Origin of the sequence: Streptomyces sp. 840.1 (genome assembly GCF_003751445.1) — a bacterium.
Lineage (GTDB): Bacteria > Actinomycetota > Actinomycetes > Streptomycetales > Streptomycetaceae > Streptomyces.
In genome coordinates, this window is sequence record NZ_RJUU01000001.1 from 807,172 (window position 1) to 1,261,947 (window position 454,776).

Consider the following 454,776-nt stretch of genomic DNA (forward strand, 5'->3'; position numbering starts at 1 on the left):
TCGCCCCTGCGGCTTCCCGGGCAAGTCTTACCGGCCACAGGGCGGGCGCGCACCGCGCGCGAGAGCCCGCGTCCGCTCCGTGTTCGTGCCCTCGTGACCAGGTGTTCCGGCGGTTTTCACCGGTGCCGTGAACACGGTCTCCCGGGCGGGCGCGGACGACCGTGAGCACCGTCTCCCGGGCGGGCGCGGACGCGGGACCCGGCGGCCTCGGAGGTGGGGCTCCGAAGCCGCGGCTCCGAGGGGGAGCTCGGAGTGCTGCCTGTGCGCCGCGGCCTTCGGGGTTGGGGCCCCGAGGACCGGAGGGCGGAGCGGCTACCCGGGTCAGCGGGTGCACACAGCCTTGCCCGCCGGCGGGCCGGCGGGCAAGGGAATTGAGCCAGTTCTGAGCTTTCGGCCCCGCGCTGACCTGCTACTTCCTGGGATCGGCGGGGGCGCCGGCGGCCTGCGGCTTCTTGAAGCCGATGTCCTGGTAGTGGGGCACCCCGAAGCCGAAGGCACCGACGTTGAGCAGCTTCTTGTCGGTGGCGACGAGCTGCGGGCGCTGGTAGAGCGGAATCGATCCTGCGGCGGCCCAGATCCGGGCGTCGGCCTGCTTCATCAGCTTCGCGGCAGCGCTCTCGTCGAGCTCCCCCGCCGCCTGGTCGAAGAGCTGGTCGATGTGGTCGGAGCCGACGCGGGTGTAGTTCTGCTCGACGAGCAGCGAGCCGTCGGTGGCCGGCACCGGCTTGGCGAAGATCGGGCGGTCGTCCGTGGCCGGATAGGCGGTCGCGGGCCAGGAGTAGAGCGCCAGGTCGTAGTCACCGGAGGCGACGTGGTCCCGGAAGTAGCTGTCGTCGGAGACCTTGGTGATCTCGGTGCGGATCCCGATCGTGTCGAGCATCGCCGCGATCTTGTCCCCGACGCCGCGCAGCGACTCGGAGCCCGGTCCCGAGGGCAGGACGAACCGCAGGGACAGCGGCTTGCCGTTCTTCCCGAGCGGGCCGCGGGCGGAGTCGGGCGCCTGGGCGGGTGCCGCGGTGCCGACCGGTGCGTAGGCTCCGGCGGCGCCACCGGGCTGCCGGTCCTGGGCGGTGACCCTGGCCGGGACGTCCTCGGAGGTGCCGGTCTCTCCCAGGTGTCCGGCCTGGCGCAGCAGTGCGGCGCTCTGCGCGGCGGCGGCGGGGGCCGGGGCGATGAAGCGGGTGACCGCGCCCTCGGCCTCACCGGGCTTGCTGTCGTCGCCGACGATGTAGAGGCCGTCGTCCTTGGACGGCTCGCGGCCGGCGGCGTCGTCGGCCTTGCCGTCGTCCTTCTTCGCGTCGGCCGCCTTCTTCTCCGCCGCCTTCTTGTCCTCTGCGGCCTTCTTCTCCTCGGCCGTCTGTTTCTCGCCCTCGCTGCCCGCCTTGGTGCCGTCCGTCTTCTTGAGGGCGCCCTCCCGCGTCCAGCCCGCGTCGGCCAGCAGCGCCTGGGCCTCCTTGGTGTCCTGGCCGCCGAGTGCGCCGCTGCTGTCCTTGTATCCGGGCTGTCCGGCCAGGGCGAGGTGGCTGCCGAGCGGGGCCGCGGGCAGGCCGAGCGGTTTGAGGACGGTGTCGACGAGCTCCTGGCGGTCCAGGGCGCGGGCCACCGCCCGGCGTACCCGGTCGTCGGCGAGCGGTCCGGTCTCGCCGTTCAGGGCGAGCTGCGTGTAGGCGGGCTCCAGGGACTTTCGGACCACGTAGCCGCGCAGATCGTTCTGCTCGGCGGCGTACGCCTCGACCGCCCGGCTCCGCTCGTCCCTGGCCGCCTGCGCCTCGGCGGCCGCGTCCTCGTCGGAGCCGTGCGCCAGGGCCCAGGACCGCAGCGCCTCGGCCGGGGTGGTCCCGGCGCCGGGACCGTGGGCGGGCGGCCCGCTGTTGCCGGCGTCCCGGGCGGCCTGGGCGATGCGGTGGGCCGCCGCCGCGTCGATGTCCGCGACGTCGACCTTGCCCTCGGTCAGGGCCTCGGCCCGGTCCTGCGGCTTGACCGCTTTGAAGACCAGCGAGTCGAGCTTGGTGGGGCTGCCCCACCAGCGCGGGTTGCGGGCCAGTGTGACGGAACCCGATTCCTTGTCCACGTCGCGCAGCCGGAACGGACCCGCGGTCGCCTTGATCGTGGACCGCGCTCCGTCGTTGAAGGCGTCCGGGGAGCCCGTCACCTGCTTCGGGTACAGCGGTGAGAAGAGGGAGCGCCAGTCCGCGTACGGCTTGGCGAAGGTGACCTTGACCTCCAGGTCGTCGGCGCCGCGCTCGATCTTCTCGATGCGCTCGTAGCCGGCGTTGCGGGCGGTCCAGAACGCGGAGTCCTTGCCGCTCAGGGCCCGCCACTGCGCGACGAAGTCCGGCGCCCCGATCTCCCGGCCGTCGCTCCAGACCGCCTGCTGGTTGAGCCGGTAGAGCACCACCTGCCGGGGTTCGTGCTCGACCACCTTCGCGGATTCCAGGTAGTCCGGGTTGAGCTGCGGCCGGCCCTTGGCGTCCAGCGGGAAGAGGGTAGGCATAAGGGCGCCGGTGATCCGGGTGGTGGCGGTGTCGGCGTCCGTCTGGAAGGCGTTGAAGGTGGCGGGCATCGCGTCGATCGCCCAGTTGACCGTGCCGCCGTCCGCGACCTGGGTGCGGGCCGCGGGCGCGACGTCCTGCGGGACGACGGAGGTGATGGCCTCCTCCTTGCCGGAGCTGCAGCCGGCCAGCACGGGGATGGTGAGCACCCCGGTGGTGAGGAGGGCGAGCGAGCGGCGCTTTCGGGCTGCCCCGCGCGGGACGCCGACGTGGGACATGGCTGATACCTCCGGAGACGGCCCGGACCACCCGTAACCGAATGGACCGGATGATGCGTGTTTGGTGGCATTTGCAGTTGATCACACTGGTTCCGCTCATCCACTGAAAGCGCCCACGCGCGAGGGGCGCCGCAGACACGTCGGGGCCGCACCGAAGCTCACCCGTGCGGCGGAACCGGACACTGGCCGAAATCCGCCGTTCCAGCGACCCTCCGGGCACCGACGGGCAAGCCGGGGCGGCCCGCTCCCTTCCCAAAGAGGATGTGACGCGCGACACTCGCATGCGCATGAGCATGGCCACCCGCAACTGCGGAAGTGAGATCAAGTCATGTCACTACAGGACGAGTTGACGGCAGTTCAGCACTGTCTCGATGACCTGGTCCGCACCGTCGGGCGGCTGGAGCGGAGCCTCGCGCAGCTGCGCGCGGCGGACTCCGCGCCGGATCCGCTCGCCCCGGGCGGCCACACCGGCCCGGTCGACGGCGTCATCACGATCACCGAGGCGCCGTACGACACCACGCTGTGGACGGACTCGGACGACGAGGGTCTGGGCGTCCGCGGCAGGCACGCCCCCTAGGGCCTGTCTTCAAACTGCCGTCTGCCGTGCGACGCCATGCACGCACTCTCGCCGCACCGGCCCCAGACCCCGGTACGTCCAGTACAGGGGCCCGGGGCCGGCACGCCGAGAGCACGCACCTGACGCCGCCCGGCCGCCCTGCGGGCGACGACGGCAGTTTGAAGACAGGCCCTAGAGACGGTGTCCGGCGGATGCCTGCGGCGTCGCGGTGTCCGGCCCGCACGCTCGCGGCGGTGCCGAAAGGCCCGCGTGACTCCGCCCCGAGGACGCCCCGGCGCCTTGCGGTCAACGCGCCGGACACCGCTCCTTCTCCCGCACTCATCCGTCAGACGCCCCTAGGAGAGCTCCTTGGCCACCGGTACGGAAACAGGCACGGATTCAGGAAAGGGTCCCGGCAGGGGCCCGGGGGGCGCGCCGGGCACGAAGTCACCCGCGCCGGGCGGAGCGGCGACCCGGACGGCGGGAGTGCACCACGCCTCACGGGCCGCCATCGCCGCCCGCCACCTGCGGACCGACCGCTGGTGGCTGGCGCCCGCCGTCACCGCGGGCGGGCTCCTCGCCTTCATCGTCTACTCGACCTGGCGGGCGTTCTCGAACGCCGACTACTACGCCGCCCCCTATGTCTCGCCGTTCTACTCGCCCTGCCTGGCGGACAGCTGCGCCCCGATGCGGCACGGCCCGAACTGGGACCTGTTCGGCAGCTGGTGGGGCCTCTCCCCCGCCCTGCTGATCCTGATCTTCCCGCTCGGCTTCCGGCTGACCTGCTACTACTACCGCAAGGCCTACTACCGGGGCTTCTGGGCCTCGCCCCCGGCCTGCGCGGTCGCGGAGCCGCACACCGCGTACAGCGGCGAGACCCGGTTCCCGCTGATCATGCAGAACATCCACCGGTACTTCTTCTACGCCGCACTGCCCGTCGCCGGAATCCTGACGTACGACACCGTGCTCTCCTTCCGCGACGAGCACTACGCCTGGGGCCACATGGGTCTCGGCTCGCTGATCTTCGTTGTCAACATCGCCCTGATCTGGGCGTACACCCTGTCCTGCCACTCCTGCCGGCACATCATCGGCGGCCGGCTGCGGCACTTCTCCAAGCATCCGGTGCGCTACCGGCTGTGGGGCTGGGTGGGGCGCCTGAACGCCCACCACATGCTGCTCGCCTGGGCCTCGCTGATCAGCGTGGCGGCGTGCGACTTCTACGTGTACCTGGTCGCCTCCGGCGCCTTCGACGATCCGAGGTTTTTCTGAATGACTGAGCTCGAACGGCAGCAGTGGGACGTCGTCGTGGTCGGTGCCGGAGGTGCCGGGCTGCGGGCCGCGATCGAGGCGCGGGAGCGCGGGGCCCGTACCGCGGTGATCTGCAAATCGCTCTTCGGCAAGGCGCACACGGTCATGGCGGAGGGCGGGATCGCCGCCTCCATGGGCAATGTGAACTCCGGGGACAACTGGCAGGTGCACTTCCGCGACACCATGCGCGGCGGGAAGTTCCTCAACCAGTGGCGGATGGCCGAGCTCCACGCCAAGGAGGCGCCCGACCGGGTCTGGGAGCTGGAGACCTGGGGCGCGCTCTTCGACCGCACGCCCGAGGGGAAGATCTCCCAGCGCAACTTCGGCGGCCACGAGTACCCGCGCCTGGCGCACGTCGGGGACCGTACCGGCCTCGAACTGATCCGCACCCTCCAGCAGAAGATCGTCTCGCTCCAGCAGGAGGACAAGCGCGAGTTCGGTGACTACGAGGCCCGGCTGAAGGTCTTCCAGGAGTGCACGGTGACCCGCGTGCTGAAGGACGGGGAGCGCGTCTCCGGGACCTTCTGCTACGAGCGCGAGACAGGCAGGTTCTTCGTCCTGGAGGCGCCCTCGGTCGTCCTGGCCACCGGCGGCATCGGCAAGTCCTTCAAGGTCACGTCGAACTCCTGGGAGTACACCGGCGACGGCCACGCGCTGGCCCTGCTGGCGGGCGCGCCCCTGCTCAACATGGAGTTCGTCCAGTTCCACCCGACCGGGATGGTCTGGCCGCCCTCGGTCAAGGGCATCCTCGTCACCGAGTCGGTGCGCGGCGACGGCGGGGTCCTGCGGAACTCCGAGGGCAAACGCTTCATGTTCGAGTACGTCCCCGACGTGTTCAAGGAGAAGTACGCGCAGTCGGAGGAGGAGGGCGACCGCTGGTACGAGGACCCGGACAACAACCGCCGCCCGCCCGAACTGCTGCCGCGCGACGAGGTCGCCCGAGCCATCAACTCCGAGGTGAAGGCGGGCCGCGGATCGCCGCACGGCGGGGTGTTCCTGGACGTGTCGACCCGGATGTCCGCGGAGCGGATCCGGCGCCGGCTGCCCTCGATGTACCACCAGTTCAAGGAGCTGGCGGACGTCGACATCACGGCGGAGGCGATGGAGGTCGGCCCGACCTGCCACTACGTGATGGGCGGCATAGCCGTCGACTCCGACACCGCCGCCGCCCTGGACGTGCCCGGCCTGTACGCGGCCGGCGAGGTCGCGGGCGGCATGCACGGCTCCAACCGGCTGGGCGGGAACTCCCTCTCCGACCTGCTGGTCTTCGGCCGCCGGGCCGGACTGCACGCAGCCGGACACGCCGAGTCCACCGAGGCCCTGCCGGTGGTGGACCAGGCCCAGATCGACGCGGCGGCCGCGGAGGCCCTGCGTCCGTTCAGCGCGGAGGACCTCGCCGGGGGCGCTCCGGCGGAGAACCCGTACACCCTGCACCAGGAACTCCAGCAGACGATGAACGACCTCGTCGGCATCATCCGCCGGGCCCCCGAGATGGAGCAGGCCCTGGAGAAACTGGCCGGGCTGCGGGAACGGGCCCGGCGGGCCGGGGTCGAGGGGCACCGGCAGTTCAACCCCGGCTGGCACCTCTCCCTGGACCTGCGGAACATGCTGCTGGTCAGCGAGTGCATCGCACGGGCGGCCCTGGAGCGCACCGAGAGCCGGGGCGGCCACACCCGCGAGGACTGCCCGGTGATGGAACGCTCCTGGCGCCCGGTCAACCTGCTGTGCCGGCCGGCCGACGCCTCCGCCACGCCGCCGGCGGGCCGGATCGATCTCGTACGCAAGGTCACCGAACCCATCCGTCCGGACCTGCTCGCCCTCTTCGAGAAGGAGGAGCTGGTCAAGTACCTCGCCGAAGAGGAGCTGTACGAGTGAGCGGCTACGACGCACGGTTCAGGGTGTGGCGCGGGGACACCGACGGCGGTGATCTGGAGGACTTCACGGTCGAGGTCAACGACGGCGAGGTGGTGCTCGACATCATCCACCGCATCCAGGCCACCCAGGCCGGTGATCTGGCGGTGCGGTGGAACTGCAAGGCCGGCAAGTGCGGTTCGTGCAGCGCGGAGATCAACGGACGGCCGCGGCTGATGTGCATGACGCGCATGTCGGTGTTCACCCGCGAGGAGACGGTCACGGTCACCCCGCTGCGCGCCTTCCCGGTGGTGCGGGACCTGGTGACAGACGTGTCCTTCAACTACGCCAAGGCACGCGAAGTGCCCGCCTTCGTGCCCCCGGAGGGGGTGAAGGCGGGCGACTACCGCATGCAGCAGATCGATGTGGAGCGCTCGCAGGAGTTCCGCAAGTGCATCGAGTGCTTCCTGTGCCAGGACACCTGTCATGTGGTGCGCGACCACGAGGAGAACAAGGTGGCCTTCGCCGGTCCGCGCTTCCTGATGCGGGTCGCGGAGCTGGACATGCACCCGCTGGACGCCGCCGCCGAGTCCGGTCTCGACCGGAAGGCGACGGCCCAGGAGGAGCACGGCCTCGGCTACTGCAACATCACGAAGTGCTGTACGGAGGTGTGCCCCGAACACATCAAGATCACCGACAACGCGCTGATCCCGCTGAAGGAGCGGGCCGTGGACCGCAAGTACGACCCGCTGGTGTGGCTGGGCAACAAGATCCGCCGCCGGGAGGCGTGAGGCGCGCACGCGCCGCCGGCCCGGAAGCCTTCGGCCCGGCGGCGTTCGGCCCGGCGGCGTTCGGCCCGGCAGCTGCGAGCCCGGCTGCTCCGAGCCCGGCGGCCTTCAGCCCAGCAGCTTGATGATGGCGTCGGTGGTGTCGGTCTCGCCGAGGCGCGGGAAGATCCGCTCGACGCTGTTGTCGTGGGCCTCGGCGCTCATGTCGGTCACCGCGTCCGTGGCGACGGTGACGTGGTAGCCGTGCTCGTACGCCGAGCGGGCGGTGGACTCGACGCCGATGCTGGTCGCGATCCCGGCCACCACGACCTGGGTCACCCCGCGGCGGCGCAGCTGGAGGTCGAGGTCGGTGCCGTAGAAGGCGCCCCAGGTCAGCTTGGTGACGACGATGTCGTCCTCCTTCGGGCCGAGCTCGGGGGCGATGTCGGCCCAGTCGGCGGCGGGCTGTCCGGAGCGGGCGGGACCCTCCGTGCGGCCGGGGGCGCCGCCGGTGACGCGGACCAGGACGACCGGGAGGCCCTTGGCCCGGAACGCGTCGGCGAGGGACGCGGCGTGCGCGACGACATCGGCGCTGGGGTGGGCGGTGGGCAGGCCCGTGATGCCCTTCTGGAGGTCGACGACGACCAGCGCGGTCTTCGGGTCGAGGGTGGTGGCGCTCATGGTGGTGCTCCTTGCTGAGTGGTGCGGAACGGTATTCAGGTACGGCCGCGCAGGGCGCGGTCGGTGACGGTGAGGACGATGAGGAGGACGCCCAGCACGGCGGCGACGCCGGCCATCAGGTGCAGGCCCCGGTCGCCGGTGGACTGCCCGTAGGCGAGGGCGATGAGGCTGGACGCGGTGATGGCCCCGATGTACTGGGCGGTGCGCTGGAGGCCGGCGGCCGAGCCGATGGACTCGGCCGGGGCGTAGGCCTGGACGGCCGCCTGGTTGCTCGTACCGATCAGCCCCTGCGGGATGCCGAAGCAGGCCCCGGCGATCAGCAGGACGGCGAGCGGGGTGTCCCCGGAGAGGAACAGCAGCACGCCCGCCCCGACGGTGAGCAGTACACAGGCCAGGGTGAGCGGCCCCCGGATGCCCTTCGTACGGGCGCCGAGCAGTGAGCAGACCAGAGCGGCGACGGACATCGGCAGCATCAGCAGGCCGGTGTGCCCGGACGAATAGCCACGGGCCTCCTCCAGCCACTGGGTGTATCCGTACATCACGCAGTAGATCAGCAGATAGCTGACTCCGTGCCGCAGGTAGGTCCGCGAGAGGGCGGCGTTTCCCGCCAGCATCCGCAGGTCGATGAAGGGGTTGGGGCGCCGCAGCTGCCACCGCACCAGTGCGGCGCTGAGCACCGCGAAGGGCGCGAGGAGCCACCACATCGGGTGGGCGAGGTCGAGCAGGAAGAAGACGAGCACGGTCAGGGCGGTGGTGAAGAGGCCGATGCCGAGCGGGTCCAGGTCGAGCCGGGGCGTACTGCCGTCGGCGGCCCGCCTGCGCGGCGGGTCGGCCGGGATCCAGAGCAGGGCGGCGCCGAAGGCGACGATCGCGACGGGCACGTTGACGGCGAAGATGCCGCGCCAGCCGACGACCATGACCAGCAGTCCGCCGAGCGTGGGACCGACCGCCGCGCTGCCGAGCGCCGCGAACGAGAGCCGGGCCAGGACGGAGCGCGGCGTGGCGCGGCCGATCCGGGCGGACTCGTCGCGCAGCACCGCCATGGCGGCCGGGTAGGCGGCCGACGTACCGATGCCGAGCAGCAGCCGGGACACGATCAGCCAGCCGAAGCTCGGCGCCACCGCCCCCACCAGGCCGGACGCGATGACGACGACCAGCCCGGCGAGGAAGACGCGCCGGGGGCCGAGCACGTCGGCGAGTCTGCCGAGGACGGGCTGGGCGACGGCGCTCGCCAGATACAGGACCGAGATCAGCCAGGCGGTGTCGGCGGCGCCGATGTCGAAGTGGTGCCCGATCGCCACCAGGGCGGTCGAGATCATGGTGGTGTTGAGCGGGTTGAGCAGCGAGCCGATCAGGAGCGGGGCGGTGAGCCGGCCACTGAATCCGGGCGCGGCGTCCCGGTCCGGCGCGGGCTCCTGCGGCGGCTTGGGTGCCGGCGCCGGGGACGCCTGGGGTGGCGGCTTGGGTGCCGGCTCCGGGGGCGCCTGGGGTATCGCGGCGGGGACGGCGTCGCGGCCGGTCATGAACCGACCAGGCGGTCGAGGAGGACCGTCGCCTCGGCCAGGGTCCGGCGCTCGGCCCCGTCGAGTTCGGCGGCGATGGCCTCGGCCAGCCAGTTGCGCTTGGCGACCCGGACCTGCGCGAGCGTCGTGCGCCCGGCGCCGGTGATCGACATGACCGACTTGCGGCCGTCGTCCGGATCGGGCGCCCGCTCGACGAGTCCCTGCTCCTCCAGCGCGCCCAGGGTCAGCCGCATGGACTGCGGGCGTACGAACTCGGCGCGGGCCAGCGCGGCCGTGGTGGCCGGGCCCCCGTCCTCCAGCCGGGCCAGCACCGAGCGCTGGGTCGGCGTCAGCAGGCTCTCCGAGGACGAGGACCGCAGCCGCCGCAACAGCCTGCCGACAACGGCCGCGAGGTCGTTCCCGACCTGCTCGGCCGTGGGGTCGACAGGGGTGGCGGCCGGCGTCTGCGTCATGCTCCCACCGTAAAGATGCACAGGCCATCTTGCAAGGTAGCCTGTCGATTGCTGGATGGCCTTGCTCCCGTCCGGCCCGCGATCTAGGGTGAATGCGCTTTCAAAAGGCGTATGTCGATACGTGTGGGCACGGAAGAAGAAGCGGACGGTCGGTCGAGTGAGCGCCCCAACGGTGTACGACGTCGCCGAGCGGTCGGGCGTCTCCATTGCCACGGTTTCGCGGGTCTACCGCACCCCGGACTCGGTGCGCGCCCAGACCCGTGAGCGGGTCCTGGAGGCGGCGCGCGAGCTCGGCTACGTACCGAGCGGGAACGCCCGGGGCCTGGCCAGCCGCACCACCGGGGTGCTCGGGCTCTGCTTTCCCGACTACGCCGACCCGGACGCCGAGGCCGACGCCGAGGCGGACAGCGACGCCGACGACGCGGTGATGCTCTACTCCGACCAGATCATCCGGGGCATGGAGCGGGCCGCGCGGCGGCACGGGTACGCCCTGCTGATCGCCGCCTCGCTGGAGGGTGGTCCGGAGAGCCTGGTCGCGAAGGTCGCGGGACGGGTCGACGGCTTCGCGGTACTGGCGCAGACGGTGCCGACCGAGGACCTCGAGGTGATATCGCGCCGGCTGCCGGTCGTGATGCTCGCCGGCCCCCGCGAGATCGACCACCTCGACCACATCGTCGTCGCCAACGTCGACGGCGAGCGCGAACTGACCCGCCACCTGATCGAGGACCACGGACTGCGCCGGCTCGCCTTCATCGCGGGCGACACCGACTCACCCGACGCCGAGGCGCGGTTCCGCGGATTCCGGGAGGCGTGCCGGGACGCGGGAATCCCGGTGCCGGACGCGCCGAGCGTGCGGACGACGATGATGAAGCAGGCCGAGGGCGAGTGGGCCGCCGAACGGCTGCTGGACGCGGACGGGCCCCGGCCGGAGGCGATGCTCTTCGCCAACGACCAGATGGCGGTGGGCGCCCTGCGCGCACTGGCCAGACGCGGCGTGCGGGTGCCCGAGGACATGGCGGTGACCGGCTTCGACGGCATCCCGCTCAGCCGGATCGTCCAGCCGCCGCTGACGACGGTGCGCCAGCCGATCCGGCAGCTCGGTGAGCAGGCGGTCGAACTTCTGGTGCAGCGGCTGAACAACGCGAACCGCGAACCGGTCTCGCTCACCCTCCCGGTCGTCCCGATCCGCCGCAGGAGCTGCGGCTGCGGCTGACCGGCCCGGTGCGGGCGGGAACGCGGGCAGGTGCGCGCGGCGACGGCGGGCAGGTGCGCGCGGCGACGGCGGCCGGGTCCGCGCGGGGACGCGGCCGCGGCCGCGCGGCGCCGGCGGCCGGCCCACGCCCCGCGCCCGCCGCCCGTCAGCGCTTGAGCCGCTCCCCGAAGAACCGCGTACGGGCCGCCACGAGCCCGGCCGCCTCGTCCGCCAGCCCCGGGTGCTCGAAGTGCCCCGCGCTCAGCACCAGCAGCTCCCGCTCCCCCGCGAGCGCGTTGTACACCGCGAACTGGCCCGGCGGCGGCACGGACGGGTCGAACAGCGCCGCGGCCACCAGCGCCGGCCGTTCCAGGAACCCCGCAGCCGTCGCGGCGTCGTAGTACGCCAGCACCTCGGTGACCTCGGGATGCCCTCGGTGGTACTCCCGCACCGACTCCCCGCTCCCCGCGCACGGCAGCGTGAGCCGCAGCGGGTGGTTCCCGAAGGTCGGCACCGTCAGCTGCGCGGCCCCGAAGCGGTCGTCCCAGGGCAGGGCCAGGGCGCCGAGCCCCCCGCCGAAGCTCTCCCCCAGGTAGCCGAGCGGGCCGGCGCCCGCGAGCTCGGGGACCAGCTCGTGCAGCGCCGACGCCGCACACCACAGGTCCGCCACGCAGTCACCGATCACATACGTGTCGCGTGACTCGATGCCGTGCAGCACATGCGCGCCGGAGACGTCCGGGATGCCCGCCACGAGACCGCGCGCCCCCGTCCCCCGCACGCAGGGCAGGATCGCCGCCGCCCCGGGCAGTGGCAGCGGCACATCGGGCCCCGGCCCCTGCCGGCCGCCGTAACCGTGGCCGATGACGAACCCGTGGCGCACCGGCCCCTCCGCGGGCAGTACCAGCCAGCCCCCCAGCCGCACCCCGCCCACCGAGGTGAATGTCACTCCATGGATCCGGACACCGTCGCGCTCGCTCTCCAGCGGCCCGATCTCCGGCACCGTCGCGACCTCGCGAGCAGCCGCGTACCGCGCTCGCCAGAAATCGGCGAAGTCCGTCGGGGCCGCGGGCGCGGGGACGGCCAGCAGATCGTCGAGTGTGCGCCCGTACGACGGGTCAAAAGGGAATCCATGCACGAATGAAGACATGATCACGACAATATCGCCTCCCACTCCCCGCAGTTCGGGCCACCGATGTCCGCCCGCCCCAACCGTGCGGAATCGGTCACATCGTTGCCTTTTTCGCAAACAGCACACTTAACGTTCCAAGTTGAACATTCAGATGTCCAATACGTTGCACGAGTGTGACCCAGCACCCTCTTGCGGATTCCCGAATCCCTGCCGCAGAGTGATGTATGCGCTTACAGGCAGCGCATACATTCGGATTGCTCAAGGAGGAGCCCTCCATGCCCCGCATCGCCAGAACCGCCTCCACCGGTATAGGTATCGCCGTCGTACTCGCTCTCGGTCTGACCGCGTGCGGCAGCTCCGGTGGCGACGATGTCGCCGCGGACAAGAAGCAGACGCTCACTGTCTGGGCCATGGGGGCCGAGGGCGAGAAGCTCGCGGACGTGGCAAAGGTCTACGAGAAGGCCAATCCGAACGTCACCGTCAAGGTGACCCCGGTCGGCTGGGACGTCGCCCACCAGAAGCTGGTCTCCGCGGCCGCCGCCGGCAGCATGCCGGACGTGGCACAGATGGGCGGCAGCTACATGGGCGAGTTCTCCGAGCTCGGTGTGCTGGAGCCCGTCGACGCCAAGACCTTCCAGGAGAAGGACTTCTTCCCGGCCGGCTGGAAGCAGGGCGAGGTGGACGGCCAGGCGTACGGCGTGCCGTGGTACGTCGACACCCGCGTCCTCTACTACCGCACCGACCTGGCCAAGAAGGCGGGCATCACCAAGGCTCCGACCAACTGGAAGGAGATGCAGGACCTCGCCACCGCCTACCAGAAGAAGGCGGGCACCAAGTGGGGCCTGTCCATCCAGCCCAGCGCCCTGGACACGGTCCAGAACTTCTACCCCTTCCTGTACTCGGCCGGCGGCGAGATAGTCAACGCCAAGGGCGATGTCGTCATCAACAGCCCCGAGGCCGTCAAGGCGCTCAAGGAGTACGGCTCGTACTTCTCCAAGGGGCTCTCCAACAAGTCGCAGCCGCCCGGCTACGACGTGGTGAAGGACTTCGGCAACGGCCGTGTCCCGATGTTCTTCGGCGGCCCCTGGCACGTCACCCTGCTGAACGAGGGCCAGCCGCAGCTCAAGGGCAAGTGGGCGGTGGCCAACGTGCCCGCCGACAAGTCCTCCGTCTCCATGGCCGGCGGCTCCTCCCTGGTCATCTCCAAGGACAGCGAGCACAAGGCCGCCGCCACCCGGTTCATCAAGTACCTGACGGACACCAAGGGCCAGGCCGACTGGTACAAGCGCACCAAGGACCTGCCGGCCAACACCGCCGCCTGGACCTCCGGTGACCTCGCCGACGACCCCGATCTGCAGATCTTCAAGAAGCAGATGGACACCGCCAAGTCCTCCCCGTCGCTCTCCAACTGGACTGAGATCACCGACAAGGTCGACCAGGCCATCGCGAAGGTGACCCAGGGCAAGGCGTCCGCCGAGGACGCGCTGAAGACGGCGCAGTCCCAGATCGAAGGCCTCGTGAAGTAGGAGCCATGAGCACCACGACCGGAAAGGCCGCAGAGTCGGCCAAGGTGCAGGCCGGACCGGGGACCGCGAAGTCCCCGGCCGCCGGGCCCAAGGGTTCACCAAGGCGCAGGAAGCCCTCGCTGGGAATGCAGAACATGGCCGGCTGGCTGTTCTCCACTCCCTTCCTCGTTCTCTTCCTCGTCTTCATGGCCGTCCCGATCATCGCCACCCTGGTGATGAGCTTCACGGACTTCGGGCTGCGCAACGTGACGCACCCGCTGGACGCGAACTTCATCGGATTCGAGAACTACACCAAGCTGTTCAGTGACGAGAAGTTCCTCAAGTCGCTGTTCAACACGGCGTACTTCGTGGTCATCGGCGTCCCGCTGACGATCTTCCTCGGACTGATCGTCGCCGTACTGCTCAACAACGGCATCGACCGGGCCAGGACCTTCTTCCGCGTCGGCTTCTACGCCCCGGTCGTCACCACCATCGTCGCGGTCGCCGTCGTCTGGCGCTTCGTGCTCGATCCGAGCGACGGTCTCGTCGCGGGCCTCTTCTCCGAAGTGGGTCTCACCGCTCCGGACTTCCTCGGCTCCGAGAAGCTCGCCATGCCGTCGATGATCGCGATGGCGGTCTGGCGCAACGTCGGCACGGTCATGGTGCTCTTCATCGCAGGTCTGCAGGCCATTCCCACCGAGGTCCGGGAAGCGGCGCGGCTGGACGGTGCCGGCATCTGGCAGGAGTTCAGGGGCATCACCATCCCGCTTCTGCGGCCCACGATGCTCTACGCCACCGTGATCACCACGATCGGCTACCTCAACGTCTTCGAGGAACCCTTCGTGATGACGCAGGGCGGGCCGTCGGACTCGACGCTCACCGTCTCGCTGAACATGTACCGCGAGGGCTTCAACTTCTTCCACATGGGCTATGCGAGCGCCATGGCGTATGTCCTCTTCGTAGTGATCATGGGCATCACGGTGCTGCAGCTCCGACTGCTGAAGGACAACACGAAATGAGCGCCACCAATGCACCGGGCGCCGTCTCGACGGCGCCGTCGAAGAAGCCCGGGAAGAGCGAACGCGGGACCGGGCGGAAGGACAGCGGCAGGGAGCCGAGGTCATGGAAGCGGATCTTCGTCTACGTCCTGCTCTCGCTCGGTCTGCTGGTCATGTCGGCGCCGTTCCTGTGGATGGCTCTCTCCTCGTTCAAGACGACGAGCGAACTGACCGCGAGCCCGCCGGTCTGGATCCCGACCGAGTGGACCCTGGACAACTTCCGGGAGCTGCTCGACAAGCTCGATCTGCCGCTGTACTTCATGAACTCGGTGATCGTGGCTGTGCTGGTCACCGTCTCGAACCTGGTCTTCTGCTCGATGCTCGGGTACGCCCTGGCCAAGCTGAAGTTCGTCGGCCGCAACAAGATCTTCGGTGTGGTCCTCGGCGCCCTCATGGTGCCCGGCAACCTGATGCTGCTGCCGCTCTTCGTCCTGATGAGCAAGCTGCAGCTGATCGACTCGTACGCCGGGCTGGTCCTGCCGTTCGCAGCCGGGGCCTTCGGGGTCTTCCTGATGCGGCAGTTCATGCAGTCGATCCCGGACGAGCTGCTGGAAGCAGCCCGGATGGACGGTGCCGGCGAGTGGTACATCTTCTGGCGCATCGTGATGCCGCTGGTGAAGCCCGCGCTGGCGACGCTGTCGATCTTCACGTTCCTCGGCTCGTGGAACAACTTCGTCTGGCCGCTCATCGCGACGAACGACCCCGACAAGTACACCCTTCCGGTCGCCCTGGCCACCTTCGCCACCGACCCGAACAAGGCGGGTGGATCCAACGGCATGCTGATGGCCGGCTCCTTCCTGATCGTGCTGCCGGTCCTGGTCGTGTTCATCGCGCTCCAGCGGCACTTCACGCAGGGCATCGCCACCGCGGGCATGAAGTAGTCCGCCCCAAGGAGCGGGCCGGGCCCGTCCCCGGCCGCCCCTCCCATACGTAAGCGGCCCGCACCCGCACACCCGCCGGCCGCCCCCTTCCCCGCACCAGAAAGACAGTTTGCGATGACTCACACCCAGGTCCCGTTCCCCGAAAACTTCCTGTGGGGTGCCTCCACGGCCGCCCACCAGATCGAGGGCAACAACACCAACAGCGACTGGTGGGTCAAGGAGCACACCGCGGGCACCCACATCCAGGAGCCCAGCCTGGACGCCTGCGACAGCTACCACCGCTGGCACGAGGACATGGACGTGCTGGCCGGACTGGGCTTCACCGACTACCGGTTCTCCATCGAGTGGGCCCGCATCGAGCCCGCCGAGGGTCAGTTCTCCCGGGCCGAGATCGCCCACTACCGCCGGATGGTCGAGGGCGCCATCGAGCGCGGACTCCGCCCCATGATCACCCTGCACCACTTCACCGTGCCGCAGTGGTTCGAGGCACGGGGCGGCTTCACCGCCGAGGGCGCGACGGAGCTGTTCGCCCGCTACGTCGCGGCCTGCGCACCCGTGATCAGTGAGGGCGTCAGCCACGTCTGCACCATCAACGAGCCGAACATGATCGCCGTCATGGCGGGCCAGGCCAAGCGCGGCGACATCGGCTTCCCGCCCGCCGGACTGCCGACCCCCGACGACGAGACCACCCAGGCCGTCATCGCCGCGCACCACGCGGCCGTCAAGGAGGTCAAGGCGATCAACGCCGACATCCAGGTCGGCTGGACCATCGCCAACCAGGTCTACCAGGCCCTTCCGGGCGCGGAAGAGGTCACCGCGGCCTACCGCCACCCCCGTGAGGACATCTTCATCGAGGCCGCCCGCGGCGACGACTGGATCGGGGTGCAGTCCTACACCCGGACCAGGATCGGCACCGACGGGCCGATCCCCACCGCAGACGACGTGGAGCGCACCCTCACGCAGTGGGAGTACTACCCCTGCGCCGTCGGCCACGCGCTGCGCCACACCGCCGAGGTCGTCGGCAGCGACATGCCGCTGATCGTGACCGAGAACGGCATCGCGACCGACAAGGACAGCCGCCGGATCGACTACTACACCGGCGCCCTGAACGAGGTCGCGTCCGCCATCCAGGACGGCCTGCGCGTCGAGGGCTACCTCGCGTGGAGCGCCCTGGACAACTACGAGTGGGGCTCCTACGCACCGACCTTCGGCCTCATCGGCTGGAACCCGGAGACCTTCGAGCGGCTGCCGAAGCCGTCCGCCGCCTGGCTGGGCGAGATGGGCCGCACCCGCACCCTCCCGCGCATCGCCGACTGACGCCGGGCCTCTGACCGGGAGCCCCTGACGGCTCCCCACCGTGCGGGGTCCGGCGGCACCTGACGGACGCCGGATCCCGCACCGGTACACCCGGCGTGACCCCGCCCCACCGCTCGGGCCACGCCGACAGCCACACCCGAATACGGCGCCCCAGGCGCGGCACCACCCCCGGGCGGCTCTCGTCCGCCGCATCGAGCACGCCACGAAACGCCCCCATCCCCCTTCTGCCAACGGGAGCTGGACCTTCATGGACCGTCGCACGTTTCTCGCCACCACCGGGACCGGGGCTGCCGCTCTGTCCCTCGGAGCTGCGTCCGTATCCCCGGCGCATGCCGTTCCCGCCACCGCGTCCGTGCCTTCGGCGGACGCCGCTCATCTTGTCCGTGCCGTCGATAAGCCGCTGCTGCTGCGCTGGTTCCGCGATACGTATCGCTCGATCGAGGCCATGACGACCGGCCTGGGTCTCGCCGTCGACAAGATCGACGTGAGTGGTCTCGGCGGTCCCGTCCGGTCGCGTCAGACCTCGCCCACCAATATCGGCTGCGGACTGTGGTCGACGGTCGCCGCCGGCGGGCTCGGGGTGATCAGTGACGCCACGATGCGGAGCAGGCTGGAGCGCGCGGTCCGGTCCGTGGAGAAGCTGGAGCGCCATCACGGCTTCTGGCTCAACTGGTACGACGCGCACGACGGTTCGGTGCTGACCGAATGGCCCGGCACCGGCGAACCCGTCCGCCCGTTCCTCTCCTCGGTCGACAACGCCTGGCTGATCACCGGCCTGCGCATCGCCGCGGACGCCGCTCCCGCACTGGGCCCCCGCATCGGCCGCATCCTCGCGGACGCCGACTGGTCCTACTTCTACACGCCCTTCGATCCGGCCGACCCGGTCGCCGGGCCCGGCCAGCTGCGCGGCGGCTTCTGGACCGACACGGAGGAGCCCACCGGCCATCACTACGGCGCGCTCAACACCGAGCCCCGGATGGCAAGTTATCTGGGCATAGCCGACGGGTCCCTGCCCGCCGACCACTACTGGCACCTGCTGCGCACCATGCTCCCCGGGAACGAGCAGGAGCAGCAGCCGCAGGGCAGTTACGTGGCCATGGACGGTATCCGCGTCTGGGAGGGCCACTACACGCACGGCGGCCGCAAGCTCGTCCCCACCTGGGGTGGGTCGATGTTCGAGGCGCTGATGGTTCCGCTGTTCGTGCCCGAGCCGGAATGGTCGCCGAAGTCGTGGGGGCGCACCCACCAGCGGTATGTGCGGAGCCAGATCGAGCACGGTGTTTCAGAGGCCCGGTACGGGTACTGGGGCTTCTCCCCCGCCAACATTCCCGAGGGCGGGTACCAGGAGTACGGGGTCGACGCGCTCGGCATGCAACTCGACGGCTACGCGTCCAACACGGACCGCACGTACACCGAGGACGGCGCCCCGCTGCCGCCCGCCCCGGCGTTCACCAACGGTGTCGTCACCCCGCACGCCTCGTTCCTCGCCCTGTCCTACGCGCCGGCCGAGGCGGTGGCGAACCTGCGGGCCCTGGACCGTGATTTCGGTGCCTACCACGACGGCCTGGGGTTCCGGGACTCCGTCAACGTCTCCACCGGACGGGTCAGCGACTACCAGCTCGCCCTCGACCAGGGCATGATCGCCGCGGCACTGGCCCAGGCGATCCGGCCCGGACTGCTGCAGCAGCCGTTTTGGACCGGTGGGTTCCGCTCCCGGGTACGGCCGCTGCTCGCCAAGGAGCGCTTCAGTATCTGAGCCCGGCCGCTCAGTGCCAGCCCTCGCGGTACGCCGTCCAGTCGGCGTCCGTCGCGGCGAAGTCCACGTAGAGCGCGACCCCGAAGCGTTCCCGGTCGCGGTCCGTGCGCGCCAGTCCCAGCCTGGTGCCGCGGACCGCGGCCGCGACCGTCTCGGCCGATCCGTGGTGGCCGAGGTCGTTCTCGTGGAAGAACGGCAGCCCCATCAGCAGGTCGGTGGAGCGGGGGGTCGCTTCGAGGGCCAGCGAGGTCTGCTCGGCGACGTATCCGCCGAACAGTCCCTCCAGCGGCATCCAGGTGTCGTACGACATGACGGCGATCTGGTCGACCCTGCGGGCCACCTGCCCGAAGTACTTCTGCGACCACCACTTGCCCCGGCCGGTGAGCCCGCCCAGGACGGTCTGCGCGGCGGGCAGCGGGTCGATCTGGTGGGCGGCGACGGACAGCGGCACCCCGCGTGCCCGGGTGAGCGCGTGCAGGCCGTCGAGCAGGGAGAGGTAGTGGGCATCGCCGGAGTGCAGCGGTTCCAGGTCGAAGTGCACCCCGTCGAACCCGGCGTCCAGGATCTGCCGCGCGGAGGCGGTCACCGCGTCGCGCGAGGCGGCCCGCTCCAGCCGCAGCCCGTCCGGGCCCTCGGACGCGAGCCGGTCGCCGAGCCAGGCCTGGACCCGGACGCCGGGCAGGGTGCGGTGGACCGCCTTGATGAGCCATCGGGCGCGCGGATAGCGGGCGACGGGCAGCGTGCCGTCGTGTTCCAGCGGCCCGGCGTGGACGTACAGGTCCTTGATGCCCGTCCCCCTGATCCGGGCGGCGAACGCGGCGAGGTCGGCGTCCTTCTTCCGCCCGTCCACCCAGGCGTGGCCCAGCCAGATGGCGTCGCGGCCCCGGGTGCGGGTGCCCTCGCCGGGGTCGCCGGTGAAGTTGAGCCGCAGCGCCGTCCCGGCGGCGAGGACCGGCACCACGATCACCAGGACCAGGATCAGCGCGATGCGCCGCGGCCAGGTCCACCGGAAGCGGGCCGCCCGCCTCCGTAACGCCGCGACCGCTCGTCCCGTCCGCCCACGCATACGCGTGCCCCCTGTGTCGGTGCGTCCCCTGTGGTCCGCGTGTCCCGTTCGACCTGTGTGATCCGTGCGATCCAGTCGCGCGGACGGATGGTCCGCGTGATCCAGTCGTACTGAGAGCAGGACGCGCCTGCCCCGTGGGCCGTTCCCGGGGGCCTTCCGGGGAGGGCCGGCCGGGGGTGTTCCGTCGGGTCGCGGGGCACGGAGGGTGGACATAACCTCACAAACGTGACGCCGCCTGTGAGCCGAACCCGGACCCTCATACCGGGCCGGGCCCTGCTCGCCCTCCTGATGACGGTGTGCTGGCTGGCCCTTCCCGCCTCGGTCGCCGCCCGTGCGGACGACCCCGTCGCACTGTCCCGGGACGGGCAGATCACCGACAGGGTCGGCGCACTGGGAAACCGGAAGGACCAGGTCGTCTCGGCCCTCGACCAGCTGTACGACAAACGCCGCGTCCAGCTCTTCGTGGCCTACGTCCGTGACTTCTCCGGAAGGTCCCCGCAGAGCTGGGCCGACGAGACGGCCAACCGCAACGGGCTCGGCCGCGACGACGTCCTGCTCGCCGTCGCCACCCACGACCGGCAGTACGCCTACTCGGTCGACCAGGACTCCCGCTTCACCGACGCCCAGCTCCAGGACGTGGCGAGCACCGCCATCGAGCCGGCGCTCAGGGAGAACGACTGGGCGGGCGCCGCGATCGGGGCCGCCAACGGGTACTCCGCCGTCCTGGCCGGCGCGGCCGTACCGACACCGGCCATCACTCCGGGCGCCGACGACCCGGGGACAGGCGCTTCCGGCGGGACGAGCGTCGGGGACCTGATCCTGCCGATCGTCGTCGTCATCGCGGTCGCGGCGGCCGCCGCCTACGGCTACACCCGCAGGAAGCGGCGCACCGCCACCCGTACGACACCCGGTGCGACCGGCTGGGGACCGGGCGGCACCGACCGGAGCACGTCGCCGGAACCTCCCGTTCCGCTGCCGGAACTCGACGCCGGAGCCAAGGAGACGCTGGTCGGCACGGACGACGCGGTCCGCACGAGCGACGAAGAACTCGGATTCGCCACGGCCCAGTTCGGCGAGGAGGCCGCGGCCCCGTTCACCGAGGCCGTCGCCTACGCCAGGGGCGAGCTCACGGCCGCCTTCCGGCTGCGCCAGCAGCTCGACGACGCCATTCCCGAGGACGATGCCACCCGGCGGCGGATGCTGGACGAGATCATCAGCCGCTGCGAGGACGCCAACACCCGCCTGGACGCGGTCTCCGAGGACTTCGACCGGCTCCGCGCGCTCGAACGCGACGCCCCGCAGGCGCTCGCCGCGGCCGAGAGCGCGTTCCGTTCGCTGGCGGGCCGGGTCTCCGCGGCCGAGACGACCGTCACCTCCATGCGCGGCCGCTACGCGGAGTCCGCCTCGGCCCCCGTCGCCGGCGCTGTCGAGCAGGCCAAGGACCGGCTCGTCTTCACGACGTCGTCGCTCAACCGGGCCCGGCAGGCGGTGGACGGCGGCGACAACGCGGCCGCCGCCGTATACGTACGGGCCGCCGAGGGTGCGGTCGGCCAGGCGACCACCCTCGTCGACGCCGTCGACCGGCGCGCACGGGAGGTGGCGGAGGCCGCTGACAAGCTGCCGGCCGCGCTCACCGAGACGGAGACGGACCTGGCCGACGCGGGCGGACTACTGGAGGGCACCGCAGAGGGGGTGTCCACGGCTGACCTCCGGGGCCGGATCGCCCGTGCGACAGCCGTGATCCGCGATGTGCGGGCAGAGGTGGGCGCCGGCCGGTACGACCCGATCGACGCGCTGCGCCGGGTGGAGGAGGCGGACGCGGCACTGGACGAGGCGCTGGCCGGTGCGCGCGAGCAGGAGCAGGACAGCCGGCGGGCTCGCTCGCTCCTCGACCAGACGATGCTCACCGCGCGATCCGCGATCGCCGGCGCCGCCGACTACATCAGCACCAACCGGGGGGCGGTCGGCAGCCAGGCCCGGACCCGCCTGGCGGAGGCGCAGCGAAGGCTGGAGCGGGCCGGCGAGCTGGCCGGGGCGGATGACGCGCAGGGGGCGCTGGCCGAGGCGCACCGGGCGGACTCGCTGGCAGGGCAGGCACAGAGCATGGCGGAAGGGGACGTGCAGGCATACGGGAACCGAAATGGTCCGGGCGGTGCGCGAGGAGGGGGCGGCGGGAGCGGGGGCGTGGGCGGTGCCGTCCTCGGCGGGATCATCCTCGGCGGGCTCCTGGGCGGGGGCGGCCGGGGAGGCGGATCCGGCGGCGGCTTCGGCGGCGGGGGGCTCGGCGGCGGGGGCGGCGGGCCGGGCAGCTTCGGCGGCGGGGGCACGCGCGGCCGGCGCGGCGGAGGCGGCCGCTTCTGACCGCGCCCAGCACAGGCGGCGCACGGGCAGCGCCGCAGACCGGCAGCACTGTCGGCAGAGCAACGCCGGGCGCGACAGCACGGGACGTACAGCACTGGACACACAGGAGAGGTGCCATGACCAAGCAGACCATTCTCGGACGCGTCACCCAGCTGGCGAAGGCCAACATCAACGCGCTCCTCGACCAGGCCGAGGACCCGCAGAAGATGCTGGACCAGCTGATCCGCGACTACACGTCCAACATCTCGGAGGCCGAACAGGCCGTGGCCGCCACGATCGGCAACCTGCGGCTGATGGAGCAGGACCACCGGGAGGACATCGAGGCGGCCGAGGAGTGGGGCGAGAAGGCGCTCGCCGCCAGCCGCAAGGCGGATGAGCTGCGCGCGGGCGGATCGGCGGCCGATGCCGACAAGTTCGACAACCTGGCCAAGGTCGCGCTCGGCCGGCAGCTCCAGTCGGAGAAGGAGGCGAAGACGGCGGAGCCCACCATCGCCTCGCAGACGGAGGTGGTGGACAAGCTCAAGTCCGGACTGGACCAGATGAAGGCCAAGCTGTCGGAGCTGAAGTCCAAGCGGGACGAGCTGGTCGCTCGGGCCAAGTCCGCACAGGCACAGAACCAGATGATGGACTCCGTCAAGAACATCAACGTCCTCGACCCGACCAGCGAGATCAGCCGGTTCGAGGACAAGGTGCGCCGTGAGGAGGCCAAGGCGGTGGGCAAGCAGGAGCTTGCCGCCTCCTCGCTGGACGCCCAGTTCGAGCAGTTGGACACGCTCGGGGCGAGCGCGGAGGTCGAGGCTCGTCTCGCAGCCCTGAAGACCAGCTCATGAGTCCGGTCCGGGCCGTGATCAGAACATGCTCAGAAGCTCCTCCACCGTGCGCTCGGCGGCCGGCCGGCCATCGGGCAGCGGCAGTTCGAACCAGACCGTCTTGCCACGCGGGGTACGCCTGGAACCCCAGGCGGCGCTCAGCAGGCCGACCAGTTGCAGACCTCGGCCGCCCTCGTCCGTGTCGCGTGCCCGCCGTCGCCTCGGCTGGACGAGACCCGCGTCCCACACCTCGCACACGAGGGTCCGGTCGCGCAGCAGCCTGAGCCTGATCTCGCCCTCGCCGTAGCGCAGGGCGTTGGTGACGAGTTCGCTGACGAGCAGTTCGGTGGTGTCCACCAGGTCGTCGAGGTCCCAGGCGAGCAACTGGCCACGGGCGAGCTCGCGGGCGCGGCCGACCGAGCGGGGTTCGCGGGGCAGCCGCCAGTCTCCGACGGCTTCGGTCGGCAGTCCCTGTATCCGGGCCATCAGCAGGGCGATGTCGTCCTCGCCGTGGCGGGTGTCGAGGGTGCTCAGTACGCGGTCGCAGACGTCCTCGAGAAGGGGCGCGGGTTCGACGAGCGCACCGCGCAGGGCCTCCAGGCCCTCGTCCAGCGGGTGGTCGCGGGACTCGACGAGGCCATCGGTGTAGAGGGCGAGGAGGGCGCCCTCCTTGAGTTCGACCTCGACTTCCTCGAAGGGCTCGCCGCCGACGCCCAGCGGCATGCCCGGCGGGACGTCGAGCAGCAGCGCCGGTTCACCCGGCTCGACCACGACAGGGGGGAGGTGTCCGGCATTGGCGAAGGTGCACCGCCGGGTGACCGGGTCGTAGACAGCGTAGATACAGGTCGCCAGGTAGACCTCGGACAGGTCCGCCTCGCGGGATTTGTGGGCGGCCCGCGAGGGCCACTGGGGGCCGCCGAGCCCGTCGGAGGAGGTGCTGCCACCGGGGGTGCCGAGGCCCCGGGCGACCTCGTCGAGGGCGGAGAGCACCTCGGCGGGTTCCAGGTCCAGGAGGGCCAGGGTCCGTACGGCGGTGCGCAGCTCCCCCATGGCCACCGCGGCGCGCAGTCCGCGGCCCATCACGTCGCCGACGACGAGGGCGGTGCGGTGCCCGGGGAGTTCGATCACGTCGAACCAGTCCCCGCCCACCTCGGTCGCCGTGTTGCCGGGCAGATAGCGGCAGGCTATGTCGAGACCGGCGGCCTCGGGGTCCCCGGGTGGCAGCAGGCTGCGCTGGAGTATCAGGGCCCGCTCGTGCTCGCGGCGGTAGAGGCGGGCGTTGTCGATGCAGACGGCGGCACGGGCGGCGAGTTCGGTGGCCAGCGCCCGGTCCCGTTCCCCGAAGGGTTCGCTGCCCTTCGTGCGGGAGAACTGCACGAGACCGACCACGGTGTCGTGGGCGACCATCGGCACGGCGAAGGTGGACTGGACGAATCCGCGGTCGTCGCCCGGCACGTCCTCGACATGGCCGGTGCGCAGGGCTATGGCGCACGGCGAGTTGAACGGGTAGCGGTGCACCGCTCCGAGCGCGGGCGGTCCGGCTGCCGGCTGGACCCGGGAGGCATCGCCGCCCGACCCGTGACCCTGACCGTGGCTGTGCCCGTAGCCGGATTCGGGGACGGTGTCGGGCAGCATGTCGGGCATGGCGTCCGAAACGGCGCTGGCGAAGGCGACACGACGCAGTTCGGCGGAGCCGCCGACCGATTCCTGGCGCAGCGAGCTCCAGCTGCCCGGCGGCGCTTCCTCGCCGGTGAGGAGTGACTGGTAGAGGTCGACGGACGCGAGGTCGCAGAAGCCGGGTACGGCGACGTCGAGGAGTTCGCGTGCGGTGGTCTCCAGGTCGAGGGAGTTGCCGATGCGGGCGCTGGCCTCGTTGAGCAGAGCGAGGTTGCGCCTGGCGCTGGCGGCCTCGCGGGCGGCGATATGGCGCCGGGTGACATCGGTGGCGAGTCCGGCGATGCCGATGGGCCGGCCCGATCCGCTGTGCACCCGGTAGAGGTTCATCGACCAGTGACGGCGCTCCGGTTCGCCCGGGGCGGTGCCGACGAGCTGGAGGTCGGTGACGGATTCACCGGTCTTCAGCACGCGGCTGAGAGTGGCGGCCAGCCGGTCGGCCTCCGTGCCGGCGAGGTAGTCGTGAACGGTCCGGCCGCGGTGGTCGTCGGCCCGGCCACCGAAGACGGTGGCGAAGCGCTGGTTGGCCCGCACCACCGTGAAGTCGGTACCGAACAGCACGAAGCCGAAGGGAGATTGGCCGAAAATCGCCTGCGAGGCAGCGAGGTCCGTCTCGATGCCGCGCAACGCGCGGACGTCCACGACGATGCAGACCGCTGCCCGTTCACCCGTCGCCGTCTCGCTCGGCATCACATAGATCTCAGCGAGCCCCTGCAGTGCGCTCTCGCCCGGCATGCGGAAGGGGACGAGACCCGTCCACTCCTTACCGTCGAGCACCTCACCGATCCGGCGATGGCCGTCACGGCGCAGCTCACCGGGCATGAAGGCCTCGACCGGGTCCTTGCCCAGCGCCTCGTCCGCGGCAACGCCAAAGAGGCCGGCGGCCCGGCGGCTCCACTGCTCGATCAGACCGTCGGGGCCGATCGAGAAGGAGGCGACCCTGATGTAGTCATAGATCGAGCCAGGCGGACTGCTCTGCCACACAACGTCGCCCGCTGTCCCAGGTATTTCGCTCACGCGACCGTCCCCTCCAGCTCACACACCGGACCGGTCCTGCCCGCAGTATTCAGCACTACGGCCCTCACCGACACGGCGTTCACGATCACAGCACGGTCTCAGTCCCTTTCAGCCAGGTTCTGCACGACCTCCGGTGATCGCCGTTCTCCCACCCCACTCCTAACCAGGCAGGGCCAGCTCGAACCACACCGTCTTGCCACTCTTTCCGCACCTGATCCCCCATCGCCTGGCGGAACAGGCCACGAGCTGCAGTCCTCTGCCACCCTCGTCGTCAGGTCCCGCCGCACGTTCGGTGGGCGGATCCGGAAGCGGATCGGAGACTTCCACCACCAGACCGGAATGCGCCGAGAGGCCGTCACCGCCGTGATGGGGCCGCACCACTCGCACTTCGATGGGGCCCGAGGCATAGCGCATGGAGTTGGTGACCAGCTCGCTGACCAGGAGTACAGCCACATCACCGACGGCCGCGTCGAGCCCCCAGCCGCGCAGCGCCTCATGGACGGCGTGCCGGGCCGTGCGCACGGCACCGGGTACAGCCGGAAAGCTCCACTCGGCGCAGTCGCCTTCGGTATCGATCACGCCGATCACTTCCCAAGACCAGCAACGGAGAACGTCCTGTTTGCGGGGGCTAAACAGGACATACCCGATATTCGACGCGGAATACCGGTCGGCGCCGACACGTGGGGCGTACGGGTGTAAGGCCATGCGCACGAACGGGTGTACGTGCAAGGAAAGGGCGCACGGTCCCTGGGGTGCGCGCCGCCGGGCAAACACCCCGCTCAGCGGTGTGCGCCGCCGGCCAGCCGCCGAACGGCTTCCGCGACCGCGGGGCGGTCCTGTTCCAGCCAGTCGACCGAGTCGCTCTCACCGGGGCCGAGCCAGCGAAGCTCGTCGTGGTCCTGGAGCGGGGCGGGCACGCCGGACACCAGACGGGCCGTCCACACCCTGAGTACGTAGCCGGGCTTCAGCGGCCACTGGCCGGGGAGGCGCTCCAGCGGTTCCGTCTCGATGCCGAGCTCCTCGCGGAGTTCGCGCACGAGCGCCTGCTCGCCGCTCTCGCCCGCCTCCACCTTGCCGCCGGGCAGTTCCCACCGGCCGGCCAGCTCGGGCGGGGCGCTTCGGCGCGCGGCGAGCAGCCGCCCCCGGTCGAACACGGCTCCGGCCACCACCACACGATCACTCATGCCCCGGAGCGTAATACCCGGCCGGGCCACCCCCGAGGGCACGGCACGGACGCCGGAGACCCGGCGGCCCGGCGCACGGCACGCGCTACGGCCGCGCGGCCTGCCCCACCCGCTCCACCCAGTAGAGCTGCTTGTGGCCGCGGACATCGAGCTTGTCGGCGGTCCGCTGCGCCTCGTCCTGCGTGGCGTACCTGCCCACGCGGTAGCGGTTGCCGTTGTCGTCCTGCCGTATCACCAGCCAAGGGAGCACGGCACCGCTGTCGCTCATCGTGTCCCTCCTGAGCATTGCGCCCCTCCCATCAACGGCGTGCATGTTTCTAAGGATCCCCAGGAAACCGCAGTACGCATATGCCCGAGCGTACGCCTGACCTTCACGCAACGAATACGTAATTGCACAAAGAGATACCGATCCGGCCAGGTGTGGACCAAATCCCGGGGGCGCATCCAACTGGATGCGCCCCCGGGGCCGTTCGGACCGGCCCGACGTGTGCCGGACCGGAGCGCTTACGCCTCGCCCGCCCCCTGACGCAACACCGGCACCGGCGCCGATACGGGCATCGCCGCCGATACCGGCACCACCACCGGCATCGGCATGAGGACCGGGCCGTTGGCCGGTTCCTTGCGGCAGACGTCACCGCACTCCGCGTCCAACGAGCAGCAGAGCGAGCAGATCGGGCCGGACTGCACGGGGCAGTCCGCGATGTCCGGGAGCTCGTAGGCCGTTTCGCAGACCGAGCAGGTGTGGGTGGCGGTGATGTCCGCGACCTCGACGCCCGGACCGTTCACCGGATTGGGCCTGGCCAGGTAGTACTTGCCCTTGGTCGCCCAGGCGATCAGCGGGCAGAGGGTCAGCGAGAGGCCGGCCGCGATAAAGGTGGAGAAGGCCTCCGCGTACGTACCGAACAACCCGAAGAAGGCGAGGATCGAGACGGTCGAGGCAATCACCATCGCGCCGAATCCCGCCGGGTTGACCGCGTACAGGTAGGCCCGTTTGAACTCGATGTACGGAGGGCTCAGCCCGATCCGCTTGTTGATGACCAGGTCGGCGGCGACCGCGGCGATCCAGGCGATGCCGACGTTCGAGTAGAAGCCCAGCAACTTGTTGAGGGCGGCGAACATGTTCATCTCCATCAGCGTGAGCGCGATGACGAGATTGAGGAAGATGTACCAGACCCGGCCGGGGTGACGGTGGGTGATCCGGGAGAAGAAGTTCGACCAGGACAGCGAGCCGCTGTAGGCGTTGGTCACATTGATCTTGATCTGCGACACGATCACGAAGAGCGCGGCGGCAGGCAGGGCGAACGACCCGAGCCACGGCTTCAGGGCCTCGATCTGCGGTGCGATCGGCTCCAGCGCGTGCGTCTTGCCGACCGCTTCGAGTGCGACGAAGGCGAGCAGCGCGCCCCCGAGCTGCTTGGCCGCGCCGATGATCACCCAGCCGGGGCCGGCGGCGAGGACCGCGAAGTTCCAGCGGCGCCTGTTGGCCGCCGTCTTCGCCGGCATGAAGCGCAGGTAGTCGGCCTGCTCGCCGATCTGGGCGATGAGCGAGAGTGCCACGCCGGTACCGAGCCCGAAACCCACCCACGAGAAGCCCGGTCCCGCCCCCTCCGTGCCACCGAAGGAGCTGAACGCGCCCCAGGCGTCGGGCGCTTCGAAGGCGAGGACGACGAACGGCAGCACCATGCCGATGATCCAGACCGGCTGGGTCCAGGCCTGGACCTTGGCGAGGGCCCCCATGCCCCGGAAGACGATCGGGATGACGATCAGGGTGGTGATCAGATACCCCGCCTGGACGGGCAGGCCGACGGCCTGATGCATGGCCTGCGCCATGATCGAGCCTTCGAGGGCGAAGAAGATGAAGGTGAACGACGCGTAGATCAGCGAGGTCAGCGTCGACCCGAAGTAGCCGAATCCGGCGCCACGGGTGACCAGGTCCATGTCCAGGCCGTACTTCGCGCAGGCCCGTGCGATGGGGATGCCGGTGAGGAAGATGATCGTCGCCGCCGCCAGGATCGAGGCCAACCCGCTGGTGAATCCGTAGGTGAAGACGATCGAGGCACCGATGGCGAAGTCGGCCAGATAGGCGATCCCGCCGAGCGCGGTACCCGCGACCACGGCGGGCGACCAGCGCCGGAACGAGTGCGGAGCGTAGCGGAGGGAGAAGTCCTCGCGGCTCTCGTCGGCGGCGAGCTTGGCGTAACTGCGCCTGGGCGGCGGGGAACCGGCCGCGCTCCCCGGGGACTCGGTCCCGCCCCCCGGGGCACCGGCCGCGCTCCCCGGGGCTCCTGGGGCGGCATCCGCCTCAGGAGCCCCGGCCGTCTGGGGTATGGCTGTGTCCGTCATCGGTGACTTCCCGTTCGTCAGTCCGGTGTGCGGGTTCGAAACGGGAAGTTAGGAGCAGGACATGACAAGCCATCACAGTCGACGATTGCCCGGCTGTTACGGGACCCGGGCGGACGTTAACTTGTCGTCACGGGCTCCGGACGGGCTCCACCGGCTATCGGTCACCCAACAGCCAGGGCTCTCGCGGGGGCCGGTCATCTGACCGGCAGATGGTAGGCGATCCGATAGCGATCGGCGGGCACCACCACGTCGGCGGTCTCGACCGGCCGGCCCGACGCGTAGTACGTGCGCTCGATCACCATCACCACATGGCCCGGCACCCCGCCGAGCGCCAGGAGCTCCTCCGCCAGCCCCGGGCGCGCGCCGACCTGCTCGGCCACGTTGTCCACCACCACATCGATGGCGGCCATCCGCTCAACCACCCCGCAGCCGCCCAGCGGGCCCTCCTCCGGCAGCATCACCGGCGTGCGCCCGGTGACGGCGAGGGTCTCCCAGGAGGTCGAGAGCATCATCGCCTCGCCCGCCTCCCGGAACACGTAGCGCGTGCGCATCACCCGGTCGCCGGGCTCGATCCCGAGCCGTTCGGCGACCTCCGGACTCGCCCCCTCCTGTTCGCTCCGGGACTCCCAGGTCCCCCGCGCGCCCTCGGCCGTCTGCTCCTGCCGGAACGGGCTGGCACCGCTCTCCGACCGGAAGCCGGAACGGGCGATCCGGCGCGGGACCGGGCGCTCGCGCACATACGTGCCGGAGCCGGAGCGGCCCTCGACCAGCCCCTCGGCCATCAGCACCTTGCGTGCTTCCAGCGCGACGGTGTCCGAGACCCCGTACTCCTCGCGGATGCGCGCCTGCGACGGCAGGCGCGTATGCGGCGGCAGCGAACCGTTGACGATCTTCTCTCTCAGATCGCTCGCAACGCGCAGATAGGCGGGCCGCTCACCGAAAGTCACAGGCCACTCCCCAAGAGGTTGACAGACTGCAACAGCGTCGCAACCGTCGGTTCCGGACCGCAAGCACAGGCCAGAGATTCACTCGAAGTGATGATTCGTCACCGATGCGCGCATACCCGCACCCGGAGCCGCCGCGAGCACTGCGGCCGCTCGCCGCGGCCCGTCCGCCGCTTCCCGGGGTGCGACTCGCCGCCGGATCCGTCCGCCCCCTTGACCCCATTTGGTCCAGACCAATAACTTCCTCTCCACACAGCACGGCTCACGCACCTCTCAGCACACGCACAGGAACGGGCCTCATGCGTCGAAGAACCCTGTCCAAACTGGCCATTGCCGCCTGCGCCTTCTCGCTGGCAGCCGCCCTCACCCCCGCCGCCAACGCCTCCGCCGGACACGGCGGGGACCAGGGCAACGGCCGCGGGGGAAGCGCTCACCACGACGCCGCTCCCGCCTACAAGCGGGTCGGCTACTTCACCCAGTGGGGCGTCTACGGACGCGACTTCCAGGTCAAGGACCTGGAGACGAGCGGCACGGCGGCCAAGCTCACCCACGTCAACTACTCCTTCGGCAACGTCAGCGCCGACGGCAAGTGCTTCACCGGCAACGTGCCCGGCGAGGCCGACGCCTGGGCGGACTATGTCCGCCCGCTGGACGCCGCGGGCTCGGTGGACGGCGTGGCCGACACCGACACGCAGGCCCTCGCGGGCAACTTCAACCAGTTGCGCGAGCTCAAGGCCGCACACCCCGGCCTCAAGGTGATGATCTCGCTGGGCGGCTGGAGCTGGTCCACCCACTTCTCGGACGCGGCCCGCACCGCGGCCTCCCGCAAGGCCTTCGTCTCCTCCTGCATCGACCTGTACATCAAGGGCAACCTGCCCGTGGACGGGACACGTGGCGGAGAGGGCGCCGCGGCCGGTCTCTTCGACGGCGTCGACATCGACTGGGAGTGGCCGGGATCGGCCGGTGACACCGATACGGTGTACCGCCCGGAGGACAAGCGGAACTTCACCGCCCTGGTGCACGAGTTCCGCACCCAGCTCGACGCCTACGCGAAGAGCAGCGCCGCGTCCCACAAGGGGCAGCAGGGCAGGAGCCACGGCTCGAAGCCCAAGCACTACGACCTCTCCGCGTTCGTCCCCGCCTCCCCGCAGAAGATCGACGCGGGCTTCGACGTCCCGCGCATCATGCGGGACTTCGACTTCGTGAACCTCCAGGGTTACGACTTCCACGTCTCGGGCGAGACGACAACCGCCCAGCAGTCCGCGCTGTACGCGAAGGGCGACTTCAGCGGTGACCGGACAGTGCGCGACTGGCTGAAGCGTGGCGCCCCGGCCCGCAAGCTGGTGCTGGGAATGCCGTTCTACGGCCAGGGCTGGACCGGGGTGACCGGTGGCGGCGACGGTCTGGGGCAGCCGGCCGCGGCGCCCGCCCCCGCCACCTGGGCGGCAGGTTACGAGGACTACAAGGCCCTCAAGAAGCTGGCCGAATCCGGTGCGTACAAGGTCCATCGCAACGTCCGGGACGGCAGCGCCTGGCTGTTCGACGGCACTACCCTGTGGACGTACGACGATCCGCAGGTCCTGCGCACCAAGACCACCTACATCCGCGACCACCGGCTCGGCGGCGCGATGTTCTGGTCGCTGGACGGGGACACCGACGACGGCGAGCTGATGGCCGCAGTCGACCGAGGGCTCTCCCGGCGGTAACGGCTCCCGGGCCCGGGGCGACCGCGAGGGCGCAGCCGCCCCGGGCTCCTGCCGCCGCCTGGCATGCTGGCCGGCATGGCCACCGCATACCGCTGCCCGCAGGACGGGACCCTCGCCGCGACGACTTCGCTGACCTGGTGCTGTCCGGTCTGCCGAGGCCCCTGGGACCTCGACTTCGAGAGCGCGGGCCCCCTGCGTCCCGACGCCCTGCCCGGACGCGTCAACTCCCTGTGGCGTTACGAGGAGGTGCTGCCGCTCTCGTCCCCCACGACCACTCTCGGTGAGGGCCGCACCCCGCTCGTGCCGCTCACCGATACGGTCTCGGCCAAGCTCGACTTCCTCATGCCGACGCTCTCCTTCAAGGACCGCGGCGCGGTGATGCTCTCCGAACTGGCCCGGCGACTCTCCCCCGCGCGCGTCGTGGCGGACAGCAGCGGCAACGCGGGAACCGCCGTGGCGGCCTACTGCGCCCGCGCCGGGCTGCCGTGCACGGTGTACGTCCCCGAGGGCACGTCCCCGAAGAAGACCGAGCAGATCCGGGCGCATGGAGCCCGGCTGGAAATCGTCGCCGGGGACCGTGAGGCGACCGCTCTGGCCGCCCGGACCGCCGCCGACGCACCCGGCACCTTCTATGCCTCGCACGTGTTCAACCCGTACTTCCTGCACGGCACGAAGACCTACGTGTACGAGCTGTGGGAGGACCTCGGCGGCAGACTGCCCGACGCGATCGCCGTACCGGTCGGCAACGGCACCCTGCTCCTCGGCGCTGCCCTGGCCGTCGCGGAACTCCGCGAGCAGGGGCTGATCGACACCCGTCCGGCCCTGATCGCCGTACAGGCCGAGGCCGTCTCCCCACTGGCCGAGGCCTTCCGCGCGGGCGCGGACGACCTCCTCGACAGCAGGGCCCGAGCCCTCTCGACCACCCTCGCAGAAGGGATCGCCATCCCCCGGCCGCCGCGCGCCCGCGCGATCCTGGCGGCGGTGCGCGAATCGGGCGGCACCTTCCTGACCGTGACCGAGGATCAGATCCGTGCCGCCCAGCTGGATCTGGCCGCGCGCGGCTTCTACGTGGAGACGACAGGGGTCGCGTGCTGGGCCGCGGTCGGCGGCTGGACGGACCGCAGCGTCGTCGTACCGCTGTGCGGCGCGGGCCTCAAGACGGGGCTCGCGGCCTGACCCGAGGGCCGGGACGAGGGCGCGGGACGAGGCCTGGGACGAGGGCGCGGGACGAGGCCTGGGACGAGGGCGCGGGACGAGGCCTGGGACGAGGGCGCGGGGCCGGGAGCCCGAGGGCTTGCCGAAGCGGCCGGCGCCTCCCGCGCGCCCCGTTGTCCGCTGTCCGCTGTCCGCGTCAGCCGTTCACCCGCGCGCCGTGCGACGCCGCGCCGTGCCCGTTTCCCTACGTTCGTACCGTGAGCCTCTCGCGTATCTCCCTCCTCACGTCACTGGTCGCCTGCGCCCTGATCGCGCCGCTGCCGCCAGGCGCCCACGCCTCGGAGCGGTCCGCGCCCGCCCCGGCGCCCGACGTGGCCTGCGGCCGCGACACCGACCCCGCCTGGGCGCCGACGTCCACCACGTTCGGCGAGGCCAAGGGCTACGACCCCTACGTGGGCAACGGATACCTGGGCCACCGCGTGCCCGCCGCCGGCGCCGGATACGCGGAGCCGGGCGAGAAGACCGGCTGGCCGCTGTTCACCCCGCGCTACGACGGGGCTTTCGTCTCCGGGCTGTTCGGCCGCGATCAGGAGCTGGCCGCCGGCCGTGAGGTGGCCGCCGCGCTGCCCAGCTGGACCGGCCTCGACGTGCGCGTGGGCGAGGAGACGTACGGCTCCGCCACCCCGGCGGCCCGGATCTCCCGGTACCGCCAGACGGTGTTCATGCGCTGCGGGCTGGTGCGTACGTCGCTGCGCTGGACGGCCTCAGACGGCCGCGCGACCGACCTGACGTACGAGGTGCTGGCCGACCGCGCCTCCGTGCACACCGGCGCGGTCCGGCTGCGCATGACCCCGCACTGGAGCGGCACGGCGACGGTCACCGGCCGGCTCGACCCGCGTGGCGCACGCCGGATCGCACTCGAGGACGACGGAACGTTCCGCACGCGGGGCACCGGAACCGCCGGAGCGATCGTCCAGACGATGCGCCGGGGCCGTCTCGGCGCGGCTCGCTCCCGGGTGAGCGCCGGACGCACCTACACGTTCGAGAAGTACGTCGGGGTCGACACCGCGCTGACCTCACGCTCCCCGCGCACCACCGCCCGTGAGGCGTCCCGGCGTGCGGCTCGGCTCGGCTGGGCCGCGGTCCTCGCGGAGAACGCCGCCGCCTGGCGCCGGGACTGGTCGGCGGACGTGTCCGTGCCGGGCAGCCCCGACCTCCAGAAGTGGCTGCGTTCCGCGCAGTACGGGCTCCTCGCCGCCACCCGCGCCGGTTCCCGCGACAGCATCGCCCCGGCCGGGCTGACCAGCGACAACTACGCGGGCATGGTGTTCTGGGACGCCGAGACCTGGATGTACCCCGCGCTGCTCGCCACCCGTCCCGAGCTGGCCCGTTCGGTGGTCGAGTACCGCTACCGGACGCGCGACGAGGCCCGTACCAATGCCGGGAAGCTGGGGTTCAAGGGGCTGTTCTACCCCTGGACGAGCGCGAGCAGGGGCCGGCTCTGGTCCGAGTGCCAGAGCTGGAACCCACCGCACTGCGTCACACAGAACCATCTCCAGGGCGATGTCTCACTGGCCGTCTGGCAGTACTACCTGGCCACCGGCGACCGCGACTGGCTGGCCGGCCACGGCTGGCAACTGCTCCGGGGCATCGCCGACTTCTGGGCCTCGCGCGCCACCGCGAACGCCGACGGCAGCACCTCCGTGAAGGAGGTGGCGGGCCCGGACGAGTACAGCAACGGCGTCACGGACGGGGTGTTCACCAACGCCGTGGCCGCCACCGCCCTGCGCAACGCCACCCGCGCGGCCGAGCTCCTCGGCCACCCCGCTCCGGCCGAGTGGAACAAGGTCGCGGACGGACTGCGCATCCCCTACGACCCGGAGCGCAAGCTGTTCCTCCAGTACGCGGGCTACGACGGCTCGACGATCAAACAGGCCGACACCGTGCTGCTCATCTATCCGCTGGAGTGGCCGATGGAGCCGGGCGCGGCGGCCGCCACGCTCGACTACTACGCGGCCCGCACCGATCCGGACGGCCCGGCGATGACGGACTCGGTCCACGCGATCGACGCGGCGGCGACCGGGGAGCCGGGCTGTGCGACGTACACCTACCTTCAGCGTGCCGTGCGCCCGTTCACGCGCGGGCCGTACGCCCTCTTCAGCGAGGCGCGGGGCGCGAAGTCGGGTGCGCAGGACCCGCTGTCCGGCTTTCCCGCCGAGGACTTCCTCACCGGCAAGGGCGGCTTCCTCCAGGTGTTCACGCACGGGCTGACGGGGTTGCGGCTGCGCGAGGACGGGGTGCGGCTGGACCCGATGCTGCCGCCGCAGCTGCACGAGGGCGTGACGCTGACGGGCCTGCGGTTCCGGGGGCGTACGTACGACATCGCGATCGGCCCCCGGACTACGCGGGTCCGGCTGGCCTCGGGCGCCCCGTTCACCGTCGACACCCCGTCCGGGCCCCGCACGCTGTCCACCACGCTGACGCTCCCCACCCGCCGCCCCGACCTCACCCCGACCGCCGACGCGTCCCGTTGCCGCCCGGCGACGGCCACCTCCGAGACCCCGGGCCTCTACGCGGCGGCGGCGGTGGACGGCAGCACCGCGACGGCCTGGTCCCCGGACGGGGCGACGGGCACGCTGACCGTCGACCTCGGCCGGACGGGCGCGGTGACGGGGATCGCGGCCGAGTGGACGGACGTGCGCCCCGCCTCGCACCGCCTGGAGACCTCGGCGGACGGGCAGCACTGGGAGCCGTACCGGGCGGGGGCGCTCGCCCGCGAGGTGCGGGTCACGGTCCGGTCGGCGGATGCGGACGAGCCCACGGGAGTACGGGAGCTGAGGGTCACCCAGCCCTGAGGGCTGCCCGGACGGCCGGTCGCACAGCGGCGGGCAGCCGTGCACACGGGTGAATCCCGGCCCGCCGGGAATAGCGGGCGCGGGCCGGCGTTGGCCACAGCATGACTTCTGAGACACGCGAGGCATTCGGACGGATCGGCATCTGGAGCAGCGCCCTGCACGGGTCGCGGGTGGACGACGCGGGAAAGCGGGCGATCGCGGAAGCCGTCGCCGAACTCGATGAGCTCGGGTACGGGACGCTCTGGATCGGCGGCAGCCCTTCGGCCGACGACGCCGCGGCGGTCGTCGCCGCCACCCGCAGGGCCACCGTGGCGACCGGCATCCTGAGCATCTGGGACCACAAGGCGCAGGACGTGGCGGCCCGGATCGCGGCGATCGACGCGAGCGCGCGCGGGCGGTTCGTCCTCGGCCTGGGCGTCAGCCACGGCCCGATGGTGCCGCAGTACGCGAAGCCGTACAGCGCGATGGTCGCCTACCTCGACGCCCTGGACTCCGCCGTCCCGCCCGTGGACTCCGGACATCGCCTCCTGGCCGCGCTCGGCCCGAAGATGCTGAAGCTGGCGGCGGGCCGGGCGCTGGGCGCGCACCCCTACCTCGTCACCACCGAACACACGGCGGAGGCACGCGAGGCGCTCGGCCCGGACGCGTTGCTCGCCCCGGAGCTGTCCGTCGTGCTCGACACCGACCTCGACCGGGCCCGCACCACCGCCCGGAACATGCTGGGTATGTATCTCCAGCTCCCCAACTACACCGACAACCTGCTGCGCCTGGGGTTCGCGGAGAGCGACTTCGCGGACGGCGGCAGCGTCCGTCTGCTCGACGCCCTCTTCGCCCTGGGTGACGTCGAGCAGGTGAAGGCGCGGACGCAGCAGTACCTCGACGCGGGCGCCGACCACGTCGCCCTCCAGGTACTCACGGCCGGCGAGGGCGGCGGCGGTCTGCCGCGCGCTCAGTGGCGAAAGCTCGCCGAGGCCTTCGGCGACGAGCTGTAGCCCGTACCCGCACCGGCCCCGCAGAAGGGCCACCCCGCACCGATCTCCGGTCGGCCGCCCCCGGGCGCCGTCACGCCGGAGGGCCCTCCTGCGGGCCGAGTGCCGGTGCGAACGCGGTGGCGTAGCGGTCGAAGTGCCCCTTCCAGGCGTCGGCTGCGATGTGTTCGCCGGCGAGGTGGCCCAGGCAGATCTGCCAGCCGGCGGCGTTGCGGGCGGCGATGCCCGGGGGCGTTTCGTCGGTGAACACCAGGCGGGTGCGGCCGCCCGGCTCCGGCGTCAGGTGGAAGCGGAGGGTCTCCTCCCCCCAGGTGTAGGCGAGAACGCGGGGCTCATCCGCTTCCAGGACGACGCCGGTGAGGGTCATGCCGGTCCCGGGGAACGGGAAGCTGATCCTGGCACCGGGCTCCCAGGATTCGGTGACGACCTCGCACGGAAACCAGGCCTTGAGCTCCTCGCGGTCGGTGATCGCGCGCCAGACCGCTTCGGGGGGCCTGGCCAGTACGCGTTCGAAGCGCAGCACGGGCCGGCCGTCGCCGCCCGTGCTCAGCGTGGCGTCAGCGGAATTGTTCATGACGGTCCTTCCTCCTCCAGATGCCGGTCCAGGCGGTCCAGGCTCGCGCTCCACAGCCTGCGGTAGGAGGCGAGCCACGCATCGAGCTCGGCCAGCGGCTCCGGTCGTATCCGGTACAGCCGCCGCTGGGCGTCGACCCTGGCCTCGACCAGCCCGGCATCGCGCAGAGTGCGCAGGTGCTTGGAGACGGCCGGCTGCGTCAGCCCCAGCTCGTCGACCAGCTCGCCCACGGGCCGCTCGCCGTCCTTGAGGAGGTCGAGAATGCGTCGGCGGCTGGGCTCGGCGAGTACTGCGATGACGTCACTTGCCGGAGTACTCACCAGACCAATATACGACTCCAGTTATATGCCTGCAACCACATGTACGCAGTGAGGACGGGCCGGCGGTGTCGATCCCCGGCCGGTGCCGAAGGCGCTCGCCTACGATGACCACGACGACAGCGGCAGCGACGGGGCGGACCCCGGTCCACCGCAGGGAGGAACGGCAGCCGATGAGCCTTCGCCAGTACGAGTACGCCCTGGCCGTTGCCGAGGAGGGCTCGGTGACGGCGGCGGCGGAGCTGCTGCACGTCGCCCAGCCGTCGGTGTCCCAGCAGATCCGTGGCCTGGAGCGGGAACTCGGCGTGCAGCTGTTCGCGCGTACGCCGACCGGCCTCGTGCCCACCGTGGTCGGGCGCGCGTTCCTGCGGGAGGCCGAGGTCGCGGTGAGCGCGTCACGGCGGGCGAGGGCGACGGCGCGGGCCGGGGCCGACGAGCTGGCCGGCGAGCTGACGGTCGCCGCGCAGCTGGGCTTCGGCACGCGGCAGCTGCCCGGCGCGCTGGGCACGCTGCGGCGCCGCTTCCCCCGCCTGGAGATCACCGTCTTCGAGGAGCCGAGCTCCGCCGAGCTGGAGCAGCTGTGCCGTCGGGGCGTGCTGGACCTGGCCCTGATGGCGGAGTGCGAACGGAGCCCCGCCGACGCCCACCTGCTCGGGGCGGAGGAGTTCGTCGTGGTGCTGGGCGCCGGGCACCGGCAGCTCGCCGCGGACCGGGTCGAGCTGCGCGAGCTGGAGGGCGAGCCATGGGTCCGGTTCGACCGCGACAGCGCACTCGACGCCGTGCTGCAGAACGTACTGCGGGAGAACGGCCTGCCCCCGGTCACGGCCGCCCGTGTGTCGCAGACGGCGACGGCCGTGCGCTGGGCCGCCCAGGGACTGGGGCCGACGCTCGTCCCGGCCTCCACGGTGCCCCACGGCCACGAACACCTCGTCCGCCCGGTGTTCCCGGCCGTGTCCCAGCCCGTCATCGCCGTGGTCAGGCAAGGCGCGGGTCCGGCGGAGACGGCTCTGCTCGACCTCCTGCGTCAGGAGACCTGGTCCGATTCGGCCGCCTTTTCGCCGGCCCCCTGAAGGCCGGCGAAAAGGCGGCAGGTTCCGCCGAATTTCCCGAATCGGCCGGAAGCGGAACCAGGGAACGATAATCGCGGAACGGGAATACCGCCGGGCTCAGCCCCTGGGGAATTCGCCGCCGTCCACGATCAGATTGCTCGCCGTCAGCCACTGCGCCCGGTCGGAAAGCAGGAACAGCACCGCGTCGGCGATGTCCTCGGCCCGGCCGTCGCGCCCCAGCGGCGTGGTGTCGGTCGGGCCGGGCGCCCCTCCCATGCGCGCGGACACCTCCGCCCACTGTTCGCGGGTCGCTTCGCCGCCCGGCGTGGCGGTCCTGCCGGGCGACACGGCGTTCACCCGGATTCCGAACGGGGCCAGCTCCACCGCCAGGCCCTGGCTGTACTTCTCCAGCGCCGCCTTCGCCGCCACGTAGTGCAGGAACGGCCCGACCGGGGCGAGGACCGCCGCCGAGGAGACGTGCACGATCCGCCCCGAACCGCGTTCCCGCATCCCCGGCACCAGCAGCGCGTCCAGCCGTACCGACGCCAGGTAGTTCAGGTCGAGCGCGTCCTGCCACTCCTCGTCGGAGATGGCCAGAGCGCCTTCGTGGGGCCTCGCGCCGCCCGCGTTGTGAACCAGGATGTCCACGCCGCCGAGCACCTCCTGCGCCGTCGCGGCGAGCGCCTCCGCCCCGACCCGGGTCCGCACGTCGGCCGCCACGAACCGGGCGCCGTCCGGCACCGTGCCCGTCGCCGACCTGGCGGTCGTCAGGACCTCGGCGCCCGCGTCCAGGAGCTGGCGCACGACGGCCGCCCCGATTCCGCGGGAACCGCCCGTGACCAGAGCCCGCTTTCCCGCGAGTTCCGGAGTCCCCGGTCCATTCCCGGATTCCTTCACGGATCCGTTCCCTGATCCATTCTCGACTGTGGTCATGCCACCGGCCCTCTCGATCGTGGGTGAGTCCGCTCGACGGGACGGATCGCCGTGCGCAGGGCGCGAATTCCGGAGAATTCTCGGCGTGTATCCCGTGGAGCTGCTTCACGGTACGACCGGAACGGAATGCGGGACAAAGACGAAAAGGCAGCGGACGCTATAGGGAATTCCTATGCCGCGTCTCAGTTGCCCGCGCCGAGGCCCGACATGAAGGCGGACGGGTACCGGTCTCCGCGGGCCGCGCCGAGGGGAACCGCCTTCTCGATCCCGGCGAGGTCGTCGGCGGTGAGGCGCACGTCGAGCGCGGGCAGCGCCTCGGCCAGCCGCTCACGGGTGCGCGCGCCGACCAGGGGCACGATGTCCTCGCCCTGTGCGGCCACCCACGCGATGGCCAGCTGGGCGACGGTGCAGCCCTTCGCCCCGGCCACCCGGCGCAGCGCCTCGACGAGGGCGAGGTTGTGGTCCACGTTGGCCGCCGAGAACCGGGGGCTGTGCCCGCGCGCGTCGCCGGGCCCTGCGGCGTGGCCGGCCGACCAGTGCCCGGAGATCAGGCCCCGGCTCAGAACGCCGTACGCGGTCATCCCGATGCCCAGCTCCCGCAGCGTGGGCAGGATCTCGGCCTCCACCGCGCGGGAGATCAACGAGTACTCAATCTGCAGGTCGGCGACCGGGTGCACGGCGTGCGCCCGGCGGATCGTCGCCGCGTCGACCTCCGAGAGGCCCAGGTGGCGCACGTGGCCCGCGTCGATCATCTCCTTGATCGCGCCCACCGTCTCCTCGATCGGGACCTCCGGGTCCAGCCGGGCCGGCCGGTATACGTCGATGTGGTCGACGCCCAGCCGGGTCAGCGAGTAGGCCAGGAAGTTCTTGACCGCCTCGGGGCGGCAGTCCTGCCCGCCGAACGCCGGGCCGGGCCCGCGCAGCATGCCGAATTTGACGCTCAGCCGGTAGCTGTCCCGGTCACGGCCGCGCAGCGCCTCGGCGAGCAGCAGTTCGTTGTGGCCCATGGCGTAGAAGTCGCCCGTGTCGATCAGCGTGACACCGGCGTCCAGTGCGGCGTGCACCGTGGCGATGCTCTCCGCGCGGTCCGCCTCGCCGTACGCACCGGACATGCCCATGGCCCCCAGGCCCAGGGCGGAAACGGTCGGGCCGCTGTGGCCCAGGGTTCGCGTCTGCATCGCGCTCTCCTTCGTCGTCGGTCCTTGCCTCCACTGTGGGCGGGATCAGCCGTACGCGGGAGAGGAGCGTTCATCCAGGGAGCGGCGCTCCCTGGATGGCCCGGCGTCCGGGCGCGACCATGGAGGTATGCAACGTGAACAGCTCGCCGACTTCCTGCGCCGCCGTCGCGAGGCGATCCGCCCCTCGGAGGCGGGCATCACCGCCGGCCCACGCCGCCGCACCAGCGGCCTGCGCCGGGAGGAGGTGGCCATGCTCGCGGGCATGTCGACGGACTACGTCGTGCGCCTGGAACAGGGCCGCAGCAGTCAGCCCTCGGTCCAGCTGCTGGGCGCCCTGGCCCGAGCGCTGCGGCTGTCCGATGACGAGCGCGACCACCTGTTCCGCCTGGCCGGCCACCAGCCGCCGCCCGCCGACGGGGCCGACCGCCCGGCCCGCGCCGGCTTGATCCGCATGATCGATCTCCTCGGTGACACCCCCGCCATGGTCCTGTCCGACCTGGGCGAGATCCTCGCCCAGAACCGGACGTCCGCCCTGCTCACGGGCGACCATGCCGATTTCACCGGTGACCGCCGCTACACCGTCTACCGCTGGTTCACCGACCCGGCCGCCCGTAGCGGCGCCCCCGTGATGGAGCAGGAGCATCACGCGCGCCAGCTCGTGGCGGACCTGCGCGCCGCGGCCGGCCGCCGCTCCGGCGACCCGACGGTCACCGGTCTGGTCGATCGGCTGCGGGCCGCGAGTGCGGACTTCGGCCGGCTGTGGGCCGAGCACGAGGTGGCGGTCCGGCGCGCCGACCGCAAGATCATCCTGCATCCCCGGGTGGGGCCGATGCTCATGGACTGCGAGACCCTGCTCACTCCGGACCAGCGCCAGCAGCTGCTGGTCCTCACCCCGGCGGACCCTGAGACCCGCGAGCGGCTGGACCTGCTGCGGGTACTCGGCACCCAGTCGTTCCCCACCGGGGGCAGCGAGCACTCCGAGCGCACCGACCCGCCCTCCGGCTGACCTGCCGGACCGGTGACCGGCCGCCCGATCGGAGCCGTACGCGCGTGCGCATCCCGGCCCGCATCCGCAACCGTGTACGGCTCCGCGGCCGGTACACGGCCTTCAACACCCCTGCATTCCTTGATTACTTGCTCGCGCCCGACAGGCAGGGGAGGATGGCGGGCGGGCCTTACGGGGGTGGCGGACGTGCGCGAGGCGGCGGCGGTGCTGGGGTGGGAAGCACCCTTCGACGCGGAGGACCTCCCGCGCAAGTGGGTCACGCAGCTGCCTGAGCCGCAGGCTCCACTTCGCGATCGGATGCGCGCGCTGGACCCGTTCATGGAGGCCGTGCGGCGCGGTCCGGTGCACGAGCACCTGCTGGGGATCGCGATGCTCCGGGCCGGACACGTCTTCGGGGCGGCCGCGTGGCTGCTCGGGGCGCTCGGTTCGGATCCCCGCCGGCGCGGCGCGTGGGTGGACGCGGCCTGCGCCTACGCGGCCGTGGAGCGGCTGGACATGGCCATGTGGCTACTGGCGCACGTGGTATCCGGATTCGAGACGGTCGGCCCCAACGCGTCGCCCTACCCGCTGGATTCGAGGCGGTCCACCGAGGCCCACAACCGGATGATCGCGGTGCGCGACCTGCGCCGGCAACGCGTCGACGAGCTGCGCTTCCTCGAACTGCGTACGGCGGCGGACGAGGAGATCCGGGGACGGACCGGCCAGGAGCCGCTCGGCACGGACCGGCTGTTGCTGCACACTGCGGCACTGATCTCCCTCGGGGAGGCCCAGGACGCGCTCGGCCCCTTCGACCGGGCGGCAGCGCTGCTGGGGCAGGACGAACTGCCTTTGGTCGGCACGACGTTGGAGCAGCTGGCACGGATCCGCATCGCGGCCGGTCCCGCGCGCGAGCGGGACGAGGTGCTGGCGCGCCTGCGGCGGACCGCGCCCCACTCGATGGTGCTGGCACGCCTGCACCGGCCGACCCTCCTGGAGCGGAGGCTGCGCGAGCAGGAGGCCCAGTACGAGGCCCTGCTGCTGGGTACGGAGGTGGAGCGCGGACAGCAGAGCCTGCGCGAGCCGCTGGAGCAACTACGGCTGCGCGCCCGCGCCTCCGAGCACCCCGAACCGTATCGGGAGGCCTTGGCGCGACTCGGCGGGCACGGCGCGGAACGGGGAGCACCATGACGGATGAGGACCGGGAGTCGTGGCCTCTGCAGATCGCGATGCGCACCCTGTCGGCGCCCACGTACGACGAGGTGCTCGACCAGTTGGCGGAGATGCCGCCCGGCCGGCACGGCGAGGCCGGGGCGTTCCTGCGGGAGCATGCCGGGACGATCGGCTCCCAGGGCCGGGGCCCGCTCGCCGAACTGGCACTGTTCCTCGCCGAGCGCTGCGAGGACCTGGGCGCACAGACGCCCGCGTCCACCGGGCAGCCGCGCCGCTCCCGCCCCGGTTCCGGTTCCGGTTCCGGTTCCGGCGGGGGATTCCCGCGGCTGCTGCGCCGCGCCTGCGCGGCCGGGGACGTGCTGGGCGCCTACCGGGTGCTGGCCGGGCACCAGGCGCTGTTCCCGCCGGAACCGGTGCGGGCCGCGGTGCGGCTGCTGGCGGAGTGGCGCGCCGACCGGACCCGTAACGCCCACGCGATCGCCGCGCTGGGCCTGCTCGCCGAGGACGGCCCGAGCCAGGTCACGGCCCGCGCCGACTGGGCGAACCACCTGCTGCGCCAGGGACGGCACCGCAGAGCGCTCTACCACGCGGCCCGCGCGCTGTCGCTGCAGCACGCGGTGGGCGACGCGCACTCGCTGGTGAACACCCACCTGCAGCTGGCCTCGGTCTACCGCGCGATGGACGATCTGCCGCACCGGGCCGAGGTGCTGCTGCAGGCGGCCGCAGCCGTCGACAGGGAGAGCGTCTCCGCCGTGGAGGAGGCGGCGGTGCGCTTCCAGCTCGCGGACACCCTCACCTCGCTGCACCGCTACCGGGAGGCCGTGCTCCCGCTGGAGCGCGCGGAGGCGCTGGCGGCACGTCCGGAGAACGACTCGGACGCGGCGTACCTGCCCTCGCGCTGGGATCTCCTCAGCTGCCGGGCCCGGGTGGCGGAGGCGCTCGGCGCGCTGGGAGCGGCCGCCGATGCCTACCGCGCGCTGCTGGAGCTGCCCGAGATGTCGACGCGGGCCGCGCCGCGCGCCGCGACCCTGTACGCACTGGTCTCCTGCCTGCGACGCACCCACCGCCAGCGGGAGGCGTACGAACTCCTCAACTCCGAGCTGGAGCGCGCCGAACAGCAGGGCGCGGGATACCTCAACCTGGTGTCCCTGCGCTGCACCATGGCCGGGCTGCTGTTCTCCGGCACCGATCCGCGACTCCCCCGCGACCTGCACTCGCTGGAGGAGCAGCTGATGAAGGGCGTCTTCGACGCGGCGGGCTCCACCTACCCGTGCTTCGGCGAGCTGTTCGTCACGATGGGCGACCTGGACCTGTCCGAGGGCCACGACGCGGGCGCGGCCGAGTGCTACCGCTACGCCCTGTACGTCGCCGGGGACACCGAGGACGCCCAGCAGCCGGCACACCTTCCCGAACGGCTTCGCGAACGCACGCTGCTGTCGCGGCTGCTGCCCCTGGGCGGGCCCACCGATCCGGTCGGCTTCGCCCTCGGCAAGCTGCGCGAACGCATGCTGCGCCTCTTCCCCGAGGGGTCCAACGACTTGCCGGACACGCGTCTGCTGGCCCTGCAACGGCTGTGCGTCGTCGAGCGCGACCCGGAGCGGCGCGCGCGGATGGCGGACCGGCTCGCGGCGGGGCTGCGCCGGGCGGCGGAACGGAAGGTGCCCCGTACGTTGCAGGACCTGGCGGTGCCGGTGTGCGAGGCGGTCGCCGAGGCGCACGGGCCGCTGGAGGGGGCGCGGCTGCTGGAGGAGGTCCTCGCCTTCCACGACGCACAGGGCCGGCTCCCCGACCCTGCGCTGCCGCTGGGTCTGGCCCGGCTGCTGGAGCGGGTGCGGGGCGGACACCGGCGGGCCTTCGAGGTGCTGTGGCACCACCGCGGCCTGCGGCTGCGCGCCAGGGACTCGCATCCGCTGCTGCAGGACGCCGACCAGGCCGCCGGCCAGGTGCTCCCGCTGTACGAGGCGCTGCTTTCCCTGCTGTTCGAGCACGGCGAGAACCTGCCGCTGCCCGACGGCCGCCCGCCGGGCGTGCTGGCCTTCGACCTGCACGAGGAGGCGAAGGCCCGGGGACTGGCCGAGGACCTGGTACGGATGCCGCTGGCCAAGCCGTCGCACGTACCGCAGCGGCTGTGGGATGCGGAACAGCGGCTGCTCCACGCCCAGCGGCAGCTGGCGGGCGGGGACCGCCCGGACCGGGCCTGGTCGTGGCGCGAGTGCGTGCGGGCGCTCGCACCGCTGTACGAGGCGCTGGAGCCGTTCGCCCCGGAGTACGTACGGCTGCGCAGGGCGCAACCCGCCTGTTTCGAGGAGGCGTCGGGGCTGCTGGACCAGGCGGCACCGGCGGAGGGCATGGTGCTGGCCTCGTACTTCACCGGCGAGTCCGAGACCTTCTGCTTCGTGCTCGCCTCGGGCGAGTACGCGATGCGGTGGCACCGCATCCCGGTGGGGCGCGCGCAGCTGCACGCGGCCGCGGAGCGGATCCGCCTCACGGTCGACGGCGACCGCTCCGCGTTCCCCGCCGTCCCCCCGATCAAGCCGAGGCGGCCGGTCCCGCTGCCGCTGGAGGGGCTGGCGGAGCTGCTGCTGCCGTTCCAGGAGCTGCTGGCGGACCGCGGGCTCCTGTGCGTGGCGCCGCACGGGCCGCTGTCGGTGCTGCCGCTCGGTGCGCTGCGGCTGCCGGACGGCCGCTACTGCGTGGAGCAGGCGGCCCTGGTGTACACCCCGAGCATCTCGGGCCTGACCGCTCTGCGTGCCGCGAGGCCGGCCGGCTCGGGGAATGCGCTGTGCGTGCGGGTCGCGGCGGAGGAGGACCTGCAGAACGGCGGCAGCGGCTTCGAGGCCGAAGCGCTCCCGGCCGGCCACGGCTGGCGGCTGTCCTCACTCACCGGACCGGAGGCCACCCCGGAGGAGGTCCTGGCCGGCATCGAGCAGGCCGACCTCGCGTACATCGCCTGCCACGGCCACCAGGACCACAGCGACCCGGAGAACAGCGCCCTGCTGCTCTCCGACGGCACCGACCGCCCCAGCCGGCGCGCCGATCCCGCCTCGCAGCGGGCCAGGCGGACCTCCCTGCGGGCCCGCGACCTGGCCGAGTCACGCACCCCGTCCCGCGTGGTGCTGCGCGCCTGCTCGGTCGGCTGGCACGAGCCGGACCACCCCGGTGAGGACTTCACGGGCCTCCCCCGCGCCCTGCTGCGCGGCGGCACCCGCACGGTCCTCGCCCCCGTCTGGCAGGTCGACCGCACCAGCTCGGCGGCCCTGCTCGACGAGGTGACCGGTGCGGTGATGCGCGGACGCCCGATGTGGCGCGCCCTGTGGGACGCCCAGCGCCGCATGCTCGCCGATGCCGACCACGCCTACCTGTCCCACCCCTACCACTGGGCGGCGTTCGTCCCGCTCGGGGACTGGAGTTGAAATGACCGTGGACGTCCACGCCGAGCGGGCCGCGGCCCTCCCCGACCGGACCGCGCTGCTCGCGCTGGAGGAGGCGGCGTACGAGCTGGGCCGCACCTTCCCCACGGGTGTGGCGAACGCGGCGGAGGCCATGCAGGTCCTCCAGGAACTCTTCACGCAGGCCGGCGCCGGGACCGCGCCGTCCAGGGCGGACGACCCCCCGGCCGCCGCCCGTCGCGTGCTGGCCGCCCTGGCGCGCGAGGAGGGCGCGCGGAATCTGGTCGCGGAGATCCTGGCCGACCCGCCGCAGGACGACCAGATGGGCGGCGAGGACATCGTCTCGGACCTCACCGTCCTCACCGGCGTCCTCACCTTCCTCCGCCTTCACGTCAACTTCCGCTTCAAGCGCGACAACGGGCACAACACCGTCGAGTTCCGCCTGGAGAAGAAGCCCCTCACCGACGGCACCCTCACCGCCCTCGTCCGCGCCGTGCTCAGCTTGATGAACCGCGAGCAGTGACGGGAGAGACCCGGCCTCGTACCCGGCGTCGGCAGCCGTCCCCCGCCCTCAGCCGCCGAAGGACCAGGGCCCGAAGCGGCCCCAGGCCGTGAGGACGGCCAGGGCGAGATAGACGGAGTTCAGCAGCACCAGCCTGGGCTGGCCGAAGCGCCCGTGGGTGATCATCGCGCCGATCATGAGGACGACCCAGCAGCTGGCCGTCACCGGCACCATCACCGGTGCCATGTCGAGCGCGGCGGGCAGTATCAGGCCCGCCGCCGCGAGCAGTTCGAGGATGCCGAGGGCCTTGATGTAACCCGCGCCGACATCCCGTGTCCATTCCCCGCCGTGCTGTGCGGCCAGCCTGGCCCTGGGAACGAAGGTCTTGCTGATGCCGCCGGCGAGGGCGACCGCGGCCAGTAGTGCGGTGGCGATCCATAGGGCGAGGTTCATGGGTGGACTCCTGTGTCCTGTGTGATGGCCCTGCGGGAAGTGGGTGAAGTGAAGCGAGTGCCGGCCGACGAAGGTCGACACCGACGTCGGCATCGACGCCAACGTCGGCATCGGCATCGAAGCGCCGGTGATCGTCAGAGCTGCCTGGGCTCGGGGCGCGCGGGCTCGTGGTGCACGGGCTCGTGGTGCACGGGCTCGTGGTGCACGGGCTCGTGGTGCACGGGCTCGTGGTGCGGAGGCGGCGCTCCGGTGAGCGGCGTGGCGTCGACGTACCTGACCTCGTAGACGCGTTCGCTGAACTTCCAGCCGTCGGGGGTACGCCGGTAACGGTCGTGGTACAGCGCCCAGTTGGCGTGCGAGCTGCCGTCACGCATCCGCCCGAACTCATGGATGTACACGCGTCCCCGCGCGGTGTCGCCGTCGATCCGGAGGGCACCGGGGTGGACGTTCTGCACGAAGAACTCCCACAGCCCCTGGCCCCACTCGATCGCCTCGCGGATCTCCTCGCGGCCGACGAACTCCCTACCGATGTGCGGCCACCGCATGGCACCGTCGGACGTGAACAGCGAGGCGAAGCGGTCGAACTCGCGCACCATCACCGCATCGGTGACCTCGGCGCACAGCGCCTCGATCTCGACTCGATCGGCGACGGCCTGCAGACTGCTCATCGGGACTCCCTGCCTCATCGATGCGCCGGCCAGGCTCCGGTCGCCTGTCCTGTGGATGATGTGTCCAGCATCGACGCAGGTCAGAGGCGGAACAAGGACGAGCCCGTGGGGCGGTCCATAACACGGGGGTTATGCATGGAGCTTCGGGACATCGACATCTTCCTGACGCTGGCCGAGGAGCTGCACTTCGGCCGCACGGCGGAACGGCTCCACGTTTCCCAGGCCCGCGTCAGCCAGGCCATCGGCAAACAGGAACGGCGCCTGGGCGTGACCCTGTTCGACCGCACCAGCCGGCGTGTTGCTCTGACCCCGGTCGGCCGGCGGCTGCGCGAAGACCTCCAGCAGGCCGTCGATCTCCTCCACGCGGGACTCGCCCGCGCCCAGGCTGCGGGCCTCGGCGCGGGCCGGACCCTGCGCCTGGGCGTCTTCGGCCACGCCGGACACGAACTGCGGCCCCTCGTCGAGGCGTTCCGCGTACGCCACCCCGGCTGCGACATCCAGTTCGGCGAGATCAACGGCAACGACGCGTTCACCGCCCTGCGCGACGGGAAGCACGACGCGCACGTGCTGTGGCTGCCCGTCGCCGAACCGGACCTCACCGTCGGCCCCACCGTGCTCACCGGAGGCCGTGTGCTGGCCGTGTCCGCGGACCACCCGCTCGTCGCGCGCGGTGCCGCGTCCCTGGAGGACCTCGCCGACAACCAGGTCGTCGACCTGGGCCCCGAGCCCCCCGAGTACTGGGTCGCCGCCATGGTCCCCCACCGAACCCCGCTCGGCCGCCGCATCCCCCGGGGCCCGGCCGCACGGACCTTCCACGAGATCCTCTCCCTGGTCGCCGCCGGGCACTGCGTCCACGTCCTGGGCGAGATCGCCGCCCGCTACAACAATCCCCCCGGCATCGCCTTCCTCCCCCTCCACGACGCCCCCGCCCTCGAATGGGCGCTCACCTGGCGCACCGGCACCGACAACCCGGCCCTCCACGCCCTGGCCCGGACAGCGGCCGCCCTCGGCCCGACCGCGCTGTAGGAGGCGGAACGCCGACGCGGTGAAGCCTCCCCGCGGCCGGGCCGCCCGTCCGACACCCCCCCCCGGCCGGTGGCCCGGCACCGGCGTCCGATCGGCCGGACATCTGTGAGTTGCAAAGTTCTACCCCCCAACGACCCACTATGGGTAACCTTTTGCGCACCTGGGGGACACGCGGGGACATCTCGGAAGAGCCGTCTGCGCCTGCACGCTGTCCGGCGCCACGGCTACGCGGTCCATCCCGGCCTCCTCCGTCCCTGAAAGGGTGGCTGGTGATCGAGCTCACTGATCCTCGGTTAACGACGTACGACATAGTCCTGAGCGCCGATGACCCCGCGCGAGGAACAGGACAAGGACCCACGGGGGGCGAGGAGCCCGAGGCCCTCGCCGGCCGCCTCCGGCTCGGCGGACCGCACTCCGTCCGGCTGACCCCCGACGAACTCTCCGCAGACCCCGAGCTCGCCCGGTACGCCGAGGAACAGGCCGCCCTCTACGAGCACCACCTGGTGCGGCTCTCCCTCACCTTCGTCCCCCAGGCGGGCGGTGCCCGGCTGAAGTTCGCCAACGTGGCCCTCCACCTCACCTCCGACTGGGGCCCGAAGCCCGTCGCCCACTCCATGGACCCGATCCGGCTGACGGACCCCGTCCAGATCGAGCGGGTGCGGCGCCTCGGCCCACAGCTCGCTCTGCTCGGCGCGGACGCCTCCCTCGGCGAGCTGACGCGGACGGTCGGCTACACCACCAATCAGCCACTCGTTCAGGCACTCGACCTCGGCGGACCGACCCCGGCCTGGGACTTCAGGCCGACCATGGCGACCCAGCTGACCGGCACCTATCCGCTCAGCCTCGTCGTGCGCTGCGGAGCGGGCACCGACACGGAACTGAGATGCACGGTGACCGCCGGTGTCGAGAAGCCGCTGTTGCGACGGTTCAGCCGGGAACTGCCCGACCCGCTGCGGCTGAAGGCGTTCCTGTGACGCCCGCGGACACGGACAGAGCCCCACTGAACCAGCAGGAGGTGCGGGCGCTGGCGGAGGTCTACCACTCGGCGGGGCGCGCCCGGCTGATGCTGCGCTCCGCCGGATTCCCGGCTCCGGCGATCCCGGCCGGTGCGAACACCATGGGCGAGTTCTGGAGCCAGGTCTCCTCGGAGCTGGAGGGCGGCGTGATGGCTGACGGGCGGACCCGCATCCTGTCCAGAGCCCACGCCGAGCACCCCTTCCACCCCGTGTTCGCCGCCGGGGAGCAGGACGGGCCGGGGCCGGCGATGGCGGGCGCGGGCGCGGTGGCAACGCCGGACGAGCGCCTGCGCGTGATGCTCCTGGGCGCCGAGCCCGCCCGATACGGCGCCACCAGGGCCGGCGCCGAACTGCGGGCGGCCGCCAGAGAGACCGGCGGGCGCCTGGACATGCGGCTCTTCCCGGCCGCCGGCGCCGCCGATCTGGGGGAGATCCGTTCGATCCTCCCCCATGTGCTGCACCTCGCCTGCCACGGTACGCGCGAGGAGCTGATCCTCGAGGACGCCGGCGGCGAGGCACACCACCTGGCGGCGGACGATCTCGTCAACACTCTGAAGCTCGCGGCCGAGCACCGCGGTCACCGGCTGCGGGCGCTGGTCCTGCGTTCCTGCGAGGGCCAGGAGGTGGCGGAGCGCTTCAGGCCGTACGCGGAGGTCGTCATCGCCCACCGCGGAAGGCTGGACGCGGAGTGCTCCGTCCTCTTCGCCGCCGCCTTCTACCGCGAACTCGCGGACTCCCCCGGCCCGCCCAACGCACCGGCCATCGGGGCCGCGGCCCATTTCGCGGCCCAGGACACCGTCAACCAGGCCGCGATGTGCCGCAGCGTCCAGACCCAGCTCTTAGTCCTGCCCGGCACGGCGTGAACCGCCCGCACCAATGTTCCACGTCTCGCTAGGAGTCGCCATGCCACTCGATGTGCCGTCCGAGCCGCCCACGTCCGACAACGTATTCGACGAGGCGGTGACGGGCCCGGCCGGCTGGGACATCTCACAGAGCGACTGGGACGAACTCCGGTCGGGGCTGAGCGCCGCATATGTGGAACCCGGTGCGAGGCAGAGGTTTCTGCGCGACCTGCGCTTCCCGGCCAAAGAGCTCCCGCCGTCCGCGTCCAGCCAGGCCGACTTCTGGGAACACGTCCGGGAACGGGCCGAATCGGGGGCCGCGTCCCTGAGCTGGCAGGATCTCGCCCGGCTGGCCAACGAGGACCAGACGGCCAGCCACCAGGCGATCTTCACCAGGTTGGGTGGCGTGGGGGAACCCGTCACCGTGGGCGGCCTCGGGGAACCCGTCACCGGTGCGCCGCCGCTCGCCGGCCCCCCGCGCGAGGCCCCCGAGTCGGCGATCGGCTCCATGGGGCCCACCATCCGCGGCTACGGCGAGCTGCTCCCGGTCGGCGACCGCCCGGACCTGCGGAACGCACTGCTGGAGAGCTGGGAGGGAAGACTCGGATCCTGGGCCGAACTGTCCGACTTCCAGAAGAAGTTACTCGTCCTCTGCCGGGAGATCATCGACCAGCGGGGGGTGGGACTCATCTATGCCGTGACCAACAGCGGCAAGACCACCCTGGCCCGGTTCGGCATGACGATGGCTGTGAGTTCGGGCAGCACCTCGATGATGCTGCTACCGATCAAGGCCCTGGTGACCCAGGAGCACTCCGAGTGGCAGGTGCTCCAGGGCAGCGGCCCGGACATGACGGGCCTGCGGATCTATCCGGCCTCGCGGGACTACCCGGAGAACGACCGGCCGGTCGGCGCGGGCTCGTACGACGTCGCGCTGGCCATCTACGAGAAGCTCGGGGTGTACCTGGTACACCGGATGTCCCCGCTGCGCCGCAGCGCCCTCCTCGTCGTCGACGAACTCCAGATGCTGGCGGAGCGGAGCGAGCGGGCCGCCAAGCTGGAGGCCCTGCTCACCCTGGTGAAGATGCTCCCCCGGGACCAGCAGCCCGCTCTCCTGGGGCTGTCCGCCGCGCTCTCACCGGCGGCGGGCGAGACGCTGGAGCGCTGGCTGGGACACGACCGGCTGCTTCGGAAGCACTTCACGAACGTGCGACCGGTGCCGCTCGACACCTACGTGGTGGGTCCACGACGCTGGCTGGTGCAGGAGAAGGCCCACCTGCTGAGCATGCCCGGCGTCGACCAGACACCACCGCCCCGCTACGAGGAGGAACACGAGCTCGGCGGCATCCGCGACAAACACGCCAAGGCACTCTCCCTGCGCTTCGAGGGACTTCCCGGAAGCAGGCTCTCCACCGCGCCGCTCGCGGCCGCCCTGGTCGTCCAGACCCTGATCAAGGATCCGGACAAGCGGATCATCGTCTTCGTCCCCGGCCGCACCATCGCCCAGAACCTCGCGCTGGCCATTCAGGACCTGCTGCAGGACACCACCGGCCAGAAACCGGCCGGCAGACGCGGCTCTCCCTGGCAGGGCGGCCGCTACAACGGGCCCGAGTCGCGGGCCAGGGACGCCGCGGGCCGTCTGTACGAGAGGCTGAAGAACTCGGATCTGCCCCTGTACGACCTGGTCATGCGGGGTCTGCGGCACGGCGTCGCCTTTCACACGGCCGCCCTGGCGCCCACCCTGCGGCGCCAGGTGGAGGACGAGTTCAGGGAGCCCGACGGGCTGCTGCGGGTGATCGTCGCCACGGACACCCTGGCCGTGGGACTCAACCTGCCCGCCGACGTCGTCATCGCGACGAGCGTGTCCGGCTGGGGCGGTGAGGGAACCAACCGGGTACGGCGCCTCCTGCCGGCGGCCGACCTGGACAACAAGGGCGGGCGCGCGGGGCGGCGGCTCGAAAGGACGGTGACCGACCAGCTCGGGAAGTTCTACATCCTCGTCCCGTCCCCGAAGGACCTCCAGGAGATCGAAGGCCTGACCCCGCAACAGGTCAAGACGCTCTCGACCGAGGAGGGCGTGTACGGAACCTTCGTCAACAACTCTGAACGCTCGCTCAGGGTCCGTTCGCAATTCCGCGACACGCTCCAGATCAGCGGTCTGGTCCTCCAGGCGCTCTGCCAGGGCCGCAGCGGGCTCACCCGGCGGCAGTGGCTCCAGCGGGTGACGGAGATCCTCGGCGGACTCCTCATCTCCTACGAGCCCGACTCCCCGGACATCCCCGAAGCCGAGGACGTCCTGCGGGAACTCGACGCACGGAACCTGATCGTGTTCAGCGAGGGCGAGGGGTACCGGGGCGGTGAGGAGGTGCTGTCCCTGTCCCCGCTCGGACAGGCACTCGGCCAGTCGGGCCTGGAGCTGGACGACGCGGCGGAACTGCAGCACATGGCGCAGCTCGCGCTCGAGAACAAGGGCCACCTCGACCTGCTGTGGCACGCGTTCAAGGCCCGGTCCGTACAGCGGGTCACCGCCTGGGTCGCGTTGCCCGGCCCGCCCACGAGCCACCACATGCCTTCGCTCAAGGGAGCCGTGCTCACCCTCCTGTGCGCGCACTGCCTGCCGGGCGACTCCGCCGAAGCACCGACCCGGCGCCACTACTCCCTGCGCTACATCGCCACCAAGGGACCGGCCGTACCGGACCGGCTGCTCAGCGAGAACAACCAGCAGATCTCCGACGACCTGCGCCGGCTCCTGGCAGTCGACGAGGACGACCTGACGATAGAGGACGCCAACGCGCTCCTGCGGGCGGTCGTCGCGTGGGAGTGGCTGAACGGGACTCCGTACGACGAGATGGCCAAGCGGATAGGCGGCGTGGTCCAGTCGTCCGAGCAGCCCGACCGGGGCAAACGGCGGGCGCCCTCGGTCAAGCTGTACTACGCGGACGTCGAGCAGCTCTGCGAACAGGTCGCGGGATACCTGCGCGCCACGGCCGAACTCTGCGTGGGCGAGGACGGATACGACCACTCCTTCCGCATGCACGCACTGGCGCAGCGCGTCGAGTCGGGGCTGCCGACCTGGCTCGCGCGCGTATCGAGGATGCGCATCCCGTCGCTGCACCGCGAGCGCCTCGCCAAGCTGGCCGGTGACAAGGAGCTGAACCACCTGTCCGACCTCGTGAACGCCGACGTCATCAAGGCGGTGCTCGACGAGCAGGAACGCGAGACCATCCGGAAGACCATCGAGAGCCGGATGGAGGACGAGCGCAAACAGCTCGAACGAATCGAGGGCGAGGTGGCCGGGGAGACCATTCCGGGCACCGAGGGCGAGACGTTCGCCGAACTCTCGGGCGACCTCGACAACGCGGAAACGGCCAAGGAGTACCTGGACCGACTCTGCGAGACCATGCGGGACATGGGCCTGCACGTCACGGAGCCGGCGATGGAGGGCGCGTTCGCCGTGTCCGTCTGGACCGCCCCCGGCACCGGGGCCACCGTCGAGATCATGGTGCCCAAACAGTTCTCGCTCACGGCCGAGGGCGCCAAGGCCGTGGCCGGACGGCCTGCCCGGGTCATCGTGCGGGGTGCGGACGCCGGCGCGCGGAGGGTACTGGAGGAGCAGGGCACACAGGCCCGGTTCGTGACCATGGAGTACCTGCTCCAGACGCTGGCCCACCTCGTACAGGACCTCCAGCACGCCTTCTCGGCGGACCAGGCGGTCGAGGAGCTGCGGAAGATCAGGGTGTCGTCGATCGGAAGGGACTGGTGACACCTCGCGGAGGCGTGACATGAACCCCTGAGGCCCCGGAGACCCGGCGGAACCCGTACCAGGGGTCCGGACTCCGGCGAGTCGGACCCCTGGTGAGCTGCGTGTCTGCCGGATCAGTGCCGCGGCGACGGTGCAGCGGCCGTCACACGTTGAAGCGGAACTCCATCACAACCGGTCTGACCTGCGGTTATGCAGGCGCATCCCAGCACCATCCCAGCACGGGATTCACTGCAAAGTACAAGAAGGTCCGGAAGCACCAAGACTACGCATCAAGGCCGCCCCGGATACAGACCGCACAGCACTCCAGACGCTGTAATAGTTTCTGTACTAGACTTGCGGCCATGAAGTCACCCCGCCCCGGCGGCACGGAGAACCTCTCCGTGTCGATGCCCTCCGAACTCCTGGGTGCTCTGCGCACCCGTACCGGTAAGCGCGGCGTGTCCGCGTACGTGACGGCGGCGGTCCGGCATCAGCTCGCCATGGACGGCCTCGCCGAGATCGTGGCTGCCTACGAAGCCGAGTACGAGCCACTGAGCGACGCCGAAGTCCAGGCCGCGCAAAGCGAACTGTTCGGCGATGCACCGGCGCCCTACGCGTCGAACGACAGCGCCGCATGAAGGAGTCCGCGGCCAGGTCCCTGGTGCTCGACTCCCAGGCGCTGTCGCTGCTACTGCGCAACGACCGCCAGATGATCACCCGGATCGAGGCCGCTCGGCGCGTGGGCGTGCCCGTCCTCGTATCGGCCCTGACCGTGGTGGAGGCCGTCTACGGGAAGACAGATACCGCCCGGCTGCGCTGGGTGCTCTCCCGCCTTCAAGTCCAAGACGTCACCCAGGCGGACAGTCTCACTGCGGTGCAGCTCCTGAGCGACGCCGGCGGCCTGCACGGCCACAAGTACGCCATCGACGCCCTCGTAGCCGCGATGGCGCTCCGCTCCCCGGCACCCGTCCTCGTAATGGCCTCGGACCGCGACGACTGGTCGAAACTATGCGGCGACGGAGTACAGATCAAGGATGTCTGACCTTGGCGTTCACTCAGCCCGAATCGCGCTGTCTCGCCGACCCCGCGGCTGGGCTTAACGAACCCCGTGGGGTCATTGTGAAGGGCCCGGGAGGGTCAAAGCTGAGTGAGCGGTTCCATGGTCGGCTGCGCGAGAGATAGCGGATGAGCAGTGGCGGCGTACACGAGTTGCCCGACGGTGCAGTCCTCTGGCAATGGGGACCGTGGACCGTCTGCTCAGCGCGAGTAGTCCGCGAGGGTGAGTAGCAGGTGGGCCGACTCAGCGCGCACGTGATCGGAATGGGCACCTGCCGGATTGAGGTGGCGCCCGCGAACGTACACGTCGGAGGCGTCGATGTTGACGAAACGGTGGTCGAGCGTGGAGTGCGGATACCGCTCGTCGAGTGGCAACAGGGTTGTGGTGAACATGGGCGCGGGGGCCGGACCAATTCCGGAGTGCCCGATGCCGGGTTGCTGCTCGGCCCGCAGGTGCCAAAACCCCGTCGCCCGGTCGTGACGGGAGTAGGTGGCGACGATGGGCCCCCTCAGCGGAGCGCCGTCATGCGCCTCGCTCGGCAGGATGTTCGGAAAGAGCGAGAGGAACGCGTCCCGGCGTGCGGCCATCTGGAATAGCAGCATGCTGTCGGCGGTGAACGGGCGGGACGGCGAGTGGTCCGTCACGCTCCAGCCGAGTGTGTCGTCGAGGTCGGCGTCTGCCGACCATTGGACCGCCTCGCACAGGAAGCGGCAGCCGAAGGAGTGCCCGACGAGGTGGAGGTACTGACCGTCTCGGTTGGCGAGCACGGGCGCTGCTTCGGGGTCGGCGCGCTCGGCATCCAGATAGCCGAGGAGCCGGCCCAGGATGTGGGCGGCGTGGCCTCCTCCGTCGCGTGCACCCATAGCGTGTGCCCGGTCCCGGATCCTGCGGTAGCCGGTGGGGGTGACCGGGCTGGAGGATGGCCAGCGCACGACGACGCACCATGGGGTGAAGCCCTTGGCCGCTAGGGTTGGATACCGGGCCGGGGCTGTCTCCAGGACGCCGTGCATCAGAGCCAACAGTCGCTCGGCGGTGCGGTAGGCGGAGTTGGGTGAGGTCTGCCAACCGTGGACATAGACGAGTATGTCCGTCGCCCAGGCAGGTGGGGCAAGACGCTCCGCGAAGTAATGGCGCAACCAGGCCTCGGGTACAGGTTCACCCGTGTCAGCGTCGAGCAGCCAGCCCGTCGCATCCAGGTCGACGACCTCCACCGTGCCGACACGGCTCACGCCTCGCCTCCACTTGTCCGATCCAGACGAGCATCCATGCCGCTGTGCAGACCGTAGGCGAACCCCAGGGGATTTCGGTATCGGGCGGCGAAGTCCCGGGCCAGCTCATGAGTGATCTGGCCGGCGGTCGCTGCCCCGCGCAAGTAGCGGGTGACGAACTCGAGCGCGTACTCGGCGGCAAACGCTTGCGGCATCGCGATCTGCGGCCCGAGCACGCCCTGCGCGCCGTGCTCGATGAACATGCTCCCAAGGAACGCTCGGTCCGCACTCGCCGCGGAGACTCCGGTGTGGCAGGCGTTGAGTAGGACAAGCGGTCGGAAGCAACCGTGCCGGTAGTTTGCCCTTAGCTCACGTACAGTGTGGCCGTCGAAGGGGGTGCCGTCGGTGAGCTTGACGACCAGGGTCGGGGGTTCAGGAAGGTTGTCGACGAAGTCTCCGTGGCACCAGAAGTACATCAACTGCTCGTCCAGCTCAGGCTTCCCCAGATCGCGGACGAGTTCCTCGTAAGTCGTTCGCTCAGTGTACTCCGTGCCCACCGCCAGTGCCTTCGCGACTTCATGCGCACGGGTGGCTCTGCCCACGCGGACGTCGTGGTTCAGGCTGACCGTGGGTCGCTCGTGGGCTGCTCCGGGCGGCCCGATCCACGCGTAGGCATCACTGGTGTGCTCGATCTGATGCCGATGGCCGAGGAAGCGAGTGAAGAGAACCTCCAAGGTTGCAGGCACGGTGGAATCCTCGGTTGTGCACAACAATGGCCAGGGCAGATGTAGATCAGAGTCGAACCGTACCCGCAGCCCCTCCTGGGACAAGGCTGAACGCAGGGCGAAGCGGAACATCTTGGTCGGTTCATCGTCACCGCGCAGCAGAGTGCCAAACAGCAGTGATTCCCCGCTTCGAGCCAGATCGGCCACTTTCTGGCGCAGCTCCTCCTCAGGTTCGGTACTGAGGTCCGCGGATGTTGCGTACGGGCGCCGTCGCCCCTGTAGAGGCCGACTCTGGTCGTCGACGGGCTGGAAATCGACGAACTCCGATTTCCATCGGGCACGGAGCCGGGCCGCCGCCCCATGGACCTCATCGGGCCGGGCATGCAGGTCAACCTTATGCTCGGTGCCCTGGAGTGCCGGAACGGCCGAACCTGATATCCGCGCCCGGATCCGACCTCTGCCAAGGACGTCGAAGCTGACCAGGAGGTCGGGAGCCTGCGTCGTCAGGTGCGGCAGGAAGCGGAAGCCGTCACTGGGATCCTGAACAATGCGGGTGGGCACTTCACGGGGCATCGGTCAGGCCCTCCCCGTGCGTGGCCGCAGCTGTCTATTCCCCGGCCCGCTGGGCTTCGTCTCGGTGATGGACAGGTCGGACTCCACCTGCTGCAAGACGGTACCTGTGTCGTGATGTACCAGGGTGAACCGGATCCGGTGTGTGCCGGGCTCCAGTGCCGTGACGCGGAACTGCTCGGATTCGGCGTCTCCAGGGAGGTACGCCATCGTGGCTGGTGCAACCTCCGCGCCGCTCAAGGGCACGGCCACGATGTCCAGCGCGGGCCGCGCACCTGGGCGGGCCCATGGATGCTGGGACTCAGCGATCAGCTTCAGCGTCACGTGTACTGGAGTCCCCACACTGGGGTTGTCGTCCAAGAGCGTCAGATGCGCTCGGCAGCGTGGCGGTGCCGAAAGCGCCGGAGGTGACACTGCGACATCAACCACGCGGCCGGCGACTGCGTGGGGGGCGACCGCTGCTTCGTAGAAGGCATCAGCGAGGGCGACAATGATCGAGTTGATCGCCGGCCCGTCGGTGAAGAAGTAGTCGGCCATCGTGTTGTGGGCGTCCTGGTTTTCTGCGACTGCTTCCGTAACGGCGGCTTGGAAGTCCTGTGACTCCAGGAACTGCTTCTTAGAGTTCACCTTGGTTTGCTGGACCAGGTTCGGGTCGGCGAGCAGCAGTTGCAGGAGGCCCTGCACGAACTCCCTAATCTGGGAGGCGGCGAACGTTTCGGCGCCGAAGAGGTCGTTCATCTTGTCTATGACGACCTGAAGCGCAACGTACTTCGGATCCTTCTTCGCGCCCGTGCCGGCGGCGCTGATGCCCTTCAGTTGTCCGTCGCCCACGAGAGAGATGTCGACCGGGATCGCCTTGCTGTGCTTGACCCCGACCAGCACCACGTCGGAGAGGTCTACATCGGCCGCCCAAGCGGACTCTGCGATCACCTTCTCCAGCAGGCGCAGGAAGATCGAGAGCATCTCCATGTAGGGATCGCCGTAGTCGACGATCTGGGACATGAAGTCGTAGAGCCGTACGTAGGTGGAAACGTCCTTGCGGAACAGGTCGAGCTCCTGGAGCTTTACCTTGTCTTCCTCCTCGATCGCCCGCGCGTAGCGGCGCCGGAAGTCGTGCTGCGCCGGGCTGATCGCCGCCGAGAGAGCGTTGTTGCCCTTCCGTGTCACCCAAAGTTCGGCGACCTTGCGGACGTCGCCCTCGGTGTAGATCCCGGCCTGGGCGAGCTTGTTGGCCAGGTGGACGACGACATACGGGTCGGTCTCGGTCTCCAGAGTCGCGTTCTTGAAGTACGGCTCGAAGGCCGTCTTGATGTCCTCGGGCTTGTTGGCGAAGTCGATGACGAACGTCTTGCGCTTCTGCTCCCCACCAGCGGTGCGGTGGGTGCGATTGAGGCGCGAGAGCGTCTGCACTGCGGTGACTCCCGACAGCTTCTTGTCGAGGTACATCGCCGAGAGCAGGGGCTGGTCGAAGCCGGTCTGGAACTTGTTGGCAACCAGCATGATCTTGTACGTGTCGCCCTTGTACGCGGCCGCCAGATCAGCCCCGGCACCGGGGTTCATGTTGGCCTCGGTGAACTCGTCGTCCTTCGAGGGCTGCGGGCCCCAGTCGCTGTGCCAGGTCTCGTTCTCCGGCATTGTCACCCCGCCCGAGAAGGCGACCAGGGTGCGGTAGTTGTACGAGGCGTCCTCAGCACGACGCTTAGCGATGTAGGCGTCTATCGCCAGCTTGTATTTCACAGCGGACTTGCGCGAATCGGTCACCACCATCGCCTTCGCCTTGCCCTCGAGGAGGTAGGCGACGTTGGCGTGGAAGTGCTCGACGACGATCTGCACCTTCTGGCTGACGTTCGTCGGGTGGAGCTGAACCCACCTCATCAGCCCCTTGCGGGCGGCGGCCTCTTCGACCTCGCCTCCGTCACCAGCCTCCGCCTTGCCGGCGATCTGCAGCGCAGTTTCGTAGGACTGGTAGCCCTTGAGTACGTCGAGGATGTAGCCCTCCTCGATCGCCTGCTTCATCGAGTACAGGTGGAACTCGTGAGGCTTCCCGTCGGGCCCCTTGCGGCCGAACAGTTCAAGGGTCTTGTTCTTCGGCGTCGCAGTGAAAGCAAAGTAGGAGATGTTCTCCGATTCGGCCCGCTCGGTCATCTCCGAAGCCAGCACCGACTCCACATCGACTTCGCCGCCCTCCTCGATCTCCTTGACCTCCTCGGCTGTCAGCACCTGCTTCAGCTTCGAGGAGATCTGCCCCGCCTGGGACGAGTGCGCCTCATCAGCGATCACAGCGAACCGCTTGCCCTTCAGGCCGGCGTCGGTCCGGATCTCTTCCAACGCATGCGGGAAGGTCTGCACCGTCACCGCGATGATGAGCTCGCCGTTCTTCAACGCCTGCGCCAGCAGACCCGACTTCGACTTCGCGCCAGCCTTGCGAACGTCCTCGGGGCTGATCGTCGCGACAATCTTCTTGTTCCCGTCGATCTGCCGAATCGCATCCTGCAGCTGGGAGTCGAGCACGGTACGGTCCACGACCACGATGACGGAGTCGAAGACCTTCTTGTCGTCGGCATCATGTAGTCGGGCCAGACCATGGGCGGTCCAGGCAATGGTGTTCGTCTTTCCTGACCCGGCCGAATGCTCGATCAAGTACCGGTGCCCGACGCCCTCCTCCTTCACTGCGGCGACGATGCTTGTGACGGCCTCCCACTGGTGGAAGCGCGGGAAGAGCATGCTCGTACGCCGCACGGAGGTGCCGGTGGTGACGTCCCACTCCTCCTTGGTCTGCACGATCATCAGCCGCCCGATGACGTTCAGCCAAGCGTGCTTCTCCCAGACACGTTCCCATAGGTACGCCGTCGCCGACTCATCGTCCGCGCCAGGCGGGTTGCCAGCACCACTGTCGAAGCCGATGTTGAACGGAAGGAAGTAAGTCTTGTCCCCCTCCAGCTTCGTGGTCATGGCCGCTAGGCCGTTGGAGACCGCGAAGTGCACCAGCGCCCGGTGACCGAACGACAGCAGCGGCTCCGGGCGCCCGTTCGTCAGCGGGTTGCGATCGTGCTTGTACTGGTTGATCGCCTCTTCCAGCGACTGGGTGAAGTCGGTCTTCAGCTCCACCGTGGCCACCGGAAGCCCGTTGACGAAGAACACCAGATCGATGGTGCGCTGGTCGGCAGTCGAGAAGTGCACCTGCCGCACCACCCGCACCCGCATCGACTCGTAATGCGACACGGTGGTCGCGTTGAGAGAGGTTTCGGGGCGGAACTGCGCCATCTTCAACCGGCCGCCACCGATGTACTGAACCCCGTTGCGCAGGATGTTCAACGTCCCGCCGCCATGCTCAAGCGGCTTGTCCAACGCTGCGGTCAGCACGTCAAGGAACTTCGCCTGCGACCCCGCCGCCTTCAGTGCCTTCTCGTACGCCGGCTTCTGTGTCGCCTCCAGCCACGCGAACAGATCCGCTGGGAAGAGCGCCCGCTCGCGGTCGTACTCGCCACCGTCGTGATCGTTCACCGAGTACAGCCAGCCGCGTGCCTTGAGGTACTCGCAGATCTCCTTTTCGAAGACGGCCTCGTTGTGGTCGGCCATCACGCCGCCTCTCGTACGTCGATCTGACCTGTCACGGCTGCCGTGATCAGTGCCGATCGGCGCTCCCTGGCGAGTTCAATGAACTGCTCAGTCTCCGAAACGAGTTCGTCAATCTTGGTCGTTTGCTCGTCGAGGTGCGTAACGATCTGGCGTTGCTCCGCGAGACTCGGCAGCCAGATCGGTGTTGTGCGCAAGATCGGAAGCCGAACGTTTGCCACTGTCGAGCCGTTTGCCGAGAGCAGGAAGTGGTCCTGTACACGGTCCGAGTAGATCTGCCACAGCAGGAACTCTCCTACGCAAACTGCGTCGTTGATCCGAAGCAGGACCATCCGCTGGCCAAGGCAAATCTGCTCATTTGGCACCATGCATGCCTCACCGGCAGGCGCCTCACGGGTGAACAACACGTCGCCGACGGACGGTGCACCTCCAGCGTTCCGGGCCTCCCAAGTCTCCGCACTGACGGGCAGGCCGTTTCCCGGCCGAAACTTTCCATTCCTGACCGAGGCGGTTCGGACTGCCTCGTACGCGCCATCATCCGCAACCTCCGGCGTCGTGTGTGGGCAGTCGACGACATCCGTGCATGCGTTCTGTAGTCGGGTATTGGGCAGCCGGGTATCGAAGACTCTGCCAACAAGCGCGTGGCGGCGCTCGTGGAGCAACTCGATCAGCCGCTGCTGCTCATCGATGAGTGTGTCGATGCGGGCCGTCTCGTGGTCGAGGTAGTCGGTGATGACGCCTTGCTCCTCAGTAGATACGAGAGGCGCGGTCATCGACAGCAGGTCGGCGATGTTCAGTCGGGGAGTTCGAACGTTCCCAGCCTCTGTTCCGCCGATACCTCGAACCAAACTGGCCATGGTCGCCACGGTGGATCTGCTCGTGAGAAAGTGCTTCAGCCAACGCGTATCGATCCTCGGGCCGACACTCAACACGGCGTAGTCAGGGCTGACGATACCGTCCTCCGGGGCAATGCCAAGGGCCCCCTGGAACGCCCTCATGCGGTTGATGACAAGGTCACCAGCCCGGCAGATCTTGTAGTTGGACAGATCCTCTGCCGCGGCCCTTGTAGACGTGTCCGTCGCCTCCCGACGCCGAACACCCCAACTGATCGACACCGACAGAAGGGGCAAAGTTTCGGCTTTCATTCCCGCTCGGATGTCGGACTCCGAAAGCAGCCACTTGAGGCGGATAGAGTCGCTCATCCCTCCACCTCGCGAAGAAGATCCAAGATCTTAGCGACCTGCTTCTCCAGGTCGGCATCGATCTCCGCGAGCGGACGAGGCGGAACGTACTTGAAGAAATGCCGTGTAAAGGGGATCTCGTACCCCGTCTTGGTCTTAGTCCAGTCGACCCAGGCGTCGGGAACGTGCGGCTTCACTTCTGTGTCGAAGTACGCCTGGATGACTTCGCGCGCACCTGCCGCGCCGACGGTCGAGCCACCATAAGTGAAAGGCACGTTCTCGGTGTCACGCTTCTTCGAATCCGGCTTCGGGTCGCCCTTGCGGTTGACGACAGGGCTCCCGCCCTCGTCCAGCAGGGGGCGCTCGACGGTGACCGTCCAATACCCGAACTCGTCGTTGCGCAGCACCTTGGAGAAGTCGGGATCGGCGTCCTCAAAGTCGGCGTAGAGCCGCACGACCTCGGCGCGGTCGGCGTCGCTGATCTCGCGTCCCTTGGCTCCGAGGTTCTTGCGCATCTTGGTCCAGAACGACGTGCCGTCGATCAGTTGCACCTTGCCCTGGTGGTCGGGGTGCTTGGTGTTGTCCAGGATCCAGATGTAGGTGGCGATGCCGGTGTTGAAGAACATGTTGGTCGGCAGGGCGACGATCGCGTCGACAAGGTCGTTCTCTAGCAGCCACCGACGGATGTTGGAAGGGCCAGATTCGGCGGCGCCGTTGAAGAGCGGAGAGCCGTTCATGACGATGCCGACGCGGCCACCGCCGTCCTCGGGTGCGCGCATCTTGTGGGCCAGGTGGAGCAGGAAGAGCATCTGCCCGTCGGATGTCGCGGGGAGGCCCGGTGCGAAGCGGCCGTAGGGGCCAGCGGAGTCTCGCTCGTCCTTGACCGCCTTGGCATACTGCTTCCAGTCCACGCCATAGGGCGGGTTGGACATGCAGTAGTCGAACTGGCGGCCCTTGAAGGCATCGTCGGTGAGGGTGTTGCCGAATGCGATGTTGGTCGCGTATTGGCCCTTGGCGAGCAGGTCGGACTTGCAGATGGCGTACGACTGCGGGTTGTACTCCTGGCCGTACAGGCCCAGCTTCGCGTCAGGGTTCCCAGCGAGCAGGTGCTCCTCTGCCAGGGACAGCATGCCGCCGGTGCCGGCAGTGGGGTCGTACAGCGATCGGATGATGCCGTCCTCGGTGAGGTCGATGTCCTTCTCCGAGAAGAGCAGGTCGACCAGCAGCCGAATCGCGTCGCGGGGTGTGTAGTGGTCGCCGGAGGTCTCGTTCGCTGCCTCGTTGAACTTGCGGATGATGTATTCGAAGGCGTCGCCCATGTCGGAGTTCGACACCACAACAGGGTGGAGGTCGACCTTGCCGAAGGACTTGACAACCTCACGTAGGAGCCCGGCCTTCTCCAGAGCCAGGATCTCCTTCTTGAAGTCGAAGTACTCGAACACGTCCACGTCGCCGGAAAAACGGTCGATGTAGTCGACCAGGTTGTCCGCCAGCCCGTCCGCGTCGGCCAGCAGGTTCGCGAACGAGTAGTTGGAGGTGTTGTAGAAGGTCCGTCCAGTGGCCTTCTTGACCTCGACCTTGAGCCGGTTCGGGTTATCGAACTTCGCTGCCAGCTCTCGCACCGTCGCCTGATCGGGCTCAAGGATGCAGTCGAGCCGCCGCAGGATCGTGAACGGGAGGACCACCGTCCCGTATTGGTTGGGGCGATAGGGCCCCCGAAGCTGGTCAGCGATTGACCAGATGAAGCTACCGAGCGCGCTCACAAGTTCCTCACGAGAATCGTCTAGCAGTGCCGATCACTTTGCCAGAGCTAGCAGCCGCCGTCCCACGGTTCGGCCACTCACCAGGGCCGAACCCAGCACCGCCGCCACATCCACGTCCCAGCACGATCCCAGCACGGTACGGATGACCGGGGATGATGACAGGTGACGAGGGGTCAGCTATCCCAGCACCATCCCAGCACGGAAAAAAGCCAAGGGCCCGACTCCGAAGAGCCGAGCCCCCTCTGACCTGCATATTTGCCAGTTAAGCGATGTGGTGGTATGTCACCCGCTACACATTGAAGCGGAACTCCACCACGTCCCCGTCCTGCATGACGTATTCCTTGCCCTCCATGCGCGCCTTGCCCTTGGCGCGGGCCTCGGCGACGGAGCCCGTTTCGACCAGGTCGTCGAAGGAGATGATCTCCGCCTTGATGAAGCCCTTCTGGAAGTCGGTGTGGATCACACCGGCCGCCTCGGGGGCCGTGGCACCCTTCTTGATCGTCCAGGCGCGGGTCTCCTTGGGGCCTGCCGTGAGGTAGGTCTGGAGGCCCAGGGTGTCGAAGCCGACGCGGCCGAGGGTCGCGAGGCCGGGCTCTTCCTGGCCCATGGACTGGAGGAGCTCCAGGGCCTCGTCGTCGTCGAGCTCGATCAGTTCGGACTCGATCTTGGCGTTGAGGAAGATCGCCTCGGCGGGGGCCACGAGAGCGCGCTGCTCGTTCTTGAAGTCCTCGTCGACCAGCTCGTCCTCGTCCACGTTGAAGACGTAGAGGAAGGGCTTGGTCGTGAGCAGGTGCAGCTCGTGGAGGAGGCGGCCCTTCTCGGTGCCGGCGGTGATGCCCGCGTGGAAGAGGGTGTCGCCCGCTTCGAGGATCTTCTGGGCCTCCTCGACCGCGGCCAGGACGGCGACCTTCTCCTTCTGGAGGCGGGCCTCCTTCGTGAGGCGCGGGACGGCCTTCTCGACGGACTGGAGGTCGGCGAGGATCAGCTCGGTGTTGATCGTCTCGATGTCGTCCTTGGGCGAGACCTTGCCGTCCACGTGGACGACGTTCTCGTCCTTGAAGGCGCGGATGACCTGGCAGATCGCGTCCGACTCACGGATGTTCGCGAGGAACTTGTTGCCCAGGCCCTCCCCTTCGCTCGCGCCGCGCACGATGCCCGCGATGTCGACGAAGTCGACCGTCGCCGGGAGCAGCTTCTGGGAGTTGAAGATCTCCGCGAGCGTCTTCAGGCGCGGGTCGGGGACGCCGACGACGCCGACGTTCGGCTCGATCGTGGCGAACGGGTAGTTGGCCGCCAGCACGTCGTTCTTGGTCAGGGCGTTGAACAGGGTCGACTTGCCGACATTCGGCAGGCCGACGATTCCGATCGTGAGCGACACGTTGGCGACTTCCCTAGGGGGTGGGCGGGGGCAGTGAGGTCCGGCCCCGGTGGACCGATTCTCCAGTTTACGGGCGGGGGCGAGCGCCCGGCCACGGGTCCCGCCGGGGGCCGATCCGGTTCCCATTGGGCCGTGTGGCATCGAACTCATCGCCAAGGTCACCCAAAGCGCGTGTCCCGCACCTGATTCCTGCCGCTCGGCGACCTACGTTGTCCCGGTGGAGCAGCACAGGACACGTCCCCCGCAGCGCAGCCAGACTCAGCAGGCCCCGCTGTCCCCGCTCGGGACCAAGGGAGCCAACGGAACCAAGGGAGCGAAGGGGGCGGCCGGCGAGAGCGCCGCCGTCTACCGGGTGATGAGCACACCCGCGGGCCGGGCCCGCCCGGTGGCGCCTGCCGTGCTCGCCCTGCGGCGGCTGCCGAATCCGCGGCTGACGGGTATCGGCGCCGGGCTCTTCGCGGCGGCCACCATGTTCGTGCTGGCCTGTGCGGACTGGCTGCTGTTCGACGGCTCGGCCGCCGTGTTCGGTGTGCTGTTCCTGCCGGTCAGCGCCCTGACCGCGTTCTGGGTGCGCCCTGCGGACCTGGTGACCGCGCCGATCAGCGTGCCCATCGCGTTCGCCGTCGGGATCATCCCGATCTCGGGCGGCACGGGCGGCTTCGGCGGGCAGATGATGGCCGTCGTCACCGCCCTCGCCGTCCACGCCGGCTGGCTGTACGGCGGCACGCTCGTCGCCGGGCTCATCGCGACCGTGCGCAAGGTCCGGCTGATGCGGGCCCGGCAGCGACGGATGCTGCTGGCCGCGCAGACCGCGCGGGCGGGCGGGCAGCCGCAGTCCCCGCGATCCGGCGGGCAGGCACCCCGGGACGCCGGGCAAGCGCCCCGGGCCGCCGCACAGGGGCCCCGGCGCCGCCAGCGCTGAGCCCGCGGCCGGCGAACGGGCGGGACAGGTCGGGACAGGTGCGGAAACCGGCCCGAGCAGCAGGCGGGACGGGCAGCGGCAGCGGGCCGGGAGCGCCTCAGCTGCCCGCTGCCGCCATGGCCGCGCCCACGATGCCGGCGTTGTTCTGCAGTTCGGCCGGCACCATCTCGGACCGTACGTGCTCGATCAGCGGCAGGAACTTGTCGGCCTTGCGGCTGACACCGCCGCCGATGATGAACAGTTCGGGCGAGAACAGCATCTCCACGTGGACCAGGTACTTCTGCACCCGGTGCGCCCAGTGGTGCCAGCTCAGGTCCTCGTCCTCCTTGGCCTTGGTGGAGGCGTGCTTCTCCGCGTCGTGGCCGTTCAGCTCCAGATGGCCGAGCTCGGTGTTGGGCACGAGCCTGCCGTCGATGAACAGCGCGCTGCCGATGCCCGTACCGAGTGTCAGCACGATGACCGTGCCCTTGCGGCCGCGCCCCGCGCCGAAGGTCATCTCCGCGACACCGGCCGCGTCCGCGTCGTTCAGCACGGTGACCGGCAGGCCGAGCTTGTCGCTCAGCAGCGTGCGGGCGTCCAGGTCGATCCAGCCCTTGTCGACATTGGCGGCGGAGCGGGTGACACCGCTGGTCACCACGCCCGGGAAGGTGATGCCCACCGGGCCCGTCCAGTCGAAGTGCCCGACCACCTCGGCCACTGCCCCGGCCACGTCATCAGGCGTGGCCGGGTGCGGTGTGAGTACTTTGTGGCGCTCCCGCGCCAGGTCTCCGCGGTCCAGGTCCACGGGAGCACCCTTGATCCCGGATCCGCCGATGTCCACGCCGAAGATCTCCATGTGATCCACGTTACGGGCAGGCGGCCCCGCCCACTTCCCGGAGCGGAAACCCGGTACGGAAAGGCAATGCGCAAGGCGGTGCGGAAACCCGGTCCGGAGACCTGGGTCACCGGGTCATTCCGCCGACAGTGCCGCCGCCTCCGCGCGCAGGTCCCGGCGGAGCTCCTTGGGCAGCGAGAAGATGATGGACTCCTCGGCCGCCTTCACGATCTCCACGTCCTCGAAGCCCCGCTCGGACAGCCAGGCCAGCACACCGTCGACCAGCACCTCGGGCACGGATGCTCCGGAGGTGACGCCGACCGTGGAGACGCCGTCCAGCCAGGCCTCGTCGATCTCGTCGGCGGAATCGACCAGGTGCGAGTCGCCCGCGCCCGCGCCGAGTGCGACCTCGACCAGGCGGACCGAGTTGGAGGAGTTCTTGGAACCGACGACGATCACCAGGTCGGCGTCCGCGCCCATCTGCTTGACCGCGATCTGGCGGTTCTGCGTGGCGTAGCAGATGTCGTCGCTGGGCGGCGAGATCAGCAGCGGGAACTTCTCCTTCAGCGCGCCGACGGTCTCCATCGTCTCGTCGACCGAGAGCGTGGTCTGGGAGAGCCAGACGACCCGGGACGGGTCGCGCACCTCGACGTTCGCGACGTCCTCGGGGCCGTCGACCAGCGTGATGTGGTCGGGGGCCTCGCCGGAGGTGCCGATGACCTCCTCATGGCCCTCGTGGCCGATGAGGAGGATGTCGAAGTCGTCCTGCGCGAAGCGGACGGCCTCCTTGTGGACCTTGGTGACGAGCGGGCAGGTCGCGTCGATCGTGGCGAGCTTGCGTTCGGCCGCCTCGTCGTGCACGGTCGGCGCGACGCCGTGGGCGGAGAACATCACGATCGAGCCCTCGGGGACCTCGGCGGTCTCCTCGACGAAGATCGCGCCCTTCTTCTCCAGCGTCTGCACGACGTATTTGTTGTGGACGATCTCGTGGCGCACGTAGACCGGTGAGCCGTACTGCTCCAGAGCCTTCTCCACGGCGATCACGGCACGGTCCACGCCCGCGCAGTAGCCACGGGGAGCGGCGAGCAGGACGCGTCGGGGTGTCGTAGCAGTCATGCGCCCCATCGTAACGGCCTCCCCCGCGGCAGGGCGCGGAGCCGGAGAGCACCGGGAGCCCGCTCCCCGCAGCGGGGGAGGCCGTTAGGCCGTACCGAACAGGCGCGGGGCCGACGGGGTCGGGAGACTGATCATCACGCGAACAACGGAGGACTCATGGCCGGCAGCGACAGCCGCAGCGATTCCGGCAGCGGAACCGATTCCGGTAACGGCACGGGCTCCGGCCACGACGCGGTTTCCGGCGAGGTCTCCGGCAGCACCGCAGGCCGGGCGGGGCTGCGGCGGACGCTGGGCTTCCGGGATCTGGTGGTCTACGGGCTGCTGTTCATCGCCCCGATGGCCCCGGTCGGCGTCTTCGGCACGCTCGACGCGAAATCGCACGGCGCGGTGGCGCTGGTCTACATCGCGGCGACCGTGGTGATGGCGTTCACCGCTTTCAGCTACGCGCAGATGGTGCGGGTCGCTCCCCTGGCGGGTTCGGTGTTCGCGTACGCGCGCAAAGGGCTCGGGGAGGCGCCGGGGTTCATCGCCGGGTGGATGGCGATGCTGGACTACCTGCTGATCCCGGCGGTCGCCTACCTCTTCTCCGGCATCGCGATGAACTCGCTGGTGCCCGACGTGTCGCGGTGGGTGTGGACCGCGCTGGCCGTGGTCCTCACGACGCTGCTGAACCTCTGGGGCGTACGGGCGGCGGCCCGGGTCGGCTTCGCGGTGCTCGCCATGGAGATCGTGGTGCTGCTGGTGTTCCTGGTGTCCGCCGTGGTGGTCCTGGTGCAGGACGGGGCGCAGCGCGGCTGGCTGACGCCGCTCAACGGCGACGCGGGCTTCTCCGCGACGGCCGTGCTGGGGGCGGTGTCCGTGGCCGTGCTGTCGTACCTGGGCTTCGACGCCATCGCCACGTTCGCGGAGGAGGTGACGGGCGGCTCGGCCAAGGTGGCGCGGGCGCTGCTGTTCTGCCTGGTGCTGGCGGGGTTCCTGTTCGTGGCACAGGCGTATCTGGCGGCGCTGCTCGAACCGATGACGTCGGCCGAGCTGGCCGCCGACCCGGCCGCCCAGGGCTCCGCCTTCTACGACACGGTGGACTCCGCGGTCGGCTCCTGGCTGCACGATCTGGTGGCGGTCAGCAAGGCGATCGGGGCGGCGTTCGCGGCGCTGGCCGGGCAGGCGGCCGCGGGCCGGCTGCTGTTCGCGATGGCCCGGGAGCGCCGGCTGCCCGCGCTGCTGTCCAAGGTCGATCCGCGCTCGGGGGTGCCCCGGATCGCGATCCTGATCGCGGCGGTCGTGACGCTGGTGGCGGCGGTCTGGGCGGCCCGGCGCGACGACGGCCTGGACCATCTGGTGTCGGTCGTGGACGTGGGCGCGCTGACCGCGTTCGTGCTGCTGCACGCTTCGGTGGTCGGCTGGTTCGTGGTGCGCCGGATGGAGGGGCCGCCGAGCTGGTGGCGGCACGTCCTGATCCCGGTGGTGGGTGCCGGCGTGCTGATCGCGGTGATCGTGGAGGCGACGTCGAGCGCGCAGGTGGTGGGGGCGTGCTGGCTCGTGGTAGGGCTCGCGGTACTCCTGGTGCAGCGCGGACGCCGGTCGGCGTGAGGGACACGGCGTCGGCGTCAGGAGTGCGGCGGGTGGCGCGCTCGGCGCCCGCAGGTTCGATGCCCGCGGGTTCCTTCTCCCGGGCTCCTTCCGCGGGGCCGGCTGGTTGTCGGTGCAGACGGATACGCTCGCTCGCATGGCTCTCCAAACATCCGCGGAAGCTCCGCTGCCCGTCGGTGACGTGTCACGGCTCATCGGCGGCTGGATCGACCGGCTCGGCGCCGTCTGGGTCGAGGGACAGATCACCCAGCTGTCGCGGCGCCCGGGGGCCGGAGTGGTGTTCCTGACACTGCGCGACCCCTCGCACGACATCTCGGTGAGCGTGACGTGCTTCCGGCAGGTCTTCGACCGGATCGCCGACGTGGTCACGGAGGGCGCGCGGGTCGTCGTCCTCGCCAAGCCCGAGTGGTACGCCCCCCGCGGGCAGCTCTCACTGCGTGCCACGGAGATACGGCCGGTCGGCATCGGCGAGCTGCTGGTCCGGCTGGAGCAGCTGAAGAAGTCACTGGCCGGGGAGGGCCTCTTCGCCCTCGACCGCAAGAAGCCGCTGCCCTTCCTGCCGCAGCTGATCGGTCTCGTCTGCGGCCGGGCCTCGGCGGCCGAGCGCGATGTCCTGGAGAACACCCGGCGCCGGTGGCCCGCGGTCCGCTTCGAGGTCCGCAACACCGCCGTGCAGGGCGTGCACGCGGTGAACCAGGTGGTCCGGGCCGTGCAGGAGCTGGACGCTCTCCCCGAGGTCGACGTGATCGTCGTGGCGCGTGGCGGCGGCAGCGTGGAGGACCTGCTGCCGTTCTCGGACGAGCAGCTGATCCGTACGGTCGCGGCCTGCCGCACCCCGGTGGTCTCGGCCATCGGGCACGAGCCGGACTCCCCGCTGCTCGACCTGGTGGCCGACGTACGGGCCTCCACCCCGACGGACGCCGCGAAGCGGATCGTGCCCGATGTGAGCGAGGAGCTGGACCGGGTCCAGCAGCTGCGGGACCGGGCGCTGCGGTCGCTGCGGGGACTGCTCGACCGGGAGGAGCGGGGGCTCGCGCACGCGCTGGGGCGCCCATCGATGGAGCGCCCGCAGCGGATGGTGGACGAGCGGGCGGCGGAGATCGACGCGCTGATCGGGCGCGGCCGGCGGGTGCTGGGCCATCTGCTGGACCGTGCGGACTCGGAGCTCTCCCACACCCGCGCCCGGGTGGTCGCGCTGTCGCCCGCGGCGACGCTGGAGCGCGGCTACGCGGTGCTGCAGCGGGCGGACGGGCACGTGGTGCGCGATCCCTCGGACGCTGGGGCGGCCGGGGACGCGCTGCGGGCCCGGGTGTCGGGGGGCGAGTTCGTCGTGCGGGTCGACGGATGAGCAACACCTTCCGGTCCCTGCGGACAGGGCCCGGAAGGCCGGCCGGGGCCGGAATCGACGGACATGCCGACGCATAGGGTGGATCACATGACGGACGACGGGACGACGGCGGCTGCGGCCACGGGCACGCTCGGATACGAGCAGGCGCGCGACGAGCTGATCGAGGTGGTGCGCCGGCTGGAGGCGGGCGGGACGAGCCTGGAGGAGTCCCTGGCCCTGTGGGAGCGGGGCGAGGAGCTGGCGAAGGTGTGCCGGCACTGGCTGGAGGGCGCCCGCGCCCGGCTGGACGCCGCGCTGGCGGGGCCGGCCGGCTCCGGGACCGACGGCGCCGAGGGCCCGGCGGCCGACGCGGGCTGAGCCGGGCGGTGTACGGCCGGAGGGCGGCCCCTCGCCGTCACCGTCACCACTGCCGTTGTGGAGTGGATCACTCCCCTCCAGTTTTAGTTGAAAGTTAACCTACCTCTCCCGTACGGTGACCGGAGTAGTCCGACCCCCGTGTTCGTCCGGAAGGTAATACGCAAGATGTCCCTCGTTCTTGACCCCGCCGCCCAGGACCTCCTCTTCCGTGAGGCCCGCACCGCCAACACCTTCACCGACGAGCCGGTGACCGAGGAGCAGGTCCAGGCGATTTACGACCTGGTCAAGTACGGCCCGACCGCGTTCAACCAGTCGCCGCTGCGCGTCGTCCTGGTCCGCTCGGACGACGCCCGCGCGCGCCTCGTCCAGCACATGGCCGAGGGCAACCAGCCCAAGACCTCGACCGCCCCGCTGGTCGCGATCCTGGCCACCGACAACGAGTTCCACGAGGAGCTCCCGGCGCTGCTGCCGCACTTCCCGCAGGCCAAGGACGCGTTCTTCTCCGAGCGCCCGGTCCGCGAGTCCGCCGCCGCGCTGAACGGCGCGCTGCAGGCCGCCTACTTCATCATCGGCGTCCGCGCCGCCGGCCTGGCCGCCGGCCCGATGACCGGCTACGACGCCGCGGGCATCGAGAAGGAGTTCCTGGACGGCGACCACAACGTGCTGATGGTCGTCAACATCGGCAAGCCGGGCGACGACGCCTGGTTCCCGCGTCTGCCGCGCCTGGCCTACGACGAGGTCATCAAGACCGTCTGAGTCCGAGCGCGCCGCGACATACGGAAAGGCCCTGGAGCACCTGCTCCAGGGCCTTTCCGTATGTCGCGCGCCCCGGCGCGCCCGTGCGCGCCAGCGGCCCTTCCTGCTGCCGGAAGGCGCCGTCAGGACGTCTTGAGCGCCGCCGCCATCTCCGCCAGCCGCTCCGGCGAGGCGGAGCCGGTGACGACCGTGGTCGCCCCCTTGCCCTCGCGCACGAGGGCGTCGTACTTCGGGCCCTCCCAGTGCTGCCACGTCTCACCGGCGACCTGCTGGGTGCGGCCGGTGTTCTTCGCGTCCTGGCTGACAGCGGTGATGTACTTCTTCGCCGGCGACGTGGACTGCTCCACCGCGACGTACCCGCCGTCCGGATCGAGGAAGCCCAGGTGCCAGCTGTTGCCGGCCTCGCGCTCGTAGCTGACGGAGGTCGGCTTCCACTTCTGCGCCAGACCGCTGGGCGCCACCACCGGATACGGAGCCGCGCGCCGCGCCGTCAGGAGCTCGACCCGGTAGTCGACCGCCTTGACGGGATCGGCCTTGTCGTCGTGCGGGACGAAGATGTAGACGACCCCCGCCACGGCGGCGATCACCGCCAACGACAGGAACATGTCCCGCACTGTCTGCTTGCCTCGCTTGCTTGCCACGGGTCCATCGTCGCATCAGCCCCGACGGCACCGAACCGGGGGCGCCCCGCTCATAAGTGACCCGGTCTGCTCATTTTATCGACCTGACGATAGAGTCACATCACCCTCATCCGGTCGTCGTCGTACAGAAAGGTGCGCTCCGATGTCCGAGCATCATCTGCCGTCCCAGCTGGAGGTCTCCCCGGAGGCCCCCGACCGCAACCTCGCCCTGGAGCTCGTCCGGGTCACCGAGGCCGCCGCCATGGCCGCCGGGCGCTGGGTCGGCCGCGGGGACAAGATCGGCGCCGACGGCGCCGCCGTGAAGGCCATGCGGACCCTCGTCTCCACCGTGTCGATGAACGGCATCGTCGTCATCGGTGAGGGCGAGAAGGACGAAGCCCCCATGCTGTTCAACGGCGAGCGGGTCGGTGACGGCACCGGCCCCGAGGTCGACATCGCCGTCGACCCGATCGACGGCACGACCCTGAACGCCAAGGGCATGCCGAACGCGATCGCCGTGCTGGCCGCCGCAGACCGGGGCGCGATGTTCGACCCGTCCGCGGTCTTCTACATGGACAAGCTGGTCACCGGCCCCGAGGCCGCCGACTTCGTCGACATCAACGCCCCCGTCTCGGTGAACATCCGCCGGGTCGCGAAGGCGAAGAACTCCACCCCCGAGGACGTCACCGTCGTCATCCTGGACCGCCCGCGCCACGAGGGCATCGTCAAGGAGATCCGGGAGACCGGCGCGCGGATCAAGTTCATCTCCGACGGAGATGTCGCGGGTTCGATCATGGCCGCCCGCGACGACACCGGCGTCGACCTGCTGATGGGGATCGGCGGCACTCCTGAAGGCATCATCTCGGCCTGCGCCATAAAGTGCCTCGGCGGTGTCATCCAGGGCAAGCTCTGGCCGAAGGACGCGGCCGAGCGCCAGCGCGCGCTGGACGCCGGGCACGACCTGGACCGGGTGCTGTCCACGGACGACCTGGTCAGCGGCGACAACGTGTTCTTCGTGGCGACCGGCATCACGGACGGCGAACTGATGCGCGGTGTGCGCTACCGCGCGGAGACGGCCACCACCGAGTCGATCGTGATGCGCTCCAAGTCGGGCACCATCCGGAAGATCGACTCGACCCACCGGCTGTCGAAGCTGCGGGCCTACAGCGCGATCGACTTCGACCGCGCGAAGTGACGCAGACACGCCTGACGCGGACACGCGCCGCGTCGACACCTACGACGTAGGCGCGTTCACGATCACGTGAGAGGGGCGCCCCCCATGTGCGGTGGGGGCGCCCCTTCCACGTCCAAACGGATGCGGTGCGGCACTCAGCCGGCCGCGGCGATGCGGCCCGCCGCGCCGGATGCCTTGAGCTCGGCCTCGCGCCGCCGGCGGCGGGCGAGGGCCACGCGGCGTTCGGCAGCCGTGAGGCCGCCCCACACCCCGTACGGCTCGGGCTGCAGCAGGGCGTGTTCCCGGCATTCGACCATGACCGGACAGCGCGCGCAGACCCGCTTCGCGGACTCCTCGCGGGAGAGCCGGGCAGCGGTCGGCTCCTTCGACGGGGCGAAGAACAGCCCGGCTTCGTCCCGGCGGCACACCGCCTCCGAATGCCAGGGGCCTGCCTGGTCCTCCCGAGCGGGATTCCGCTGGGAAGGAACGGCGGCGACCTGCAGGGGCTGATGCGGCAGTTGCAGCACGGTCCACTCCTGACGACGGCTTCGCGGGCGAGAAGACGATGCAGCTCTCCCTACCCGCTGTGCGCGCGCCTATGCACTGAGTGGCACTCAGGTCCGGTCCGCGAAATTGCGGCCGATCGCGGTTTCGGCTGAAATCAGTTCCTCCCGGGACCGCTTCCGCGTCAGCGCCCGAGGTGTTTGCGCAGCCGGTCCTGGAGATCCGCGATGAACTTGCCGCGCTTGGGCTTTGCCTCGACGCTGCCGAACACCGAATAGCCGTTGACCACGACCACGGGCGCCTCCGGATCTCCGGATTCCAGCGTGACGACTTCGAAATTCCCGAAGATTCCCGTTCCGCTGCCGCGCAGCGAGATGTTCTCGGGAACCCGGATCTCGACACTTCCGAAGATGGAGGTCGCGTTGATCACGGTCAGACGCTGTCCGAAAAGCGCCTCGGTCAGATCGATCTCCACACTGCCGAACAGCGAGAACGCGTTCGTCCGGCCGCCGACCCGCCAGCGCCCCCTGCGGGTGGAACTGCTGAAGACCGCGATCAGGTTGTCGGCCGGGCCCGCGGTCTCCTCGGGGCCGTGGGCGTACTGCGCGGCGGCGGGCCTGGTGGCCGCGCCGCCCGGCGCGGGCAGATCCCGTACCAGCGGCTCCAGTTCGCCGACGGTCTTGGCACGGTAGACCGCGTCGACCCGCTCGCCGTGCTCGTCGGCGGTCAGCCGGCCCTCGGCCATGGCTTCCCGCAGGATGTCCGCGATCCGGTCCCGGTCGGCGTCGGAAGCGCGGATACCGTCGGGTTCCGCCGGCGCGGTGGGCTGCTGGGGGTGCTTTTCGAGGTCCACCGACCCAGCGTACCCAAACGCGATAGATCGCGACTAGGCCCTGTGGGCAAACCGCCGCCGTCGCCCGCAGCGCGGCAGGCGGTAGCGCGGCAGGCGGCGGGCGGCAGTTCGACGACCGGCCCCGGGCCGGGCGTTGACGGCGTGGCGCGGGGCCGATCCCGGTGAGCCCTACCTCACAGGCTCGCCGCTCCTGCGGGGTCCTACCCTGGTGGGTGCGCTGTCCAAGGGAGGCCAGCCGCTGTCACCGAGTGAGGAATGGCCGTAATGCCAGAGTTTGCGTACTCCGATCTGCTCCCCCTGGGAGAGGACACCACGCCGTACCGTCTGGTCACCTCCGAGGGTGTCTCCACCTTCGAGGCCGACGGCCGTACGTTCCTCAAGGTCGATCCGGCGGCGCTGCGCACCCTGGCCGCCGAGGCCATGCACGACATCTCGCACTACCTGCGGCCCGCGCACCTGGCGCAGCTGCGGCGGATCGTGGACGACCCCGAGGCCTCGTCCAACGACAAGTTCGTCGCGCTCGACCTGCTGAAGAACGCGAACATCGCCGCCGCGGGCGTGCTCCCGATGTGCCAGGACACCGGCACCGCGATCGTCATGGGCAAGCGCGGGCAGAACGTGCTCACCGAGGGCGGTGACGAGGAGGCGCTGTCGCACGGAATCTTCGACGCGTACACCAAGCTCAACCTGCGCTACTCGCAGATGGCCCCGCTGAACATGTGGGACGAGAAGAACACCGGCTCCAACCTCCCGGCCCAGATCGAGCTGTACGCGACCGACGGCGGTGCGTACAAGTTCCTCTTCATGGCGAAGGGCGGCGGCTCGGCCAACAAGTCGTTCCTCTTCCAGGAGACCAAGGCGGTCCTCAACGAGGCCTCCATGATGAAGTTCCTGGAGGAGAAGATCCGCTCGCTCGGTACGGCCGCGTGCCCGCCGTACCACCTGGCGATCGTGGTCGGCGGTACGTCGGCCGAGTTCGCGATGAAGACCGCGAAGTACGCCTCCGCGCACTACCTGGACGAGCTGCCCGCCGAGGGCTCCCCCACCGGTCACGGCTTCCGGGACAAGGAGCTGGAGGAGAAGGTCTTCGAGCTGACGCAGAAGATCGGCATCGGGGCGCAGTTCGGCGGCAAGTACTTCTGCCACGACGTACGGGTCGTGCGCCTCCCCCGCCACGGCGCCTCGCTGCCCGTCGCCATCGCCGTCTCCTGCTCGGCCGACCGCCAGGCCACCGCGAAGATCACCGCCGAGGGCGTCTTCCTGGAGCAGCTGGAGACGGACCCGGCCCGCTTCCTCCCCGACACCACCGACGAGCACCTCGACGAGGCCGGTGACGTGGTCAGGATCGACCTCAACCGGCCGATGGACGAGATCCTCGCCGAGCTGACCAAGTACCCGGTCAAGACCCGGCTCTCGCTGACCGGCCCGCTGGTCGTGGCGCGCGACATCGCGCACGCCAAGATCAAGGAGCGCCTCGACGCGGGCGAGGAGATGCCGCAGTACCTGAAGGACCACCCGGTCTACTACGCGGGACCGGCCAAGACGCCCGAGGGTTACGCCTCCGGTTCCTTCGGCCCGACGACCGCCGGCCGGATGGACAGCTACGTCGCGCAGTTCCAGGCGGCCGGCGGCTCCAAGGTGATGCTCGCCAAGGGCAACCGGTCCAAGCAGGTCACCGACGCGTGCGACGCGCACGGCGGCTTCTACCTCGGCTCCATCGGCGGCCCGGCGGCGCGGCTCGCGCAGGACTGCATCAAGAAGGTCGAGGTCGTCGAGTACGAGGAGCTCGGCATGGAGGCGGTCTGGCGGATCGAGGTCGAGGACTTCCCGGCGTTCGTCGTCGTCGACGACAAGGGCAACGACTTCTTCACCGAGCCCGCCCCGGCACCGACGTTCACCAGCATTCCGGTACGCGGCCCCGGCCTGGCCTGACGGACGCGCGGGTGAGGGGCCGCCCGGCCGGGCGGCCCCTCACCCGTCGAGCAGGCCCGAGGTCGCGACCAGGTAGCCGAGCTGGGCCCGGCCGGTACTGCCGAGCTGCTCGGAGACCTTGCGCATGTGCTCCGCCACGCTGCGGCGGCTCATCCCGATCCGGCGCGCTATCGCGGCGTCCGTCTCGCCGTTGACCACCGCCCGCAGGATGGCGCGCTGCAGGTCCGACGTGATGACGGGGGTGCGCAGTGGTGCCCGCTCCGGGCGGACCGGCACCGCGCGGGCCCAGGCCTCGTCGAAGGCGCGGGCCAGGAACCGCACCAGCGACGGGTGCTGGACGCGCAGGGCGTGGTGCGGTTCGTCGGAGAACGGGACGAACGCCAGATCGCGGTCGAACACGATCACCCGGTCGACCACCTCGGCGAGGGTCCTGACCTCCGCTCCCGCCTCGGTCACCTGCTCGATGTACGCGAGGGTCGTCCGGTCCGAGCGGACGGTGTGCTGGTAGATCGTCCGCTGCCGGACCCCCCGCCCCAGGTTGCCCAGGTCCCGGGTCAGCGCCTCCTGGAGCACGCGTGCCGGGCGGCCGCCGCCCGGGTGCGCGGTGCGGACCTGTTCCCGGCAGCCGCCCACCGCCGCTTCCAGCGCCCTGCTGATGACGGCCTCCCCGGACAGCCGGGCGAGCGCGGGCTGTTCGCTGCGGTGCACGTCCGCGTACAGGGCCTCGAAGACGGAGAGCGTGGCGCGGGTGGCACGCAGCGCCCGGCGCCGGTCGAGGAGGGCCTCCTGGAGCGGGGCGAGCGCGGTGTAGGACGCGGTCTCCGGCGGTACGGGGACCATGAATCCCGGTGAGCCCCGGTCGGCCACCATCAGGTGCAGGTCCCGCAGGCAACCGGCCACCTCGCCCTGCGGAAGGCATCCCGCCACCAGTGCGCGCCGGTAGGTCGCGAGCGCGCTCTCGCAGGGTCGTTCCGGACCGGCCCCGGCCCCGGTCCGTGCGCAGCTGTCGGCCGGCGATTCGCGGCAATCGCATACCGGTGGGCTGGATTGATCGTCCTTCACAAGTATGCAGATTACCTTTGTGCACAAGGGATGACGGCGGGCAGTTCGACGGTTCGGCGACTATGAACGGGTGACGCCCGGCCCCGACAACACCCTCAGCCGGCCGGACGCCGAATCGGCCGACTCGCGCTACGGAGTACGGCGATATCGATTCCTCGTGACCGGCTACGCCATCTCTTCGTACGGCACCTTCCTGAATATGGTGGCGCTCAATCTGTTCGTCTATGAGACGACCGGACGGGCTCTCGCCATGGGGCTGTTCATGGCGGTGCGACTCGCGTCCGGATTCGCCGCCGGGCTGACGGCCGGGGGGCTGCTCGCCCGATTCCCGGCGAAGAGCGTGATGCTCTGGACGAATATCGCGCAGGCGTCGGTGATGCTGCTGCTGGTTCTCGCGCCGGACGGGCTGCGGACCGCCGCGCTGATCGCGGTATCCGTGGTGGTGGGCTCCTGCGGGACGCTCTTCATGGTGTCCCTGCGCAGTTCCATTCCCGAGATGGTCGGCGAGGACCGCCGCTCGTGGGCCAACTCCCTCTCGATCACCGGTCGTTCGCTGGCCATGGTGGCCGGTTTCGCCTCTGCGGGCGTCGTCGTCTCGCTCGTCGGGTACACCGCCGCCTTCGTGGTGGACACGGCCACCTTCGCGGTCTGCGCGGTGACGGTGGCCCTGCTCCCCATCCCGGGCGGCGGCAAGCGGCGCGCCGGGGACGGGAGTACGGACCGGAGCGGGAAGGAGCCGGACGCGGCAGCCGGCGGGAATCCGGTGGACGCCGCGCCGGCCCGTCGGCGCGGGCCCGTCGCGCTCGCCGCGCTGGCCGCCGCGCCCGGTCTGGCGCTGATGGTGGCGCTGCGAGGGGTGGACGCGCTGGGCTCGTCCTCGCACAACGCGGCGCTTCCGGTCTACTCCAGCGAGCTCGACGACTCGCGCCCCGCCGTGTTCGTCAGCGCCTTCTGGTGCCTGTGGGCGCTCGGCAACATCGTGGTGCAGCAGCTGATCCAGCGTTACGCGCGCCGCACCGGCCAGTCGGTGGGGGCGCTGGGCTTCGGCTGGGGCACCTGTCTCATGTCGGCGGCGTTCATCCTGGCGTTCGCGGGGTTCCCGCCGGCGGCCACGGCCGCGATCGCGCTGGTCGCCGGGGCCGCCGACGGGCTCACGGAGGTCTCGTACACCTCTCATCTGCAGACCCTGCCGGCCGGGCTGCGCGCCCATGCCTTCGGGCTCTCCGCCACGGTGGAGAACCTCGGCTTCGGCGCCGGGATGATCCTGGTGGCGGCCGCGCTCGACCACTACACCCCGCTGACGGTCGTGGGCTGGTCCCACGGTGCCGCGCTCGTGGTCGCCGCGGTGTTCCTGATCCGGGTGACGGGCCTGCGCAGGTCCCCGCCGGCAGCGTCGCCGCCGTGACCGGGCCCCGGGCCGGGTCGCGTGCCGGTCACGGGGCGGTCCGCGTACGACTGAATTCAGCCAATTACGCGGGGGCCTGCGCCACGCCCCCGCGACGCCTCCCGCGCGCGGGCGACAGCGCGGGTACGGCTGTCGGCCGCCCGCCGCTCACCGTTCCGGTGCCGTCCGGGCCGTCCCGCCCGGCCCTGCGGCCGCGTCTGCCGGCCGAGGGCAACGGCGCCGCACCGCCGCATTCGCGCAGCGGGCCGCCGACCGGGCTTGCGGGGCCGGCGGCAGATGCGGTGAGTTGTCCGCGTCGCAGGAGAATCCGCCCCGCCCGGCCCCACCTCGCGTCGCCTCCCCGACCCGGGTACCCCGGCCCGGACGCCCAGGCCCGTGCCACCGACCCCGTACACCCCGCCCCGCACCACCGCACTCCTTCACCGTCCCACACCGGAAAGGCGGAGACCGCATGACGCCGGTCCACCACCGCAGCCACGTCGATGACCTGCTCTCCTTCATCAGGGCCAGCCCTTCCCCGTACCACGCCGTCGCGAGCGCCGCCCAGCGGCTGGAGAAGGCCGGCTTCCGTGAACTGCGGGGCACGGACGACTGGACGGGCACCACGGGCGGCAGCTTCGTCGTCCGGGGCGGCGCACTGATCGCCTGGTACGCCCCCGAGGGCACCCCCGCCCACACGCCCTTCCGGATCATCGGCACCCACACCGACTCACCGAACCTGCGGATCAAGCCCACCCCGGACACCGGCTCCGCGGGCTGGCGGCAGATCGCGGTGGAGATCTACGGCGGAGTGCCGCTCAACACCTGGCTCGACCGGGACCTGGGCATCTCGGGCCGGCTCGCGCTCCGGGGCCCCGGCGGCACGACCGACTCCCGGCTCGTCCAGATCGACGAACCGCTCCTGCGCGTACCGCAGCTGGCCATCCACCTGGACCGGACCGTCAATGAGGGCCTGTCCCTGGACCGGCAGCGCCACATCGCCCCGGTCTGGTCGCTCGGCGCCGCCGAGGAGGGGGCCCTGCTGCGCCGGGTCGCGGCGGCCGCGGAGGCCGATCCGGAGGAGGTGCTGGGGTGGGACCTGATGCTCCACGACATCCAGCCGCCCGGATACCTGGGCGCGGAGCGGGAGTTCGTGGTCTCCTCCCGGCTGGACAACCTGGTGTCGGTGCACGCCGGGGTCACGGCGCTGGCCGCGACGGCGACGGCCGCCCAGGAGCCGGCGTACATCCCGGTCCTGGCGGCCTTCGACCACGAGGAGGTCGGCAGCGGTTCCGACACGGGAGCGCAGAGCCCGCTGCTGGAGCGCGTCCTGAGCCGCTCGGTGACCGCGCGCGGCGGCAGCCCGGAGGACTGGTCGCGGGCGCTGGCCGGTGCCTTCTGTCTCTCGGCCGACATGGCGCACGCGGTGCACCCCAACTACGCGGAGCGGCACGACCCGGACCACCGCCCGCTGCCCAACAGCGGCCCCACGGTCAAGGTCAACGTCAACCAGCGCTACGCCACCGACTCGACCGGCATCGCGGTGTTCGCGTCGGCCTGCGAGCGGGCGGGCGCCCCGTGGCAGCCGTTCGTCTCGAACAACGCGATGCCGTGCGGTACGTCGATCGGCCCGCTCACCGCGGCCCGGCTGGGTGTCCCGACCGTGGACGTGGGAGTGCCCGGCCTTTCGATGCACTCGGCGCGTGAGCTGTGCGGGGCGGACGACCCGGGTCACCTGGCGGCGATCCTGGGCGCGTTCGTGACGTCCGGCTGACCCGGGGGCTGCGGGGAGGAGTGCGGTACCGCCCCTCCCCGCAGCCCGGAGAACGGGCCCGCTAGGGTCTTTCGTTTGGATCAGGCCGGATCAGGGAGCGGTGTCCGGTGCGTGCGGCTGCAAGGCGGAGGAGGGAGTAAATGCGGAGCATTGGCGACCGACGACAACGCCGCAGATGTGCGTGCCGGACACCGCGAGCCCGGCATGATCCAAACGAGAGGCCCTAGGCGAAGCGCTGGCTCGCGCCTCCGTCGCAGGGCTGGAGCCTCAGCGGGTCGTGGGCGCCCGCCAGGGTCGCGCACAGGCCCGTGGCGGCGGCCGGGCGCAGGGTGCCCGACTGCCGCTCGAAGCGCTGGTTGGCCGCGCCGGAGCAGTTGTAGAGGATGAGGGCGGCGCCCGCCCTGTAGTCGGCGCCCGGTACGTCCACGCAGCGGTCGTGGCTCAGTTCCGTACGGACGGTCTTGGTGCTGGCGTCGTACCACCAGTCCTGGTTGCGGCCGCCGTGGCACTCCCAGCCCGTCACGCCGGTGTTGTTGCGGGTGACCGAGGCGGGGGCGTCCAGGCAGGTGCCGGTGGCGCCGTTCTTCAGCGGCTTGAAGACGTCGTCCCAGGCGGCCGCCTGCAGCACGGGCTTTCCGGTGCTCGCCGGGTCGGCGCAGCTCGCCTCGCGCAGGCCCGAGTTGTAGATCTGGGTCAGGCAGGAGGCGAAGGCGCCGTGGCCGGCCGCGTTCGGGTGGAAGGACTGCCGCAGGGAGTTGGAGTCCGGCGGGAAGTGCGAGAGGTCGATGAAGAGGCCGCGGGCCCAGGTGGACTCGCTGCACACCTCGTGGCCGTGGAAGAGCCGGGAGTTGTCCAGGTAGACGGCGCCGGTGTCGGCGGCGGCCTTGCGCATGCCGCGCTCGAAGGCGGGGACGGCGGTGTTGCGGCCCCAGGCGGCGTCGGAGTCGTATCCGGCGCAGCCGCCGGGAAGCTTGCCGGGGAAGTTCGGGTTGTCGTAGAAGTCGGGGCCGATCGGGCTCGGGTAGCCCATGACGACGAGCTTGTAGTCGCTGTTGGCGTATCCGGCGTCCGACATGACGGTGCGCAGGTCGCCGACGGTCTTCTCGACCTTGGGGACGAGTCCATCGACGCGGGCCTGCCAGCCGCCCGCGTACTTGGGCTCGCAGGTGCCCTGGAGGAGGACCCAGCGCTCGACGCAGTCCGTCATGACCGGACCGAACTGGAGGTCGTCATTGGCACCCGCCACCAGCACGATCATCTTGATGCGGGTGTTGCGCGCCTTGATGGCGAGGTTGTCGCTCTGCACCAGCTCGTCGGCGTACTGCTTCGAACCGCCGATGACGATGTTCCCGGTGTACGCGCCGGAGCAGGAGACGTTGTACGTGACGTCGGCCGGGATGCCGGTGCGGTGGATGGCGGAGTCGGGCGAGCGGTGGCACCAGTTGTCGGGGCCGTTGGTGCCCGCCTCGTACGTGCCGACGCCCTCGCCCGAGATCTCGCTGTCGCCGAGCGAGATCAGCCCGGTCTTGCGGTCGGCGAGCGGGCGCTCGGCGGGGTCGCCGTACAGCTGGGTGGCCTCGGCGGCGCGGACGGCCTCCAGTCCGGGCGGCAGTGCGGTGGATGAGGTAGTGCTGGTACCGGACTGTGCCGCGGCCGCCGGTCCGGCGGCCGCGGTCATCCCGCCCAGTGCGGCCGCCGTGGCGGCGACGGCCGCGACGGTACAACGGAGTCTGAACCTTGTGCGCCTCATTGCGCCTCCCGAGATTGTTGTTACCCCCGGTATTTACTGGTCGGTAGCCGACTTGGGAATACATAGAACAAGACAAGTGCTCATCTTTTTCAGGACCGCCCGGGAAGTGGTGGGCGGAAGAAGGAGCGAGGCTGGGTGCGTGCAGCTGCAGGGCGGAGGATTGAGGCAACGCAATGGGGTCTCCCCTGCTCGAGCGAAGCCGAGAGCTCGGGGAAGTTGTTGATTGACGACAACGCTGCAGATGACGCCGCCCACCACTTCCCGGGCGGCCCTATGGAGGTTGAACGATGACGGACGAGGGAACGACCGCAGCCGGTACCGAGGACTACCGCGTCGAGCACGACTCGATGGGCGAGGTGAGGGTGCCCGCCGACGCGAAGTGGCGGGCCCAGACGCAGCGGGCGGTGGAGAACTTCCCGATCTCCGGGCAGCGCCTGGAGCGGGCCCACATCGAGGCCCTCGCCCGCATCAAGGGCGCGGCCGCCAAGGTGAACGCCGAGCTGGAGGTGCTCGACCCGGAGATCGCGCGGGCCATCCAGGACGCCGCGGCCGAGGTCGCCGGGGGCGGCTGGGACGCGCACTTCCCGATCGACGTCTTCCAGACCGGCTCCGGCACCTCGTCGAACATGAACACCAACGAGGTGCTGGCCACCCTCGCCACCGAGCGCCTGGGCCGCGAGGTCCACCCCAACGACCACGTCAACGCCTCGCAGTCCTCCAACGACGTCTTTCCGTCCTCCATCCACATCGCCGCCACGGGCGCGGTGACGGGCGGGCTGATCCCCGCTCTGGACCATCTCGCGGCAGCCCTGGAGCGCAAGTCCGTCGAGTTCGCGGCGGTCGTGAAGTCGGGCCGCACCCATCTGATGGACGCGACCCCGGTGACCCTGGGCCAGGAGTTCGGCGGGTACGCCGCGCAGATCCGCTACGGCATCGAGCGGCTGTACGCCTCGCTCCCCCGCCTCGCGGAACTGCCGCTGGGCGGCACGGCCGTCGGCACCGGCATCAACACCCCGCCCGGCTTCTCGGCCGCCGTGATCGCGGAGGTCGCCCGGGTCACCGGACTGCCGCTCACCGAGGCCCGCGACCACTTCGAGGCGCAGGGCGCGCGGGACGGCCTGGTGGAGGCCTCCGGCCAGCTCCGTACGATCGCGGTCTCCCTCACCAAGATCTCCAACGACCTGCGCTGGATGGCCTCGGGGCCGCGCACCGGACTGGCCGAGATCAGCCTCCCCGACCTGCAGCCGGGCTCGTCGATCATGCCGGGGAAGGTCAACCCGGTCATCCCCGAGGCCGTGCTGATGGTCGCCGCCCAGGTGACGGGGAACGACGCGACGGTCGCCGCCGCCGGGGCCGCGGGCAACTTCGAGCTGAACGTGATGCTCCCGGTCATCGCGAAGAACCTGCTGGAGTCCGTACGCCTGCTCACCAACGTCTCCCGGCTGCTCGCCGACCGCACGGTCGACGGGATCACCGCGAACGTGGAGCGGGCCAGGGAGTACGCGGAGTCCTCGCCGTCCGTGGTCACCCCGCTGAACAAGTACATCGGCTACGAGGAGGCGGCGAAGGTCGCCAAGAAGTCCCTGGCCGAGCGGAGGACCATCCGCGAGGTGGTGCTGGACTCCGGTTACGTCGAGCGCGGGGACCTCACCGTGGAGCAGCTGGACGAGGCGCTGGACGTGCTGCGGATGACCCGCCCGTGACGCGCGTCGCTGCGGTGGGGCGGCTCGCTCACTAAGATCCCTCCATGACAGGTACCGGAGGGACCGAGCGCTGGGCGCCGGGTGATCAGATCCTGTGGCGCTACCGCGGCAACGGACCGGTGCGGCACGGCCCCGGGCCCGGCGGCGCGCGGAACCCGGTGCACATCTGCCGCCCCGTCACCGTCGTCCAGGACACCGAAGATCTGCTGGCCGTCTGGGTGGCGCCCGGCACCGAGTGCGTCAAGCCGGTCCTCGCGGACGGCACCGAGGTGCACGCGGAGCCGCTCGCCACCCGGTACACCTCGCCGCGCACCACCGCCCGTTCGCCCTGGCTGGGCAACGGGGTGCTGAAGCTGGCCCGGCCCGGCGAGCCCTGGTCGGTCTGGCTGTTCTGGGAGCGCGGCTGGGAGTTCCGCAGCTGGTACGTGAACCTGGAGGAGCCGCGTACCCGCTGGGCCGGCGGCATCGACTCCGAGGACCACTTCCTGGACATCTCGGTCTACCCGGACCGCAGCTGGCTCTGGCGCGACGAGGACGAGTTCGCCCAGGCCCAGCGGGTCGGCCTGATGACCCCCGCGACCGCTCGGCGGGTCCGGGAGGCGGGGCGCGCGGCGGTCGGGGTGATCCGCGACTGGGGGGCGCCGTTCCGGGACGGCTGGGAGGACTGGCGGCCCGATCCGCAGTGGCGGGTGCCCACGCTTCCGGACGACTGGGACCGGCTTCCGGATGACTGGGACCGTACCCCCTCCGCCATGCCGTCGTGAGACCCTTGACGCACCCCAGGGGGACAGACCCTGGATCGTCCCGAGGAGGGCCGGTCCGCCCGACCCTGCGGGCGCCGCACACGAGCTGACCGTAAATCATCGAGTCATCGCACTGGTTGCACGCTTCATGACCGCATCAGTCGTATGAGTCGCACGAGTTGCCCGCATCGCATGAGCCACTACGAGGGGGTGGAGACGTGCTCACTGTTCGCCGCCCCACCGCCGAAAACGTTGTCACCGTCCCCGTTCACGGACGTCCGGTTTCGGCCCGGTGTTCCGGGGCATGCGGTGTCAGCCGTTGTTATTGCCGCTCATGCCGGGGCACAGTAGCGCCCCACAAGGTGATTGCCTCATACAACCGGCCCGGACGGACGGAACCCCAAGCGTGACGGAGCACCCCACCTCCCACGAAGGCCGGCAGCCTCTCGCCGCCCGGCCGCAGGAACGCGCCCGGCCGCGGCAGCGGGATGCCGCGTCGGCGGCCGCCGCTGCCGCCACGGCGATCCCGGGCCCGGCCAAGGGCCCCGGTCCCGGCACTGCCGGAACAGGCCCGGCGGCAGGACCGGACCCCCAGGCGGCTGCCCGTCGCGAGGGCGACCGGCTGCGCTTCGTGGGTGCCGCGACCCGCCGGATCGCCCGCGGGATAGATCTGGACGAGATCGTCCTCGGCCTGTGCCGGGCCAGCGTGCCGACGTTCTCCGACGCCATACTCGTCTACCTCCGCGACCCGCTGCCGGTCGGCGACGAGCGCCCCGTCAACCCGTTCGTGCTGCGGCTGCGCCGCTCCGACCGGCTGCGGCTGAGCGACGAACTCGCCGACGGACTGACGGAGAGCGAGCGGCTCCGGCCGGCCGCCATCGATCCGCAGACCGATCTGACGCCCGCCGCCGAACTGTGCGAGGTCCGCCCCGGCGGTGCGCTGGCCGAGGTGCTGCGCGGAGTGCGGCCGGTGTTCGGTGACTCCGCCGCGGCCCGCGCCGCCCTGCCCGAGCTGCTCGGCGCCGGCCGGACCGTACCGTCCGGGCACCGCGCGATCCTGGCCCCGCTGCGCGGCCGGCGCCGGGTGATCGGCGCGGCGGTCTTCCTGCGCGGCACCGAACGCCCGCCGTTCGAGGCCAACGACCTGCTGGTCGCGGCCCAGCTGGCCACGCACACCGCGCTCGGCATCGACAAGGCCGTGCTGTACGGGCGCGAGGCCTACATCGCGGACGAGCTCCAGCGCACCATGCTGCCCGACTCGCTGCCGCAGCCCACCGGGGTCCGGCTCGCCTCCCGCTACCTGCCGGCCGCCGAGACGGCCCGGGTCGGCGGCGACTGGTACGACGCGATCCCGCTGCCCGGCAGCCGGGTCGCCCTGGTCGTCGGCGACGTCATGGGCCACTCCATGACCTCAGCCGCGATCATGGGCCAGCTGCGCACCACGGCGCAGACCCTGGCCGGGCTCGACCTGCCCCCGCAGGAGGTCCTGCACCACCTCGACGAGCAGGCCCAGCGGCTCGGCAGCGACCGCATGGCGACCTGCCTGTACGCGGTGTACGACCCCGTCGCCCACCGCATCACCATCGCCAACGCCGGTCACCCGCCGCCCGTGCTGCTCCACCTCGGCGGCCGCGCCGAGGTGCTGCGGGTACCGCCCGGGGCGCCGATCGGTGTCGGCGGCGTGGACTTCGAGGCCGTCGAGCTGGACGCCCCCGCGGGCGCCACCCTGCTCCTCTACACCGACGGCCTGGTGGAGTCCCGGCTGCGGGACGTGTGGACCGGCATCGAGCAGCTGCGCGAGCGGCTCGCCACCACCGCCCGGCTGACTGGGCCCGACCACTCGCCGCCGCTGGAGGCCCTCTGCGACGACGTGCTGGACATGCTCGGCCCCGGCGACCGGGACGACGACATCGCCCTGCTGGCCGCCCGCTTCGACGGGATCGCGCCGAGCGACGTCGCGTACTGGTTCCTGGAGCCGGAGGACTCGGCCCCGGGCCGGGCCCGCAGGCTGGCCCGCCGCGCCCTGAGCCGCTGGGGTCTGGAGGACCTGTCGGACTCGGTGGAGCTGCTGGTCAGCGAGGTGGTGACCAACGCCGTGCGGTACGCGGAGCGGCCGGTGACGCTGCGGCTGCTGCGGACCGACATCCTGCGCTGCGAGGTCGGTGACGACTCCCCGCAGCTGCCGCGCCAGCGCCGCGCCCGGGACATGGACGAGGGCGGTCGCGGACTCTTCCTGGTGAACCGGCTGGCCCGGCGGTGGGGCGCGACGCGCCTGTCGACGGGCAAGGTCGTCTGGTTCGAGATGCCCACCCGGGGACAGTAGCCAAGAGCGGCAGGCGGGCCCGGCAGCCGGGCGCGGGTGACCGGGCAAACGTCCGGCGTCGAACATTTCCGGCCATCTCCTGGCCCGGACCGGCGCTACCGGAACAGCGGAAGGGGCGGTGTACGAGGAGTCTTCCTCGTACACCGCCCCTTCCGGCGTTCCGGTAGCCGGATCAGCGCGTCACTGTGTCAGGCCGTTGTCACCGTTCGGCCGGTCGCCCCCGGGATCCACCGGCAGTTCGGCCGAGTCGCTGGGGTCGGGGTCGGGCGGCGGCTCGGTGGTCGGGTCGCCCGACGGGTCGCCCGACGGGGAGGACGGCGGCGGCACGGACGGCGGGGGCACGCTCTCCTTCGACGGATCCGAGGACGGGGGCGCGCTGGTCGTCGGGTCGTCCGAGGGCGAGGCCTTCTTGGAGGGCGTGATGGACGGGCTCGGTGAGGTGGTCGGGCTCGGCGGGGTGACCGCGGCGCCCATGTCCGTGTCGAGGTCGAACTCGCCCGGGTCGCCCATCGCCTGGGCGGTGAAGCTCGCCCAGATGTCGGCGGGGAAGCCACCGCCGTTGACCCGGCCGCCGCCGCCGGCACCCTTCAGGGGCACCTGGGCGCCCTTGCCGATCTTCTTGGCGTCGTCGTCGGTGCGGGCGTAGGCGGCCTCGCCGAAGAGGCCCACCGAGGTGACCAGTCGGGGGGTGTAGCCGGTGAACCAGGCGGACTTGTTGTCGTCCGAGGTGCCGGTCTTGCCCGCGATCTGCTGGTCGGCGAGCCCCTCTGCGTTGCGTACCGCCTCGTGGGCCGTACCGTCGTCGACCACGCCGGTCAGCACGGAGGTCACGGAGTCCGCGGCCTGGCGCTTGATCACCTGGCCACCGATCGCCTCGGGCAGCTCGATCGGCTGCTCGCCCTGCTTCTGGGCCGACTTCACGATCTGCGGAGTGACCTTCTTGCCGTGGTTGTCGAGGGTCGCGTAGACCCCGGCCATCTCCATCGGGCTCGCGCCCATGGAACCGAGGGTCTGCGCCGGCACGGCCTGGAGTCCCTCGACGTCCATGCCGAGTTTGCCGGCGGTCTGCATCACGCGGTCCATGCCGACGTCCACGCCCATCTGCGCGAAGACGGAGTTGATGGACTTGTTCATCGCGGTCTGCACGGTGACCTGGCCGTAGTCCGCGTCGTCCTCGTTCTCCGGCGCGAACGCGACGTCGCTGCCCTTGACCGGGCGCTTGCTGGTGCCGTCGTAGCGGGTGTCGGCGGTGATCTGCTGGTGGTCCTGGGTCTGCGACTCCTGGTCGAGCGCCGCCGCGAGGATGACCGGCTTGAAGGTGGAGGCGGGCTGGTAGTCGCGCCGGGTGGCGTTGGAGATGTAGTGCTCGGTCAGTCCGCGGCCGCCGTACATGGCGAGCACCCGGCCGGTCTTCGGGTCGACGGAGACCGCACCGGCCTGGACGTCCTGGTCGAGCTTGCGCCCCTTGGTGTCCAGCTTGTCGGTCAGCTTGGCCTTGACCGACTTCTCCAGCTCCTGCTGCTTCTTCTTGTCGATGTTGACGGTGATCGTCCAGCCGCCGGCGTCGAACTGCGCGTCGGTGATGTGCTCCTGCTTCTGCACCGCCGCGCGCGCCGCGGCCACGATGTAGCCCTTCTGGCCGGAGAGCCCCTCGGACTGCTTGGGGGCCTGCGGGGCCTTGAACTTCAGCCCCTGGCGCTCGCCCGCGTCCAGCCAGTGCTCGTCGACCATGTTGTCGAGCACGTAGTTCCAGCGCTCCTTGACGAGCGCCTTGCCGTGGTCGGTGGCGACGGCCCAGTCGTACTGGCTGGGGGCCTGGAGCAGGGCGGCGAGGTAGGCGCCCTCGGTGACGTCCAGGTCCTTGGCGTCCTTGCCGTAGTACGCCTGCGCCGCGGCCTGGATCCCGTAGGCGCCCCGGCCGTAGTAGCTGGTGTTGATGTACCCGGCGAGGATCTCGCTCTTGGACCGTTTCTGGTCGACCTTCAGCGAGATGACCAGCTCTTTGAGCTTGCGGGTGACCGTCTGGTCGGCGTCGAGGTAGTAGTTCTTGACGTACTGCTGGGTGATGGTCGAGCCACCCTGCTTGCCCTTGCCGGAAACGGTGTTGATCAGGCCTCGGGCGGTACCTTTGAAGTCGACGCCCTGGTCGTGGTAGAAGGACTTGTTCTCGGCGGCCACGAAGGTCCGCTGGACGTCCTTGGGCACCTCGGCCAGGCTCACGATCTCCCGGTTGACCTCGCCCGTCCGGGCCAGCAGTTTGCCGTCGGAGTACTTGTAGACGTTGGCCTGGAGCTTGGCCTGTGCGTTGCCCTCCGGCACCTGCACGACCATGTAGAGCACGGCGAACGCGCCCATGACCAGCAGACAGAGCCCGAAGGCCGCGCCCAGTAGTTTTCGCCAGGTGAAGAGTCTGCGTATGCCGCCCCTCTTCACGGCCCGCCGCGACCCGCGCCGCTGGGCTCGTCGCGCATCCGCTCGACCCATTGCTGTGTTGCTCCCGTTTCTCTGCTCGACCGGATCAGCTCGGACCTGCCAGCTAACACCCCTGACAGGGACAGAAGCCCAGCGATCCGCCCTTTTCCGGACGTGACAATCAGCACCCGCTTTCAAGGGAACCGACTCACGAGAGGTGCGCAGGGTTGTCACATGAGTTAATGTGAAATCACATTGCTAGCGCCGAGCTAGCCCGCACAAACGGGGGATTCCATGACTGATCCGCACGTCCCGGCCACACCCGCCACGCCGACGCCGGACCTCACGCCGGACGCGCCGCAAATGCCGGAACCGCAGGTCCGGGAGACGACGGCACACAGCATCCCGGGCGGCATCGGCCTGCTGCTCACCGTGGTCGGGGTGATCGTCGGCGTCGGTCTCGCCATCGTCGGCGGCGTCATCGGGTCCAACGGGAACAACGGCGTCGGCATCCCGCTCTGCATCCTCGGAGTGCTGCTCGCCATCGCCTCGTTCTTCTGCATGGGCGGTGTGAAGATGGTCGCACCGGGCGAGGCCCGGGTCATCCAGCTCTTCGGCCGCTACGTGGGCACGATTCGCGCCGACGGCCTGCGCTGGATCAACCCGCTGACCTCCAGCCGCAAGATCTCCACCCGGGTCCGCAACCACGAGACCGCGGTCCTCAAGGTCAACGACGCCTACGGCAACCCGATCGAGCTGGCCGCGATCGTCGTCTGGAAGGTCGACGACACCGCGCAGGCGCTCTTCGAGGTCGACGACTTCCTGGAGTTCGTCGCCACCCAGACCGAGGCGGCCGTCCGGCACATCGCGATCGAGTACCCGTACGACGCCCACGACGAGGGCGGCCTCTCGCTGCGGGGCAACGCCGAGGAGATCACCGAGAAGCTGGCCGTGGAGCTGACCGCACGGGTCCAGGCCGCGGGCGTCCGGATCATCGAGTCGCGATTCAGCCACCTCGCGTACGCCCCCGAGATCGCCTCCGCGATGCTCCAGCGCCAGCAGGCGGGCGCCGTCGTCGCGGCCCGGCAGCAGATCGTGGAGGGTGCCGTCGGCATGGTCGAGATGGCGCTCACCCGGATCGCGGAGCAGGACATCGTCGAGCTCGACCCGGAGCGGAAGGCGGCCATGGTGAGCAACCTGATGGTGGTGCTGTGCGGTGACCGCGCGGTGCAGCCGGTCCTCAACACGGGCACGCTCTACCAGTGACCGAGGAAACACCGCGGCGCAGGCCGCAGCAGCCGCAGCAGCGCAAGCAGATGCTGCTGCGGCTCGACCCGGCGGTACACGACGCGCTCGCGCGCTGGGCGTCGGACGAGCTGCGCAGCGCGAACGCGCAGATCGAGTTCCTGCTGCGGCGGGCCCTCGCGGAGGCGGGACGGCTGCCGGGCGGGGCGGCGCCGATCCCGCGCCGGGGGCGGCCACCGAAGTCCCCCGGACCGCAGTGACGACAGACCCCCGGGGGCCCGGACATCCAGGCCCCCGAGGCCGTCGGCCCCCCTCTTCACCGGCCCGGATCCGTGTCCCGCACGGGCTCCGGCGGTGACGGAAGAGCCGGTATACATGGCAGGTATACACACCGTGTACAGTGCTGCACATGTCTATCGGCCACACCCTGCTCGGGCTCCTGGAGTCCGGCCCCCGCCACGGTTACGACCTGAAGCGGACGTTCGACGAGAAGTTCGGTCACGACCGCCCGCTGCACTACGGACAGGTCTACTCGACCATGTCCCGGCTCCTCAAGAACGGCCTCGTCGAGGTCGACGGAGTCGAGACCGGCGGCGGCCCCGAGCGCAAGCGCTACGCCATCACGGACGCCGGCATCACCGATGTCGCCACCTGGCTGGCGCAGCCCGAGAAGCCGGAGCCCTACCTCCAGTCGACCCTGTACACCAAGGTCGTGCTGGCCATGCTCACCGGCCGCAGCGCCGCCGACGTGCTGGACGCCCAGCGCTCCGAGCACCTGCGCCTGATGCGCATCCTCACCGACCGCAAGCGCCGCGGCGACCTCGCCGACCAGCTGATCTGCGACCACGCCCTGTTCCACCTCGAAGCGGACCTGCGCTGGCTGGAACTGACCGCCGCACGCCTCGACAAGCTCGCCGAGGTGGTGGCCCCGTGACCCCCGCCGGCTCCCTGCTCAGCGCGCACGACCTGCACAAGACCTACGGGTCGACCCCGGCGCTCGACGGCGCCTCCTTCTCCGTCCACCCCGGCGAGGTCGTCGCCGTGATGGGCCCCTCCGGCTCCGGCAAGTCCACCCTGCTGCACTGCCTCGCCGGAATCATCACGCCCGACTCCGGCACCATCACCTACGCCGGCCGGGAGCTGTCCGCGATGTCCGACGCGGAGCGCAGCGCCCTGCGCCGCAGCGAGTTCGGCTTCGTGTTCCAGTTCGGCCAGCTCGTCCCCGAACTGACCTGCGTGGAGAACGTGGCCCTGCCGCTGCGGCTGAGCGGCGTCCGCCGCAAGACCGCCGAGCGCACCGCCCTGGAATGGATGGAGCGCCTGGAGGTCGACGACCTCGGCGCCAAGCGTCCCGGTGAGGTGTCCGGCGGCCAGGGCCAGCGCGTCGCCGTGGCCCGTGCGCTGGCCGCGTCCCCGAAGGTGATCTTCGCGGACGAGCCGACCGGCGCCCTGGACTCCCTCAACGGCGAACGCGTCATGCAGTTGCTCACCGAGGCGGCCCGGTCCGCCGGTGTCGCCGTGGTCCTGGTGACCCATGAGGCCCGCGTCGCCGCCTACTCCGACCGCGACGTCACCGTGCGCGACGGCCGGGCCCGCGACATGGAGCACGCCGTATGACGCTGCTCGACCGGAAGGAGACCCCGGCCGCCCCTGCGGAGCGGTCCGGGTCCCCCCTCTCCCGCACCCCCGCCCTGCTGCGCGAGCTCGGGTTCGGCATCCGCTTCGCCGTCGCCGGCGGGCGCGAGGGCTGGACCCGCACCCTGCTCACCGCGGTCGGCGTCGGCCTCGGCGTGGCGCTCCTGCTCGTCGCCTCCTCCGTTCCGCACCTGCTCGACCAGCGTTCCGCCCGGGACCAGGCCCGCAGCGAGACCAAGATCTCGGAGTCCCCCGACGCCTCGGCGCCGAAGTCGGACAGCACGATCGTGGTGATCAACGCCGGGACCGAGTACCACACCCGGACCATCGACGGCTTCCTCATGCGCGCGGACGGCAGCAGCCCGGTCGTCCCGCCGGGCATCGGTGAACTCCCCGCCCCCGGCGAGATGGTGGTCTCCCCCGCCCTCGCGGACCTCCTCGCCGCGCCGCAGAACGCGCTGCTCAAGGAGCGGCTCCCCTACCGGGTGACCGGCACGATCGGCGACGCCGGTCTGGTCTCCCCCGGGGAGCTGCGGTTCTACGCCGGCAGCGACACCCTCACCACCGCCGCGGGCGGCCACCGGCTGGCCGGATACGGCGATCCGGGGCCGGGCAAACCGCTGCAGCCGCTGCTGGTCCTGCTCGTCGCGATGGTCTGCGTGGTGCTGCTGGTGCCGGTGGGGATCTTCATCGCCACCGCCGTGCGCTTCGGCGGCGACCGCCGCGACCGGCGGCTGGCCGCCTTGCGCCTGGTCGGCGCCGACATCCGGATGACACACCGGATCGCGGCGGGCGAGGCCCTCTTCGGCGCCGTGTGCGGCCTGGCCGTCGGGGCCGTGCTGTTCCTGGTGGGGCGCCGGTTCGTCGGGGCCGTCGAGGTGTGGGACGTCAGCGCGTTCCCCTCCGATCTGGCCCCCGGCCCCTGGCTGATCCTGCTGATCGCCCTCGCGGTGCCGCTCACCGCGGTCCTGGTCACCCTGACCGCCATGCGTTCCGTGGTCATCGAACCGCTCGGGGTCGTCCGCCACAGCCGGGGCCGCAAACGCCGCCTGTGGTGGCGGCTGCTGCTGCCGGTCGCCGGGCTCGCGGTGTTCGGGATCACCGGCAAGGTCGACCTGTACGACGGTGCCAACACCTACGCGGTCGCCGTCGGCGCCGTGCTGGTCCTGGTGGGGCTCGCCCTGCTCCTGCCGTGGCTGGTCGAGGCCGGCGTGAAGCGGCTGCGCGGCGGGCCGGTGCCCTGGCAACTGGCCACCCGCAGGCTCCAGCTGAGCAGCGGGGCCGCGTCCCGCGCGGTCAGCGGCGTGACCGTCGCGGTGGCGGGTGCGGTGGCCCTGCAGATGCTGTTCGCCGCGATGAACGACGACTTCAACAGGGTGACCGGGCAGGACCCGAGCCGCGCCCAGTTCTACGCCTCGTCCGAGCGGGTCACCGGCGATGCGGCCCTGCGCACCATCAAGGAGTTCCGCGCCACCAAGGGCGTGAAGAAGGTGATCGGCACGGTCGAGGCGTACGCCACCAAGCCGGGGACGTACAAGGAGGACGAGATGCAGCCCACCACCTCCTTCAGCATCGGCGACTGCGCGACCCTGCGCGAGCTGGCCCGGATCGGCTCCTGCCGGGACGGCGACACCTTCGTCGTCCACCCGGCCGACAAGGAGATGGCCGGCTGGGTGGACGAGACCGCCCGCAAGGGCAAGGTGCTCGAATTCGACTCCTACGGCCGGGGCAAGCCGCTGCACTGGACGCTGCCCGCCGACTCCCGGACCGTGAAGAGCCGCACCGACCCGTTCGGTGAGGACCACTGGGGCATCATGGCCACCCCCGGAGCGATCGACGCGGGCACCCTGCCGGGCGCGACCACCGTCTCGCAGATCCGGATCGACAAGAGCGTCCCCGAGGTCGCCGAGTACGTGCGCAACACGGCCGCCCGGATCGACCCGGGCATGCGCCTGGTCACCCTGAACTCGGTCGAACGCGACCGGCGTTACCAGAGCGTCCAGACCGGTCTCCAGGTGGGCGCGACCGCCGTCCTGATGCTGATCGCGGCGTCCATGCTGGTCTCCCAGCTGGAACAGCTGCGTGAACGCAAGCGGCTGCTGTCGGTGCTGGTGGCCTTCGGTACCCGCCGGGTCACCCTCGGCTGGTCGGTGCTGTGGCAGACGGCGATCCCGGTGGTCATCGGGCTGCTGATCGCGGTGGCCGGCGGCCTCGCGCTCGGCGCCACGCTGACCTGGCAGATCGACAAGCAGGTCTCCGACTGGTGGCTGTTCCTGCCGATGGCGGGAGCGGGCGCGGCGCTCATCCTCGTGGTGACCCTGCTCTCGATGCCGCTGCTGTGGCGCATGATGCGCCCCGACGGACTGCGCAGCGAGTAGCTCCCCGACGGCCGGCCGGACCCGCGATCAGGTCCGGCCGGCCGTCGCCACGCGTACCGGCAGCGCCGCCATCGCCCCGCGCAGCGCCGCCGCGAACTCCTCGAACTCCTCGTGCCTGGCCGCCCCGGCCCGCATGCCGAGCGCCACCCGCCGGGCGGGGGCCGGGTCCGCGAAGTACCCGGTGGTGAGGGCCTCGTTGCGGGCGGTCTCGACCGTCACCGCGGTGCGCGGCAGCAGCGTCACCCCGAGCCCGCCGGCCACGAGCTGTACCAGGGTGGAGAGCCCGGCGGCAGTCGTGGTGACGGGGGCGCCCTCGGTGCGGCCCGCCTCCCGGCAGATGTCGAGCGCCTGGTCGCGCAGGCAGTGCCCCTCGTCGAGCAGCAGCAGCGGCAGCTCCCTGAGCGCCTCGCGCGGGATGTCGGCCCGTCCGCCGAGCCAGTGGGTGCGCTCCATCACCAGGACGAAGTCCTCCTCGAAGAGCGGGAGCTCGCTCACCCCGGGCACCCCGAGCGGCACCGCGAGCAGCAGCAGGTCGAGCCGCCCCGCCGCGAGCCCCTCCAGCAGCGAGGACGTCTGCTCCTCGTGCACCTGGAGGTCGAGGTCGGGGTAGCGGTCGTGGACCAGCCGCAGCACGGTCGGCAGCAGGTACGGGGCGACGGTCGGGATCACGCCGAGCCTGAGCACCCCGGTGAAGGGCGCGCGCACGGCCTCGGCCTCCTCCATCAGCTCACCGACGGCCTCCAGCACGGCGCGGGCCCGCACCGCGAGCCGCTCCCCGGCGGGCGAGAGCAGTACCTTGCGCGTCGTACGCTCGATGAGCTGGACACCCAGTGCCTCCTCCAGCGCGGACACGGCTCCCGAGAGCGCCGGCTGACTCATCCCGATTGCTGCCGCGGCGTCCCGGAAGTGCAGATGTTCCGCCACCGCAGTGAAGGCGCGGAGCTGCGAGAGGCTGGGCTGTTTGGGCCGGTTGCCCTGGTTCATCTGCGCCACTGATAGGCACCTCCGATCATCACGACCGAGTGTAGCTATTTCCGTGATCAATGCACTCTGTGCCATGGTGAGGACCGTCCAACCCTCAGGAACACCCCCAAAAAGGGTCTTCCTATGCTGCAAGGAGAGCGCGTGCTCACTGTCGGTGACAAGTTCCCCGAGTTCGACCTGACCGCTTGTGTTTCGCTGGAGAGCGGCAAGGAGTTCGAGCAGATCAACCACAAGACCTACGAGGGTCAGTGGAAGATCGTCTTCGCGTGGCCGAAGGACTTCACGTTCGTCTGCCCCACCGAGATCGCCGCGTTCGGCAAGCTGAACGAGGAGTTCGCCGACCGCGACGCGCAGGTCCTCGGCTTCTCCGGTGACTCCGAGTTCGTGCACCACGCCTGGCGCAAGGACCACCCGGACCTGACCGACCTGCCCTTCCCGATGCTGGCCGACTCCAAGCACGAGCTGATGCGGGACCTCGGCATCGAGGGCGAGGACGGCTTCGCGCAGCGCGCCGTCTTCATCGTCGACCAGAACAACGAGATCCAGTTCACGATGGTGACCGCCGGTTCCGTGGGCCGTAACCCCAAGGAGGTCCTGCGGGTCCTCGACGCCCTGCAGACCGACGAGCTGTGCCCCTGCAACTGGACCAAGGGCGAGAACACCCTCGACCCGGTCGCGCTCCTCTCGGGCGAGTGAGCTGATACCGACATGGCACTCGACGAACTGAAGGCCGCCGTTCCGGACTTCGCCAAGGACCTGAAGCTGAACCTCGGTTCGGTCATCGGGAACAGCGACCTGCCGCAGCAGCAGCTCTGGGGCACCGTCCTCGCCTGCGCGATCGCCTCGCGCTCGCCGAAGGTGCTGCGCGAGCTGGAGCCGGAGGCGAAGGCCAACCTCTCCGCGGAGGCGTACACCGCCGCGAAGTCGGCCGCCGCCGTCATGGCGATGAACAACGTCTTCTACCGGACCCGGCACCTGCTGTCGGACCCGGAGTACGGGACGCTCCGTGCCGGCCTGCGGATGAACGTGATCGGCAATCCGGGCGTGGAGAAGGTCGACTTCGAGCTGTGGTCGCTCGCCGTCTCCGCGATCAACGGCTGCGGCCAGTGCCTGGACTCCCACGAGCAGGTGCTGCGCAAGGCCGGCGTCGACCGTGAGACCATTCAGGAAGCCGTCAAGATCGCCTCGGTGCTCCAGGCGGTCGGCGTGACGCTCGAGGCCGAAGCGGTCCTCGCGGAGTAACACCGGCGGTACCCACGTACGAGAAGGGCCCCGAGGACGACCGACCGTCCCCGGGGCCCTTCTTACGTGTCCGCCCGTGCGGACTCCCGCCCGCCCGCTCAGGGTTCCTTCGGCGCGTCCGCCACCGGCTGCTCCTCGTCGTCGCTGCCGTCGTCGACCGGCTCCGGCGGCGATCCGGGCGCCGGGGTCGGCGCCGTGTCCAGGGCCGTCGAGCCGTGCGGCGGCGGCGAGTGGCGCCGGGAATCCTCCTGGCCGTACGCCCGCAGATAGCCGACCACCGTATTCGTCACCGCCACCAGCGGCACCGCGACGACCGCACCGCCGATGCCCGCGATCATGCCGCCCGCGGCGACCGAGAGGACCACGGCCAGCGGGTGCACGCGCACCGCGCGGCCCAGGATGAACGGCTGCAGGATGTGGCCCTCGATCTGCTGCACCGCCAGGACCACCACCAGCACCATCAGCGCCGTGAACACGCCCTCGGTGACGAGCGCGACCACCACGGCCAGCGCCCCGGAGACCACCGCGCCGACGAGCGGGATGAAGGCGAAGAGGAAGATGAAGACAGCCAGCGGAACGGCCATCGGCACATTGAGGAAGTAGATCCCGAGGCCGATGAAGATCGCGTCGATCAGCGCGACGATGACCGTGCCCCGTACGTAGGCGGTCAGCGTGCGCCAGGCGCGCGGACCCGCTCCGGCGACACCCGGCCGCGCCTGCGCGGGGACGAGCTTGAGCACCCAGTGCCAGATGCGCTTGCCGTCGTACAGCAGGAAGAGCGTGGAGAACATCGCCAGCAGCATCCCGGTCAGGAGCTCCACCATCACGGTGACGCCCTGGAGTCCGGCCGAGGTGATCGCCTCGGTGTTGGTGCCGACGGTGTCGCTGAGGTTCTTCGCGACGTCGTTGATCTGCTTGTCGGTGACGTGGAACGGGCTGTCGAGCAGCCAGTTCTTGAGGTCCTGGATACCGTCCTGGATCTTGTCGGACAGGGTGTCGAGGTTGTCCATCACCTGCCACACCACGAACCAGCCGACCAGGCCCATGATGATGAAGCCCAGGACCGCCGTGACGGCGGTCGCCAGCCCGTGCGGCAGCCCGTACCGCCTCAGCCGGGCGACCGTCGGCTGGAGCATCGCGGTGACGAGCAGCGCGGCGACGAAGGCCAGCACCACCAGTTGCACCGCGCTGATGACCCGCATGAGCACCCACAGGGTGCCCGCGAGCACGAGCAGCCGCCAGCCGGCCTCGGCGGCGACCCGCATCCCCCAGGGGATGGCCGCGACCGGATCGGGGCGCGCGGCGACCGCGGGGGCGTAGTCGGGCGGCGGCGGCACATGGTCGGCGGCGCCCTTCTCGGCCCCGCTCCCCGGCGGTACGCCGGCCGTCGCGGACGAGCCCTCGCGCGCCGCCTTCTCGTCCTCGTCATCGGCCTCGACGCGACGTTCCTCCAGGCGCTCACCCATCTTGGTGAGTTCGGCCCCCAGCTGTCCCAGCCATCCCGGCAGTTTCGACATAACGTTCCCTCTACCCCCGTCCACTCTCCCCACCGCTCCCCCCGGGAACGGTCCCGCACGACCGTACATGCGCGAAGCCCCCCACCGTAGGACGGTGGGGGGCTTCGCGTGGTTGAGAACCGAACCTCAGGAAACCTCAGGGGTTCAGTGCCTCGGGGCGCTCTAGTACCAGTGGTTGGCCTGCCAGAACGACCAGGCCGCGCACGGGCTGCCGTAGCGGCCGCTGTTCATGTAGCTGAGGCCCCACTTGATCTGCGTGGCCGGGTTGGTCTGCCAGTCGGCACCGGCCGAGGACATCTTCGAGCCGGGCAGCGCCTGGACGAGACCGTAGGCACCGGAGGACGGGTTGCTCGCCCGGTAGTTCCAGCTCGACTCGACGTTCACGATGTTGCTGAAGCACTGGAACTGGTCGGCCGGCACGATCTGCCGGGCCATCGCCTGGACCTCGGCAACGGAGTACGAGCCCTGGACGGCGAAGGAGGAGGCGCTGCGGACCTCGGAACGGCTGGCGCGTTCGGCAGCGTCCTTCTTGTCCTGCTCGGCCTTGCGCTCCTTCACCAGCCGGTCCTCGGCCGCCTGCTTCTTCGTCTTGGCGTCCTTGGCGGCCTGGAGGCGGGCCGATTCCTCCGCGGACTTCTTCGCCGTCGCGTCGGCTGCGGACGCCTGGGCGTCGGCCTGCTGCGTCAGGGAAGCGGTCTGCACCTGGGCCTGCTGGCCCGCGGGGATGTCTGCGAGCAGCGTGGTGTCGGCTGCGGTGGCCTCGAAGTTGTTGTCGTCGACAGCAGGGGTACTGCCCGCTGCAACTCCCACGACGGCGCCTACGGTGGTTACCGCTGTGGCAGATGCCACGGCGAACCCCCGGACCGAGATCCGGCTCACACGGTGTCCTTCCAGCATCGCCCGCTTAGGTGACCTCGCGGGCGCAATCGTGCCCCTGACACTGGCCTCCCTACTGCTTGGGTCACGGGAGGCACGGGCCCGGTGGGCGACTCCCCGGAGGAAGCGCCGCGTGGTACTCGCGGGCGGCATACGGACGGCGATTGTTGAGTTGTCTGGTGCGTTGCACCTCTGGTGGTGCGGGTGTGCCGTATGCGGGGCCTGACGGAAGCAAGACTCTGCCGGAACGGGACACCACGAAGCAATTCTCTGTTGCGTGTGAAAGCTCACACCCCGTTTGGAGCACGTGAATTACGGAAATGGCACCGCAACACAGTGCCGCCCGGCTAAGCTCCTTCGCTCGCCGGGCGGCACCAACTGTCCTATCCCGTGTCAGATCTGGCCTTCCTCCAGCATTTCGGTCACCAGTGCGGCGATGGGCGAGCGCTCGGACCGGGTGAGCGTGGTGTGGGCGAAGAGCGGATGACCCTTCAGCTTCTCGACCACGGCGACCACTCCGTCGTACCGGCCGACCCGGAGGTTGTCCCGCTGGGCCACGTCATGCGTGAGCACCACCCGCGAATTCGCCCCGATCCGGGACAACACGGTCAGCAGGACGTTCCGTTCGAGGGACTGGGCCTCGTCGACGATCACGAAGGCGTCGTGGAGGGACCGGCCGCGGATGTGGGTGAGCGGCAGCACCTCCAGCATCCCGCGCCCCAGGACCTCCTCGATGACCTCGCGCCCGGCGACCGCCGAGAGCGTGTCGAAGACCGCCTGGGCCCAGGGGCCCATCTTCTCGGCCTCGGAACCGGGCAGGTAGCCGAGATCCTGCCCGCCGACCGCGTACAGCGGACGGAAGACCATCACCTTCTTGTGCTGCCCCCGCTCCAGCACGGCCTCCAGACCGGCGCAGAGCGCCAGTGCGGACTTGCCGGTGCCGGCCCGGCCGCCCAGCGAGACGATGCCGACGTCCTGGTCGAGCAGCAGATCCAGCGCGATGCGCTGCTCGGCGCTGCGGCCGTGGATACCGAAGGCCTCCCGGTCGCCCCGGACGAGCCGGACGTTGCCCTCCGGCGTCACCCGCCCGAGCGCCTTGCCGCGCTCGGACTGGAGGACCAGCCCGGTGTGCACCGGCAGATCGGCGGCCTCGGGGACGTACAGCGTCTCCTCGGAGAAGAGGAGGTCCACCTGCTCGGCGGAGAGGGACAGCTCGCCCATCCCCGTCCAGCCGGCGTCGGTGATGGCGAGCTCGGCGCGGTACTCCTCGGCGAGGAGACCGACCGACGACGCCTTGATACGGAGCGGCAGGTCCTTGGAGACGACCGTGACGTCGTACCCCTCGGCCTGCAGATTGCGCGCTACCGCGAGAATCCGTGAGTCGTTGTCCCCCAACCGGTAGCCGGCGGGAAGTACGCCGGGATCGGAATGGTTGAGTTCGACGCGCAGCGTCCCGCCCAGATCCCCGAGGGGGATCGGGGCATCCAGCCGGCCGTACCGGACCCGGAAGTCGTCCAGCAGGCGCAGGGCCTGCCGGGCGAAGTACCCGAGCTCCGGATGGTGCCGTTTGGCCTCCAGTTCCGTGACCACGACGATCGGGAGCACTACTTCGTGCTCGTCGAACCGGGACATGGCGTTCGGATCGGCCAGCAGGACGCTGGTGTCGAGAACATAGGTGCGCCTGTCGGGCATGCGGCGCTTTGTGCTGGTCACCACGGAAGGACGTACCCCCTCGGACGAGGTTGGGGTGCGACGGCGTCGCGGAGCATCCCAAAGGGAGAGGACGGACCGGGCTTCGGCCACCTTGCGCGGGCCGAGCGCCGGCCCTCGACGTCAGCCGCACTGTATGTACGGTCCTTCGTGTGCAAAGGGCCTCCCGGGCGAGCGGACTCCATGCCGCTCACTTGGTGACGACATCCGCCTGGTTCCTGACCGGACGTCGACCTGTCAGGGGTATGCCCTCGAACGCGCGAAGCCATGCAGCCCGAGCCGCTCAAGACCGTCCGTCCTCGTGGACGTCACCGGTGCGCAGGGGGCGCCGAGCTGGGCGGAAATGCGGTGTCAGCCCCCGTAGCGGCGGTGCCGGGCCGCGTAGTCGCGCAGGGCCCGCAGGAAGTCGACGCGGCGGAACGCCGGCCAGAAAACCTCGCAGAAGTAGTACTCCGAATGGGCGCTCTGCCAGAGCATGAAGCCCGACAGACGCTGTTCGCCACTGGTCCGGATCACCAGGTCCGGATCGGGCTGGCCCCGGGTGTAGAGGTGCTCGGAGATCAGGTCGGTGGAGACGATCTCGGCCAGGTCCTCGAAGGAGGTGCCCTTGGCGGAGTGGTCGAGCAGCAGCGAGCGCACCGCGTCCGCGATCTCCTGGCGGCCCCCGTAGCCGACGGCGACGTTGACCAGTATTCCGTCGACCCCGATCGTGGCCTGTTCGGCCTCCTTGAGGACCGTCTGGGTGTGCGCGGGCAGCAGGTCGAGCGTGCCGACGTGGTGGACCCGCCAGCGGCCGTCGGCGACGAGGTCGCGCACGGTGTTCTCGATGATGCCGAGGAGCGGGATCAGCTCGGACTCGGGCCGGTCGAAGTTGTCGGTGGAGAGCATCCAGAGGGTGACCACCTCGACGTCGGTCTCACTGCACCAGCCGAGGAGCTCCTTGATCTTGTCCGCGCCCGCCTGGTGGCCCTCCGCGGCCGTGCCGCCCGAGGCCTTCGCCCAGCGCCGGTTCCCGTCGAGGATGACCCCGATGTGCTTGGGCACCTGGGCGTGATCGAGGCGGGCCTCCACCCGGCGGGCGTAGAGCCCGTACACCAGGTCGCGCAAGTTCACTGAGTCCACCTCTCGGTTCCGTGCGGGCCCGCCCGCCGCCTCGCCCGGGGCTGTCCCCCTGGGGATCGTCGCACCGGTAGGGGGCCGATCGCCCCGCCGTGCCGTGGCAGTCCCGAAGCCGCCACATTACTGCGCAGGCGCCGCACCGGCCCAACCCGGCCTGTCACAAGTCCGTGATAAAGAGGGAAACGTGACTGATTCCTCTTCCTATTACCTGGCCGCCGGCACGCGCTACGACTCCATGGAGTACCGGCGCACCGGCCGCAGCGGTCTCAAGCTCCCGGCCGTCTCGCTCGGCCTCTGGCACAACTTCGGCGACGACCGCGCGCTCGACTCGCAGCGCGCCATCCTGCGCCGCGCCTTCGACCTCGGGGTGACCCACTTCGACCTGGCCAACAACTACGGCCCGCCGCCCGGCTCCGCCGAGCTGAACTTCGGGAAGCTCTTCCGGCAGGACTTCGCCCCGTACCGCGACGAGCTGGTGATCTCCACCAAGGCCGGGTACGACATGCACCCCGGCCCCTACGGCGAGTGGGGCTCGCGCAAGTACCTGCTGTCCTCGCTCGACGCCTCGCTGAAGCGGATGGGCCTCGACTACGTCGACATCTTCTACTCGCACCGCTTCGACCCGGACACCCCGCTGGAGGAGACGATGGGGGCCCTGGCCTCCGCCGTGCAGCAGGGCAAGGCGCTGTACGTAGGGGTGTCCTCGTACAACTCCGAGCAGACCGCCGAGGCGGCGCGGCTGCTCAAGGAGATGGGCGTACCGGCCCTGATCCACCAGCCGTCCTACTCGATGATCAACCGCTGGACCGAGGAGGACGGTCTGCTGGACACGCTGGAGGCGGCCGGCATGGGCTGCATCTCCTTCGTGCCGCTCGCCCAGGGGCTGCTGACCAACAAGTACCTGAAGGGCATCCCGGAGGGTTCGCGCGCCACCCAGGGCAAGTCCCTCAACCCGGACCTGCTCTCGGACGAGGTGGTGCGCCGGCTCAACGGCCTGAACGACATCGCGCGCGGGCGCGGTCAGTCGCTGGCCCAGCTGGCCCTCAACTGGGTGCTGCGCGACAGCCGTATGACGTCGGCTCTGATCGGCGCGTCGAGCGTGCGGCAGCTGGAGGAGAACGTCGCGGCGCTGGCCGGTCCGGCTCTGACCGCGGCGGAGCTGAAGGAGATCGACACCTTCGCGGTGGACACCGCCGGGACCAACATCTGGGCCGGACGGGCCTGACAGGCCGGGCGGTCCTGCGGTCCGGCAGGGGGCCGGCGGGGAGGCGGGCCCGCGTCGCGTCAGCGGGCACCGCGGCCCCGTTTGCGCCGGGGCACAAAAAAACGGGCCGGTCCGTGGGGGGGGGTTACGGACCGGCCCGAGGGGGGGTTTCCACCATAACCCTTCGTAAGTGCTGCTGCGTGCATCGCCGCCAAATAATTACTCTCCGAATGTGCGGGGCTCCGTTGTGAGCACGGAATACGGGCCTCCGGCCCCCTCGGACCTGCACGGACGGCCCGGGGCGCCGCCTTGACGCCCGAATCGCCCACGAGACATGCACAGGACGTGCACATTCCGGCTGCGGGCGGCCGCCCGCCCCTGTTCGCGGCCCCGGCCGCAGCCGGTCGTCAGGTCGTGGAGGCCGCGCCCCGGTGGCCCCGGGTGAACCTGATTCCCACGGTGTCCCCGCCGATGACCACGAAGCGGCCGCCCTCGCAGCGGATGACGGCCTCGTGGACCTCACCCCGGTCGTCCCGGCGCTCCTCGGTGCTCAGCACCGTCCAGCCGCCGTCGGGCGGCTGCGGCAGATTCGCCATCGTGGCGAACTCCCACTGGGCGGCCGGCACACACCAGTCGGGGAGGTGCGGCCAGGTGCCGGAGCCGACGTGCAGGGTGCCGTCCGAGGCGCAGGTCAGAAGCACCGACTGGCTGTCGGACAGCAGGAATTCGACGGCCTCGGGCTCCCCCATCCGGCCCTCGGGCCGATAGAACACGCCGAGGACGCCGACGATCCGGGCGCCTCTGAGCCATTCGGCGTTCCCCTGCCGAGGGCCGCTCGTGGCTTCCTCGTCGCTGCCGACCCTCATGGCGTGGCTCCTTCCCCGTGCGCTCAGCGACCAGAGTGCCATCCTTCGGGCGCGGGAAGGGGCTACGCGGGTGAGACCGGCCGTCCGGGTTTGCGGGCCTCGATCAGAAAGCGGGTGGTGTGGGCGACGAACGGGCCCTCGTTCTCGATCAGCCGGTGCAGTGAGGCGAGTTGCGGCCGGTACCGCTCGACGGTGAAGCCCGGCACCATCCAGATCACCTTGCGCAGGAAGTAGACGACGGCGCCGATGTCGAAGAACTCGGTGCGCAGCCGCTCGAACCGCAGGTCGACGACTTCGAGACCGGCCGCCCCGGCGGCGGCGCGGGCCTGCTCCGGATCGCGGCTGCCCCGCACCTGCGGCGGCTGCGGGCCGAGGAAGTACTCGACGAGTTCGAAGACACTTGCGGGGCCGACCTGTTGGGAGAAGTACGTGCCGCCGGGCGTCAGGACCCGGGCGATCTCGTCCCACCAGGTGGTCACCGGATGCCGGCTGACGACGAGGTCGAAGGCCGCGTCGCCGAAGGGCAGCGGCGGCTCGTCCTCGTCCGCGACGACGGCCGCGCCGAGCGGGTGCAGCAGGGCGGTGGCGCGGGCGATGTTCGGCGGCCAGGACTCGGTGGCGACGGTCAGCGGCGGCAGCTTCGGCGCGGCGGCGAGGACCTCACCGCCGCCGGTCTGGATGTCGAGCGCCGCGCCCGCCCGGCCCAGCCGCTCCCCCATGGCACGGGCGTAGCCCCAGGAGGGCCGCTGCTCGGTGGCGCGGCCGTCGAGCCAGGAGAAGTCCCAGCCCGCGACGGAGACGGTGTCCGCCTCGGTGACCAGTGCGTCGAACCGGGCGCTCCGGGCCGCCTCCTGTGCCGACTGTGCGGCCTGGGCCGCGCTGGTGTCTTCGGGTGTTCCGGGCATACGGAGATCGTCTCAGCCGGACCCCGCCGCACGCGACCGTAATAGCGGCGGCGGCGCGGGCGCGGCGTCGCCGGGGCGCGGCGGCCCTCAGGCGGCCAGGCCGCCGAGGAGGATGCCGAGCAGCGCCCCGGCGATCATGAACGGGCCGAACGGGATGCCCGTCGCGCGCCCGGCGCGGCGCATGATCATCAGCGCCAGGCCGTACACCGCGCCGAACAGGAACCCGGCGAAGCCGCCCGCGAACACGACGGCCCAGCCGTACCAGCCGAGTACCACGCCCAGTGAGAGCGCGAGTTTGACGTCTCCGAAGCCCATTCCGTTCGGGTTGACGAGGAAGAGCAGGAGGTAGAAGGCGCCGAGGCCGGCACCGCCGAGCAGCGCGGACAGCCAGGAGCCGCCGTGTTCCGGCAGCAGGGCGGCGATGCCCAGGAGAACGGCGGCCGCCCCGGCGGCAGGCAGCGTCAGCCGGTCCGGCAGCCGGTGGACGCGGTGGTCGACGGCCGCGAGGAGCACGGCGACGGGGACGAGCAGCAGCCACACGGCGAGCTCGGGGCGGAACCCGGTGGTCGCGGCGACCGCGGCGCAGCCGAGGGCGGAGATGACGGGCAGGAGGAGGGCGGGCGCGTACCGAGGTCCGCCCCGGCGCGGCGGCGTGGGGCGGGGGGCCTCCGGGCCGGGGGACGCGCCCGGGTGGGTGTCCGGGGGCGGGTGCGGGCCGGGGGACGGGTGGGTGTCTGGGTGCGGGTGCGGGTGCGGGCCGGGGCGCGGGTGGGTGTCTGGGTGCGGGTGCAGGCCGCGGGGCGTCTGTGTGGACACTGCCGGATCCGCTGTTGCACAGGCCGTGCAGCGCGTGGAGCCGAGCCAGCCGCGGGCCGGGCCGGTGAGCGCGTGGCCGGCCGGGCAGGCGTCGCGCCACGCGTCCTCGGGTTCGACGGAGAACCGGTAGGCGGCGCGCGGGACCAGCAGTCCGGCCGAGGCGCCCCAGAGGGCGGCGACCGCTATCAGCGTGGCGTACACCTCACCGAGCCTAAGGGCTCTCCGGGTGCCCGCAGGGCTCTGTTCCGGCCCGGCGGGCGCGAGTTGGGGCTACCGTCGTGGACATGGCCCAATGGCGCAACGGCAGTGGAACGCTCACGTTCATGGACTCGGAGAGGGCGCGGGAGACGGACATTCCGCTGCGGATCGCGGCCTCGTACCGGCATCGGAGCCGTGGGCTGCTCGGGCAGGACGGCATCGACGGGGCGCTGCTGATCACGCCGTGCGGGAGTGTGCACTCCTTCCGTATGCGGTTCACGATCGATGTGGCCTATCTGGACCGGAAGTTGAAGGTGGTGGCGGTCCGCACGATGAAGCCGGGACGGCTCGGGCTCCCCCGCCTCCGCGCCCGGCACGTGATCGAGGCGGAGGCCGGTGCGATGGCCGGGTGGGGCCTGCGGCCGGGTGTGCGGGTGGCGATCTCGCAGGGCGACGGCTCCCCCGGTGACGGCGCGTGAGCGTGCCGGGCAGGTGATGGCGCTGACGCCCGCCGCCTCATCGGCGGGGGCGCCGACCGCCCGGTTCAGCGAACCCGGTCGTAGACCACGGCCGTCTCCCCCAGCTCACCGGTCTCCTGGTGGCTGGGCTTCCACTTCGAAGCCGGCAGGCCGTCGTCGAACAGGCCCCGGGCGACCTCGGAGGTCACCTAGGGCCTCTCGTTTGGATCATGCCGGGCTCACGGTGTCCGGCACGCACATCTGCGGCGTTGTCGTCGGTCGCCAATGCTCCGCATTGACTCCCTCCTCCGCCTTGCAGCCGCACGCACCGGACACCGCTCCCTGATCCGGCCTGATCCAAACGAAAGACCCTAGGGCACGAACATCCCGAAATCGCTCGGCCCACAAGGGATACGAGTCGTGGCGTACGGAGTACCGCTCAGTGCCGGCCACCCGCCTCACGGCGGGCCGGAGCCGAGCAGCGTCCATGCCCCGTACGCCGCCGAGGCCGAGGCGAGTAGCGCCAGGACCGTCGCCGTACGGGCGGCGGAGCGCAGCCGCAGCAGCGCGACGGCGGGCGGCAGGAGGAGGGGGAACGCGGGCATCATCAGCCGGGGCCGGGAGCCGAAGTAGCCGGAGCCGATCAGCGAGATGACGACGACGGCGATGCCGTACACGAGTACGGGTAGCGGCTGGCGCTGCCGCACGCACAGGTACACCAGCCAGCCGAGACCGGCCAGCGCCACGCACAGCCCGAGCGCCCCCGGCAGCGGAAGGCCGAGGATGAACCCGGCGAGGGCCGCGCCGCCGTCGATGCTGTTGCCCCACTGGGCCTGGACGTCGAAGTAGGCGAACGGGCTGCCTTCGCGCACGGCCACGAACACCACGTACCCGAGCCAGCCCAGCGGCGCGAGGGCCACCCCGGCGAGCATCCGGCCGTTGCGGCGGACGATGCCGTCGGTGGCACCGGCCCGGTACTCGCGTACGAGCGTGACGGCTGCGGTGATCGCCAGGGCGGCGATGAGCGCGGCGGCGGACGGGCGGGTGAGACCGGCCAGTACGGACAGCGCGCCGGCCACGATCCACCGCCGGGTCAGCGCCGCGTACAGCGACCAGGCGGCGAGCGCGGTGAACAGGGTCTCGGTGTACGCCATGGACTGGACGAACGCCGTCGGGTACACCCCCCACAGCGCGGCCAGCACCACCCCCGTCCGGCGTCCGTGGACCCGTGCGCCGACGGCGAAGATCCCCCAGGCCGCGAGGAGACCCGCCACCCACGCGACCAGCAGTCCGGCGCCCGCGACGCCGAGCGGGGTCACCTCCGCGATGCCGCGCTCCAGCGCGGGCAGCAGCGGGAAGAAGGCCAGGTCGGAGTGGATACCGCCGTCGGGCAGGGTGACGGTGTAGACGTACCCGTGCTCCGCGACCCGCTGGTACCAGACGGAGTCCCAGCGCTCGGCGAGCAGGTGGAAGGCGTCCTTCCCCGCTAGGGACGCGGCCGCCCAGAAGACGACGAGCCCGACGATCCGCACGGCCGCGTAGGCGCCGAGCGCCGGGGCCGCCGAGGCGAGCGCGGCCGAGGCGCGGGCCCGGACCCGCCTGTGCTCCTGGGAGGGCTGCGGATGCGGCCGGGAGCGGGTGGCCTGCGGGGAGGGTTCTGCGGACATACGGCCGATTATCGCCGTTCCGGGGTTCCCACCCGTGGCCGCCCCGGTCCGGGCCCCCGCGTCCGGCAGGCCCGGCCCACCCGGCGGGCCCGGCTCACCCGGCGGGGCGGATCCGCGTGAGTCCCGCCGCCAGGGCGGGGCCGAGCTCCTGGGTGAGGCCATGCCCCGGGCTGCCGGGAAAGGGCAGGTACCCCAGGAAGGAGGTCACCACGACCTCGTCGATCCCCGCGATCCCGCGCGTGAACTGCTCCTCCAGGAATCCCAGGGTGCGACGCCACTCCGGGGCGCCGGCCGCTCCGTCCCCGTCCCCGTCCCCGTCCCCGTCCCCATCTCCGTCCGCGTCTCGGTCTCCGTCTGCTTCTGTGTACGCGTGCGCGTGCGCTTCCGCGCCCAGGTAGGACCGTACGGTCTGCCGGGTGACGTCCCAGAAGAAGACGTGCGGCAGCACGGTGTCCTCGTTGAAGACGTGCGCCTCGTACAGAGCCCGGAACCCGGGGACCCGCTCCACCAAATCGGTCACCAGCCGCACGTCCGCGGCCCCGCGCCCTCCCGGTGTCTCAGTCACCCGGGCTCCTTCCGTAGAAGGGCCTGACGGTTCCGGCCAGCTTCCGCTGCACCGAGCGCAGCATCCGGATGGTCGGCTCGTCCGCGAGTCCGGTGGTCGTCGGCCATTCCACGCCGGTGCCCGCGAGATCGCTGACGAAGACGATCTCCGTGGCCAGCAGTACCCGCGCCCAGTCGGCCGGGGCGAGCGGGCGGTCGGCGCCGAGCGCGTCGCGCAGCAGATGGGCCCGGTCGACGAGGTCCTGGGCATCCGCGAACCCCATGCCGACGGCGAGCCGGTCGCCGCACCGGGCCGGGCCGCCCCATTCGAGGAGTGCCCGGCGCAGCAGCCGGGTCTCGTCCTCCGTGAGCAGCTCGCTCGCCGCCGCTCCCCGCTCCCCCGGCATCGAGACGGCCGGGACGGCCCCTCCCGGATGCCGGTCTGCCTCGCGCCCGGTCACCTGCTGGGGACCTCACTGCCGTAGACGACCCAGGGCGCCTGCTCGAAGGAGCCCACCCCGAACAGCTGCGGTTGCATGGAGGCGACCTCGGAGCGCACGGCCAGGGTGTCCGGCCAGCAGTCGAAGTACACCGACCCCTTCACGATGAACCCCCGCCAGTCCGTCGCCGCCGACGCGCCCTCGCGGTCGAGCACGAAGCCGATGCAGAGCACCGAGGCCCTGCCTATCGCCTCCCGTATCGCGCGCACGGCCGCTTCCCGTTCCTCGGGTCCCAGCGCGCCGAGGGCGAACTGCAGCGCGACCGTGCCGTCGTCCGTCCGCCGGACCCGGGTCGGGATCTCGGCTCCGCTGCTCACCCAGAGCAGGAAGTCGACCTGGTCCAGCCGTTGCAGTCCGGCCAGCAGCACCAGCTGATCCCTGGTCACCCATGACTGGGTGCCCGGTGGTTCGGCTCCCGGGCTGACGAGCGTGATGCGCCGCGTGGCCGGGTGTGCGGGACTTACGCCGGCCGCCTCCAGGTCCCCGAGCAGCGATTCCGCGTCGGGGCGGCTCCAGCCCACGTGATACGAGTAGAAGAATCCGTCACTCATGACACCGCACCCCATTTTAAGTGTGGCCACCCGCCCACCCGGACAGGCCGGTTGGCGGTCGACCGCCCTACAGGTCAGGTAGAGCGTGAAGATCCCTGCGCACCGGAGCATGCCCGATCGGCCGCCTGGCGGCGGCAGTTGCGGACGGCTCGCGGTCGGTCGCTCACGAGCCTAGCCAGCCCGGCCGCCGGGTGCATGGGTCCGGGGCCCCACGGCTACTCGCGGATCAGCGCCGCGCCGGGGCCGGAGCGGACGGCCGCGTGGCTCGTCGGCGCCCTCGAAGTGGACGAACTCGCTCTCGGCCCGCGTGCCCGCGGGGCCGGTCTCGCGGCGGCGCTCCTGGACTCCGTCACCGCACCTGCGGTGGACGGTCGTTGCCGGCTGATCACCTCGGCGCGCGCCGGACCGGCGTTGCGCCTCTACCCCGGCTGGGCCGGCAGCCGGCGTTCGTTCCACCGGAGGACTCCGAACCCGTGGCCGTCCTCGGGCTTCGATATGTGGTGGACAGGCCGTCGGTGAGCCATCAGGGTGTACCGCGATGACACGCACCGATTCGCCTCCCGCCTGGGACGAGCGCACACAGCTGACCACTTTCCTCGACTACACCCGAGCGACCGCACTGGCCAAGTGCGAGGGTCTCGCGCAGGAGGATGCCCGTAAGGCACCGCTGCCGGGTTCGCCCCTGATGACGCTCGCGGGCGTGGTCAACCATCTCCGCTGGGTCGAGTACTACTGGTTCGAGGTCGTGTTCCTCGGCGGGGAGGACGAGGGCCCGTGGACCGACGAGGACCCCGACCGCGAGATGCGCATCGCCGTGGACATGCCGCTCGCCGACGTGCTGACGGACTACGAGAAGCAGTGCGTCCGCTACCGGGAGCTCGTCGCCGCCCACGACCTGGACACCCCGGCCAAGCGTCCGCACAGCGACGGCCGCCACCCCGATCTGCGCTGGATCCTGCTGCACCTCGTCGAGGAGACTGCCCGGCACAACGGCCACCTCGACATCATCCGGGAGATCGTCGACGGCAGCACAGGCTCCTGAGAGCCCTCCCGCAGGCGAGTGGCTCCGGGTTGTCCGGGCTGGGCGGGGTCGCAGTCGACGCCAGGTGACTCGCTCAGGGAGTCCGCGCGTCGTGCTCCTCACGGCTGGCGAGGACTTCGTCCATATGGGACTGCGCCCAGCTCCTCAGCCCGCGGGTCAGGTGGTGGAGCGAGAGGCCCAGGTCGGTCAGGGCGTAGGTGACCGTGACGGGGACCGTGGGGGTCGCGGTGCGTAGGAGCAGGCCGTCGCGTTCGAGCGACCGCAGGGTCTGGGTCAGCATCTTCTGGCTGACACCGGCCAGCAGCCGGGAGAGCTCGGAGTAGCGCATCGGCTTCGGAACGTTCGACGCGCCGGCCTGCGCCGGTGCGTCACCGCCCAGCGCGCACAGGATCAGGACGACCCATTTGTTCGAGATCCGGTCGAGGAGCAGGCGGCTGGGGCACACCGCGAGGAAGGCGTTGTAGTCCGCCTTGACCTGCGCTTCCTTGTCGGCCTTCGTCGTCACTGGTCTCGCCTCTCACTCTTTGGGTTCGTTACGCACTTCAGAGTGCCTACTTCCCAGGAGGAAGCAGGTCTCCAATCATGGTGCAAGGGGCGATGGAGATACCACCCCCGACGAGAAGCAGCGAAAGGCACCACGATGGACACGTCCTCCACCTCTCTTCCCGGCGGCACCTGGACGCTGGGTGACTCGGCCGTCACCAGGTTCGGGTACGGCGCGATGCAACTGGCCGGTCCGTGGGTCATGGGGCCGCCCGCCGACCACGACGGCGCCCTCGCCGTCCTGCGCGAGGCCGCCGGCCTGGGGATCACCCACCTCGACACCAGCGACGCCTACGGACCCCGCATCACGAACGAGCTGATCCGCGAAGCGCTGCACCCGTACCCGGAGTCGCTGTTCATCGCCACCAAGGTGGGCGCGACCCGGGACGCCTCGGGCGGGTGGCCCACGGCCCGGCGCCCCGAAGACCTGCGCAAGCAGGTCCACGAGAATCTCGAATCCCTCGGCGTCGAGGCCCTCGACCTGGTCAACATGCGCATGGGCGACGCCCAGGGCCCGCAGCCCGGCTCGATCACCGAACCGTTCGAGACGCTCGCCGGCCTCCAGCAAGAGGGGCTGATCCGCCACCTCGGCGTCAGCAACGTCACTGCGGAACAGGTCGCCGACGCACGCGCCGTAGCCCCGGTCGTGTGCGTGCAGAACATGTACAACCTCGCCCACCGCCACGACGACGGCCTCGTCGACCAGCTCGCCGCCGACGGCATCGCCTACGTGCCGTTCTTCCCGCTGGGAGGGTTCACGCCGCTGCAGTCCGAGGCCCTCTCACGGATCGCGGGCCGGCTGGGGGCGGCGCCGATGCCGGTCGCGCTGGCCTGGCTGCTGCAGCGCTCACCGAACATCCTGCTCATCCCGGGAACCTCCTCCACGGCTCACCTGCGCGAGAACATCGCGGGCGCCGGGCTCTCCCTCTCCGGCGAGGATGTGGCGGAGCTGGACACCATCGGCCGCTGAGCGTCTGCCGGCGCGGGGCCGGACTGCGGTTCGCGAGCGGGCCTAGGTAGCACTGGGCGTGGACGCACCGGGCGGGGAACCACCAGTCGGGGAGCCACCGGGCGCGGCGTCCGTCCCGAAGGCGTCCCCGGTCTCGTCACTCCGGCCACTCCCGTCGGGGCCCTCGTGACCGTCACTCCCGTCGTGACCCTCGTGACCGTCGCGGTTGTCGTCGCCGTCGGTCCGGGGCCCGGTGCCTCCGTGCCGTACCCGGCCCAGCTCCACGTTGAACTGGGCGCCGGTCAGCAGGGCCAGGTTGGTGAACCACACCCAGATCAGGAACACCACCAGTCCCGCCAGCGACCCGTACAACCGGCTGTAGGAGCCGATGTACGTCGCGTACAGCGCGAATCCGGCCGAGGCCGCCAGCCACAGGAGGGCCGCCAGCATTCCTCCCGGCAGTGCGCGGCGCGAGCCGCGCGCCGATGCGGGACCGGTCCGGAAGAGGACCGTGATCAGGCAGGCGACCAGGCAGAGCAGCACGGGCCACTTCAGCACCTCCCACACCGCGTCCCCCAGATGAGCCAGGCCGATCCGGTGCCCGAGCCAACGGGCCAGCGGGCCGGAGAGCACGAGGGCGAACGCGCTGGCCATCAGGAGCAGCAGCAGCCCGATCGCCGTCGCCACGATGATGTGGGCCTTGCGCAGGGCGGGCCGGGTGTCCCGGACCCCGTGCATCGCGTGCAGCGCCCGCCGGAACACCGCCAGATAGCTGGAGGCGGACCAGACCGCGCTGAGGGTCCCGGTCGCGACCAGCAGCCATACCGCCGTCCGCTGCTCCGTGGCCGCCACGAGGGGCTGGCGCAGCGCTGCGCCGGACTCCGCCGGCGCGAAGGCCGTGATGTCCGCGATCAGCGCGTCGGTGGCCCGGGGATTGGCCAGCCCGATGACGGACACCGTGACCAGGAGCGCCGGGAGCAGCGCGAGGATGGCGTAATACGTCAGGGCCGCCGCCCAGTCCGAAAGGTCGTCGTTCCACAGGGAGACGGGCGTGCGCCGCAGCGCGACGGACCAGCGCCGCGCGGGCCCGGGATGCCCGGCGGCCCGGGACGGCGCCCCGGTGGCGGTGTCGCTGATCTTGCTGAACACGGATGAGTCTCCGGAAACGTAGGAGGCGTACGGAGCTTAGGAGGGTGGGCAGGCACAGCCGGGGCGCCTCCCGCCGCGCGGACGCGGGGGGACGCGGGAGACGCCCTGTGCTGCCTATCCTCTTCTGCTCCGGTTTACCGCCGATACTCCGGTGGCCCCGCTCGCTCCCTCTCGCTCCCGCTCACTCCCGTTCGGCTCAGCGGTGGCCGAGGCCGCGCCTGTCGCTCTCCTCCGCGACCCAGCGCGCGAGGGCGGTCAGGGTCGTCTCGGCACTGTCCGCCATGTGCGCGAGCAGCGCGTCCAGCTCCGCGCGGGTGGTGCCCAGCACGGGGTCCAGCCGCAGCAGCTGCCAGGACTGTTCCGCGACGGTGCCGGTTCCGAGCGGGCGGAAGGTCCAGCGCCACCGGACGACCTCCTCGACGACGAAGGAGAACGTGTCGCCGGGCTCGGCCTCCAGCACCTGTGAGCGGCTGGTCCACTCGCGGTCGCCGCGCCGGTTGCGTCCGCCGAACCGGGCTCCGGGGTACGGGCCGCAGCCGGCGTCGTAGCGCACCTCGCTCGCGCTCGGGCTCCAGGTGCCGATCATCCGCACGTCGCTCACGAGGTCGTAGGCGCGCGAGGGCGTGGTGGCGATCCATGCCTTCCTGGTGAAGCGGTAGTCCTCCGGGCCGGGTTGTCCGAGTTCGGTGGGGTGTGCGGTGCGGTCGGGAACGGTGGTGCTCATGGCGCCTCCCTGGGCAGGGGCCCGGCGGTCGCCGGGCCCCGTCGCGGCGGTCCGTCAGTGGTGGTCGTGGATACGGGCGGTGAGCAGGTTGGGGTCCTGGCCGGTGAGGTACGCGGCCGAGGTCACGTACGCGGTGTCGCCGCGCACGGCAACGGCCGTGGGGTTCTGCAGCCCGTCCCGGGCGCTGAGGACGATGGTGTGGGTGCCGTCGGGCTCGATCAAAGCGACCTCGTCGGTCTGGTTGAGGGCGGCGAGGATCCGGTCGCCGCGTCCGGTGAAGGTGAAGTCGTCGATTCCGGGCAGCTGCTCGGCCACGACCCGGGCGGGCCCCGCCGTGCCGTTCCTTCGCACCGGGTACCGCAGGACGGTGCCGCGGTCCAGGTTGGACACCCAGACCGCGCCGTTGTGCACCTTCAGCCCGTTGGCGCCGAGGAAGTTGTCCGGGGCCAGCTCGGCACCGTCGGCCCAGACCGTCGCACGGCCGCCGGCCACCGGTACGCGCCAGATGACGCCCCGGACCGAGTCGGTGACGTAGAGACGGCCGGAGTCCAGCGCCAGCCCGTTGGGCAGGCCGTCGGCCGGCAGTGCGGCGATGCGTTCCGGGTGGCCGCCGGGGGTGAGCCGCCAGACGCCGGTGAGGTCGTCGGTGCCCGTGGCGTACAGGAAGTACAGCGTGCCGTGCGCGTCCCTGACCAGGCCCGTGACCAGTGAGAAGCCGAGCGCCGGGGTGTGCACGCCGTCATCGGCCGGTACGGGCAGGGTCGCCAGCACCCGCACCCTGCCGTCGCGGGTCACCTGGGTGATCCGGCCCGCCTTGGAGAGGGACAGATCGAGGTCGCCGTCGGGCTCCGCGACGATGTTCTCCGGCATCTGCCCGGCGTCCAGGTCGAAGTGCTCGGTGATCCGGGCGTGCGACAGGGGCGCGGTGGAGGCCGTCGCCGAGCCTGCCCAGCCGACGGTGAGGGTGACCGTCGCGATGGCGACGGCCAGTGCGTTGCGTGCGGACTTCGTGGACTTCGCTGACTTCGCTGACTTCGCTGACACGTTGATTCCTTGCGTGGTGGGGTGTGGACGAGCGGGATGGGGTGTTGACGAGCGGGATGGGGTGGACGAGCGGGATGCGTACGGGGCCCGGTCCTGTCGTCCGTCGGCCGGGCCGGCTCGTGGCCCCACTGTGTGTCCGGGCCGCGGTGGGCAACCAGCCCCGGCTCTGCCTATCCCTGGCAGGGGCAGGCTGCGCGGGGTCCTGACCCCGGATACTCGGAGCCATGGACGCTCACGGACAGCTCGGCGCCTTCCTCCAGGCGCGGCGGGCGCAGTTGCAGCCTCAGGACGTCGGCCTGCCGACCTACGGGGACCGCCGCCGGGTGCCGGGACTGCGGCGTGAGGAGCTGGCCCTGCTGGCGGGTGTCAGCGCCTCCTACTACACCCGCCTCGAACAGGGGGCCTCCTGCCACGCCTCCGTCGAGGTGCTGGACGCGATCGCCCGCGCCCTGCGTCTGGAGGAGACCGAACGGCTGCACCTGCGCGACCTGGCCACCGCCTGCCGGCACCGGGTCACGGCCCGGCGCCCCCCGGCCGAGCGACCGGCCCAGGCCGTGCGCGACCTGGTGCGGTCCCTGGGCGAGGTGCCCGTCGTGGTGACCGGGCGGCGCAGCGACGTACTGGCCTGGAACGCCGCGGGGCACGCGCTGCTGGCCGGGCATGTGGACCCGGCCGGTCCCGAACGCCCGGCGGACCGGCCGAACATGGCGCGCCTGGTCTTCCTGGACGCCCACATCCGTGAGCTGTACGTCGACTGGACGGCGAAGGCCCGAGCCGTGGTCGGCAATCTGCGACTGGTCGCCGGGCGGCACCCGCAGGACGCCCGGCTGACCGCGCTCATCGGCGAACTCACCACACAGAGTTCCGAGTTCGCGGGCATGTGGGCCGATCACCGGGTGCGGGCCTGCGACAGTGCCGAGTACGAGCTGCGGCATCCGCTCGTCGGCTCCCTGACGGTCACCCAGCAGACACTGACGGCGCCGTCCGAACCCGAGCAGTCCCTGGTCATGGTGACCACCGCCGCCGGATCGGCCTCCGAGGCCGCGCTGAAACTCCTCGTGCAGGCCACGACGGCCGGGGCGGGGACCGGGGGGCCGGCCTCGCGCCCGTCGGACTTCAGCGCCCCCGGTAGTGGTCAGCGACGGCGGTGAACGCGGCCTTCGGCTCCCACGGCAGCCCCGGCCCGCCCGCGTCGAGGCGGTCCTCGTACACCTTGACGATGCCGTAGCCGGCCAGGTCCAGATCGTCACGGGGGTCGCCGTCGGGGCGGTGCACGTGGTCGTACTGCGCGAAGGTAAACACGAAGGCGCTGTCGACGCCCCCGGCCCCGAAGACCTCCAGCAGTTCACGCAGGTACGCGGCCTGCCCGGCCTCGTCGCGGGCGTACTCACCCTTCAGCCGGACGGGGCGGGCGTCCTCCCCGTACTCGACGATCTCCAGCCCCTCCGCACCCCGGTCCCCCGCGCCCCGGTATCCGGCCGAACCGAACTCGGTGATCGCGACCGGCTTCCCCTGCGCCACGAGGTCCCGGACGCCGTCGGCGAACCGGCCGGCTGTCGCGGCGGACCGGTAGAGGTCCAGGGAGACGATGTCGAAGGGCGCCCAGTCGACGCGTTCGAGCGGCACGGCGGCGTAGGTGACCCTGCCGCCGAAGCGCTCGCGGACGAGCGCCGCGGCCCGGCCGAGGAACTCGTTGACCCGAGTGCTCAGCTCCCCGAGGTGCTCACGCAGGAAGTCGGGCCTGCGCAGCGCGGCGACCCGCTCGCCGAGGCTCTCACCGGGCAGGAACCCCTCGTTCATCAGGCTCAGTTCGGCACCGCAGACGAACACCACCTCCGCTCCCCGCAGCCGGAGCCGTTCCGCCCGCTCGGCGCAGTCGGCGAAGAGCGACAGCATCTCGCCGGCGGCCAGTTCGAGCGGATACGGGGAGAACCAGACCTCCAGGCCGAGGTCTGCGGCGTACGCCGCCGCGAGCTCCACCCGGTCCGGATCACCGCCCATGACCCGGACCGCGTTGCAGTGCAGTTCGTCCCGAATGACGCGCAGCTCGCGCTCGACCGTCACCGGGTCGAAGGACGCCCGGGACGTCACTCCGTTCCTGACGAAGCCGGTGTCGTAACTGATCCCTCTGGCCCGCATGCGTCGCTCCCCCGTCACTCTTCCTGACACTTACGGTACCGAACGTACCCTATTTGCGGCTGCGCTGGAACGGCAAGCAAAATGGGAGGGTACGAGCGGTACCGTCAGCGGGAGGCGCGATGGCAGAGGACGCGGCGGGGCAGCCGGTCGCCGGGCAGACCCGGCGACGCGGAGCCGTCCTGGAGGAGGCGATCCTGCGTGCCGCGGCGGCCGAGCTGACCGAATCGGGATACGCCGCCCTGACCATGGACCGGGTCGCCGCCCGTGCGGGCACCAACAAGAACGCCATCTACCGCCGCTGGCCGAACCGGCTCGCCCTCGGCATCGCCGCCTACCGGCAGTTGTCCACGACGATCCAACCGCCCGACACCGGCTCACTGCGCGGCGACGTCCTGGAGCTGCTGCGCCGGGCCAACCGCAACTGGAGCTCGCCGTTCGGCACGATCCTGCGCGAGCTGATCTCCGCGGCGGGCGGCGCGTCCGAACTCCTGGCGCAGCTCCAGGACCAGTCCGGCGATTCCGCGGCCGCCCCCTGGCTGACGGTCCTGGGCCGCGCGGTGGCCCGGGGCGAGGCCTCCCCGGAGGCGCTGCACCCCAGGGTCGCCACCGTGGCCATGGTGCTGCTGCGCAACGAGTTCGTCGTACGCGGGGTCCCGGCCGCACCGGACGACGTCCTCGTCGAAATCGTCGACGAGGTGTACCTGCCGCTGGTGCGGCGACGGGACCCGGCGACGCCGGACTGACCCGAGGCCTCGGGTCACGGCACCTCACATCAGCCCGCGTCAGCCCGCGTCAGCTCCCGCCTCCTCCCGTCAGCTCGCGTTCGCGGGAGGGACCGGCGGCCAGGGCACGTCGGCCAGGAGGGGGACGATCGTCTCCTCCTCGTAGTCGAGGTGGGCGTTCAGCTCCGCCGACATCCGCGCCAACTCGGCTCGGAAGCTGTCCGGTTCGGCGATCGCGATACCGGCGAGCAGCTCCACCAGCGCCGCCTGGATCCGGGCCACGGTGCGGTGTTCCGCGTCGAGCCGGGCGAAGGTGTCACCCAGGTCGGGGTGGTACCGCGCGATCCCGGGAAACAGGTGCCCGTCCTCGCTGGTGTGGTGGAACTCAAGGGCCTGGCAGAACGCCAGGCAGCGCTGCCTGATCTGCAGCCCGAGGCCCGGCGCCGGCGGCCGGCCCGGCCCCTGGTGGGTCGCACGCTCGGCGAAGTGGGCGTCCGCCTCGGCCGCCACCTGCCGCAACTGGCCGCGAAGCCAGGTGTGGACCTCCATGACCTTGTCGGCCAGGGTGCGGACCTCGCCGGGCCGCCACCCGTCGGGGTCGGCGCGCTCCAGCACGACGACGGGCAGCACCCGGTCGGTCCGGGCCTGGTAGTCGCCGTACCCGGGGGCGGACTCCACGGCGTGCGCGAACAGTTCGTCGCGCCGGTCACCCTCGGCGGGGACCGCGAGGGCCTGGAAGGTGCTGGTGCCGATCTCCACCCGGACCACCGGGTGGGCGAGCAGGTTGTGGTACCAGGCGGGGTGGCTCGGCGCGCCGAGATTGGAGCCGACGAGCAGGATCAGCTCGCCGTGGCGGACGTAGCCGAGCGGGGTGGTCCGCTCGGCCCCCGACCTGGCGCCGGTGGTCGTCAACAGGAGGAGGTCGCCGCCCGCGAAGGGGCCGCCGACCTTTCCCCCGTTGGCGCGGAACTCCTCGATGATCGTTTCGTTGAAGGACGTGGGCATACGGATGCGTGTCTCCGGAGCTTCGGTGATGTCCGCAGTGGCTGCGGGTCATGGTGTGTGGTGACGTGCCCAGGACGAAGCGACCGCGCAGCCTCCCGAACGGGGCGCGCGGGTGCGCCGGGCGGAACGGGAGGGTTGAGTGTGCGCGGCTTCGCCGCGTCAGCCGCAGGGCGCGGAGTGAGAACTCATGACGGACCCCTGGGTGAAGGGTGCTCGCCCGATCACCGGCCGGCCCACTGCTCTTTGGCCGGCGTCACGCGACACCGCCTCCATTACACGTATCCGCCCGCCGCGTGTCAACGCGGCCCTCTGCCGTCGAGCGGCTTCACCCGACGCCGAAGCTCACGCACCGCCCGGCACGGGAGGGCGTGCCTGGCGACGGTTCAGCGGCCGGCTCCTCGTACGGGGACCAGTTGCCCGCCTCGTCGTCCCCTTCCTCGAACCATCCACTTCATGCGGGCCCTCGCAGTGGGGCCACGGCCCGTCGGCGCCGCGGGGCGGGGGCGCAGCCGGGCCGCCGTGCGTGCCGGCGGAACCAGCGCGGGGAAGACCGCGGCACCATCGGTCGGCCGTGGCGGAGCGACAGGCGTGACATCCATGGCATCGATCCTGCCAACCCCCCTGAAAGCCGCCGGGCGCGTACCGCCTCAGCGAGGCAGCACCACCCAGGACTTGTTGCCGAGCCGCTCCCGCTGCGGAGCCTCGCACGTCCCCCACTCGCCTCCCCAGTCGTCCACGACGGCGGCCAGCATCCAGAGCGCACGCCGCCGCCGCACCTCGCAGAGCGCGGCCGTGTCCGGTTCGGCATGGTGCGGGTGCTGGTCCCAGACGAGGAGGCGGACCGCGTCGTCGCGCCGGCGCAGCGACACGTACAGCTCCCGGCCCGGAGTCATCCGCGCGCTCACCGCGAGGAGTTCGGACACGGCGTGCGTCGCTGGCCAGACGTACGGGGCGAGCCCATGAGCCTCCAGGGCCGCGCCGACGGCCGTCCGGCCGATGACCGCGCTGCGGGGGCTGCCGGGCAGCGTGAGGCTGAGGCTCAGCGCGAGCCCGGCCCCGTCACGCCCGGCGCGACTCCTCGGGCGCAGGTAGGGCCCCGGGCCCTGGTCCGCTGGGGCGAGGGCCGGACAGAGTGCGGCGAGTGGGGATGAGTACACGTTTGACTCCCCTTTTACGGGTGCGAGTTGGTGGCGTCTCTCTTCCTCATGGGTGCGCACGAATGGCTTGCGCCTTACGGACGAACAGTGGCCTGTCTCCCTGGCGCGGCCCCGCCCTTCCCAGGGAAGGAGGTAGCGGGCAGGCCCGCGCGATGCACTTCCGGCTCGTCGCTGCGTAAGCGGTGCGTTACCGAATGTAGCGCGCCAGGGGCCATATTGGCCACCAAGGTCGGAAAAAATGCCCCTCGCACACTCAAGCCGTCATCTACACGGCAGACTTCAGCGAGATGGCCACGGAAGGACTGACATGTCATCGCGAACCTCACCGACCGAGCGTCAGAGGCGCTTGGGGCGCGAACTCCGCAAGATGCGCCTGGCAGCCGAAGTCTCCGCCGAGACAGCCGCCGGTCTCCTCGGGGTCGACCGGTCCAGACTCTCCAACATCGAGCAAGGCATCCGAGCCATCAGTGAGGACCGCGTACTCGCCCTGGCCCACGCATGCGCCTGCCAGGACCAGGCGTACGTCGAGGCGCTGGCCGCCATGACGAGGCGCGCGAGGAGAGGCTGGTGGGAGCGGTATCGCGACTCGCTCCCCGACGGCCTGCTCGACATCGCGGAGCTGGAGGCCCACGCGCTCCGCATGCGGAGCGCGCACTCCGTCCACATCCCCGGAATCCTCCAGACCAGCGATCACGCATTGGCCGTCTTCCGAGTGGTCGTCCCAGCCCTCCCGGAACACGAAGTCGCGCTGCGGCTCGCGCACCGCGTGGAACGACAGCAGGTTCTGGAGGGCACAACGCCGCCCGAGTACACGGGTGTCATACACGAGGCGGCGTTGCGCATGCAGTTCGGTGGCCGCAAGGTCGCCCGTGTCCAGCTCGATCACCTGCTCACCGCATCAGAGAGCCGCCACATCACCCTGCGGGTCATCCCCTTCGAGGCGGGCGCGTTCCCGGGTGCCGGTCAGACGGTCAACTACGCGGAAGGGCCGACGCCTCGGCTGGACACCGTGCAGGTGGACAGCACCCACGGCCCCGAATTCCTGGATGGGGAAGAACAGTTGGCGAAGTATCGTTCCCATCTCGACTGGATGGAGCGGATCGCTCTGCCGCCCCAGAAGTCACGGGACTTCATCCATGGCATCGCACGCCACCTATGAGGGAGCCACCATGCGGGACGTCACGTGGGAAGAACCGTTCTGCGGCGAGGGCGCCAGCTGCTTCAGGCTCGGCACCGACCAGGAGGGCAACGGCTACATCGCCGTCCTCGGCTCGGAGGAGCACTTCCTCACTGACAGCCGCGAGGCACTCCAGCAGCTGATCCGCGACATCAAGGCCGGCAAGGCGGACCACTTGCTGTGACAGCGGGTCTCGTCACTCGCTCTTCGACGACAGGGGCGCCCACGTGTACCGGACGCGTACGCCCCGGTCCTGGAGCCAGGCGGTCTCGCGGCGGCGGAGTTCGGGCGCGGACTCCGGCGCGATGGCGCTGGGCCAGCGGACGAGTACCGCGGTGACATGGCCGGTTCGCACCAGCTGTCTCACTCGCCGCCATCCCCGGCGCTGGGCCGGGTCGGGCTCGCCGTAGGTGTCGGTGACGACCTCGGCGATGGTCAGCCCGCGCTCCTGGGCGAACGCGTGGCCCTCTCTCCGTGCACGCTGCGTGGCCGCCCCGGGCGCGCGGGGGGCCCTGTCCGCGCACACGTACAGGACGACGGGAGAGGCGGTTTCAGCGTGGGGGGTCATGGGTGCCTTCTGTAGATGCATCGAGGAACGGGGATTCCTCGCCGCGCGAAGGAGGCGTAGCGGGGCCGTACGGTTTCGACCGGGGTTTTCGCCGTTGAGCGGGGGGACCGGTCCGGTGCACGGCAGGCGGGGCCTGTCCGCGCCGCGTTCGGGGTGTCGCCGCCGGGGCGGGCGCCGTACTCGGCGCCGGGCCGCACCCATGGCGTCAGGAGTGGGCCGCCAACTCGACCCAGACGACCTTGCCTTCCGCATGCGCCGAGCGTGCGGAGCCCCAGCGGTCCGCGAGTTGGGACACGAGGAGCAGGCCTCGCCCGTTCTCCTCGTCCGGGCCGGCGAGATGCTCGGGCGCACGGACCGGGGTGCGGCCCTCGTCGTGGAGTTCGATACGCAGGCGCCGCTCGTCGTCGGTCAGCGTGAGGCCGCACAGGACCCGGCCGCTGCCGGTGTGCAGCACGGCGTTCGTGGTCAGCTCGGAGACCAGCAGCACCGCGTCGCAGCACGTGTCGCCCGGTACCTTCCAGGCGCGGAGCCGGTCTCGCACGGTGTCGCGGGCGGCTCTCGCGCTGGTGCGCAGGGCGGGCAGGCCGAACCAGTACTCCCGACAGGGCTCGGTCGCGGCTAAGGCGGACGTCGCGGGCGGGGCCGGGGCGGGGGACGTGTGCAGAGTCACGGATGTCGCCTTCCAGTGCCTTCCGGGGGGCAGGCGCGGTGTGGGGGTGCGGGCTGCGGCCCGATGAGAAAGAGGCGCGTGCCGAGGCAGGCCCCCTGCGGTGAGGTGCCGACGACGGCATCGGCATCACGCGTCCTGTCCGGACCGGATGCCTCGTCAGAGCTGCGACTTGACCACTCACATGTCAACTATCGCGTGCTAGGACTCACGCTGCAACCGACTCCCTGATAATTTCAGCAGTGCCGGTATCACCCTGGCGTCGTCTTCAAGCCACTGTAAGAATGGTGTTGTTGATGAACTCTCAGGAGGTTGGGCGTGAGCGAAGCCCGTTCCGGCACCACCGCGCCGACGGTCCTGCGCATGATCCTCGGGCGTCGGCTCCAGGACATGCGGCTCGCAGTCGGTGCGTCGCTGGAGGACGCGGCGAAGGCTCTGCGCGTGACACCCCTGACGATCCGGCGGCTCGAGAAGGCCGAGGTCGCCCTGAAACCGCTGTACGTCGAGAAACTTCTGGAGACCTTCGGGGCGGACCGCCAGGAGATAGACGAGTTCGTCGACCTGGCCGAGCAGGCCAACGAGCCCGGCTGGTGGCACTCCTACCGCGACGCCGTGCCGAGCTGGTTCACCGCCTATGTCAGCCTGGAGACCGGCGCCCAGACCCTTCGCACCTATGAACCCCAGTACGTCACGGGCCTTCTGCAGACTCACGACTACGCCCGCGCCGTACTGCGCGGAGGGTTGCCGAACGGCAGCGACGAGGAGCTCACGCGCCGCGTGGAGCTGCGGCTGCGCCGCCAGAGCCTGCTGGAGCGCGAGGACGCCCCCACGTTGTGGGTGGTCATGGAGGAAGCCGTCCTGCACCGGTCGGTGGGTGGCCCCGACGTGATGCGGGAGCAGATCGAGCGGCTCCTCGACGTGTCCGAACTCCCGCATGTCAGCCTCGACATCGTCTCGTTCGACGCAGGTGCGCACGTCGGGGCGTGCGCCCCGTTCACGTACTTCCGGTTCGCGGAGCCCGAGCTGCCGGACATCGTCTACAGCGAAATCCTGTCCGCCTCCGTCTACCTGGACCAGCGGGTGGACGTCGTCGCCCATCTTGAGGCGCATTCCCGTATGGCGCTGCTGACGTCGTCCGAGGACAGCAGAGCGCTCTTGAACCGCATGCGCAAGGAGTACTCGTGACGATCACCGACAAGTGTGTCTACAACGGAATGTCGGCCCGCGATCTCGGGGAACAGGGCTGGGAGCGCCCCTGGAGCGGGCCGAACGGCGGCCAGTGCGTCGAAACGAAGAAGCTCGCCGACGGCCGGGTGGCCGTACGGCAGTCGACCGACCCGGCCGGGCCGGCGCTGATCTACGCACCGGAGGAGATCGCCGCGTTCGTGCGCGGGGTCAAAGAGGGCATGGCCGATCACTTGGCCGCCGGGTGAACCGGCGGCGGACAGCGGGAACGCCGACACCGGTCCCGTTCCAGGCCTGCGGGCTGACAGACACACGGACGAAGGGGAGCACATGAGCACCAGGCAGGCCGGCCGGGACCTCGACACGAGCAGGCCGCACTCGGCCCGGATGTACGACTACTTCCTGGGTGGCAAGGACCACTTCGAGATAGACAAGGAGGCGGCCCTGGTCGCCGCCGAGGCCCACCCCGGCCTCTTCGTGACCGCCCGCGAGAACCGGGCGTTCATGCACCGGGCCACCCGGGCCCTGGCGCAGGAGCACGGCATCCGCCAGTGGCTCGACATCGGCACCGGCATCCCGACCGAGCCCAACCTGCACCAGGTCGCCCAGTCCGTGGTCCCCGAGGCCCGTGTCGTCTACGCGGACAACGACCCCCTCGTCCTCAAGTACGCCGAACGCCTCATGCGCAGCACGACGCAGGGACGCACGACCTACATCGAGGCCAACGTCAAGGACCCCGACGCGTTGCTGGACGCCGTGCGCGCCTCGGAGGTCCTGGACTTCGAGAAGCCGATCGCCCTCTCCCTGAACGCGCTCATGCACTTCATCACCGCGCCGAACGACCCGTACGACATCGTCCGCCGGCTCCTCGACGCACTGCCGGTCGGCAGCGCCCTCGCGATGAACCACTGCACGCCGGACTTCGACCCCGTCGTCTGGAACGCGGTCGCGGAGGTCTACACCAGCTCGGGGACTCCGGTGGAGTTCCGTTCGCACAAGGACATCAGCCGCTTCTTCGACGGCCTCGACGTGATAGCCCCCGGCCTGTGCTGCTGCCACCGCTGGCGCCCCGCCGGACCCACCGACGGCACGGAGCCCGCAGACGCCCAGATCGGCCTGCTGGCGGGCGTGGGCATAAAGCGCTGAGGGGTGGGGGCCTTGCTCGCCAACCTCTCCCGCGGAAGGCTCACTTAGCGCCCCGGGCCCTGCTGCGGGAGAGGTGGGGGCGCATGCGAGCGTGGTGACCATGACCACCGACAACACACCAGCGGATGAGCGAGTCACCCGGGCATGGAGCCGGATCGTGGAGTGGCTGGCCGAATACACCCCGCCGTCGTACGCGGCCCTCAGGCCCGGCGCCTCCGACACCGACATCGCGGCCCTGGCAGAAGCCCTCGGCGTGAGCGTTCCGGACGAGCTGGAGGCGCTGTGGCGGCTGTCCGCCGGCGAGGACGGCGTAGCGGGTTCGGGGCTCATGCTGGGCGACTGGGCCCTGATGCCGCTGGACGTCGTGATCACGGTCCACCGAATGCAGATGGAGATGCAGGAGGGGCACGGCGAGGACGAGGGCGCCCTGGTGCTGTGGAAGCCGTCCTGGATACCGTTCTGCTCGTTTAGCCCCAACGACACCGTCTACGGCCTCTACCTCAACGGTGAGACCGGGGAAGTCTGCAAGTGGACCAGATACGGGGAGCGCGAGCGGGAGTACGAGTCGCTGCCCGCCTACCTGGAACTCATGGCGGTCAGTCTGGAAGCCCCCCTGGCGACGGCCGGCCCGGAGAAGCCCGGCATGAACGGCGGCGCCCTCATGTGGGGACCGCCTTCCGACGAGGTGCGCGGGGAGCAGTGGCAGCACCACCTGGGTCAGGCCCCGCCGCGCCATCCCGCGAAGACTCCCGGCGCGATCCGGGAAGCCCTGCCCGTCGATGAGCGTGCGGAGTTCGATGCGCGGCGCGACGCGCTCGACCTGGGCGACCCCGAGTCCGTCACCGCCTTCCGGGACCACTGGTGGGAGCGCGCCGTGCAGGCCCAGGAGGAGCTGGAGGACGCCGTGGCGAACGCGCTGGGCGGGAACGTCATGGCCGCCCCCGGCCGCCTGCTGGCGCCGGAGTACGAGGCCACGCTGCCGCCCGCTGTCCGCCACCGTCCGCCGTCCCTCCACGACGTCCGGTCCGCCCTGCGCCACGAGAGCATCCGCGCGCGTTTCGACCGGGACCATATGGCCGCGATCCCGCCGCACTATCCGGCGCTGCTGCTGCGGTGGTGGGACCTCGCCCGCCTGCTGGCCGACCCTCGCGGAGAGCGGGCCGTACGCGCTGTCCTCCATGGCCGCCGCGTCTCCGGTTGACCATGGCGGCGGTCACCGCTGCTGACGGGGCCGCTTGGGCACCTCGGAGGAGACGGCCAAGCGGCCCCGTGACCGTGGCTCTGTAGGCCCTCGGTCGTGCGGTCGGGCGGTCGTGCGACGGGTCAGGAGGAGCCGCCGCGCGGGAAGGAGACCTCGACGCGGCGGTTCTTCTTCCGGCCCTCTTCCGTGCTGTTGTCGGCGATCGGGTACTGCTCGCCGTAGCCGCGGATCTCGAAGGTGATGTCGGGCCCGAGTTGCTTCGACAGGACTCCGTTCACAGCGTCGGCACGCTGCTTGGACAGAACATCTCCGTGAGCGGAGGATCCGAGGTCGTCCGTGAAGCCGAACACGCGCACCTTGGTGGCATTCTGCTTCTCGATCTCGGCGCTGATGGCAGCAATACGAGAGTTGGCCTCGGAGCTCAGCTTGGCGCTGTCCTTACCGAAGAGCACCTCCGCCTGAAGGGCGAACTTCACACTCGCGTTCGAATCCTCGCGACGCTCCTGGCCCCCTTCATCCTCGACCACCTGAATGATGTCGAGGACTCTGGCCGGAGCCAGCGTGCTGCCCTCCGGCATCTTGAGGTCGGGATCGTTCCCGTCCACCGCGACCGGTGGCGTCTCCGAGGCTTCCGTCCCCGGGGGCACGCTCGGGCCGTCATCCGCCTGGGCCGTCGGCGCGCCGAAGACCGACACACAAGACAGCAAGAAGGCAGTGACAATGGCTGTTCCCGCAATCTGCCTCGGCTGACGCGATGATGTGTGGGTCATGTCAGACATCATCCAGAGATCTTCAGTGACGTGGTCGCAAACGTCGGCAGGGTGAAGTCAACCTCGGTCGTCGTGCTCGGTGGCGCCGGGAACTGCATGAACACCGGAGTGGACTTGCCGGGCTGGACCGCCGACATGTCCGAGGTGCACAGGCACCGGCCGTCCGTGTCACGAAGGATGTAGTAGCGCTTCTTACCAGTCTTGTCCACCAGCGTCGCACCGGCGACGGAGTTGAGATTACTGTTCACGATGTTGCTTTCGGTGCCGACCCAAGCTGAAGGGTTCACAGGCGTGTCGCCCTTGTTCGTCAGCTCACCCTGCACGGTGACGAACCCGCCCGAGTCGCGTTTCACCTGATTGATGACCAGCAACATACCCTTGTCGCCCCTGGCTTGAGCCAGATTGGCGTTCGGGTCCACTGGGTCCCCGGCGGCGGTGTCTTGCTGCGCGCCCTTGTCGCCGTCGGTGCCCCTTTCCGCAGACTTCGAAGGTGCAGACGCTCCGACGTCCTTCGCTCCCCCACCGTCGTCCCCACCGCAACCAGTGACGACGAAGGCCAAGGCAGCCGCCATCGAGGCGGCCGCCACTGCCCTTTGGGACTTCGTGGTGCGCCGAATGCTCATGGGCTCAGAATCCTCTACTCGTCTGCTCATTGTTCGCTGTCAGTTGTCGGTCAGGTGCACGGCAAAGATCAACTTGCCGAGTTCAGGGACAGGGTCCTTATCGGTCAGGTCGATCGTGACGTCCTGACCCCCGTCACAACGGAACTCAAACGGCCCGAGCGTGCCGTCCGCATCGCCTTTGCCCTTGTCGCCGTCGTCCTCGTCCCTGCTCTCGCTCTGCCCGGGGTCAGGCGCTTGAGGAACGGACTTCAAGGTGCACCGGAACTCGACCACCGCTGTGGCCGATGCCGTGGCATGAGCGTTCTTGGTCGAAGGGATCACCGAAGAACCCACTGTGTAGCGAGTCCTGACCTTGGCAGTGACTCTGTCCTGCCAGTACCCCTGCCGCCAGTAGAAGTCGGTCAAGTCCGAGCGATTCCTGGATGCAAGCCGAACGGCTTCGGACTCCCCCGCTCCGAAGTACTGATAGCCCCCCAAGAAGTCATTGAGACCGTCAGGTTCCCGAAGCGCCTGGAGGAACGGCACCATCAGGTCGTCGCGCGCCTGCTGAGCAGCGGCGAGTGCAGCAGCGTCGGCGGCACCCTGGGCTCCATTGCGCGCGGCCGCGGCCTGACCGACCGCGAAGAAGGCAAAAGCGAGAAAGAGCAGGCCCGCCACCATCACGATGTAGATGGGGAAAGCCTGCCCTGCCTCGCTGCGGTCCCTCGCAGTCACTAGCCTGCCTTGACCTGGGACACCAACGCAGTGATGCGGGTAGTGATCGCCGCACCGATTCCCGAAGCCACCATGCCGCCGATGATCGCGACGATCACCAGGATGATCCCGAGGTACTCGAACGCCGTCTGGCCGCGGTCCGCGGTCTCGTAGCGCTTCTGGAGCCTCGATACCGCCGTGTTGGCCCAGCCGTTGACACGGGCGGCGGCCTTCAGAGTGATGTTCGACATGGTGTTCCCCTCCGGATTCGGCCAACCGATTGCCGGCGGGCGCGCAAGTTCCTTCGCTGCCAACCCCGTTACCGGCTTCCTCCCGGTCTCTGACAAGGGTGACATGAGAAACATACGGCGGAACCCCGATTGCGCCAGAGGGTCTCAGGGCCCTTTCCCGGGCCCATTCAGCCATTCGGGTACCGCTCCGCCCTCGCATGGCTACCTTCCCCTCTGCGGGGCGGGGCCGGGGGCGGGGGCTGTGCCCAGCCGGCGGGTGATCGACTCGCTTCGGCCGGCGCTGTGCGGCTTGGGGAAGATCCGGTTGATCTGGTTCTTCACGGCCGTCTCGCCGGTGAAGCGGGTGGCGGCGATTTGCTGGTTGCTCATTCCTGACGCGATCAGCTCCACGACCCCCACCTCCCTTGAACTCTGCCTGTACTGCGCCCCGTTATAGGCGGCACCCAGCCTCCCGGTCACAGAAGACTGTCCCATACCTAATTGCACATGCGAAAGACCCTGCGAGTGCGGTACGGGGCGATTCGCAGACGGGCCCCTCGATGGCTGGGCGTGGCGCTCTGCGTACCCCAGCGCCACGGAGGCGGTGGTGAGGGCGGGAGCAGCGGCGTCTCGCATCCGGTTCATCCAGAGCATCCCGGTCACCCGCCTCATCCGCCGAGGAACGAGAAGTCGACGTCGGCCCCGTAGACGAATCCGACCGTGAGCAGCAGCAGGGTGCCGGGGAGCAGGAAGGTGGTGACCGCGAAGGTCGCCTTCGGGACGGCCTTGGCCGCCTTGCGGCGGGCGTTCTGGGCGTCGGTGCGGCGCATGTCGTTGGCTATCTGGATCAGCGTCTCGACGATCGGCGCGCCCAGTTCCTCGCCCTGCTGGAGTGTCGTGACGAACATCGCGACCTGCTCCGAGTCGTTGCGTCTGCGGAGCTCCTCGAAGGCCTCGCGACGGCTGACGCCCATGTCCATCTGGCGCAGGGTGATGCGGAGTTCGTCGGCCCAGGGGCCCTCGTACTTCTCCGCCACGCGTTCCAGGGCCTGCCGGAATCCGAGGCCCGCAGAGACGACGACGGCGAGGACGTCGAGGAAGTCGGGGAGGGTGCGCTCGATGTGGTCCCGGCGGACCCGGACGGCCGACCAGATGCCGACCTCGACCCAGAAGATGCCGAAGGCGACCAGCAGGACGGCGAGGAAGATCTGGCCGCGCATCAGCATCGTCAGGGCACCGAGCGCGCCGAGCGCCCCGTAGACGGCGCGGCGGGCGGCGTACCGGTCGATGGTGAGGCCGCCGGGGTTGCCGGCCATGTCGATCTGGCGGCGCTTCTTGCTGACGGCCTTGGCGCCCATCATCCTGAGCACCGCGGGGGCCCACCGCATGCCCATCCGGTCGATGACGGAGCCGACCGCGCCGGTGCGGGTGGAGCCGACCTCCAGGGCGATGGCGAGGTCGCCGGGGAGCTTGGCGTCGGCCCGGTACATCCGGATGCCGGCGATCGCGCCGTACACGGCGAGTCCCACCACGAGTGCGAGCAACAGGTCCATGTCCGCTCCTCCCCTCAGACGTCGATGCGGGACAGGCGGCGGATCACTACGAATCCGATCGCGTACAAAATGAGCGCGACGACGACCGCGGCCTGGCCGATCAGCGCGCCCGTCATCCGGTCGAGCGCGCCGGGCATCACGGCGTTCATCAGGAGCATGGCGGCGAAGCCGAACCCCGGGACGGCGTAGGCCGTGACGGTCACCTGGGAGAGCTGGGTCCTGACCTCGCGCCGGGTCTCCTTGCGCTCCTCCAGCGTCTCGGTGAGGTTGCGCAGCGAGCTGACGACCATGCCGCCGGCCCTGTTGGACAGGACGAGGGTGGTGACGAGGACGACGAGTTCGCGCGACGGCAGCCGGTCGGTCAGCTCGCTCAGCGCGTCGTCCAGCGATTCGCCCACGTCGAGCCGGCGCACGACCCGGGCCAGCTCCTCGCCCGCCGGGTCATCCAGTTCCTCCGCCGCCATGGCGAGCGCGGTGCGCAGGGCGAGTCCGGCCTGGGTGGCGTTGGCGAGGATGCGGGAGAGCTCGGGGAGCTGGTTGATGAAGCGGTCGGTGCGTTTGGTCCGCTGCCAGTTCAGGAAGGCGTTGGTGCCCCAGAGGCCGATCAGGGCGGCCACGGGGCCGAAGAAGGAGGCCAGGACCGAGGAGGCGGCCAGCCAGAGCCCGGCCATGGCGATCAGTGCGTAGACGAAGAACTCGCCCGGCGTGATCTCCAGCCCGGTGGCCGTGAGTTTCAGCTCGATCCTGCGGCCGAGACCCGTCGTACGCAGTCTGCGGTCGATGCCCTGGAAGCGGCGGTGGCGCCCCCCTGGCGGCAGTTGGCCCGGGTGCGAGAGGCGGTCGAGGAGGGCGTCGCGGTCGGCCTTCCCGCCGGCGTACGCGTGCAGACCCACGACGCCGAGTACGCCGCAGACGAGGGTGACGCCAATCGTGAGGAGGGCGAGATTGGTCATGGCGCGGTACCTACTTGGCCTCTCGGGTGGCGAGCTGTTCTTCGGACGTGGCGACCCCGAAGGCCTGCGGGATGGGCTGGCCGGCCATGTAGAGGCGCTCGGCGGCCTTCCGGGGCAGCGGGAGGTACTGGAACCGGCCGTGGACCCGGCCGTCGGCGGCCATCGGCCGGGCGTCGAAGCGGGCCACGCTGACGATGCGGTAGTTGTCCCGGCCGTGCGAGTCGAGCATGGCGATCTCGCTGACCTTGCGGGAACCGTCGGCGTGCCGGGTGAGCTGGACGATCACGTCGACGGCGCTGTTGATCTGGTCGTGCAGCGCCTCGAAGGGGATCTTGATCTCCGACATCGAGGCCAGGGTCTGCAGCCGCATCAGCGCGTCCTCGGCGCTGTTGGCGTGCACGGTGGCGAGGGAGCCGTCGTGGCCGGTGGACATCGCCTGGAGCATGTCGAGCGACTCGCCGCCGCGGACCTCACCGACGACGATGCGGTCGGGGCGCATGCGCAGGGAGTTGCGGACCAGGTCGCGGATGGTGACCTGGCCCTTGCCCTCGACGTTCGCCGGGCGGGACTCCAGCCGGATGACGTGGTTCTGCTGGAGCTGGAGCTCGGCGGAGTCCTCGATGGTGACGATGCGCTCGTGGTCAGGGATCAGCCCGGAGAGCGCGTTGAGGAGGGTGGTCTTACCGGTACCGGTGGCGCCGGAGACGATGATGTTGAGCTTGGCCTGGACGAGCCCCGAGAGCAGGAGCAGCATCTGCTCGTCGAGCGAGCCGAAGCCGATCATCTCCGGAAGGGTGAAGGACCGGGGGAACCGCCGGATGGTGAGCGTCGCACCGGTCAGCGAGAGCGGCGGAATGATCACGTTGACGCGCTCCCCGCTGGGGAGGCGGGCGTCGACCATCGGATTCGACTCGTCGACGCGGCGGTTGACGGTGGAGACGATGCGTTCGATGGTCTGCATCAGCTGTTCGTGCGAGCCGAAGCGCATCGGGAGCTGTTCGACCCTGCCGCCGCGCTCCACGAAGATCTGGTCGGGTCCGTTCACCATGATCTCGGTGATGGACGCGTCCTCCAGCAGTGGTTCGAGGATACCGAGGCCGAGTGCCTCGTCCACGACCCGGCGGATCAGCTGGGCGCGTTCGACGGTCGAGAGGACCGGGCCCTCGCGGCTGATGATGTGGCCGAGTACGCGCTCGAGGCGGGCCCGCCGGTCGGCGGCGGCCAGCGAGGACATCTCCGCGAGGTCGATCTCCTCCAGCAGCTTGGCCCGGTAGGAGGCGACCATGTGGCCGTCCTCCCGGCCCCCTCGGTGCTCATCGGGGGCGGTGATGCGTGCCCGCAGACTCATGGTGCCAACTCCTCGGTCCGGCTTGCTGGTGGTGCGGTGCGGGGCTCAGTCGCGCGGCATGGTCGAGCTGCGTGTGGCCGTCCCCAGTGAGGAGAGGCCGGGGATGACGCTGGGGATGTCCACGTCGGCGGTGTAGGTGACGTCGTTGCCGCCGCCCGACGAGCTCCAGCTCAGGCCGTCCGCGAGCCAGCCGCTGATCGCGTTCGAGCCCGCCTGTTCGGGCGATCCGGCCTCGGGCTCGTCCTGCCCGGCCGTCCGGGCCGCGACCCGCGCGGCGGTGCCCGCCTGGTTGACGGTGTACGCGGCGATGCCGAGCTGGATGGCGCAGAGGCCGACCAGCAGCAGCAGCGGGATGAACCCCAGGTACTCGATGGCGACCTGGCCGCGCTCACGACGGGGCCTCCGCCCGTTCCCGGTCATCGATCAGCCCTCCTTCACCGAAGCCGCTTCACCGGTGACCGTCGGCCCCCAGTCGAGTACGCCGGGCACCAGGACGGGCACGTCGAGGTGGACCCTGGCCCGGTACAGGCCGGGGCCGCCGTCGCCGCAGTCGATTGAGCCGCCCCGCCAGGCGTCGGGCAGGTCCTCGTCGGCCGCCCGGTGGCAGGCGCCCGCGCGGTCCCCCTGCGATCCGCCTCCCGCCCGTGCCCCCATGTCCGCCGCGTTGCTCGCCAGGCTGAACGTGTAGCCGAACAGGGCGCACTGCCAGAGCGCGACGAGCAGCAGAATGATCAGAGGCGTCACGCCGACGAACTCGATCGCGGTCTGGCCCCGGTCACGGCCGCGGTCTCGGGTACTGGCTCGGGTGCGGGGCCGGTCACGCCTCCCGGCCGAACCCGGCCCCGCACCCCAGCCCGGCCCCGTACTCGAGCCAGTACCCGAGCCCGGCCCTGCACCCGAACCCGTACCCGCGCCTGTGCCGGCTTCCGCCGCCGCTGCCGCTTCCGCCGCTGCCGCTTCCGCCGTCCGCGTGGTTGCCATGGATCCGCCCGCCCCTCAGTCGGTTCTGCCACGGCCGGCGAGATCGCCGCGCCTGCGCGGACGGCCGATCGAGCCCCGGTCGGCGCGGTACTTCTCCTTGCCCGCCGGGGCTGCGGGGAGCTTCACCAGGCCCAGCTCCCCCGCCAGCGCCCAGAGCGCCTGCTTCACCACGCTCTTCTGGTCGAGCTCGTGCATCCGCCCGGCATCGACGGCGCTCTGGAGTTCCTTGAAATTGGCGGGGATCGCCGTCCCGGCCATGCGGGTCCCGGTGATCTTCTGGATCAGCTGCGGCTGGATCTCGGTGTTGCGGTTGAAGCGGTTGACGACCGTGGTCGTCTCCTCGGCCTTGCGGATCTGGAGCCGGTCCCACATCCGTACGATCCGCTTCGCGCCGCGCACCGCGACCACGTCCGGGGTGGTGACCAGGAGCGCGGTGTCGGCCATCTCGATCGCCGCGGCGTTGGCACTGCTCATCTGGCCGCCGCAGTCGATGACCACGGTCTCGTAGCGCGAGCGCAGTGCGGTGACGATCTGCCGGGCCGCGCGGTCGCTGACCTCTTCGCCGCGCTCCCCCTCACCGGGGGCCAGGAGCAGCGCGACCCCGGTGCTGTGGCTGAACACCGCGTCGGCCAGGACGCGCGGGGAGATGTCGCTGATCGCCGCCAGGTCGACGATGGAGCGGCGGAACTGCACGTCCAGGTACGAGGCGATGTCCCCGGACTGCAGGTCCATGTCGACCAGGGCGACCGTCCGTCCCGAGGCCTGGGCGGCGAGGGCGAGCTGCACGGCCGCGACGGTCGTCCCCACCCCGCCCTTGGCGCCGCTGACCGTCACGACGGTGCCGCCCGGACCGGTGAAGACGTCGCCGCCGACGCCGAGGTGCCGGCGTACGCCGACGGACCACTGGGCTGCCGACTGGACCCGGTTGGCCAGTTCCTCGTAACCCAGCGGCAGGGTGGCCAGGCCGCGCGCCCCGGAGTCCATCGCCGCGGAGAACAGGCTGGCGCTCGCGTCGGCGGTGATGAGGACGACCCCGACGGCGGGGAAGCGCAGGGACACCTCGCGGATCAGCTCCAGGGCCGGTACCGGTCCGATCCGCTCGTGGACCAGCACCACCTCGGGCAGCTCGTCGAGCGACTCGCCCGCGAGACGCGCGAGTGTGTCGATGAGCTGGGTGGAGTCACCGACCGGAGCCGCTGGTTCCGCGTCGGGGAGCTGGCTGAGCAGGGTGGTGACGGATCTGGCCGCGTCGGCGTCACCGACGGCCGGGAGGATCCTCGTGGTCATCCGATCCTCACTTGTCCTTGTCGAGCGTGTAGGTGCGGTCGCCCGGACGGATCTTGCTGTCGCCGCCCGGGGCGACGAGTGCGAGGCGTACGTGCTGCGCGAACGATTCCGCGTACGCGATGCGCTGGGTGTCGAGGGTGTCCAGCGCGAAGGTGATCGGCACTGCCTCGGTGGCCTGGCTGCCCTTGCCGTCGCGGCTCGGGTCCAGCGGCGTCAGCTTGCCCACGTCCAGGACTTTGGCGTTGGAGACAATGACCTTGGACTGGGCCGGGTCGCCCTCGCGTTCGCCCGCGAACGTGGCGTAGACGTTGACCGTGGCGCCGGAGGTGATCTTCCCCGCCACGCCGGTGGCGGCGTCGATCATGATCGCGATCTCCTGCTCACCGGGCTTCAGGGCGGGGCGGGTCTCCATCATGTCGGACTGGAGCAGCGAGCCCTTCTTGAGCGTGGTGAGGGCGATCTTGCCGTTGACGTCCGAGATGTCGGTCACCGCGTTGGCCGAGAGCCACCGCTTCGGCATCGACACCTTCTCGAATCTGTCCGGAGTCAGGCCGGTGAAGGGGGCTATGTCGCTCTTCAGCCGGTAGGCCGAGACCTCGGGTCCGACCTTCGAGTTCACGTCACTGATCACCGAGAGCACACCGGCGAAGGCGCCGAAGGCGCACAGGACCGAGAGCAGCAGGAGTATCACGCCACGGCGCTGTCGGGAGTTCATGGGCCGGACAACCTCGTTCGGGTCGGATGTGTGGGGGGCGGACGGAGGGAAAGCGCGGGGGCGGGCGGGCTGCCTCCCGGTGCCGGGAGGCCGGGGAGCCGGGCCGGTCCGGGTGTGCGGTGCGGACGGGCGTCCGGACCGCGCGGGGGATCTGCGGAGCGGGAATCCGCGACGGCGGAATCCTCGGCCGCTACGACCGCGGCGGTGCGGGCGCCCCTTGGTTCATGACACCCGACGACAGCATTCGGGTCTCGGTGACGGGAAGGGGTGAGGAACAGAAACCGCAACGATCACCGATCAGCTCCATTCCGCACCAGTGACAAGTCACTCGCCTTACTGAGGACACGAGTTGATACAGGACGGAGATATCCGGAAGGTAGGCGGCGAATTCGATCAGCTTCCCGGTGCCCCACCAGCGGGGCGATTCCGAGGGAAGTTTCGCTTCCTGAATCGCCTGCACCTTCCAGGCGGGCGCCAGGGTCTGCCGCACCCAATCGGACTGCAACTGCCCTACTGCCACCTGGAGATGGGTTCCGAACTGGGGGCCGGCCAGTTGCTCGGCCGCCGGGCCGACCTTGACGAGCTGGGGGCTGGGGCCCGCGAGTACGGCGAACTGGGAACCGGGAACCCAGGAATGGGCGTGGGTCTTCAGGCTGACGGGGACGCGGTCGAGCCTGGCCACCGAATTCAGCAGGGCGCCCGCGTGGATGTAATGGGACAGAAGGCGCACGGAGGAGGCGATCACTCCGGGGCTGAAGTCGCAGACGGACAGCTGCCGTAACTGCCTGACCAGCACGGCCACACCCAGCGGCGGCAGATCCACCTTGAGCAGCGCGATGCGATCACTCTCCAGCACCGAGCGGACGGCGTGGAGCCGCCGTTCGTGCGCGAGTGCGATTCCCGTCGGGTACACAGCGATTACGTACCCGTGCCGCTCCAGCATCATGTGCATGTCGCCGATCGCCAGGTCCATCGCCTGGGCGTCGGGCGCCTGCAGTACGGCCGCCGTCGGCGTCTGCTGGTCTGTCGGCGGCAGGACCAGATCGGCGCTGGTCACTGCTATTGCGGTCGGCACGCTGTTCCCCGTTCGGCTCCGGTCGGCGTCGCCGTGACGTCGGCCGCAATCGCTGCTGCGCCGCGCTTCCGCCTCAGCCCCTCCTCCAGCACTTTAACCGTGTCCTACACGGCAGAGAACACCCAAAGGAACCCCGCACGGCAACACTCCCGCGCCAGCCGCACAACACCCGGGTACGAAATCGGACCAAACCGAAGGTTGTTAACTCCCGTACCACTGCGGAGGGTTACTGTCAGGCATTCCCATTTCCGTACCGCTGGAATTCATTTGCGCACGTCACCGCAGATCTTGACATGCTCTCGCCATATTCGAAGCCCCTGAGGACAGTCACTGTCCGGCCCCACCGCCCACGTCACCCGTGAGTGGGTACGCACACCGGGCGGCCGGTTGCCCTCCCCGGCCGGCGGGGTGCGCGAACAGCTGTCGCTGCCAGAGGTCTTGACAACTTGATTGGTCTGGACCAGTTTATCGGCCAGCGGTGGCCACCGTTCCTCGATTCCACACCCCCGACATCCCCGTGTCGCTCTCCCGCCATCCCCAACTCCCCCACGGAGGCAGCAAGTGGAACGTTCCCCCGTAACCAGCCGAAGAGGGCGCCGCACCCGTCAGGGGCTGGGCGCCGCCGTGGCCGTCGTCGCCGCGGGCGCCCTGAGCATCACCGGTCTCACCGGCAGCGCACAGGCCGCCGACGTCAACGTCGCCAAGAACGCGGGCTTCGAATCGGGCCTGGCCAACTGGACCTGTTCCGGCGGCTCGGGCGCCACCGTCTCCTCCCCCGTGCACGGCGGCACCTCGGCCCTCAAGGCGACGCCGGCCGGGCAGGACAACGCCCAGTGCACGCAGACCGTCGCGGTGAAGCCCAACTCGACCTACGCACTGAGCTCCTGGGTCCAGGGCGGGTACGCCTACCTGGGCGTCACCGGTACCGGCACCACCGACGTGTCCACCTGGACCCCCGGCTCCAGCAGCTGGTCCCAGCTGAAGACCAGCTTCAAGACCGGGGCGAACACCACCTCGGTCACCGTGTACACGCACGGCTGGTACGGCCAGTCCGCCTACTTCGTCGACGACCTCTCGGTGAGCGGCCCCGACGGCGGCGGCGGGACGGACCCCGGCCCGGTCATCCCCGCAGCCCCGGCCGGCCTCGCGGTCGGCGCGACCACGGCCTCCTCCGTCTCCCTGTCCTGGAACGCGGTGTCCGGCGCCACCGGCTACACCGTCTACAAGGACGGCGCGAAGGCGACCACCACCACCGGCAACTCGGCCACCGTCACCGGGCTCGCGGCCAACACCGCCTACCAGTTCACGGTGAGCGCCACCAACGCGGCCGGTGAGTCCGTCAAGTCCGCGACCGTCAGCGGCCGTACGGCCGTCGGCGGCGGGACCGACCCGGGCGTGCCGTCCACCTCGGTGCCCAAGCACGCCGTCACGGGCTACTGGCAGAACTTCAACAACGGCGCCACCGTCCAGAAGCTCAGCGACGTGCCCGCGAACTACGACATCATCGCGGTCTCCTTCGCCGACGCCACGACCACGCCCGGCGCGGTCACCTTCAACCTGGACTCGGCGGGCCTGAACGGCTACACCGTCGACCAGTTCAAGGCCGACATCAAGGCGAAGCAGGCGGCCGGGAAGAACGTCATCATCTCGGTCGGCGGCGAGAAGGGCTCGGTCTCGGTCAACAGCGACGCGTCCGCGACCAACTTCGCCAACTCCGTGTACTCGCTCATCCAGGAGTACGGCTTCAACGGTGTCGACATCGACCTGGAGAACGGCGTCAACTCCACCTACATGACGAAGGCGCTGCGCTCGCTGTCGCAGAAGGCGGGCTCCGGTCTCGTCATCACGATGGCGCCCCAGACCATCGACATGCAGTCGACCGCCGGTGAGTACTTCAAGACCGCGCTCGGCATCAAGGACATCCTGACCGTCGTCAACATGCAGTACTACAACAGCGGTTCGATGCTCGGCTGCGACGGCAAGGTGTACTCGCAGGGCTCGGTGGACTTCCTCACCGCGCTGGCCTGCATCCAGCTGGAGGGCGGCCTCGACCCCTCGCAGGTCGGCCTCGGTGTCCCCGCCTCCACCAGTGGCGCGGGCAGCGGCTACGTCGCCCCCTCGGTCGTGAACGCGGCCCTGGACTGCCTGGCCAAGGGCACCGGCTGCGGCAGCTTCAAGCCGTCGAAGACCTACCCCGGTGTGCGTGGCGCGATGACCTGGTCGACCAACTGGGACGCCAAGTCGGGCAACGCCTGGTCCAACGCGGTCGGCCCGCACGTGCACGGCCTGCCGTAACCAGTATCCGGTAGCCGGCAGAGGTCCGGCCCGCGGACCCGCGTCCATGACCAGCAGCGCCGCCGCTCCCCCGGCGGCGCTGCTGCGTCATCCGGCCCTGTGATCGGCCTCGTTCGCCTTCTCGCTCGCAGCTGCGTTCGCTGTCTCGTTCGCTGCCTTGTGATCCGCCTCGTGCGGCGCCGGACTGCCGCGCAGCTCCCGGCGTCTGCGCTGTTCGGCGACATCAGTGACCGGCGCCGACAGGAGCAGGGTCCGGGTGTACGGATGGTCGGGCGACCGGGTGATCCGGTCCGCGTCGCCCGTCTCCACGATCTCGCCCCGGTGGATCACGGAGACCCGGTGGCTCATGAAGCGGACCACGGACAGGTCGTGGGAGACGAAGAGGTACGAAACCCCGGTCTCCTCCTGGATCTCCAGCAGGAGTTCGAGGACGGTGCGCTGCGTCGTCAGGTCCAGCGCGGAGACCGGTTCGTCGCACACGACCAGCCTCGGCCGGAGCGCCAGGGCCCGCGCGATCGCCACCCGCTGGCGCTGGCCGCCCGAGAACTCCCGGGGCAGGCGCCGCGCCGCGTCGGACGGCAGATGGACCCGGTCCAGCAGCTCCCCGACCCGCCCGCCGGCCTCCCGGGCGTCGGCGCCCTGGCCGATCAGCGGCTCGGACAGCGTGTCGCCGACGGTCAGCGAGGGGTTCAGCGAGGTGTACGGGTCCTGGAAGATGACCTGGAGGTCGCGGCTGAGGGCGCGGCGGCGGGCCCTGCCGGCGGTGTCGATGCGTTCGCCGTCGAAGGTGACGCTGCCCGACCGGACGGGGACCAGGCCGAGGACGGCCCGGCCGATCGTTGTCTTGCCCGAGCCCGACTCACCGACCAGGCCCAGGGTCTCGCCGGGCCGGACGGTGAGGCCGATGCCCTTGAGTACCTCGGTGCGCGGAGCGCGCCAGCCCTTGCCGGGGAACGAGACGCGCAGGTCCCGCACGCTCAGCAGGGCGTTCTCGTCGGCCTCGGGGGGATGGACGGCGGTTGCGGCGGTGGTCATGCCGGGGTGCTCCTCGCCTCTCGGGGCTGCCAGGGTGCCCGTGCGGGGGCCTCGTCGAGCACGGCGTCGAGCAGCGTTCGGGTATAGGGGTCGCGGGGGGCGTGCAGGACCTGTTCGGTGTCGCCGGTCTCCACGATGCGGCCCGCGTTCATCACGGTGACCCGGTCGCAGACGTCGGCGACGACGCCGAGGTTGTGGGTGACCAGGAGGACTCCGAGGTTGCGCTCCCGCTGCAGCCGGCGCAGCAGGTCGAGTACTTCCGCCTGGACGCGCACGTCCAGGGCGGTGGTGGGTTCGTCGGCCACCAGGAGTGCAGGGTCGCAGGACATGGCTCCGGCGATGAGTACCCGCTGCGCCATGCCGCCGGATATCTCGTGCGGGTAGCGGCGCATGACCTGCTCCGGTTCGGGGATCTCCACGAGCCGCAGCAGGTCGACGGCGCGGCGGGCGGCCTCGGCGCGCGAGACGCCGAGGACGTACCGCATCGGTTCGGTGAGCTGGCTACCGATGGTGAAGGCGGGGTCCAGGTTGCTCATGGGTTCCTGCGGGATGTAGGCCACGGTGCGGCCGCGCAGCGCCCGGTGAGCGCGTTCGGGCAGTCCGGCGACCTCCTGGCCGGCCACCAGGACGCTGCCCCGGCTGATCCGGCCGCCCTCGGGGAGGATGCCGAGTACGGAGAACGCGGTCTGGGTCTTCCCGGAGCCCGACTCACCGACCAGGCCGACGATCTCGCCGGGCCGGACGTCGAGGTCGATGCCGTGCACGACCTCCTTCTCGGTGCCGTCCGGGCGGCCGTACGCCACGGCCAGGCCGCGGATCGACAGCAGCGGTGCACGGTCACCGGCCGTGTCCGGGGCGGCGGCCTCGGGGGCGGCTGCCCGGTGCCGTTTGCCGGCCGTGCGGCGCCGGGCGGGTTCGCCGGTACGGTCCTCCAGCACATCGCGCAGGGCCGTCGCCAGGAGCACCAGCGCGCCGTTGGTCAGGCCCAGCGCGAGGCCGGGCCACAGCAGCAGTTCCGGTTCGCGCTGGATGTTCTGGAACGCCTCGTTGAGCATGGCGCCCCAGGTCGCGGTGGATCCGCTGCCGACGCCGAGGAATTCGAGCCCGGCCTGGAGGCCGATGGCGAGCCCCGCGACGAGTGCGACCTGGATGATGATGGGGCCGCGCACCACGATCAGCACGTGGCGGGCGACGATGCGGATGTCGGAGAGGCCCGAGACCTTCGCGGCGTCGACGTACAGCTCGCCCCGGACGTTGGCGACGATGCCGCGCACCAGGCGGAAGAAGCTCGGTGCGACCAGGACGCCGAGCACCACCATCAGAACCCAGACGTTCGGGCCGAGGATGGCGCGGGACGCCAGCAGGACGACCATGGCGGGCAGCGCCATGACGAGGTTGACGGCCCAGCTGGCGACGGAGTCGAACCTCCCGCCGTGGTAGCCGGCGAGCAGCCCGGAAGGCACGCCGAGGGCGAGGGCGATGGCCAGGGCGATGAGCGCGCCGCCGAAGGTGTTGCGTCCGCCGTACAGGATGCGGGAGAGGATGTCGCGGCCCGCCGAGTCCATGCCGAGCGGGTGGCCGCCGCTCGGGCCCGCGAAGGCGTCACCGAGCGAGGAGAGCCCGGGGTCCTGGGGGGCGAGCAGCGGGGCCAGCAGGACGGCCGCCACCAGGAGCAGCAGGACGGTGAGGGAGACCGCGCCCAGGGGGTTGCGCAGCAGGCGGCGCGGGATGCCGTGGGGGCGGGCGAGGCCCGGCAGGGCCGCCGCGGGCGTGGCCGGGGCGGCGGGGAGGTTGTCGCTCATGCGACCCTCGCCTTCGGGTTGAGCCAGCCGATCAGGATGTCGACCAGGAGATTGATCAGGACGACGCCGACCACGGTGAGCATGACGAGCGCCATGATCACGGGGATGTCGCCGCGGGTGGTGTAGGTGACGGTCATGCCGCCGATGCCGGGGAGCGCGAAGATCTGCTCGACCAGCACGGCGCCGCCGAGCAGTCCGACGAACTGCATGCCGAGTACGGAGAGCGCGGGCGCGGAGGCGTTGCGCAGTACGTGCCTGAGCACGATGCGGGAGGCCGGCAGGCCGCGGGCCCGCAGGGTGCGTACGTAGTCCTGGCGCAGCACGTCGACGACGGCGCCGCGCACCTGCTGGGAGACGCCGGCGACGGAGGCCACCGACAGGGCGAGCACCGGCAGGGTGATGGTCGAGAGCCAGTCGCCGGGTGACTCGGTGAACGGGACGTACCCGATGGCGGGGAACCAGTTCAGCCGGACGGCGAAGACGAGGACCAGGACCAGCGTGACCAGGAAGCCGGGCAGGGCGTACCCGATGACACCGAGTACCTGCACCACGCGGTCGACGGCGCCGCGCCGCACGCCCGCCCAGACGCCGAGCAGGAAGGAGACGACGGCGGTGACGAGGGTGACGCCGAGCATCAGGCTGACCGTGACGGGCAGCCGGTTGGCGATGGCCTGGGTGACGTCCTCGCTGGTGAACCAGGACGTGCCGAAGTCGCCGCGTACCGCGTGGGAGAGCCAGTCGGTGTACTGCGCGATCACGGGGCGGTCCAGGCCGAGCGAGGCGTTCTTCGCGTCGATGGCGCTCTGCGACGCGCCCTGGCCGAGGAGCTGGCGGCCCACGTCCGTGCCGGGGATCGACAGCAGCAGGTAGGAGAACAGGGAGATGACGACCAGGAGCAGGACTCCGGCGGCGATTCTGCGGGCGATGAAGGTCAGCATGTGTCTCGGTATCCGTGACCGGCGGCCGGATCGGCCGGGGTGATGCGCGTCCGGCCGGGGCCCGCGTTCGGCGGGGCCGTGCTCGGCGCGTGGGAGGTTCCGCGCCGCTTCGGCGGCCGGGGAACTACGGCGACCCTACCCACAGAATTAACCAGTTGGTAGGTTCCGTTCTCAGAAATTTACCACCTGGTAAGTTCAGGGCAGTCCGGACCGGTGCCAGCGGCGCACCCGGCCCGACCGCCGCCGGAGGGAAGCCCGTTGAGCCAGGAGCCCCGGACGAAGGGCGAGCGCACCCGCGCCCGCATCCTCGACTCCGCGACCGAACTGTTCTCCCGTCACGGCTTCACCGCCGTCTCCCTGCGCGAGATCGCCACGCACGCGGGACTCACCCACGCGGGAGTGCTCCACCACTTCTCCGGCAAGGAGGCCCTCCTGCTGGAGGTGCTCAGCCTGCGCGACCGCAACGACGCCGCACGGCTCTTTCCGCGCCTCCTCGACCCGGAGGCGTGCGAGCCCCCGCCCGGCGAGCGGCTGCGCCGCCTCATCGGTGTGATCGTGCGCAACAGCCACACCCCCGGTCTCGTCTCCCTGTACGCGCGGCTTTCCGCCGAGGCCTCGGAGCCCGGCCATCCGGCCCACGGCTACTTCGTGCAGCGGTACGCGCGGCTGCGCACCGAGGTCGCCATCCTGCTGGCCGCCCTGTTCGATGCCGCGGAACCGCCCGTGCGGGCCGATCCGGCCCGCGCCGCCCAGCAGTTGCTGGCCGTGCTGGACGGGTTGCAGGTCCAGTGGCTGCTGGAGCCGGACGCGGTCCTGATGGAGGAGCTGGTACGTGATTTCCTCGCCCGGTACGGACTGCCCACCGCCGAGGCAGCCACGCCCGGCCCGGACCAGGTCAGCTCCTGATCGCCGCGAGGACCGCGGCGGCCGTGCTCCGGTGCCCGGCGGCGTTGGGGTGGAAACCGGCGGCGCTCCCGGTGTCCTTGGGCTCGATGTACCGCACCCCGTCAGCCGCGCAGGCGTCATGGCCCACCGACGGCTTGTAGGCGTCGACGTAGGTGGCGCCGTAGACGGCCGCCTGCTCGGCGAGCATGGAGTCGAGCTGCTTGGTCTTGTCCCGTACCCAGGGGAAGTCGCCGGTCGCCAGCGGGATCAGGTCGCGGCAGGCCGAGCCGTCCTCGGGGAAGATGGCCGGGTAGCCGACCAGGTACACCTCGGCCTTCGGGGAGCGGGTGTGGATCTCCTCGATGACCGCCTCGATCTTCGGCCCGGTGGCGTTGATCCGGGAGCGGACCTCGTCCGTACCGAACAGGGTGAAGCTCGTCCTGCAGGGGGTCCCGTCGGGCGCCAGGTAGGCGACCAGGACGCAGCGGGTGAGCAGGCCCGTCAGGTCGAGGTCGTTGCCGCCGATGCCCAGGGTGACCACTGTCGTGTCCGGCCGCAGGGCGTCCAGCTGGGCGGGGGCGGACCCCTGCCGATGCGTCATGTGGGTCGTGTCGGCTCCCGCACAGGTCACGTCGGTGACCTGGGCCGCGTGGATCGCCTCGGCCACCAGGGACGGATAGTTCCGGCTGGAGCGCCCGCAGTTCAGGTCCGTCTCCTCGGGGATGCCGAGGCCGGAGCTGTACGAGTCGCCGAGCGCGACGTACCGGGGCGCGGGGGCCGCCGCGCTCCGGCCGGACGGCGTGCGGTCGCCCGGGTGCGCCGCCGCGGGCTGGGCGACCGCCATGCCGAGCAGCCCGGCGACGGCCAGCGCGGCCCCCGCCCCTACGGCGGCCCGGCGGGCCGGGGGCCTTGCGAACCGGGGCAAAGAACGGTGCAGCGGCATTGCCGTACCTCTTCTCGTCACGGGCCCGGAAGCCCCGGGCCTCTGCGGGGCGGGACCCCGGAATCCGAAAACCGTACGGCGATCGGTTTCTATTCGTCAATACTCCGGCCACCGCCGGTCACAACGCCGCCGCCCGCGACCGCGGGCACCTTGACAGCGAAAACCGATCAACTTACGTTTTTTGAGTACCGATGATTCCAGTCATCCCGAAACCGTGAACGGGCAGGCCGTATGACCCAGCAGAACCACTCCCCCGCCTCCGTCGGCCCCGCCTCGGACTCCGGTCGGAGCCTCGCCGTGAAGGCGTCGCTGACCAGTGGGGCGGGGGACTTCGTGACCGAGGCGGCCGCAGGCGTACCGGCCGTATCGGTGTCCGACGGGCCGCACGGCCTGCGGCTGCCCAAGGAGAGCGGCGACGGCGGCCAGCTCGATCTGCACAGCGCGGCCCCGGCCACCTGCTTCCCACCGGCCGTGGCACTCGGCAGCAGCTGGGATCCCGCACTCGTCGAGCGGGTGGGCGGGGCCCTCGCCGCCGAGGCCCGCGCGCACGGCGTCCACGTACTGCTGGGTCCGGGCATCAACATCAAGCGGTCGCCGCTGTGCGGGCGGAACTTCGAGTACTTCTCCGAGGACCCGCACCTGACCGCCGAGATGGGCGGTGCGATGGTGCGCGGGCTGCAGGAGGCGGGAGTGGGCGCCGCGTTGAAGCACTACGCGGCGAACAACCAGGAGACCGACCGCATGCGGGTCAGCGCCGACATCGACGAGCGCCCCCTGCGCGAGATCTACCTCCGCGCCTTCGAACGCATCGTCCGCCGCGACCGCCCCTGGTCCGTGATGGCCTCCTACAACGCCGTCAACGGAGTGCCGGTCAGCGAGAACCACCGGCTCCTCACCGACATCCTGCGCACCGAGTGGGGCTTCGACGGCATCGTCATGTCCGACTGGGGCGCGGTGCGCGACCGTGTCGCCGCCCTGCGCGCCGGACTCGATCTGCAGATGCCCGCCACCGGCGGGCGGACCGACGCCGAGGTCGTCGCCGCCGTCGAACGCGGCGAGCTGGACGTCGCGGTGCTCGACGCGGCGGTGGAGCGGCTCGCCCGCTTCGCGCACCGGGCCACCGCCGCCGGCCGCACCGACGGCGAGACGCTGCCGCAGGAGGCCCACCACCGGCTCGCGCGGGAAGCGGCGGAGCGGTGCGTGGTACTGCTCAAGAACGACGCGGCGCTGCTCCCGCTGGACCCTCGGACCGGCAGCGTCGCCGTCATCGGCGAACTCGCCCGCACCCCCCGCTACCAGGGCGCGGGCAGCTCCCAGGTGACCCCGACCCGGCTGGACGTCCCGCTGGATGGGCTGCGGGAGTCGGCCGAGGGAGCACGGGTGGAGTTCGCCGCCGGATACGCGCTACCGGGCGCCGAACCGGAGCCCGACGAGGCGTCGCTCGTCGAGGAGGCGGAGCGGCTCGCCGCCTCCAGCGACACGGTGCTGCTGTTCCTCGGACTGGCCGCGCAGGACGAGTCCGAGGGCTTCGACCGCGACCACATCGACCTGCCGGCCGCCCAGCTCCGGCTCCTGGAGCGGGTCGCCGCCGCCAACCCGAGGGTCGTGGTGGTCCTGTCCAACGGCGGCGTCGTCCGCACCGCACCCTGGCAGGAGCTGGCCCCCGCCGTCGTCGAGGGCTGGCTCCTCGGGCAGGCCGGCGGCGCCGCGCTCGCGCGGGTCCTGTTCGGCGCGGTCAACCCCTCGGGCCGGCTCGCCGAGACGATTCCGCTGCGGCTGGAGGACTCCCCCTCGTATCTGTCCTTCCCCGGCGAGGAGGGCCATGTCCGCTACGGGGAGGGCGTGTTCGTGGGCTACCGCGGCTACGACGCACGCCGCACCGAGGTCGCCTTCCCGTTCGGGCACGGCCTGTCGTACACGACCTTCGGGTACTCCGGTCTGAGCGTGGACACCGCATCCGACGGTTCTCGGTACGAGGTGCGGATCCGGGTGGCCAACACCGGGGAGCGGTCCGGGCGCGAGATCGTCCAGATCTATACCCGAGGACCGCTGGACGGCGCGGTGGCCCGCCCCGAGCGCGAACTGCGGGGCTTCGCGGCGGTGGATCTGGAGCCGGGCGAGTCCCGCGAGGTCCGCATCGTGGTGGACCGCGACGACCTCGCCCACTACAGCGAACGCGAGGGCGGCCGACACGTGGAGGGCGGTGCGTACGCCTTTGAGGCCGCCGCCTCCTCCCGGGACATCAGGCTGTCCGTGGACGTTCCGGTGCAGGGCGACCCGTCGCGGATCAGGCTGACGGGGCGCCACACCCTGGCGGAGTGGTTCGGGCACCCGGTCGGCGGGCCGCTGCTCATGGCGCGGTTCGCCGCCGGCGGCGAGGGTGGCCAGGGCTCGGCGGCGATGGCCGATCCGGTGATGCGCCGCTTCCTGTCCGGCATCCCGCTGGACGTGATCGCCGAGTTCCCGCAGGGCAGCCTCACGCCCGAGGACGTGGTGGCGCTGACAGCCCGGGTGGCGGCGGCCAGGGACGCGGAGGACGAGCGGGAGGACGGCGGCGGTGCCTGAGGCCGGCGCGGGCGTCGACGGGCGCACCGCCTCCGGGTGGGAGGGGGTGCTGGAGGCGTTCGCCCGAGCGCAGGCACCGGACCCCGGTGCCGCCCAGCTGACCGTGCACCACCGCGGCCGGGTCGTCGTCGACGCGTGGACCACAGGGCGGCCCGACGGCTCACAGGCCCACGGCCCGGACTCCGTGGGGGTGCTGATGTCCGTCACCAAGGGCATGGTCGCCGTCTGCGTGCATCTGCTCAGCGAGCGCGGGGAGCTCGATCCGGACGCGCCCGTGGCGCGCTACTGGCCCGAGTACGCGGTCCGGGGGAAGGAACGGACGACGGTCGCCGATCTGCTCACGCACAGCGCGGGGCTGCCCTCGTTCGGCGAGGCTCCGGGGGACGTGGACACCGCGGACCTGCTCGACCGGCCCGGCTGCGTCGCCCGGCTGGCCGGCGCGCGGCCGGTGTGGCAGCCGGGCACCGCCTGCCAGTACCACGCCCTCACCTACGGGCACTTGGCCGGTGAGGTGGTCCGGCGGATCACCGGGAAGCCGGTCGGGGAGTTCTTCGCGGCCGAGATCGCCGCCCCACTGGGGCTCGACCTGTGGATCGGGCTGCCCCAGCGGGAGGAGCACCGGTTCGTACCGCAGCACTCCCACGCGCCGCCGCCCACGCAAGAGGCGATCACCCCGGCGCTCCGGGCCGTCGGCCTGGGCCCCGGGGACCGGCTGACCCGGTCGCTCCTGGCGTCCTTCACCGAACTGAGCGCCGTCACAGCCGCGTTCGGCACCCGGGAAGGCCGCGCCGCCGAGATCCCCGCCGCGGGCGGCATCGGCAACGCCCGCTCACTGTCGCGGCTCTACGCGGCCGTGATCGGGCACGTCGACGGCGTACGGCTGCTGTCGCCGCTCACGGTGGAACGGGCGCGCGCACCCCGCACCGACCACCTGCCGCCGCCCGCGCCGCTGGTCCGTCCCGCAGACGCCGACCCGGGCCGCTTCGGGCTCGGCTTCGAACTCCCGCGCCGCGGGCTGCCGATGCTGGGCGAGGGATCCTTCGGCCACGCGGGCGCCGGCGGCCGGCTGGGCATGGCCCACCCCGGGAGCGGCCTGGCCGTGGGCTACACCTGCACGCGGATGTCGTGGACGGGGACCGGACCCGATCCCCGCTGGGTGCCGTGGACTCGCGCGATCCACGAGGCGGCGGCAACAACGCGCGGCGGCTGACACGGCCGGGGCACACGACGGGGGCGTCGCAGCGATGACCGCTGCGGCGCCCCGCCGTGTGCCCCGGGCCCGGCGTCAGTCCCCCGGCCTCGGGGCCAGCAGCGCCATCACGTCGTCGATCGGCTGCTCCATGGATGTCGAGCGGTCGATCAGCCACTGCAGCTGGATCCCGTCCGCCACCGCGATGAGCAGCACCGCGAGGCGCTCCGGCGGGATGTCCGTACGCATCTCGCCCTCGTCCATCCGTTGCTGAAGGTACTCCGCGACGCGCTCGCGCAGGGTCGGGTAGCGGGCGGCGAAGTGGGCGTGGGCCGGGTGCTCCGGATCGCTGGCCGCCGCGGACATGGAGACGAACAGCTCGACGAGTCCGGGTGTGCTCGCGCCCTCCCGGATGATCTCGCGGTAGGCCTCGGGGCCGGCCCGCTCCCGCTGGCGTTCCCGCGCCGTCTCGTCACGCACCCGAAGGACCTGGGTGAGCAGGTCCTCCTTGGAGTCGAAGTAGTGCATGAGGCCCGGGAGGCTCAGATTGCACCGGGCCGCGACCTTGCGCAGGGAGGTGCCGCGGTATCCCTCGGCGGCGAAGATCTCCAGGGCAGCGTGAAGGATCTCGCTGCGCTTCGCCTCGCCCTTCTCGTAAGGGCCTCTTTTTGCCATGCCGTCAGCCTAGACGGAGGGCCGGAGCGCCCGCCGGGGCGCCGGGTATGCGCCGGGAGCGGGCCAGGATCCCGAGCCAGTGGGCCGACTGCTTCGGGGTGCGCGCGAAGGTGCGCGGGTCGACCGCGATCAGCCCGAACGTCGGCCGGTAGGTGCCCCATTCGTAGTTGTCCAGCGCGCTCCAGTGGAGGTAGCCGCGCACGTCGATGCCGTCGCGCATGGCGTCCGCGAGGCTTGCGAGGGCGCGTGCGGTGTAGGCGATGCGCCGCTCGTCGTCCCCGGTGGCGATGCCGTTCTCGGTGACGAGGACCGGGATGCCGGGAAGCAGCCGTGCGGTGTGCCGGACGGCCTCGCCCAGCGCCTCGGGGTAGAACTCCCAGCCGGTCAGCGTGGTCTCGGCGCCCTCGGGGACGGGCAGCGGTCCGTCGGGGCCGATGAGGTGGCGGGTGTAGGCCTGTACGCCGATCCAGTCGTCGTCGCGGGCGGCCTCCAGGAACACGTCCTCGCGCGGGCGGGCGTAGGCGTCCGCCGTCTCCTGCGCTCCGGGCTCGGCCTGGTACACCTGGTTGGCCACGGTCCAGCCGACCTGGAGCCCGAGGCCGGCGGCCTTCAGGACGGTGCTCGCCGCGCGGTGGGCGCGGATGAGGGACTCGGTGATGTCGGCGGCGGGCTCGACGGCGCCGAGGCCGCCGGCCGCCGCGCCGTTCTCACCGGAGCCGGCGGCCCCGCCCCAGCCGTGCTGGGTGGCGTGCCGCCGGATGGCGTACATCAGGGCGACCATGTTGGGCTCGTTGATGGTCGCCACGTGGCGTACCCCGGCGCGCAGGACATCGAGTGCGGTACTCGTGTAGGCCGCGAAGAGCTCCGCCGCGTCCGGTGCGGCCCAGCCGCCGCGCTCGCTGAACCAGTGCGGGGAGGTGAAGTGGTGCAGGGTCACCACAGGGGTCAGCCCGCGTTCGAGCGCCCCGCGCACCATCGCGCGGTAGTGCGCGACGGCCGCCCTCGAAACCCGGCCCTGCTCGGGCTCGATGCGCGCCCATTCGATGCTGAAGCGGTAGGCGTTGAAGCCGAGGTCCCGCAGCAGGTCCATGTCCTCGGGCCAGCGGTGGAAGCTGTCCGCGGCATCCCCGCTCGGCTCGGCGACGAAGGTGTCGGGCATGTTCTCCAGAGCCCACCAGTCGCTGGAGACGTTGTTGCCCTCGATCTGGTGGGCAGAGGTGGCGGCTCCCATCAAAAAGCCGTCCGGCAGCACGAGTTCGGACTCAGCCGAGGGCGTCATACAGTCACCTCTAAAAAGCGTTCGTTGATCGGTTTTCATGTTAGCGTACAGGTGGCGCCGGTCCGGGAGGAAGAGGCGCCGGGTCACCCGCGAAGCCCGGACCCGGCCCGGGAACCCGGCGGCACCGAAGCGCCGTACCTGACGAACCGGCGACCGGGCCCCGGGCTCCCGGACCGGCCGGTGGAGGAATCCATGAACGCCGTCATCCCCCGCCCCGCCGCACGGGCCACCCCGGACAGCACCCCCGCGCTCACCGTGGCCGGACCGTGGCGCGTCCGCGCCGACGACCAGCGCCTGACCGAGGTCGCCGACACGGTCCACGCCCTGCTGGAACCCCACCTCGGAGCGCGACTGCTGCCCGGGGACACCCCGGCCGCGCACGCGAGCGAGATCCTCCTCCTGCTCGACGGCACCTCCGTGCCCCCGGCCCGGACCGCCGGGACGGACCCGGCGGGCGGGGCCGAACCGGCCGACGAGGCCTACGCCCTGACGGTCCACGCGCAGGGCATCACCTGCCGCGCCCGCACCCCGCAGGGCGCCTTCCGCGCGGCCACCACCGCCGCCCAGCTGATCGCGACCGCACCGGACGGCGGGACGATCGAAGCCCAAGAGGTCACCGACGCTCCGCGCTACGCCTGGCGCGGCCTCCTGATCGACCCGGCCCGCTGCTTCCTCGCCCCCGCCGAGGTGCGCCGCATCATCGATCTCGCCGCCCTCTACAAGCTCAACGTGCTCCATCTGCACCTCACCGACAACGAGGGCTGGCGCCTGGAGCTGCCCTCACTGCCGGCCCTGACGCGGGGGCAGACGGACGCGGACGGGAAGCGGCTGTTCTACACCGCGGACGAGTACCGGGACCTCCAGTCCTACGCGGCACGGCGCCACATCACCCTCATGCCGGAGATCGACCTGCCGGGCCACTGCGCTGCCCTGCGCGCGGCCCTGCCGGACCTCCCGCCGGCGCCCGCGCCGGAGTCGGCCCGCGGCTTCCCCTTCGTCCCGCCGCTGGACCTGACCGACCCGGCCACCCACGCGGCGGTGTCCGCCGTGCTCGCCGACGTCTGCGCCCTGACCGACGGCCCGTTCGTGCACATCGGCGGCGACGAGGCGGTCGGCATCACCGACGCGTGCTTCGACGCCGGCGTACGGGAACTGCGCGCGCTCGCCCGGAAGTCCGGCAAGCGCCCGGTGTCCTGGCAGGAGGCCTCCCGGGCGGGGACCGGGCCCGAGGACCTCGCCCAGTTCTGGGTCGACGTCCCGATGATGGACCTGCCCGGCACCCCCGAGGAGCTGGCCGACCGGCCGGATCTGCTCGCGGCGGGCATGACCATGGAGTTCGCCTCGGCCCTCACGTCGTTCTTCGCCCCCTCCGACCACGACGTCGAACGGATCCTGGCGGGCGGCGGGCGCCTGCTGCTGTCCCCGCAGTCGCACCTCTACCTCGACCGGCGCTACTCGGCCGAGGTGACGCCCCCGCACCGGGCCCGGGACGCCGAGCGCCTCGGCTTCCCCACGTACCGCCCCCGCAGCGTGCGCCACACCGCCTCCTGGGACCCCGCCTCGCACGGCATCCCGGACGACCGGATCGCGGGCGTGGAGGCGACCGTGTTCGGCGAGACCCTGACCGGGCTCGACGACCTGACCACGCTGCTCCTGCCGCGCCTGGGCTCGGTCGCCGAAGCCGCCTGGTCGGGCCGGGCCGCCGAGTGGGAGGAGTACCGCCGCCGCCTCTCGCGGCACGCGGGCCTGTGGCGTGAGCGGGGACTGGCCTACTTCGACGCCCAGGACGTCCCCTGGGAGTGACCCGGCCACCCGCCCGCGCACGGCATGACGGAAGGCGCCCTCCCCGAGCGGGGAGGGCGCCTTCCGTCATGCCGTGCGCGGCGCCGGTGTCAGGAAGCGGCGGGCGTGTAGTTGTAGATCGACGGCACACCCATCCCGGACTGCGTCTGGACCTTCACGTCCTTGCTGGACACCACCAGGAACGTCGAGCGGTAGAAGGGCACGAACCAGCCGTCCTCGACCAGGTGCTCGTTCAGGGCGCGTGCCGCGCCGTCGGCCCCGGCGCCGCCCGCCCGGACCTTCGGCAGCAGCTTCTTGACCGTCGCGTCGGTGGAGCCGAACAGGTTGAACGTGCCAGGGGTCACCAGGTCCTGGATGGTGACCCAGTCAATCGAGGACTGGCCGATGTTCATGACCATGGCGGAGTAGGCCCGGTCCTTGTAGATCTTCTGAACGGCGCTGCTCGCGTCGAGCTGCTCCCAGACGACCTTGATGCCCACGGCCTTGAGGTCCGTCTGGACCGACGCGGCGAGCGCGTCGTTGACGATGGCGGTGATCCGCGGCAGCTTCAGCGTGAACCCCTTGGCGTAGCCGGCCTCGGCCAGCAGCTGCTTCGCCTTCGCCGGGTCGTGCGCGTAGAAGGTGTCCAGACTCTTGTCGTACGCCTTGGTCTCGGTGCCGAAGATCTGGTCGGTCGCCTCACCGCGTCCCCGGCGCAGCTTGTCGAGCATGGTCGTGCGGTCCAGGGCGTAGTTCAGCGCCTGCCGCACCTGGGGCTTGCGCAGCGCCGGGGTCAGGGCGCCGCCGCGGTCGAAGAGCAGCAGGCCCTGGAAGTCGAAGGCGTACTCGGTCCTGGTGAGGTTCTTGTCGGACTCGACGGCGACCTGCTGGTTGGCGTCCTGCAGGACGGCGCTGTCGATCTGGCCGGTCTTGAGGCCGTTGACGACGGCGGTCTCGTTGTCGAAGACACTGATGGTGAGCGTCTTGTACGGCAGCTCGTCGCCCCAGTACCCGCCCTTGCGTGCGAAGACGTACTTGTCGCCGATCGCCGTCCTGGCCTTGTCGAGGGTGTACGGGCCGGTGCCGACGGGCGTCGTCTTGAGTGATCCGTCCGCGAGCTTCGCCGGGCTGGCCATCAGGCCGGCGGCGTCGCTGAGGTAGAAGAACATCGCCGGGTCGGGGGCCGACAGCTGGAGCGTCACATGCGTGGCGTCCTGGACCGTGACGGACTTGAGCGCGGCCAGGTTCTTGGCCGCGCCGCCGCCGCCCTTCCGGAAGTGCTCCAGGTTCGCCTTGACCGCCTGGCCGTCGAAGGCCGTGCCGTCGCTGAACTCGACGCCCTCGCGCAGGGTGAGCGCCAGCCGGGTGCGGCTCTTGTCGTACGTCCACCCGGTGGCGAGCATCGGCTTGAACGTACCGTCCGGGTCCCGCTTGAGCAGGGTGTCGTACACCGCCTGGAAGTAGGGCAGCGCGCCGCCGATCGCATCGGCCGGGTCCAGACTCTGCGCGGCCGTCAGCGTGGCGATGTCGAGCTCCGAGGCGCCGCCCTTCGCCACGTCGCCGCCCCCACAGGCCGTCAGCACCAGGGATGCCGCGGCGGCACAGGCTGCCAGCGCCCCGGCCCGAGTGGAAATCCTCATCTTGTACTCACTGTCTGGAGGGCCGGGCATCGATGTCGCCCGGCGGGAACGTCAGAGCAGCCGGACAGCACGTCCGGCCGACGGACTCTTCGACTGCAAAAACCATAATGTGATCGGTTTCTGGACGTCAATGGACCGGCCGGAGAAGTCGGGGCGGAATCGGCAACATCTTCATCACGCCCAAAACGCCAGAATCGGGAAACCTTGACAGTTAAAAACCATTCACCATACGGTTTTACGGAACGTGTCCGCGCCGCTGTCGCAGACGGCCTCGACGTACCGGCCCCACCGAAGGAGCACCAGCCATGGCAGGCAGGCGGCCCAATTTCGTCTTCTTCATCCCGGACCAGCTGCGCGCCGACGCCCTGGGCGCCTTCGGCAACCCGCACATCCGCACCCCGCACCTGGACGCGCTGGCCGACCGGGGCACCCGCTTCGACAACGCGTATGTGCAGCACCCCGTCTGCTCGCCCAGCCGGGCCTCCTTCCTGACCGGCTGGTACCCCCACACCCAGGGCCATCGCACCCTCACCAACCTGCTCAAGCCCTGGGAGCCCAATCTCCTGCGCACGCTGAAGGAGTCCGGGTACCACGTCACCTGGCCCGGAATGCGCGGCGACACCTTCGCCCCCGGGGCCACCGAACTCAGCGTGGACGAGTACGGCTTCGGGGTGCCGCCCACCGCCTTCGCCACGGCGTCGGGGGCGGCGGACTGGCCCGGCGGCGAGGAGTGGGCCCGGCTGTACTACCGGGGCCGGCTGCCCGACGACGACAGCAGGGTCGACGCCGACGAGGCCACCATCCGCACCGCGCTGCGCTGGCTCGATGAGCCTCCGGAAGGGCCCTGGGCCCTGTTCGTCCCGCTGATCGCCCCGCACTGTCCGTTCGAGGTCGAGGAACCCTGGTTCTCGATGTACGACCGCGACACCCTGCCCGGCCCCGTCCCGCCCGCCGGTGACGCGGGCCCCGAGCCCGCCTACATGCGGGCCATCAGGGAACGGTTCGGGATCGAGGACACCACCCCGGAGATGTGGCGCGAGGTCAAGGCCACGTACTACGGGATGATCTCGCGGATGGACGAGCAGCTCGGGCGTCTGATGGCGGCGGTCGACAGCAGCGGCGCCGGCGAGAACACCGTCACTCTCTTCTTCGCCGACCACGGCGAATACCTGGGCGACTACGGGCTCGTGGAGAAGTGGCCCTCGGCCCTGCACCCCGCCATCACCCGCGACCCGCTCGTCATCGCGGGCGGCGGGCTGCCGGGGGGCGGGCACACCGACGCGATGGTGGAGCTGATCGACGTACTGCCGACCGTCCTGGAGCTGGCGGGCGCCGAGGCCCCGCACCGCCACTTCGGCCGCAGCCTGGTGCCCCTGCTGCACGACCCCGGGGCGGACCACCGCACCTACGCCTTCACCGAGGGCGGCTTCTCCGTCGAGGAGGAACCCCAGCTGGAGGGTGCCGGGTTCCCGTACGACCTCAAGGCGGCGCTCCAGCACGAACGGCCCGAGCTCGTCGGCCGGGCCGTCGCCGTGCGGGACCGGGAATGGAGCTATGTCTGGCGCCTGTACGAGCCGGCGGAGCTCTACCACCGCGCCTCGGACCCGGACGAGCGCGTCAGCCTCGCCGGGCTGCCCGGACACGCCGACGTGGAGCGCCGGATGAACCAGGCGCTCCTGCGCTGGCTGGCCGACACCGCCGACGTCATCCCGGCCGAGGAGGACCCCCGCTACGCCTCGGTCGACCTGCCGGTCCCGGCGGGCGAGCCGCGCCCCGACGGCACGGTGGAACGCGCCTCGGAGCAGCTCGCCCGCGCGTTCGCCCGCTGGAAGGCCTCGGCCTGGCGTCACGGCGCGAGGGCCCGGCCGGGCCCTCGCGCCGTGACGCCAGGCCCTGGCTAGATCACCAGGCTCAGCAGCGCCGCGACGACGAAGCCCGCCACGGACAGGACCGTCTCCAGCACCGTCCAGGACTTCAGGGTGTCGCGCTCCGAGATGCCGAAGTACTTCGACACCATCCAGAAGCCGCCGTCGTTGACGTGCGAGGCGATGATCGAACCGGCCGAGATCGCCATGATGATCAGCGCCAGGTGCGGCTGCGACATGCCCTGGCCCTCGACCAGCGGGACGACGATGCCCGCGGTGGTGACGATGGCGACCGTCGCGGAGCCCTGGGCGATGCGCAGCACCGCGGAGATCAGCCAGGCCAGCAGGATGACCGGCAGGCCGACGTCGTTGAAGGTGTCGGCGAGGGCGTCCGCGATGCCGCTGCTCTTGAGCACGGCGCCGAAGATGCCGCCCGCGCCGACGACCAGCAGGATGTTGCCGACCGGCTTGAGGGACGAGGTCGACACCGACTCCAGGGACTTGCGGGACCAGCCGCGCCGGATGCCGAGCAGGTAGTACGCGAGCAGCAGCGCGATCGTCAGGGCGACGAACGGGTTGCCGAAGAACTCGACGACCGAGCGGAGCGTCGAGGGGTCCAGCGCGATGGAGGAGAACGTCGCGGCGAGGATCAGCACCAGCGGGGTGCCGATGATCGCGAGTACGGTGCCGAGCGCGACCGGGGCCTCCTGCGGGGTGACTCCGGCGGCGCGCTGTTCCGCGACGACCGCGGCCTTCGCTTCTTCGGCGGCCTCGACCATGTCCTGCGGGACGTCGACGAAGATCCGCTTGCCGATCCAGGCGGCGTATCCCCAGGCGGCCAGTACGGACGGGATGCCGACGAGGGCGCCCATCAGGATGACCCAGCCGAGGGAGACGTGGAAGAGGCCTGCGGCGGCGACCGGGCCGGGGTGCGGCGGCAGGAAGGCGTGGGTCATGGACAGACCCGCCAGGAGCGGCATCGAGTACAGCAGGATCGACTTGCCGGAGCGCTTGGCGGCGGCGTACACGATCGGCGCGAGGACGAAGATGCCGACGTCGAAGAAGACCGGGATACCGAAGATCAGACCGGTCAGGCCCATGGCGAGCGGGGCACGCTTCTCACCGAAGAGGTTCAGCAGCCGGCCGCTCAGCACCTCTGCTCCGCCGGAGACTTCGAGGATCGCGCCGAGCATCGTGCCGAGGCCGATGATGATCGCGACATGGCCGAGGATGCCGCCCATGCCGGATTCGATGACGGAGACGGCGGCGGATTTCTGCACCGTGCCGAAGAGTTCGGTGACGGAGAGTCCGGCGCCCAGGCCGACGGCTATGGAGACGGCGAGCAGCGCGACGAACGGCTGCAGCCTGATCTTGATGATCAGGAAGAGGAGGAGCGCGATTCCGAGGACGGCGACGGTCAGGAGACCGGCCGTGCCGTCTATCAGGAGGAGGAGTCCACCGGTGTGGGGTGGCGTCTCGACCGGTGGGGGGCTTGCGGCGAGCTGCATGGGTAACTCCGTTGTCGTCCATGGGGCTTCGGGCAGGGCGTGGTGGAGCGCGGCACGGCGCCGCTGTGGGGCGGGGCGCCGTGCCGTGCGTGGTGGTGCGGTGGTGCGGGTGCGGCAAGGTGGTGATCAGGCTCAGCCGAGCACCGCGAGGGCGTCGATCTCGATGAGCAGGCCCTTGGGCAGGCCGACGTAGACCGTCGTACGGGCGGCGGGGGCGGCCTTGAGGTTCTGGTCGCCGAAGTAGGTGTTGTAGATCTCGTTCATCTCGGCGAAGTGGTCGACGTCGGTGAGGTAGACGCGCATCATCATGACGTCGTCCCAGCTCGCGCCGCCCTCCTCCAGGATCGCCTTGACGTTGGCGAAGGTCTGCAGGGTCTGCTCGCGCAGGGTGGGACCGGCCGGGGTCGGGGCCTGGCCGTCCACGGCGGGCAGGAAGCCGACCTGGCCGGCGACCTGAAGGATGTTCCCCTTCTTCACTCCGTGCGAGAACTTCGCGGGCGGAGCGGTGTGGGTGCTCGGGGTGAGTGCGGTCTTGTCGGTCATCGCTGATCAGGCTTTCTTGGGTCGGGTGGTGCCGGAGTACTCCCGGCTGATGGTGTCGGCGGTGCGCCGGACCAGTGGGAGCAGGGTGAGGAGTTCCTCTGCCGTGACGACCACGTTCGGTGCGGAGACCGACATCGCGGCGACGACGCGCCCGTCGGCGCCGCGAATGGGGGCGCCGACGCAGTTGATGGATTCCTCGTGGCCACCGAGATCGGTGGCCCAGCCCTGTTCGCGTACGGCGGCGAGTTCCTTGAGGAACGCACCGGCGCCGGGGGTCGAACGGGACGTGTACATGGGGTAGTCGAGCTTCTCGGCGACGGCGCGCCGTTCCGGCTCGGTCAGGTCGGCGAGCAGGAGCTTGGCCACGGCGGCGACGGTGATCGCGACGGGCTTGCCGATCCGGGAGTACATCCGGACCGGGTAGCGGCTCTCGACCTTGTCGATGTAGAGGACCTCGTTCTCCTCGTACACCGCGAGGTGGACGGTGTGTCCGCAGCTCTCGTTGAGTTCGGCGAGGTGCGGGTGGGCGATCTCACGGACGTCGAGGTTCTCGACGGCCTCCTGGGCGAGCGCGAAGAGGCGGGCGCCGAGGCGGTAGCGCTGGTCCTGCTGGCGGTAGACGAGTCCGTGCTCGTGGAGCGTGCGCAGCAGCCGCAGCGCGGTGGACTTGTGGACGCCGAGCCGCTCGGCCACCTGCCCGAGGTCGGCGGGTCCCTGCGCGAGCAGCGGCAGGATGCTGAGCGCCCGGTCGACGGTCTGGCTCATTGCGTACGTACCTCCTGGTCGTCCCCCGTCCAGCCGGGGCCGAGACGCAGTCTCCCCCAGGCGGCGTCGTCGAGGGCCACGAGGCGGTCGGCCCGGTCGCGCGCGGGCGGGTCGGTGAGGTCGCCGGGGACGGTGAGGGCGGCGGCGGCCATCAGGTGGCCGTGCCGGGCGCGGTCGCGGACGGGCAGTCGGCGCAGGGTGGCGGAGAGGAACCCGGCCGCGAAGGCGTCACCGGCGCCGACGGGCGCGACGACGTCGACGCGCAGCGCGGGGACGTCGGTGACGGTGTCGCCCTCGATGACCGTCGCACCGTCGGCGCCGCGCTTGACGACCAGCACGGCCGGTTCGGGCAGTGCCGCACGGATCGCCCCGGCCCCGGTGATCCCCCAGGCCTCCTCCGCCTCGTCCTCCCCGACGAAGACGAGGTCCGCGCCCCGGGCCAGGTCCAGCAGGACGCGCGGGGAGGCGTCGCCGTCGCGCCACAGTCCGGGCCGGTGGTTGACGTCGAAGGAGACGAGCGGGCGGCCGGGGCGCGGGGCGGTCAGCTCGCGCAGCAGCGCGAGGCAGTCGGCGGAGAGCGCGGCGGTGATGCCGGACAGGTGCAGGACCCGGCCGGCGAGCAGGGCCTCGTGCGGGACGTTGGCGGGGGACATCGCGGAGGCGGCGGAGCCGGCCCGGTAGTAGGCCACCTCGTGGATGTCGGCCGCGCGGTCGGTGGCCGTGCGGAAGTAGATGCCCGTGGGCCGGGCGGGGTCGCGCCGCACGGCGGAGGTGTCGACGCCGTAGCCGGCGATCGTGTCGACGAGGTGGTCGCCGAAGCCGTCGGCCCCGACCCGGCTCACCCAGGCCGCCCGGTGCCCGGCCCTGGCGAGCGCGCAGGCGACGTTGGACTCGGCGCCCCCGATGCCCCGGCCGAAGGACGGCACGTCGGCGAGGCGCCCCGGCTGCGAGGGCAGGAACGTCACCATGGACTCACCGAGGCACACGACATCTGTGGTCGTGGCGTCGGCGGCGGTCCTGGCCGGGGTTCCGGACACTCGGGGCTCCTCTGGGTCTGCGGGCGGCGCCGGTTCTCACCATTGACCGGGCGTCGGCTCGGATGTTAGACAGCCCTGAGCGATATACGCAATGGGTGTTGCATATGCTGCAACGCAATACAGTACAGATGACTGACGATGACCGACGACGACCCAAGACGATCTACTTCGATCGAGGAGGCCCCCATGGCTGCCGAGGCTGCCGACCGTCCCGTGGCCGGACTGGCCGGACTCGCTGATGAGCGGGTCGACCACCGGTTCAAGGCGCTCCCGCCCGACGCGCAGGGGCTGACCGTCGCCGAACTGGCCGCCGAGCGCCGCGACCTCTTCACCGGCGGGTTCACCACCCCCGTGCTCGCCCTGTCGGCCGAGTCCGTCGAGCACAACCTCGCGCTCCTGGAGACGTACGCACGGCGCCACGGCCTCGTGTTCGCCCCGCACGGCAAGACCTCGATGTCCCCGCAGCTGTTCGCCCGCCAGCTGGAGCACGGCGCGTGGGGCATCACCGCGGCCGTCCCGCACCAGGCCCGCGTCTACCGGGCCTACGGGATCCAGCGCATCTTCCTCGCCAACGAGCTCGTCGACGCCGCCGCGCTGCGCTGGCTCGCGGGCGAGCTGGACGCCGACCCCGGCTTCCGGTTCGTCTGCTACGTCGACTCGGTGCGCGGCGTCGAGCTGATGGACGAGGCCCTGCGCGCGGCCGGTGCCTCCCGCCGGGTCGACGTCGTCGTGGAGCTCGGCGCCGGTGAGGGCGCCCGCACCGGCGCCCGGACCGAGGCCGACTGCGCCGAGGTCGCCGACGCGGTGGCCTCGGCCGGGTCCCTGCGCCTGGTGGGCGTGGCCGGTTACGAGGGCGAGGTGCCCGAGGCCTCCGGCGAGCGGGTACGGGACTGGCTGCGCCGGCTCGTCGCGCTGGCCGCGTCCTTCGACGCGCAGGGACGGTTCGCCGCGCTGGAGGCCGGTGAGCAGATCGTGATCAGCGCGGGCGGCAGCGCCTGGTTCGACGCGGTGGCGGACGTGTTCGCCGAGATCCCCGAACTGTCCTCCCCCGTGTGCAAGTTGCTTCGCTCGGGGGCGTACGTCTCGCACGACGACGGCCACTACCGCCACCTCACGCCCTTCAACCGGGTCCCCGAGGAGGGCGCGCTGCAGCCCGCCTTCCGGCTCTGGGCGCAGGTCGTCTCGCGCCCCTCCCCCGGGCAGGCGTTCCTCAACGCGGGCAAGCGGGACGCCGCCTACGACCTGGACCTGCCGCAGGCGCAGGTCGTGCGGTCGGGGCGGGACGGATCGGTCCGCGAGGCCTCGGGGATCGAGATCACCGGCCTGTCCGACCAGCACGCGTGGGTACGGACGGCCGAGGGGGCCGCACTGGAGGTCGGGGACTGGGTCGGAATGGGCCTGTCGCACCCCTGCACCAGCTTCGACAAATGGCAGCTGATCCCCCTGGTGGCGGCGGACGGCACGGTCACCGACTACATCCGCACGTTCTTCTGATCCCCTGCGGGGTGCCTTTCCCCACCCCGCCCCTTCCCGCAACCGGGGCTCCGCCCCGGACCCCGCGCCTCAAACGCCGGCGGGGCTGGAACGCGAAAGGCACCCCCTATGGACCTGGTCATCCGCGACACCCGCGTCATCGACGGCAGCGGCACCCCCTCCTACCGCGCCGATGTCGCCGTACGCGACGGCCGCGTCGCGGAGATCCACCGCGAGGACTCCCCGGGCCCCCGCCCCTCGGCCGCCCGCACCCTGGACGCCGACGGACTCGCCCTCGCCCCCGGTTTCATCGACATGCACGCCCACAGCGACCTCGCGCTGCTCCGCGACCCCGACCACAGCGCCAAGGCCGCACAGGGCGTCACCCTCGAAGTCCTCGGCCAGGACGGCCTGTCGTACGCCCCGGTCGACGACCGCACCCTCGCCGAGGTCCGCCGCTCCATCACCGGCTGGAACGGCGACGGCAGCGACATCGACTTCGACTGGCGCACGGTCGGTGAGTACCTGGACCGGCTCGACCGCAACTTCGGTGGCCGGGGCATCGCCGTCAACGCCGCCTACCTGATCCCGCAGGGCACCGTCCGGATGTACGCGGTCGGCTGGGACGACCGGCCCGCCTCCGAAGCCGAGCTGACCCGGATGAAGCAGCTCGTCGCCCAGTCCATGGCCGAGGGCGCGGTCGGCATGTCCTCCGGGCTCACCTACACCCCGGGCATGTACGCGGACGACGCCGAACTCACCGAGCTCTGCCGCGTGGTGGCCGGGCACGGCGGCTACTACTGCCCGCACCACCGCTCCTACGGAGCGGGCGCGCTGCGGGCGTACGAGGAGATGGTGACGCTCACCCGCACCGCGGGCTGCGCCCTGCACCTCGCCCACGCCACCATGAACTTCGGCGTAAACGAGGGGAAGGCGCCGGAGCTGCTCACCCTCCTGGACCGGGCCCTGGACGAGGGCGCCGACATCTCCCTGGACACCTACCCCTACACCCCGGGCTGTACGACGCTGGTCGCCATGCTGCCGAGCTGGGCGAGCGAGGGCGGCCCGGAGTCGGTCATGGCCCGGCTGGCCGACGACGCGACGGCGGCCCGGATCCGCCACGACATGGAGGTCGTCGGGGCGGACGGCTGCCACGGCGTTCCGATCGAGTGGGACCGCATCGAGATATCCGGCGTCAGCGTGCCCGGCCACGAGGCGTACGTCGGCCGTACGGTGGCCGAGTCCGCCCGGCTGCGCGGCGAGGAGCCCTGGGTGACCGCGCGGCGGCTGCTCATCGACGACCGGCTCGGCTCCACGATCCTCCAGCACGTGGGCCACGAGGAGAACGTCCGGCAGATCATGCGCCACCGCGTCCACACCGGCGGCAGCGACGGCATCCTCCAGGGCGACAAGCCGCACCCGCGCGCCTACGGCACCTTCCCGCAGTACCTCGGCCGGTACACCCGGGAGCTGGGCATCCTCTCCCTGGAGGAGTGCGTCGCCCACCTCACCTCCCGACCGGCGGCCCGGCTGCGGCTGGCCGACCGGGGCCTGGTCCGCGAGGGCTACCGCGCGGACCTGGTGCTGTTCGATCCCGCGACGGTGGCGGCCGGCTCCACCTTCGACCAGCCGCGCACCCTGCCGTTCGGCATCCCGCACGTACTGATCGACGGCCGCTTCGTCATCGAGGACGGCAGGCGGACCCAGACCCTGGCCGGCCGTTCGGTGCGCTCCACGACCTGAGGGCCGTCCCGTACTCCCTGGCGGGCGCCACGACGACAGCGCTTGGGGTCCCGGGGCTATCCGGCGCCTTCCGCCCGCTCCCGCGCCCACGCCAGGTCCTCCTCGGTGGGGGCGTCGTCCTGGGTGAGCGCGCGGCGCCAGTAGCCGCTGAACTCGACGGCGGACCTGGGCAGTCCGCGCTCCTCGACGAGATGGCGGCGCAGCGCGCGGACCGTGCCGGCCTCCCCGGCGAGCCAGCCGGCCACGTCGTCGCCGGGCAGCGCGGCCGACCGGACCGCGTCCAGCAGCGACTCGCCCCGGTTCCGGTGCACCCAGCGCACCGTCACCTCGGCCGCGCTGTCGAACCGCTGCTCCTCGGCGGCGTCGGCCACCTCGGCGCAGACCGTCGCCCGCGCCCCGGCCGGCAGGCCTTCGAGGATCGTCCCGATCGCCGGGAGCGCCGACTCGTCACCGGCCAGCAGCAGGTGCCCGGCCGCGGGCAGCGGCCGGGCGTACGCCGAGGAGGGGCCGACCATGCCGGCCACGTCCCCGGGCCGGGCGGCGCGGGCCCAGCGGGTGGCGGGCCCGTCGTCGCCGTGGAGCACGAAGTCGACGGCCATCAGGCCCGAACCGGGTTCGTACGAGCGGACGGTGAAGCTCCGCATGAGCGGCCGCTCCGCCTCGGGGATCGCGAGGTACGCCTCGTACCAGCGCATGCCGTAGGTGTCCTCGGCCTCCGGCTCCGGCAGTCGGGGCACGCGCTGTCCCGGCCTGGGGAAGCAGAGCTTCATCTGCTGGTCCGGCCGGTTCTCCAGCAGTGCGGGCGGCGAGTCCCCGGAGAAGCTGATCCGCAGCATCCTCGGGGTGACCCGCTCGACCTCCACTACCCGCACATACGAAACAGCCAACGCCTGCACCACCATGGCCACACCACACCTCTCACCGGACCGGATACCTCACGCTCGACACCCACGTTTGATACTTTACGTCGTAAGGAGTTGCCGGGGCAGAAGTTACTTTATGGCGTAAGGAGTCGCAAGTGGTGGTCTATGCCGGGCAGGGCGATGCCCGTCGGTCGATGTCGCTGCTGTGGCGCTCGGCCGCGCCGCCGGAGCCGGGCCGCGCCGCCGGGCCCGGCCCCAGGCAGGGGCTGACGGTCGACGCGATCGTGGCCGCCGCGATCGCCGTGGCGGACGAGGACGGCATGGCCGCGCTCTCCATGCGGGCGGTGGGCGAGCGGCTCGGGCGCACGGCGATGGCGCTCTACACCTACGTCCCCGGCAAGAGCGAGCTGCTGGACCTGATGTACGACGCGGCGCACGCCGAACTCCCCGCCGGACGCGCCCCGGGCGGCGACTGGCGTACGGACCTGACGGAGTGGGCGCGGGACACCCTCGCGTTCTACCTGCGCCACCCCTGGGTGCTCCAGGTCTCCCAGGCCCGTCCGGTGCTCGGCCCGCACGAGTACGCCGCGCTGGACGCGCTGGTGCGCCTCCTGCGCGGCACGGGGCTCGACGCCGGGGTGCTCCGGCGCCTGGTCGGGACGTTGTTCCACTTCGTGCGGGGCGCCGCGCAGACAGTCGCCGACGCACGCGGGGCGGCGTCGGCGACGGGGCGGCCGGACGAGGAGTGGTGGTACGCCCGCTCGGCGGCGCTCGGCGAGCTGGTCCCGGACTTCGCGGACCGCTACCCGGAACTGAGCCGGATGGAGCGGGAATCGGCGCCGCCGCAGCCGGCGGCCGACGACGCGGTGCCGTATCCGGAGCGGGAGGCGCGGGAGATGTTCGACGCGGGCCTCGGCGTACTCCTGGACGGCGTCGAGGCGGCGGTCCGGCGGGGCGGCCGGGGAGCCGGCCGGGCGAACCCGCCCTGACTCCCCCGCATCACCACCGGCGTCCGCTTCACCACCGGTACGGGTCCACCACCGGTACCGGCTTCACCATCGGTACCAGCGGCCGCGGCTGGCCCCGGAGCCCGAGCGCAGCAGAAAGCCGAGCAGCCAGACCACGAGCACGATGGCCGCTATCCACCACAGCAGATTGAGCGCGAACCCGGCACCGAACAGCAGCAGAACAAGCAGCAGAACGACCAGAAGGGGAACCATTTTTATCAACCTCCGCGCATTCGAGTGCCCCGGTCGCGCCGGACCACACCTCGCCGCCCGCATTCCTCCCGGAGCGGCGCGGGACCGTTTCTCCAGCGCTTCCCCGGGCACCCGGAGCACATGAATATTTCTGCGGCAGCCCGAGAAGGACACGGAAAGGCCAGACGCGCGGGAAACGGCTCGGCGGTCGAGGCCGCCGGCCGTGCCGGCTTCGTGGCCCGCGGGGTGATCTACTTCCTGGTCGGCGTCCTGGCGCTGCGCATAGCGTTCAACGACACCGGCGGCAGCGGCGGAAAGACGGCGGACCGGGGCGGGGCGCTGTCCGAGATAGCCCAGAAGCCCTTCGGCTCGGTCCTGCTGTGGGTCCTGGGCGTCGCACTGGCGGGCATGGCCCTGTGGCGGCTGTCCGAGGCCGCGTTCGGGGCCGCCGGCCCCGATGGACAGAAGGCGACCAAACGGCTGGCGTCGGCCGGACGCGCCGTGTTCTACGGCTTCGTGTCCTACTCGGTCCTGATGTTCGCCGCGGGCGACCGGGGCAGCGGCAGCGGTTCGAGCGACGCGCAGTCGCAGGACGTCACGGCGAAGGCCCTGGACCTGCCGGGCGGCCGCTGGCTGGTGGGTGCGGTCGGTGTGGGCGTCGCGGGCGCGGGCCTGTGGATCGCCGGCCGGGCCGCGCTCCGCAAGTTCCACAAGCACCTGCGCATGGGCGAGATGTCACGCACCGAACGACGCGCCGTGGACATCACCGGCGTCTTCGGCGGGGTCTCCCGAGGGCTGGTCTTCGCGGTGGCGGGCGGCTTCGCCGTGGCCGCCGCGGTGAAGGCCAGGTCCGGTGAGGCGAAGGGCATGGACGACACCCTGCGCTCCCTCAGCACCACTCCGGCCGGCCCCTGGCTGCTGGCCCTGATCGCGGTGGGACTGGCGGCCTTCGGCCTGTTCTCCTTCGCCAACGCCCGCCGGCGCCGGATCTGAGCCGGGCGGGCGACGCGGGCGGGCGACGCGGGCGGGCGACGCGGGCGGGCGACGCGGGCGGGCGACGCGGGCGGGCGACGCGGGCGGGCGACGCGGGCGGGCGACGCGGGCGGGCGACGCGGGCGGGCGACGCGGGCGGGCGACGCGGGCGGGCGACGCGGGCGGGCGACGCGGGCGGGCGACGCGGGCGGGCGACGCGGGCGGGCGACGCGGGCGGGCGACGCGGGCGGGCGACGCGGGCGGGGCGGGGGCCGAGGCCCCCGCCCCGCCCTGCCGTTACGGCTTGGGCAGCTCACAACCCGCTGCGTCCAGGTCGAACTTGTTGCCGGCGCCGATGCACGGCACGATGCCGTAGGTCTCCTGGGCGTAGTTGATGCCCTCGCGGACCGTCACCTGGCCGTTCTCGTCGACCTCGCACGGGTTGTTGTCCGTGCACTCCTGCCCGTCCTCGTTACCGGTGTTGTTGACGGCAACGACCTTGCCGGTGGCATTGTCGATCACCGGCGAGCCGGACGTGCCGCCGATGGTCTGGCAGGCGGAGGTGTAGCGGACCGAGTCCTTCCAGGTCCACTCGCCCTCCTTGAGCCGGTAGACGAACCCGTCGACGTTGCAGCTGTAGGTGCGCTTCCAGTACCCGGACGCCACGGTGATCGCCGTGCCCTGCACCGGGTGCGCGGTGTTGAGCTCCAGCGCCTCGATCCCGTAGTCGCTCTCGATCTCGGCGTACGTGGAGGTGAGTTGGTACACCGATATGTCGGTGTCCGTCATCGTCCCGTACGCGATCTTGCTCGCCCGCACCGTGCCGAGGTCGCCGCCCGAGGCGTCCAGCAGGGTGAAGCTGCGGGTGGACGGCTGGTCGATCACGACCTCGCCGGGCCCGGGGAAGCCGGACTCCATGCAGTGCCCGTTGGAGAGCACGAGCGCGGGATCGTCCGGCTGGGATCCGGGCGTACGGACCACCGATCCCGAACAGTTGCTGAGCGCCACGGTGCCGGCGAAACCGACCGCCTTGGTCCGGGGCTTCGCCCGGACCGCCGTGTGGCTCGATGATGCCGCCGCCCTGACCGTGCTGGGCGCTGTCGCGTCGTGGCTTGTGGCCGCGGTCGCGGGTGCGGTGCCGGCTCCGAGGAGCAGCACGGCGAAGAGCGCACCGACGAGAGGCTTTTTCATGTGGGGGTCCCCTCAAGTGACCTGCGCAGAGCGTGTGGGGCCTCTGCGACCGAAGTTCTTCCGGTTTTGACATGCGCATGGTGGCGCATTGCCGGAAGTCGCACAAGGGGCGGATCAGGTCACCGGGCCCCGCCGGCCGCCGGACCGGACGGCTGCGGCAGCGGCAGCGGCAGCGGCAGCGGCAGCGGCAGCGGGCAACCGCCGGATCCGGCCGCCGATTTGACCGCCAGTTCCGGCCGACTGTCGGACCCCCCTGACAGACTTCTTCCATGACTGACGCAGTGAAGGGCCCCGCCAGCTATTTCCCGTCGATCGAGCAGAAGTACGGCCGTCCGGTCGCGGAGTGGAAGGACCTCATCCGCGCCTCGCCGCTGACCAAGCACATGGAGATCGTCGCGTGGCTCAAGTCCGAGCACGCGATGGGACACGGCCACGCCAACGCCCTGGTCGCGCACACGCTGGCCGAGGACAAGGGAAAGTAGCCGGAACGCGGCACGGGCCCGTCCCGGCTGCGTACCGTCTGGGCATGACTTCCGATCACGCGCACGTTCTCGACCTCGACGCCTACCTCGCCCGCATCGGCTGGAGCGGGGAGCGCCGCCCCACGGCGGCCGTGCTGCGCTCCGTGCACCGTGCGCACGCACTGGGCATCCCGTTCGAGAACCTGGACCCCGTCCTCGGCACCGTGCCCTCGCTCGCCCCGGCCGATCTGGAGGCGAAGCTCCTGCGGAGTGACCGCGGTGGCTACTGCTACGAGCACAACACCCTGCTCACCGCCGCGCTGCGGGCGCTCGGCTTCGAGGTCACGCTGCTCTGTGCCCGGGTCGTGCTGGGCGCGCACCCCGGGGACGTCCGGCCCCGGACGCACATGCTGATGCGCGTCGGCGTGCCCGGTGAGCCGACGCCGTACCTGGCCGATGTCGGCTTCGGCGCGATCGGCTCGCTGCTGGAGCCGATCGCGCTGGCCACCGGGGCCGAGCTGGACGACGGCCCGCGCCGCCACCGGCTCGTGCACCCGCCGCACGACGGGCCGCTGGAGCTGTGGGAGCTCCAGGCCGCGACGGACGGCGGCTCGTGGCAGGCGCAGTACGCGTTCACGGTGGAACCCTTCGAGGCACCCGACTTCGAGGTCGTCAACTGGCACATCGCGACCAACCCGCGTTCGCCGTTCGCGCGGGTGCTGTACGTCCAGCGCACCACCGAGGACGCCCATCTGGCGCTCACCGGCCGCACCCTCGTGGTGACGGCGAACGGGGGCGGCCGCGAGGAGCGGGAGCTGGCGGACGGGGCCGAGGTGGAGCGGGTCCTCGCGGAATCCTTCGCGATCCGGCTGCCGGAGGGGGCCCGGCTGCCGGAGTGACGGCAGGTTGCCGGAGCGACGGCGGGCTCGCGGAGTGACGGCGGGCTGCCGAAGCGAGGGCCCGCCCGGCGCCTCCGTGGCGCATCTCACCCGCCCCGCCCGCTCGCACCCCGGCCCCACACCTTTCCAAGCCCGGCCCCCGTCCGCGCCCGGGGTTCCCACGGTTCACGGGCGGTGGGCGCATGGGATGGAAGCCGGGCGGGGCGGGCCGGACGACCCGGCTGGGTCAACCTGCGGGGAAAGGCCGGGCACCCCGCGAAACACAGTCGTAAGCTCGCAGACATGCAGGTCATCCAGTCCACGAAGCTCGCCAACGTCTGTTACGAAATCCGGGGCCCCGTGCTGGAGGAGGCGATGCGGCTGGAAGCGGCAGGCCATCGCATCCTCAAGCTGAACACCGGCAACCCCGCCGCGTTCGGCTTCGAGTGCCCGCCGGAGATCCTCGAGGACATCCTGCGCAACCTCTCCGGGGCGCACGGCTACGGCGACGCGAAGGGGCTGCTGTCCGCGCGGCGGGCGGTGATGCAGCACTACCAGACCAAGGGGATCGACCTCGACATCGAGGACATCTACCTGGGCAACGGGGTCTCCGAGCTGATCCAGATGTCGATGCAGGCACTGCTCGACGACGGCGACGAGGTGCTCGTACCGGCTCCTGACTACCCGCTGTGGACGGCGTCGGTCTCCCTCGCCGGCGGCACTGCCGTGCACTACCGCTGCGACGAGCAGTCCGACTGGATGCCCGACCTCGCCGACATCGAGCGGAAGATCACCGACCGCACCAAGGCCATGGTGATCATCAACCCGAACAACCCGACGGGTGCGGTGTACGACGACGAGATGCTGCGCGGACTGACGGAGATCGCCCGCCGCCACAACCTGGTCGTCTGCTCCGACGAGATCTACGACCGGATCCTGTACGACGGGGCGACCCACACCCCGACCGCCGCCATCGCGCCCGACCTGATGGTGCTCACCTTCAACGGGCTGTCCAAGAACTACCGGGTGGCCGGCTACCGCTCGGGCTGGATGGCGGTCTGCGGCCCGAAGGCGCACGCCTCCTCGTACATCGAGGGGCTGACGATCCTCGCCAACATGCGGCTGTGCGCCAACATGCCCTCGCAGCACGCTGTGGCGACCGCGCTCGGCGGGCGGCAGTCGATCAACGACCTGGTGCTGCCGGGCGGCCGCATCCTGGAGCAGCGGGACGTGGCGTACGACCTGCTGACGCAGATCCCGGGCGTGACGTGCGTGAAGCCGAAGGGCGCACTGTATCTCTTCCCCCGGCTCGACCCGAAGGTCTACAAGATCAAGGACGACAGGCAGATGGTCCTCGACCTGCTGCGGGCCGAGAAGATCATGGTCGTGCAGGGGACGGGGTTCAACTGGCCGGAGACCGATCACTTCCGGGTCGTGACGCTGCCCTCGACCGAGGACCTGACGGACGCGATCGGCCGGATCGCCCGCTTCCTGGACGGATACTGCCAGGTGTAGACGGCGGCGGAACCAGGTGCAGACGACAGGCGGAGCCGGTGCGGACACGGCCGGGGCGAGGGTTCATGCCGCCAGATCCCGAATCTGGACAACTTTAGACTGAATCCAAGCTAGGATGGTTCCACAGCAACACCAGGAGGCCATCCATGTACGAACCGATCCGCACCAAATCGGTCCACACACCGGCCGACCACGCCGACTTCCCGCACCGCAGCCGCGAGGAGGAGCTGGACATCCAGCTCGCCGGACATCTGGCCGCACTGCTCGCGGTCACCGACGAGCTGGGACTCGGCGAGGCGGGCGACCGTATCGCCGAACAGGTCGCACGGCTGCGTGGCACACCGCCCGCCCGGCACGCCGGTCTGACCGAAGCCCCCGCACCGGCCCTGCACCGTCGCGCCCACGCCCTCGCGGGCCGCGCGCTGGTGGTGGCGGCGTCCCGCGCCGACACGGCCGCCGCGATCCTCTCGGCCGAGCGCATGGACGCCCACGCGGCGGCGGCCCCGGTCGCCACCGGCCCGTCGCACCTGGTCGGCGCCCTCTAGACGGCCCCGGTCCACATGCCGTAGAGGCGTGTGGACCGGGTGCCACCGCACAACACCGACGGCCCGGCCCGTTCCGCAGTTCACGCGGAACGGGCCGGGCCGTCGGTCTGTCAGTACCTGCTTGCCGTCAGCGTGTGTCCGCGCGCCGGGCGTATCGGAGGTGACGGCGTTGCGCAGGACCGCGTCGCCGGCGTCCGGGTCGTTGGTGCCGTACCGGTACTGCTCGAAGGTGACGTCGAGGCCGCCGTTGCCCGGGAGCGGCCGGTTGCAGAGCATCCCGGCGACCCGGTAGTTCGCGTGGTCGGTGAGCTGGAGCCGGCCCGGCGTCTCACCCGGCGTGGGCACGGGCGGGGTCGTCCGGGTGGCGGGGTCGTCGCACGGCACGGACCGGGACTCATCGGCGGGCGGGCCTCAGGGCGAGGCCGAGGCGGAAGCCCGCGCGGCCGGGGCGGTCGACAGGAACGTCACGTCGGTGACCACGCACTGCGGCCGGCCCCGCACCGGGACCGGCCCGGCGATCTCCCTGGTCACCGTGGCACCCACCGCCAGATCCTTGATCACCACGGTGCGTCGGCCCGCCGCCTCGCTCCCGCCCGCACCACCGCCCTTGTCCCGCAGGTGCCGGAACGAGAGGTACACCGTGTAGCTGCCCCGCCGCTTCGCCCGGCTCGTCACCCGCACCTCGGCCACCGGACCGCCGGTCGCCGCGTCCCGTCGGCACGAGGCGACAGTGACGTCCCGGGACGGGAAGCGCAGGTCCTCGTGGTTCTTCCCCCAGGCGTCGAAGAAGGCCGCCACCAGGGCGACCGGGGACAGCACCAGCAGCGAGACCGTCACCACGATCAGGGTCACCGCCCAGCGCGGCATGCCGGTGCGCCGCCGCCGCGGCATGCGGGTGTGCTGATCCGGGTACGGCGGTATCGCCGACAGCGTCATGGCCCCCCACACCCCCCGCGCCCCCCGGCACGGCCGGGTCCAACGTAGGCCGGGGCCCATCCCTGCGACAGCTCCGGCCGGTCACAGCCCGACTACGAACAGGGCGGGCCGGTTCGCGCGCGGCAACCGCCTCCACGGGGACGGCCCCCGGAACCGCATGCCGGTTCCGGGGGCCGGGGCCGTGTTCGTGCACGTCCCCACCGCGGCAGGCCGTTGACCCCACAGGTCAGGGCGGATGTCGGGAGCCGGGCCGCGGGGTTCGAAGGGCGGGATCAGCCCAGGCGCTGGACCAGGGCGCGGTACTCGTCCCACAGCTCCTTCGGCGTGTGGTCGCCGAAGGTGTTGAGGTGCTCGGGGACCAGCGCCGCCTCCTCGCGCCAGACCTCCTTGTCGACCTTGAGCAGGAAGTCCAGGTCCGCCTCGGAGAGGTCCAGGCCCTCGGTGTCGATGGAGCCCTTGGCCGGCAGGATGCCGATCGGGGTCTCGACGCCCTCGGCCTTGCCCTCCAGCCGCTCCACGATCCACTTCAGGACGCGGCTGTTCTCGCCGAAGCCGGGCCAGACGAACTTGCCCGCCTCGTTCTTGCGGAACCAGTTCACGTAGTAGATCTTCGGCAGCTTCGACTGGTCCGCCTTGTCCGCGCCGACCTTGATCCAGTGGTTCATGTAGTCGCCCATGTTGTAGCCGCAGAACGGCAGCATGGCGAACGGGTCGCGGCGCAGCTCGCCGACCTTGCCCTCGGCGGCGGCGGTCTTCTCGGAGGCGACGTTGGCTCCGAGGAAGACACCGTGCTGCCAGTTGAAGGACTCGGTGACCAGCGGCACGGCCGAGGCGCGGCGGCCGCCGAAGAGGATGGCGGAGATCGGCACGCCCTTCGGGTCCTCCCACTCGGGCGCGATGATCGGGCACTGGCCGGCCGGGACGGTGAAGCGGGCGTTGGGGTGGGCGGCGGGCGTGGGGGACTCGGGGGTCCAGTCGTTGCCCTTCCAGTCCGTGAGGTGCTTCGGGAGCTCCTCGGTCATGCCCTCCCACCAGACGTCGCCGTCGTCGGTGAGCGCGACGTTGGTGAAGACCGAGTTGCCCCACATCGTCTTCATGGCGTTGGCGTTGGTGTGCTCGCCGGTGCCGGGCGCGACGCCGAAGAAGCCGGCCTCGGGGTTGATCGCGCGCAGCCGCCCGTCCTCACCGAACCGCATCCAGGCGATGTCGTCGCCGATGGTCTCGACGGTCCAGCCGGAGATCGTGGGCTCCAGCATGGCGAGGTTCGTCTTGCCGCAGGCGCTGGGGAACGCGGCCGCGACGTACTTGGACTCCCCGCGCGGCGGAGTGAGCTTGAGGATCAGCATGTGCTCGGCCAGCCAGCCCTCGTCGCGCGCCATGACGGAGGCGATGCGCAGCGCGTAGCACTTCTTGCCGAGCAGGGCGTTGCCGCCGTAGCCGGAGCCGTAGGACCAGATCTCGCGGTCCTCGGGGAAGTGCGAGATGTACTTGGTCGAGTTGCAGGGCCACGGAACGTCCTCCTGGCCCTCCTCGAGGGGTGCGCCGAGCGTGTGGACGGCCTTGACGAAGAAACCGTCGGTGCCCAGTTCGTCGAGGACCGGCTGTCCCATGCGCGTCATGGTGCGCATGGAGACGGCGACGTAAGCGGAGTCGGTGATCTCGACGCCGATCGCGGAGAGCGGCGAGCCGACGGGGCCCATACAGAAGGGCACGACGTACATGGTGCGGCCGCGCATGGAGCCCCGGAAGACGCCCTGGTCGCCCACGAAGATCTCCCGCATCTCGGCGGGGGCCTTCCAGTGGTTCGTCGGACCGGCGTCCTCCTCCTTCTCGGAGCAGATGAACGTACGGGTCTCGACCCGTGCGACGTCGCTCGGGTCGGAGGCGGCGTAGTACGAGTTCGGGCGCTTTATCTCGTCGAGTTTGGTGAACGTGCCCTTGGCCACGAGCTCCCCGCACAGGCGCTCGTACTCGGCCTCGGAGCCGTCGCACCAGACCACTTGGTCCGGCTCGGTGAGGGCTGCGATCTCGTCGACCCAGGAGACGAGCTCCCGGTGGTTGGTGGGAACAGTGAGGGGAGCCGCGATGTCGCGCGCCACGATCGCTCCTTGATGAGGGTGTCTGTTGTTAGTTGCCCCGTGGGGGCCGCGACCCGGATGCTTCTACCCCTTCGAATTTCCCCTGGCGCTCATCCGGTGCCGACCGCACTCATTTGATCATCCGACCGTTTCGCCCATATGTCCAGGGGGCCGCCCACGTGAGCATCGCCACTCATATCCGCAACCTACGGTGGCGTAGGTACGATGCGGGAATGACTGCTGCTGCCGCCGCCGCGCCCGAACCCGCCGGGCTGGAACCAGTTGGAACCGATGCCGCCGAGCTGAAGCCACGGATGCGCGGCTGGCTGCACGCCGGCATGTTCCCGGCGGTCGTCGTCGCGGGCATCGTGCTCATCGCGCTCACGGACACCACCCGCGGCCGGATCGCCTGCGGCGTCTACATCCTGACCGCGTGCCTGCTGTTCGGCGTGAGCGCCGTCTACCACCGCGGCACCTGGGGGCCGCGCGGCGAGGCGGTGCTGCGCAGGCTGGACCACGCCAACATCTTCCTGATCATCGCGGGCACCTACACCCCGCTGACCCTGCTGCTCCTGCCCCGCTCCACCGGGACCCCGCTGCTCTGGGCGGTCTGGGGCGCGGCGGTCGCGGGGATCGCCTTCCGGGTGTTCTGGGTCGGCGCCCCGCGCTGGCTCTACACGCCCTGCTACATCGCGATGGGCTGGGCCGCGGTCTTCTTCCTGCCGGACTTCATGCGCACCGGTGGCATCGCGGTGCTGGTGCTGGTCGTCGTCGGCGGAGTGCTGTACAGCGCGGGCGGCGTCATCTACGGCATCAAGCGGCCGAACCCCTCGCCGCGCTGGTTCGGGTTCCACGAGGTCTTCCACTCGCTGACCCTGGCGGCGTTCGTCGTGCACTACGTGGGCATCTCCCTGGTGGCGTACAGCCAGGGCTGACCCCTCACCGCACCCACTCCCCCTCCTCCCTCATGGCCGTGACTCCCGAGTCACGGCCATGACGCATGTCAGGACGTATTCGACTCCTCCGACCTCATCGATCCCGTCAACCCCATCGACCCCATCGACTCCGCCCGACCCCACCGACTCCCTGATTGACACTCACCACCTTTTGAGAGTTACTGTCACTTGACTGTAACTCTCAAAGGAGTAGCCATGAACCGACGCTGGTGGGCCCTGGGCGCGCTGGTGACGAGCACGCTCGTCCTCGGCTTCGATATGACGATCCTCAACGTGGCGCTGCCGACGATGGCCGGTGAGCTGGGCGCCGGCACCGGAGCACAGCAGTGGATGGCCGACGCGTACGTCGTCGTGTTCGCCGCGCTGATGCTTCCGGCGGGACTGCTCGGCGACCGCTTCGGCCGCCGCCGGATGCTCATCGCCGGGCTCGGCGTCTTCCTCGTCGGCTCGGTCCTCGGCGTACTCGCCGATGACGTGACCACGGTCATCGCCGCCCGCTGTGTCATGGGCGTCGGCGGCGCGCTCGTGATGCCCCTCGCCCTCGCCGTACTGCCCTCGCTGTTCGGCGAGCCGAAGGACCGGATGAAGGCCGTCTCGATCGTCTCGGCCGCCTCCGCGCTCGGCCTGCCGCTCGGCCCGATCCTGGGCGGCTGGCTGCTCGACCACTTCTGGTGGGGCTCGGTCTTCCTGGTCAACGTCCCGATGGTCGGCATCGGCATAGCCGCCTGCGTGTTCCTGCTCCCCGAGACCCGCGACCCGGCCTCTCCCCGGGTCGACCCGGTCTCCACCGCGCTGACCGCGACCGGCCTGGGCACGCTGATCTACGCGGTCATCGAGGCACCGGGCCGCGGCTGGGGCGACCCGCTGATCCTGGCCGTACTGGCTGCGGGCGCGGTCCTGATCACCGCGCTCGTCCTGCGCGAGCGCAAGGCGCCCCGCCCGATGCTCGACCTGTCCCTGCTGCGGCAGCGGACGTTCCTGCTGAGCACGCTCGCCGCGACGCTCGTGATGTTCGTGCTGGCGGGGCTGATGTTCATCCTGCCCGGCTACCTCCAGGCCGTGCTGGGCAACGACGCCTTCGGCACCGGCTTGCGGATGCTGCCGATGATGGGCGGGCTGATCGTGGCCACCAGGACCGGCGGCCCGGTCAACGCGCGCTTCGGGCCCCGCGCCACGATGTCGGCGGGGCTCGTCGTGCTCGCCTTCGCCGCGTTCCTCGGCAGCCGCACGACGGTCGACAGCGGCTACGGCTTCACCGCGCTGTGGCTGTCCGTCGCCGGGGCGGGCTTCGGCTTCGCCGTCGTCCCCGCCATGGACGCGGCGCTCGCCGCCCTGCCCGCGGACCGCTCGGGCAGCGGCTCGGGTCTGCTGATGACCGTGCGCCAGACGGGCAGCGCGCTCGGGATCGCCCTGCTGGGCAGCCTGCTCGCCGGTGCCTACGGCGGCCGCCTCGACACGACGGGCCTGCCGGCCGCCGCCGCGGACACCGCCGGGGACTCGGTCGTCGCCGCCCACGCCGTCGCGGCGAAGCTCGGCGCACAGCGGCTCGCGGAGTCCGCCGACGCCGCGTACCTGCACGGCATGAGCCTGGTCCTGCTCGTCATCGGCGCCACCGCCCTGGTCAGCGCCCTCCTGGTGGCGGCGTTCCTGCCCGGCACGAAGCCGGGGCTCGACGAGCCCGCCGACGTGGCCGCCGTCCCCGTCGATGCCTGACAATGGCGACCATGGCCGCCACTCCCCGTACCCCTTCCCCCGCCGAGCCCGGCGCGCAGCCCCCACTGGGACTGCGCGAGCGCAAGAAGCTCAGGACCCGGGTCGCCATCCGGCAGGCGACGTACCGGCTGATCGCCGAGCAGGGGTACGACGCGACGACCATCGAGCAGATCGCGGAGGCGGCGGAGGTGTCGCCGAGCACGGTGTTCCGGTACTTCGCGACCAAGGAGGACATCGTCCTCACCGACGAGTACGACCCGGTGATGGAAGCCTCGCTGCGGAGCCGGCCGGCCGATGAGGCGCCCCTGCTGTCGGTGCGGCTGATGATGATCGAGTCGCTGACGTCGTTCATGGAGACGGAGAACGAGGAGCTGCGCCAGCGCACCCGGCTGATGGTGGAGGTCCCCGCCATCCGGGCGCGGATGACGGAGACCATGTCGGACACGGCGAAGATCCTCGCCCAGGTCCTCGCGGACCGCACCGGCCGCAGCGCCGACGACCTGAAGATCCGGATCTTCATCGCGGCGGTGCTGGGCGCGCTGCGCGAAGTGACGCTCTACTGGGGCGAGCACGATCAGGAAGGCGACCTGATCGCCATGATCAACGACGCTCTGGACACCCTGGAGGGCGGCCTGCTGCTCTAAGGGCTGTCCCGTAATCCCTGGTGGATCAGCGCTCGGCGTCAGATGCGGTGCATCGCAAGGCGGAGGAGCGTCCGCATACTGGATGTATTCGGGCGTTTCGACAACGCAGCGAGGTGCCGTAGCTGTCGTCGAGTGCCCGCCAGGGATTACGGGACAGCCCTTAGGGCGTGGGGCGGAAGTCCCGTCTGTGCGGCGGGATCAGGCCCCGTCGCCCCCAAGAGCACGGGCCAGCTCCGCCGCGTCGGTCGTCGGCGCGTCGCACACGAAGTGCCTGCACACGTACGCGGTCGGCGCACCGCCCAGCATCGGACGGCCGGCCAGCAGCGGGAACTCCGAGCCCGACGTCTCGCCCGCCGCGACCACCGCGCCCGGCGCCCGTCCCAGCAGCGCCGTACGGTGCAGCTCACCGCCGACCGGCCCGGCGACGGCCACCTCGCGCGGGCCGTCGAGCAGCGCCTCGGCCACCGCGAGCCCCCAGCCGATGAACCGAGGCGCCTTCGGCCCGAGCGCCTTCACCACGCCCAACGCCTGCTCGGCGGCGGCGCGGTGGGGTTCCGATCCGGTGTACGCGGCGTACGAGAGCAGCGCGCCGGCCGCCGCCGTCCACCCTGCGGGGGTGGCGCTGTCGGTCGGGTCCTGCGGACGGCGGATCAGCTGCTCGGCGTCGTCCGCGGTGTCGTAGAGCTGACCGCCCTCGCCGGTGAAGTGCTGGAGCACGATGTCCAGCAGGAAGCCCGCGAACTCCAGCCAGACCCCCTCGCCGGTGACCGAGGCCAGGGCGAGGAAGCCCTCCGCCACATCGCCGTAGTCCTCCAGGACACCCGTGTGCTCCCCGGCGCGCCCGTCCCTGGACGTCCGCACCAGCCGGGCCACCGGGCCCATGTGGAGCCGAACCAGCAGGTCTGCGGCCTCGGTGGCGCGCTCGATCAGGTCGGGGCGGTCGAAGTAGGCGCCCACCTCGGCCAGGGCGGCGATCGCCAGCCCGTTCCACGCGGCGACCACCTTGTCGTCCCGCCCCGGCCGGGTGCGCAGCTCCCGGGCGGCGAGCAGCCGGGCCCGTACGTCGGCGGCCCGCGCCTCGTCCACCACCTCACCGGTGCGCGGTGGGTGGTGCGGTCCCTTCGGCGGCAGCTGGAGCACCGAGGACCCCTCCTCGAAGGTGCCCTCCTCGGTCACCCCGAAGTGCTCGGCCGCGAACGCGGCGTCGTCCTCGCCCAGCGCCTCGCGCAGCTGCGCCGGCGTCCAGACGTAGTACGCGCCCTCGACGTGCTTGCCCTGCGCGTCCTCGCTGTCGGCGTCGAGCGCGGAGGCGAAGCCGCCCTCGGCCGTGCGCAGCTCCCGGACCATGAAGTCGGCGGTCTCCAGGGCGACCCGGCGGGCCAGTTCGGAGCCGGTCGAGCGCCACAGGTGCGCGTACACCCGGCAGAGCAGCGCGTTGTCGTAGAGCATCTTCTCGAAGTGCGGCACGATCCACTCGCGGTCCACCGAGTAGCGGGCGAAGCCGCCGCCGAGCTGGTCGTACATCCCGCCCCTGGCCATCGCCTCGCAGGTGTCGGCCGCCATCTGGAGCGCACCGTCCGCACCGGTACGGGCGTGGTGGCGCAGCAGGAACTCGATCACCATCGACGGCGGGAACTTGGGCGCCCCGCCGAAGCCGCGGTTCTTCTCGTCGTACTCCCGGGTCAGCCCGAGCAGCGCCTGCGCCAGCTCCGACTCGGCCGGCAGCCCCTCACCGCCGTGCGCGAGGGAACGCTGCGACAGGTCGTGGACGATGCGCCCGGCGACCTCCCCGACCTCGTCGCGCCGGTCCGTCCAGGCAGCGACGACGCCTTCGAGCACCTGCCGGAAGGAGGGCAGGCCGTGGCGGGACTCGGGCGGGAAGTACGTCCCGAAGTAGAAGGGTTCCGCGTCGGCGGTGAGGAAGACCGTCATCGGCCAGCCGCCCTGCCCGGTCGCCGCCTGCACGGCCTCCATGTAGACGGCGTCGACGTCGGGACGCTCCTCGCGGTCGACCTTGACCGGCACGAAGTGCTCGTTCAGATACGCCGCGACGTCGTCGTCCTCGAACGACTCATGGGCCATCACATGGCACCAGTGGCAGGCCGAGTATCCGACGCTGAGCAGCACCGGAACGTCCCGCCTGCGCGCCTCCTCGAAGGCTTCGGGCGACCACGGCCACCAGTCGACGGGGTTGTCGGCGTGCTGGAGGAGGTACGGGGATGTCGCGTCAGCAAGGCGGTTAGACATGCGGCCATCCTGCCGCACGGCCCCCTCCGGGCTCAGGACCCGGGGCGGGGGCGCACGTCCCGGCGCAAGAGGCGCGGGCCGTATGCCCCCGCCCGCGTGGGCTTGTTCCCTGGTCCGATCCGAGACCGGTGGCCGCGAGCGGGCCGCCTCGCGGTCGTCGCTGCCTGCGGACCGGAGTGGCATCGCCGCCGTGGACGGGCCTTGCCCGGAGCAGTGGAGGGCGACCGGCAGACCGCGTCGGCCAGGACTGGCGCGACGTCAGGAACCGGCTCACGTGTCTGCGCCGAGGCCTTCCTCGGCTACCCCGTGGAGGGTGCGGTGATAAGCGAGCGCCTCCCTGTCGATCCGGTGTTCAGCGGTCTCGCGGAGGACGCCGAGCACGCTGCTGTCCGCCCGGCTCACGACGGTGAGGTCGTCGTTGATGACCAGCGCCCCCCTGTCCATGAGCACGTGGCAGTTGGGGCACAGGCACAACACGTTGCCGATCGTGTCCGCGCCTCCGTGTGGGCTTACCAGCGACCGGATGTGCGCGGCTTCGGCATACGCGCTACCGGCGCTCAGCTGAAGGCGGACTCCGCAGACCTGGCACCTGAAGTCGTGGATCCGCTTGACGAGGTTGGCGACAGCCGTGCTGCGGACAACGCGCTGGATCGAGAGGGGCGACCGAACACCGCCGACCGGCCCCGGCCCGTGGGCCTCATCGGGTTGCGGACCGTCCGCCACACCCTGCTCGGCGGGCACCCGTCGGACGAGACGGAACCGCCACACGCGTCGCCCGTCCGGACTCTGCTCGGACCAATAGTCCTCGACCGTGTAGAGCCCGTCGTAGAGGTAGGCCCGGCCGCCGCCGACGGTCGCGATCGGCCGCACCACACGGACGGGGGCCCGCGTGGACGCACTTGTCGCCAGTGCGGCATTGCCGCTGGTGAGTTGCTGGTCACCCGTCGCCCCCTCGCCGGTGAGGACGATGACATCACCGTGGTCCTCGTCGCGGGAGTGCTCGTCACTGAGGACGACCGACTCGGCTCCGCGTTTGCCACCCGCAATGGCGCTCATCAACTGCCGATGGACCCCGGCCCGGACCAGGCCTGCCCGATCGTCGAACCGCCGCCCCGGGAGAACGCCCGGCACCAGACCGAACCCGGCGGAGGAGGACGGCATCTCCCGCTCCGGCCCCGACTGCCCGGCGGGCAGGGCCGAAGCCAGCTCACGAACCCTGGCGCGTTCCTCCTTGCGTGCCGCGCGCGCCCGGAACAGAGCCTCCCTGAGACGCTCGGTCCGGGAGGTCACGTGCACGGGCGATTCGTCTGTGGCGTCGTCGGCTCCGCTCACAGCTGCCAGTCCGACGAGGATCTGGTCGAACCGATCCGGCGTGGGGAGCGTCCGTCCGTCGAGGTAGGAGTCCATGGTGCGGGCGCTCACCTCGCAATGGCGCGCCACCGCTTCCGTGGCCGGGCCGCCGCACTCGTTCCAGAGCGCGCGCAGTTCGTCGGCGAAGTCAGCTTCTTCCGGCGTGCGGCGTGCCGCGGCCGCTCCCCTCAGACGCGATCGCTCTGCCGCGGCCTCCTCGGCCGCGCGTCGACGCTCGTGCCACCGGCCCCGCTCCGCCGCGACACCGCCCGCCCACACATCCACAATCAGATCCAGCGTCTGCACGCTCGGTAGCCGGGCACCACTCAGCGCCGCGTAGACCGCCGTCCTCGACGCGCCGCGCATGACCACCGCGTCGACCGTCCCGCCCGCCCGCTCCCGCAGGTCACGTAGGGCTATCGCGAACTCGGCGAAGGGCCCATCACCCTTCACAGGGAGCGCACGGGGCATGATTTCACCGTGATATGCATCACACTATTCCCCTTCGCTTGAGTGATGTGAGCCACATCCAATCCAACGAAACCGTGTCTGAACTGGCCTGATCCCAATCTACATCAGTCCCGCGATGTTTTCTGCGGAACATGACGTCTGGAAGTCTGCGATCGTTGCGCCAGCGGCTGAGTCATGCACCCGCAACGAGCGACGGCTCCCTGCGCCAACAGGAAGCCGTCTCTTGCTCGTAGTCCCCTTCTGAAGGTACGGAGAACTACATGTCCGAGGGTACGGGGAATGTCCCGCCCCGCGAAGCGAGCCGGAGCGTCCATCGAGCCCCGCTTACGGAGCCGCCGCGGCGAACTGCCCGCTGGCTGGCTCCCGCCGGTCTGGCCGTGACCAGCGGTGGCACGCTTGCCGCCGGGCTCCAAGGCAATGTGGCCGTCGCCGCGCTGTCCGCGGCCCCGAGCCTGCTTCTGGGCTCGTTCTTCTTCTTCGGGGTGGTCTGCCCCGCGATCTGGTCCCGGAAGCTTCGGCGCCAGAGGGCGGCCCTCGCCGTGATGGCCGCCCTCCTCGGAGCGGAATCACGACGGAACACCACCCGACGCGGGGGTCCGCCGGGCTAGGGTCTTGTGTCCGGCGGATCTTGTAGCCCGCGGGGTCAGACGGCCGACCAGCCGTCGTCCACGGGGAGGATCGCGCCGTTGACGAATGAGGCGGCGTCGGAGGCGAGCCAGACGATCGCGGCAGCCTGTTCAGCGGCGGAACCGAGGCGGCCGATGTTCGCACCGACGAGCCGGCCGATGAGCGCGGGGCCGTGCGCGTCAGGGCGGCTGTCGACACTGATGCCGGTCGCCGTGGGGCCGGGGGCGATCATGTTGGTCCGGATGCCCTGCCCCCGGTACATCACTGCCAGGTTCTTCACCAGCCCGGTGATCCCGTGCTTGGCGGCGGTGTACGCGGCTCCCGCGGCTCCGCCGCGCAGGCCCGCCTCCGAGCCGGTGAAGACCAGGCATCCGGTACCGGCAGCCAGCATGTGCGGGAGCACGGCGCGGGTGAGGAGGAAGGGAGCCGTGAGGTCGATCCGCAGGACCCGTTCCCACTCCGCGTCGTCGGTCTCGTGCGCCGCCGACATGCGGTCCATGATGCCCGCGTTGTTGACCAGGACGTCGATTCCGCCGAACTCGTCGACCGCACGGGCCACCAGCGCGTCCACCACCCGCTGCTCCCCCAGGTCACCGACGGCGGCGAGGGCGACACCCCCGGCGGCCGTGATCATACGAACCGTTTCCTGCGCGCCTTCCGCGTGGACGTCGGCGGCCAGGACGCGGTCGCCCTGGGCGGCGAAGGCCAGGGCGGCGGCCCTGCCGATCCCGGAGGCGGCTCCGGTGACGATGACGCTCCGGGGTGCGCGGGGGGCGGTGCCCGGCTCGGCTGGGGGCGTGGTCATGGGTGGTCCTCCAGAGGTGTGGCGATGAGTGGGGCCGGTATTCCGGGAAGGGCCCGGCCCGGCATGAGGGCCGGCAGGCGCCCCGTACGGCGACGGTATTTCGCCGGGCGCTGTCGTGCGCTGTGGGCGCCCACCGGTGGGTCCGGGTCAGGCGCGAGGAGTGGCCCCGGGCCGGAGGACTTCGCCCATCGAGGTGTCGCGCCACTCCTTCAGCAGCTGGTGGAAGGCGACCGCGCCGTGCGGGTAGCCGCCCGGACCGTTGCGCCGGCCGCGGCCTTCCGCGTTGTAGTAGCCGGGGGTGCATTCGGCGTGGAACCACTCGTGGTCGGGGGCGTCCGCGGCCAGAGTGGCGAGCCAGTCCTCCTCGGCCTGGCGGGACGGCTCGATGCGGGCACCCGCGGCCTCGGCGGCCGCGACGAGCGCTGCCGCGTGCACTGCCTGCTCGTCCAGGATGTGCGAGAAGTTGACGCTGCTGGCGTTCTGCAGCGGGCCCAGCTGGATCAGGTTGGGGAAGCCGTTGCTGGTGAGCCCGTGGAGGGTGCGCGGGCCCTGCCGCGCCCAGCGGTCCAGCAGTTGGACGCCGTCCCGGCCCTGTACCGGGAGCCTGCCGGAGTGGATGCCGGAGGTCCCGACGTTGAATCCGGTCGCGAAGACGAGACAGTCGAGTTCGTACTCCGTGTCGCCGACCACGACGCCGTGTGCGGTGACGCGCTCGATGCCGTGGGTGTCCGCGGTATCGACCAGGGTGACGTCGGCCCGGTTGAACGCCGGGTAGTACTGGTCCGAGAAGGTGGGGCGTTTGCAGGCGTAGCGGTACCAGGGCTGGAGCCTGCGGGCCGTCTCCGGGTCGGTGACGGTCTGCTCGACGCGGGCGCGGAGTTCGTTCATCTTGGCGGCGTCGGCCACCTCGTAGGCGGCCTCGAAGGCCGCGCGGTCGCCCCGGCGCCGGAAACTGGGCAGGAGCTTCTCCAGCAGGCCCGCCGACGCGGTCCAGGCATCGGCCACGAGGTCCGTCTCCGCACTCTCGCCGGAGACGATCCGGAGGTAGTTCTCGCGCCGTTCGCGGGCCCAGCCCTCGCGCTCGGCGCCGACCTCCCCGGCGGTCGTGCGGCGGTTGGCCCGTACGTCCACGGTGGAGGGGGTGCGCTGGAAGACGTAGAGGTGTGCGGCGTCCCGGGCCAGCATCGGAATGACCTGCACTCCGGTGGCCCCGGTGCCGACGATGCCCACCCGCTTGCCCGCGAGTCCGCTCATGCCACCCTCGGGGGTGCCGCCGGTGTAGGCGTAGTCCCACCGGGAGGTATGGAAGGTGTGGCCCTTGAAGTCCTCGATGCCGGGAATCCCGGGAAGCTTCGGGTCGGTGAGGGTACCGGTGGCAGCGACGACGTACGTGGCCCGGAAGGTGTCACCGCGGTCCGTGGCCACGGTCCACGTCCCTGAATCCTCGTCCCAGGCCAGAGCGGTGACTCCGGTGGAGAACAGCGCGTCCGTGTAGAGGTCGAACTTCCGCGCGATCCGCATCGCGTGGCGGCGGATCTCTTCGCCGGGGGCGTACTTCCACTCCGGCACGTACCCCGTCTCGTCGAGCATCGGCAGGTACACGTGCGCCTCGATGTCGCAGTGGACGCCCGGATACCGGTTCCAGTACCAGGTACCTCCGAAGTCGCCGCCCTTCTCGACGACCCGGACCCGCTCCACCCCCTGCTGCCGCAACCGCGCGCCGGCGAGGATGCCGCCGAACCCCCCGCCGATCACCGCGACGTCGACGGTGTCCTGGAGCGGGGCGCGCTCCACCGGTTCCTCGGTGTAGGGGTCCGCGGCGTAGTAGCCGAACTCGGCGTCGGCGTCGCGGTACTGGGCAGCGCCGTCGGGGCGGACCCGCCTCTCGCGTTCGAGGCGGTAGCGCCGCCTCAGTGCCGCGAGCTCAGGAGGGACCGCCTCGTGAGTGTTCGTCAGGTGAGAGTTCGTCATATGGGCCTCGTTCCTCAACGGTGGGGCGGTTCGGTCCGGGCTGGCGTCCGCTACGGTAACAAGTACCGGACAACAGTGTCCGGTTGGGTTCCGGAACCTCGCCGTCCTGCGGCCGGGGCGCGTGGGTGCCTCCGGTACGTCGGTGGGCGCCGGCTACGCGACCCACGCGACGGACAGGAAGAGTGATCCCCATGCAGCGGTACACGGCCCGGTCCCTGGCCGCGCTCGCCACGATCGGCACGCTGGTTCTCACCGGCTGCGGTACGCAGAGCGCGGGCTCCGAGACGGCGGCACAGGCGCCCGCCGGCGCGGGCAGGACCATCCACGCACAGAAGTTCATGCAGCTCACCCGGGCGCCCGGCGGCACCGGCAGGACGCTGCTGGAGGGCCCAACGTTCGGGAAGGACGGTGGCCTCTTCGTCGTCGACGTCACCGCGCCCGCCGGCCGGCCCAAGGTCATGCGGGTCGATGTCGGGAGGAGGACCCTGCGGACGGTCCACACGGACGACCGGGGGGCCTACACCTCCGCACAGTTCAGCCCCTACGACGGCCGGCTCTACCTCAGCGACTTCGCCCACGGCGAGATCGTGAGCCTGGCCCCCGGCGGCGGCGACCGGCAGACCTTCTTCTCCGGAAAGGTCGACGGTGCGCCGATGAACCCCGACGACATCGCCTTCGACGAGGCGGGCAATCTGTACGTCAGCGACGCACGAGGCATGTCCGAGGGCGAGCCGGACGGACGGGTGGTACGGATCAGCCGCGACGGCACGCGGGCCACCGTCCTGGCCAAGGGTCTCGCCGCGCCGAACGGGATCTCGTTCGACCTGGACCACAGCGGGCTCTGGTTCAGCGAGCTCACCGAGAACCGGATCTCCTACCTGCTCCTGGGCGGGGAAGGGAAAGCGGCATCCCGTCACACCGCCGTACGCGTCGACGGCGGGATCGCCCAGACCGACTCGATCGCCGTGGACGCCGACGGCAACCTGTACCAGGGGCTGCACGGCCGGGCCGCGATGGCCGTGTACGACCGGCACGGTGACCGGCTGGCGACGGTCGAGATCCCCTCGCGCGACAAGGGGCTGGAGTCGGCGACGAACGTGGCCATCGCTCCGGGCGGGACCAAGGCGTACGTGACGGTGAGCGGCCCGGCCGGCGGATACCTCTACACCTTCGACGCACTCGCCGCCGGGATCCGGCAGTCCAACGGCGGCTGATCCCGGCCGCCGCTCAACCGCCGTAGGGCCGCACCGCCGCCACCTCCACGCCCAGCAGCCGCCACGCCGCCAGCGCCCGCCGCTCCCGCTCCTCGCGAGTGGCGCCGGTGACGGCCGCGGAGACCATGGCGACCGAGAGCACGAGGTCGTCCCCGGCGCCGAGCCGGTGCCCGGCGGGCAGGTGCCTTCGCAGGGCGCTCTCGACGCGGGCGGACAGGGTCAGGGCGTGGGCGCGGATGCCGGACCGGTCGCCCGCCCGGACGGCGTGTAACAGACCGATGAAGGCCGCCGACTCCGCGAGGTGCCAGGTGAGCACGCCGAGGACATCGGCGAAGGTCACGCCTTCGGTGTCGGCCGCCTGCTCGACCTGCCGCACGTTCTCCTCCAGAACCGCGGCCACGGCGGCGGTCCGGTCCGGGAAGTGCCGGTAGAGAACGCCCTGCCCCACTCCGGCCCTGCGCGCGACCGCGGACAGCGGTGCCTCCAGGCCGTGCTCCGAGAAGATCTCCCGGGCGGCGGCGACCAGTGCGGCCCGGTTGCGGGCGGCCGCCTTCGGCCCGTCGTTCGTGGGCCGCCGCCCCTCCTGCCCGGTGTGCTCCGTCACCCCGGAAGAGTACCGGCCGGGCGGGCGGGTGGCCGGGGAGGCAGGTGGCCGGGCGGGCGGTCGTGGAGAAGTGGGCTGCTGGTTACGGAAGACGGCATCGGCGACCGCCGCGTCACGCGCCCTCGCGTTGTTCCTCCGCGATCCCCCCGGGGGCGCCCGGTCTTCGTCAGGTGTGTTCCTGTGGCGCGCGGCCACCGCACCCTCGCGCTGACGGACCCCAGGCAGGACACTTGACGGCGACGACCGCCGAGCCTGGGGCAGTCGGCGTATCCGGAGGGGGACACACATGCGGGACAGCCATCGCGCGGATGCCGAAAGGCTGTTGGTACGGGCCGTGGAGGAGGAGGCCAGGCGCACCGGCGGCCGGACGGACTCCGGCGTGCTGATGACGCGGGCGCGGGACGCCCTGGACTCCATGGCCGCGGGGGCGGCCGAGGAGTACGCCTCGTACGTCCAGGCGCTGGACGCCGAGACGGCCGGGAAGCAGAAGTTCAACCGGGCGACGCTGGGAACGCCGCTGCTGGTGACGGGTGTTGCCGCCACGGCCGCCTTCGGGGCGGACCTGGCGCTCGGTACGGCGTCGGGTCTGGCGCTCGGCGCGGGAGCCGTCGTCGCCGTCGCGGGCGCCACCGCGACCGTCGCCAAGGTCACCGCATCGCACTGGCCGGCCGCGTCGCGCCGGGCGGGGGCGCTCGGACAGCCCGGCGGGACCGAGCAGTTGCGGCTCCAGTGGCTGACCGCACTGGAGGTACGGGGCATCCGCCCGTTCCTCGACCAGCAGCGGATGCTGACCGCCTCCTCGCGTACCCCGGCGAAGAAGGCCGCCGCCGTCAAGGCCCGCACCGCGCCGGCCCTGCGCGGCGGGGACCGCAGTGCGGCGGCGCGGATGCGCTCGCTCCTGGAGCAGTCGTTCGGCCATCTCCCCTCGCAGGAAGCCAAGTTCGCCGGCCGCCGGACGGAGCTGGCCCGGATCGCCCAGTGGGTGCACGCGGCCCGTGCGTCGACGGAGACGAAGCCCACCGTGGTCGTGCTGCACGGCCCGCCGGGCGCCGGGCGCACCACGCTGGCCGTGCGGGCGGCGCATGACCTGAAGGACCAGTTCCGGGGCGCGTGCGTGGTGGACCTGCGCGGCGGCGCGGACGGCGAGCCGCCGCTGCCGACCCGGGACGCGCTGCTCCACCTGCTGAACCGGCTGGGCGCGCCGCGCGAGCAGCTGCTGTTCCGGGACGGGGGCTCCGCAGGACGGTCGACGGGGTCGTCCGCCGAGCAACAGGTCCGCAGGCTCAGCGAGTTGTACCACCAGCATCTGACCGGGACGCCGGTGACGGTCGTCCTCGACGACGCCAGTGACGTGGAGCAGGTCCGCACCCTGGTCCCGGAGCGTTCGGACAGTCTCGTCCTGGTCACCGCCCGTGAGCCGCTCGACCTGCCCGGGTCCCTCCAGGCGTGGGTGCACCAGCTGGAGGTCGGGGCGCTGGACCCGGCGGGTGCGGAGGAGCTGCTGCGCGAGGCCTCCCAGGACGAGGCCCCGGGGCCGTACGACTACCCGTCCAGTGAGGCGATCACCGAACTGTGCGGCGGGCTGCCGCTGGCACTGCGGATCGCGGGTTCCTCGCTCGGGGAACGCAGCCCGAGCGCGCTGGCCGCCGGTCTCGGCGCGTACGGACCGGTGACACCGGTCGAGCGGGCGCTGTGGCTGCGCTACACCGACCAGTCCGAGCCGGCGCGGCGGCTGCTGCGGCGGCTCGCACTGGCCGGGCGGGCCAGCCTGGGCGCGGCGGCCGCCGCAGCGCTGCTCTCGGCCGACGAGCAGGAGGCCGGGCGGCTGCTGACCGCCCTGGCCGGGGCCGGGCTGCTGGACCACGTGCGCGGTTCCCGCTACCGGCTGCACGACCTGGTGCGGGGCTTCGCCCTGGCCCGGCTGCTCGACGAGGAGGAGCCGGCCGAGCGCACCGCCGCGCAGGAGCGGCTGATCGTGAACTACGCGGAGCTGGCCGGTGCGGTGATCCGGATGGTGGACGGCAAGATGTCCACCCGGGCCGGGCAGTTCGGCTCGCACGGCTTCACCTCGCTGGATGCGGCGCTGCGCTGGCTGGACGAGGAGTCGAGCTTCATCACCTCCGCGCTGCGGCACGCCGAGGGCGTCGACCAGGCGGCGGTGCTCGATCTGCTGGGCGCGCTGTGCGACTACTGCCTGCTGCGCGGCGACCTCTACCGCCTGGGCGAGATCAGCGAGTTGACGCAGGCGGTCGACCAGGGGCTGCTGGAGCGGTCGGTGCAGTGGCGGACCGGGATCGCCGCCCGTCAGCTGGGTGAGCTGGACAAGGCCCGCACCACACTGTCCTCGGTCGTCGGCCTGTACCGCGAGGCGCAGAACGACTCGGGTACGGCGCTTGCGCTCTGTTCGCTCGGCATCACCCTGCACCACCAGGGCAATCTGACCGAGGCGGCGGCGCGGCTGCGGGAGGCGCTCGAACTGCAGACCTCCGAGGCCCAGGCCGCGGACCGGGCCTGGTCGATGCACGCGCTGGCCGCGGTGGAGCGCGACCGGGCCCACCCGGCCGAGGCGCTGGCACTGCTGGACACCGCGCTGGTCCTGCACCGCGAGGGCGAGTCGCTGCACGGGGAGGCGTGGACGCAGTTCCAGCTGGGTCAGGTGCTCCTGCGGATGGGCGATGTGGAGCGGGCCGAGCTCGCGCTGCGCACGGCCCTGGATCTGTACGGGCGCACCCGCGACGAGCGCGGTGAGGCCTGGGCGCTGACCCAGCTGGCCCGCGCCCGGCTGCTGGACGGTGACCCGGTCCCCGCGGTGGAGCAGCTGAACGCCGCGCTGGCCCGGCACCGCGACAACGAGGACGCGCGGGGCGAGGCGTGGACGCTCTACTACCTGGGCCAGTCCCTGGAGGAGAGCGGCGAGACCGATTCTGCGGTGCGGCAGCTGGAGCGGTCGCGCACGATGTTCTCCCGGATGCGGGACGTGTACGGGCTGGCGTGCGCCCGGCACCACTCGGGCCGGGTCACCCGCGACCAGCGGGCCGCCCAGACGGGCAACCTGCGCAACTCCGGTTTCGCCCGCCAGCTCCTGGTGGACGCGCGGGCCGACTTCCGGCGGATCGGGGTCGCCCACGGGGAGGCCTGGACGTGTCTGGAGCTGGCCCTGATCGACGCGGGCAACCAGCGCGCGCCGCAGGCGCTGGGCCTGTGCGGCGAGGCGGCCGAGCTGTTCGACTCGTACGGGGACGCGCGCGGCGCGGACTGGGCCCGCTTCCTGCGCTGCACGCTGCTGCCGTACGCGTCCCCGGGCGGCATCGAGGTGGGCACGGTGGTGGCCCAGCAGGAGCTCGCCGACCTGGTCGCGGCCGGCCACCCCACCCGGGACGGCAAGCTGGAGGAGTGCGCGGAGGCGTTCCGGGTGGTCCTGAACCGCGGAGTCGACCTGGAGGACGGCTGGCAGGCCTGGCGCCTGGGCCTGACCCCGACCCGCCACGCCCGCGAAATCATGGGCGTAGCGATCCCGGACAGAGGGCATCCTTCAGCCCCGCCCGGCGCTTGAGGGCAGCGTTCAGCCCGTCCGGCGCTCTGAGGACGCCCTCGAGCCCGCCCGGCGCTTGGGGGCGGAGCGGCCACCGGACCCCGGTGCCGCCCCGCCCGTCCCCGCTGCCTACTTCCGCTTCGCGGACCCGGAGGCGCCGGACGTCTGCGGCGTACCGGGGGCCTCCGGGGCCTCCTCGAAGTCGACCTTGCCCATGTGCCGGTTCATGGACTTCATCAGCAGCCACACGCCGACGGCGAGCGCGGCGAAGACGATGAAGCCGAGGACCCCGGGGGTCACCTTGTTCTTGTCCAGTTCCTCGGCGAGCGGGACGAGGTGCGGCAGTGCCTGAGTCGCGTACATATCAGGCATTGTCGCGGATGCCCGCGAAGAGGTCGCTCTCGGGGAGGGAGGTATCGACGAGAGACTTCGCCAGCTCGTACTCCTCGGTCGGCCAAACCTCCTGCTGGATGTCCATCGGAACCCGGAACCAGCCGCCGTCCGGATCGATCTGCGTGGCGTGCGCGATCAGCGCCTTGTCGCGGATCTCGAAGAAGTCCGCGCACGGAACATGCGTGGTCAGCGTGCGTTCGGCGCGCTCGAACTCCTTCCAGCGCTTCAGCCAGTCCTCGTACGGGGACTCCAGGCCACGGGCCAGCAGTGCCTCGTGCAGGGCCACGGTGCGCGGCTTGTTGAAGCCCTGGTTGTAGTAGAGCTTCTGCGGCGCCCAGACCGGGCCGAACTCTGCCTCGGGGAACCGCTCGGCGTCGGCCGCGCCCTCGAAGGCGATCATCGAGACCGTGTGGGTCATGATGTGGTCGGGGTGCGGGTAGCCCCCGTTCTCGTCGTACGTGGTGATGACCTGCGGCCGGAACGCACGGATCTTCGCGACGAGACGCCCCGCCGCCGTCTCCTCGTCCTCCAGCGCGAAGCAGCCCTCGGGCAGCGGCGGCAGCGGGTCGCCCTCGGGCAGCCCGGAGTCGACGAAGCCGAGCCACTCCTGCTTGACGCCCAGGATCTCGCGGGCCTCGTCCATCTCCTTCCGGCGCACCTCGTGGATGTTCTCCTCGATGTACGCGTCACCCTGGAGTTTCGGGTTGAGGATGGAGCCGCGCTCACCGCCCGTGCAGGTGACCACCAGCACGTCCACCCCCTCGGACACGTACTTGGCCATGGTGGCCGCGCCCTTGCTCGACTCGTCGTCGGGGTGGGCGTGCACGGCCATCAGTCGAAGCTGCTCAGTCAAGACTCGTTCCTCAGTGATTCGGTCGCCATCAGGTGCCGTCCCGCAGGGACGTCGGTGTGGGGTGGCGGTCGGGTGGCGGGTGGAGGCTTCTATAGTGACCGAACCGGGGGGCGGAAAATTCCTTCGATCCCCGGCACGGGAGGAACGATCATGACCGCGGTGCGCGAGGCGCCCCCCGAGAACCGCTACGGCCGCTCCGCGGACCAGCGTGCGGACCGCAAACTCAAGATCATCGGCTCGGTGCTGGGCGTCGCCCTGCTCGGCGTGATCGGCTGGATCGGCTACGACTACGTCTCGGGCCAGGGTGTCAGCGCCGAGGTGATCAAGTTCAAGGTCGTCTCGGACGACCGGGTCGAGGTGCATCTGGAGGTCCGCAAGGACCCGGACGCCAAGGGCTACTGCACGATCCGCTCGCAGCGCGAGGACGGCACCGACGTCGCCCGCAAGGACTTCCGTTTCGACGAGCGGACCGACCGGATCGACCGCGTGCTCTCGCTGCGTACGACGTCCAGGGCTACCAGCGTCGAGCTGCTGGGCTGCACGGACGACGACGGGGCGTCGGGTTGACCGGCGCACGCACGTCCTGACCCGCTCTTGACGCCGCTGACCTGCGGCTCGACAGGATCGGTCAGTAACCTTCTCCCCCTTTTCCCGGCGAATTGTTAGGCTCGTGGTTTCGCCCACCCGTGGAAGCGCATGCTTCGGGGTAGGGCGATGCTTTGTATTCCCAGTACCGACGAGGAGCACCCTGTGACCCAGACCAGCGAAAACGTCACCTGGCTCACGCAGGAGGCGTACAACCAGCTCAAGGCCGAGCTGGAGTACCTGTCTGGTCCCGCGCGCACGGAGATCGCCGTAAAGATCGCGGCGGCCCGTGAGGAGGGGGACCTGCGTGAGAACGGCGGGTACCACGCGGCCAAGGAGGAGCAGGGCAAGATGGAGCTCCGGGTGCGCCAGCTGACCCAGCTCCTGGAGCACGCGAAGGTCGGCGAGGCGCCGGCCGACGACGGTGTGGTCGAGCCCGGCATGGTCGTGACGATCGCCTTCGACGGCGATGACGACGACACGACGACCTTCCTCCTGGCCTCCCGTGAGTACGCGAGCGCGGACATCGAGACGTACTCCCCGCAGTCCCCGCTCGGGGTGGGCGTGAACGGCAAGAAGATGGGCGAGACCGCGGACTACGAGCTGCCGAACGGCAAGACCGCCACGGTGAAGATCCTTTCGGCGAAGCCGTACTCCGGCTGATCCGCACAGCCCGGCAGAGAACAACGAGCAGAGAACGAGAGCCCCGGCCGCAGGCGGCCGGGGCTCTCGCGCGTCCTGCGGGCTCAGACGGCGACCGAACGGTACTTGCGCACCGCCAGGGTCCGGAAGAACACGATGATCAGCACGGACCAGATCAGCGACGCCCAGATGGGGTGTTCCATCGGCCAGGCCCCCGTCACGGACTTCGGCACGCCCTCGATCGTGTTGCCGAACAGCTCGCGGGCCGCAGCCACCGTGGCGCTGAACGGGTTCCACTCGGCGACGTACTGCAAGAACCTCGGCATGCCGTTGACCGGAACGAACGCGTTGGAGATGAAGGTCAGCGGGAACAGCCAGATCAGACCGCCCGAGGTGGCCGCCTCCGGGGTGCGGACGGAGAGGCCGATCAGCGCACCGATCCAGGTGAACGCGTAGCCGAGGAGCAGGAGCAGGCCGAAGCCCGCGAGCACCTCGGCGATGTTCTCGTGGGTGCGCCAGCCCACGAGCAGGGCGACGGCCGCGAGTACCGCGAGCGTGATGGCCGTCTGCACCAGGTCGGCCAGGGTGCGCCCGGTCAGCACCGCGCCCCGCGCCATGGGCAGCGACCTGAACCGGTCGATGAGCCCCTTGTGCATGTCGTCCGCGATGCCCGCGCCGGCGCCCGCGGTGGCGAAGGTGACGGTCTGCGCGAAGATGCCGGCCATCAGGAATTCCTTGTAGGCACTGGCGCTGACGCCCGCACCCGGGATGGCGATCGAGCCGCCGAATACGTAGGTGAACAGCACCACGAACATGACCGGCTGGATGATCCCGAAGAGGATCATTTCGGGGATCCGGGTCATGCGGATGAGATTTCGCTGCGCGATGACCAGCGAGTCCCGGACGGACTGCCCGATGCCGCCGCTCGCCCGGGGGGCGCGCGTGGGGGCCGCTTCGCTGAGGGCGCTCACTTCTCGGCCTCCGATCCGGCGGCCGCGACCTTTTCGTCCGCACCGCCCCCTTCGCTCTTCTCCTGTTCGGCGGCATGGCCGGTCAGGGAGATGAACACGTCGTCCAGAGTGGGGCGGCGCAGCCCGATGTCGTCGATCTCCACGCCTCGGCCGTCGAGGTCGCGGATGATCTCGGCGAGGAGCTTGGCGCCGCCGTCGACCGGGACGGTCAGTTTCCGCATGTGCGGGACGACGGCGACCTCGCCCTTGCCCAGGCCGGCCAGGACCGCGCGGGCGGGGTCGATCTGGTCGGGCTGGTGGACGACGACCTCGACGCGCTCGCCGCCGGTGCGGGCCTTGAGCTGGTCGGAGGTGCCGCGGGCGATGACCAGGCCGTGGTCGATCACGCAGATGTCATGGGCGAGGCGGTCGGCCTCCTCCAGATACTGCGTGGTCAGCAGCAATGTGGTGCCGCCTGCCACGAGTTCCTCGATGACCTCCCAGAGCTGCTGCCGGTTGCGCGGGTCGAGGCCGGTGGTCGGCTCGTCCATGAACATGACCGGCGGGGAGACGACGAGCGCCGCTGCCAGGTCGAGGCGGCGGCGCATACCGCCGGAGTACGTCTTGGCGGGCCGGTCCGCCGCGTCGGCCAGGTTGAACCGCTCCAGCAGCTCCCCCGCCCGGACCTTCGCGTCGCGCCGGCTCATCTGGTAGAGCTGGCCGACCATCTGCAGGTTCTCGCGGCCGGTCAGGTATTCGTCGACGGCGGCGAACTGGCCGGACAGCCCGATCGAGCGCCGTACCTCGTTGGGTCTCTTCAGTACGTCGATGCCCGCGACGAAGGCGCTGCCGCTGTCGGGCATGAGCAGCGTCGTCAGGACGCGCACGGCGGTCGTCTTGCCGGCCCCGTTGGGGCCGAGAAGTCCGAGGACGGTGCCTTCGGGAACATCCAGATCAACACCCCCGAGTGCTCGTACGTCGCCGAAGGTCTTCACCAGACCTTCGGCGTAGATGGCGCCTGGCATATGGGGCTCCCCCGGTGCGTTTGGGTGGCTTCCTCACAGATCCTAGATTTGCCCGTCCCCTCTTGCCCGGCGAACACCCGAAGCGAACGCGTGTACACCGACGGGCCAGGCGATGGCACAGTAACGCGATACATCGCGACACACAAGGAGTTCAGTTCAGTACGAGGTACCCCGCGTCGCGCAGCGCCGCCGCGACCTCCTCGCAGTGCTCCGGGCCCTTCGTCTCCAGATGCAGCTCCACCTCCGCCTCGGTGAGGCCGAGGTGCGGGTCGGTCCGCACATGGCTCACGTCCAGGACGTTCGCGTCGGCCACCGAGAGCACGCCGAGCATCGTCGCCAGCGCGCCGGGCCGGTCCGTCAGCCGCAGCCGCAGGCTCAGGTAGCGGCCGGCCGCCGACATGCCCCGGGTCAGGATGCGCTGCATCAGCAGCGGGTCCACGTTGCCACCGGAGAGCAGCGCCACCACCGGCCCGCGGAACGACTTCGGGTCGCTCAGCAGGGCGGCCACCGGGCTCGCCCCGGCCGGCTCCACGACCATCTTCGCCCGCTCCAGGCAGAGCAGCAGCGCGCTGGAGAGCTCGTCCTCGGAGACCGTACGGACCTCGTCGACCAGGTCCCTGACCAGCGGGAACGGGACATCGCCGGGGCGCCCCACCTTCATGCCGTCCGCCATCGTCTGGAGCGAGCCGATCGACACCGGGCGACCGGCGGCCAGCGAGGGCGGGTAGGCGGCGGCGCCCGCCGCCTGCACACCGACGATCCGCACGTCGGGCCGGACCGCCTTGACCGCCACCGCGATCCCCGCGGCGAGGCCACCGCCGCCGATCCCGACGACGATGGTGCGCACCTCGGGGCACTGCTCCAGGATCTCCAGCCCCACCGTGCCCTGGCCCGCGATGATGTCCGGGTGGTCGAAGGGGTGGATGAAGACGGCGCCGGTCTCCTGCGCGTACTCCTGCGCCGCGGCCAGCGTCTCGTCGACGACCTGGCCGTGCAGCCGCACCCGTGCCCCGTACTCGCGCGTCGCGGCGACCTTCGGCAGCGGCGCCCCGACCGGCATGAAGACCGTCGACCGTACGCCGAGGAGCGCAGAGGCGAGCGCGACACCCTGCGCATGGTTCCCGGCGCTCGCGGCCACCACACCCGCCGCCCGTTCCACCGGGGAGAGTCCGGCGATCCGCACGTAGGCGCCCCGCAGTTTGAACGAGCCGGTCCGCTGCAGGTTCTCGCACTTGAACTGGACGGGCGCGCCCACCAGCTCGGTGAGATGGCGGCTGCCCTCCATGGCGGTGACCCGTGAGACGCCGGAGAGCATCTTCTGCGCCCCCTTGATGTCGTCGAGGATCAGCGGGGGGAACTGGGTGGCCGGCGGGAAGTTCATGCCGCAAGTCTTGCAGCCGTCGGGGGTGGCGTCCGCCGCGAGGATGCCGTCCTGCGCCGATGTCCGCAGGTTTGTGCAGCGCTGGTACGCGTTGCCCCGGGGCCGCGTACTCTGTCCCCCACCCATCCGACACCGCACGAAGAGAGCCCCAGGCCATGCCCCCTCAGGACATGACGACTGCCGCGTCTCCTTCCGGGGGCGCAGCCCCGGAGAACCCGGGTCCCGACCACCTCCTCGACGCCCTGCAGCACCAGGTGGCGGTCTTCGCCCGCCGTGCCGAGCAGACCCGCCTCGGCGGTGTCGGCCAGGTGCGCAACTCCATGGACCGGGCCGCCTATCTGCTGCTCAACCGGCTGGACCGGGAAGGCCCGATGGGCGTGAAGGCGCTGGCCGCCGGGATGGGAATCGACTCCTCGACGGTGACCCGGCAGGTCGCGCCGCTCGTGGACACCGGCCTGGTCAAGCGGACCTCGCACCCGGAGGACGGCCGGGCGGTCGTGCTCCAGCTCTCCCCGCGCGGCCAGGCCCGCCTGGACGAGGTCCGGGCCTCGCGGCGCGAGCTGATGTCCCAGGTGACGGGCGACTGGGACGCGGAGGAGCGGGACACGTTCTGCGCGCTGCTCACCCGCTTCAACGCGGCGCTGGCCGCCCGGCAGAGCGCGAACCAGCCGCCCGCCGCGGAATAGGGCGCGGCAGCCCGGAACCCGGGCCGTGCCCAGGCCTTGACCGGGGGCCCGAGGAGCGCTCGGATAACAGGGTGCGAGAGCGCCAGGCGGGCCGACAGCGGCGCCGCGCCCAGGAGTTCGAGGCCTTCGTGGCGGGCGCGGCCGGCCGGCTGCTGCACGCCGCCACCCTGCTCACCGCCGAACCCGCCCGCCCGCCGGGCTCCAACGAGCGCGCGCTGCGGCTGCTGACGGCCGCGCTGGCCCGTACGTACGCGGACTGGGACCGGCTGCACGGCGAGGACCCGTACAACCGCACCCGGCAGGAGCTGGCGGGCCGGTTCGCGCGGGAGGCCTGGCGCCACCACCACCCGCGCGGCGGGCTGCTGGACGGGCTGACCCCGCAGGAACGGCTGGTCCTGGTGCTGCGGCTGCACGAGGGCGTTCCCGAGGAGCAGACCGCGGCGCTGCTCGGACTGCCCGCGGACCGGATCCGCGCGATCTGCAACCGCTCGGTGGCCACGCTGCGCGGCACCCGCGGACCCACCGTCCGGCGGGAGGCCACGTCATGAGCGGGGCCGGCCGCAAGGAGGACGAGGTCCGGCGGATGCTGGAGGGGCCGCATCCGCAGGTGCCCGCCGATCTGGCGGAACGGGCGGCGGAGCTCGGCGGCCGGGTGCTGCGCCGGCGGCGGGCGCTGCGCCGGCTGGGGCTGCTGGCGCTGATCGCCGCGGTGGCGGTGTTCACGGTGTGGGCGGTGACGGTCCAGCCCTGGCAGGCGCCACCGGCGGAGACGACGCCGCCGCTGGGGGGCTGGTAGCCCCGGCCGGCGGCCCGTGCCGGATCTATCCTTGAAGGAAACGGCCGGGGCCACAGGGAACCGGCCCGGGAGGTCGTCATGACCAGGAAGATCGCTGACTGTCGCAAGTATCCGAGCGAGTCGAACTGCTCGCTGACCATCTCCGGCGAGGAGGACGAAGTCGTGCGCGCGGCGACCGAGCACGCCGTCTCCGTCCATGAGCACGCCGACGGCCCCGAACTGCGTGAGCAGGTCCGGGCCATGCTGGAGGACGAGCGGGCCACCGTCTGAGACGGGTCCGACGCACCGGGCGGAGCCGGATTACCGGCCCCGCCCCAGGAGCGCTCGCGCCGTGAGGTGCCGGGCGCCGTCACGTGGACAGAACACCTAGGGCCTCTCGTTTGGATCACGCCGGGCTCGCGGTGTCCGGCCTGATCCAAACGAAAGACCCTAGCCGAGCGCCTGCGTCAGGTCGGCCAGCAGGTCGTCGCCGTTCTCGATGCCGACGGAGAGCCTGACCAGGTCGGCGGGGACCTCCAGGGGCGATCCGGCCGCCGAGGCGTGCGTCATCCGGCCCGGGTGCTCAAGCAGCGACTCGACGCCACCGAGGGACTCACCGAGTGTGAAGAGCTTCGCCCGGTTGCAGACCTCGACCGCCGCGCTCTCGCCGCCCGCGACCCGGAAGGACACCATGCCGCCGAACGCCTTCATCTGCTTGGCGGCGACCTCGTGCCCCGGGTGGTCGGGCAGCCCCGGGTACAGGACGTGGGTGACCTTGGCGTGCCGGGTCAGCAGGTCGGCCACCTTGGTGGCGTTCTCCGTGTGCCGGTCCATCCGGACTGCGAGGGTCTTGATGCCGCGCAGCACCAGCCAGGCGTCGAAGGGGCCGGCGACGGCGCCCATCGCGTTCTGGTGGTACGCCAGCTCCTCCGCGAGTTCGGGGTCGTTGACGATCAGCGCGCCGCCGACGACGTCCGAGTGGCCGCCCATGTACTTGGTGGTGGAGTGCACCACCACATCGGCGCCCAGGGCGAGCGGCTGCTGGAGGTAGGGGCTGGCGAAGGTGTTGTCGACGACCAGCCGCGCACCCGCCGAGCGGGCGACACCGGCGACGGCCGCGATGTCGGTGATGCCGAGCAGCGGGTTGGAGGGGGTCTCCACCCAGATCGCCTTGGTGCGCGGCTGGATGGCGGCCCGGACCGCCGCCACGTCCGAGGTGTCCGCGACCGAGAACTCCACGCCCCAGCGCGAGGCGACCTTCGCGAACAGCCGGAACGTGCCGCCGTAGGCGTCGTTCGGGATGACCACGTGGTCGCCGGGCGTCAGCAGCGTACGGAGCAGGCAGTCCTCGGCGGCCAGACCGGACGCGAAGGCGAGCCCGCGGCGGCCGCCCTCCAGGGCCGCCAGGTTCTCCTCCAGTGCGGTGCGCGTCGGGTTGGCGCTGCGGCTGTACTCGTAGCCGCCGCGCAGCCCGCCCACGCCGTCCTGCTTGTACGTGGACACCTGATAAATGGGCGGAACAACAGCGCCGGTGAGGGGATCGGCGGTGTTTCCCGCGTGGATCGCGAGAGTCTCGAAGCTGTGCTGGTCGCTCATGGGGCCCGAGCGTAGTTCGTCACGAGGGCGCTCACGGAGCACCGGGGCCGTCCGGGGACAATGGGGGCATGGAGATTCTCTGGTTCCTGCTCGCTCTGTGCCTGCTCGCCGCCGTCGCCGGCCCCTATCTGCGCCGGCGCCGCGGCGGTATCCGGCAGGTGGCGCCCGGCTCCCCGGACGCCGCGGACCCGGACACCTACGGCTTCGCGCGCCAGGAGGAACTGGACATCCGGATGCCCGGCCCCGACCAGGACCTCATGGACGTCCTCGATGTCGTCCAGGGCACCCAGGAGTGGCGGGCCGCCTCGCAGCTGCTGTCCGGGACGCCGAAGGAGGGCGAGGTGCGGTGGCAGCGGGTACAGGCGTTCGCCGGGGCAGCCTCGCTGGAGCTGGCGCAGCGGCCGGGCGAGGGCGGGGCGTGGCTGCGCAAGTGGCGGGCCGAGTCCCCCAAGGACGCGGGCGGCGCGGCCGTGCACGCCGAGTTCCTGGTCCAGCAGGCCTGGCGTTCCTCCACCGTCGGTACGGACGACTTCCGGATCATCCTGGAGGAGGCCCGGACGGTCGTCGGCGAGGCGGCCCTGCTGGCCCCGGGCGACCCGGTGCCGTACCTGGTGGAGCTGGCGGCGGCCCGCGGGCTCGGCTACTCCCACGAGGAGTTCGACCAGCTCTGGGCGAAGATCATCGACCGGGCGCCCGCGCACATGGGCGCACACATCGCGGCGCTGCACTTCTGGTGCGAGAAGTGGCACGGCTCCCGCGAGGAGGCCGACCGCTTCGCCACCTCGGCCGCGGCCCGCGCCCCGCAGGGCTCCCTGCTGGCCGCGCTGCCGCTGTTCGCCCTGTACGAGCACCTGCCCGAGGTCAACCTGGTGCGGGGCTTCTACCGGAGCCAGTCGGTGACCAAGGCGGTCGAGGGCGCCCTGTACGCGGTCCACTCGGCCCGCCCGGACGATCCGATGCTCGCCCACGTCCGCCACCTGCTGGTGCTGTTCCTGGTCCGGATGGAGCGCTGGTCGGAGGCGATGAACCAGTTCGTCCACATCGACGGGCACGTGGGCGCGCTGCCGTGGACGGAGAGCTCCGACCCGGCCGCCGAGTACACCGTGTACCGGGCCCTGGCGGTGGCCGGCTACGAGGCGAACGGCGGCAGCCCGGCGACGCTGGCGAGGTAGGGCCTGCCCGGCACCGGAGGGGTGTGCGACGGTAGGCACCGACACGGCGACGACCGACTGACTGATGGGACCGGTACACCTCATGGCCCGACTGATACCCCTGATCCTGATCGGCCTCGGCCTCTACTTCTGGTTCAAGGCCCGCAAGCGGACCGCCGCCTACGTCGAGGACGCGGAGTCCGAGAACGGCACGCCGCGCCGCTGACCTGGCCGGCCGGGCCGGAGGCGGAATCCACGGCGGACCCGGTGCGTTGTACGGACAGCACGCCGACCCTTGAGGAGCCCCCGCATGTTCCTGCACCGCCGTACCCCGCAGCTCCCCACTCCGCAGGAGGCGCTGCGCGGCCGCCCCACCCCCGAATTCACCGTCCCGTCCCGCCACACGGTCCTGGGCAACCCCCTGCTGGGCCCGTACCCGGACGGCCTGGAAGTCGCGGACTTCGCGATGGGCTGTTTCTGGGGCGCCGAGCGCACGTTCTGGCAGAAGGACGGCGTCTGGACGACGCTCGTCGGCTACCAGGGCGGCTACACGGAGAACCCCGCCTACGAAGAGGTCTGCTCCGGCCTCACCGGCCACACGGAAGCCGTCCGCGTCGTCTACGACCCCCGCGTCGTCACCTACCCCGAGCTGCTGAAGCTCTTCTGGGAGTCCCACGACCCCACCCAGGGCTTCCGCCAGGGCAACGACGTCGGCACCCAGTACCGCTCGGCGGTCTACACCCACTCCCCCGAGCAGGAAGCCGCCGTGCAGGCCTCCCGCGAGGCCTACCAGAAGGTCCTCACCGGCTCCGGCCACGGCGAGATCACCACGGAGATCCTGCCCGCCGACGGCCGCCCCTTCTGGCCCGCGGAAGCAGCCCACCAGCAGTACCTGGACAAGAACCCGGCCGGCTACTGCGGCATCGGCGGCACGGGCGTCTCGTGCCCGATCGGGGTGGCCCCGGCCGAGGGGTGAGCGCCCCGGGGCGTTTGCCCTCCTGGCCGCACTCGGCTCCGGTGGTCGCGATCCGGTCCCCCGCACCTGGCACCATCGGGGTCATGAATGACACGGGTGGGGCCAACGAGGCAGCAGAAACTGGTGTGTTGACCACGTCGCAGCAGTGGCGTGGCTATCTGGGGCGGTACGACGAGCGGTATCTGAAGAACGTCGCCTCCGACCAGGAGCTTGCTGATCTGTTGGAGGAGAGCGAGCTGGAGGTACTGGAGGAAGAGGGCCGGCTGGAGAGGTGGCTGGGCGGGGAACCCGCGTCGGAGGAGGCCGTGGTCGCGGCCGAGGAGCGGCTCGGGGTGCGGTTTCCGCCCAGCCTTCGTGGATTCCTGCTGGCCAGCGACGGGTGGCCGCGCGTGAGCGGGTGGGTGGATCTCGTGTATCCGTGCGGGCGCATCTCCTGGATGCGGGACAGCGACGCCGGTGCGAGCCTGATTCCGCTCTACGGCGAGGACGCCGACAACGACGACTTCGCTCAGCTGTTCCGCCGGTCCGTCGAGGTCGCCGGAGGCGAGGACGTCTGGTTGCTCGACCCCACCGATGTCGGGCCGGACGGCGAGTGGGCCGCGTACCTCTTCACGCCGAAGTACGGCGAACTGGACGAGTTCACGAGCTTCTCCGCGCTGTTCCACGACGGGTACGAGGACATGGACTAGCTGCCGGTCACGGCCGGGGGGCGAACCCTGATCGGACTCGGTGAGGGCCCGGCGCCGGGTATCCGATGGGGTAATCTCCGCGCGTCAGGACTGCCTGACTGTCCTTTTAAGGGGGGAAGTGAAGGCTTCCATAGCGTTGGCGACCAGGGCAGAACCTGCCGCTTCGGCCGCCGACGGGGCCGAGTTGACCAGTGATACGCCGGCCCGCGCCGCGCTCCGCCCCGTCACCTGGGCCGCAGCACTGCTCCTTGCCGTTCTGGCCACCGGATGCTCTGACAGTTCGAGCTCTCCCGCCACTCCCCGGCCGTCCCCCTCCGGCACACCGAGCAGCGCCGCGAGTGCTCCGGCATCGGCCGAGGTGAGCTCGGAGCCGTCACCGGTGATCAGCCATCTGGGGAAGACCAAGATCGTTACGCTAGGCGATGTCGAGGTCCGTGCGACTCGCAACGCGATCGGCTTCAATGTCGCCTGCAACGCCACCAACACCCATGACAGAACTCTCAACATCAGGGTCACCGTCAGCGTGGGAAACGGGACGGACTGGGTGCGGACCACCAAGTTCAACCTGCCGCGTGTGGCGGCGGGCGGGACGGGCCGGGAGACGACCCTCATAGCCGATCCGGGCGATGGCAATATGCCGGACGACCCGAAGGTCTACATCGATTCGGTCATGAACTACTGACCGGTCCGGCACGGGCCAGGGACGCGTCCCTGGCCCGTGCCGGCAGGCTGGGAACCCGGTCAGATCAGGCCCTGGGCCAGCATCGCGTCCGCGACCAGCTCGAAGCCTGCGATGTTGGCGCCGACCACGTAGTTGCCGGGGCAGCCGTAGCGCTCCGCCGTGGTGTAGCAGGAGTCGTGGATGTGCCGCATGATCTCCGCGAGGCGCTCCTCCGTGTGGGCGAAGGTCCAGGAGTCGCGCGAGGCGTTCTGCTGCATCTCCAGGGCGCTGGTGGCGACGCCGCCCGCGTTGGCCGCCTTGCCGGGGGCGAAGGCCACGCCCGCCTCCTGGAGGACGCGCACGGCCTCGGGGGTGGTGGGCATGTTGGCGCCCTCCGCGACGGCCTTCACGCCGTTGCGTACGAGGGCCAGCGCGTCGGCCTCGTGCAGTTCGTTCTGCGTGGCGCAGGGCAGGGCCACGTCGCAGGGGACGTTCCAGACGCCCGCGCCCTCGACGTACTTCACGTGCGCGCCGCGTCGTTCGGCGTACTCGGAGATGCGGCCCCGGCCCTGCTCCTTGATCTCCTTGAGCAGGTCGAGGTCGATGCCCTTCTCGTCCACGACGTAGCCGCCGGAGTCCGAGCAGGTGACCACGGTCGCGCCGAGCTGCTGGGCCTTCTCGATCGCGTAGATCGCGACGTTGCCCGAGCCGGAGACGGCGATGCGCTGGCCGTCGAGGGACTCGCCTCGGCTGCGGAGCATCTCGGCGGTGAACATGACGCAGCCGTAGCCGGTCGCCTCCGTACGCACCAGGGCGCCGCCCCAGCCGAGGCCCTTTCCGGTGAGGACACCGGACTCGAAGCGGTTGGTGATCCGCTTGTACTGGCCGAAGAGGTAGCCGATCTCGCGGCCGCCCACGCCGATGTCCCCGGCGGGGACGTCGGTGTACTCGCCCAGGTGGCGGTGGAGCTCGGTCATGAAGGACTGACAGAACCGCATGATCTCGGCGTCCGAGCGGCCCTTCGGGTCGAAGTCCGAGCCGCCCTTGCCGCCGCCGATGGGCATGCCGGTGAGGGCGTTCTTGAAGATCTGCTCGAAGCCGAGGAACTTCACGATGCCCAGGTTGACCGAGGGGTGGAAGCGCAGTCCGCCCTTGTACGGGCCGAGCGAGCTGGAGAACTCCACCCGGAAGCCCCGGTTGACGTGGATGTCGCCCGAGTCGTCCGACCACGGCACCCGGAAGATGAGCTGGCGCTCCGGCTCCGTTATGCGTTCGATGATCCGGGCGTCCACGAACTCCGGCCGCTGGGCCAGCACCGGGCCGAGCGTTTCGAGAACCTCCCGTACCGCCTGGTGGAACTCCTTCTCGCCCTGGTTGCGGCGGAGGATCTCCGCGTACAGCGGCTCGATGACGCGGTTCTCGGCGGCGTGCGGGATTGCGGAGTCAGGGGTGGCCGTCATCTGATCAAGACCTTCCATGGGTCGGCTCATCGCGAAGGCGCCCCCGTCCCGGAGGGCACCAGGTCCCCCCTCCCCATTGAGGGCGTCGCCCGGATGGCGCGCGTACCGCGCTCTCACGACTGCGACGTACAGGACCGTTGTGGCCCACCGAGTGTCCCAGTGGGACGGCCGAATCCTCCATGGCCATCCACATGGTGAATCCCGCCGGGCCCGGCAGCGACCGGTCGCGCAAGCCTTGCCCCGGGCCGGTTCCGGGCGGAACGACCGGGTTGGGGGGTATGCCCGGACACCCCCCGAGGTGGTGAACCTCACAACACCCCGGCCCCGGCTGTGAGGTCCGGGCGCCAGGCCCTCAGTACTCGCGCGGGGTACGCCGCATCCACAGGCCCACGCCCGACGCCAGGACGACCACGCCCGAGACGACGCTCAGGGCGATGTGCAGGCCCTCCTGACCGTCCATGAGGTTGAGGGAGACGTTCGCGACGAGCGCGAGGAGGAGCAGGGTCCAGAGCAGCGGCTTCACGGGGTACCTCCAAGGAAGACGGGACACGGGGCGACCCGGCCCCGGTGACGCGGCCGGGTCGGCGTCCGGCTGCGTCACCCATCCTTCCGGGCGGCCCGCTCCGGTACGAGGGCCCCCGCCCCCCGAACCATGGTGTAGCCGGCTGCACCATGGTTCGGGCCGTTACGCGGCGGCACGCATCGCGGCGGCCGTCGCCCGCGCGTCGTAGTCCCGGCCGACGCCGTCCACCAGCACCACCTCGCCCGCGATGTTGCGGGCCCGCAGCGGGATCAGCTCCTGGTAGGCGGGCGAGGCGAACCAGGTGCGGGCCGCCTCGATCGCGGGGAACTCCAGGACGACGAGGGCGCCGCGCCAGTCGCCCTCCATGACCTCGGCCGGGGTGTTGTGGACGAGGAACCGGCCCCCGTACGGGTCCATCGTCGACTGGATGCGCTCGATGTACTCCAGGACCTCCTCGTTGGGCGGGCCATCGGGGTGCAGGTGCGCGATCGCGTACGCGGTCATGGTCACGTCCTCCGGTCTTCGGGTCTTCCGTCCGCTGGTGCACACCATGCTGCCGGGAGCGGCGGGGAGCGTCGATTACCCGTGAGGTAAGCGGGCGGGCGGCCGGTACGGGAACCGCCTGTGCGGACCGGGCCCGCCGTGACGGGCAATCGGACATGATGCCGTCATGAAGACTTCACCGGGGCACCACGGCGGCCACGGGCCGGGCCGGCAGCACTACGGGCTCGCGTCACCGGCCGGAACCACGCTGCTCGGACACGGGCAGCCGAGGCCGCCGCACATACCCGGCCGGACCGGGCGGTCCGGGTATCGCACGCCGCCGCGGGCCGGGGAGACGCGCCGCTATCTCGCCGTGGGCCTCGACTGCTATCTCTGCCTGGTCACCGCGGGGTTACTGGCCCGGCCGCACGTGGACTCGGCGCCCCTGCCCGGGGACGTCGTCCTGCTGCTCGGGCCGGTCCTCGTCATCTCGTTCCTCAACCAGGTCGTCCTCACCGCGCTCGTCGGCGCCGGCGCCGGAAAACTGATCATGGGCATCCGGGTGGTGAGCCTGCCGGACGGCGGCCGCCCGGGGCCGGGCCGGCTCGTACGGCGCTGGCTGCACGGCCTGTGCTGGCTGCCGCTCCAGCCCTGGTACGGGCTGCGCGCCCACCTCGCCCGCGGGGACGACTCCCCCGGGCCCGCGCCGCGCGGCTGCGAGGAGGGCGATCCGTACGCGGAGCCGTACGCCGACCCGGCCGGGGTGCGCCAGGTGCGCCGCAGCGATCTGGCCGCGCACCGCCGGGCCGCCGCCGGACGGGCCGCCTGAGGCCTGCCGTCCGGCGGTGACCCGCCTGCGGGCGCGGGGTGTTCACGCCGCCGCGTTCTCCGTGATGGTGACCTTGCCCTTGCGGATGGTCGCGAGCCTCGGGGCACGGCGGGCGATCGCGCTGTCGTGGGTGACCATGATGAACGTGAGCCCGTGCTCCTTCCACATGGTCTCCAGCACCTCCATGATCTCGTCGCGCATGGACTCGTCGAGGTTGCCGGTGGGTTCGTCCGCGAGCAGCACCTTGGGCTGCTTGACCAGGGCCCTGGCTATCGCCACCCGCTGCTGCTGACCGCCGGACATCTCGCCGGGCAGATGTCCGAGCCGCTCGCCCAGGCCGACCGAGTCCAGCGCCTCGGCCGCCCGTCTGCGCCGCTCCGACGCCTTGCCGCCCAGCGGTACGAGGGCCGTCTCGACGTTCTCCTGGGCGGTGAGCGTCGGGATGAGGTTGAAGCTCTGGAAGACGAAGCCGATGTTCTGCGCGCGCACCTTGGTGAGTCTGGCCTCGCTGAGCTTCGCGAGGTCGACGCCGTCGAGTTCGACGCTGCCGGCCGTGGGGCGGTCCAGGCCGCCGAGCATCTGGAGCAGCGTGGACTTGCCGCCGCCGGTGGGGCCCTGGATGACGAGGCGGCCGCCGTCCTCGATGGTCAGGTCGACGCCTGCGAGCGCGTGGACGGTCGACTTGCCGCGCGTGTAGCGCTTGGTGACGCCTTGAAGGGTATACATGGGTCAACTCCTGCTGGACGGTGGGCGGACGGACTATTCGACGCGGCGCAGCGCGTCGGCCGGGCGCAGCCGGGAGGCGCGCCAGCCGCCGAAGGCGCCCGCGATCAGCCCGCCCGCCACGGCCAGGGCGACGGCGATCAGGATGATGGAGACGGAGACGGGCGCGGTCAGTGCGATGTCGAGGGCCTTGGACGCGCTCTGCCGGCCGGGGCCGCCGCCCATCATCGCGCCGCGCATCCCGCCGCCTCCGCCGCCGCCCGAGGAGCCGAGCTGGGCGGTGAGGGTGGGGCTGACCGCGGTGACGGCGTACGCGCCGGCCAGGCCGACCGCGATGCCGAGGACGCCGCCCATCAGGCCGTTGACGAGGGCCTCGCCGACGACCTGGCGGGTGACCCGGCCGCTCTTCCAGCCGAGGGCCTTGAGCGTGCCGAACTCCCGTACCCGGCGGCTGACCGCGGAGGAGGTGAGCAGGCCGGCCACCAGGAAGGCGGCGATCAGTACGGCGACGGAGAGCCACTTGCCGACGCTGGAGGCCAGGTCGGACGCGGTGGACAGGGAGCCGGAGACGGTGTCCGCGAGATCGGCGGAGGTGGTGACGGTGGTGCCCGTGATGTTCTTCTGGATCGTGGACTTGACGCTGTCGATCGCTTGCGAGTCCGTGGCCTTCACGTAGACCGTGGTGACCTTGTCCTTGGCGTCGGCCAGGGTCTGGGCCTGCTGGAGCGGGACGTAGAGGTTGGCGGCCGCGTCGCCGCTGTCGGCCGCCGAGACGCCGACGATCGTGAACTTCGTGCCGTGGACGGTCACCGTCTTGCCGACGGCGAGCTTCTTCTCCTTGGCGTAGGCGGCGTCGACGACGGCCACCTTGCCGTTGGTCTCGGTGGACTTGAACGTGCGTCCCGAGGTGATCTTCGACGAGGTGAGCGGGCCCAGGTCCTGCTTGGTGACGTCGGTGCCGTAGACCGTGTAGGAGTTGACGTCGAAGGAGGCGCCGCCGCCCTTGACCTCGCCCTGCGGCTGGCCGCCGCCGTAGCCGCCGCGACCGCCCTGGGACGTGCCGCCCTCCTGCTTGAACTCGCCGCGCCTGAACTGGCCGTCGACCTTCATGACGGTCATGCTCAGGCCGCCGACGGCGTCGGCCACGCCGTCCTGCTTGCCCACCTTGTCCACCGTGGTGGCGGCCAGCGTCTGGAAGCCCTGGACCATGACCCGGTCCGTGCTCTGGGTCGTGTCGTCGCCGTTCTCCTTGGCGTCGAAGTCGAACCTGGGCCGCTCCGTGCCCGAACCGGGCGCCGCGGCCGCCTTGGTGACGGTCATGTCGGTGCCGAGCCCGTACAGCGATTCCAGGACCTTGTCCTGGGCCCTGCTCATGCCCGTGGAGACCGAGCTGACGATGATGACCAGCGCAATGCCGAGGCCGAGCCCCGAGGCGACGACGAGCGCCGCCTTTCTGCGGCGGCGCAGCTCGCGCCGGAGGTAGGTGAAGAACATGGCGCGAGGTTATGGACCGCTTGTGATGGTGGGTTAAGGCCACGATGAGAGACGGATGAGAACGCTCCGCATACGCCGCAGGCGGCGGCACCCGTGATCCGTGGGGATCGGGTGCCGCCGCCTGCGTCGAAGGGGTCGGGGGTGGGCCGGGCGTCCGCTCAGGCCCCGGAGCCCGCCGTCCACTGGGCCCAGCTCATGTTCCAGCCGTTGAGTCCGTTGTCGGGCTGGATGGTCTTGTCCGGGGAGTTCTTGATGACGACCACGTCGCCGATCATGGAGTTGTTGTAGAACCAGGCGGCGGGCTGGCTGGCGTCGCCCGCGCCCTTGACGTCGGCGAGCCCGACGCAGCCGTGGCTGGTGTTGGCGGTGCCGAAGATGCCCTTGCCCCAGTAGTTGCCGTGGATGAAGGTGCCGGACGTGGACAGCCGCATGGCGTGCGGCACGTCCTTGATGTCGTACTCACCCTTGCCGTCGTCGTCCGTGAAGCCGACCGTGGAGCCGTCCATCCGGGTCTCCTTGTACTTCTCGGAGATCACCATCTGTCCGTTGTACGTGGGGTTTTCGGGCGATCCGGCGGAGATCGGGATGGTCTTGATCGTCTTCCCGTTCTGGGCGACGGTCATCGTGTGCGTCTTGGCGTCCACGGTGGAGACCTGGTTGCGGCCGACCTTGAAGGTGACCGTCTTCTGCTGCACGCCGTAGACGCCGTCCGCGCCCTCGACGCCGTCCAGCGCCAGCTTCAGCGTGACGGTGGAACCGCCCTGCCAGTAGTCCTGCGGGCGCAGGTCCAGGCGCTGGGAGTTGAACCAGTGGCCGGCGACCTGCTGGCCGCTGCTGGACGTCACGGTGATGCCGTCCAGGACGGCCTTCTTGTCCGTGATCGCCTTGTTGAAGTTGATCGAGACCGGCATGCCGACGCCGACGGTGGAACCGTCCTCGGGGGTGAAGTTCCCGATGAAGCTGTTGGCGGGCGACACGGTGGTGAACGAGGAGTTCTCGTGCGCCTCGCGGCCCTTCGAGTCCTTCGCCGTGGCGTTGATCTTGTACGTGGTCGAGCGCTCCAGCTGGGCGTCCGGCTTCCAGGTGGTGCCGTCGGCGGAGAGGGTGCCCTTGACACTCGCCCCGGCCGCCGTGGTCATCGTGACGACCGTCAGCTTGCCCTTGGCGACGGTGACCTTCGCGTCGTTGTTGATGCTCGCGTTGGTCGCACCGTTCTTCGGGGAGATCGCTATCTGCGCCTCAGAGGTCTCCTCGGCCGCCGCCTTGTCGACCTCGGCCGCCTGTGACTTCTTCGAGCTGTCGGGGCTGGAACCGCCCTTGTCGCCGCCGTCGCTGCAGGCCGTAAGCACCAGCACGCCGCCGAGCAGTGCGGACGCGGCCATGAGGCCCTTGCGCCGCTTGCTGTCCGTCATCACACGCTTCTCCATCGTTGCCGAATCCCCAAAAACCCCGAGCAAGGCCGTCGACCGGCGATACCCCGTCAATGTTCCAAGAACCCCCTGAAAGGGTTACCCGTTCCACATCCGCTGGAGATGTGGGGAACACCACTCATCGACGTACGGGTATCCACGGTGGTTCCTGTGCTCCACCGCGTAGGTGCCGCCGGTGTCCGGCCGGTTGCGCGGCAGCGTCGCGATCCGGTGCGCCGGCTGTCCTGCCCGCCGGCCCCGGCCCGCCGGATACGGGCCGGGGCCGGTGGTTGTCCACCCGCTACGCCTGCCGCTCCGCGCTGCCGTCGTCGTCGTTCTCCTCCCCATTGTGCGGGACGCCGGCGGCGTCCACGTCGCCGTCGTCCCCGTCCTCTTCGTCATCGTCGTCGTCGAGGTCCCATCCGTCCGGGTCCTGCGGGTCGTAGGCGATGCTCTCGCTGCTCCAGGAGGCCTGGGTCAGCTCAACCCCGGGCACCTCGCTGACCAGGTCGAACGGATCGATCAGCGAGGCAAGGGCCTCCGCACCGTCTTCCCGGACGGCGGTCTCGGCATGCGTGCGCTCCTCGGCGGAATCCCCGCCGGGCTCTCCGTACTCGGCCGCGAGGCTCTCCAGAGCGGTTCCGCTCAGTGCGTCGGCGTCGGTGATCTCCAACACCATTTCGACCCGAAGGCGAACATAACGTGATGTCTCAGAAGTGCTCATGTGCCGGAGCGTAAGCTCCCGGCCGCCTCGGCTTTCCTGCGACCCGCTGCTTTCACTAGCATCGGTCGCAGGCCTAACTCACCGCTGTCACAAGGGGGATCGATTCCGTGGCCAGCACCCGCCGCCCGCTCCTGACCGCCACCGCCGCGGGAACGCTGCTGTGCGCCCTCTGGTTCGTGCCGACAGCCACCGCCACCGGCGATACGGGCGGTGGCCGAGGCACCCCGGACCGGACGGCCGCCATCGACGCCATGGGCGCCACCGGCGCGCAGGGCGCGAGGCTCGCGGACACCGGGACCGGCACCGACACGGCCCCGTACCTGATCGGGGGCATGGCGTTCCTGGGCATCGGCGCGGGCTTCGTCACCTATTCCGCACGCCGCACCGGCCCGCTGCCCGCGCACTGACAGTCGCGCGGCAGCGGGCCGGGCAGACGGGACCTTCAAAACACGCCCTAGGGTCTTTCGTTTGGATCAGGCCGGATCAGGGAGCGGTGTCCGGTGCGTGCGGCTGCAAGGCGGAGGAGGGAGTCAATGCGGAGCATTGGCGACCGACGACAACGCCGCAGATGTGCGTGCCGGACACCGCGAGCCCGGCATGATCCAAACGAGAGGCCCTAGGCGAGCTGCCCCGTCACCGGTTCCACCGCCGCGACGAGTCCGCCCGCGCGCACGAAGGCGTCGGCGGCGGCCAGGTCCGGCGACAGGAAGCGGTCCGGCCCCGGGCCCTGGACGCCCGCTGCCCGCAGCGCCTCGACGGCCGCGAGCGAGGCGGGCGCCGGGGTCAGCCCCTGTGCGGCACGCAGCTCGATCGCACGGGTCGCCGCGTACAGCTCGACGGCGACGATCCGGGCGAGGTTGTCCACGGCGGTACGGAGCTTGCGCGCGGCCGACCAGCCCATCGAGACGTGGTCCTCCTGCATCGCGGAGGACGGGATCGAGTCCGCCGAGGCCGGGACGGCGAGCCGCTTCATCTCGCTGACCAGGGCCGCCTGGGTGTACTGGGCGATCATCAGTCCGGAGTCGACGCCCGCGTCGTCCGCCAGGAACGGCGGCAGCCCGTGCGAACGGTTCTTGTCCAGCAGCCGGTCGGTGCGGCGCTCGGTGATCGAGCCGAGGTCGGCGGCGGCGATCGCGAGGAAGTCCAGGACGTAGGCGACCGGCGCCCCGTGGAAGTTGCCGTTGGACTCGACCCGGCCGTCGGCGAGGACCACCGGGTTGTCCACGGCGGCGGCGAGCTCGCGCTCGGCGACCGTCGCGGCGTGCGCGAGGGTGTCCCGGCCCGCGCCGTTGACCTGGGGCGCGCAGCGCACCGAGTAGGCGTCCTGGACGCGCGGCGCGTCGCCTGTGACCTCGGCGTGCCGCCCCGTGAGGCCCGAATCGGCCAGTACCCGCAGCATGTTGTCCGCGCTGGCGCCCTGGCCCGGGTGCGGGCGGATGGCGTGCAGTTCGGGGGCGAGGACCTTGTCCGTGCCGAGCAGGGCCTCCAGGGAGAGGGCCGCGGTGATGTCCGCCGAGGTGTAGAGGCTCCGCAGGTCGGCGATGGCCATCACGAGCATGCCGAGCATCCCGTCGGTGCCGTTGAGGAGGGCGAGACCCTCCTTTTCGCGCAGCTCGACCGGGGTGATGCCGTGGGCGGCGAGGAGCTCGCCGGCGGGGCGCACGGTGCCGTCGGGGCCCTCCGCGTCGCCCTCGCCCATCAGGGTCAGCGCGCAGTGCGAGAGCGGTGCCAGATCGCCCGAGCAGCCGAGCGAACCGTACTCGTGAACGACGGGTGTGATCCCGGCGTTCAGGACGTCGGCCATGGTCTGCGCGATCTCGGGCCGCACGCCCGTGTGGCCCGAGGCGACCGTCTTGAGCCGGAGGAACATCAGCGCCCTGACGACCTCGCGCTCGACCCGCGGGCCCATGCCCGCGGCGTGCGAGCGGACGATGTTGCGCTGGAGCTGGGCGCGGAGCTCGGGGCTGATGTGGCGGCTGGCGAGGGCGCCGAATCCGGTCGAGACGCCGTAGACCGGCTCGGGCTTGGCGGCGAGGGCGTCGATGACCTCGCGGGCCGCGGCGAGAGCGCCCAGCGCGGCGGCGGAGAGTTCGACGCGGGCGTTGCCGCGGGCCACGGCGATGACGTCCTGGGCGGTGGTACCGGACGTCCCCACCACGACTGTATGCATATCCATATTCAGAAGCGTACGGATTGAATCTCTTCATGTCACTAGTGGTCGCCGGGTTGACCCCTTACCGACCGGACCGCGCGGGCCCGGGGGCCCAGAGGCTCAGGGGCGGTTGCCGCGCAGCCGGCGGCGGTCGTGGGCGGCCTTGGGCGGGGAGTCGGCCAGCCGGATGACCTCGCCGTCGCGCCCCGCCACCACGGGCCGCAGCGAGCGGGCCGCCTTCGCCCGGTACTGGGCCGCGTCCGCGAGCCGGAACAGCCGTCGGGCGGAGACCACCGGGCCGATCGGGTCGCCGGTGGAGGCGATCCCGCAGGCGACCCCGTTGCCGAACTCCAGCTCGGCCGCCCGCTCACAGAGCTCGGTGGCCACCGCGACCACCTCGTCCGCCGTCGGACCCACCGCCAGCAGGCAGAACTCGTCCCCGCCGAGCCGGGCCGACAGCGCCCCCGGCAGCATCGCGCCGCACCGCGACAGCACCGAGCCGAAACGTTCCAGCAGGCGGTCACCGACCGCGTGGCCGTGGGTGTCGTTGACCGCCTTCAGCCCGTTGAGGTCGCAGACGGCCAGGCTCACCACCGAACCGTCCACCCGGTGCCGCTCCACCGCCTCGTCCAGGCGCATGTCGACGGCCCGCCGGTTGGCGAGGCCGGTCAGCGGATCGGTGAAGGCGAGCTTGCGCACCTCCTCCAGCCGCTCCGTCTGGGAGATCCCGGCGGCCACGACGGCGGCCAGCACCGTGGCGAAGTCCGCGTCCGCCCGCCCGAACACCGGCTCCCCCACCGGACGCGCCACGTACAGCTCGCCCCAGGCCCGGCCGTGCAGCACGATCGGCGCCACCACACAGCAGCCACGCCCGCGCCGGCGCAGGGCCGCCACCCGCTGGTGGCAGTAGCCGTGCCCGTAGCCGCGCGCACCCGCCGCCCCGGCGCCCCGCCCGCCGGCCGAGGGCTCCGGCTCCACCGGGCCGTCGGCCGTCTCCACCCAGGCGTCCGGCTCGCCGCCTCCGGCCCACCGCTCGTGGAGGAACTCGGTGATCTCCGGGAACTGGTGCACCGGGTACGTCTCCTCGTCGGGGAACTCCTCCTCCCCCTCCGCCCGGTCGCCCGCGTTCACCAGGACCCGCAGCCGCCCGCGCCCGCGCTCCCAGACCGACAGCGCGGCGAAGGAGCCGCCCAGCGCCTCGCACGCCCCCAGCGCGGCCGCCCGCCAGCACCCCCGCGGGGTGTGCGCCGCCGCCATCGCCTGTGCAAGCGAAACCACGGCCCGGAGCCGCGCATCATCACCACCCATCACCCCAGCTTATGTAGATTTGTGGTGATTTGATCAGTTTGCAGTGACGATCATGCGCGTTGCGTCGCCCTGCGGTAACCCTGCGTCACGCGGACGTCATTCGCCGGGCCAGTTCGGCTTCCGCTTCTCGTTGAACGCGGCGACGCCCTCCGCACGGTCCCCGGAGAAGGCCACCGACCGCCACGCGGAGTCCTCGACCTCCAGGCCCGCCCGCAGATCGAGCCCGTGCCCCAGCCGCAGCGCCCGCTTGGCCGCCCGCAGCCCCACCGGGGAGTTGCCCGCGATCCGCGCGGCCAGCGCCAGCGCCTCGGACCGGTCCTCGCCAGCCTCCACCAGCTCGTCCACCAGCCCCAGCTCCCGGGCCTCGGCCGCCTCCACCCGGCGGGCGGTGAAGATCAGCTCGGCGGCACGCGCCGCCCCGATCCGGCGCGGCAGCAGCTGGGTGCCGCCACCGCCCGGGATGACCCCGACCGAGACCTCGGGCAGGCCCACCAGGGCCGTGGCGTCGGCCACGATCAGATCGCAGGACAGCGCCAGCTCGAAGCCGCCGCCGAGCGCGAAGCCGTGCACCGCGGCGATCGTCGGCATCGGCAGTTCGAGGACGCCGGTGTAGGCAGCCCGTGCGGTCGGCCGCTGCCGCACCAGGTCCGCGTCGGTGAAGGAGTTCCGCTCCTTGAGGTCCGCCCCCACACAGAAGGCCCGCTCGTGACTGGAGGTGAGGACGGTGACCCGCACGTCCGGGTCGGCCGCGAGCGCGGCACAGGCGGCGGCGATCGAGCGGGCCATGTCCGTGGACACCGCGTTCATGGCCTTCGGCCGGTCCAGGACCAGCTCGGCGACGTGCTCCAGGCCCTCGTGACCCCGTACGACGACGAACTCCCCGAACCGCTGCTCGGACGTGACGGTCATGGCTGCACCCCTGTCGGTTAACGAGCGTTACCGGAGGGATCCTAGGGCCTGCCTTCAAGCTGCCGTCGTCGCCCGGAGGGCGGCCGGGGGGGGCGTCAGGTGCGTGCTCTAGGCGTGCCGGCCCCGGGGCAGTCCGTCAGGGGCGGGTCAGGAGCTGCCGCGGCGGGCCAGCAGCCACGGTTCGACGACACCGAGGCCGCGCACCGGGCGCTGCCACATCGGCTGGAGCCCGTAGCGGTACTTGGGTACGGGCCTCGGCTCCTCGCCGTCCGTGCCCTCCCGGCCGGCGCGCTCGGCGGCGGCCGCGGCCTCCTCGGCGGCCCGCGCCTCGGAGGCGGGGGCGTCGCCGGTACGGGTCAGCTCCTCGGCGAACGCCCCGTCCACCAGGACGGCGTCCTTCGGCGCTATCGAGGTGAGCCGGCTGGCGAGGTTCACGGTGGTGCCGAACACATCGCCCATCCGGGTGGTGACCGTCCCGAACGCGATGCCGACGCGCAGTGCGGGCATCTGCTCGTCCAGCGTCATCGCCTCGATGAGGCGCAGCGCGATCTCGGCCGCGGTGCCCGCGTCGTCGGCGGCGAAGAGGACCTCGTCACCGAGGGTCTTGATGAGCCGGCCGCCGTGGGCGGCGACCAGGTCGGCGCAGGTGGTCTCGAAGGCCTCGACGAGTTCGCCGAGCTCCTCCTCCTCCAGGCGGCGGGTGAGCCGGGTGAAGCCGACGAGGTCCGCGAAGCCGACGGCGAGGCGCCGGTCGACCATCTCGTCGTCGTCCGCCGCCTGCACGACCCGGCCGGTGGCGGCGGCGAGCTGGCGCCGCCACACGTAGACCAGGAACTCCTCCAGCTCCGGCAGGAGCAGCTCGACCAGCGGGTAGGTGACCTCGGTGCGGGTCATGCCGGGCTCGGGCGGCTCGGTCAGGCCCTCCAGGAAGGAGTCGATCTGCCACTCCGCCAGCCGGGCGGTGGTCTGCCCGGTGGACCGGGCGACCTGGATCGCCATCGGCTCGCTCAGCAGCCCGGCCTCGACCAGACCGGACAGCCGGCGCAGCGCCAGCACGTCCGCCTCGGTCAGCGCCTTGGCCTGGCCGATGTCGGCGAAGCCCATGGCCCGCCAGAACCGGGACGCCAGGTCCATCGAGACGCCGGCGGTCCGGGCGGCCTGGAACGGGGTGTAGCGCCGGTCGGCGCCCAGGATCAGCGCTTCCAGCCTGATCGCGAGGGGATCGTCGGTCGGCTCGGCCGTGTGGTCGACTTCGTGATGCGGTGTCGCGTGGACCGATGGGTCCGACGAGGGCTCCGAGCCATCGCCGGAGGTCGTGTCGTCGACGGTCACCAGCCGCCTCCTGCCCGTTCCCTGCGCACTGCCCTGCCGATCTGTCGGTGGATCGCCTCAACGATACGGCAGGTGTGCCCTACCTCACGTCCTCAGGTCGTCCGGACCTGGGGCGTGTCCGTAAAGTCCCGCCGTAGGCCCGGAGGGCGTGGTCCGCGGCGTCCGGTGCGTGCAGTCGCGAGCCGGCGGATCGCCCTCGCGCCGGGTGGCCGCGCGTGCCGGGCGTCGCGGACCGGGCGGGACTCTGCGGACACACCCCAGGGGGCGCCGCTCAGGTCAGGCCGCCGGCGACTCCCCGCAGGTGGACGATGTCGCCCGCCGAGACCGGCTCCTGGAGGCCGTCGCCGGCCGACAGGACGAGGCGCCCGTCCCCGTCGATCGCCACCGCCTCCCCGGTGAGCGTGCGCTCGCCGGGCAGCTGGGCCCGCACCGTCCGCCCGAGCGTCGCGCAGCCGGCCGCGTACGCCTCCTGGAGCCCGCTGGCGGCCGCGTCCCCGTCCGCCGCACGCCACTGCCCGTACCACTGCTCCAGTGAGCGCAGCACGCCCCTGAGCAGCGTCTCGCGGTCCGTGGAGACCGCTCCGGCCAGGGCGAGCGAGGCGGCCGTGGGGGCGGGGAGCTCGTCCTCGCGCAGGGAGACGTTGAGGCCGATGCCGATGACGACGCCGTCCCCGGCACGTTCGGCCAGGATGCCGCCCGCCTTGCGCTCCTCGGTCCCGACCGTGACCAGCAGGTCGTTGGGCCACTTCAGTGCCGTGTCGACGCCCGCCGATTTCGCCAGGCCGGTCGCCACCGCGACCCCGGTGAGCAGCGGCAGCCAGCCCCACCGCTGGACGGGGACCGCGCCGGGCGTCAGGTAGACGGAGAAGAACAGGCCCGAGCGGGCCGGCGCGGTCCAGGTCCGGTCCAGGCGGCCCCGTCCTGCGGTCTGCTCCTCGGCGACCAGGACAGCGCCCTCGGTCAGCCCGGCCGCTCGCGCCGCGAGGTCGGAGTTGGTGGACCCGGTCGAGTCCACGACGTCGAGGGCGCTCCACAGCCCGTCCGGCCGGAGCAGACCGCGGCGCAGCGCGGGGACGTTCAGAGGCGGCCGGTCCAGGTCCGACCAACGGTTGTGTGACGCATCCGAGGGTGTCATGCAAGCCACCCTAGGTGTGTCAAACGACGCACTGCCGAACCGTATCCGCGCCGATACGCTACGGGGCAGTAGCTGTTCATCCGCTGATCAGCAGCACAGTCGTCCCCGTGACCAGGCAGGGAGCCGCAACCCGATGTCCGAGCCGGAAGAGACCGACATCCACACCACCGCGGGCAAGCTCGCGGACCTGCAGCGCCGCATCGAGGAGGCGACCCACGCGGGTTCCGCCCGCGCGGTGGAGAAGCAGCACGCGAAGGGCAAGTTGACGGCGCGCGAGCGCGTGGACCTGCTGCTGGACGAGGGCTCCTTCGTCGAGCTCGACGAATTCGCCCGGCACCGGTCGACGAACTTCGGGATCGAGAAGAACCGGCCCTACGGAGACGGTGTCGTCACCGGGTACGGCACGGTCGACGGCCGCCCCGTCTGCGTGTATTCGCAGGACTTCACCATCTTCGGCGGCTCGCTCGGTGAGGTCTACGGTGAGAAGATCGTCAAGGTGATGGACTTCGCGCTGAAGACCGGCTGTCCGGTCATCGGCATCAACGACGGCGGCGGCGCCCGCATCCAGGAAGGCGTGGCGGCGCTGGGCCTCTTCGCGGAGATCTTCCGGCGCAACGTGCACGCCTCGGGTGTCGTCCCGCAGATCTCGCTGATCGTGGGACCGTGCGCGGGCGGCGCGGTCTACTCCCCAGCGATCACCGACTTCACGGTCATGGTCGACCAGACCTCGCACATGTTCATCACCGGCCCCGACGTCATCAAGACGGTCACCGGTGAGGACGTCGGCTTCGAGGAGCTCGGCGGCGCCCGTACGCACAACACCACCTCCGGGGTGGCGCACCACATGGCGGGCGACGAGAAGGACGCCATCGAGTACGTCAAGTCGCTGCTCTCCTACCTCCCGTCGAACAACCTCTCCGAGGCCCCGGCCTTCCCGGAGGAGGCGGACCTGGCGGTCACCGACGAGGACCGCGAGCTGGACACGCTCATCCCGGACTCCGCGAACCAGCCGTACGACATGCACACCGCGATCGAGCACGTGCTGGACGACGGTGAATTCCTGGAGACCCAGGCCCTGTTCGCGCCGAACATCCTCACCGGCTTCGGCCGCGTCGAGGGCTACCCCGTCGGCATCGTCGCCAACCAGCCGCTGCAGTTCGCCGGCTGTCTGGACATCAACGCGAGCGAAAAGGCCGCGCGCTTCGTGCGCACCTGCGACGCGTTCAACGTGCCGGTGCTGACCTTCGTCGACGTGCCCGGCTTCCTGCCCGGCGTCGACCAGGAGTACGGCGGCATCATCCGGCGCGGTGCCAAGCTGATCTACGCGTACGCGGAGGCGACGGTCCCGCTGATCACGGTGATCACCCGCAAGGCGTTCGGCGGCGCGTACGACGTGATGGGCTCCAAGCACCTGGGCGCCGACATCAACGTCGCGTGGCCGACCGCCCAGATCGCCGTCATGGGCGCGCAGGGCGCCGTCAACATCCTGCACCGGCGTACGATCGCCGCCGCGCAGGACCAGGAGGCGACCCGCACCGAGCTGATCGCGGACTACGAGGACGCGCTGCTCAACCCGTACGTGGCGGCCGAGCGCGGCTACGTGGACGCGGTGATCATGCCGTCCGACACCCGGGCCCACGTGGTCAAGGGACTGCGGCAGCTGCGGACCAAGCGGGAGTCGCTGCCCCCGAAGAAGCACGGCAACATCCCTCTCTAGAAAGGGCTCTGGCCATGATCAAGGTCGTACGGGGCAATCCGACCCCGGAAGAGCTGGCAGCCGCGCTCGCGGTCGTCCAGGCACGCGCCGCAGCGGTGGCCGCCGTGTCCTCCGGAGCGCCGGAGCTGCCCGCGCGCTGGTCCGACCCGGGCCGGGTCGCCCGGCGCGGGCGCCATCTGCCGAGGCCGCGCGCCTGGGCGCGTACGTACTGGCCCGGGTAGCCGGGTACGGCCGGGGCGGTTGTTGAGTACTCGTACTCAGGCGCGGGCCCGGTCCGCCGCAGCAGGATCGGAAGCATGCTGTGGTCCGATCCCGAGAACAAGCCGCCGAAGGAACTGCGCGACGCCCAGGACATGATGCGGCGCGTGGGTCTGGTGCTCGCGCTGGCCATGGTCGTCGCCATGTTCGTGAGCGGCACCCGCTGACAGGGCGGGCGCGCTCCCCCGGTGCCGCTGCCGGGGCCACCCGCACCGGCTGATTTGTACGATGGCGCGCATGACTGATCCCGCGCCCCGCCGCCTCGTGCTCGCCTCCGCCTCGCCCGCCCGCCTCGGTCTGCTCCGGCAGGCCGGGTTCGCGCCCGAGGTGATCGTCAGCGGGGTGGACGAGGACGCGCTGAGCGCCCCGACCCCCGCCGAGCTGGCGCTGGTGCTGGCCGAGGCCAAGGCCGCCGCGGTGGCGGCGCTGCCGGAGGTCGCGGGGGCCCTGGTCATCGGCTGCGACTCGGTGCTGGAGCTCGACGGCCAGGCTCTCGGCAAGCCGGCCGACGCCGAGGAGGCCACGGCCCGCTGGAAGTCGATGCGGGGGCGGTCCGGGGTGCTGCGGACCGGTCACAGCCTGACGGACACCGCGGCCGGGCGGACGGTCTCGGAGACGGCGTCCACGACGGTCCGCTTCGGCGAGCCGACGGACGCCGAGATCGCGGCCTACGTGGCCTCCGGCGAACCGCTCCACGTGGCGGGCGCCTTCACCCTCGACGGGCGCTCCGCGCCGTTCGTGGACTCCATCGACGGGGACCCGGGCAACGTCATCGGGCTCTCGCTGCCGTTGCTGCGGCGGCTGCTCGGCGAGCTGGGGATCACGGTCACCGAACTCTGGGCCTGAGCGGGTCCGGCGAGGCAGCGGGCGTCCGGCCGGCGGAAGGCGTCCGGCCAGGCGGGGGCGGGTCCGGTCAGGCAGGAGGCGTCCGGCCAGGCGGGGGCGGGTCCGGTCAGACGGGGGCCGGGGCCGCCGGCTGCTCGGCCTCCGCCCCGGCGGCCGGTGCCTCGCGGCCGGGCCCGTACGCCACCAGCGTCAGCACGATCAGGCCGAGCACCACCATCATGAACACGAACGCGGTCCAGCCGATCAGTCCCACCGCGAGCGCGCCCAGCACCCCGTGGATGACGGCGCAGCAGATGAGAACGGTCCTGGCGATCCGGCCCGGGGCCCGGTCGCGGATGCCGCACAGCAGGAGCAGCACACCGCACAGCAGCAGGAAGAGGCCACAGACCCCGCCCAGCACCCAGGCCCCGTTGGCCATGACGCCGGGATCCGTGCCCGCGAGGGACATGTCCTGGTTCTCCACGAACGTCGCCATGACACCGTTGACGATCACGATGCCCACGGCCTCCGCGAACAGCACGATCGCGGATATGTATGCCACCGTCCTGCGCAGCACGGCGCTCACCCCCTGTTACCTGCAGTACGTGCGATAGCGCGGACCCTACTAATCGGTAATGCTCGGGACAAGGGGTTCGACCGCCTTCGCGGCCCGGCGGCACGCGCGGGGGCCGCCTGCCCGTGCGAGCCGCCGGCCGCCGGGCAAAGAAACGCGCGGCCGTTAGTGGGAATCAGACAAAGAAACACCGGGCGTCGCTGCCCTTACCGACAGAGACCTGGACCACACCTCGTGGCTACTGTGCGGTTATGGTTCCCGGCGTACCGTGGTTCCACAAGGGATTTCGCGACTTGAGCAGGCCTCGAATCACACTCCGTGTGGGCAAGCTCACCATTGGGGACGGGTCGTAGGGCCGTGTCGGTAGTCCCTAAACTCAGCTTGTTTCAAGGAGGGAGCCATCGTGCGCAAGGTGCTCATCGCCAACCGTGGCGAAATTGCTGTCCGTGTTGCCCGAGCTTGCCGGGACGCGGGAATCGGGAGCGTGGCCGTCTACGCGGACCCGGACCGCGACGCGTTGCATGTACGTGCGGCCGACGAGGCATTCGCGCTGGGCGGTGACACCCCGGCCGCCAGCTACCTGGACATGGCCAAGGTGCTCCAGGCTGCCAAGGACTCGGGGGCGGACGCGATCCACCCGGGATACGGGTTCCTCTCGGAGAACGCCGAGTTCGCGCAGGCCGTGCTGGACGCCGGGCTGACGTGGATCGGTCCGCCGCCGCAGGCGATCCGGGACCTCGGTGACAAGGTCGCCGCCCGTCACATCGCCCAGCGTGCCGGCGCCCCGCTCGTCGCGGGCACCCCCGACCCGGTCTCCGGTTCCGCCGAGGTCGTCGCGTTCGCCGAGGAGAACGGGCTGCCGATCGCGATCAAGGCCGCCTTCGGCGGTGGCGGGCGCGGGCTGAAGGTCGCCCGCACCCTCGATGAGATCCCGGAGCTGTACGACTCCGCGGTCCGGGAGGCCGTCGCGGCCTTCGGGCGCGGCGAGTGCTTCGTGGAGCGCTACCTCGACAAGCCCCGGCACGTGGAGACCCAGTGCCTGGCCGACACCCACGGCAACGTGGTCGTCGTCTCCACCCGTGACTGCTCGCTCCAGCGCCGCCACCAGAAGCTCGTCGAGGAGGCCCCGGCCCCCTTCCTGTCCGAGGCGCAGAACGCGGAGCTGTACGCGGCGTCCAAGGCGATCCTGAAGGAGGCCGGCTACGTCGGCGCCGGCACGGTCGAGTTCCTGGTCGGCATGGACGGCACGATCTCCTTCCTCGAGGTCAACACCCGCCTCCAGGTCGAGCACCCGGTCACCGAGGAGGTCACCGGCCTCGACCTCGTGCGCGAGATGTTCCGCATCGCGGACGGCGAGGAGCTCGGCTACGACGACCCCGCGATGCGCGGGCACTCCTTCGAGTTCCGGATCAACGGCGAGGACCCGGGCCGCGGCTTCCTGCCCGCTCCCGGCACGGTCACCCTGTTCGCCCCGCCGACCGGCCCCGGGGTCCGCCTCGACGCCGGCGTCGAGTCCGGCAGCGTGATCGGCCCCGCGTGGGACTCGCTCCTCGCGAAGCTGATCGTCACCGGCGCCACCCGTGAACAGGCACTGCAGCGCGCGGCCCGCGCCCTGGCCGAGTTCACCGTCGAGGGCATGGCCACCGCCATCCCCTTCCACCGCGCCGTCGTCGTCGATCCCGCGTTCACCGCCGACCCGTTCACCATCCACACCCGGTGGATCGAGACCGAGTTCGTCAACGAGATCCCCGCCTTCGCCGCGCCCGCCGAGGCCGACGCGGACGAGGAGTCCGGCCGTGAGACCGTCGTCGTCGAGGTCGGCGGCAAGCGTCTCGAGGTCTCGCTGCCCTCCTCGCTCGGCATGAGCCTGGCCCGCACCGGCCTCGCGGCGGGCGCCAAGCCCAAGCGCCGCGCGGCCAAGAAGTCCGGCTCGGCGGTCTCCGGCGACACCCTCGCCTCCCCGATGCAGGGCACGATCGTGAAGATCGCGGTGGCGGAGGGCCAGGAGGTCAAGGAGGGCGATCTGATCGTCGTCCTGGAGGCCATGAAGATGGAGCAGCCGCTCAACGCGCACCGCTCCGGCACGGTCAAGGGCCTGACCGCCGAGGTCGGCAGCTCGCTCTCGTCCGGTGCCGTGATCTGCGAGATCAAGGACTGACCCCCGCTCCTCGCGTTCCCCGGCGCCCCCGTCATGTCGTACGACGTGACGGGGGCGCCGCCCGTTGTCCGCCCGGCGCCTGCGGGCTCCCTGGCCACTGGGCCGGACGGGCGATGGCATCCTGGACCCCCGCGGCGGAATCAGGGAGGACTGCGCGATGGCGACGAGCACTGCAGCGACACCGGCCCGGCCCATGCGCGCCGACGCGCGCCGCAATTACGACCGGCTGCTGGCCGAGGCCCGTACCGCCTTCGCTGAGCACGGCACGACGGCGTCCCTGGAGGATGTCGCGAGGCGCGCGGGGGTGGGGATCGGCACCCTGTACCGGCACTTCCCGACCCGGCACGCGCTGATGAGCGCCGTCTTCCAGGAGGCGGTGGCCGATCTGATCGCCCGCTCCCGGGAACTGGCCGGGGCGGAGCGGCCGTGCGACGCGCTGGTGGAGTGGCTGGGCACGATCATCACTCATGCGGGTGAGTACCGCGGGCTGGCGCAGGCCCTCATGTCGACCTGCCGGGACGAGACTTCGGCGCTGTCCCGGTGCAGTGTGCCGATGCGCCGGGCGGGTTCGGTCCTGCTGGCCCGTGCGCAGGCGGGCGGGGCGGTGCGGGCGAACGTGTCCATCGACGATCTGATGCAGCTCACCAACGCGATCGCGTTGGCCGCCGAGCAGTCGCCCGACGATCCGGGCCTGGCGGACCGGCTGCTGACACTGACGGTGCAGGGACTGGGCGCGGCACATCCGGGCCCCTCCGTGGACTGAGGGCGGGGTACGGGGGCAGCGCCCCCGAGACCCGGCGCCCCGGAACCAGGACCTCCGCCGGACCGGCTACCGGCGGCGCAGGTCCGCCACCCGTGCCCGGTCCGCCTGACCCTGCTCCGCCAGCACCGCGGAACCCCGTAACGGCTGCGGCCCGCCCCCGTGCGTGCGCCGCTGCCCCGGCAGGGGCATGTCCCGGCGGTTGCCCCGCCCGGATGCCCCCTGGTCGGACGAGGCCGGGGCCGGGGCGCCCGAGGGGCCCGCCACCGCGATCTGCACCCCCTGGTCCGCCAGGGCCTGCAGCTCGGCCGCCGCGCGGTCGTCGTGCGCGGCCGGTTCGTCCGTCACGAGCCGGGTGATGAGGTCGGTCGGCACCGTCTGGAACATGGTGTCGGAGCCGAGCTTGGTGTGATCGGCCAGGACCACCACCTCCCCGGCCGCCTGGACCAGGGCCCGGTCCACGCTCGCGGAGAGCATGTTGGACGTGGAGAGCCCGCGCTCGGCGGTGAGGCCGCTCCCGGACAGGAACGCCCGCGAGACCCGCAGCCCCTGGAGCGACTGCTCGGCCCCGCTGCCCACCAGCGCGTAGTTGGAGCCGCGCAGGGTGCCCCCGGTCATCACCACTTCCACCCGGTTGGCGTGGGCCAGGGCCTGGGCGACGAGCAGCGAGTTGGTGACCACGGTCAGACCGGGGACCCGCGCGAGCCGGCGGGCCAGCTCCTGCGTGGTCGTACCGGCGCCGACCACGATGGCCTCGCCCTCTTCGACGAGACCTGCGGCCAGATCGGCGATGGCCGTCTTCTCCGCGGTGGCGAGATGGGATTTCTGCGGAAAGCCGGACTCCCGCGTAAAACCGCCCGGCAAGACCGCACCGCCGTGCCGGCGGTCGAGGAGTCCTTCTGCCTCCAGTGCCCGCACGTCCCGCCGTACGGTCACTTCGGAGGTCTGGACGACGCGGGCGAGCTCACGGAGCGATACCGCCCCGTTGGCGCGCACCATTTCGAGGATCAATTGACGACGTTCTGCAGCGAACACGAAACTGACAGTAACGCCATCGCCCGATAGTTCTCAGCAGTTTGCGCTGAATTGCAGAAGTTGTACACACAAGGGGCCGCCAAGTGGTATAGGCGGCCCCGTTGTTGTCCCCTACTGATCGCGGGTGGTCGCGGAACCGCCCGAGTTGCCGGGAGTTGCCGGGTAATGCCGGGCCCGCCGGGGGTTCCGCAGCGCGGTTACGCCTCGCCCGCCTGCTTACGGGTGTGCAACTGGCGGGCCACTTCCGCGATCGATCCCGACAGGGACGGATACACAGTGAAGGCGTTTGCGATCTGTTCCACCGTCAGATTGTTGTCGACCGCGATCGAGATGGGGTGGATCAGCTCGCTCGCCCGGGGCGCGACGACACAGCCGCCGACCACGATGCCGGTGCCGGGGCGACAGAATATTTTGACGAAGCCGTCCCGGATGCCCTGCATCTTGGCGCGCGGGTTGCGCAGCAGCGGCAGCTTGACGACCCGGGCGTCGATCCTGCCCGAGTCGACGTCGGACTGGCTGTAGCCGACCGTGGCGATCTCCGGGTCGGTGAAGACGTTCGAGGAGACCGTCTTCAGGTTCAGCGGGGTGACCGCGTCACCGAGGAAGTGGTACATCGCGATCCGGCCCTGCATCGCGGCGACCGAGGCGAGCGCGAAGATCCCGGTGACGTCACCGGCCGCGTAGACGCCCGGGGCGCTGGTGCGGGAGACCTTGTCGGTCCAGATGTGGCCCGAGTCCTTGAGCCGGACCCCGGCCTCCTCCAGGCCCATGCCCGCGCTGTTCGGGATCGCGCCGACCGCCATCAGGCAGTGCGAGCCGGAGATGACCCGGCCGTCGGCCAGGGTGACCTCGACGCGGTCGCCGACGCGCTTGGCGGACTGGGCGCGGGAGCGGGCCATCACGTTCATGCCCCGGCGCCGGAACACGTCCTCCAGGACGGCGGCCGCGTCCGGGTCCTCGCCCGGCAGCACCCGGTCGCGGGAGGAGACGAGCGTGACGCGCGAGCCGAGGGCCTGGTAGGCGCCGGCGAACTCCGCGCCCGTGACACCCGAGCCGACCACGATGAGCTCCTCGGGGAGCTCGTCGAGGTCGTAGACCTGGGTCCAGTTCAGGATCCGCTCGCCGTCGGGGAGCGCGTCCGGGATCTCCCGGGGGTGGCCGCCCGTCGCGATCAGCACGGCGTCGGCGGTGAGCGTCTCCTCCGTGCCGTCCGCGGCGGTCACGACGACGCTGCGCGAGCCGTCGGCGGCCTGGAGGCCCTCCAGGCGGCCCCGGCCGCGCATCACCCGCGCGCCGGCCCGGGTGACGGAGGCGGTGATGTCGTGGGACTGGGCGAGCGCCAGGCGCTTCACCCGCCGGTTGACCTTGCCGAGGTCGACGCCGACCACCCGCGCGGCCTGCTCCAGGTGCGGGGTGTCGTCCGCGACGATGATGCCGAGCTCCTCGTACGAGGAGTCGAAGGTGGTCATCACCTCTGCCGTCGCGATCAGGGTCTTCGAGGGCACGCAGTCGGTGAGCACCGACGCGCCGCCGAGGCCGTCGCAGTCGACGACGGTCACCTCCGCGCCGAGCTGGGCGCCCACCAATGCCGCCTCGTACCCGCCGGGTCCGCCGCCGATGATCACGATCCGGGTCACGAAAAGTCCGCCTCGCGTTTCGTCCCGCGGCCGTCTGCTTGCCCCGGCCGGGGTCCGGGGGGCCGCCCCGGGTGAATGCAGTACGTACTTCATTGTCCCGCACGCGCCAAGGTGCTTCGCCCCGGGGCCCTCCATACGTGCGCCGGGCCGCTGGGGCGGGGGCCGGGCCGGGCGCGGCGCACCCCCCGAGCGGGCGTCTTCCTCACCGGAATCGACCTCACCGGTGCCACCTCCCGTACCCTCGACCCCATGTCGCTCTACGCCGCATACGCCGGCAACCTCGACGCGCGGCTGATGACGCGCCGCGCACCGCACTCGCCGCTGCGCGGAACCGGCTGGCTGAACGGCTGGCGGCTGACCTTCGGCGGGGAGCAGATGGGCTGGGAGGGCGCGCTGGCCACGGTGGTCGAGGCGCCGCGCTCGCAGGTCTTCGTCGCCCTGTACGACCTGGCCCCGATGGACGAGGACTCCATGGACCGCTGGGAGGGCGTCGGCCTGGACATCTACCGGCGGATGCGGGTGCGGGTGCACACCCTGGACGGCGAGGAGCCGGCCTGGATGTACGTGCTGAACGGCTACGAGGGCGGGCTGCCCTCCGCCCGCTACCTCGGCGAGATCGCGGACGCCGCCGACTCGGCGGGCGCCCCGCACGACTACGTGATGGAACTCCGCAAGCGCCCCTGCTGACCCCCGCCGGCCGGGCCTTCTGTGCGAAAGCACGAACGGAAGCCCCGAGTCTCTGTACGGGAACATCTACGCGCGTAGGGAATCAGCGGTTACGCTCATCCGCGTGAACGCATCAGTTATTCCGGACCACATCCAGGGCGACCCGCGCGCCGCCGCCGCCGACGCCGCCGCCCGCCTGCGCGAGCTGACCGGTGCCGAGACCCACGACGTCGCACTCGTGATGGGCTCCGGCTGGGCACCCGCGGGCGATGCGCTCGGCATCCCGGAGGCCGAGTTCCCGGTGACCGCACTGCCGGGCTTTCCCGCCCCCGCCGTCCAGGGGCACGGCGGCACCATCCGCTCGTACCTGATCGGCGAGAAGCGCGCCCTGGTCTTCCTGGGCCGCACGCACTTCTACGAGGGCCGCGGCGTCGCCGCCGTGGCGCACGGGGTGCGCACCGCCGTCGCGGCGGGCTGCGGGACCGTCGTCCTGACGAACGGCTGCGGCGGGCTGCGCGAGGGCATGCGCCCCGGGCAGCCGGTCCTGATCAGCGACCACATCAACCTCACGGCGGCGTCGCCGATCATCGGCGCCAACTTCGTCGACCTGACCGACCTGTACTCGCCGCGGCTGCGCGCGCTGTGCAAGGAGGTCGACGAGACCCTCGAAGAGGGCGTGTACGTGCAGTTCCCCGGCCCGCACTACGAGACGCCGGCCGAGATCAACATGGTCCGTGCGATGGGCGGCGACCTGGTCGGCATGTCCACCGTCCTGGAGGCCATCGCGGCCCGGGAGGCCGGGGCCGAGGTCCTGGGCATCTCCCTGGTGACGAACCTGGCCGCCGGGCTCAGCGGGGAGCCGCTGAACCACGCGGAGGTACTCCAGGCGGGCCGCGACTCCGCGACCCGGATGGGCTCGCTGCTGGCGCGCCTGCTGGACCGCATCTGAGCGGCTGCCCCTCCCCGGCCCCCGGGCCCCCGCCCCCCGACAGCCGGAGGGGCTCGTTGCGCCCCACCCCCCGAAAGGCGGACCACCGTGACCACGCAGGACCTCATCGCGCGGGCCAGGACCTGGCTCGACGAGGACCCCGACCCCGAGACCCGCGAGGAGCTGGCCAAGCTCATCGAGACCGAGGACCTCGACGAGCTCGCCGGCCGCTTCGCCGGCACCCTCCAGTTCGGCACCGCGGGCCTGCGCGGTGAGCTGGGCGCCGGCCCGATGCGGATGAACCGCGCCGTCGTCATCCGCGCCGCCGCCGGGCTCGCCGCCTACCTGAAGGACCAGGGGCAGGCGGGCGGCCTCGTCGTCATCGGCTACGACGCCCGCTACAAGTCCACCGACTTCGCCCGCGACACCGCCGCTGTGATGACCGGCGCCGGACTGCGGGCTGCGGTGCTCCCCCGCCCGCTCCCCACCCCCGTACTCGCCTACGCCATAAGGCACCTGGGCGCCGTCGCGGGTGTGGAGGTGACCGCGAGCCACAATCCGCCCCGCGACAACGGCTACAAGGTCTACCTCGGCGACGGCTCACAGATCGTCCCCCCGGCGGACGGGGAGATCGCCGCCGCGATCGCTGCCGTCGGCCCGCTGGACACCGTGCCCCGCCCCGACGACGGCTGGGAGACCCTGGGCGAGGAGGTGCTGGATGCCTATCTGGCGCGTACGGACGCGGTCCTGGCCGCAGGCTCGCCCCGTACCGCCCGCGTCGTCTACACGGCCATGCACGGCGTCGGCACCTCGGTGCTCACCGCGGCCTTCGACCGGGCGGGCTTCCCCGCCCCGGTCCTCGTCGCCGAACAGGCGGAGCCGGACCCCGCGTTCCCCACCGTCGCCTTCCCCAACCCGGAAGAGCCCGGCGCGATGGATCTCGCCTTCGCCACCGCGCGCCGCTCGGACCCCGACCTGGTGATCGCCAACGACCCGGACGCCGACCGCTGCGCCGTCGCCGTCCCGGACCCGGCGGCCGAGGGCGGCTGGCGGATGCTGCGCGGCGACGAGGTCGGCGCGCTGCTCGCCGCGCACCTCGTCGGACGCGGTGTCACCGGTGTCTTCGCCGAGTCGATCGTCTCCTCGTCCCTGCTCGGCCGGATCGCCGGGAAGGCGGGCCTCGGCTACGAGGAGACGCTGACCGGCTTCAAGTGGATCGCCCGGGTGGACGGTCTGCGCTACGGCTACGAGGAGGCGCTCGGCTACTGCGTCGACCCGGACGGGGTCCGCGACAAGGACGGCATCACCGCCGCGCTGCTCGTCGCCGAACTCGCCTCCGTACTCAAGGAGCGGGGCCGCACCCTGCTCGACCTGCTGGACGACCTCGCGGTCGAGCACGGGCTGCACGCGACGGACCAGCTGTCGGTGCGGGTCGAGGACCTGTCCCTCATCGCGGACGCCATGCGCCGGCTGCGCGAGCAGCCGCCGGCCGCACTCGCGGGCCTCGCCGTCACCTCGGCCGAGGACCTGTCGAACGGCACCGAACTGCTGCCGCCCACCGACGGGCTCCGCTACCGGCTGGAGGGCGCCCGGGTGATCGTCCGCCCGAGCGGCACCGAGCCCAAGCTCAAGTGCTACCTGGAGGTCGTGGTGCCGGTCGCCTCGGCCGACGGGCTGCACACGGCCCGCGCACGGGGCACGGAACTGCTCGAAGGCATCAAGCGGGACCTGGCGGCCGCCGCCGGGATCTGAGCCGGGAGGGGCGGCGGGAAGTCTCCCGCCGCCCCTCTGCGCTGTGTCCGTGCGCCCCGCTCAGCCGGCGAAGCGGGCCATCCACGCCTCGACGTCGCCGGCCGACCTCGGCAGGCCGCCGGACAGGTTCTCGTGGCCGTCCTCGGTGACGACCAGGTCGTCCTCGATCCGGACGCCGATGCCGCGCCACTCCTCGGGGACGGTGAGGTCGTCCGGCTGGAAGTACAGGCCGGGCTCGACGGTGAGCACCATGCCCGGCTCCAGCACGCCGTCGACGTACGCCTCGTTCCGGGCGTGCGCGCAGTCGTGGACGTCCAGGCCGAGCATGTGCCCGGTGCCCGCCATGGTGAAGCGGCGCTGGAGGCCGAGTTCGTACGCGCGCTCGGCCGGGCCCTCGATGAAGCCCCACTCGACCAGCCGGGCCGCGAGGTGGCGCTGGGACGCCTCGTGGAAGTCCCGGTAGGCGGCCCCCGGCTTCACGGCGGCCATGCCCGCCTCCTGGGCCTCGTACACCGCGTCGTACACCTTGCGCTGCAGGGGGGTGAAGGTGCCGTTGATCGGGAGCGTGCGCGTGACGTCGGCGGTGTAGAGGGTGTGGGTCTCCACGCCCGCGTCGAGCAGGAGCAGGTCGCCGGGGCGTACGGGGCCGTCGTTGTCGGTCCAGTGCATGATCGTGGCGTGCTCGCCGGCCGCGCAGATCGAGCCGTAGCCGACGGCGTTGCCCTCCAGGCGGGCGCGGCGGAAGAAGGTGCCCTCGATCCACCGCTCGGACGAGGCGACGGCGCGGGAGAGCTCACCGATGACGTCGGTGAATCCGCGCACGGTGGAGTCGACGGCCTTGCGGAGCTCGGTGATCTCCCAGGCGTCCTTGACGAGGCGGAGGTCGCTGAGCGCCTCCTCCAGTTCGGCGTCGCGCTCCTCGTCGGTGGTGACGGCGTCTTCCAGGGACGGGTCGATGCCCCGGACGATCCGGGTCGGCGCGCCGGTGGCCGCGGCCAGGGTGTCGGCGGCCGTGCGGACGTCGCGGCAGGGCAGGCCCAGTACCCGCTCCGACTCCGCGAGCGAGCGGCGCCGGCCCATCCACAGCTCCGCCGTGGGACCGGTCCAGAACTCGTCGTTGTCCCGGCTGTCGCGGGGCAGCTGGAAGCAGTAGGCGTCGTGGCCGCCGTCCGCGCGGGGTTCGAGGACGAGGGCGCCGTCCCGGGCCAGGTCGCCGGCCATGTGCGCGTAGCCGGTGTAGGGCCGGAACGCGTAGCCGTCGTCGTTGGAGCGGACCTTGAGGTTCCCCGAGGGGATCACGAGGCGCTCGCCCGGGAAGCGCGCGGAGAGCGCGGCGCGGCGGACGGCGGCGTGCGGGGCCTGCTCGCCGAGCTGGAGGTCGTGCCGCTCGGTGTCCGCCCAGCCCGTCCGCATCAGGGCGGACAGTTCCTCGGAGATCCCTGTGTAGAGACGGTTCTTCCGGCCTTTCGCCACGTCGTGCACCCTCTTCCGGTGGTTTCCTCGGCGGCGAGGGACGTGCCGGCCCGGTGCGGCCGGGCCGCCCTCGCTGCCGCCGGTCGTCGGCGGCATCCGGACGCTATCGCCCACCGATGGCCCCCGGGGCCAAGGAGTGCCACTGGCACGGATCGGCCATGCGCCGGCCGGGCCCGTTGGACAATGGGGGCATGACGAACGAGAAGCTCGGTGCGGCTCTGCGGCTCCTCGGGCTCGGTCACCCGGCGGCCGAGGTCTATCTCGCGCTCCTGGGCCTGGCCCCCGCGCCCCTGGCCGCCGTCGGCGAGGCGGCCGGCCTGGCGGGCCCGGAGCTCGACGCGGCGTACGGCGCGCTGGTCGACGCCGGTCTGGCCAGCGCCGCCGGGGAGGACGGGGACGTGGTGGCCCCGGTGCCGCCGGCCGCGGGCCTGGAGATCCTCGCCCGGCGCCGGGCGAGCGAGGTCGAGGCGTCGCGCATCGCCGTCGGGGGCGCGTTCGACTCGTTCCGGCGTCAGCGGCTGGCGGCGTACAACGACCACCTCGTCGAGGTCGTCACCGGCGACGCCGTCGGCCCCAGGATCCGCCGGGCCTGGGCGAGCGCCCGCGAGCAGATCCGCCAGTTCGAGTCACCGCCGTACTTCCCGCTGCCCGCCGCCACGGACGACGCGCTGGCCACCCTGGCGCGCGGTGTCACACAGCGCGTCGTGTACTCGCGGGAGTCACTGGAGCACCCGGGCCATCTGAAGGACGTCATCGAACCGTGCGTCAACGCCGGTGAACAGGCCAGGGTGCTGCCGTCCGTGCCGGTCAAGCTCGTGATCATCGACGACGCGTACGCGCTCGTGTCGCTGTCGATCAAGGAGGCCGATGTGCACAACACCATGCTGGTCGTGCAGCCGTGCGGACTGCTCTCCGCGCTCATCGCCCTGTTCGAGCAGTCCTGGCGCAACGCCCTCCCCTTCCACGGCTCCACCGCCCGCCCCGGCGGCCTCCCGCCCGCCGACCGCCGCCTCCTGTGGCTCCTGGCGGGCGGCGCGAGCGATGAGGCCGTCACCCGCGAACTGGGCATCAGCCGCCGCACGCTGTTCCGCCGCATCCAGGTCCTGATGGCCCGCCTGGGCGCCGCCAACCGCTTCCAGCTGGCCCTGCAGGCCCAGCGCAACGGCTGGCTGTGAGGGGCGGGTCCAGTCCGCCGCGACGCTGCACGGGGATTCTGGACAGGCCCTAAATACCTGCTCGCAATTCGGCGGCCGACTTCACCAGCCCGTCGCGTTCCAGACGCTCCAGGACATCGCCAGGCACTCCAGGGGGATTGCGCCAGCTGTCCGCGATCTGCTGGATACACGCGAAAACCCGGCCACGGTCGAGGTCCAACTGTGCCCGCACGAAATCGTCCGGATGAATCGCGTCAATGCCCCACGGCGCCAGCGCCTCCGCCGGAAAATCCTTGAGATTCCGCGTGACGATCAGCTGAGCACCGGCCCTGACAGCTGCCGCGAGGACATGACGATCGTCGGGGTCCGGAACCTCACACACCGGCTCCAGTCTCTCGAAATCCACCACCAGCCAGTCCCGAACAGCACGCTTCATGAGGACACGCGTGCGGTCCAACTTCTCCGTCCGAAGGTCCGGGCGGTTCTTGGCGAGGTTGTCGAAGACCTCGTCAAGGATCCGCTCACTCCACTTGGCCTGCACGAGTCCCGCCGCACCTATCCGAATCAGGAGATCACGCAAGGTGCTGGGATACAGGACACACGCGTCGACACAACCGTGAACGGCATCGGTCAGATCAGTCCCATGTCCTGGTTGAGCGCCGTCAGTTCGTCGGCGGCCTGCCTGCGCCGACGGTCATCGGCGCGCTGATACGCCGCGAGGGAGTGGGCCTTGATCCTCCGGTGCGTCCCGACCTTACGGAACTCGATCTCTCCCGCTTCCAGGAGACCGATCAGGAAAGGGCGCGACACATTGAGCATGTCCGCCGCCTGCTGCGTGGTCAGTTCGGCGTGATCGGGCACGATCGACACTGCCCGCCCAGCCGCCATGTGCCCGAGGATCGTGGCGAACATCTCGAACGCCTCGCGCGGGATCTCCACCGTGTCGGCCTCGATGAGCACCGGAATGTCATCGCTCACGCCACTGTGCCGGGACAGTGCGTCACGCACGGCGTCGACTGCCCTCCCTGCGGATTCAACGCTCTCACGGCGGGGCTCCTGAGCACTGGAAACCTTTATGGACATATCTCTCAGCTCCTCGCGTCACACCCGAATGCGAGTATCCGAAATATTCGAAGCAAACGCAACATCTGAATCGCGTGTGGCGCGCAGCGAACGGGGGCCGTCTTCGGTCCCCCCGCTACGCACCCCATCCCCGCGGTACGCATGGGCGATGACCGGCCGGCCGGCTCTGGACGAACAGCGCGTGGCGCTCAAGTCCGCGCTCTCCCGTATCGACGTCCTGTTGGAGGTTGCCGGGGCGGGCCGCGGGGCTGGGGCTGCCCGGCTGGTACCTGACCGCAGGGTGCCTCTTCCAAGCCGTGTGGAACGCCGTCACCTACCGGGCTCCCACACACGGGATCAAGGACTACGACGTCTTCTACTTCGACGACGGCGACCTGTCGTGGGAGGTCGAGGACGCCGCGATCCGGGCGGGCCGAGAGGCGTTCGCCGGTCTTGCCGCCGAGGTCGAGATCCGGAACGAGGCGCGGGTCCATCTCTGGTACGCGGAGAAGTTCGGCGTCCCGCACACCTCGGCCGAGTCGGCCATCGACTGCTTCGCCGCCACCACCTGCTGCCCAGGGCCTGTCCGGCGGCAGCCGGCGGGTCTACGCGCCGCACGGGCTGTCCGACGTGTTCAACCTCGTCGTGCGCCCGAATCCGGTGCTCGCTCCGCAGGAGGTGTACGAGACGAAGAGCGCCCGCCGGCGGCAGGCGTGGCCCGAGCTGACCGTGCTCGACTGGCCGGCAGCAGGGCCGCCCCTCACCGTGACCGGCGGGTCACCCCGGCCCGAAGCGTCCGCTCAGCCCGTCGCGCCCAGCACCACCAGGAGCACCGCGCCCACGGCTGCCGGTGCGATGACCTCGTACGCCCAGCGCACCGAGGCGACGACGTCGCCCGCCACGGGCTTGTCGCCCGCGCGTTCGGCCAGTTCGCGCAGGTCCACCACGGTCTGGTCGGCGCCCGCGGTCAGTGCCTTGGTGGCGCGGACGTCGGCGGTCACCGATGTCCGGCCGTACGGGTCGTCCGTCGCCTGGCGGGACTGGAGGCGGGCGGCCTTCTTGCGCCGGCGCAGGGAGACCGGGACCGCCCAGAGCTGGTACTTCGTGCCGGCCTGCGTGAACAGCTCGCTGGAGTAGCCCGCGCGCACGTTCGCCACGTCGGTCCACGGCAGCGTGATCGTGCGGAACGGGTTGCGGATCCGGATGCGCCGGTCGTTGGCGAACACCACCGGGCGCACGGTGAAGGCGATCACCAGGGGGACCACGGTCAGCAGCCCGGCCAGTGCCAGCCACGGCACCCGGCCCTCGCCCCGGATCGCGGCGTCCAGGCCGATCCAGAGGATGAGCAGGAGCAGCAGGGCGCCCCCGACCAGCCCGGCGGGCGACCGGAAGGTCCGGTCGGCGTAAGTGGGCTCGGCGGGTGGCGTGGGGCTCGTCATGAGCCCGATTCTGCCTGACAGGCGCAAGGGATGCGGGGGCGGCTTCCCGACCGCCGGGGGCACGGCGCCGCGGAGCCGGGCGATACGCGAACGGCATGGGCCCCTGTACAGGCCGCTACGCGCGTAGATATGCTCATCTGGTGACCATGCCCACCACTGCACCTTCATTCGTCGACGCGACGGCGTCCGACAGTGCGCTGCGCCGCTTCCTGCACGGGCTGCCCGGCGTCGACGCCGTCGGCCTCGAAGCGCGCGCCGCCTCGCTCGGAACCCGTTCGATCAAGACGACGGCCAAGGCGTACGCCATCGACCTCGCCATTTCGATGATCGACCTGACGACGCTGGAAGGCGCGGACACCCCGGGCAAGGTCCGGGCGCTCGCCGCCAAGGCCGTCAATCCCGATCCCACCGACCGCACGTCGCCGCGCACCGCCGCCGTCTGCGTCTATCCCGACATGGCGGCGACCGCGGTCGCCGCCCTGGCCGGCTCCGGCGTGAAGGTGGCGTCCGTCGCGACGGCCTTCCCGGCCGGCCGTGCCGCGCTCGACGTGAAGCTCGCGGACGTCCGCGACGCGGTGGCCGCCGGGGCCGACGAGATCGACATGGTGATCGACCGGGGCGCCTTCCTCTCCGGCCGCTATCTGAAGGTCTACGAGGAGATCCTCGCCGTGAAGGCGGAGTGCGGCTCGGCCCGGCTGAAGGTGATCTTCGAGACCGGCGAGCTGTCCACGTACGACAACATCCGGCGGGCCTCCTGGCTCGGGATGCTGGCGGGCGCGGACTTCATCAAGACGTCGACCGGCAAGGTCGGGGTCAACGCCACCCCCGCGAACACCCTGCTGATGCTGGAGGCGGTGCGTGACTTCCGGGCGCAGACCGGCGTCCAGATCGGCGTGAAGCCGGCCGGCGGCATCCGCACCTCCAAGGACGCGGTCAAGTTCCTGGTTCTGGTGAACGAGACGGCGGGCGAGGACTGGCTGGACAACCACTGGTTCCGCTTCGGCGCCTCCAGCCTGCTGAACGACCTGCTGATGCAGCGCCAGAAGCTCAGCACCGGCCGTTACTCCGGCCCCGATTACGTGACGGTGGACTGATACCCATGGCATCCGCATTCGAGTACGCACCCGCCCCCGAGTCGCGCTCCGTCGTCGACATCGCGCCCTCGTACGGCCTGTTCATCGACGGTGAGTTCACCGAGGCCGCCGACGGCAAGGTCTTCAAGACCGTCTCGCCGAGCAGCGAGGAAGTCCTCTCCGAGGTCGCACGGGCCGGCGCCGAGGACGTGGACCGGGCCGTGAAGGCCGCCCGTCGCGCGTTCGAGAAGTGGTCGGCGCTGCCCGGCTCCGAGCGCGCCAAGTACCTGTTCCGGATCGCCCGGATCATCCAGGAGCGCTCCCGCGAGCTCGCCGTCCTGGAGACCCTGGACAACGGCAAGCCGATCAAGGAGACCCGCGACGCGGACCTCCCGCTGGTCGCCGCGCACTTCTTCTACTACGCGGGCTGGGCCGACAAGCTGGAGCACGCGGGGTTCGGCCGAAGGACGACAGACGGGAACGCCGGCGCGAACCCGCGTCCGCTCGGTGTGGCCGGCCAGATCATCCCGTGGAACTTCCCGCTCCTGATGCTCGCGTGGAAGATCGCGCCAGCACTCGCCACCGGCAACACGGTGGTCCTGAAGCCCGCCGAGACGACCCCGCTCTCCGCGCTCTTCTTCGCGGACATCTGCCGCCAGGCCGGGCTGCCCAAGGGCGTCGTCAACATCCTCACGGGCTACGGGGACGCCGGACAGGCCCTCGTCGAGCACGGGGACGTCAACAAGATCGCCTTCACCGGCTCGACCGCCGTGGGCAAGGCGATCGCCCGCAGCCTCGCGGGCACGGACAAGAAGGCCACCCTGGAGCTGGGCGGCAAGGGCGCCAACATCGTCTTCGACGACGCGCCGATCGACCAGGCCGTCGAGGGAATCGTCACCGGCATCTTCTTCAACCAGGGCCAGGTCTGCTGCGCGGGCTCGCGGCTCCTCGTCCAGGAGTCCGTCCAGGACGAGGTGCTGGACGCCCTCAAGCGCCGGCTGACCACGCTGCGCCTGGGCGACCCGCTGGACAAGAACACCGACATCGGCGCGATCAACTCCGCGGAGCAGCTCGCCCGGATCACCTCGCTCGTCGAGACCGGCGAGGCCGAGGGCGCCGAGCGCTGGTCCGCCCCCTGCGAACTCCCGTCCTCGGGGTACTGGTTCGCGCCGACGCTGTTCACGGGCGTCACCCAGGCGCACACCGTCGCCCGCGACGAGATCTTCGGCCCGGTGCTCTCCGTCCTGTCCTTCCGTACGCCGGACGAGGCGGTCGCCAAGGCCAACAACAGCCAGTACGGCCTGTCGGCCGGCATCTGGACGGAGAAGGGCTCCCGCATCCTCGCGGTGGCCAACAAGCTCCGGGCGGGCGTCGTCTGGGCCAACACGTTCAACAAGTTCGACCCGACCTCGCCGTTCGGCGGCTACAAGGAGTCGGGCTTCGGCCGCGAGGGCGGCCGACACGGTCTGGAGGCCTATCTCGATGTCTGACCAGCGACTGAGTGTCTTCAAGACCTACAAGCTGTACGTCGGGGGCAAGTTCCCCCGCTCCGAGAGCGGCCGGGTGTACGAGGTGTCGGACTCCAAGGGCAAGTGGCTGGCCAACGCGCCCCAGTCCTCCCGCAAGGACGCCCGCGACGCGGTCGTCGCCGCCCGCAAGGCCTTCGGCGGCTGGTCGGGCGCGACCGCGTACAACCGGGGCCAGGTCCTCTACCGCGTCGCGGAGATGCTGGAGGGCCGCCGCGAGCAGTTCGTCCGCGAGGTGGCGGAGGCCGAGGGGCTGTCGAAGTCCAAGGCCTCGGCCGTCGTGGACTCGGCGGTGGACCGCTGGGTCTGGTACGCGGGCTGGACCGACAAGATCGCCCAGGTCGTGGGCGGGGCGAACCCGGTCGCGGGGCCGTTCTTCAACCTCTCGACGCCGGAGCCGACCGGTGTGGTCACGGTGCTGGCCCCGCAGGAGTCCTCGTTCCTTGGCCTGGTCTCGGTGGTGGCCCCGGTGATCGCGACCGGCAACACCGCGGTCGTCATCGCCTCGGCCGACGCCCCGCTGCCCGCCCTGTCGCTGGGCGAGGTGCTGGCCACCTCGGACCTGCCGGGCGGGGTCGTCAACATCCTGTCCGGGAAGACCGCGGAGCTCGCCGCGCCGCTCGCCTCGCACCAGGACGTGAACGGCATCGACCTCACGGGGGCGGACGCGGATCTGGCGAAGGAGCTGGAGATCGCGGCGGCCGACAACCTGAAGCGCGTCGCCCGCCCGCCCCTGCCGGGCACCGACTGGTCGGCCGACCCGGGCACGCACCGGCTCACCGCGTTCCTGGAGACCAAGACGGTCTGGCACCCGACGGGCGCGCTGGGCGTGTCGGGCTCCTCGTACTGACGCACTGATGCACACACGGGAGTGGCCCGTGCCCCGGACTCCCCGGGGCACGGGCCACCGCCGGGTCAGCTGTGCAGCAGCCCCGTGACCTGCCCCACCACGGGCAGGTCCTTCAGCGCGCCGCCGCTGGTCAGCGGGTCGGTGACCAGGGCCGTGGAGACCGGCTTGAAGTCGGCGATCTGCGTCCCCACCGCGTTGTCCAGCGGGTCCGTGCCGGTGCCGGCCAGCGGGTCGAGCCGCAGGTGCGTGACGGGCGCGATGCTGTTGTCCAGCGCGGGGCCGAGCGCCCCGGTCAACGCCCCGCCCGCGGCGTCCGTGGCCGCACCCAGGCCGCTGCTGCCGCTGTCGCTGCCGGCCACCGGTGCGGCGGGCAGCGGCGCCGCCTGGGCCGCCGCGCCCCCCGCGCCGAGTGCGGCTCCCACCGCGGTGACGGTCAGCCCCGCCCGCAGCAGAGCGCGGCGCGGGGACTTGGAAAGTGCGTGACGAGCCATGGATTTCCCACCTGATCGGGCCGATCGAACCATCGATCGAGTAATCGTCTGGGTGCACAGCGTAGTTGAGGTGTGATGCTCGATACCAACAAGACCTCCGGGGGGTCCCCTGTGCGGGTCAATGCCTCACACTCATGTCCTGTGAGTTCCCATGCGCATTCGACCCGCGTCGTCCTCCTGGCGGGCCCCTCCGGCTCCGGCAAGTCCTCCCTCGCCGCTCTCACCGGTCTTCCGGTGCTGCGGCTGGACGACTTCTACAAGGAGGCCGACGACCCCACGCTGCCGCTCGTCCCCGACAGCACGGACATCGACTGGGACTCCGCACGGTCCTGGGACGCCGACGCGGCGGTCGCCGCGATCACCGCGCTGTGCCGCACCGGCCGCACCGACGTACCGCTGTACGACATCGCCACCAGCTCCCGGACCGGGCACGAGGTGCTCCACATCGAGCGCACCCCGCTCTTCGTGGCCGAGGGCATCTTCGCCGCCGACATCGTCGAGCGGTGCCGCTCACTGGGGGTGCTCGCGGACGCCCTGTGCCTGCGGGGCCGCCCGACGACGACGTTCCGCCGCCGGCTGCTGCGGGATCTGCGCGAGGGCCGCAAGTCGGTGCCGTTCCTGCTGCGTCGGGGCTGGCGGCTGATGCGCTCCGAGCGGCGCATCGTGGCGCGCCAGGCCGAACTGGGGGCGTACCCCTGCGGCAAGGAAGAGGCGCTGGGGCGGCTCGCCGCGGCCGCCGCGGGCCAGTGCCGGGCACGAGCGGTGCGCGGGGCGGTGGGGGGCCGCTCGTCCTGAACGGCCCCCCACACGCACGCGCCGACGGGGCCGGACAGGACCCCCCGGCCCGTCCGACCCCGTCGGCGTTCTCCCCCGTGCGCCGCCGCCTCCCCCGAAGCGACGACCCCGTTTCCCCCCGTATCCCCGTTCCCCGTATCCCCCCGTTGCCTCAGGCCACCAGCTCGCCGAAGGACTCCTCCTCGTCACGGCCGAAGCTGAGGACCTCGTCCTCACGCAGCCGGCGGAGCGACCGCCAGATGCTGGACTTCACCGTGCCGACACTGATGTCGAGGATGGCCGCGATCTCCGGGTCCGTACGGCCCTCGTAGTAGCGCAGGACCAGCATCGTGCGCTGGAGCTCCGGCAGTCGCGCCAGCGCCTGCCAGAGCACGGCACGCAGCTCGGTACCGCGCATCGCGTCCGTGTCGCCCGCCGTCTCCGGCAGCTCCTCGGTCGGGTATTCGTTCAGCTTGCGCCTGCGCCAGGCGCTGATGTGCAGATTCGTCATGGTGCGGCGCAGATAGCCGCCGACCGCCGCCTTGTCACTGATCCGGTCCCACGCCCGGTACGTCGAGAAGAGGGCGCTCTGCAGCAGGTCCTCGGCCTCGAACCGGTCGCCGGTCAGGTGATAGGCGGTGGCGTACAGGGAGGCGCGGCGTTCCCTGACGTAGGCCGTGAACACCGCTTCGGCGTCCTCGTCCCGCGCCGGGGCCTGCCGCTCCCCCGTGGCCTCCCCGTACGTGCTTCCCCCGTTGCTCCCGCCCGTTGGGGCGGGTGCGTCCACAACCGTCATGTACGACGGGTGCTGACGCCCAGCGCCGCGAACGCACCCCCGCCCGTTCAATGCGGCGCCGGACTTCTCTGCGGTCCGCCCGACGTCGTGGAGACGCGTGACAACTGCGCTTGCGGTGATGCTGTGAGTTGCGTTCATCTCGCGCCCCCCGTCGGTGGAGTCCGTCCGTTCCTTGTGACAACGAGCTTGCCGGGGCAGTTTCATGGCGCTGTCCCCCGACTGTCACAGGCCTGTCACAGGGCCCTGTGAGGACACGATCAAGGGGTGCCCGACGCATAAGAGGGGACCAACTGTCGAACTAGGGCTCCCCCATGGGTCAGAATGACCAGCGTGCCTTTCCTGTTGCTGATCGAGGACGACGACGCCATCCGCACGGCCCTCGAACTCTCGCTGTCACGCCAGGGCCACCGTGTGGCCACCGCGGCGACGGGAGAGGACGGCCTCAACCTGCTGCGAGAACAGCGGCCCGACCTGGTCGTGCTGGATGTGATGCTGCCCGGAATCGATGGATTCGAGGTGTGCCGGCGCATCCGGCGCACCGACCAGTTGCCGATCATCCTGCTGACCGCGCGCAGCGACGACATCGACGTCGTGGTCGGGCTGGAGTCCGGTGCCGACGACTATGTGGTGAAACCCGTGCAGGGCCGGGTGCTCGACGCCCGGATCCGCGCGGTGCTGCGCCGGGGCGAGCGCGAGTCCACGGACTCCGCGACGTTCGGGAACGTGGTGATCGACCGGTCCGCCATGACCGTCACCAAGAACGGGGAGGATCTCCAGCTCACGCCGACCGAGCTGCGCCTCCTGCTCGAACTGAGCCGCCGCCCCGGCCAGGCCCTGTCCCGGCAGCAGTTGCTGCGCCTGGTCTGGGAGCACGACTACCTCGGTGACTCCCGGCTGGTGGACGCCTGCGTCCAGCGGCTGCGCGCGAAGGTGGAGGACGTGCCGTCCTCGCCGACCCTGATCCGTACCGTGCGGGGCGTGGGATACCGGCTGGACTCTCCGCAGTGAGCACGGCTGTGCGGCGGGGCCTGCGCGCCGGGCTCCGCTGGACCAGCCTGCGGTTGCGGCTCGTCGTCGTGTTCGCGCTGGTGGCGCTGACCGCCGCGGTATCCGCCTCCGGGATCGCGTACTGGCTGAACCGCGAGGCGGTGCTGACCCGTACCCAGGACTCGGCGCTCGGGGACTTCCGCCAGGAGATGCAGAACCGGGCGGCCTCGCTGCCGCCCCGCCCCACCAAGGACGACCTGGAGCACGCCGCCGCGCAGATGGCGAGCAGCAGCCCCGGTTACAGCGTGCTGCTGATCGACGAGCGCGATCCCGGCAAGCCGATCGTCGGCAACTCCGACGTGGACACCTTCACCCGGGACAACGTGCCGGAGTCGCTGCGGAAGCAGGTCGCCAAGAAGCAGCCGGTGAAGGCGGGCAACAAGTACCAGTACCACGTGTTCTGGCAGCGGACCTCGATCCGCGGCACCCCGTATCTCGTCGGCGGTACGAAGATCATCGGCGGTGGCCCGACCGGGTACATGCTCAAGTCCCTCGACCAGGAACGGCAGGACCTGAACTCCCTCGCCTGGTCGCTGGGGATCGCCACCGCGCTCGCGCTCGTCGGCTCCGCGCTGCTCGCGCAGGCCGCGGCGACGACCGTGCTGCGTCCGGTCCAGCGGCTCGGTGACGCCGCCCGCAAGCTGGGCGAGGGCAAGCTGGACACCCGCCTGGTGGTGTCCGGGACCGATGAACTGGCCGATCTGTCAAGGACGTTCAACAGGACGGCGAGTTCGCTGGAGAAGAAGGTCGCGGACATGACCGCGCGGGAGGAGTCCAGCCGCCGCTTCGTCGCCGACATGTCGCACGAGCTGCGCACCCCGCTCACCGCGATCACGGCGGTGGCCGAGGTGCTGGAGGACGAGGCCGACAGCCTCGACCCGATGATCGCGCCGGCCGTGCACCTGGTGGTCAGCGAGACCCGGCGGCTCAACGACCTGGTGGAGAACCTGATGGAGGTCACCCGCTTCGACGCGGGCACCGCCCGTCTCGTCCTGGACACCGTGGACGTGGCCGACCAGGTGACGGCCTGCATAGACGTGCGGGCCTGGCTGGACGCGGTGGATCTGGACGCCGAGCGCGGCATGATGGTCCGCCTCGATCCGCGCCGGCTCGACGTGATCCTGGCGAACCTGATCGGCAACGCGCTGAAGCACGGCGGCTCCCCGGTCCGGGTCACGGTCCGCACGGAGGGCGACGAGCTGGTCATCCAGGTCCGCGACCACGGCCCCGGCATCCCCGAGGACGTACTGCCCCACGTCTTCGACCGCTTCTACAAGGCCAGCGCGTCCCGGCCGCGCTCCGAGGGCAGCGGACTCGGGCTGTCGATCGCCATGGAGAACGCGCACATCCACGGCGGTGACATCACCGCCGCGAACTCGCCGGACGGCGACGGCGCCGTGTTCGTACTGCGCCTGCCGCGCGACGCGGAGGCGCTGAGCCGCAGCGCCGACGGACATGACGCGGAGATCCCGGACCAGGAGGACGACGCGACGTGATACGCAGCGAAGGCCGGGGCCGACGCCTCGCCGCGGCGGTGGCCGGGGCCGTGCTGTGCGCGGCGCTGGCCGCGGGCTGCGGGATCAGGACGACCTCGGTGCCGGTCGACGCCGGGCCCGCGCCGTCCCGGGTGCCGTGCGAGACGCCCTCGCCGGACAGCACCGCCCAGCCGAGCCAGAGCATCGGCGCCGAGGTCTATCTCGTCTGCAACTCGCAGCTGGTCACGGTCGACCGCACGGTCGAGGTCCAGGAGGCGAAGGCCGGCCGGCTCACGCTGGCGGTCGCCCTCCTGAACGAGCTGCGCAAGGAGCCGCCGGCGCCCGAGCGGCAGGCGGGCTTCACCACGGACGTCCCCGCCACGCTGCGGGTCAGCGGCCCCCGCACGGGCGACCCGAAGGGTGCGCTGCGGCTCAGCGAGCAGCCGGAGGACCTGACGCCCGAGGCGCTGGCCCAGATCGTCTGCACGTACACGGAGAGCGATCCGCTCGTCCAGGACGGCACGGTGCTGCTCGGCGGCCCGGGGGCGTACGCGGCGCGCGGCTATCTGTGCACCGCCGAGACGAAGGCCAGCCCCAAGGCGGTCCCGACGCTGGGCGCGGTCCGGCTGTCGTGAGCGTGGTCCACCTGTTCTGAGGCCGGTCGGGCTGCCCCGAGCAGGCAGTCGGCCGCCTCGTACCGTGCTCCGGCGCGGGGGTGAGGCAGGTCTCCCCCGGGGGAGCGGAACCGATCCTGCCGCTGCCCGCGTCTTGGGAATCGTGCGTCAAGGTTCGGGCGGCCAAGCCGTCATCCGCTTCCGCGCGGCCGGAGTGTCACTCCTCCTCGCGCATCTGCTGCTCGTCGGGTGGCTGACTCTTCGCCCGCTGGACGTGCCGTGGATGACCGCCGCCAACTTCTCACCGTTCGCCGGCATCAGGGCCGATCTGACCCTGGGCCCGGCCGCCGCCGCCCACCGGATCGGCAAGGAGCTCCTGCTGCTCGCGCCGCTGGGCGTGCTGCTGCCGATGGCCGGCGGCCGGCTCTCCGTCTCGCCGTGGGCCTCGCTCGCCCGTACCGTCACGGCCGGGGCGCTGATCTCGCTGGGCATCGAGTTGGGCCAGACCGGGGTGCCGGGTCAGGTCGTCGACGTCGACTCGCTGATCCTGAACACGGTCGGTGTGGCACTCGCCCACGCACTGTTCGTCCCCGCGTGCCGGGCGCGGCTGCGCCGTCGCACCCGGGGCGGCGTCAGGGTGCTGCCCCCGGCCGGCCGCGAGGTCCCTCAGGGGTCGACCCCGACGATTTCCGGGGTCGGCATCGCCCCGTAGAGCGATGCCCCGGCCCTGCCGTCCGAGCCATCCTGGATACATCGGAGGGCGATCCGCCGCTCCCCGGGAAACGGTTCGCGAAGGAGCTCACCATGGCCGCACTTGCCCGCCCCCGTGACGGACGCATGATCGGCGGAGTGTGCGCGGCGCTGGCCCGGCGCTTCGGCACCTCCGCGGGAACCATGCGCGTCATCTTCCTCGTCTCGTGCCTGCTGCCCGGCCCGCAGTTCCTGCTCTACCTGGCGCTGTGGGTGCTGCTCCCCGAGGAGCGGTCCTCGTCCGCCGGCGCCTGGTAGCCGGGCCGCGCCGCCGTCCTTGCCGTACACATGCCTGTGGGCGGGCACCCCGGAAGGGTGTCCGCCCACAGGCATGTGCCGTACGGGTGTCAGCGGCCGAGCGGCAGGCCGTTGGCGGTCAGGCCGCCGGTCTTGAGGCTACCGGTGGGGAGACCGCCGAGCAGGCCCTTGGCGGGGGTGGTGACGTCCTTGACGACCTTGGTCTGGCTGGTGCCGAGGAGGTCCGTCGCGGCGTCCTGGACCGGCAGGGCCGAGGTGGCGTTCGCCAGCGCGCCGGCGACGGGCAGGGCGCCCGTCGCGGAGTCGAGCGGCAGTGCGGAGGCCGACGCGGTACCGGCGGCGGCAGCGGCGAACGCGGCACCGACGACGGCAACGCCGAGAGTCCTGACAGCAGACTGCTTCATGTGAATTTCATCCTTGGGGAAGGGGATGTGAGCGGCTCTGCAACGTAGCCAGCTCCGGGCCCCTCCCGCAAACACCGCGAACACGCGAAAACGGCCGGGAATTGCCTTCCCGGCCGTCTGTCGCGGTGTGCCCGTTCAGCCTGCGACCGAGGTGGAAACGCTGGTCGCAGCGGTCTGCTCGAAGAGCCATTCGGACTTCAGCTCGGCGTATCCGGGCTTGATGACGTCATTGATCATCGCCAGACGTTCATCGAAAGGAATGAATGCTGATTTCATCGCATTGACTGTGAACCACTGCATGTCGTCGAGCGCGTATCCGAATGTCTCGATCAGCTTCTCGAATTCCTGACTCATGCTCGTACCACTCATGAGCCTGTTGTCCGTATTCACGGTGGCCCTGAAGTGCAGCTTGCGCAGCAGCCCGATCGGGTGCTCGGCGTACGAGGCGGCGGCACCGGTCTGCAGGTTGGAGGTCGGGCAGAGCTCCAGCGGGATGCGCTTGTCCCGTACGTAGGAGGCGAGGCGCCCCAGCTTCACACTGCCGTCCTCGGCGACCTCGATGTCGTCGATGATGCGGACGCCGTGACCGAGCCGGTCGGCGCCGCACCACTGGATGGCCTGCCAGATCGACGGGAGTCCGAAGGCCTCGCCCGCGTGGATGGTGAAGTGGTTGTTCTCGCGCTTGAGGTACTCGAAGGCGTCGAGGTGCCGGGTGGGCGGGAAGCCGGCCTCGGCGCCCGCGATGTCGAAGCCGACGACGCCCTGTTCCCGGTAGCGGTTGGCGAGTTCGGCGATCTCCAGCGAACGGGCGGCGTGCCGCATCGCGGTGAGCAGGGCGCCCACCCGGATCCGGTTGCCGTCGCGGCGGGCGCGTGCCTCGCCCTCCCGGAAGCCGGCGTTGACCGCCTCGACGACCTCTTCGAGGGTCAGCCCCGCTTCGAGGTGCTGCTCGGGGGCGTAGCGGATCTCGGCGTACACGACCCCGTCGGCCGCCAGGTCCTCGGCGCACTCGGCGGCGACCCGGACGAGCGCGTCACGGGTCTGCATGACGGCGCAGGTGTGGGCGAACGTCTCCAGGTACCGCTCCAGCGAACCGGAGTCGGCGGCTTCCCGGAACCAGATGCCGAGCTTGTCGGGCTCGCTCTCCGGGAGTCCTTCGTAACCGGTCGCCGCGGCGAGGTCGACGATCGTCCCGGGGCGCAGCCCGCCGTCGAGGTGGTCGTGGAGAAGGACCTTGGGCGCACGCCGGATCTGATCCTGGCCGGGCACATTGAGGGTCGGGCTCATCATCCACGCACTCTAGCGCCTACGCGCGTAGAGCGGGCTCGTCGATATGTAACGGTGACCGCGAATACGGGTGGTGTACACCTGTCCTTCTGAGACTGTTACGTCATGGCACAGCGCGCACTACCCCTGCCTGCTGCGAGGCTGGGACGGGCCGTCAGGACGGCCGGAGCATCGAGCGAGGTCAGCGGCGTGGTCCTGCTGCTCCCGGACGGCGAGCCGCATTCGTACCGCCGCCCCTCCCCCCTCTCGTACGCCCGCCAGCTCCCGCTGGCCCGCGCCCTGGCCCGCGCGGCCCGCGACGACGGCCTCACGGCGCACGTCGTCCACTACCGCTGCCGGGGCTGGAACACGACGGACGCCCAGCTCGCGGCGGACGCCGAATGGGCGGTCGACGAGGTGGTACGCCGCTACGGTGACGTCCCCGTCTGCCTGGCCGGCCACGGCATGGGCGGCCGGGCGGCCCTGCGCGCCGGCGGCCACCCGGCGGTCGGCGCGGTCCTCGCCCTGGCCCCCTGGCTGCCCGCCGACCCGGACGCCGAGCCGGAGCCGGTGAAACACCTGCTCGGGCGTCAGGTCCTGGTGGTGCACGGCACCACCGACGCGGGCGCCGACCCCGAACTCTCCTTCCGCCTCGCGGAACGCGCCAAGAAGTCCAACCGCGACACCTGCCGCTTCGAGGTCCACTCGGACGGCCACGCGCTGCGCCAGCACCACAGCGAAGTGGCCGCCCTGGCGGCGGACTTCATCCGCGGCTCGCTGTTCGGCCACGCCTATGCCCGCCCGGTGGCCGACGCACTGGCGGCCCCGCCGCCGCTGGGGCTGCGGATGCCGCTGGCGGCGGGATTCGGGAAGTCACTGGGGCACTGAGGACCCGAACGGTGCGAAGGAGATAGCAGGTTGAGCTTCCGACTGGCGGCGTACGCCGTGTGTGTCGAGGACGGACGGGTGCTGATCGCCCGTCACGTCTCTGCGGACGGGCAGAGCACCTGGACCCTTCCCGGCGGTGGGGTCGAGCACGGGGAGGATCCGTTCGACGCGGTGATCCGAGAGGTCGCGGAGGAGACCGGCTGCACGGCGGTGGTCGAGAGCCTGCTGGGGGTGGACTCACGGGTGATCTCCGCGGCCGAGGCACGGCACGGGACCGAGCACCAGAACGTCGGCGTCTTCTACCGGGTCCGCATCACCGGCGGCCGGCTGCGGCCGGAGCCCGACGGCGTGATCGCCGAGTCCGTCTGGACGCCGTTGCCCGAAGTCGCCTCGCTGCTCCGGTCCTCGCTCGTCGACGTCGGCCTCGCCCTCGCGCGGACCGCCCCGGCGACCGGCCACGTGGCTCCCGTCCAGGTCGGCGGCCTGGTGCGGCACTGAGCCGACCGCGTTCCCCGCGCGGCGATCCGGGCCCCGGGACGGGCCTTCGGGCCCGGCCCGTGGGCCCCCGCGCCCTCGTCACGGCCCGGGGCCCGGCGGGAGAACAGGCGCGGCACGGCACGGAATGGAACTCGATTCCGGCTTCCGGCGAAGTACCGGTGCAAGAACCGATCGAGCCCGAGCCTTCGAGGTATTCAGACCGATGAACGGAGCCCCGATGACCGTCGAGCCCCCGGGCGTCCGCATCCGCGAAGCGGATCGCGAGGAGAGCGACGCCCGGGTGATCGAACGGTCCCGGGACGAGCCCGAGCTGTTCGCCGCACTCTTCGACCGGTACGCCGACGCCGTGCACCGTTACGCGGCGCGGCGGCTCGGTCCGGAGGCGGCGGAGGATCTGATGGCGGAGACGTTCACGACCGCCTTCCAGCGACGCCATACGTACGACCTCTCGCGCGGCGACGCCCGCCCGTGGCTGTTCGGCATCACCACCAACCTCGTGAGCCGGCACCGCAGGTCGGAGGCGCGCCGTTTCAAGGCGCTCGCAAGAGTGCCGGAGCCGGTGGAGCACGAGGAACCGGTCGCGGACCGCGCGGTCGCCAGGGCCGGCGCTACAGGGGTGCGCCGGGAACTGGCGGCCGCGCTGGCCGGGCTGTCGGCCCGGCATCGCGATGTCGTACTGCTGGTGGCCTGGGCCGACCTCGACTACGAGGAGGCGGCCCAGGCCCTCGGGGTGCCGGTCGGCACCGTCAGATCACGGCTGCACCGGGCTCGCAGCAGACTGCGCGAAGCGCTGGGTGGATGCGATCCGACAGATCCGGCACGTCCGGCGGGCACGGCTGATCACGACGATCACCCGGGTCCCTCCGGTCACGCCGATCCGACAGCTTCCCGAGAGGCAGACACCCCATGAGTGACCGTGGCATCGACGAACTGCGCGTGCTGAGGGAGTACGACGCCGAGGCCCCACCGCTCGACGACACCACCCGCGAGCGGGCGCGGGCGCGGCTGTCCGCCGCGATGAGCACGACGGCCGCGCCGGACCGGTCCGCCGCCCGCGCGGGCCGCCGGCCCGTTCTGCGCATCGCCCTGACCGGCGGCGTCGCGGCGGCCGTCGCCGCCGGGGTCCTGATCGGCCTGCCGTACCACGGCGAGGGGGGCGGTGACGGGTCGCGGGCGGCCGGGCCCGGCGCCGGCTCGCCCGCGATGCGGAACGTGAGCGCACAGACCGTCCTCAACGACGCGGCGGCGTACGAGCGCAGGCACGAGAAGGCGGTCAGCCCGCGCGACGACCAGTTCGTCTACACCAAGGAGATCATCCAGGAGACGAACCGGGCGACCGGCGCGAAGAAGAGCTACGTCGACGAGGACTGGCGCTCGGTGGACGGCTCGCAGCGCTCCTGGGTCATGGAGATCGGCCACGGCTGGTGGGCGCCGCCGCTCGGGAAGGACGAGAGCATGTGGCCGCCGCAGGACTGGGGGACGCTGCGGAAGCTGCCGACCGATCCCGAGAAGCTGATCCTCTCGCTCCTGCACAAGACCGGGCCCGACGACAGGAACGACTCGCTCGACGACATCGGCGAGCAGGAGTGGTCGGACATCCACTTCTCGCTGGCCGGGCTGCTCAAGCTGGTCCCGGTGATGCCCGAGGGGCTGCGCCCGGCGGCGTACGAGGCACTGGGCATGGTGCCCGGGGTGCGGGCGGTGCCGAACCAGAAGGACGCCAAGGGCCGTACGGGCGTGGCGATCACCTACGACGACCCGATGATCCCGTCGGGGGAGGGCGGGTACGGCGGATTCTTCATCTTCGAACCGAGCACGCACCGCTTCCTGGGCTTCCGTGACGAGCGCAGCTCGGGGGACGGCAAGAACATGAAGCGGTACGTCCAGCTCTCGTACCTGGACAGCTGGGCCGTCGTCGACAGGGCCAAGCAGCGGCCGTAGCCCCCGGGCGGCGTGGGCCGGAGCGCGGGGGCGCCGGTGGCGTCCTCGTCACTCCGGCAGCAGGTGCCCCCGCCGGGACAGCAGGAACTTCTTGAACGCCGCGACCGGCGGGGTGTCCGGGTGGCCGTCCAGCCAGGCCACGCCGATCTCGCGGGCCGCCCGGGGCGCGGTCACCGTCAGCTCCACCACGCCGGGGCGGGCGACCGCCGGAGGGGGCAGCAGCGCGACGCCCAGGCCGGCCGCGACCAGGCCGCGCAGCGTCTCGGCCTCCTCGCCCTCGAACGCGATACGGGGTACGAAGCCCGCCTCCGCGCAGAGGTCGTCGGTGATGCGGCGCAGCCCGTAGCCCGGTTCCAGGGTGACGAACGTCTCGTCGGCGGCCTCTGCCAGGCGGACCCGACGGCGGCCGGCCAGCCGGTGGTCGTCGGGTACGACCAGGCGCAGCCGCTGCTCGTCCAGGCGCCGGGCGACCAGGTCCGGGGCGTCCGGGACGGGTGAGGTGAGGCAGAGGTCGAGGCCGCCCGCGCGCAGGCGTTCGATCATGGCCTCGCCGTAGTTCTGGACGAGCTGGAAGCGGACCCGGGGGTGGTCGGCGCGGAAGGCGCGGATCAGGGCCGGGACGGTCTCCGAGCCCATGGTGTGGAGGAAGCCGAAGGCGACCTTGCCCGCGGTCGGGTCGGCGTCCGCCCGTACCGAGTCGGCGGCCTTCTCCACCTCCGCGAGGGCCCGCTCGGCCGAGCCGAGGAAGGTGCGGCCGGCGGGGGTGAGGGAGACGGTACGGCCCTTGCGGGCGAACAGCGCCACTCCCAGGTCCTGTTCGAGCCTGACCATGGCGCGCGAGAGCGTGGACTGCGGGACGCCGAGTTCGTGCGCGGCGCGGGTGACGTGTTCGTGGCGGGCGACCGCCTCGAAGTAGGCGAGGCGCGGCGCGAGGACCGCGCGGATGTCTTCTTCGTAACTACTCGGTGACAGCCGCGGCTGTGAGCTGTGCTGATGCGCCATGGGATTGATTATCGCCCGTTTGTGCATTGGACGCATGAAACTGCGCGGCCTACGTTCATGGCATGCCTCCCGCCAGTACCGGGGCGTCCACCCTGATCGTGGCCGCCTCGACCCAGTCGTCCCCTGCCACCGCCGCAACCGCCGCCGAGACCGCCACCGCGGACCGGCTGGAGCCCGGTGGGCCCGGCTACCGCCGGATGAGCTTCGCGCTCTTCGCCGCCGGTGTCGCGACCTTCGCACTCCTCTACTCCACCCAGGCCCTGCTGCCCGCCGTCTCCGCGTCCTTCGGCGCCACGGCCGGGCAGGCGAGCTGGACGGTCTCCGCCGCGACGGGCGCGCTGGCCCTGTTCGTGCTGCCGCTCAGCGCCCTGTCCGAGCGGTTCGGGCGCCGGCAGATGATGACCGCATCACTGACGGTCGCGGTCGTGGTCGGCCTCTTCGTGCCGTTCGCGCCCTCGCTCGGCTGGCTGATCGCGCTGCGGGCCGTACAGGGCGCCGCACTCGCCGGACTGCCCGCCTCCGCAATGGCGTACCTCGCGGAGGAGGTGCGGCCCAAGGCGCTGGTCGCGGCGATCGGGCTGTTCGTGGCCGGCAACAGCATCGGCGGGATGAGCGGGCGCATCCTCACCGGCTGGGTCGCCCAGCTGTGGGGCTGGCGGGCCGCGCTCGCCTCGGTCGGGCTGCTGGCGGTGGCCTGCGCCGTCGTCTTCCACTTCATGATCCCCAAGGCCCGGCACTTCACCCCGGGTTCGCTGAACCCGAAGGCACTCGCCCGGACTGTCGGCGGCCACCTCGCCGATCCGCTGCTGCGCCGCCTGTACGCGATCGGCGCGCTGTTCATGACGGTGTTCGGCGCGGTCTACACGGTGATCGGCTACCGGCTGGTGGAAGCCCCCTTCAACCTTCCGCAGGGGATCGTCGGTTCGATCTTCCTCGTCTACCTGGTCGGCACGGTCTCCTCGGCCGCCGCGGGCAGGCTCGTCGCCCGGCTGGGCCGCCGGGGCGCGCTCTACCTGGCCGTCTCCACCACGGCCGCCGGCCTGCTGCTCTCGCTGGCCGACCAGTTGGTGGCGGTGCTGGCCGGTCTGGTCCTGATCACGGCGGGCTTCTTCGCCGGGCACGCGGTCGCCTCCTCCTCGGTCAGCCGTACGGCGACCAGGGGCCGGGCCCAGGCATCGGCGCTCTACCAGTCGGCGTACTACCTCGGCTCCAGCGCGGGCGGCACGCTCGGCGCGGTCGCCTTCCACGCCGGCGGCTGGGCGGGCACGGTCACGCTGGGACTGCTCGCGGTCCTGGGCGTGGTCTCGATCACGCTGTACGGGACGAGGGCGGCGCGCGTCGAACGGCGCCGGTCGGCGGCAGTACTGTCCGTCCAGAACTGAGACGTACAGAACCGAGACATTCGGCGCACAACCAACCACTCCCCGACGCGCGTCTAGCAGGCGGAATCACCGCACTGCGCGCGAAGGGGAGTTGGCGTACATGAGAATCACAGGGAACATGAAGAACATTCAAGGCATATCGGGCACACGTCTGCGGCGTGGACTGGTGCTGTCCGTCGCGGGCCTGACCGCGATACCGGCGTTCGTCCTCGGCACCGGCACGGCCGCGCAGGCGGCTTCCTGCACGGCGTCCAAGGGGCCGTACCAGAAGCAGGCGGAGAAGTACCTGCACCTGAAGGTGGACGGCAAGCAGTCGGCCGCCGACTGCAACGCGATCCGGTCGTTCCAGGGCACGTACGGGGTCACGCCCACCCTCGGCTACGCCGGGCCGGTCACCTGGCGCACCATGCAGACGCTGACCGCCCAGAAGGCGGCCGGGAAGAACCCGAACAAGGCCAAGAAGTGCCCCACGAACAAGGGGCGCATCGCGTGCGTCGACCTGACCCGGCAGATCAGCTGGATCCAGGACGGCAGCAAGCTGAAGTTCGGCCCGGTGCCGGTGCGGACCGGGCGGGACGGCTACGAGACCCGTACCGGGGCGAAGAAGATCTACTGGAAGCACAAGAACCACGTCTCCTCGATCTACCACGTGGCGATGCCGTACTCGCAGTTCTTCGACGGCGGCCAGGCCTTCCACGCGGTGGGCGTCAAGATGTGGAACCCGCCGGGCTCGCACGGTTGCGTCAACATGCGGACCGCCGACGCGAAGTCATACTGGAACCTGTTGAAGAACGGCGACGACGTGTACGTGTACGGGCGCAAGCTCGGAACGTGACCCTTTCGGCTCTTCCCGCCCCCGTTGTCAGTGCCGTGCGGTAGCTTCCGAAGTGCTGAGTGAGCGGTGTCACAGCGCAACAGGGGTGGAGCGATGAGTGATCTGACGGCGACGGCTGACGATATCGACAGCCGTCTGGAGGGACACCGGGTCGAGCTGACCGGCTACTGCTACCGGATGCTCGGCTCGGCCTTCGAGGCGGAGGACGCGGTCCAGGACACGCTGGTGCGCGCCTGGCGCAACTTCGACAAGTTCGAGGGCCGTTCCTCGCTGCGGTCCTGGCTGTACCGGATCGCGACGAACGTCTGCCTGGACATGCTGAACGCGGGCAACAAGCGCGCAAGGCCGGTGGATCTCTCCGGCCCGACGCCGCTCGCGCAGGCGGCGCTCAACCCCCTGCCGGAGAACACCTGGCTGGAGCCGATGCCGGACGGGCGGATTCTGCCGTCCGTCGCGGACCCGGCCGAGGCGGCGGTGGCGCGCGAGTCGGTGCGGCTCGCGTTCGTCGCCGCGCTGCAGCATCTGCCGCCCAAGCAGCGCGCCGTGCTGATCCTGCGCGAGGTGCTCGCCTGGAAGGCGAGCGAGGTCGCCGAGCTGCTCGACACCTCGGTCGCCTCGGTCAACAGCGCCCTCCAGCGGGCGCGGGCGACGCTCAACGAACACCAGGGCACGGCGGCCGATGCCGCCGATCCGCTGGACGAGGAGCAGAGCAAACTCCTGGAGCGCTACGTAGCGGCGTTCGAGGGGTACGACATGAAGGCGCTGACGGCGCTGCTCCACGAGGACGCCATCATGACGATGCCGCCGTTCGACCTCTGGCTCCAGGGGCACGACGACATCGCGGGCTTCATGACCTCCATCGGGGCGTCGTGCGCGGGCTCCCGGCTGATCGCCACGTCGGCGAACGGCACCCCGGCGTTCGCGCACTACAAGCCCGATCCGGACGGGCCGGGGTTCGTGCCGTGGGCGGTGCAGGTCATCGACATCGCGGACGGTGCGATCACCGGGATGCACTGCTTCCTGGACACCCCGCGCTGGTTCCCGCTGTTCGGGCTCCCCGATCGCCTGGAAGCGGATGCGGCGTGAGCCGACGTCCGGGCCGGGGTACGGCGTACGGGCTCGTCGCGGCGTGGGCCGTGGTCGCCGCCGGCGGCTGGGGAGTCGCCCAGTGGCTCGGTGAACCGGCCGCCACCTCGGGCCCCGGCCGCGTCGCGCCACCGGTCTCGGACGCGGAGCCGGGACCGCAGCCGGAGATCGGGGACGGCGGTTCCTGCGGCGAGTTCCGGGCCCGGTCCGGCGCCTCCGGCGCGTACGCGTCACCGTCCCCGTCACCGTTTCCGGGCGCTTCCGCGAAGGCGATGGGGGACGAGGCCCACGCGTACACCGTCCAGTGCTCGACGGTGGTCGTCAGGGACGGCTGGCGCGAGGCGGACGAGTAGGCGTACGCGTAGGCGGGCCCGGCCGGGCGCTCACTCCGGGGCGGCCGGTCCTGGACGCCCCGCGGGTGTTCCATTCCGCCAGCACCGGCTCGCCCTCACCCGGCACGCCCTCGAACTCGAATTCCAGCGAATCCGTCTCCAGCCGGTCACGCATGGCGGGGACGGACTCGCCCAGGATGCGGTCCGGCCCGGTCCAGGTCCCCGACAGCGGGAGGTCACCGGGGAGTGTCCAGGTCGCGCCCGGTGCGTAGAGACTGCGGGCGGCCTCGAAATCGCCCGCCATGAGAGCTTCCCAGTACGTTTCGACAGACCTGTTCCTGACCGGGCCAGAACAGTGCGGCATAAATGCGGGTCACCGCCCAGCTCTCGCCACTCAGGGCAGTTCTTCCGCCAGCCCCACCACGTCCGCCAGCCCCACCAGGTCGAGCAGCAGCCGGAGTTCCGGAGTCGTCCCGCGCAGCCGAAGCCGCCTGCCGTTCGATCTGCGGGCGACCAGCGACAGCCGCGCGATCGCCTCCACGGCGGCGAGGTCGGGGTGGACGAGCCCGCCCACGTCGCAGTCCACCTCCGCCACCCCCGTGTCGGCGGCGGCCAGCAGCGCCTCCAGCTCGGCGCAGAGCGCGGGAACACCGGCCCGCGTGAGGCGTCCGGAGACGGTGAGAACGATCGGGGTCATGGCATCCACATCAGGGAGACCGGTCCGGCGGCCGAAACTCATCGCCGCGCCGGCACCCGCTTCCCACCGGACTGCCGAAGGCTCTCCTCCGGCGCCCCGAGGACGCCTTGGCGCCCCGAGCTGCGCACGGGCCTCCCCAGGCCACCGTCGTCACAGCCGATTCCCGTGGCGCGAGGCCCCCGACCATCGACGAAGTTTCGCCAACTCCGTACAACTGTGTGCTTGCTGTGAACCGATTCGATCAAATCTCCCCTCTATGTGAGTGAAACGGCCGGCTCCGGTGCGCGTACCGGGACCGACTGCCCAGTGGCCCTCTCGTGGGGCCGCCTGATTCTCCAGGGGGAGAGTTGCGCAGACACGTCACAAGAGCGTGTGTTTCAACCGTCGCCACGGCTGCGGCCGTGGCCCTCGCGGCCGGGCTGACCACCCCGGCCATGGCCCGTGACAACGGCCCGTCGCGGCCGGCGGACGGCACGTCCGGCGCCCGGCATCAGCTCACGCTCATCACCGGCGACCGCGTCACGGTGGACGCCAAGGGCCGGGTCGTGGGCTTCCGTCCCGCAGCGGGGCGCGAGCACATACCCGTGCAGCGGCAGATACGGGACGGGCACACCCTGCTCGTCCCGGCCGACGCACACCGGCTGATCGGTTCCGGAAGGCTGGACCGCCGGCTGTTCGACGTCACGGAGCTGAACCGGGCGGAGAACCGCAAGGCGCAGAAGTCCGGCCTGAAACTGATCGTCTCCTACCGGGGCGCCGGGGCCGCGGCCGCGAGGGCGGAGGTCCGCGACGCCGGCGCCACCCGCGTCGGGCCCGTGCTGAAGTCGCTGAACGCCCAGTCCGTGGCCACCCCGCGGGAGGACGCCCGGTCCGTCTGGCAGGCGCTCACCAGCAAGCCGTCGGGCAGCGCCCAGCGGACCACGGCCACCGGCATCGACCGGGTCTGGCTGGACGGCGTACGCCGGGCGAGCCTCGACAAGAGCGTCCCGCAGATCGGCGCGCCGACCGCCTGGAAGGCGGGCTACACCGGCAAGGGCGTCAAGATCGCCGTCCTGGACACCGGTGCGGACGCCACCCACCCGGACCTCAAGGGCCAGATCCTCGCGTCGAAGAACTTCGCCGGCACGCCCGACCTGAAGGACCACTTCGGCCACGGCACCCATGTCTCCTCGATCGTGGCCGGTACGGGCGCGAAGTCGGGCGGCAAGTTCAAGGGCGTCGCCCCGGACGCCAAGCTCCTTGAGGGCAAGGTCCTCGACGACGACGGCTTCGGCGACGACTCCGGAATCCTGGCCGGTATGGAGTGGGCGGTCGCACAGGGCGCCGACGTCATCAACCTGAGCCTCGGCGGCACCGACACCCCGGGGATCGACCCCCTGGAGGCCGCGGTCAACAAGCTCTCCGCCGACAGCGGCGTGCTCTTCGCCATCGCGGCGGGCAACGAGGGCGACATGGCCGGCACGGTCGGCTCCCCCGGCAGCGCGGACGCCGCGCTGACCGTCGGGGCCGTCGACGACAAGGACGTGCTGGCGGACTTCTCCAGCCGCGGCCCCCGGGTCGGTGACAACGCGATCAAGCCCGATGTCACCGCTCCCGGCGTGGACATCACGGCGGCCGCCTCCCCCGGCTCCGTCATCGACAAGGAGGTCGGCCAGAACCCTGCGGGCTATCTGACGATCTCCGGTACGTCGATGGCGACCCCGCACGTCGCGGGCGCCGCGGCGCTCCTCAAGCAGCAGCACCCGCAGTGGAAGAACACCGAGCTCAAGGGTGCGCTCACGGCCTCCACGAAGCCGGGCAAGTACACCCCCTTCGAGCAGGGCTCGGGCCGGATCGCCGTCGACCGGGCGATCACCCAGTCCGTCGTCGCCGACCCGGTGTCGCTGAGCTACGGCCTCCAGCAGTGGCCGCACACCGATGACGTGCCGGTCGCGAAGAAGGTGTCGTACCGCAACCTCGGTACGACCGAGGTCACGCTCTCGCTCACCGTCCAGGCCACCGGCCCGGCGGGCAAGCCGGCCCCGGCCGGGTTCTTCACCCTCGGCGCCGACCGGGTGACCGTCCCGGCGGGCGGCACCGCCGAGGTGCCGCTGACCGTGAACACCAGGCTCGGCGGCACGGCCGACGGCGACTACTCCGCGTACGTCGTGGCGACGGGCGGCGGTCAGACCGTCCGCACCGCGGCCGCGGTCAATCGCGAGGCCGAGTCGTACGACCTCACGCTCAGGACCATCGGCCGTGACGGCAAGCCGGCCCGGTACACCACCGGGGATGTCTACGGCATCACCGGCGGCGGGACCGGTGTGTGGGAGTCCCCCGAGGTGGTCAACGGCACGGCGAAGCTCCGCGTCCCCAAGGGCGGGTACGTGCTGAACTCGGCCGTGTACATCGACCCGGACAACCTCGACAAGGGCGTCGACTGGCTCACCCAGCCCCATCTGAACGTCACCAAGAACACCACGGTGACCTTCGACGCGCGCCTGGCCAAGCCGGTGGACATCACCGTTCCGGCGACCGGCACGAAAGCCGTACTCGCCTCGCCCGACCTCCAGTTCGAGACCGAGGACAACGGCTACGGCTACGGCTGGCTGCTCGACTCGTTCAAGCCGCTGCGCACCGCGCACATCGGCCCGAAGACGACCGGCATCCAGCTCTCGCAGCACTGGACCGGGAGTTGGACCAAGGGTGCGGCGACCCGGTACGACATCACGGTCGGCGGCCCGGTGAGCCGGGCGGCGACCGGCTACCACCGCGCGTTCAGCAGCGGTCAGCTCGCCAAGGTCACGATCCGCTCCGGTGCGTCCGCCAAGGGCAAGACCGGTGACATCGGCGCGACAGGCGAGCTGCCCGGCTCGTTCGGCGGCTGGGCGGCCCTGACCAGCCAGAAGCTCCCGTCGACCACCACGGCCTACGTCTCCACCGCGGACAAGGTGAAGTGGAGCTTCGACTTCAGCCAGAACGGCGCGCTCGACGAGGACGGCTTCCCGAAGACCGACGCCTCGTACTCCCTCGGCGCCCCGCAGGCCTTCAAGGCGGGCGGGACGTACACGAGGACCGTGAACACCGCGGTGTTCGGGCCGTACCTCAACGCCCGCTTCGGGGTCTTCCGCGACGGCAACGAGCTCACGGCGGCGCTGCCGCTCGTCGCCGACGGCCACCGCAATGTCGGCTACTCGGCGTACAGCTCGGTGAAGACCGTGCTCTACCGCAACGGCAAGGAGTTCGCCAAGAACACCGAACCGGTGACGGGCGAGACGCCCATCGTCGTGCCGGCCGCCGCCGCCGACTACCGGCTGACCACGTCGGTGCGGCGCGGCGCCGACGTCGCCTCGGTCTCCAGCCGGATCGACGCGAGCTGGACCTTCCGCTCCGGCCGTCCGGCCTCGGACTACGCCCAGCTGCCGGTCTCCATGGTCCGCTTCACTCCCGAGGTGGCGCCGGACAGCACCGCCAAGGCCGGCAAGGCCGTGTCCGTGCCGGTGACGGTGCAGGGTGCGGCAGCCGGGAAGAACCTGAAGTCGCTGACGGTGTCGCTCAGTTACGACGGCGGGAAGACCTGGAAGAAGACCGCGGTCAAGAAGGGGAAGATCGCCATGAAGAACCCGGCCAAGAAGAAGTCGGTGTCCTTCAAGGCCTCGGTCACCGACAAGAAGGGCAACACGTCCTCGGTGGCGATCTACAACGCCTACTTCGGCAAGTAGCCCGGCCGGCAGTACGCGGCAGGACCGTATGAAAGCGGCCCGCCGGGACGGTGAGACACCGTCCCGGCGGGCCGTTCGCGTCGGCGCCCGCGGTTACGCGATGCGCTCCCGCACCACCGGGGTGGCGGTGAACGGCGTGCCGGACGGGGCGATGTCGTACGAATCCGGCAGGGCCTTCAGCGCGTAGTCGAACTTCTCCGGGGTGTCCGTGTGCAGCGTCAGCAGCGGCTGGCCCGCCGTCACCGTGTCGCCCGGCTTGGCGTGCAGCTCGACGCCCGCGCCGGCCTGGACCGGGTCCTCCTTGCGGGCGCGGCCCGCGCCGAGGCGCCAGGCGGCGACGCCGATGTCGTAGGCGTCCAGGCGGGTCAGTACGCCGGAGGACGGGGCCGTCACGACGTGCTGTTCGCGGGCGACCGGGAGGGTGGCGTCGGGGTCGCCGCCCTGGGCGGAGATCATCCGGCGCCAGACGTCCATCGCGGAGCCGTCCGCGAGGGCCTTCTCCGGGTCGGCGTCCTTGAGCCCGGCCGCGTCCAGCATCTCGCGGGCGAGGGCCAGGGTGAGGTCGATGACGTCCCGGGGGCCGCCGCCGGCCAGCACCTCGACGGACTCGCGGACCTCCAGGGCGTTGCCCGCGGTCAGGCCGAGCGGGGTGGACATGTCGGTGAGCAGCGCGACCGTGCGCACACCGCTGTCGGTGCCCAGGGCGACCATGGTGGAGGCCAGTTCGCGGGCGTCCTCGATGGTCTTCATGAAGGCGCCGGAGCCGACCTTGACGTCCAGGACGAGCGCCCCGGTGCCCTCGGCGATCTTCTTGGACATGATCGAGCTGGCGATCAGCGGGATAGCCTCGACGGTGCCGGTGACGTCGCGGAGCGCGTACAGCTTCTTGTCGGCGGGGGCGAGGCCGTCGCCCGCCGCGCAGATGACCGCGCCGGTGGTGTCCAGGACGTCCAGCATCTCGGCGTTGGTGATGTGGGCGCGCCAGCCGGGGATGGACTCCAGCTTGTCGAGGGTGCCGCCGGTGTGGCCGAGGCCTCGGCCGCTGAGCTGCGGAACGGCCGCGCCGCAGGCGGCGACCAGCGGGGCGAGCGGCAGGGTGATCTTGTCGCCGACGCCGCCGGTGGAGTGCTTGTCGGTGGTGGGGCGGGAGAGCGAGGCGAAGTTCATCCGCTCGCCCGAGGCGATCATGGCGGCGGTCCAGCGGGCGATCTCCGTGCGGTTCATGCCGTTCAGCAGGATCGCCATGGCCAGCGCGGACATCTGCTCGTCGGCCACTTCACCGCGGGTGTACGCGTCGATGACCCAGTCGATCTGCTCGGGGGTCAGCTCGCCTCGGTCCCGCTTGGTGCGGATGACGGAGATGGCGTCCATGGTCTGGAGTCCTTCCGGCCGGTACGTACGTACGCGATGGGTACGCAATGGGTACGCGTGAGTCCTGTTGACTCTACGCGCATAGAGAAGAAGAGGGCCGCCGGACGGGTTCCCGGTGTCCCGGGCCCGTCCGGCGGGTCGCTACCCCAGGTGCGAGGGGCCGAACGCCTGCGGAAGCATCTCGTCGAGGGTGCGGAAGCCGTCCGGGGTCTCCAGGACGAGCTCCGGGCCGCCGAACTCGTACAGCAGCTGCCGGCACCTGCCGCACGGGACCAGGATCTCGCCCGCCCCGTCCACGCAGGTGAAGTGGGTCAGCCGGCCGCCGCCGGTGGCGTGCAGCTGGGAGACCAGCCCGCACTCGGCGCACAGGCTGATGCCGTACGAGGCGTTCTCGACGTTGCAGCCGACGATCATGCGGCCGTCGTCCACCCGGGCGGCGACGCCGACCGGGTAGCCCGAGTAGGGCGCGTACGCCCGGGACATGGCCTCCCGGGCGGCGTTCCGCAGGGCGTCCCAGTCGGCCCCGGCCACGGCGCCGGCGTCCGCTCCGGCGGTGGGCGTCACTTGCCCTGGCCCTTGCGGTAGCGCATGCCGTCCGCCTTCGGCATCCGCAGCCGCTGCGCGGAGAGCGAGAGGACGAGCAGCGTGACGACGTACGGGGTCGCGCTCACGAACTCGGTCGGCACGGTGTCCGTACCGAGGTACCAGACCAGGACGGCGGCGGCGATGACCGCGCTGATGGCGCCCTGGAGGAAGCTCTTGCGGTAGAGCTTCCAGGCCGCGATACCGGCCAGCACGACCACGAGCAGCAGGAGCAGCGCGTGGACGGACTCGCCGCCGTTGCGCAGCTGGAGCGCGTCGGCGAAGCCGAACAGGCCCGCGCCCATGGCGAGTCCGCCGGGCCGCCAGTTACCGAAGATCATCGCGGCGAGACCGATGTATCCCCGGCCGCCGGTCTGTCCCTCGTTGTAGATGTGCGAGGTGACCAGGGAGAGGAAGGCGCCGCCCAGTCCGGCCATGCCGCCGGAGACGATCACCGCGATGTACTTGTACGTGTAGACGTTGACGCCGAGCGACTCGGCGGCCACCGGGTTCTCGCCGCAGGAGCGCAGCCGCAGGCCGAAGGCGGTCTTCCACAGGACGAAGAACGTCACGGCGAAAAGGACCACGGCGACGATCGTCAGCAGCGACACGTTGGTGACCAGTCCGCCGAGGACTCCGGCGAGGTCGGAGACGAAGAACCAGTGGTGCTTCTCGACGGTGTGCAGCCAGTCGGAGAGTCCCGGGATCGTCACCGAGGTGATGGCGTCGGCCGGTGGGGACTGCTTGGGCGAGCCGCCCTTGGCCGCCGCGTCGCCCGAGTTGAACCAGAGCTTGGCGAAGTAGGTGGTGAAGCCGAGCGCCAGGATGTTGATCGCGATGCCGGAGATGATGTGGTCGACGCCGAAGGTGACGGTCGCCACCGCGTGCAGCAGACCGCCGAGCATCCCGCCGACGACACCGGCGAGCACGCCGAGCCAGGGGTTGGTCTGCCAGCCGGCCCAGGCTCCGAAGAAGGTGCCCAGGATCATCATGCCTTCGAGGCCGATGTTGACCACGCCGGCCCGCTCGGACCAGAGGCCGCCGAGACCGGCGAGGCCGATCGGCACGGCCATCGCGAGGGCCGCGCTGATCTGTCCTGCCGAGGTGACGTCCTGCGCGCCGGTGATGGCGCGCACGGCGGACAGCGCGAGCAGCACGCCCGCGATGATCAGGAGGACGACGGGGAAGGAGAGGCGGGTGCGGCCGCCCTTGCCGCCGGAGACCTTGCGGGCCGCGGGGGGCGGGGTGGAAGTCGCCGTGACGGTCACGCCGACACCTCCTGCTGGTCGGAGTTACGGGCGGCCTGTGCGGCGAGTTCCGCGCCGACCTTGCTCTGCTGTCGCTTGAGTCCGTAGCGGCGGACGACTTCGTAGGCGATGACGACGCACAGGACGATGACGCCCTGGATCACGCCGACGATCTCCTTGTCGTACCCCTCGAACTCCAGCTTTCCGGTGCCGCGTTCCAGGAAGCCCCAGAGCAGCGCGCCGAGCGCGATGCCGACGGGGTGGTTGCGGCCGAGGAGGGCGATGGCGATACCGGTGAAGCCGATGCCGATGGGGAAGTCGCCGCTGTACTCGTAGCTGTCGTTGAGCAGCGTGGGCATGCCGATCAGGCCGGCCACGGCGCCCGAGATGAGCATCGAGGTGACGACCATCTTCTTGACGTTCACGCCGCTGGCCTCGGCGGCGGAGCCGGACTGGCCCACCGTGCGCAGGTCGAAGCCGAACCGGGTGCGCGAGAGCGTGAACCAGTAGGCGATGCCCGCGACGACCGCGACGACGATGAAGCCCCAGACGGGCGTCGGGGTGGTCGGGAACTCGAAGAAGTGCGAGGACTCCGGGATCGGCTTGGTGGAGATCTTGGTGCCGGCCTCGTCGAGGTGGCCGAGGCGGTTCTGCTGGAGCAGGTAGCCGATGATCGCGGTCGCGATGGAGTTCAGCATGATCGTCGAGACGACCTCGCTGACGCCCCGGGTGACCTTGAGGACACCCGCGATACCCGCCCACATCGCGCCGACGATCATCGCGGTGATGATGATCAGCGGGATCTGGAGGGCTCCCGGCAGGGTCAGCGCGCCGCCGACCGCCGCGGCGAAGAAGGCGGCGAGGCGGTACTGGCCGTCGACGCCGATGTTGAAGAGGTTCATCCGGAAGCCGACGGCCACCGCGAGACCTGCGAGGTAGTACGTCGTCGCCTTGTTCAGGATGTAGACCTGGCTGTCCGACTTCACCCCGTAGTCGAACATGATGCCGAAGGCGCTGAACGGCTCCTTGCCGGTGGCGGCGAGCACGAGTGCCGTCACCAGGAAGGCGACCACGATCGCGAGTACGGGGGCCGCGATCCCCAGGAGCAGCCGCTCCTTGTCGATCTTCTTCATCGGTCCTCTCCCCCGTCCCGGGGGTCGGTTTCGTCCGTGGCGGGGGCGGCGGATGCGCCGTCGCTCCCGGGCTCGGCGGGTCCGGCTTCGGCCGGCCCGGCTTCGGCGGGCGTTTCGAGGTGGCCGGCGGCCGCGCCCGTCATCGCGGAGCCGAGCTCCTCGGGGGTGACGGTCGCGGGGTCGGCGTCCGCGACGAGTCCGCCCCGGTACATGACGCGCAGGGTGTCGGAGAGCCCGATCAGCTCGTCCAGGTCGGCGGAGATCAGCAGCACCGCGAGTCCCTCGCGGCGCGCCTCGCGGATCTGGTCCCAGATCTGGGCCTGGGCGCCGACGTCCACGCCCCGGGTGGGGTGCGCGGCGATCAGGAGCTTGGGCGAGTGGCTCATCTCGCGGCCGACGATCAGCTTCTGCTGGTTGCCTCCGGAGAGCGAGGCCGCGGTGACCTCGATGCCGGGGGTGCGCACGTCGTACTCGCGCACGATCCGCTCGGTGTCGGCGCGGGCCGCCTTCAGGTCGAGGAAGGCGCCCTTGCTGTTGGGGCGCTCCGTGACGTGGCCGAGGATGCGGTTCTCCCAGAGCGGGGCCTCTAGCAGCAGTCCGTGCCGGTGACGGTCCTCGGGGATGACGGCCATCCCGTCCTCGCGACGCCTGCGGGTCGGCGTGCGGGAGATGTCCGCGCCGTCCAGCGAGAGGGAGCCCGCGTCGAGAGTGCGCATGCCCATGATGGCGTCGACCAGTTCGGACTGGCCGTTGCCCTCGACTCCGGCGATGCCGAGCACCTCGCCCTTGTGGATGGTGAAGGTGATGCCGTCGAGCACGGCACGCACCACCCCGTCCGGGTCGGTGGCGGTCAGCCGCAGCCCGTCGACGGCCAGCATCGGCGTCTCGGTGACGGTCGACTCGCGGGTCTCCGGCGACGGCAGCTCACTGCCGACCATCAGCTCGGCGAGCTGCTTGGTCGTGGTGTGCTTCGGGTCGGCGGTGCCCACGGTCGTCCCGCGCCGGATGACGGTGATCTCGTCGGCGACGGACAGCACCTCGCCCAGCTTGTGCGAGATGAAGATGACGGTCAGTCCCTCGGCCTTGAGCTCGCGCAGGTTGTCGAAGAGCGCCTCGACCTCCTGCGGTACGAGGACGGCGGTGGGCTCGTCGAGGATCAGGGTGCGGGCGCCGCGGTAGAGGACCTTGAGGATCTCCACGCGCTGGCGGTCGGCGACACCGAGGTCCTCGACCATGGCGTCCGGGCGGACGCCGAGACCGTAGGAGTCGGAGATCTCCCTGATCTTGGCTCTGGCCCGGTCGCCGATGCCGTACAGCTTCTCGGAGCCGAGTACGACGTTCTCCAGGACGGTGAGGTAGTCGGCGAGCATGAAGTGCTGGTGCACCATGCCGATGCCCCGGTCGATGGCGTCGCCCGGGTTGGAGAACGTGGCCTGTTCGCCGTCCACCGCGATGGTGCCCTCGTCCGGCTTCTGCATGCCGTACAGGATCTTCATGAGCGTGGACTTGCCGGCGCCGTTCTCACCGACGAGGGCGTGGACGGTGCCGCGGCGCACGGTGATGTCGATGTCGTGGTTGGCCACGACCCCGGGGAACCGCTTGGTGATGCCGCGGAGCTCCACGGCATGAGGACTGCTGGACGCGTTGATGGCGCACTCTCCTTGACAGGAGCGGAGGGCGGAGGCGGTGGGTGCCGATTGCGGGGGCGGAAAAAGGTACCGCGCCCGAGCGGGCGCTACGCGCGTAGCGCTTCCGAATCGTTGGCCACCTGTTCACAGGTGGCGTACCGGGGCCGGTGACCCCCGTCTCGGGGGTACGTGAATCGGGGCCCGGACGAGCAGCCGAAGCCGCTCGCCGGGCCCCGATCGACGGGCCGGATCAGGTCGTGGACTTGACCTTGATGGAGCCGTCGACGATCTTCTTCTTCGCGGCGTCCAGCTGGGTCTGGATGTCCTTGAGGTGGTCACCCGTGGTGGTCAGGCTGACGCCGCCCTTGGCCAGGGAGTACGTCTGCGTGCCGGTCAGCGGCTTGCCGTCCTTGACGGACTTGACCAGGTCGAAGACACCGGCGTCGACGTTCTTGACGACCGAGGTCAGGATCGTGTCCTTGTACTTCGCCAGCGCCGGGTCCAGGGCCTGGTCGGAGTCGACACCGATGGACCAGGCACCCTTCTGGCCCGCGACGGCCTCGATCGAACCGGCACCCGAGCCGCCCGCGGCGGCGAAGATGACGTCGACGCCCTTGTCGAGCATGCCCTTGGCGGCGGCCTTGCCCTTGTCGGGGCTGCCGAAGCCGGACAGGTCCGAACCGGTGGACAGGTACTGGATCTGCACCTTGGCCTTGGGGTTCGTGTCGATGACGCCCTGCTGGAAACCGGCGGCGAACTTCTTGATCAGCGGGAGGTCCACACCACCGATGAAGCCGACCTGGCCGTCCTTGGACTTCAGCGCCGCCGCGACACCCGCGAGGTAGGAGCCCTGCTCCTCGGTGAAGACGATCGAGGCGACGTTCTTCGCGTCGGAGACCGAGTCGACCAGGCCGAAGTTGACCTTCGGGTACTTGGCGGCGATCTTGTCGACCGCGTCCTTGTACGCGAAGCCGATCGCGATGACCGGGTCGTAGCCGCCCTCGGCGAGCGACTGCAGGCGCTGCTCGCGGTCGGCCGGGGTCTCACCGGTCTTGGCGGTGAGCTCCTTCGTGTCGGCGTCGAACTCCTTCTTGGCCTTGTCCAGGCCGCGGGCCGCGGAGTCGTTGAACGAGTTGTCGCCCCGGCCGCCCACGTCGTAGGCCATGCCGATCTTCATCTTGCCGTCGGAGCTGCTGCTCTCGTCGGACGAGCTGCCGCACGCGGTGGCAGTGAGGGCGAGCGCCGCGGTAATGGCACACGCGGCGGTGATCTTGGATACCGGGCGCAAGGGAAGGCTCCTTCAAACCTGACCGAAGCGCCTCTTCCGGCGCTGGTTTCGCGGCGATCGTAACGCGCGTAGATGTCAGATAAAGCCCTGTACGGAAGCCGTTATCGGATCGTCGCGAACCGGGGGTGACCTGTCCGGTTACAGAGGATTACCGTCGAGCAACGCAGCGGCGGTGAAGAGCTCCACGCCAACGGTGATCGCCTCCTCGTCCGCGTCGAAATTGCCCCGGTGCAGGTCCAGACCGCGGGTGTCGCCGGGGGTGCGCACCCCGAGCCGCGCCATCGCGCCCGGCACGTGCTCCAGGTACCAGGAGAAGTCCTCCCCGCCCAGGCTCTGTTCGGTGTCCTCGATCGCATACGATCCGCGGCGGGCGGTCATGGCCTCGGTGAGCAGATCGATCGCGTCGGCGTCGTTGACCACGGGCGGCACGCCGCGGATGTAGTTGATCACCGTCTTTGCCCGGTGCATTCCGGCCACCTCGTCGATCGCGGCGTGCACCAGGTCCGGGGCGTCCCGCCAGGCCGCCAGATCCAGGCAGCGAACCGTGCCCGAGAGTTCGGCGTGTTGCGGAATCACATTGCAGGCGTGCCCGGTCTCCAGGCGTCCCCAGGTCACCGCGAGCCCGGCCCGCGCGTCGACCCGGCGGGCCAGCAGCGCGGGGACCTCGGTGGCCACCTTGGCGGCCGCGGTGACGAGATCGGTGGTCAGGTGCGGGCGGGCGGTGTGGCCGCCGGGCCCGTCCAGGGACAGCTCCAGCCGGTCGCAGGCGGAGGTGATCGCGCCGACCCGCAGCCCGATCCGCCCCACGTCGACCTTCGGGTCGCAGTGCACCCCGACGATCCGGCCGACGCCCTCCAGCACCCCGGAGTCGATCGCGTCGGGCGCCCCGCCCGGCAGCACCTCCTCGGCCGGCTGGAAGATCAGCCGCACCGGGTTGGGCAGCAGCCCCTGCCGGTCGAGGCCGGCGAGCACGAGGCCGGCGCCGAGCACGGCGGTGGTGTGGACGTCGTGCCCGCAGGCGTGCGCCCGGTCAGGCACGGTGGAGCGGTACGGGACGCCCGTCTTGGTGTCCGGGATCGGCAACGCGTCGATGTCCGCCCGCAGCGCCAGCATGGGGCGGGTGTCCGCGCTCCGGGTCCCCACGTCACACATGAGCCCGGTCCCGGAGGCCAGCACCCTCGGCTCCAGGCCCGCCAGCTCCAGCCGGGCCTTGATGGCGGCGGTGGTGCGGAACTCCTGGTTGCCGAGCTCGGGGTGCATGTGCAGATCACGCCGGAAGGCGATCAGCTCGGCGCGCAGCGCTTCGGGCAGCGTGCCGGGCAGGTCCTCTCCTGCGGGCGGCCGGGCTTCACGAAGGCGGGACGTCGAGTGGCTCACTGGTGAAGGGTAAGGCCCTTCCCCCGTCAACTGACCATGAAACAAGAAAAGTTCAGCCACATAGACGAATAAATGACTGGAGCACGGCGTGTGAGCCGCTGCCAGGATGGGTACACTCGCGCACTTCGTCGACAGGTCGGGCACGGCCCCACAGCAGCCGCCCGCGCCCCGCAGCGGCTTCCCTGCTCGCCTCACGGCGGTGCCGTCATCACCTCGCGGGCGCTCCGGGTGAACTTCTCCCGGCTCCTCTCCAGATTGTCGACCGCGTCTTCGAGACCGGTGCGGTACCCGTCGTACGCCGCGCTCTCGCACACCCCGCGGACCACCCGTTCGAGGTACGCCCGCAGGGAGCGCACGTCCGACCAGACGTTCACGGCGTCCTCCGCCACGGGCTCCGGGCCCATGAGATCGAGCCGTGCCTGTGCCTTGCTGAGCGCGTGCACCGCGGTGCCGAGCTCCTCGACGGCCGCGTCCAGCACATCGGCGGTGGGCGGGGTGTCCCGGGCCGCGGCGGGCACCCCGTCCCGGTGCGCGAGCCGGTGCAGCACGTCGTCGACCGGTTCCGCCGCCTGCATGAACGCGAGGTACGCCTCCCGGCGCTCGTTCCGCAGCTCCCGCTGGTGGTCGACCACCCCCTGATCGCGCGCCTGGCGCCGGACGGACGCGTACGTCAGCCCGGAGGTGCACAGGGTTCCGGCGACGCCCAGCCCGGTGCCCAGCAGGGCCGCCAACGCCTGTTCCATGCTCTCCATCTTCCGCCGTGCGCGGCCGGACGCGGCCTTTTCGCGGATATCCGTAGCCCTTAGTGAGCGTTTCGTTCTCCGATGTCTGTTTCATTTGGTCTAGGTGTCGCGCCAGTTGAGGGTGGTCTCGTGGGTGAGGCGGCGGGTCATGAGGTTGATGGCGGCCAGCTGGATCATGGCTGCTGATCGGTGGGGGTGGGTTTCGTAGTCGCGGGCGAGGCGGCGGTGGTGCATGAGCCAGCCGAGGGTGCGTTCGATGACCCATCGGCGTGGCTGGACGTGGAAGCCTCTGGTGGTGGGGTCGCGTTGGACGATCTCGAGGTCGATGCCGAGGTGGGCGGCGTGTTCGACGGCTTTGGTCTTGTAGCCGTTGTCGGCCCAGGCTTTGCTGATCGTTGGGTGGAGTGCGGCGACCTTGGTCATGAGCTGGGTGCCGGCCGCGGAGTCGTGGACGCTCGCGGCGGTGACGGCGACGGCCAGGAGGAGGCCGAGGGTGTCGGTGACGATGTGCCGTTTGCGTCCGATGATCTTCTTGGCCGGGTCGATACCTTGGCTGGTCAGGGGGACGGTGGCGGAAGTCTTGATGCTCTGGCTGTCGATCAGGCAGGCGCTGGGCTGGCTCGCGCGGCCTTCGGCCTTGCGGACCTTGCCGCGGAGGATGTTGGTGAGCTGGTCGAAGATGCCGTCGGCTTCCCAGCGGGCGAAGTAGCCGTAGACGGTCTGGTGGGGTGGGAAGTCGTGGGGGAGGTAGCGCCAGGGAATGCCGGTGCGGTCGACGTAGAGGATGGCGTTCATCAGGGTGCGTAGGTCGTGGGTGGGCTTGCGGATGCCGGCGCGGGCCTGGCGCCAGGCTTCCAGCGTGGGGCGGATGAGTTCCCAGCGGGCGTCGGACAGGTCGCTGGGGTAGGACTGTGAGGGCTGCATGATGCCTGGGTACGCGGCGGCAGCCGACCTGGGCAGGGCGTGCGGCGAGGCATCCGGGGCACCAGGGCGCGAGTGCGCAGACCCGCATGAACCAGGTTGCTTCTGAATGAGACGGGATCTCTCATCAGAAACCCGGTGCATTACTGGTCCACGGATTGCCGTATAAGCCACTTCCCCGGCGAATCACCGCTCAGGGGACTTCGCTTGACCGCTCAGAATCGCAGCCAAACACCTGATATGCGAACCAAACGCTCACTTAAAGAGCGTTTCGTCCTGCCGGAGGCGTTTGGCGAGGCGGCGGATCTTGGTCGTTCCTGGGTGCGATTCGTGGGGTTCAACGCGGTCCCAGTGGTCATGTGTCGCGCCGGTTCGGGGTCGATTCACGGGTGAGCCGTCGGCTCTTGAGGTCGACCATGGCCAGCTTGATGCCCCACCTGCCACCGCAGACTTCCGAAGCCTCAGTCGGCCCGAACCGTTCCGCCACCCAAACTGCGATGGAGTACCCCGGCCGGGACGAAACGCTCTTGTAGGGCGTGTCCGCGAAGTCGCGCCGGGCAGGCGCGACTTCGCGGACACGCCCTACAATCGGAAACGGCGGACCGGACGTCACCCATGGACGGCCACGGGCCGTGGCTTGGAGGGCGGAGAGGTGGCCGGAGGATTACGGCCCCCGCCGGGCGGTCCGGCGGCGGATGCGGCGGAGCGGTTCGCTCACGCGTTACGGGCGCTCCGCAGCGAGGCGGACACCCCGAGCTACCGTCAGATGGGCGCGCGCACGGGCCAGTCGCCCAGCGCCCTGTCCGAGGCGGCGGAGGGCGGGCAGCTGCCGCCCCTCGCGGTCGCCCTGGCCTACGCGCAAGCGTGTGGCGGCAACCGCGCGGAATGGGAGCGGCGTTGGCAGGCGGCGCGGAACGAGCTCGACGCGTCACGGCCCCGGCCGACGAGGCGGCGGTGGGCCCTCGCCGTCGCGGGGGTCGTCGCGCTCGCGCTGACGGCCGCAGCGGCGGTCCTCGCGAACCGGCCGGACCACCGGGCGCCGCCGCCCGCCGCCGCGGGCTCCTCCCGCTTCTTCTCCGACGACGACGCGTTCAACCGGCGCCACCCGCACCCCCGGCTGTCGCCCGACTCCGCGCGAATGGTCTCCGGTCTGCTCGCGCCGGGCCGGGTGAAGCTGTACACCGGCACGGCTGGATCCCTGGTGTACCGGGCCACCTCCCGTACCCGGACCTACGAGGTCACCCCGCGCGAGCACGTCGGCCCGTGGGGGCCCAACCCCTTCGACGGTGCCCGCTTCCCCTGGGACCCGTCGTGGAAGGCGCCGGCCCCGGACCGCGAGTGGACGGTGGTGATCGGGCCGGACGGGCGGGCGATGGAGTGCTGGCGGACGAAGGTGTCGTCCGCCGGGCCCAGCTGCGAATGGGGAGCGGTGTCCGACACCCGTGGCTCGTCGGTCTCCGAGAAGGGCCAGGACACCGGAAGCGGGCTGTCCCGCCTCGCCGGGCTGATCACCCGCGCGGACTGGAAGGCCGGCCGCATCGACCACGCCCTGAGCTTCGGCACCCCGGACAACAGCGGCCGCCATGTCTTCCCTGCCGTCGGCAGCGACGGCCAGGGGCAAGGGCTGTGGCGCGCCGGGCAGTTCATCTGGCTGGACCCCTCGTACGACATCGACGCCGACACCTCGCTCAGGCCGTACGAGCGGATGGTGGCGAAGGCGCTTCAGGAGTACGGGGCGTTCGACGTCAAGAACGCCCAGGAGTTCGGCTTCACCTCCGAGTTCGGCTCGCAGGCCCCGGGCAACAGCGGCGGGGCCTACGCCCCGCTCGACCGCATCGACTTCGCGCAGTACCTGCGGGTCGGAACGATCGAGCCGTCGTCGTAGGCGCCGACGTCAGCCCGGCAGGCCCCGGCGCATCGGGAAGAGGGCCAGTCCGATGCACAGGGCCCCCACCGTCAGCAGGTCCAGGCTGATGGCCGCCATGACGACTCCGGCCAGTACTAGCAGTGGGGACCAGGCCGGGACCTCGGCCCGCCGGAAGAGCGCCAGCAGCGTGACGAGCGCCAGCAGGCCCAGCCAGAACAGCAGCGGCACGACCGTGTAGACCACCGGCATCACACCGGGCACGTCCCGCACCTTGTCGAACATGTCGCTCATGGCCCGGTCGTCCGCCGCGACGAACCCGACCACCAGGTCGGTCATCGCCTGGACCGCCACCGCCGCGGCCCCCAGCAGCCCGGTCCCAGCAGCCACCTGGACGGCCACCCGTCTGCCGCCGCGTACGCCGTCCGGCAGCCGCAGGCCGAGGAAGACCGGAACGAACGCGAGCACACCGGCCAGGAACAGCACGTGCGCCAGCGACCACCACACCCCGGGCCCGTAGTCCCCCATCGCCCTCCCGGCCGCCCGCACCAGTCCGTAACCGGCCATCAGAGCCGGGGCCAGCAGCAACGTTCGCGTGGTGGAACTGTTCTGACGTTGCGTCATCTCCGTGATCTGCATGCATCGATCATCAGCTCGGCGCGATTCCCCGGCTATCGGGGATGACCCCCGGCCGCCCCCGAGCGCACTGGGCGGCGGACTCGGGGGCGGACTCGGGGTCAGTTGAGGGTCAGGACCGTACCCGCCCCGTTGGCGTACTCGATCCAGGCGGTGGACCGGGCGTCCGACGGGATACCCGACCAGGCGGCGGTCAGGTCGGCCGGGGCGCCGGGGGTGACACGGGCGTGGTCGGGCGTGACGGTGACCTTGCCGGTGGCCGCAGGGGCGTCGGTCACGTTGTTCACCTGGTAGCTGTACGGGATGACGCTCTCGCCGGTGCCGCTGCCGTCGACCGAGACGAGGGCCACGAAGACCTTCCCGGCCTCGGGCTGCCGCAGGGTGAGGGTGACGGTTCCGTCGCTGTCGGGGTCGGCCAGCGCGAGGTCCGTCGGGGCACCGTTGACCATCCGCCCCCAGACGACACCGGCGATGTCGCCCTCCGCAACGTCGAAGTGGGCCGTGATCTGGGTGGCCCTGGTACCGGCCGGGATGACCGCCTCGTAGTCGGCCTCACCGTTTCCGGTCAGGGTGCCTCTGGTGACGGGCGCGGAGACGGGGCCGTGGGCGGTGGCCACCAGGGTCTTGGTGGCCGGGGTGACGGAGTAGGTGCTCTCGCCGTGGGTGCCGGTGCCCATGACCTCATCGGGGGCGTGGATGCTCTGCGGGGTGACGACGATCGGGCTGCGGACCGTGGTGCGTCCGGACGTCCAGGTCAGGGAGCCCGTGTCGACGGCGCCGGCGCGTGCGGTGGTCACCTTGAGCTCGACGGTGAAGGTGCGCCTCTGCCCGGCGTGGCTGAAGTGCAGGACGGACGGGGAGACCGTGGCCTTGATGCCGGGGAGGTCGACCTCGGCACGGTAGGTGCCGGCCGAGGTCGCGGTGACGGTGCGGGTGACCGTCTGCTTGCCGAACAGCTCACCGATGGCGATCGAGGGGTAGTTGAGATCGCTGGGGTCGATGGCCCTGGTACCGGTGCCGGTGTCGACGCCGGAGCCTTCGAGGTAGCCGAGCCAGTCCCGCTCCGAGGAGTCGTAGACGAGTCCGGGCCGGAGCATGTCCCTGGCCTCGACCTCGCCGGAGCCTTGGGCGAAGGCGTCGGTGCTGTTCCTGCCGTCGGAGGTCTTGGTGGGCGAAGCGGTGGTCATCATGGCCGACTTGACGCTCATGGGCGACCAGTTCGGGTGCTCGGAGAAGTAGAGCGCCGCGAGGCCCGCGATGTGCGGGGCGGCCATGGAGGTGCCGGAGTAGAAGTCGAAGTCACGGCCCTGGTTACCGGGCGGGGCCACCGCGGCGAGGATGGTCGCGCCGGGCGCGGTGATGTCGGGCTTGAGCAGGTCGCCGTTGCCCACGAGGGAGGGGCCGCGCGAGGAGAAGCTCGTGACCTGCGGGTAGGGGGTGCTACCGGTGGCGCCGCGCGTGAGGGTGGCGGTGGCGCCGGACGTGGCGGCGTAGTCGCGTACGGCGGTGGCGTCGGACCCGGTCAGGTGAACGGTCGGCACGGAGTGCAGGTCGCCGTCGGTGCTCTCGTCGTGGAGGTTGGCCAGGACCATGCCGATGCCCCCGGCCCGCTCGACCTCGGCGGACTTCGCGACGCGGTCCACGGTGCCCCGGTCGCAGACGACGATCTTTCCGGCGGCGCGTGCGGGGTCGAGGGCGCCCTTGGCACAGACGTCGGCCTCGGTGGCGTCGGCGCCGCCGGTCCTGACGGCGGCGGCACGGACGAGGGGCGCGGAGCCGACGGTGTTGCGCACGCTGGTGCTGATACCGGCGTAGCTCTTCCCGTTCCCGAGCGTGACGGTTCCGCTGTACGGGGCGATGGTCCCGGCGGCGACCGTGGTGGTCCAGGGAGCGGTGTTGTCGAGGCTGGAGGCGTCGGGGCCGGTGTTGCCCCCGGCGGTGGAGACGAAGATCCCGGCGGCGGCGGCGTTGCGGAGCGCGGTCTGCGCGGGGTCGTCGTAGTCGCTCTCGAACTGGGTGCCGAGGGAGTAGTTGATGACGTCGACGCCGTCCGCCGTGGCCTGGTCGATGGCGGCGACGAGGTCGCTGGTCAGGCCACCGCTCTGCTTGCCGTCCTTGCTCTGCCAGAGAGCCTTGTAGACGGCCACGGCGGCGGCGGGCGCGACGCCGGAGACGGTGCCGAAGTCGGCGCCGCCGGCGGTGGCCCGGACGTCGGCGTTGCCGGCCGCGGTCGACGCGGTGTGGGTGCCGTGGCCCTCGCCGTCACGGGCGGAGAAGTAGTCGGGGTCGAAGTCGGGGAACGCCTGCACCCAGCCGTCGGCGAAGTAGCGGGCGCTGACGATCTTCTCGTTGCAGTCGGCGGCCGTGAAGCCGTCGCCGGTCTGGCAGGTGCCGGTGAACTTGGTGCCGTCCGCCTTGGGCATCACCGTGGTGGTGCCGTCCAGGTAGGGCCGGTAACGGTCCTTCTCGGCGGGCTTCCTGGCCGGCTTGCGGGCCTTGAGCGCGGGGGCCTTGAACGAGGCGCTCTCGGGCCAGATACCGGTGTCGATGTCCCCGATGACGACGCCCCGGCCGGCCTTGGCGCTGCCTCCGAGCGAGGCCCACAGGCCCTTGCGGCCCGAGAGCCCGAGGAAGTCCGTGGAGTTCTTGTCGTCGGTGGTGTGGTGGAGCCGGTCCGGGGCGATGCCGGTGACGCCCTTGGTCGCGGCGAGCCGGACGAGCTGACGGGCGGTGAGCCGCGCGCTGAAGGTGTTGGTGGTGACGGCGTAGTGCTGGCGGACCGTGGCGCCGACCTTCTTGGCGACCTGGGCCTGTTCGTCGACGAGGTGGGTGCGGTAGCGCTTGGCGTTGGCGGCGCCGACGTCGAGCTTGCGGCCCTCGGTGGGCCGGGTGGCGGGAATGCCGTTGACGCTGCCGTCGTAGGTGACGAGCGGCTGGTCGGCCAGGGTGATCAGGTAGACGCCTGCGGCGAGGGGGCTCGCGGAGCCTGCGGCGGCGGTCGCGGGGGTGGCGAGGGGCAGGCTGACGGCGGCGAGGGTGGTGGTGAGCAGCGCGCCGATGGTGCCGCGTCGTATGCGGGTGCGGGACGCTCTTCGTGGCCGAGGTGACACGAGTTTCCTCACAGGGGTCCGGGCATGCCGGGCAGGCGAGCGGGGGTCGCTCGCCTCGCGGGGCGTGGGCCGAGGGCTGGGGTGGTCGGACCGCCGTTCACGTGGAGCGATCGACCGGCGGTCCCTCAGGAGTGAACGCTGTGCGATCACTTGCTGTCCAGATAATCTGTTGGCGTCTTTGGCCTGGTGACCAAACGCGCCACCTGGGAGAGGACGGTCGGCCGTGACTGACTGCCGTACCTGTCCGGGGGCTCCCCCACACGTAGGACAGGGGAGGCTGGTTGTGCTGGAAGCGGTGGGCGTGAGCCCGTTCGACGAGGGTGTGTACCGAGCGGTGCTGGCGGGTTCGCGGAGCACGGTGCGCGACCTCGCGGAGAGAGCGGGGGCGGGGGTGGCCCGCACCGGACAGGCGCTCACGCGTCTGGCCGGTCTGGGGCTGGTACGGCGGGCGGGGCCGGGCCAGTGGGAGGCGGTGAGTCCGCGTTCGGCGCTGGCGGCACTGCTGCACCGGCGCCGCTCGGAGGCGGAGAGCGCGTTCGCGGATGTGGAGACGGGCTTCGCCGATCTGAGCCGCCTGCACCGGGCCGGGCAGCTGGGGTCGGACCCGGGCTCCCTGGTGGAGGTGCTGACGGGGCGGGAGGTGATGATGCGGAAGATCGAGGAGCTGAGCCGGTCCGTCACCACGCACCAGTGGACGCTGGACAAGCCGCCCTATCTGCAGCAGGTGGGTCAGCCGCAGGTCGATGAGCGGGAGGCGGCGACGACCCGGGAGTGGGTGGCGCGCGGGGTGGACATCCGGGGCGTGTACTGCCTGGAGTCGATCGAGCCGCCCGGACGGCTGGGCACGATCCTCAACCTGGCGGCGGCCGGGGAGCGGTCGCGGCTGTTGCCGCATCTTCCGCTGAAGGCACGGATCGTGGACCGGCGGGTCGCGGTGGTGCCGCTGACGGGAGGCAGCAAGGACTCCATCGTGCTGGTGCATCCCTCGCACCTGCTGGACGGGCTGATGGAGCTGTTCGAGGCGTACTGGGAGCGGGCCGAGCCCCTGCTCGCGGAGGCGCCGGACGTGGTGGAGGGGCCCAGCGAGGAGGAGCTGATGCTGGTGCGCCTGCTGCACTCCGGCTACAAGGACCAGGCGATCGCCCGGCAGTTGGGCGTCAGTGTCCGGACGGCGACGCGCCGGGTGGCCGCGTTGATGCAGAGGCTGGACGCGGGCACGCGGTTCCAGGCCGGGGTGAGGGCGCGGGAACGCGGGTGGGTGTGAGGGCCGCGGCGGGTGAGCGCGTCGCCGGGCCTGACCGGACTTCCTGTACACACCATCGACTCACGGCTTACGCTGCGTCGTTGCCGCCGAACCCGATTGCGCGTTCGGCATACGCCTGAACGGTCCCCGGGGGGGGAGCCGTGGGACGAGGGGGCTCAGCAGTGATCGGCACGGTGGAGGAGCACGTTCGGTCATGCCCGGAGTGCGGGCGGGAGATCCGGACCGACCACAGGTTCGTGGCGTGGTGCGCCGCCTGCGACTGGAATGTGGACCCGGGCGAGCCCGAGAAGCCGCACGGGCGGCTGGAGGCACTGCGGCGCAGGCTGGCCGCGGAGCACGGCGAGCGGCTGCTGTCCGAGGTGACGACGGACGAGCTCCTGAGCCCCCGGCGTGACGCGGCGAGCGTCCTCGCCATGGCGCTGGCACTGGCCGTCCACGGCTTCACGGCCGCGCTGCTCGTCGGCGGAGTGCTGCTGATGGTCCTCGGCTGGGGCAGCGCGTTGCCGGTGCTCGGCGCCCTGTGCCTGTTCATCGGCTGGCTGCTGCGCCCCCGGTTCCCGCGCCTGCCGGAGGACGAGCAGGTGCTGTACCGGGCCGACGCGCCCGAGCTGTTCGCCCTGATCGACGAGGTCGCCCGGACGGTGGGGACGACCGGGGTGCACGCGGTCGTGGTCGACGCCGAGGCCAACGCGACCGTCTCGACGTACGGCCTGCGGCGCCGCAGGGTGCTGACCATCGGCCTCGGGCTCTGGGAGGTACTCGACACCGGTCAGCGGATCGCGCTGCTGGGCCACGAACTGGGCCACTACGCCAACGGCGACACCCGCCAGGGCGTGGTCCTCGGGAACGCGCTCCAGTCGTTGCACACCTGGTATTACCTGCTGAGCCGGATCGAGCGCCCGACACTGCCGGAAACCCTGCTCAACGCTTTCTACCTGGCTCCTCGCGGCGTGGTCGTCGCCGTCACGGCGGCCCTCGACCACCTGACCCTGCGGGCCACCCAGCGCGGCGAGTACCTGGCCGACTCCTTCGCCGCCCGGTGCGGCTCGACGGCCGCCGCCGTGGGGCTGATGGACGCGGTGCTGGTCTCCGACTCCGCCGGGGTCACGCTGGAGCGCGAGGCGAACGCCTTCCGGAACCACCGCTCCGGAGGCCGGGCGGCCGGTGCGGCGGAGAGCGGCCTGTGGGAGCGCCTGGCCGCTCACGTGGAGTCGATTCCGGCGAGCGAGTACGAGCGTCAGCGCCGCCGTAGCGCGGTGCGCGGGCACAGCGTCGACTCCACGCACCCGCCGACCCACCTGCGCCGGTCCCGGCTGCTGGCCGTCGCCGCGCTCCCGGCGACGGTGACGGTCGACAGCGCCCGCGACGCCGCGCTCCGGGCGGAACTCTCGGGGGCGCGGCGGCTCGTGGCGCGCCGCGTCCTGAACGGCGGGTGATTCCGGGCCGGGCGGCGGGTGGTCCGGCACCCGGCCCGCCTCACGCCTCCCTGGCCACCGCCGTCGCCCGCCAGGGCGCCAGCCGATGGACGTCGCGGGCCGTCTCGGTGACGCCCGAGAGGAAGCCCTGGGCCCGCGGGGACGCCGTTTCGCGCAGCCACTCCGGGGCGATGTCGCAGACCGCGACCTTCACCTCGGTGCCGACCAGGGCCAGCGGCAGGGTGTGGACCACCGTGGAGGGGAAGCTCAGGACCGTGCGGCCGATCGGGCCGCGCCGGGCGATGAGTTCCAGCGGGAGGTCGGGGCGGACGATCTCCAGGCCGGTGGCGGCTTCCAGGGCGTGGAGCTTCTCGGTGGACTCGCGGCGGTGGGCGAAGTAGCGGGTGGCGCCGTGGGTGCGGGCCAGTTCCGCGACCGCCTCCAGGTACGGGGCCCGGTCGACCACGCCGGTCTCCACCAGGGAGGTGCCGACCAGGTCCGCGCCCTTGGTGAGCAGCGGCGGGCCGAAGCGGGAGCGGGTCCAGGAGAAGGTGTTGGGGATGAGGGAGATGCCGGGCGGCGGGATCACCGGCATCGCGGTGAAGAGTTCGACCTCGCGGGCCGCCGAGGGAGTGAACCGGCGCCGCGCGGTGGCGGTGACCGGGGCCAGGGCCAGGTCGCGGGGGCTCGAACCGCCGCGCCGGTGCCAGCGGGTGAGACGTTCGCCGCGGGTGAGCTGGGTGACGAACTCCATGGTCGCGGTGCCGTCGTCGACCACGGTGAGGCGGCGGGGCCTGACCAGGGTGAGCAGCAGTTGTACGTAGCGGGAGAACGGGTCCCCGATGACGATGTGGTCGGCGTTGCGGACGAGCCGGGTCAGGGCGCGCAGCGACTTCAGGGGGGTGCCCGAGTCGCCGCGCGCCTCCTGCCAGCGCACGGTGACGCCCTCGTCGCGGGCCAGCTCCGCCATCCGGCGCAGCTGACCGCGCGACATCGGGTCGACCGGAGGGAGGACGACGACGGTGACGTCCGCGAGGACGCGGCCGCCGCCTCCCTCTGTGTAGGCCCACTCCAGGACGTTCAGGAGCTGGACCGGGCTCTCGACGAAGGCGAGGTTCACCGGTCTGCCCGTCAGACCGCGAGCGGCTCGGCGGCCTGGGCCGTCTCACCGCTCTCCGCGACGACACCCGGGACCCGGCGGAGCTTCTTCATCGGGCCGAGCTCGGACTCGTACACCTTCTTGACGCCGTCACCGAGGGAGGCCTCGATGGTGCGGATGTCGCGGACCAGGCGGGTGAGGCCCTGCGGCTCGACGGAGGCGGCCTGGTCGGAGCCCCACATCGCGCGGTCCAGGGTGATGTGGCGCTCGACGAAGGCCGCGCCGAGGGCGACGGCGGCGAGGGTGGTCTGGAGCCCGGTCTCGTGGCCGCTGTAGCCGATCGGGACGTTGGGGTACTCCTGCTGGAGGGTGTTGATGACCCGCAGGTTGAGCTCCTCGGCCTTCGCCGGGTACGTCGAAGTGGCGTGGCAGAGAAGGATGTTGTCCGAGCCGAGCACCTCGACCGCGTGGCGGATCTGGCGCGGGGTCGACATGCCGGTGGAGAGGATCACCGTGCGGCCGGTGGCGCGCAGCGAGCGCAGCAGCTCGTCGTCGGTGAGGGAGGCGGAGGCCACCTTGTGGGCGGGGACGTCGAACTTCTCCAGGAACGCGACGGCCTCGGTGTCCCACGGGGAGGCGAACCAGTCGATGCCGCGCTCGGCGCAGTGCTCGGAGATGGCCCGGTACTCGGTCTCGCCGAACTCCACGCGGTGGCGGTAGTCGATGTACGTCATCCGGCCCCAGGGGGTGTCGCGCTCGATGTCCCACTGGTCGCGCGGGGTGCAGATCTCCGGGGTGCGCTTCTGGAACTTGACGGCGTCGCAGCCGGCCTCGGCGGCCACGTCGATCAGCGCGATGGCGTTGTCGAGGTCGCCGTTGTGGTTGATGCCGATCTCACCCGTGACGTAGACGGGGTGGCCGGGGCCCGCGGTGCGGGAGCCGAGGGTGCGCAGTCGGGAGGCGTTCATGGTGCGTTCCTTACTTGGGGAGGGGGGTGTGGGTGGTGAGGGTGGAAGTGGTGAGGGTGGGGCCGAGCAGCCAGGCCGCGATCTCGCGGATGGCACCGGAACCGCCGGGGGTGGTCGTCACGGCGCGCGCCGCGGCGCGTACCGAGTCGTGCGCGCTCGCGACGGCGACGGGCCAGCCGGCGAGTGCGAAGCAGGGGAGGTCGTTGACGTCGTTGCCGACGTACATGACGCGTTCGGGGGCGATGGACTGCTCGTCGCACCACTGCTTGAGCGCGAGGTCCTTGCGGTCGATGCCGTGCAGGACGGGGACGCGGAGCTTGTGGGCGCGGGCGGCGACGACCGGGTTCTGTTCCGTGGAGAGGATCAGGAGGGGGACGCCGGCCTTGCGCAGGGCCGCGATGCCGAGTCCGTCGCCCCGGTGCACGGCGACGGTCTCGCGGCCGTCGGCGTCGATGAGGACCCGGTCGTCGGTCTGGGTGCCGTCGAAGTCCAGGACGACCGCGTCGATGTCCTCGCGGGTGGGCAGCGGCGCCGGGTCCAGGAGCGGGGCCAGGGCGCGGGCGCGGGCCAGGTCGTGCGGGTCGTCGATCTCCAGGACGCGGGCCGGGTCGGTGCGCACCAGCGCGGTGTGGCCGAAGAAGCGGTGGCGGTGGGTGCGGAAGCCGACCGCGTCCATCGCGTAGGCGGCGCCGGTCTCCAGGAGGTCCTCGGGGCGGTCCTGGCGGCGGGGGCGGACCGACTTGTCGTGGTTGACGCCGTAGTTGTGGTCCTCGACCGCGCTGCCGTCGCGCCACAGGAAGCCGTGGAAGGGGGCGACGGTGACGGCCGTGTCGGCGCCTTCGCGGGCGACCGCCGCGGCGACGCCGTCGATGTCCTCGCGGGCGACGAAGGGGCTGGTGCACTGGACGAGGAGGACGACGTCGACGCTGCGGTCGTGCTCGCGCTCGTAGTCGTCCATGGCGTGCAGTACGGCGGCCTCGCTGGTCGCGGTATCCCCCGCGATGGCCTCGGGGCGCTGGACGCAGTGCAGCCGGTCCGCCTGGCCGAGCGTCCCGGCCGCGGTGCGGGCGGCCTCGGCGACGGCCGGGGCGTCGGTCGTCACGACGACGGCCGTCACCTCGGCGGAGGCCAGGCAGGCGCGGACCGCGCGGACGACCAGGGGTACGCCGCCGACCTGGGCGAGGTTCTTGGCCGGTACGCCCTTGGATCCGCCTCGGGCGGGGATCACGGCGAGCACGGTGGGCGGTGTGGCGGGCTGCGTCATCGCTGCTCCCAGGGGTGTCTTGGTGGTGGTGTTCACAGCTCGCCCATCCGCCGGATGACCGGGGCGACCCGCTGGACGCCGTGGCGGTAGGCGCCGCGGGCCGCGTCCCGGACCGCCTCGCGCACCGCTCCCCTGACCCGGCCGGGCTCCCCGGTCGCGGTGGCGCCCGGCAGCGGGTGGCCGTCGGGGGCCAGGTGGTGGCGGGCGAGGATGCCGGGGAGGTAGCCGGGGGCGGTGGCGGGCGTGTAGTAGGGCGTGAGGCCGGGCAGCCGGTCCCGGGCGAGCAGGGCGGTGACCCGGGCCCGTGCGGTGTCGTAGGCCCGCTCGTAGCCGCCGTCGGCCGCGACGCCCTGGCCGGCCAGCCATTCGGCGTCGGGCTCCGGATGGGCGCCGCCGTCCAGGTGGTCCCAGGAGGTGAGCAGGCCGGAGCCGATGAAGTGGTGGTTGCCGAGCGTCTCGCGCACCCCGAGGTCGGTGAGGACGGCGGTGGGGATGCGGCGGTGCAGGGATTCCAGGGCGGCGGTCGAGGAGACGGTGACCAGCAGGTCGGTGCGGTCCAGGACCTCGCCCATGTGGCCGTAGACCAGGCGGAAGTTGGGCGGGAGTCCGCCGGGCAGCTTCTCGGCGAGCCGCTGGTAGGGGAGTTCCTCGATGTGCGTGGTGTGCTCGCCGGGCCTGGAGCGCAGCTTGAGGAGCACCTCGCGCTTCGGGTGCAGCCTGGCGTGCTCGACGAGCCTGCGCAGCAGGTACGTACGGTCGGCGCGGGAGGCCGGTACCGAGGGCTGGGCGGCGAACACGACGGTGTCGCGGCCCGGTTCGGGGCGGTGCGGCTCGCCGCCGAGGAAGGGCAGGGCGGCTTCGGTCACGGCCGAGGCGTCGGCGCCCACTCCCTCGTACACCGCGCGGAAACGCTCCGCGTCGTCGCGGGAGTTGGCGAGGACGATGTCGGCGCCGTGCCGCAGCAGCAGCCCGTCCGCGAGCTTCTCGTAGACGACGCCGACGTAGCCGGTGACGACGACGGGCCGGGCGGGCGTGCGGAGTGCGGCCAGGCCGTGCAGCATCGCCTGGACGGCGCCGCCGACCAGGGCGAGGACGACCAGGTCGTAGCCCTCGTCCCGCACCGTGTGCAGGAACTCGGCGGCCGTCACCTCGCGGACCCGGCCGGGGTCGATGCCCACGTCGCCGACCTCGGCCAGCTGGCGCGGGGTCGGGGTCGCCCGGCCGCGCAGCAGCAGCCCGCTGATCTGCGCCGGGGGCGCGTCCGCACGGGTACCGCCCGAGGTCAGCCGGCGCGCGGTGAGCGCGCCCCACTTCCATCGGGTGTCGGAGTCGGCGAGCACGGCCACCCGGAGGACCGGGGGCGGCGTGTCCGCGGATTCCGGTACTGCCGGCGAAACCGAATTGCTTTTACGAGGGGGCACGTCCAAGAAGGTAGGAAGGCCCGGGGGTGAGCAGCCCAACGTGACAGCAACAAAGGGTTAACAGCCCGCCGACGATTGCCCAACCCGCCGCCGGGCTGCCTGAACGGACCAATAAAGCGGTCCCGGATGCTTACCGGTTCATCATTTCGACCGGCGCCGTTCACCTCGCGTCCGTACGGCCGCAAGGGCGAATGTCCGGCCCGGAACTAGCGTGACGCGGGTGGTTAAGCTCTCGGTCATCGTGCCGTTCTACAACGTGCAGACATACGCCCCCGACACCCTGAGAAGCCTGCGGGCCAACGCCCGCGAGGACTTCGAGTTCATTCTCGTCGACGACTGCTCGACCGACGGGACCGCGGACATGCTGCGCCGCGCGCAGGAGGAGATTCCCGGGGTGGTCGTCCGCAGTCACCAGCAGAACGGCGGACTGGCCACGGCCAGGAACACCGGTCTGGACGCGGCCAGCGGCGAGTACCTCGCCTTCCTGGACGGCGACGACTGGCTCGCGCCCGGTTTCTACGCCGAACTGCTGGCCAGGACCGAGGCGCTGGGCTGCGATTTCGTCCGTACCGACCATGTCCAGGCCGACGGCAGGACCCGGACCGTCCAGCGCGTCCCGCACGGTCCCAGGAACGTGGTCTCGGCGCCCCGGGACGCGATCCTGCCCGCCGGGCGCAGCACCTCCGTGGACTACGCGTACGCCTGGGCGGGCCTGTACCACCGCAGGCTGCTCGACCGGGGGCTGCTGCACTTCACGGACGGGCTGCGCACGGCGGAGGACCGGCCGTGGATCTGGCGGCTGCACCGGGAGGCGGATTCCTTCGCGGTGCTGGGACTTCTCGGAATCTTCTACCGACGCGGCGTCGCCTCGTCGCTCACCCAGATCGGTGACATGCGCCAGCTCGATTTCATTCGCTCGTTCGACCAGGTCGTACGGGAAACAGCGGCGGACCGTGATGCGGCGGAACTCCTGCCGAAAGCGGTCCGCAACTATTGCGCGATCATTTCCCATCACATGGGTTCGATCGAGAGGTTCGAGCCCGCGGTGGCGCGGGCCCTGAAAACGATGAGCGCCGGCGCCCTGGGGCGAATGCCGCAGGACGTGCTGGACGAGGCCATCGACTCGATGGACGTCAAGCGCGCGACCGTGCTGCGCCGGCTGCGGCGGCGGTCCGCCGCGAAGGAGGTGGCGGCCGCGTGAACGGCAGCCGGGCCCGTACGACGCAGATCTTCTTCGCCTCCACGCTCTACGGCACGGCCACGCTCGCCGCCGCCCTGGACGCGGGGCTGTTCGAGGACGCCGGGCGGCGCGTCCTGCTCGTCTCGAACAACGCGGCGATCCCGGAGACGGCCACGGCCCTCGCCGCGATGCCCGGGTTCGACGTGCTGCGCGGCCGGTTCGACGACGTGGTGTCGTGGAACGCGACGATCGCCCCGCACCACCCGGGCGGCTGGTCCCCGCGCCCGGACGACGTACCGCTGTGGGAACGGCATCTGCGGCTGGCCTGGGGGCTGGGCGACGACGACGTCGAGATCGCCGTCGAGTCGATCCAGGTCGACCCGGCCATGGCGGTCGCCCAGATCTTCAGCGGCGTGCCGCTCGATGTGTACGCGGACGGGCTGATGAGCTACGGGCCGACCCGGAACAAGATCGACCCGCTGGTCGGCACCCGGGTGCGGCGGCTGCTCCATCTCGACCTGGTGCCGGGGCTGCGGCCGCTGCTGCTCACGGAGTTCGGGGTGGAGCCCGCGATCGTGCCGACCGAGGCGTTCCTCAAGGTGCTCGGTGAGCTGGGCGACGCGCCGGACGTCGCGGCGGGGGTGCCGTCCGTCGAGGAGCCCGCGCTGCTGCTCGGCCAGTACCTCTCCGCGCTCGGCCTGATCAGCGCGGCCGAGGAGGAGGAGCTGCACCTGCGGATGATGCGCGGCGCGGTCCGGCTCGGCCACTCCCGGCTGGTGTTCAAACCGCATCCGACGGCCCCGGCCCAGTGGTCGCGGGGGATGGCGGCGGAGGCGGAACGGCTCGGCGCCGAACTGACCGTGCTGGACGCGGGGGTGCTCACCGCCCCGGTCCTCGCCGAGGTGCTGTACCAGCGGATGCGGCCCGCGCTGGTCGTCGGCTGCTTCTCGACGGCGCTGCTCACGGCGTCCGCGTTCTACGGGCTGCCGGTGGCCCGGGTCGGCACGGAGACGCTCCTTGAGCGGCTGACCCCGTACGAGAACAGCAACCGGGTCCCGGTGACGCTGGTGGACGCGCTGGTGCCGGACCTGGAGGAGGCCTCCCCCGCCCCGGCCGGGGAGGCGGTGGCGCCGGACGGGCTGAACGACCTGGTGCGGGCGGTCGGCTTCGCCATGCAGCCGAAGATCTACCCGGGGCTCCGGCCGGTCGCGGAGCGGTATCTCGCCGCCCGTCCGGCGGCCGCGACCCGGCGCTACTTCAAGCGCAGGCGGCTGACCGCACTCGCGCTGCCCGGCGGGGTGCCGCAGCAGCTCGGGTTCCTGCCGCGGAGCGCGGCGGTGCGCCGGGTGGCGCGGCGCGCGAAGGCGCTGCGGCCGGGCGCGCGGCGGTGACCCGGCCGGGTGACCGCGCGGACCGGTGAGCCGGGCGCGGTGACGACGGACGAGGGGCGGGGCGCGACCGGCGCCCCGCCCCTCGGGCCTTCCGGCTGGATCACGCCGGGCTGATCCAGCCGGAAGGCCCCCGTCCGTGGCGGTCTCAGACGCGCACGCCGGCCCGGATCAGCCGGAGGTCCGCGGCGTTCGCCTCGGTGACCTTCCACAGCTCCTGCTGGCGTCCGTGCACATCGGCCACCGCCGCCGTGTGGTCGTCCAGCATCCCGGCCGCCCGCTCCACCAGCCGTGCCCCGAGGTGCCGGTCGTGGACGGAGATGCCCCACTCGGGGCGCTCGATGTCGGCCAGGAAGTACGCCATCTTCGGGTGCGAGATCAGGCTGATGACGGGGGTGCCGCAGCCGAACGGGATCATGCCCGCGTGCCCGCGCATCCCGATGACCAGCTTCGTGCGGGCGTAGGTGTCCCGGATCGCGTCGTTGCCGAAGTCGTACATCGGGATCACCGGCAGCGCGATGCCGTGCTCGCGGCGCAGGTCGAACGCGATCCGCTCGTCGTCCAGCGAGTGGGCGACGCACTTCACCTCGGCGTACGCGCCGAGCCCCCTGACCGCCTCGGCCATCTCGGCGAGGAAGTGCCCGTAGTCGTGGCCGAAGCGGAGGCCGGAGCGGTCGTACGCGGCGTTGACCAGCACGGTGTCCTCGCGCCGCTCGGGGTCGCTCCAGCCGTCGACCAGCTGCCGGGTGACGGTGGTCGGGCAGGGCTGGAAGCGGACCTTGTCGTGCAGAGCGGCGGGCAGCAGCTCGCGGACCTTGTCGATCGAGCCGTGGTTGCGGAGCCCGAAGAACGCGGAGCGCTCCACCAGCTTGCGCAGCGAGGACAGGAACCGCTCCCGGCCGTGCCCGTACGCCTGGCCGTCGAAGGCGTTGAAGCCGACCGCGTACACCATGACGGGGACGTCGATGCGCTCCAGTATCTCGTCGGGGACGTTCCACTGCCAGCCGCTGTTGCCATTCGGCGCGGTGTCCGGGATGAAGAGGCCGCCGCCGCCGATGACCAGGCCCCGGCGGGAGTTGATCCGCTCCAGCGCGGCCTCGTCGAACAGCCGGTGGGCGTGGACGGAGTGCCAGCGGGCCGGGCCGGTGTCGTGGCCGAAGGCGAGGCGGACGCTTTCCGGGAGGAGCTTGTCCCCGGCGTTGCCCTGCCGGTCCATGTAGAACGCGACGTGGGCCAGCTGTTCGTCGGCCGGTCCCTCGGCGGGCGTCCCGGTGTCCGTGGCGCGCTTGTACATCAGCCGGTTGGCGCGGTGGGTGGGGTCGACGCCGAGGCCGTCGAGCGCGTACCGCGCCGCGCTGGTGTCGTCGCCGTGGATCCAGGCGATCTGGGCGAGCCGCGAGAAGGCGGTGGCGGCCCGGTTGGGGGCGGCGGCGGCCAGCAGGAGCTGGGCGCGGGCCTCCTCGTAGCGGGAGACGCTCATCAGCGCGTGGCCGAGCACCTCGTGCGGCCACGCCTCGTCGACCGGGATCCGGACGGAGCCGAGGAGGTCGGCCGCCTCCTGGTACTCACCGGCGCCGATGTGCGCGACGGCGACCCGGCGGGCACTGTCGGGATCGGCGGTGCGGCGCACGTGCCGGGTGCCGTAGTGCACCAGCAGGTCGTGGTGCTTGGCGCCGGGCCGGGCCAGGTAGGCGGCGTGGAACTCGGCGTCGGACAGTTCGAACTCGCGCCAGCGGTCCTCGGCCTGCCCGTACCCGGCCTCGCCGCCCTGCCAGGGCTTGTGCCGGCCGGTGAAGTGCAGGATCGCGGTGGTCTCGGGCACCGGGAGGTCGCCGGAGAGCCGCCGCTTGACGAAGTTGTAGCGGGAGTCGAGCTGGACGAAGTCGCCGTCGAGCACGGCGTTCAGGATGCCCTGGTCGTGCTTGTCCAGCTCGTACGCGCCGGAGCGGCCGGTCTCGTCGATCCGGTCGCAGAACGCGTCGCTCAGGTACTCGCGCTGGATGACCAGCAGCCCGCTGTTCAGCTTGTGCTGCCCGTAGAAGAACTGCGGAACGGCGGCGAGTCCCTCGCGCAGCCGCAGCAGTTCGTCCAGCGCGCCGAGGACCACCATGTCGGTGTCCAGCGTGATCACGGTGTCGTAGTCGCGCACCCGGAAGACGTCCAGGATGAAGTAGGCCTTGCGGACCAGGTAGTTGTCCTGGTCGCCCTTGGCGTACGTGTCGTAGTGCGCGGCGTCCACGCGGCGGAAGTCGGCGCGCGGGTGCAGCTCCCGGATGCGGGCGACGGAGGCGGGGCGCAGCCCGTCGTGCAGGACGATGAAGTCCTCGCACAGGGCCGGGTTGGACAGGGCGAGGCTGCGCAGCAGGGTGAGGAAGCCGGGCAGGTAGTTCTCGTCCACGAAGCTCGCGAAGGCGACCCGGCGCTTGCCGGTGAGCGCGTTGGCGGGCGCGGGCGGCACGGGTGCGGGCTGTACGGGTGCGGGCTGTACGGGTGCGGGCCGCGCGGGGGCTTCGGCGTGGGGCGTTGTCGTCATCGCAGTCGGATCCTCGTATCGGTGACGCTCTGGGCGCGTTCCATGACCCACGCCTTCTCGCTCGTGTACTCGTGCACGGAGGTGATCGGCATCTTCATCGCGGCGGGCAGCCGGTAGGCACCGCTCTCGTAGAAGTCGAAGCCGATCAGGTCCAGGCGCGGGCTGACGTCCAGGTGGTCCAGCAGCCAGAGCATGTTGAATCCGCTGGTGGGGATGGACGGCCAGGCGTCCGCGCCGACCTTGCCGATGTCGCGCAGCGGCCAGCGCAGCGACTCGTCGCCCAGGTACCGCTGGGCGCCCGGCACCAGCCGGGTGCGCAGGGAGTGCTTCCAGTCGCCGGCGAGCCCGCCGAACACCAGCCGGGTGTGGACCTTCTGGTCCCAGTTGAAGCCGTGCTTGTGGATGCTGGCGTGGATGTCGGTGCGGCTGCCGGTGGCGGCCGGGTCGATCCGGTAGGAGTTGAAGCGGACGACCAGGTCGTACGCGTCGATCTCGGCGCCCAGCGAACCGGACCCGACCCGCTGGGAGTTGGCGATCAGGCAGATCGACTTGCCCGCGATGTGGTTGCGGAACTCGCCGAGGGTCAGCCACTCGACCCCGCCGAAGGTGGGGTCCGCGACCGGTCCGCGCATCCGGCTCCGGCGCTGTCCCGCGTAGAGCGCGATCAGCTCCGTGAGGTGCCCCGCGCCGTCCTTGCCCGGGGTGGTGCGCCGTGCACCGCTGCCCGGCGCGCCGCCGGCCTCCAGGGCGAGGCCCAGGTAGTGGGCCAGGGCCTCCTGGATCTCCGGCACCGGGGCGCCGGAGCGGTCCTGGGCCAGCAGTGCGCCGATCAGCCGGGACCGGGCCCGGTTCCAGTCCCCGCGCGCGTGCAGCGCCAGGCCCTCGGCCCAGGTGTCGGTGACCGGTCCCCCGGCGAAGCCGGCGGCCTCCGGGCAGTCCCGCTCCAGCATCCGCAGCAGCTCGTCCTGGTGCTCCGCCCCGGCCCGCAGCCCGGCCGTCCTGGCCGCGATCCCGAATCCGTCGTCGTCGGTGAGGGCGAGGTAGCGCCCGTACGCCTCCACGGCGTCGGCCTCCGCGCCCACGGCCTCCAGGACGCGGGCCCGCAGCCGCCAGGCAGCGCGGGAGCGGGTGCGCTGGGTGAGCACGGTGTCCGCGACGAGGAGCGCGAGCTTCAGCTCGTCCTCGTAACCGCAGTCCAGGGCCTTGCCGCCGACGGCGAGCAGCGGGTCCATCAGCCGGTCGCCGATGACCAGCGCGGAGGCGGGAGCGGTCTTGCCGGTGCGGCGCAGCAGGGGTGCGGGGGCGGCCGGGGCGGGCGTCTGCTCCATGGCGGCGTGGGTGGCCAGCAGGTTGCGCAGGGCCTCCGCGAGCGCCGTGCGCCGCCGGTCGAGCCCGGCGACCAGCTTCCCGCTGTGGGCGGCGCAGGCGCGCAGGCAGGTCTCCAGCTCCGTCGGGCGGACGTCGGCGAGGGAGGGCGCGGGGCCCTCGGACGGGAGCGGGGCCTCCGCGTCACGCTGCCGTGGCCAACGGGTGCGGGCTTTCGTCATGGCGCTCCAAAGCGTCTGATGCCCGTGGGGGGAAGGGGCGTAGGACGGGGACGGATGTTCGTCAACCGTTCGGGGTTCCGTGGCACGTTAGGAAAGCTGGACGGCCGCCGGGTGAACTCACCCTGTCGGCACGGCGAACGGCTGCCCCTGCCGACCGGCCCCGGTGACCCGGCGGGGACCGGCACGTGAAGGGCGGCGGGACATCAGGTGAACCGCCTTTTCCGGCAAGGGATTTCACGATGTTCGATGACATATTCGACCCACCATGAGGACTCCGCCGATTCTCCGATCGCCGCGCGCCACGGGCGCCGCCCTGGCCGCCGTGCTCACCGTCGTCACCGTCTGCGCGGGAGACGCGGTGGCCCGCAGCTACCCGTTCGGCCCGCGCACCCGCAGCGTGAACGACCTGGGCAACCAGTTCGTACCGTTCCACGCCCACCTCTGGGACCTGCTGCACGGCAGGGCGGACGGCGGGCTGCTGCTGAACTGGCAGTCGGGCTTCGGCGCCGGCTTCCTGCCGGACCTCGGTACGTATCTGAGCAGCCCGTTCGCCCTGCTCGTCGGGGTGTTCCCGAGGGACCGCATCGACCTGGCCGTCTACGTGGTCACGCTGGTGAAGACGGGGGTGGCGGCGGCGGCGATGACGTGGCTGCTCACCGCGTTGCGCCGGGGGCGCGGCCGGGAGTGGGCGGCGACCGTGCTCGGCGCCTCGTACGCGCTGTGCGGCTGGTCGGTCGCCGAGGCGGCGTACAACCCGATGTGGCTGGACGGGCTGATCGCGTTCCCGCTGCTGTGCCTGGCCGGTGAGTGGGCGCGGACCGCGCGGCGGCCGGTGCCGGCGACGCTCCTGGTGACGCTCGCCTGGGTGTCCAACTTCTACACCGCGTACATGGCCACGCTCGGGGCCGCGCTGGTGCTCGTGGTGCGGCTGCTGCTGGAGGAGGAGTCGTCGCGGGAGCGGGTGCGGGGGCTGGTGCGCGCGGTACGGACGGCGCTGATCGGCATCGGGCTGGCCGCGCCGGTGCTGCTGCCGGTCTTCCTCGGCACCAAGCACGCCTACCCGGGCTGGACGCGGGAGTTCGCCCCGGCCGCCTGGCCGGATGTCGCGGCCCGGCTGCTGCCCGCCACGTACGGCTTCTTCAGCCCGGCGGTCTTCCTCGGCACGGGCGCCCTGCTGCTGGCCTGCGTGACGGCGTTCCACCGGGAGCTGCCGCGCGCCGAGCGGTGGGTGTGGCCGGGGCTCGTGGCGGCGGTCGCGCTCTCCATGCAGTGGGGGCCCACCCATCTGCTCTGGCACGCCTTCGCGACGCCGAACGGCAGCCCGTTCCGGCAGACGTTCGTGCTCAGCGGCATCGTGGTGATCGCCGCGTGGACGTCGGTCGCCCGCGCCTGGCCGGACCGGCGGGCGCTGCTGGGCGGGGCCGGGGTGCTGGTGCTCATCGCGGCGGCGGCCGCGCCGAGCGCGCTGCTCACCCGGTGGACGTATCCGCTGTTCGCCGCAGGTCTGGTGGCGGCGCTCTGCGGACTCGCCCTGGTGCGCAGCGGCAGGTTCCTCGCGCTCGCGGTGCTGCTGCTGGTGGGGGCGCAGGCCGGGCAGGCCGCCGCGACCACGGCGTACGACGACCGGCAGCGGCTGAAGCAGCTCGACGACTACGCGCCCTGGGGCGAGCGCCAGCGCCTCCAGGCCGATGCGGTGGCGGACGCCGACGGCTGGCCGCGCTACCGCACCGATCCGGGCCTGGAGCAGAGCACGGCCAACGACCCGCTGACGGTCGGCGGTCAGGGCGGGGCGTACTACAGCAGCCACACGCCCGACGTGACGACCCGCACCTTCCTCGCGCTGGGGGGCGGCTTCACCTCGCGCGGCCGGGCCCTGCAGAGCCTGGACAACCCGGTGACGGACACGGTGTTCTCGGTCGGCGCCCGGGTGCACGTGCCGCGCGACCCGCACCAGGTCTGGAACCGCCCCGACGACCGTCCGGTGACCGTGACCCGGCGGGACGTGCCGCCGCTGGTGACGGTGCGTCCCGCCGCCTCCGCCGGCCCGTTCGGGCGTTCGCCGTTCCGCAACCAGGAGAAGCTGCTCGGCGCGCCCGTGTACACGCTGCCGAAGGCGGTCCTGCGAAGCGCGGACGGGGCGGCCGCCCCGGACCGGAACGCCTACGCGTACGAGGCGCCGGCCGGCACGTACACCCTGAGCGCGACCTGTCCGGCCGGCAGCGAGGTGTTCCTGTGGGCGCCCGACCTGTTCGGCACCGCGCTGCTGGGCGCGGGCGGCGAACCGGCCGATGTGCGGGGCGATCTGCCCGCCCGCCGGGCCGGGATGCTGCCGCTGGGCCCCGGCTCGGGCCGGATCGCCGTGACGCTGCGCGCGGAGCGGGACGGGACCGTTCCGCACGAGTCCCTCGGCTGCCTGGATCCGGGGCGCCTCGCCTCGGCGGTGGCGGGGCTGAAGCGCACGGGCGCGACCCGCGTCACGGTCTCCGGCAGCGGCCTGCACGCCGAACTCCCGCCGCACACCGAGGGGCTCGCCGTGCTGGCCGCGCCCCGGATCGCGGGCTGGAGCTGCGACGGGCGCCCGGCCGGCTCCTACCTCGGGCTCGTCGCGGTGCCGGTGGGCGGGGGCCGGACGGCGGTGGACTGCTCGTTCCGGCCGCCGGGGCTGCGGGCCGGCTCGCTCGCCGGGGCCGCCGCGCTTGCGGCGCTGCTGGCCACGGCGTTCGGGCCCGCGGCGCTGGCCCGGACGCGGCGGCGCAGGCGCCTGGTGTTCTGAGTCGGCATAGTCCCGTCACGCCTGGCACACCGCGCGAGGGATGATGGGAGGGAACGACGGAACGCAAGGTCAGGAGCTTCCATGGCAAAGCGGGTTCACCGGCCCCGTGAGGACGCGGAGTTCGATTTCATCCTCGGGATGAGCAGGGTTCCGGTCCTCGCGTACTTCACCGGGACGTGGCCCAAAGCAGTCGAGCCCTGCCGAGTGATGGACCTCGTCGTGGGTGACGTCGCCGAAGACTACGCGGACCGCCTGACGGTCGTCCGCACCGACATCACACGCTGTCCGGCGGCAACCGAGCGACACAGGATCACCGGAGCCCCGTCCTGCCTCCTGCTGAAGGACGGGGCGGCGGTGGCACACGGCACGGGGCCGATGACCGCCGCCGAGATGCGAGAGTTCCTGGACGGCCACCTCTGAGCGGGCGCTGCGGCACCTGTCCGCGACGCCCGTCAAGGGCCCGTGGCCCGGGGCCTCAGCGCGCCCCGTAGCGCGCCTCGATGCCCGCGATGATCAGCCGCAGGCCGTCCTCGAAGCGTTCGTCGTAGTTGGCGAAGATCTCGGAGCCGGCCGCTGCGGCGAGCGGATAGCGGGCCAGCCGCTCCGCGCGTTCGGCGACGTCGTACCCCTCGCGCCGCTGGTCCGGCATCGGGCGCACGCCCTGCTCCTCGCTGACGAAGCCCATCGTGTACGAGTACGCGGTGGTGCCCGCCCGGACCGCCTGCCACAGCTCGAAGCCCGCGTCGGTCATGGTCCGCAGATGGCCTTCGAGCCCGTCGGCGTGGTCGGTGCCGGTGAACTTCGCGCCCCCGTAGACCTTGGCCCCGTCGCGGTAACGCAGCAGGCAGCGCCGCAGTCCGCTGTTGTACGCGACGAGCTGCTCCTGCCAGCCCTGCGGCGCCGGCCCCGGCAGATCCTCGTCGAGCATCCTGCGGTACATCACCGTGGCCATCTCGTCGAGCAGCGCCTGCTTGTCCTTGAAATGCCAGTAGAGAGCGGGCGCCTTGACGTCCAGCTCCCTGGCGATGGCGCGCAGGCTGAGCCCTTCCAGGCCCACCTCGTTCAGCAGCCGCAGCGCGGTGCCGGCCACTTGGGACCGGTCGATCTTCGTCGTACCCACCTCGCCAAGTTACCCCGCCAGGTGAACAGCCCCACCTTGACAACTTAACAGCGTTAAGCACACACTCCGGACCATGGAACTTAACAACGTTAAGGAAACTGGGGTCCTCATCGTGGGCGCGGGTCCGTGCGGCCTCGCCCTCGCCTGTGACCTGGCGCGCCGGGGCGTGCCCGCCCTCCTGGCCGAGCAGGCGCCCGCGCTCTTCCCCGGCTCGCGCGGCAAGGGCATCCAGCCCCGCACCCGGGAGGTCTTCGACGACCTCGGGATCGGTGACGCGGTCCGCGAGCACGGCGGTCCCGCCCCGGTGGGGATGGTCTGGCAGAACGGTGAGCGGATGGGCGAGCACCGGATGTTCCGGGTCGCCGCCCCCACGGACGCCGAGCCTTACGGGGAGCCGTGGTTGATGCCGCAGTGGCGCACCCAGGAGATCCTGCTGGCCAGGCTGCGCGAGCTGGGCGGCGACGTCGCGTTCTCGACCGCGCTGACCGGACTCGCCCAGGACGCCGACGGGGTCACCGCGCAGCTGTCCACCGGTCCGGTCCGGGCCTCGTACCTGGTCGCGGCGGACGGCGGACGCTCCACCGTGCGACGGGCCCTGGGCATCGCGATGGCCGGGGAGACCGTGGACCCGGCGCCGATGCTGGTGGCCGACGTGCGGGTCGCCGAGGGCGCGCTCGACCGGCTGAACTGGCACATGATGGACACCGACGCGGGATTCATCACGCTCTGCCCGCTGCCCGGCACGGCGGACTTCCAGCTGGCCGCCCGGTTCAAGGAGGGCGAGCCGGACACCTCGGCAGAGGGGGTGCGCGCGCTGGTCGCGGAGCGCACCCACCTGGCCGCGCAGGACATCACCGAGGTCCTCTGGGCCTCCGACTTCCGCCCGCGCGCCGCCCTGGCCGACCGGTTCCGCGAGGGACGGGTCTTCCTGGCCGGGGACGCCGCCCACGTCCACTCCCCCGCAGGCGGCCAGGGGCTCAACACCAGCGTCCAGGACGCGTACAACCTGGGCTGGAAACTCGGCCGGGTGCTGCGGCACGGAGCGCCCGAGGCCCTGCTCGGCAGTTACGAGGCGGAGCGCCGCCCGGTCGCCGCCGAGGTGCTCGGCCTGTCCACCCGTATCCACCGCGGCCGGCAGGAGCGGGGCGCGGCCGCCCAGCAGCTGGGCATCGGCTACCGCGAGGGACCGCTGTCGGTGGGGAGCGCGGGCGCTCTGCGGGCCGGCGACCGGGCCCCCGACGGGCCCGCCGGCGACCGGCGGCTGTTCGACGTCTTCCGGGGCCCGCACTTCACGCTGCTGGCGGTCGGCACCGACGCGGAGCTGCCGCGGTTCGCGGGATCCGACGTCCGGGTGCACCGCATGGACGCGTACGAGGCGTACGGCAAGGGGCTGTTCCTGGTCCGCCCGGACGGCTACCTCGGCTGGGCGGGCGAGGAACCGGGCGGGCTCGCGGAGTACCTCGCACCGCTGGGTGTCGCTCTCGCGGCGGGCTGAGCGCTCAGACGCTGCTGAGCGACAGCTTCGCGGCGAAGCCGAGGAACAGCACCCCCGCCGCCGAAGTGGCGCCCGCCGAGAGCCGCTTGCGGCGGCGGAACGCGGCGGACAGCCGGGTGCCGCCGAAGATCAGCGCGGAGAGGTACAGGAAGCTGGCGACCTGGAGCAGGGTGCCCAGCAGCAGGAAGGAGAGCGCCGGATAGGCGTACCCCGGATCGACGAACTGCACGAAGAACGAGATCAGGAACAGGATCGCCTTCGGGTTGAACAGGCTGACCACCAGCGCCCGGCGGTACGGCCGCTCCATGGCGCCGGCCGCCTCGGCCCCGTCCGCCGACTCGCCCGTCAGCTCGGCCACCCGCCGGTGCCGCTCGCGCCACATGGACACCGCGGCCCGCAGCATCCCGAAGGCCAGCCAGGTCAGATAGCCCGCTCCGGCGAACTTCACCACGGCGAAGAGCACCGGCGTCGTCTGCAGCAGCGACGAGGCCCCCAGCGCGGACAGCGTCATCAGGACGGTGTCCCCGGTCCACACCCCGGCCGCGGCCACATAGCCCGTCCGCACCCCGCGCCGGGCGGCGACGGAGAGCACGTACAGCGAATTCGGCCCCGGCAGCAGAACGATCAGCACGAGGCCGGCGAGATAGGTCGGAAGGTCGGTGACACCCAGCATGAAACGGAGTCTCGCACGCGGGTACGACACTCCGGGCGGTGGGTTCAGGTCCTGGGACGACGCGCTCCGTCAGCCCTCGTCGCCGTTGAACAGGCGGTCCACGGAGAGCTCCAGCTCGACGCCGGCCTCGTCGGGCGCGAAGAACGACGCAGACCGGGATGCCCGCCTGGGCGTAGGCCGTGTCCGCATCCCGCTCCGGCCACTCGTCGGTAACCGATGAGTCTCGATAACGCTTTCGCCGTCGTGTGCGGGGTTCGGCAACCGGGCAGGGCGGAAATCCGTCTCATGAGATACCGCCAGACCCAGGGGGCCGAGATGACAAGCACCAGAAGGACCGGGCGCGGCCGCGCGCACCGTCGCAGCCGTGCCGCGGCGACGACCGGCGCCGCCGTCGCCGTCCTCGCGCTGACCGCCGTGACCGCGGGGTGCGAACCGCAGGCCGCGGGCAGCACCCCGTCGGCCGCGGTGCCCACGCAGACGAGCGGCAGCCCCACCGACGACGCCAAGCCCGGCCCGGACGGGCCGGGGACGCCGACGCCGTCCGCGAGCACGGCACCCAGCAAACCGGCGAGCACACCGCCGAAGCCCACGCCCTCCGCCACGACCGCGCCCGACCCGCAGGGCAAGGTGCTGATGGCGAGCGGCGCGCAGGGCAAGCAGGTGCGCGAGCTCCAGGCCCGGCTGCGCCAGATCGGCCACTTCGACCGCAGCCCCACCGGCTACTACGGCACCGTCACGGTCGCCGCCGTGCAGTCGTTCCAGGGCAAGCGGGGGCTGTCCCGTACGGGGAAGGCGGACTCGCTCACCTGGCAGAAGCTGCTCGGCATGACGCACGAGCCGACGGCGGCGGAGCTGAACCCGCCGACCACTCGTCCGGTCGCGAAGCCGGACAAGCGGTGCCTGAAGGGCCGGGTGATCTGCATCAGCAAGAACAGCCGGTCGCTGTCCTGGATGATCGACGGCAAGGTGCTCTCGTCGATGGACGTGCGGTTCGGCTCGCAGTACACGCCGACCCGCGAGGGCACCTTCGCCGTCTACTGGAAGTCCCGGCACCATGTGTCGACGCTCTACGACTCGCCCATGCCGTACGCGATGTTCTTCAGCGGCGGGCAGGCGGTGCACTACTCGTCGGACTTCGCGGCCCGCGGCTACAACGGCGCCTCGCACGGCTGCGTCAACGTGCGGGACGAGGGGAAGATCGCCTCGCTGTACGCCCAGGTCCGCAACGGCGACAAGGTCGTCGTCTACGGCTGAGCGCCGGACGGGCGGCCGGCGGATGTGAGGGGCGCGGGCGGGACCGGGGGAACGTGTCCCGCCCGCGCCGTTGCGCCGAGCCGAAGGTACGGGGGGAACCCCGGCTCAGGACGCTGCCGATGACCAGTCGGCTCACTCTGTACTGCGCCGGCGTGCCGAAAATCGTCACACCCGGTGGTGGACGGGGTCAGCGGGCCGCGACGGGGGTGGCGGGCGCCGAGGCCCCGAGGTCCGCTCCGGGGCCCGTGCCGGGCTCCGTGGCGGAGCCGGCTTCCGGGTCCGGTACGGCGAAGGCCGCCGAGGGCTGCGGGGACGCGGGGGTGAACCCGATCGACGGGAGCGAGCCGGAGCCGCCGGACGGCGAGTCGCCGTCGCTGCCCGGATCACCGCCGCTGTCACCGTTGCCGCTGTCGTCACCGCTGCCGTTGTCGCTGTCCCTGCCGCTGCCTCGGTTGTCGCCGGCCGTGTCGAGCATCCGCTCACAGAACCGGTCCAGGTTGCGGGCGCCCTTGGCCAGCGCTTCGAGGCGGCTTCTGCGGTCGTCGTCGAGCTTGCCGTCGCGGTAGTCGCGGCAGGCCTTGAGCGTCTTGGCGTACCAGGCGCCCGAGGTGCCGCCCGGCGAGGTGCCGGGCTGCCCGGAGCCGTCGCTGTCGCCGGCTCCGGGGTCCTGCGTGCTGTCCGGGGAGCCGCCGGCCGGGTCCTCCGGCTGTCCCGCGCCGGTTCCGCCCTCGGTGGCGGGGCCGCCGGTGGGGCCGGTGCCCCGGGTGCTCCGCCCGCCGGGGCGGGCGGAGTCCGGTGCCTCGGGGGGCGAACTGCGCGGGCTCGGCGTACCGTCCGGCGGCTCGGGCGTCCCGTCGTCGGGCGTGAGACCGGAGCCGAGCTCCTCGGGCGAGGCGGCGGCCGACACCGACGTCGCCGGCGAGGGGGTGTGCCGGCCGAAGGGACCGGGCAGCACCCCGGTCCCGGCGGCCACCGCCACCCCGCCGATCGCACAGCACGCGAGGGAGGCGACCAGGCCGAAGCGGACGGGCCGGCTCCAGCTCGGCGGGCGGGCGCCGGAGGTCCCGGTGCCCGGCCCCTTGCCGGAGGCGGCGCGCCCGATGTGTACGGGCGCGAGCACGCCGCCCCCGTCCGGCCCGGCGGCGGTCGCCCGGCCGGCCCGCGCGGACGCTGGGCGGTTACGGGCCGCGGAGCGCGGAGCGGCGCGGAAGGCGGCCAGTGCGGCGGCCTCGCCGGGAAGTTCCCCGGTGGCCGGGCGGGCGGACCGGGCAGCGGCGTCCAGGGCGGCCGCGAGCCTCCCGGCGTCCGGTCCCTGCTGGCCGTCGACAGGATCGACCGGTTCACGGCGGAGCATTCTCTCCGCCGCTTCCTTGTCAAGCCACTCGTACTGCTCGTCGGCCATCACATGTCCTTCTGCGTCCAAAGACGCGAATGCGTCACACCGGCGGGCGCCACCAGGCCGGTGCGGGAGGGGCGTTGCGCGGGTACGGCGCCGAGTTCGGCCGTCCGGCCGGCCGCGCTGCCGTGCGGCGCCTGCACGGGGGCCGGCCCGTCGCCCGGCCCCCTGGGGGCGCCGACTCCGCCGGCCGGGGCGCCGCCCTCCGTGTGGTCCACGGGCGGCGGATCGCCGCCGCCCGGACGCGTGGTGCCGTCCGGCGGGTCCGCGCTGTCCGCCCGCAGCAGTTCGGCGAGCCGCTTCAGCCCCCGGTGGGCGGCGGTGCGTACCGCACCCGGCCGCTTGCCCAGGGTCTGCGCCGCGCTCTTGGCGTCCAGCCCGACCACCACACGCAGGACCACGGCCTCGGCCTGGTCCTGCGGGAGCTGAGCGATGAGCGACATGGTGCGGCCGGTGGCCAGGGACTCGATCGCCTCGGCCGCCGTGTCGGACTCGGCGGGCTTCTCGGACAGCTCCGTCTCGTCGCCGCCGGACGAGGGCCGCCTGCCGCGCATCCGCAGATGGTCCAGGGCGCGGTTACGCGCTATGCGCGCCGCCCACCCCCGGAACCGGTCCGCATCACCGCTGAACCGGTCGAGGTCGCGCGCTATCTGGAGCCAGGACTCGGACGCCACGTCCTCGGCGTCCGGCTCCCCCACCAGCGTCCTTATGTAGCCCAGCAACCGCGGCTGCACAGCGCGGTACACAGTACGGAAGGCGTCCTCGTCCCCGTCCTGCGCCGCGAGCACCGCGGCGGTAAGCCCCGCGTCGTCCCCCAGCACTCCCTCAACCCGCCCTGCTGTCCCGAATCGCAGCTGGTCACCACTGCCGCGCCACCCTGCGCGACTCAGCACGCTACGTCCTTCGCGGGCATCACGTCCATGACTTGTACAACCCGCAACATTGTGTGGGCGCGCTGCGGTGTGACAGAAAACGCGTTCCCGGCGCTGAGATGAGTACGGGGTCGTTCCGCGGCCCCGCGGAAGACGACCGGGGCCTCTCCTGTGGGGGGTGGCGGCCCCGGTCGTCGTTCCATTTTGCCCTTCTGACCTGGCAAAACGAGGCCAGCGGGTCCCCCGCGTGGCCAGCGCGTGGCCAGCGCGGCGCACGCTCCAGGTCGACTGCGTGAAACGTGACTCCCCCGTCGGCCAGGAAGGGTCCTTCCTGGTGGATCCTTTTCTTCCCGCATCAGGTCAGCGAACCGGATGCGGACGAGCGGAAACCGAGACAGGAGTCTGCCCGAGGGGACGCCCAGGCACAGCCGTAGCAGCGGGTGTTTCACCTCTGGTGTGCTGAAGCGGTGGGTGCGCAGGTTTTCGACCGTCGATCCTCCAGCGGCATGCCTGCTTCGTACATCACCGGCGGACTGCCCTATCGGACCTTGGTGAGGCGATTCCCAGGCCAGCTGACCGTTCAGTGTTCTTACGCTGCGCTCAGCTCAATCGGACACCTCAGTCAGCGGAGGATCCGGGCAGCAGCCTGGAGCCCAGGGCCGTACGATGCAGGCGCAGGGGCCCACTGAATTGGGTATACCTCTTCCTACAGGCAGTCCACATCGGAGGGTGACAGGCGTATGGCGGCGAACGCCGAGCACCTGAAAGCTCTTGTGCGGGCGCACTCCGAAGCCAACGACAACCTCTTCTACAGCGTCGCCCTGCAAGTCGCGGCGAAGTCCGCCCGCCAGGGGCAGGGAAAGTTCGCAGTAGAGCTGCGTGAGCTGGTCGAGGCCGCCCAACAGCGGCAGGGAAAGCCGGGCACTCAGCGTGCCGCTACCCCGGTGGTGCAGCCCCGCGGTGAGCTGACCAGCCTCCTGACGGCAGGCTACCCAGACACCCAGCTCGACGACATGACCCTGGACGCCGGACTGCGTGCCTCGCTGGACCGCGTACTGCACGAACAACGACAGCGAGCACGTCTGGAGCGCTTCGGCTTTACCCCGGTGCACCGCATTCTGCTGTCCGGGCCTCCCGGGACGGGCAAAAGCATGACGGCAGCGGCACTGGCAGGAGAGCTGAAACTGCCCCTGTTCACCATTCGCCTGGACGGGCTGATCAGCCGATTCATGGGCGAGACCGCCGCCAAGTTGCGTCTGGTCTTCGACGCCGTGGCTCAGACCCGTGCGGTCTACCTGTTCGATGAGTTCGATGCTCTGGGAGCCGAACGGGCGGCAGGGAACGACGTCGGCGAAGCGCGCAGGATCCTCAACTCATTCCTGCTGTTTTTGGACGAGGCACCCTCTGAGAGTCTCGTGGTGGCCGGCACCAACCATCACCAGCTTCTGGACCAGGCTCTGTTCCGTCGCTTCGACATGATCGCCACCTACGGTCCTCCCACCGGGGAGGAAGCTGTACAGGTGCTGCAGCGACGTCTAGCCGGAATGGACACAAGCACACTACGGTGGGGCATCGTGACAGAACGTGCATCGGGCCTGAGTCACGCCGAGCTGGTCAAAGCGGCGGAAGCAGCAGCCAAACGAGCCATCCTGGCTGACCGGGACGTGGTGGACGAGCAACTGCTGCTGGAAGCCCTGAGCGAGCGGCACGCCACCCACCATGCCTGAGCCCGACTCTTCCGCACGGCTCAGTCCGCACCTGATCGTGCCCTGGGAGGCCGCCACCCTCACGCCACGCTCCGAGGTTCCCGGAAGGAGCGGTCCAGACCTGGTTCAGCACATGGACCGGCAGGGGCACGCCGACGCTTTGGTGGACGGGCTGGAGACGGCCCGCCGTGAGGCGACCCAGCTCGTGCAGCAGACGCCCGAGGACCGTCAGCCTAACGGTTTCGCGGTGCGCATCGAGGCGGCTCGCGACCATTCTCTGAGCCTGGAGCGCCTGGATGCATCCGGCCTGACACTCATGAGCAGCCACCCGCAGACCGAGAGCAGGCAGCAGGACGCGCTGGTCTGGATCCCCTTCGACAAAGTCGCCTCGTTCACCCAGCGGATCGCCGACTTCACTGATAACACCCCCGGCGGTAACCCCAAACAGGCTCTGCTGGTGGCCAACATGGAACAGGTCCAACGGGCTCTGCTGGAGCACCTCTGGCAGGAGCGCCAGGATCTGCCGCCGCTGGACGAGGAGCGGTGGTGGGAGTTGTGGTTCGATCCGCGGATCTCGCCAACGGCAGTTGCCACCTTGCGTTCCCTGGCCGAAGAGCGTCGCTGGCGGGTCAGTGAACGGGCGATCCATGTCGGGGAACGCCTGGTGGCCCACGTCTCGACGACCGGCAACGAGCTGGCGTTCCTGTTGGCCACGAACGCCTGCCCTACTGAGATCCGTAGCCCTACCTTTGCTGAGGGCCTCTACGCCGTCGACCGCGAGTTCCGCGTGGACCTCGTCAAGGATCTCGCCGCGCGAATCGAACCGGCCGCACCAGAAGCCCCGGCGGTGTGCATCCTGGACACGGGGATAGCTCAGGAGCACGCCCTGCTGAAGCCCGCGTTGCACGAGCGCGCCTACAGCGTGCTCCCTGGCAGCACCCCGGCCGACCGCATCGGGCACGGCACGCAAATGGCCGGGCTCGCCCTTTTCGGGGACTTCGCCGCAGCCCTTGAATCACGAGGTCCCGTCGTCCTCGGTCACGGCCTTGAGTCCGTGAAGATCCTCAACGACGCTCGCACAGCCGACGCGTCCCCGCGCACCTGCGCGGAGACCACTGCGAACGCAGTGGCAACCGCTGAGATCGGCAACGGAGGCCCCGCACCATCCGGACGGGTCTTCTCGATGGCCGTCACCCGGGAGTCCGGGGAAGGGGAGAACGGCGTAGACGGCACCGCGACCCTGTGGTCGGCCACCCTTGACGCCCTGGCAGCAGGCACGGACGTCACCGTCCGGGATGACCGGATCGAGCTGATCGGAGCGCCCGATCCTGAAGCGTCACGCCTGATCATCGTCAGCGCCGGCAATATCCGCGGTGCCGTGCCCCACCAGATGCGCCGCGATGACGGCACGCTGGATCCGCTGCTTCTGTCCGATCTGTCACGCATCGAGGAACCCTCCCAGGCGCACAACGTACTCACCGTCGGGGCGTGCACGCATATGGACGCCGTCCCCGATTCCGCCCTGTTCAGCGGATTTCGTCCGCTGGCCGCTCCCGGTTCCCTGTCCCCCTTCAGCCGGACATCGGTGGCGCTGACCAAGGGCTCCATCGCCAAGCCCGACATCGTTCTGGAGGGCGGGAACATGCTCGTCGCCCCTGACGACAGCATCCTGGACCCACACGATCTGGTAAGCGTGGCGACCACCCACCACGACCCGGCGCGTCAGCTGACCTGGACGAACGCCACGAGCGCTGCCACGGCCCAGGCGGCTGCGCTCGCCGCCACGGCGATGAGTACCTACCCCGGGCTGCGGCCGGAGACTGTTCGCGCCCTTCTCGTGCACGAAGCCCAGTGGACCCCTGCCATGGTCGAACAGGGCCTGTTCAAGAAGACCGGCGCCCCCAAACTCGCCAAGGGCGACATGATGCGACAGGTGATCCGCCGGTACGGGTGGGGCATGCCCACCGCCGAACGTATCCGCAGCAGCACCTCGAACGCCGTCACCATGATCATCCAGAGCACCCTGGTGCCGTACAAGGTCAAGGGCGGTCAGGTTCGCCTGGCCGAACTTAAGCTGCACGAGCTGCCCTGGCCCCTGGAGCAACTGCGTGACCTAGCCGAGACCACCGTAGACCTGCGTGTGACGCTCGCCTACATGATCGAACCCAATCCCGGCCGGCGCGGCATGCTCGGCCGCTACAGCTACGCCTCACACGGCCTTCGCTTCGCCATCAAAGGCCCTACCGAATCCAGCGACTCCTTCCAGAGGCGACTAGCGGAACAGGCCGAACACGAGAGCGACGGCCTTGGCAACCCCAAGGCATTCGAGTCCGACAGCAAGTGGCTGATTGGCCCCCGGGCCCGCAATCTCGGCTCCCTGCATGCGGACATCTGGCGCGGATCGGCGGCCGAACTCGCCGACTGCGGCACGCTCGCCGTCTACCCCGTCGGAGGCTGGTGGAAGGCGAACAGGCGCAACGCCCGCATCGGCTTGCCCGTCAGCTACGCCCTTCTGATCTCTCTGCGCACGCCCGAGGTCTCCACCGACCTGTATACCCCCATCGCCGCACAGCTGGGCGTTCCGGTAGAGGTGACCCCAGCCGCCTACACCGAAATCGCGGACGGCATTCCCATTCAGATGCAACTCGGCTGGTAAGTAATCAATCGAGGCTAGTACCTAGCTTTTACCTCAACCCAACCATTTCTCTCCCTAGACTGACGCGCGAAGAGAGCGCAGACACTGGGGTGGAACTATGCAGCAGACCGTACGACTGGAACTTCTGAGGCTTGCTGACACAGACGATGACGAGTTGCTGCGTCTTGGAGGCCAGCTGCGGCGCTCGCTCCGGGAGTTGGACGTACTAGACGTACGAACCGGGCACTCCACGGATGAGATCTCGAAGGGAGCAAAGAGCGGCGAGCTGGTCGCTGCTGGATCGGTTGTCGTCACGGCCGCGTCTCTTGCTCTGCGTCAGGTTCTCCTACTCGCCGACACCTGGTTGAAGAACCGGCCTGTGCGCGGTATCAAGGTGGAGTTGGAAGGCCATGTGATCGAGTTGAGTGATGCCTCGACTGCCGAGCGGGCTCGTTTGATCGACAATTTCCTCGCTCACCACGAGGTTCTGGGCGAGGGCCGCTCCGAAGAGCGCTCCGCCGAGCAGTCCCGATAATATGGCCGCTCAGCCGTTCGGCAACGGAAACCGCGGAGCCCTGCTCATCGGTACAGGGACATACGATCACCCGGAACTTCCAGCGCTCCGGTCACCCGAAGTGGACTGCACTCGCCTGGCCACCTTGTTGCGTGACCCAAACATCGGCGCATTCGAGGTACAGACACTCATTGATGCCGACCGCGCCGCGTTGGAACGGGCAATCGGAGAGTTCTTCCTCAGCGCTTGGGGCGACGACGTACGCCTCCTATACCTCTCTGGGCACGGGATCGTAAGTCGTAACGACAAGCTTCACTTCGCTATCCGTCAGACGGATCCTGGCCGACCTTCCTATACAACGATCTCTGCGGCATTCATCCACGAGGTCATGGATGAATGCCGTGCTCGTAGCATCGTTGTGATCCTCGACTGCTGCTACAGCGGTCTCTTCCTACCCGGGGCTAAGGGTGACGAATCGGCAAGATTTGAGGAGGCGCTGGCAGGGCAGGGCCGCATCGTCATCACCGCCGGTACAAGGTCGCAGAGAGCCTGGGAGGGGGAGCATCTTGACGCCGAGACGCCCGCACCATCACTCTTCACCGGGGCACTCATCGAAGGCATATCCAACGGCGCTGCCGATCTCAACGGCGACGGTGTAGTCACCCTCCAGGAGCTCTACCGATTTGCCTGCGAGCGTCTGCACCAAGAGGGAGCCGCTCAAACCCCTCGTATGGGCGGCGAGATGCAGTACGACATTGCGCTCGCTAAGGTGCGGAAGCAGCGGAAGTCAAGGGCCTCGCGACCCAACCGTACGGGTAGCCGGACTCGCCCATCCTTGGGTCTTCAAGCACAGCGCAAGCCTGAGCCCTGGCAAGCCCGAGCCGCTTTCGGGCCAGCTCGGCAGCCCATCCTGTCCGCTGGCGTGCTTGTAGTGCACGAGCCATACAAGCTGCATGCGATAGACCTCGAATCTCGACAGCGGTTGCCCCTGATCAAGATGTGCTATCCAGGCAGCCCCGCCCTATATAGGCACGCGGCTTACTTCCCCGGAAAGGGCGGTCACTTGCAAATGACTGACCTGCGGACCGGAAAGCACCGAGCGTCACACCCAGCCGCAATCCGCGACGGGTTGCTAGGCGTTTCAAAGGGCGTGCTGTACGCAACTGATCAGAACGGCACCCTGCGCGCCTTTGCGCCGTCGACGCTTAGACCTCTTTGGTCGGTTGCCGCAGGCGGACTTACCGTCACTTCTCCACCCCAAACAGCCGCCAAATATGCGCTTTTCACGGCTGCGGCGTCCCCAATTCCCGGCGCGACAGCGAGCTTTAGCGCGGATCACATGGTGGCTGTCACTGACGGGAGGGTGGTCTGGTCCTACGAGGCCGAGGCCCCTCTATCTCCGGATTGGACGGTCACAGACAAGGGCATCTACATCGCCTTGCAACCGGAGAAACCTCTCTCGTGTCAGCGAATCGTGGCGGTGAACCCTGAGAACGGACAACTACTTTGGTGGTTCGATACTAAATCGCTCCTAGCATCGGCTCTAGTCGCCACCGACGAGGTACTGCTCTTCGGTGACACGGAAAACCGGCTTGTGGCTCTAGACACTAATACTGGAACCGTTCTCTGGGAGAAGAAGACCGACGGCCGCCTCCTCAACCGACCGTCCATTGAAGGTGGCGCTCTGTTCACAGCCGACCGCGCCGCGAAGCTCGTCAGATGGAACCTGCTGACGGGTCGAAAGGTCCGATCCTATGACCTCCTGGTAAGTCCAGACCGTCAAGGATTCCCCGCGATCAACGACGGTGTCTTGTACGCGACTGGCGCGCGAGGTGACGTACATGCGCTGCCCCTATGAACTCGCCGGCACCACAGCCCTCGGGGGGCCGATTCGATGGTTGGACGCCGTGGCCAGCGCGTGGCCAACAGCGGTCAGGAACAGGCAGAAACACCCAGGTGGAGGCCGATCCAGGCAGCAACGGAGAACCTCCACCCTGGGTACCAAAATGCCTGGTCAGGGGCCCTTTATCTGGCAGTCCAGCCAGGGGTGGCGGCCCCGGTCGTCGTTCCATATACCCCCTCTGAGCTGGCAAAACGTAGGTCGCAGACACGCCACATGGCCAACGTGTGGCCAACACACCCAGGCGTTCACCCGATGCGGGGTGTTGCCGCTGTATGCCGATTCGCGTGTCCGTGGGAGGACGCATGGCCGTTGACGTGTCGGTGCAGCTGACGTACTCCGTGACGTGGCGGGAGATATCCGACGGGTTGAAGATCCAGATGCGGCACAGTCCGGTCGGGCGGTGGTCCCGTCGCATCATGTGGGGCCTGGGCGCGTTCCTCGCCTTCGCGATCGCGGCCACCGTGCTGACCCGGGGCATCGGTGCCGTGGACACGAGCACGTGGAGCGCATTCCTGGTCACCTGTCTCCTGTTGGCAGGAGTCCGCCGGTTGGCGGCTCTGCGCCTGCTGAGCTACGCCCGGCACCTGGGAGAACACTGCGTGACCGTCGACGCATCCGGGATCAGGACGGTGACCGGGCGGCATACGCAGGAGACCTGCTGGCAGTTCTACGGACGCTGCGTCGAGGGCCGGCGGGTATTCGTGCTGCTCACTCCGGACGTGTCGAGAGCCGGGATAATGATCCTTCCCAAGGGCGGTCTGGCCTCACCGCAGGACTCGGACCGGCTGCGCGAGCTCATCGCCGGCCGTCTCGCCCCTGTCCCTGCCGCGTAGCCGCAGGCGCCCGTCCTGCGGCTGCCGGTCCTCGCGGTGACACTTCCGGGTGCGACTTCGCTTGGTTGGGGGGAGTGGCCGAAAGGGGTCCCCCGCCGGGTGTCCGGATGAGGCCCGGGAATGACGGCTGGGGGCTGCGGTGGGTTTGGGCGGAGAGCAGAGACGTGCTTTGTCTGCCGGTGAGATGCGCGTGGGGGTGGCTGAGTTCGTACGGCGGGTGACAGCCCGGAACCGGTTGTCCCTGGACTATTCGGTGGCGGGGCTGCGTGTGGTGGACCGCATTACCGACGGGCTTCGCGGTGGGCAAGTCGGTGGCCCTGCACGGCAACTCCGGCCAGTTGACCCGCCTGACGACCAGCAAGCGCATGTACGGATAACGGGGAGCACCCCTTGGCTTACAAGCGGATACCGCCCAGACCTCAACGACTGACGCGAGCAGCTATTCCTGCCCTGCTCGGTCGCATGGTCCCGGAGGTCCAGGAGCAGGCCGAGGCCGCGTCGGACCTGGACCTGTACGACTTCCTCAAGGACGTCTTCACCGACGGGCTCCTCGTTCCACTGCTCCATTCCGCGCAGACACACGATGCGGCCGATGGCGCGCTGGCGCGGTGTTTTCGTTTCGTCGAGATTCTGTTGACAAGTCCTGACGCGTCCATTCGGTCCGCAGCCGCGTTCCAGGTGATCGAGCCGCTTTTCGATGACGAGCGGCTCCTGGTCGCATCCTTCCCGGCGATGGGAGAGGAAGCGCTTGCCGTCGCCGCAGACACACTCGACCTCGACCGGATCTCCTCGGACGCGCGGAGCGTCCTGCGCCCGTACCTGAGTTGTCCCGGTAGCTGATCCAGACTTTTCGCGAGAGGCGACGCTGACTACGCTCAGCGACCGCGTCGACTGGCCGCAATTTGATCCGCAAACACACGTGGGCGGCGATCACTCCCAGGAGCCTTGGGGTGATCGCTGCCCAACCCGCAGTGGCCGACCCGCCGGTTGGCCGCATGGTCAACGCGTGACCAACAGCGCCCGGGGACAGGCAGAAAAACCCGGATCGAGGCCGCTCCAGACAGTAAGCGAGGACCTTCGTCCAGACGCCAAAACGCTGGGTCAGGCGCCTTTCATGGCGCAGTCCGGCCAGAGGTGGCGGCCCCGGTCGTCGTTCCGGCTCCTCCCCACATCGACCAGGCAGTACACAGGTCGCGGGGCCCCGGAACGGATCGGGCGATTCACCCGCCGGGACACGGCGAACAAGGAATTCAGGCGCTGCCCAGCTTGAAACCCACACCGCGCACGGTGATGATCCAGCCGCTTCCGCCGAGTTTCCCGCGAAGGCTGCTGACGTGGGTGTCCACGGTCCGCCGGGACCAGGAATCGCCCCATACCTGCTGCAACAGCCGCTTACGCGAAACGACGGTGTCGGGATGCGACGCGAGAAGGCACAGGAGGTCGAACTCCTTTCGGGTCAGTCCCACCTCCCGGCCGTCCACGCTGACCTCACGGGAGTTCACGTCGATGTGCAGGGGGCCGTGGTCGATCGCCTGCCCCAGCCGGCGCTGCGTCCTCACCCGGCGCATGACGGCCTCGATGCGGGCCATCAGCTCGCGGAACCCGTACGGCTTGACCAGGTAGTCGTCCGCGCCGGCCTGCAGGCCGAGCACCCGGTCCAGTTCGGAGCCGCGAGCGGTGACGACGATCAGCGGGACGCAGCTCACCGAACGGATGGCCTTGCACACCTCCAGGCCGTCCAGGTCGGGCAGTTCGAGGTCCAGCAGGACGAGATCCACGCTCTCGTGGGCCTCCAGGGCCACGCTGCCCCGGTCCACCGCGGCCACCTCGTGGCCCTGCCGCCGCAATCCGTCCTCCAGCGCGAGGGCGTCGGCGGCGTCGCTCTCGACTATCAGGATGCGCCACCCGCCCGCCGAGGGCAGTCCCGCGCGCAACGGGCCCGGCAGCAGCTCGGTCACCGACCGCTGCGTCGGGACCGACCTGGCCTCGGCCTGCTGGGCGGGTATGTGCTGAATGGGTATATGAGGCCTCGGCAGGACCTCTGACGATCTTTGCATCACGCTCTCCCCCGGCAGGCCAAGTTCGTTGCACAAAGCGAAACTTGAACACAAAGATACAAACCGGGATGCCGAATTCAAAGCTTCGGCAGTGAATTCACTGTTGCAGTCATATGAAGCAATATTCCCCTCGTCGAGATCACTTGAGCATTTCCCGCATTTCGGTTCCGCGGTTCCGATTACGCGTGTGCCCGGCGATCATTCGCGCCCCGGCCCCGCCTCAGGCGCGCCCCCGGTCCTCGGCGTCCACCAGCCTGCGCAGCAGCGCCGTCAGCGTCTCCCGCTCGGCGCTGGTGAAGCAGTCGAGGAACGAGTCCTGGGACTGTTCGGCCACGAGCCACAGCCGGCGCTGGAGCGCCACCCCCTCGTCGGTGAGCTCGACCAGCTGGCGCCGCCGGTCGGCCAGGTCCCGGGTACGGCGCACCAGCTCCTGCTTCTCGAGCGCGTCGAGGTAGCCGCCCAGATGGCTGCGCTGGAATCCGAGCCGGTCGGCCAGCACGTGCTGGGGCAGCGGGCCGAAGTCCGACAGGGCGGTCAGGGTCGCGAAGTGCGGCAGCCGCAGCCCGTTCCTTCCCACCGCTTCCACCAGGGCGTCGTGCCCGATACGCGCCGCGTGGCCGGCCAGGTACGAGGGCAGCGCCAGCAGGCTCGGCGGCCGGGGCGCCGCCTCCGTCCGCACCGGCGCCGGACCGGCCGTGCCGTCGGGACCGCTTCCAGGGGTTTCGCTCATGCGTTCACGATACCGGAATATAGTGCCTGGACGTAAGGATGACATCATGTAATCATTCCATGGTGATATCAGTTCGGCGCTCCCGGCCTCCTTTCCGGACCGCGGACGGCGGCGCCCCTTTCCCGGAGGACCGCTCCATGACCGACATACCCGCAGCGCCGGCAGAGGTTCCGGCCACCGGCGCGCGGGGCGGCACCGCCGCCCCCTTCGCCGCCCTGCTCCTCGCCGTGCTCTCCTTCTCCCTGATGCAGACGATGGTCGTGCCGGCGCTGCCCGACCTCCAGCGCGAGTTCGACGCCTCCACCACCGGCGTCTCCTGGGTGATCAGCTCCTTCCTGCTCACCGCCTCGGTGGCCACGGCGCTGCTGGGGCGGGTCGGTGACATGTTCGGCAAGCGCCGGGTGCTGATCGCCAGCCTCGCCGTCTTCGCCGCCGGCACCCTGCTGGCCGCCCTGTCCGACTCACTGGCCCTGCTGATCGCCGCCCGCGCGGTGCAGGGGGTCGGGTCGGCCGCCTTCCCTCTGGCGTTCGGCATCGTGCGCGACCAGTTCCCCCGCGAGCGGGTGCCCGTGGCGATCGGACTGATCTCCTCCACGTTCGGCATCGGCTTCGGAGTCGGGCTGATCATCCCCGGCCCGATCGTGGACGCCCTGAACTGGCACTGGATCTTCTGGCTCGGCCTGGTGGTGATCCTGCTGGGCATCGCGGCCGTCGCCGTGTTCATCGAGGAGTCCTCGGTCCGCTCCCCAGGCCGGATCGACTGGACGGGCGTGGCCCTGCTGAGCGGCGGCGTCGTGGCGCTGCTGCTCGCCATCAGCGAGGGCAAGTCGTGGGGCTGGGCCTCGGGCGGGGTCATCGGCCTGTTCGTCGCGGCCGCCGTACTGCTCGTGGTGTTCGTCTACGTCGAGAACAAGGTGCGCGAACCCCTCATCGACATCGCGCTGTTGCGCAGGCCCGCCGTGCTCACCAGCCACATCACCGCGCTCATCATCGGCTTCGGCATGTACGGCGCCTTCACGCTGGTGCCGCTGCTCGCCCAGACCCCGTCGAAGGCCGGATACGGCTTCGACGCCTCGGTGACCGAGTCCGGTCTCTTCATGGTGCCGATGGCGGTGACCATGCTGATCGCCAGTCCGCTCGCCGGACGGATCGGCGCGAGCCTGGGCTGGAAGCTGCCGCTGGTCCTGGCGTGCCTGATCGGCCTGGTCGGCTTCGTCATCTACGCGGTGGCGCACGACACCGAATGGGCGTTGTATGCGGGATCGGCGGTGCTGGGAATCGGCGTCGGGTTCGCCTTCGCCGCCCTGGCCAATCTCGTGGTCAGCGCGGTCGACCGCAGCCAGACCGGCGAGGCGACCGGCATCAACACCATCATGCGCACCATCGGCGGCTCGCTCGGCGCGCAGATCGCCGCGTCGCTCGTGGCGTCCGAGACGATCCCCGGCACCCGGATACCCGCCGAGGGCGGCTACACCACCGCGTTCGTCATGTCGGCGGTCGCGCTGGGGGTCGCCACCCTCGCGGCCCTCGCCGGACCGGGGAAGCTGTGGCGCAGCGCCTCCGCACCGGCCCCCGCAACCGCAACCGCACCCGCGCCCAGCAGCGGGCCCCCGGCCTAGGAGTTCGCGCACATGCCTGACTACGGACACGACCTCCTCTTCGGCGCGGTCCTGGTGCCGTCGGCGGACCGGGGCGAGGACGCGGTGGCGCTGGCCCGGATCGCCGACCGGTCCGGCCTGGACCTGGTGAGCGTGCCGGACCACCCCTACCGGCCGGAGCTGCTCGACGCCTGGGTGGTGCTCGCGGTCATCGCCGCGTCCACCACCCGGATCCGGGTGCTCCCCAACGTCGCGAACCTCCCGCTGCGGCCGCCCGCCGTGCTGGCGCGCACCGCGGCCGGCCTGGACCTGCTCAGCGGCGGCCGGGTCGAACTGGGCCTGGGCGCCGGGGCCTACTGGGACGCCGTCGCCGCCGACGGCGGGCCCCGGCGCACCCCCGGCGAGGCGGTCCGCGCGACCCGCGAGGCCATCGAGATCATCCGGGCCCTGTGGACCCCGGGCCGGCCGCTCCGCTTCGACGGCAAGCACTACGGGCTCGACGGCGCCGCCCCGGGCCCGGCCCCGGCGCACCCCATCGGGATCTGGCTGGGCGCGATCGGCCCCCGGATGCTCGGGCTCGCCGGGGCGGCGGCCGACGGCTGGGTGCCCAGCGTCCCGCACGTACCGCCGGGCCGCCTCGCCGCCGGGCACCGCGTCATCGACGAGGCGGCGGCCGGGGCGGGCCGCGAACCGGCGGCGGTGCGCCGGCTGTACAACCTCTCGCCGGGGCCGGGCGGCTTCCCCCGGGGAGCCCCGGACACCTGGCCCGAGCAGCTGGCCGCGCTCACCCTGGAGCACGGGACGAGCGCGTTCCTGCTGCCCGCGCAACAGCCGCGCCTGATCGAGGTGTTCGCCGCGGAGGTGGCGCCCGCCACCCGGGAGCTGGTGGCCGCCGAACGCGCGCGTGCCGCTGCCCCGGCAGGTCCCCGGCCGATTCCCGCCCCGGCCCCCGCCCCGCCGGCGCCGGACAGCGGCCGGGCGGGCGCCGCCGGGCCGGGGGACCGTCTCTCCGTGCGGCCCACACCGGACCCGGGTGTGCGCCGGTCCACCGAGCGGCTGTGGGACGAGTCGACCCGGCCCACCGGACCGCCCGCCGACCCGGACCGGCGCTATCCGCGCCGCGAACAGGAGCCGGCCCGCAACCTGGTCGCGGCGCACGACCAGCTCCGCAGCGACCTGGACCGGCTCGGCGAGGTGGTCCGGGAGGTGCTGGCCGACACCAGGGACCCGGGCGAGGCGCGCTCCGAGATCGCCGAGCTGACCCTGCGCCAGAACATCTGGACGCTCGGCGCCTACTGCGCCTCGTACTGCCGGGTGACCAATCTGCACCACACCCGGGAGGACCAGGATCTCTTCCCCTACCTGCGCCGCTCCGATCCGCGTCTCGGCTCGGTGCTCGACCGGCTCAGCGAGGAACACCACGCCATACAGGGCGTGATCGACCGGGTCGACCGCGAGCTGGTCGCCTTCGCCGGTGCGGGCCGGGACCCGGACGGGCTGCGGGCGGCCATGGACCTGCTCACGGACACCCTGCTGTCGCACCTCTCGTACGAGGAGAGCGAGCTGATCGAGCCGATGGCGAGGTTCGGCACCGGCTGGTGACGTGCGGCGGCCGTGCTCCCGCGCCGTCCGTGCGCCACCGGCCGGGCCGCCGCGCTATCCGGGCTCCTGCCCCGTCGCCACCGGCCGGGACAGCTCCGCCGACCAGGCGGACCAGGAGCCCGGGTAGAGGGCCGCGCCGGTGATCCCGGCGCGTTCCAGGGCCAGCAGGTCGTGGCAGGCGGTGACCCCGCTGCCGCAGTAGACGACGACCTCCGATCCCTCCCGCACGCCCAGCGCCTCGTAGCGCGACCGCAGTTGCCCGGGCGTGGCGAACGTCCCGTCCGCAGTGAGGTTCTCGCTCCAGGGGGCGCTGCGGGCGCCGGGGATGTGGCCGGAGCGGATGTCGGAGGGCAGGACGGTCTCGCCCGAGTACCGTCCGGCGGCGCGGGCGTCCAGGACGACGGCCTTCCCCGCCGCGACCTCGTCGGCGCTCCGCAGCACCCCGGCGGGCCAGTCCACCGGGGTCAGCCGGGCTGCGGGGAGCGTCACCGGACCGGTCTCGGTGCCGTCGGGCCAGCCGGCCGTCCCGCCGTCGAGGAGTGCGGCGGGCCGCCCGGTGCGGCGCAGCAGCCACACCAGCCGGGCCGCGTACGCACCGCCGTCGGCGTCGTAGGCCACCACGGTGGAGCCGTCCCCGATGCCGAGCGCGCCGAGCGCCTCCGCGAAGACGGCCGGGTCGGGCAGCGGGTGCCGCCCTTCCCTGTCGTCGGGCGGCCCGCTCAGGACGGTGTCGACGTCGGCCCACACCGCGCCGGGCAGGTGCCCGGCGAGATAGGCGTCGTAGCCGCTGCGGCCGTCCAGGAACCACCGGACGTCGACGAGCACCAGGCCCTCGCGGTGTTCACGCACCCAGGCCGCGTCGACGACGGGCGGCGGGGCGGTTTCGTGGAGGTTCTCGTCAGGCACCGGCCGCCACCGTCCCCGCGCCCAGCCCCGTGACCTGGGGCAGCACTTCGGCGGCGGTGAGTTCGGTGGCCTCCTGCACCTGCGCGTAGGGGATGCCGCCCACGTCGATGGCGAGCAGGTGCAGATCGTGCCCCCACAGCTCGTGCAGCCGGCCCAGTTTGTCGACGACCTCGGCGGGGCTTCCGCAGATCGCGGGCCCGTCGGGGCCGATGTAGGTGTCGAAGTCGGGCGGCGTGGAGAAGTGGGTGTTGCCGGGCTTCTTCACGGTCAGGTAGTTGTTCATGTACGAGGACCACAACGACTTTGCCCGCTGCGACGATTCGGCGACGAAGACATGGCTGGCGGCACCCAGCCGGCCGGGCGGACCGGTGCGGCCGCTCTCGTTCCACAGGCTGCGGTAGGAGTCGAAGACCGGTGCGAAGGTGGCCGGTTCGCGGGCGGTGGTGCCCACCACCAGGGGCAGTCCGTGATCGACGGCGAGGTGCACGGACTCCGGTCCGATGCCGCCGCTGATCCAGATCGGCGGGCGCTGCTGGAGCGGCCGGGGCTGGACGGTGACCTCGTCGAGCGGCGGCCGGAACTCGCCCTGCCAGGTGACACGTTCCTCGGTCCACAGCCGCAGCAGCAGCTCGGTGTTCTCGCGCTTGCGCGCCGCCTTCGACTTCGGGTCCTGGTCGAAGACCGCGTACGGCTCGGGGAAGAAAGAGCCGCCCGCCATGAGTTCGAGACGGCCGCCGGACAGCAGGTCGACCAGGGCGTAGTCCTCGGCGACCAGCACCGGGTCGCGGTTGGCGACCAGGGTGGTGCCGGTGGCGAGCCGGATCGTCGACGTGTGCTCGGCTATCGCGGCCAGCACCAGGGCGGGCGAGGAGATCACGTCCCGCTCGCCGAAGTGGTGTTCGCCGATGGTGTACCAGGCGAAGCCGGCCTCCTCCGCCTCGGCCGCGGCCCGGACCACGTCCCGCAGCCGCTGCTGCTGGGTGAGGGTGCGGCCGGTGAGCGGGTCGGGAAGAAGGCTGCCGAAAGTGATGAGCCCTAGCTCCATGGGTTGTCCTCCGTCGGGCTTTCGATGCGTCGGTCGCCGGGCGCAGCGGCCAGCAGTTCCTTGGTGTAGGGGTGGTTCGGGGAGCGCAGCAGCTCGTCGGCGGGGCCGCTCTCCACGATCCGGCCGTCGCGCATGACGGCGATCCGGTCGCTGACCTGGGCGACGACCGCCAGGTCGTGCGAGATGAAGAGGTAGCTCAGGCCGTGGCGTTCCTGGAGGCCGATGAGGAGCTCCAGGATGCGGGCCTGGACGGTGACGTCGAGTGCGGAGACCGGCTCGTCGCACACGAGCAGTTCGGGTCCGAGCGCGAGCGCGCGGGCGATGGCAACGCGCTGGCGCTGGCCGCCGGACAGTTCGGCGGCCTTGCGGAGCTCGGTCCCGGCCGGCAGCGCCACGTCGTCCAGGAGGCGCCGCACGGTCGCGCCCCACTCCTTCGCGGTGCCGATGCGGTGGTTGCGCAGCGGCTCGGTGAGCAGTTCCGCGACGGTGAAGCGGGGGTTCAGCGAGGCGTAGGGGTTCTGGTAGACGAACTGGATGCGGCGGTGCAGGGCCCGGCGGGCTGCTCCCCGTGCGGTGGTGACGTCGACGCCGTCCAGCAGCACCGTGCCGCTGTCGGCCCGCTCCAGGCCGAGGATCATGCGCGCGGTGGTCGACTTGCCGGAGCCGGACTCGCCGACGAGGCCCAGGGTCTCGCCCCGGTCCAGCCGCAGTTCGACCCCGTCGACGGCGGTGCGCGAGCGGCGCCGGGACAGTGCCGGGCCCCGGACGGGGAAGGCGCGGGTCAGCCCGGACACCTGGAGCAGCGGGACCGGCGGCCGGGCGGGCTCGTGCGGCGTATCGGCCGGCGGGGTGCGGTCGCGGCGCGGCGGGCGCGCCGCGAGGGTGGGCGCGTCGGCCAGCAGTCTGCGTGTGTAGGGGTGCTGGGGGTCGGTGAGGACTTGTTCGGCGGGGCCCGCCTCGACCACCCGGGCCTGTGACATCACCACCACGTGCTGGGCGCGGTCGGCGACCACCGCGAGGTCGTGGGTGACCAGGAGCATCGCGGTGCCGGTGGTGGTCACCACGTTCTGGAGGTGGTCGAGGATCTGCCGCTGCACCGTGACGTCGAGGGCCGAGGTGGGTTCGTCGGCCACCAGGAGCCTGGGCCGGGCGGCGGTGGCGATGGCGATGAGGACGCGCTGGCGCATGCCGCCGGACAGTTCGTGCGGGTACTGGCGGGCGCGTTGCGCCGGGTCGGGCAGCCCGGCCTCGGCCAGCAGGTCGACGGCTCGGGCCGGGGCGTGCCTGCGGGTGGCCAGGCCGTGGACCCGGAGCACCTCGGCGACCTGGGCGCCGACGGGTTTGACGGGGTCGAGGGAGACGCCGGGGTCCTGCGGGATCAGTCCGACGCGGCGCCCGCGCACCTCCCGCCACGCGCGCTCGCCGAGCCCGGTCAGCTCCTCGCCCTGGAGGCGGACGGAGCCGCCCAGCACCCTGCCGCCGGTGGGCAGCAGGCCGATCAGGGCGTGGGCCGTGCTGCTCTTCCCGGAGCCGGACTCGCCCACCACGGCGGTGATCCGGCCGGCCGTGGCCGTGAGGTCGAGGCCGTCGACGGCGATGTGGGTGCCGCCCGCGGTGCGGTAGCCGATCCGCAGGCCCTGGACGGCCAGCAGCGGGGTGCCGGTGCTCCCGGCAGGTTCCGCCGCGCGGGGAGCCGGCTGTACCGGGTCCACCACGTTCACCGGTTTCTCCCTTCTGTCTCCAGCACCCGCGAGAGCCGGTTGGCGGCGAGTACGACGACGGTGACGGTGAGGCTGGGCAGGGTGGTCAGCCACCAGGAGGTGGCGAGGTAGTTGCGTCCCTCGGCGACGAGCGATCCCCATTCGGGGGCCGGTGGCGGCTCCCCGTAGCCGAGGAAGCTGAGGCTGGAGATGGCGAGGACGACGAGGCCGAAGTCGAGTGCGGCCAGGGCCAGTACGGGGCCGATCGCCGCGGGCAGGATGTAGCGGGGCAGGATGCGCCACCACCGGGTTCCGGTGAGGACGGCCGCCTCGACGTACGGCGCCGTCCGCACCCGCAGCACCTCGGCGCGCATGACCCGGGTGAACGCGGCGACGCTGGTCACACCGATGGCGATGGCCACCTGACCGGTGCCGAAGCCGAGCGCGGTGATGATCGTGAGCGAGAGCAGCACCGGCGGCACCGAGAGCATCACCTCGACGGCCCGCATGATGACGGCGTCCGTCCAGTGGCCGAAGAAGCCGGCGGCCAGGCCGAGCACCGCCCCGCCGCCGAACGCGATCAGGATGGCGGCGACGGTGGCGCGCAGCGACAGGGCCGCGCCGTGCACCACCCGTGCGTAGATGTCGCGGCCCAGTTGGTCGGTCCCGAAGAGGTGTTCGGCGCTGGGTGGCCGGAACCGCTCGCCCGGCACCCCGGACAGCGGGTTCCGGCCGGTGAACCACTCGGGTACGAGGGCCCAGCCGAGGACCAGGAGCAGTACCAGGACGGAGAGGGTGACGCCGGGCGAGCGCAGGGGCGCGCCCAGCAGTCGCCGGATGCGGGCGCGCTCCGGGGCGGGCTCCCGTCCGTCCCGGACCGGCTCCGCCCCGGCCACGGGCCCGGGGTCCGGGGCGACGGGCGTCTTCGTCAGTTCCGTCATGAGGTCACCAGCCGTCCCGTGGAGCGGATTCTGGGATCGAGCACCGGGTACACCAGGTCGATCAGCAGGTTCACCACCGCGAAGGCGAGGGCGGCGACGACCACGACGCCCTGGACGACGGGCAGGTCCTGGGCCGAGACGGCGGACTGGGTGATGCGTCCCATCCCGGGCCGCGAGAACACCGTCTCGACGACGACCGCGCCGCCGATCAGGTATCCGACGAGCAGGCCGAGGACGGTCACGGCCGGAATGGCCGCGTTGCGCAGCCCGTGCCCGAACAGCAGCCGGGCCCTGCCCGCGCCGGTGGCCCGGACGGTGTCGGCGTACGGCTCCTGAAGGGTGGTGTGCAGGCTCTTGCCGAGCACCTGGGCCACCAGGGCGGAACCCGGGATCGCCATGGTGAAGGCGGGCAGGACCGTGCTCTGCACTCCGCTGTTCCCGAGCGAGGGGAAGAGGTGCCACTGGAAGGAGAGCAGCTGGATGAGGATGAGACCCACCCAGAACGACGGCATCGATACCGCGAACGACGGTATGGAACGCAGCAGTTGACGTAGGAACGGGCTGGCGGTGAGGTTGGCGGCCACCCCGGTCAGGGTGCCGATGACGAGTGCGAGCACCAGTGCGATAGCGCCGATCTGGAGTGTCGGAGGGATCGCCTCGGTGATCATCCGGGAGACCGGCTGCCCGCTCTGGAGGGACGCGCCGAAGTCACCGCGCACCGCGTCCGCGAGCGCCGATCCGTACTGGGTGATCAGCGGGCGGTCGAAGCCCAGCTCCGCCCGGGTGGCGGCGATCTGTTCGGGCGTCAGCCCGGCGAAGCCGCCGCGTCCGCTCAGCATCAGCGCCACCGGATCGCCGGGCAGCAGCCGCAGCGCGACGAAGGTGAGGGTGAAGGCGGCCCAGACGACGAACAGCGCGCGCAGGATCCTGGTGACCGCGTACAGGGCCGTGTTCACAGGTGCCCCTCCCCTCAGCCGAGCCAGGCGTCGTGCAGGTCGAACCGGTTGGAGGCGTCGAGTCCGAAGCCGCGCACCTTGTCGGACACGCCGTGGACCTGGGCGCCCTCGTACAGCGGAACGGTGTCGGCGTGGTCGAGGATCCACTCGACGGCGCTGTTCACGGCGCTCTGGCGGCCCTTCTCGTCGGTCGCCGAGACCTCCTGCTCCAGGTAGGTGTCGAGCTTGCCGGCGGGCAGGTGCCAGAGGTTGTCGCCCTTGCTGTAGAAGAGGTTGCGCAGGACGTCCGGGTCGGCGCGGGTCACCCCGACGGCCGTCAGGTCGAACTGCCCCTTCTGCTGCTGCTCCACGTAGACGGGCGGTGCGACGGGCTTCAGCTTCACATCGACCCCGATCTTGCGGAGCTGCTGCTGCACGGCCTCGTTCGCGGGCGGCATCGGCGCGGGGATCAGCCAGGTGAGGGCCAGCGGCTTGCCGTCCTTCACCCGGATGCCGTCCTTGCCGGGCTTCCAGCCGGCGCTGTCCAGCAGGGCCTTCGCGCCGTCCGGGTCGTGGCGCAGCTTGTCGGAGAAGTCCTTGTAGTACGGGGTGACCGACGAGAGGACGCTGGTGGCGGGCTTGTAGGAGGAGCTGAAGACGGAGTCCACCAGCTCCTGCCGGTCGATGCCCTTGAGCAGCGCCGCACGGACCTTGTAGTCGGCGAGTATCCCCTTGTGGTTGAGGGAGAGCGGCGGGACCAGGCCGGGGCCGGGGGCCGACAGGACCCGGAAGCCGTTGCCCTTGAACTGGGCCTCGTCGGTGGGCAGCAGGGCCTTGGCGATCTGGACCTGGCCGGAGGTGAGGGCGCCGGTGCGGGCCCCGCCCTCCGGGATGAAGGAGAACTTGACCTCGTCGAAGTGCGCCGCGCCCTTGTTCTCGGCGATGGAGGAGGGCCAGGCGTAGTCCTTGCGCTTCTTCAGGACGACTTCCTGGTTGGTGGTGTAGTGGTCCAGCACGTACGGCCCGGAGCCGATGAACTTCCCCCGGCAGCGTTCGGCGGCGGACGCGGTGAAGGTCGCGGGCGACAGGATGCCCAGCCCTACGGTCGATGTCGCCTGGAGGAACTGGGCGTTGGCCGTGGAGAACTTCACGGTGAGCCGGTGCGCGTCGGTGACGGTGGTGCCCTGGTAGCCGATCAGATAGCTGGGGGCGCCGTTCGCCGGCAGCTTCACCAGGTTGTCGAACGTGGTCTTCACGGCGGCGGCGTCGACGGGCTTGCCGTCGCTGAAGGTCGCGCCGTCCCGCAGGACGAAGGTGAAGTCGCTGCCGTCGGCGCTGGTGGTGAACGACTTCGCCAGCCAGGGCACGATCTTGCCGGTCTTCGGGTCCTGGTAGGTGAGCCCGTCCACCACGGAACGGGTGATGTCCACCGCTGTGACCTGCCCGGTCTGCTGCGCGTCCAGGCAGCTCGGGTCCGCCTCGGCGCCGACCAGCAGCGTGCCACCGTCACGGGGTGCGCCGCTGCTCCCGCCGCCGCCGGGGTCGGTCCCCTCCCCCGAACAGGCCGCGACGGGCAGGACGACCGCGAGCAGTGCGATCGCGAGACGGAGCCGAGGACGCGGGCCGGTGGTTCTCGTGGACATCTGAGGGCCTCTCTGGAATGCGCGGTGGTGCGGACGTGCGGGGGGGGGAAGGAAATGACCGGTACGGGGGGAGGTCGGCCGGCCGGCGTTCCGGCGGGGGGCCTCAGACCTTGGCGACCGCCTCGCGGACGGCGGGCACGATCTCCTCGGCCCAGCGCCGGAGGCCGGTCTGTCCCGAGGGGTCGCCGGAGGAGAAGTAGACGAACCCGGAGGCGCCGTGTTCGAGCACCGCCTCGGTGAGTTCGGTGATCCACTGGTCCACGGATCCGCCGAGCCAGCGGCCGGACGGATCGCGGGGCACGCCGACCGCCGAGTCGGTGATGCGCGCGGGCAGGTTGAAGACGGTGGCGATGTCCGCCGGATCGCGCCCGGCGGCGCGGGCGGCCTCGTCGATGAGGGGCCGCGAGGACCGGTAGCGGTCGCTGTGCCAGTCCGCCGCGTTGCCGGGTATCCAGCCGTCGGCAGACCGCCCCGTGACGGCGAGGGACTTGGGGCCCACGGAGCCCGTCCAGATCAGCGGCGCCGGGACCGGTGCCGGATCGAGTGCGGCGATCCTGGTGAACTCGCCGTCCAGGCTTACCGGCGCCCCGCCGCCGGACAGCGCCCGGACCAGGCCGACGGCCTCCTCCAGGGCGCGTACGGCGGCGCCCAGATCGAGCCGGGTGGCGCCGAAGCGCTCGATGTCGTCCCAGTACCCGCCCGCCCCGAGGCCGAGCACGACCCGCCCGCCGGAGAGCGCGGACAGCGTCGACAGGGTGCGGGCCAGCAGGGGGACCGGCCGGGTCGGCAGATTGGTGACGGTCGTGACGCCCGTGATGTTCCGGGTCCGGCCGAGCAGCAGCGCGAGGGTGCTGTAGGCCTCCAGGCGGTCGCCGTAGTACGGGTGGTCGGACACGGCGAAGAAGTCGAGCCCCTCCCGGTCGGCGTACTCGACCCTGCGCACGACCTCCGGCGCGTCGGTCACCGCGACGCCGGGGCCGATTCCGAACCACAGTTTCCTCGCAGGCCGTTCTGGCATGGCTGGTGCCCTTTCCTTGTACTGGTTCACGGGCCTTGTACTGATCACGGGCCTTGTGCTGATCACGGGCCTCGTGCGGGTTCACGGGTCAGGCGCGTACGGCCTCGACGATGCTGCAGTGGCCGCCCGGCACGATGCGCGACAGCTTGAGGCCCGAGTCGGCCAGCAGGGTCTCGAACTCGGCGGCCGTGCGCTGCTGTCCGCCGGCCACCACCAGCATGTCGAGATCCATCAGCGAGACCGTGGGCCTGGGGCGGGGCCGGTCCGGGAGGACCGCCTCGACCAGCAGGACGTGTCCGCCGTCGGTCAGCGCCTCCCGGGCGTTGACGAGAATGCGCCGCGACTGCTCGTCGTCCCAGTCGTGGATGATGTTGGAAAGGATCACCGCGTCGGCGCCGGCCGGTACGGACTCGAAGAAGTCTCCGGACCTCAGCTCGGCCCGGTCCGCCACACCGGCCTCGCGCAGGGGCTGTCCGGCGCCCTCGATGACCTCGGGCCGGTCGTAGAGGACCCCGCGGGTGCCGGGGGCCGACGCCAGTACGGCGGCCAGCAGGGCGCCGCGCCCGCCGCCCGCGTCCACCACCGTGCCGAACCGGCCGAAGTCGTAGGCGGCGACGACGGGGGCGATGATCTGCCGGGAGGCCTCGGTCATGGCCCGGTCGAAGACCCCGAGCACCTCGGGGTGCTCGTGGAAGTAGTCCCAGACGGGCTTGCCGAACACCTCGGTGAACGGGGTGCGGCCGGTGCGGACGGCGTCGGCGAGGCCCGCCCAGGCGTGGCGTTCGGCGGGCAGCCCGGTCCAGATCGCGAAGTTGCGCAGACTGGTCGGGCTGTCGGCGCGCAGCGTGCCGCCCAGTTCGGTCAGCTCGAAGACCTTGTCGTCGTGTTCGGTGAACAGGCCGAGGTCGGCGCCGGCCCGCAGCAGCCGGTAGAGGCTGGGGGCGTGCGAGCCGGTCTCGGCGGCGATCTCGGCGACCGGACGCGGGCCGTCGGCCAGCACGTCGGCGACCCCGAGTTCGGCGGCGGCGCTGACCGCCTGGGCGAGCCATCCCGCGGTGATGATCTCCAGCACCTGTGCGGACAGGGGCGGCTTCTGGGGGCCTGAGGGCATGACGGGGCTTCCTCCTTGGTACCGGGAGCGGTCTGTGGGTTCGGACCGGGACACACCGGCAGGCCCTGATGAAGTCTGTTCCGCCCCCTCGGGCGGTTCAAGGCGCGCCGGTGTCAGGTCTTTGTGCGCTACGTCAGATCTCTGCAGGTTGCGAGGTCAGTGCCCCGGGGCGCCCTGCGGGCCCTGTCCTTCGTGCCACACCAGATCGAAGACGAACCGGCTGATCCGCCAGCCGTCGGCGGTGCGGACGGCGTCGGCCTCGTAGTGGCCGCCGATGGTGAAGTGGGTGCCGGGTTCGGCGGCGGTGCGTACGTGTACGGCGGTCAGGTGGGCCCGGATCCGGGCCCGGTCGCCGTCGAGGCCGACGGTGTAGTTGGAGGCGGTGTGGTGGGTGCGTTCGAAGGTGGTGCGGGCCAGTTCCTGGAACTCGGCGAGCCCCTTCGTCCCCTCGTACTCGCCCATGGGAAAGCTGAGGCGGACGTCGTCGGTGAAGACCGAGCCGAACCAGTCGTCCCGGTGCCGGTCCCGGTCGAGGTGGGTGACGTAGCGGTCGGCGAGCGCGATGAGTTCGGCCCGGTCGGTGAGGTCGCGGAGCTGGGCCCGCAGCGCGGCCAGGGTCTCCTCGGCGGTGGTGACGGCACTCATGGGAGGTACTGCCCTTCGGTAGACGCGACAGGTGTGGTGGTGGGGCCCGGCTCGTCCAGGCATCCGGCCAGGAAGCGCAGCGCCCGCAGGTGGTAGGTGCGGGCGGCCAGCCCGAGGCTGATGTTGTGTCCGGCCCCCGGCTGTCGTTCCGTACGCACCCGGGGAGCGCGGGTCAGTCCTGCCGCGAGGTCGGCGAGGTCGCTGTCGTCGTGCAGCCACCACCGCTCGTGCTCGGCGAAGGTGAAGCGGACCGGTACCCGGACGCGGGCGGCCACTTCCCCGAACCGCTGCGGCCAGCCGTCGAGTTCGGCCATCTCCCGCGACGGCACCGGCGCCGCCGGCACCCGGTCCCGGCGGAAGGTGCCCTCCGGGTAGAGCCCGAGCGGCCCCCAGTGCCGCGCCGCCCGCATATGGCCGCCCCGCAGCGGGTGGCGGGCGGGGTCCACGGCGCTGCGGTGCCCGCAGCCCGAGATGTCGAGGCCCAGCAGGTCGGGGAGCCCGTCGGCGGCGAGGTGCAGGGCGAGCTTGCCGCCGAAGGAGTGGGCCAGCAGCAGGAAGCCGGCCCCGGTCGGGTGGCACGCGGCGAAGGCGCCGAGCGCGGCGCGCACCATGGTGGCCTGCTCGGTGAGGGGCAGGCCCTCGGGCAGATGGGCCGAGGAGCGGCCGTATCCGGGGCGGTCGAGGGCGAGCACCGTGTATCCCCGGCTCGCGCCCAGGGTCAGCAGCGAGAGCGAGGGGTGCGCCTGCCCGTCGAAGTAGCCCGAGGTGAGGCCGCACCCGTGCAGGGCCACCACGACGGCGCGGGGCGTGGGGGCCGCAGGTTCGGCGAGCAGCGCCGACAGGGGCGCGCTCGCGCCGTTCAGGGTGATGCGGCGTACCCCCGAGGAGAGCGCGGGGGCCGCGAGGGCGCCGGCGGGGCTCATCCGCCGCCCCCGGCCGCCGCCCGTCCGGTTCCGGCGACGGGCGGTCCCGGCGGCCCGAACCAGCGGTGCAGGGCCTCGCCCGGTCCGTCGTCCCCGGGCGCGGCCGACACCCAGGCGGCGTGCCCGTCGGGGCGTATCAACAGCGCGTGCAGCCCGCGCAGTTCGTCGTCCTGGCCGTCCAGCGGCTTCGGGGTCGCCGTGGTGACGGTGACCCGGTCGCGCCAGGGCCCGGCGGCCGCCCGGACCGCAGGGTCGTCGCCCAGGTCGAGCAGGACACCGCGCGCCGGGTGCAGGAGCCGGGTGGTGCTGGTCTCCCCCTCGGGCCCGACCAGTACGCGGGGCGCGACGCGCCGGCCGAGCAGCGGGTGGGACCCGTCGATGGCGTACCGGGTGTCCAGCCCGCTGACGGCGCCGGCCAGATGGCGTTTGACGTCGTCGTACTCGATGAGTTCGGCGAACAGGGCGCGCAGCGGGTCCGACTCGCGGCCGCCGAGGAAGACCGTGCCCTGGGCCCGGGTGTTCACCAGCAGCCTGGCGCCCACCGCGTGGCGCTCGTCGTGGTAGGTGTCCAGGAGGGTGCGGGGTGCGGTGCCGCGGCCGGTGGCGGCGAGCTTCCAGCCGAGGTTGACGGCGTCCAGGATGCCGGTGCTCATCCCCTGGCCGCCGGCCGGCAGATGGATGTGGGCCGCGTCCCCCGCGAGCAGGACCCGGCCGCGCCGGTAGGCCGCCGCCTGCCGGGTGGCGTCGGTGAAGGAACTCACCCACCGGGCCTCGGCGCCGGAGATGTCCTCGCCGGTGAGTCGCAGCCACACGTCCGCCACCTCCGCGAACGTCACGGGCGAGGCGTCGTCGCGGGGCGGTGCGCCGTCCGGGCAGACGATGATGCGGTCCACGCCCTCGCTCAGCGGGGCCGCCATCACCATGCCGTGCTCCAGGCGTTCGCCGAGCGGACGGGGGCGCGTCGCGCTGCCCACCACGTCGGCGAGGTACATGGAGCGGGACGCGGGTGTGCCGGGGAAGCCGATCCCGGCCGCCACGCGCACCGGGCTGTGGCCGCCGTCCGCGCCCACGAGGTACGCGGCGCGCAGCCGTCGCGGGCCCTCGGGCGTCGTCGCGGTGATCTCCACGCCGGAGTCCTCGGGCCCGGCCCCCTCGTGCAGCCGGGTGAACTCCCAGCCCCGGTGGACGACGGCGCCGAGCTCGGTCGCCCAGCTCTCCAGGACCGCTTCCGTCTGCGACTGCGGTATGCCCCGGGCTCCGAAGTGGGCGCCGGGCAGCACGGTGTAGTCGAACCGCACCCCGCCGAAGTGGCCCACCGGGCTGATGGCGGGTGTGTCGCCCCGCTGGAACCGGGGCAGCAGGCCGCGCTGGTCGAACGCCTCCATGGCGCGGGCCGTGAAGCCCAGGCCCCTGGACTGTCCGGTGGGCTCCGTCAGCCGCTCCAGGACGGTGACCCGGGCGCCGCCCAGGAGCAGTTCGCCGGCGAGTGTCAGGCCGGTCGGGCCCGCGCCGACCACGATGACGTCCGTGTCCCGCACGGGTTCCGCCTCGGATGCCATGCCGGTCAGTCCTTCGCCGACCGGGAGTGCGTCACCCGGTAGGTGTTGGCCTGGCGGTTGGTGACCAGGGAGCGTGCGCGGCTGCGGCCGGCGCGGATGTCGGCGGGGCGTTCCTCCTCGGGCAGGTGGTGGAAGGCGTCGTAGAGCTCCTTGCTCTCCCACTGCGCGTAGTTGACGACGAAGGTGCCGTCCACGCCCCGGAAGTAGGTGTGCGACCGGTAGCCGGGCACCGTCTTGATCCACTCGTCGGGCTTGGCGAGGGTGTCCAGCAGCTCTCCCTGGTCCTCGGGCTTCGTGTCGAACACGATCAGCACGGTGTAGTCGTCGCGCTCCGGGGCGATCTCGATGTCTCCGCCGAGCTCGGGGTGGTGCTGAGCGGCAGTGAGCTCTGTCTTCAACAGCCGGACGGTCCGGGCCAGTTTGTGGAACAGCGGCACGGTCTTGCGCTGGAACTTCTGACCTTCGTAACGCGCCTGGAGATCGGCGGCGCTGCGCCACTGGATGTAGTTGACGGTCCCCGGCTGATCGACGCCCGCGTGCAGCGTCGAGGAGATCCAGCCGGGGTAGTCGGCGTTGTCGATGATGTCGCGCATCGCGTCGAGCACGTCGTCCTGGAGCGGCACGGTATCCGTCTCGAAGAGGTTGAACACGGTCAGGTAGCCGTCGTCGGGCTTGATCAGGGGCATGGCGGGTTTCCTTTCGGGTGCGGTCTGCGGGTACGTCTGCCGGGGCGCGCCGGGCCGTACCGGGGTCAGGCGGGGCCGAACCAGCGGGTGAGTGCCTCGCGCAGGCTCTCCTCGGCGAGGGCCCCGGACGGGCCCGCCCACACCACGTGGCCGTCGGGCCGTACGAGGGTCCAGCCGGCGCCGTCCCTCCCGGGGACCGGCACCGCCGGCGTGGCGAAGGGGATGTCCCGGGCCCCGGGAACGGACGCGGGAGCAGGCCCGGGGTCCGGGCCGCCGGCCGGGCCGAGCAGCAGGCCCCGGCCGGTGCGCAGGGCCTCCGTGCTGGTCGCCGCCCCGTCCGGTCCGGGTGGCGCCAGCGGGGTCAGCGGCAGCCGGGCCCCGAGGAGCGGGTGCGGCGGGCCCTTGACGTCGTAGCGGATGTCGAGCCCGCTGATGGTGGCGGCGAGGTGGGCGCGTACGGCCTCGTGGCCGGTCAGTTCGGTGATCAGGGCGCGCAGCGGCTCGACCTCGGGGCCGCCGAGCAGCAGCAGCGCCTGGGCCTCGATGGCGGAGAGGACGCGGCGGCCGGCCGGGTGCCGTTCGTCGTGGTAGCTGTCGAGCAGCTCGGGGTGGGCGCGGCCGCTGACCTCGGCGGCCAGCTTCCACCCCAGGTTGAAGGCGTCCTGGAGGCCGAGGTTGAGCGCCTGGCCGCCGATGGGCAGCTGCCGGTGCGCCGCGTCCCCCGCGAACAGGACGCGGCCGTGCCGGTAGCGCGCCAGCTGGCGTGCCGTGTCGCCGAACGCGTTCACCCACAGCGGGGTCCCGCCGCTGATGTCCTCGCCGGTGACCCGCTTCCACGCCTGCACGACCTCGCCGAACTCGGGTGCGCCGGTCCGGTGCGGGGCGGCGGCCCGGTGCTCGTGCACCATGACCCGGGTCACCCCGTCCGCCCGGCGTGCCGCGATGGCCAGGCCGTCCGGCAGCCGTTCGAAGCGCCGGTCGGGCACCTCGATCCCCGCGACGTCGGCGCGCAGCAGCTCCCGGCGCGCGTCGTGGCCGGGGAAGTCCGCGCCGATGAGGTCACGGACGGTGCTGGTCTCGCCGTCGCAGGCGACGAGGTGCGTGCCCCGTACGAGGAGGGGGCCGCCGTCGCCCACCGCCTCGGCCTCGACGTACCCGCCCGTGCCGGTGACCGCCCGCACCTCGTGGCCGCGCAGGATCTCGGCGCCGAGACCGGCCGCCCACCGCCCCAGCAGCCGTTCGGTGTCGGACTGCGGCACCTTCCACTGGCCGGGACGGCTGCCGGGGAGGGCCAGGTCGAGCGGGATGCCGGCGAAGTGCCCGCGCGGGTCGTTCGGCGGGGCGGGGAGCCCGTCCAGCAGCCCCCGGCTGTCGAGGATCTCCATGGTGCGGGCGTGCAGGGTCGAGGCACGTGACTCGGTGGTGGGCGCCGTGCGCCGTTCCAGCACGACGACCCGCGCGCCGCCGAGGCGCAGCTCACCCGCGAGCAGCAGCCCCACCGGTCCCGCGCCGACGACGACGACCTGGGTGTCGAGGCGGTCACCCGGCATCCCGGCCCCGCTCCCCGCCGAGGCCCTCGGCGTACGCCTTGGCGTGGCCGAGGGTGGCCAGGCTGTTGGTGGACAGGGCGGAGTGCACGTAACTGCGGGCGTCGGCCGCGGTGGCCCCGGGGCCCAGGACGGCCGCGATGTTGCCGGTGTTGAGCGTGACCGTGTGCTGGGAGGAGGCGACGGTGCCGGCCTCGGTCTCCTCGAAGGTCCAGATGCCGGTGTGCAGGGTCAGCAGCGCGGGCAGGGTGACCTGCTTGTAGGCGATGCGGTGGTGGGGGAAGGTCACGCGGTAGGACTTGGTGGTGTGCGTGGAGCCGTCCTTGGCGCGGGTGTCCATCTCCAGTGTCTGGAGGCCGGGGGTGTCCTCGCTGAGGCGCACGGACGCCACGTGCGGCAGCCGCTCGGCCCATCGTCCGGCCTCGTTGACGAAGTCGAAGAGGTCCTTCGCCGCTCCGTCGACGGTGACGCTGTCGGTGAAGGAGAACGTCAGGTCGGCCGCGCCGTGGGCGGCCTCCACGTTGGTGCGCAGCGCGGCCAGCTCCGACCGGCTGTTGCGGTCCACCGCCTCGTCGATCCAGGCGAGGGCGGCCGCGTCGTCGCCGACGGCGCGGTAGTCGTGCAGCAGCCGTATCCGGGACTCGTTCTCGCCGAGCGGCTCGATGATCCAGGCCCCGCCCATCGCGGCGACGGGCGGGGCGCTGATCTCCTGCCGGAAGGTGATGCGCAGCCCCTCGGGGTCCAGGGTGCGGCGCGAGGTCCAGTTCTTGGCCTCGTCGCCGGCCGTGGCCCAGATCCGGATGCGCTCCTCGTCGCCGCTGCTCCCGACCTGGTCGACGTGGATGGTGGGCGGGAAGATCCGCGGCCAGTTCACCACGTCGGCCAGCAGCCGGTAGACGGCGGGTGCGGGCGCGCCGACGGTGATCTCGTGCTCGACCTCACGGGTCGTCATGGTCGTTTCCCCTCGCGGAGTCGGGTGGCGGGTGGCGGGTGACGAGTTGTGGCTGATGGCGGGGCTCAGAAGTTGCCGAGGCCGCCACAGACGTTCAGTGCCTGCGCGGTGATGGAGGCGGCCGTATCGGAGGCCAGATAGCCGACCAGTCCGGCGACCTCGTCGGGCGTCGAGTACCGGCCGAGCGGGATCTTGGCCTGGAACTTCGCCAGGATCGCTTCCTCGGTGGTGTCGTACGCGGCGGCGTATCCCTGCCTGACCCGCTGCGCCATCGGCGTCTCGACGTACCCGGGGCAGACGGCGTTGACGGTGATGCCGGTGGGGGCCAGCTCGTTGCCGAGGGCCTTGGTGAAGCCGACCACGCCGTGTTTGGAGGCGGAGTACGGGGCTCCGAGGACGACGCCCTGCTTGCCGGCCGTGGAGGCGATGTTGATGATGCGGCCCCAGTCCTTGTCGCGCAGCCCGCCGGTGGTGAGCACCTCGCGGGTGAGCCGGAAGACGCTGGTGAGGTTGGTCTCGATGACGTCCTCCCAGAGCTCGTCGGGGATGTCGGCGGTGACGCCGCCGCCGGAGCGGCCCGCGTTGTTCACGAGTACGTCGATCGCGCCGAACCGGTCGACGGCGGCGCGGACGAACGCCCGTACCGCGTCGGCGTCCCGGACGTCGACGACCGTTCCGGACACGTCGAGTCCCTCGGCGGTGAGTTCCTTGACGGAGGCCTCGACGTTGTCCGCGTCGCGGGCGCCGATAAAGACGCGGTGTCCCTGGGAACCGAGCAGCCGGGCGACGGCCAGGCCGATTCCGCTGGTGGCCCCGGTGACGAGTACGACGCGTCCGGCCTCGGCCGTGGTGGTGTCGGTCATGGTGGTCCTGGTCCTCTCAGGCGCTTCGGGAGACGGTCAGCAGTTCGTTGACGACGTCGATCAGTGCGCGTGGCGTCTCGGCCTTGGTCAGCACGTCGTCGCCGAGGGCGATGTCGTACGCGCGCTCGATGCGGCCGGCTGTCTCCAGCAGCGCCAGCGACTCGTAGCCGAGCGCGTCGAAATGGGTGTCCAGGACGTCTCCGTCGAAGTCGACGTCCTCGGCGGCGCCTGCGGCTTCCAGGAGGATCTGCTTGAGATCGGCGAGGGTGAACTGCTCGGCAGACAAGGGAACGGTCCTTCCGGTGGGGTGAGCGGTGGCCGTGGGGTGACCGGTGGCGGTGGGAGATCGATGGCCTCTGGCGGGCGCGGTCAGTGGCCGGGGCGGGGCGAGGCGGGGGCGCGCAGTACGACGGCGGAGTTGAAGCCGCCGTGGCCGCGGGCCAGTACCAGTGCGGTACGCAGCGTGGCCTCGCGCGAGCGGCCGACTACCAGGTCGAGGTCGTAGCCGGGTGCGGGGCGGACGTTGACCGCTGCGGGGATCACGCCGTCGCGCAGGGCGAGGAGCGCGGTCGCCAGGTCGAGCGGTGCGGCGCCCGAGTAGAGGCGGCCGGTCATCGTCTTGGGCGCGCTGACGGGCACGCCCCGCTTCCCGAACACCGCGGTGAGCGCGTCGGCCTCGGCCCGGTCCAGTTCCGGGTCGGCGGCCGCGTCGGCGAACACCACGTCGATGTCCGCCGGGTCCGTCTCCGCGTCGGCCAGGGCCAGTTCGATGGCCTTGCGCAGGGCCGGCGGCCGCCCGGTGCCGGGCTTCGGGTCGAAGGTGGCGCCGTATCCGGCGACCTCCCCGTAGCTGTGCGCGCCCCGTTCCCTGGCGGCTTCGGCGTCCTCCAGGATCAGGATCGCGCCGCCCTCGCCCGGCACATGGCCCTGGGCGTCGAGGTCGAAGGGGAGGTAGGCGCGGCCGGGCTCCTCCCTGGTGCTGAGGCGTCCGCTCGCCAGCTGCGCGACCCAGCCCCACGGGCACAGGGAGGCGTCGACGCCGCCGGAGACGACCAGCCGGGTGCCCTTGCGGATCTGGCGTCGGGCCTGGGCGACCGCGTCGAGGCCGCCCGCCTGATCGCTGACGACGACACCGCTGGGCCCCTTCATGCCGTTGCGGATGGAGATCTGGCCGCTGTTGACGGCGTAGAACCAGGCGAACGACTGGTAAGCGGACACGTGCTGGCTGCCCCGGCTCCACAGTTTGCGCAGTTCGTTCTGGCCGAACTCGAAGCCGCCGGAGGCGCTTGCCGTGACCACACCCATGTCGAAGCCGGCGAGCTCGTCGGGGCGTACGCCCGCGTCCGCGAGCGCCCAGTCGGCCGCGGCCAGGGCGATCCTGGTCATGCGGTCGGTCTGTGGGACGAGCCGGCTCGGCAGGTGGTCCTCGGCGGTGAACCCCGTTATCTCTCCGGCCAGTTTGGCCGGGTAGCCCGACGGGTCGAAGCGGGTGAGCCGGCCGATGCCGCTTCTGCCCTCCCGGGTGGCCGCCCAGTGGTCCCGCGCCCCCAGCCCGGTGGGGGAGGCGACGCCGAGCCCGGTCACGACGACGGATGTACGCGTGCTCACACCAGTTTCCTTTCCGGGTCCGCCAGCACCATCGCGCTCTGGAAGCCGCCGAAGCCACTGCCCACGGTGAGCACCGCGTCCGTGAGCTGGTCGCGTGCGTCGATCGGTACGTAGTCGAGGTCGCACTCGGGGTCCGGCGTGTGGAGGTTGGCCGTCGGTGGCACCACGTCGTACTCCATGGCCAGGACGGAGGCGGCGATCTCGATGGAGCCGATGGCGCCCAGCGAGTGGCCCACCATGGACTTGATCGAGCTGACCGGTGTCCGGTAGGCGTGCGCGCCCAGGCTCCGCTTGAACGCGGCGGTCTCGTGGCGGTCGTTCTGCTTGGTGCCCGAACCGTGGGCGTTGATGTAGTCGATGGCCTCGCCGGGCAGCCGCGCCTCGTCGAGGGCGACCCGGATGGCCTCGGCCATCTCCGCGCCGTCCGGGCGCAGTCCGGTCATGTGGTAGGCGTTGGAGCGGGTCGCGTAGCCGGCGATCTCGGCGTAGATGTGCGCGCCGCGCCTGCGGGCGCTGTCCAGTTCCTCCAGGACGAAGACGGCGGCGCCCTCGCCGAGTACGAAGCCGTTGCGCGTCGCGTCGAAGGGGCGTGAGGCGTGGGCCGGGTCGTCGTGGCGGGGGGTGGTGGCCTTGATCGCGTCGAAGCAGGCCAGGGTGATCGGGGAGATCGGCGCGTCCGACGAGCCGGCGACCATGACGTCGGCCGAGCCCTCGCGGATCAGTTCGGCCGCGTAGCCGACCGAGTCGATGCCGGATGTGCAGCCGGTGGAGACCACGGTGCTGGGGCCCTCGGCGCCGACCGCCCAGGCCACCTCGGCGGCGAAGGAGCTGGGCACGAGGTGGTTGTAGAGGTGTGGTGCCGCGTACGCGTGGTCGACCAGGTCGAGCCGGCCGCCGTCGCTGACGACGCGGTACTCCTCGTCGAGTCCCATCGTGGCGCCCACCGCGCTGCCGACGGTGACGCCGGTCCGGTACGGGTCGAGCCCGCCGAACTCGATGCCGCTGTCGGCGACCGCGCCGCGCGCCGCGACCACGGCGAACTGTGCGGCCCGGTCCATCCGCCGGATCTCCTGCGGGGTCAGACCGTGTTCGTACGGGTCGAAGTCGATCTCGGCGGCGACGCGCGAGCGGAACGGCGCGGGGTCGAAGAAGGTGATGCCACGGGTGGCCGTACGGCCCTCGCTCAGCAGGTTCCAGAAGTTCTTGGCACCGACACCGCCGGGGGCCAGGACGTCCAGTCCGGTGATGACGACGCGGCGGGGACTCACGCGGACGCCTCCCAGGAGTAGAAGCGGGACGCCATCGCGTCGGCCGGGGAGCGCCAGGTCGCGGGGTCGTACGCCTGGATGAACGGCTTCAGGTCGTTGCTGATGCCGATGAACCGGGGATCGGTCCTGGCCTCCTCGATCCGCGCTCCGCCGTTGTCCTGGTCGAAGTCCTGGAGGTGGAAGTACAGCCCCCGGTAGGAGAAGAGCTGGCGCCGCCGGGTGCCCATCCGGTGCGGCATCTCGGTGGCGTCGAAGTCGGCGAACAGCCCGGCCACATCCGTGCTCGCGCTCGGTTCCAGTCTGGCGACGATCAAGGTGCTGTGCATGCGTACCCACTCCTCGTTCATGAACAGTGCATGACATGGCGCGACATGTGCCGCGCCACATGTCGCGCCCGGAAAGCCCCCAAGCAGACGCACTGACCCGCGACTTCAAGGTTCATCTGTTCGGATGCGGCGCTCAAGACGAGCCGCTTCAGGGCTTCGTCAGGCCTTCGCCAGGAACCCACGCCAACGTCAGAGCGACGCCGGACTACGTCAGAGCGACGCCGGGCGATGACAGAGAAGTGCCCGGCTTCGACAACTCGCGGCCGTTCAGGTCAGACGAGCCGCACCTGCGGCTGGAGCGACGACGTACTGGTGCAGCATGGGACCGGCCCCCAGGCATCCGGTTTCACCGGCACCCCCGCACCCACCGATTCCCTCTGCAGGATTCCGACAGCAGGAAGCGAGTTGCGGATGCCCCACACACATGGTTCCCCCGCCGCCGAAGGTCACGGCGCCCCCGAGGGCCCCGGCTCCACCGAAGGCTCCGGGCCGGCCCCCGGCTCCCATCCGGTCGTCATTGCCGGTGCGGGCCCCACCGGGCTGCTGCTCGCCGGCGACCTCGCGGCGGCCGGCGTGGACGTCGTGGTGGTCGAGAAGCGCCCGGAGGGCATCAGCAATCTGACCCGCGCCTTCGGCGTGCACGCCAGGACCCTCGAACTCCTCGACGCCCGGGGGCTCGCCGACGAACTCGTCGCCACCGGGCAGATGATCCGCGAGCTGCGGCTGTTCGGAGCCATCCCCTTCGACATCGGAGCCCTGCCCTCCCGTTTCCCCTTCCTGCTGGTGACCCCGCAGTACGAGGTGGAGAAGCTTCTGCTGCGCAGGGCGACGGAGAACGGTGCGGTCATCCGCTACGGCACCGAGGTGCTCGGGCTGACGCAGGACGACGAGGCCGTCACCGTCTCGGTGCGCACCGAGGCGGGCGAGGGCACGCTGCGGGCCTCCTACCTGGTCGGCGCGGACGGCGCACGGAGCGCGGTGCGCGAGGCCCTCGGGCTGCCCTTCCCGGGCAAGGTGGTGATCCGTTCGGTGGCGCTCGCCGATGTGAGGTTCACCGAGCAGCCCAGCCTGGTGGTCCGGGTGCACGGCACCGGCGACGCGTTCGGCTTCATCGCCCCGTTCGGCGACGGGTACTGGCGGGTCGGCGGCTGGGACCGGGCCCACCGGGGCCGGCCGGACGACGCACCGGTCGAGTTCGAGGAACTGCGCTCCCTCATCGAGCGGGCCTTCGGCTCCGACTTCGGGATGCACGACCCGCGCTGGCTCTCCCGCTTCCACAGCGACGAACGCCAGGTGCCCCGGTACCGCGTGGGCCGGGTGCTGCTGGCCGGCGACTCCGCCCACCAGCACTCCCCGGCCGGCGGGCAGGGCATGAACACCGGCCTCCAGGACGCCGTCAACCTCGGCTGGAAACTGGCCGCCGTGCTCGGCGGCCGGGCCTCCGGCGCACTGCTGGACACCTACCACAGCGAGCGCCACCCGGTCGGCCGGGCGGTGTTGCGCAGCAGTGGCCTCAACCTGCGCCTCGCCATGGCGCACAACCCGCTGGAGGTGGCGCTGCGCACGGTGCGCAAGCTGGTGGTGACCCATGTGCGGCCGGTGGCGCGGCAGGCGGTGGGCGAGATCACCGGGATCGGCTACTCCTACCCGGCGCCGCGCGGGGCGCACGCGCTGGTGGGGAAGCGGGCGCCGGACCTGGAGCTGGACGGCGGCCGCCTCTACGAGCGGCTGCGGGAGGGCCGGTTCGTCCTGGTGCTGCCGGCCGGGGCATCCGGCGAGCCCGGCCGGGGTACCGGCTTCGATACCGACGCGCGACGGGAGCGGGTCGTCGTCGCCCGTCGTACGGGCGGCGGCGGCAGGGGTGCGCGCGAGGCGGTCCTGGTGCGGCCCGACGGCTACTACGCCTGGGCGGGGGCGGCCGACGGGCCGGCGGTCGAGGCGGGCCTCGCTCCCTGGCTGGGGTGATCCGGCCGCCGGGCCGCGCACGCGGGAGGCCCCGGAGCAGTCGGTCGCGACTGTTCCGGGGCCTCCCGCGTGCGCGGTATCGCACTGTCAGCGCGGCGGCAGCGGGGAGAGGGTGGGGAGGTGGGCGAGGAAGCCGCCGTCCACGGAGAGCACTTGCCCGGTGATGAAGGAGGCGGCGGGAGAGGCGAGGTAGGCCACCAGCTGGCTCACGTCGTCCGGCGTGCCGAGCCGCGGAATGAGGTTCGCGCTGCGGAACATCTCCTGCACCGGTACGGGCATGTCCGCCTCCAGGGCCGGAGTGCGCACCAGTCCGGGCGCGACGGCGTTGCAGCGGATGCCGTCCGCACCGTACGCGGCGGCCACGAAGCGGGTCAGCGCGACCAGCCCGCCCTTGGAGCTGCCGTAGGCGACCATCACCCGGTCCCCCGAAAGGCCCTGGCCACTGGTGATGTTGATGATCGACCCGCCGCCGCGCTCGATCATCACCGGCACCGTGTGCTTGCACAGCAGCATCGGGCCGCGCAGGTTCACGGCGAACACCTGGTCCCAGAGCTCGACGGACATCGACACCACGTCCCGGTCCTGCGGGATCGCGGAGGTCAGCGCCGCGTTGTTGTCCAGGACGTCGATGCCGCCGAAGGTGTCCACGGTGAAGTCCACCAGGCTCTTGACACTGTCCTCCGAGGCGATGTCGACGCCGCGCCCGACCACCGAGAGCCCCTTGGCGGCCAGCTCGGCGGCCGCCGCGCGGGCCGGCACCTCGGCGACGTCCGCGAGGACGACATCCGCGCCCGCCGTCGCCAGCGCCTCCACCGTGGCGACACCGATCCCTCCGGCACCGCCGGTGACCACGGCCACCTTGCCGGCGAGGGACTGCGTTCCGTTAGCCATCGGTCATCGACCTCTCGTTCGGTTCGGGAATCAACCCGATCCTGGCGGACGCGCATGAAGACAGTGCTGCGGGAACATGTCGTGGTAGGTCGAACTCAGCTGTTTGTGAACGGAGTTGACGTTGCGTCAGCTCGCGGAGCTCGGTGCGGCCGAAGCCCCGAACAGTTCCGCGAAGCGCCCGAGCAGCAGATCGTCACCCTTGTAACGGGCCGTCTCGGCGGCGCCCAGCACCACCGGACCGTCCGGCCCCGGCACCTGCGAGGCCCCGCCGGCCGAACCCAGCGGTACCAGCACCGCTTCCTCGCCCGGCCGGTAGCTCTGCTCCGGCGACCGGCCCGCGGCCAGCGCCCTGATGTTGGCGGCGACGACGGCCGCGTGCTCGGAGGCGGCCTTGGACCGCTTCGGCTCGGGGACGGCCGTGACGTCACCGACGGCGAAGACGTTCGACGCGCCCGCCACCCGCAGGTACTCGTCCACCTCCACATGCCCGTCCGGGCGCCGCGCGGCGCCGAGTTCGCCGTGCAGCATGCCGCTGAGGGGCACCACGCCGTAGCAGCGGAACCACAGATCCGCCTCGATCCGCGCGCCCGCCTCCGTGGTGACCGAGAACGGCTCACGGACGCCCGGCGGCACGGACGGCGGCGCCGTCAGCGCACTGCCCAGCTCCAGCCGCACCCCCCGGTCGGTCAGCTGCTCGCGCAGCGCGCGGCGCAGCTCGGGCAGATAGCGGCCGCCGAGCACGTCGTCGGCGGTGTCGACCACCACCACCTCGGTCTGCGGCCACTGCTCGGTGATCTCCCCGGCCAGCTCAAGCCCCACGGGACCGGCCCCGAGCAGCAGCACCCGCGACGCGGAGGCGAGTTCGGCGCGCGTCGCGGCATGCCGGAGCTGAGAGTCGGCGCTGTCCTCGGTGTCGGGTTTGGCCGGGTAGGGGTAGGAGGAGCCGGTGGCCAGGACCACGTAGTCCGCGTCGACCCGGGTGCCGTCGGCGGTGGTGACACCGCCCGCGTCCACCGCCACGGCGCGGTCGCGCAGATGGCGGCCACGGCTGAACAGCCCGTCGTAGCCGAAGTAGATCCGCTGCGCCCAGTCCGCGTCGACCAGCCCGCGCAGCGCCGCCACCGCGTGGACGAAGGCGTCCCTGGGGTCGATCAGTACGACATCGAAGTCCGGGTCGAGCTGGCGGGCCAGAGCGACCCCTCCGTATCCGCCACCGACGATCGCGACCGTGCTGCCCATACGTGCGCTCCTTGTACTCACCGCGTGGAACCCGCTGTCCGCAGCGGGGCTCCGCATCCGGAACGGGGCTCCGCCCACGTCAGCGGAGCCTAGCCGCCCAGTCAGGTAAAATGCAATCTGCATGGCAATTAGGGGCTGGGCGGACGGCCCGGATCAGGCGCCGCCGTATCCATGGGGCCCCGCACGACCCACCGTGACCACGAGACGGAAGCGTCGAGGTACCGCATGCCCATCGCCTATGTTCACGACAGTTTCGGCGGACCGGAGGTCGAGCACTTCGCGGAGCTGCCCCGACCGGTGCCGGGCCAGGGCCAGTTGCTGGTGGCCGTGCGCGCGGCGGGTGTCAACCCGGTGGACTGGAAGCGCCGTTCGGGCCGCCGGCCGGCCGGCGCGCCCGGGGTGGAGCTGCCGGCCGTGATGGGCGGCGAGGCGGCGGGCGAGGTGGTCGAGCTCGGCCCCGGCACCACCGGCTTCGCCGTGGGGGACGCGGTCCTCGGCGGCCCGGTGACCGGCGGGTACGCGCAGTACACGCTGCTGCCCGCGCGGTCGGCGGTGCACAAGCCGCCGGAGGTCTCCTGGACCGACGCCGCCGTACTGCCGATCGCCGCCGCGACCGGCTACGCCGCGGTGCACCGGCTCGGACTGCCGGCGGGGGCGACGCTGCTGGTGACCGGGGTGGCGGGAGGGGTCGGAGTGGCGGCCGCCCAGGTGGCGTCGGGCAGCGGCCTGACGGTGGTGGGCTCGGCCGCCCCGGCCAAGCGGGAGTTCGCCGAGGCGCTGGGCATACGGTTCGTCGCCTCCGGGCCGGGACTCGCGGCGCGGGTGGCGGCGGCCGCGCCGCACGGCGTGGACGGTGTCCTCGACCTGGTCGGAGGAGACGTGCTGGAGGAGGCCGCCGCTCTCCTGGCGGACCGCACCAAGCTGGTGAGCGGCGCCGACCGGGAGGCGGTCGCCGCACTCGGCGGGGCCCCGGTGGGGCCGGTACGGGACCTGGCGATACTGGGCGCGGTGGTGGAGCTGGTCCGCACCGGAGCCCTGGACCCGAAGGTGACCCGGGTGGTCCCCTTCGAGCAGGCGCCGCTGGCGGTACGGGCGGTGGAGAGCGGGCACAGCCTGGGCAAGACGGTCCTGGAGATGCCGCCCCCGGGGGCACGCATCGCGCCGGACGTCCGGGCCGCCGAGTAGCGGAGGACCGGAAAGTAAAGTACAACGTGCACGGTAAAACGGTCCCGGGCCGCTTGGACCGACCTGCACGACAGCCGGACCCGGACCACCCCGGGCCGACCGGCCACCGACCACCTGATCAACCGGAGGCTCCCCCTGAACACCACACCGACGGCGCCCGCCGAGCCGGAGGCGGGCGCGGCGTCACGCTCGCCCGGCACGGGCCGCCCCGGCGTCAGGGCCGGGAAGCGCCGGGCCATCACGCAGGGCGCGCGCACGGTCTTCGGCCGGGACGGGTACAGCCGCACCAGTATCGAGGCCATCGCCGCCGAGGCCGGGGTGTCCACGCGCACCATCTACAACCACTTCGACGGCAAGGACCACCTCTTCGCCGACGTGGTGCACAACAGCGCCAGCCAGGTGGCGGACGCCTTCATCGCCACCGTGCACGAACAGGTCACCGGCACCGACCCGAAGGCCGACCTGCTCGCGCTGGGCAACGCCTTCGTCGGCCAGCGCACCCAGTTCCCCGAGCACTTCGCGATGATCCAGCAAATCATGGCCGAAGTGCAGCACTTCCCCGCCGCCGTGATCGACACCTGGCAGCAGGCCGGCCCCCTGCGGGTGCAGCGGGAGGTCGCCCGGCAGCTGGAACTCCTCACGGAGGCGGGGCTGTTGCGCATAGAGGACCCGGCGCTGGGCACCCTGCACTTCATCGCGCTGGTGACGTCCGAGATCACCATCCGCCCGCACGGGAGCCCCGCACTGAGCCCGGCCCGGATGCGCGACTGCGTCACCAGGGCCGTCGAGACCTTCCTCCACGGATACGGGGCCGCACCCGGCACGGGGTGAGCACCGCCGGGTCCCCCGCCGCCGGGGGGGGCCGCCTCACCCCCGCACGCGTGCGCGCCGCGAGAGCGCCGCACGCAGCACGCGCTGCCCCTCGGCCGACACGTCCAGCACCTGGCGCAGCCCGGCCCCGGCCGGAGCCGCGTCGGCGATGTCCGCCAGCATCTCCAGGATCCGGGTCTGGCGCGCGTTCTCCCCGGCCAGCAGCGGTCCCGCCCCGCGCGGATCGCCCGCCCGGCACCGCCCCACCAGCCCCGCCGCGCCGGCGCGTTCGGCGTCGTGGCCGAGGTGGATCTCCAGGGCCAGCACCGAGCAGTCGTCGGCCCAGTCGCGCAGCCCGGCGCCCGCCCGGTCCGCAGGCGCCTCGCCGAGCAGTGCGCGGATCCGCCGGACGGCCGTGTCCGGGCCGGGCAGTGCGTCCAGCGCCGCCCGCGCCTCGGCCAGCCGGTCCGCCCAGGCCGCCCGGTCCGCGCAGCCGGCCCAGAGCGGGCGCAGCGGGTCGGGGTCGGCGCCCTCGGCGGGCTGCGGCAGGCAGCGGTCGAGGCAGGCGGCCCCGCTCGCGGCCAGGGCCCGCTCGTCGGCGGCGGCGATCAGTTCCAGCAGGCTCATCGGCAGTCTCCCGTCGGCCCTCCCCATGCCAGGACGCATGGGGACGCAGCGCTTCCTGTTACCGCGTTCAGCGCCGAATGGCCGAAAATCGTCACTGCGTTCGGCCGAAACCGCTTGCTACCCGCAGGCCGGGCGCTACCGGGAAAAGCCGCTAGAACCGGGCCGTGAGCGGGAACAGGCCGAGGGCGGCCCGCTCGCCCTGCATTCTCGTCAGCTCGCGCACGAACCGGATCGCGAGGATCGCGGCGGCGATGTCGAGCAGATCGGAGACCATCATCATCGAGGCGGCGTCCATGATCTCCTGCGGCTGCTCGGCCTGGTCGTAGCGCTGGGAGGCGATCCGGCCGAACAACAGCGTGGCCACCCAGGCGCCCCACCACTGGTTGATCGGGGCGTGGGAGACCTGGCGCCAGGTGCCGTCGGTGTTGGTCTGCGCGCTGGCGGTCCAGATGCCGCCCGCGATCCGGCGCGGCAGCCACAGCCCGGCGACCGGGACGAACCAGCCGCCGATGGCCCAGCCGGGCCGCATCGGCTGGGCGCTCGAGTCGAAGATCTCGGCGTTCGCCCGGACCCGCCAGAACCACATGATGAAGCCGACGGCGGTGGCGATGGTGGTGAGGAGCTGGAGGACTCCGGCGCCCGCGTAGAACAGGTCGGCGCGGTCGGCCTCCGCCTGGTCGATCGCCAGGAAACCGCCGTAGGGGCCGAAGTCGAGGCCGTCGTCGATCAGCGAGCGGAGGTTGAGGTCTGCGGCCACCGCCAGCAGGTCCGCCCCGATGACCACCAGCAGCAGGACGACGACGGCCTTCGCGAGCCCTTCGGGCGAGCGCAGCCACTGCTGCGGGGCGATGAAGGCCGGGGTGGAGGAGGCCCGGGTCCTGGCCGGTCCGGCGGTCCGTGCGCAGGGCGCGCACCGTCCGTCGGAGCCGGCCGGCGGTCTGGTGCCGCAGATGGAGCACAGCATGGAGCAACCCCCCAGGGTTGTGGGCGCGCGGAGATCCCGGGCGCGGACGAGAGCGGATGGCCGAGGCCGCGCGCTCCTCCCCAAGTGCGCGCGACCTCCGGAACCTAGCCCCAGGTCACCGCCCTGTCCACATAAAAACCACAGGTCCCCCACGAGCTCCCCGCACACCGGCGCCGGTGCGTGCTCAGCCCTTGTCGATCTCCCCGGCCAGCTTCCGGAATCCGTCCCAGCTCAGCTTCGGCTTCCCCGGGTCCCACAGCTTCTGGGACGTCGCACGCAGCGGCATCCGGATGCCCTGCGCGACCTGAGCGGCGGTCTGGGCGTTCGGCAGGTCGCCCCAGACGGCGAAGCGGCCGCCGAGGATCTGGTGCGAGTAGCGGGCCGGGACGGGGGTGGTGCCGCGCATGACGAGGGGGGTCCACTGCTCGTAGATCCGCTTGCCGGTGGGGTAGACGAAGTCGTTGGGCTGGCCGAGTACGTAGTAGAGGAACTCGTCGTTGAGGTTCAGCACCTTGCGGCCCTCGCGCAGGTACTCGTCCGGCTGCCGGGCCCCGTACTCCTTGCCCGTCCAGTACTCGATCTCGATGTTCTTCCCGGCCTTGACGACGCCGTCGCGGAAGAGGCCGTCGTTCCACGCCTTGGGCTGCTTTCCGTGCGGGCGGACCACCGCCGCGCGGTCGTTGAGCCAGCCGGTGGCGAGGTCCTCGATCCCGGCCTGCGGCCCGTACTTGCGCACGGCGGCGCGCTGCAGCTGGGGATAGGAGGCGGCGGGGTCCCGCGCCAGCAGGGCGAGGTACTCGTCGGCGCCCAGGTGCCAGTAGGAGCCGGGGAAGAGCTCGGTGTACTCACCGAGGAGCTCGTCGATGAGCTTCGCCGCGCCGGGCTTGGAGATGTCGAGCGATCCGGCCGAGGCGACGCCCGACACGTTGCGCAGCTGGAGGTCGGGGTGGGCGCGCAGGACCGCGCCGAGGTGGCCCGGGGAGTCGATCTCCGGGACGACCTGGATGTGCAGCTTGCCGGCCAGGGCGACGATCTTCCGGACCTGCGCCTTGGTCAGGTGCTCGGGCGACACGATCTCGGGGTGGGTGTCGGACTGGACGCGGAAGGCCTGGTCGTCGGAGAAGTGCAGGCCGAGCTGGTTGAGCTTGAGGTCGGCCATGTCGCGCAGCCGGTCCTCGATCCAGCCGACGCTGTAGAACTTGCGCGCGATGTCGAGGTTGAGCCCGCGCTGCGGGCGGTCGGGGCGGTCGCGCACCTCGCCCTCGGGCATGATTCCGTCGGCCCGCACCGACTGCTTGAGGGTGCGGGTCCCGTAGAAGACGCCCGCCTGGCCGGGCCCGCTGATCGTGACGCGGCCGTCGTGGGTCTTCAGCGTGTACGACTCCGGCCCGCCTTCGGCCGTCGGGGTGAGGGCCAGTTCCACATCGCCGGCCCGCGCCGCCTTCTCGCCCCGGTAGGCGATCTTCAGCTCGCCCGCGAGCAGCCGCCCCTCGTCGTCGAGCGCCTTGCTGCCGCCGGCGATCACCACCGCGCTGTCCTTGCCCGGCCGCCAGCCGGGGCCGTGGGCGGGGGTGTGCTCGCGTACGGCGGGGATGGCGCGGGGCGTCTTGGAGAGCGGGTAGCTCCGGGTCGGGGAGGGGGTGGGGGCGGCGGACGTGGCCTTGGGCGAGGTCTGGGAGTCGGACCTGTGTGCGGGGTCGGAGCTGTCGGGCCACAGGACGACGGTGAGCGTCACCGCGGCGGCCGCGGTGACGGCCGCTCCGGCCGCGAGGGCGCCGCGTGAGAGCGACATCGGTCAGAAACCTCCGGTTTTAGTGGGAAAGAGAGCAGAAGTAAGGAGATAGCCGGGCATTCTCCTCGCTGTTTCGTGCATCAGTCGTTCCGAAACTCTCCGGTCCGCTCTCCCGTCCGGGTGAAATTCGTACATCCGCCGGACGGCCGTTGCCCGGACTCGCTAGCTTTGAGGCACATTCGTCTCTCCCTTCACCCTGCATCCACCTGGTCACACCGATCCCTCCCCACTCCAGGTTCACAGATGCCGCTGATTCGAGGAGCCCACGCTGTCCAGGTCCAGCGAGTCCCACGCCGGCCTGCCGGAGCAACCGCGCCGGCCCGTCCGGCGGGCCGCCGTGCCCGTACAGAGCTGCGGGCCCGCACCCGGCCGGCCCTGCTCGCACGCCCCGGGCCTGCACCGTCTCAACGCCGCGCCGGCCGCCGACGTCGAGGCCGCCCTGCTCGACTGCTTCGGCAGCCGCCGCTGGGCGCAGCGGCTGGCCGCCCACCGCCCCTACCCGGACCTGGACGCGCTGCTCGCCGCCGCCGACGAGGCGGGCTACGACCTGTCCCTCACCGACCGCGCCGAGGCGCTCGCCGTCGAGGCCTCCCCGGCCCTGGCGCCCGACGCGGCACCCTCCGCCCACCTCGCGCTGGCCGCCGCGCACGCCGCGTACGAGAGCCGCTTCGGCCACGTCTTCGTCATCTGCCTCGACGGCGTCCGGCCCGCCGAGCACCCCGACCAGGTGCTGGCCGGCATCCGGGCGAGGCTTGCCCACGACCCCGACCAGGAGCGCGTGGTGACGGCGGACGAGATGCGGCGACTCGCCCGGGGCCGCATCATCGGGCTGGTATCGAGTCAGTAACGGGTTACCGGCCGGCCGGGAGGGCCCCGCCCCGGGAAGTGGCCTGTCCCCGGGCCCTGCCTAGGCCGTACGTGCCTGATTGATTGCCACTTTGATCACACCAGAGGCCCCGGCGCGAACGAACCGACAAACCGTCGCTACGATGGCCGGGGCCGGTGGACCGTACCCGGCCGGGTCAGACCGACAGTCAAGCCGGCCGACCCCAATCCCCGCTCCCGGAGGGTTCTTCCGTGCCGGCTGGAACGCTGTACCGCGGCCGGGAAGGCATGTGGTCCTGGGTGGCTCATCGAGTCACCGGTGTCCTCATTTTCTTCTTCCTGTTCGTACACGTCCTGGACACCGCTCTCGTCCGTGTCTCCCCCGAGGCCTACGACGAGGTCGTGGCCACGTACAAGACATGGCCCGTCGCGCTCCTTGAATACGGCCTCGTGGCCGCGATTCTCTTCCATGCGCTGAACGGTCTCCGCATCATCGCTGTGGACTTCTGGGCCAAGGGCCCGCGACTCCAGAAGCAGATGCTCTGGACCGTGCTGGGCATCTGGATCGTGCTCATGGTCGGGGCCCTGTACCCCGTCCTCGGCCACGCCGTCCGTTCCATCTTCGGGAGCTGAGGCCCATGTCCACCGAGACTTCCGCGATCGGCGCAGTCGAAGGCGTCAGCCTCTACGATGTCGACAATCCGGCCCCCGTGATCGAGCCCCCGCGTACGCGGACCGGCAAGACGCCCAAGGGGTCGCGCACCAACTTCGAGATGTACGCCTGGCTCTTCATGCGCCTGTCGGGCATCGTCCTGGTCGTCCTGGTCATCGGCCACCTGCTGATCCAGCTGGTGCTGGACGGCGGCGTCTCCAAGGTCGGCTTCGCCTTCGTGGCCGGCCGCTGGGCCTCGCCGTTCTGGCAGATGTGGGACCTGGCGATGCTGTGGCTCGCCATGCTGCACGGTGCCAACGGTCTCCGTACGGTCATCAACGACTACGCCGAACGGGACAACACCCGCTTCTGGCTGAAGATGCTGCTGTACACCGCCACGGTGTTCACCGTCCTGCTGGGCACGCTGGTGATCTTCACCTTCGACCCGAACATCCGCTAGGCGCCGGGCCCGAAGGACCAGAGGTAAACCATGCAGATCCACAAGTACGACACCGTCATCGTCGGCGCCGGCGGCGCCGGCATGCGCGCGGCCATCGAGTCGACCAAGCGCAGCCGCACCGCCGTGCTGACCAAGCTCTATCCCACCCGCTCCCACACGGGCGCGGCGCAGGGCGGCATGGCCGCGGCGCTCGCCAACGTGGAGGAGGACAACTGGGAGTGGCACACCTTCGACACGATCAAGGGCGGCGACTACCTGGTCGACCAGGACGCCGCCGAGATCCTGGCGAAGGAGGCCATCGACTCCGTTCTCGACCTGGAGAAGATGGGCCTGCCGTTCAACCGCACGCCCGAGGGCAAGATCGACCAGCGCCGTTTCGGCGGCCACAGCCGTAACCACGGCGAGGCCCCGGTCCGCCGGTCCTGCTACGCCTCGGACCGCACCGGCCACATGATCCTCCAGACGCTGTACCAGAACTGCGTCAAGGAGGGTGTGGAGTTCTTCAACGAGTTCTACGTCCTGGACCTGCTGCTCCAGGAGGTGGACGGGGTCAAGAAGTCGGCCGGCGTCGTCGCGTACGAGCTGGCGACCGGCGAGATCCACGTCTTCCAGGCGAAGTCGATCATCTTCGCCTCCGGTGGCACCGGCAAGTTCTTCAAGGTGACGTCGAACGCGCACACCCTGACCGGTGACGGCCAGGCCGCCGCGTACCGCCGCGGTCTGCCGCTGGAGGACATGGAGTTCTTCCAGTTCCACCCGACGGGCATCTGGCGCATGGGCATCCTGCTGACGGAGGGCGCCCGCGGTGAGGGCGGCATCCTCCGCAACAAGGACGGCGAGCGCTTCATGGAGAAGTACGCGCCCGTCATGAAGGACCTCGCGTCCCGTGACGTCGTCTCCCGCTCCATCTACACGGAGATCCGCGAGGGCCGGGGCTGCGGTCCCGAGGGCGACCACGTCTACCTCGACCTGACGCACCTCCCGCCGGAGCAGCTGGACGCCAAGCTCCCGGACATCACGGAGTTCGCGCGTACGTACCTCGGCATCGAGCCCTACACGGACCCGATCCCGATCCAGCCGACCGCGCACTACGCCATGGGCGGCATCCCGACTAACGTCGAGGGCGAGGTGCTGGCCGACAACACCACCGTCGTCCCGGGCCTGTACGCCGCCGGCGAGGTCGCCTGTGTCTCCGTGCACGGCGCCAACCGCCTCGGCACCAACTCGCTGCTCGACATCAACGTCTTCGGACGCCGGTCGGGCATCGCCGCCGCCGAGTACTCCGCGAAGAACGACTACGTCGAGCTTCCCGAGAACCCGGCGCAGATGGTCATCGACCAGGTCGAGCGGCTGCGCAACTCCACGGGCACCGAGCGCGTCTCGGCGATCCGCCTGGAGCTGCAGGAGTGCATGGACGCCAACGTGATGGTGTTCCGCACCGAGCAGACCATCAAGACCGCGGTCGACAAGATCGCGGAGCTGCGCGAGCGCTACCTCAACGTGTCCATCCAGGACAAGGGCAAGCGGTTCAACACGGACCTGCTGGAGGCCGTCGAGCTGGGCAACCTGCTGGACCTCGCGGAGGTCATGGCGACCTCAGCGCTGGCCCGCAAGGAGTCCCGCGGCGGTCACTACCGCGAGGACTACCCGAACCGCGACGACGTCAACTTCATGCGCCACACCATGGCGTACCGCGAGGTCGCAGACGACGGCACCGAGTCGATCCGGCTGGACTACAAGCCGGTCGTCCAGACCCGCTACCAGCCGATGGAGCGTAAGTACTGATGGCTACCCCCACGATGGAAAAGGCCGACAAGGTCCCCGAGCCCGAGGCCGGCTTCGCCGACACCCCGTACATCACCGCCACCTTCCGGATCCGCCGGTTCAACCCGGAGGTCTCCGAGGAGTCCGAGTGGCAGGACTTCCAGATCGAGATCGACCCGAAGGAGCGTGTTCTCGACGCCCTTCACAAGATCAAGTGGGAGACCGACGGAACGCTGACCTTCCGGCGCTCCTGCGCACACGGCATCTGCGGCTCGGACGCGATGCGGATCAACGGCAAGAACAGGCTCGCCTGCAAGACGCTGATCAAGGACCTGAGCCCGGAGAAGCCGATCACGGTCGAGGCCATAAAGGGCCTCACGGTCCTCAAGGACCTCGTGGTCGACATGGACCCGTTCTTCCAGGCCTACCGCGACGTCATGCCCTTCCTCATCACCAAGGGGAACGAGCCGACCCGCGAGCGTCTGCAGTCCGCCGAGGACCGCGAGCGCTTCGACGACACCACCAAGTGCATCCTGTGCGCCGCGTGCACGTCCTCGTGCCCGGTGTTCTGGAACGACGGGCAGTACTTCGGCCCGGCGGCGATCGTCAACGCGCACCGCTTCATCTTCGACTCGCGCGACGAGGGCGGCGAGCAGCGCCTCGAGATCCTCAACGACCGTGACGGGGTGTGGCGTTGCCGCACCACCTTCAACTGCACGGACGCCTGCCCGCGTGGCATCGAGGTCACCAAGGCGATCCAGGAGGTCAAGCGCGCGCTGATCACGCGTCGCTTCTGACCTTCCTGCCGCACCGGTAGCATCCAGGGCCCCGTCCTCCGCGCGAACACCGTGCGGGACGGGGCCTCATGGCTGCGCGGCGCGGCCCGCGACGGTACCGTCGTGCGGAACCGGACACCGGTTCGCCGCCCACGTCGCAGCAGAGCACGGGGGCTCACAGCCCGATCGAGAGCAGGAAACGTTGAGCGATCCGAATCCGTACGCGGACGACTCATACAAGTGGGGGCCTGCCCAGCAACCCGCAAGCCCGCCCACCATGCCGGACGGCCAGGCATACGGCTATCCGGCCGCCGGAAACCCGGCACCCGGCTACCAGCAGCCCTTCCAGGACGCGCCGCCCCCGGGTTACGGCTACCCGGCGACCCAGCCGGCGGTGCCCGGCTACGGCTACCCGGGGCAGCAGGGCATGGTCCCGACGGGCGGCGGCGGCGCGCCGCTGCTGACCATCGGCGACATCACGGTCATGGGCGACTCCATCGTGACGCCGTCCGGGACGATGCCCCTCAAGGGTGCCGCGTGGACGGCCACGGACATGTCGCGCACCGAGGAGAAGATCCCCACGGTCGGGATCGTGCTGGCGATCGTCTTCGCCCTGCTGTGCCTGATCGGTCTGCTCTTCCTGCTGATGAAGGAGAAGAAGACGACCGGGTTCATCCAGGTGTCGGTGACCAGCGGTGGCCGGCACCACTCGACGATGATCCCGGCCACGCACCCGGAGACCTTCGCGATGGTGATGTCGCAGATCAACAGCGCCCGCTCGCTGAGCTTCTGAAGTCCGGGCCCGGGGCGCCGGGCGGGCGGGGACCGCGGGGGTCCCCGCCCGGGGCCCCGGTCAGTCCCAGTGCGCGCCGCCCCGGTCCTCGGCGATCACCATGATCCGCCGCAGCATGGAGTTGAGCAGGCCGCGCTCCTCCTTGTCCAGGACGTGGAGCAGCCGCTCCTCCTCGTTGCCGAGGAAGTCCATCGCGCCGAGCCAGGTCGAGCGCCCCCGGTCGGTCAACTCCACGTCCACGCGCCGCCGGTCGGTGGTGGAGGGGGTACGGCGGACGAATCCGCGGCGCTCCAGGGCGTCCAGCCGGCCGGTGACGGAGGCGGGCGCGAGGTCGAGGTCGGCGGCGAGATCGGACGGGGCGGCCTTGCCGCCGTGCCCGGCGAGTTTGTGCAGCGTGTCGAACTCCTGGCGGTCCAGGTCGAAGTCGACGAGGGACTGTTCACGCACCCGGCGCAGATGGACGGAGAGCTTCTTCATCCGGGTCACCGCCCCCTCGATGTCCGGGTCGAGTTCGGGAAGCACCGGCTTCCACCGCTCCACGTGTCCGTCGGTCCAGTCGCGTTGCTCCATGGTCCACACCCTACGCCGAACCCCAACTACCCTTCGGTATCAAATATTTCGTTGACGAATACTTCGGAAGCGAAATAGATTCCGCGCCATGCCTCATCCCTTGCGCACCCGTTCCTTCCGGCTGCTCTTCATCGGGCGCAGCTTCTCGATGCTGGGCGACGCGGCGATCCCCGCAGCTCTCACCCTCGCCGTCTACCTGGCCACCGGATCGACCGGGGCGCTCGCCCTGGTGCTCGCCTGCGCGATGGTGCCCAAGCTGCTCCTGCTGCCGCTCGGCGGCGTCGTGGGCGACCGCTTCAACGCCCGCACGGTCGCGCTCACCACCGATCTCGTACGGTGCGCCAGCCAGCTCTTCGTCGGCGCCGAACTCCTCTCCGGGGCACCGGCGCTGTGGCAGATCGCGCTGGCCGAGGCGATCGGCGGCGCCGCCGGGGCCTTCGCGATGCCGACCGTCTCCCCGCTGATCCGCGGCACCGTGGCGGAGTCCGGACTGCTGCGTGCCAACTCCCTGATGGCGGTGGTCAGCAGCGCCGCCCGGATCGGCGGCCCGGCCGTCGCCGGGGCGCTGGTCCTCACCGCGGGGCCCGGCTGGGCCTTCGTGCTGGACGCGGCCGGCTTCGCGGTGAGTGCGGCGCTGCTGTCCGCGATCGACGTCCGGCACGTCCCCGTCGCCCGCAGGTCCGTGCTCAGCGACCTCAAGGAGGGCTGGAGCGAGGTCCGGGGCCGCGACTGGTACTGGACGAGCCTGATCGCCCACTCCGTCTGGAACGGCGCGGCGGCCGTCCTGATGACGCTCGGTCCGGCGCTGTTCATCCACCACCTGGGCGGCAAGGGGATGTGGCTCGCCTTCCTCCAGACCGGCGCCGTCGGCCTGCTGCTCGGCTCGCTGCTGGCCGGCCGGGCCAGGCCGCGCCGCCCGGTCCTGACCGCCAATCTGGGCCTCGCCCTGTACGCACTGCCGCTCTGCCTGCTGGCCGCCCACTCCCCCGCCGTCGTCGCCATCGCCGCGTACGGCCTCTCCCAGGCGGGGCTGGGCTACCTCAACCCGGTCTGGGAGACCGCCGTCCAGTCCGCCGTACCCAAGCACGCGCTGGCCCGGGTCACCTCCTACGACTGGCTGCTCTCCCTCGGCGCGATGCCGCTCGGCTACGCCCTCGCCCCGCCGGCCGCCTCGGCCTGGGGCGCCGAACTCCCCCTTGCCGCAGCCGGGGTGGCGGTCGGCGCGGCCTGCCTGGCCACCGCCGCGATACCCGGGGTGCGGCGCTTCACAGCCCCCTCGGACCAGGTGACGCGCACCACCGAAGCACCGGCTTGAACATGTTCAGTTCCAGGTCTACAGTCCATGACAACAGCATTTGAACGCGTTCAAGGGAGGGTGGGGCATGGACCTCACTGTTGTCGCGTACGTCATCTACCTGCTCATCAGCGTGGCGCTCACCATCTGGGTGGCCCGCACGCTCAGCCGCAACGGCAAGGTGTTCCTCGCCGATGTGCTGCACGGGAACGAGAAACTCGCCGATGCCGTCAACCACCTGCTGGTGGTGGGCTTCTACCTGGTCAACCTGGGGTTCGTGACGCTCTACCTGAAGAACTCCGAGGAGGTCACCGACGCCCGCGCGCTCTTCGACGCGCTCTCGCTGAAGGTCGGCGTCGTCCTGCTCGTGCTGGGGGTCATGCACCTGGGCAACGTCTATGTGCTGAACAGGATCCGCCGCCGGGGCATGATGGAGCGCGAGCAGACCCCGCCCGTGGCACCGCAGGGCTGGACACCGCCGGGCACCGGGCCGTGGGCCGCGCCCGCCCCCCGGGCGTGAGGGCCGGCCATGACGGTCCGGACGGGTGGGCGGCGGCTGTCCGTCGAACGGCTCACCGTGCTCTACGACGCACAGTGCTCGCTCTGCGTCCACCTGCGGCATTGGCTGATGAGACAGCGTCAGCTGGTACCGCTGGACCTGGTCCCGGCGGACTCGGCGGAGGCGCACCGCCGCTTCCCCGCCCTCGACCACTCCGGGACGCTGGAGGAGATCACGGTGATCGGTGACGGGGGCCAGGTCTACCGCTCCACGTCGGCGTGGATCGTCTGCCTCTGGGCGCTGGCCGAGCACCGGCCCAGGGCCCACTGGCTGACCACCCCGGCCGGCCGCCCGTTCGCCAGGGCGACCGTCCTCGCCGCGGCGAGGTACCGCTCCCTGACGGCGGCGCCCTGCCGGACGGACGGCGAAGGGGGCGGCGCCTGCGCGGTGGAGGGCCCGGAGCCCGGCACCTAGGGTCCTGGGCCAGGACCGGGCCGGATACCCTCGGGACCGTGGTGAAGGAAGAGAAGGACGTGAAGGAAGTCAAGGCTCCCAAGAGCGAACAGACCCGCACACTCATCCTCGAAACCGCGCTCCGGCTCTTCCAGGAACGCGGCTACGACAAGACGACCATGCGGGCCATCGCCCAGGAGGCCGGCGTCTCCGTAGGGAACGCGTACTACTACTTCTCGTCCAAGGAACACCTCGTCCAGGGCTTCTACGACCGGATCGCCGCCGAGCACGAGGCGGCGGTCCAGCCGGTCCTGGCCGGCGACCAGGACCTCGCGGTACGCATTCGCGGGGTCCTCCTCGGCTGGCTGGACGTGGCGGAGCCGTACCACCGCTTCGCCGCCCAGTTCTTCAAGAACGCCGCCGATCCGGAGAGCCCGCTCAGCCCCTTCTCGAAGGACTCCGTCGCGGCCCGCGACGCGGCGATCTCCATCCACCGGCGCTGCCTGGAGGGTGCGGACACCAAGGTCGATCCGGAACTGGCCGAGCTGCTGCCGGAGCTGATGTGGCTGAACCAGATGGGCCTGGTGCTGTACTGGGTGTACGACCGGACGGACGACGCCGAACGCAGTCGCCGCCTCGTCGAGCGCACCGCCCCGATCATCGCGCGGGCCATCGCCCTGTCCCGGTTCCGGGTGCTGCGGCCGCTCGTGCGCCAGGTCCACGCGGTGCTGGAGGAGTTCCTGCCGGGGGCGACGGGACCGGTGGCGGACCGGCCGCGCTGACCGCGCCCGGCGGCGTACACGCCGCAGCGGCCGCCCCGTGGGTACCGGGACGGCCGCTCCTTTCGTGTTCCGCTTCTGTCTGCCGGGTCGCGGTCCTGGCTTCCGGACCGCGACGGGCCCGTCAGATCCAGCCGAGCTCCCACAGCCGCCAGATGCCCGTACCGTCCGAGAGGTACTGCGAACCGGCCACCTCGGGCTTGGCGAGGACGTAGTCCTTCTTCTGCCACAGCGGGACGAGCGGCACGTCCTCGCCCACCAGCTTCTGCAGGTCCTTGAAGTCGGCCGAGGTGCGGCTGCGGTCGCTGAACTGCAGCGTGTCGCTGATCAGCTGGTCCATCTTCTTGCTGCTGTAGCCGTTGTGGAGGCTGGTGTCGCGGCCGACGAGCGGCTGGCTGAAGGTGTCGGGGTCCGGGTAGTCCGGGAGCCAGCCGACGGTGTACATGTCGTAGTCACCGGCCGCGTAGCCCTTCTGGAACGCCGTCCACTCCACGGACTTGATCGAGACCTTGAACAGCCCGTCCGCGTTCAGCTGGCGCTGGATCTCCTTGCTCTCCGGCGTGTACGAGTCGCCGGAGCGGTAGGCGAAGGTGAGGGGGAGCGGCAGCTGGACGCCCGCCTCCTCCATCAGCTTCTTGGCGCGCTTGGCGTCCGGCTGCGGGTACTCGTCGAAGAACGGGGTGCTGTGCCCGATGTAGCCCTGCGGGATCAGCGAGTAGAGCGGTGCGACGGTGCCCTGGTAGACGTCGGTCACGATCGGTGCGCGGTCGATGATCGCCGCGATGGCCTGCCGGACGCGCTTGTCGGCGAGCGGCGAGCCGGAGCGGACGTTGAAGACGAGGTTGCGGATCTCGGCGCTGTCCGCCTCCGTGATGCGCTGATCGGCGTCGCCGGGGTTCAGCTCCGCGAGCGCGGACGGCGGGAGCTGACGGTGCGTGACATCGATCTGTCCCGACTTCCAGGCCGCCAGGAGGTCGTCCGACTGCTGGTAGTAGTGCACGGTGACCGGCCCGCCGGTCTTCTTCAGCGCGCCCTTGTACCTGGTGTTCGGCACCAGTTCGGCCCTGGAGCCCGGCTGGTACGACTTGAGCACGTACGGCCCGGAGCCGCTGACCTTGTTGTCGCTCCGCAGCTTTTTCTCGGAGTAGGCCTCACGGTCGACGATCGAACCGGCCCCGGTGGCGAGCTTCTGCGGGAAGGTCGCGTCGCGCGAGGACAGGTTGAACGTGATCACCCGGCCCTCGGTCACCACGTTCTTGAGGGTCGGGAACAGCACCGAGGGGCCGACGTTCGTCTTGATCCTGAGCATGCGCTCGAAGGAGTACTTGACGTCCTCGGCGGTGATCTTCCGGCCGTTGGAGAACGACAGGTCGTCACGGAGCTTGCACTGGTACGTCTGGAGCTTCCCGCCGATGAAGCCGCAGCTCTCGGCCGCGTCGGGCTCGGGGACGATCGCTCCGGACTTGAACGTCATGAGGGACTGGTAGACGTTGCTGTACATCGCCCAGGAGCCGGCGTCGTACGCTCCGGCCGGGTCGAGCGAGGTCACCACGTCGGTCGTACCGACGGAGACCGGGTCCTCCTTCGCTCCGTCCGAAGGAAGCAACTGCCAGGCGCCGACGCCTGCGATGACCAAAACCGCGAGAATCGCGAGAATCCGTATTCGGATCGACCGCATTGCCGTGCTCTCCCTTAACAGCCCCACCTCGGTGTCGCGCTCAGATACGCAGATCACCGCACGTTCGCGCTCAGCCAATCACACGATTTTCACATCTGGAAGGGCAAATCAGAGACACATAGCCTTTTGTTCGTTACTTGAAACCTTGGATCGATAGGCCGAATACAGAGGGTTGGCGGACGGTCACCGAATTCGCCTGCGGGGCGGCTCTCAGGCCTGCTTGGAGGCGAGTTCGACGACGGTGATGTCCGAGGGTGCGCCGACCCGCACCGGCGGGCCCCAGGCGCCCGCGCCGCGCGTGACGTACAGCTGCGTGTCGCCGTAGCGTTCGAGCCCGGCGACCGTGGGGTTGGAGAGCTCCGCGATGTAGTTGCCCGGCCAGAGCTGGCCACCGTGGGTGTGCCCGGATAGCTGCAGGTCCACGCCGTGCTCGACGGCCTCGTCGATGAGGACCGGCTGATGGGCCATGAGGACGGCGGCCCGGGAGCGGTCCCGGTCACCCAGGGCGCGGCCGAAGTCCGGGCCCTGGCCCTCGCTCTCGCCCCCGATGTCATTGACCCCGGCCAGATCGAATCCGTCGATCTCCACCCGGGCATTCTCCAGCGGGTGCATCCCCAATTCCCTTACATGATCCACCCATTGGGCCGCGCCGGAGTAGTACTCGTGGTTGCCGGTGACGAAGAACGCGCCGTGCCGGGAGCGGAGCCGCGCGAGCGGCTCGGCGGCCGGACCGAGATCCGCGACCGATCCGTCGACCAGGTCCCCGACGACCGCGATCAGATCGGGCTGGGTCCGGTTGACCGTGTCGACGATCCGCTGGGTGTGCGCCCGGCCCAGGATCGGGCCGAGGTGGATGTCGCTGACGACGGCGATCCGGAAGCCGTGCGCGGAGCGGGGCAGCCGGGCCAGCGGGATGGTGACGCGCTTGACCCGCGGGCCGCGCAGCACCCCGTAGGTGCCGTACCCCACCGTGCCGAGCCCCGCCACGGCCGCGGCGCCCCCGACCGCCCGCGCGACGAAGAGCCGGCGCGAGGGGGAGGCGGCGGGGGGCTGCGGGGCGGAGGGCGCGGTCGGGGCCGCTGTCCTGGTGTCCGAGCCGGGGGCGGCTCCGGCGCTCTCGGCCCGCACGGTCTCCCCCGTTCGCGCCGGTCCGGCCTCCGCCCCGGCGCCGGCCGTCGCGTCCCGGCGTGCGAGGAGCCTGCGCAGCAGCGGCCGTACCGCCTCACCGACCAGCAGGGCCAGTGTCAGGTAGAGCAGGGCGGCCAGCCACAGATAGCCCGGCCAGGCCAGCACCCGCTCGAGCCAGAAGGGCGCACCCGACCGGCCGGAGACCAGGGCGCCGACGCTCAGCAGCGGCAGCACGTACGCCGCCACGGTGCCCGCCCGGCGTGGCAGGCTGCCCGCGGCGGTCGTGTCACCGACGAAGCGGCGCCACACATAGCGGTGCACGGCGACGAGAGTTGCGAGCACCACGATCGCCGCCAGAACGAATCCCATGACCGCCACGTGCGCTTCCCCGCCCTGTTTGTCCGTATCCGGTCCGTACGAGGTGCCGCGTCGTTACGCGGAACGGTCGCGCAACGCCCTGACGCCGCGGAACCCGATCACGCCAACCGCCGTCCCCAGAAGAAAGGACGTGATGGCGAGCAGCAGATGCACCCAGAAGTACGCAGTAGGGTCACCCGCGTCGTCGAAGGCGAGACCGCTGCCGTCCTTCCACAGGTTCTTGACGAAAGTGATCCAGATGAACCAGCTCCACACCCCGAATGCGAGCAGGAACCAGGAGACGGGGCGGCTGAGCTTCATGGAGTCAGTATCTCCGGCGCGTCCGGGCCGGCTCGCCCGGGGTGGGCAGGGCCAGGGGGGACTGTCCTCGGACGGGCCGTCCCGGGGTGGGCTGTCCTGGCGGTACGCACGGCGGGTCATAGCGCCGGTGTCAATTTTCACATCAACTGCATGTACGTTTTCGACCGTGTCAGCTCTTAAGAAGACCGCGATGGCGGTCACATCTGCCGCCCTGCTGTCCACTTTCGTCGTCAGCCCCGCCTCTGCGGTTGCCAAGGACACCTCCGACGACGCCCCGAAGCCGCCTGCCGCCATGTCGCGGCTCGGTGGCGAACAGCTGGGCCGGTCCGGCACCCAGGTCAATCTCGGCCCCGGCGCCCCGGTCCTGCCCAAGGACCTGACCGGCAGATCGTGGATGGTCTCGGACGCCGAGAGCGGGGAGGTGCTCGCCTCGCACAACCCGCACTGGCGGCTGCCCCCGGCCTCCACACTGAAGATGCTGTTCGCGGACACCGTGATGCCGGACCCGGCCCTGCAGCCGAAGACCCGGGAGTACACGGTGAAGGACGAGGACCTCGCGGACATGGGCGAGGGAAGCAGCCTGGTGGGCGTCAAGGAGGACCTCAGCTACTCGGTGCACGACCTGTGGCTCGGCGTCTTCCTGCGTTCGGGCAACGACGCGGTGCACGTACTGGCCGCGATGTACGGGGGCGTCCCCAAGACCGTCCACGACATGCAGACACACGCCGTGGAGCTGCAGGCCCTGGACACCCACGTGGTGTCGCCCGACGGCTACGACGCGCCCAAGCAGGTCTCCAGTGCGTACGACCTGACCCTGTTCGCCCGCAGCGGGCTGCAGAACGCGGACTTCCGCGAGTACTGCGCGACCGGCACGGCGGAGTTCCCCGGCGAGCAGAAGAAGGGCAAGAAGCGGGAGGAGTTCGGCATCCAGAACACCAACCGACTGCTCACCGGGGCCGACGGCGTCGCCGCGTACGACGGCATCGCCGGCGTCAAGAACGGCTACACGACGCACGCGGGCAACACCTTCACCGGTGTCGCCGAGCGCAACGGCAAGGTGCTTCTCGTCACCGTCATGCACCCGTCGTCCGAGGAGACGCACGCCGTCTACAAGGAGGCGGCGAGCCTGCTCGACTGGGGGTTCAGCGCCAGCGGCAAGGTCACCCCGGTGGGCGAGCTGGTCCCGCCGAAGTCCGCGGTGCCCGACACCGGCACCGGCAAGGGGGCCGAGGCCGACGGCCCCGCCGCCGACAAGGCGAAGCACGGCCCGGACACGACCGCGAAGGCCGCCGCGGCGGACGGCTCCGGCGGGGCCGGGGTCGCGCTGGGCATCGTCGGCGGGGTGCTGGTGCTGCTCGCCGGTGCCGTGTTCCTGGTCAACCGGCGCTGGCCGCTGCCGGACCTGGTGCGCCGTCGCTCCCGCCCCTGACCCGGCCGCCCGGGGCGTTTTCGCCCCGGGCACGTCCCGCCCGGGTGCTCCCGCCCCTGGCACCGCCGTCGTCGTCCGGGGCCGGCTCGCCCTCCACCGGCACGGGCTCCTCGGCGTCCTTGCTCGGTGTCGCCGTCCAGGCGGCACAGAACAGCAGCAGCTTCGCGGTGAAGTTGATCCACAGCAGCAGGGCGATGGGCACGCCGAACGCGCCGTACATGCTCTTCGACGCGACGCCCTTCATATAGCTGCCGAGCAGCAGTTTCAGCAGCTCGAAGCCGACCGCGCCGGTCAGTGAGGCGACCACCAGCCGGCGCCGCGGCGGCTCGACGCCGGGCAGCAGCGTCAGCAGGTAGAGCAGCAGCAGGAAGTCGGCGCACACCGCCACCGCCAGGGCCGCGATCCGGAGCAGCACACCGCCCGCGCCGTTCTCGGGGATGTTGATCAGGTCGGCGATCCAGCCGACCGCGACGGAGCCGACCGAGGAGATCGCCAGGGTCACCAGGGCCGCCCCGCCCAGGCCGAACAGCACCCCGGCGTCCTTGAGCTTGCGGATGACGGGATTGCCCTCGTCCAGGTCGTCCATGTCCCACACCGCGCGCAGGCAGTCCCGCATCGAGCCGATCCAGCCGATGCCGGTGAACAGCAGCAGCGCACCGGCCACCAGTCCGACCGTGCCCGCGTGCGCCACCAGGTTGTCGATGCCCAGCTGATCCGAGATGCCCGGCACCTGCTCGGCCACCTTGTTCTCGATCTTGTCGAGCTGCTTGTCGGAGAGCAGCGCCGCGCCGATCGCCGCGGCGACCGCGATCAGCGGGAAGAGCGCCAGGAAGCTGATGAACGTGATCGCCGCGGCCAGCCGCGCCCAGTGGACCCGTACCAGCGTCTCGTAACTGCGCCAGGCGTGCGTCTCCATCAGCCGGGAGACGAGCGGCCCGATGACAGGGAGTTTTTTCAGCCAGTCCATGACGTACGACTACCCTCCCCGTCAGCAAAAACCGATGCCCCATGGGGAGCGTAGGAGATGACGCCTCCTCAATCACCCATTTCGGTGAGTGTTGTAACAAATCCCTCAAAGGTGTTTTCTCGGGCGATACGGTCACCCTCATGCCTGTCGACACCGTGTCCCTGAGCGGCTGGGGCCGTACCGCCCCGACGACCGCGCTGCGCTTTCGCCCCGGCAGTTACGAGGAGGCCGCAGCGACGGTGCGCGGCTGCGGGCCCCGTGGCTCGATCGCGCGCGGGCTGGGCCGGGCGCACGGCGACTCGGCGCAGAACGCGGGGGGCTCCGTCCTCGACATGACGGCGCTGAACCGCGTCCGGGCCTTCGACGCCGGGACCGGTGAGGTGGTGTGCGAGGCGGGTGTGAGCCTGCACCGGCTGCTGGAGGTGCTGCTTCCGCTCGGCTGGTTCCTGCCGGTGACGCCGGGCAGCCGGTACATCACGGTGGGCGGCGCGATCGGCTCCGACGTCCACGGTGACAACCACCGCGCGGCGGGCTCCTTCTCCCGCCATGTCACGGGGTTCGAACTGCTCACCGCCGACGGCGGCATCCGTACGGTCCGGCCCGGCACCCCGCTCTTCGACGCGACCACGGGCGGCATGGGGCTGACCGGGGTGATTCTCTCGGCCACGCTCCGGTTCCATCGCGTCGAGACGTCCCTGATGTCCGTCGACACCGAACGGGCCGCCGATCTGGACGACCTGATGGCCCGTCTCGCCACGGACGGCGACCGCCACCGCTACGCGTCCGCCTGGGTCGACCTGACCGCGCGCGGCCGGGCGACGGGCCGGGGCGTCCTGACCCGGGGGGAGCACGCCCCCTTGGACGCACTCCCGGCGCACGCCCGGCGCGCACCGCTCTCCTTCCGCCCCGGCCAACTGCCCCCCGCGCACTCGCTCGTACCGGACCTCGTCCCCGGCGGGCTGCTCGGCCGCACCTCCGCAGCCGCCCTGGCCGAGCTCCGCTTCCGCAGGGCGCCCCGGTCCCGCACGGGCGAACTGCGCCGGATCGCCGCCTTCTTCCACCCGCTGGACGCCGCGCCGCGCCGCAGCCCGGTCCACGGGCGCGGCGGTTTCGTGCACTACGAGTTCGCCGTCGGCCACGGTCAGGGGGAGACGCTGCACCGGATCGTCCGGCAGATCTCGCAGCGCCGCTGCCCCGCGCGCCTCGCCGCGCTCCGGCGCTTCGGCGCGGGCGATCCCGGCTGGCTGTCCTTCCCGCTGCCCGGCTGGGCGCTGTCCCTCGACCTGCCGGCCGCCCTGCCGGGGCTGGCCCGCTTCCTCGACGGCCTGGACGAGGAGGTGGCGGCCGCGGGCGGCCGGGTCTGCCTGACGAACGACTCCCGGATGCGCCCGGACGTGCTGGCCGCGATGTACCCGCGGCTGGACGACTTCCGTTCGCTGCGTGCCGAGTCCGACCCGGACGGCGCGTTCAGATCGGACCTCTCGCGCCGGCTGTCGCTCTGACGGACACCCCGGCCCGGCTCCCTGTTACCCCCGGCTTCTCCCCCTCCCCCAAGGAGCGTTTCCGTGAAGGATGCCTTCGGTGCCCCGCAGTCCTTGCTCGTCCTCGGCGGCACGTCGGAGATCGGGCTCGCCACCGCCCGTCGCCTGATCGCCTGCCGTACCCGCACGGTCTGGCTGGCCGGGCGCCCCTCCCCGGCCCTGGAGTCGGCGGCGGCCGAGCTGCGCGGGCGCGGCGCCTACGTCCGCACCGTGGACTTCGACGCGCTGGACACCGAGTCGCACGAGACCACCCTCGGCAAGATCTTCACCGAGGGCGACATCGACATGGTGCTGCTCGCCTTCGGTATCCCCGGCGACCAGGAACGCGACGAGGAGGAGCCGCTCTCGGCGGTCCGGGTCGCCCAGACGAACTACACCGGGGCCGTCTCCGCCGGGCTGGTGTGCGCCGGCGCACTCCAGGCGCAGGGGCACGGCTCGCTGGTGGTGCTGTCGTCGGTGGCAGGGGAGCGCGCCCGGCGTGCGGACTTCATCTACGGGTCGAGCAAGGCGGGCCTGGACGCCTTCGCCCAGGGGCTCGGAGACGCGCTGCACGGGACGGGCGTGCATGTGATGGTCGTACGCCCCGGTCCCGTACAGGCGCCCGGTACGGCGGCCGAGGCGCCTCTCGCGACGATCCCGTTCACCCGTACGCCCCTGGTGACCACGCCCGACGCGGTCGCGGCGGCGATCGTGACGGGTCTGCGCCGGCGCTCGGAGACGGTGTGGGTGCCCGGGGCGCTGCGGGCGGTGATGTCGGCGCTGCGGCATGTGCCGCGCCCGCTGTTCCGCCGCCTGCCGGTCTGACCCGGGGCCGGGGGCCGGGGGGCCGCCGGGGTCAGGGGTGGAGCGAGGGCGTGTCCACGGAGCTGCCGCTCTGCGCGGGGAGGGCGGCAGCCCCGCCGCCCGTCGCGAACGGGAACTCGTTGATCTTGCGCCAGACGCTGTCCGAGCCCTGCTCGTACAGCGCGAAGGAACCGCAGGTCCAGGCGGCCTCGTAGTCGCCCAGCTCGGCGTACGCCCGGTCCATCGCCTCTTCGGAGATGTCGTGGGCCACGGTCACGTGCGGGTGGTACGGGAACTGGAGCTCGCGCACCAGCGGACCCGAGGCGTCCCGGACCCGCTTCTGCAGCCAGGAGCAGGCCGAGGCGCCCTCGACGACCTGGACGAAGACGACCGGCGACAGCGGGCGGAAGGTGCCCGTGCCGGACAGCCGCATCGGGAAGGGGCGGCCACCGGACGCGATCTTGGCGAGGTGCGCCTCGATCGCGGGCAGGTGGGCCGCCTCCGCCTCGGTCGGCGGAAGGAGGGTGACGTGGGTGGGAATGCCATGTGCGGCAGGGTCCCCGAAGCTCGCGCGCCGCTGCTGGAGCAGGCTGCCGTAGGGCTCCGGGACCGCGATCGAAACGCCGAGCGTTACGGTCCCCACGTCGTTCTCCTCAATCCTCGATGGTCTGTTTTCAGCCACTGACGGCCGCAAGCTTCACGCCGCCAGTGTGCCGCCTGTGAAGGTGGTACCGCCAGGGTCCTTGGACTCAGTGCTTCGCGGGCAGAAGACCCATGCGGTCGTACGTCCGCGCCAGGGTCTCGGCGGCGACGGCCCTGGCCTTCTCCGCTCCCTTGGCCAGGATGGAGTCCAGCGTCTCGGTGTCGTCGAGATATTCCTGGGTGCGGGTGCGGAACGGTGTGACGAAGTCGACCATGACCTCGGCGAGGTCGGTCTTCAGCGCACCGTAGCCCTTGCCCTCGTACTTCTGCTCCAGATCCGCGACGGGTGTGTTGGTGAGGGTGGAGTAGATGGTCAGCAGATTGCTGATGCCGGGCTTCTCCGCCTGGTCGAAGCGGATCACCGTGTCGGTGTCGGTGATCGCGCTCTTCACCTTCTTGGCGGTGGCCTTCGGCTCGTCCAGGAGGTTGATCAGGCCCTTCGGGGTGGCCGCCGACTTGCTCATCTTCGACGACGGGTCCTGGAGGTCGTAGATCTTCGCCGTCTCCTTGAGGATGTACGGGTCCGGCACGGTGAAGGTGTCGCCGTAGGTGCCGTTGAACCGCTCCGCGAGGTTCCGGGTCAGCTCCAGGTGCTGGCGCTGGTCCTCGCCGACCGGGACCTGGTCGGCCTGGTAGAGCAGGATGTCGGCGACCATCAGCATCGGGTAGGTGAAGAGTCCGACGGTGGTGCGGTCGGCGCCCTGCTTGGCGGACTTGTCCTTGAACTGCGTCATCCGGGCCGCCTCACCGAAACCGGCCAGGCAGTTCATGACCCAGCCGAGCTGGGCGTGCTCGGGGACATGGCTCTGGACGAAGAGCGTGCAGCGGTCCGGGTCGACCCCGGCGGCGAGCAGCTGGGCGACGGCGAGCCGGGTGTTGGCGCGCAGTGCCGCAGGGTCCTGCGGCACGGTGATCGCGTGCAGGTCGACGACCATGTAAAAGGCGTCGTGGGACTCCTGCAGGGCCACCCACTGGCGGACCGCGCCGAGGTAGTTGCCGAGGTGGAACGAGCCTGCGGTGGGCTGGATTCCGGAGAGCACACGGGGACGTTCAGAGGCCATAGAAATCATTGTCTCAGGTACGGAACCGATCTCGGGCAGCCGGTGTATGAAAGGTGTGAGGACGCGGGAGGGGGCTCTGCGGCCGGGCCGGAAGAGGTGCCGCGCCGTCGATGACGAGGGTGCGGGCCGGCCGTGGCTGTTGCGGACCGCGGCGAAATGAGACCAGGAACACAGTCCGCCCGGCCGGACGGCTGCGTGCGGCGTCCGGGGCGCGGTGGCTCCCGCGGCGGGGCCGCGTCAGCGGCTGACCGGCTCCTGAGCCGGTGCGGACCCGCACTCCATCAGCAACTGGCTCCCGCGCGGGCCGACCGGGCGAAAGCCCGCCTTGCTCCACGCCCGGACGGCCCGCTGGTTGGAAGCCTCGGGATCGACGGTCACCCGTTCCCATCCCACGACGGTGAGAAGGTGCCGGACGAGGGCGCGGGCGGCGTCGGGGCCGTGGCCCCGGCCCTGTGCGTGAGGCAGCAACACCATGTCGATGCCGCCTTCGCGGGGGCCGGCGGGGACGTACTGGGCGTAACCCACGGGGCCGGCGCTGTCGAGGACCAGGAACGAGGCCACCGCGGGGCGCCGCCTCCCGACGTACTTGGCGGCCACTTCCTCGCGCGTGAGCGGCTGTCCGCCCCAGTTGCGTACGAACTCGGGGTCCGCGAACCACCCGGCAAGCAACGACAGGTGATCCTCAGTGGCGGGGACGAGCAGGACAGCCTCGCCCGCGATGCCGCCCTCCGGCGTGTCCGTCATGCATGCCGCCCCTCTTCGTGCGCGTGTCCGCCCATCGTTCCAGCGCGGGGGTCCGCGCGGGCGCGCCGTGAACGGGAGGTTTCCTCGTGGGCGATCCGACCGACGATAGAAAGTGGGCACACCAACCCGATCCGCACGACGAACGGAGATCCCGTGTCGACCACGGAAAACGCCATCGCCTCCGCCGATGCGCACAGCGCGCACAACTATCATCCGCTGCCCGTCGTCGTCGCGACGGCGGAGGGCGCCTGGATGACGGATGTCGAGGGGCGGCGCTACCTCGACATGCTCGCCGGCTACTCGGCGCTCAACTTCGGCCACGGCAACCGCCGTCTGATCGACGCGGCCAAGGCGCAGCTGGAGCGGGTGACGCTGACCTCGCGGGCCTTCCACCACGACCGCTTCGCCGAGTTCTGTACGCGGCTGGCGGAGCTGTGCGGCATGGAGATGGTGCTGCCGATGAACACCGGCGCGGAGGCCGTCGAGACCGCGGTGAAGACCGCCCGCAAGTGGGGCTACCGGGTCAAGGGCGTCCCGGACGGGATGGCGAAGATCATCGTCGCCTCGGACAACTTCCACGGCCGGACGACGACGGTCATCAGCTTCTCCACGGACCACGAGGCCCGTGCGGACTTCGGCCCGTACACACCGGGGTTCGAGATCGTGCCGTACGGGGATCTGACCGCGCTGCGGGAGGCGATGACGGAGAACACCGTGGCGGTGCTCCTCGAACCGATCCAGGGCGAGGCCGGGGTGCTGGTGCCGCCTCCCGGCTACCTGCCCGGGGTCCGGGAGCTGACCCGCGAGCGGAACGTGCTGTTCATCGCGGATGAGATCCAGTCGGGTCTGGGCCGGACCGGGAAGACGTTCGCGTGCGAGCACGAGGGCGTCGTGCCGGACATGTACGTGCTCGGCAAGGCGCTGGGCGGCGGCGTCGTGCCGGTGTCGGCCGTGGTGTCGTCGGCGGCGGTGCTGGGGGTGTACCGGCCCGGGGAGCACGGGTCGACGTTCGGCGGGAATCCGCTGGCGTGCGCGGTGGCGCTGGAGGTCATCGCGATGCTGCGCACCGGTGAGTTCCAGCAGCGGGCAACGGAGTTGGGCGACCACCTCCACCAGGAGCTGGGGCTGCTGGTGGGCGGCGGAGCGGTGGAGGCGGTGCGGGGGCGCGGGCTCTGGGCGGGCGTCGACATCGAGCCCGGCCACGGCACGGGCCGGGAGATCTCCGAGAAGCTGATGGGCCGCCGGGTGCTGGTGAAGGACACCCACGGCTCGACGATCCGGATCGCACCGCCGCTGGTGATCAGCAAGGAGGACCTGGACTGGGGCCTGGAGCAACTCCGCGAGGTCCTGCGCGGCTGAGACGGCAGCGGCCCACCCCGGCCGACGCGGCCGGCCGGGGCGGTCGCAGCCGCCCAGTAGAGTCCCGGGTGTGCTTCTGGGGATGATCTGCGCGCTCGGTTCTGCGGTCTGCTTCGGCACGGCCTCCGTCCTTCAGGCCGTCGCCGCGCGGGCCGCGGCCGAGCCCGGATCCGGTGCGGGGGTCGATCCGGCGCTGCTGCTGCGAGCCCTGCGGCAGTGGCGTTACGTCGCCGGGCTCGCCCTGGACGGCCTCGGCTTCGTCTTCCAGATCATCGCCCTGCGCTCGCTGCCCATCTACGCGGTGGGCGCGGCACTCGCCGCAAGTCTCGCCGTCACCGCGGTCGTCGCCGCCCGCCTGCTCCAGGTCCGGCTGAGCGGCACCGAGTGGACGGCCGTCGCCGTGGTCTGCGCGGGCCTGGGCATGCTGGGCCTCGCCTCCGGCGGCGAGGGCCATCTGTCCGGCTCGGACGCGCTGCGCTGGTCGATGCTCGGGGTGGCGGTCGCCGTCCTGCTGATCGGCACGGCGGCGGGCCGGCTGCCGGAGCGGGCCCGCGCCCTGGTCCTGGGGCTCGGCGCGGGCTGCGGCTTCGGGGTGGTGGAGGTCGCGGTCCGGCTCATCGACGACGTCTCACCGGCCGCGCTGCTGTCCAACCCGGCCACGTACGCGCTGCTGGTGGGCGGCGGTTCGGCGTTCCTGCTGCTGACCTCGGCGCTGCAACGTGGCTCGGTGACGACGGCGACCGCCGGAATGGTCCTGGGCGAGACGATCGGGCCCGCCCTCGTGGGCGTCATCTGGCTCGGGGACCGCACCCGCGAGGGGCTCGGCTGGCTGGCGGTCACCGGCTTCGCGGTGGCCGTCGCGGGCGCCCTGGCCCTCGCCCGCTTCGGCGAGGCCCCGGCACAGGACGCGCCCGGGGACACACCGGACGACGCGACTGTGGTGCACCCGGGGTAGGACCGGCGACAGCTGCCCCCCTCCCCCCCCTCCGGCCACGGGCTCGGGCGGCCGTCGCAGCAGGACCTCGCAGCCGACCGCGTGGGTGAGGGGGACGAGTTCCCGTGGGGGGCGCGCACCGTGCCCGGCCAGGAACGGCACCGGGGTTGACGGCGTTCGCGACGCGGCCGGGGCTACCCGGAGAACGCGGTCGTGAAGGGCAGCGGGGTGTCCAGGAGCCAGGTGGCCGAGGCCGCTCCGCCGGTGCAGGCTGTCGCCCACCCCGCCCAGGCGCGCCCGGACAGTTCCCTGGCGGCCCCGGCGGCCTCGGAGCCGAGGATCACGCCGCACATGAGGGACAGGAACAGGTCGCCCCAAACGACCGGCGGGAGGCCGATGACGAGCCACCCGCCCGCGCATGCCGCCAGCGCGGCCGCCATGTACGCCCAGGGAGTGGTGCGGGTCGCCGTCGTCGCCGGGCGCCGGCGGTGGATCAGGATCACGATGATCTGCGCGAGTGCGGCCGCTATGGCGATCACGTCTGTACTCCCCTGTTCGGAGCCCCGGTTCGGAGCAGGGGGACGGCCCGGCGGCGCGCATGGGCGCATGAGCGCCGCCCCTCGTCGCGGCACCACGGACACGTCACGCCCGTTCCGCAGAGGGGTGTTTATGTGGGGGCCAAGACTACGATCCCGGGCAAGACCACCGCGAAGGGGGGTAAACGACGTGCCTGCCGTCGAATCGGATGGTGCGGATCGATTCCTGTACGCCGGGGCGGTGGGCGGGGGTTGCCGCCGCTCACGCGACGGGGGCGGGGGTGTGGGTTCCGGTCGCGCCGTGGGCGAGCGCCTGTTCCGCCCGCGCGAGTCTGCGGATCGCCCGGGTCAGCTGCCCCGGAGGGAGCGTGTACGGGAGCCGGATATTGCGTTCGAACGCGCCCCCGACCCCGAATCGCGGCCCGGCCGCGATGGCCACCCCGTGGTCGGGTGCCACGGCCGCCAGCCGCGAACCGATGGGGCCGGGAAAGCTCGCCCAGAGCGTCACACCGCCGGCGGGTTGCGGAGCGTCGACGTGCGGCAGGTACGCGGCGAGCGCCTGCCGCAGGGCGTCGCGCTGCGAGCTGAGCTGGCGCAGCGCGTCCGGCCGCCGGGTGCGGTGCTCGTTCAGGAGGACGGCTGAGGCGAGTTGCTCGACGACGGGGGTCCCGAGGTCCGTCGCGGGACGGACCCTTTCGACCCGCTCCAGGAGAGAGGGGACCGCGCGGATCCAGCCGATGCGCAGGCCGCCCCAGACACTCTTGGACACCGAACCGACGCTGACGGCCGCCGGCATGTGCAGCGCGAAGGGTTCGGGGCTCGGAACGTCCAGGGCCAGATCGGCCATCGTCTCGTCGATGACCGTGAGGCACCCGAGCCCGAGCCGGCTACGCACGCTCGTCGGCATGCACATACCGGTCGGGTTGTGGAAGTCCGGGATGAGGTAGGCCAGGTTCGCGGTCCGTCCTGCCGCTCGGAGCTGTTCGGTGTCCCAGCCGGAGGACGTCACGGCGACGGGGAGGAGCCGGGCCCGCGCCTGGATGAACGCCGTGATCGCGTGCGGGTACGTCGGATGGTCGACGAGGACCCTGTCGCGCGGCGACACGAGTACCCGGGTCAGCAGGGCGAGCGCGTGCTGCGCGCCGCTGGTGATCAGGATGTGGTCGGGCCGGGTGGGCAGCCCCCGCCGCTCGTACCAGTGGGCGACCGCTTCACGCAGTTCCGCGGTGCCGTACCGGTCGTATCCGTGCCGCTCGAAGTGTCGCGGCAGTTGTTCGAGCGCGGTCGCGAACGCGGAGTGCAGTACCTCCACGGGCGCCGCCGGTGCGGCGAAGGACAGGTCGACGGTCTCCGCGTCGGTCCCGGCCGGGCGCTCGGGCGGGGCGCCGCCGGGCAGTCGTACGGTCGCCCTGGTACGGGCCTGCGTGGCGAGGTACCCGTGCTCGACCAGCGTCCGAAAAGCCGTCCCGACGGTGGTTCTGCTGGTGTCGAGCACGGTCGCGAGGTCGCGTTCGCTCGGCAGGGCAGCACCGAGGGACAGCCGTCCGTCCAGGATGAGCAGACGCATCTTGTCGGAGAGGCGCTGGTGTGCGGGGCCGGGCCCCTCCCGCCAGGCCCCGAGCATCCGGGCCACGGCGTGCGAGCTGATCTTCACCGGACCAGCCTAATCAATCTGGCTATGGAATCCCGGTCCAGATGGTCGGGACACTCGCCGCATGGCACCTACCGCTTCCACCGCGCTCCCCTCCGCCGCGGCTCCCCACGCCCCACCCGCGATACCGCGCATGAACGCCTTCGATCAGGTCCGGGCGGGCCGCAAGGCACGTCGAGTCCCCCAGCTCCTGCTCGGTCTGGTGGGATACGGAGCGGCCGTGATGCTGCTCGTCCGGTCCGGGCTCGGCGCCGCCGGCTGGAACGTGCTCACAGAAGGCACCGCGGGCTCCCTCGGCATCTCGTTCGGCTGGGCGACGAACCTGATCTCCCTGCTCGTGCTCCTCACCTGGATTCCCCTGCGCGAGCTGCCCGGTCTCGGCACGCTCCTCAACGTCGCGATCGTCGGCTTCGCCGCCGACGCCACCGCCCGGGTGCTCCCCGCCCCGCACGGGCCGCTCGCCCAGACCGGATACCTCGCCGCCGGGATCGTCGCTCTGGCGTTCTTCGACGCGCTCTACCTCGGCGCGCAGTTCGGATCGGGACCGCGCGACGGCATCATGACCGGCCTCATCCGGCTCACCCGCCTGCCGGTCGCCGTCGTGCGCACCGGCATCGAAGTCACTGTCGCCTGCGCGGGCTGGCTGCTGGGGGGAACCGTCGGGGTGGGCACGGTGCTGGTCGCCCTGTGCATGGGGCCCCTGGTCGGCTACTTCATGCCCCGGGTGGCGGTGGGGCCTGCTCGCGGTTCACGGAGTCACGAGGTCACGAGGTCACGATACGTTCGACCGCGGCCTCGATGAGCTGTGCGCGCTCGGCCTCCGAGAACACCCCGGGCAGGGTGAGCTGTTCCACGATGAGCCAGTTGAGCGCGAGATACAGCAGCCGGACCGCCGTCGCGTCGCCGGGCAGGCCGGACTCCTCGTGGTAGGCCACGTTGGCGTCGACGTCGGCGCGGACACGCTCGGTCAGCACCGCGCGCAACTCGGGGCGCCGGGTGGCCTCCAGGCGCAGTTCGAGCAGCGCCAGACGGCCGGTACGGAAGGCACTGACCCGGCCGACCAGCTCGTGCATCAGTTTCGCGTAGGTCTTCCGGTCGGGCGCACCGGCCCGCTGCCGTGCGATCGTCGCCTCGTCGGGCTGGAGCAGTTCGTAGACCCGAGCGCCCGCCTGGGTGAGCAGGTCATCGCGGTTGGCGAAGTAGTTGGAGGCCGTACCGGCGGGCACGGCGGCTTCGACGTCCACCGCCCGGAAGGTCAGACCCCGCGCCCCCTCCCTGGCCAGCACCTCAATCACACCATCAACGAGGGCAGCTCGCCGCTCGTCGTTCCTGCGCGCCATTGACACCACTCCAGTCGTAGTACTAACTTCAAAGCACTTCAGTCAGAGTACTACGCTCGGAGTTCTATAGATGCGAAAGCTCGTGTACTACGTCGCTGTCACCATCGACGGCTACATCGCCGGACCCGGCGGGGAGTTCGACTTCTACCCTCAGGGTGACGAGAAGCAGGCCGCCGCCTACGCCCAGTGGGTCAACACCCGTTACCCCGAGACGGTCCCCACCTTCATGCGTGACGCGCACGGCCTGGCGGACACCCCCAACCAGCGCTTCGACACGGTCCTGATGGGACTCGGAAGCTACCGCCCCGGCCTGGACGCAGGCTTCACCAGCCCCTACGCCCACCTGCGCCAGTACGTCGTGTCGAGCACCCTCGCACCCGGCACCGACCCGGCGGTCACCGTGGTCGGCGAAGACCCCCTCGCCCTGGTCCGCGACCTCAAGCAGGAGGACGGCCAGGACATCTGGCTCTGCGGGGGCGGACTCCTCGCCGGCGCACTCCTGCCGGAGATCGACGAGCTGATCATCAAGAGCTATCCCGTGGTCGCCGGGACCGGGATCCCGGTCTTCAACGGGGAGTTCGACCCCACGCTCTTCAAGGTGGAGGACCGCACCTCATTCACCAACGACGTCACGATCACCCGGTTCGCCCGGCGCTGACGCGTCCGGAGTGCGGGCACGCGTCGGGAGCAGCGAAAAGCCCCGCCGCACACCGTGCAACGGGGCTTCCCAGGGCCGGTACGTGTCGGGCGGCGCCCTCAGAGAGCGCCGAACTCTCCACCCTTGACGCCCGCCACGAAGGAGACGAACGAGGCGGTGGGGACGTGCAGGACGGGACCGGCCGGGGCCTTGGAGTCACGGACGGGGACAACGCCTCGCGCGGCGACGAGGTTCGCGGCGACCTCGACGCAGTCGCCGCCGTTGGAGCTGTACGAGGACTTGAACCAGCGGGGGGATTCGGTCGTCACGGAGTGCCCTTTCTAGCTCTCGGCCCAAGCCCCGCCACGCCTGGCATGGCGAGCCGTGGCAATACGATCAGGTCAGATGCCGCCGAACTCGCCGGACTTCACGCCCGCCACGAACGATGTGAACGAGGCCGTGGGAACGCTCAGAACCGGGCCGGACGGGGCCTTGGAGTCACGGATCGGGACGACGCCTCGCGCCGCGGCGAGGTTCGCGGCGACCTCGACGCAGTTGCCGCCGTTCGAGCTGTATGAGGATTTGAACCAGCGTGGAGCTTCGGTCGTCACGGAGTGCCCTTTCTCAACTGGCTGATCTTGGCCACGGATGCCGCCTGTGACATCGCCTCGGCCTGCAGTTGATGGTATGCGGTCAGCAGAGGCACCACAGAGCCAGTTTCACGATCCACGTGCCCCTGTGCCTGCGACTCGGCATACGCCAGAACGGACCGATCAGGCAGAGTAAGCAGATTGACAGGGAGATTGAAGGGCCGCCGCTCGCCTATCTCGAACGGGGCCACCTGCAGAACCCAGTTGGGAAGAGCAGCCACCTCAACCAGTTTCTGGAGCTGCGCCGCCATAACCTCTCTCCCGCCGACAGCGTGATGGAGGCAGCTCTCATCCATCACAACAAGCACCATGGGCGGACGAGGTCTTGCTAGAGCAGCTTGCCTCTCAGCAAGGAAGGAAACGCGCTCGGAAGCCTGCTCCGGCGCGATGGCCCCCCGTTGCACATCGCCGTCCGCCAGAATCCGTGCGTACTCCGGCGTCTGCAGCAGCCCAGGGATGATCCCGATCTCGAAGAGCCGAATCTCCACAGCCCTGCCCTCGTACCCGACGTACTGCGGGAAGCCCTCCAGCAGCGATCCGTGCCGGATCTCGCGCCACTGACGCTCGAACGTGTCAGCGGTGTCTCCGGTACCGAACACACGGTCCGCACTGCGCGAAAAGCGGAGAGTTGGCATCTTGCGACCAACTTCCACGGCCGAGATGTGCGTACCGGAGTACCCCATCCGTTCGCCCAGTTCTTCCTGCTTCCACCCACGAGCCTCGCGAGCGCGGCGGACACGTGCGCCGAAGGCGGCTTGCGGACTGCTCTCGGGGTCCAACTCCTTGCGGTTCAAGGAGACATCACCAGTCTTTCGTTCGCGACTGACACGTTGAACAGCTCCTGACTCTAAGCCACGCTGAACGCCCTTGGTAGCGGAATGACTACAGAGAGGTGCGGCGATGTCCAAGCAGAAGCGCATCCAACTCCCTCCCGCCGGAGCACTCGTGGTGGATCGGGGCCGTAACGACCGCGTCGGGGAGTTCCGAGGCGTCGCGGGTCCCTACTGGTCGCTGCGGCCGATCGGCGGGGGGCCCGAGTGGGAAGCCATCCCCACATACGTCCGGCTCGCCACACCCGAGGAGCGGCTGCGCGCCCGTACCGCGTACGAGAACGCCCGGAGCCGGGGGGACGTGGCATGACCAACCACAACAGCGCCGAGCCCGCCGGGGCCGACACATGCCGGGTCTGCCAGGAGTTCGACCTGGCCGAGGCCGTGGCCCGGAGCGAGCGGGACGAGAGCCGGGCGACCGACTGCCGGGTGCTGCGCAGGCGGCACCGGGCCGCCGAGCACGGAGAGCACGCCGAGCACGGAGAGCAGCCGTGACGCGCGTCCCGGACCTCGCGTGGGAGTGGATCGGCTCGGACGCTGAGTCCCGCGCACAGTTCTTCGCCGCGCTGGACGTCGCGATCGAGCGGCGCGTCCGGGAGCGCGCCGCCGAGGCGGCCGAGCTGGAGCTGTTCGCGGCCGCCGTCGAGGCGGCGGCCGTGCGGGGGCGTGCCGCGTGAGCGGCGGGGGGTACGGGGCGGAGATCACCGTGACCGACGGGCAGCGGGCCGTCTCGCTGGGGGCGGTCGTGGTGCGTAACCGCCGGCTCGCCCTCCGGTGGCTGCGGCGGCAGGCGCTCCGGCTCGCGGAGGGGGCCGAGGGGACGCGGGGTCGTACCAGGGAGGCCGACGTGCGGGCGGCCGCCCTTCGGAGTTCCGCAGTGCTGAACGGGCTCCGGGCCTGGGCCGAGGACCAGGCGCAGCAGGACGAGGCGATGGCGCGGCTGGAATCCGGGAGCCCCGACGCGTTCACCCTGGTCGACCCCGCCGTCGGCCTGGTGGTGACGATCACCGGACGACGAGTCCGGCCGGAGCGGGCGGCGGCCGACGGGTCCCGGGCATCCGACGCGACGGGGACGGAAGCTCCCGTCGCCGCCTCGCGGCCTGATCCACCCGGGGACCGACGCCGACGAACACGCCTTCCAGGGTTTGACGTGTACGCGCGGTCCTATAGTGGCCCGGGTCGGCCGTTTCCATGGGGGGTCCGGAACACATGCGATCCAGGAGATCACTGGTCGGCGTCCTGCTGTTCGCCGTCGCCGTGCTGTTGCTCGGGGCCTGCGGGACCCAGCGGGCCGGGGCAGGCGCGCCGACGGGGAGGGAAACGCCGCACTGGCAGACGTTCGCCCCGTTCCGTGTGACCGCCGCCCGGCTCGCCGACGGCGGGCGCGCGCTCAGCGTCGACGTGGAGGTGCCCGGCAACGGGAAGACCTGCGCGCGCGGACTGAAGGCGGTCGTGACCTCCACCTCGGAGCGCACCGTGTGGGTGCAGGTCACCTTCTCCGCCCTGACCGGCGACCCGCACGCCGACTGCTCGAAGACCGCGCCCGGCACGGCGAAGGTGCGGCTGCCGTCCGCCCTCGGTCACCGCCAGCTGTCCGTGGACAACGACACGACGTTCACCGCGGACGACGCCGACCTGCCCGACCTGCGCCTGTGCGGTGACCTCGGCTGCCACCCGGCGCCCACCGGCTGCACCCCCGCCTCCTACGACCAGGCGGTGGCAGCGCTCGACGTGCCGAACCACACCTCCCGCGGCGAGGAGCACTGCGACAGGAAGTGGCTGGTGTTCGACGTGTCCTCGCTCGTGGGCCCGGCCTGCGCCGAGGGCGAGGCGCCGGGCTGCGGGGCGAGCCTCGGCGACCGGTGGTTCTTCCGGGCCGAGAAGAAGGGATGGGTGCCGATCGCACGCGGCACGAAGGCGGGCTGCGCCGACGTGAACCGCGTCGAACCAGCCTTCCCGGCCGCCCTGTGCGCCGGCCTGCCCGCCCTGCGGCGCTCGAACTGAGCACCCCGCCGGGCGTCCTGGTACTCCAGCTGTAGATCGTGATCTTGCCGGGGGCGGGGGTGCTGTCGCGGGGACGGAGCGATATCGGATCGCGTGGGGTGCTCGCGGGCCGGCACTCCGCTCCCATGGATCATGCGGAAGTACTACTCATCGGAGGACGGGCCGGTGTCGGCAAGACGTCGGTCGGCTGGGAGGTTTCGGCTCAGCTTCGCGCTACGGCGCTACCGCATGCTGTCATCAAGGGTGACTTCATGGGACAGGTCCATCCAGCACCGGAGGGGGATCCCGACCGGTCGAAGATCACCGAGAGCAACCTGACGGCCGTGTGGGCGAACTTCGGGCCGGACGGTTGGTGCTTGGGCTGCTGTCGGACCTGCCACGCAAGAACTGCTGGGCGATCGCGGGGTGGGCCGCGGAAGCCGGCCCACACGGCATGCAGCACCTGTTGCGCCGAGCATCCTGGGACGCCGATGCCGTCCGCGACGACGTGCGCGACGGCGTTGTCGGCTATGGAAGGTGGGTGCCGGCTGGCCTGAGGGCGCGTGGGCGCTATTCGGATCGGCGGCGGATTGAGGAGAGCAGGCGGCGCATGCCGACCACATGTCCACCCGTTCCTATGACGAGCCGTCGGTAGAGGCCACCGGCCAGGCCTGGGAAGGCCGCCCGGCTCTCGGCGCGCAACCGTGACCGCCCCGGGCCAACGTGCTCAAGGCGAAAGATCAAGGCATAGGTCGAGAAGCGATGGGTCCCCTGCAGGATCAGCTCATGTCCCGGAACCGCGGCGACCACCCGAAAACCGGGCAAGGTCGAGCCCTCGGCAAGGGGCCTCGGCCCGGACGCCGTGCGCTCGGCAGACCCGACCAGTCGCGCGTATCCGGCCATGCCGGGGCCCGAAAAGACCCCGTCCAAGGCTTCACCCAGATGACACCAGACATCGTCGGTCCCCGCCGCGATGGCCGTCGCATGCTCGTCCACAAACGGCAGCGAAGTAATCTCCATCAAAGCCCTCCCTCAGAGGTTGCCGCCCCGCGCGGCAGAAGGCCGGCCGGAGAGGTCACACCCGCTGTTCGTAGGCCGCCTACGAACGCCGGCCCCTTGGAATCGATCATCTAGAGGCCCGTCGGCCGCACCAGCCCCGTCTCGTACGCGTGCACCGCCGCCTGGGTCCGGTCGCGCAGGCCCAACTTGACCAGAATGCGGCTGACATGGGTCTTCACGGTCTGTTCCGCGACGACGAGCCGGCCGGCTATCTCGGCGTTCGACAGGCCCTGCGCGACCAGCGACAGCACCTCCGTCTCGCGCCCCGTGAGGTCGCCGAGGCGTTCTCTGCTCGGCGGGCGCAGAGGCGCGCTGACCCGGGAGAACTCGGCGATGAGCCGTTTGGTGATGCTGGGGGCGAGTAGCGCGTCCCCGGCCGCCACCACCCGTACCGCCTGGGCCAGTTCGTCGGCCGAGGCGTCCTTGAGCAGGAACCCCGAGGCGCCCGAGCGCAGCGCCTCGTACACGTACTCGTCGAGGTCGAAGGTGGTCAGCACCAGCACCTTGACCTCTGAGCCGGGGGTCTGCGTGACGCGGCGGGTGGCCTCGATGCCGCCGAGACGGGGCATCCGGATGTCCATGAGGACGACATCGGGCGACAGTTGGCCGACCTTCTCGACGGCGTCCACGCCGTCCACGGCCTGTCCGACGACCTCGATGCCGGATTCGGCGTTCAGCAGCACCGTGAATCCCTGCCGGACCATCACCTGGTCATCGGCGATCAGGACGCGAATGGTCATGAGGGGTCCTCCAGGGGAAGCGTCACCAGGACTTCGTAGCCCCCACCGGGGGTCGGCCCGTGGGTGAGGTCGCCGCCGAGCATCGCGGCACGTTCGTGCATGCCCAGCAGCCCGTGACCGGGCCCGGTGCGGGGTGCGGTGGTGGTGCGGGCGGCCGAGTTGGTCACGCGTACGGTGACGGCGGCCGCGTGATGGCACACCTCCACCCGGGCGCGGGCCCCCGGCGCATGCCGCAGCACGTTGCTGAGCGCCTCCTGCACGATCCGGTACGCCGACAGGCCGACCCCCGGCGGCAGCGGGCGCGAGGCGCCCGTCGTGTGCGCGGACACCTCCACTCCCGTCGCCCTCACCCTGCCGACCAGTTCGTCCAGCAGGTCCAGGGTGGGTTGCGGGGCGTGCGGGGCGGCGTCCGCGCCGGAGTCCTCCGAGCGCAGTACGCCCAGGACCTGGCGCAGTTCCGTCAGCGCGTCCACGGCGTTGCCGCGGATGTCCGCCAGATTCGCCAGCAACTCGGGGGTGGGGTCCGCCACGAGGTGCCGGGCGACCTGCGCCTGGATCGAGATCACCGACATGTGGTGGGCGACCACGTCGTGGAGTTCGCGGGCGATGCGGGTGCGCTCCTCCAGCAGGGTGCGCCGGGCCCGTTCCTCCGCGGTCAGCTCCGACTGCTCGGCCAGTTCCGTACGGGACACCCGCAGCGTGCGCAGCGCCGTCCCGATCGCCGCGGCCGTCACGATGATCAGGGAGGCGCGGTCCAGGGCGTGCGCGTGGTTCCGGGTGGTGGCCTGGGCCGCGAGCGACGTCGCGAGCAGCGTGACCACGAGTGCGGTCACCGCCCGGCGCGGCGGGACCCGGAGCGCCAGGAGGAAAAGCGCGCCGGACACGAGCGCTATCTCCGACGCCGTGGGGAACAGCTCACCCGCCCCCAGCACCGGCTCCGAGATCCGCACCCCGACACACATCAGCGCCAGCGACACCCACCAGGCGTGCAACGGACGGACCAGGCCGGCGACCAGCGCCCCGGACTGACACACCACCAGCAGCGACGCGTAGCCCGGGATGCCCGCGCCGGGCGGAACCAGGTCGTACACGTGGACCAGGGCGATCACCGCCGCGGCCAGGGAGAGCAGCATCGCGAACACCGGCCGCCACACGGGCGCCCCGGGCCGGCCAGGGGCGGGCTGCGGATCGACGGGCACCGCCCACAGGTCCTCGTACAGTGCACGCGGCAGTCCGCGCAGCCGACGCCAAGCCCCCGCCACCCCCGTCATGGCCCTCAGCTTAGGCATGACGCGACTTCGGGGCCGGAACGGGGGAAGCGGCCGGGCTCCTGCGTACGACCCGTGAACGGCCGCCGCCCCGTGTCTCGTAGGGGCCGAATACGGCCACGAACACGGCCAGCGCCGCCACGAACACCGGCAGCCAGGCCAGCCGGGCCGCCACCCAGCCTGCGCCGTCGGGCAGGGTGTGCAGTCCGGGCAGTGGACCGCCCAGGTACAGCGCGGTCGATGTCACCGTGATCATCGCCGTCTGGTGCCACAGGAACACCGTCATCGCCGACAGGTTGAGCATCGCCACCGCCGCCCACACGGCCGGCCTCGCCAGCACCCGGCGCAACGGCCCGAGCACCAGCAGGGCGCCCCCGCACTGGGCGAGACCGAAGGTCACGACGGCCAGTGTGGGCGGGTCCAGGTTGGAGAGCCTCCCGCCCGGCACCCCGACCATGGACGCCGGATATCCGGCGAACAGGACCAGCCCGGCCGTGGCCACCAGGCCACCGGCCAGCAGCACCCATCCGCCGCGCCCACCCCGCAGCCCGCCCCGCGCCCACAGCGCCCCCAGGCAGTAGGGGACCAGCCAGCCCGCCACCACGTTGATCCAGCCCAGCCACTGCGGTCCGCCCAGCCCCAGCCGGAACAGATCCACATGCAGCACCACGGCCAGCGGCCACAGCGGATGCAGCCGTGCCACCAGCGGAGTGGCCGCTGTCAGCCCCGCGAAGACCAGCAGGAACCACAGCGGCGACCACACCAGCTTGCCCAGCGCCCGGACCGTACCCTCGTCCACCCCGCCCGCCAGCATCGTCCCGGCCGCCGCGGCCCACACCGCCAGGAGCACCACGACCGGCCGGAACAACCGCGCCCACCGCGCCCGGAGCCAGCTCCCGTACGTCACACCCCTCGGCCGCGCCGAGGCGTACCCCTTCGCCGCGACCGCCCCGCCGACCATGAAGAACACCGCGAGCGTCTGGAACACCCAGGAGACCGGAGCGAGGGCGGGGAGGTAGTGCAGCGGGCTGTCCCCGTGGATGGTGCCGCTGTCGGCGACCAGCGCGGTCACCAGCCAGTGGCCGCCCACCACCCCGAGGATCGCGAACGCCCGCAGCGCGTCCAGGGCGCGGTCGCGGCCTACGGGTGTCGCCGCGTCGATGCGGAGGACGGTACGGCGGACGGGTTCACGCATGGCCGGCCTCCGTCCCGGCGACGATCGCGGCCAGGCTGCGCAGCGACACCGAGCCCGGCCGCAGGTAGTCGCTGTGGCCCGCCGAGCCCGCGTCGAACACCTCGGCACCGAACCCCGGCGCGACGGGGTCCGTTCCGAACCCCACGGTGTGCGGCGGCAGTCCGGCCCTGACGTGCGGCACGTGCGCGATCCAGTCCTGGCTGCCCCGGCCGGCCCAGACGGTGGCCGCGGTGTGCAGGGCGCCGGCGTCGGGCGCGCCGGTGCCGGGGCTGCCGTAGAGCACGATGTCCGCGACGTCGAGACGGGAGGCGCCCCGGGCGCAGACCACGGAGCCGTAGGAGTGGCAGAGGAGCGACATCCGCGCACCCGGCCGCGCCTTGTGCAACTCCGTGACAAGGGAGGTGAGTTGGGGCACTCCGCGGTCGGCTGCGGCTGTCGTCAGTGCCCCTGCGCTCAGCATGGACGGCGCCCGGTAGCCGAGCCACGCCACCACGGCGGACCGCGGGCCCAGGCTGCCGGCCAGGGCCTCGGCGTCCCGTCTGAGCCGCCAGTAGTGGTCCAGGTCGACGCCCGCACCCGGCACCAGGACCGCTATTCGGCGGGCCCCGGCCAGCGTGCCGAAGACCTCGGCGCTGCGGCCGCCGTCGCGTCCGTCGAACGCCAGGAATCGGCGTCCCGTCCCGGTCATCGCCCGCAGCGAACCGGCCCGCCGCCGGTCGCCGTGGTCTTCGGCCGCCCGCAACGCCGCCCGGACGTCCGCGCGGGTGGTGGCGTACCGCGCGTCCAGCGCCGCCGGGGAGTCCGGGGCCAGCGGGGCGAGCGCGGCCGGGACCGGCGCCGGGACAGCGGCGGGGCGCGCCGCCCCCGATACCGGCAGCGCCACGGCCGCGGTCAGGAGCGCGACCGCCGGCACACGCCGCAGTCTGCGGCCGCGTGGGCTTGGCACCATGAAAGGTCCTTCCGTACCGGGGTGTTGGTGAATCCGGTACGGAAGCTACGGGCCGCCCCGCCTCGTCCGCGTCCCTCCCGGGAGCACATCTGCGGGGTAGCTCGCAAGTACTACGGGTACGGGGCGCGGAGGACACGCCGACCACGGCTGCGGCTGCCGTGAGGGGGGACGGAGGCGGCTCCTGCGGATGCGGAGGACCCGCTGATCGCTGCCGGGCCCCGGCCGGATCAACCGGAACGGGGCCCGACGCCCTCTCAGGCGTCCACCACCGCCGAGAGTGCCTGCAACAACGCTTCCAGAGTCCCCGCCCACGCCGAGTCCGTCGGTGTGCCGTACCCCACCACGAGCCCCGCCCACCCCTCCGCCCGCGCGTCGGGATGCCGGAACGCGCCGACGCCCTGAACGGCGAGGCCCAGCCAGTTGGCCGCCTGGATCACCGCGTGCTCGTCGACGCCCGGAGGCAGGCGGAGCACCACGTGCAGGCCTGCGGCGAGACCGGTCACCCCGATGCGCGGCGCCCGCTCGGCCAGGGCCGCCACCAGTTCGTCACGGCGCCGCCGGTAGCCGAGCCGGCGTGCACGGACGTGCCGGTCGTACGCGCCGGAACGAATGAACTCGGCGAGGGTCAGTTGGTCGAGAGCCCCGCAGGAGTCCGAGTACCCCTTCGTTTCGGCCACCTCCGCCACCAGTGATTCCGGCAGCACCATCCACCCCAGACGCAGCCCCGGAGCAAGGGACTTGCTGGCGGTGCCCAGGTAGACGACCCGCTCGGGGTCGAGCCCCTGCAACGCTCCGACCTGCCCCTTCCAGTACCGGACCGGTGACGTGCCGGGTTCCCGGGGCGTGGGGTCCACCGGCTGCCGGTCATAGCGGAACTCGCCGTCGTAGTCGTCCTCCAGGATGAGGCCGCCGGTACTGCGGGCCCAGTCGACGGCTGCGGACCGCCGGTCGGGGTGGAGCGGCACCCCGGTCGGGAACTGGTGCGCCGGTGTCATCAGCAGGGCGCCCGCACCCGGCATCCCGGACAGCTCCGCGGTCCGGCAGCCGAGTTCGTCCAGCGGCAGGCAGGGGATGCGCAGCCCGGCCTCGGCGAGCAGGCGGGTGTGCACGTCGAGCCCGTACGACTCGACGGCCACTTCCCGCACGCGGCGCTGCCGCAGCACCTTCCCCATCGTCCTCAGTCCGTGGACGAAGCCCGAGCAGATGACGATGCGTTCGGGGTCCGCGTACACGCCGCGGGCCCGTGACAGGTAGTCGGCGAGCACGGTGCGCAGTTCGACGCGACCGCGGGGATCGCCGTATCCGAACGCTTCGTTGGGCGCCTCGGTGAGGGCGCGGCGGGCCGCCTTGAGCCACTCGGCACGCGGGAACGTCGACAGGTCGGGCGAGCCGGGCATCAGGCTGTAGGCGGGGCGGGTGCGGGGCGGCCGGGAGCGCGGCGTCGTGGCCGCCGCGCGGCGCGGCTCGGCGCGCTGCGCGACCCGGGTGCCGGAGCCCTGCCGGGCGGTCAGCCAGCCCTCCGCGACCAGCTCCGCGTAGGCGTCCGCGACGGTGTTGCGGGCGATCCCCAGGTCGGCCGCGAGGGAGCGGGACGACGGCAGCCGGGTGCCGGGTGCCAGGCGCCCCGTCCGGGCCGCCTCGCGCAGGGCGTCCATGAGCCCGGTCCGCAGCCCGGTTGCGCCGTTCGGGTCAATGTGCAGGTCGGCGCCGAAAGTGGCCCAGGGATCTGTCATGAAAATGGACCATACCGCTGCGCCACCCCCCGCGTAGCGTCGTATCCATGACCACGAACGAGCACAGCCACGCAACGTCCGAGTACACCACCGAGCACACGCCCCGCATGCAGTGGGCCGAGCACGCCCCCGACGTCTACAAGGCGATGGCCCGCCTGGAGGCCGCGTCCCGCAAGGGTCTCGACCCGGTCGTGGCCGAGCTGGTGAAGATCCGCTCCTCGCAGCTCAACCACTGCGCGTTCTGCCTCGACATGCACACCAAGGACGCGCTCGCGGCGGGCGAGTCCCTCCAGCGGATCGTGCAGCTCAGCGCGTGGGAGGAGTCGCAGCACTTCTACACGCCGAAGGAGATCGCGGCGATCGAGCTGACCGAGGCCATCACCGTCCTGACCGACGGTTTCGTGCCGGACGAGGTGTACGCGAAGGCCGCCGAACACTTCGACGAGGCGGAGCTCGCCCACCTCATCGCCGCGATCGTCACGATCAACGCCTGGAACCGGTTCGCCGTGTCCACCCGGATGGTCCCGGGTCACTACACCCCGGGCGACCACTGACCGCGGTCTCCACCGCGCCCCTCCCCCTCCCCCTGCCCTCAGGAGTCACCGCGATGACCGCGTCCGCCCTCCGCGCTCTGCACCACGGCCGCACCCCGGGTGATCCCCTGGTCCTGCCCGGCCCCTGGGACGCCGCGAGCGCCCGCGTCTTCGAGGACAGCGGGTTCGCGGCCCTGGCCTCTCCGAGCGCGGGCGTCGCGGCGTCGCTCGGGTACGAGGACGGGGCCACGCCCGCCGCCGAGATGTTCGCGGCGGTGGCGCGGATCGCCCGCGCCGTCTCCGTACCCGTGTCGGCCGACATCGAGGCCGGGTACGGGCTGGCGCCGGAGGAGCTGGTGGAGCGGCTGCTCACGGCCGGGGCCGTCGGCTGCAACCTGGAGGACACGGTGGACGGCGTCCTGGTGGATGCCCGGTGGCAGGCGGACCGGCTGGCGGCGGTACGGGCGGCCGCCGGGGACGGGCTGTTCGTCAACGCCCGGGTGGACACGTACGTCACCGGCGTCCCGGACGGCACCGGCCAGGAGGCCGAGACCGTGCGCCGTGCGCTGCTGTACGCGGCGGCGGGCGCCGACGGCGTCTACCCCATCATGGCGCCGCCCGAGGCGCTCCCCCGCCTGGCCGCCGCCGTGACCGTGCCGCTCAACGCGCTCTCCCGGCCGGACGGTCCCGGCCCGCGCCGGCTCGGGGAGCTGGGCGCCACCCGGATCACGTTCGGCCCCGGCCTCCAGCGCCGGGCCATGGCCGCCGTACGCGGATTCGCGGACGAGCTGCGCAGGGCCTGAGAGCCTCGCCCGCACCACGCGGAACACGCAGACGCCCCCGACGGTGCCGGGGGCGTCTGACGTAGTGCGTACCCGCGAACGGGCGGTGGATCAGATGAGGCCGAGCTCGCGGACCGCGTCGCGCTCCTCGGTGAGCTCCTTCACCGACGCGTCGATGCGCGCACGGGAGAACTCGTTGATGTCCAGGCCCTGGACGATCTTGTACGTGCCGTTCTCCGTGGTGACCGGGAACGACGAGATGATGCCCTCGGGGACGCCGTAGGAGCCGTCCGACGGGATACCCATGGAGGTCCAGTCGCCTGCGGCGGTGCCGTTGACCCAGGTGTGCACGTGGTCGATGGCGGCGTTCGCGGCGGAGGCGGCCGAGGACGCGCCACGGGCCTCGATGATCGCGGCGCCGCGCTTGGCGACGGTCGGGATGAAGGTGTCGCCCAGCCAGGCCTCGTCGTTGACGAGCTCGGCGGCGTTCTTGCCGGCGATCTCCGCGTGGAAGATGTCCGGGTACTGGGTGGCCGAGTGGTTGCCCCAGATCGTCAGCTTCTTGATGTCGGAGACGGCGGCACCGGTCTTGGCGGCCAGCTGCGAGATCGCGCGGTTGTGGTCGAGGCGGGTCATCGCGGTGAAGCGCTCGGCCGGTACGTCCGGGGCGGCGGCCTGCGCGATGAGCGCGTTGGTGTTGGCCGGGTTGCCGACGACGAGGACCTTGATGTCGTCCGCGGCGTTGTCGTTGATCGCCTTGCCCTGCGGCTTGAAGATGCCGCCGTTGGCGGAGAGCAGGTCGCCGCGCTCCATGCCCTTGGTGCGCGGGCGGGCGCCGACGAGGAGGGCGACGTTGGCACCGGCGAAGCCGACGTTGGCGTCGTCGGTGATCTCGATGTTGCGCAGCAGCGGGAAGGCGCAGTCGTCGAGCTCCATCGCGGTGCCCTCGGCCGCCTTGAGCCCCTGCGGGATCTCCAGGAGACGCAGGTTGACCGGCACGTCCGGGCCGAGCAGGTGGCCGGAGGCGATGCGGAAGAGCAGCGCGTAGCCGATCTGGCCGGCTGCGCCGGTCACGGTGACATTCACGGGAGTGCGGGTCATGGCGATCTCCGTTAGACAGCTGGCGGTGGGGGCTCCTGGCCCCTGGTGCTGGACATCCCTGAATCTTGATGTGAAGAGATATCCAGCGATCAGGCTATCCGACCCGGAACCCCGTGGCCGCCCGGCCCCCTGTGGCACCGCACACAACCGGTCACTGCGCGCTCATCGCGCCGCCCCGGCCGCGGGAGCGGGCTACCCGGCCGCTTCGGCCGTGCACCCCTTCGTGCCGGTGGCGAGGGTGGCGCACGCCTTGACGTCCGCGACCTGCTTCACGGCGACCATCGGGGTGTACGTGTCGGCGGCGCCGGACACCGTGCCGTCCTGTCCGGCGCCGCCCGCGCTGATCCGCACGAGGTCGCCGGTGGCCGCCTTGGTGATCCGGGCCCACGCGGCCCCGCAGGTCTCGCTGTAGCGCACCTCGACGACGCTTGCGCCGACGGTGGCGCTGGAGACCGTACGCACGTGCTTGCCGCCGCAGCCCATGTCCTCGGGGTCCTGTCCGGCGCAGTCGGAGCCGTTGCAGCCGACCCCGGCGGGCAGTTGCGGCGCGCTGGAGGTGGGCGTCGGGGAGGGTGCGGCTGCCCTGTCGGCGTCGGAGTCGCCACCGGGGCCGGTCATCAGCACGACTCCGGTCACCGCCAGCAGGACACCGAGCGCGGCCACGGCGATCACGAGCTGTTTACGGCGGCCGCTGTCGCGGCCCCCGGCGCTGCCGCGCCTTGTGCCGTCCTGGCCTCCGCTGTACTGCTGTGCGGGCGGGTAGCCGGGCAGCGGCTCCGCGCCCATCGCGCCCATCGCCTGGCCCGGCCAGGCCAGCGGCTTCTGCGACTGGGGCTGGGGCTGAGGTTGGGGCTGCGACTGCGACTGCGACTGGGGCTGCTGAGGGATCGGGGGAACGGTCCCGCGCTGGACCGGGACGGACGGCGAGGGTCCCGCCCCGCTCGCACCGGCCGCACCCTCCGCCGTGCCGACGGCGCCGGACGGACGGCTCCTGTCATGGCCGCGCGAGGGCTGCCCGGTCTCACCGAGCGCCGCACGCGCCTGGATTATCCGCATGCCCTCCATCGTCATGTCGTGGCGCATCTCGGCGCGGCTCCAGGCCCGTTCCGTCAGCTCCCACATGGTGTTCAGATGGAACTGGTTGGTGCCCGTCACCTCGGCCAGCGCGACGATCGCGCCTCTGGGGGCGAGCAGCCGCCCGTTCAGGTACCGCTCCCACGACGTCTTGCTGTACCCCGTGCGGTCGGCCAGCGCCGCGATGCTCAGGCCGCTGCGGTCGACGAGCCTGCGCAGCTGGCCCGCGAACTCCCTCACCTGTGGGTCGAGATCCTCCGGCAGTGCCTTCCAACGAGGCATGACTTCCCCCTACTTCCCATTCCCGCTTCACGTCGTCCCGGCTTCCGCCGGCCTTGGACGCGCCCTGCGCATCGCACGCCACTCCCCCTAGTCCGGAACCGGTGGTCTTCCGTTCCGGACTACCCAGGGAGATGCGCGAACGCAGACTGCCAGTTCCAGGAGAGGTGGCGCACGGTTGCACTCGTACGTCCGGCACGCACCCTCGCGCGCCCCTGCCTCGCCGGCCCACCGGCCGTCCGTCGACTGGCCGCCGGGCCAGTCTGCCATCGTTGCCTGACGATCACACCGTGGCGGAATGGTCACTTCCGTGCCACAGGCCACAGTCATGCCTTGAACAGACCTCTCCCAGCCACAAAGCTGGAGTCAGGACGGGGCAAGGCCGCTCAACTCGCCGCATTCCGGAGCTTTTCGCTCCGGCGGGCCCCGCCCCCGGTGTCCGTCCCTTCTCGGGGGAGGGGACGGGCACCGGTGAGCGGCAGGGTTCAGCGGATCGTGAAGTGGACCGCGTTCTCCAGGAACGGGATGTCCAGCCACGGCTTGGGCTGGGCCATCAGCGAGAGCATCACGATGAGGACGCCCAGCAGTCCGTACGTCACCAGGTCCGTGAAGCGGGAACGCACCGCGAGCATGCCCACCGAGGGGATCACGAGGCGGAGTACCGCGCCCCCGATGAGGGCGACACCGATCAGTATCGTGCCGATCCGGAAGGCCTCGTCGAAGGGGTCGGTGGCCACGATCAGCAGGCCGATCGCGGCCGTGGAGAGCACCGCGAGCAACGGCCACTGACGGGCGGGCGCCGGGGCGTCCCGGCCCGCCGCCCGGCCGCCGCCCTCGGGGCGCGCGGTGTCCGTGGTGAGCGCCGCCGCCTCGCGCGAACGGCCCGTCGCGGGCCCCTCGGCGGGCGCGGGTGCCAGGTGGCTGCCGGTGCGGCCGTCCGCGTCGTCGCCGGCGGTCCCGTCAGCGGCCCGGTCCCCGGCGCCGTCCTGTGCCGCTGCGGCTGCCGCTTCGGCGTCCGCATTCACGTCCGCCTCCGCTTCCGCGTCCACGTCCGCTGCGGGTTCCGCTTCTGCTTCCGCCTCGTCGCCCGTGACCGGCTCGGCCCGCTCGGCGGCCGGCCCGTCCGCTGCGGCGCGGTCGGCCGGACTCGTACCAGCACCCATGGAGTTCCTTCCGGTCCGGATCAGCCTGCGGCCGGGGCGGAGTCGCGCTCGGCCGCCTCGACCACGTTGACGAGCAGCTGGGCGCGGGTCATCGGGCCGACGCCGCCCGGGTTGGGGGAGATCCACGCGGCGACCTCGGCCACGCCCGGGTGGACGTCACCGACGATCTTGCCGTTCTCGTCCCGGCTGACGCCGACGTCGAGCACGGCCGCGCCCGGCTTCACGTCCTCGGGCTTGATGATGTGCGGCACACCGGCGGCGGCGACGATGATGTCGGCCTGACGCAGCTGGGCGGAGAGGTCACGCGTACCGGTGTGGCACTGCGTCACCGTGGCGTTCTCCGACTTACGGGTCAGCAGCAGCGGAATCGACCGGCCGATGGTGACACCGCGTCCGACGACCACGACGTGCGCGCCGTTGATCTCCACCCCGTGGTGGCGGAGCAGCTGCACGACACCCTGCGGGGTGCAGGGCAGCGGGCCCTTCTCGTTGAGCACGAGCCGGCCGAGGTTCATCGGGTGCAGACCGTCGGCGTCCTTGGCCGGATCCATCAGCTCCAGGACCCGGTTGGTGTCGATCCCCTTGGGAAGCGGCAGCTGCACGATGTATCCCGTGCACTCGGGATCGGCGTTGAGCTCCCGTACGACGTCCTCGATCTCGTCCTGGGTGGCGGTGTCGGGGAGTTCGCGCTGGATGGAGGCGATGCCGACCTGCGCGCAGTCGCGGTGCTTGCCGGCCACGTACCACTTGCTGCCCGGGTCGTCACCCACCAGGAGGGTTCCCAGGCCGGGGGTGATGCCCCGTGCCTTGAGGGCCGCCACGCGGACGGTGAGATCGGACTTGATCGCGGCTGCGGTGGCCTTGCCATCGAGAATCTGGGCAGTCATGTGCACATACTCGCGGATGACCCCGCCCTCGTACCAATTCTGCGTGCGGGGCATGACCGGCTGATTGCACTTGCACAACGCATAGGGCAACCGACTGGACAAAAAGACGATGTCACGACGACGATGAGCCGCGCAGAACGCGGACAGTGTCGGGGGGACAGACCGTTCTTAATGCGCAGCTTTCCTCCGCCCGGACCGCATCGTCCCCGCATATTTCACAACGGAGGAATCTCGCCATGAGCAACGGCGACCCGAACAACCCCTACGGCCAGCCGCAGCCGGGCGGGCAGCCGGGATACGGCTATCCGCAGCAGACCCCGCAGGACGTGCCGCAGCAGGGCTATGGCTACCCCAGCGCCCCGCCGGTCAACCCGCAGTTCGGTGGCGGTTACGGCGGCTACGGCGCCATGACGGAGATGCCGGGCGGTGTGAAGGCCGCCCGCGTCATGCTCTACGTGATCGCGGGCCTGCAGGTGATCGGCATGATCCTCATCGCGATCAGCGCGGTCGCCGTCAGCGCCGCGAAGAACGACGAGACGCTGAAGGACGACGTCGACTTCCAGCAGTTCGCCGACTACTCCTCCGGCGCCCTGTGGGGCGTCGCGGTGATCGTCCTGCTCTGGGGCGCGCTCGCCGTGTTCCTGGCCGTGAAGTTCGGCAAGGGCGGCAACGGAATCCGCATCACCGCGATCGTCTTCGCGTCCATCAGCGCGCTGCTGGGGCTCTACCCCTTCGTCCTCGTCGGTCTGGTCCACACGGTTCTCTCCGTGCTGATCATCGTCTTCGTCGCCAAGTCCGACGGCGGCGCCTGGTTCAACCGCCAGCAGCAGCCCCAGTACTGAGCGCTCGGTACTGGCCGCTCAGCACGCGGCACACTCACGAACAGACCGAAGGCCGTGCTCCCCTCGTTCCGGGGCGCACGGCCTTCGGCCTGTTCGGCTCAGTGGAAGAAGTGCCGGGTCCCCGTGAAGTACATCGTCACGCCCGCCTTCTTCGCGGCCTCGACCACCAGCTCGTCACGGACCGAACCGCCCGGCTGGGCCACGGCCCTGACGCCGGCGGCGGTCAGGATCTCCAGCCCGTCGGGGAAGGGGAAGAAGGCGTCGGAGGCCGCGTACGCGCCCCGGGCCCGCTCCTCGCCCGCACGCTCGACGGCCAGCTTCGCGGAGTCGACGCGGTTGACCTGGCCCATGCCGACGCCGACCGAGGCGCCGTCCTTGGCGAGCAGGATCGCGTTGGACTTGACCGCGCGGCATGCCTTCCACGCGAAGGCGAGCTCACGGAGCTCGGCGGCGGAGAGCGCCTCGCCGGTGGCCAGCGTCCAGTTGGCCGGGTCGTCGCCGTCGGCCTGGAGGCGGTCGGTGACCTGGAGCAGCGCGCCGCCGTCGATCGGCTTGACCTCGACCTCGGCGGACGGGGCGTCGGGACAGCGCAGCACCCGGATGTTCTTCTTGCGGGCGAGCACCTCGACGGCGCCGTCCTCGTACGCCGGGGCGACGATGACCTCGGTGAAGATCTCCGCGACCTGCTCGGCCATGGCGACGGTCACCGGGCGGTTGACGGCGATGACGCCACCGAACGCCGACAGCGGGTCACAGGCGTGCGCGTTGCGGTGCGCCGTCGCGACGTCGTCGGCGATCGCGATGCCGCACGGGTTGGCGTGCTTGATGATCGCGACGCACGGCTCGGTGTGGTCGTACGCGGCCCGGCGCGCGGCGTCGGTGTCCGTGAAGTTGTTGTACGACATCTCCTTGCCGTGCAGTTGCTCCGCCTCGGCGAGGCCCCCCTCGCCGGAGGTGTAGAGCGCGGCGGGCTGGTGCGGGTTCTCGCCGTAGCGCAGGACGTTCTTGCGCTCGTAGGTCGCACCTGTGAAGTCGGGGAAGCCCGAGTCGTCGGCCGCGGCGTAGTCGGCGGCGAACCAGGAGGCGACGGCCACGTCGTACGCGGCGGTGTGCTGGAAGGCCTCGGCGGCGAGCCGCTTGCGGGCGGTCAGGTCGAAGCCGCCCGCCTTGACGGCGGCCAGCACGTCGGCGTAGCGCTCGGGGCTGGTGACGACGGCGACCGAGGGGTGGTTCTTGGCGGCGGCACGGACCATCGACGGGCCGCCGATGTCGATCTGCTCCACGCACTCGTCGTCCGAGGCGCCGGAGGCGACGGTCGCCTTGAACGGGTAGAGGTTGACGACCACCAGGTCGAACGGCTCCACGCCCAGCTCGGCGAGCTGCTCGCGGTGGGCGTCCAGGCGCAGGTCGGCCAGGATGCCGGCGTGGACGCGCGGGTGCAGCGTCTTGACGCGGCCGTCGAGGCACTCGGGGAAGCCGGTCAGCTCCTCGACCTTGGTGACGGGCACTCCGGCGGCCGCGATCTTCCCGGCGGTCGAACCGGTGGAGACCAGCTCGACACCCGCCTCGTGCAGACCGCGGGCGAGGTCTTCGAGCCCCGTCTTGTCGTAGACGCTGACCAGGGCGCGGCGGATGGGCTTATTCACCGACATGATCGAGATGAACCTTTCGTCCCTCAATGCGATAGCCGTCACGGGCGAGCCGCCCCACGGCCTCGACGAGCAGTTTGCGCTCGACTTCCTTGATGCGTTCATGGAGGGCCGCTTCGCCCTCCGGGGTGTCCTCTTCGGTCACCTCGACCACGCCCTGCGCGATGATCGGACCGGTGTCGACGCCGTCGTCGACGAAGTGGACGGTGCACCCGGTGACCTTCACGCCGTACGCGAGCGCGTCACGCACTCCGTGGGCACCGGGAAAGCTGGGGAGCAGGGCGGGGTGGGTGTTGATGATCCGGCCGCCGAACCCGGCGAGGAACTCCTTGCCGACGATCTTCATGAACCCTGCGGACACGACGAGGTCCGGGCGGTGCGCGGCGGTGGCGGCGGCGAGCGCGGCATCCCACTCGGCACGCGTCGTGTGGTCCTTGACCCGGCACACGAACGTGGGGATTCCGGCCCGCTCGGCCCGCTCCAGACCGGCGATCGCGTCACGGTCCGCGCCGACCGCCACGACCTGTGCGCCGTACCCCCCGGGGTCGTCGCCGATCGCGTCGAGCAGGGCTTGGAGGTTCGTACCGGAGCCGGAGACCAGCACGACCAGTCGGGCCGGGGCGGCGGAGGAGAGCGGGGAGGCCACGGCTGGGCCCTTTCTCGCGTATGGAGCAGTTCGAAGCGGCCGCACCACGGCGGCCCTGTTGTTTGTACGGTCGTACGAAAGAAGCACGCCCCCCGATACGGGGGACTCTACGAACGAGCCGACCGTCAGCAACGATACCGGCACCTCGCGAGGCCCCTGCGTGACGGGGGTGAGGGACCGGCGGCGCTCCGGCCGGTGCCGGGAGCAAGTGCCGGCAGTGCTCCAGTGCGAAAGATCCAGCCCCGGACCGCCTGACGGCGATCATGACGGAGGGGACGCCGACCCGCCCGGAATCAGCCCGCGCGGCGCGGGCGCCTCCTGCTCACCGCGGCCGTGCACGCACCCACGGCAGAGCCCCCGTCGACGCGATCCGACGGGGGCTTCACCACGGTCCTCGACCCTGGCTGCTGAACACCGAACGCGGGCGGCCGCCCGGTGGGAACCGGCGCAGGAGGCCCGGGGTCCCTTCCGCGGTCAGATCCTGCCGCGTGCCAGCCGGGTCAACGGGCCCGTCGGCGGCCTGGCGGTCGACCGGCCGATGGCGAAGGCCGCTCCGGCGACGCCGGCGACCCCCGCGGTCGCGCCGACGGCGACCGCCTTCCTGTGCTTGATGACGGTCCAAGCGGTGGTGGCCACGCTCGCCGCCTTGGCCACGTTGGCCGTCACCGCCTGCTGCCCGGTCTGGAGGCCGGCAGCCGCGGCACGTCCGACGCGCCCGGTGGACCCAGCGGCAGCGCGCACAGTGTCCGACGCCGAGTCCTTGACGCCCCCCGCTGCGGCGCCGGCCTGCTTGCCGACGGTCTCACCGGCTTCGGCCGTCTTCCGGGCCGCAGGAGCCTTACGGGCGGTGGTGGTCTTACGGGCGGTGGTGTTCTTACTGGCGGTGGTGCCCTTACTGGCGGCGGAGGTCCTGCCCTTGCTCGGGGTGGAGTTCTTGGTGTCCTTGCTTTCAGTAGTCATGGTCTCCTCCTTGCCTCGGTGCTGCTTCGAAAACCTGGGTGATGCCGACTCAGGAGCCGTTGTGCGGGAGCAGGGAGCCGAGCGGACCCAGGTCGAGATTGAGGTCGTCCATGGTCAGGCCGTACCGGTCACACAGCTCCGTCATGCGTTCGTGAAGGATCATCAGCGTCATACCGATCCGCTCCTCCTGCTCCTCGCTCAGGTCTTCCTTCTCGACCCGGTGGATCGCGGTACGTTCCATGAGCTGGCGGAGCAGTTCGACGATGGTGAGCACCAGCTTGATGAGATCCCGCTCCACGGTGTCCGGGTCGGTCCGCAACCGCTGGGCGGTGGCCGAGGTACCCCGGTCGTCCGGTTGCGCGGGAGCCAGCCCGAACGTCCGGGCTGCGGCGAGCGCCACTTCCTCGACGGTCGCGGCGGGCGCGGCCGGCGCCGGCTGCGTTCGATCGCTCTCGGTCATCGCGTCTCCCTCCTCGCCCCGGCGTTCCGGCCGGGTGCGGAACCGGGCCATGGGCTCACCACGGTGCGGGCTCCTCACCGGTGATCGACCGGATCACCGCTCGAAGGTTGATGTGGACGAGATCCACATCGGCGATGGACAGCACGAGATCGCCTGTGAGCACGGCGCCGCCGTTCAACAGGCGGTCCAGGAGGTCGATCAGTGCGATGGGCGGGCCGCCCCGGGCCTCGGTGTCACCGAGTACGCCACCGACGATGTCCGTACTCACCGTGCCCCACCACCGTCCGCGCCCTGCGCGGCCGGAGCGGTGGCGAACGAGTAGGGCGCCCAGGGCCCCGTCACCTCCACCGAGACACCTGGTGTGCCGTCGGCCAGGGCGGCGAGCTCGCGCCGCAGCTGCTCCGTGTGCGTCAGGGGCACCAGATAGGCCTCGTTGGCCACGTTCACCCCGGGGTGCGAGGCGAGTTGTCCCTGCTGCGGACGGTGGACCGCCCGCGCGGCGGCCACGCTCTGCGCCAGCTGTCCGGCACGGGCGGCCAGCTCGGACGCTGCCCGGTAGGCGTCCCGGCTGTTGCGCTGGTCGGCCCGGCGCTGCCGCAGGTAGTCACGCCCCGTCCCGGCCGCGACGGACGTCACGGTGGCCGGCACCGGTACGGCCGCCGACGGATCGGCGTAGACCTTCACCCCCAGTTCGACGTGACCCTCCAGCCGGCCCAACAGCTCCTGGAACTGTTCGCGTTGACGGGCCAGCATGTCGACGACCCGGGTGTCGTCCAGATAGACCGTGGCCAGCCGCATGGGCAGGACGGCAGTCTCGGCGAACGCGGCCTCCACCACGGCGTGATGGGCGCGGGCGACCGCTTCGAGCCGCTCCAGATCCTCCATCTGCGCGGCGAGGCCCTGCTCGCTGAACGTCCCCGCCGGTACGGGGGAAACGAGCGCGCACAGCCCACCCTCGCCGACCGGATGCAGGGGGCGGCCGTCCACACCCGGCAGCCCGGAGACGAGCGCGCGCAGGGCCGGGCCGTCACGGCCCACGGCGTAGACGTACGTCATCTCCTCGGTGTCCGGGGCCGGAAGGCCGACGGGCGCGTCCGCTCCGGTGCTCATCGTTCCTCCTTCTGCTCGGCCCGAACAGCCCGGCCCCCGGCGTCCGTGGCACCCTCGGGAAGCCCGGCGGCCTCCCGCAGCCGCGCCAGTTCGGCGCGGAGCTGCTCGTTCTCCTCGGCCAGGCTGTCGCTCCCCGGCCGGGCCTCGGTCTCCCGCGCGGGGCGGGCCCGGGAGGACAGCGAGGGGTCGTGCTCCCACCAGTCGATGCCCATCTCCTTGGCCTTGTCGACGGAGGCGACGAGCAGCCGGAGCTTGATGGTGAGCAGCTCGATGTCGAGCAGGTTGATCTGGATGTCACCGGCGATGACGATGCCCTTGTCCAGCACCCTTTCCAGGATGTCGGCGAGGTTGGCCGAGGAACCCTGCTGCCCGTATGCCGGGGCGGCCGCCCTGGGCGGCGCCGGCAGTCGGCCGGCGAGTGAATCGGACACGGTCTCTCACGCCTTTCCGTGGGGTGTCGGTGGGGGTCTGTGCGCTGCCCCGGTCACCGGTCGGCGGCGGCCGTACGACGGCGGGAGCGGCGGGCCGGGCGGGGCTCCTCGGCCTCGTCCTCGTACGCGGGCTCGTCCTCCTCGTCCGCGACGTCCTCGGCTTCGTCCTCCGGCTCGTCCAACTCGTCCACCGGCTCCTCGTCGGCGTCCTCGTCCTCGACGTCGTCGTCCTCGACGTCCTCGTCCGCGACGTCCTCGACGTCCTCGGTGTCTTCGTCGTCGGCGTCTTCGTCGTCGTCGTCGGCGTCTTCGTCGTCGTCGGCGGCCGGCTCCTCGTCGGCCGGCTCCTCGTCGTCGTAGTCGGGTTCGGCCTCCTCGCCGGGCTCCCCGTCCTCGGAGACGTCGCCGTCGGCGCCCTCGTCGTTCTGCGCCTCTTCCTCTTCGACGGCCTCGTCATGGCTGACGACCACTTCACCGTCACGGATCTCGCCGCGCCAGCTGTCGGTCGCCTCGCCGCGCATCATGATGAACTTCCGGTACAGCTTCAGATCGAGCCGGGCCCGGCGGCCCTGGGCGCGCCAGATGTTGCCCGTCTTCTCGAACAGGCCCTTGGGGAAGTACTCCAGGACCAGCAGAACGCGGGTGAGCCCGTCGGTGATCGCGTGGAAGGTGACCACGCCCTTGACGGTGCCCTTGGCGCCTTCGGTGGTCCAGGTGATGCGTTCGTCGGGCACCTGCTCGGTGACGTTCGCCTTCCAACTGCGCGTGGACTTGGCGACCTTCACCTTCCAGTTGCTGCTGGTGTCGTCCGCCTTCTCCACACTCACAACGCCCTTGGCGAACGAGCTGAACTCCTGGAACTGCGTCCACTGGTCGTACGCCTCGCGGACCGGCACACCGACGTCGATGTCCTCGACGATGGTGACGCTCTTGGACTTGCCCCCGCCGGACTTGCGCCCCTTGCCGAACAAACCCTTGACCTTGTCCTTGATCGTGTCCTTGACGTGGGAGGCGCCCGCGCTCAGCGCGGCCTGGCCGGGCGACTTGCCCTCGCTGAGGGCCTGCCCGCCCTTGGCGAGGCTCTTGAAGGCACCCCCGCCGCTGCCCGGCTCCGCGAGCTTGGACACCGAGTCACCGAGCCGGTGTCCCAGCTGGGTCACCGCGTGTTCGGCACGCGCCCGGACGTAGTTCTGCAGTTCGTCCTTGAGGCGGTCGGTGGCCGGGTTCTTGACCACGTCGTCCTTGATTCCGCCGAGTGTGGATTCAGGCATTGCCGCCTCCCCGGGTCTTGCGGGCGGCGGAGGCCGCGGTCTTGCGTGCGGTGCCGCTGCGGCTGCGCGCGGGGGCGGAGGCCTTGCTCGCGCTCCCGGACCGGCTGCGGCTCGACGACGACCGGCTCCCCGAGCCCGACTTGGTGCCCGATTCGGAGCTCTTGGAGCCCGACTTGGAGCCGGACCTGCGGGGAGCGCTCTTGCGCGTCCCGCCCCCGTCGGTGTCCTCGTCCTGCTCCGTCTCGGCCTCGTCGTCGGCCGCCGTGCTGTCCTCGACGTCCTCCTCCGGCTCCTCGTCATCGGCCCCGGGCCCGGCCGCCAGCGCCTGGGTGCGCTGCTGGAGCGAGTCGGCCAGACTGCCGGCCCGCTGCGTGACGGCCTTGGTAGCCGCCGTCCTGGTGGCATCCACCAGTTCCTTGCGCACCTGGTCGTTGAGGGAGCCCAGGACCGGAGAAGCGGCGAGCGTCTTGCCGAGCTGCCTCGGGTCGAGGTCGAACTTCTTGCCGATGAGGAACATCCCGAACCCCAGGGCGAGTTTGGCCTTCTTCGTACGCCCCAGCAGGTATCCCCCCACCAGAGCGGCACCTATCTTGGCATTTTTCGTCATCTGAACTGCACCTCGGATCTCCCCCTGTCACGTGTGGTTGGAGCTGATGGTCATGGCGTGGACCGTTTGCTCTGTCGGTACTCCTCGATCGCGTCGAGGCGGTCGAGGAGTTCGTCCTCGCACCGGTCGAACTCGTCGGCGTCGATGAGGCCGTTGTTCAGGTCCTGTTCCAGCTGCGCGAGCCGGGCGCGCACCGGCTCGGGGTCGTAGTACTCGTCCTCAGCGGCCTGAACCACTTGTTCGAGTACCCAGACCGACCCCCGTACGGGAGCCAGCGGCAGGGTCAAGATGGTGGTGACAAGGCCCATGGCGGCAGATCACCTCCACTCTCCTGGGAGCCGGACGGGCCGCGGTGATCAGACGAAGCTGTACGGCGGCAGCGGCCCGGTCAGGGTGTACGAGTACCCTTCGCCCCGCTGGTCCGCCTCGCGCTGGACCGCGTTCACGAAGGTGTCGGTGCCTGCCCGGGGCACGAGGAAGGACAGGTTGAGGAACTGCTGGGGTGCGGGCTCCGCGTGCGAGCTGCGGGTGGCCACGTCGGCCAGCCGGGCCGCCACTTCCGCGGCCTCCCGCTCGTGGCGGGCGCTCACCTCACGGGCCACCAGCTCCCCGAGGGCGACTCGATCCTCGTGGCCGCCCTGGGCGCGGGTCCGCTCGTTGAGCTGCCGTATCTCGTCGGATTCGGCCATGATCTCCCGCAGGAGATCCTCCTCGTCCCGGCCGGCCTTCAGGTTGTACTCCACCTGGCCGTCCAGCTCCGTCAGCCGCTCACGGTAGGCGTCGGCCTCCCGGTCCAGGGCCGCGGTGACCTCTTCGTCGTCCGGCCCCACCAGACCGAAACGCATGGGCAGGGTCGCACCGCCCGCCATCAGCGACTCCAGCACGCTCTGGTGGGCCATGACGTCCCGCCGCTTCGCGCGAAGCCCGGGAGGGGCGTCGCTGACCACGGCGGCGAGCCGGTCGGTCTGCAGGGTGCGCAGTTCCGAGGGCGGTTCGCCCACGCCGTGCAGGCCGTTCAGGGGCAACGGGTGGTCGGCACGGGTAATGGCGTAGATGTAGGTGGGCACCGCTACTCCTGTCGCTGGGACTGACGGCTGGATGTGGACTTGCGGGCAGGACGCTTACGAGGCTCCTCCTCGGATTCCTCGCTCTTGCCCTGCAACGACTCGCTGAACGCTTCGACGGCTCCGGTCAGCGCGCCCTTGGACTTGCCTTTGGCACCGTTCTCCGTCATGTCGCCGACCAGATCGGTCAGCTGGCTCGGCGCCTTGCGGCCGGACTCGAGGTCGAGCCGGTTGCAGGCCTCGGCGAACCGCAGATAGGTGTCGACACTGGCGACCACCACCCGGACATCGATCTTGAGGATCTCGATGCCCACCAGGGATACGCGGACGAACGCGTCGATGACCAGGCCGCGGTCGAGTATGAGCTCAAGAACGTCGTAGAGATTTCCTGAGCCGCCGCTCCCTCCGGCCGTCGCATTGCTCTGCTGCACGAGTGTCATGGGAACTCCTTTCAGAGATCTACGTCTTGTCCGGTCACGTCATTCCGATTGACTGACGACGTGATTTCAGCGCCGATCGATCTGGCCTCTGGCGTATCGACGCAGCCGTTCGTAAGCCATGAGCCTTCCCTGCGGATCGAGTTGCACCCGGTAGGAGGCCATAACGCTCATGGTGTCCGGAACCCTCTCCAGCTCAAGAACCTCCACATCCGCCGCCCAGCCGTCCTCGGTCGCCTTGACCGCCGAAACGGAGCCGGGCTCGCACTGGAGCAATTCTGTGAGCTGCGCGGAGGCCTGCCGCATAGCGGTAGGGACGTCAACGCGCTTTTCGTCGTGCGCCTTATCGGTGTCGTGCTCCTTATCGGTGTCCTTTTCGGTACTCATCCTCCGCCTGTCGCCGGGGAGGGCCGCTCGCTGGTCGGCCTCCGTCGTTCGTGGCTTACGTTCGCCTGCCCTTGCAGTCCGGACGTATGCACGAACGAAGCAGGAATGACGAGACGCCTTCCCGGCAACGGATTTGTCTCTCTGTCAACGATGTGAAGAAAGCCCCAGTCCAAGGCGGTCCCGGCCGCCCGCAGGGGCGTCCGGAACCGACACACCGGCCACGAAGGAGCCGGCCATGGAATTCTCCGGACTCGTCAGCGCCCCTGGCCGGAACGGAACGCCGGTACCGAGGGCCGGTGTTCCGTCCCGCGTACGAGCGGCGCGGCACGCCGGCCGTTCAGCCGCTGCGCACGTCGCTGGAGGGGCCCGTCTCGCCCATCGACCGACGGTCCTCGTCGGACCACGCACGGGTGTCGCGGGGCTCGACGTAGGGCTCCTCGAACGGCGGGTGGCCGCCCAGAATGGCGCGTTCACGAGCCATCTCCGCATCGAACTCCAGGCCCAGCAGGATGGCCACGTTCGTGATCCACAGCCAGATCAGGAAGACGATGACGCCGGCCAGCGCACCGTAGGTCTTGTTGTAGGACCCGAAGTTGGCGACGTAGAGCGTGAAGCCCACGGAGGCGGCCACCCAGATCAGCAGCGCCAGGACACTGCCCAGGGAGCCGAAGGTGACGCCTCGGCCCTTGGCGTTCGGGGCGCCCCAGTACAGGATCGCCAGCATGACGGCCACGCAGAGCACCAGGGCCGGCCACCTCGCGATGGACCAGACCGTGAGCGCGGTGTCGCCGATGCCCAGCAAGGCGCCGAGCTCACGGGCGATACCCCCGGTCAGCACCACCATCAGGGCGCTGACACAGGCCAGGATCATGAGCACCAGGGTGAGCCCGACGCGGACCGGCAGCACCTTCCACAGCGGCCGGCCCTCCGGCAGGTCGTAGACGGAGTTCGACACGCGCATGAAGGCCGCCACGTACCCGGAGGCGACCCAGAGTGCGCCCGCCAGGCCGACGACCGCCATGACCGAACCGGTGCCGCCGCTGCCCTCCAACTGGGTGATCGCGCTCTTGGTCACGTCCTTGGCGACCCCCGGCGCCAGCTTCTCGACGTTGTCCAGCACCTTCTGCGTAGTCGATTCACCCGCCAGCCCGAGGAACGAGACGAGTACCAGGAGGGCTGGGAAGAGTGACAGAACCCCGTAGTACGTGAGCCCTGCGGCGCGGTCGGTCAGCTCGTCCTGCTGGAACTCCTTCGCCGTCCGCTTGAGGACCGCCCACCAGGACGCCTTGCCCAGCTGGGTCGGGGCGTCCGGTGCCTCGCGCTCCACCTGGACGTCCGGCCCCGCCTCCGTGTCCTGATCTCTTTCCTTTTCCTTGCCGTGCTGTTCGTTTGCCATGAACGGCGGCTACCCCCGCCGGCGTCGTTATGCAGACCGGCGAGTCGGAGACGGTCCGGGAAGGCGCGCGACCAGCAGTTGCCTACCGAAAACGGTCAGCCGGGCATGCGGTGGGGCACGGAGACCTCCGCGCGGTGAGTTCCTGGACAGCTGCCACCGCACCGGAGGTCTTCGCCATGTTCAGGACCAGACCGGTGTCGACAACGCTCGTGATCAATACACCTGGGCCTGGCATCACACTCCCGTCGTCGCCGTGAGGCAGCCGCGGGTGTGACGGCAGGCGCTGGGTATCGGCAGCTGTCGGCCACCGCGCGTGCACGCCCAGCTTTCGGCCTCTCGTCGCCGGGAGGTAGCGTCAGGGACAGCGAACCGTCCGCAGGGCGGCAACGACGAGATGGGGAAGACGTTCACCATATGCCGGACCGACGCCGCCGCACCGCCTTCCGCCAACCGCTCACCGAGCCGAGCTCACTGCTGATGCGGGAGCGCCAGTCCCCCACGCCGGGCTCCTCCTCCTCGTCCCCTTCGTCCTCTTCGCCGTCGGGATCCTCCGGGTCCGGACCGCAGGACGACAACCCCTTCGCGCCGCCACCGGAGGACCGCCCGGACCAGCCGTGGCAGCCGCGCCACCCGGTCGCCGGCGGGAACAACAGCGACAGCGGGGACGGCGGCGACGCGCCCGAGGGAGGCTCCACGGACGACCGGCCCGTCTGGGGCAGCCAGTGGAGCAGCCACCAGCCGGGCCGCCAGGGCGGTGGCTTCGGCGGACAGCCCGCCGGACCCGCCGGGCCGAACGGACAGGGGGGCGGCAAGGGCGGTCCCGAGGGCAAGCCCGGCGGGATGCGCTGGGATCCGACCGACCCCGTCCAGCGCCGGGCGCGCTACTCCCTGCTCGCCGGCATGTGGGCCTTCTTCTTCGCGATCTTCGATCTCCCGGAGATCGCCCTGCTGCTGGGCGCGCTCGCGACCTACTGGTCGATCAGCGCGCTCCGCGCCAAGCCGAAGGACCCCTCGACGACCGGTGAGAAGCCCGCCGGGGCGGGCGCGGCCCACGCTCCTGGATCCGCTCCCGCACCCCAGGCTCCGGTGCCCGCTCCCGCACCCACCGCACCGGGTGCGCCGGGCGCACCGGGCGCGAACGTCGTGCAGCGCGGCAGCCGGCAGCAGACGACGGCCGCGGTCAGCGGTCTGGTGACGGCGCTGGTCGCTCTGGCGATCGTCGCGACATCGTTCACGGTGCAGCTCGTCTACCGGGACTACTACACCTGCGTGAACGACGCCCTCACCAAGTCGGGCCAGGTGTCCTGCAACGACCTGCTGCCGAAGCCGCTGGAACCCCTCTTCGGCGTCAAGAAGTAGCGTCCGCGTCAGGGGAAGCGGCGTCCGGCGGGCGGACCGGTCCGGCCTCGGCCGACCGGTCCGCCCGTTCGTCTGCCGCCGCCCGTTCGTCTGCCGCCGCCCGTTCGTCTGCCGCCGCCCGTTCGTCTGCCGCCGCCCGTTCGTCTGTCGCCGCCCGTTCGTCTGTCGCCGCCGGTTCGTCTGCCGCCCTCGCGTGCCAGGGGTCGGTCGGCAGGAAGTCGTACAGCTCGTCGTCCTCGGCCTCGGCCTCGCCGCTGTCCGCGACCCGCCCGGCGGAGCCGCCGCCCGCTCCGGGCAGGGATACGGGTACAAGCGCGGGTGCGGGTACCGGCGCGGCTGCGGGCACGGTCTCCTTCTTCCCGGTCTTTCCGGCCCGTTGCGCCCCTGCCGTGCTCCCGGCCCCTTCCGCCTCCGTCGCCGGCCGTTCGGGGGCGGTGCCTCCACGCAGCCGCCAGGCCCGCAGCAGCAGCGCCAGCGGAACGCCCAGCACGGCCGTCCACCCCAGGGCCGCCGCCCCGGTGAGCCACCACGCGGGGCCGAACTCCGCCAGTGCCCGGGTCCCGAGCGGTCCTCCGGCCGCCGCCGCGAGGAGCGCGGCGCCGATCCCGCACCCCAGCGCCCCCAGCGCGGCGGTGAACGCGGTCTCCCGCAGGCTCCACGCCTCCTCGCGCACACCGTGGGCGGGGGCCGCCCGCCGCACAGTGAACCAGGCGACAGTGACCGCCGCGGCGACCGGGACGGCGGCGGTCGCCCAGTTCAGCGGCGCCCCCGCGCCCTCGGCCGGCATCGCGGCCAGCAGCGGGAAGTCCGGCACCGCCGCGCGGCCGGTGAACCCGAGCGGGGTGACCGTAGCCGCCGTGCCGAGCGCGAACCCGGGCCCCAGCCCGTACGCCGCGCCCCACACCGCCGCGTTCGGCACCAGCAGCAGCGCCAGGAGCAGCACCGCGAACCGCCCGGCCCAGTCGCCGGAGAGCCGCAGGAACGAGTCCTGGACCGGGTCCGCGTGCCACACCAGTGCCGCCGCGACCACCAGCGCGCCCCCGCCCAGCAGGACCATCACCCCGGCCGCCGCGGACCGGCCCACCGCCTCCGCCCGCCGGACGAACAGGGAGCGCGCCATCGCCTCGTGCAGCCGTACCGGTGCCCACGACGGCGGCGGCCCGAGCGGGCGGCCGGAGGCCGTCCACACCCCGGCGGCCGCCGCGCCCGCCACCACGAGGAGCGACGGGAACAGCAGGGACAGCGGCTCGGCAAAGAGCGCGCCGCCTCGCGCGTAGAGCGCGACCGGCGCCCCGACCAGCAGGTATCCGCCCGTCACCAGCGCGAACGCGGCGGTGGGCGAGGGGGCTCCGCGCCCTTCGTCGGGCTCCAGCGCATCCCTGACCGCGCGGTGCACCAGCCAGACCGGCATCGCGGCGAGCAGCAGGGGGACGACGCCGACGGGGGCCGGGGTGCCGGTCAGCGTGTCGGTTCTGATCAGTTCGGCACCATGGGCGAGCAGCCAGAGGCCGGCCGCCGTGTGGACGGCCTCGCCGGGACCGCCGGCGGAGGCGGGCGAGCTGATCCACAGCACCATGACGAGCACCGCGACGGAGCCCAGTCCGAGCCCTGCGGCGAGCACTCCGCGCAGCACCGCCGAGGCCAGTACGGCGGGCTGTCCCTGCTCTGCCGACAACGAGGGGCTGCGTTCGGTCACTTGGGTCACACCGCAATGCTCCCAACGACACGCGCTTAATCCATGTAACGGGCGAATGACCGCTGTGTCGCTCAATATACGTTTATGTACTTTTTCACCCAGTGCAGGCCGGGCGGGGAGCCCTCATGACACAGAGCACGACCGGCACGGCAGCCGCCCAACCGCTTCCCTCACCCAAGGAGCGTCGCAGGCTGCGGGAGGCGAAGTCACTGAGCGAGGAGCAGGTCGCGGCGGCCGTCGGCGTCACCCGGGCCACGGTCAGGGCCTGGGAGACGGGCCGCACCAGCCCGCGCGGGCGCAAGCGCGAGGCGTACGCCCGGCTCATCGGAACGGCCGACGCGACGTCCACGCCGCCCGCCGATGCGACCGGGACCGCCGGTGCCATCGATGCCGTGGGTGCCATGGATGCCACCGGTGCCGTCGATGCCGTCGATGCCGTCGATGCCATCGAGCCGGGGACCTCGGACAAGTGGTCGAAGGATTCCTCCGGAGACGCGCCGGGACCGGTGGACCGTCCGTCGGTTGACCACCCATCGGCGCACCGCCCGTCGGCGCCCGCCTCGGCCGCGAAGCCGGCCGGCACCCAGGCACCGCCCCCGGTGCTGCCCCCGGAGCCCTCTCCGGCCCCTGCCGGGACACCCGCCGAGTCCCCCGCCGAACCATCCACCGAGCCGTCCGCCGGGGCATCCGCCGAGGCGCCTGCGGAGGCGCCTGCGGAGGCGTTCGACGCCCTGTACCGGCACACCGCCGCCGCGCTGTTCCGCCAGACCTACCTGCTGACGGGACGCCGGAACCTGTCCCGCGAGGCCGTCGGCAAGGCCTTCGACCTCGCCTGGCAGCGCTGGCCGGAGGTCGCCGTGGACCGCGACCCGGCGGGCTGGGTCCGGGCGGCCGCCTACGAACACGCGATGTCGCCGTGGCGCCGGCTGCACCCCGAACACCGCCGCGCCGATCCGCCGCCCGAGGCACCCGGCCCGCGCGCGCTGCTCGACGCACTGCTGTCCCTGCCGCCCGCGTACCGTCGCACGCTGCTGCTCCACGACGGCGTCGGCCTGGGGCTGCCCGAGACCGCGGCGGAGACGGAGGCGAGCACTCCGGCGGCGGCGGGGCGGCTGATGACCGCGCGGGCGGCCATCGTGGAACGGCTGCCCGAGCTCGCGGCGCCGAAGGAACCGGCCGAGCAGGCGGCGCTGCTGCACGAGCACCTCGGCGCACTCGCCCTCGCCCAGCCCGCGACCTCACTGCCCGTCCCGGAGCTGATCCGGACGGGCAGCGAGCGCAAGGCACAGCTCTGGACGCGGGCGGCGATCGCGTTCACCGTGCTGCTGATCGGGCTGACACTGATCACCCTCGCCACCGCGCCCAGGAAGTACGAGACACCCCAGTCGCCGGCCCAGAAGGTCGGCGGGGTGCCCGCGCTCGGCGGGCCGCAGAAGCTCACGCCGCAGGACAAGAAGCTCCAGAAGAAGCTCGGCGGCGAGTTGGTGCACGGTCCGGCCCGGCTGGTTCCCCACGCGGGCTGAGCCCGGACGCGTACACGAAAGACGCGGGCCCGTACCCCCGGCCGGGGTACGGGCCCGCGTCTGTGCGCTCGGTGGCGCGATCCTGCGGTGCTGCTCCGACGCGGTGAGCGTCAGGCGCCGAGGATCTCGCGCGCCAGCTTGGCGGTCTCGGTCGGCGTCTTGCCGACCTTGACGCCGGCGGCCTCAAGGGCCTCCTTCTTCGCCTGCGCGGTGCCGGAGGAGCCGGAGACGATGGCGCCGGCGTGGCCCATGGTCTTGCCCTCGGGGGCGGTGAAGCCCGCGACGTAACCGACGACGGGCTTGGTCACGTTCTTCGCGATGAAGTCCGCCGCGCGCTCCTCGGCGTCGCCGCCGATCTCGCCGATCATGACGATCAGGTCGGTCTCGGGGTCGGCCTCGAACGCCGCGAGGGCGTCGATGTGCGTCGTACCGATGACCGGGTCGCCACCGATGCCGACGGCGGACGAGAAGCCGATGTCACGGAGCTCGTACATCATCTGGTAGGTCAGCGTGCCCGACTTCGACACGAGACCGATACGGCCGGGCTTGGTGATGTCGCCCGGGATGATGCCCGCGTTGGACTGACCGGGGGTGATCAGGCCGGGGCAGTTCGGACCGATGATCCGGGTCTTGTTGCCCTTGGCGTTGGCGTACGCCCAGAAGGCGGCCGAGTCGTGAACGGCGATGCCCTCGGTGATCACGACGGCGAGGGGGATCTCGGCGTCGATCGCCTCGACGACGGCGGCCTTCGAGAAGGCCGGCGGCACGAAGAGGACGGACACGTTCGCGCCGGTCTTCTCCATCGCTTCCTTGACGGAACCGAAGACCGGTACCTCGTTGCCGTCGATGTCGACGGAGGTGCCGGCCTTGCGCGGGTTCACGCCGCCGACGATGTTGGTGCCGTCGGCGAGCATGAGCTTGGTGTGCTTCATGCCCGTCGCGCCGGTCATCCCCTGGACGATGACCTTGCTGTCCTTGGTGAGGAAGATAGCCATGGTGGTCTGAGTCCCTCTTCCTTACTTCGCAGCCGCGGCGAGCTCGGCGGCCTTGTCGGCCGCGCCGTCCATGGTGTCCACGCGCTGGACCAGCGGGTGGTTGGCGTCGGAGAGGATCTTGCGACCCAGCTCCGCGTTGTTGCCGTCGAGACGCACGACGAGCGGCTTGGTGACCGCCTCGCCCTTGGTCTTGAGCAGCTCGAGCGCCTGGACGATGCCGTTGGCGACCTCGTCACAGGCGGTGATGCCGCCGAAGACGTTGACGAACACGGACTTGACGTCCGGGTCGCCGAGGATGATCTCCAGGCCGTTCGCCATGACCTCTGCGGAGGCGCCGCCACCGATGTCGAGGAAGTTGGCGGGCTTCACGTTGCCGTGGTTCTCACCGGCGTACGCGACGACGTCCAGGGTCGACATGACCAGACCGGCACCGTTACCGATGATGCCGACCTCGCCGTCGAGCTTGACGTAGTTGAGGTTCTTGGCCTTGGCGGCAGCCTCGAGCGGGTTGGCTGCGGCCTTGTCCTCGAGCGCCTCGTGCTCCGGCTGGCGGAAGTCGGCGTTCTCGTCGAGAGACACCTTTCCGTCCAGGGCCAGGATGCGCCCGTCCTTGGTCTTCACCAGCGGGTTCACCTCGACGAGGAGCGCGTCCTCGGCGACGAAGGTGTCCCACAGGGTCACCATGGCCTCGGCGACACCCTCGGCCACGTCGGCCGGGAACTTCGCCTGGGCCACGATCTCGCGGGCCTTCACGATGTCGACGCCGTCAACGGCGTTGACCGGGACCTTCGCGAGGGCCTCGGGGGTCTTCTCCGCGACCTCCTCGATGTCCATGCCACCCTGCACCGAGGCCATGGCCAGGAAGGTGCGGTTGGTGCGGTCCAGGAGGTACGAGACGTAGTACTCGGCCTCGATTTCCGGCGACAGCTCGGCGATCATCACCTTGTGGACCGTGTGGCCCTTGATGTCCATGCCGAGGATGTCGGTCGCGCGGGCGACCGCCTCGTCTGCGTCGGCGGCCAGCTTGACGCCACCGGCCTTGCCTCGGCCACCGACCTTCACCTGCGCCTTGACGACAGACTTGCCGCCCAGCCGCTCGGTCGCCTCGCGGGCTGCCTCAGGCGTGTCAATGACTTCACCGGCCAGCACCGGTACACCGTGCTTGGCGAAGAGGTCCCTCGCCTGGTACTCGAACAGGTCCACGCGCGTCCGTCCCTTATCAAATGGTCTCGCGGTTGGTTTTCTGCGTGGGCGTGCCGCGAGGGGCAACGTGACTGCTCTGTCACCAGGAAGGCGCACACGGTGACCGAATACGCGGCATGTCCATCTCGCAGGTTATCCCCGTGCCCCGCAGGACCCTAAATCGCAGCTGACCCCTGGGCGGTGATTACGGTCACAGACCGCCCTGGTGGCCGGGTCGCAGTGGACAAATCGGCCCCGGTACGGGCCTGGGGGCGGCCCGTCGCGCAGGTCACGCGGGGGCCTCCCGGTCCGGCACGGGCAGCGGCCGCTTCTCGATCGCGGCCGCCATCACCTCGGGGAAGAGGTCCGGGGTGCAGGCGAAGGCCGGGGCACCCAGCGCGGCCAGTGCCGTCGCGTGGTCGCGGTCGTAGGCGGGCGCTCCCTCGTCGGAGAGGGCGAGCAGCGTCACGAACTGCACCCCGGACGCCTTCATCGCCGCGACCCGCTTCAGCATCTCGTCGCGGATGCCGCCCTCGTACAGATCGCTGATGAGTACGACGACGGTGTCCGCCGGGCGGGTGATCTGCGACTGGCAGTAGGCGAGCGCCCGGTTGATGTCGGTGCCGCCGCCGAGCTGGGTGCCGAAGAGCACGTCCACCGGGTCGTCGAGCTGGTCGGTGAGGTCGACGACGGCCGTGTCGAAGACGACGAGCCTGGTCCGCAGGGCGCGCATGGAGGCGAGTACGGCGCCGAAGACCGAGGCGTACACCACGGAGGCCGCCATCGAACCGGACTGGTCGATGCAGAGGATGACGTCCTTGCGCACGGACTGCGCCGCGCGCCCGTAGCCGATGAGCCGCTCGGGCACGACGGTGCCCGTCCCGTCCTCGCCGTCCGCGCCGGGGAGGGTCAGGTAGTTCTTGAGGTTGGCCCGGATGGTCCGGTTCCAGTCGATGTCGTGGTGGCGCGGCCTGCTGACCTTCGCGGAACGGTCCAGGGCGCCGGTCAGTGCGGCCGTGGTCCGGGTGGTGAGCCGGCTCTCCAACTGCTCGACGACCTTGCGCACGACGGCCCGCGCGGTCTCCTTCGTCGTCTCCGGCATGACCTTGTTGAGCGAGAGCAGTGTGCCGACGAGATGGACGTCCGCCTCGACGGCCTCCAGCATCTCCGGTTCGAGCAGGAGCGCGGAGAGGCCCAGCCGGTCGATGGCGTCGCGCTGCATGACCTGGACGACGGAACTGGGGAAGTACGTACGGATGTCCCCGAGCCAGCGGGCCACGGAGGGCGCGGACGCGCCGAGGCCGGCCGAGCGGCCGCTGCCGCCCCGCCCGCCGGGCTGTCTGCCGCCGCTCTCGTACAGCGCGGTCAGCGCGGCGTCCATCGCGGCGTCGCGGCCGGCCGGGGTGTGGCCGGTGCTCTGCGTACTGTCCGCGCCCAGCACCATGCGCCACCGCCGCAGCCGTTCGGCGTCGTCCGCGACGTGCGCGGCGCGGGCAACACCGTCCCCCTCGGTCGGCCCGGCCGTTGTCGTCGGCTCGTCCGTTGCGGTCGGCTCGTTCGCCCTGGTCGTCGTCATCCTGTTGCCCCCAGCGGTTCCTCGGTGTTCTCGTGTCCCTCCGCCGATGCCTGCGCGCCCGCTTCCGTGTCCAGGCCGAGCAGGAGGCGCAGCACCGGTACGACGGCGTCCGCGCGCGGCCCGTCCAGGACGGGGCCGAATCCGGGCGCCGTCGTCCCACCGGGGGCGGCGGCCGCCGCGTTCCCTCCCCCGGCGGCCGGGCCGCGCCGGACGAGCTCGCCCAGCGTGCGCCGGACGCCCGACTCGTACGCCGAGAAGGTGCGGCGCAGCAGCGGCAGCACGTCGGTGAAGGTGTCCGGGGAGACTCCGGACAGCCAGGTGTCGACGAGGGCGAGCAGCCTCTCGTCGTGGACGAGGAGCATGCCGCCGCCGGCAGCCCCGCCGACGAAGCCCTCGATCCATGCGGCGGCGTCGGCGGGCGGTGTCCCGGGCGACAGGGCCAGGCCCATCAGCCGGGCCGCGTCGTCCTGTTCGAGGTGCCCGTCGTCGAGGAGGAGCCGGGCGGCCCGGCCCCGGATCACTCCCGCGACCGTGTCCCGGGCGGCGAGCTTGTGCAGCACCGCTCTCCACCGTTCGCGCAGCCCGTCCGCGGTGGCCGGTACGGCGCCGGCGAGCAGGCCGATCGCCGTGTGCACGCCGTCCACCTGGGGGCGCAGGGCTGCCGCCCCCTCGTCGTCGAGTCCGGTGCAGGCGGGTGGCAGCCCGACGCAGATCCGCTCCGCGAGCCCTGCCGCGACCTCCCCGAGCGCGGTGGTGTCCGTGGAGCGGACGTCCCCGTAGCGCAGCGAGCGGGCCAGGGACGGCAGGGCGTCGGCGAGGTGGCCGACGTCCGTGTCGAGCGCCGCGCGGTCCGCGAGCACCCGCATGACGACGGGCAGCGCGTCGGGCAGTCCGGCCAGCAGGCACCGTTCGGCGAGCGCGGTGACGTCGGCCAGGGCGGTGGCCGACAGGGCGTCCGACTCGGCACGGGCGGTCGCGGCGGAGAGCACGGTGGTGCCCCAGATGCCGGCCTCCGCGACGCGTACGTACAGCTCGGGCTCCCAGCGCAGCCGCCAGCTCTCCCGGAAGGTGCCGGTGCTCCCCCGGCCCTCGGTGGGCTCGCCCCAGCCGACGCCGAGGACCCGCAGCCGGTGCAGCAGCCGGCTGCGGGCCGCGTCGGTGTCCTTGCGGAGGTCGAGCTCGATGTCCCGTTCGGACGCCTCCGGCTTGAGCCGCAGGGTGCGCTGCCTGCGGGTGAGGTCGCGCTGGAGCGGCACGGCGGGGGCGGTGTCCGGCACCTCGCCGAGTGCGCCGCCGACGATCAGCCGGTCCCGGACGAGGGCGAGCGGCACGTCGGAGCCCTCGCACATCACGGCCCGCACGGCGTCGGTCGCCTCGCTCAGTCCGGCGAGCGGGCGGCCCCGCATGGCCGCGAGGGTCGCGGCGAGCCGGACGGCCTCGATGACATGGGCGGACGACACGAACCGGTCCTCGTCGCGCAGGAGTCCGGCGACCTTGGTCATCCAGCGTTCGACCGGGCGGTCCGGGGAGGCGAAGAGGTGGGCGTACCAGCCGGGTGAATCGATACCGGCCCCGTACCCGCTGTGCCGGGCGAGCCGCTGGTGGGTCCAGGGCACCCAGGTCAGCTCGGTCCTGACCTTGGGCAGCCCCTTGAGGAGGGCCCGGTCGGCCGCGAGCGTCGTCCTCGCTCCGAGCGCGGGTACGTGCCAGGCACCGCAGACCACGGAGACGTCGTCGTCGAACTCCTTGCGCGCCGTGCGCAACTGGATCCGCATGTACGCCTCGCGGACCGCGTCCCTGGGGTGGCCGCCGTCCCCGTACACCTCGCGCAGCGCGGTCATCGCCTCGCCGAGCGCGGCGAAGGCCGCCAACGGGTCGGCGGGGCCGCCGTCGTGGGCGCGGTGTTCGACGACGTCCTCCCACCAGCGCTCGGGGTCGTCGTAGCCCGCGGTCTCGGCCAGCACCCCGATCGGGTCGACCGGGACGGGCGCGGGGACCGCTTCCCCGGAGCCCTCGGGCGTTGCCCGGCGCCCCGCCTCCCGCTCCTCCTCCTTCTCCGTCATGGCCAGCGAGTGCGCGGCGGGGAGGTCGATGAAGCGGACCGGGACGTCGTGCGCGAGGGCCCAGCGGATCGCGACCCATTCGGGCGAGAACCCGGCGAGCGGCCAGAACGCCGCCCGGCCGGGATCGTCCACCGCGTGGGCGAGCAGCGCGACGGGCGGGCGCATCTGCTCGTCGGCGGCGAGCGGCAGCAGCGCGTCGCCCTCGGGCGGGCCCTCGATGAGCACCGCCTTGGGGCGGGCGGCGTCCAGCGCGGCGCCGACGGCGCGGGCCGAGCCGGGGCCGTGGTGCCGCACCCCCAGCAGCAGCGGCCCGGCGGGGCGCGGGGCGCCGGTCATACGGACGCCTCACGGCAGGCCCGGTAGAAGTCCTTCCAGCCGTCCCGCTCGCGCACCACCGTCTCCAGGTACTCCTGCCAGACCACCCGGTCGGCGGCCGGGTCCCGGACGACCGCGCCGAGGATGCCCGCGGCGACGTCCCCCGCGCGCAGCACCCCGTCACCGAAGTGGGCGGCGAGCGCCAGGCCGTTGGTGACGACGGAGATGGCCTCGGCCGTGGACAGCGTGCCCGAGGGCGACTTGAGTTTGGTGCGGCCGTCCGTGGTGACCCCGTCGCGCAGCTCACGGAAGACGGTGACGACGCGGCGGATCTCCGCGAGGCCGTCGGGTGCGGGGGGCAGGTCGAGCGAGCGGCCGACCTGGTCGACGCGCCGGGAGACGATGTCGACCTCCGCCTCGGGGGTGGCCGGCAGCGGCAGGACCACCGTGTTGAACCGGCGGCGCAGCGCGCTGGACAGCTCGTTGACCCCCCGGTCGCGGTCGTTGGCCGTGGCGATGACGTTGAACCCGCGGACCGCCTGGACCTCCTGGCCCAGCTCGGGCAGCGGCAGGGTCTTCTCGGACAGGATCGTGATCAGTGAGTCCTGCACATCGGCGGGGATGCGGGTGAGCTCCTCGATCCGCGCGGTCATGCCCTCGGACATGGCGCGCATCAGCGGGCTGGGCACCAGCGCGTCGCGGCTGGGGCCGTGCGCGAGGAGCTGCGCGTAGTTCCACCCGTAGCGGACCGCCTCCTCGGGGGTGCCCGCCGTGCCCTGGACGAGCAGGGTCGAGTCGCCGCTGACGGCGGCCGCGAGGTGTTCGGACACCCAGGTCTTGGCGGTGCCGGGCACGCCGAGCAGGAGCAGCGCCCGGTCGGTGGCGAGGGTGGTGACGGCGACCTCCACGAGGCGCCGCGGGCCCACGTACTTGGGGGTGATCACGGTGCCGTCGGGCAGCACGCCGCCCAGCAGGTACGTGGCGACGGCCCAGGGCGACAGCCGCCAACGGGCGGGCCTGGGGCGGTCGTCGGCGGCCGCGAGCGCCTTCAGCTCGTCGGCGAAGGCCTCCTCGGCGTGCGGACGCAGCGCCTCGGCGCCCACGGCTGCGGTGGTTTCGGACACGGTCATGGATCCCCCTCCGGATCGGTCGTCCCGATGCGCTTCCCACCGTGCACCATGGCACTGACAATCAACGTTCCCGCAGGTCGCAGGCGTTGTCAGTGGTGCGGCCTACCGTCGTACCCATGCTGCTGACTGACGGGGGAGAACCCTTGCGCACCGCTGCTCCGGCAGTGCGCTGGACGGTGGAGCAGGTCCTGGCCCTGGCTCCTGACGACGCTTCACGCAAGGCGGGGAACAGGCTCGGTTCGGCCGGGCCGTGGTCGGACACCGGGTGGGACGGGCCGGGTGCGGTGTGGGGGCTGTGCAAGGGAAGCGGGAGCAAGCCGTACCGGACGGTGATCGACACCACCGGTCCCGCGTACAAGTGCAGTTGCCCGAGCCGGAAGTTCCCCTGCAAGCACGCGCTGGGCCTGTTGCTGCTCCGCGCGTCCGACGAGACGGCGCTGCCTGCGGCCGAGCCGCCGGACTGGGCCGGTGAGTGGCTTGCGGACCGGCGGCGCCGGGCCGGGGCCGCAGCGCTGAAGGAGCGGCCGGAGGGCGGCGAGGACGCCTCGGCCGGGCCCGCCGATCCGGTGGCGGCCAGGCGGCGGGCCGAGCGCCGGGCCGAGCGGATCGGCGGCGGCGTGCAGGAGCTGGAACGGCGCCTGACCGACCTGGTGCGCGGCGGGCTGGCGGCAGCCGAGCAGACGGGGTACGGGCTGTGGGAGGAGACGGCGGCCCGCATGGTCGACGCCCAGGCACCCGGCCTCGCGGGCCGGGTACGGGAGTTGGGTGCGATACCGGCGTCCGGGCCGGGCTGGCCGGTGCGGCTGCTGGAGGAGTGCGCGCTGCTGCACCTGCTGGACACGGGCTGGCAGGGCATCGACCGGCTGCCGCCGCAGCTGGCCGCCACGGTCCGTACCCGGATCGGGCTGCCGGCCCCGCCCGGGGGCGCGCCGGTCCGTGACCACTGGCTGGTCCTCGCCCAGTACGACACCCCCGAGGGCAAGATCGTCGCCCGCCGCATCTGGCTGTACGGGCGGGAGTCGGGCCGCATCGCGCTGCTGCTGTCCTTCGGGGCCGCCGGCCGTTCCCCCGGACAGGCCCTGCCGGTGGGCGCCACGCTGGACGCGGAGATCGCACCGCATCAGGGGGCCGGACAGCTACGGGCCGACCTGGGAACGCAGTTCGGGGCCCCGGCGCCGAACGGCGCACCACCGCCGGGCGTCACGGCCGCCGGGGCGATCGCCGCGTACGGGCGGGCCCTCGGCGACGACCCCTGGCTGGAATCCTGGCCGGTTACCCTGCGCGACGTCATACCCGTGCCGTCCCGGGACGGCTGGCAACTGGCCGACGCGGAAGGGGATGCGGCCCTGCCCGTCGCCCCGGCCGCGCTGTCCCGGCCCGCGCTGTGGAAGCTCGTCGCGCTCTCCGGCGGCGGGCCGGTCACCGTCTTCGGGGAGTGCGGCCACCGGGGCTTCGACCCGCTCGCGGCCTGGCCGGCCACGCCCGCACACAGCGCGGACACAGAGGCCGGGCCCGAGGCCGTGCCGCTCATCTGACCCCGGCGCCTCCCGTAGCTCCCGCGACTCCCGTGACTCCCGTGACTCCTGAAGGAGGAACGATGCCCCGCACCGACACACCCAGCACGCCCACCGCACCCACCACACCCAGCGCGATGCCCGGTACCGCCGCCTCGGCGGCCGCCACCCCGTGGGACGAGCTCGTCACCTCCGCCCTGCTCGGCACGGACCGCCGCCCGCCCGCGATGCCGGACGGCACCGGTCCGGACGGCACCGGTCCGGACGGCGCGGCGGCCGCGTTGCTGAACGCCGCCGCCCTGCACACCGTGCGGCGCCGGGCAGGCCTGCTGCCGGCCCCCGCCGCGCCCCGGCCCGGCCCGGCGCCCGCCGACCCCCGGCCGGCCCTGCCGAGGGCCGCCCGGAGCCGGCTGGAGCGGCTGCTCGCGGACCGGGCGGCCCCGAGCGGCTCCGGTGGCAGACGCGGCACGGCCCCCGACCTGACGGAACTGATCCCGCAGTGGCTGGCCATCGCCAATCTGCACGGCTACCGGGCACCGGACGCGGCCCTGCCCGCCCTGCTGGACGCGGCCCGCGCGCGGACCGATCTGCGGCCGCAGGCCCTGACGTTCGCCGGACCGCGCGGACTCTGGCTGGCCGGGCTGAACCCCGAGTGGAAGTTCGCGCTGCGCGGTTCGTCCGGCACCTCGCTGCTGCCGGACGTGACCGACCGGGAAGCGGTCCACCGGCTCTGGGAGGAAGGCCTGTTCGCCGAACGGGTCGCCCTGCTCTCGGCGGTCCGGGCGCACGAGGCCGGCGCCGCGCTCGCCCTGCTCGCCACGACCTGGGCCACCGAGCGGGCCGAGGACCGGCTGATGTTCGTCGACTCGCTGCGCACCGGGCTCTCCGGCGCCGACGAACCCTTCCTGGAGCAGGCCCTGACCGACCGCAGCCGCAATGTGCGGTCGACGGCCGCCGAGTTGCTGTCCGCGCTGCCCGGATCGGCGCTCGCCCTCCGGATGGCTGAGCGCGCGCTGTCCTGCGTGAGCCCCGGCCTCACCGGCACCGGGCCGTCCGTGGCCGTGGAGGCCCCGCACGAATGCGATGCGGCGATGCAGCGCGACGGCGTGGTGGCGCTCCCGCCGTCCGGTCGGGGCGAACGGTCCTGGTGGCTGGGCCAGTTGGTGGAGTCGGCCCCGCTCACCATCTGGCCGGCCCGGTTCGGCGGGCGCGAGGCGCGGGACATCGTCGCGCTGCCCGTGGCCGACGGCTGGAGCGAGGAGCTGCACGCGGCCTGGTGCCGGGCCGCCGTCCGGCAGCGGGACCCGGAGTGGGCACGGGCGCTGCTCGGGGCCCCGTCGACGCCCCCGTCGAACGCCCCCGGCACGGCATCGCTCGCCGAGCGGTCGAAGCTGCTGATCGTGCTGCCCGCCGCCGAACGGGCCGCCTGGGTGGCCGAGTTCATCGCCGCGCACGGACTGTCGGAGGCGTTCCAGCTGCTGGGGGTCTGCCCGACGCCCTGGGCGGAACCGCTCGGCCGCTCCGTCGTCGACGCCCTCGACATCGCGCGGGACGCCGGCAGCTATCCGTGGAGCTTCAGCGGCGTGATGGGCCTCGCGGAGCGCTGTCTCAACCCGGCCGAGGCCGACCGCCTGGAGGTCCTCACCACGACCCCCGACGAACCGGCGGACGCCTCCCCCGGCGCGAACGGCTACTGGTCGGAGGCGTTCCAGCGGCTGGTCTCCACCCTGCGACTGCGCGCGGGAATGGAGGCGGAACTGACGCCGGTCCGGTGAGCCGGACAGCGCGAAGGGGCGGTCCGGTGAGCCGGACAGCGGTAGAGGGCGGCCCCGGCCCGAGGGGGAGCGGGCGGACGGACCGGGCCGGCCCGCCCGCAGGATCAGGCTTCCGCCGGCTGGCGGACGTTCGCGTTGACCCAGGTGACGATCTCGACCGTCGTCGCGCCCGGGGTGAAGATCTCCGCGACGCCCTGCTCCTTGAGCGGTGCGATGTCCGCCTCCGGGATGATGCCGCCGCCGAAGACCTTGATGTCCTCGGCCTCGCGCTCCTTCAGCAGGGCGATCACCTTCGCGAAGAGCGTGTTGTGCGCACCGGAGAGGATCGACAGGCCGATCGCGTCGGCATCCTCCTGGATCGCGGTGTCCACGATCTGCTCGGGAGTCTGGTGGAGCCCCGTGTAGATGACCTCCATGCCGGCGTCGCGCAGTGCCCGCGCGATCACCTTGGCCCCTCGGTCATGGCCGTCGAGGCCCGGCTTGGCCACCACCACTCGGATCGGACCGGTCACACCCATCACTGCCTCCACACGCGTCTCCCGCCCCTGACAGGCCGGGGATGTGAACGAACGTTATCCACAGCATCCCGCAAGCCGCTGTTTCGCGGTGGGCGGGGAGGGGGAAATCACACATGGGACATGTTCACCGGGCGCCGTTTCCCGCAGCACGCGGCACACCTGCCGTGCGGGACCCGCCGCCGGGAGAGCCGCACGAGGTCGTCGTACCACCGCGCCGTCAGCCGCACGGCACGGTGGTACGGCTCACCGACCGCCCACCGGCCGCTCACCGCGGGTGATCCGGAAGGCACGGCGGTCGGCGACCCGGGACGGTCGCACGGCCGCCCGGACCTCCACACGGCTCCCCACGAGGGCATACGGGGCAGGAGCCGCCGCTCCCCGGGTGCCGGAGCAGGAGGTCGGCCGATGAAGGCCCTGCCCGTTCTTCCCCTACTGCTGCGCCGGCCGGGTCCGCGCAACGCCTGGCTGTCGTCCGCACTGCTGAGAGCGACCGCGCTGGAACTCGTGGTGCTCGCCGGACACGCACTGATCTACCCCACCGGCATCACCGGAGAACGGCGCACCACGCCACGCCCGGCGGCCGGCCCGGTCCCCGTACCGGTCGGGACCACCGCCCTGCCCAGCGCGAACACGGGAAACACCGGCAGCGGCGCGGGCGCCGGACACACGGACCGGCCGCCCGTCGTGCTCCTGCACGGCTTCATCGACAACCGCTCCGTGTTCGTCCTGCTGCGCCGCTCGCTGGCCCGGCACGGCTGGCGCCATCTGGAATCGCTCAACTACTCCCCGCTGACCTGCGACATCCGCACCGCCGCCGAGTTGCTCGGCCGCCACATCGAGGAGATCTGCGCCCGCACCGGACACCGCGAGGTCGACGTCGTAGGACACAGCCTGGGCGGCCTGATAGCGCGCTACTACGTACAGCGGCTGGGCGGTGACCGGCGCGTCCGCACCCTGGTCACCCTCGGCACGCCGCACGCCGGCACCGCCGTCGCCCCGCTGGCCAGCGCCCACCCGATCGTGCGACAGATGCGCGGCGGATCGGCCCCGATCGAGGAGCTCCGGCTGCCGGCGCCCGGCTGCCGCACCCGGTTCATCAGCTTCTGGAGCGAGCTGGACCAGGTCGTCGTCCCCGCCGAGGCGGCCTGCATCGAGCACCCCGACCTCGACGCGGTCAACGTGCGGGTCACCGGGATCGGCCATCTCGCGCTGCCCGTGCACCCGGCCGTGGCCGCCGGAATCCGCCAGGCGCTCGACGCGGACGAGCCCGGAATTAGAACGGGTTTCGAACATAGAGCCAAGGCTGTGTGAGTGGTCCGTCGAAAGACGGCCGATTGCCCGTTTCCGGAGCGCTCGCGGGCCGTGGAAGATTGTCGGTGTCGCATACCGCCGGGTACAGTCGCGGCCACTGCTTTCCCCGGGGTCCCCCACGGGCCCCGGACCAAGGTCCTGCTGCCGAGGCGAGAGAGAAGTTGGTGAACGACCAGCACCCCCACGCCGGGTATGTCGGATACGACAGCCACTCCACGGGCGGTTTCGACAACGACCCGCTCTTCGGCTCCCTCCCCAGCGGTTACGACGGTTCGTACGACACCACGACCGGTTACGCGGCCCCGTACGACAACGGCCAGACCGGTTACAGCGGCCAGTACGACACCACCCAGTGGGACACCGGCGCCCACCGGACCGCCGAGTACGACCACACCAGCGGTTACGCGGCCTACGCCCCCCACCCCCAGCAGTACCCCCCGTACGACGCGGCACCGCAGCGGTACGACACCACCGCCACCTGGGCGACGACCGACGGTCACGGCGCGAACATCCCGTCACAGGGCGGCGCCCCGGACGCATCGGGCCAGTGGGACACCTCCGGCTGGTACGCCGACGGCCAGTGGTCGACCACCGACACCGCGGGATACGACTCCGGCGCGTACGACGCCACCGCCTGGAACACCGGCGCCACGCCCGAGCACGCACAGCAGACGCCGCAGAATTTGACGGCATCGCACGAATCCGAACAGACCCGGCAGCATCCGTACGAGACACACGAGATGCACGAGGCGTACGGGACGGCCGAGGCGTACGGGACGTACCAGGCATACGAGGCGCCCGAGGCCTACGAACCCTCCCGGACCTCCGAGTTCAGCCTCCCGGAGCCGGACCTCGCCCAGGAGCAGGACCCCGAACCGGTCCACGAACCGGACACCGAAGGCCTCGCCGCCCCGTCCCCCGCCGACTCCCACCGCCCCGCAGGCCGCCAGGTCTCCCGCGGAGGCAGCCGCAGCCGCAGGCGTTCGCCCGCCAAGCGCTCCGCTCTCCTCACCGTCGCCGTTCCCTCCGCCTGCGTGATGAGCGTGGCGGGTATCGCCGCCGCCTCCGTGGGCGGCATGGGCGGCGGCGAGGAGACGAAGGACGACACCACCACGATGGCGGCCGCCGACCCCGGGGCGGTCAAGCCCGTCGCCGCCAACAACAAGCTGGACACCCAGCTCGCCAACCTCAGCGCCGACGCGGAGAACTTCGCGGACCGCGCCAGCCGCACCCAGGAGCGCATCGACCTGAAGGAGCGGCAGGCAGCCGAGAAGAAGAAGCGCGAGGAGGAGGCCGCCCGCAAGGAGGCCCTGCGCCCCAAGTACGTCATGCCGGTCAAGGATCACGGCCTCAGCGCGTACTTCGGCCAGGCCGGGGTCAACTGGATGTCCGTGCACACGGGCATCGACTTCCCCGTCCAGTACGGCACCCCGGTGATGGCGGCGACCGACGGCACCATCCGTACGCAGTTCAACACCGCCTACGGGAACATGGCCATCGTCACCATGGCCGACGGCACCGAGACCTGGTACTGCCACCTCAGCAGCACCCGGATCCGCTCGGGCCAGGTCAAGGCCGGTGACGTGATCGCGCACTCCGGGGACTCCGGCAACTCGACGGGCCCCCACATGCATTTCGAGGTGCGGCCCGGCGGCGGCGCGGCCGTCGACCCGCTGCCCTGGCTCCGCAGCCACGGCATCGACCCGACCTGACCTGCCCCCTCGTTCCGGCCCGGGGAGCCCCGGGCCGGAGCGCTACAGCTTCTGGACCGGGGCGTACCGCAGCAGCAGCTTCTTCGGCCGCTCGTCCCCGAAGTCGACCGTGGCCTTCGCCTGGTCCCCGATGCCCTCGACCGCCGTCACCGTGCCCAGACCGAACTGGTCGTGGGTGACCCGGTCGCCGACCACCAGCGTGATCGTGGGCCTGTCCGACGTCCGCCGTGTCGCGAAGCCCGAGGGCCCGGAGCGCGAACGGGACGCGGACAGCGACGAGGTGATGCCCGACGTCGGTCCCGCAGGGGCGCCCATGGGGCCCTTGCGCTTCCACTCCAGGTGCTGCTCCGGGATCTCCTCCAGGAACCGCGACGGCGGGTTGTAGGAGGGCTGGCCCCACGCGCTGCGCATCGAGGCCCGGGTCAGATAGAGCCGCTCGCGGGCGCGGGTGATGCCGACGTAGGCGAGCCGGCGCTCCTCCTCCAGCTCCTTGACCTGGCCCAGGGCCCGCATGTGCGGGAAGACGCCGTCCTCCATGCCGGTCAGGAAGACCACCGGGAATTCGAGGCCCTTCGCCGTGTGCAGGGTCATCAGCGTGACGACTCCGGAGCCGTCGGTGTCCTCGTCGGGGATCTGGTCGGAGTCGGCGACCAGCGCGACCCGCTCCAGGAACTCGGCGAGCGTCCCCGCCCCCTCCTCCTCGCCCCGGTCCTGCTCGAATTCGAGTGCGACGGAGGCGAGCTCCTGGAGGTTCTCGATCCGGGTCTCGTCCTGCGGGTCGGTGGAGGCCTGGAGCTCGGCCAGGTAGCCGGTCCGTTCCATGACGGCCTCCAGCACCACCGCGGGGCCCGCGCCCGACTCGACGATCGTGCGCAGCTCCTCCATCAGCGTGTTGAACCGCTTGACGGCGTTGGCGGAACGCGCGGCCATGCCGTACGCCTCGTCGACGCGGCGCAGCGCCTGCGGGAAGGTGATCTTCTCGCGCAGCGACAGGGCGTCGATCATCGCCTCGGCCCGGTCGCCGATGCCGCGCTTGGGCACGTTCAGGATGCGGCGCAGCGGGACCGTGTCCTCGGGGTTGGACAGCACCCGGAGGTAGGCCAGGACGTCCCGGACCTCCTTGCGCTCGTAGAAGCGCACACCGCCGACGACCTTGTAGGGCAGGCCGACCCGGATGAAGATCTCCTCGAAGACACGGGACTGCGCGTTCGTCCGGTAGAAGATCGCGACGTCACCGGCCTTGGCGTCGCCCGCGTCGGTCAGCCGGTCGATCTCGTCCGCGACGAACTGCGCCTCGTCGTGCTCGGTGTCCGCGACGTAGCCGGTGATCCGGGTCCCGGAACCGGCGTTGGTCCAGAGGTTCTTCGGGCGGCGGCTCTCGTTGCGCTCGATGACGGCGTTGGCCGCGGACAGGATCGTCTGGGTGGAGCGGTAGTTCTGCTCCAGCAGGATCGTGGTCGCGTCCGGGTAGTCCTCCTCGAACTGGAGGATGTTGCGGATCGTCGCGCCGCGGAAGGCGTAGATCGACTGGTCGGCGTCACCCACGACGCACAGCTCGCCGGGTGCGTCGGCGGCACCGGCCGGTCCGACCAGCTCCCGTACGAGCGTGTACTGGGCGTGGTTGGTGTCCTGGTACTCGTCGACCAGGACGTGCCGGAAGCGGCGGCGGTAGTGCTCGGCGACGTCGGGGAAGGCCTGGAGCAGGTGCACCGTCGTCATGATGATGTCGTCGAAGTCCAGCGCGTTGGCCTCGCGCAGCCGGGACTGGTACATCGCGTAGGCCTGGGCGAGGGTCTTCTCGAAACCGTCCGTCGCCTGGCCGGCGAAGGTCTCCTCGTCTATCAGCTCGTTCTTCAGGTTCGACACCTTCGCCGTGAACGACTTCGGCGGGAAGCGCTTCGGGTCGAGGTCGAGATCGCGGCAGACCAGGGCCATCAGCCGCTTGGAGTCCGCGGCGTCGTAGATCGAGAACGAGGAGGTGAAGCCGAGCTTCTTCGACTCGCGGCGCAGGATCCGTACGCACGCGCTGTGGAAGGTCATGACCCACATGGCGTTGGCGCGGGGGCCGACGAGCTGCTCGACGCGCTCCTTCATCTCGCCCGCGGCCTTGTTGGTGAAGGTGATCGCCAGGATCTGGCCGGGGTGCACGCCGCGCTCGGCCAGCAGGTGGGCGATGCGGTGGGTCAGCACCCGGGTCTTGCCGGAACCGGCCCCGGCGACGATGAGCAGCGGGGAGCCCGCGTGCACGACGGCGGCACACTGCTCGGTGTTCAGCCCGTCGAGCAGCGCGGCGGCATCGATGACCGGGCGGTGGGCGCCGTCCCGGTAGTACGCGTCGCGGGGCGGCGGGGGCCCGTCGAACACGCCTGAGAAGAGGTCCTCCGGCACCGCTTCGGGTGCGGAGTCCTCGGGGGGCGGCGGGGGCCCTTCCTCCGTGTGCTGGAGGCCGGCCAGGAAACTGTCGTCAAAGAGGCTGCTCATCGCTGTCCGAGTCTAGGCGGCCGCACTGACACCCCGGAGCCGCATGGGAAAACACACCGTCCGGGGCCACACACCGCGATGCCCGGTCCACCCTGCGTAGGGAACTCGCGCGCCGCGCCGGGCCGAACCTTACGGCTTCCATAAGGTCACGGAAACGTATCGGGCATATCGAACATCAACCTTCACAGCGGCACCATGAGTTGGCTAGCGTGCTCGTTCGGACGGCCCGTACCCCCAGAGGCGAACCACGCCGAGCGGGCGTCCACGCCGAATCCGGGCTGCCTCCAGGGGTCCGGAACCGGGGACCCACACGCAGCACCGGGGTGAATCGGTCCGAAACCCCCATAGGACCGTAGGGCAGCCTTCCGTTCCGCCCGAACCCGACAGCTAACCCGGTAGGCGGTCCACGGAAGGAGATGCCGGCCTTGGCATCGCATCGCAAACCGCGCCCCCGGGTGCGCAGCAGCGTCCCCGCCATCGGGTTCACGACGGCCGCACTCGCCTCGGTGACCCTGCTGTCCACACAGAGCGCGCTCGCGGCCCCGGCCCCGAAGCCCGGCATCGAGGACGTCCAGAAGAAGGTCGACGCCCTGTACCGGGAGGCGGGCACCGCCACCCAGCACTACGACGAGGCGAAAGAGGCGTCCGCCGAGCAGCGCACCAAGGTGGACACGCTGCTGGACGACATCGCCGAGCGCGCCGACAAGCTGAACGACGCCCGCCGCACCCTCGGCAACTACGCGGCCGCCCAGTACCGCGACGGGGCGCTCGCGCCGACCGCCACCTTCTTCCTGGCCAACGACCCGCAGTCGTTCTTCGACCAGACCCATCTCATGGACCGGATGGCCTCGAACCAGCAGCAGGCCGTCACGGACTTCCGTACGAAGCAGGCCGAGGCGTCGAAGAAGCGTGCCGAGGCGGTGACGAGCCTGGAGACGCTCACCGCGACGCAGACGAAGCTGCGCACCAGCAAGCAGAACGTGCAGACGAAGCTGACCGAGGCGCGCACGCTGCTGTCGAAGCTGACCGCCGAGGAGAAGGCGCGGCTGGCCGAGCTGGAGCAGAAGAAGAAGGCCGAGGCCAAGCGCAAGGCGGCGGAGCTGGCGAAGAAGCAGGCCGCCGCGAAGGCCGAGGCCGACCGCAAGGCCAAGGAGGCGGGAAGCGGCACCGGCTCGGACACCGGAACGGGCTCGGGCACGGGCACCGGCACCGGTTCGGGTTCGGGTTCGGGTTCGGGTTCGGGTTCGGACAGCAGCGCCTCGACGAAGGCCGAGAAGGTCCTCGCGTTCGCCAGGGCCCAGCTCGGCAAGCCCTACGTCTGGGGGGCGACCGGCCCGTCCTCGTACGACTGCTCGGGGCTGACCCAGGCGGCCTGGAAGGCTGCGGGCGTCACCATTCCGCGGACCACCTGGGACCAGGTGAACGTCGGCACCCGGATCGCCACGGACGATCTGCAGCCCGGGGACCTGGTCTTCTTCTACGACGACATCAGCCACGTCGGCATCTACAAGGGCGACGGCATGATGATCCACGCGCCGAAGCCGGGGGCCAACGTGCGCGAGGAGTCGATCTACTACATGCCGATCTACGGGAGCGTGCGCCCCGGCTAGGGTCTTCCGTCCGGATCAGGGCCTCTCGTTCGGATCAGGGTCCGCCGTCGGTTCGCCGTCGGCCCGGCGTCAGCTCGTCGTCGGCGGCGGCTCTCCCGTCCGTCGGGCGATCAGGACCTCGATTCCGTCCAGGATCCGGGTCAGGCCGAAGTCGACGTCGTCGTCGCCGATGTCGTCGTCGTATTCGTCGCGCGACATCATGGACGCCAGAATCGGATATCCGTGCTCGTGCAGGAGCGGGCGCAGGAACCGCGCCACGGCGGCGGACCGGACCGGGGCCGCGCTGCTGTCGCGCACATCACGGCGGGCACTGGCGATGCGCCGCGCGTAGCCGTCGAGCAGCAGCGCGCACCCCAGTGATTCGGCGGCGCTCAGACCGGCACCGGTGAGCGCCGCCAGCAGCACCTCCGTCCAGCGCAGCAGGTTCGGGGTCGCGGGCGCCCCCCGGGTGGGCAGGTCCGGCAGCCAGGGGTGGGTGTCGCACCGCTCGATCATCGCCCTGGTCCAGGTGGTGGCCGCGGCCCGCCACCGCTCCGTACCGGTCTCCAGCTCCGGCGCCGGGCCCCAGGCCGCCTCGGCGGCGAGCACCAGCAGTTCGTCCCGTGAGCTGACGTACCGGTAGACCGCGTTGGCGGTGAGCCCCACCCGCCTCGCGACGTTCGGCATGGACAGGGCCGCGAAGCCCTCCGCGTCGGCCAGCCCGACAGCCGCCTCGACGATTCCCTCGACGCTCTGCGAGGGCTTCCGGCCCAGCCGCCCCGTCTTCACGGGCAGCCCCCATGCCAGGGCGAGGCCGGGCGGCAGCCGATCGTCGTCACCCGCCGGCATCGAGCTCATCTCCATGTCCCGTCCACCATGCCCCTCCGCAATGTCCCCGTCCGCAGGGGCATTGACTTCGTGCGTGCCTCACACTTTATATTAGTGTGGACCCCACACGAACTGTTCGAGGAAGTGAACTGCTGTGAATCCTCTACGCCGGACCCCCTCGCCGGGGCAGCGCGGACCGCAGGTCGCGGTGCGGCCGCGCTTACGGGCCCTGCTGACCGTTCTGCTCTGCTCCGCCATGATCAGCGGCGCGGCCGGAAGCACGCAGGCCGCACATCGCGCCGGGAACGGCCGTGGCGGGCCCGCCACCGTGGTCAGGACGGACACCGGCTCGGTCGAGGGCCGCCTCGGCAGGGACACCCGGATGTTCCAGGGCATCCCCTACGCCGCCCCGCCGGTCGGCCGGCTGCGCTGGGCCTCACCCCGGCCGGCCGCGTCCTGGCCGGGCGTGCGGAGCGCGACCGAACCCGGCAGCCGGTGCGCACAGGCGGGCGGGCTCATCGACCGGCAGAGCCTCAGCGAGGACTGCCTCTATCTGAACGTCACCACACCGCTGCGCGGCAGCGCCCGCGCGCTGCCGGTGATGGTGTGGATCCACGGCAACGGCTACATCAACGGCGCCGGGAGCCTCTACGACGCACAGCGCCTGGCCCGTACGGGCAAGGTGATCGTGGTCAGCTTCAACTACCGGCTTGGCATCTTCGGATTCCTCGACCATCCCGCGCTCGACCACGGTGCGGCCAGGCACCTGTCGGGCAACTTCGGCCTGGAGGACCAGCAGGCCGCGCTGCGGTGGGTGAGGCGCAACGCGGCGGCGTTCGGCGGCGATCCGGCGAACGTCACGATCTTCGGCGAGTCCGCCGGCGGCACCAGCGTCTGCGCGCACCTCGCGGCGCCGGGGTCGGCGGGCCTCTTCCAGAAGGCGATCCTGCAGAGCGCCCAGTGCGCGGGACGCAAATGGTCACCGGGTCCGGCGACGTGGTTCCCGCTGCCACGCGCGGAGCGCGAGCGGCACGGGCTCGACGTGGCGGCCGAGGCCGGCTGCCCCGACCTGCGGACAGCGGCGACCTGCCTGCGCGGCACATCCGTGCCGGAACTCCTCAAGTGGTCCGACTACGGACTCGGGTCCGGGCCCTCGGTCGGCGGCGGCGTACTGCCCGTGAGCCCGGAACGGGCCTTCGCCACCGGCCGCTTCAACCGGGTGCCCGTCATCCAGGGAACGACCAGGGACGAACACCGTCTGTTCACCGCGGCCATCGAAGCGGTGACCGGCAGCACGACGACCGAGGCCGACTACCGGCAGCAGATCGGCGCACTCTTCAGCACGGGCGACGCGGCCCGCGTCCTGGCCCGCTACCCCACCGGCCGCTTCCACTCCCCCGGCGAGGCGCTGTCCACCGTCATCAGCGACTGGGCCTGGGGGTGCACGGTCCTCGACCGGGACCAGGCCCTGGACCGGTACGTGCCGACCTACGCCTACGAGTTCGGCGACGACGAGGCGCCTTGGTTCAGCTCGCTCAAGAAGCCCGGTTTCCCCACCGGGGCGTTCCACGGCAGCGAGCTGCAGTACCTCTTCGACGACGAGCAGCTCCCCGGTCCGGCCACAGCCGCTCAGCACCGGCTCGCCGACACGATGGTGCGCTACTGGGCCCGGTTCGCACACACCGGCGACCCGAACGGCGACGGGGCGGCACCCTGGCCCCGGTTCGGCACGGCGCGGCACGTCCAGCCGCTGCAACCGGGGAGGACGGAACCGGTCGACCTCGCCCAGGAACACCGGTGCGGCTTCTGGCAGGGCATCGGCAGCTGACGGCCCCTCGCGGCGGGAGGGCCCGGGGCCCGGAGCGCTCGGGCCCCGGGCGCGCGGGCCCGGAGTGCTCGGACCGGGTGTGCTCAGGCCGGGTGGACTCAGGCCGGGTGTGCTCAGGTCCAGATCGTGGCGATGAAGATGTTGACCATCGTCAGCCCGCCCACCGCCGCGAAGAGGCCCTTGTCGATCCTCTCCTCGTCCCGCTTGACGTAGACGAGCCCGAGGACGACGACGAGGATCAGCAGCTTGATGCCGATCTTGACGTTGTTCACGGGGTGGTCGTCGGCCTGGTCGAGCCCGACCAGGGCGATCCCGGTGACCAGCATGGTCAGCGCGCCGTGCAGCATCCCCGGCACGAACCGCGCCGTCCCCGCGCCCATCGCCTTCATCTGGGTGAGGAAACCCCCCAGCAGGGCGGCGATCCCGATGATGTGGAGGGCGACGAAGACATCGATGAGTACACGCATGGTTCCGCACCCTAGCCCTGGCCATATCAGGCATCGGCAGCCAGGTCAGGCTTACTGGATGCTTGACTCATGAATGCACCAATTGCCTTACTCTGGTGCAATTATTCCGGTCACCCAACAACAACGCAGCGCCAAATTCGGGCAATAAGCGTCATTACGACTCTTCCCCGTGCCCCGGGTTTAGCGTCCCTACCAGGTGACCGGATCACCGCCGCTCCGCACCCGGACGGCACCGTCCGGCCGCCCCGCCGAGAGATCCGGCGGCGGGCCGCTCCCCCTTTTGGTGACCCGCCGCCGGACCGGGCGGGCCCTCCGGTAGGCCCCGGCGGGCAGTCGACAGGAAGGACCACCGCCCTCGTGGCCGCGCACCGGAAACCAAAGCAGCGCCCGTACACCGGCTCTGCTGCCCGCACCGCAGCGACCCTCGCCCTCGCCGGGGCCGCGACCGCTGCCGCGCTGCCGGGATCCGCGCACGCCGACCCGACGCCGTCCGCCGCCCAGGTCAAGGCCCAGGTGGACCGGCTGTACCGGGAGGCGGAGGTCGCCACCGAGCAGTACAACGGTGCGAAGGTGAAGACGGCCGCCACCGCCGAGGCCATCGACGCGATGCGCGACGAGGCCGCCCGCAGGACCGAGCGGCTCAACGCCTCGCGCGAGGAGCTGGGTTCGTACGCCGCCGCGCAGTACCGCGCCGGCGGCCTGGACCCGTCGCTGCAGCTGGCGCTCTCCTCGGACCCCGACCAGTACCTGCAGCGCGCCTCGTACGTGGAGCGGGCCGCCGCCGGCCGGAGCGACGAGCTCCGCGCCGTGCAGCGCCAGGTCGCGGACGTGGCCCAGCTGCGGTCCGAGGCGGCGGGGCAGCTGGCCGCGCTCACCGCCCGCCAGGCCGATCTCCAGAAGCACAAGGCGACGGTCCGGTCCAAGCTCTCCGAGGCCCGCAAACTGCTGGCCCGCCTCTCTCCCGCCCAGCGCGCCGCCTACGACGCCTCCGACGACGGCGGCCGGGGCACGGGTCACGCCGACCGCAGCGCCCCCCGCGGCTCCGACCGGGCGCCCAACGCCCGCGCCGCCTCGGCCGTCGCCTTCGCGTACGGGGCACTCGGCAAACCGTACGTCTGGGGCGCCACCGGCCCCTCCTCGTTCGACTGCTCCGGCCTCACCCAGGCCGCCTGGCGCTCCGCCGGTGTCTCGCTGCCCCGGACCACGTACACCCAGATCAACGCCGGCCGGCGCGTCTCACGCTCCGAACTCGCCCCCGGGGATCTGGTGTTCTTCTACTCGGGCATCAGCCATGTCGGCCTCTACATCGGCAACGGGCGGATGATCCACGCCCCGCGCCCCGGAGCCCCGGTCCGCATCGCACCGATCGACGAAATGCCCTTCGCCGGAGCGGCCCGGGTGGCATAGGCTCCCGACCTTCCGACCGACCGGACCGAGGGACACCCACTCATGCCCATGGACTTCGACGTCCAGACCCATGCCCGTACGCTCGCCCTCCGCTCCCCGGACCACTACCGGGTCGGCCCGTTCACGGTGCGCCACAACGTGAACTGGTCGCTGAAGTACGCCAATTACGCGATCCCGGACCAGGGCGCCGAACCGGCACCGGAGGACATCGACGCCCTCATCGCGGGCTTCCGTGAACGGGACCGGATGCCGCGCCTGGAGTACCTGCCCAGCTGGGCGCCGGCGGTCGAACCCGCGCTGCTCGCAGCCGGGTTCACCGTCGAGAACCGGGCCCCGGTCATGGCCTGCGCGCCCGGCGGCCTGCTGCCGCCGAAGCCGGTGGACGGTCTGGTGACGGCCGAACCGATCACGGCCGCGGAGTTCGACGCCGCCGCCCTCGTACAGCACCTGGGGTACGGCGGGACCGGCGAGCCCGAGGGCGGCGAGGCGAAGTGGCTGCGCGACGCGGCGGCGAACGGCGGGGTCGCCGCGCTCGCCACGCTGGAGGGCGTCCCGGCGGGCGCGGGCGGCTGCTCGGTGCCGGTCGACGGCCTCAGCGAGCTGGTGGGCCTGGCCGTCGCCGCGGAGTTCCGGCGCCGCGGCATCGGCGCCGACCTCTCCGCCCGGCTCACCGCGACCGCCTTCGAGCAGGGCTGCCGGGTGGTCTGGCTGGAGCCGGGCGACGCCGATGTGGAACGGATCTACGCGGGCATCGGCTACCGCAGGGTCGGCGAGAAGCTGAACATCTCGCTCGACCCGGCCTGAGCCGGCGGGCCCGCCGGTCTCAGACCAGCCGACGGGCCGTCGCCCAGCGGGTCAGCTCGTGCCGGTTGGACAGCTGGAGCTTCCTCAGCACCGCCGAGACGTGCGACTCGACCGTCTTCACCGAGATGAACAGCTGCTTGGCGATCTCCTTGTAGGCGTAGCCCCGCGCGATCAGCCGCAGCACCTCGCGCTCGCGCTGGGTCAGCCGGTCGAGGTCCTCGTCGACCGGCGGCGCGTCCGTCGAGGCGAAGGCGTCGAGGACGAAGCCGGCCAGCCGGGGCGAGAACACCGCGTCGCCGTCCTGCACCCGGAAGACCGAGTCGACCAGGTCGGCGCCGGTGATCGTCTTGGTGACGTAGCCGCGGGCGCCGCCCCGGATGACCCCGATGACGTCCTCGGCGGCGTCCGACACGGACAGCGCGAGGAAGCGCACCGGGTTCTCCACCGCGCCCATGAACGGGGCGCAGCGGCGCAGCACCTCGACGCCGCCGCCGCCCGGGAGGTGCACGTCCAGGAGGACGACCTCGGGGCGGGTCGCCGTGATGACGGTGACGGCCTGGTCGACGTCGGCGGCCTCGCCCACGACCTCGACGCCGGTCTCCTCGGTGCGGCCGATCTCGGCCTGTACGCCGGTCCGGAACATCCGGTGGTCGTCGACGAGCACGACTCGTACCCGGCGCTCCGGGTCCGCGTGGCCCCCGGTCGCCTCAGTGGTCCCGTTCATCGCTCGTCCTCTCCATCTCCAGCTCGACTTCCGTGCCCCCGCCGGGCACCGAACGCAGCCGGGCGGTACCGCCGTTGCGCTGCATCCGGCCGATGATTGATTCTCGTACGCCCATTCTGTCCCCCGGTACGGAGTCCAGGTCGAACCCCGGCCCCCGGTCGCGCACCGAGACGAAGACCGTGCGGCCCTCGACCTCGGCGTAGACCTGTACGGCGCCGCCCTCGCCACCGTACTTGGCGGCGTTGACCATCGCCTCGCGTGCGGCCTGCATCTGTGCGGTCAGCTTCTCGTCGAGCGGGCAGTCGCCCACGACGACGACTTCCAGCGGGACGCCGTGCTTGTCCTCGACCTCGGCTGCGGCGCGTTTGACGGCCTCGGCCAGGGTCTCGGGTTCGTCGTCCTCGTCCTTGCCGGTGCCCTCGGGGTTGTAGAGCCAGTTGCGCAGCTCGCGCTCCTGGGCGCGGGCCAGTCTGCGCACCTCGCCCGGGTCCTCCGCGTTGCGCTGGATCAGGGTGAGGGTGTGCAGGACGGAGTCGTGCACATGGGCGGCGACCTCGGCGCGCTCCTGGGCCCTGATGCGCATCAGGCGTTCCTCGGAGAGGTCCTGGGTCATCCGGACGAGATAGGGACCGGCCAGCAGGGCGATGCCGGTGAGTACGGCGATGGCCGCGGTGAGGACGTTGCCGAGCTGGGCGGCGGAGCCGCGCACCACCATGAAGCCGGCCAGGCCGAGGCCGACCAGGGCGACTCCGGCGAGCCCCCGGGCCAGGTTGAGGACCCGGCGGCGGCTGCCGACCTCCATCCAGCGGGCGCGGCGGGCGTTGTCGGCCTGCCGCCAGACCAGGACGGAACCGGCGCCGATCAGCAGGGTCGGCCAGATGTAGCGGTCGGCCTTGCTCCCCATGTCGACGTTGCCGACGAAGATCACGGCGCCGATGAGCAGGGCGACGAGGGCGAAGACCTGGCCCCGGTCGGGCTTGCGGAGCCGGCGCCTGCCGTCGGGGGCGGTCTCGAAGACGGACCTCGGGCTGTCCACGCCGCCGACGCCGAGCGGCACGACGATCCAGAACACCGCGTACAGGAGCGCGCCGAGGCCGTCCGCGAAGAACAGTCCGAGGAAGACGAACCGCACCCAGGCGACCGGCAGCCCGAGGTGTCCGGCGAGACCGCGTGCGACGCCGCCGAGCAGCCGTCCGTCGGCGCTGCGGTACAGCTTGCGCAGCGGTGGCTCCTCCGGATCGGGGTTGAGGGAGCTGGCGGCTCGGGTGGTGGCGGCTGGCATGCCCCGATCGTCACACGTGGGTGCGGCCGGTGGCATCAGGGTCGGCCCCCACTTCGACCCTGAGAGCCGGGCGGAGAGCCGGGCTGGACCCGTGCGGAGAGCCGGGACGGAGGGGGCCGGTGCCCGGAACGGTCCCTTCAGGGTCCGGCGGGGGTGATCTCAGGGTTCGTCCAGGGTCGGGGCGGGTGCCGGACGGGCCCGCCGCCCGTCACCATGGAGCCATGACCGTTCCCCAGGATGCGCCGCCCGGCGCCGTACCGTCCGCCGGGCCGGGCGGGCGACTGCACCGCAGCTCGCGGCAGAAGGTGGTGGCCGGGGTCTGCGGCGGCCTCGGCCGGTACTGCGACGTCGATCCGGTGATCTTCCGGATCGTGCTCGGGGTGCTCTCCGTGACCGGGGGGCTCGGGCTGATCTTCTACGGCTTCGCGTGGCTGCTCGTCCCGCTGGATGGCGAGGAGGAGAACGAGGCGCGCCGGCTGCTGTCGGGCCGGGTGGAGGGGGCCTCGCTGATCGCGGTGCTGTTCGCGCTGGTCGGCTGCGGCCTGTTCCTGTCCATGCTGGGCAACGGCGGCACGCTGGCGTTCTCCGCGATGCTGGCCCTCGCGGTGATCGGCTTCTCGGTGTGGACGCAGCACCGCAGGACCGCCGATCCGCAGGGCCCCCTGCATCCCGCGGCCGCGCAGGCGGTCTCGGACGCGCCGCCCGAGGTGAAGGCGCCGCCCCGGCCGGACAGCCCGTCCTGGTGGCGGGACCCGATCATCAAGGACGGCACCACGGGCCCGTTGGGCTCCGGCTATCTCTGGGGACCGGCGGACACGGCGACGGACAGCCGGGCGGCCGGGCCGCGCGGGGCGACGGCGGCCGGCCCGTTCCGGACGCCCCGCACATCGCGGCAGGACCCGGACGCGACGTCGATCGCGGGGGCCGTCTTCCTGCTGGCGGTGCTGGCGGGCGTGGTCGGCGCGAGGGCGAACTGGGACACCCAGCCGCTGGGGCTGAGCCTGCAGATCGGCCTGGCCGCCGCGCTCGCGGTGTTCGGGGCGGGGCTGCTGGTCAGCGCGTTCGTGGGCCGGACCGGCTTCGGCACGGTGCTGCTCGCGATGATCACCGCAGGCCTGCTGGCGGGTGCGTCCGTGCTGCCCGCCGACATCACCGCGCACTGGGTGCGCCAGGAGTGGCGGCCGGCCACGGTGGCCGCGGTGCAGCCCCGCTACGAGGTGGGCTCCGGGGTGGCGGACCTCGATCTCACCCGGGTCGCCGTGCCCAGGGGCGACACGCTCACGACCCGGGTGGAGGTCGGCGCGGGCCGGGTCGTGGTCCGCGTGCCGGCGGCGGTGACCGTACGGCTGAGCGCGCGCGCCGGTGTCGGCGACATCAGGCTGCCGGGCGAGGCGCCGGGCGGCGGATCGCGAAAGGACGACGTGGACATCAGGGTCTCCGAGAACGAGCACCGGACGCTGCCGCCCGCGTCGGGCGGCGGGACGGCGGGCACCGTGGAACTCGATCTGGAAGTCGGCATCGGACAGGTGGAGGTCACCCGTGCTGCGTCATGAGATCCGGCCCGGACGGGCGGTGGCGGGCCTGGTGATGCTGGGCCTGGCGGCCGGCTACGCGGCGGATGCCGCAGGCGCCTGGCACGCCCCGCTGACGTTCTTCGTCGCGCTGTTCACCGCCGGCCTCTGGGTCTCCGTCCTGACCACCTGGGCGGCCTACCGGATCCGGCGCCGCCGGGGCGGGAGAACGCCGTCCACGGAGAACGACGTGGCCCCGCCGAGCAGCAGCGGCAGCCAGGCCATGAGGTAGATCAGGTCGTTGCCGAGGTAGTACGGCTCGGCCTGCCAGCTGACGGTCAGCCACAGGCTCAGCGAGATGAGCGCACCGCCGAGCGCGGCGATCCTGGTCCACAGGCCCAGGAGCGTCCCGATCCCGACGAGGAGTTCACCGATCGCGATGGCGTAGCCGAAGCCGGACGGGCTCTTGAGCGCGAGGTCGACCAGGGCCGGGATCGCTGCGGAGTCCCGGACCGCGTTCATCGTCTCGCCGATGGAGCCGGCGCCGGTGGTGTGGAAGAAGGCGCTGTCGGTCAGCTTGTCGAGCCCGGCGTAGACGAAGGTGACCCCGAGGAAGATCCGCAGCGGCAGCAGGGCGTGCTCCCGTGCCAGCTCCCGCAGGCTCCTCGGCTCGCCAAGACCGCGCCCGTTCATGCCGTAGTGCATGGTTGTCCCGCCTTCCGCAGCCCTGCGGCGGACCGCCGGCCCCGCCCACAGGGCCATTCGACCCTCGCCGGACCGTTCGACCCGTCACCAGACCTTACGACCTCGCGCGCGGCCGGCTCCCGGTGCCCCGAGGGCCCCGGAGCGGGCCCCGGGCCGATGGGCGGCGGGTCTCAGTCGGTCACGTCGATCTCGACGCGGTTGGACTCCGTGCCCGCCGCCGTGACCACCTGCACCTCGACCACCCCCGGCTCCACCTCCACCGGCACCGGCACGGTCAGCACGGTGTCGCTCGGGTTGGCGAAGCCGCCCGGGACCGGGATCAGCGGCACGTGGACGTGGACCGCGCCGATCCGGACGACCATCCGGGCCAGCCGGTCGGGAGCCCCCGCGCCGGGCGGCACGAACCCCGCGCCCCGGATCTCGATGTCGTCGCCGGTACGGATCGGGGCGTCCAGATCGCCGGCCTCCCGGGCCCTGACGACCGAAAGGACCACGGGCCGGCCGGACTCGGTGTACTTGCCGGCGAAGTACGCCGCCGCCGAGACGCCCACCAGCAGGGCAAGGCCCCACGGCAGATCGGGCAGCTGCTCGGGCCGCCGGGCGAGGCGGACGGCGGCGAAGAGCACCGCGACGGTGGACACGAGCACGTACTGCACGTCCGTGAAGGCGCCCCGGCCCGCGTCGTCGGTCAGCAGGTCGGCGGCGCGCGGCCGGTCGGCCCGCAGCTTCTGGAGCCGCCCGGACAGCACCCGTACGCCCACCACGCGCTTGACCACCACGGCGATGGCGCACACCAGCGCCAGCACGCTCACCACCCCGGCGCCGCGCGCCAGGTCCAGGCCCTCGATCAGCGCGTCGCGCTGCGCGTGGCCGGAGGCGCCCGCCAGCTGGAGCGCGAGGACGAGCACGGAGAAGACCGCGAGCAGCACCCAGGACGCGGCGACCGCCCTGGAGGTGGAGAGCCGGTTGTCCTCACCGATGAGCGGGGCGAGGAGGCCGCCGCGCTCCCGGTGGACGTGGGCGGCTGCGGTCAGAGTCGCGGCGGTGACGAGTCCGGCGACCAGTCCGGCGGTACGGGCGTGCGTCCAGCCCGCCCCGATCGCGGTGGCGGCCTCGGCGACGGCCAGTACGGCTACGGCGCCCCACACGGTGACCAGGGTGCGCTGCCACACCCGGTACAGCCAGGCGTCGCCCTCCTCGCGGCCCCGGTCCGCGACGGCGCGCGCGGACTGGGTCAGCTCGTCCGAGACCCACTGCCGGGTCGCGGAGGCGGACCGGGCGACCCCGGCGGGCAGCCCCTGACCTGCGGCGAGTTCGTCCCGCTTGGCCAGGAAGGCGGCCACCGCGCGCCGGTGTCCCTCGCGCGCTCCGTGCGGGCAGTCGCCGCACGTACAGCCACCGCCGTGCGCGCCTTGTCGTGCCTCGTCCAACGCCACGGAGAACGCCGCCCTTTCCCGCCTCTGTACAGCTGCCGGTCGATCCAACTCAGCTGTGATCGCTGCGAATTGTGCCGTACCGGGCGGGCTGATACCGCATCGGGGCGCATCGGGCGGGTGGGTTCGTCAGAACGTTCGAGCGATGCGCTGCCACTGCGGCTGGTAGTTGATCCAGGCGACCAGGTCGCTGCCGAGCTGCTCCCGGGTGGCGAGCGCGTCCCGGTGCTCGATCAGCACCGGCTTCCCGGCCGCCCGCGCGGCCAGCTGCACCTGGCAGGACCGCTCCAGCGTGAGGAACCACCAGGCCGCCGCGTCCACCGAGTCGCCCACGGTCAGCAGGCCGTGGTTGCGCAGGACGACCGCCTTGCGGGCGCCGAGCGCGGCCGCGATCCGGCGTCCCTCGTCCTCGTCCACGACGACCCCGGTGTACGCGTCGTAGAGGGCGTGGTCCTCGTAGAAGGCGCAGGACTCCTGGGTGATCGGCTCGATGAGCTCCCCCAGCGCGGCCAGCGCGCGGCCGTGCACCGAGTGCGTGTGCGCGACGGCGACGACGTCCGGGCGGGCCCGGTGCACCTGGGCGTGGACGGCGAACGCCGCCTGGTTGACGTGGTGGCGGCCCTCGACGACCTGCCCCTCCCCGTTGACCAGGATCAGCTCGTCCGGGCGCAGCCCCTCGAAGGGGGCGCCGAAGGGGTTGACCCAGAAGCAGTCGGTGAACTCCGGGTCCCGCGCCGTGATGTGCCCGGAGACGCCGTCCTCGTACCCGTACTCACCGAACAGGCGCAGGGCTCCGGCCAGGCGTTCCTTGCGGTGGGTGCGTTCCTCGTGGAGGGAGGCGTGCACGGGCGGCATCGCGAAGTGGAGCTGGTCCACCGGTATGGGTGTGGGCTCGGGCATGGCGGCTCCTCGGGGCTCCCTGACGTACGGGATCAGGCGTACGGGATCGGAAGTTACCGCCGGTTGCCGCAGGTGGCCAGAGGGATCGGGGACCGATTCGGGGCGGGCCCGGCCCGGAACGCGGCGATGCCGCCGCCCGTGGGAACGGGCGGCGGCATCGCGGCGGGTACCGGGTGGGGGGTTACTCCCACTCGATGGTGCCCGGCGGCTTGCTCGTCACGTCGAGGACGACGCGGTTGACGTCGGCCACCTCGTTGGTGATGCGGGTGGAGATCTTGGCGAGGGTCTCGTACGGCAGCCGCGACCAGTCCGCCGTCATGGCGTCCTCGGAGGAGACCGGGCGCAGCACGATCGGGTGGCCGTAGGTGCGGCCGTCGCCCTGGACGCCGACGCTGCGGACGTCCGCGAGGAGGACCACCGGGCACTGCCAGATGTCGCGGTCCAGGCCGGCCGCGGTCAGCTCCTCGCGGGCGATGGCGTCGGCCTCGCGGAGCAGGTCGAGCCGCTCCTTGGTGACCTCGCCGACGATGCGGATGCCGAGGCCGGGGCCGGGGAAGGGCTGGCGCTGGACGATCTCATCGGGCAGCCCGAGCTCCTGGCCGACCATCCGGACCTCGTCCTTGAACAGCTGGCGCAGCGGCTCGACGAGCTGGAACTCGATGTCGTCGGGGAGCCCGCCCACGTTGTGGTGGGACTTGATGTTGGCGGTGCCGGTGCCGCCGCCGGACTCGACTACGTCCGGGTAGAGCGTGCCCTGGACGAGGAAGGCGACCTCGGGGCCGTCCTCCTGGAGGATCTCCAGCTGGGCCTGCTCGAAGACGCGGATGAACTCGCGGCCGATGATCTTCCGCTTCTGCTCCGGGTCGGACACGCCGGACAGGGCGTCCAGGAAGCGCTTCTCCGCGTCGACGACCTTCAGCTTCGCGCCGGTCGCGGCGACGAAGTCCTTCTCGACCTGCTCGGTCTCGCCCTTGCGCATCAGCCCGTGGTCGACGTACACGCAGGTCAGCTGGGAACCGATGGCCTTCTGGACGAGGGCGGCGGCGACGGCGGAGTCCACGCCGCCGGAGAGCCCGCAGATGGCGCGCTTGTCGCCGACCTGCTCGCGGATGAGGGCGATCTGCTCCTCGACGACGTTGGTGGTCGTCCAGTTCGGCTCGATGCCCGCGCCCCGGTACAGGAAGTGCTCCAGCACCTGCTGGCCGTGCGTGGAGTGCAGGACCTCGGGGTGGTACTGGACGCCGTAGAGCTTCTTCTCGTCGTTCTCGAAGGCGGCGACCGGCACGACGTCGGTGGACGCGGTGACGGTGAAGCCCTCGGGGGCGGCGGAGCAGGCGTCGCCGTGCGACATCCACACCGACTGCTGGTCCGGGGTGCCCTCGAAGAGGGTCGAGCCGGACTTGGAGACGGCGAGCGCGGTGCGGCCGTACTCGCGGGCACCGTTGTCGTCGACGGTGCCGCCGAGGGTGGTGGCCATCAGCTGGAAGCCGTAGCACATGCCGAAGACGGGGACCCCGGCCTCGAACAGCGCGCGGTCGAGCGAGGGCGCGCCCTGCGCGTACACGGAGGAGGGGCCGCCGGACAGGATGATCGCGCGGGGGTTCTTGGCCAGCATCTCGGCCACCGGCATCGTGGACGGCACGATCTCGCTGTAGACCCGGGCCTCACGGACGCGGCGGGCGATGAGCTGGGCGTACTGCGCGCCGAAGTCGACAACGAGGACCACGTCGGTGGTGGTGTCGGGGGCGGCGGGGGGTGCTGCTGGCACGGGGCGGCCTTCCGGCGGTGGAGAGGGGGTCGGTTCTTCCGATTCTACCGGCCGTGGACCATCGCCCCGCCGGACTCCCGTCTCACCATCCGGGCCCGGTGCGAGCCCCGGCCCGGAGCGGGTCCATACTGTCTGCCATGCGTCAGCACACGATCTTCGTCTTTACCTATGGCACCCGGCCCGCCGGCTGCCATGGTCGTGCTGCTTGAGCAACTGACAAGCATCGTTCCAGGCGCCCCGGGCCGACAGGCCCGGGGCGTTCTGGCGTTCCGGGCCCGGTCGGCCCCGGGGAGCCGCAGCTACCCGGGAGACCCGCCATGAGCAGCACCGCAGCAGCCCGCCCCGCCACCTCCGCCGAGGCGACCGGCGCGCACACCGAGGAGGCCGCGTCCCTGATCGGCGACGCCCGTGCGCGCATCGACGCCCTCGACGACCGGATCATCGGTCTCGTCCAGGAACGGATGGCCGTCTCCTCGGTCATCCAGGAGGCCAGGATCACCTCCGGGGGCCGCCGGGTGAACCTCTCCAGGGAGATGGAGATCCTCGGCCAGTACCGGGACGCGCTCGGTAAGCCGGGCACCTCCCTCGCGATGACGCTGCTGGAGCTGTGCCGCGGCCGCGTGTGACGCGCCGCAGGGCTGTACGGACGTATCCCAGTTCGGGCGGGGTCTCACCCGTACGGCGCGTGACCGGGCCCGTCGCGGCTTCGTTGGTCCCGTTGTCCGTGCCAGCCAGGGGCGGCTGTGGAACGAAACCACGCGTGGCTTCGCCGGGGCGTGTGGCGTACCGCTGGTACGCCGTGGGACCGCGCACCGGCGTGCGTGACCGGTCGGCAGGGGACAGCAGCCCGGTCACCCGGAGGGCCAGCCCCCAGGGGCCGGACCCTCCAGGGAACGGCCGGCTCCGGGGACGCCCGGGGCCGGCCGCTCTTCGTTTCCGTCCGCTGCCGTACGGCCTGAGCCGTGTCCTCGGCTCAGCGGACCGCGCGGCGGCGGGACACCGTGTAGAGGACCCCGCCCGCGACCAGCGCGACGGCGGCCGCGGCGCCGGTCATCAGGGCGACGGAGCCGGTGGCGGCGAGGCCGCCGCCGGAGCCGCCGCCGGTGGCGTCACCCGTCGAGGAGGAGCCGGCCGAACCGCCCGTGGCGCCCGGCGCACTGCCGCCGGAGTCGCCCGGACCCCCGGTGGAACCGGTGGAGCCGGTGGAACCTGTGGTGGCGCCCGCCGAGCCGCCCGAACCGGCGTCGCCGTCGCCGGTGGCGGCGCCCGGGTCGCCCGTGCCGGAGTCCTTGGCGTTCAGCACCAGCGCGGCGCTGTTGTTGGCGGGCTCGGGGTCGAAGGCCGGCTCCGGGTCCCGGAGGGAGGTGTTGCGGACCACGACCTTGCCGGACGCGCCCTCGACCACCTCGGTGATCCTCAGCTCGAAGGGCAGGGCGAAGTCGGCGTCCTCGCGGACGGACATCGGGGTGGAGCAGAAGTAGCGCGGGGCGCCGGTCTGGTTCTCGCGGTACTCCCCGTCGGCCGTCACACCCCGGCAGAGGTCCGGCTTGGAGACGACCGACGCGCCCTCGGGCACGGTGACATCGACGGTGGCGACGTCCTCGCCGGAGCGGATGTTCCCGATCCACGCCGGTCCCCGGTTGCGGAACCCGACCGTCACCTCGACGGAGTCGCCGGCCGCGCCCTTCGCGCGGGCGCCGTACGCCTCGAAGTCGGCGGTGTTGTCGGTCCGGAAGTCGACGTCCTGCTGGTTGTCGCTCGGGTCCAGGTCGGCCGTCAGTGCCGCGGGGGCCTTGTGCAGGGCCAGCGTGGCGCCCTTGCCGGGGCTGAACCGCGCACCGGCGCGCTGCGCCGCGCGGGCGGCGGATCCGCCCTCCTCGATGCGGTAGAGGAACGAGTCGTAGAGGGCGCGCCGCGTGGCCCTGATGGCGGGCGGCTCGGCGAGCGTGTAGGCGACGCCGGGCTCGTAGCTGCCGTCGAAGGTGCACAGGGCGGTGGTCCAGGCGCCGGGGCTGCCCATGCCCAGCTCGGACTCGCTGTACTCGCAGTTCTGGTACCGCTCCGTGAACTCCATGCCGCGGGTGTACCGCAGGGTGAGCAGCAGGCCGTCGGCCGCGCGGGTGCCGTTGTTCGTGAAGGTGATGGGCACCGGCTGGGTGTCGCCGGGCTTGAGCTCCTGCCTGAACGGCAGCCGCTCCATCGACAGGTCGGGGCCGCCGATGCCGATCCGGGCGGTGAACGAGGTGAACGTGGCCCCGTCCGCCTCGGCGGTGACCTCGATGGCGCCCGTGTCGCCGTTCGCGCTCCCCTTCGCCGCGGTGACGTCGAGCTCCGCGAGCGTGCTCAGGCCGGGGAAGATGCCCCAGTCGTGGCAGACGGCACTGGTCCCGGTGACGGTGCAGTCGCCACTGGCCTCCTTGTCGAAGGCAACGTCCGCGACGCCCTTGATCCCGCTGAGGTCGAAGCGGACGGTGTACTCGCCCTGGAAGGCGCCGTTCTCCTCGTCCTCGGACGGGTTGCTGACCGTGAACTCGAGGGAGGCCTTCTGCGGGGCGCCCGTCGCCGGATACGGATACAGTGCGGTCCCGGCCGGACCGCCGAGCGTGAACTCGGGGACTGCCGCCTCTGCCGGAGCGGTCAGGGCGAGAGATCCGGCGGCCAGCAGACCGGCTGCGGCGAATCCACCCGCGGCTCTGCGCAGAGCCGCTCTCGGGGTCGTGCTTCTCATATCGCGGGCTCTCCGGGTCGTGAGGAGCTGAGTGATCGCCGTTGCGGCGACGAGGGTACGACCACGGGCCCGGGTGAATAGTTGCGCGGCTCCGGATCACGGAACGAGCACATCGCGGATCACCCGCATCACCGGTCGCACACATCACTGAACGCCCACATCACCGACGTGACTGACGTCACACAGGGATTCCGTGAACTCCGGGACAACCATCGGGCCACCTTGCAGGTCATGCATGCGGAACCAGAACCACCGGTCGCATCCGTAACTCGGCTTCACCGGTAGAGCATGAGGGGCTGCACTCGGAGGGGGGTGCAGCCCCTTCTGCTGTCCCCTGCGCGTGCGGCCCCTCCGGCCCTCAGGCCCGGCCGGACTCCTTCGGCGGCATCGCGGGCATCCCCAGGAACGGCAGCCTCAGCGCGCCGAACGCCTCCTTCGGAACGGCCGGTGCCTGCGGTTCGACCGCCGCCAGCCGCTCGTACGCCCCGCCCGCCGCCGGGCGGGGGTCCCGCTCGCCCTTGTTCGGCCAGAAGGACATGGCGCGCTCGGCCTGCGCGGTGATCGTCAGCGACGGGTTGACGCCGAGGTTGGCGGAGACCGCCGAACCGTCGACCACCGAGATGCCCGGGTGCCCGTACAGGCGGTGGTAGGGGTCGATGACGCCCTCCTCGGCGCTCGCGCCGATCGGGCAGCCGCCGAGGAAGTGCGCGGTGAGCGGGGTGCCCATCAGCTCGCCGATGTTGGAGCCCGCGAAGCCGTTGATCTCGTCGGCGAGCAGCGTCGCGCTCCGGGTGGCCTCCGCGATCTGGGTCGGGTTGGGCGCGCCGTGGCCCTGCCGGGCGGTGAGCAGGCCCTTCCCTATGCCGCCCGGCTTGCGGTAGGCGGTCAGGGAGTTGTCCAGCGACTGCATGACGAGCCCTATGATCGTCCGCTCCGACCAGTGCCGGTTGGAGAGCGAGCGCACGGCGAGCGCCGGGTGCCTGGCCATGTTGCCGAGCCAGCCCAGCACCCGGTGGGTGCCGTAGGGGACCTGGAGGATGGTCATCCCGCCCATCGCGTTGGATCCCCTGCCGTAGCGGACCGGTTCGATGTGGGTGTTCTCGTCGGGGTGGATCGAGGACGTGATGGCGACGCCCCGGGTGAAGTCGGCCTTGGTGCCGTGCTTCCTGCGGTAGCGCCGGTCGGAGGTCTGCGCCCCCACGAGCCCTTCGGAGTTGGTCCGGGTCAGCTCCCCGAGCCGGGAGGAAAGCCGGGGCAGCAGCCCCCGGTCCTTCATCGTGTGCAGCAGGGTCTGGGTGCCGTACGTGCCCGCCGCCACGACCACCTGGCGGGCGCGCAGCCGCGTCGGCTTCGCCTTCCGGCGGCGGTCGGTGGGCACGGTGGTGACGCGGTAGCCGCCCTCCGGGTGGTCGGTGACCGCGACGACCGAGGTCATCGGGTGGATGACCGCTCCGGCCTTCTCCGCGAGGTGGAGGTAGTTCTCGTTGAGGGTGTTCTTCGCGCCGTGCCGGCAGCCGGTCATGCATTCGCCGCACTCGGTGCAGGCCTTGCGGGCGGGGCCCGCGCCGCCGAAGTACGGGTCCGCGACCGTGCCGCCGGGCCTGGCCCGCGCCGTCCCGTCGGCGTCCTTGCCGTCGCCGAAGAAGACACCGACCGGGGCGAGGTGGAAGGTGTCGCCGACGCCCATGGCCTCGGCGGCCGCCTTGAGATGGACGTCCGAGGGGGTCGTCGTCGGGTTGAGCCGGACCCCGAGCATCCGCGTGGCCTGGTCGTAGTACGGCTTCAGCTCGTCCTGCCAGTCGGTGATGTGCGCCCACTGGCGGTCCTCGAAGAACGGGGCCGGGGGCACGTACAGCGTGTTGGCGTAGTTCAGCGAACCGCCGCCGACCCCCGCGCCGGCCAGCACCATCACCTTGCCGAGCAGATGCACCCGCTGGATGCCGAAGAGCCCGAGCGCCGGGGCCCACAGGTAGTTCTTCAGGTCCCAGCTGTTCTTGGGCAGGGTGGCGGGGGTGAACCGGCGGCCCGCCTCCAGGACGCCGACCCGGTACCCCTTCTCGCTCAGCCGCAGGGCCGACACAGCGCCGCCGAAGCCCGAGCCGACGACCAGTACGTCGTAGTCGTACGCGGCGTCGTCGTCGGCCGCACCGCCGGGTCCGGCCTGATTCTGGGCAGGGCTGTCCTGGGACATGGCACTCCTCCGTACGAAAAGGACAGAAATGCTGCGGTGGTGCGGGGGCGGATCAGCGCAGCCGGAAGGCCTTCATCGCCTTCAGGCTGAGGCTCATGAACGCCGCGTACTTCTCGTCGTCCATCCCGAAGGACGGGGCGAGCGGGATCAGCCGCTGCTGGGCGACCGTCTGGGCCTCGGTGTACTTGAGGATGCCCTCGGAACCGTGCCGGCGGCCGAGGCCGGACTCCTTCATGCCGCCCATCGGGGACTGCACGCTGCCGTACGCGGGGGCGTAGCCCTCGTTGATGTTGACCGTGCCGGTGCGCAGCCGGGCGGCGACCCGGTGGCCGCGCCTGCCGTCCTTGGTCCAGACACTGGAGTTCAGGCCGTACGGGGTGGCGTTGGCGCGGGCGATGACCTCGTCCTCGTCGCTGAAGCGGTAGACGGAGACGACCGGTCCGAAGGTCTCCTCGGTGCAGACGGCCATGGGCGCCTCGACGCCGTCGAGGATGGTCGGCTCGTAGAACAGCGGGCCGATGTCGGGGCGGGCGACGCCGCCCGCGACGAGCGTGGCGCCCTTCTCGACGGCCTCCGCGACGTGCCGGCTCACCGTCTCCAGCTGGCGTTCACCGACCAGCGAGCCCATGTCGGCCCCGTAGGCGAGGGAGTTGCCGAGCCGCATGGCCTTCGTGCGGGCGGCGAACCGCGCCAGGAAGTCGTCCGCGACCGACTCGTGCACGTACAGCCGCTCGATGGAGATGCAGAGCTGGCCGGCGGAGGAGAAGCAGGCGCGGACGGCGCCCGCGGCGGCCTTCTCCACGTCGGCGTCCTCCAGGACCATCATGGCGTTCTTGCCGCCGAGCTCCAGCGAAACCCCGACGAGCCGGGCCGCGGCGCCCTGGGCGACCTCGCGGCCGGTACGGGTGGAGCCGGTGAACGAGACGTAGTCGGCGTGCTTGACGACCTCGGGGCCCACCACCGGTCCGTCACCGAGCACGACCTGGAACACCTCGGCGGGCAGCCCGGCCTCGATCAGCAGGTCACGGGCCCACAGCGCGGTCAGCGCGGTCTCCGTGTCGGGCTTCATCACCACGGCGTTGCCGGACACGAACGCGGGCAGGGCGTCGCCGACGGACAGTTCGAGGGGGTAGTTCCACGGCGCGATCTGGCCGACGACACCGCGCGGCTGGCGCAGCTCGGTGACCTTGGTGAGGGTCGGTACGACACCGGTGTGCCGCCTCGGCCGCAGGTACGAGCCGGCCTTGCGGCCGTAGTGCCGGGCGGCGACGGCGACGGCCTGCACCTCCTCGTGGGCGTGCAGCCGCGCCTTGCCGGTCTCCAGCTGGATGAGGTCGAGGACCTCGGACTGGCGGCCGAGCACCAGGTCGTGGAAGCGCAGCAGCACCGCGGCCCTGGCCCGGACGGGCATCGCGGCCCAGGCCGGCTGGGCCGCACGGGCCCGCTCGAAGGCGGCGGCCACGTCCTCGGGGGTGGACTCCGGCAGGTCGGCCAGCTTCTCCCCGGTGAACGGGGTGTGGTTCGCCGTACGGCCGGAGCCGGCGACGCCGCGGGTCAGCTGCGCGATCACCTCGGGGGTCACGACGTCGGCGGCCGTGCGCACGCCCGCGGGCGCCGCGGCCACCGGGTTGGTGCCGACACCGGCGGCGGGGGTGGGCGTGGAGGCCTGCAAGTCCGTCATGAGGGCGAGAGTACGTCCAGCCGGATGCTTTGGGTACCCGTGGGTAACGGCTTTTCACAGTCCCCACAGGAGCCCTCCGCGAGCACCCGCCGATCAAGCCAGTGTCCACTGGCTACATAAGCGCTGATCAGGGGCTATCTTCCCGGGCTCGCGCTATGCCGGCCGCGCTCGTACTTCCTGGGAGTGACGGCGTCAGCCGGTGTCCCCCGGTGCGCGCCAGCCGCGCAGCATCGTGTCGAACTGCTCCCGGGTGGTGTCCCAGTCCGCCGCCGGCCCGGTCATGTACAGCGCGTACTCCGGCCCGCCGTCGTCCGCGTAGTACATCTGGTCGATGGCGTGCCGCTGCTCGCCGCTGTTCTCGGTCCAGGTGAACTCCCAGAGCGATCCGGGGTGGTCACGGTAGACGTTGTCGCGCAGCACCAGGCCCCGGTACTGCGGCAGCCGCTTGCGCAGCCCCGGCTCCAGGTTCTGCATGTGCTGGTAGGAGGTCTCGAAGTCGGGCTGCTGGTCGATGCTGATGCGGAGGTAGCGCTTGCCGTTGTCCGGGGTGTAGTCGATGTTCGTGCCGTTCGTCCGGCGCTCCCAGCCCTGCGGCACGAGGAGGCTGAACCCCTCCGGGTCGTGGACCCGCTTCCAGCCGGCCGGTACGCCCTTGAGCGTCGGATCGGGCTTCGGACCGGGCTTGCCGGAGGCGTCGGGCGAGGACTTGTGGGGAGCCGGGTCCGGCGAGCTCCCGCCCGGGTCCCCGGTGCCGCCGCTCGCGGCGCTGCTCTCCGGGTGGTCCCGGTACTTCATCGCGGCGACTCCCGCGCCGACGCCGAGCAGCGCCGCCAGGGCGAGGACGAGCAGCGCCGTGCGCCACCGGCCGCGACCGGGCCGGGCCGCCGCCGGGGCGGGCCCGGCGGGCGGGACGGCGCCGGGGTGCGGCTGCGGGGCGGTGCCGCCGGGGTAGGGCAGCTGGGCCGTGCCACCGGGGTGGGGCAGCTGTGCCGTGCCCCCTGAGGTGGCGCCGGAGCCCATCGCGCGCAGGACCTCCTCCGGCACCTGCTGCGTCGGGACGTACGCCTGGGCCGCCCGGGGCTGGCGCCCCTCCATGGCCTCGAGCAGCATCCGTTCCGTCTCCGCGGCCGACGGCCGGTCCTCCGGCTCCTTGCGGAGCAGCGCGGTGATGACGGGGGCCAGCGGCCCGGCCCGGACCGGGTCCGGGGGATCCTCCGCGACGACGGCCTGCATGGTGGATATCGGAGAGGTGCGCCGGAACGGCGATCTGCCCTCGACCGCCGTGTACAGCGTGGCACCCAGCGACCACAGGTCGGACGCGGGACCGGGGTCGCCCCCGCGGACCCGCTCGGGCGCCAGGTAGTCGATGGACCCGACCAGTTCGCCGGTCCTGGTGATGGTCGAGTCGCCCTCTATCGCGGCTATCCCGAAGTCGGTGAGCAGCACCCGGCCGTCCCGGGCGAGCAGGACGTTGCCCGGCTTCACGTCACGGTGCAGCACCCCGGCGCTGTGTGCGGCGCGCAACGCGCCCAGCACGTGCAGGCCGATCCTGGCGGCCTCGCGCGGGACCAGCTCGCCGGATTCCTTGGCGGCGTCGGCGAGTGACGGGCCGTCGACGTACTGCATGACGATCCACGGCCGGTTGTCGTACTCGATGACGTCGTGAACCGTGACCACGCCCGGATGCGTGATGCGGGCGGCGGCGCGGGCCTCCTTCTGCGTACGGGCGTGCAGCACCACCCGGTCCGCCTCCGCGACGTACAGCCCGGCGGTCAGCTCCTTGACGGCGACGGTGCGGTGCAGCACCTCGTCGTGGGCTCTCCAGACCTTGCCCATGCCGCCGCGCCCGAGGACTTCACCGAGCCGGTATCGCCCGGCCAGCAACAGTCCCGCATCCGTGCCCTGTGATCGATCCACGTATCCCTGCCCCGTTCCTTCGGATGACAGGTTACGGATGAGAGGTGCGGCCACGGAACCTCGCACCGCCCACGAGATCGCACTGTGATGCTTGTCGCGTCGTCCTGTCGCTCTGGGGTCCCCTGAGGTATCAGGGCGTCACGCGGTAAGAGGCGATGGCCTGTTGGTAGATGTCCGAGACCTTGTCACGCTGGTTCTCCGGGCCGATGACCTGAATGAGGTGGTACCGGCCCTTGACTATCATCGCGAGGTTGCGTACGTACACCTCCCGGCCTGAGCTGTCCTGCCAGGTGAACTGCCCCTCCGCCATGGACTGTCGGCCGACGTCGATCCGGCGCAGTCCGCTCGCGGTGGACCAGCTGGAGTCCCGGAAGGGTTTCAACTCGGGTTCCTTGTCGCGCTGGTAATCGAGCGGGTCGGCGCCGTTCGTCTTGACGGTGTCGCGGCCGGGGACGATCAGCAGGGTGAAGCCGTCGCTGCCGTAGTGGACCTGACGCTCCGTGTTGGCGGGGCTGCGCTGCCAGCCCTTGGGCACGCCGACCTCGAAGCCCTCGTCGTCCTTGCGCAGGACGTAGCCGGACGGGAGCGCGACCGCGGACCGGCTGGTCTGCGGCTTCTGCTTCGCGGGGGACTTCGCGGGAGGCTTCGACGGGGAGGAAGACCCGCCGGAGCCGCTCGGGCGGGCGGAGCCCGGATCGGCCGGCCCGGTCGCGGTACGGGAGGGACTGGCGCCCGCGCCCGACTCCGAACCGGACTTGGGCATGAACATCACGGCGTACACGATCGCCGCGACCAGCACCAGCAGGATCAGCACGAGCAGCAGCCGGCCGAGCCGTCGCGGCGCGCGCTGCCCGCCCTGCTGCGGGCGCGGCGGGGTGCGCAGCGCCTTGGGGCCCTTCGGCTCGCGCGGCGGCCTGACGGCCCGGGGCTCGCGCGGTTCCGCGCGTACCGGCTCCGCCTCGACGCGTCCCCTGCCCTGGCGGTGGCGGCCGTGCGCCGCCCCGCCCCGACGGCCGCGCCGCTTGCGGACGAGTTCGCCCCGGCGGCGTACGACGGGCAGCCGGGTCTCGTCCACGGACGGCAGCGGCACCACGTCGAGACCGGCCTCCGGCTCGGGCGCCGACCGCACGAGGGAGCGCAGCCAGCCGCGCAGCTCCTCGAAGTCCGGCCGTTCGGTCGGGTCCTGCCGCAGCAGCGACTCGACGACGGGGCGCAGCGCGCCGCACTCCTCCGCGAAGGCCGGCGGCTCACCGCAGACCATCTGGACGAGCTCGGCGGCGTTCTCCTCGGGGTAGGGGGCGTGGCCCTGGACGGCGCGGTAGAGCAGCGCGCCCAGCGCCCAGAGGTCGGTGGAGGGGCCGATGGGCGGTGCCAGCTGCCAGTTCTCGTGGACCGGTCCGGCCTGTTCGGGCGCCCAGCGCTCGGTGACGGCGCCGACGACGGCGATCCGGGCCTGCCGCGCGCGTTCGGCGGCGAGGGTGGTGGCGGGGCCCCGGTAGGCGGGGGTGTCGCGGTCCCTCGCGACGATCTCGTCCCAGCGGCCCGGGGCGGCCTCCCCGGTCCCCCCGGTCCCGGCGACGGAGGGCTCGCGGCGGACGACGGCCGGGGTGGCGCCCTGGCGCCGGGAGTCGGCCCGCAGGGCGTCCTCGCTGGAGCCGCCGGCCGGGACCGGGCGTCCGGCGCCCGGCCCGTCGTCCCAGGAACCGGTCAGATGCAGCCGCCGGGGCGGGACCTGGCCGCCGTCGTCGTCATCGCCGTACTCGTCGTCCTCGTCCTCGTCGTCGTACGGGTCGGCGTCGCTGCCGTACGCGTAGTCGTAGGCCTGGGGGTCCAGCGGGTCGGGCATCCGGTCCGGGTCGCCCGGCGTCCCCGAACCGGCGTCGCGCTGGGGCGGCAGGACGCCGGTGTCCCACGCCTCGTCCGCATCGGCGCGGCGCTCCTCCTCGCTGACGCGGGCGGCGGCGGCGCGGGCCCCCGCCCGGTACGCGGCGATGGCGCCCGCACGCGCGGCACGCGCCTGGGCGGCGCTGCCGGGCTCGGACGCGGGGACGGGCTGCGGCGGCGCAGGGCGTACGGACTCCAGCTCAGCGGCGCCGCGGGGGCTGCCGGGGCCGGACGCGTAGCCCTGCTGGTACTCGGCCTCGTACTCGTACTCGGCCTCGGCCTCGGCCTCGGCTGCGTACTCGGTCTCGGAGGCGTGCTCCGGCTCGGACGGGTACCCGGGCTCCGGCTCGCGCCCGCTTCCGTACTCGGGCTCGTACCCGGACCGGGGCCCGGCCACCGGCAGCGCGTAGGGCTCGTGGTCGTGGTCGTGGTCGTCGGGCCCCGGACCCGGTTCGGCCATCGGCGGGACGTAGGGGCCGGTGGGGCCCGACTCCACGGCGGGGCCGCCGTACTCCCCGTCCTCGCCGGCTTCGTCCGGGCGCGGCACCGGGACGTAGCCGCAGAGGGCCTCCTCCGCCGCCCCGGCCGCCAGGCCGGTCAGCACGACGCGTCCGTCGTCGCAGATGAGCACGGTACGCACGGTGATGTTGCGATGGGTCCAGCCGTGGGCGTGCAGGACGCGCAGCGCGGTGAGGACGTCGGAGCCGATCTCCGCGGCGCGGTACGGGTTGAGCGGGCGCTCGGCGAGGAGCGCCGCGAGCGGCCGGGCCGCGACCAGTTCACTCACTATCCAGAGCGATCCCGCCTCGGCGAACACGTCGAAGACCTGGTCGAGCCTCGGGTGGTCGGGGACCTGGGCCGCCGCCTGGGCGGCCTCGATGGCGCGCCGGACCGCCGGATCGGTGGACCGCCGCACCGTGCGCCCGCCGGGCCGCCGGGCCGGTGCGGGCAGGCCGTCGGCGTCGAGCACCTCCGCGTCCACGACTTCCGGTAACGGCACCTGCCGGACCAGGACTTCCTGTCCGCTATAGGTATCGAACGCCCGGGTTTCCACCAGTTCGTACGCATCGGACGGGGGCAGCGGAAGGCGGTAGCGGTCGGCAAGTACCCGACCCGCGTAGTCGTCCACGACGCCTCCCCAGAGCGCGCTGTCCCCCGGTCACGCAGACCGCACCGAAACCACCAATTGCGGTCACTTAACGTGCAATTGACATGTGGTTTCGGCTGCGTACGGTCTCCGGACTCTCACAATACGTGGCAACGGGCGGTCGCGCGGCAGGGTCGGCGCAACCCGCCCCGCAGCCGTCCTCAGCCGAGCGGCTTGAACGTGCCGAACGCCGTCTCACGCAGCGTCTTGCACGCCTTGCCGTCCCACTCGTCGGCCTTGCAGCTGATCATGATCGAGTAGCCGCGCTTCGCGTCGACCTTGAAGCCTCGGTTCAGTACCCGGCTGCGCTGGCCGTGTTCGTTGCGCTCGAACTGCCAGTCCGCGACGGTCGGGTACCCGTTGTACTCGACCTTCTTGATGCTCAGGTGCTGGTACCCGCTGCTGCTGCCGGCAACCGCGCCCTTCAGCGAGTTCCAGGCGGCGGCCGCGTCGTCGCCCGGCGAGCTGTTGTAGTCGACCTGGACGCGCGGGAAGCCCTTGTCGATGTTGTAGATGCCGCCGGAGTTGCTGCCCGCGATCGAATTGCGCTCGAATCCCTCGGGCATCGCCATGGCGAAGTGGAACCGCTTGTCGGTGACCGGCTTGTACCCGGCGGGCAGCGCGCCCTTGCCGTCCGCGTCGCCGGAGTCGTCCGAACCGTCCGACCCCTTGCCGGAGTCGTCCTTGCCCTTGTCCTGGCCCTGGCCGTCGTTCCCGTCCTGGCCCTTGCCCTGGTCCTTGCCGCTGCCGCCCTGTTCGGTACCGGCGGTGCCGGCGGAGGCGCCCGCCGTCGAGGCGCCGGCCGAGGCCGAGGGGCCGTCCTTGCCCTTGCCCGCGTTGTCCGTACCCGTGTCGTCGCCGCCCAGCGTGAGGGCGAGGACCGTGCCGAGCACGGCGAGCACGATGACGGCCGCGATGATCGCCAGGGTGCGGCGCGGCACCACGTCCGTGAGCGAGGCCTTGGGCGGGGCGCCCGGAGAGCCGGCCGGACGCGGCGGCGGTACGGCCGCGGAGGCGGCGGACGCCGAGGGGGCCTGGGCGGGCCGGGCCGGCACGGCCGCAGCGGACGCTGACGCGGCGGGCGCCGCCTTCGCGTTCCGCGCGGAGCGCAGCGCGCCCCGCAGCCGGTCGCGGGTGCCCTCGCCCGGTTCACCGCTCTTCGACGCCGGCTTCGCGGGTGCGGGCACCTTGGGCAGCGCCATCACCTGGGTGGCGTCGGCCGGGGGCACCGGGACGTCCGACTGCTCGGGTGCGTTGATCACGTCGTTGAGCAGGGCACGTGCACCGGCGTCGTCGAGCCGCTGCTCGGGGTCCCGGGCGAGCAGCCCGTAGATGACCTCTTCCAGCGGGCCCGCGTTCTTCGGCGGGTCGAGCGGTTCGGTCATCACCGCGGTCAGGGTCGCGATGGCGGAGCCCTTGTCGTAGGGCGGGCAGCCCTCGACGCTCGCGTACAGCAGTCCGCCGAGCGACCAGAGGTCGGCCGGCGGGCCCGGCTTGTGCCCGCGGGCCCGCTCCGGCGAGATGTACGAGGGTGCGCCGACGAGCATGCCCGTGGAGGTGACGGAGGGGTCGCCCTCGACCTGGGCGATCCCGAAGTCGGTCAGTACGACCCGGCCGTCCTCGGCGATCAGCACGTTGGACGGCTTCACGTCCCGGTGCAGGATGCCCTCGCGGTGGGCCGAGCGCAGCACGTCGAGTATGGCCAGCCCCACCTCGGCCGCCCGTCTCGGCGTCAGGACACCGTCCTCACGCACCGCCTCGGCCAGCGACTTGCCCTCGATGAGTTCCATGACGATCCACGGGCGGTCGTCCTCGTCGACCACGTCGTAGACCGTGACCGCGCCGTTGTTGCGAATCCGGGCGATCGCCTTCGCCTCGCGCAGCGTACGCGTGATGAGACGGCGCTTCTCGTCGTCGTCGATGGCTGTCGGGAACCGCAGTTCCTTGACCGCTACCGTGCGGCCCAGCGTCTCGTCGACGGCACGGTGGACCGTGCCCATACCGCCCCGGCCGAGCACCTCCCCGAGCCGGTAGCGCCCCGCAAGGAGACGTCCGTCCTTGTCCCGTTGGGGCTCCCGTGCCTGCTCCGCCTCCGACATGCGTCCCCTCTGCGATCAACCCGCCCTGGCAGAGCGTTCATTGTCCCCTACCCCGGGACCGGCCCTGGTGCCGGGGCCCGGCTCCGCCATCATGTGGCCGGAGGAGAGGACTCCCTGACACTCCGGCCCCAAGGGCACCGCTCGTCACCCTGTTGGTGACGGCGCTGCCCGGCCTCGGAACAGCCAGCCTGCCCAGCGAACCACACCTCACGCCCGCAGCCTCCTACCTGCCGGGGCTCGCCGTCCAGGGCCGGGCGCCCACCGCAGCAGTCCTGGTACAGAGTTCCGCCGCCGGTGAGCCGATCTCCACGTTCGCCGGCCCGAACCGCTTCCACGCGGCCCTGCCGGGCGGGCGGCTGCTCCCGCCTGCCCAGCTCGCCGCACCGCTGAACACCGCTGAACACCGCTGCGGCACAGGGTGACTACGGCCTGGGCATCCACCCGGAGCGGCCCGCCTGCGGGATCACCGTCCGGGGCCCCAACGGGCGCACAGCGGGCAGCTACGTCCGTACCACCGCGAGCCGGGACGGCGGCCACATCATGACGTACCGCATCGACACGGACATCCTGTCCCACGCGGGCTCCCTCGAACCCGCGCTCCTGGAAGCGGAGTTCTGCCCGGCGTGAACGGACCATGGCCCCTGAACGGCCCGCCCGGACCAGCCGGCCCGGACGGGTCGGACGGGTCGGTCCGGCCGGACGGAACGGAGGGCCGGAGGGGTCAGATGGGCTGGATGTCCGGCGCTCCGAGCCGCGCCGCGTCCGCCGTCAGGTCGTCGGGCTGGCGCTGCGACTCCCGCTCCGCCTCCACCCGCTTCTCGTAGTGCGTGACCTCCCGCTCGATCTGGTCCTTGTCCCAGCCGAGCACCGGGGCCATCAGCTCCGCGCAGAGCCGCGCGGAACGCGTGCCCCGGTCGAAGGTCTCGATGGAGATCCTGGTCCGCCGGGTCAGTACGTCGTCGAGGTGACGGGCCCCTTCGTGCGAGGCCGCGTAGACGATCTCGGCCTTCAGGTAGTCGTCGGCGGACGGCAGCGGCTCACCCATCACCGGGTCGGCGACGATCAGCTCCAGGATCTCCTCGGTCATCGCGCCGTACCGGTTGAGCAGATGCTCCACCCGGGCGACGTGCAGCCCGGTCCGGGCGGCGATCCTGGCGCGCGCGTTCCACAGGGCGCGGTAGCCCTCGGCGCCCAGCAGCGGGATGTCCTCGGTGACACAGTCGGCCACCCGCTGGTCGAGGCCGTGCACCGCCTCGTCGACGGCGTCCTTGGCCATCACGCGGTACGTCGTGTACTTCCCGCCCGCGACGACGACGAGGCCCGGGGCCGGGTGCGCCACCGTGTGCTCGCGGGAGAGCTTGCTGGTCGCGTCCGACTCGCCGGCCAGCAGGGGGCGCAGCCCGGCGTAGACGCCCTCGACGTCGTCCCTGCTCAGCGGGGTGGACAGGACCGAATTGACGTGTTCGAGCAGATAGTCGATATCGGCGCTGGACGCGGCCGGGTGGGCCTTGTCCAGGTCCCAGTCGGTGTCCGTCGTGCCGATGATCCAGTGACGGCCCCACGGGATGACGAAGAGCACGGACTTCTCGGTGCGCAGGATCAGGCCGGTGGAGGAGTGGATGCGGTCCTTCGGGACGACGAGGTGGATGCCCTTGGACGCCCGGACGTGGAACTGGCCGCGCTCGCCGATCAGCGCCTGGGTGTCATCCGTCCAGACGCCGGTGGCGTTGACCACCTGTTTGGCCCTGACCTCGTACTCACCGCCCGCCTCGACGTCCTCCACCCGGACGCCGACGACCCGCTCGCCCTCCCGGAGGAAGCCGACCACCCGGGCCCGGTTCGCCACGTGTGCGCCGTACCCGGCGGCGGTCCGCACCAGCGTGGCCACATAGCGGGCGTCGTCCATCTGGGCGTCGTAGTACTGCAGGGCCCCCACCAGGGCGTCCTTCTTCAGCGCCGGCGCGACCCGCAGGGCGTGGCGGCGGGAGAGGTGCCGGTGCACGGGCAGCCCGCGGCCGTGGCCGGACGACACCGACATCGCGTCGTACAGCGCGACGCCCGAGCCCGCGTACAGCCGCTCCCAGCCCTTGTGCTGCAAGGGGTACAGGAACGGCACCGGCTTCACCAGGTGCGGGGCGAGGCGCTCCAGCAGCAGCCCGCGCTCCTTCAGCGCCTCCCGGACGAGCGTGAAGTCGAGCATCTCCAGATAGCGCAGCCCGCCGTGGATCAGCTTGCTCGACCTGCTCGACGTGCCGGACGCCCAGTCGCGCGCCTCGACCAGGCCGGTCGAGAGCCCTCTCGTGACCGCGTCGAGTGCCGTCCCGGCGCCGACCACGCCCGCCCCCACGACCAGCACGTCCAGTTCGCGCTCGGCCATCGCTGCGAGCGCCTCGACGCGCTCCGCGGGTCCCAGTGTCGCTGTCCTCACTGCTGCCTCCCGGTAGATCGGGGTGGTCCGGGCACGGGGGTGCGGTCCGACCGGGGGGTCGGGCGCCCGTGCCCACCCCTCGATTCTGTCCGCGCTCCGCGACTTCAGCCACCGCCTGTGGACAACACCCGGACAACCACGGCCCCACAATGCGACATATAGGTCATATTTACGCCTAGTCTGACATTGCGCTGTCCCCAGCGGTTGCGCTTTCTGTCTTCATGGTCTTAGGGAAGGACGGCCACCCACGTGCCTGCAGACCTCGCCGTCATCGGACTCGGTCACCTCGGCCTGCCCCTCGCCCAAGCCGCCGTCGCAGCCGGTATCCAGACCGTCGGCTACGACACCGACCCCCGGGCCTTCGCGGAGCTCTCCGCAGGCCGCACCCCCGTCGAGGGATCACTCCCCGCGTCCGACATCCGGCGCATGCTCTCCGGGGGTTTCCGCCCCACCACCAACGAGGCCGAGCTGGGCCGGGTCCGTACCGCCGTGATCTGCGCGCCCACCCCGCTCGGCCCCGACCGCACCCTGGACCTGAGCGCCGTCGGCGAGGCGGCCCGCGCCCTCGCCGCCCGGCTGCGCCCGCACACCACGGTGCTGCTGGAATCGTCCGTGCCCCCCGGCACCACCGAGAACTTCCTGCTCCCCATCCTGGAGAACGGCTCGGGGCTGCGCGGCGGACGCGACTTCCACCTCGCCCACTCGCCCACCCGGCTCGACCCGGGCAACCGCAGCCACGTCTACGCCAACACACCCAAGGTCATCGGCGGCCTCACCCCCGCCTGCACCGAATCGGCCGCCGCTTTCTACGGCCGGCTCACCGACAAGGTCGTACGCGCCCGAGGCCCGCGCGAGGCCGAGATGACGAAGGTCCTGGAGACCAACTTCCGGCACGTCAACATCGCCCTGGTCAACGAGATGGCGGTGCTCTGCCACGACCTCGGCGTCGACCTGTGGGACGTCATCCGGTGCGCCGAGACCAAGCCCTTCGGCTTCCAGCCCTTCCGTCCCGGGCCCGGCGTCGGCGGCCACGGCGCCCCGGTCGACCCCGGCTACCTCCCGTACAGCAGCCGCACCCCCGGCCACCCGCTGCGCATGGTCTCGCTCGCCCAAGAGATCAACGACCGGATGCCCCAGTACGTGATCCAGCGCTGCGCCACCCTCCTCAACGAGCACGGCAAGTCCGTGCGCGGCGCCCGGGTGCTGCTGCTCGGCGTCACGTACAAGCCCGACCTCGCCGACCAGGAGGCCTCCCCCGCCCGCGAGATCGCCAACCGGCTCATCGACATGGGCGCCCAGATCGGCTACCACGACCCGCACGTACTGGACTGGCGGGTACGCGAACTCCCCGTCCCCCGGGCCGATTCGCTGTACGAGGCGGCCTCCAGCGCCGACCTCACGGTGCTGCTCCAGCACCACCGCACGTACGACCTCCAGGGGCTCGCCGTGAAGGCCCAACTGCTGCTCGACACACGCGGCGCGACACCCGCCGGGGCCGCACACCGGCTCTGAGCACAATCCAGCCATGGAATCTTCTGGGCCGATGTCCGACGCGGCTGCTAGCCTGCGGCGTCACTTATCGCACAGCCGTGCGCATCGTCCAGGGGGGAACCCGAATGAGCCAGCCCGTACCACCGCCGAACCAGCCGTACGGCGCCCAGCCGCAGCAGGGCAACCCGTACGCGGGTCAGCAGCCCGCCGCCCCGACCGGCAACCCGTTCGGCGGCCAGCAGCCGGCCGGCGCCCCCTTCGGCGGTGGCGCACCGTTCGCTCCGGTGGCACCGGCGCGCAACAACGTGGGCCTCGGACTGCTGGCCGCCGTGGCGGCGGCGCTCGTGGGGGCGTTCCTCTACGGCCTCATCGCCGGCTCGATCGAGCGCGAGGTCGGCTACATCGCCGTCGGCGTCGGCTTCCTCGTCGGCTTCGCCGCGAGCAAGGTCGGCGGCCGGAACCCGGTGCTGACCGTCGTCAGCGCCCTGCTCTCGATCGGCGCGGTCTACCTCGGCCAGATCGTGGGCATGTCGATCATCCTGTCCGACATGGCGGACCAGTCGGCGTCGAGCATCTTCTTCGACCACTTCGGCGACCTCACGGACGCGTGGAAGCAGTCGGCCGACTTCAAGACGTACCTCTTCCTCGCGATCGGCGCGATCGGCGCCATCGGCGGTGCGCGCAAGGCCTCGTAGCCGGAACCCACCCCGGTAACGCAACGTCGGCCCTCACGACCTGGTCAAGGTCTTGAGGGCCGACGTTGCGTTACCGACGTTGCGCAGACATGAGCACCCGTCAGGAGGTAATCCGAGGAACCGCATCGCCCTGGACCGCACAGCACTTCGCCCCGCCGAACAACTCGGCGGGGCGAAAGGCAGGACCGAAGCAACGATCAGCGGCCTCGGTCCAGGGCCTCGGTCATGCGGGACACGCTCAGCGGCGGTGCTGCGAGTCCGCCACCGTGACCTCGACGCGCTGGAACTCCTTCAGGTCGCTGTAGCCCGTCGTCGCCATCGCCCGGCGCAGCGCGCCGAAGATGTTCATCGAGCCGTCGGGGGTGTGCGAAGGACCGGTGAGGACCTCCTCCGTCGTCCCGACCGAGCCGAGGTCGACCAGCTTGCCGCGCGGCACGTCCTCGTGGACGGCCTCCATGCCCCAGTGCCGGCCGCGACCGGGCGCGTCCGTCGCACGGGCCAGCGGGGAGCCCATCATCACGGCGTCCGCACCGCAGGCGATGGCCTTCGGCAGGTCGCCGGACCAGCCGACGCCGCCGTCCGCGATCACGTGCACGTACCGGCCGCCGGACTCGTCCATGTAGTCACGGCGGGCACCGGCCACGTCCGCGACGGCGGTCGCCATCGGGACCTGGATGCCGAAGACGTTGCGCGTGGTGTGCGCGGCGCCGCCGCCGAAGCCGACCAGGACACCGGCCGCGCCGGTGCGCATCAGGTGCAGGGCGGCGGTGTACGTGGCGCAGCCGCCGACGATCACCGGGACGTCCAGCTCGTAGATGAACTGCTTCAGGTTCAGCGGCTCGGCCGCGCCCGAGACGTGCTCGGCGGAGACCGTCGTACCGCGGATGACGAAGATGTCCACGCCCGCGTCGACGACGGCCTTGGAGAACTGGGCGGTGCGCTGCGGGGAGAGCGCGGCGGCGGTGACGACACCGGAGTCGCGCACCTCCTTGATGCGCTGCCCGATCAGCTCCTCCTGGATGGGGGCGGCGTAGATCTCCTGGAGCCGGCGGGTCGCGGACTCGACCGGCATCCCGGCGATCTCGTCGAGCAGCGGCTGCGGGTCGGCGTGCCGGGTCCACAGGCCTTCCAGGTTCAGCACGCCCAGGCCGCCGAGCTCACCGATCCGGATGGCGTGCTGCGGGGAGACCACGGAGTCCATGGGAGCGGCCAGGAACGGCAGCTCGAAGCGGTAGGCGTCGATCTGCCAGGCGATCGAGACCTCCTTCGGGTCGCGGGTCCGGCGGCTCGGGACGACGGCGATGTCGTCGAATGCGTATGCCCGGCGGCCGCGCTTGCCGCGCCCGATCTCGATCTCAGTCACGATGTGTGGCCTTTCCCTCTACGTCTGCGTGTCCAGTATCCCCGACACACGGATGAGGGGCGGTCCCGGGAACCCCGGACCGCCCCTCATCTGCGCTGTTGTACTACTTCCTGCTGTAGTTCGGTGCCTCGACCGTCATCTGGATGTCGTGCGGGTGGCTCTCCTTGAGACCCGCCGAGGTGATCCGGACGAAGCGGCCCTTGGACTCCATCTCGTCGACGGAGGCCGCGCCCACGTAGCCCATCGTCTGGCGGAGCCCGCCGACGAGCTGGTGCAGGACGTTGGCCAGCGGGCCGCGGTAGGGCACCTGGCCCTCGATGCCCTCGGGGACGAGCTTGTCGTCGGAGGACACCTCGGCCTGGAAGTACCGGTCCTTCGAGTACGAGCGGCCCTGGCCGCGGGACTGCATCGCGCCGAGCGAACCCATGCCGCGGTACGACTTGAACTGCTTGCCGTTGATGAACTGCAGCTCGCCCGGGGACTCCTCGCAGCCCGCGAGCAGCGAGCCGAGCATCACCGCGTCGGCGCCGGCCACCAGGGCCTTGCCGATGTCGCCGGAGTACTGCAGGCCGCCGTCACCGATGACCGGGACGCCGGCGGCGCGGGCCGCCAGCGCGGCCTCGTAGATCGCGGTGACCTGCGGGACGCCGATACCGGCGACCACCCGGGTGGTGCAGATCGAACCGGGTCCGACGCCCACCTTGACGCCGTCCACACCGGCGTCGATCAGGGCCTGGGCGCCGTCGCGGGTCGCGACGTTACCGCCGATGACGTCCACGCCGACGGCCGACTTGATCTTCGCCATCCAGTTGAGGGCGTTGCTGTTGTGACCGTGCGAGGTGTCGACGATGAGGAAGTCGACACCGGCCGCGGCCAGCGCCTGGGCCCGGTCCAGCGCCTCCGGGCTGGCACCCACGGCCGCACCGACGAGCAGCCGGCCCTCGGCGTCCTTGGCCGCGTTCGGGTACTGCTCGGCCTTCTTGAAGTCCTTGACCGTGATGAGGCCCTTGAGGATGCCCGACTCGTCGACCAGCGGAAGCTTCTCGATCTTGTGGCGGCGCAGCAGCTCCATGGCGTCCACGCCGGAGATGCCGACCCGGCCGGTGACCAGCGGCATCGGCGTCATGACCTCGCGCACCTGGCGCGAGCGGTCCGACTCGAAGGCCATGTCGCGGTTGGTGACGATGCCGAGCAGCTTGCCCGCCGGGTCGGTGACCGGGACGCCGCTGATGCGGAACTTGGCGCACAGCGCGTCGGCCTCGCCGAGCGTGGCGTCCGGGCTGACCGTGATCGGGTCCGTGACCATGCCGGACTCGGACCGCTTCACCAGGTCCACCTGGTTGACCTGGTCCTCGATCGAGAGATTGCGGTGCAGCACACCGACGCCGCCCTGACGGGCCATGGCGATCGCCATGCGGGCCTCGGTCACCTTGTCCATCGCGGCGGACAGCAGCGGGATGTTCACGCGTACGTTCCGCGAGATGAGCGACGAGGTGTCGACCGCGTTGGGCAGCACGTCAGATGCGCCCGGCAGCAGCAGCACGTCGTCGTATGTCAGCCCGAGCGTCGCGAATTTCTCGGGCACTCCGTCGACGTTTGCAGTCATGACACCTTCCCCAAATGGCCTTGATCGGTGCGGATGTCCATGCTAACGGCCTCCGTGCGTGTCTCATTCCACGAGCAAGATCACCCGGAGGTTCTGTACCTTCCTACGGGAGCCGCGACGGGCTCCGGCTCACTGCTCGGCGAGGGCCCGCAGCCGGCTCAGCGCACGGTGCTGGGCGACCCGGACCGCGCCCGGCGACATACCCAGCAGCTGCCCGGTCTCCTCGGCGGTCAGCCCGACCGCGACGCGCAGGACGAGCAGCTCACGCTGGTTCTCCGGGAGGTTGGCGAGGAGCCTCTTGGCCCAGGCCGCGTCGCTGCTGAGCAGCGCCCGCTCCTCGGGCCCGAGTGAATCGTCCGGCCGCTCGGGCATCTCGTCGGAGGGCACCGCGGTCGATCCGGGGTGCCGCATCGCGGCCCGCTGGAGATCGGCCACCTTGTGGCCGGCGATGGCGAAGACGAAGGCTTCGAAGGGTCTGCCGGTGTCCTTGTACCGAGGCAGCGCCATCAGTACGGCGACGCAGACCTCCTGCGCCAGGTCCTCCACGAAGTGGCGGGCATCACCGGGCAGCCGGTTCAGCCGGGACCTGCAGTAGCGCAGCGCGAGGGGGTGGACGTGGGCCAGCAGGTCGTGGGTGGCCTGTGCGTCGCCGTCGACGGCGCGGTGCACCAGAGCACCGATCACCGTCGTTCCGTCGTCGCGCATCGGACCATGGTGCCCCGGTGCCGCATCATCCGCGGCACCGCGTCCGTAGTTGTGCACCGAAGCGTTATGAGCGGGTGCGCCGGAAGTCATGTCCTGCGCCCTCCCCTTCCGCTCGACCGAATCGTTCCCGAGGAACTCCACATCTCAAGGATGCGGCATCGGCCGGGAAGCGTCACATACCGCGGGGGCGGCGGACTCCGCGGGCGGGAAACCGCCGGGCCCCGGGTCGCCCCGTCCGCCGGTGTGCGGACGGGGAGTGGATCGACTGCCGGCCGTGCCCGGTCCTCAGCGGACCAGGCCCCAGCGGAAGCCGAGCGCGACGGCGTGCGCCCGGTCCGAGGCTCCGAGCTTCTTGAACAGACGCCTGGCGTGCGTCTTCACCGTGTCCTCGGAGAGGAACAGCTCACGGCCGATCTCCGCGTTGGAGCGGCCGTGGCTCATCCCTTCGAGCACCTGGATCTCACGCGCCGTGAGCGTGGGCGCCGCGCCCATCTCGGCCGACCGCAGCCGGCGCGGGGCCAGCCGCCACGTCGGATCGGCCAGCGCCTGGGTGACGGTCGCCCGCAGCTCGGCCCGGGAGGCGTCCTTGTGCAGATACCCGCGGGCCCCGGCGGCGACCGCGAGCGCCACCCCGTCCAGGTCCTCGGCGACGGTCAGCATGATGATCCTCGCCCCGGGGTCGGCGGAGAGCAGCCGGCGGACCGTCTCCACACCTCCCAGACCGGGCATGCGTACGTCCATCAGAATCAGATCCGAACGGTCGGCACCCCAGCGGCGGAGGACTTCCTCGCCGTTGGCCGCCGTCGTCACACGCTCGACGCCGGGCACGGTCGCGACCGCGCGACGGAGCGCCTCTCGGGCAAGCGGGGAGTCGTCGCAGACGAGGACGGATGTCATGACCGCCCTCCGAAGCTGATGCGCGTCACCTTGAGCCTCCAGGCTGTTACAAGTCGTCACCTGTGCGGTTGACGCTCTCGGACATCTGCCCGATCGCTTTCTGTGTCAACCGCCTCCGCACTCTCAACGATGGTCACTCGAAAGAGTTACGGGTCGGAGGACAGGGTTCGGCACTCTACGTGAGGGCGCGGACACGGAGACGAGCCGCCACGGGTTGTGCAGCCGTCAACCGAACCTTCACAGGAACTTATGCACCATTTAGCGGGTTTTCTTCCCTTTTCACGGTGTCTGTGACTAGATTCGCAATCAGTCATATTTACATCTACTAACACCGTAGATGTACGGTCATGAACACGGTCAAAGACGGACAACAACGACGTTTCCGACTCAGCATGGTTTCGAGGGGACAAGCAATGGCAGATTTCTCCCGCCTTCCCGGACCCAACGCCGACCTGTGGGACTGGCAGCTGCTGGCGGCCTGCCGCGGGGTCGACAGCTCGCTGTTCTTCCACCCCGAGGGGGAACGAGGTGCCGCCCGGAGCGCCCGCGAGACCTCCGCGAAAGAGGTCTGCATGCGGTGCCCGGTACGCGCCGAGTGCGCGGCCCACGCACTGGCGGTACGAGAGCCCTACGGAGTGTGGGGCGGACTGACCGAGGACGAACGCGAGGAGCTCATGGGGCGGGCCCGCAACC

412 protein-coding genes, 3 pseudogenes and 1 riboswitch (1 of these 416 only partly in view) are annotated in these 454,776 nt (G+C 71.4%); of the genes and pseudogenes, 183 read left to right on the forward strand and 232 right to left on the reverse strand.

The window, feature by feature from the left end; translation table 11 throughout:
- Window positions 1–409: 409 nt before the first annotated feature.
- Window positions 410–2,770: an ABC transporter family substrate-binding protein gene (locus EDD93_RS03545; RefSeq protein WP_123523779.1), complete on the reverse strand. Its 2,361-nt coding sequence runs from the start codon at window positions 2,768–2,770 to the stop codon at window positions 410–412.
- Between the two features lie 328 nt (window positions 2,771–3,098).
- Here EDD93_RS03545 and EDD93_RS03550 point away from each other — a divergent pair, with 328 nt between their 5' ends.
- The 4 genes from EDD93_RS03550 to EDD93_RS03570 all read left to right on the forward strand — a co-directional run bounded on the left by EDD93_RS03550 (window position 3,099) and on the right by EDD93_RS03570 (window position 7,276).
- Window positions 3,099–3,347, forward strand: a complete 249-nt coding sequence (locus tag EDD93_RS03550) for a hypothetical protein (RefSeq protein ID WP_123523780.1) — start codon at window positions 3,099–3,101, stop codon at window positions 3,345–3,347.
- A 465-nt stretch (window positions 3,348–3,812) separates the two neighbouring features.
- Entirely contained in the window at window positions 3,813–4,595 is a 783-nt protein-coding gene (locus EDD93_RS03560; protein ID WP_123523781.1) for a hypothetical protein, read from the forward strand.
- Window positions 4,596–6,509, forward strand: a complete 1,914-nt coding sequence (locus tag EDD93_RS03565) for a fumarate reductase/succinate dehydrogenase flavoprotein subunit (protein WP_123523782.1) — start codon at window positions 4,596–4,598, stop codon at window positions 6,507–6,509.
- Window positions 6,506–7,276, forward strand: a complete 771-nt coding sequence (locus tag EDD93_RS03570; protein WP_123523783.1) for a succinate dehydrogenase/fumarate reductase iron-sulfur subunit — start codon at window positions 6,506–6,508, stop codon at window positions 7,274–7,276. The genes EDD93_RS03565 and EDD93_RS03570 overlap by 4 nt, the downstream gene beginning before the upstream one ends.
- A gap of 105 nt (window positions 7,277–7,381) precedes the next feature.
- Here the strand turns inward: EDD93_RS03570 and EDD93_RS03575 are convergent, their stop codons facing one another.
- The 3 genes from EDD93_RS03575 to EDD93_RS03585 are packed head-to-tail and all read right to left on the reverse strand — an operon-like array spanning window position 7,382 to window position 9,908.
- A complete protein-coding gene (locus tag EDD93_RS03575; protein ID WP_123523784.1) occupies window positions 7,382–7,933 on the reverse strand; it encodes an isochorismatase family protein in 552 nt (183 codons plus the stop codon).
- Window positions 7,934–7,968: 35 nt separating this feature from the next.
- Entirely contained in the window at window positions 7,969–9,456 is a 1,488-nt protein-coding gene (locus tag EDD93_RS03580; RefSeq protein ID WP_123523785.1) for an MFS transporter, read from the reverse strand.
- Window positions 9,453–9,908 carry a MarR family winged helix-turn-helix transcriptional regulator gene (locus EDD93_RS03585; RefSeq protein WP_123523786.1) on the reverse strand — a complete coding sequence of 152 codons (456 nt, stop codon included), beginning with the start codon at window positions 9,906–9,908 and terminating at the stop codon, window positions 9,453–9,455. The genes EDD93_RS03580 and EDD93_RS03585 overlap by 4 nt, the downstream gene beginning before the upstream one ends.
- 157 nt (window positions 9,909–10,065) lie before the next feature.
- Here EDD93_RS03585 and EDD93_RS03590 point away from each other — a divergent pair, with 157 nt between their 5' ends.
- Window positions 10,066–11,121: a LacI family DNA-binding transcriptional regulator gene (locus EDD93_RS03590; RefSeq protein ID WP_123523787.1), complete on the forward strand. Its 1,056-nt coding sequence runs from the start codon at window positions 10,066–10,068 to the stop codon at window positions 11,119–11,121.
- Between the two features lie 145 nt (window positions 11,122–11,266).
- Here EDD93_RS03590 and EDD93_RS03595 read toward each other — a convergent pair whose 3' ends face one another.
- Window positions 11,267–12,247, reverse strand: coding sequence for an acetylxylan esterase (locus tag EDD93_RS03595; RefSeq protein WP_123527563.1), 981 nt, complete (start codon window positions 12,245–12,247; stop codon window positions 11,267–11,269).
- 257 nt (window positions 12,248–12,504) lie between these two features.
- Here EDD93_RS03595 and EDD93_RS03600 point away from each other — a divergent pair, with 257 nt between their 5' ends.
- The 5 genes from EDD93_RS03600 (at window position 12,505) to EDD93_RS03620 (ending at window position 18,746) form a co-directional block, all read left to right on the forward strand.
- Complete coding sequence (locus tag EDD93_RS03600; RefSeq protein WP_123523788.1) at window positions 12,505–13,755, forward strand: sugar ABC transporter substrate-binding protein; 1,251 nt, start codon at window positions 12,505–12,507, stop codon at window positions 13,753–13,755.
- A gap of 5 nt (window positions 13,756–13,760) precedes the next feature.
- Window positions 13,761–14,753, forward strand: a complete 993-nt coding sequence (locus EDD93_RS03605; protein ID WP_123523789.1) for a carbohydrate ABC transporter permease — start codon at window positions 13,761–13,763, stop codon at window positions 14,751–14,753.
- Window positions 14,750–15,673, forward strand: coding sequence for a carbohydrate ABC transporter permease (locus tag EDD93_RS03610; RefSeq protein ID WP_123523790.1), 924 nt, complete (start codon window positions 14,750–14,752; stop codon window positions 15,671–15,673). The genes EDD93_RS03605 and EDD93_RS03610 overlap by 4 nt, the downstream gene beginning before the upstream one ends.
- A gap of 114 nt (window positions 15,674–15,787) precedes the next feature.
- A complete protein-coding gene (locus EDD93_RS03615) occupies window positions 15,788–16,990 on the forward strand; it encodes a glycoside hydrolase family 1 protein (RefSeq protein ID WP_123523791.1) in 1,203 nt (400 codons plus the stop codon).
- A gap of 247 nt (window positions 16,991–17,237) precedes the next feature.
- A complete protein-coding gene (locus tag EDD93_RS03620) occupies window positions 17,238–18,746 on the forward strand; it encodes a glucoamylase family protein (RefSeq protein ID WP_123523792.1) in 1,509 nt (502 codons plus the stop codon).
- A gap of 10 nt (window positions 18,747–18,756) precedes the next feature.
- On the opposite strand, the gene EDD93_RS03625 is transcribed toward EDD93_RS03620, so the two are convergent.
- Entirely contained in the window at window positions 18,757–19,812 is a 1,056-nt protein-coding gene (locus EDD93_RS03625) for a glycoside hydrolase family 18 protein (protein WP_260255607.1), read from the reverse strand.
- A gap of 237 nt (window positions 19,813–20,049) precedes the next feature.
- Here EDD93_RS03625 and EDD93_RS03630 point away from each other — a divergent pair, with 237 nt between their 5' ends.
- On the forward strand, window positions 20,050–22,173 hold the full coding sequence (locus tag EDD93_RS03630; RefSeq protein ID WP_123523793.1) for a TPM domain-containing protein: 2,124 nt from the start codon (window positions 20,050–20,052) through the stop codon (window positions 22,171–22,173).
- Window positions 22,174–22,289: 116 nt separating this feature from the next.
- Window positions 22,290–23,003 (forward strand): PspA/IM30 family protein, encoded by a 714-nt coding sequence (locus EDD93_RS03635; protein ID WP_123523794.1) that lies wholly within the window; start codon window positions 22,290–22,292, stop codon window positions 23,001–23,003.
- A gap of 18 nt (window positions 23,004–23,021) precedes the next feature.
- Here EDD93_RS03635 and EDD93_RS03640 read toward each other — a convergent pair whose 3' ends face one another.
- The 6 genes from EDD93_RS03640 to EDD93_RS03665 all read right to left on the reverse strand — a co-directional run bounded on the left by EDD93_RS03640 (window position 23,022) and on the right by EDD93_RS03665 (window position 30,147).
- Window positions 23,022–25,640, reverse strand: coding sequence for a SpoIIE family protein phosphatase (locus EDD93_RS03640; RefSeq protein WP_185092454.1), 2,619 nt, complete (start codon window positions 25,638–25,640; stop codon window positions 23,022–23,024).
- Window positions 25,641–25,832: 192 nt separating this feature from the next.
- Window positions 25,833–26,261 (reverse strand): ATP-binding protein, encoded by a 429-nt coding sequence (locus EDD93_RS03645; RefSeq protein WP_123523796.1) that lies wholly within the window; start codon window positions 26,259–26,261, stop codon window positions 25,833–25,835.
- A gap of 191 nt (window positions 26,262–26,452) precedes the next feature.
- The gene (locus EDD93_RS03650; RefSeq protein ID WP_123523797.1) at window positions 26,453–26,857 is read right to left on the reverse strand and encodes a (deoxy)nucleoside triphosphate pyrophosphohydrolase; all 405 of its coding nucleotides are present in this window, start codon (window positions 26,855–26,857) and stop codon (window positions 26,453–26,455) included.
- A gap of 85 nt (window positions 26,858–26,942) precedes the next feature.
- Complete coding sequence (locus EDD93_RS03655) at window positions 26,943–27,125, reverse strand: SPOR domain-containing protein (protein ID WP_123523798.1); 183 nt, start codon at window positions 27,123–27,125, stop codon at window positions 26,943–26,945.
- A 236-nt stretch (window positions 27,126–27,361) separates the two neighbouring features.
- Complete coding sequence (locus EDD93_RS03660) at window positions 27,362–29,200, reverse strand: cytosine permease (RefSeq protein ID WP_260255608.1); 1,839 nt, start codon at window positions 29,198–29,200, stop codon at window positions 27,362–27,364.
- A 194-nt stretch (window positions 29,201–29,394) separates the two neighbouring features.
- Entirely contained in the window at window positions 29,395–30,147 is a 753-nt protein-coding gene (locus EDD93_RS03665) for a GntR family transcriptional regulator (protein WP_123523799.1), read from the reverse strand.
- Between the two features lie 296 nt (window positions 30,148–30,443).
- Between EDD93_RS03665 and EDD93_RS03670 the strand changes: the two genes are divergently transcribed.
- From EDD93_RS03670 to EDD93_RS03685, 4 genes are all read left to right on the forward strand, one after another.
- Window positions 30,444–31,850 carry a glycoside hydrolase family 18 protein gene (locus tag EDD93_RS03670; protein WP_123523800.1) on the forward strand — a complete coding sequence of 469 codons (1,407 nt, stop codon included), beginning with the start codon at window positions 30,444–30,446 and terminating at the stop codon, window positions 31,848–31,850.
- A gap of 75 nt (window positions 31,851–31,925) precedes the next feature.
- Window positions 31,926–33,026, forward strand: coding sequence for a threonine synthase (locus EDD93_RS03675; protein WP_398902813.1), 1,101 nt, complete (start codon window positions 31,926–31,928; stop codon window positions 33,024–33,026).
- A gap of 236 nt (window positions 33,027–33,262) precedes the next feature.
- Window positions 33,263–35,860: a discoidin domain-containing protein gene (locus EDD93_RS03680; protein ID WP_123523802.1), complete on the forward strand. Its 2,598-nt coding sequence runs from the start codon at window positions 33,263–33,265 to the stop codon at window positions 35,858–35,860.
- Window positions 35,861–35,961: 101 nt separating this feature from the next.
- Window positions 35,962–36,852, forward strand: a complete 891-nt coding sequence (locus tag EDD93_RS03685) for a TIGR03620 family F420-dependent LLM class oxidoreductase (protein ID WP_123523803.1) — start codon at window positions 35,962–35,964, stop codon at window positions 36,850–36,852.
- Between the two features lie 70 nt (window positions 36,853–36,922).
- Here the strand turns inward: EDD93_RS03685 and EDD93_RS03690 are convergent, their stop codons facing one another.
- Together EDD93_RS03690 and EDD93_RS03695 are read right to left on the reverse strand one after the other, a co-directional pair.
- A complete protein-coding gene (locus EDD93_RS03690) occupies window positions 36,923–37,423 on the reverse strand; it encodes an SRPBCC domain-containing protein (RefSeq protein WP_123523804.1) in 501 nt (166 codons plus the stop codon).
- On the reverse strand, window positions 37,420–37,743 hold the full coding sequence (locus EDD93_RS03695) for a helix-turn-helix transcriptional regulator (RefSeq protein ID WP_260255609.1): 324 nt from the start codon (window positions 37,741–37,743) through the stop codon (window positions 37,420–37,422). The genes EDD93_RS03690 and EDD93_RS03695 overlap by 4 nt, the downstream gene beginning before the upstream one ends.
- Window positions 37,744–37,913: 170 nt before the next feature.
- On the opposite strand from EDD93_RS03695, the gene EDD93_RS03700 reads away from it, so the two are divergent.
- The gene (locus EDD93_RS03700) at window positions 37,914–38,810 is read left to right on the forward strand and encodes a LysR family transcriptional regulator (protein WP_123523805.1); all 897 of its coding nucleotides are present in this window, start codon (window positions 37,914–37,916) and stop codon (window positions 38,808–38,810) included.
- 96 nt (window positions 38,811–38,906) lie between these two features.
- Here the strand turns inward: EDD93_RS03700 and EDD93_RS03705 are convergent, their stop codons facing one another.
- Window positions 38,907–39,722, reverse strand: a complete 816-nt coding sequence (locus EDD93_RS03705; protein ID WP_123523806.1) for an SDR family oxidoreductase — start codon at window positions 39,720–39,722, stop codon at window positions 38,907–38,909.
- A 182-nt stretch (window positions 39,723–39,904) separates the two neighbouring features.
- A complete protein-coding gene (locus tag EDD93_RS03710; protein ID WP_123523807.1) occupies window positions 39,905–40,900 on the reverse strand; it encodes an aldo/keto reductase in 996 nt (331 codons plus the stop codon).
- A 127-nt stretch (window positions 40,901–41,027) separates the two neighbouring features.
- On the opposite strand from EDD93_RS03710, the gene EDD93_RS03715 reads away from it, so the two are divergent.
- The 4 genes from EDD93_RS03715 to EDD93_RS03730 all read left to right on the forward strand — a co-directional run bounded on the left by EDD93_RS03715 (window position 41,028) and on the right by EDD93_RS03730 (window position 46,967).
- Window positions 41,028–41,906, forward strand: coding sequence for a helix-turn-helix transcriptional regulator (locus EDD93_RS03715; RefSeq protein ID WP_123523808.1), 879 nt, complete (start codon window positions 41,028–41,030; stop codon window positions 41,904–41,906).
- A 186-nt stretch (window positions 41,907–42,092) separates the two neighbouring features.
- A complete protein-coding gene (locus EDD93_RS03720; RefSeq protein WP_148083834.1) occupies window positions 42,093–43,073 on the forward strand; it encodes a hypothetical protein in 981 nt (326 codons plus the stop codon).
- Window positions 43,070–46,468, forward strand: coding sequence for a CHAT domain-containing protein (locus EDD93_RS03725; protein WP_123523810.1), 3,399 nt, complete (start codon window positions 43,070–43,072; stop codon window positions 46,466–46,468). The genes EDD93_RS03720 and EDD93_RS03725 overlap by 4 nt, the downstream gene beginning before the upstream one ends.
- Before the next feature lies 1 nt (window position 46,469).
- Window positions 46,470–46,967, forward strand: a complete 498-nt coding sequence (locus tag EDD93_RS03730) for a hypothetical protein (RefSeq protein ID WP_123523811.1) — start codon at window positions 46,470–46,472, stop codon at window positions 46,965–46,967.
- 48 nt (window positions 46,968–47,015) lie between these two features.
- Here the strand turns inward: EDD93_RS03730 and EDD93_RS03735 are convergent, their stop codons facing one another.
- Window positions 47,016–47,399: a DoxX family protein gene (locus tag EDD93_RS03735; RefSeq protein WP_123523812.1), complete on the reverse strand. Its 384-nt coding sequence runs from the start codon at window positions 47,397–47,399 to the stop codon at window positions 47,016–47,018.
- Between the two features lie 134 nt (window positions 47,400–47,533).
- Complete coding sequence (locus EDD93_RS03740; RefSeq protein ID WP_123523813.1) at window positions 47,534–48,067, reverse strand: nuclear transport factor 2 family protein; 534 nt, start codon at window positions 48,065–48,067, stop codon at window positions 47,534–47,536.
- A gap of 135 nt (window positions 48,068–48,202) precedes the next feature.
- Between EDD93_RS03740 and EDD93_RS03745 the strand changes: the two genes are divergently transcribed.
- The 6 genes from EDD93_RS03745 (at window position 48,203) to EDD93_RS03775 (ending at window position 55,732) form a co-directional block, all read left to right on the forward strand.
- Entirely contained in the window at window positions 48,203–49,093 is an 891-nt protein-coding gene (locus EDD93_RS03745) for a LysR family transcriptional regulator (protein WP_123523814.1), read from the forward strand.
- Window positions 49,094–49,362: 269 nt separating this feature from the next.
- Window positions 49,363–50,067, forward strand: coding sequence for a hypothetical protein (locus EDD93_RS03755; RefSeq protein WP_148083835.1), 705 nt, complete (start codon window positions 49,363–49,365; stop codon window positions 50,065–50,067).
- The gene (locus tag EDD93_RS03760; RefSeq protein ID WP_123523817.1) at window positions 50,064–50,972 is read left to right on the forward strand and encodes an effector-associated domain EAD1-containing protein; all 909 of its coding nucleotides are present in this window, start codon (window positions 50,064–50,066) and stop codon (window positions 50,970–50,972) included. The genes EDD93_RS03755 and EDD93_RS03760 overlap by 4 nt, the downstream gene beginning before the upstream one ends.
- Before the next feature lie 40 nt (window positions 50,973–51,012).
- Window positions 51,013–54,711, forward strand: a complete 3,699-nt coding sequence (locus EDD93_RS03765) for a DEAD/DEAH box helicase (RefSeq protein ID WP_123523818.1) — start codon at window positions 51,013–51,015, stop codon at window positions 54,709–54,711.
- Window positions 54,712–55,052: 341 nt separating this feature from the next.
- On the forward strand, window positions 55,053–55,328 hold the full coding sequence (locus EDD93_RS03770) for a hypothetical protein (protein ID WP_123523819.1): 276 nt from the start codon (window positions 55,053–55,055) through the stop codon (window positions 55,326–55,328).
- Window positions 55,325–55,732, forward strand: a complete 408-nt coding sequence (locus EDD93_RS03775) for a PIN domain-containing protein (RefSeq protein WP_123523820.1) — start codon at window positions 55,325–55,327, stop codon at window positions 55,730–55,732. Before EDD93_RS03770 ends, EDD93_RS03775 begins: the two co-directional genes overlap by 4 nt.
- 215 nt (window positions 55,733–55,947) lie before the next feature.
- Here the strand turns inward: EDD93_RS03775 and EDD93_RS03780 are convergent, their stop codons facing one another.
- The 6 genes from EDD93_RS03780 to ychF all read right to left on the reverse strand — a co-directional run bounded on the left by EDD93_RS03780 (window position 55,948) and on the right by ychF (window position 66,148).
- The gene (locus EDD93_RS03780) at window positions 55,948–56,976 is read right to left on the reverse strand and encodes a hypothetical protein (RefSeq protein WP_123523821.1); all 1,029 of its coding nucleotides are present in this window, start codon (window positions 56,974–56,976) and stop codon (window positions 55,948–55,950) included.
- Window positions 56,973–58,253 carry a CHAT domain-containing protein gene (locus EDD93_RS03785; protein ID WP_123523822.1) on the reverse strand — a complete coding sequence of 427 codons (1,281 nt, stop codon included), beginning with the start codon at window positions 58,251–58,253 and terminating at the stop codon, window positions 56,973–56,975. Before EDD93_RS03785 ends, EDD93_RS03780 begins: the two co-directional genes overlap by 4 nt.
- Window positions 58,254–58,256: 3 nt before the next feature.
- Window positions 58,257–61,829, reverse strand: a complete 3,573-nt coding sequence (locus EDD93_RS03790; RefSeq protein ID WP_260255610.1) for a type I restriction endonuclease subunit R — start codon at window positions 61,827–61,829, stop codon at window positions 58,257–58,259.
- Window positions 61,829–63,028: a restriction endonuclease subunit S gene (locus EDD93_RS03795; RefSeq protein WP_123523823.1), complete on the reverse strand. Its 1,200-nt coding sequence runs from the start codon at window positions 63,026–63,028 to the stop codon at window positions 61,829–61,831. Before EDD93_RS03795 ends, EDD93_RS03790 begins: the two co-directional genes overlap by 1 nt.
- Window positions 63,025–64,770 carry a class I SAM-dependent DNA methyltransferase gene (locus EDD93_RS03800; RefSeq protein ID WP_123523824.1) on the reverse strand — a complete coding sequence of 582 codons (1,746 nt, stop codon included), beginning with the start codon at window positions 64,768–64,770 and terminating at the stop codon, window positions 63,025–63,027. The genes EDD93_RS03795 and EDD93_RS03800 overlap by 4 nt, the downstream gene beginning before the upstream one ends.
- 289 nt (window positions 64,771–65,059) lie before the next feature.
- Complete coding sequence (ychF, locus tag EDD93_RS03805) at window positions 65,060–66,148, reverse strand: redox-regulated ATPase YchF (protein ID WP_123523825.1); 1,089 nt, start codon at window positions 66,146–66,148, stop codon at window positions 65,060–65,062.
- Window positions 66,149–66,365: 217 nt separating this feature from the next.
- Between ychF and EDD93_RS03810 the strand changes: the two genes are divergently transcribed.
- A complete protein-coding gene (locus tag EDD93_RS03810) occupies window positions 66,366–67,070 on the forward strand; it encodes a DUF6542 domain-containing protein (RefSeq protein ID WP_398902822.1) in 705 nt (234 codons plus the stop codon).
- Between the two features lie 97 nt (window positions 67,071–67,167).
- Here EDD93_RS03810 and ppgK read toward each other — a convergent pair whose 3' ends face one another.
- Both ppgK and EDD93_RS03820 read right to left on the reverse strand, forming a co-directional pair.
- Window positions 67,168–67,905, reverse strand: a complete 738-nt coding sequence (gene ppgK, locus EDD93_RS03815; protein WP_123523826.1) for a polyphosphate--glucose phosphotransferase — start codon at window positions 67,903–67,905, stop codon at window positions 67,168–67,170.
- A gap of 114 nt (window positions 67,906–68,019) precedes the next feature.
- Window positions 68,020–69,009: a 4-hydroxy-3-methylbut-2-enyl diphosphate reductase gene (locus EDD93_RS03820; protein WP_185092206.1), complete on the reverse strand. Its 990-nt coding sequence runs from the start codon at window positions 69,007–69,009 to the stop codon at window positions 68,020–68,022.
- Window positions 69,010–69,156: 147 nt separating this feature from the next.
- Here EDD93_RS03820 and EDD93_RS03825 point away from each other — a divergent pair, with 147 nt between their 5' ends.
- The 4 genes from EDD93_RS03825 (at window position 69,157) to EDD93_RS03840 (ending at window position 73,051) form a co-directional block, all read left to right on the forward strand.
- On the forward strand, window positions 69,157–70,590 hold the full coding sequence (locus tag EDD93_RS03825) for an APC family permease (RefSeq protein ID WP_260255611.1): 1,434 nt from the start codon (window positions 69,157–69,159) through the stop codon (window positions 70,588–70,590).
- A 136-nt stretch (window positions 70,591–70,726) separates the two neighbouring features.
- Window positions 70,727–71,938 (forward strand): exodeoxyribonuclease VII large subunit, encoded by a 1,212-nt coding sequence (gene xseA / locus EDD93_RS03830; RefSeq protein WP_123523827.1) that lies wholly within the window; start codon window positions 70,727–70,729, stop codon window positions 71,936–71,938.
- A gap of 87 nt (window positions 71,939–72,025) precedes the next feature.
- Window positions 72,026–72,295 carry an exodeoxyribonuclease VII small subunit gene (locus EDD93_RS03835; RefSeq protein ID WP_123523828.1) on the forward strand — a complete coding sequence of 90 codons (270 nt, stop codon included), beginning with the start codon at window positions 72,026–72,028 and terminating at the stop codon, window positions 72,293–72,295.
- A 165-nt stretch (window positions 72,296–72,460) separates the two neighbouring features.
- Window positions 72,461–73,051, forward strand: a complete 591-nt coding sequence (locus EDD93_RS03840) for a malonic semialdehyde reductase (RefSeq protein ID WP_123527568.1) — start codon at window positions 72,461–72,463, stop codon at window positions 73,049–73,051.
- A 122-nt stretch (window positions 73,052–73,173) separates the two neighbouring features.
- Here EDD93_RS03840 and EDD93_RS03845 read toward each other — a convergent pair whose 3' ends face one another.
- Window positions 73,174–73,692 (reverse strand): DUF4245 domain-containing protein, encoded by a 519-nt coding sequence (locus EDD93_RS03845; protein WP_123523829.1) that lies wholly within the window; start codon window positions 73,690–73,692, stop codon window positions 73,174–73,176.
- A 142-nt stretch (window positions 73,693–73,834) separates the two neighbouring features.
- Here EDD93_RS03845 and glpX point away from each other — a divergent pair, with 142 nt between their 5' ends.
- Window positions 73,835–74,866 carry a class II fructose-bisphosphatase gene (glpX, locus tag EDD93_RS03850; protein WP_123461360.1) on the forward strand — a complete coding sequence of 344 codons (1,032 nt, stop codon included), beginning with the start codon at window positions 73,835–73,837 and terminating at the stop codon, window positions 74,864–74,866.
- A gap of 134 nt (window positions 74,867–75,000) precedes the next feature.
- On the opposite strand, the gene EDD93_RS03855 is transcribed toward glpX, so the two are convergent.
- A complete protein-coding gene (locus EDD93_RS03855; RefSeq protein WP_123523830.1) occupies window positions 75,001–75,372 on the reverse strand; it encodes a WhiB family transcriptional regulator in 372 nt (123 codons plus the stop codon).
- Between the two features lie 161 nt (window positions 75,373–75,533).
- Window positions 75,534–76,202: a DUF1707 domain-containing protein gene (locus tag EDD93_RS03860; protein ID WP_123523831.1), complete on the reverse strand. Its 669-nt coding sequence runs from the start codon at window positions 76,200–76,202 to the stop codon at window positions 75,534–75,536.
- A 264-nt stretch (window positions 76,203–76,466) separates the two neighbouring features.
- Between EDD93_RS03860 and EDD93_RS03865 the strand changes: the two genes are divergently transcribed.
- Window positions 76,467–78,134, forward strand: coding sequence for a fumarate hydratase (locus tag EDD93_RS03865; protein WP_185092207.1), 1,668 nt, complete (start codon window positions 76,467–76,469; stop codon window positions 78,132–78,134).
- Window positions 78,135–78,173: 39 nt separating this feature from the next.
- On the opposite strand, the gene EDD93_RS03870 is transcribed toward EDD93_RS03865, so the two are convergent.
- The gene (locus EDD93_RS03870) at window positions 78,174–79,196 is read right to left on the reverse strand and encodes a LuxR C-terminal-related transcriptional regulator (protein WP_123523833.1); all 1,023 of its coding nucleotides are present in this window, start codon (window positions 79,194–79,196) and stop codon (window positions 78,174–78,176) included.
- A 199-nt stretch (window positions 79,197–79,395) separates the two neighbouring features.
- Here EDD93_RS03870 and EDD93_RS03875 point away from each other — a divergent pair, with 199 nt between their 5' ends.
- Both EDD93_RS03875 and EDD93_RS03880 read left to right on the forward strand, forming a co-directional pair.
- Window positions 79,396–80,601, forward strand: coding sequence for an MFS transporter (locus EDD93_RS03875; RefSeq protein ID WP_398904987.1), 1,206 nt, complete (start codon window positions 79,396–79,398; stop codon window positions 80,599–80,601).
- Window positions 80,602–81,052: 451 nt separating this feature from the next.
- Entirely contained in the window at window positions 81,053–82,354 is a 1,302-nt protein-coding gene (locus tag EDD93_RS03880; RefSeq protein WP_123523834.1) for a M18 family aminopeptidase, read from the forward strand.
- 223 nt (window positions 82,355–82,577) lie between these two features.
- On the opposite strand, the gene EDD93_RS03890 is transcribed toward EDD93_RS03880, so the two are convergent.
- Window positions 82,578–84,104 (reverse strand): ricin-type beta-trefoil lectin domain protein, encoded by a 1,527-nt coding sequence (locus EDD93_RS03890; RefSeq protein WP_123523835.1) that lies wholly within the window; start codon window positions 84,102–84,104, stop codon window positions 82,578–82,580.
- Between the two features lie 287 nt (window positions 84,105–84,391).
- Here EDD93_RS03890 and EDD93_RS03895 point away from each other — a divergent pair, with 287 nt between their 5' ends.
- From EDD93_RS03895 to EDD93_RS03905, 3 genes are all read left to right on the forward strand, one after another.
- Window positions 84,392–85,807, forward strand: coding sequence for an aspartate ammonia-lyase (locus EDD93_RS03895; RefSeq protein ID WP_123523836.1), 1,416 nt, complete (start codon window positions 84,392–84,394; stop codon window positions 85,805–85,807).
- Between the two features lie 44 nt (window positions 85,808–85,851).
- Window positions 85,852–86,571 (forward strand): DUF402 domain-containing protein, encoded by a 720-nt coding sequence (locus EDD93_RS03900; protein WP_123523837.1) that lies wholly within the window; start codon window positions 85,852–85,854, stop codon window positions 86,569–86,571.
- Between the two features lie 385 nt (window positions 86,572–86,956).
- Window positions 86,957–88,873 carry an ATP-binding SpoIIE family protein phosphatase gene (locus EDD93_RS03905; RefSeq protein WP_123523838.1) on the forward strand — a complete coding sequence of 639 codons (1,917 nt, stop codon included), beginning with the start codon at window positions 86,957–86,959 and terminating at the stop codon, window positions 88,871–88,873.
- A 180-nt stretch (window positions 88,874–89,053) separates the two neighbouring features.
- Here the strand turns inward: EDD93_RS03905 and EDD93_RS03910 are convergent, their stop codons facing one another.
- The gene (locus tag EDD93_RS03910; RefSeq protein ID WP_123523839.1) at window positions 89,054–91,357 is read right to left on the reverse strand and encodes a transglycosylase domain-containing protein; all 2,304 of its coding nucleotides are present in this window, start codon (window positions 91,355–91,357) and stop codon (window positions 89,054–89,056) included.
- A 222-nt stretch (window positions 91,358–91,579) separates the two neighbouring features.
- Here EDD93_RS03910 and EDD93_RS03915 point away from each other — a divergent pair, with 222 nt between their 5' ends.
- From EDD93_RS03915 to EDD93_RS03935, 5 genes are all read left to right on the forward strand, one after another.
- On the forward strand, window positions 91,580–92,551 hold the full coding sequence (locus EDD93_RS03915; RefSeq protein WP_123523840.1) for an SPFH domain-containing protein: 972 nt from the start codon (window positions 91,580–91,582) through the stop codon (window positions 92,549–92,551).
- Window positions 92,548–92,790, forward strand: a complete 243-nt coding sequence (locus tag EDD93_RS03920) for a hypothetical protein (RefSeq protein ID WP_123523841.1) — start codon at window positions 92,548–92,550, stop codon at window positions 92,788–92,790. Before EDD93_RS03915 ends, EDD93_RS03920 begins: the two co-directional genes overlap by 4 nt.
- Before the next feature lie 149 nt (window positions 92,791–92,939).
- Window positions 92,940–93,464 carry a PadR family transcriptional regulator gene (locus tag EDD93_RS03925; RefSeq protein WP_123523842.1) on the forward strand — a complete coding sequence of 175 codons (525 nt, stop codon included), beginning with the start codon at window positions 92,940–92,942 and terminating at the stop codon, window positions 93,462–93,464.
- On the forward strand, window positions 93,461–94,147 hold the full coding sequence (locus tag EDD93_RS03930) for an ABC transporter ATP-binding protein (protein WP_123523843.1): 687 nt from the start codon (window positions 93,461–93,463) through the stop codon (window positions 94,145–94,147). Before EDD93_RS03925 ends, EDD93_RS03930 begins: the two co-directional genes overlap by 4 nt.
- A complete protein-coding gene (locus EDD93_RS03935; RefSeq protein WP_123523844.1) occupies window positions 94,144–96,543 on the forward strand; it encodes an ABC transporter permease in 2,400 nt (799 codons plus the stop codon). The genes EDD93_RS03930 and EDD93_RS03935 overlap by 4 nt, the downstream gene beginning before the upstream one ends.
- Window positions 96,544–96,570: 27 nt before the next feature.
- On the opposite strand, the gene EDD93_RS03940 is transcribed toward EDD93_RS03935, so the two are convergent.
- Window positions 96,571–97,536: a hydrogen peroxide-inducible genes activator gene (locus EDD93_RS03940; protein WP_398902832.1), complete on the reverse strand. Its 966-nt coding sequence runs from the start codon at window positions 97,534–97,536 to the stop codon at window positions 96,571–96,573.
- A 132-nt stretch (window positions 97,537–97,668) separates the two neighbouring features.
- Here EDD93_RS03940 and EDD93_RS03945 point away from each other — a divergent pair, with 132 nt between their 5' ends.
- Together EDD93_RS03945 and EDD93_RS03950 are read left to right on the forward strand one after the other, a co-directional pair.
- On the forward strand, window positions 97,669–98,223 hold the full coding sequence (locus tag EDD93_RS03945) for a peroxiredoxin (RefSeq protein WP_103759525.1): 555 nt from the start codon (window positions 97,669–97,671) through the stop codon (window positions 98,221–98,223).
- A 12-nt stretch (window positions 98,224–98,235) separates the two neighbouring features.
- Window positions 98,236–98,769, forward strand: a complete 534-nt coding sequence (locus EDD93_RS03950) for an alkyl hydroperoxide reductase (protein WP_123523845.1) — start codon at window positions 98,236–98,238, stop codon at window positions 98,767–98,769.
- Between the two features lie 98 nt (window positions 98,770–98,867).
- Here EDD93_RS03950 and EDD93_RS03955 read toward each other — a convergent pair whose 3' ends face one another.
- The 4 genes from EDD93_RS03955 to EDD93_RS03970 form a co-directional block, all read right to left on the reverse strand.
- Entirely contained in the window at window positions 98,868–100,286 is a 1,419-nt protein-coding gene (locus EDD93_RS03955; protein WP_123523846.1) for an AI-2E family transporter, read from the reverse strand.
- A gap of 162 nt (window positions 100,287–100,448) precedes the next feature.
- Complete coding sequence (locus EDD93_RS03960; protein WP_123523847.1) at window positions 100,449–101,165, reverse strand: transglycosylase SLT domain-containing protein; 717 nt, start codon at window positions 101,163–101,165, stop codon at window positions 100,449–100,451.
- Between the two features lie 390 nt (window positions 101,166–101,555).
- Window positions 101,556–102,878, reverse strand: coding sequence for a PhoH family protein (locus tag EDD93_RS03965; RefSeq protein WP_024492152.1), 1,323 nt, complete (start codon window positions 102,876–102,878; stop codon window positions 101,556–101,558).
- A gap of 345 nt (window positions 102,879–103,223) precedes the next feature.
- Entirely contained in the window at window positions 103,224–103,985 is a 762-nt protein-coding gene (locus EDD93_RS03970; RefSeq protein ID WP_024492153.1) for an isoprenyl transferase, read from the reverse strand.
- A gap of 190 nt (window positions 103,986–104,175) precedes the next feature.
- Between EDD93_RS03970 and mgrA the strand changes: the two genes are divergently transcribed.
- Window positions 104,176–105,216, forward strand: coding sequence for an L-glyceraldehyde 3-phosphate reductase (mgrA, locus tag EDD93_RS03975; protein ID WP_123523848.1), 1,041 nt, complete (start codon window positions 104,176–104,178; stop codon window positions 105,214–105,216).
- 386 nt (window positions 105,217–105,602) lie between these two features.
- Here the strand turns inward: mgrA and EDD93_RS03980 are convergent, their stop codons facing one another.
- The 3 genes from EDD93_RS03980 to EDD93_RS03990 form a co-directional block, all read right to left on the reverse strand.
- Window positions 105,603–106,061: a hypothetical protein gene (locus EDD93_RS03980; protein ID WP_123523849.1), complete on the reverse strand. Its 459-nt coding sequence runs from the start codon at window positions 106,059–106,061 to the stop codon at window positions 105,603–105,605.
- Between the two features lie 62 nt (window positions 106,062–106,123).
- A complete protein-coding gene (locus EDD93_RS03985) occupies window positions 106,124–106,966 on the reverse strand; it encodes a class I SAM-dependent methyltransferase (RefSeq protein WP_123523850.1) in 843 nt (280 codons plus the stop codon).
- 87 nt (window positions 106,967–107,053) lie between these two features.
- On the reverse strand, window positions 107,054–107,983 hold the full coding sequence (locus EDD93_RS03990) for an A24 family peptidase (RefSeq protein WP_123523851.1): 930 nt from the start codon (window positions 107,981–107,983) through the stop codon (window positions 107,054–107,056).
- A gap of 83 nt (window positions 107,984–108,066) precedes the next feature.
- Between EDD93_RS03990 and EDD93_RS03995 the strand changes: the two genes are divergently transcribed.
- Window positions 108,067–108,459: a DUF192 domain-containing protein gene (locus tag EDD93_RS03995; protein ID WP_123527571.1), complete on the forward strand. Its 393-nt coding sequence runs from the start codon at window positions 108,067–108,069 to the stop codon at window positions 108,457–108,459.
- Between the two features lie 65 nt (window positions 108,460–108,524).
- On the opposite strand, the gene EDD93_RS04000 is transcribed toward EDD93_RS03995, so the two are convergent.
- The 5 genes from EDD93_RS04000 to EDD93_RS04025 all read right to left on the reverse strand — a co-directional run bounded on the left by EDD93_RS04000 (window position 108,525) and on the right by EDD93_RS04025 (window position 111,699).
- Complete coding sequence (locus EDD93_RS04000) at window positions 108,525–108,647, reverse strand: hypothetical protein (protein ID WP_260255614.1); 123 nt, start codon at window positions 108,645–108,647, stop codon at window positions 108,525–108,527.
- Window positions 108,648–108,896: 249 nt separating this feature from the next.
- On the reverse strand, window positions 108,897–110,105 hold the full coding sequence (locus EDD93_RS04010; protein ID WP_123523852.1) for a glycosyltransferase family 39 protein: 1,209 nt from the start codon (window positions 110,103–110,105) through the stop codon (window positions 108,897–108,899).
- Between the two features lie 94 nt (window positions 110,106–110,199).
- Complete coding sequence (locus EDD93_RS04015; RefSeq protein WP_123523853.1) at window positions 110,200–110,670, reverse strand: hypothetical protein; 471 nt, start codon at window positions 110,668–110,670, stop codon at window positions 110,200–110,202.
- Window positions 110,663–111,109 carry a hypothetical protein gene (locus tag EDD93_RS04020; RefSeq protein WP_260255615.1) on the reverse strand — a complete coding sequence of 149 codons (447 nt, stop codon included), beginning with the start codon at window positions 111,107–111,109 and terminating at the stop codon, window positions 110,663–110,665. Before EDD93_RS04020 ends, EDD93_RS04015 begins: the two co-directional genes overlap by 8 nt.
- Window positions 111,106–111,699 (reverse strand): hypothetical protein, encoded by a 594-nt coding sequence (locus EDD93_RS04025; protein WP_123523854.1) that lies wholly within the window; start codon window positions 111,697–111,699, stop codon window positions 111,106–111,108. Before EDD93_RS04025 ends, EDD93_RS04020 begins: the two co-directional genes overlap by 4 nt.
- A 195-nt stretch (window positions 111,700–111,894) precedes the next feature.
- On the opposite strand from EDD93_RS04025, the gene EDD93_RS40680 reads away from it, so the two are divergent.
- Complete coding sequence (locus tag EDD93_RS40680) at window positions 111,895–112,218, forward strand: hypothetical protein (protein ID WP_311318300.1); 324 nt, start codon at window positions 111,895–111,897, stop codon at window positions 112,216–112,218.
- 19 nt (window positions 112,219–112,237) lie between these two features.
- On the forward strand, window positions 112,238–112,741 hold the full coding sequence (locus tag EDD93_RS04035; protein WP_123523855.1) for a DinB family protein: 504 nt from the start codon (window positions 112,238–112,240) through the stop codon (window positions 112,739–112,741).
- A gap of 73 nt (window positions 112,742–112,814) precedes the next feature.
- Here the strand turns inward: EDD93_RS04035 and EDD93_RS04040 are convergent, their stop codons facing one another.
- Entirely contained in the window at window positions 112,815–113,246 is a 432-nt protein-coding gene (locus EDD93_RS04040; RefSeq protein WP_123523856.1) for a helix-turn-helix domain-containing protein, read from the reverse strand.
- Window positions 113,247–113,381: 135 nt separating this feature from the next.
- Between EDD93_RS04040 and EDD93_RS04045 the strand changes: the two genes are divergently transcribed.
- Window positions 113,382–114,254, forward strand: coding sequence for an aldo/keto reductase family oxidoreductase (locus EDD93_RS04045; RefSeq protein WP_123523857.1), 873 nt, complete (start codon window positions 113,382–113,384; stop codon window positions 114,252–114,254).
- A gap of 42 nt (window positions 114,255–114,296) precedes the next feature.
- Here the strand turns inward: EDD93_RS04045 and EDD93_RS04050 are convergent, their stop codons facing one another.
- From EDD93_RS04050 to EDD93_RS04060, 3 genes are all read right to left on the reverse strand, one after another.
- Window positions 114,297–115,370, reverse strand: coding sequence for a YihY/virulence factor BrkB family protein (locus EDD93_RS04050; RefSeq protein ID WP_260255882.1), 1,074 nt, complete (start codon window positions 115,368–115,370; stop codon window positions 114,297–114,299).
- Between the two features lie 208 nt (window positions 115,371–115,578).
- Entirely contained in the window at window positions 115,579–116,106 is a 528-nt protein-coding gene (locus EDD93_RS04055; RefSeq protein ID WP_123523858.1) for an SRPBCC family protein, read from the reverse strand.
- A gap of 54 nt (window positions 116,107–116,160) precedes the next feature.
- Window positions 116,161–117,150 carry an SMP-30/gluconolactonase/LRE family protein gene (locus EDD93_RS04060; RefSeq protein WP_123523859.1) on the reverse strand — a complete coding sequence of 330 codons (990 nt, stop codon included), beginning with the start codon at window positions 117,148–117,150 and terminating at the stop codon, window positions 116,161–116,163.
- A gap of 224 nt (window positions 117,151–117,374) precedes the next feature.
- On the opposite strand from EDD93_RS04060, the gene EDD93_RS04065 reads away from it, so the two are divergent.
- Window positions 117,375–118,301: a helix-turn-helix domain-containing protein gene (locus EDD93_RS04065; protein WP_123523860.1), complete on the forward strand. Its 927-nt coding sequence runs from the start codon at window positions 117,375–117,377 to the stop codon at window positions 118,299–118,301.
- Here the strand turns inward: EDD93_RS04065 and EDD93_RS04070 are convergent.
- Entirely contained in the window at window positions 118,267–119,289 is a 1,023-nt protein-coding gene (locus EDD93_RS04070) for a hypothetical protein (RefSeq protein WP_123523861.1), read from the reverse strand. The genes EDD93_RS04065 and EDD93_RS04070 overlap by 35 nt on opposite strands.
- A gap of 119 nt (window positions 119,290–119,408) precedes the next feature.
- On the opposite strand from EDD93_RS04070, the gene EDD93_RS04075 reads away from it, so the two are divergent.
- Complete coding sequence (locus EDD93_RS04075) at window positions 119,409–120,032, forward strand: TetR/AcrR family transcriptional regulator (protein ID WP_123523862.1); 624 nt, start codon at window positions 119,409–119,411, stop codon at window positions 120,030–120,032.
- Window positions 120,033–120,101: 69 nt separating this feature from the next.
- Here EDD93_RS04075 and EDD93_RS04080 read toward each other — a convergent pair whose 3' ends face one another.
- Complete coding sequence (locus EDD93_RS04080) at window positions 120,102–121,016, reverse strand: nitroreductase/quinone reductase family protein (RefSeq protein WP_123523863.1); 915 nt, start codon at window positions 121,014–121,016, stop codon at window positions 120,102–120,104.
- A gap of 647 nt (window positions 121,017–121,663) precedes the next feature.
- Window positions 121,664–122,173, reverse strand: coding sequence for an ATP-binding protein (locus EDD93_RS04090; RefSeq protein WP_123523865.1), 510 nt, complete (start codon window positions 122,171–122,173; stop codon window positions 121,664–121,666).
- 307 nt (window positions 122,174–122,480) lie between these two features.
- Between EDD93_RS04090 and EDD93_RS04095 the strand changes: the two genes are divergently transcribed.
- Window positions 122,481–123,332 carry a helix-turn-helix transcriptional regulator gene (locus EDD93_RS04095; protein WP_123523866.1) on the forward strand — a complete coding sequence of 284 codons (852 nt, stop codon included), beginning with the start codon at window positions 122,481–122,483 and terminating at the stop codon, window positions 123,330–123,332.
- Window positions 123,333–123,342: 10 nt separating this feature from the next.
- Window positions 123,343–123,534 (forward strand): hypothetical protein, encoded by a 192-nt coding sequence (locus EDD93_RS04100; RefSeq protein WP_123523867.1) that lies wholly within the window; start codon window positions 123,343–123,345, stop codon window positions 123,532–123,534.
- Window positions 123,535–123,546: 12 nt separating this feature from the next.
- Here EDD93_RS04100 and EDD93_RS04105 read toward each other — a convergent pair whose 3' ends face one another.
- Window positions 123,547–123,918, reverse strand: a complete 372-nt coding sequence (locus EDD93_RS04105) for a recombinase family protein (protein ID WP_123523868.1) — start codon at window positions 123,916–123,918, stop codon at window positions 123,547–123,549.
- A 205-nt stretch (window positions 123,919–124,123) separates the two neighbouring features.
- Window positions 124,124–124,588, reverse strand: a complete 465-nt coding sequence (locus EDD93_RS04110; protein ID WP_260255616.1) for an ATP-binding protein — start codon at window positions 124,586–124,588, stop codon at window positions 124,124–124,126.
- Window positions 124,589–124,903: 315 nt separating this feature from the next.
- Here EDD93_RS04110 and EDD93_RS04115 point away from each other — a divergent pair, with 315 nt between their 5' ends.
- The 4 genes from EDD93_RS04115 (at window position 124,904) to EDD93_RS04130 (ending at window position 128,117) form a co-directional block, all read left to right on the forward strand.
- Window positions 124,904–125,770 carry a helix-turn-helix transcriptional regulator gene (locus EDD93_RS04115; protein WP_123523870.1) on the forward strand — a complete coding sequence of 289 codons (867 nt, stop codon included), beginning with the start codon at window positions 124,904–124,906 and terminating at the stop codon, window positions 125,768–125,770.
- Complete coding sequence (locus EDD93_RS04120; protein WP_123523871.1) at window positions 125,767–126,018, forward strand: DUF397 domain-containing protein; 252 nt, start codon at window positions 125,767–125,769, stop codon at window positions 126,016–126,018. The genes EDD93_RS04115 and EDD93_RS04120 overlap by 4 nt, the downstream gene beginning before the upstream one ends.
- A gap of 82 nt (window positions 126,019–126,100) precedes the next feature.
- Window positions 126,101–126,916, forward strand: coding sequence for an SAM-dependent methyltransferase (locus EDD93_RS04125; protein WP_123523872.1), 816 nt, complete (start codon window positions 126,101–126,103; stop codon window positions 126,914–126,916).
- 100 nt (window positions 126,917–127,016) lie between these two features.
- Complete coding sequence (locus tag EDD93_RS04130) at window positions 127,017–128,117, forward strand: SMI1/KNR4 family protein (protein WP_185092208.1); 1,101 nt, start codon at window positions 127,017–127,019, stop codon at window positions 128,115–128,117.
- A gap of 122 nt (window positions 128,118–128,239) precedes the next feature.
- Here the strand turns inward: EDD93_RS04130 and EDD93_RS04135 are convergent, their stop codons facing one another.
- From EDD93_RS04135 to EDD93_RS04195, 13 genes are all read right to left on the reverse strand, one after another.
- The gene (locus EDD93_RS04135; RefSeq protein ID WP_123527574.1) at window positions 128,240–128,887 is read right to left on the reverse strand and encodes an OmpA family protein; all 648 of its coding nucleotides are present in this window, start codon (window positions 128,885–128,887) and stop codon (window positions 128,240–128,242) included.
- An 8-nt stretch (window positions 128,888–128,895) separates the two neighbouring features.
- Window positions 128,896–129,510 (reverse strand): hypothetical protein, encoded by a 615-nt coding sequence (locus EDD93_RS04140; protein ID WP_123523874.1) that lies wholly within the window; start codon window positions 129,508–129,510, stop codon window positions 128,896–128,898.
- 39 nt (window positions 129,511–129,549) lie between these two features.
- The gene (locus EDD93_RS04145) at window positions 129,550–130,224 is read right to left on the reverse strand and encodes a pilus assembly protein TadG-related protein (protein ID WP_123523875.1); all 675 of its coding nucleotides are present in this window, start codon (window positions 130,222–130,224) and stop codon (window positions 129,550–129,552) included.
- A complete protein-coding gene (locus tag EDD93_RS04150) occupies window positions 130,224–130,454 on the reverse strand; it encodes a hypothetical protein (RefSeq protein ID WP_123523876.1) in 231 nt (76 codons plus the stop codon). Before EDD93_RS04150 ends, EDD93_RS04145 begins: the two co-directional genes overlap by 1 nt.
- A gap of 201 nt (window positions 130,455–130,655) precedes the next feature.
- A complete protein-coding gene (locus tag EDD93_RS40780; protein ID WP_123523877.1) occupies window positions 130,656–131,105 on the reverse strand; it encodes a LuxR C-terminal-related transcriptional regulator in 450 nt (149 codons plus the stop codon).
- A complete protein-coding gene (locus EDD93_RS04160; protein WP_123523878.1) occupies window positions 131,102–131,986 on the reverse strand; it encodes a DUF5936 domain-containing protein in 885 nt (294 codons plus the stop codon). Before EDD93_RS04160 ends, EDD93_RS40780 begins: the two co-directional genes overlap by 4 nt.
- 14 nt (window positions 131,987–132,000) lie before the next feature.
- Window positions 132,001–132,939, reverse strand: coding sequence for a type II secretion system F family protein (locus EDD93_RS04165; RefSeq protein WP_123523879.1), 939 nt, complete (start codon window positions 132,937–132,939; stop codon window positions 132,001–132,003).
- 10 nt (window positions 132,940–132,949) lie between these two features.
- Window positions 132,950–134,287 (reverse strand): CpaF family protein, encoded by a 1,338-nt coding sequence (locus tag EDD93_RS04170; protein WP_123523880.1) that lies wholly within the window; start codon window positions 134,285–134,287, stop codon window positions 132,950–132,952.
- Window positions 134,288–134,332: 45 nt separating this feature from the next.
- On the reverse strand, window positions 134,333–134,707 hold the full coding sequence (locus EDD93_RS04175) for a TadE/TadG family type IV pilus assembly protein (protein WP_123523881.1): 375 nt from the start codon (window positions 134,705–134,707) through the stop codon (window positions 134,333–134,335).
- A gap of 3 nt (window positions 134,708–134,710) precedes the next feature.
- Window positions 134,711–135,031: a septum formation initiator gene (locus EDD93_RS40050; RefSeq protein WP_260255618.1), complete on the reverse strand. Its 321-nt coding sequence runs from the start codon at window positions 135,029–135,031 to the stop codon at window positions 134,711–134,713.
- A gap of 252 nt (window positions 135,032–135,283) precedes the next feature.
- Window positions 135,284–136,555, reverse strand: coding sequence for an AAA family ATPase (locus EDD93_RS04185; RefSeq protein ID WP_123523883.1), 1,272 nt, complete (start codon window positions 136,553–136,555; stop codon window positions 135,284–135,286).
- A 7-nt stretch (window positions 136,556–136,562) separates the two neighbouring features.
- Window positions 136,563–137,270: a Flp pilus assembly protein CpaB gene (gene cpaB, locus EDD93_RS04190; protein ID WP_123523884.1), complete on the reverse strand. Its 708-nt coding sequence runs from the start codon at window positions 137,268–137,270 to the stop codon at window positions 136,563–136,565.
- Between the two features lie 190 nt (window positions 137,271–137,460).
- Window positions 137,461–138,327 carry a hypothetical protein gene (locus EDD93_RS04195; RefSeq protein ID WP_123523885.1) on the reverse strand — a complete coding sequence of 289 codons (867 nt, stop codon included), beginning with the start codon at window positions 138,325–138,327 and terminating at the stop codon, window positions 137,461–137,463.
- A gap of 579 nt (window positions 138,328–138,906) precedes the next feature.
- Between EDD93_RS04195 and EDD93_RS04200 the strand changes: the two genes are divergently transcribed.
- Window positions 138,907–140,640: a chitinase gene (locus EDD93_RS04200; protein ID WP_311318301.1), complete on the forward strand. Its 1,734-nt coding sequence runs from the start codon at window positions 138,907–138,909 to the stop codon at window positions 140,638–140,640.
- Between the two features lie 87 nt (window positions 140,641–140,727).
- Here EDD93_RS04200 and EDD93_RS04205 read toward each other — a convergent pair whose 3' ends face one another.
- The 3 genes from EDD93_RS04205 to EDD93_RS04215 are packed head-to-tail and all read right to left on the reverse strand — an operon-like array spanning window position 140,728 to window position 144,415.
- Complete coding sequence (locus tag EDD93_RS04205; protein ID WP_123523887.1) at window positions 140,728–141,675, reverse strand: ATP-binding cassette domain-containing protein; 948 nt, start codon at window positions 141,673–141,675, stop codon at window positions 140,728–140,730.
- Window positions 141,672–143,477: a dipeptide/oligopeptide/nickel ABC transporter permease/ATP-binding protein gene (locus EDD93_RS04210; protein WP_123523888.1), complete on the reverse strand. Its 1,806-nt coding sequence runs from the start codon at window positions 143,475–143,477 to the stop codon at window positions 141,672–141,674. Before EDD93_RS04210 ends, EDD93_RS04205 begins: the two co-directional genes overlap by 4 nt.
- Window positions 143,474–144,415, reverse strand: coding sequence for an ABC transporter permease (locus EDD93_RS04215; protein WP_123523889.1), 942 nt, complete (start codon window positions 144,413–144,415; stop codon window positions 143,474–143,476). The genes EDD93_RS04210 and EDD93_RS04215 overlap by 4 nt, the downstream gene beginning before the upstream one ends.
- 258 nt (window positions 144,416–144,673) lie before the next feature.
- Between EDD93_RS04215 and EDD93_RS04220 the strand changes: the two genes are divergently transcribed.
- Window positions 144,674–145,321 carry a TetR/AcrR family transcriptional regulator gene (locus EDD93_RS04220; protein WP_123523890.1) on the forward strand — a complete coding sequence of 216 codons (648 nt, stop codon included), beginning with the start codon at window positions 144,674–144,676 and terminating at the stop codon, window positions 145,319–145,321.
- Here EDD93_RS04220 and EDD93_RS04225 read toward each other — a convergent pair.
- The gene (locus EDD93_RS04225) at window positions 145,311–146,243 is read right to left on the reverse strand and encodes an SGNH/GDSL hydrolase family protein (protein WP_123523891.1); all 933 of its coding nucleotides are present in this window, start codon (window positions 146,241–146,243) and stop codon (window positions 145,311–145,313) included. The genes EDD93_RS04220 and EDD93_RS04225 overlap by 11 nt on opposite strands.
- Window positions 146,244–146,474: 231 nt before the next feature.
- On the opposite strand from EDD93_RS04225, the gene EDD93_RS04230 reads away from it, so the two are divergent.
- Both EDD93_RS04230 and EDD93_RS04235 read left to right on the forward strand, forming a co-directional pair.
- The gene (locus EDD93_RS04230; RefSeq protein WP_123523892.1) at window positions 146,475–148,808 is read left to right on the forward strand and encodes a glycoside hydrolase family 3 C-terminal domain-containing protein; all 2,334 of its coding nucleotides are present in this window, start codon (window positions 146,475–146,477) and stop codon (window positions 148,806–148,808) included.
- On the forward strand, window positions 148,801–150,018 hold the full coding sequence (locus tag EDD93_RS04235; RefSeq protein ID WP_123523893.1) for a serine hydrolase: 1,218 nt from the start codon (window positions 148,801–148,803) through the stop codon (window positions 150,016–150,018). The genes EDD93_RS04230 and EDD93_RS04235 overlap by 8 nt, the downstream gene beginning before the upstream one ends.
- 75 nt (window positions 150,019–150,093) lie before the next feature.
- On the opposite strand, the gene EDD93_RS04240 is transcribed toward EDD93_RS04235, so the two are convergent.
- Both EDD93_RS04240 and EDD93_RS04245 read right to left on the reverse strand, forming a co-directional pair.
- Window positions 150,094–150,672 (reverse strand): TetR/AcrR family transcriptional regulator, encoded by a 579-nt coding sequence (locus tag EDD93_RS04240; protein ID WP_123523894.1) that lies wholly within the window; start codon window positions 150,670–150,672, stop codon window positions 150,094–150,096.
- A gap of 4 nt (window positions 150,673–150,676) precedes the next feature.
- Window positions 150,677–151,951, reverse strand: coding sequence for a family 1 glycosylhydrolase (locus EDD93_RS04245; protein ID WP_123523895.1), 1,275 nt, complete (start codon window positions 151,949–151,951; stop codon window positions 150,677–150,679).
- Window positions 151,952–152,143: 192 nt separating this feature from the next.
- On the opposite strand from EDD93_RS04245, the gene EDD93_RS04250 reads away from it, so the two are divergent.
- Complete coding sequence (locus EDD93_RS04250) at window positions 152,144–153,754, forward strand: family 20 glycosylhydrolase (RefSeq protein WP_123527575.1); 1,611 nt, start codon at window positions 152,144–152,146, stop codon at window positions 153,752–153,754.
- Between the two features lie 89 nt (window positions 153,755–153,843).
- On the opposite strand, the gene EDD93_RS04255 is transcribed toward EDD93_RS04250, so the two are convergent.
- Window positions 153,844–155,373, reverse strand: a complete 1,530-nt coding sequence (locus tag EDD93_RS04255) for an ABC transporter substrate-binding protein (protein ID WP_123523896.1) — start codon at window positions 155,371–155,373, stop codon at window positions 153,844–153,846.
- Between the two features lie 305 nt (window positions 155,374–155,678).
- Here EDD93_RS04255 and EDD93_RS04260 point away from each other — a divergent pair, with 305 nt between their 5' ends.
- Complete coding sequence (locus EDD93_RS04260) at window positions 155,679–157,274, forward strand: sulfatase-like hydrolase/transferase (RefSeq protein WP_123523897.1); 1,596 nt, start codon at window positions 155,679–155,681, stop codon at window positions 157,272–157,274.
- Here EDD93_RS04260 and EDD93_RS04265 read toward each other — a convergent pair.
- The 4 genes from EDD93_RS04265 to EDD93_RS04280 form a co-directional block, all read right to left on the reverse strand.
- Window positions 157,271–158,746 (reverse strand): GntP family permease, encoded by a 1,476-nt coding sequence (locus EDD93_RS04265; protein ID WP_123523898.1) that lies wholly within the window; start codon window positions 158,744–158,746, stop codon window positions 157,271–157,273. The two genes, EDD93_RS04260 and EDD93_RS04265, sit on opposite strands and share 4 nt — an antisense overlap.
- A 132-nt stretch (window positions 158,747–158,878) precedes the next feature.
- The gene (locus EDD93_RS04270; RefSeq protein ID WP_123523899.1) at window positions 158,879–159,289 is read right to left on the reverse strand and encodes a RidA family protein; all 411 of its coding nucleotides are present in this window, start codon (window positions 159,287–159,289) and stop codon (window positions 158,879–158,881) included.
- Between the two features lie 6 nt (window positions 159,290–159,295).
- Window positions 159,296–160,054 (reverse strand): IclR family transcriptional regulator, encoded by a 759-nt coding sequence (locus tag EDD93_RS04275; protein ID WP_123523900.1) that lies wholly within the window; start codon window positions 160,052–160,054, stop codon window positions 159,296–159,298.
- The gene (locus EDD93_RS04280) at window positions 160,051–161,091 is read right to left on the reverse strand and encodes a sugar kinase (protein WP_123523901.1); all 1,041 of its coding nucleotides are present in this window, start codon (window positions 161,089–161,091) and stop codon (window positions 160,051–160,053) included. The genes EDD93_RS04275 and EDD93_RS04280 overlap by 4 nt, the downstream gene beginning before the upstream one ends.
- Before the next feature lie 186 nt (window positions 161,092–161,277).
- Between EDD93_RS04280 and EDD93_RS04285 the strand changes: the two genes are divergently transcribed.
- Both EDD93_RS04285 and EDD93_RS04290 read left to right on the forward strand, forming a co-directional pair.
- Entirely contained in the window at window positions 161,278–162,585 is a 1,308-nt protein-coding gene (locus EDD93_RS04285) for an amino acid deaminase (RefSeq protein ID WP_123523902.1), read from the forward strand.
- 108 nt (window positions 162,586–162,693) lie between these two features.
- Window positions 162,694–164,307 carry an amidohydrolase family protein gene (locus EDD93_RS04290; protein ID WP_123523903.1) on the forward strand — a complete coding sequence of 538 codons (1,614 nt, stop codon included), beginning with the start codon at window positions 162,694–162,696 and terminating at the stop codon, window positions 164,305–164,307.
- A 56-nt stretch (window positions 164,308–164,363) separates the two neighbouring features.
- On the opposite strand, the gene EDD93_RS04295 is transcribed toward EDD93_RS04290, so the two are convergent.
- Window positions 164,364–165,206 carry a siderophore-interacting protein gene (locus EDD93_RS04295; protein ID WP_123527576.1) on the reverse strand — a complete coding sequence of 281 codons (843 nt, stop codon included), beginning with the start codon at window positions 165,204–165,206 and terminating at the stop codon, window positions 164,364–164,366.
- A gap of 119 nt (window positions 165,207–165,325) precedes the next feature.
- Here EDD93_RS04295 and EDD93_RS04300 point away from each other — a divergent pair, with 119 nt between their 5' ends.
- The gene (locus tag EDD93_RS04300) at window positions 165,326–166,159 is read left to right on the forward strand and encodes a TetR/AcrR family transcriptional regulator C-terminal domain-containing protein (RefSeq protein WP_123523904.1); all 834 of its coding nucleotides are present in this window, start codon (window positions 165,326–165,328) and stop codon (window positions 166,157–166,159) included.
- Window positions 166,160–166,222: 63 nt separating this feature from the next.
- Here the strand turns inward: EDD93_RS04300 and EDD93_RS04305 are convergent, their stop codons facing one another.
- The gene (locus EDD93_RS04305; RefSeq protein WP_123523905.1) at window positions 166,223–166,390 is read right to left on the reverse strand and encodes a hydrophobic protein; all 168 of its coding nucleotides are present in this window, start codon (window positions 166,388–166,390) and stop codon (window positions 166,223–166,225) included.
- Between the two features lie 120 nt (window positions 166,391–166,510).
- Here EDD93_RS04305 and EDD93_RS04310 point away from each other — a divergent pair, with 120 nt between their 5' ends.
- Window positions 166,511–167,362, forward strand: a complete 852-nt coding sequence (locus EDD93_RS04310; protein WP_123523906.1) for a DUF1206 domain-containing protein — start codon at window positions 166,511–166,513, stop codon at window positions 167,360–167,362.
- A 276-nt stretch (window positions 167,363–167,638) separates the two neighbouring features.
- Here EDD93_RS04310 and EDD93_RS04315 read toward each other — a convergent pair whose 3' ends face one another.
- Window positions 167,639–168,532: a serine protease gene (locus tag EDD93_RS04315; protein ID WP_123523907.1), complete on the reverse strand. Its 894-nt coding sequence runs from the start codon at window positions 168,530–168,532 to the stop codon at window positions 167,639–167,641.
- Window positions 168,533–168,801: 269 nt separating this feature from the next.
- On the opposite strand from EDD93_RS04315, the gene EDD93_RS04325 reads away from it, so the two are divergent.
- The 4 genes from EDD93_RS04325 to EDD93_RS04340 all read left to right on the forward strand — a co-directional run bounded on the left by EDD93_RS04325 (window position 168,802) and on the right by EDD93_RS04340 (window position 171,931).
- On the forward strand, window positions 168,802–169,014 hold the full coding sequence (locus EDD93_RS04325; RefSeq protein ID WP_123523909.1) for a DUF4287 domain-containing protein: 213 nt from the start codon (window positions 168,802–168,804) through the stop codon (window positions 169,012–169,014).
- 44 nt (window positions 169,015–169,058) lie between these two features.
- On the forward strand, window positions 169,059–169,892 hold the full coding sequence (locus EDD93_RS04330) for an arylamine N-acetyltransferase (RefSeq protein ID WP_123523910.1): 834 nt from the start codon (window positions 169,059–169,061) through the stop codon (window positions 169,890–169,892).
- A gap of 282 nt (window positions 169,893–170,174) precedes the next feature.
- Entirely contained in the window at window positions 170,175–171,386 is a 1,212-nt protein-coding gene (locus tag EDD93_RS04335) for a pyridoxal phosphate-dependent aminotransferase (protein WP_123523911.1), read from the forward strand.
- 146 nt (window positions 171,387–171,532) lie between these two features.
- Window positions 171,533–171,931: a hypothetical protein gene (locus EDD93_RS04340; protein ID WP_123523912.1), complete on the forward strand. Its 399-nt coding sequence runs from the start codon at window positions 171,533–171,535 to the stop codon at window positions 171,929–171,931.
- Window positions 171,932–172,342: 411 nt separating this feature from the next.
- On the opposite strand, the gene EDD93_RS04345 is transcribed toward EDD93_RS04340, so the two are convergent.
- Entirely contained in the window at window positions 172,343–172,867 is a 525-nt protein-coding gene (locus EDD93_RS04345; RefSeq protein WP_260255619.1) for a hypothetical protein, read from the reverse strand.
- A gap of 272 nt (window positions 172,868–173,139) precedes the next feature.
- Complete coding sequence (locus EDD93_RS04350; RefSeq protein ID WP_123523913.1) at window positions 173,140–174,966, reverse strand: phosphoenolpyruvate carboxykinase (GTP); 1,827 nt, start codon at window positions 174,964–174,966, stop codon at window positions 173,140–173,142.
- 212 nt (window positions 174,967–175,178) lie between these two features.
- Here EDD93_RS04350 and EDD93_RS04355 point away from each other — a divergent pair, with 212 nt between their 5' ends.
- The 3 genes from EDD93_RS04355 (at window position 175,179) to EDD93_RS04365 (ending at window position 178,258) form a co-directional block, all read left to right on the forward strand.
- Window positions 175,179–175,880 carry a hemolysin III family protein gene (locus EDD93_RS04355; protein ID WP_123523914.1) on the forward strand — a complete coding sequence of 234 codons (702 nt, stop codon included), beginning with the start codon at window positions 175,179–175,181 and terminating at the stop codon, window positions 175,878–175,880.
- A 216-nt stretch (window positions 175,881–176,096) separates the two neighbouring features.
- Entirely contained in the window at window positions 176,097–177,614 is a 1,518-nt protein-coding gene (locus tag EDD93_RS04360; protein ID WP_123523915.1) for an MFS transporter, read from the forward strand.
- Between the two features lie 11 nt (window positions 177,615–177,625).
- On the forward strand, window positions 177,626–178,258 hold the full coding sequence (locus EDD93_RS04365; RefSeq protein WP_123527578.1) for a TetR/AcrR family transcriptional regulator: 633 nt from the start codon (window positions 177,626–177,628) through the stop codon (window positions 178,256–178,258).
- 198 nt (window positions 178,259–178,456) lie between these two features.
- Here the strand turns inward: EDD93_RS04365 and EDD93_RS04370 are convergent, their stop codons facing one another.
- From EDD93_RS04370 to EDD93_RS04390, 4 genes are all read right to left on the reverse strand, one after another.
- Complete coding sequence (locus tag EDD93_RS04370; protein ID WP_123523916.1) at window positions 178,457–180,505, reverse strand: thioredoxin domain-containing protein; 2,049 nt, start codon at window positions 180,503–180,505, stop codon at window positions 178,457–178,459.
- A 270-nt stretch (window positions 180,506–180,775) separates the two neighbouring features.
- On the reverse strand, window positions 180,776–182,326 hold the full coding sequence (locus EDD93_RS39860; RefSeq protein ID WP_221217300.1) for a YDG/SRA domain-containing protein: 1,551 nt from the start codon (window positions 182,324–182,326) through the stop codon (window positions 180,776–180,778).
- 643 nt (window positions 182,327–182,969) lie between these two features.
- Complete coding sequence (locus tag EDD93_RS04385) at window positions 182,970–183,758, reverse strand: SDR family NAD(P)-dependent oxidoreductase (protein WP_123523918.1); 789 nt, start codon at window positions 183,756–183,758, stop codon at window positions 182,970–182,972.
- 147 nt (window positions 183,759–183,905) lie between these two features.
- Window positions 183,906–185,729 (reverse strand): NAD(P)/FAD-dependent oxidoreductase, encoded by a 1,824-nt coding sequence (locus EDD93_RS04390; protein WP_123523919.1) that lies wholly within the window; start codon window positions 185,727–185,729, stop codon window positions 183,906–183,908.
- Window positions 185,730–185,920: 191 nt separating this feature from the next.
- Here EDD93_RS04390 and EDD93_RS04395 point away from each other — a divergent pair, with 191 nt between their 5' ends.
- Window positions 185,921–186,943 carry an SMP-30/gluconolactonase/LRE family protein gene (locus EDD93_RS04395; RefSeq protein ID WP_123523920.1) on the forward strand — a complete coding sequence of 341 codons (1,023 nt, stop codon included), beginning with the start codon at window positions 185,921–185,923 and terminating at the stop codon, window positions 186,941–186,943.
- A gap of 13 nt (window positions 186,944–186,956) precedes the next feature.
- Here EDD93_RS04395 and EDD93_RS04400 read toward each other — a convergent pair whose 3' ends face one another.
- Window positions 186,957–187,547 carry a TetR/AcrR family transcriptional regulator gene (locus EDD93_RS04400; RefSeq protein ID WP_123523921.1) on the reverse strand — a complete coding sequence of 197 codons (591 nt, stop codon included), beginning with the start codon at window positions 187,545–187,547 and terminating at the stop codon, window positions 186,957–186,959.
- A 286-nt stretch (window positions 187,548–187,833) separates the two neighbouring features.
- Between EDD93_RS04400 and EDD93_RS04405 the strand changes: the two genes are divergently transcribed.
- Window positions 187,834–191,100, forward strand: coding sequence for a tetratricopeptide repeat protein (locus EDD93_RS04405; protein ID WP_123523922.1), 3,267 nt, complete (start codon window positions 187,834–187,836; stop codon window positions 191,098–191,100).
- 108 nt (window positions 191,101–191,208) lie between these two features.
- Here the strand turns inward: EDD93_RS04405 and EDD93_RS04410 are convergent, their stop codons facing one another.
- Both EDD93_RS04410 and mca read right to left on the reverse strand, forming a co-directional pair.
- Window positions 191,209–191,442, reverse strand: coding sequence for a hypothetical protein (locus EDD93_RS04410; RefSeq protein ID WP_123523923.1), 234 nt, complete (start codon window positions 191,440–191,442; stop codon window positions 191,209–191,211).
- Between the two features lies 1 nt (window position 191,443).
- Window positions 191,444–192,325: a mycothiol conjugate amidase Mca gene (gene mca / locus EDD93_RS04415; RefSeq protein ID WP_123523924.1), complete on the reverse strand. Its 882-nt coding sequence runs from the start codon at window positions 192,323–192,325 to the stop codon at window positions 191,444–191,446.
- A gap of 150 nt (window positions 192,326–192,475) precedes the next feature.
- Here mca and EDD93_RS04420 point away from each other — a divergent pair, with 150 nt between their 5' ends.
- Together EDD93_RS04420 and greA are read left to right on the forward strand one after the other, a co-directional pair.
- A complete protein-coding gene (locus EDD93_RS04420) occupies window positions 192,476–192,892 on the forward strand; it encodes a DUF4307 domain-containing protein (RefSeq protein WP_123523925.1) in 417 nt (138 codons plus the stop codon).
- A gap of 183 nt (window positions 192,893–193,075) precedes the next feature.
- The gene (gene greA / locus EDD93_RS04425; RefSeq protein WP_024488974.1) at window positions 193,076–193,573 is read left to right on the forward strand and encodes a transcription elongation factor GreA; all 498 of its coding nucleotides are present in this window, start codon (window positions 193,076–193,078) and stop codon (window positions 193,571–193,573) included.
- 83 nt (window positions 193,574–193,656) lie between these two features.
- On the opposite strand, the gene EDD93_RS04430 is transcribed toward greA, so the two are convergent.
- From EDD93_RS04430 to ilvA, 3 genes are all read right to left on the reverse strand, one after another.
- Window positions 193,657–194,523, reverse strand: a complete 867-nt coding sequence (locus EDD93_RS04430) for an ABC transporter permease (RefSeq protein WP_123523926.1) — start codon at window positions 194,521–194,523, stop codon at window positions 193,657–193,659.
- Complete coding sequence (locus EDD93_RS04435) at window positions 194,520–195,527, reverse strand: ATP-binding cassette domain-containing protein (protein ID WP_123523927.1); 1,008 nt, start codon at window positions 195,525–195,527, stop codon at window positions 194,520–194,522. The genes EDD93_RS04430 and EDD93_RS04435 overlap by 4 nt, the downstream gene beginning before the upstream one ends.
- Window positions 195,528–195,678: 151 nt before the next feature.
- Entirely contained in the window at window positions 195,679–196,908 is a 1,230-nt protein-coding gene (ilvA, locus tag EDD93_RS04440) for a threonine ammonia-lyase (protein WP_123523928.1), read from the reverse strand.
- 155 nt (window positions 196,909–197,063) lie between these two features.
- On the opposite strand from ilvA, the gene EDD93_RS04445 reads away from it, so the two are divergent.
- The 4 genes from EDD93_RS04445 (at window position 197,064) to EDD93_RS04460 (ending at window position 198,660) form a co-directional block, all read left to right on the forward strand.
- Window positions 197,064–197,594, forward strand: coding sequence for a MarR family winged helix-turn-helix transcriptional regulator (locus EDD93_RS04445; protein WP_123523929.1), 531 nt, complete (start codon window positions 197,064–197,066; stop codon window positions 197,592–197,594).
- Between the two features lie 71 nt (window positions 197,595–197,665).
- Window positions 197,666–198,142: a sigma factor-like helix-turn-helix DNA-binding protein gene (locus EDD93_RS04450; RefSeq protein ID WP_123523930.1), complete on the forward strand. Its 477-nt coding sequence runs from the start codon at window positions 197,666–197,668 to the stop codon at window positions 198,140–198,142.
- Window positions 198,139–198,390 (forward strand): hypothetical protein, encoded by a 252-nt coding sequence (locus EDD93_RS04455; protein ID WP_123523931.1) that lies wholly within the window; start codon window positions 198,139–198,141, stop codon window positions 198,388–198,390. The genes EDD93_RS04450 and EDD93_RS04455 overlap by 4 nt, the downstream gene beginning before the upstream one ends.
- Window positions 198,391–198,468: 78 nt before the next feature.
- A complete protein-coding gene (locus EDD93_RS04460; protein WP_123523932.1) occupies window positions 198,469–198,660 on the forward strand; it encodes a DUF1059 domain-containing protein in 192 nt (63 codons plus the stop codon).
- A gap of 159 nt (window positions 198,661–198,819) precedes the next feature.
- On the opposite strand, the gene EDD93_RS04465 is transcribed toward EDD93_RS04460, so the two are convergent.
- On the reverse strand, window positions 198,820–199,965 hold the full coding sequence (locus EDD93_RS04465) for a cystathionine gamma-synthase (protein WP_123523933.1): 1,146 nt from the start codon (window positions 199,963–199,965) through the stop codon (window positions 198,820–198,822).
- A gap of 68 nt (window positions 199,966–200,033) precedes the next feature.
- Here EDD93_RS04465 and EDD93_RS04470 point away from each other — a divergent pair, with 68 nt between their 5' ends.
- From EDD93_RS04470 to EDD93_RS40060, 5 genes are all read left to right on the forward strand, one after another.
- Window positions 200,034–201,137, forward strand: a complete 1,104-nt coding sequence (locus EDD93_RS04470; protein WP_123523934.1) for a hypothetical protein — start codon at window positions 200,034–200,036, stop codon at window positions 201,135–201,137.
- 82 nt (window positions 201,138–201,219) lie between these two features.
- Window positions 201,220–201,342 carry a hypothetical protein gene (locus EDD93_RS40055; protein WP_260146783.1) on the forward strand — a complete coding sequence of 41 codons (123 nt, stop codon included), beginning with the start codon at window positions 201,220–201,222 and terminating at the stop codon, window positions 201,340–201,342.
- An 84-nt stretch (window positions 201,343–201,426) separates the two neighbouring features.
- A complete protein-coding gene (gene msrA, locus EDD93_RS04475) occupies window positions 201,427–202,092 on the forward strand; it encodes a peptide-methionine (S)-S-oxide reductase MsrA (RefSeq protein ID WP_123523935.1) in 666 nt (221 codons plus the stop codon).
- An 83-nt stretch (window positions 202,093–202,175) separates the two neighbouring features.
- On the forward strand, window positions 202,176–202,781 hold the full coding sequence (locus tag EDD93_RS04480; RefSeq protein ID WP_123523936.1) for an SMI1/KNR4 family protein: 606 nt from the start codon (window positions 202,176–202,178) through the stop codon (window positions 202,779–202,781).
- Between the two features lie 118 nt (window positions 202,782–202,899).
- Window positions 202,900–203,463 carry a hypothetical protein gene (locus EDD93_RS40060; protein WP_260255620.1) on the forward strand — a complete coding sequence of 188 codons (564 nt, stop codon included), beginning with the start codon at window positions 202,900–202,902 and terminating at the stop codon, window positions 203,461–203,463.
- Window positions 203,464–203,522: 59 nt separating this feature from the next.
- Here EDD93_RS40060 and gdhA read toward each other — a convergent pair whose 3' ends face one another.
- The 3 genes from gdhA to EDD93_RS04495 all read right to left on the reverse strand — a co-directional run bounded on the left by gdhA (window position 203,523) and on the right by EDD93_RS04495 (window position 205,929).
- On the reverse strand, window positions 203,523–204,902 hold the full coding sequence (gene gdhA, locus EDD93_RS04490; RefSeq protein WP_123523937.1) for an NADP-specific glutamate dehydrogenase: 1,380 nt from the start codon (window positions 204,900–204,902) through the stop codon (window positions 203,523–203,525).
- Window positions 204,903–205,254: 352 nt separating this feature from the next.
- A complete protein-coding gene (locus tag EDD93_RS39510; RefSeq protein WP_185092209.1) occupies window positions 205,255–205,425 on the reverse strand; it encodes a hypothetical protein in 171 nt (56 codons plus the stop codon).
- Between the two features lie 162 nt (window positions 205,426–205,587).
- Window positions 205,588–205,929, reverse strand: coding sequence for a DUF1330 domain-containing protein (locus EDD93_RS04495; RefSeq protein ID WP_123523938.1), 342 nt, complete (start codon window positions 205,927–205,929; stop codon window positions 205,588–205,590).
- Between the two features lie 166 nt (window positions 205,930–206,095).
- Between EDD93_RS04495 and EDD93_RS04500 the strand changes: the two genes are divergently transcribed.
- A complete protein-coding gene (locus tag EDD93_RS04500; protein WP_123523939.1) occupies window positions 206,096–206,737 on the forward strand; it encodes an RDD family protein in 642 nt (213 codons plus the stop codon).
- 42 nt (window positions 206,738–206,779) lie between these two features.
- On the opposite strand, the gene EDD93_RS04505 is transcribed toward EDD93_RS04500, so the two are convergent.
- The 4 genes from EDD93_RS04505 to EDD93_RS04520 form a co-directional block, all read right to left on the reverse strand.
- Window positions 206,780–207,463 (reverse strand): ABC transporter ATP-binding protein, encoded by a 684-nt coding sequence (locus tag EDD93_RS04505; RefSeq protein WP_073732467.1) that lies wholly within the window; start codon window positions 207,461–207,463, stop codon window positions 206,780–206,782.
- Window positions 207,464–207,496: 33 nt separating this feature from the next.
- Window positions 207,497–208,954: an ABC transporter permease gene (locus tag EDD93_RS04510; protein ID WP_123523940.1), complete on the reverse strand. Its 1,458-nt coding sequence runs from the start codon at window positions 208,952–208,954 to the stop codon at window positions 207,497–207,499.
- 158 nt (window positions 208,955–209,112) lie between these two features.
- Complete coding sequence (locus EDD93_RS04515) at window positions 209,113–210,381, reverse strand: Ig-like domain-containing protein (RefSeq protein WP_123523941.1); 1,269 nt, start codon at window positions 210,379–210,381, stop codon at window positions 209,113–209,115.
- A gap of 283 nt (window positions 210,382–210,664) precedes the next feature.
- Window positions 210,665–211,087, reverse strand: a complete 423-nt coding sequence (locus tag EDD93_RS04520; RefSeq protein ID WP_123523942.1) for a hypothetical protein — start codon at window positions 211,085–211,087, stop codon at window positions 210,665–210,667.
- Window positions 211,088–211,194: 107 nt separating this feature from the next.
- On the opposite strand from EDD93_RS04520, the gene EDD93_RS04525 reads away from it, so the two are divergent.
- Entirely contained in the window at window positions 211,195–211,494 is a 300-nt protein-coding gene (locus EDD93_RS04525) for an LPXTG cell wall anchor domain-containing protein (protein ID WP_123523943.1), read from the forward strand.
- A 209-nt stretch (window positions 211,495–211,703) separates the two neighbouring features.
- Here EDD93_RS04525 and hutH read toward each other — a convergent pair whose 3' ends face one another.
- From hutH to EDD93_RS04555, 5 genes are all read right to left on the reverse strand, one after another.
- Window positions 211,704–213,263 carry a histidine ammonia-lyase gene (hutH, locus tag EDD93_RS04535; protein WP_123523944.1) on the reverse strand — a complete coding sequence of 520 codons (1,560 nt, stop codon included), beginning with the start codon at window positions 213,261–213,263 and terminating at the stop codon, window positions 211,704–211,706.
- A 96-nt stretch (window positions 213,264–213,359) separates the two neighbouring features.
- Window positions 213,360–214,547, reverse strand: coding sequence for a GGDEF domain-containing protein (locus tag EDD93_RS04540; RefSeq protein WP_123523945.1), 1,188 nt, complete (start codon window positions 214,545–214,547; stop codon window positions 213,360–213,362).
- 96 nt (window positions 214,548–214,643) lie between these two features.
- The gene (locus tag EDD93_RS04545) at window positions 214,644–215,456 is read right to left on the reverse strand and encodes an enoyl-CoA hydratase/isomerase family protein (RefSeq protein ID WP_123523946.1); all 813 of its coding nucleotides are present in this window, start codon (window positions 215,454–215,456) and stop codon (window positions 214,644–214,646) included.
- Window positions 215,457–215,603: 147 nt separating this feature from the next.
- Window positions 215,604–216,788: an adenylate/guanylate cyclase domain-containing protein gene (locus EDD93_RS04550; protein WP_123523947.1), complete on the reverse strand. Its 1,185-nt coding sequence runs from the start codon at window positions 216,786–216,788 to the stop codon at window positions 215,604–215,606.
- Between the two features lie 271 nt (window positions 216,789–217,059).
- Complete coding sequence (locus EDD93_RS04555; protein ID WP_123523948.1) at window positions 217,060–217,923, reverse strand: biotin--[acetyl-CoA-carboxylase] ligase; 864 nt, start codon at window positions 217,921–217,923, stop codon at window positions 217,060–217,062.
- 133 nt (window positions 217,924–218,056) lie between these two features.
- On the opposite strand from EDD93_RS04555, the gene EDD93_RS04560 reads away from it, so the two are divergent.
- The 4 genes from EDD93_RS04560 to EDD93_RS04570 all read left to right on the forward strand — a co-directional run bounded on the left by EDD93_RS04560 (window position 218,057) and on the right by EDD93_RS04570 (window position 220,744).
- The gene (locus EDD93_RS04560) at window positions 218,057–219,640 is read left to right on the forward strand and encodes an acyl-CoA carboxylase subunit beta (RefSeq protein ID WP_123523949.1); all 1,584 of its coding nucleotides are present in this window, start codon (window positions 218,057–218,059) and stop codon (window positions 219,638–219,640) included.
- Window positions 219,641–219,654: 14 nt separating this feature from the next.
- Entirely contained in the window at window positions 219,655–219,861 is a 207-nt protein-coding gene (locus EDD93_RS04565) for an acyl-CoA carboxylase epsilon subunit (protein WP_123523950.1), read from the forward strand.
- A 75-nt stretch (window positions 219,862–219,936) separates the two neighbouring features.
- Window positions 219,937–220,065 (forward strand): morphogenic membrane protein MmpB, encoded by a 129-nt coding sequence (gene mmpB, locus EDD93_RS40065; RefSeq protein WP_260255621.1) that lies wholly within the window; start codon window positions 219,937–219,939, stop codon window positions 220,063–220,065.
- A 61-nt stretch (window positions 220,066–220,126) separates the two neighbouring features.
- Window positions 220,127–220,744 carry a nucleoside triphosphate pyrophosphatase gene (locus EDD93_RS04570; RefSeq protein WP_123523951.1) on the forward strand — a complete coding sequence of 206 codons (618 nt, stop codon included), beginning with the start codon at window positions 220,127–220,129 and terminating at the stop codon, window positions 220,742–220,744.
- Window positions 220,745–220,850: 106 nt separating this feature from the next.
- On the opposite strand, the gene EDD93_RS04575 is transcribed toward EDD93_RS04570, so the two are convergent.
- The gene (locus tag EDD93_RS04575; RefSeq protein WP_123523952.1) at window positions 220,851–221,309 is read right to left on the reverse strand and encodes a hypothetical protein; all 459 of its coding nucleotides are present in this window, start codon (window positions 221,307–221,309) and stop codon (window positions 220,851–220,853) included.
- A 391-nt stretch (window positions 221,310–221,700) separates the two neighbouring features.
- On the opposite strand from EDD93_RS04575, the gene EDD93_RS04580 reads away from it, so the two are divergent.
- Together EDD93_RS04580 and EDD93_RS04585 are read left to right on the forward strand one after the other, a co-directional pair.
- Window positions 221,701–223,455, forward strand: coding sequence for a biotin carboxylase N-terminal domain-containing protein (locus EDD93_RS04580; RefSeq protein ID WP_123523953.1), 1,755 nt, complete (start codon window positions 221,701–221,703; stop codon window positions 223,453–223,455).
- A 157-nt stretch (window positions 223,456–223,612) separates the two neighbouring features.
- The gene (locus EDD93_RS04585) at window positions 223,613–224,218 is read left to right on the forward strand and encodes a TetR/AcrR family transcriptional regulator (protein ID WP_123523954.1); all 606 of its coding nucleotides are present in this window, start codon (window positions 223,613–223,615) and stop codon (window positions 224,216–224,218) included.
- Between the two features lie 66 nt (window positions 224,219–224,284).
- Here EDD93_RS04585 and EDD93_RS04590 read toward each other — a convergent pair whose 3' ends face one another.
- Window positions 224,285–225,250: a DeoR/GlpR family DNA-binding transcription regulator gene (locus EDD93_RS04590; protein WP_123523955.1), complete on the reverse strand. Its 966-nt coding sequence runs from the start codon at window positions 225,248–225,250 to the stop codon at window positions 224,285–224,287.
- Window positions 225,251–225,447: 197 nt separating this feature from the next.
- Window positions 225,448–226,887 (reverse strand): NAD(P)H-quinone dehydrogenase, encoded by a 1,440-nt coding sequence (locus tag EDD93_RS04595; RefSeq protein ID WP_123523956.1) that lies wholly within the window; start codon window positions 226,885–226,887, stop codon window positions 225,448–225,450.
- A 249-nt stretch (window positions 226,888–227,136) separates the two neighbouring features.
- Between EDD93_RS04595 and EDD93_RS04600 the strand changes: the two genes are divergently transcribed.
- From EDD93_RS04600 to EDD93_RS04610, 3 genes are all read left to right on the forward strand, one after another.
- The gene (locus tag EDD93_RS04600) at window positions 227,137–227,574 is read left to right on the forward strand and encodes a gamma-glutamylcyclotransferase (RefSeq protein WP_024490113.1); all 438 of its coding nucleotides are present in this window, start codon (window positions 227,137–227,139) and stop codon (window positions 227,572–227,574) included.
- 103 nt (window positions 227,575–227,677) lie between these two features.
- Window positions 227,678–228,502: a purine-nucleoside phosphorylase gene (locus EDD93_RS04605; RefSeq protein ID WP_123523957.1), complete on the forward strand. Its 825-nt coding sequence runs from the start codon at window positions 227,678–227,680 to the stop codon at window positions 228,500–228,502.
- Window positions 228,503–228,589: 87 nt separating this feature from the next.
- Entirely contained in the window at window positions 228,590–230,233 is a 1,644-nt protein-coding gene (locus EDD93_RS04610) for a phospho-sugar mutase (RefSeq protein ID WP_123523958.1), read from the forward strand.
- A 60-nt stretch (window positions 230,234–230,293) separates the two neighbouring features.
- Here the strand turns inward: EDD93_RS04610 and EDD93_RS04615 are convergent, their stop codons facing one another.
- The gene (locus tag EDD93_RS04615) at window positions 230,294–231,706 is read right to left on the reverse strand and encodes an aminopeptidase P family protein (protein ID WP_123527581.1); all 1,413 of its coding nucleotides are present in this window, start codon (window positions 231,704–231,706) and stop codon (window positions 230,294–230,296) included.
- A 191-nt stretch (window positions 231,707–231,897) separates the two neighbouring features.
- Here EDD93_RS04615 and EDD93_RS04620 point away from each other — a divergent pair, with 191 nt between their 5' ends.
- A complete protein-coding gene (locus tag EDD93_RS04620) occupies window positions 231,898–232,881 on the forward strand; it encodes a LuxR family transcriptional regulator (protein ID WP_185092210.1) in 984 nt (327 codons plus the stop codon).
- 49 nt (window positions 232,882–232,930) lie between these two features.
- Here the strand turns inward: EDD93_RS04620 and EDD93_RS04625 are convergent, their stop codons facing one another.
- Both EDD93_RS04625 and EDD93_RS04630 read right to left on the reverse strand, forming a co-directional pair.
- Entirely contained in the window at window positions 232,931–233,440 is a 510-nt protein-coding gene (locus EDD93_RS04625; protein ID WP_398902877.1) for a PIN domain-containing protein, read from the reverse strand.
- A 50-nt stretch (window positions 233,441–233,490) separates the two neighbouring features.
- Window positions 233,491–233,820, reverse strand: a complete 330-nt coding sequence (locus EDD93_RS04630) for a helix-turn-helix domain-containing protein (protein ID WP_260255622.1) — start codon at window positions 233,818–233,820, stop codon at window positions 233,491–233,493.
- A gap of 271 nt (window positions 233,821–234,091) precedes the next feature.
- Between EDD93_RS04630 and EDD93_RS04635 the strand changes: the two are divergent.
- Window positions 234,092–234,675, forward strand: a pseudogene (locus EDD93_RS04635) (nucleotidyltransferase family protein); the annotation flags it as partial.
- A gap of 47 nt (window positions 234,676–234,722) precedes the next feature.
- Here EDD93_RS04635 and EDD93_RS04640 read toward each other — a convergent pair.
- Window positions 234,723–235,361, reverse strand: a complete 639-nt coding sequence (locus EDD93_RS04640; RefSeq protein ID WP_123523962.1) for a PH domain-containing protein — start codon at window positions 235,359–235,361, stop codon at window positions 234,723–234,725.
- Between the two features lie 146 nt (window positions 235,362–235,507).
- Here EDD93_RS04640 and deoC point away from each other — a divergent pair, with 146 nt between their 5' ends.
- Genes deoC through EDD93_RS04655 form a run of 3 tightly spaced genes read left to right on the forward strand, consistent with a single transcriptional unit; the run spans window position 235,508 to window position 238,810 of the window.
- Entirely contained in the window at window positions 235,508–236,455 is a 948-nt protein-coding gene (gene deoC, locus EDD93_RS04645; RefSeq protein ID WP_123527582.1) for a deoxyribose-phosphate aldolase, read from the forward strand.
- A 5-nt stretch (window positions 236,456–236,460) separates the two neighbouring features.
- On the forward strand, window positions 236,461–237,924 hold the full coding sequence (locus EDD93_RS04650) for an aldehyde dehydrogenase family protein (RefSeq protein ID WP_123523963.1): 1,464 nt from the start codon (window positions 236,461–236,463) through the stop codon (window positions 237,922–237,924).
- The gene (locus EDD93_RS04655) at window positions 237,917–238,810 is read left to right on the forward strand and encodes an aldehyde dehydrogenase family protein (RefSeq protein WP_123523964.1); all 894 of its coding nucleotides are present in this window, start codon (window positions 237,917–237,919) and stop codon (window positions 238,808–238,810) included. The genes EDD93_RS04650 and EDD93_RS04655 overlap by 8 nt, the downstream gene beginning before the upstream one ends.
- 65 nt (window positions 238,811–238,875) lie before the next feature.
- Here EDD93_RS04655 and EDD93_RS04660 read toward each other — a convergent pair whose 3' ends face one another.
- A complete protein-coding gene (locus EDD93_RS04660; protein ID WP_123523965.1) occupies window positions 238,876–239,301 on the reverse strand; it encodes a hypothetical protein in 426 nt (141 codons plus the stop codon).
- A gap of 75 nt (window positions 239,302–239,376) precedes the next feature.
- Here EDD93_RS04660 and EDD93_RS04665 point away from each other — a divergent pair, with 75 nt between their 5' ends.
- On the forward strand, window positions 239,377–240,096 hold the full coding sequence (locus EDD93_RS04665) for a uridine kinase (protein WP_123523966.1): 720 nt from the start codon (window positions 239,377–239,379) through the stop codon (window positions 240,094–240,096).
- A 151-nt stretch (window positions 240,097–240,247) separates the two neighbouring features.
- On the opposite strand, the gene EDD93_RS04670 is transcribed toward EDD93_RS04665, so the two are convergent.
- Window positions 240,248–241,009, reverse strand: a complete 762-nt coding sequence (locus EDD93_RS04670) for a SigE family RNA polymerase sigma factor (RefSeq protein ID WP_123523967.1) — start codon at window positions 241,007–241,009, stop codon at window positions 240,248–240,250.
- A 192-nt stretch (window positions 241,010–241,201) separates the two neighbouring features.
- On the opposite strand from EDD93_RS04670, the gene afsQ1 reads away from it, so the two are divergent.
- From afsQ1 to EDD93_RS04695, 5 genes are all read left to right on the forward strand, one after another.
- Window positions 241,202–241,879: a two-component system response regulator AfsQ1 gene (gene afsQ1 / locus EDD93_RS04675; RefSeq protein WP_026171255.1), complete on the forward strand. Its 678-nt coding sequence runs from the start codon at window positions 241,202–241,204 to the stop codon at window positions 241,877–241,879.
- The gene (locus tag EDD93_RS04680; RefSeq protein WP_123523968.1) at window positions 241,876–243,414 is read left to right on the forward strand and encodes a HAMP domain-containing sensor histidine kinase; all 1,539 of its coding nucleotides are present in this window, start codon (window positions 241,876–241,878) and stop codon (window positions 243,412–243,414) included. The genes afsQ1 and EDD93_RS04680 overlap by 4 nt, the downstream gene beginning before the upstream one ends.
- Window positions 243,411–244,028, forward strand: a complete 618-nt coding sequence (locus tag EDD93_RS04685; RefSeq protein WP_123523969.1) for a hypothetical protein — start codon at window positions 243,411–243,413, stop codon at window positions 244,026–244,028. Before EDD93_RS04680 ends, EDD93_RS04685 begins: the two co-directional genes overlap by 4 nt.
- A gap of 142 nt (window positions 244,029–244,170) precedes the next feature.
- Entirely contained in the window at window positions 244,171–244,719 is a 549-nt protein-coding gene (locus tag EDD93_RS04690) for a VanZ family protein (protein ID WP_123527583.1), read from the forward strand.
- Window positions 244,720–244,811: 92 nt separating this feature from the next.
- Complete coding sequence (locus tag EDD93_RS04695; protein WP_123523970.1) at window positions 244,812–245,015, forward strand: PspC domain-containing protein; 204 nt, start codon at window positions 244,812–244,814, stop codon at window positions 245,013–245,015.
- 89 nt (window positions 245,016–245,104) lie between these two features.
- Here EDD93_RS04695 and EDD93_RS04700 read toward each other — a convergent pair whose 3' ends face one another.
- Both EDD93_RS04700 and EDD93_RS04705 read right to left on the reverse strand, forming a co-directional pair.
- Entirely contained in the window at window positions 245,105–245,419 is a 315-nt protein-coding gene (locus EDD93_RS04700; RefSeq protein ID WP_123523971.1) for a hypothetical protein, read from the reverse strand.
- Window positions 245,420–245,554: 135 nt separating this feature from the next.
- A complete protein-coding gene (locus EDD93_RS04705; protein ID WP_123523972.1) occupies window positions 245,555–246,709 on the reverse strand; it encodes an adenosine deaminase in 1,155 nt (384 codons plus the stop codon).
- A gap of 102 nt (window positions 246,710–246,811) precedes the next feature.
- Here EDD93_RS04705 and EDD93_RS04710 point away from each other — a divergent pair, with 102 nt between their 5' ends.
- The 4 genes from EDD93_RS04710 to EDD93_RS04725 all read left to right on the forward strand — a co-directional run bounded on the left by EDD93_RS04710 (window position 246,812) and on the right by EDD93_RS04725 (window position 250,012).
- The gene (locus tag EDD93_RS04710) at window positions 246,812–247,573 is read left to right on the forward strand and encodes a lysophospholipase (RefSeq protein WP_260255623.1); all 762 of its coding nucleotides are present in this window, start codon (window positions 246,812–246,814) and stop codon (window positions 247,571–247,573) included.
- Between the two features lie 30 nt (window positions 247,574–247,603).
- Complete coding sequence (locus EDD93_RS04715) at window positions 247,604–248,071, forward strand: NUDIX hydrolase (RefSeq protein WP_123523974.1); 468 nt, start codon at window positions 247,604–247,606, stop codon at window positions 248,069–248,071.
- Window positions 248,072–248,288: 217 nt separating this feature from the next.
- Entirely contained in the window at window positions 248,289–248,981 is a 693-nt protein-coding gene (locus EDD93_RS04720) for an RNA polymerase sigma factor (RefSeq protein ID WP_260255624.1), read from the forward strand.
- Window positions 248,978–250,012 carry a CU044_5270 family protein gene (locus tag EDD93_RS04725; RefSeq protein WP_123523975.1) on the forward strand — a complete coding sequence of 345 codons (1,035 nt, stop codon included), beginning with the start codon at window positions 248,978–248,980 and terminating at the stop codon, window positions 250,010–250,012. Before EDD93_RS04720 ends, EDD93_RS04725 begins: the two co-directional genes overlap by 4 nt.
- A gap of 48 nt (window positions 250,013–250,060) precedes the next feature.
- Here EDD93_RS04725 and EDD93_RS04730 read toward each other — a convergent pair whose 3' ends face one another.
- Complete coding sequence (locus tag EDD93_RS04730) at window positions 250,061–251,014, reverse strand: LysR family transcriptional regulator (RefSeq protein ID WP_123523976.1); 954 nt, start codon at window positions 251,012–251,014, stop codon at window positions 250,061–250,063.
- 62 nt (window positions 251,015–251,076) lie between these two features.
- On the opposite strand from EDD93_RS04730, the gene EDD93_RS04735 reads away from it, so the two are divergent.
- The 4 genes from EDD93_RS04735 (at window position 251,077) to EDD93_RS04750 (ending at window position 254,670) form a co-directional block, all read left to right on the forward strand.
- Complete coding sequence (locus EDD93_RS04735) at window positions 251,077–252,396, forward strand: MFS transporter (protein ID WP_123523977.1); 1,320 nt, start codon at window positions 251,077–251,079, stop codon at window positions 252,394–252,396.
- Window positions 252,397–252,514: 118 nt separating this feature from the next.
- Entirely contained in the window at window positions 252,515–253,231 is a 717-nt protein-coding gene (locus tag EDD93_RS04740) for a L,D-transpeptidase (RefSeq protein WP_123523978.1), read from the forward strand.
- A 93-nt stretch (window positions 253,232–253,324) separates the two neighbouring features.
- Window positions 253,325–254,317 (forward strand): sigma-70 family RNA polymerase sigma factor, encoded by a 993-nt coding sequence (locus EDD93_RS04745; protein WP_123523979.1) that lies wholly within the window; start codon window positions 253,325–253,327, stop codon window positions 254,315–254,317.
- Window positions 254,314–254,670 (forward strand): hypothetical protein, encoded by a 357-nt coding sequence (locus EDD93_RS04750; protein ID WP_123523980.1) that lies wholly within the window; start codon window positions 254,314–254,316, stop codon window positions 254,668–254,670. The genes EDD93_RS04745 and EDD93_RS04750 overlap by 4 nt, the downstream gene beginning before the upstream one ends.
- Here the strand turns inward: EDD93_RS04750 and EDD93_RS04755 are convergent.
- Together EDD93_RS04755 and EDD93_RS04760 are read right to left on the reverse strand one after the other, a co-directional pair.
- Window positions 254,639–255,013 carry a nuclear transport factor 2 family protein gene (locus EDD93_RS04755; RefSeq protein ID WP_123523981.1) on the reverse strand — a complete coding sequence of 125 codons (375 nt, stop codon included), beginning with the start codon at window positions 255,011–255,013 and terminating at the stop codon, window positions 254,639–254,641. The genes EDD93_RS04750 and EDD93_RS04755 overlap by 32 nt on opposite strands.
- 30 nt (window positions 255,014–255,043) lie before the next feature.
- Window positions 255,044–255,388, reverse strand: coding sequence for an STAS domain-containing protein (locus tag EDD93_RS04760; protein WP_123523982.1), 345 nt, complete (start codon window positions 255,386–255,388; stop codon window positions 255,044–255,046).
- Window positions 255,389–255,780: 392 nt separating this feature from the next.
- On the opposite strand from EDD93_RS04760, the gene EDD93_RS04765 reads away from it, so the two are divergent.
- The gene (locus EDD93_RS04765; RefSeq protein WP_123527584.1) at window positions 255,781–259,047 is read left to right on the forward strand and encodes a S8 family serine peptidase; all 3,267 of its coding nucleotides are present in this window, start codon (window positions 255,781–255,783) and stop codon (window positions 259,045–259,047) included.
- Between the two features lie 93 nt (window positions 259,048–259,140).
- On the opposite strand, the gene EDD93_RS04770 is transcribed toward EDD93_RS04765, so the two are convergent.
- The 9 genes from EDD93_RS04770 to EDD93_RS04810 all read right to left on the reverse strand — a co-directional run bounded on the left by EDD93_RS04770 (window position 259,141) and on the right by EDD93_RS04810 (window position 269,340).
- Window positions 259,141–260,418 (reverse strand): thymidine phosphorylase, encoded by a 1,278-nt coding sequence (locus EDD93_RS04770; protein ID WP_123523983.1) that lies wholly within the window; start codon window positions 260,416–260,418, stop codon window positions 259,141–259,143.
- A 141-nt stretch (window positions 260,419–260,559) separates the two neighbouring features.
- The gene (locus EDD93_RS04775; protein WP_123523984.1) at window positions 260,560–260,982 is read right to left on the reverse strand and encodes a cytidine deaminase; all 423 of its coding nucleotides are present in this window, start codon (window positions 260,980–260,982) and stop codon (window positions 260,560–260,562) included.
- Window positions 260,979–262,268 (reverse strand): ABC transporter permease, encoded by a 1,290-nt coding sequence (locus tag EDD93_RS04780; RefSeq protein ID WP_123523985.1) that lies wholly within the window; start codon window positions 262,266–262,268, stop codon window positions 260,979–260,981. Before EDD93_RS04780 ends, EDD93_RS04775 begins: the two co-directional genes overlap by 4 nt.
- On the reverse strand, window positions 262,265–263,380 hold the full coding sequence (locus tag EDD93_RS04785) for an ABC transporter permease (RefSeq protein WP_123523986.1): 1,116 nt from the start codon (window positions 263,378–263,380) through the stop codon (window positions 262,265–262,267). The genes EDD93_RS04780 and EDD93_RS04785 overlap by 4 nt, the downstream gene beginning before the upstream one ends.
- Window positions 263,377–265,002 carry an ABC transporter ATP-binding protein gene (locus EDD93_RS04790; RefSeq protein WP_123523987.1) on the reverse strand — a complete coding sequence of 542 codons (1,626 nt, stop codon included), beginning with the start codon at window positions 265,000–265,002 and terminating at the stop codon, window positions 263,377–263,379. Before EDD93_RS04790 ends, EDD93_RS04785 begins: the two co-directional genes overlap by 4 nt.
- Window positions 265,003–265,258: 256 nt before the next feature.
- Window positions 265,259–266,296 (reverse strand): BMP family protein, encoded by a 1,038-nt coding sequence (locus EDD93_RS04795; protein WP_123523988.1) that lies wholly within the window; start codon window positions 266,294–266,296, stop codon window positions 265,259–265,261.
- 138 nt (window positions 266,297–266,434) lie between these two features.
- Window positions 266,435–267,673, reverse strand: a complete 1,239-nt coding sequence (locus EDD93_RS04800; RefSeq protein WP_123523989.1) for an amidohydrolase — start codon at window positions 267,671–267,673, stop codon at window positions 266,435–266,437.
- 191 nt (window positions 267,674–267,864) lie between these two features.
- Window positions 267,865–268,416: a hypothetical protein gene (locus EDD93_RS04805; protein ID WP_260255625.1), complete on the reverse strand. Its 552-nt coding sequence runs from the start codon at window positions 268,414–268,416 to the stop codon at window positions 267,865–267,867.
- A 99-nt stretch (window positions 268,417–268,515) separates the two neighbouring features.
- Window positions 268,516–269,340 (reverse strand): IS5 family transposase, encoded by an 825-nt coding sequence (locus tag EDD93_RS04810; protein WP_123523990.1) that lies wholly within the window; start codon window positions 269,338–269,340, stop codon window positions 268,516–268,518.
- A gap of 763 nt (window positions 269,341–270,103) precedes the next feature.
- Here EDD93_RS04810 and EDD93_RS04815 point away from each other — a divergent pair.
- Window positions 270,104–271,222 carry an XRE family transcriptional regulator gene (locus EDD93_RS04815; protein WP_123523991.1) on the forward strand — a complete coding sequence of 373 codons (1,119 nt, stop codon included), beginning with the start codon at window positions 270,104–270,106 and terminating at the stop codon, window positions 271,220–271,222.
- Between the two features lie 9 nt (window positions 271,223–271,231).
- Here the strand turns inward: EDD93_RS04815 and EDD93_RS04820 are convergent, their stop codons facing one another.
- Together EDD93_RS04820 and EDD93_RS04825 are read right to left on the reverse strand one after the other, a co-directional pair.
- Entirely contained in the window at window positions 271,232–271,840 is a 609-nt protein-coding gene (locus EDD93_RS04820; RefSeq protein ID WP_123523992.1) for a hypothetical protein, read from the reverse strand.
- A gap of 98 nt (window positions 271,841–271,938) precedes the next feature.
- Window positions 271,939–274,947 carry a S8 family serine peptidase gene (locus EDD93_RS04825; RefSeq protein WP_311318302.1) on the reverse strand — a complete coding sequence of 1,003 codons (3,009 nt, stop codon included), beginning with the start codon at window positions 274,945–274,947 and terminating at the stop codon, window positions 271,939–271,941.
- Window positions 274,948–275,230: 283 nt separating this feature from the next.
- Between EDD93_RS04825 and EDD93_RS04830 the strand changes: the two genes are divergently transcribed.
- Together EDD93_RS04830 and EDD93_RS04835 are read left to right on the forward strand one after the other, a co-directional pair.
- Entirely contained in the window at window positions 275,231–276,211 is a 981-nt protein-coding gene (locus tag EDD93_RS04830) for a transcriptional regulator (RefSeq protein ID WP_123523993.1), read from the forward strand.
- Between the two features lie 236 nt (window positions 276,212–276,447).
- A complete protein-coding gene (locus EDD93_RS04835) occupies window positions 276,448–277,647 on the forward strand; it encodes a M48 family metallopeptidase (RefSeq protein WP_260255626.1) in 1,200 nt (399 codons plus the stop codon).
- A gap of 40 nt (window positions 277,648–277,687) precedes the next feature.
- Here EDD93_RS04835 and EDD93_RS04840 read toward each other — a convergent pair whose 3' ends face one another.
- The 4 genes from EDD93_RS04840 to EDD93_RS04855 are packed head-to-tail and all read right to left on the reverse strand — an operon-like array spanning window position 277,688 to window position 282,378.
- Entirely contained in the window at window positions 277,688–278,746 is a 1,059-nt protein-coding gene (locus EDD93_RS04840; protein WP_123523994.1) for a hypothetical protein, read from the reverse strand.
- A gap of 11 nt (window positions 278,747–278,757) precedes the next feature.
- Entirely contained in the window at window positions 278,758–279,693 is a 936-nt protein-coding gene (locus tag EDD93_RS04845; protein WP_123523995.1) for an N-acetylneuraminate synthase family protein, read from the reverse strand.
- Between the two features lie 10 nt (window positions 279,694–279,703).
- Window positions 279,704–280,957, reverse strand: coding sequence for an acylneuraminate cytidylyltransferase (locus tag EDD93_RS04850; protein WP_123527588.1), 1,254 nt, complete (start codon window positions 280,955–280,957; stop codon window positions 279,704–279,706).
- Window positions 280,958–280,989: 32 nt separating this feature from the next.
- Window positions 280,990–282,378, reverse strand: coding sequence for a DUF6716 putative glycosyltransferase (locus EDD93_RS04855; protein WP_123527589.1), 1,389 nt, complete (start codon window positions 282,376–282,378; stop codon window positions 280,990–280,992).
- Window positions 282,379–282,598: 220 nt separating this feature from the next.
- Here EDD93_RS04855 and EDD93_RS04860 point away from each other — a divergent pair, with 220 nt between their 5' ends.
- A complete protein-coding gene (locus tag EDD93_RS04860) occupies window positions 282,599–283,579 on the forward strand; it encodes a glycosyltransferase family 2 protein (RefSeq protein WP_123527590.1) in 981 nt (326 codons plus the stop codon).
- Complete coding sequence (locus tag EDD93_RS04865; protein WP_123523996.1) at window positions 283,576–284,949, forward strand: polysialyltransferase family glycosyltransferase; 1,374 nt, start codon at window positions 283,576–283,578, stop codon at window positions 284,947–284,949. The genes EDD93_RS04860 and EDD93_RS04865 overlap by 4 nt, the downstream gene beginning before the upstream one ends.
- Window positions 284,950–285,094: 145 nt before the next feature.
- On the opposite strand, the gene EDD93_RS04870 is transcribed toward EDD93_RS04865, so the two are convergent.
- Together EDD93_RS04870 and EDD93_RS04875 are read right to left on the reverse strand one after the other, a co-directional pair.
- A complete protein-coding gene (locus EDD93_RS04870) occupies window positions 285,095–287,479 on the reverse strand; it encodes a glycosyltransferase (RefSeq protein ID WP_185092211.1) in 2,385 nt (794 codons plus the stop codon).
- A complete protein-coding gene (locus EDD93_RS04875; RefSeq protein WP_123523997.1) occupies window positions 287,476–289,026 on the reverse strand; it encodes a hypothetical protein in 1,551 nt (516 codons plus the stop codon). The genes EDD93_RS04870 and EDD93_RS04875 overlap by 4 nt, the downstream gene beginning before the upstream one ends.
- A 265-nt stretch (window positions 289,027–289,291) precedes the next feature.
- On the opposite strand from EDD93_RS04875, the gene EDD93_RS04880 reads away from it, so the two are divergent.
- Entirely contained in the window at window positions 289,292–291,799 is a 2,508-nt protein-coding gene (locus tag EDD93_RS04880; RefSeq protein ID WP_123523998.1) for a YfhO family protein, read from the forward strand.
- A gap of 81 nt (window positions 291,800–291,880) precedes the next feature.
- Complete coding sequence (locus tag EDD93_RS04885; RefSeq protein WP_123523999.1) at window positions 291,881–292,219, forward strand: co-chaperone YbbN; 339 nt, start codon at window positions 291,881–291,883, stop codon at window positions 292,217–292,219.
- Window positions 292,220–292,274: 55 nt separating this feature from the next.
- On the opposite strand, the gene EDD93_RS04890 is transcribed toward EDD93_RS04885, so the two are convergent.
- Window positions 292,275–292,919 (reverse strand): TetR/AcrR family transcriptional regulator C-terminal domain-containing protein, encoded by a 645-nt coding sequence (locus EDD93_RS04890; protein WP_123524000.1) that lies wholly within the window; start codon window positions 292,917–292,919, stop codon window positions 292,275–292,277.
- A 73-nt stretch (window positions 292,920–292,992) separates the two neighbouring features.
- Here EDD93_RS04890 and EDD93_RS04895 point away from each other — a divergent pair, with 73 nt between their 5' ends.
- Entirely contained in the window at window positions 292,993–294,414 is a 1,422-nt protein-coding gene (locus EDD93_RS04895) for an FAD-dependent monooxygenase (protein ID WP_123524001.1), read from the forward strand.
- A 4-nt stretch (window positions 294,415–294,418) separates the two neighbouring features.
- On the opposite strand, the gene leuE is transcribed toward EDD93_RS04895, so the two are convergent.
- The gene (gene leuE, locus EDD93_RS04900) at window positions 294,419–295,087 is read right to left on the reverse strand and encodes a leucine efflux protein LeuE (protein ID WP_123524002.1); all 669 of its coding nucleotides are present in this window, start codon (window positions 295,085–295,087) and stop codon (window positions 294,419–294,421) included.
- Between the two features lie 315 nt (window positions 295,088–295,402).
- On the opposite strand from leuE, the gene EDD93_RS04905 reads away from it, so the two are divergent.
- A complete protein-coding gene (locus EDD93_RS04905; protein WP_123527592.1) occupies window positions 295,403–296,341 on the forward strand; it encodes a peptidoglycan-binding protein in 939 nt (312 codons plus the stop codon).
- A gap of 187 nt (window positions 296,342–296,528) precedes the next feature.
- Here EDD93_RS04905 and EDD93_RS04910 read toward each other — a convergent pair whose 3' ends face one another.
- Together EDD93_RS04910 and EDD93_RS04915 are read right to left on the reverse strand one after the other, a co-directional pair.
- Window positions 296,529–297,743, reverse strand: coding sequence for a hypothetical protein (locus EDD93_RS04910; protein ID WP_123524003.1), 1,215 nt, complete (start codon window positions 297,741–297,743; stop codon window positions 296,529–296,531).
- Window positions 297,743–298,558 carry an RNA polymerase sigma factor gene (locus EDD93_RS04915; protein ID WP_123524004.1) on the reverse strand — a complete coding sequence of 272 codons (816 nt, stop codon included), beginning with the start codon at window positions 298,556–298,558 and terminating at the stop codon, window positions 297,743–297,745. The genes EDD93_RS04910 and EDD93_RS04915 overlap by 1 nt, the downstream gene beginning before the upstream one ends.
- Window positions 298,559–299,349: 791 nt before the next feature.
- On the opposite strand from EDD93_RS04915, the gene EDD93_RS04920 reads away from it, so the two are divergent.
- The 6 genes from EDD93_RS04920 to EDD93_RS04950 all read left to right on the forward strand — a co-directional run bounded on the left by EDD93_RS04920 (window position 299,350) and on the right by EDD93_RS04950 (window position 307,040).
- Window positions 299,350–300,336 (forward strand): AAA family ATPase, encoded by a 987-nt coding sequence (locus EDD93_RS04920; protein ID WP_123524005.1) that lies wholly within the window; start codon window positions 299,350–299,352, stop codon window positions 300,334–300,336.
- Window positions 300,329–302,971 (forward strand): S8 family peptidase, encoded by a 2,643-nt coding sequence (locus EDD93_RS04925; protein WP_123524006.1) that lies wholly within the window; start codon window positions 300,329–300,331, stop codon window positions 302,969–302,971. Before EDD93_RS04920 ends, EDD93_RS04925 begins: the two co-directional genes overlap by 8 nt.
- A 97-nt stretch (window positions 302,972–303,068) precedes the next feature.
- On the forward strand, window positions 303,069–303,485 hold the full coding sequence (locus tag EDD93_RS04930) for a hypothetical protein (protein WP_123524007.1): 417 nt from the start codon (window positions 303,069–303,071) through the stop codon (window positions 303,483–303,485).
- A 1-nt stretch (window position 303,486) separates the two neighbouring features.
- The gene (locus EDD93_RS04935) at window positions 303,487–305,322 is read left to right on the forward strand and encodes a caspase, EACC1-associated type (RefSeq protein WP_123524008.1); all 1,836 of its coding nucleotides are present in this window, start codon (window positions 303,487–303,489) and stop codon (window positions 305,320–305,322) included.
- Window positions 305,323–305,669: 347 nt separating this feature from the next.
- Window positions 305,670–306,200, forward strand: coding sequence for a YcxB family protein (locus EDD93_RS04940; RefSeq protein ID WP_123524009.1), 531 nt, complete (start codon window positions 305,670–305,672; stop codon window positions 306,198–306,200).
- A gap of 462 nt (window positions 306,201–306,662) precedes the next feature.
- Entirely contained in the window at window positions 306,663–307,040 is a 378-nt protein-coding gene (locus EDD93_RS04950; RefSeq protein WP_123524011.1) for a hypothetical protein, read from the forward strand.
- Window positions 307,041–307,450: 410 nt separating this feature from the next.
- On the opposite strand, the gene EDD93_RS04955 is transcribed toward EDD93_RS04950, so the two are convergent.
- The gene (locus tag EDD93_RS04955; RefSeq protein WP_260255627.1) at window positions 307,451–308,158 is read right to left on the reverse strand and encodes a response regulator transcription factor; all 708 of its coding nucleotides are present in this window, start codon (window positions 308,156–308,158) and stop codon (window positions 307,451–307,453) included.
- A 319-nt stretch (window positions 308,159–308,477) separates the two neighbouring features.
- Window positions 308,478–308,987, reverse strand: a complete 510-nt coding sequence (locus tag EDD93_RS04960; RefSeq protein WP_123524013.1) for a MarR family winged helix-turn-helix transcriptional regulator — start codon at window positions 308,985–308,987, stop codon at window positions 308,478–308,480.
- A 137-nt stretch (window positions 308,988–309,124) separates the two neighbouring features.
- Between EDD93_RS04960 and EDD93_RS04965 the strand changes: the two genes are divergently transcribed.
- Both EDD93_RS04965 and EDD93_RS04970 read left to right on the forward strand, forming a co-directional pair.
- Complete coding sequence (locus EDD93_RS04965; RefSeq protein WP_123524014.1) at window positions 309,125–310,606, forward strand: MFS transporter; 1,482 nt, start codon at window positions 309,125–309,127, stop codon at window positions 310,604–310,606.
- Window positions 310,607–310,618: 12 nt separating this feature from the next.
- Window positions 310,619–312,187: an LLM class flavin-dependent oxidoreductase gene (locus EDD93_RS04970; RefSeq protein ID WP_123524015.1), complete on the forward strand. Its 1,569-nt coding sequence runs from the start codon at window positions 310,619–310,621 to the stop codon at window positions 312,185–312,187.
- 54 nt (window positions 312,188–312,241) lie between these two features.
- On the opposite strand, the gene EDD93_RS04975 is transcribed toward EDD93_RS04970, so the two are convergent.
- The 19 genes from EDD93_RS04975 to EDD93_RS05065 all read right to left on the reverse strand — a co-directional run bounded on the left by EDD93_RS04975 (window position 312,242) and on the right by EDD93_RS05065 (window position 331,863).
- Window positions 312,242–313,093 carry a sulfurtransferase gene (locus EDD93_RS04975; RefSeq protein ID WP_123524016.1) on the reverse strand — a complete coding sequence of 284 codons (852 nt, stop codon included), beginning with the start codon at window positions 313,091–313,093 and terminating at the stop codon, window positions 312,242–312,244.
- Window positions 313,086–314,138: an LLM class flavin-dependent oxidoreductase gene (locus EDD93_RS04980; RefSeq protein WP_123524017.1), complete on the reverse strand. Its 1,053-nt coding sequence runs from the start codon at window positions 314,136–314,138 to the stop codon at window positions 313,086–313,088. The genes EDD93_RS04975 and EDD93_RS04980 overlap by 8 nt, the downstream gene beginning before the upstream one ends.
- A complete protein-coding gene (locus EDD93_RS40685) occupies window positions 314,129–315,859 on the reverse strand; it encodes an ABC transporter ATP-binding protein (protein WP_221217301.1) in 1,731 nt (576 codons plus the stop codon). Before EDD93_RS40685 ends, EDD93_RS04980 begins: the two co-directional genes overlap by 10 nt.
- Complete coding sequence (locus EDD93_RS04990; protein WP_123524018.1) at window positions 315,856–316,779, reverse strand: ABC transporter permease; 924 nt, start codon at window positions 316,777–316,779, stop codon at window positions 315,856–315,858. Before EDD93_RS04990 ends, EDD93_RS40685 begins: the two co-directional genes overlap by 4 nt.
- On the reverse strand, window positions 316,776–317,735 hold the full coding sequence (locus EDD93_RS04995; protein WP_123524019.1) for an ABC transporter permease: 960 nt from the start codon (window positions 317,733–317,735) through the stop codon (window positions 316,776–316,778). Before EDD93_RS04995 ends, EDD93_RS04990 begins: the two co-directional genes overlap by 4 nt.
- Before the next feature lie 14 nt (window positions 317,736–317,749).
- Window positions 317,750–319,357 carry an ABC transporter substrate-binding protein gene (locus tag EDD93_RS05000; RefSeq protein ID WP_123524020.1) on the reverse strand — a complete coding sequence of 536 codons (1,608 nt, stop codon included), beginning with the start codon at window positions 319,355–319,357 and terminating at the stop codon, window positions 317,750–317,752.
- A gap of 103 nt (window positions 319,358–319,460) precedes the next feature.
- Window positions 319,461–320,375 (reverse strand): LLM class flavin-dependent oxidoreductase, encoded by a 915-nt coding sequence (locus EDD93_RS05005; protein ID WP_123524021.1) that lies wholly within the window; start codon window positions 320,373–320,375, stop codon window positions 319,461–319,463.
- Window positions 320,376–320,463: 88 nt separating this feature from the next.
- A complete protein-coding gene (locus EDD93_RS05010; protein ID WP_123524022.1) occupies window positions 320,464–321,486 on the reverse strand; it encodes a methyltransferase in 1,023 nt (340 codons plus the stop codon).
- Between the two features lie 156 nt (window positions 321,487–321,642).
- A complete protein-coding gene (locus EDD93_RS05015) occupies window positions 321,643–322,131 on the reverse strand; it encodes a nuclear transport factor 2 family protein (RefSeq protein WP_123524023.1) in 489 nt (162 codons plus the stop codon).
- Entirely contained in the window at window positions 322,128–323,054 is a 927-nt protein-coding gene (locus EDD93_RS05020; protein ID WP_123524024.1) for an alpha/beta hydrolase, read from the reverse strand. The genes EDD93_RS05015 and EDD93_RS05020 overlap by 4 nt, the downstream gene beginning before the upstream one ends.
- The gene (locus EDD93_RS05025) at window positions 323,051–324,613 is read right to left on the reverse strand and encodes an FAD-dependent monooxygenase (RefSeq protein WP_123524025.1); all 1,563 of its coding nucleotides are present in this window, start codon (window positions 324,611–324,613) and stop codon (window positions 323,051–323,053) included. The genes EDD93_RS05020 and EDD93_RS05025 overlap by 4 nt, the downstream gene beginning before the upstream one ends.
- A gap of 5 nt (window positions 324,614–324,618) precedes the next feature.
- Window positions 324,619–325,299, reverse strand: a complete 681-nt coding sequence (locus EDD93_RS05030; protein ID WP_123524026.1) for an antibiotic biosynthesis monooxygenase — start codon at window positions 325,297–325,299, stop codon at window positions 324,619–324,621.
- 65 nt (window positions 325,300–325,364) lie between these two features.
- Entirely contained in the window at window positions 325,365–326,849 is a 1,485-nt protein-coding gene (locus tag EDD93_RS05035) for an FAD-dependent monooxygenase (RefSeq protein WP_123524027.1), read from the reverse strand.
- Window positions 326,839–327,798, reverse strand: coding sequence for an aromatase/cyclase (locus tag EDD93_RS05040; protein ID WP_123524028.1), 960 nt, complete (start codon window positions 327,796–327,798; stop codon window positions 326,839–326,841). Before EDD93_RS05040 ends, EDD93_RS05035 begins: the two co-directional genes overlap by 11 nt.
- A 65-nt stretch (window positions 327,799–327,863) precedes the next feature.
- A complete protein-coding gene (gene fabG, locus EDD93_RS05045; protein WP_123524029.1) occupies window positions 327,864–328,661 on the reverse strand; it encodes a 3-oxoacyl-ACP reductase FabG in 798 nt (265 codons plus the stop codon).
- A gap of 16 nt (window positions 328,662–328,677) precedes the next feature.
- On the reverse strand, window positions 328,678–328,947 hold the full coding sequence (locus tag EDD93_RS05050; RefSeq protein ID WP_123524030.1) for an acyl carrier protein: 270 nt from the start codon (window positions 328,945–328,947) through the stop codon (window positions 328,678–328,680).
- Window positions 328,948–329,030: 83 nt separating this feature from the next.
- A complete protein-coding gene (locus EDD93_RS05055; protein WP_123524031.1) occupies window positions 329,031–330,269 on the reverse strand; it encodes a ketosynthase chain-length factor in 1,239 nt (412 codons plus the stop codon).
- Window positions 330,266–331,537, reverse strand: coding sequence for a beta-ketoacyl synthase (locus EDD93_RS05060; protein WP_123524032.1), 1,272 nt, complete (start codon window positions 331,535–331,537; stop codon window positions 330,266–330,268). Before EDD93_RS05060 ends, EDD93_RS05055 begins: the two co-directional genes overlap by 4 nt.
- Window positions 331,534–331,863, reverse strand: coding sequence for a TcmI family type II polyketide cyclase (locus EDD93_RS05065; protein ID WP_123524033.1), 330 nt, complete (start codon window positions 331,861–331,863; stop codon window positions 331,534–331,536). The genes EDD93_RS05060 and EDD93_RS05065 overlap by 4 nt, the downstream gene beginning before the upstream one ends.
- 411 nt (window positions 331,864–332,274) lie before the next feature.
- Here EDD93_RS05065 and EDD93_RS05070 point away from each other — a divergent pair, with 411 nt between their 5' ends.
- Window positions 332,275–333,828, forward strand: coding sequence for an FAD-dependent oxidoreductase (locus EDD93_RS05070; RefSeq protein WP_123524034.1), 1,554 nt, complete (start codon window positions 332,275–332,277; stop codon window positions 333,826–333,828).
- 87 nt (window positions 333,829–333,915) lie between these two features.
- Here the strand turns inward: EDD93_RS05070 and EDD93_RS05075 are convergent, their stop codons facing one another.
- Window positions 333,916–334,719 (reverse strand): SDR family NAD(P)-dependent oxidoreductase, encoded by an 804-nt coding sequence (locus EDD93_RS05075; protein ID WP_123524035.1) that lies wholly within the window; start codon window positions 334,717–334,719, stop codon window positions 333,916–333,918.
- 126 nt (window positions 334,720–334,845) lie between these two features.
- Complete coding sequence (locus EDD93_RS05080; RefSeq protein ID WP_123524036.1) at window positions 334,846–335,958, reverse strand: NAD(P)/FAD-dependent oxidoreductase; 1,113 nt, start codon at window positions 335,956–335,958, stop codon at window positions 334,846–334,848.
- A gap of 225 nt (window positions 335,959–336,183) precedes the next feature.
- Between EDD93_RS05080 and EDD93_RS05085 the strand changes: the two genes are divergently transcribed.
- Together EDD93_RS05085 and EDD93_RS05090 are read left to right on the forward strand one after the other, a co-directional pair.
- A complete protein-coding gene (locus tag EDD93_RS05085; RefSeq protein ID WP_123524037.1) occupies window positions 336,184–337,143 on the forward strand; it encodes an NADP-dependent oxidoreductase in 960 nt (319 codons plus the stop codon).
- A 318-nt stretch (window positions 337,144–337,461) separates the two neighbouring features.
- Complete coding sequence (locus tag EDD93_RS05090; RefSeq protein WP_398902909.1) at window positions 337,462–337,974, forward strand: TetR/AcrR family transcriptional regulator C-terminal domain-containing protein; 513 nt, start codon at window positions 337,462–337,464, stop codon at window positions 337,972–337,974.
- Window positions 337,975–338,010: 36 nt separating this feature from the next.
- Here the strand turns inward: EDD93_RS05090 and EDD93_RS05095 are convergent, their stop codons facing one another.
- From EDD93_RS05095 to EDD93_RS05105, 3 genes are all read right to left on the reverse strand, one after another.
- Complete coding sequence (locus EDD93_RS05095; RefSeq protein WP_123524039.1) at window positions 338,011–338,580, reverse strand: hypothetical protein; 570 nt, start codon at window positions 338,578–338,580, stop codon at window positions 338,011–338,013.
- A gap of 151 nt (window positions 338,581–338,731) precedes the next feature.
- Window positions 338,732–339,544: a DUF4328 domain-containing protein gene (locus tag EDD93_RS05100; RefSeq protein WP_123524040.1), complete on the reverse strand. Its 813-nt coding sequence runs from the start codon at window positions 339,542–339,544 to the stop codon at window positions 338,732–338,734.
- Between the two features lie 184 nt (window positions 339,545–339,728).
- A complete protein-coding gene (locus EDD93_RS05105; RefSeq protein ID WP_123524041.1) occupies window positions 339,729–341,336 on the reverse strand; it encodes a glycoside hydrolase family 20 protein in 1,608 nt (535 codons plus the stop codon).
- A gap of 337 nt (window positions 341,337–341,673) precedes the next feature.
- Between EDD93_RS05105 and EDD93_RS05110 the strand changes: the two genes are divergently transcribed.
- From EDD93_RS05110 to EDD93_RS05135, 6 genes are all read left to right on the forward strand, one after another.
- Window positions 341,674–342,183: a 2-oxo-4-hydroxy-4-carboxy-5-ureidoimidazoline decarboxylase gene (locus EDD93_RS05110; protein WP_123524042.1), complete on the forward strand. Its 510-nt coding sequence runs from the start codon at window positions 341,674–341,676 to the stop codon at window positions 342,181–342,183.
- 230 nt (window positions 342,184–342,413) lie between these two features.
- Window positions 342,414–342,794: a succinate dehydrogenase, cytochrome b556 subunit gene (gene sdhC, locus EDD93_RS05115; protein ID WP_073732547.1), complete on the forward strand. Its 381-nt coding sequence runs from the start codon at window positions 342,414–342,416 to the stop codon at window positions 342,792–342,794.
- A gap of 5 nt (window positions 342,795–342,799) precedes the next feature.
- Window positions 342,800–343,273: a succinate dehydrogenase hydrophobic membrane anchor subunit gene (locus tag EDD93_RS05120; protein WP_024488891.1), complete on the forward strand. Its 474-nt coding sequence runs from the start codon at window positions 342,800–342,802 to the stop codon at window positions 343,271–343,273.
- Between the two features lie 30 nt (window positions 343,274–343,303).
- A complete protein-coding gene (gene sdhA / locus EDD93_RS05125) occupies window positions 343,304–345,058 on the forward strand; it encodes a succinate dehydrogenase flavoprotein subunit (RefSeq protein WP_123524043.1) in 1,755 nt (584 codons plus the stop codon).
- Window positions 345,058–345,834 (forward strand): succinate dehydrogenase iron-sulfur subunit, encoded by a 777-nt coding sequence (locus EDD93_RS05130; RefSeq protein ID WP_123524044.1) that lies wholly within the window; start codon window positions 345,058–345,060, stop codon window positions 345,832–345,834. The genes sdhA and EDD93_RS05130 overlap by 1 nt, the downstream gene beginning before the upstream one ends.
- A gap of 181 nt (window positions 345,835–346,015) precedes the next feature.
- On the forward strand, window positions 346,016–346,606 hold the full coding sequence (locus EDD93_RS05135) for a hypothetical protein (RefSeq protein WP_123524045.1): 591 nt from the start codon (window positions 346,016–346,018) through the stop codon (window positions 346,604–346,606).
- A 60-nt stretch (window positions 346,607–346,666) separates the two neighbouring features.
- On the opposite strand, the gene EDD93_RS05140 is transcribed toward EDD93_RS05135, so the two are convergent.
- Entirely contained in the window at window positions 346,667–347,176 is a 510-nt protein-coding gene (locus tag EDD93_RS05140; protein WP_123524046.1) for a MarR family winged helix-turn-helix transcriptional regulator, read from the reverse strand.
- Between the two features lie 88 nt (window positions 347,177–347,264).
- Here EDD93_RS05140 and EDD93_RS05145 point away from each other — a divergent pair, with 88 nt between their 5' ends.
- The 4 genes from EDD93_RS05145 to EDD93_RS05160 all read left to right on the forward strand — a co-directional run bounded on the left by EDD93_RS05145 (window position 347,265) and on the right by EDD93_RS05160 (window position 350,204).
- Complete coding sequence (locus EDD93_RS05145; protein ID WP_123524047.1) at window positions 347,265–348,491, forward strand: MFS transporter; 1,227 nt, start codon at window positions 347,265–347,267, stop codon at window positions 348,489–348,491.
- Window positions 348,492–348,558: 67 nt separating this feature from the next.
- Window positions 348,559–348,990, forward strand: a complete 432-nt coding sequence (locus EDD93_RS05150) for a hypothetical protein (protein ID WP_123524048.1) — start codon at window positions 348,559–348,561, stop codon at window positions 348,988–348,990.
- A 9-nt stretch (window positions 348,991–348,999) separates the two neighbouring features.
- Window positions 349,000–349,443, forward strand: a complete 444-nt coding sequence (locus EDD93_RS05155) for a thiol-disulfide oxidoreductase DCC family protein (protein WP_123524049.1) — start codon at window positions 349,000–349,002, stop codon at window positions 349,441–349,443.
- Between the two features lie 38 nt (window positions 349,444–349,481).
- Window positions 349,482–350,204 (forward strand): TetR/AcrR family transcriptional regulator, encoded by a 723-nt coding sequence (locus EDD93_RS05160; RefSeq protein ID WP_123524050.1) that lies wholly within the window; start codon window positions 349,482–349,484, stop codon window positions 350,202–350,204.
- A gap of 121 nt (window positions 350,205–350,325) precedes the next feature.
- Here EDD93_RS05160 and EDD93_RS05165 read toward each other — a convergent pair whose 3' ends face one another.
- From EDD93_RS05165 to EDD93_RS40080, 3 genes are all read right to left on the reverse strand, one after another.
- Window positions 350,326–351,879, reverse strand: coding sequence for an ABC transporter substrate-binding protein (locus EDD93_RS05165; RefSeq protein WP_123524051.1), 1,554 nt, complete (start codon window positions 351,877–351,879; stop codon window positions 350,326–350,328).
- Between the two features lie 210 nt (window positions 351,880–352,089).
- Window positions 352,090–353,376 carry a metallophosphoesterase gene (locus EDD93_RS05170; RefSeq protein ID WP_123527594.1) on the reverse strand — a complete coding sequence of 429 codons (1,287 nt, stop codon included), beginning with the start codon at window positions 353,374–353,376 and terminating at the stop codon, window positions 352,090–352,092.
- Window positions 353,377–353,439: 63 nt separating this feature from the next.
- The gene (locus EDD93_RS40080; RefSeq protein WP_079193131.1) at window positions 353,440–353,685 is read right to left on the reverse strand and encodes an SCO4848 family membrane protein; all 246 of its coding nucleotides are present in this window, start codon (window positions 353,683–353,685) and stop codon (window positions 353,440–353,442) included.
- Window positions 353,686–353,851: 166 nt separating this feature from the next.
- Here EDD93_RS40080 and EDD93_RS05175 point away from each other — a divergent pair, with 166 nt between their 5' ends.
- The gene (locus EDD93_RS05175; protein WP_398902917.1) at window positions 353,852–355,114 is read left to right on the forward strand and encodes a D-alanyl-D-alanine carboxypeptidase family protein; all 1,263 of its coding nucleotides are present in this window, start codon (window positions 353,852–353,854) and stop codon (window positions 355,112–355,114) included.
- On the opposite strand, the gene EDD93_RS05180 is transcribed toward EDD93_RS05175, so the two are convergent.
- Window positions 355,062–356,081: a YihY/virulence factor BrkB family protein gene (locus EDD93_RS05180; protein ID WP_123524053.1), complete on the reverse strand. Its 1,020-nt coding sequence runs from the start codon at window positions 356,079–356,081 to the stop codon at window positions 355,062–355,064. The two genes, EDD93_RS05175 and EDD93_RS05180, sit on opposite strands and share 53 nt — an antisense overlap.
- Before the next feature lie 140 nt (window positions 356,082–356,221).
- Between EDD93_RS05180 and EDD93_RS05185 the strand changes: the two genes are divergently transcribed.
- Both EDD93_RS05185 and EDD93_RS05190 read left to right on the forward strand, forming a co-directional pair.
- Window positions 356,222–357,583, forward strand: a complete 1,362-nt coding sequence (locus EDD93_RS05185) for an FAD-binding oxidoreductase (protein WP_123524054.1) — start codon at window positions 356,222–356,224, stop codon at window positions 357,581–357,583.
- A 63-nt stretch (window positions 357,584–357,646) separates the two neighbouring features.
- Window positions 357,647–358,426 (forward strand): decaprenylphospho-beta-D-erythro-pentofuranosid-2-ulose 2-reductase, encoded by a 780-nt coding sequence (locus EDD93_RS05190; RefSeq protein ID WP_123524055.1) that lies wholly within the window; start codon window positions 357,647–357,649, stop codon window positions 358,424–358,426.
- Window positions 358,427–358,457: 31 nt separating this feature from the next.
- Here the strand turns inward: EDD93_RS05190 and EDD93_RS05195 are convergent, their stop codons facing one another.
- The 3 genes from EDD93_RS05195 to EDD93_RS05205 form a co-directional block, all read right to left on the reverse strand.
- A complete protein-coding gene (locus EDD93_RS05195; protein WP_123524056.1) occupies window positions 358,458–359,048 on the reverse strand; it encodes a 2'-5' RNA ligase family protein in 591 nt (196 codons plus the stop codon).
- A 106-nt stretch (window positions 359,049–359,154) separates the two neighbouring features.
- Entirely contained in the window at window positions 359,155–360,168 is a 1,014-nt protein-coding gene (gene trpS / locus EDD93_RS05200; protein ID WP_185092212.1) for a tryptophan--tRNA ligase, read from the reverse strand.
- A gap of 237 nt (window positions 360,169–360,405) precedes the next feature.
- Complete coding sequence (locus EDD93_RS05205) at window positions 360,406–360,912, reverse strand: GNAT family N-acetyltransferase (protein WP_123524057.1); 507 nt, start codon at window positions 360,910–360,912, stop codon at window positions 360,406–360,408.
- Between the two features lie 153 nt (window positions 360,913–361,065).
- On the opposite strand from EDD93_RS05205, the gene rocD reads away from it, so the two are divergent.
- Window positions 361,066–362,271, forward strand: coding sequence for an ornithine--oxo-acid transaminase (rocD, locus tag EDD93_RS05210; RefSeq protein ID WP_123524058.1), 1,206 nt, complete (start codon window positions 361,066–361,068; stop codon window positions 362,269–362,271).
- Between the two features lie 82 nt (window positions 362,272–362,353).
- Complete coding sequence (locus EDD93_RS05215) at window positions 362,354–363,226, forward strand: hypothetical protein (RefSeq protein ID WP_123524059.1); 873 nt, start codon at window positions 362,354–362,356, stop codon at window positions 363,224–363,226.
- Window positions 363,227–363,399: 173 nt separating this feature from the next.
- Here EDD93_RS05215 and EDD93_RS39515 read toward each other — a convergent pair whose 3' ends face one another.
- Both EDD93_RS39515 and EDD93_RS05225 read right to left on the reverse strand, forming a co-directional pair.
- Window positions 363,400–363,744 (reverse strand): hypothetical protein, encoded by a 345-nt coding sequence (locus tag EDD93_RS39515; RefSeq protein ID WP_185092213.1) that lies wholly within the window; start codon window positions 363,742–363,744, stop codon window positions 363,400–363,402.
- Window positions 363,745–364,003: 259 nt separating this feature from the next.
- Window positions 364,004–365,395: a PLP-dependent aminotransferase family protein gene (locus EDD93_RS05225; RefSeq protein WP_123524060.1), complete on the reverse strand. Its 1,392-nt coding sequence runs from the start codon at window positions 365,393–365,395 to the stop codon at window positions 364,004–364,006.
- A 61-nt stretch (window positions 365,396–365,456) separates the two neighbouring features.
- Between EDD93_RS05225 and EDD93_RS05230 the strand changes: the two genes are divergently transcribed.
- Window positions 365,457–366,194 carry a YitT family protein gene (locus EDD93_RS05230; RefSeq protein ID WP_260255629.1) on the forward strand — a complete coding sequence of 246 codons (738 nt, stop codon included), beginning with the start codon at window positions 365,457–365,459 and terminating at the stop codon, window positions 366,192–366,194.
- Here EDD93_RS05230 and EDD93_RS05235 read toward each other — a convergent pair.
- Window positions 366,157–366,732: a TetR/AcrR family transcriptional regulator gene (locus EDD93_RS05235; RefSeq protein WP_123524061.1), complete on the reverse strand. Its 576-nt coding sequence runs from the start codon at window positions 366,730–366,732 to the stop codon at window positions 366,157–366,159. The genes EDD93_RS05230 and EDD93_RS05235 overlap by 38 nt on opposite strands.
- Window positions 366,733–366,802: 70 nt before the next feature.
- Between EDD93_RS05235 and EDD93_RS05240 the strand changes: the two genes are divergently transcribed.
- Entirely contained in the window at window positions 366,803–367,390 is a 588-nt protein-coding gene (locus EDD93_RS05240; protein ID WP_123524062.1) for a dihydrofolate reductase family protein, read from the forward strand.
- A gap of 98 nt (window positions 367,391–367,488) precedes the next feature.
- Here the strand turns inward: EDD93_RS05240 and EDD93_RS05245 are convergent, their stop codons facing one another.
- The 3 genes from EDD93_RS05245 to EDD93_RS05255 form a co-directional block, all read right to left on the reverse strand.
- A complete protein-coding gene (locus tag EDD93_RS05245; RefSeq protein ID WP_123524063.1) occupies window positions 367,489–367,698 on the reverse strand; it encodes a DUF397 domain-containing protein in 210 nt (69 codons plus the stop codon).
- Window positions 367,699–367,770: 72 nt separating this feature from the next.
- A complete protein-coding gene (locus EDD93_RS05250) occupies window positions 367,771–367,980 on the reverse strand; it encodes a DUF397 domain-containing protein (protein ID WP_123524064.1) in 210 nt (69 codons plus the stop codon).
- Window positions 367,977–368,813, reverse strand: a complete 837-nt coding sequence (locus tag EDD93_RS05255) for a helix-turn-helix transcriptional regulator (protein ID WP_123524065.1) — start codon at window positions 368,811–368,813, stop codon at window positions 367,977–367,979. Before EDD93_RS05255 ends, EDD93_RS05250 begins: the two co-directional genes overlap by 4 nt.
- A 106-nt stretch (window positions 368,814–368,919) precedes the next feature.
- On the opposite strand from EDD93_RS05255, the gene EDD93_RS05260 reads away from it, so the two are divergent.
- From EDD93_RS05260 to EDD93_RS40095, 6 genes and pseudogenes are all read left to right on the forward strand, one after another.
- On the forward strand, window positions 368,920–369,159 hold the full coding sequence (locus tag EDD93_RS05260) for a hypothetical protein (RefSeq protein ID WP_123524066.1): 240 nt from the start codon (window positions 368,920–368,922) through the stop codon (window positions 369,157–369,159).
- A complete protein-coding gene (locus EDD93_RS05265; RefSeq protein ID WP_123524067.1) occupies window positions 369,156–369,344 on the forward strand; it encodes a hypothetical protein in 189 nt (62 codons plus the stop codon). The genes EDD93_RS05260 and EDD93_RS05265 overlap by 4 nt, the downstream gene beginning before the upstream one ends.
- The gene (locus EDD93_RS05270; RefSeq protein WP_123524068.1) at window positions 369,341–369,526 is read left to right on the forward strand and encodes a hypothetical protein; all 186 of its coding nucleotides are present in this window, start codon (window positions 369,341–369,343) and stop codon (window positions 369,524–369,526) included. The genes EDD93_RS05265 and EDD93_RS05270 overlap by 4 nt, the downstream gene beginning before the upstream one ends.
- 532 nt (window positions 369,527–370,058) lie before the next feature.
- Window positions 370,059–370,853: a hypothetical protein gene (locus tag EDD93_RS05280; RefSeq protein ID WP_123524069.1), complete on the forward strand. Its 795-nt coding sequence runs from the start codon at window positions 370,059–370,061 to the stop codon at window positions 370,851–370,853.
- A gap of 125 nt (window positions 370,854–370,978) precedes the next feature.
- Window positions 370,979–371,206: pseudogene (locus EDD93_RS40090) on the forward strand (hypothetical protein); the annotation flags it as partial.
- Window positions 371,179–371,358 (forward strand): annotated as a pseudogene (locus tag EDD93_RS40095) (IS701 family transposase); the annotation flags it as partial. The pseudogenes EDD93_RS40090 and EDD93_RS40095, both read left to right, overlap by 28 nt.
- Window positions 371,359–371,402: 44 nt before the next feature.
- On the opposite strand, the gene EDD93_RS05295 reads toward EDD93_RS40095, so the two are convergent.
- From EDD93_RS05295 to EDD93_RS05320, 6 genes are all read right to left on the reverse strand, one after another.
- Window positions 371,403–371,852 carry a hypothetical protein gene (locus tag EDD93_RS05295; RefSeq protein ID WP_123524070.1) on the reverse strand — a complete coding sequence of 150 codons (450 nt, stop codon included), beginning with the start codon at window positions 371,850–371,852 and terminating at the stop codon, window positions 371,403–371,405.
- Window positions 371,853–371,962: 110 nt separating this feature from the next.
- The gene (locus EDD93_RS05300) at window positions 371,963–372,631 is read right to left on the reverse strand and encodes a response regulator transcription factor (RefSeq protein ID WP_123524071.1); all 669 of its coding nucleotides are present in this window, start codon (window positions 372,629–372,631) and stop codon (window positions 371,963–371,965) included.
- Window positions 372,628–373,902 (reverse strand): sensor histidine kinase, encoded by a 1,275-nt coding sequence (locus EDD93_RS05305; protein ID WP_123524072.1) that lies wholly within the window; start codon window positions 373,900–373,902, stop codon window positions 372,628–372,630. The genes EDD93_RS05300 and EDD93_RS05305 overlap by 4 nt, the downstream gene beginning before the upstream one ends.
- 10 nt (window positions 373,903–373,912) lie before the next feature.
- Window positions 373,913–375,094 carry an acyltransferase gene (locus tag EDD93_RS05310; protein WP_123524073.1) on the reverse strand — a complete coding sequence of 394 codons (1,182 nt, stop codon included), beginning with the start codon at window positions 375,092–375,094 and terminating at the stop codon, window positions 373,913–373,915.
- Complete coding sequence (locus EDD93_RS05315) at window positions 375,087–376,043, reverse strand: alpha/beta hydrolase (RefSeq protein WP_123524074.1); 957 nt, start codon at window positions 376,041–376,043, stop codon at window positions 375,087–375,089. Before EDD93_RS05315 ends, EDD93_RS05310 begins: the two co-directional genes overlap by 8 nt.
- Before the next feature lie 254 nt (window positions 376,044–376,297).
- Entirely contained in the window at window positions 376,298–377,776 is a 1,479-nt protein-coding gene (locus EDD93_RS05320) for a PLP-dependent aminotransferase family protein (protein WP_123524075.1), read from the reverse strand.
- A gap of 47 nt (window positions 377,777–377,823) precedes the next feature.
- On the opposite strand from EDD93_RS05320, the gene EDD93_RS05325 reads away from it, so the two are divergent.
- Together EDD93_RS05325 and EDD93_RS05330 are read left to right on the forward strand one after the other, a co-directional pair.
- Complete coding sequence (locus EDD93_RS05325; protein ID WP_123524076.1) at window positions 377,824–378,330, forward strand: carboxymuconolactone decarboxylase family protein; 507 nt, start codon at window positions 377,824–377,826, stop codon at window positions 378,328–378,330.
- A 53-nt stretch (window positions 378,331–378,383) separates the two neighbouring features.
- Window positions 378,384–379,112, forward strand: coding sequence for an isocitrate lyase/phosphoenolpyruvate mutase family protein (locus tag EDD93_RS05330; protein ID WP_123524077.1), 729 nt, complete (start codon window positions 378,384–378,386; stop codon window positions 379,110–379,112).
- A 90-nt stretch (window positions 379,113–379,202) separates the two neighbouring features.
- Here EDD93_RS05330 and EDD93_RS05335 read toward each other — a convergent pair whose 3' ends face one another.
- From EDD93_RS05335 to EDD93_RS05350, 4 genes are all read right to left on the reverse strand, one after another.
- Window positions 379,203–380,192 carry a malate dehydrogenase gene (locus EDD93_RS05335; protein ID WP_024488992.1) on the reverse strand — a complete coding sequence of 330 codons (990 nt, stop codon included), beginning with the start codon at window positions 380,190–380,192 and terminating at the stop codon, window positions 379,203–379,205.
- A gap of 192 nt (window positions 380,193–380,384) precedes the next feature.
- Window positions 380,385–381,548: an XRE family transcriptional regulator gene (locus EDD93_RS05340; protein WP_123524078.1), complete on the reverse strand. Its 1,164-nt coding sequence runs from the start codon at window positions 381,546–381,548 to the stop codon at window positions 380,385–380,387.
- A 482-nt stretch (window positions 381,549–382,030) separates the two neighbouring features.
- Window positions 382,031–382,708: a DUF3017 domain-containing protein gene (locus EDD93_RS05345; RefSeq protein ID WP_123524079.1), complete on the reverse strand. Its 678-nt coding sequence runs from the start codon at window positions 382,706–382,708 to the stop codon at window positions 382,031–382,033.
- 20 nt (window positions 382,709–382,728) lie between these two features.
- The gene (locus tag EDD93_RS05350; RefSeq protein ID WP_123524080.1) at window positions 382,729–383,595 is read right to left on the reverse strand and encodes a bifunctional methylenetetrahydrofolate dehydrogenase/methenyltetrahydrofolate cyclohydrolase; all 867 of its coding nucleotides are present in this window, start codon (window positions 383,593–383,595) and stop codon (window positions 382,729–382,731) included.
- A 236-nt stretch (window positions 383,596–383,831) separates the two neighbouring features.
- On the opposite strand from EDD93_RS05350, the gene EDD93_RS05355 reads away from it, so the two are divergent.
- Window positions 383,832–384,437: a hypothetical protein gene (locus tag EDD93_RS05355; protein WP_123524081.1), complete on the forward strand. Its 606-nt coding sequence runs from the start codon at window positions 383,832–383,834 to the stop codon at window positions 384,435–384,437.
- A gap of 98 nt (window positions 384,438–384,535) precedes the next feature.
- Here the strand turns inward: EDD93_RS05355 and purH are convergent, their stop codons facing one another.
- From purH to EDD93_RS05425, 14 genes are all read right to left on the reverse strand, one after another.
- Window positions 384,536–386,089 (reverse strand): bifunctional phosphoribosylaminoimidazolecarboxamide formyltransferase/IMP cyclohydrolase, encoded by a 1,554-nt coding sequence (gene purH / locus EDD93_RS05360; RefSeq protein ID WP_123524082.1) that lies wholly within the window; start codon window positions 386,087–386,089, stop codon window positions 384,536–384,538.
- A complete protein-coding gene (gene purN / locus EDD93_RS05365; RefSeq protein WP_123524083.1) occupies window positions 386,076–386,732 on the reverse strand; it encodes a phosphoribosylglycinamide formyltransferase in 657 nt (218 codons plus the stop codon). Before purN ends, purH begins: the two co-directional genes overlap by 14 nt.
- A gap of 474 nt (window positions 386,733–387,206) precedes the next feature.
- On the reverse strand, window positions 387,207–387,692 hold the full coding sequence (locus tag EDD93_RS05370; protein ID WP_123524084.1) for a hypothetical protein: 486 nt from the start codon (window positions 387,690–387,692) through the stop codon (window positions 387,207–387,209).
- A 49-nt stretch (window positions 387,693–387,741) separates the two neighbouring features.
- Window positions 387,742–388,152 carry a gas vesicle protein K gene (locus EDD93_RS05375; RefSeq protein ID WP_123527596.1) on the reverse strand — a complete coding sequence of 137 codons (411 nt, stop codon included), beginning with the start codon at window positions 388,150–388,152 and terminating at the stop codon, window positions 387,742–387,744.
- A 55-nt stretch (window positions 388,153–388,207) separates the two neighbouring features.
- Window positions 388,208–388,420: a gas vesicle protein gene (locus EDD93_RS05380; protein ID WP_123524085.1), complete on the reverse strand. Its 213-nt coding sequence runs from the start codon at window positions 388,418–388,420 to the stop codon at window positions 388,208–388,210.
- Window positions 388,417–389,262 (reverse strand): GvpL/GvpF family gas vesicle protein, encoded by an 846-nt coding sequence (locus EDD93_RS05385; protein WP_123524086.1) that lies wholly within the window; start codon window positions 389,260–389,262, stop codon window positions 388,417–388,419. The genes EDD93_RS05380 and EDD93_RS05385 overlap by 4 nt, the downstream gene beginning before the upstream one ends.
- Window positions 389,259–389,693 carry a gas vesicle protein gene (locus EDD93_RS05390; protein WP_123524087.1) on the reverse strand — a complete coding sequence of 145 codons (435 nt, stop codon included), beginning with the start codon at window positions 389,691–389,693 and terminating at the stop codon, window positions 389,259–389,261. The genes EDD93_RS05385 and EDD93_RS05390 overlap by 4 nt, the downstream gene beginning before the upstream one ends.
- A gap of 53 nt (window positions 389,694–389,746) precedes the next feature.
- Window positions 389,747–390,964 carry an SRPBCC family protein gene (locus tag EDD93_RS05395; RefSeq protein WP_123524088.1) on the reverse strand — a complete coding sequence of 406 codons (1,218 nt, stop codon included), beginning with the start codon at window positions 390,962–390,964 and terminating at the stop codon, window positions 389,747–389,749.
- Window positions 390,957–391,571, reverse strand: coding sequence for a hypothetical protein (locus EDD93_RS05400; protein ID WP_123524089.1), 615 nt, complete (start codon window positions 391,569–391,571; stop codon window positions 390,957–390,959). The genes EDD93_RS05395 and EDD93_RS05400 overlap by 8 nt, the downstream gene beginning before the upstream one ends.
- 50 nt (window positions 391,572–391,621) lie before the next feature.
- Window positions 391,622–391,879, reverse strand: a complete 258-nt coding sequence (locus EDD93_RS05405; RefSeq protein ID WP_123524090.1) for a gas vesicle protein GvpG — start codon at window positions 391,877–391,879, stop codon at window positions 391,622–391,624.
- A gap of 48 nt (window positions 391,880–391,927) precedes the next feature.
- Window positions 391,928–392,638, reverse strand: a complete 711-nt coding sequence (locus EDD93_RS05410) for a GvpL/GvpF family gas vesicle protein (protein WP_123524091.1) — start codon at window positions 392,636–392,638, stop codon at window positions 391,928–391,930.
- Window positions 392,639–392,640: 2 nt separating this feature from the next.
- The gene (locus tag EDD93_RS05415; RefSeq protein ID WP_123524092.1) at window positions 392,641–393,075 is read right to left on the reverse strand and encodes a gas vesicle structural protein GvpA; all 435 of its coding nucleotides are present in this window, start codon (window positions 393,073–393,075) and stop codon (window positions 392,641–392,643) included.
- A 66-nt stretch (window positions 393,076–393,141) separates the two neighbouring features.
- Window positions 393,142–393,459: a gas vesicle protein gene (locus tag EDD93_RS05420; protein WP_123524093.1), complete on the reverse strand. Its 318-nt coding sequence runs from the start codon at window positions 393,457–393,459 to the stop codon at window positions 393,142–393,144.
- A gap of 337 nt (window positions 393,460–393,796) precedes the next feature.
- Window positions 393,797–394,855, reverse strand: a complete 1,059-nt coding sequence (locus EDD93_RS05425) for a YihY/virulence factor BrkB family protein (protein ID WP_123524094.1) — start codon at window positions 394,853–394,855, stop codon at window positions 393,797–393,799.
- Between the two features lie 414 nt (window positions 394,856–395,269).
- Between EDD93_RS05425 and EDD93_RS05430 the strand changes: the two genes are divergently transcribed.
- On the forward strand, window positions 395,270–396,214 hold the full coding sequence (locus EDD93_RS05430) for a hypothetical protein (RefSeq protein WP_123524095.1): 945 nt from the start codon (window positions 395,270–395,272) through the stop codon (window positions 396,212–396,214).
- On the opposite strand, the gene EDD93_RS05435 is transcribed toward EDD93_RS05430, so the two are convergent.
- The gene (locus tag EDD93_RS05435; RefSeq protein WP_123524096.1) at window positions 396,204–397,910 is read right to left on the reverse strand and encodes a DUF6350 family protein; all 1,707 of its coding nucleotides are present in this window, start codon (window positions 397,908–397,910) and stop codon (window positions 396,204–396,206) included. The genes EDD93_RS05430 and EDD93_RS05435 overlap by 11 nt on opposite strands.
- A 125-nt stretch (window positions 397,911–398,035) precedes the next feature.
- On the opposite strand from EDD93_RS05435, the gene EDD93_RS05440 reads away from it, so the two are divergent.
- Window positions 398,036–399,433 (forward strand): helix-turn-helix domain-containing protein, encoded by a 1,398-nt coding sequence (locus tag EDD93_RS05440; protein ID WP_123524097.1) that lies wholly within the window; start codon window positions 398,036–398,038, stop codon window positions 399,431–399,433.
- A 110-nt stretch (window positions 399,434–399,543) separates the two neighbouring features.
- On the opposite strand, the gene sucD is transcribed toward EDD93_RS05440, so the two are convergent.
- The 5 genes from sucD to EDD93_RS05465 all read right to left on the reverse strand — a co-directional run bounded on the left by sucD (window position 399,544) and on the right by EDD93_RS05465 (window position 406,694).
- Window positions 399,544–400,428, reverse strand: a complete 885-nt coding sequence (gene sucD, locus EDD93_RS05445) for a succinate--CoA ligase subunit alpha (protein ID WP_123524098.1) — start codon at window positions 400,426–400,428, stop codon at window positions 399,544–399,546.
- A gap of 21 nt (window positions 400,429–400,449) precedes the next feature.
- The gene (gene sucC, locus EDD93_RS05450) at window positions 400,450–401,631 is read right to left on the reverse strand and encodes an ADP-forming succinate--CoA ligase subunit beta (protein ID WP_123524099.1); all 1,182 of its coding nucleotides are present in this window, start codon (window positions 401,629–401,631) and stop codon (window positions 400,450–400,452) included.
- A 268-nt stretch (window positions 401,632–401,899) separates the two neighbouring features.
- The gene (locus EDD93_RS05455) at window positions 401,900–403,186 is read right to left on the reverse strand and encodes a VWA domain-containing protein (RefSeq protein WP_185092215.1); all 1,287 of its coding nucleotides are present in this window, start codon (window positions 403,184–403,186) and stop codon (window positions 401,900–401,902) included.
- The gene (locus EDD93_RS05460) at window positions 403,183–405,585 is read right to left on the reverse strand and encodes a DUF5682 family protein (protein WP_123524100.1); all 2,403 of its coding nucleotides are present in this window, start codon (window positions 405,583–405,585) and stop codon (window positions 403,183–403,185) included. The genes EDD93_RS05455 and EDD93_RS05460 overlap by 4 nt, the downstream gene beginning before the upstream one ends.
- Window positions 405,582–406,694: an AAA family ATPase gene (locus EDD93_RS05465; protein ID WP_123524101.1), complete on the reverse strand. Its 1,113-nt coding sequence runs from the start codon at window positions 406,692–406,694 to the stop codon at window positions 405,582–405,584. The genes EDD93_RS05460 and EDD93_RS05465 overlap by 4 nt, the downstream gene beginning before the upstream one ends.
- A gap of 116 nt (window positions 406,695–406,810) precedes the next feature.
- Between EDD93_RS05465 and EDD93_RS05470 the strand changes: the two genes are divergently transcribed.
- Complete coding sequence (locus EDD93_RS05470) at window positions 406,811–408,229, forward strand: SWIM zinc finger family protein (protein WP_185092216.1); 1,419 nt, start codon at window positions 406,811–406,813, stop codon at window positions 408,227–408,229.
- 62 nt (window positions 408,230–408,291) lie between these two features.
- Window positions 408,292–409,983 (forward strand): DUF5691 domain-containing protein, encoded by a 1,692-nt coding sequence (locus tag EDD93_RS05475; RefSeq protein WP_123524103.1) that lies wholly within the window; start codon window positions 408,292–408,294, stop codon window positions 409,981–409,983.
- 104 nt (window positions 409,984–410,087) lie between these two features.
- Here the strand turns inward: EDD93_RS05475 and EDD93_RS05480 are convergent, their stop codons facing one another.
- Complete coding sequence (locus EDD93_RS05480; RefSeq protein WP_123524104.1) at window positions 410,088–410,501, reverse strand: cobalamin B12-binding domain-containing protein; 414 nt, start codon at window positions 410,499–410,501, stop codon at window positions 410,088–410,090.
- Window positions 410,502–410,906: 405 nt separating this feature from the next.
- Here EDD93_RS05480 and EDD93_RS05485 point away from each other — a divergent pair, with 405 nt between their 5' ends.
- Entirely contained in the window at window positions 410,907–411,812 is a 906-nt protein-coding gene (locus tag EDD93_RS05485; protein WP_123524105.1) for a triacylglycerol lipase, read from the forward strand.
- Window positions 411,813–411,976: 164 nt separating this feature from the next.
- Window positions 411,977–413,524 carry a M23 family metallopeptidase gene (locus EDD93_RS05490; RefSeq protein WP_123524106.1) on the forward strand — a complete coding sequence of 516 codons (1,548 nt, stop codon included), beginning with the start codon at window positions 411,977–411,979 and terminating at the stop codon, window positions 413,522–413,524.
- Window positions 413,525–413,566: 42 nt separating this feature from the next.
- Here EDD93_RS05490 and pcrA read toward each other — a convergent pair whose 3' ends face one another.
- Window positions 413,567–416,005: a DNA helicase PcrA gene (pcrA, locus tag EDD93_RS05495; RefSeq protein WP_123524107.1), complete on the reverse strand. Its 2,439-nt coding sequence runs from the start codon at window positions 416,003–416,005 to the stop codon at window positions 413,567–413,569.
- Window positions 416,006–416,260: 255 nt separating this feature from the next.
- Window positions 416,261–416,423, forward strand: a riboswitch (cyclic di-AMP (ydaO/yuaA leader).
- On the opposite strand from pcrA, the gene EDD93_RS05500 reads away from it, so the two are divergent.
- Window positions 416,422–417,615 carry an NlpC/P60 family protein gene (locus EDD93_RS05500; protein WP_123524108.1) on the forward strand — a complete coding sequence of 398 codons (1,194 nt, stop codon included), beginning with the start codon at window positions 416,422–416,424 and terminating at the stop codon, window positions 417,613–417,615. It overlaps the preceding riboswitch by 2 nt.
- A 69-nt stretch (window positions 417,616–417,684) precedes the next feature.
- Here the strand turns inward: EDD93_RS05500 and EDD93_RS05505 are convergent, their stop codons facing one another.
- Window positions 417,685–418,458, reverse strand: coding sequence for a TetR/AcrR family transcriptional regulator (locus tag EDD93_RS05505; protein WP_260255630.1), 774 nt, complete (start codon window positions 418,456–418,458; stop codon window positions 417,685–417,687).
- Between the two features lie 118 nt (window positions 418,459–418,576).
- Here EDD93_RS05505 and EDD93_RS05510 point away from each other — a divergent pair, with 118 nt between their 5' ends.
- Entirely contained in the window at window positions 418,577–420,250 is a 1,674-nt protein-coding gene (locus EDD93_RS05510) for a carboxylesterase/lipase family protein (RefSeq protein WP_260255631.1), read from the forward strand.
- Window positions 420,251–420,363: 113 nt separating this feature from the next.
- Here the strand turns inward: EDD93_RS05510 and EDD93_RS05515 are convergent, their stop codons facing one another.
- On the reverse strand, window positions 420,364–420,717 hold the full coding sequence (locus EDD93_RS05515; protein WP_123524110.1) for a hypothetical protein: 354 nt from the start codon (window positions 420,715–420,717) through the stop codon (window positions 420,364–420,366).
- 357 nt (window positions 420,718–421,074) lie between these two features.
- On the opposite strand from EDD93_RS05515, the gene EDD93_RS05520 reads away from it, so the two are divergent.
- Window positions 421,075–422,124 (forward strand): C40 family peptidase, encoded by a 1,050-nt coding sequence (locus tag EDD93_RS05520; RefSeq protein WP_123524111.1) that lies wholly within the window; start codon window positions 421,075–421,077, stop codon window positions 422,122–422,124.
- 42 nt (window positions 422,125–422,166) lie between these two features.
- On the forward strand, window positions 422,167–422,928 hold the full coding sequence (locus EDD93_RS05525; RefSeq protein WP_123524112.1) for a GNAT family N-acetyltransferase: 762 nt from the start codon (window positions 422,167–422,169) through the stop codon (window positions 422,926–422,928).
- Between the two features lie 19 nt (window positions 422,929–422,947).
- On the opposite strand, the gene EDD93_RS05530 is transcribed toward EDD93_RS05525, so the two are convergent.
- Window positions 422,948–423,652: a response regulator transcription factor gene (locus EDD93_RS05530; RefSeq protein ID WP_073732601.1), complete on the reverse strand. Its 705-nt coding sequence runs from the start codon at window positions 423,650–423,652 to the stop codon at window positions 422,948–422,950.
- Window positions 423,636–424,934 carry an ATP-binding protein gene (locus tag EDD93_RS05535; protein ID WP_123524113.1) on the reverse strand — a complete coding sequence of 433 codons (1,299 nt, stop codon included), beginning with the start codon at window positions 424,932–424,934 and terminating at the stop codon, window positions 423,636–423,638. The genes EDD93_RS05530 and EDD93_RS05535 overlap by 17 nt, the downstream gene beginning before the upstream one ends.
- Window positions 424,935–425,155: 221 nt before the next feature.
- Between EDD93_RS05535 and EDD93_RS05540 the strand changes: the two genes are divergently transcribed.
- Together EDD93_RS05540 and EDD93_RS05545 are read left to right on the forward strand one after the other, a co-directional pair.
- On the forward strand, window positions 425,156–426,487 hold the full coding sequence (locus EDD93_RS05540; protein WP_123524114.1) for a PspC domain-containing protein: 1,332 nt from the start codon (window positions 425,156–425,158) through the stop codon (window positions 426,485–426,487).
- The gene (locus EDD93_RS05545) at window positions 426,474–426,737 is read left to right on the forward strand and encodes a hypothetical protein (protein ID WP_123524115.1); all 264 of its coding nucleotides are present in this window, start codon (window positions 426,474–426,476) and stop codon (window positions 426,735–426,737) included. The genes EDD93_RS05540 and EDD93_RS05545 overlap by 14 nt, the downstream gene beginning before the upstream one ends.
- On the opposite strand, the gene EDD93_RS05550 is transcribed toward EDD93_RS05545, so the two are convergent.
- The 4 genes from EDD93_RS05550 to guaA form a co-directional block, all read right to left on the reverse strand.
- Complete coding sequence (locus tag EDD93_RS05550; RefSeq protein ID WP_123524116.1) at window positions 426,644–427,150, reverse strand: DoxX family protein; 507 nt, start codon at window positions 427,148–427,150, stop codon at window positions 426,644–426,646. The genes EDD93_RS05545 and EDD93_RS05550 overlap by 94 nt on opposite strands.
- 170 nt (window positions 427,151–427,320) lie before the next feature.
- Entirely contained in the window at window positions 427,321–428,586 is a 1,266-nt protein-coding gene (locus EDD93_RS05555) for a hypothetical protein (RefSeq protein ID WP_185092218.1), read from the reverse strand.
- Window positions 428,587–428,712: 126 nt separating this feature from the next.
- Entirely contained in the window at window positions 428,713–429,483 is a 771-nt protein-coding gene (locus EDD93_RS05560) for a class II aldolase/adducin family protein (RefSeq protein ID WP_123524118.1), read from the reverse strand.
- Between the two features lie 181 nt (window positions 429,484–429,664).
- Window positions 429,665–431,251 carry a glutamine-hydrolyzing GMP synthase gene (gene guaA, locus EDD93_RS05565; RefSeq protein ID WP_123524119.1) on the reverse strand — a complete coding sequence of 529 codons (1,587 nt, stop codon included), beginning with the start codon at window positions 431,249–431,251 and terminating at the stop codon, window positions 429,665–429,667.
- Window positions 431,252–431,568: 317 nt separating this feature from the next.
- On the opposite strand from guaA, the gene EDD93_RS05570 reads away from it, so the two are divergent.
- Window positions 431,569–431,877, forward strand: a complete 309-nt coding sequence (locus tag EDD93_RS05570; RefSeq protein WP_123524120.1) for a chorismate mutase — start codon at window positions 431,569–431,571, stop codon at window positions 431,875–431,877.
- Between the two features lie 347 nt (window positions 431,878–432,224).
- Here EDD93_RS05570 and EDD93_RS05575 read toward each other — a convergent pair whose 3' ends face one another.
- The 6 genes from EDD93_RS05575 to EDD93_RS05600 all read right to left on the reverse strand — a co-directional run bounded on the left by EDD93_RS05575 (window position 432,225) and on the right by EDD93_RS05600 (window position 444,898).
- Window positions 432,225–433,979 (reverse strand): peptidase, encoded by a 1,755-nt coding sequence (locus EDD93_RS05575; protein WP_123524121.1) that lies wholly within the window; start codon window positions 433,977–433,979, stop codon window positions 432,225–432,227.
- Window positions 433,980–434,337: 358 nt separating this feature from the next.
- The gene (locus tag EDD93_RS05580) at window positions 434,338–436,170 is read right to left on the reverse strand and encodes a GMC family oxidoreductase N-terminal domain-containing protein (RefSeq protein WP_123524122.1); all 1,833 of its coding nucleotides are present in this window, start codon (window positions 436,168–436,170) and stop codon (window positions 434,338–434,340) included.
- A 52-nt stretch (window positions 436,171–436,222) separates the two neighbouring features.
- On the reverse strand, window positions 436,223–437,851 hold the full coding sequence (locus EDD93_RS05585; RefSeq protein ID WP_123524123.1) for a succinic semialdehyde dehydrogenase: 1,629 nt from the start codon (window positions 437,849–437,851) through the stop codon (window positions 436,223–436,225).
- A gap of 192 nt (window positions 437,852–438,043) precedes the next feature.
- Window positions 438,044–439,768, reverse strand: coding sequence for a serine/threonine-protein kinase (locus tag EDD93_RS05590; protein WP_185092219.1), 1,725 nt, complete (start codon window positions 439,766–439,768; stop codon window positions 438,044–438,046).
- Between the two features lie 130 nt (window positions 439,769–439,898).
- A complete protein-coding gene (locus EDD93_RS05595) occupies window positions 439,899–442,781 on the reverse strand; it encodes a protein kinase (protein WP_123524125.1) in 2,883 nt (960 codons plus the stop codon).
- 179 nt (window positions 442,782–442,960) lie between these two features.
- Window positions 442,961–444,898, reverse strand: coding sequence for a serine/threonine-protein kinase (locus EDD93_RS05600; RefSeq protein WP_123524126.1), 1,938 nt, complete (start codon window positions 444,896–444,898; stop codon window positions 442,961–442,963).
- 155 nt (window positions 444,899–445,053) lie between these two features.
- Here EDD93_RS05600 and EDD93_RS05605 point away from each other — a divergent pair, with 155 nt between their 5' ends.
- Window positions 445,054–445,320, forward strand: a complete 267-nt coding sequence (locus EDD93_RS05605; RefSeq protein ID WP_148083838.1) for a hypothetical protein — start codon at window positions 445,054–445,056, stop codon at window positions 445,318–445,320.
- Window positions 445,321–445,619: 299 nt separating this feature from the next.
- On the opposite strand, the gene EDD93_RS05610 is transcribed toward EDD93_RS05605, so the two are convergent.
- Window positions 445,620–447,326, reverse strand: a complete 1,707-nt coding sequence (locus EDD93_RS05610) for a glycerol-3-phosphate dehydrogenase/oxidase (RefSeq protein WP_123524128.1) — start codon at window positions 447,324–447,326, stop codon at window positions 445,620–445,622.
- 249 nt (window positions 447,327–447,575) lie between these two features.
- Here EDD93_RS05610 and EDD93_RS05615 point away from each other — a divergent pair, with 249 nt between their 5' ends.
- Both EDD93_RS05615 and EDD93_RS05620 read left to right on the forward strand, forming a co-directional pair.
- Window positions 447,576–448,838, forward strand: a complete 1,263-nt coding sequence (locus EDD93_RS05615) for a nucleotide sugar dehydrogenase (RefSeq protein WP_123524129.1) — start codon at window positions 447,576–447,578, stop codon at window positions 448,836–448,838.
- 104 nt (window positions 448,839–448,942) lie between these two features.
- Window positions 448,943–449,512 carry a hypothetical protein gene (locus tag EDD93_RS05620; RefSeq protein WP_123524130.1) on the forward strand — a complete coding sequence of 190 codons (570 nt, stop codon included), beginning with the start codon at window positions 448,943–448,945 and terminating at the stop codon, window positions 449,510–449,512.
- Window positions 449,513–449,750: 238 nt separating this feature from the next.
- Here EDD93_RS05620 and EDD93_RS05625 read toward each other — a convergent pair whose 3' ends face one another.
- The 4 genes from EDD93_RS05625 to EDD93_RS05640 form a co-directional block, all read right to left on the reverse strand.
- The gene (locus EDD93_RS05625) at window positions 449,751–450,875 is read right to left on the reverse strand and encodes a GuaB3 family IMP dehydrogenase-related protein (RefSeq protein ID WP_123524131.1); all 1,125 of its coding nucleotides are present in this window, start codon (window positions 450,873–450,875) and stop codon (window positions 449,751–449,753) included.
- 103 nt (window positions 450,876–450,978) lie between these two features.
- Entirely contained in the window at window positions 450,979–452,481 is a 1,503-nt protein-coding gene (gene guaB / locus EDD93_RS05630) for an IMP dehydrogenase (RefSeq protein ID WP_123524132.1), read from the reverse strand.
- Window positions 452,482–452,610: 129 nt separating this feature from the next.
- On the reverse strand, window positions 452,611–453,186 hold the full coding sequence (locus EDD93_RS05635; protein ID WP_123524133.1) for a sigma-70 family RNA polymerase sigma factor: 576 nt from the start codon (window positions 453,184–453,186) through the stop codon (window positions 452,611–452,613).
- 285 nt (window positions 453,187–453,471) lie between these two features.
- A complete protein-coding gene (locus EDD93_RS05640) occupies window positions 453,472–454,083 on the reverse strand; it encodes a response regulator transcription factor (RefSeq protein WP_003948568.1) in 612 nt (203 codons plus the stop codon).
- Between the two features lie 413 nt (window positions 454,084–454,496).
- Between EDD93_RS05640 and EDD93_RS05645 the strand changes: the two genes are divergently transcribed.
- A protein-coding gene (locus EDD93_RS05645; RefSeq protein WP_123524134.1) for a WhiB family transcriptional regulator crosses the window boundary here: on the forward strand, window positions 454,497–454,776 show its 5' portion. 56 nt of this gene lie beyond the right edge of the window; only the first 280 of its 336 coding nucleotides appear in the window; its start codon is at window positions 454,497–454,499; its stop codon lies off the right edge, out of view.

Bases quoted from the DNA above. Each gene is read 5' to 3' on its own strand.
- EDD93_RS04495 (WP_123523938.1), bottom strand. From the start codon at position 205,929: ATGACCGCGTACGCGATCGCGCACCTGCACCCCGATGGCCCGCCCAAC.
- EDD93_RS03650 (WP_123523797.1), bottom strand. From the start codon at position 26,857: ATGAGTGATCGTGTGGTGGTGGCCGGAGCCGTGTTCGACCGGGGGCGG.
- EDD93_RS05035 (WP_123524027.1), bottom strand. From the start codon at position 326,849: ATGCCGGGTGACCGCCTCGACACCCAGGTCGTCGTCGTCGGCGCGGGA.
- EDD93_RS03785 (WP_123523822.1), bottom strand. From the start codon at position 58,253: ATGCCCCGTGAAGTGCCCACCCGCATTGTTCAGGATCCCAGTGACGGC.
- deoC (WP_123527582.1), top strand. From the start codon at position 235,508: ATGCCCACCACTGCACCTTCATTCGTCGACGCGACGGCGTCCGACAGT.
- EDD93_RS05095 (WP_123524039.1), bottom strand. From the start codon at position 338,580: ATGAGCCTGCTGGAACTGATCGCCGCCGCCGACGAGCGGGCCCTGGCC.
- EDD93_RS05205 (WP_123524057.1), bottom strand. From the start codon at position 360,912: ATGACGGACACGCCGGAGGGCGGCATCGCGGGCGAGGCTGTCCTGCTC.
- EDD93_RS04325 (WP_123523909.1), top strand. From the start codon at position 168,802: ATGACTGACGCAGTGAAGGGCCCCGCCAGCTATTTCCCGTCGATCGAG.
- EDD93_RS05235 (WP_123524061.1), bottom strand. From the start codon at position 366,732: ATGGCGCGCAGGAACGACGAGCGGCGAGCTGCCCTCGTTGATGGTGTG.
- EDD93_RS03995 (WP_123527571.1), top strand. From the start codon at position 108,067: ATGGCCCAATGGCGCAACGGCAGTGGAACGCTCACGTTCATGGACTCG.
- EDD93_RS04340 (WP_123523912.1), top strand. From the start codon at position 171,533: ATGTACGAACCGATCCGCACCAAATCGGTCCACACACCGGCCGACCAC.
- EDD93_RS05535 (WP_123524113.1), bottom strand. From the start codon at position 424,934: ATGCCAGCCGCCACCACCCGAGCCGCCAGCTCCCTCAACCCCGATCCG.
- EDD93_RS40780 (WP_123523877.1), bottom strand. From the start codon at position 131,105: ATGAGGCGGGTGACCGGGATGCTCTGGATGAACCGGATGCGAGACGCC.
- EDD93_RS05635 (WP_123524133.1), bottom strand. From the start codon at position 453,186: ATGCGCGACGACGGAACGACGGTGATCGGTGCTCTGGTGCACCGCGCC.
- EDD93_RS05330 (WP_123524077.1), top strand. From the start codon at position 378,384: ATGACCGCGTCCGCCCTCCGCGCTCTGCACCACGGCCGCACCCCGGGT.
- EDD93_RS03775 (WP_123523820.1), top strand. From the start codon at position 55,325: ATGAAGGAGTCCGCGGCCAGGTCCCTGGTGCTCGACTCCCAGGCGCTG.
- EDD93_RS03670 (WP_123523800.1), top strand. From the start codon at position 30,444: ATGCGTCGAAGAACCCTGTCCAAACTGGCCATTGCCGCCTGCGCCTTC.
- EDD93_RS04205 (WP_123523887.1), bottom strand. From the start codon at position 141,675: ATGACCACCGCCGCAACCGCCGTCCATCCCCCCGAGGCCGACGAGAAC.
- EDD93_RS05375 (WP_123527596.1), bottom strand. From the start codon at position 388,152: ATGACCGAGAGCGATCGAACGCAGCCGGCGCCGGCCGCGCCCGCCGCG.
- EDD93_RS03875 (WP_398904987.1), top strand. From the start codon at position 79,396: ATGGTGGCGCTCAATCTGTTCGTCTATGAGACGACCGGACGGGCTCTC.
- EDD93_RS04920 (WP_123524005.1), top strand. From the start codon at position 299,350: ATGGCGGCGAACGCCGAGCACCTGAAAGCTCTTGTGCGGGCGCACTCC.
- EDD93_RS04670 (WP_123523967.1), bottom strand. From the start codon at position 241,009: ATGAACGCAACTCACAGCATCACCGCAAGCGCAGTTGTCACGCGTCTC.
- EDD93_RS04370 (WP_123523916.1), bottom strand. From the start codon at position 180,505: ATGTCTAACCGCCTTGCTGACGCGACATCCCCGTACCTCCTCCAGCAC.
- EDD93_RS05065 (WP_123524033.1), bottom strand. From the start codon at position 331,863: ATGCACAGCACCTTGATCGTCGCCAGACTGGAACCGAGCGCGAGCACG.
- EDD93_RS04555 (WP_123523948.1), bottom strand. From the start codon at position 217,923: ATGACACCCTCGGATGCGTCACACAACCGTTGGTCGGACCTGGACCGG.
- EDD93_RS04745 (WP_123523979.1), top strand. From the start codon at position 253,325: ATGAGTGATCTGACGGCGACGGCTGACGATATCGACAGCCGTCTGGAG.
- EDD93_RS05170 (WP_123527594.1), bottom strand. From the start codon at position 353,376: ATGGGATTCGTTCTGGCGGCGATCGTGGTGCTCGCAACTCTCGTCGCC.
- EDD93_RS05455 (WP_185092215.1), bottom strand. From the start codon at position 403,186: ATGACGACGACCAGGGCGAACGAGCCGACCGCAACGGACGAGCCGACG.
- EDD93_RS04365 (WP_123527578.1), top strand. From the start codon at position 177,626: ATGGCCGCCACTCCCCGTACCCCTTCCCCCGCCGAGCCCGGCGCGCAG.
- EDD93_RS04125 (WP_123523872.1), top strand. From the start codon at position 126,101: ATGAGCACCAGGCAGGCCGGCCGGGACCTCGACACGAGCAGGCCGCAC.
- EDD93_RS40055 (WP_260146783.1), top strand. From the start codon at position 201,220: ATGGCCCGACTGATACCCCTGATCCTGATCGGCCTCGGCCTCTACTTC.
- EDD93_RS05105 (WP_123524041.1), bottom strand. From the start codon at position 341,336: ATGTCGCTCTCACGCGGCGCCCTCGCGGCCGGAGCGGCCGTCACCGCG.
- EDD93_RS04275 (WP_123523900.1), bottom strand. From the start codon at position 160,054: ATGAGCCAGACCGTCGACCGGGCGCTCAGCATCCTGCCGCTGCTCGCG.
- EDD93_RS04660 (WP_123523965.1), bottom strand. From the start codon at position 239,301: ATGGCTCGTCACGCACTTTCCAAGTCCCCGCGCCGCGCTCTGCTGCGG.
- EDD93_RS04845 (WP_123523995.1), bottom strand. From the start codon at position 279,693: ATGAACGCCTCCCGACTGCGCACCCTCGGCTCCCGCACCGCGGGCCCC.
- EDD93_RS05070 (WP_123524034.1), top strand. From the start codon at position 332,275: ATGCCCCACACACATGGTTCCCCCGCCGCCGAAGGTCACGGCGCCCCC.
- EDD93_RS04970 (WP_123524015.1), top strand. From the start codon at position 310,619: ATGCCTGACTACGGACACGACCTCCTCTTCGGCGCGGTCCTGGTGCCG.
- EDD93_RS03705 (WP_123523806.1), bottom strand. From the start codon at position 39,722: ATGACCACAGTCGAGAATGGATCAGGGAACGGATCCGTGAAGGAATCC.
- mmpB (WP_260255621.1), top strand. From the start codon at position 219,937: ATGCTGTGGTCCGATCCCGAGAACAAGCCGCCGAAGGAACTGCGCGAC.
- EDD93_RS04405 (WP_123523922.1), top strand. From the start codon at position 187,834: ATGCGGGACAGCCATCGCGCGGATGCCGAAAGGCTGTTGGTACGGGCC.
- EDD93_RS05440 (WP_123524097.1), top strand. From the start codon at position 398,036: ATGACACAGAGCACGACCGGCACGGCAGCCGCCCAACCGCTTCCCTCA.
- EDD93_RS05370 (WP_123524084.1), bottom strand. From the start codon at position 387,692: ATGACTACTGAAAGCAAGGACACCAAGAACTCCACCCCGAGCAAGGGC.
- EDD93_RS04990 (WP_123524018.1), bottom strand. From the start codon at position 316,779: ATGACGGAACTGACGAAGACGCCCGTCGCCCCGGACCCCGGGCCCGTG.
- EDD93_RS04500 (WP_123523939.1), top strand. From the start codon at position 206,096: ATGAAGACTTCACCGGGGCACCACGGCGGCCACGGGCCGGGCCGGCAG.
- EDD93_RS05355 (WP_123524081.1), top strand. From the start codon at position 383,832: ATGAGCAACGGCGACCCGAACAACCCCTACGGCCAGCCGCAGCCGGGC.
- EDD93_RS04435 (WP_123523927.1), bottom strand. From the start codon at position 195,527: ATGCCAGGCGCCATCTACGCCGAAGGTCTGGTGAAGACCTTCGGCGAC.
- pcrA (WP_123524107.1), bottom strand. From the start codon at position 416,005: ATGAGCAGCCTCTTTGACGACAGTTTCCTGGCCGGCCTCCAGCACACG.
- EDD93_RS04245 (WP_123523895.1), bottom strand. From the start codon at position 151,951: ATGACGCCCTCGGCTGAGTCCGAACTCGTGCTGCCGGACGGCTTTTTG.
- EDD93_RS05260 (WP_123524066.1), top strand. From the start codon at position 368,920: ATGTCCAAGCAGAAGCGCATCCAACTCCCTCCCGCCGGAGCACTCGTG.
- EDD93_RS05525 (WP_123524112.1), top strand. From the start codon at position 422,167: ATGCCCATGGACTTCGACGTCCAGACCCATGCCCGTACGCTCGCCCTC.
- EDD93_RS04710 (WP_260255623.1), top strand. From the start codon at position 246,812: ATGGCACAGCGCGCACTACCCCTGCCTGCTGCGAGGCTGGGACGGGCC.
- EDD93_RS04520 (WP_123523942.1), bottom strand. From the start codon at position 211,087: ATGAGCACTTCTGAGACATCACGTTATGTTCGCCTTCGGGTCGAAATG.
- EDD93_RS03825 (WP_260255611.1), top strand. From the start codon at position 69,157: ATGGCCGGCAGCGACAGCCGCAGCGATTCCGGCAGCGGAACCGATTCC.
- EDD93_RS04895 (WP_123524001.1), top strand. From the start codon at position 292,993: ATGGAACTTAACAACGTTAAGGAAACTGGGGTCCTCATCGTGGGCGCG.
- EDD93_RS04395 (WP_123523920.1), top strand. From the start codon at position 185,921: ATGCAGCGGTACACGGCCCGGTCCCTGGCCGCGCTCGCCACGATCGGC.
- EDD93_RS04360 (WP_123523915.1), top strand. From the start codon at position 176,097: ATGAACCGACGCTGGTGGGCCCTGGGCGCGCTGGTGACGAGCACGCTC.
- EDD93_RS04600 (WP_024490113.1), top strand. From the start codon at position 227,137: ATGTCGCTCTACGCCGCATACGCCGGCAACCTCGACGCGCGGCTGATG.
- EDD93_RS03925 (WP_123523842.1), top strand. From the start codon at position 92,940: ATGTCTATCGGCCACACCCTGCTCGGGCTCCTGGAGTCCGGCCCCCGC.
- EDD93_RS03710 (WP_123523807.1), bottom strand. From the start codon at position 40,900: ATGCAGACGCGAACCCTGGGCCACAGCGGCCCGACCGTTTCCGCCCTG.
- EDD93_RS03675 (WP_398902813.1), top strand. From the start codon at position 31,926: ATGGCCACCGCATACCGCTGCCCGCAGGACGGGACCCTCGCCGCGACG.
- EDD93_RS03655 (WP_123523798.1), bottom strand. From the start codon at position 27,125: ATGAGCGACAGCGGTGCCGTGCTCCCTTGGCTGGTGATACGGCAGGAC.
- EDD93_RS05585 (WP_123524123.1), bottom strand. From the start codon at position 437,851: ATGACGGACTTGCAGGCCTCCACGCCCACCCCCGCCGCCGGTGTCGGC.
- EDD93_RS04700 (WP_123523971.1), bottom strand. From the start codon at position 245,419: ATGAAGCAGTCTGCTGTCAGGACTCTCGGCGTTGCCGTCGTCGGTGCC.
- EDD93_RS05400 (WP_123524089.1), bottom strand. From the start codon at position 391,571: ATGACGAAAAATGCCAAGATAGGTGCCGCTCTGGTGGGGGGATACCTG.
- EDD93_RS05130 (WP_123524044.1), top strand. From the start codon at position 345,058: ATGGCTACCCCCACGATGGAAAAGGCCGACAAGGTCCCCGAGCCCGAG.
- EDD93_RS05240 (WP_123524062.1), top strand. From the start codon at position 366,803: ATGCGAAAGCTCGTGTACTACGTCGCTGTCACCATCGACGGCTACATC.
- EDD93_RS05465 (WP_123524101.1), bottom strand. From the start codon at position 406,694: ATGACCGTGTCCGAAACCACCGCAGCCGTGGGCGCCGAGGCGCTGCGT.
- EDD93_RS03900 (WP_123523837.1), top strand. From the start codon at position 85,852: ATGACAGGTACCGGAGGGACCGAGCGCTGGGCGCCGGGTGATCAGATC.
- EDD93_RS03915 (WP_123523840.1), top strand. From the start codon at position 91,580: ATGACTGATCCGCACGTCCCGGCCACACCCGCCACGCCGACGCCGGAC.
- EDD93_RS04925 (WP_123524006.1), top strand. From the start codon at position 300,329: ATGCCTGAGCCCGACTCTTCCGCACGGCTCAGTCCGCACCTGATCGTG.
- EDD93_RS03625 (WP_260255607.1), bottom strand. From the start codon at position 19,812: ATGCGTGGGCGGACGGGACGAGCGGTCGCGGCGTTACGGAGGCGGGCG.
- EDD93_RS04735 (WP_123523977.1), top strand. From the start codon at position 251,077: ATGCCTCCCGCCAGTACCGGGGCGTCCACCCTGATCGTGGCCGCCTCG.
- EDD93_RS05005 (WP_123524021.1), bottom strand. From the start codon at position 320,375: ATGCCAGAACGGCCTGCGAGGAAACTGTGGTTCGGAATCGGCCCCGGC.
- EDD93_RS05080 (WP_123524036.1), bottom strand. From the start codon at position 335,958: ATGGGCAGCACGGTCGCGATCGTCGGTGGCGGATACGGAGGGGTCGCT.
- EDD93_RS04135 (WP_123527574.1), bottom strand. From the start codon at position 128,887: ATGACCCACACATCATCGCGTCAGCCGAGGCAGATTGCGGGAACAGCC.
- EDD93_RS04260 (WP_123523897.1), top strand. From the start codon at position 155,679: ATGGCAGGCAGGCGGCCCAATTTCGTCTTCTTCATCCCGGACCAGCTG.
- EDD93_RS05350 (WP_123524080.1), bottom strand. From the start codon at position 383,595: ATGACTGCCCAGATTCTCGATGGCAAGGCCACCGCAGCCGCGATCAAG.
- EDD93_RS04130 (WP_185092208.1), top strand. From the start codon at position 127,017: ATGACCACCGACAACACACCAGCGGATGAGCGAGTCACCCGGGCATGG.
- EDD93_RS05140 (WP_123524046.1), bottom strand. From the start codon at position 347,176: ATGGAGCAACGCGACTGGACCGACGGACACGTGGAGCGGTGGAAGCCG.
- EDD93_RS04345 (WP_260255619.1), bottom strand. From the start codon at position 172,867: ATGACGCTGTCGGCGATACCGCCGTACCCGGATCAGCACACCCGCATG.
- EDD93_RS04445 (WP_123523929.1), top strand. From the start codon at position 197,064: ATGCCCCCTCAGGACATGACGACTGCCGCGTCTCCTTCCGGGGGCGCA.
- EDD93_RS04770 (WP_123523983.1), bottom strand. From the start codon at position 260,418: ATGGACGCCATCTCCGTCATCCGCACCAAGCGGGACCGAGGCGAGCTG.
- EDD93_RS03820 (WP_185092206.1), bottom strand. From the start codon at position 69,009: ATGGGGCGCATGACTGCTACGACACCCCGACGCGTCCTGCTCGCCGCT.
- EDD93_RS04930 (WP_123524007.1), top strand. From the start codon at position 303,069: ATGCAGCAGACCGTACGACTGGAACTTCTGAGGCTTGCTGACACAGAC.
- EDD93_RS04760 (WP_123523982.1), bottom strand. From the start codon at position 255,388: ATGAGTTTCGGCCGCCGGACCGGTCTCCCTGATGTGGATGCCATGACC.
- EDD93_RS04695 (WP_123523970.1), top strand. From the start codon at position 244,812: ATGGCCGCACTTGCCCGCCCCCGTGACGGACGCATGATCGGCGGAGTG.
- EDD93_RS03985 (WP_123523850.1), bottom strand. From the start codon at position 106,966: ATGCCCGGAACACCCGAAGACACCAGCGCGGCCCAGGCCGCACAGTCG.
- EDD93_RS04785 (WP_123523986.1), bottom strand. From the start codon at position 263,380: ATGAAGAAGATCGACAAGGAGCGGCTGCTCCTGGGGATCGCGGCCCCC.
- xseA (WP_123523827.1), top strand. From the start codon at position 70,727: ATGGCTCTCCAAACATCCGCGGAAGCTCCGCTGCCCGTCGGTGACGTG.
- EDD93_RS04640 (WP_123523962.1), bottom strand. From the start codon at position 235,361: ATGACGAGCCCCACGCCACCCGCCGAGCCCACTTACGCCGACCGGACC.
- trpS (WP_185092212.1), bottom strand. From the start codon at position 360,168: ATGGCCTCTGAACGTCCCCGTGTGCTCTCCGGAATCCAGCCCACCGCA.
- EDD93_RS04965 (WP_123524014.1), top strand. From the start codon at position 309,125: ATGACCGACATACCCGCAGCGCCGGCAGAGGTTCCGGCCACCGGCGCG.
- EDD93_RS04620 (WP_185092210.1), top strand. From the start codon at position 231,898: ATGACGAACGAGAAGCTCGGTGCGGCTCTGCGGCTCCTCGGGCTCGGT.
- EDD93_RS03575 (WP_123523784.1), bottom strand. From the start codon at position 7,933: ATGAGCGCCACCACCCTCGACCCGAAGACCGCGCTGGTCGTCGTCGAC.
- EDD93_RS05485 (WP_123524105.1), top strand. From the start codon at position 410,907: ATGAAGGCCCTGCCCGTTCTTCCCCTACTGCTGCGCCGGCCGGGTCCG.
- EDD93_RS03660 (WP_260255608.1), bottom strand. From the start codon at position 29,200: ATGACGGACACAGCCATACCCCAGACGGCCGGGGCTCCTGAGGCGGAT.
- EDD93_RS04470 (WP_123523934.1), top strand. From the start codon at position 200,034: ATGGAGATTCTCTGGTTCCTGCTCGCTCTGTGCCTGCTCGCCGCCGTC.
- EDD93_RS04655 (WP_123523964.1), top strand. From the start codon at position 237,917: ATGTCTGACCAGCGACTGAGTGTCTTCAAGACCTACAAGCTGTACGTC.
- EDD93_RS04045 (WP_123523857.1), top strand. From the start codon at position 113,382: ATGGACACGTCCTCCACCTCTCTTCCCGGCGGCACCTGGACGCTGGGT.
- EDD93_RS04100 (WP_123523867.1), top strand. From the start codon at position 123,343: ATGCGGGACGTCACGTGGGAAGAACCGTTCTGCGGCGAGGGCGCCAGC.
- EDD93_RS03980 (WP_123523849.1), bottom strand. From the start codon at position 106,061: ATGAGGGTCGGCAGCGACGAGGAAGCCACGAGCGGCCCTCGGCAGGGG.
- EDD93_RS04390 (WP_123523919.1), bottom strand. From the start codon at position 185,729: ATGACGAACTCTCACCTGACGAACACTCACGAGGCGGTCCCTCCTGAG.
- EDD93_RS04885 (WP_123523999.1), top strand. From the start codon at position 291,881: ATGGCAAAGCGGGTTCACCGGCCCCGTGAGGACGCGGAGTTCGATTTC.
- EDD93_RS05600 (WP_123524126.1), bottom strand. From the start codon at position 444,898: ATGTCGGAGGCGGAGCAGGCACGGGAGCCCCAACGGGACAAGGACGGA.
- EDD93_RS03735 (WP_123523812.1), bottom strand. From the start codon at position 47,399: ATGAACCTCGCCCTATGGATCGCCACCGCACTACTGGCCGCGGTCGCC.
- EDD93_RS04545 (WP_123523946.1), bottom strand. From the start codon at position 215,456: ATGACCGTCACGTCCGAGCAGCGGTTCGGGGAGTTCGTCGTCGTACGG.
- EDD93_RS05085 (WP_123524037.1), top strand. From the start codon at position 336,184: ATGCCCATCGCCTATGTTCACGACAGTTTCGGCGGACCGGAGGTCGAG.
- EDD93_RS05575 (WP_123524121.1), bottom strand. From the start codon at position 433,979: ATGAGAAGCACGACCCCGAGAGCGGCTCTGCGCAGAGCCGCGGGTGGA.
- EDD93_RS04055 (WP_123523858.1), bottom strand. From the start codon at position 116,106: ATGAGCACCACCGTTCCCGACCGCACCGCACACCCCACCGAACTCGGA.
- EDD93_RS03910 (WP_123523839.1), bottom strand. From the start codon at position 91,357: ATGGGTCGAGCGGATGCGCGACGAGCCCAGCGGCGCGGGTCGCGGCGG.
- EDD93_RS04455 (WP_123523931.1), top strand. From the start codon at position 198,139: ATGAGCGGGGCCGGCCGCAAGGAGGACGAGGTCCGGCGGATGCTGGAG.
- EDD93_RS05145 (WP_123524047.1), top strand. From the start codon at position 347,265: ATGCCTCATCCCTTGCGCACCCGTTCCTTCCGGCTGCTCTTCATCGGG.
- EDD93_RS05015 (WP_123524023.1), bottom strand. From the start codon at position 322,131: ATGAGTGCCGTCACCACCGCCGAGGAGACCCTGGCCGCGCTGCGGGCC.
- msrA (WP_123523935.1), top strand. From the start codon at position 201,427: ATGTTCCTGCACCGCCGTACCCCGCAGCTCCCCACTCCGCAGGAGGCG.
- EDD93_RS04810 (WP_123523990.1), bottom strand. From the start codon at position 269,340: ATGCAGCCCTCACAGTCCTACCCCAGCGACCTGTCCGACGCCCGCTGG.
- EDD93_RS04075 (WP_123523862.1), top strand. From the start codon at position 119,409: ATGGCAGAGGACGCGGCGGGGCAGCCGGTCGCCGGGCAGACCCGGCGA.
- EDD93_RS03835 (WP_123523828.1), top strand. From the start codon at position 72,026: ATGACGGACGACGGGACGACGGCGGCTGCGGCCACGGGCACGCTCGGA.
- EDD93_RS03795 (WP_123523823.1), bottom strand. From the start codon at position 63,028: ATGAGCGACTCTATCCGCCTCAAGTGGCTGCTTTCGGAGTCCGACATC.
- EDD93_RS04420 (WP_123523925.1), top strand. From the start codon at position 192,476: ATGACCGCGGTGCGCGAGGCGCCCCCCGAGAACCGCTACGGCCGCTCC.
- EDD93_RS05580 (WP_123524122.1), bottom strand. From the start codon at position 436,170: ATGTCCCAGGACAGCCCTGCCCAGAATCAGGCCGGACCCGGCGGTGCG.
- EDD93_RS04255 (WP_123523896.1), bottom strand. From the start codon at position 155,373: ATGAGGATTTCCACTCGGGCCGGGGCGCTGGCAGCCTGTGCCGCCGCG.
- EDD93_RS05230 (WP_260255629.1), top strand. From the start codon at position 365,457: ATGGCACCTACCGCTTCCACCGCGCTCCCCTCCGCCGCGGCTCCCCAC.
- EDD93_RS04270 (WP_123523899.1), bottom strand. From the start codon at position 159,289: ATGACCGACAAGACCGCACTCACCCCGAGCACCCACACCGCTCCGCCC.
- EDD93_RS03610 (WP_123523790.1), top strand. From the start codon at position 14,750: ATGAGCGCCACCAATGCACCGGGCGCCGTCTCGACGGCGCCGTCGAAG.
- EDD93_RS04330 (WP_123523910.1), top strand. From the start codon at position 169,059: ATGACTTCCGATCACGCGCACGTTCTCGACCTCGACGCCTACCTCGCC.
- EDD93_RS04910 (WP_123524003.1), bottom strand. From the start codon at position 297,743: ATGGCCGACGAGCAGTACGAGTGGCTTGACAAGGAAGCGGCGGAGAGA.
- EDD93_RS03605 (WP_123523789.1), top strand. From the start codon at position 13,761: ATGAGCACCACGACCGGAAAGGCCGCAGAGTCGGCCAAGGTGCAGGCC.
- EDD93_RS04960 (WP_123524013.1), bottom strand. From the start codon at position 308,987: ATGAGCGAAACCCCTGGAAGCGGTCCCGACGGCACGGCCGGTCCGGCG.
- cpaB (WP_123523884.1), bottom strand. From the start codon at position 137,270: ATGAACTCCCGACAGCGCCGTGGCGTGATACTCCTGCTGCTCTCGGTC.
- EDD93_RS04650 (WP_123523963.1), top strand. From the start codon at position 236,461: ATGGCATCCGCATTCGAGTACGCACCCGCCCCCGAGTCGCGCTCCGTC.
- EDD93_RS04480 (WP_123523936.1), top strand. From the start codon at position 202,176: ATGAATGACACGGGTGGGGCCAACGAGGCAGCAGAAACTGGTGTGTTG.
- EDD93_RS05010 (WP_123524022.1), bottom strand. From the start codon at position 321,486: ATGCCCTCAGGCCCCCAGAAGCCGCCCCTGTCCGCACAGGTGCTGGAG.
- EDD93_RS05180 (WP_123524053.1), bottom strand. From the start codon at position 356,081: ATGGACTGGCTGAAAAAACTCCCTGTCATCGGGCCGCTCGTCTCCCGG.
- EDD93_RS04725 (WP_123523975.1), top strand. From the start codon at position 248,978: ATGAGTGACCGTGGCATCGACGAACTGCGCGTGCTGAGGGAGTACGAC.
- EDD93_RS04230 (WP_123523892.1), top strand. From the start codon at position 146,475: ATGACCCAGCAGAACCACTCCCCCGCCTCCGTCGGCCCCGCCTCGGAC.
- EDD93_RS03740 (WP_123523813.1), bottom strand. From the start codon at position 48,067: ATGAGCAGTCTGCAGGCCGTCGCCGATCGAGTCGAGATCGAGGCGCTG.
- EDD93_RS04940 (WP_123524009.1), top strand. From the start codon at position 305,670: ATGGCCGTTGACGTGTCGGTGCAGCTGACGTACTCCGTGACGTGGCGG.
- EDD93_RS04510 (WP_123523940.1), bottom strand. From the start codon at position 208,954: ATGTTCTTCACCTACCTCCGGCGCGAGCTGCGCCGCCGCAGAAAGGCG.
- EDD93_RS04170 (WP_123523880.1), bottom strand. From the start codon at position 134,287: ATGAGTCTGCGGGCACGCATCACCGCCCCCGATGAGCACCGAGGGGGC.
- EDD93_RS05430 (WP_123524095.1), top strand. From the start codon at position 395,270: ATGCCGGACCGACGCCGCCGCACCGCCTTCCGCCAACCGCTCACCGAG.
- EDD93_RS03685 (WP_123523803.1), top strand. From the start codon at position 35,962: ATGACTTCTGAGACACGCGAGGCATTCGGACGGATCGGCATCTGGAGC.
- EDD93_RS03790 (WP_260255610.1), bottom strand. From the start codon at position 61,829: ATGGCCGACCACAACGAGGCCGTCTTCGAAAAGGAGATCTGCGAGTAC.
- EDD93_RS04980 (WP_123524017.1), bottom strand. From the start codon at position 314,138: ATGGAGCTAGGGCTCATCACTTTCGGCAGCCTTCTTCCCGACCCGCTC.
- EDD93_RS04105 (WP_123523868.1), bottom strand. From the start codon at position 123,918: ATGACCCCCCACGCTGAAACCGCCTCTCCCGTCGTCCTGTACGTGTGC.
- EDD93_RS03545 (WP_123523779.1), bottom strand. From the start codon at position 2,770: ATGTCCCACGTCGGCGTCCCGCGCGGGGCAGCCCGAAAGCGCCGCTCG.
- EDD93_RS05315 (WP_123524074.1), bottom strand. From the start codon at position 376,043: ATGGTGCCAAGCCCACGCGGCCGCAGACTGCGGCGTGTGCCGGCGGTC.
- EDD93_RS03580 (WP_123523785.1), bottom strand. From the start codon at position 9,456: ATGACCGGCCGCGACGCCGTCCCCGCCGCGATACCCCAGGCGCCCCCG.
- EDD93_RS03615 (WP_123523791.1), top strand. From the start codon at position 15,788: ATGACTCACACCCAGGTCCCGTTCCCCGAAAACTTCCTGTGGGGTGCC.
- EDD93_RS04505 (WP_073732467.1), bottom strand. From the start codon at position 207,463: ATGTATACCCTTCAAGGCGTCACCAAGCGCTACACGCGCGGCAAGTCG.
- EDD93_RS05310 (WP_123524073.1), bottom strand. From the start codon at position 375,094: ATGCGTGAACCCGTCCGCCGTACCGTCCTCCGCATCGACGCGGCGACA.
- gdhA (WP_123523937.1), bottom strand. From the start codon at position 204,902: ATGACGGCCACCCCTGACTCCGCAATCCCGCACGCCGCCGAGAACCGC.
- EDD93_RS03895 (WP_123523836.1), top strand. From the start codon at position 84,392: ATGACGGACGAGGGAACGACCGCAGCCGGTACCGAGGACTACCGCGTC.
- EDD93_RS04215 (WP_123523889.1), bottom strand. From the start codon at position 144,415: ATGCTGACCTTCATCGCCCGCAGAATCGCCGCCGGAGTCCTGCTCCTG.
- EDD93_RS04820 (WP_123523992.1), bottom strand. From the start codon at position 271,840: ATGCAGATCACGGAGATGACGCAACGTCAGAACAGTTCCACCACGCGA.
- EDD93_RS04095 (WP_123523866.1), top strand. From the start codon at position 122,481: ATGTCATCGCGAACCTCACCGACCGAGCGTCAGAGGCGCTTGGGGCGC.
- sdhA (WP_123524043.1), top strand. From the start codon at position 343,304: ATGCAGATCCACAAGTACGACACCGTCATCGTCGGCGCCGGCGGCGCC.
- EDD93_RS04460 (WP_123523932.1), top strand. From the start codon at position 198,469: ATGACCAGGAAGATCGCTGACTGTCGCAAGTATCCGAGCGAGTCGAAC.
- EDD93_RS40680 (WP_311318300.1), top strand. From the start codon at position 111,895: ATGGGTCCGGGGCCCCACGGCTACTCGCGGATCAGCGCCGCGCCGGGG.
- EDD93_RS04880 (WP_123523998.1), top strand. From the start codon at position 289,292: ATGAGGACTCCGCCGATTCTCCGATCGCCGCGCGCCACGGGCGCCGCC.
- EDD93_RS03565 (WP_123523782.1), top strand. From the start codon at position 4,596: ATGACTGAGCTCGAACGGCAGCAGTGGGACGTCGTCGTGGTCGGTGCC.
- EDD93_RS04225 (WP_123523891.1), bottom strand. From the start codon at position 146,243: ATGCCGCTGCACCGTTCTTTGCCCCGGTTCGCAAGGCCCCCGGCCCGC.
- EDD93_RS05550 (WP_123524116.1), bottom strand. From the start codon at position 427,150: ATGCACTACGGCATGAACGGGCGCGGTCTTGGCGAGCCGAGGAGCCTG.
- EDD93_RS05570 (WP_123524120.1), top strand. From the start codon at position 431,569: ATGAGCAGCACCGCAGCAGCCCGCCCCGCCACCTCCGCCGAGGCGACC.
- EDD93_RS05425 (WP_123524094.1), bottom strand. From the start codon at position 394,855: ATGGCAAACGAACAGCACGGCAAGGAAAAGGAAAGAGATCAGGACACG.
- EDD93_RS04730 (WP_123523976.1), bottom strand. From the start codon at position 251,014: ATGGCGCATCAGCACAGCTCACAGCCGCGGCTGTCACCGAGTAGTTAC.
- EDD93_RS04080 (WP_123523863.1), bottom strand. From the start codon at position 121,016: ATGCCCACGTCCTTCAACGAAACGATCATCGAGGAGTTCCGCGCCAAC.
- EDD93_RS05480 (WP_123524104.1), bottom strand. From the start codon at position 410,501: ATGGGTGTGACCGGTCCGATCCGAGTGGTGGTGGCCAAGCCGGGCCTC.
- EDD93_RS04335 (WP_123523911.1), top strand. From the start codon at position 170,175: ATGCAGGTCATCCAGTCCACGAAGCTCGCCAACGTCTGTTACGAAATC.
- EDD93_RS05000 (WP_123524020.1), bottom strand. From the start codon at position 319,357: ATGTCCACGAGAACCACCGGCCCGCGTCCTCGGCTCCGTCTCGCGATC.
- EDD93_RS40080 (WP_079193131.1), bottom strand. From the start codon at position 353,685: ATGAAGCTCAGCCGCCCCGTCTCCTGGTTCCTGCTCGCATTCGGGGTG.
- EDD93_RS04065 (WP_123523860.1), top strand. From the start codon at position 117,375: ATGGACGCTCACGGACAGCTCGGCGCCTTCCTCCAGGCGCGGCGGGCG.
- ppgK (WP_123523826.1), bottom strand. From the start codon at position 67,905: ATGGAGATCTTCGGCGTGGACATCGGCGGATCCGGGATCAAGGGTGCT.
- EDD93_RS03700 (WP_123523805.1), top strand. From the start codon at position 37,914: ATGAGCCTTCGCCAGTACGAGTACGCCCTGGCCGTTGCCGAGGAGGGC.
- EDD93_RS05340 (WP_123524078.1), bottom strand. From the start codon at position 381,548: ATGCCTCGTTGGAAGGCACTGCCGGAGGATCTCGACCCACAGGTGAGG.
- EDD93_RS03595 (WP_123527563.1), bottom strand. From the start codon at position 12,247: ATGTCTTCATTCGTGCATGGATTCCCTTTTGACCCGTCGTACGGGCGC.
- EDD93_RS03865 (WP_185092207.1), top strand. From the start codon at position 76,467: ATGCCAGAGTTTGCGTACTCCGATCTGCTCCCCCTGGGAGAGGACACC.
- EDD93_RS03585 (WP_123523786.1), bottom strand. From the start codon at position 9,908: ATGACGCAGACGCCGGCCGCCACCCCTGTCGACCCCACGGCCGAGCAG.
- EDD93_RS04160 (WP_123523878.1), bottom strand. From the start codon at position 131,986: ATGGACCTGTTGCTCGCACTCGTGGTGGGACTCGCCGTGTACGGCGCG.
- EDD93_RS04305 (WP_123523905.1), bottom strand. From the start codon at position 166,390: ATGGTTCCCCTTCTGGTCGTTCTGCTGCTTGTTCTGCTGCTGTTCGGT.
- EDD93_RS05150 (WP_123524048.1), top strand. From the start codon at position 348,559: ATGGACCTCACTGTTGTCGCGTACGTCATCTACCTGCTCATCAGCGTG.
- EDD93_RS03770 (WP_123523819.1), top strand. From the start codon at position 55,053: ATGAAGTCACCCCGCCCCGGCGGCACGGAGAACCTCTCCGTGTCGATG.
- leuE (WP_123524002.1), bottom strand. From the start codon at position 295,087: ATGCTGGGTGTCACCGACCTTCCGACCTATCTCGCCGGCCTCGTGCTG.
- EDD93_RS05395 (WP_123524088.1), bottom strand. From the start codon at position 390,964: ATGCCTGAATCCACACTCGGCGGAATCAAGGACGACGTGGTCAAGAAC.
- EDD93_RS03600 (WP_123523788.1), top strand. From the start codon at position 12,505: ATGCCCCGCATCGCCAGAACCGCCTCCACCGGTATAGGTATCGCCGTC.
- EDD93_RS05295 (WP_123524070.1), bottom strand. From the start codon at position 371,852: ATGGAGATTACTTCGCTGCCGTTTGTGGACGAGCATGCGACGGCCATC.
- EDD93_RS03840 (WP_123527568.1), top strand. From the start codon at position 72,461: ATGTCCCTCGTTCTTGACCCCGCCGCCCAGGACCTCCTCTTCCGTGAG.
- EDD93_RS05040 (WP_123524028.1), bottom strand. From the start codon at position 327,798: ATGACGACCCGTGAGGTCGAGCACGAGATCACCGTCGGCGCGCCCGCA.
- EDD93_RS04560 (WP_123523949.1), top strand. From the start codon at position 218,057: ATGTCCGAGCCGGAAGAGACCGACATCCACACCACCGCGGGCAAGCTC.
- EDD93_RS05385 (WP_123524086.1), bottom strand. From the start codon at position 389,262: ATGAGCACCGGAGCGGACGCGCCCGTCGGCCTTCCGGCCCCGGACACC.
- EDD93_RS03955 (WP_123523846.1), bottom strand. From the start codon at position 100,286: ATGTCGAAACTGCCGGGATGGCTGGGACAGCTGGGGGCCGAACTCACC.
- EDD93_RS04165 (WP_123523879.1), bottom strand. From the start codon at position 132,939: ATGACCAATCTCGCCCTCCTCACGATTGGCGTCACCCTCGTCTGCGGC.
- EDD93_RS04175 (WP_123523881.1), bottom strand. From the start codon at position 134,707: ATGACCGGGAACGGGCGGAGGCCCCGTCGTGAGCGCGGCCAGGTCGCC.
- EDD93_RS04565 (WP_123523950.1), top strand. From the start codon at position 219,655: ATGATCAAGGTCGTACGGGGCAATCCGACCCCGGAAGAGCTGGCAGCC.
- EDD93_RS03725 (WP_123523810.1), top strand. From the start codon at position 43,070: ATGACGGATGAGGACCGGGAGTCGTGGCCTCTGCAGATCGCGATGCGC.
- EDD93_RS05030 (WP_123524026.1), bottom strand. From the start codon at position 325,299: ATGCCCCTGATCAAGCCCGACGACGGCTACCTGACCGTGTTCAACCTC.
- EDD93_RS03635 (WP_123523794.1), top strand. From the start codon at position 22,290: ATGACCAAGCAGACCATTCTCGGACGCGTCACCCAGCTGGCGAAGGCC.
- EDD93_RS04665 (WP_123523966.1), top strand. From the start codon at position 239,377: ATGCTCGATACCAACAAGACCTCCGGGGGGTCCCCTGTGCGGGTCAAT.
- EDD93_RS05475 (WP_123524103.1), top strand. From the start codon at position 408,292: ATGCCCCGCACCGACACACCCAGCACGCCCACCGCACCCACCACACCC.
- EDD93_RS03890 (WP_123523835.1), bottom strand. From the start codon at position 84,104: ATGAGGCGCACAAGGTTCAGACTCCGTTGTACCGTCGCGGCCGTCGCC.
- EDD93_RS05100 (WP_123524040.1), bottom strand. From the start codon at position 339,544: ATGCTGTGCTCCATCTGCGGCACCAGACCGCCGGCCGGCTCCGACGGA.
- EDD93_RS05345 (WP_123524079.1), bottom strand. From the start codon at position 382,708: ATGGGTGCTGGTACGAGTCCGGCCGACCGCGCCGCAGCGGACGGGCCG.
- EDD93_RS05025 (WP_123524025.1), bottom strand. From the start codon at position 324,613: ATGGCATCCGAGGCGGAACCCGTGCGGGACACGGACGTCATCGTGGTC.
- EDD93_RS03935 (WP_123523844.1), top strand. From the start codon at position 94,144: ATGACGCTGCTCGACCGGAAGGAGACCCCGGCCGCCCCTGCGGAGCGG.
- EDD93_RS03715 (WP_123523808.1), top strand. From the start codon at position 41,028: ATGCAACGTGAACAGCTCGCCGACTTCCTGCGCCGCCGTCGCGAGGCG.
- EDD93_RS03745 (WP_123523814.1), top strand. From the start codon at position 48,203: ATGGAGCTTCGGGACATCGACATCTTCCTGACGCTGGCCGAGGAGCTG.
- EDD93_RS05215 (WP_123524059.1), top strand. From the start codon at position 362,354: ATGATCTGCGCGCTCGGTTCTGCGGTCTGCTTCGGCACGGCCTCCGTC.
- EDD93_RS05560 (WP_123524118.1), bottom strand. From the start codon at position 429,483: ATGCCCGAGCCCACACCCATACCGGTGGACCAGCTCCACTTCGCGATG.
- EDD93_RS05280 (WP_123524069.1), top strand. From the start codon at position 370,059: ATGCGATCCAGGAGATCACTGGTCGGCGTCCTGCTGTTCGCCGTCGCC.
- EDD93_RS04705 (WP_123523972.1), bottom strand. From the start codon at position 246,709: ATGATGAGCCCGACCCTCAATGTGCCCGGCCAGGATCAGATCCGGCGT.
- EDD93_RS04140 (WP_123523874.1), bottom strand. From the start codon at position 129,510: ATGAGCATTCGGCGCACCACGAAGTCCCAAAGGGCAGTGGCGGCCGCC.
- EDD93_RS04265 (WP_123523898.1), bottom strand. From the start codon at position 158,746: ATGCAGCTCGCCGCAAGCCCCCCACCGGTCGAGACGCCACCCCACACC.
- EDD93_RS05155 (WP_123524049.1), top strand. From the start codon at position 349,000: ATGACGGTCCGGACGGGTGGGCGGCGGCTGTCCGTCGAACGGCTCACC.
- EDD93_RS04035 (WP_123523855.1), top strand. From the start codon at position 112,238: ATGACACGCACCGATTCGCCTCCCGCCTGGGACGAGCGCACACAGCTG.
- EDD93_RS03950 (WP_123523845.1), top strand. From the start codon at position 98,236: ATGGCACTCGACGAACTGAAGGCCGCCGTTCCGGACTTCGCCAAGGAC.
- EDD93_RS04025 (WP_123523854.1), bottom strand. From the start codon at position 111,699: ATGAGTGACGGATTCTTCTACTCGTATCACGTGGGCTGGAGCCGCCCC.
- EDD93_RS05420 (WP_123524093.1), bottom strand. From the start codon at position 393,459: ATGAGTACCGAAAAGGACACCGATAAGGAGCACGACACCGATAAGGCG.
- EDD93_RS05265 (WP_123524067.1), top strand. From the start codon at position 369,156: ATGACCAACCACAACAGCGCCGAGCCCGCCGGGGCCGACACATGCCGG.
- EDD93_RS39860 (WP_221217300.1), bottom strand. From the start codon at position 182,326: ATGCCCCGTGCGCTCCCTGTGAAGGGTGATGGGCCCTTCGCCGAGTTC.
- EDD93_RS04240 (WP_123523894.1), bottom strand. From the start codon at position 150,672: ATGGCAAAAAGAGGCCCTTACGAGAAGGGCGAGGCGAAGCGCAGCGAG.
- EDD93_RS05120 (WP_024488891.1), top strand. From the start codon at position 342,800: ATGTCCACCGAGACTTCCGCGATCGGCGCAGTCGAAGGCGTCAGCCTC.
- EDD93_RS04905 (WP_123527592.1), top strand. From the start codon at position 295,403: ATGACAAGCACCAGAAGGACCGGGCGCGGCCGCGCGCACCGTCGCAGC.
- hutH (WP_123523944.1), bottom strand. From the start codon at position 213,263: ATGGATATGCATACAGTCGTGGTGGGGACGTCCGGTACCACCGCCCAG.
- guaB (WP_123524132.1), bottom strand. From the start codon at position 452,481: ATGACTGCAAACGTCGACGGAGTGCCCGAGAAATTCGCGACGCTCGGG.
- EDD93_RS04875 (WP_123523997.1), bottom strand. From the start codon at position 289,026: ATGACGAAAGCCCGCACCCGTTGGCCACGGCAGCGTGACGCGGAGGCC.
- EDD93_RS04355 (WP_123523914.1), top strand. From the start codon at position 175,179: ATGACTGCTGCTGCCGCCGCCGCGCCCGAACCCGCCGGGCTGGAACCA.
- EDD93_RS04290 (WP_123523903.1), top strand. From the start codon at position 162,694: ATGGACCTGGTCATCCGCGACACCCGCGTCATCGACGGCAGCGGCACC.
- EDD93_RS04540 (WP_123523945.1), bottom strand. From the start codon at position 214,547: ATGGGTGGTGATGATGCGCGGCTCCGGGCCGTGGTTTCGCTTGCACAG.
- EDD93_RS05415 (WP_123524092.1), bottom strand. From the start codon at position 393,075: ATGACACTCGTGCAGCAGAGCAATGCGACGGCCGGAGGGAGCGGCGGC.
- fabG (WP_123524029.1), bottom strand. From the start codon at position 328,661: ATGACCGACACCACCACGGCCGAGGCCGGACGCGTCGTACTCGTCACC.
- EDD93_RS04950 (WP_123524011.1), top strand. From the start codon at position 306,663: ATGGTCCCGGAGGTCCAGGAGCAGGCCGAGGCCGCGTCGGACCTGGAC.
- EDD93_RS05460 (WP_123524100.1), bottom strand. From the start codon at position 405,585: ATGACCGGCGCCCCGCGCCCCGCCGGGCCGCTGCTGCTGGGGGTGCGG.
- EDD93_RS04315 (WP_123523907.1), bottom strand. From the start codon at position 168,532: ATGAAAAAGCCTCTCGTCGGTGCGCTCTTCGCCGTGCTGCTCCTCGGA.
- EDD93_RS05305 (WP_123524072.1), bottom strand. From the start codon at position 373,902: ATGACGGGGGTGGCGGGGGCTTGGCGTCGGCTGCGCGGACTGCCGCGT.
- EDD93_RS04585 (WP_123523954.1), top strand. From the start codon at position 223,613: ATGGCGACGAGCACTGCAGCGACACCGGCCCGGCCCATGCGCGCCGAC.
- EDD93_RS04870 (WP_185092211.1), bottom strand. From the start codon at position 287,479: ATGACGACAACGCCCCACGCCGAAGCCCCCGCGCGGCCCGCACCCGTA.
- EDD93_RS03690 (WP_123523804.1), bottom strand. From the start codon at position 37,423: ATGAACAATTCCGCTGACGCCACGCTGAGCACGGGCGGCGACGGCCGG.
- EDD93_RS04755 (WP_123523981.1), bottom strand. From the start codon at position 255,013: ATGCCGCACTGTTCTGGCCCGGTCAGGAACAGGTCTGTCGAAACGTAC.
- EDD93_RS05300 (WP_123524071.1), bottom strand. From the start codon at position 372,631: ATGACCATTCGCGTCCTGATCGCCGATGACCAGGTGATGGTCCGGCAG.
- purH (WP_123524082.1), bottom strand. From the start codon at position 386,089: ATGTCGGTGAATAAGCCCATCCGCCGCGCCCTGGTCAGCGTCTACGAC.
- EDD93_RS05020 (WP_123524024.1), bottom strand. From the start codon at position 323,054: ATGAGCCCCGCCGGCGCCCTCGCGGCCCCCGCGCTCTCCTCGGGGGTA.
- EDD93_RS05405 (WP_123524090.1), bottom strand. From the start codon at position 391,879: ATGGGCCTTGTCACCACCATCTTGACCCTGCCGCTGGCTCCCGTACGG.
- EDD93_RS04465 (WP_123523933.1), bottom strand. From the start codon at position 199,965: ATGAGCGACCAGCACAGCTTCGAGACTCTCGCGATCCACGCGGGAAAC.
- EDD93_RS05640 (WP_003948568.1), bottom strand. From the start codon at position 454,083: ATGACATCCGTCCTCGTCTGCGACGACTCCCCGCTTGCCCGAGAGGCG.
- EDD93_RS04150 (WP_123523876.1), bottom strand. From the start codon at position 130,454: ATGTCGAACATCACTCTGAAGGCCGCCGCCCGTGTCAACGGCTGGGCC.
- EDD93_RS03550 (WP_123523780.1), top strand. From the start codon at position 3,099: ATGTCACTACAGGACGAGTTGACGGCAGTTCAGCACTGTCTCGATGAC.
- EDD93_RS04805 (WP_260255625.1), bottom strand. From the start codon at position 268,416: ATGGAACAGGCGTTGGCGGCCCTGCTGGGCACCGGGCTGGGCGTCGCC.
- EDD93_RS05165 (WP_123524051.1), bottom strand. From the start codon at position 351,879: ATGCGGTCGATCCGAATACGGATTCTCGCGATTCTCGCGGTTTTGGTC.
- EDD93_RS04310 (WP_123523906.1), top strand. From the start codon at position 166,511: ATGAATATTTCTGCGGCAGCCCGAGAAGGACACGGAAAGGCCAGACGC.
- EDD93_RS05335 (WP_024488992.1), bottom strand. From the start codon at position 380,192: ATGACCCGCACTCCCGTGAATGTCACCGTGACCGGCGCAGCCGGCCAG.
- EDD93_RS04385 (WP_123523918.1), bottom strand. From the start codon at position 183,758: ATGACCACGCCCCCAGCCGAGCCGGGCACCGCCCCCCGCGCACCCCGG.
- EDD93_RS04285 (WP_123523902.1), top strand. From the start codon at position 161,278: ATGGCTGCCGAGGCTGCCGACCGTCCCGTGGCCGGACTGGCCGGACTC.
- EDD93_RS05505 (WP_260255630.1), bottom strand. From the start codon at position 418,458: ATGGAGATGAGCTCGATGCCGGCGGGTGACGACGATCGGCTGCCGCCC.
- EDD93_RS04765 (WP_123527584.1), top strand. From the start codon at position 255,781: ATGGCCCGTGACAACGGCCCGTCGCGGCCGGCGGACGGCACGTCCGGC.
- EDD93_RS05620 (WP_123524130.1), top strand. From the start codon at position 448,943: ATGAGCCAGCCCGTACCACCGCCGAACCAGCCGTACGGCGCCCAGCCG.
- EDD93_RS05515 (WP_123524110.1), bottom strand. From the start codon at position 420,717: ATGCGTGTACTCATCGATGTCTTCGTCGCCCTCCACATCATCGGGATC.
- EDD93_RS04740 (WP_123523978.1), top strand. From the start codon at position 252,515: ATGAAGAACATTCAAGGCATATCGGGCACACGTCTGCGGCGTGGACTG.
- EDD93_RS05470 (WP_185092216.1), top strand. From the start codon at position 406,811: ATGCTGCTGACTGACGGGGGAGAACCCTTGCGCACCGCTGCTCCGGCA.
- EDD93_RS04850 (WP_123527588.1), bottom strand. From the start codon at position 280,957: ATGACGCAGCCCGCCACACCGCCCACCGTGCTCGCCGTGATCCCCGCC.
- EDD93_RS03620 (WP_123523792.1), top strand. From the start codon at position 17,238: ATGGACCGTCGCACGTTTCTCGCCACCACCGGGACCGGGGCTGCCGCT.
- EDD93_RS05320 (WP_123524075.1), bottom strand. From the start codon at position 377,776: ATGACAGATCCCTGGGCCACTTTCGGCGCCGACCTGCACATTGACCCG.
- EDD93_RS03730 (WP_123523811.1), top strand. From the start codon at position 46,470: ATGACCGTGGACGTCCACGCCGAGCGGGCCGCGGCCCTCCCCGACCGG.
- EDD93_RS04070 (WP_123523861.1), bottom strand. From the start codon at position 119,289: ATGCGGGCCAGAGGGATCAGTTACGACACCGGCTTCGTCAGGAACGGA.
- EDD93_RS03880 (WP_123523834.1), top strand. From the start codon at position 81,053: ATGACGCCGGTCCACCACCGCAGCCACGTCGATGACCTGCTCTCCTTC.
- EDD93_RS03765 (WP_123523818.1), top strand. From the start codon at position 51,013: ATGCCACTCGATGTGCCGTCCGAGCCGCCCACGTCCGACAACGTATTC.
- EDD93_RS05075 (WP_123524035.1), bottom strand. From the start codon at position 334,719: ATGGCTAACGGAACGCAGTCCCTCGCCGGCAAGGTGGCCGTGGTCACC.
- EDD93_RS05500 (WP_123524108.1), top strand. From the start codon at position 416,422: ATGCCGGCCTTGGCATCGCATCGCAAACCGCGCCCCCGGGTGCGCAGC.
- EDD93_RS04185 (WP_123523883.1), bottom strand. From the start codon at position 136,555: ATGACCACGAGGATCCTCCCGGCCGTCGGTGACGCCGACGCGGCCAGA.
- sucD (WP_123524098.1), bottom strand. From the start codon at position 400,428: ATGGCTATCTTCCTCACCAAGGACAGCAAGGTCATCGTCCAGGGGATG.
- EDD93_RS05540 (WP_123524114.1), top strand. From the start codon at position 425,156: ATGACCGTTCCCCAGGATGCGCCGCCCGGCGCCGTACCGTCCGCCGGG.
- EDD93_RS05530 (WP_073732601.1), bottom strand. From the start codon at position 423,652: ATGAACGGGACCACTGAGGCGACCGGGGGCCACGCGGACCCGGAGCGC.
- EDD93_RS05325 (WP_123524076.1), top strand. From the start codon at position 377,824: ATGACCACGAACGAGCACAGCCACGCAACGTCCGAGTACACCACCGAG.
- EDD93_RS04410 (WP_123523923.1), bottom strand. From the start codon at position 191,442: ATGTACGCGACTCAGGCACTGCCGCACCTCGTCCCGCTCGCCGAGGAA.
- ilvA (WP_123523928.1), bottom strand. From the start codon at position 196,908: ATGAACTTCCCGCCGGCCACCCAGTTCCCCCCGCTGATCCTCGACGAC.
- glpX (WP_123461360.1), top strand. From the start codon at position 73,835: ATGTCCGAGCATCATCTGCCGTCCCAGCTGGAGGTCTCCCCGGAGGCC.
- EDD93_RS04250 (WP_123527575.1), top strand. From the start codon at position 152,144: ATGAACGCCGTCATCCCCCGCCCCGCCGCACGGGCCACCCCGGACAGC.
- EDD93_RS04210 (WP_123523888.1), bottom strand. From the start codon at position 143,477: ATGAGCGACAACCTCCCCGCCGCCCCGGCCACGCCCGCGGCGGCCCTG.
- EDD93_RS05185 (WP_123524054.1), top strand. From the start codon at position 356,222: ATGCCTGTCGACACCGTGTCCCTGAGCGGCTGGGGCCGTACCGCCCCG.
- EDD93_RS04815 (WP_123523991.1), top strand. From the start codon at position 270,104: ATGGGCGCGCGCACGGGCCAGTCGCCCAGCGCCCTGTCCGAGGCGGCG.
- EDD93_RS04515 (WP_123523941.1), bottom strand. From the start codon at position 210,381: ATGGAGAAGCGTGTGATGACGGACAGCAAGCGGCGCAAGGGCCTCATG.
- EDD93_RS04935 (WP_123524008.1), top strand. From the start codon at position 303,487: ATGGCCGCTCAGCCGTTCGGCAACGGAAACCGCGGAGCCCTGCTCATC.
- EDD93_RS04570 (WP_123523951.1), top strand. From the start codon at position 220,127: ATGGCGCGCATGACTGATCCCGCGCCCCGCCGCCTCGTGCTCGCCTCC.
- EDD93_RS04720 (WP_260255624.1), top strand. From the start codon at position 248,289: ATGACCGTCGAGCCCCCGGGCGTCCGCATCCGCGAAGCGGATCGCGAG.
- EDD93_RS04010 (WP_123523852.1), bottom strand. From the start codon at position 110,105: ATGTCCGCAGAACCCTCCCCGCAGGCCACCCGCTCCCGGCCGCATCCG.